Origin of the sequence: Bogoriella caseilytica, from assembly GCF_003752405.1 — a bacterium.
Lineage (GTDB): Bacteria > Actinomycetota > Actinomycetes > Actinomycetales > Actinomycetaceae > Allobogoriella > Allobogoriella caseilytica.
In genome coordinates this window covers 969971-1424533 of record NZ_RKHK01000001.1, presented here as the reverse complement: position 1 = coordinate 1424533, position 454563 = coordinate 969971, and the positions used below count along the sequence as shown (strand labels likewise).

Here is a 454563-nt window from a genome sequence, read left to right as displayed (position 1 = left end):
GAGCTGAGTGGAGAGTTCGCGATGGGTCCGGGCGAACTCAAAGAACTCACGGCCGAGCTGCTTCCAGTATGCGACCAGGTCGTCTGAGTCGACCGGGGAGCCGGGGTCACCGAAGAGCGCGATGCCAGCGGCCACCTGCGGTTCGGCCGCCCGCCAGCGCTCCATCACCAGAGAACTGAGCAGCAGCCGGCACGCACCCGAGTCGGGGTACTCCTGCCGCGCGTACCGCACCGCCTGGTCCGTCGCCTGTCGCACGACATCGGAGAGGTGCTTCGCAATGTCTGCCTTGGTCTTGAAGTGGTAGGCGAGAGCGCCCTTGGTGAGACCGATGCGCTCCGCGATGGACGCCAAGGAGGCGCCCTCGTACCCCGCGACGAGGATCTCCTGCGCAGCGGCCTGGGCAATCTCGAATCGTCTGGTGGTGGACATTGGACCGATCCCATCGGGTGGCTGGATACCCCCGACGGCGACGCTACGCCCTGGCAGCGGGGGCCACATCTTGAGAACGGATGGTCACCGATCACCCGCCGGATGGGCCCGGCCGCGACGCCGGGAGTGCCGCGCCAACAGTCCGGCGACGTCGGTGCACGTGCGCGATGACGGAGCCGGCGCACCCTCAGCTTGCGACGGCCTCTCGCTCCAGCAGGCTCCGCTTGATCTCGAGGCCGTAGCGGAAACCGCCCAGTGTCCCGTCGCTGCGAATGATGCGGTGGCACGGCACGAAGAGTGCAGTGGCATTGCGAGCACAGGCTCCAGCTGCGGCGCGCACGGCCGTGGGGGTCCCGCAGTGGTCGGCGTACTGCGCGTAGGTGAGCGGCGACCCCGGAGCGACCGCGCGCAAGACCTCCCAGGCATGCTCACGCCCTGCCGTGGAACGCTGATGCACCGGAATGCGCGATGGCGCCCCGGGGTCGCCGGCGTAGTAGGCCTCGACCGCAGCACGAGCATCGGCGAGCACGTGCTGGTCGTCAGGTGCCTGTGATGGTCGCAGTTCCGGGTGGATCAGCGCGAGCAGTTCCCTGGTCTCCGTGGTCCATCCGGAGGCGAGCACGTGGTCCCGGGTGCCGATGATGGTGAAGGGACCGTCGGGTGTGGCCATCGTGAGGGAGTGGATCATGAGCGGTGTCGTCTCCTTTGGGCCGCCGTGTCACTGGCGGCCCTCCATAGGTGCATGGCGGCGTAGGAACGCCAGGGCGCCCACTGCCGTGCGTGGTCCTCGAGCTCGCGGTGTGCCCGGGCGGGCGGCAGCTCAGGGTCGAGGAGGCGAAGAGCCTTAGCTCCGGCGACCAAGGCCACATCCCCGGTCATCCAGTCATCGGGATGGGACATGACCCGTAGCGCCAGGTAGGCAGCTGTCCACGGTCCGACACCCGGGATCGCGAGGAGCCGCTCGCGCAGTTCCGCCGGAGCGACCCCGGAGTGGACAGCCAGGCGGCTCTCGTTGATCGCGGCGGTGGCGGCGCGTACGGTGGTGATCGAGCGCGCGGTGAGGCGCAGGGGGCGGTCGGGGTTCAGGCGCTCCGGTGCCGGCACCCCGGCGTGGATCTCCTGGGGTGTGGGGAAGAGCAGGTGCAGGCCGTCGAAGGATGACGCATACGGAGTTCCCAGCAGCTCCGCGAGACGGGTGAGGTGGGTGCGGGCGGCCGCTACAGAGATCTGCTGGCCCACGATGGCGCGGACCACGTACTCCTCGGGTTCGGCTGTGCCGGGGAGACGCGTGCCCGGTACGGCGGCCACGAGCGGCCCGAGTGCCGGATCGCTGCCGAGCGCCTCATCGACGGCCTGCGGGTCGGCGTCCAGATCGAACATCCGCCGCACCCGGGCCACCGCCACGGGAAGGTCAGCCAGGGAGGAGAGCTCACATCGCAGGGCGAGCGCCCACTGCCCGTGCTGGCAGTTTGCGCGGACCTCCACCGCCCCGGGCCCGTGCGGCAGGCGCAGTGTGCGGGCGTAACGCAGTTCGTCCCCGATCTGCGCCGTCTCCACCCCGGTGAGGCAGCGTTCGGCGAGGAAGGTGAAGAGGCCCGGTGCGTCAAAGGGTTGGCGGACGGGGAGGGCGAGGTCGACCACGAGGTGTGGCGCCTCGCTGAGGTCCGAGCCCCGAGCTTCGGGGCCGAGGACGGGGCTGGGGCCGGGAACAGCTTGTCCCCCACCAGAACGGTGGAGGCGCGAGCGGATCTGCTGGGGCGTGAGGTGGAAGATCTCCGCGATGGTGGCGTTGAACTGACGCACCGAGGTGAAGCCCGCGGCGAAGGCGACGTCTGCCATGGACAGCTCGGTGCCCACGAGCAGTGCGCGGGCGGTCTGGGCGCGATGGGCCCGGGCCAGGGAGAGGGGACCGGCTCCCAGTTCGGCCACGAGTGCCCGATGCACCTGCCGACTGCTGTAGCCCAGGGTCGCGGCGAGGTCCGCCACGCCGGCGACGTTCAGAGCGCCGTCGCGAATCAGACGCATGGCCCGTCCGGCGAGGTCTTGGCGCAGATTCCACTCCGGCGCACCAGGACTGGCTTCCGGTAGGCACCGCCGGCAGGCGCGGTAGCCCGCTGCGTGGGCGGCGGCAGAGGTCAGGTAGAAGGTGAGGTTCTCGGCCTTCGGCGTCCGGGCGGGGCACGAGGGGCGGCAGTAGATGCCCGTGGAGGACACCGCGGTGACGAACTGCCCGTCGAAGCGCCGATCGCGGGCCGCCACGGCCCGGTAGCGCTCGGCGAAGACGGCGTCCATGACTCCATCTCACCGCGACCCCGGGTATGACGTCTAGCGGGAATCGGACATGGCATCGGCTCCACGTGCGGACATGGCATCGCCCCGACGGGCTTGCCGCATGAAACCGTGGTGACCGGGCCGTTGACGGCGCTCGGCGTCGCCCACCTCCTCCCCCCGCGGGACCGCGCTGCACAGTAGCCTCCGGAAGGAAGCCATCACTGCAAGGGAGCGTGTATATGTCCTACTTCCACAATGGTCGCGAACGCTTTGTTCCTGACCTGATCGATTCCCTGCTCATGACCGAGGAGGTCGAGCGCCTCGATATCCCCGAAGGACACGTCCTGATCCGAGCCGGCGCGAGCCCGAGCGAGCAGGTGGCGGTCATTTCCGGTGGTGGCAGCGGGCACGAGCCCGCTCACGCCGGCTTCCTCGGGGAGGGCATGCTCACGGCAGCTGTGCCCGGCTCGCTCTTCGCCTCACCCCCGGTGGGTGCGATCCTGGCCGCCATCCGGGCGGTCACCGGCACCGGTGGCTGCTTGTTGATCATCAAGAACTACACCGGCGATCGCCTGAACTTCGGACTGGCTGCCGAGCGAGCACGCGCCGAAGGCCTGGATGTGCGCACCGTGCTCATGGGCGACGACGTCGCCCTGCCGGATCACGACCAGCCGCGCGGTCTGGCCGGCACGGTGCTGGTGCACAAGGTGGCCGGTCACCTGGCGGCCACCGGTGCCTCCCTCGACGAGGTCACGGCCGCCGCGGAACGCACAGCCGGGGCCGTGCGCACGATCGGTCTCGCTCTCGGCCCCGCCACGATGCCGACCGAGACCCCGCAGCAGGGCGGACAGGAGGACTCCCGCGGTGCCGAGCTGGGCCTGGGAATCCACAACGAACCCGGTGCTCGTGCCGTGGACATTGATGCCGCGCATCAGGCCGTGGGTCTGGCCCTGGAGGCGCTGAGCGCCCCGGAGATCCTCGACGCCGGTGGTGAGGCCGGCGTGGTGGCGGTACTGAATGACCTGGGTGGCTGTTCACCCCAGGAGAACCTCATTCTCACGCGCGAACTGCTCACCCAGCTGGGGGTCGAGCACATCCGCCGGTTGGTGGGCCCAGCGCCGCTGATGACCTCGCTCGACATGCACGGATTCTCCGTGTCCCTGCTGCCCGCCACCGACGAGCTGCTGGCTGCGCTGGACGCGCCAACCACTGCCCCTGGATGGCCTGGGGTGCGCGCCCCACGGCTCTCGCGCGACCCCGTGCGGGTAGCGGAGGGCGCGTCGTCGAGCGTCGACTCTACCGAGGCCACGGCAGATGGCGTGGTGGAAGCGGCGGTGATGCGCGGCGGTGCGGCGCTGACCGAGGCACGGACGGAGCTTGATGAACTCGATCGTGTGGCCGGCGACGGCGATGCCGGCGAGACCTTCAGCGCCGGCGCCGCGGCCATCGCGGCACTGATCGAGAATGGCGAGCTGGGCTTTGCCGAACCGGCCCCCGCCTTGCGCCAGGTGGCGAGCAAGCTCGAAGGCGTGATGGGCGGATCCTCAGGAGTGCTGCTCGCCATCCTCTTCACGGCGATGGCGCGCAGCTTCGATGAGCAGGGTGGCCGTGCGGGCGGGGCCGCAGCGTGGGCCGCTGCTCTCGAAGAAGGCATCGCTGCCATGCAGCACCACGGAGGCGCATCCGAGGGCGACCGGACGATGCTCGACGCCCTCCTGCCCGCCCAGCGGGCGCTGGCCACTGGCTCTCTGGCTGACGCCGTCGCCGCGGCTGAGCAGGGTGCCCAGAGCACGGCTGGACTCGAGGCCAAGGCCGGGCGGGCCGCCTACGTTCCCGGCGAGAGCATTCGGGGTAAGCCCGACGCCGGCGCCGTGGCGGTGACCCGCTTCCTCACGGCGCTGCTCGGCTGAGGAACTGCCAAGTCGAGGCGCTGCCGGGATCTGCACCCCGTGGAGCCCCGCACACCCCGTGCGGTTGTGGTCACTTGGAGCCGCTCTGACGCCGCTCGCCTCGCTGAAAGCGGCGCGAAGTGACCACAATCGGCTGAGCCCTGAGCCCTGAGCCCTGAGCCCTGAGCCCTGAGCCCTGAGCCCTGAGCCCTGAGCCCTGAGCCCTGAGCCCTGAGCCCTGAGCCCTGAGCACAGACTGAGGGCCTGCCATTCCCACGGCGGGACGGCAGGCCCTCAGGTCGAGCTGGTGGTACTCAGTTGGTCTTGTGCGCGTCCGCCTCGGCCTGGACCTCGTCGGCCTTGGCGGCAGCCTCAGCTGCGGCGTCGCCGGCCTTGTCAGCGGCGTCCGAGACCGCCTCAGCGGCCTTGGTCTCGGCATCCTTGGCCGCACCATGGACGTCAGCCTTGAGCTTCTCGGCCTGCTCCTCGGCGCTGTGCCGCGCCTCGTCAAGCGCGTGCTTGGCCTCGGCGGCCTTGTCCTTCGCGGTCTCCGAGACCTTGCCGGCAACTTCGGTGGCCTTCTCCTTCGCGGCCTCGGCCGCAGCGGCGACGCGGGCGCTGGCGGAGCTCTTCTGAGTCCCTGCGGTCTCGCTCCAGTACTCCTCAGCCCAGGGGTCTTCGACCGGCTGCGACTTGCGCCAGAGCACGTAGCCCACGCCCGCGACGGCCGAGCCGATAGCGGTCCAGAGGAAGATCTTGCGACCGGTGTGGCGCTTGGTCGGCTTGGTGAGCGCGCCCTTGGCGGCCTTGCCGGCCTTACGGGGCTTCTTTCCCAGCTTGTCTTCCTTCATCGCGGCGACGTACGCGTCGTGCGCAGCCTTCTGCACGCGCGGCAGGTAGTCGCCGGACACCTTGTCGTAGGCCTCGTCGACCGCGGGGCGCACCTTCGCGGTGGCCTTCTCGATCTGCGGGGCGGTGGCCTTGACCGTGGACTTCCACGCCTGGGTGGCCTTGGGAGCGGCCCAACCGTAGGCGGCGTCCGCCTTGGGGGCGGCCCAGGAGGCTGCAGCCTCGAACTTGGGCGTGGCCCAATCCTTGCCCTGGTCCGCATAGGCAGCGGCTTCCTTGCCGAGGCGGCGCGCCCGCTTCTGTGCAAGGGCGCTGAGCTCGGCCGCTTGCTTACGCATCTTCTCGGCTTCCTTCTTGCGCTTGCGCGACATCTGCACTCCCTGTTTCGTCATGGGGTCGGGCTGCCACCGACGTGGTTCCGCCAGTGCTGATACACCCATCTTGCACTCTTTCTCGCCATCGCGCTCTGCCACGTGCCGGAAGTGGCGGCATGTGGACTCTCTGCCGCCCGGGGCGTCGTCCGAAAAGGTGGTCGGGGGCACGGCTGGCCAGCGGAGATCATGGAATGATCACAAAGATGACTGATGACTACGGCCGGGGCGGTTACGGTGGCGCCCCGCAGCCTGCCGGCCAGCCGCAGGTTCCGCTGTGCCCGCGCCATCCTGACCGCATGGCCTTCGTGCGCTGCCAGCGCTGTGAGCGGCCAACCTGTCAGGAGTGCCAGCGGCCCGCGCCGGTCGGGATTCAGTGCGCGGACTGCGTCGCGCAGGCTCAGGCGGCGGCCCCGCGGGTGCGGCAGGCAGCCCGCCAGGCCGGTCGACCTGTGATCACGTTCACACTCATCGGGATCTGCGTGGCGGTCTTCGTGATGAACGGCGCGCTCGGTGGATACCTGAACTCGACCTTCGCCTACCGGCCGTCCCTCGGGGAATCCGAACCCTGGTTGTTCCTGACTGCGGCCTTTCTCCACAGCGGCTGGCCCCACCTGTTGATGAATATGTTCGCCCTGTTCCTCCTGGGCTCCGCCCTGGAGCCGGCACTGAAGGGCTGGCGCTACATCGCGCTGTATCTGCTCGCGGCCCTCGGCGGCTCCGTCGCCGTGCTCGTGTTCGCCGACGCGGCCGATCCCTACTCCTGGTCCTGGCCCGTGGTGGGTGCCTCCGGCGCGGTCTTCGGCCTCTTCGGTGCCTACTTCGTGGTGCTCCGGCGAATCGGCGCCGACACCACCGGCGTGCTGGTGCTGCTCGGGATCAACCTGGCCTACGGCTTCCTCGTGCCGATGATCTCCTGGCAGGCCCACGTCGGCGGGCTGCTGGTCGGCGCGATCCTGGCGCTGGCCTACACCCACCGGCCACACCGGCGTGGGGTGCCGCAACCCTCCCGCACCTCCCTGGCCGTGCCAGCCACCGTGATCATGACGGTGGCACTGGTCGCCATCACGGTGCTCCGCTACTCGCTCGTGTGAGCGGCTCGCCCCGGGGTGACATGGCTGTGACTTTCCACGAGTGTGCACACAGTTGTGGATAACTGCCTCGTGAGGACCTGGCTATCCCCAGCTGGGGACAAGTCTGGGGAGAACTACACCCGTGTAAGTCCGGACGATCCGGGCGCGGTCAACGCCACTTCATCGTCATGAGGAAGCCGCTGATCGCGATGCCGAATCCGATCACCAGGTTCCAGTTGCCCAGGCCGGGCACCGGGGCGTTCCCGCTGAACAGGTAGGTCGAGACCAGCGAGACCAGGCCGATCACCATGAGGGTGACCATGGTCGGCGCCCACCAGTGCGGGCTGCTCTCCGGCTCGGCGGTGTCCTGCTTGCGCTGCAGGCGCTGCTCGCGGTCGTCGCGGCGAGCTCGGGCCTTGGCCCGGATCTCTTCCTTGCTGGCGTCGTCGGACTTCTTGCTGGGCGTGTCGTCCGGCGTCGTCATCGGGTTACTCCTCATCGGGCCCACGTGGCCGTCGTCGTTCGGGAAGCCGCGGCGGGGCGGCGAGTTCGGGCGAACACAGCGTAGCCGGGCCGGGGCGGAAATCGTGACGATCACCTGCATCTGAGCGCAGAACGACCGCCGCAGCCCCCCGGATGACCGCTACTGGCGCACCAGGGGGGCCAGGCCCTGGGCTCGGGAGACCGCCTCGGCATCACCGGTGACGGCCAGCCAGTTCGCCAGGAGCAGGTGCCCTCCTTCGGTGAGCACCGCTTCGGGGTGGAACTGGACCCCGTGCAGGGGCAGATTCCGATGCTCCAGGCCCATCACGATGCCGTGTGCCGTCTCGGCGGTGATGGTGAGCTCCTCGGAGACGGTCTCGCGGACCACGGCCAGCGAGTGGTAGCGCGTGGCAGTGAAGGGAGTCGGCAGCCCCGTGAACACGCCGGCACCCTCATGGATGACTGCGGAGGTCTTGCCGTGCATGAGCTCGGAAGCATGCGTGACGACGCCGCCGAAGACCTCTCCGAGGGCCTGATGCCCCAGGCACACACCCAACATCGGGGTGCCGCGCTCGGCGCAGGCCTCGATCACCTCGAGGGTGGCACCGGCTTCTTTCGGTGCGCCGGGACCGGGGGAGACGAGGATCCCGTCGTATGCGTCGAACTCCGACGCTGGCGGGACGTCGTCATTACGCACCACGGTGGTGTCCGCGCCGAGCTGCTGGAGGTAGCCGACGATCGTGTAGACGAAGGAGTCATAGTTGTCGACGACCAGGATGCGGCTGCTCATGGCTCCATTCTCGCATCGAGCCTCAGTTGCCGGGGCGCCCGGGTGCCTCTCCGGATCGCCCAGGCTCTCCCGAGCCGCCATTGTTCCCGGGGTTCCCCGAGGCATCGCCGGGCGGGTCATCCGTGGGATCCTCGGTCGGCTCGTCCGTGGGCTCCGGCTCGGGCTCCGGTCCGTCCGAGAACCACACATCCACCGCAGTGCCTTCCTCGACCTCGGAGTTCGAGGAGGGCTGCCAGCGGATGATGATGCCCTCGGCAATGTCGTCGTTGTACTCGGTGTTCGAGATACCGACGACCAAGCCGGCGGACTCGATGGCAGCACGTGCCTCATCGCCGTCCATCCCACTGAGGTCCGGCACCCTCGTGAGCTCAGGTTCCGGCTCGGTGGCGATGTAGATGGTCACCTGCGTATTGCGCGAAACCTCGCTCCCGGCCGCTTCGGACTGGTCCACCACGGTGCCGGGATCGGCATCGCCGTCCTCGCGCTGCTCCGGTCGCCAGCGCAGTTGGTTGTCCTCCAGCGTCGATGCGGCCTCGTCCTGGGTCATGCCGGACAGATCGGGAACCTGCACGTACTCCGAGACCAGCACCAGGTTGACGGCGGTGCCCGGAGCGACGGGCTGTCCCACCGCAGGGTCGGTGTCCAGCACGGAGCCCACGGAGTCCTCTTCCGGAGCGATCTCGAAGGTTCGCGAGCCCACGACCAATCCGGCGTCCTGCAGTTCGGCAGTGGCGGCCTGTTCGCTCAAGCCGATGATGTCCGGGATCTCGACGTCGTCGGGGCCACCGGAGAACCAGACCTCGACGGTGCTGCCTTCCTCGACCTGCTCGCCGGCCTCGGGATCGCTGCGAGTGGCCTGCCCCTCCTCGTACTCCTCGGAGGCTTCGGTGCCGGCGTTGTCAAGGATCAGGCCCTGGTCTTCGAGAGCCTGGCGGGCCTCCACCTGAGTCAGGCCGGCCACGGAGGGCACCTCGACGATCGCGGGCTGGTCGTCCTGATTGCCGATGACGAGGGCCCAGACCACCCCCACGATGGCGAGCAGCGCGATGACGAGCAGCAGCCACACCCACCAGCGGGAGCGCTTCTCGTCCTCCTCCTCGGGAGTCACGGGGGCACCGACCATGGTGGCGGTCGGCGGGCCTCCGGCAGCCATTACCTGGGTGGGCGAACCTCCCGAACCCGGCGGAGGCGGGGCGGCCCACACGGCGGTGGCCGGTGCTTCGACCCGATCGCCGCGCACAGCAGCACGCAGGTCTGCGCGCATCGCTGCGGCATCGGAGTAGCGCTCCTCGCGATCCTTGGCCAGCGCCTTGAGGACGACGCGATCCAGAGCCTCGGGGATATCGGGCGTGACCGCAGACGGGGTGCGGGGCATCTCCCGCACGTGCTGGTAAGCTACGGCCACTGCGGAGTCGCCCTGGAACGGCGGCTGACCGGTGAGGAGTTCGAAGAGCAGGCAACCGGTGGAGTACAGGTCGGAGCGGGCATCGACCACCTCGCCACGCGCCTGCTCAGGCGAGAGGTACTGGGCGGTGCCCACCACGGCGTTGGTCTGCGTCATGGTGGCGGCCGAATCGGCCATGGCCCGGGCGATGCCGAAGTCCATCACCTTCACCTGGCCGGTGGGGGTGATCATGATGTTCCCGGGCTTCACGTCGCGGTGGACGATGCCCTCGCGGTGGGAGTACTCCAGGGCGGAGAGCACGCCGACGACGATCTCGGCGGCCTCCTCGATCGGCACCGGATCACCCGAGGCGAGCAGGGAACGGACCGTGTGGCCCTCCACGTACTCCATGACGATGTACGGCACAGTGACGAGTTGCCCGCGGGAGTCGGCGATCTCGTCCTCGGCGGTGTCGTAGACGGCGACGATGGCCGGGTGGTTCAGGGCCGCCGAGGACTGCGCCTCGCGGCGGAACCGGGCTTGGAAGGTGGCGTCCCGGGCGAGATCGGAACGCAGGATCTTCACCGCGACGGTGCGCGAGAGTCTGGTGTCGTAACCGATGTGCACCTCGGCCATGCCACCTCGGCCGATGAGATCACCGATCTCGTACCGGCCCCCGAGGAGGCGGGGGATCTCATCAGCCACGGATAGTCCTCACGATCATGGATGGTACTGGGGCTACTGCCGGGCCCGCCTGCGGCTCCACAGCGGCGTCCGGCGTCGTCACGCCGTCCTGACGGCCCAGGGTAGCGATTCCGGCCAGGGTTGCGGCCAGAACGAGCACGATCATGACCACCACCACCATCGTATGGAGCCAGATGCGATCGGCCGCGATCTCCTGCCAACTCGGTAGTCGCCAGCTCCGCGGAGCCCGGGAGGCTGCCCGGCCCTCGGGCCGCGCGGGCGTGCGGGGAACGGCAGTTCGGGCCTGCGCGCGCGTCGCAGTGGCTGCAGGCGGGGCGCTCGGTGGCGGCGCGGGGGGCGGTGGTGGCGTGGGAGGGGAAGGCGCTGGGGTGAGTTCCGGAGCGGCCGTCCCCTCGACTTCCATGGCGGCGGCGAGCTCCTGGGCGCATCGCAGCGCGCTCGCGGGTCGCTGCTCCGGAGCCTTGGCGAGCATGCGGCGCACCACCGCCGCGAGCGGGGGCGGGACCTGCGCCGGGAGCGGCGGGACCGGATCGTGGATGTGTGCCGTGGCCACCTCCACCTGGGTGGTGCCGGAATAGGGCCGTCGTCCGGTGAGCGCCTCGAAGGCCAGCACGCCGAGGGCGTAGATGTCGCCGGCCGGGCTCGCCGGTTGCCCGGTGGCCTGTTCCGGAGCGAGGTAGTGGGCCGTGCCCATGACCATCCCGGCCGAGGTCATCGTGGCTTGGTTCGCGGCCAGCGAGATGCCGAAGTCGGTGAGCTTGACCTCGCCGTCCCTGCCGAGCATGAGATTGGCCGGCTTCACGTCCCGGTGCACGATGCCGGAGTTGTGCGCGGCCTGGAGGCCGTGGCAGGCCTGGACGAGAACCGCGACCAGCTGCGCCGGCGGCATTGGTCCCTCACGGTCGAGCCACGCGGCGAGGGTCTCCCCGTGGACCAGCTCCATGACCAGAAAGCCCAGGCCGGCACCTTCGCCGTGGTCGAGCAGCACCGCGAGATTCCGGTGTTGCAGTCCGGCGGTGTTGCGAGCCTCGGCCCGGAGGCGGGCGAGGAACACGTCGTCCCCACCGAGCTCGGGACGCAGCACCTTGGCGGCCACGGTCCGGCCCAGGCGCCGGTCCAGGGCGCTCCAGACCTCACCCATGCCGCCGACCGCCAACCGCTCACGCAACTCGTAGCGCGAGCCCAGCAGCACACCCGGGCGTGGCCCCGCGGTCGGCAGGCTCATGATCCGCCTCCGACCACCGCGTCCATGACGTTTCGCGCGATCGGGGCGGCGACATCGGCGCCGAAGCCGCCGCGCTCGACCACGACGGCGACGGCGACCTCCTGGCCGTTGGCCTCGGCGAAGCCGGCGAACCAGCCATGGGGTGCCTCACCCGCACCGAGCTCCGCCGAACCTGTCTTGCCGCCGACCTCGACGCCGGGAATGGCGGCGGCCGTGCCCGAGCCGCTCTCGACGACGGCGCGCATCATCTCCTGCAACGAGGCCGCCGTCTCCGCAGAGATCGGCTGACTCCGCTCACTCGGCGAGTGCGAGGCCACCTCATCGAGGTCCGGTGTGAGTTCACTGGCCACCAGGTAGGGCTCCATGAGCGAGCCCTCGTTTGCGACGGCGGAGGCCACCATGGCCATCTGCATCGGCGTGACCATGATGTCGCCCTGACCGATGGAGGCCATGGCGAGCTGTGGTGCGTTCGGTTCCTCCGGGAACCGCGCGGGGGTGACCGACAGGGGCACCGAGAGCGGCTCGCCGAAGCCGAAGGCCTCCGCCTGCGCCCGCATCAGGTCTTCTCCGAGGTCCATGCCGATCTGAGCGAAGGTGGTGTTGCACGACCAGCGGAAGGCCTCGATCAACTCCACCTGGCCCGAGCCGTCACCGCAGATGTCCTGGCCGGGATTGCGGATGACGTGGTCGGTCAGCGGCAGCTCGAGCGTGGTGGGTCCGGGCACGATCGAGGTCGGACCGGGCGCGCCGAGCTCCTCGGCGTTCTCTTCGCCGTGCTCCTCGTCGCCGTCGTTCTCCGCCTCGCCGGTGTAGTCGAGGCCGAGTTCCTCGGCGTTCTCCAGGTAGGCGGCTGCCGTGATGATCTTGAAGGAGGAGCCCGGAGCGTACTGATCGCCGGCGATCGCGCGGTTGCGCAGGGGTACTCCGTTGTCTGCGGCAATGGCTTGCTGGTATGCCTCGTTCGCCTCGGCGCCGCTGCGCGCCGCGATCCCGTTCGGGTCGTAGCTGGGCGAGGAGTACATGGCCAGGATGGCGCCGGTGGAGGGATCGATCGCCACGACGGCACCCGGACGGTCGCCGAGGCCTTCGGCTGCGGCCCGCTGAGCTGCCGGATCGAGAGTGAGCTCGACGGCGCCGCCCTGGGGCTGTTGGCCGGTGAACAGGTTCTGGATGCGCTGCAGCAACAGCGAGTCGGCGGTGCCGCCGAGTACCGCATTGTGGGTTTGCTCGATGCCGGTCATGGCGTTGTGCGCGGTGGAGAAGTAGCCGGTCGCATGCGCGTAGAGCTCCGGCTCGGAGTAGACGCGCTGGTAGCCGTAGACGTCGTCCGAGGGAGTGGAGTAGGCGACGTTCTCCCCGGCCACGATGATCGGCCCCCGGTCCCGGCCGTACTCGCGGTAGATGGTGCGAGCGTTGCGCGGGTGCGAGTTGAGCTCGCCCGCCTGGAAGAACTGCACCCAGGTGGTGGAGAGCATCAGTGCGAGGAACATGGCGATGACGACCACGGCCAGGCGGCGCACGGGTGGGTTCATGGGCGCACCACCTCGGTGGGTCGGTCGTCATCACCCTCGGCGCTCGGGGTCGGCTCCAGTTCGCCGGTGACGTCGATGATGGGTTCCGCGCGCGGAGCGGGACGCCGGGCGGAATCGGAGATCCGCAGGAGGAGTGCCACCAGGATCCAGCTGGAGACCAGCGAGGAGCCACCCTGGGCGAGGAAGGGGGCGGTGAGGCCGGTGAGCGGGATCAAGGTGGTGATCCCGCCGACGACGACGAAGACCTGGAAGGCCATGGCCGCCGAGACGCCGGAGGCGAAGAGCTTGCCGAAGTCGTCCCGCACGCCGATGGCCACGCGCAGTCCGCGTTCGATGAGCACCAGGTACAGCATGAGGATCGCGAGCAGCCCCACCAGACCGAGTTCCTCGCCGAAGGCCGCGACGATGAAGTCCGAATGTGCCAGCGGCACGGTGGCGGGGTAGCCGCCGCCCCAGCCCGCGCCGGTCAGGCCTCCGCCGGCCAGTCCGAAGAGGCCCGAGACCGTTTGCCACGATCCATGGACCGCGCGGTCCATGATCTCGGGGTCGAAGGGGTCGAGCCACATGTCGAAGCGCGCCCGCACGTGGGTGAAGAGGCGCCCGGCGGCCACGGCGCCGGCCACGAAGAGCAGCATGCCGATGAGGATCCAACTCAGGCGCTCGGTGGCCACGTACAGCATGGCGACGAACATGCCGAAGAACAGCAGGGCGGCGCCGAGGTCGCGCTGGCCGACCAGCACCAGGATGGAGGCACCCCAGGCCAGCAGGATCGGGCCGAGGTCGCGCGCTCGCGGGAATTGGAGCCCGAGGATCTTCTTGCCCGCCAGAGTTAAGGTGTCCCGTTTGGTCACGAGGTAGCCGGCGAGGAAGATCGCCAGCACGATCTTGGCGATCTCACCCGGTTGGAAGGACATCCCGGCCGCGCGGATCCACACGCGCGCTCCGTTGACCTCAACCCCCAGGCCGGGGACCATCGGGAGCAGCAGCAGGCCGACGCCCACGACCATGGCGGTGTAGGTGTAGCGCCGCAGGATCCGGTGGTCGCGAACGATCCACAGCACGGCGGCCACGGCCACCAAAGCCACCAGGGTCCACAGCGCTTGCCGGGCGGGCAGGGGAGCATCGGCGCCTCCGCCGTGCGAGAGGCTGAGCCGCTGGATCATCACCAGGCCCAGGCCGTTGAGCGTGAGCGCGGCGGGCAGGATGACCGGGTCGGCGTACGGGGCTCGCCACCGCACCACCAGGTGGCCCACGAGCGCCACGCCGGCCGCGCCGGCTGCGTGGAGCGCGAAGTCCTCCGGCATGGCGCCGGTGATGGTCAGGCTCGACTCCGCGTGGGCGAGGAGGACCACCACCACGGCGAGGAACAGCAGTCCCAGCTCCGCGGCGCGCCCGGTGCGTGCGGGTGCCTGGGTGACCACCGCCATCAGCTCGTCGGCTCCTCGTCGGCTTCGCCGTCGGCGTCGTCCTCCCCGTCGCTCCCGGTGTCACCGGAGGACTCCTCCTCTGCGTCACCGTCGTCCTGCTGCGTGTCGTCCTCGACGACGTAGCGGCGCAGGTTCTCCACCACGGCTTCGGCCTCGGAGAGGGAGGCGCGGGTGATCGGGGTCTGCAGCCGGGTCTGGGCAGCGGGGGTGAGGGAGGCGATCTCGATGTCACTGACCTCGTGCTGGCTGGCCAGGCTCACGGGGCCGAGTTCCTGGGGTATGCCTTGGAAGATTGCGACGTAGTTCCCGGAGCCCTCATCCTCGGCGACGAAGTACTGGGTCTGGGTCCAGGTCCATCCTCCCCAGGCGCCCAGGGCGAGAACGCCGATCACCAAGAGCATGGCTACGAAGCGGCGGACCCACCGTGCGGCGGCGGACGGCGCCGGGTCGGGCTCCTCGTCCTCCTCGGTGGGCTCGCTCGCGGAGGCCAGGGCGGCGGCTCGGCCCGCGGCGCTGGTGGAGCCGCGGCTGGCCCGCAGACGGTCGGTGGCAGCCGCCCCGACGATCTGGGGCGTGGAGTCGAGTGCGGGGGTGCCGGGGGCCTCGTCGTCGATGATGTCGGCGACCACGACCGTGACGTTGTCCGGAGCGCCGGCGCGCAGGGAGAGTTCGATGAGCTCGTCGGCGCAAGCCCCCGGATCCTCCGTGGCCAGGGTCTCGGCGATGGTCTCCTCGGACACGAAACCGAAGAGCCCGTCCGAGGCGAGCAGCCAGCGGTCTCCCGGCACGGCCTCACGCACGGACTCATCGAGCTCCACATCGCCTTCGGCGTCACCCAGGGCGCGCAGGATGACGTTGCGACGGGGATGCTGCTCGGCCTCTTCGCGGGAGAGCTTGCCGGTGGAGACCAGGAACTGCACGAAGGTGTGGTCCTCCGTGACCTGGGTGAGCTGCTTGTTGCGCAGGCGGTAGGCGCGGGAGTCGCCGATGTGCACCATGGCGAGCTTGTTGGCCGAGCGCAGGATCGCGATGCAGGTGGTGCCCAGGCCCTCGAGGTTGCTGTCGGCCGCCGAGCGCGACATCAGCTCCTGATGGGCGCGTTCGACTCCGCCGCGGAGCAGGTCGAGGAGGTCATCGGGCCCGTGGGCGTCGTCGAGCTCGGCGAGGTGTGCCACCGCCACGGAGGAGGCGATGTCTCCGCCGGCTGGGCCGCCCATCCCGTCGGCCAGCACCAGCAGATGGGGGCTGGCATAGCCGGAGTCCTGGTTGGTGGAGCGCACCAGGCCGACGTCGGATCGCGCGGCGTAGCGCAGCTGAATGCTCATCGGCTCCCCTGCCTCATCGTCGCAGCTCGATCAGCGTCTGCCCGATCCGCACCTGGGCGCCGGGGGGCACCTGGACGGCAGTGGTGATGCGCTGATCGTCCACCATCGTGCCGTTGGTCGAGCCGAGGTCCTCGATCCACCAGCCGTCCTGCTGGGGGAAGAAGCGGGCATGGCGGTTGGAGGAGTAGTCGTCGTCGAGCACCAGGGTGCAGCCGGGGGAGCGCCCCACGAGGATCGTCGCCGCTCCCAGCGGCATGGACGTTCCGGCGAGCGGCCCCTGGGTGACCACCAGGCGGGTGGGAGCCGAGCGGGAGGATCGGCCGGGCGCCCGGTCGGGCAGCTGGGCGGGCCGTGAGCGGTCGCGGCCCGGGCCCCGAGCGGTGACCTTGGTGCCGAAGAGGTCCCGGCGCAGCACGTTCAGAGCGGCCAGCACGAAGAGCCACAGCAGGATCAGGAATCCCACGCGCAGGAGGGTGACGACCAGCTCACTCAAAAGGGTTACCCGCTCGCTTGATCGCCGCCGGCCCAGAACAGGATCCGGGTGCGGCCGATGGTCACGGTATTGCCGTCCACCAAGGTGGCGGCGTCCACGCGGTGCCCCTCCACGAAACTGCCGTTGGTGGAGCCGAGGTCGCGGGCGATGACGCCATCGCCGGTCACCTCGATACGCAGGTGCTTCCGCGAGACGCCGGAGTCATCCACGACGACGTCGGCTTCACTCCCGCGGCCGATCACGGTCACCGGCCCGGTGAGCAGATAGCGCTCGCCCTCGACGTCGATGATCGGATGCCGCTCCGAGGTCTTGGCCGAGGTGGCCGGAGCGACGGCGCCCTTCTTGGTCGAGGAGCGCACGGTGAAGCGGCCGGTCTGCAACGAGGCATCCTCGGCGAAAGTGACCACGACCGGCCCCACGAAGGAGTAGTTCTGCGAGGAGGCATGCTGCGTGGCGGCCTCGGCCATCTCCTCGGCGAGAGTCTCGGAGCCAAAGGACTCGACCTGCTCGAGATCAGTGGTGGAGAGGTTCACCGTGAACTCGTTGGGGACCACCGTGCGGCCGCGCGAGACGGCCGCCGAGCGGTCATCCATCTCGCGGCGGATGTTCGAGGCGATCTCGACGGGCTTGACCTCGCTGCGAAAAGCCTTGGCGAACGCCGCGGAGACGAGACGTTCAACGCCCCGCTCGAAGCGGTCGAGGACACCCATCGCGCGGCCCTTCCTTTCGTGGCGGACTCTTGATCGTACCGAGCGTAACGATCTCATCACACGAAGGGCAGTGCGAGCGTCACCCTGGAGGGGGAGGCGGTGTCCTCCCGGAGCAGCAGCGACCGGAAGCTTGGAGCCCTCCGACTCGGCTCGGTGGCCGGAATCACGGCCGTGTGGCGGTCTGGAGCGTCGAGTTCGCGCGGTTCTGCGTGCTAGCGTTGCCTGCGCTGTTGAAGTACTGCGCGAGTGGCGGAATAGGCAGACGCGCACGGTTCAGGTCCGTGTGCCCGAAAGGGCGTGGGGGTTCAACTCCCCCCTCGCGCACCGCGAAGACCATGGCCTCTGACCTGGGGTTTTATCCCTCGGGTCGGGGGCCATCGTCGTTGGAAGTGCTAGAGAGACTGCTAAGCCTGTCCGAGGCGGGCGGCGCGGCAGTCCACGGCCGACCACTGCATGGTCGGGGTGACGTGGGTGAGGCTGTCGAAGCTTGCTGTCTCCCAGTCCAGGCGCCGAGCCCATCGACTGGTCATCGCATCGGATGAGCGGAGCTGCCGTCCTCGTCAGCGAAGACGTAGGCGTCATGCTAGGCGAGGTCGAAGGACAACTCGGCGCGGGTGACCTAGGAGGCGAGGATCCCTGCCCCACCTTGTCCTTGCGGCCGGAGGTCTCCAGGTCGCGGTAGTGCCGGGCGATCCGGGTGGCGGAGAACTTCTCGTGCGCGGTTCGCTGCTTCAGCGCCTCCTCTGTGCGACAAAGCTTCAGTAATCGCTTGACTATTATTGGCGAGAGCCCCATACTTAAGCACATGCTTGACCATGACCGGATGGACCTTCTGTTGCATGCCCTTGGTGATCGCACTCGGCGGAACATTGTGGAGCGGTTGACGGCCGGGCCCGCATCGGCGAGTCAGTTGGCACGGCCCCATCAGATGACGTTGTCCGCTGTGATGCAGCACCTGGCGGTGCTTGAACGCGCGGGCCTGGTGCGCTCACAGAAGATCGGCCGGGTCCGCAGCTACCAGCTCGACGCGGCACCTTTGCGCGCGGCCGAGTCCTGGATGTCCACCCAGCGCACCGCCTGGGAGGCCGGACTGGACCGGCTGAGCGAAGTGCTGATGCAGGACGACACGGAAAGAGGATGACCGATGAGTACGACCGCAGGCTCGATGCACTCGACCTTCACCATCGAACGGCACTACCCGATACCGCCCGAGCGGGTCTTCACGGCCTGGCAGGACCCCGGACTCAAGTCTCGGTGGTTCGCCGGCCCAGGTGCCGCGCACGACATGGACTTCCGCGTCGGCGGCACCGAGACGGTCCAGGAGCGACGGTCCGGGAGTGAGGAGCTGCGCTTCACCTCGACGTATCAGGAGATCCGTCCCTGGGAACTGATCCTGTACTCCTCGACGATGCACCGCGGGCGCACCCTGGGTACCGTCTCCGTGACCACGGTGGAGTTCGTGTCGCGGGACGGCGGCACTCGCCTGGTGCTGACAGAGCACGGCGTCTACCTCACGGATTGGGAAGGGCCGGCCTCGCGTGAGGAAGGCACTGCCGCCTGGCTTGACCAGCTCGGCGCCCACCTCGCTCGGGCCAGCACCTGATACGGCCGCCGGAAGCCCGATGATGACCGCCCCGCCACGGGTTGGCGTCAGCAAGCCGATCGCTCTGGCTGTGCTCTGTGCGGCCTTCTTCATGGGTGTCCTGGACTCCACCAGCGTGTTCGCGGCCCTGCCATCGATCGGCCGGGACCTGGGCATGGGGCAGGCTTCGTTGTCCTGGGTCGTGACCATCTACGGGGTCATCGTGGCAGGATTCATGCTTCCCTGCGGGCGCCTGGCCGACCTCATCGGGCGTCGTCGTGTCTTCCTGGTGGCCATCGCCATCTTCGCCGGGGGCTCCCTGGCGTGCGGCCTAGCGGCATCCGGCGGAGCGCTGATCGCGGCCCGGGGCGTTCAGGCGCTCGGCGCTGCGGCGCTGACCCCGGCGGCCTTAGCCCTGCTGTTGAGCCTGTTCCCCGACGGGCCCGGCCGGAATCGCGCACTCGCGATCTGGGGTGGGCTCGGTGGCATCGGGGCGACCTGCGGCCTGGTGCTCGGCGGGATGGTCACCGACTTGGCTGGCTGGGTCTGGATCTTCTATGTCAACGTCCCGGTCTGCGGGCTGCTCGCCGGGCTCGTTCCGAGGGTGCTCCCGGAATCCCGGGCGGCCGGTCGGCCTAAGCTAGACGTGCCCGGCGGCCTTGTCATCTCGGGTGGGCTGATGCTGTTGGCGCTCGGGCTCCTGGAGTTCCCGACCTCCGGGTGGGGGCCGCGCACCTGGGCGCCCCTGGCCGGTGCCGCCGTGGCGGGCGGACTCCTGGTGCTCATCGAGCGCCACAGCGCCAACCCGATACTCCCGCCGCGTCTGTTCCGCTCCCGCCCACTGGTGATCGGCAATGCCGTCATCCTGGCTGCTGGTATCTGCGTCAACGGCCTCCTGGCCACTGCGACTCTCTACACTCAGCAGGTGCTGAACCTCTCACCGTTGCTGTTCGGCACAATCTTGGCCTCGATGACGATCGGTTCGGTGCTTACCGTCGCCTACGGCCAGCGCGTCGTCACCCATTCGGGCGTCCGAGTCGTTGCTGTCAGCGGGATGGGCCTGCTCGCCGTCGCAGGGGCATCCTTCCGGCTGCTGCCCGCCGACCATACCGGCCTGCCTCTGCTCCTCGGCGGACTGATCGTCTTCGGCGCGGGTATGGGCGCCGCCTTCGTCGCCGGTCAGATTGCCGCGGTAGGCGGGGTCGATCCCGCGGATGCTGGTGCCGCCTCCGGGATCGAAGAGACATCCTTCACGATCGGTTGCATACTCGGCGTAGTCATCGTGACGGCGGTGTCAATGGCGGCCGTCGCCGGTTCTGCGACGGGGAACGACCGGCTCTCGGGCCTGCATGCCGCCTTCACGGCACTGGCCGTCATCGCTGCCGCTGGTGGCTTGGCGTCTCTGACGCTTCCCCGGCATCCCCAGTGAGCCCTCCGAGTAGCGATCATCGAGGGCGGAGCCGGTGAGTCTGGTCTGCCCGGCGTGTTGGCGTGCTCTTCCGCACTCGTGGACCAGCGGAGAGTCGTGAGCGGAGGGGCTGTCACAGTCCGATATCAACCGCGCTCTCCAGCCTCGTGCTCATTCGACTGATGGCGCGCGGCTTCCGGAGCACCCGGGTGATCGGCAGTTGACCCAGGCCCCGAGCTGACGGCGGGTGACAGAGCACGGCTCGGTGACCTTTCACCGGGGCTGCCACGATCAGCTTATCGGTCGCGGGGGGTCTTGCCGCAAGGCCCCCCGTCTGCCGCAGAATCACGACTCCCCTCGCGCCCCCGGTGCTCCGTGACCCCGCGTCCGTCGCACCCCTCGCCCCCGGAGTTGATCACGTGCCTGCCGCCCTGCCCTCCGCCTTCGCTCTGCCCAGCCGCCTGTCCGCCAAGGCCGCTCCGGCCCTGATCGCTGAGGACGAAGCCCACTTCGCCGCGATCGACGAAACCTTGGAGGACACGATCAGCGACCTCTCGAGCCGCCTCGAATCCGAGCGGCGCGCGCCCGGCCGGTCCGGGCAGGGCGCGCTGGAACGCGATCTGGAGATCCGGCGGCTCTCGGCGAGGTTGCGGACCGTGCGGAGGTTCGGCATCGACCTCTGCCTGGGGAAGGCCGTCCCGGCGGACGGCAGCCCGCCGGTCTACATCGGCCGGCTGGGTCTCGCCGACGCCACTGGTCGCCGACTGCTCGTGGATTGGCGCTCCCCGGCTGCGGAGCCCTTCTTCGGCGCCACGCACGCCGAACCGATGGGCTTGGTGAGCCGACGGCGGTATCGCTGGAGCGGCAGGCGGGTGAGTGACTACTGGGATGAGGCCTTCTCCGTCGAGGGTCTTCGGGAGCATGCCGCCCTGGACGAGCACTCCGCGTTCCTCGCCAGTCTCGGTGGCAGTCGCTCTTCCCGCATGCGTGACGTGCTCGGCACGATCCAGGCCGACCAGGACGCCATCATCCGCGCTGGCTCGCGCGGTGCCCTGGTGGTCGACGGCGGCCCAGGAACCGGAAAGACCGTCGTAGCTCTGCACCGGGCCGCCTACCTCCTGTACTCCGACCCGCAGATCGACGAGCGGCGCGGCGGCGTCCTCGTGATCGGCCCGCACGCGCCCTATCTCGACTACGTGGCCGACGTGCTGCCCAGCCTCGGCGAGGAAGGAGTGCGTACCTGCACCCTGCGCGATCTCGTGCCCGAGGGCGCGACGGCCGGAACCGAGCCCGAGCCCGAGGTGGCCCGGGTGAAGTCTTCCGCGCGCCTGGTCGCGGCGGTGGACCGCGCTGTCGCCCTCTACGAGGAACCGCCCTCGGAGGGGATGACCGTGGTGACCTCGTGGGACGAGGTCTGGCTTGCGCCGGCCGACTGGGCCCGGGCCTTCGCTGCGCCCGAACCCGGCACCGCGCACAACGAGGCGCGTGAGGCTATCCGCGAGGAGCTGACCGAGATCCTCCTGGAGAAACACGACGCGGAGGTTCCGGCCGAACAGCTCCGCCGGGAAGTGCGCCACGACCGGGAACTGATGGGAGCGGTGAACCGTGCCTGGCCGCTGCTCGATCCCGCAGAGGTGGTAGGAGACCTCTGGGAGGTACCTGCCTACCTCAGGCTCTGCGCGCCCTGGCTCACGCCCGAGGAAGCCGGTCTCCTGAGGCGTCGCGCGCCACAGGCCTGGACCGAGTCCGACCTTCCGCTGCTGGACGCCGCCCGGCGGCGCCTCGGCGATGCCGGTTCCGAACGGCGTCGCCGGCGAGAGGAGGCTGCCGTGGCGCGCCGGCGCGAGCGAATGGCTGATGTGGTCGATGATCTGCGCGCCGCTGACGACAGCGACCTGCAGATCATGGGGATGCTCGGCGGGGCTGATCTGAGCACCGCTCTGGTGGAGGACGTGGTTCGAGGAGAGGTGCACCGGGATCCGCTGGGCGGCCCCTTCGCGCACATCGTCGTCGACGAAGCCCAGGAGCTGACCGACTCCGAGTGGCAGATGGTGCTGGCCCGCTGCCCGTCGCGCAGCCTCACGGTGGTCGGTGACCGTGCCCAGGCTCGGCGCGGCTTCCGCGAATCCTGGCAGGAGCGCCTGGCCCGGGTGGGCGTGGGTAAGGCCCGCGCTGCGTCCTTGCTCCTCAACTACCGGACTCCGGAAGAGGTGATGGCGGCCGCCGAGCCCGTCATCCGTGCGGTGCTGCCGGACGCGAATGTGCCGGCCTCGGTCCGCAGCGGTGGCGTGCCAGTTGAGCGGTACCCCGCAGCAGATCGGGACGCGATTCTCATGGCGTGGCTCGACGAGCACGACGAGGGCACCGCCTGTGTCATCGGCGACCCGGCCTTCGCCGGCGCGGACCGCATCCGGTCCCTCAGTGCGGTGGAGGCCAAGGGCTTGGAGTTCGATCTCGTGGTGCTCGCAGCAACCTCGCCGTCCGGGGATGACGTGACCGATGCCGTCGATCGCTACGTGGCCATGACCCGGGCCACGCGCCGTCTGGTGATCCTCGAGTAACCGGGGGAGGACGTCGCTCCGGCTCCCAGCCCCTCGCCCTGACGCCGGACCTGGGGCCGGGGCACATGGGCGGGCGCGCTCAGCCCGCAGTGCCGGAGCGGACCTTCGCGTCCAAGCCGGAGATGATCAGGTCCAGGCCGAGGTCGAACTCGGCGTCGACGCCGTTGTCGGTCTCGACGACCGGCGTATCGGCGGCGATGTAGTTCCCCGACTCGATGACCGGCACCAGATGGGGGAAGCGCTCGGCAGTGATGACCTCCGCAAGAGCCTGTGCACCCTCGGCGGGGATGGTCACGACCCCCTCATCTGCGAGGTCTTGCTCGAGTTCCACCGAGGAGGACACGTGTTGGGAGATCACCAGGATGGTGGCGATCTTGACATCGTCATCCAGTGGCAGTTCTTTCATCGCCGCCAGGCCGAGGTCCGCGGCCCGGACGCTGTTGGGCATCAGGATCGAGACCGGACCCCGGGGGATCTGCAGTGCCCAGGGATGAGCCCGGTATGCCTCCCGGACCATCAGGGCCCAGACGCGCAGCGCCTCGCTCCAGTCGGCGGGGAGCTTGAGCTTCTCTGGCACGCTCAGCGCCGCGTCCTGCATCAGCCGTAGCAACTCGTCCTTGCTGGAGACGTACCGGTAGAGCGACATCGTGGTGAATCCCAGGGCCTTTGCCACCGCCTGCATGGTGACGGCGGCGAGGCCTTCGGTGTCGGCGACCTCGATGGCTGCCTCCACGATCCGCTCATGGCTCAGCGCCCGGCTCGGTCCGCGCTGGGGCGCCTCGTGCATCCCCCAGGCGATGGCCACAACGCGGGGCAGTCCAGTCTCCGTGGCGTCGGTCATGGCGGCCATCCTCCCATTCGACCAGGTTCTGTGTACGTCGCAGACTGTGTATGGCATACTTTATGTATGACGTACACAGAGAAACCGCTCATCGAGATCGCCGGACTCTCGAAGAGCTACGGCACACACCACGTCCTGAGGGACCTTGAGCTGACCCTGCCTCGTGGCATCCATGCCCTGCTCGGGCCCAACGGGGCAGGCAAGACCACGCTGGTCAACATCCTGTCCACGCTCATCCCGCACGACGCCGGCCAGGCCCGCGTGCTCGGCCTCGATGTCCAGCGGGAGAAGAAGCAGCTCCAGGGGTTGATCTCCTTGACCGGGCAGTACGCCGCCGTCGACGGTGCGCTCTCCGGCATGGAGAACATGCTGATGATGGGCCAGCTCTTCGGGCTTTCCCGCCGCGATGCCCAGCGCAGGGCTGACGACCTGTTGGGGCGCTTCGACCTGGCCAAGTCCGCGAACAAACGTGTCTCCACCTACTCGGGGGGCATGCGGCGCAAGCTCGACATCGCTGCCAGTCTCATCGCCGGGCCACAGTTGATCTTCCTGGATGAGCCCACCACCGGCCTGGACACCCGGAGCCGCCAGGCTCTGTGGGACGAGATCAACACCCTGGCCGACTCCGGGACGTCGATCTTCCTGACCACCCAGTACCTCGAGGAGGCCGATGTGCTCGCCCAGCGCATCATGGTCCTCAACGACGGCTACATTGTCGCCGACGGCACCGCCACCCAGCTCAAGGAGCGCGTGGGTGGCTCCACCATCCAGATGCACGACGCGGCCGGCCACATCCTCGAGACTCTGCCCACCCGCGGCTCGGCCGAGGATCTTGCCCGCGAGCTCACCTCCATAGCCGAACAGCGGCCCGAGGTCAGCGTCACCGTCCGCAAGCCCACCATGGACGAGGTCTTCCTGGAACTCACCGGGAAGCCGGCCTCCGAGCACGCAAGGACTCCGAACGCTCCCCAGGAGGCTTCCCGATGATCACGACCACGCTGGCAGCCTCCACACCGGCCCGGTCCCTCGCGCCGATGGCCGGCGCCGGCTTCCTCACCGGCCTACGCGTCTTCTCGGCACGGAGCCTCAAGCACTCCTTCCGTGACGGCGAGTCCCTCCTCATGGCAGCCATCCTGCCGATCATGCTCATGCTGATCTTCACCTATGTCATGGGTGGAGCCATGGACGTCACCGGCGAGGGCGCCACATCCCGGGGTGACTACCTTTCCTACGTGCTGCCCGCCATCATCGTCACCGCCGCAGGCTTCGGCGCCTCCTACACCGCCGTCGTCGTCAGCAACGACATGACCACCGGATTCATGAACCGCCTACGCACGATGCCCTTCCCCTCCTTCACCGTGCTGCTCGGCCACACGGTCTCCTCCATGGTCCGCAACATGCTGGCCACCGTCGTGGTCTTCGCGGTCGCCTTGGTGGTGGGGTTCCGGACCGACGCTTCCGTACTGCAGCTACTCGGCTCGGTCGGGCTCGTCGCACTCTGGATCCTGGTCATCACCGTCGTCTTCGCCGTGCTCGGGATGGTCGCCGGCTCTGCGGAATCAGCCAGCGGCTACGGCTTCATCCTGCTCTTCCTGCCCTACGTCTCCTCCGGCTACGCACCGATCGAGTCCATGCCTCACTGGCTGCAAGGCTTCGCCCGGCACCAGCCGATGACCCCGATCATCGATGCCTCCCGGGCCCTGCTCAACGGTCAGGCACCAGGCAACGCATGGTGGATCGGGATCGTGTGGTGCGTGGGGTTCATCATCGTCGCCGTGTGGATGGCCGCCGCCCTCTTTCCCAAGAAGGTCGCCCGCTGAGAGCCGCCACCGTGGCAACCCGCGCCCGCGCAGCGCCTACCCCCCGATCAGGGGCAGGGCCATGGCGAGGTCGCCGGAGAGGACGGCGGTGGCGATGACCGATGCCGTGACGACCGCCGGGGCCGAGCATGCCGGGGAGTCTCGCTACGCGCTCACGGCCCGACCGGTTGGTGGGGCAGCACGCGCCAGCGCACGGAGGTCACGCCCCGTTCGAGGCTGAGCCGGCTCACCGCGTTCTCGAAGACCCGGTCGTCGCGGCCTGGGGAGGTCAGGCGGGCCACGACGCTGACACGCCCGGTCCCCTCGATGTCCTCGGAGTGCAGCCCGTTCAGGCTGAAGGCCTCAGCGGCCATGGCTTGCACGACGAGCGCACGCACATGAGCCTCCTCGCCGTCGTGGCAGATGGCGGTGAACTCGTAGTCCACTGGTTCCTCGGCAGTCCTGTCCGGCGGGAGCTTGGGTTCGACGACCCGAGCGACCGGGCGGAGCAAGGCGTTGCCGACGCCGATGGCGATCACCCCGGCGGCGGCGGGGATGTACATCCCCGCCCCGCAGAGTGAACCGACGGCTGCGGATCCCCACAGCGTGGCGGCGGTGTTGATGCCGCGCAGGCTGCCGCCTTCCTTGATGATCACTCCGGCGCCGAGGAATCCGACCCCGGAGACCACCTGGGCCGCCACCCGGCTGGGTGAGGCATCGTCCGGAGTGAGTGAGGACAGCAGGACGAACAGTGCAGCGCCGACGCACACCAGGGTGTTGGTGCGCAGACCGGCCGAGCGGCCCCGCCACTGCCGCTCGACCCCGATGAGCGCACCACAGGCGAAGGCTGAGCCCACCCGCACGAGCACCTCAAGGATCAGGTGGTCCTCGGAGACGAAGAACATGAGCACTACCCCCCGATCATGGGCAGGGCCATCGCGAGGTCATCGGAGAGGACGGCGGTGGCGATGAGGAAGTAGATGATCAGGCCGGTGGCGTCCGCGACGGTGGTGATCACCGGTGCGGAGAACACGGCCGGGTCGATGCGCAGCTTCGAAGCGACCAGCGGGAGAATGCCACCGATGGCCGAGGCCCACAGGCAGATGAAAAGCAAGGTCAGGGCGATGATCAGACCGATGTCGGTGCCGTAGAAGATCGAGGCCACCGGGAAGCCCACAGCGGCGAGCATCGCCCCCAGCAGTACACCCACACGTGCCTCGCGCCACAGAATGCGCGGGAGGTCGGCGAAACGCACCTCACCGACCGCCAGGGCGCGGATCATGGCGCTGGCGGCCTGCGAGCCTGCGTTTCCGCCGGTGTCGATCAGCAGCGGGATGAACAGGGCCAACACCACCATGGATTCCAGAGTGTCCTCGAAGAACTCCAGTACGTTGACGGTCAGCACCGCCGCGACGATCAGGAGCAGCAGCCAGACGGCGCGGCTGCGGGCGAGGCCGAAGACCGTGACTGCCATGTAGGGCCGGCGGATCGGCTCGGCACCACCGGAGCGGTAGGCGTCCTCGGTGGCCTCGGACTCGAGGATCTCCATGGCGTCGTCCACGGTGATCATGCCGAGCAGCCGGTTCTCGTTGTCGAGCACCGGCAGGGCGAGCAGGTCGGCCTCCTGGATGAGGCGGGCTGCGGCCTCCTGATCCTCGTAAGCGCTCACGCTGTAGGTGTCCTCGGTGAACAGGTCGCTGAGGACCGCACCGCGTTCGGCGGTGACCAGATCGGCCAGGCTCACGGTTCCGAGCAGACGGCGCGAGCCGTCGGTGACCGGTAGGACCGCGAGCTCACCGCCCCGCTCGCTCTGGCCGCTCAGCCGGGCGAGGGCCTCCTCGCGGGTCTGCTCTGCGGAGACGGTGGTGACCACGGGCAGCATGACGCGGCCGGCTGATCCTGCCGGGTAGCCGAGCAGGCGCGCGGTGGCGTCGCGTTCTTCACGGGAGAGGCCCTGCTGGATGCGGGCGACCACCTTGGCCGGCATCTCGTCGAACAGCCGCGCACGGTCATCGGCCGGGAGCGCCTCGACGAGCTCGCGGACGCGCTCCTCGCGCAGACCCTCGAGCAAGGTGCGCTGGTGCTCGGTGTCCAAGGCTTCGAAGACCGCCATGGCCTTGTCCTTGCGCAGCAGCCGGAAGGCGAGCGCCTGGTCCCCCGAATCGAGGTGGGAGAGCTCCTCGGCCACCTCCACGGTGGGGTTGAGGGCAAGCCAGTCGCGGAGCTTGGAGGCGGGCTCGTTCTGGATGAGGTTCTTCAATGCAGCGTTCATGGATCGGTCTCCTCGGAGTGCGGCGCTCGCTGCACACGCACGATCCACTCGCGCAGAGCGCGGGGGAACGATGCGAGGGACAGGGCGCGTCAGGGCGCTCAGGATGCTCGGTCGAGCAGGCCTGAAGAGGGCGTACTACTGCCTATGAGGCGGTGGGATGAGCGCCGAACGCGCGAGATCTAGCGGTGACTCAGCGCGGGGAAGGGAAACCGCCGCGAGAGGCCAAGGGGGCGCGAACGACGAATGGACTCGGACTACTGCCGCTCATGCGGTCCCCACCTCCTCCCGGCCTGCTCCGCGGCATGCGGAGGTACGGCGATTGATCTGCTGATACCGGCCACCGGGCAGGCCCTTGCCGCCGACTGTGACGGCGAAATGCTACGGGAGGGTAGGGAGGCTCGCAACGGCGCCGACCGCGGGATCTCGGCGATGTGGATGCGAGACCTTGGTCACATGGAGAGAGACGAACGACTAGTCGTTCTTCCGACTCTGAGCAGAGCTGCTGTCCGGACATGCCGACCTATGGGCGGGAGTCGACCGAGCGAAAAACTAGACGAACGTTTGCCTTTCGGGGGGTCATGCCTGTTCGGAGCCGCCACACTCCGGCGACGCGAAGCGAAAAATTGCGCATTCAGCAACGCAAAAGCGCCGAAAGTAGCGCTCCGCAGGTAGTGAAGATGGTTGCTAAAGCGCTACTTAAGGGTGCTAGCATCCGGCCGGCATTGTTGTGAACGGGGGCGGTCGGGCCGCCGGTTCAATTGAGAGGCACATATGAAGACGTCGGCGGCGGCAGGCTCGAACGATCGCGCAAGGCGGAAGGCTTCCCGATTCCGGCGGGTCGTCGCCGGCTTCCTGGCCTTCCTCGTCGGCCTGCCGATGATGGCGGGGCTCGTCGCTCCGGCAGCGGCAGATGAGGTGCAGTACCTCGCCGTCTCCAAGACCGTGGACACGGTGGAGGTCCTGCTCCCGGGTGACGCCTTCACTTACACCGTGCAGGTGACCTGCTCGGAGGAGTCCTGCATCGATGCGGTGCTCACTGACGCCCTGCCGGCCGAGCTCGCGGGCTTCTCACTGCAGAACGTCAATTACGCCCCCCCGGCTTCGAACATTGCTCATGAGGTCACTTGGTACGAAGGCGATACCGAGCTGGGCGCGAGCTACCCCGAGGTTGTCGGCCCCGCCACCCGCTTCGAGCTCGACTTCCGGGAAACTCTCCCCGGCGGGAACATCGGTCTGGTGGAGGGCCAGACCTTCACCGTCACCCTGAGCATGCAGGTGCCCTCCGGGCAGGCCTCCACGGCCGTGACCGAGATCGTGAACACCGCGGAGACGACCGCCAGCAACTCCCTGCCCGACAGCAGTAGCGCCCCCATCTCGGTGCGCACCCCGATCAACTTCGACGTCGACCTCACCAAGGCCTGGACCCCGAGCACCGCGAGTTTCGAGCCGGGCCGGGAGTCTGAGGTCGCGCTCGCAGCCGTCACCTCCTCCAACATCGCCACCGACACCCTGACCATCCAGGAGCCTGCCGCGGCGCCGGACGGTGCGGCCTCGCTCGATGCCAGCAACCCCTTCACCATCACCGACTTCGCGGGCTTCTCCGACGCTGCGCTGCCGGCGGGCGCCACGGCGGTTCAGGTCGATGCCTACGTCCTCAGCGGCGGCGCCTGGTCGTGGGTCAGTGGCGCGCCGGGAACGGACTTCGCGCTCCCGTCGGGTGTAGCGAACGGTGACGTCGCCGGCCTGCGCGTGACCTACACCGGGGCCTTCGACTCCGGCACCCAGGCTGACCTCGGCCTCACGCTCGCGCAGCGCGCCGCCCATCGTGGCACCGGCGCCGATCTCTCCACGGCCTCCCACAGCGTGCAGAACGTGGCCGGCGCCAGCCTGCAGCTCGGGGAGTACGACCCGGCCACCGATCAGGCCTCCGCCACTCACACGGTCAACCCCGCGAACGTGGCCGCCGGGGCCGTGAAGAACATCGAGCCGGGCCGGATGAGCGCGGGTCAGACCGCCGCCGCGACGATCAGCGGCACCAACAACTCCGACGTCGGTGTCAACGAGCTCCGGCTCGCCGACCTCGACTTCTTCACCGAGGACATCACCTTCGGTGGCTTCACCGCTGCACCCACCTGGCCCGGCGGCGCCACCGCTGCGACCGTCACCTACTACCCGCTGTCAGGTGATGATGACCCGATCAGCGTGCCCTTCGGCAACGGAGACACCCCCGAAGCCCCCGGGACGCCGATCTCCGGCTTCGAGATCGTCTTCACCGCCGAGGATGGCGGGATCGAATCCGCCGCGACGGCGCAGCTCACCTTCGACATCGAGACCGATGAGGGCGCCACCGACGGCGCGGCGGAGATCAGCCGCGTCAACCGGGTCGACGTCCAGGTCACGGCTCCCAACGGCCTGACCGCCGAAGCGGGCGACACCGACACCCTCGCACTGGTCGACCCCCGCATCAACGCCTCGATCGACAAGACCATCCGCCCCAGCTCCAGCGTTCAGCCGGCTGAGACCGTCATCGCCTCGCTCGCCGCGCGCGCAGCGACCTCGTCGGACTATGCGCGCGTGCAGCAGATCGTCGTCGAAGACGTCTGGTCCGAGGGTGAGGACGAGTTCTGGAACGCGTTCGACCTGGTCTCCATTGCACCGACCCAGGTGCCGGCGGGCGCGGCGATGACCGTTGAGGTCCACAACGGTGACGACTGGGTGACACTCGTGACCGAGGGGCCGCGGGACGGCGCTTGGATCTTCTCCTTGACCCGCGAGCAGTTCGCTGCGGCGGTGGGCAGCACCGATGGCGTCACACCGGGTGAGATCTCCGGCATCCGCTTCACCTTCGATCGGCCGGAGGGCTTCCCCGCCGACACGCGCGTCTCGCCGAACTTCGTCGCCGATGCCCGGAGCGAGCTGCGCGATGGCGGATCGGTCACCCCGGGGCCCGAGCAGCCGACCCCGTACGAGAACACCGCCACGGTGCACGCCAGCGGCGCGACCGAGGCCGGCACGCCGCTCGAGGACGAGGACGAGGACTCCGCAGTGGTCTCCGTGATCACTGGCGACGGCGGCGGCGTCGGTCCCGGCCCCGGGTCGGTGAGCATCGGTAAGCAGTGGCGCCAGGACGGCGTCTCCGCCCAGTCGGGCGAGGAGGCCGAGACCTGGTTGAACTGGCGGGTGGGCACCGGCTTCGACACGGTGACCATCACCGACCCGGTCAATCCCTCGGCCCTCGAGGGCTCCGTCTTCGACGCCTTCGACCTGGTCGCGCTCAACCGGATCAACGCCGACTCGGAGCCCTTCTCCAACGGCTGGTACCTCCGCTACGACACCATCACCGCCGTCCAGCTCTACGACGGTGCGGAATGGCAGACCGTCCCGGCCCCGGCAGCTGGATGGATCCAGGGCGGCGCCTTCGTCGGCTACACCCTCACCGCGGAGCAGCGCGCGAACACCACGGGAGTGCGCGTGGTGCTGGAAGAGAACGAGCAGGCCCGGATCGACGCCCGCGGCTCGGCCTTCGACCCCTACGCCCCCGAGGTCGGCTCCGGCGTCGCCGCGGGCGCCGGGCGCTTCTTCGATCTGACCTGGCAGGTGCGCGACCGCACCCGCGTCGAGAACGTGTGGGTCACCGAGACCGCGACCTACAACACCGACGATCCCGGGATCGTGGAGAACACCGCGGAGATCCTTGGCGAGCGTGGCGACCAGACCTCGCGTGACACCGATGGGGATCGCATCGTGATCTCCAACCCCGGGCCGGCGGTGGACGTGCACAAGACGGTCTCGCACGATCACGACCGGATCTACACCCCGGTGGTGGGCACCGACCCCGAGGCCTACCCGACCGCGACCTTCACGCTCACCGGCCGTAATGACGCCGCGTCGCGCGCGTCCTACGTGCGCCTCACCGATCCGGCCGCCTGCGCGGACACCGACCTGGAGGAGTGCCAGAGCGAGGGCACGGCTGCGGGAGCACTGGCGAACCCCTTCGCCGCTGACGTGGACTGGCTGGATCTCGGTAGCGGGCAGCAGAACCCCTTCGAGGGCCTCGACCTCACCGCCGTGAGCATCGGTGCGAGCATCGCCGACGAGGTCGACCTCGAGGCGAGCACCGTGTGGCTGCTGCGTTACGACGACGGCACGTACACCAGCGAGCAGACCACTGCCAGTGCGGTCAACGCCATGAGCGCCGCCCAGCTGGCCGACGTCGTCGGGATCAGCGTGACCTTCCAGGGCAGCGACCCCGAGCTCACTGGCGGCACGATCACGCAGGAGAACGATCTCACCATCGAGCTCGACGTACGCCTGCGCCCGACGCTGCGCAGCACCGGGGAGAACCAGGTGCTCCGCGCCGGGCAGACCCGCGGCATCGACAACCGGGTGTTCGCGCAGTCCTACGACCCGATCCTCTCCGAAGGCGCGCCCACCGGTGACATCGACGACGCACGGGTGGTTCTCACCGGCGGCGAGATCAACGTGCGGCCGGTCAAGTCGGTTTCGCCCGGTCAGATCCTCGAAGCCCAGCCGGACGTTCCGGTGACGGTTCTCCTCGGAGCGAACCAGGGCGCGAACCCCCGCAGCACCCTCGCGCCCTCGCGCGTGGTCATCGAGGACCAGGCGGAGAGCCCGGAGTTCTGGGACGCCTTCGAGGTCACCGGCCTGGGCGCGCTGACCCTGCCCGCCGGGGCGGACCGGGTGCGTGTGGATGTCTACGGTCCCTTCGGCACTGATGGCGCCATGGAGTGGATCGGGGGAGAGGAGGCCGCCACGGCCGCCCTGCCTGACGTGGAGCTGGCCGAGATCCAGGGCGTGCGGGTGACCTTCTCGCGCGCCGACGGCGGCTACTTCTCGCCGGCGTTGCCCGCACCGAACTGGGCGGGATCCCTCGAGCTCCAGACGCAGCTGCGGGAGACCTATCGCTCCAGTGGCGAGCCGGTGGTCTTCCCGAGCGAGGTGACGAACACCCAGACCTCGCAGGCCCTGCGCACCGACGGCAACAACTCGGCTCCGGCGCAGGCTACCGCCGAGATCGTGCTCGACCCGGGCACCCAGGAGCTGTCGATCCGCAAGCTGATCAACGAGGGTCAGCGCGTGATCAACCGGGGTGACAACGTGCCCTGGGAGCTGACCTTCCAGAACAGTGGAACGGGCTTCCTGACCGTGACCGAGGTGCGCGACACCCTGCCGTCGCACCTGGCCTACATCGGTGATCCGGAACCCACCTACGCCGCGGAGGACGGCGGGTTCCTCTCGGAGAACGTCTCGTTGGAGATCGAGGGCGACGAGCTGATCTTCACCTGGCCCGAGGGCGAGAACCGCATGGCGCCCGGGGAGTCCTTCACCATCACCCTGCACCTCGAGCTGGGTATCGGAGCGCCCTCCGGGCAGCACGTGCTCAACACCGTCACGGCGCGCACTGAGGAGGAGCTCTCCGCCTGCTCGCACCTGGACGGGGGCAGCCTGACCGACGCCTGGGGCGCGGACCCGACCACCTGTGGCACCACTGACTTCGCGCAGCCGGCCAGCGGGCCGAACCTGTTCACCGTCAAGGGTGTCAACGGCAGCCTGGACGGCGCATACCACGCCAGCTCGCCCAACTCCGTGTGCGTCCCGGCTCTCGAGCGCGGCGACCAGAGCTACTACCGCGCACCCTGCGTGGCGCACAGCCAGGTGGGTGGAGTCGACGACTGGCTGCTGACCGCCGCCAACGCTGGGACGATCGACGTCTACGAACTCACGATCTTCGATCAGCTCCCGGTGAGTGGCGACCGTCAGCTCGTCTCGGGCAACCCCCGCGGCTCGCAGTACCGGCCGCAGCTGGTCGCCGAGTCCCTGGGAGTCAACGCGCCCGAGGGCACCGAGATCGTCGTGGAGGTGACCACCAGCCCGGACGTCTGCGTCGGGACGTGGAACAACCTGCAGAACCAGGAGCCCTGCGAGCAGAACGACGAGGAGTGGGTGGCCGCCGACGCCGTCGACTGGGCGGAGGTCACCGGGCTGCGCGTCCACTTCGACTTCCGCACCACGGCTGCGGGCCGCCTGCAGACCGGTGAGATCGTCGACGTCACCTACAGCACGGAGAACGTGCCGGCCACCGACGGTGCCGCCGACGCAGCTCCCATGCAGGTGCCGGCGACCAACAGCGTGGCCTGGAACCAGTTCGGCGTGAAGTACGTCGACGCTCAGGCCACCAAGAAGATCGCCCCCTCCCGGGTCGGCGTTCACCTGCGGTTCGCCTCCCTCGAGGTGAACAAGACGGTCACCGGGCCGGCCGCGGACTACGCCGCGGCCGAGTTCCTCGTGGACCTCGAGTGCTCGATCGACGGAGTCGCCATCGACATGGGTGACTATGCGCAGATCGCGCTCTCCGCGGAGAACGACTTCACCGTGCGCGTGGACGGGATCCCGCTCGGCGCTGCGCCCGGCACGGAGTGCCGCGTCAGCGAGGTCGGTGAGACCGGTGAGTTCGGCGAGACCTCCCGCGAGATGGACCCCCTCGACGGCGTGGTGCTGCTGACGGTGCCCACCGACCCTGGGGTGCCTATCGACACCCAGGAGGTTCCGGCCGGGCAGACCGTGACCCTCACGAACGACTACCGCTTCACCCGTCTGTCGGTCACGAAGCTGGTGGAGACCGAGGCCGCGGCGGACTTCGGGCCCTTCGAGTTCACGCTCCAGTGCGTGACCGCCACGGGCGAGGAGGTGCGCTTCGACGACGACGGCACGACGGTGCTCACCTTCGTGCTCGCCGACGGCGAGACCTTCACCGCTCCCACTGACCGGATCCCGGTGGGTGCGGAGTGCACGCTCACGGAGACGGACGGTTCCTTCGCCGACCAGACCGTGATCGTCGGAGACAACGTGGTGGACCACGGCGATGCCACGGCCACCATCACCCCCGGTGAGCAGGCGGCCGAGGTGACCGTGATCAATGGGTACGACAGCGGCGTGCTGACCGTGCGCAAGATCGTCGACGGCGAGGGTGCTGAGGTCTACGGCACCGGGCCCTTCGGCTTCACGGTGGCCTGTGACTACCGCGGTCAGGAGCTCCTCAACGAGGACTTCTCCCTCGAGCCCGGCGCGTGGCGCTCCTTCGGGGTCTTCCCCGCCGGTACCGAGTGCACGGTGGCCGAGCCGGTGACCGGTGGCGCCACGCACACGGTGCTCGACCCGGCCGAGGGCGTGATCGTCATCGGCGACCAGGACGAGACCGACGTCGAGGTGACCGCGACCAACATCTTCGAGGTCGGTGACCTGGAGCTGGTGAAGCTGGTCGAGGGTGACGGTGCCGAGGTTTATGGCGCGGGGCCCTTCGAGGCGCAGGTGCAGTGCACCTGGGTGCGGGACGGTGAGGTCGAGACCGTCGAGCTGCCGAACGGTGGTGTGGTGGTGCTCTCCGCGGAGAACGGTTATCGCGCCGTGGTCGAAGGCATCATTGCCGGCGCTGAGTGCACCGTGGTCGAGACGCTGACCGGGGGTGCCACGCATTCCACGATCGATCCGGTCGACGGCGTGGTGGTCATCCCTGGCGCCGGCGAGGAGGGTGAGCGCCAGCAGGAAGAGGTGACCCTCACCAACACCTTCGAGGTCGGTGACCTGGAGTTGGTGAAGCTGGTCGAGGGTGACGGCGCTGGGCTGTATGGCGCTGGTCCGTTCGAGGCGCAGGTGCAGTGCACCTGGGTGCGGGACGGTGAGGTCGAGACCGTCGAGCTGCCGAACGGTGGTGTGGTGGTGCTCTCCGCGGAGAACGGTTATCGCGCCGTGGTCGAGGGCATCATTGCCGGCGCTGAGTGCATCGTGGTCGAGACGCTGACCGGGGGTGCCACGCATTCCACGATCGATCCGGTCGACGGCGTGGTGGTGATCCCTGGCGTCGACGAGGAGGGTGAGCGCCAGCAGGTCACGGTCACCCTGACCAACACCTTCGACGTCACCTCCGTGCAGGTGACCAAGGAGGTCCTCGGCGATCTCTCCGCACCCGGTGCTTCTGGTCCCTTCGAAGTGGAGCTGGTGTGCTCCATGACGGTGGACGGCGAGCAGATCGACGTGGAGATCCCCGGCGGAGCGGTGCGTGAACTCGCTGCTGACGGCACGGTCACCTATGCGGACCTGCCCGTCGGCGCCGACTGCGCGCTGACCGAGACCGTCACCGGGGACGCCGAGGAGACCACCATCACGGTGAGCCTCCCCGGCAGCGAACCCGAGGTCGTCGAGGGGGTCGAGGCAGGTATCGAACTGCCGGCCGATGCGGCGGTAGGACCGGTCGAGGTGATGGTGACGAACGTCTTCGCCGACGTGCCCGGTGACCTGACCGACCCGGATAACCCCTCCGACCCGGATAACCCCTCAGGTGAGAAGCCGGGCACGCCACTGCCACACACCGGTGCCGACGTCGCACTCGCCGTCCTGCTCGCCGCGCTCCTGGTGAGCGCTGGAGCGGTGATGGTGGCTCGGCGGCGCGCGACCGGCCGCTCGGACGAGGTCGCGCAGCACTGAGTGAGGACTGGTGCGTGTGCCGGCTCGGCACACGCACCAGTCACCCTCGCTAGTCAGCCTGCGCCAGGCGAGGTGCCGCGGCGATGGGCACGCGAACACCAACCGAGTTTCAAGCTGCCACCAAAGTGACGGCAAGGGTGCGTCGTTATTCCGTTCTGCCACCAAACTGTGACCCACGAGGGCTGCTGCACCAGGGCCGAGTGCCATACGGTGACCCGGTGACAGTGGCACAGGGGCCCGGGCGAGTCGCGGGAGCAGGTGGATCTGTTCACCTCCTCGTAACCTGCCCGCGTTCTTGCGTTGACGTGTTCCTGGTTCCCTTCCTCCTGACCGCGTGATCGGTCACCGGGGGTTGACCAGACACGGGAAGTCACTGGCCGCCGTGTGTGGCCACCCGGACGGCGTAGACCTCGCGTCCCAGACCCACCACCGGAATCACTCACAATCAGGAAGTGGACACATGAAGCGTTCGACCACGCTTGCCGCCGCCGCAGCCGCGACGGCTCTCGTTCTCGCTGCGTGCGGCGACAACGGCGACTCGGACTCCGATGTCGACGAGGAAGACCCCACCGTCGAGGAGACCACCGAGGACGACACCGACGATGACGACACCGACACCGATGAGGACGGCGACGACACCGCTGGGGGCATCGAGTCGATCGACGAGCTCGTCATTGCGCTGACCCCCTCCACCGACGTCGACGCCCTCGCCGCCGAAGAGGAGCGTCTCGCCGAGGCACTCTCCGAGGCCCTCGACGGTTTCCCGGTGCGCGTGGAGGTCGCGAACGACTACTCCGGCGCTGTCACCGCCATGGCCATCGGCGATGTCCACGGCATCCTCGGCGCCGGCCCGGTCCAAATGGTCCAGGCCGAGCGCGTGGCCGACGCCATCCCCGTCGCTCAGGCTGAGCGTTACGGCTCGGACATCTACGTGACCCAGTGGTTCACCAACGACCCGGACACCTTCTGCATGGACGAGCCGGTTGACGTGGACGGCTACTTGTTCTGCAACGGCACCGACGACGCCGAGCCCGGCCCGGTCGGCGTCGAGGCCCTGGACAACATCCAGGCCGGCGACACCATTTCTTACGTGTCCGAAGGTTCGGCCTCGGGCTACTACTTCCCGGCCACCCAGCTCAACGACATCCACGGCTTCGTTCCCGGCTCTGGTGACCTCGACGAACAGTTCGCAGGCAGCCACGACAACTCGGTGCTGAACGTGCTCAACGGCAATGCCACCGTGGGTGTGTCCTTCGACGACGCTCGCGGCAACATCGAGGACGAGCACCCCGAGGTGGGCCAGGAAGTCGTGGTCTTCGCCTGGGCCGGACCGATTCCGAACGACGGCGTGGTTCTCGCTGGTGATGACGCCCTCACCGAGGACGAGCGTCAGCTGATCCTGGACGCCTTCCTCTCCCTGAACGACACCGACGAAGGCCTGGAGATCCTGTACGACACCTACGAGATGGACGGCCTGGTGGCCTCCAGCTCCGAGGACCTCGACCTGGCTCGTAACGTCTACGACGCCTTCCCCGAGGACTGATCCTCACTCACCCGGCCATCAGGCCTGGGTGACCCGCCGGGGTGCGGAGCGCGAGTAGGCTGCGCTCCGTACCCCGGCGAGCACCAGGGAGAACCATGATCACTTTCAGCAACGTCGACGTCGTCTACCCCAACGGCTTCAAGGGCCTCAGCGGGGTGAACCTCGAGATCGCCAAGGGCGAGTTCGTGGCGATCGTCGGCCTCTCCGGTGCCGGCAAGTCGACGCTCATCCGCACCGTCAACGGTCTGGTGCCCTACACCGAGGGCTCGCTGACCGTGAACGGCTCCCTGGTGGATCCGCGCAGCAAGACCAAGCTGCGCCGGGTCCGTTCGAAGGTCGGGATGATCTTCCAGTCCTTCAACCTGGTCAACCGCGTCTCCGTGCTGAACAACGTGTTGCTCGGCCGTTCCTCGATGACCTCCACGCTGCGCTCCCTGCTCGGGTGGTACCGCGAGGAAGAGAAGGAACTGGCCTTCGAGTGCCTCGAGCGCGTTGGCATCGTGGACAAGGCCTACAACCGCGCCTCGGCCCTCTCCGGTGGGCAGCAGCAGCGCGTGGCCATTGCGCGCGTGCTGGCACAGCAGCCCGAAGTCATCCTGGCCGACGAGCCGGTGGCTTCGCTCGACCCGCCCACGGCACACAAGGTGATGCGCGACCTGCGCCGCATCCAGCAGGAGGACGGCATCACCTGCGTGGTGAACATGCATCACCTCGACCTCGCCCGCGCATACGCCGACCGCGTGATCGGCATGCGCGGTGGTGAGGTCGTCTTCGACGGCCCCGTCGCCGAAGCCACCGACGCCGTCATCGAGACCGTCTACCAGCGCTCGCTGACCGCTGAGGACGTGGCCGCCACCGACGTTCCCGTCAACCTGAACGACATCGCCGGAGTCGAGGTCCTCACTCCCGACGCAGCGGACGAGGCTGCGCCGAGGAGCGCCTGAGTGACCACCACGACCACCTCCGGCAGTTCTGCGGCGCCCGGCGTTACCGGTGAGACGAAGAAGTCCTGGCCGGAGAAGCCCCGGCCCTCGGGCGCGCGCTACGCGGCGCTGGTCGTGGTGGCCCTGGTGGCCACCGCGGTCTTCTGGCTGACCTCCACTGCCGAGTGGACCATCGGCGAGGGCACGGTCACCATCGGTGAGGACGAGGTCTCGTTGTTGCCGGTCTGGCCGCTCTTCGGGGCCGTGCTCATGATCGGCGGCCTCGCGCTGTGCTGGCGGGTGCGGGCCTCCTCGACCTCGGCGGCCGGCCTGACCGGCTTCCTGATCGTCTCGCAGTGGGCCGGCAAGGCGGTCGACTTCGACTTGCTGGACATCTACCGCCGCTGGGAGAACGTCCAGCTGCTGCTGACCCGGTTCGACTTCTTCCAGCCTGACTGGCAGCACTTGTGGCGAGTGCGCCACCTGTGGCTCGACACCATCTATATGGCCATCGTGGCCACGCTCATCGGTTGCCTCATCGGCCTCGTGCTCGCGCTGCTTGCCTCCCCGGTCTCCTCACCGAACAAGGTGGTGAGCCAGACCGTCAAGGCCATCAACTCGGTGATCCGCTCGATCCCCGACGTCGGGTGGGCGTTGCTCTTCGTGGCCTTCATCGGCGGCACCACCCACGGACTGGGCATCCTGGCCGGCATCTTGGCGCTGACCATGTTCAACATCGGCGTGGTGGCCAAGCTGGTGGGCGAGAGCATCGACGGCGTGAACCTCGGCCCCATCGAGGCCGCCGACGCCTCCGGCGCGAACCTCCTGCAGCGCAACCGCATGGCCGTACTGCCGCAGGTCATGCCGAGCTACGTGTCCTACAGCCTCTACGTCTTCGAGCTGAACATCCGTGCTTCGGCCGCCATCGGCATCGTCGGCGTGGCGGGCATCGGTCAGCAGATCATGCTGCAGTTCTCCGACTTCCGCTTCGACCGCGTCTCGGCCATCCTCGCCGCCCTGATCGTGGTGGTGTTGCTGGTCGACCTGTTCTCGATGTGGGCCCGGAGGAAGCTGATATGAGGGCCAAGACCGTGCGCCTGCTGATCTGGGGGATCGCCTTCCTGCTCGGCGCCCTCTACTCCGCGTACCGAGCTGTGCAGCGCATCGAGATCACCGATGCGTCCGAGTTCGCTTCTGCGGGTGCTTTCCGCCAGGCGGCGCTGGAGGACATGGCGCCCTTCGCCGAGTTCTGGCTCGCCATCCTGCTGGCTCTGGGCTTCCTGGCCATCGCGACCTACACGGTGCGTGACCGTGCCCTCCGCTCGCGGCGCGCCCCGTCCGCTGCCTCCCGCGAGCCGGGCGCGGGCTCTGGAGCCGTGGGCCGCAGTCGCGACGACTCCGATAGTTCTGCCGTCCAGGGTGCCGGCAGCACGCGCTTCGCCCCGGACCGGCTCGACGCCCGCCCGGTCCAGCCCTCCAAGACGAAGTTCGATCTCGGCCTGGTCGCCGGTGCCTTCATCGTGCTCATCGCCTTCACCGGCACGGGCATGGATCTCGCGGCAGCGCTGAACCTCCCGGGGAACATCGGCACTTACGTGCGCCTGATGGGTGAGGGCGTCTTCCAGGTTCCAGACGAGCGGGTGCTCGGGATTTGGAGCGACGCGTTCTCCGCCATGATCGAGTCGGTCGCGATCGCGTGGATCGGCACCATGGTGGGCGCCTCGCTGTCCCTGCCCTTCGGGTTCCTCGCCGCGCGCAATATGGCGCCGTTGCCGATCTACCTGCCCGTGCGCTTCGGGCTCTCGGTGATCCGCGCCGTGCCGGAGATCGCCATCGCCATCGCCATCACCCTGCCGCTCTTCGGCTTCGGCGCAGGCGGTGGTGGCGCGCTCGCGGGTGCCTTCGCACTGGGCGTCTCCTCGGTGGGAACGTTGTCGAAGCTGATCTCTGAGGCCATCGAGTCCATCGAGACCGGACCGGTGGAGTCGGCGCAGGCCTGCGGTGCGAACCGTGCCCAGATCATCCGCTGGGCCGTGCTGCCCCAGGTGATGCCGGACGTCATCGCGATCTGGCTCTACCGCTTCGAGGTCAACATCCGCGCCTCGGCAATCCTCGGCACTCTGGGCGCCGGTGGTATCGGCGTGCTGCTCTCCAACGTCTTCGGCATCCGGGACTGGGAACAGATCGGCATCGTCATCGCGGTGATCATTGTGGTGACCGTCGCCGTCGACCAGGCCTCCGCCGCCATCCGGCACCGCATCATCAAGGGCGCCCGGGTGCGCCGGAAGAAGAGCCGGAGCGCTGCCGACGGTGCCGGCCCCACCGAACGGGCCGCCGCCCACCTCTGACCGCTTGGGCCCGCGGGGTCCCGGGCTCGCCGCCCGCCATCCCCTGTGCGGGCCCTCCTCCGTCGGGTCCCACCGGGCTCGCCGCCCGCCATCCCCTGTGCGGTTGTGCTCACCAAACGTCGCTTTGACCCCTCCGCTCGGCGTTATTCCGACGATTCCTGAGCACAATCGCCCCGGGTGCCGGGAGGTTGCGCAGCGGTTGGATGGGCACGGCCACCGTCGGGCATACATGCTCAGCCAGCGCCGAACCGATAGGCTGGAAGCTCTGTCAACCGAGCTGGACAAGGGAGTCCTCTCATGACCACAGCCACCGAAAGCGCGCCCGCAAGCGCTCGACGCCGGCGTGGGCCAGGGCGGCCACGTCATGCCGATACCGAACCGCGTGCCTATGCGGCGGCGCTAGCGATCTTCGGCCGTCGCGGCTGGGCGGGCCTCACCCTCGACGGCGTGGCAGGTGAGGCCGGTATCGGGAAGTCTTCCATTTATCTGCGGTGGTCCGGTAAGCGCGAGCTTCTGACCGAGGCCATCGAGCACCTCGCCGCGCAGCACCCCACGCCGGACACCTCGGGGATGGGCTTGAGTGAGCATCTGGTGGTGCACGCGCAAGCCCGGGCGGAGCTCTACCTGGGTGAGTACGGCCCGGCCATGATCGAGCTGTACGCCGCGGCAGCGGGCGCCCCCGAGGACTTTGCCGACCTCTGCCTCCGTGACGTCTCGCGCGGCATGCACGGCAGCGCTCCGCGGGTGCGGCAAGCCATCGACGACGGCGAGCTGGCCCCGGGCACCGATGTGGTCGCCTTCCTCGACGCCATCGAAGGCGGCCTCATGGTCAATGCCGTGGTGGCGCGTGCACGAGGGGATCATCAGCGGGCGAGCGCCTTCGCGGAACACCTCGTGCACCAACAGCTCGAAGGCGTCCGTGCCTGATTCCTTCTGCCGGCCGGGAACGCGCTGGTGTGAGCAGGGCTTGGTGGTCGCAGGCTGACAGAATGTGCCCATGCCCCTGAATGTCGAGAGCTTCAACCTTGATCACACCGCCGTGGCTGCGCCGTACGTGCGGGTGGCCGACGTGAAGCACCTGCCCGCTGGAGATGTGCTCACGAAGTACGACGTCCGCTTCTGCCAGCCGAACGTCGCCCACCTGGAGATGCCGGCGCTGCACTCCCTGGAGCACACCTTTGCGGAGAAGGTGCGCAATTACTCGGATGATGTCGTCGACTTCTCGCCGATGGGTTGCCAGACCGGGTTCTATCTCTTGCTGAGCGGTGAGCACCCCTATGCCGAGGTCCTCGACCTCGTCGAGCAGGGCCTGCGCGAGGTGCTCGCCGCCGAGGAGGTCCCGGCGGCCAACGAGACGCAGTGCGGCTGGGCCGCCAGTCATGATCTGGACGCCGCGAAGCGAGAGGCCGCCACCATGTTGGCCGGCCGCGCGCAGTGGGATCAGGTGATGGCCGGATGAGCGCGGACCATGCTGTGCCGGATGCAGACGCGCTGCCGGGCGTGCTGCGGCCGGAGCCGGCCCTGCCACAGGCACGGGCCGTCGTCGTGGGGGCGATGGCCGAGGAGATCCGCCCGTACCTGGAGGCGGCGACCACCGTGGGGCCCGTTCGCGAACTCGGCGTCGGTGAGATGCGGCTGGCCGAGTTCGGCGGTGTGCCGGCCCTGCTGGTCCGCTGCGGCGTGGGCCTGGTCAATGCGGCCTCCGCCCTGACCGAGGCGCTGCTGCTCACCGGGCCGGTACCCGCCGTCTCCACCGGATCAGCCGGCGGGCTCGGTGCCGACGTCGAGGTCGGGGACGTCGTGCTGGGCGAGACCTACGCCTACACCCAGGCGGACGCCACCGCCTTCACGCAGAATGTGCGCGGCCAGGTGCCGGGCATGCCCGCCGTCTTCGAGTCCGGAGCCGCGTTGCTGGCAGCCGCGCGGGCCCAGCGGCTAGAGCACGGCCGGCTGCTCAGCGGTCTGATGATCTCCGGCGATGCCTTCGTCACCGCCCACCATGCCCTCGAGGCGCGCGCGGTGTTCCCCGAGGCGCTCACGGTGGACATGGAGACGACCGCGCTAGCCCATGTGGCGCGCACGCGCGGTGCGCCCTTCCTCTCCGTGCGCGGCATCTCCGATCTCGCCCTGCCCGACTACGACGACGGCGAGCACGCGGAGTCCTTCTCTCTCGGCCTGCAGGGAGCCGCCGAGCGCTCGGCGTCGGTGGTGCTCGGGGTGCTGAGCACCCTGGGCTGACACCGGTGCACGACACGCCCAAGGCTGCGGGACACGCCGACATTTTCCCTGTGCCGCTCGTCTGACGAGCGGTCGCTGCCCACAGCGTGTGGACGGATGGCGGCCCGTTCATCCACAGCCTCGTCCCGGGTCGAAGCTCGCCGTGCGGCCAATGTCAGTGGTCGGCGAGAGACTCGTCTCAGGGACTCTCCCCAGGCAGGTGGGAGTGGTCCACAGGCAGCGGATGGAGGTGAGGATGATTGATCGCGCGAAACGCCGAGACACAGCATCTTGGGGTTCGGGGATGCTTGGACCACCAGGTGTAGTGTTGGTGATCCGCACATGGGCCGGGGAGACGCCTACTCTCCGGTAAATCACATCGTTGTTGTTACACCTGTGTCAGTTGGTACGTCGCGCCCGAGTTCTGCCCGTGCAGGCCCCACGCTGACCAGATGACGACGCAGGAGAGAAGGAGTCCGGCTCAGATGAGCATCACTGTCTACAGCAAGCCGTCCTGCGTCCAGTGTGACGCCACCTACCGGGCGCTGAAGAAGCAGGGTCTCGACTACGAGGTCGTGGACATCACCACGGACCCCGAGGCCCTCGCCAGCGTCAAGGCGCTGGGCTACCAGCAGGCGCCCGTGGTCTTCGCCGACGGCGACCACTGGTCGGGCTTCCGCCCCGACAAGGTCAAGGCCCTGGCCGCGCGAGTGCGCGAGCAGGCCGCTGTCGCCTCCGCCTGAGCATCATCATCGCCGGGCCGTCACCGACGGCCCGGCTTCGACCGCATCGCTGGGAGGACGCAGAGTGAGCACACTCGTCTACTTCTCCTCCGCCACGAACAACACTCACCGGTTCGTGGAGAAGCTCGGCGTGCCTGCGCATCGGATCCCGCTCCGGCGGGGTGAGGACGACCTCGTTGTCGATGAGGAGTACGTTCTGATCGTTCCCACCTACGGTGGAGGCGAGGGCCAGGGAGCGGTGCCCAAACAGGTGATCCGCTTCCTCAACAACACAGTCAACCGCTCACTGATCCGTGGGGTCATCGCGAGCGGCAACCTGAATTTCGGTCAGGGGTACGGCCTGGCAGGCGACATCATCGCAGCCAAGTGCCAGGTGCCGTTCCTTTACCGCTTCGAACTCATGGGTACCACCGAGGACGTCCATCGCGTCCAAGAGGGATTGGGGCAGTTTTGGCAGCAACGCTCACTGATACCGGCGTAGAGGTCAACGCGCCTCAGCTCGACTATCACGCGCTGAACGCAATGCTGAACCTCTACGACGCGGACGGCAAGATCCAGTTCCACGTCGACCGGGAGGCCGCGCGGCAGTACTTCCTGCAGCACGTGAACCCCAACACGGTCCAGTTCCCCTCCCTGCAGGAGAAGCTCGACTACCTCGTGGAAGAGCGGTACTACGAGGGCGAGGTGCTCGAGAAGTACTCCGGCGAGTTCCTCCAGGAGCTTTGGGATCTCGCCCAGGCGCAGCAGCACCGTTTCGAGACTTTCCTGGGTGCCTTCAAGTACTACGCCTCGTACACGCTGAAGACCTTCGACGGGAAGAAGTACCTCGAGCGCTTCGAGGACCGCGTGGCCATGGCCTCCCTGGCCCTGGCTGACGGCGACGAGGTGCTGGCGCGGGAGCTCGTCGTAGAGATCCTCGCCGGCCGCTTCCAGCCGGCCACCCCCACCTTCCTCAATGCCGGCAAAGCCCAGCGCGGAGAGCTCGTCTCCTGCTTCCTGCTGCGCGTCGAGGACAACATGGAGTCCATCGCGCGCGGGATCAACTCGGCCCTGCAGCTCTCCAAGCGCGGTGGCGGCGTGGCGTTGTCACTGACGAACATCCGTGAGTCCGGCGCGCCGATCAAGAAGATCCAGAACCAGTCCTCCGGCGTCATCCCGGTGATGAAGCTGCTGGAGGACTCCTTCTCCTACGCCAACCAGCTCGGCGCCCGCCAGGGCGCGGGCGCGGTGTACCTGCACGCCCACCACCCCGACATCATGCGGTTCCTCGACACCAAGCGCGAGAACGCGGACGAGAAGATCCGGATCAAGACGCTCTCCCTGGGCGTGGTCATCCCGGACATCACCTTCGAGCTCGCCAAGCGCAACGAGGACATGCATCTGTTCTCCCCCTACGACGTCGAGCGCGTCTACGGGGTCCCGATGACGGAGCTGTCCGTCTCGGAGAAGTATGACGAGATGGCCGCGGACGACCGGATCAAGAAGACCACGCTGAACGCGCGGAGCTTCTTCCAGACCCTGGCGGAGCTGCAGTTCGAGTCGGGCTACCCCTACATCGTGTTCGAAGACACGGTGAACAAGGCCAACCCGATCAAGGGCCGGATCTCGATGTCGAACCTGTGCTCGGAGATCCTGCAGGTCTCCACGCCCTCGACGTACTCGGACGACCTGGGCTACGAGGTGATCGGCAAGGACATCTCCTGCAATCTCGGATCGATGAACATCGCCAAGTCGATGGACTCGTCCGACTTCGGCAAGACCGTGGGCACCGCGATCCGGGCGCTGACGGCGGTGGCCGACCAGACCCACATCCGCTCGGTGCCCTCGGTGGAGAAGGGCAACGACGATTCCCACGCCATCGGCCTGGGCCAGATGAACCTGCACGGTTACCTGGCGCGGGAGCGGATCCACTACGGATCCGAGGAGGGCTTGGACTTCACCAACATCTACTTCTACACGGTGGCTTTCCACGCGATCACCGAGTCCAACAAGATCGCGATCGAGAAGGGCCGCGCCTTCGCCGGCTTCGAGGACTCGCAGTACGCCTCCGGTGAGTACTTCACCAAGTACACCGAGCAGGTCTGGGAGCCCCGCACCGAGCGGGTGCGCCGGCTGTTCGCCGAGGCCGGGATCCACATCCCCACCCAGCAGGACTGGAAGCAGCTCGCCGCCTCCGTTCAGGCACACGGCATCTACAACCAGAATCTGCAGGCCGTGCCGCCCACCGGGTCGATCTCCTACATCAACAACTCGACCTCCTCGATCCACCCGATCGTCTCCAAGGTGGAGATCCGCAAGGAAGGCAAGCTCGGGCGGGTGTACTACCCGGCGCCGTACATGACGAACGAGAACCTGGAGTACTACCAGGACGCGTACGAGATCGGCCCCGAGAAGATCATCGACACCTACGCCGAGGCCACCCAGCACGTGGACCAGGGGCTGTCGCTCACGCTGTTCTTCAAGGACACCGCCACCACGCGTGAGGTGAACAAGGCGCAGATCTATGCCTGGCGCAAGGGCATCAAGACGCTCTACTACATCCGGGTGCGCCAGCTCGCCCTGGAGGGCACCGAGGTCGAGGGCTGTGTCTCATGCATGCTGTGAGGATTCGGGGGGCAAGCGCAAGCGAGCCGGAGAGAGGACAGACACGTGGCTGAGGCCGTCAAGCTGGTCAGCAGCGTCCAGGCAATCAACTGGAACCGCGTCCAGGACGAGAAGGACGTCGAGGTCTGGGACCGCCTGACCGCGAACTTCTGGCTGCCCGAGAAGGTGCCGCTGTCCAACGACATCCAGTCCTGGAACACGCTGAGCGCCGAAGAGCAGCTGATGACCACCCGTGTCTTCACCGGCCTGACGCTGCTGGACACCATCCAGGGCACCGTCGGTGCCGTCTCGCTGATCCCGGATGCGATCACCCCCCACGAGGAGGCGGTGTACACCAACATCGCCTTCATGGAGTCGGTGCACGCGAAGTCCTACTCCTCGATCTTCTCCACGCTGATCTCCACCAAGGAGATTGACGAGGCCTTCCGTTGGTCGGAGGAGAACGAGTACCTGCAGCGCAAGGCGCAGATCGTGATGGAGTACTACCGCGGCGATGACCCGGAGAAGCGGAAGGTGGCCTCCACGATGCTGGAGTCCTTCCTGTTCTACTCGGGCTTCTACGCCCCGATGTACTGGTCGAGCCACGCGAAGCTCACGAACACTGCCGACCTGATCCGCCTGATCATCCGGGACGAGGCGGTGCACGGCTACTACATCGGCTACAAGTACCAGCGCGCGGTGGAGAAGGCCTCGCCGGAGCGGCGTCAGGAGCTGAAGGACTACACCTTCGATCTGCTCTTCGAGCTCTACGAGAACGAAGAGGAGTACACCGAGTCGCTCTACGACCCGCTCGGGCTGACGGAGGACGTGAAGTCCTTCCTGCGCTACAACGCGAACAAGGCGCTGCAGAACCTCGGCTACGAGGGCCTCTTCCCGGCCGACCAGACGGACGTGAACCCGGCGATCCTCTCGGCGCTGAGCCCCAACGCGGACGAAAACCACGACTTCTTCTCCGGCGCCGGCTCGAGCTACGTCATGGGCAAGGCTGTGAACACCGAAGACGAGGACTGGGACTTCTAGAGCCGCGAGCCGGGTTCGTCCAATCGAGAGTCTCGAGGGTGACGACGCTCAACGGCCGTCGCCCTCGTAACATGCTTCGGCCCCAACCCAATGCAATGGGTTGGGGCCGAGATCCAGGGCCCGTAGGCGCTGGTAGCAATCCTGACTGGTTGCTCTACTAGCGTACAGAAGTTCGCGGGGTGCACCAGCTCCCCCTTCTAGGGCCCTCCTCACTGAAAGGAGGGCACCATGCCCACCATCAAGGAGTACTACGGGATCGTTGGTCCCGTGCCGTTCGTCGACGTCGAGATCGCGCAGGACAATCGGCTGTACGTCGATCCTCACGCGATCCGCCTGCGGGGGCGTCCGGAGCCGTTCGCTAGTCACGCGTTGAGGTGCATCGACACCTTCTTCCACCAGGTGACGCGCAGCATCATCGAGGACACCCCTGCATCCCGGGCCCATGGCCGGCGGCTCTTGCAGAGGTTCACTGAGCCCTGGGAAACCCGTCTCGGCATGGCGAAGGAAAGCTTCCACGGCCATGGTGGCGCTGAGGATGTGGGGACTTGGATCTGGAACGTGCTGACAGGGGACGCGGAAGCCGCAGTCCGTGTCGGGGTGTTGCGCCATGTCGAGGATCTCCCACTGTTCGTCGAAGGTGTCGATCGTGACATCACCTCGGACATTACGACGCGCATCATCTTCTCGGCCTTGACAGATTTCACCGAAGCGATGATCGAGGTGTACCCCCAGTTCCGTGGGGGCCCAGACGGAACTGGTGTGTTCGAAAAGCAGGTCTGGGACCCATCGCTTCGTGCCTGGCGTAACCGCTTGGTGACACTCCCCATTGTCGACGGCAAGGCCCTGTTGCTTGTACCTCAGGGATGGGCGCGACCGGCGCTCCTAATGTCAGCACGCCGGTTCTACGGAACGACGGTCCTTTCGTACGCTCAATTGAAGCAGGCCGTCGTCGACGCCGAGGGAAAGCTGTTGAAGCCTTCGAAGAAGAGCTTGAGGAAGCAGAGCGGCCTTCGCGAGAGTCGCTTGACCAACCGTCAGGTGACTATGGAAGCGATCGAGGACGAGCACGATCTTCTTGAAGCCTTCAAGGCGTTTGTTGCATTGCAGGAGGACCCTGACGACGGTATGGCCCTCGCCGTTGCCTGACAGCTTCGCTGGTGGACGGCCGGTTCTCCATCACCGGGCTCTGCTAGATGCCAGGCCTCTGCAGTGCAAGAGACGAATAGCGAGTACATAGCTGGCCGTCTCGCGAGTTGTTGTATGCCATTTCCCTGTGGGTGGCTTCGGCTTAGTCCTAACCGGAGCCGCCCACAGGGGAGCGGCCTGCAGAGCATAGCTGTGAGTTGACGGCGAATTTGGTTACGCACGGCCCGCCGCTCATGGATGCCTGGTGGCCGCTGACTCCCGGTCGCGCTGCTGCGGGGTCTCCAGCTGGAAGGTGGCGTGTTCGATCGAGATCTCGAAGTGCTCGGCCACGCACGCCCGCACCGTGTCGAGGATCTTGGGGGCATGACCGTCCCGGAAGCACTCCTCGTCGAGGACCACGTGTGCCGAGAGCGTCGGCAGGCCGGTGGCCACGGTGGTGGCGTGGAGGTCGTGCACCTCCTGGACATGATCGAGCTGGAGGATGTGCGCACGGACCTCGTCGAGATCAAGACCCTTCGGAGTGAACTCCATCAGCACGGCCGTCGTCTCCCGGATCAGGAGCGCGGCCCGCGGGATGATCAGCAACGCGATGCCGACGGCGGCGATCGTGTCTGTGCGCTGGATGCCGGCGGTCATGATGAGGATGGCCGAGACGATGACCGCCATCGTGCCCAACGCATCCATGAGGACCTCCAGGAACGCGGCACGCATGTTGAAGTTGGCCTTCCGGTCGGAGGCCAGCACGACGGCGGCGGCGATGTTGAGCAGCAACCCGGCGACGCCGAACATCAACAGCTGCGGTCCGGGCACCTCGGGTGGGTTGCTCCAGCGTTCGACGGCCTCGATCAACGCGTAGATGCTCACGCCGGCCAGCAGGAGCGCCTGGCCGAGAGCGGCGAGCACCTCGATGCGTCGGAAGCCCCACGTGTGCTTGCTGGTCGATGGCCGCGCCATCAGCACGGCCGCGATGAGCGCCACCAGCAGGCCGATCGAGTCGGTCAGGGAGTGGACGACGTCCACCAGGAGCGCCAGGCTTCCGGTGACCCACGCGCCGATGCCCTGGGCGAGAACGATGGTGGACACCAGCCCGAAGGCGATGCCCAGCTTGCGCCGGAAGTCCGGTGAGCCCGCCGCCTCCTGGGGGCTGGGGCCGTGGGAGTGACCGGAGCTCATGACGGCTGCTCGATCTCCGCGAGGCGGTCGTGCTGATCGTGGTCGCGCAGGGAGAGTGACACGCCTGAGGCGCTCAGCAATGCAGCTGCGGACTCGGTCAGATCGTTCAGCCTCACCGGGTCGGCCAAGGAGAACCAGGAGGCTCGACCCTCCACGCGCATCTGGATCAGCCCGCAATCACGGAGACACGCCAGATGCTTACTCACGGTGGATTGCGCCAGGTGCATGTGGTCGACCAGATCCCGCACGCGGTGCTCTCCGCTGCTGAGATGCTCCAGCAGCGCCAAGCGGGTGGGCTCAGCCAAGGCATGGAAGAGCGTCGCGTAGGCAGCCCGGTCCTCGAGACGGAACTCGGAAGTATTCATCGCCATGTGGCGATGATAGCGCAATATGGCGATGCCGCCTGGCGGTCAACTCACCGAAAACGCCGGGTGGCCTCCGGTGCCGCGGCGGCCATCTCCAGAACTTCCTCATGCTCCGGCTGCGCCAGGATCTCCTTCAGCGGACCACTCGCCACGATCTGGCCTTCGGCGAGAAAGTGGGCCGTGGGGCACATGCGCTCCACCAGTTCCAGGTCGTGGGTGATGATCACCGCGGCGGTGCCCAGCCGCTCCAGCAGACCGACGAGCCGGCGCGCCGCCTCCCGGCGTGAGGGCGGATCGACGGCCGTGAAAGGTTCATCCAGCACCAGGATCTCGGGGCGGGTAGCCAGTGCGGTGGCAAGCGCCACCCGCTGGCGTTCGCCGCCGGAGAGCGTGGCCAGTGCCCGCGAAGCGAAATGCCCGGGCAGTGCCACGGCGTCCAGCAGTTCGGCATCCGAGGTCGCGTGCGTGCGGCCGGCCTTCCGCGCCTCCTTCAGCGCGGCCTTGAAGCCGTCCGCTACGGTGCGTCGCGGGTCGGTCACGGTCATCGAGTCCTGCGACTGGAACCGCACTGCGGCCACGAAGTCGCGCTTGGACTCGCCCCGCAGTTTCGCCACCGGCCGGCCCTGGTAGGTCGCCGAGCCTCGGCTGGGTTTCATGCTGCCGCGCAGCAGCCGGGCCAGGGTGGTCTTGCCGGCGCCCGAGGGGCCGATGATTCCCACAGGAGGGTCGCCGGCGGTGATCGTCAGACCGATCCCGCGGAGGACGTCATTCCCGGGATATCCACCCCAGAGGTCGTGGGCCTGCAGCGACGATCTGGCCATAGGTGCTGTGTTCCTTCATCGGGGGCGCGGGTGATCTCAGGGTACGTCTCGGGCGGCTGCCGCTCGGGCCCAGGTGCAGCCCTGCGGCGCCACACGCCTGCCACGTCAAGATCCGTGCACTGTGCAGCAATCTGGTTGACTGGTCACCGATGACTTCCTCCTCGCTCACGCTCACCGAGACCGCGACCCCCGCAGAGAAGATCGCCGCGATCGCCCGGCACTTGGCCTGGGAGCATCACGTGGTGCTGGAGCGGAACACGGAATCCGACGACTGGGGGCGCGCAGAAGCCAAGCCCGAGTTCGTCGAGGCGGCGCTCGCACTCGGTGACGAGGTGCGGATCGCCTACTTCACCGACTGCGGCGTGTTCGTGGCCGCCGTCGTGCGCCAGGCCGGGGTCGACCCGGACTTCCCGGTGCGCCGCACCTGGGAGCAGCTGGAGTACCTGGAGAACTCCGAGCGCTGGCACACCTTCGTTCCGGACGGCGAAGACGACCTCGCACCCGGCGACATCCTGGTGCGCAGCGGCCACATCTACATCTTCACCGGCGAGTACTGGTGCGATGCGGACGGCTGCGGCTATCGCGCCGTCGGCGCCTCGCTGTACACCCGCCCGCCCTCGGGCCACCACCTCTACCTCACCGGCAAGAGCGAGAAGGACATCTCCTCCGACCGCCCCTTCTCCATCGCCCGCATCAAGGCCTGAGGCCGGGCCGCGCAGCCGGCGCGGCGCTCTGCGGGCGCGGGGCTTTGCCAGAGCGATGTCTGCTGGCGGGGCGCCCCGCGGCCAACGACGCCCCGCCCGCTGAGAGTGAGGAATGTGTTGCTGCGCGCAACCAATTCCTCACTCTCAGCAGCGCGGCCGGCCGGCTCACGCCGGCGGCCCGGCGGCCCGACCCGGCGGCCCGGCCCCCGCAGCCCGGCCCCGCCCGCTCACACCTGCGGGGCGACCTCGGCGGCGATGAGTTCGATCATGTCGAGGTCGTCCACGTCCATGCACTGCAGGTAGATCCGGGAGATCCCGTCCGCCTTCAGCTGGCCGATCCGGTCCACCACCTCGGACGGCGTCCCCGCCAGGCCGTGCTCGCGGAGCTCTGCCGGCTCGCGGCCCACGACGGCGGCGCGGCGCTCGAACTCGGCCTCGTCGCGGCCGACCACCGCGATCAGTGCCACGGAGTAGACGAGCTCCTCGGGGTCGCGGCCCGCCTCGCTCATGGCACCGCGCACCCGCTCGATCTGCGGGCCGATGGCCTCGAAGCCGGGGAAGGATTGGTTGTATTCCGCGCCATAGCGCGCGGCCAGCCGCGGCGTGCGCCGGGGCCCGTTGCCGCCCACCACGATCGGCAGCGGCGTCTGCACCGGCTTGGGTAAGCCTGGGTTGTCGGTGAGCTGGTAGTGCTGCCCGGAGAAGGAGTAGGACCCGCCGGCCGGTGTCTGCCACAGGCCGGTGAGGATCTCCAGCTGTTCCTCGAGCAGGCCGAAGCGCTTGTCGGGGAAAGGGATGCCGAAGGCGCGGTGCTCGGCCTCAAACCACCCGGTGCCCAGCCCAAGCTCCACGCGCCCACCCGACATCGCATCCACCTGTGCCACCTGCACGGCCAGGACGCCGGGGTGGCGGAAGGTCGCCGAGCTGACGAGCGTGCCGAGGCGGATGCGGGAGGTGTCCCGCGCCAAGCCGGCCAGGGTCGTCCAGGCGTCGGTCGGGCCGGGGCTCGGATCGCCGTCGCCCATGCGCAAGTAGTGATCGGAGCGGAAGAAGGCGTCGTAGCCGAGCTCTTCGGCGGCGATCGCCAACCGTGCGAGCTGGTCGTAGGAGGCGCCCTGCTGGGGTTCGGTGAAGATCCTGAGGTCCATGACCTCCACGATGCCACGTCGGCGCACCGGCGTCCCGGGACCAGGACCGCCGCCCCGGGAGCGACACAGGGATCAGGCCCGCCGCAACGGGAACGCTACAGGGGCCTCCGCTCCTGCCGATTACCCGCGTCTCTTGACGAAGCGCTTCGACAACCTCTAGTGTCGGTCATCGAAGCGCTTCCCATACGGTGAATGCTTCCCAGAACGGAGGCCTGGCAATGGCTGCCACGATCATCGACGTCGCCCGCGAGGCCGGCGTCTCGATCAGCACGGTCTCCTACGCGCTCAGCGGCAAGCGGCCGGTCAGTGACCGCACCCGCCGGCGCATCGAGGCGGCCATCCTCGAACTCGGCTACCGGCCCAATGCCGGGGCCCGCGCCCTGGCTGGGCGGCGCACCTACGTCTTCGCCGTCACCGAGCCGCTGCGGCCGGACACCTACACCCCGACCCACATGGCCTTCGTGCTCGCCACGGCCAAGGCAGCCCGGCAGTACGACTACGACGTCCTGTTGCTCACCCAGGAGGAAGCCAACGGTGGGCTGCAGCGCGTGACGGGGTCGCGCATCGTGGACGGCGTCATCGTGCTCGACGTGCTCGACCACGACGAGCGCATCACCCTGCTGCGCACCCTGGACATCCCAGCCGTCGTGGTCGGTGTGCCGGCCGACCCGGCAGGTCTGGTCTGCGTGGACCTCGACTTCGCCGCCGTCGCCCAGTTGGCGGTGGACCGCCTCGTGGACGGCGGGCATCGGCGTCTCGGCCTGCTCGGGCACCCTGCGGCGGCCTACGAGCGCGGCCAGAACTTCCCCGTCCGCTTCCGGGAGGCCTTCGTCTCCTGTGCGCAGAGCCGCGGCGTCAGCGCGCAGGTGGCCACCCCGGAACGCACGATCGCCGATGCACGGTCCGCGATGGCCGAGCTTTTCGACGGACCCGATCCGGTCACCGGCCTGGTCATGCACTGCGAGGACTCGATCCAGATGCGTGCCTTGGATGAGCTGCGCGCGCGCGGACTGGACATCCCCGGCGACGTTTCGGTGATCTCCGCTGCCTCCACCTTCGACACCACCACCTTCACCCCCGCGCTGGACGTGATCCCCCTGGTACCCGATCAGAGTTGCTCCCGGGCCGTGGAACTCCTGGTCGAGCAGCTCGAGGGTCCGATCGAGCCGCGCGTGGAACTTCTGCCCCCCGAGTACATCGAGCGGGGCTCTGCCTCCGCCGTCCTGGCCTGAGACCGGAACACCCCAGCTATGGAATCGTCTGACATGACCGAAGTCGAAGCGTTTCGCCGCTCGTCACGCCGCGAGCAGCCGTCCCGCAGCGCCCACGCCGGCCCGCCAGCCTTCCTGTACGGCGGGGACTACAACCCCGAGCAGTGGCCCGAGGAGGTCTGGCACGAGGACGTCCGCCTCATGCGCGAGGCGGGGGTCAACACGGCGACCATCGGCGTGTTCAGCTGGTCCTCGCTCGAGCCGCGCGAAGGCGTCTACGACTTCGGCTGGCTCGACCGGGTGATGGACCTGCTGCACGAGCACGGCATCCAGGCCATCCTCGCCACGCCCACCGCCTCGCCGCCGCCCTGGTTCACTCTCGCCCACCCCGACGGTTTGCCGGTCACCGCCGAGGGCGTGCGCCTGGTACACGGCAGCCGGGACACCTACAACCCCGCCTCGCCCGAATACCGCGAGGCCTGCCGCCGGATCACCACCGCCCTCGCGGAGCGGTATGGCCAGCACCCGGCGCTGGCGATGTGGCACGTGCACAACGAATACGGCTCGATCTCCTACGGCCCAGTCACCGATGCCGCCTTCCGGCGCTGGCTGCAGGAACGTTACGCCGATCTGGAAACCCTCAACCACACCTGGAACACCGCCTTCTGGTCCCAGCGCTATGGCAGCTGGGAGGAGATCCTCGCCCCCCAGGCCACCCAGTACCTGCCCAATCCCGCCCAGGTGCTCGACTTCAAGCGCTTCAGCGCGGACCTGCTCTCAGAGTGCCTACGCGAGCAGGTCACCATCCTGCGGGAGATCACGCCCGACGTCCCGCTGACCACGAACTTCATGCTCCCCACCTGGAACCACTACGACCAGTGGGACTTCGCTCAGCAGATCGACCAGGTCTCCATCGACCACTACCTCGACGACGAGGGCCCTGCCGGTGAGACGCACGTGGCCTTCGGCGCCGACCTCGCCCGCTCCTTCAACGGTGGGCGCCCCTGGCTGCTCATGGAGCAGGCCACCACGCTGATCTACGACTACGCCGGTGGGCGGATGCTGGTCAAGGAACCCGGGCGCATGCGCCGGAACACCCTGCAGTACCTGGCCCGCGGAGCCACCGGCTCCCTGTTCTTCCAATGGCGCTCCCCCCGCGTGGGCGCGGAGTTCTTCCATTCGGCGATGGTCCCCCACGCCGGGGAGGACTCCCGCATCTTCCGGGAGATCAGCGCCCTCGGTGCAGAACTGGCCGCCCTGGCCGAACTTGCCGCACCGCCGGACGGGCCCGTCAACCGTCACCGCGTGGCCCTGGTGTGGGATCCGCAGGCCTGGTGGGCCAGCGAGACCCGCGCGATGCCCTCCGGCGACCTCGGATTCCTCGACGCTCTGCGACGGGCGCACACCGCGCTGTGGAACCTCGGCGTGAACGCCGATGTCGTCGCACCTGACGGCGCCCTGGAGCAATACGATCTCGTCCTCGTGCCGAGCATGATCGCGGTCAGCGACGCGCAGGCAGAGCGATTCGAGACCTTCGTGCGCGGGGGAGGTCACCTCGTCGTCTGGTACTTCGCGGGCAGCACCGACGAGCACCTTCGCGTCCGCGGTGGCGGTTACAGCGGCGCCTTCACCACCACGCTCGGGATCCGCGTCGAGGAGCATGTGCCACTGCGGGAGCAGGACCGGCTCACCCTCGACGACGGCAGTACCGCCGCAGTCTGGAGCGAGATGGTCCACCTGCGCGGAGCCACGGCCGTGGCCAGCTATACGGCGGACGCCCACCCGGTGATCGGCCCGGGCGCGCCGGCCATCACCCGCCACAGCCTCGGCGAGGGCGTGGCCCACTATCTCTCCACCCGGCTCAGTGCAGCCGATCTGGAGCGTCACCTTGAGCGCATCCGGCTCGAGGCGGCCGTGCCCAAGGCACACGACAGCGCCGGCGGCGGGCTGGAGATCGTTCGCCGCGAGGCCGGGGGCCAGCACTACCTCTTCGTTTTCAACCACACCTCCGAGGCCCGGGACCTCGCAGTGTCCGGCACGGAGCTGCTCTCCGGGCAGGTACTGGCCGGCACCAGCCGGATCGCACCGGGCGAGGTGTGGGTGCTGCGAGAGATCACAGAAAAGCAGGGGACCACCCGAGGCGATCGCCTCACCATCCACTGAGAGAGGACTTCGACGATGAAGCGCAGTATCAAGAACCTGACCACCGCCCTGGCGGCTGGAGCCGGGGTCGCATTGGCCCTGGCCGCCTGCAGCTCCGGCCCCACCGCAGACGACCCGGTCACTCTGGAGTTCTGGGGATGGGTGCCCGGCCTGGAGGAGGCCGTGGCCCAGTGGAACGAGGAGAACCCCGAGATCCAAGTCGACTTCTTCCGCATGACCGGCGATGACGGTGACACCATCCCGGCCTCCATCGACGCCGGAACTGCCCCGGACATCGTGCAGATGTCCGTGCACTCCATCCCCGGTCACGTGGTGAACAACCGCCTCATCGACATTGCCGAGCATGCCGAGGACTGGGGTGACCGCTTCACCGAGAGCACCTGGGCCTCGGTGAGCTTCGACGGCGGCATCTACGCGATCCCCCAAGACTCCGGCCCCTCGGGAATGATGTACCGGCAGGACATCTTCGACGAGCACGGCATCGAGGTGCCCACCACGTGGGAGGAGTACCTGGAGGCCGCCCGTACTCTCAAGGAAGCCGACCCCGACCTGCACATCGCGCAGTTCTCGCCGAACGAGACCGGTCACTGGTTGCAGACCGTGTGGCAGAACAGCGGCACGTGGAACGGCATCGAGGACGACGCCTGGACCGTGAACGTGGCTGACCAGCAAAGCCAGGACGTCGCCGAGCTGTGGCAGACCCTCCTGGACGAGGACCTGTTCCTCACCGTGGAGATGTGGACCCCGGAGTTCTGGGCCGAGGTGAACGACGGCCGCATCGCGACCATCAACTACGCCGCCTGGTTTCCGGTGCTGCTGGAGGAGAGCGCCGAGTCCACGTCCGGCAACTGGCGCGTGGCCCCGACCCCGAACTTCGAAGGTCAGGACTCCGCCGGCGATACCGGCGGCAGCGTGAACGTCGTCCCCACCGGCACCGAGGATGTGGAGCATGCGGTCGCCTTCATCGAGTGGCTGAACACCAGCGAAGACGGCCTCGACCATCTGATCAGCAACGGTGGCATCTTCCCGGCCGCCGTCGACGGGCTGGAGCACCCCGCTCTGCTCACCGAGCGGGAGTTCTTCGGCGGGCAGGTCATCAACGAGGTCTTCGCCGACGCCGCCGTGAAGGTGCCGGCGACCTGGGTGGACGGCCCCACCTACGACCTGATCCAGGACCGTCTGAAGGACCAGTTCGCGCGCGTGGCCAACGGTGACCAGACCTTCTCCGAAGCACTGGATACCGTGCACGACCAGGCGGTCGCCGATCTGCGAGACATGGGCTTGAGCGTCGCGGAATGAGCACAGCGACTCTTCCCTCCGCCCGCTCCCGGCGCCGCGGCATCCGTGGCGCCGGGGGTGGCTGGGCGCCCTATGTCTTTCTCACGCCTTTCGTAGTGCTCTTCCTGGTCTTCCTCGTGGCACCCATCATCACCGCGCTCTACACCAGCCTGTTCACGGTGGAGCGCAGCGGTCTGGGCTTCGGCAACGAGAACGCCTCGATCTTCGTGGGCCTGGAGAACTACCGCCGCGCGTTGAGCAACCAGGGTTTCGTGGCATCCTTCGGCCGCGTGCTGCTGTTCGGCGTCGTGCAGGTGCCGATCATGCTGGCGCTGGCCACCGGCTTGGCTCTGCTCTTCGACTCCGCCGTGGTGCGATGGAAGCGGTTCTTCCAGCTCGCGGTCTTCATCCCCTATGCCGTGCCGACCGTGGTCGCGGCATTGCTGTGGGGCTTCCTCTACCAGCCGCGCGTCAGCCCGCTGGTCAGCGGACTGGAGGCGATCGGTCTCGACATCGCCTTCCTGGCCCCAGGCACCGTGCTGTGGTCCATCGCCAACGTGACGACCTGGTCGGTGACCGGCGTTAACATGATCATCATCTTCGCCGCCCTCCAGACGGTGCCGCGTGACATCTACGAGGCCGCGCGCATCGACGGCGCGCGCGAACTGCGGGTGGCGCTGCAGATCAAACTCCCGATGGTGCTGCCGGCGATCTTCCTGACGCTGCTGTTCTCCATCATCGGCACCCTGCAGCTCTTCAACGAGCCGATGACCTTGCGTTCGATCACCTCCAACGTGACCGGTGACTTCACGCCGAACATGGCGGTCTTCTCCACCACCACGCTGGGCGGGAATCTCAACCTCGGATCGGCCATGGCCATCCTGCTGGGCCTGGTCACCTTCGCGCTGTCGATCTTGGTCTCGGTGCTGTCCAACCGCAGGAAGGGAGGCTCCTGATGGGCGCTCCGACAGTGAACCGCATCCCTACGCGTCGCCGCACTGAGCACACCGGCGGTGAAAGGCCCCCGATCGCCGCGCGCCTGCTGGCCTGGGGCGTGATGCTCCTGGTGGCCTTCTACTTCCTCGTGCCCGTCTACTGGCTGATCGTGGCCTCGACGAAGTCCACCGGCGATCTCTTCTCCACGCCAGGTTTCTGGTTCGCCGAGTTCCACCTGTGGCAGAACGTCGTCGACCTCACCCAGCGTGACGGCGGGATCTTCTGGCGCTGGATGCTGAACTCCCTGATCTACTCGGGGCTCGGCTCGGTGCTGATGACCTTCATCAGCGTGATCTCGGGATACGCGCTGGCCATGTACCGCTTCCGTGGCCGCACCGTGGTGCTCGCCGCCGTGGTGGGCAGCATGCTGGTGCCCCAGACCGTGCTCGCCCAGCCCACGTACACGCTGCTGGTGAACATGGGCCTGAACAACACCATGCTCGGGGTGCTGCTGCCCTCCCTGGTGTATCCCTTCGGCGTGATGCTCGGCTACATCTACGCCCAGGCCTCGATCCCCCGCGAACTGCTCGAGGCGGCCCGAGTCGACGGCGCCAGCGAGTGGCGGGCGTTCTTCTCCATCGCCCTGCGGTTGCTCACCCCGGGTTCGGTGACAATCCTGCTCTTCGCCTTCATCGGCTCCTGGAACAACTTCATGCTGCCGCTGCTGGTGTTGCGGGATCCCAGTCTGCAGCCTGTCACCGTGGGGCTGTCCGGGTGGAGCCAGGCCGCGATCACGGTGCCCGGCCTGCAGACCTTGGTGATCATCGGTGCGTTGATCTCGATCGTGCCGATCATCGTGGTCTTCGTGAGCCTCCAGCGCTACTGGCGTTCTGGCCTGGCTGCGGGAAGCCTGAAACTGTAGACATGGTTCGCACACTCACATGGACGCGCCCTGCGCGGAACTGGCTCGACGGCCTCCCCCTGGGCAATGGACGCACCGGCGCCATGGTGCTCGCTTCGGCCGGGGAGCTGCGGCTGCAGCTCAACGACGGCACCGCGTGGTCGGGCTCGCCGGCGAGCGAGCACCGCCGCGGGGTGATCACCGAGGCCGAGGCACAGTCGGCACGGGAGCAGGCCCGCGCCCTGCTGGCACGCGGGGAGCCCGCCGCTGCCGAGCGGGCCCTGCAGCCGCTGCAGAACCACTACTCCCAGGCCTACCTGCCCTTCGCTGATCTCCGGATCCGTCAGCGCGGTGCCGGAAGCGAGGTGCGCCGCTCCCTCGACCTGCACGAAGCGGTCCACACCGCACACCTGGGCGATGTGTGCCACGAGACCTTCATCAGCGCCGCCGAGCAGGTGCTGGTGCATCAGGTGCGTTCCGAGCGATCGGTGGATCTGGGCCTCGCGTTCAGCTCGCCATTGCACGTGAGCGAGAGCCGGGAGGATGCCGAGGAGCTGTGCCTGTTGCTCACCTTGCCTGCAGACGTCGCCCCCAGTCACGAACCGAATGAACCGCCGCTGCGCTGGCAGGCCGCAGGCGTCGACCCGCTCCAGGGCGCGGTGCTCGCCCGGATGCGGCATGACGGCGAGGCGCACCGTGGCGCAGACGGCGGCATCGAGCTGATCGGCGTCACCGAGGTGGACCTGGTGCTCGCCACCGAGACCACCTTCACCGCCCTGGGGCGCCCACCCGAGGGCACCGCTGAGCACGCGGCCACCCGGGCGAGGGCTCGCGTCACCGCCGCGCAGGCGCGCGGACCCGAGCAGATGCGCCGCGAGCACGTGCGCACTCAGCGCGCTCTCCATGGCGGCACCGAGCTGAGGCTCAGCGAGAGCGTGGAGCTGGTCGACCCCGACCGGCTCGAGGGCGCACCCCATCAGGATCCCGCGCTGGTCGAAGCGCTCTTCGACTACGGCCGCTACCTGCTGACCGCCTCTTCCCGGCCGGGCGGGCTGCCCGCCACGCTGCAGGGCCTGTGGAACGAGCAGATGCAGCCGCCGTGGTCGAGCGCCTACACGCTGAACATCAACGTCGAGATGAACTACTGGGCAGCCGGCCCCCTCGGTCTGCTGGAGACCGCCGAGCCGCTGCTGGCCCTCACCGAGGCTCTGGCCCGGAACGGGCAGGACACCGCACGCCGGCTCTACGGTGCCGGAGGGTGGACCGCCCACCACAACAGCGACGCCTGGGCCTTCACCTCACCCACCGGCGGGGATGCCTCCTGGTCCCACTGGCCGATGGGGGGCGCCTGGCTGACCTGCGAACTGGGCCGGCTGCTCGACTTCGGCGATCCGGGCCACCACTGGGCCGATCGGCTCTGGCCGCTGGCCACCGGCGCGGCGCGCTTCGTGCTCGATCTGCTCGAGGAACACGACGGGCACCTGGTGACCTTCCCCTCCACCTCCCCGGAGAACCGCTACCTCACCGTCGAGGGCCCTGCGGCCCTGACCGTGGGCAGCGCCATGGACCGCGCGCTGGCCACGGAGCTCTTCGAGCTCCTGGGCCGCCTGGCCGCACAGCTCGGCCACCAGGACGAGCCGCTGGTGGCCGAGGCCGCCCATGCCGCGGCGCGCATCCGGCCGCCGGTCGTGACCGCGGACGGCACCATTCAGGAATGGCACGAGGACCTCACGGCCGAGGACCGGCAGCACCGCCACCTCTCCCACCTCGCCTTCGTCTACCCCGGCGTGGATGCGCTGACAGACACCGGCCTGGCCGCGGCGGTGCGGGCCACGCTGGACGAGCGCGGCGATGACTCCACGGGCTGGTCGCTGGCCTGGAAGCTGGCGCTCCGTGCCCGGCTGGGCGACGGCGCGCGTTTCGGTGAGCTGCTGCGGTACCTCTTCCGGCCGGTCATCGAGAGCGCCCAGCACGCCGGCGGCCTGTACCCGAACCTCTTCGCGGCACACCCGCCCTTCCAGATCGACGCGAACCTCGGATTCCCCGCTGCCGTCTGCGAAGCGATGTTGCAGAGCCACCGCGGCGAGATCCACCTGCTCCCCGCCCTGCCGCCGGTGATGGCCACCGGCTCCGTCCGCGGCCTGGTGGCCCGGCCGGGCCTCAACGTCGACATCGACTGGCGCGACGGCGTCCCGGTGACGGTGCGGCTCACCACCCGCGAAACCCGGGCCGCCGGCCCCCACATCCTGCGATTCGGCCCCACCCGGCAGCGGGTGGAGGTGCCCGAGGCGGGCACGCTCACCCACCACTGGGAAGCGCCTGACGACACCGATACAGAACGGTTGACCACATGAAGTTCACTGACGGGTTCTGGCACACGCGGCCGGGCGTCGAGGCCCAGTACGCCGCGGAGGCCTACGACCTCACCCCCGAGCGCTCGGCGGCGGGGGAGCAGCTGGTGATCCACGCCCCCACCGCAGTGATCGCCTCCCGGGGAAACACCCTCAATCGCGCGCTGCTCACGGTCACGCTCTCCAGCCCTCTGGAGGGGATCGTGCGGGTGCGCGTCGAGCACCATCAGGGCGCCCGCACCAGCCCGGGCTTCGACTTGGTCGGGGCCGAGGAGGGCCACGGCCGCGTGCACGTGGACGACGAGGCCGGCGAGCTGGTCACCGGGGGGCTGCGGGCCCGCGTCACCCCGGGAGCGCCGTGGAACCTCACCTTCCTCGACGGTGAGCGGGAGCTCACCCGCTCGGGCCACAAGTCGATCGGCTACATGCGGCTCGGCCCGCAGGCCCCCGTCCCGGCCGAACCCACCGGCGTCTCCGGGGTGACCGAGAACGGCCTGGCGCCCGCCCGCACCTACCTGCACACCCAGCTCGGTCTCGACGTCGGGGAGCTGGTCTATGGCCTGGGCGAACGCTTCGGGCCGCTGGTCAAGAACGGCCAGAGCGTCGAGGTGTGGAACGCCGACGGCGGCACCTCCTCGGAGCAGGCCTACAAGAACGTGCCCTTCTACCTCACCAACCGCGGCTACGGCGTGCTGGTGAACCACCCCGAGCACGTCTCCTTCGAGGTGGGCTCCGAGGCCGTGGAGCAGGTCCAGTTCTCCGTGGCGGGCGAGGCCCTGGAGTACTTCGTCATCCAGGGCCCCACCCCGGCCGAGGTCCTGGAGCGCTACACCCGCCTGACCGGCCGGCCGGCGCGCGTGCCGGCCTGGTCCTACGGCCTATGGCTCTCCACCTCCTTCACCACCGACTACGACGAAGAGACCGTCAATCGCTTCATCGACGGCATGCTGGAGCGGGACATCCCCCTGGGGGTCTTCCACTTCGACTGCTTCTGGATGCGCGAGTTCGACTGGAGCAGTTTCGAGTGGGATCCACGCACCTTCCCCGATCCCGAAGGCATGCTGGCCCGGCTGCATGACAAGGGGCTGCACACCAGCGCCTGGGTCAACCCGTACATCGCGCAGCGCTCGCCGCTCTTCGCCGAGGCCGCCCAGGCCGGGTACCTGGTCAAGCGCGCCGACGGCTCGGTGTGGCAGTGGGACATGTGGCAGGCCGGCATGGGCTTGGTGGACTTCACCAACCCCGAGGCGACCGCCTGGTACCAGGGCAAGATCCGCACCCTGCTGCGCCAGGGCATCGACGCGGTCAAGACCGATTTCGGTGAGCGCGTGCCGCTGGACGTGGTCTGGCATGACGGCTCCGACCCGGCCGTCATGCACAACTGGTACGCCCAGCTCTACAACCAGGCCGTCTTCGAGGCCATCGAGGCCGAACGCGGCGCCGGTGAGGCGGTGCTCTTCGCGCGCGCCGCCACCAGCGGCGGGCAGCGGCTGCCGGTGCACTGGGGCGGGGACAACTCCTCCACCTTCATCTCCATGGCCGAATCGCTGCGCGGTGGGTTGTCGCTGTCACTGTCCGGCTTCGGCTTCTGGAGCCACGACATCGGCGGTTTCGAGGGCAGCCCCGATCCGGCCGTGTTCAAGCGGTGGGTGGCTTTCGGCCTGTTGTCCTCACACTCGCGGCTGCACGGCTCGAAGTCCTACCGGGTGCCGTGGAGCTTCGACCGCGGCGATGAGGCCCCCGGGCAGAGCGCAGTCGAGGTCACCCGACAGTTCACCCACCTCAAACGTGAACTGATGCCCTACCTCCACCAAGCCGGCCTGGCCGCTCACGAGCACGGGACACCGGTCATGCGGCCGATGGCGCTGGCCTTCCCGGGGGATCCGGCCACCGAGAACCTCGACCGCCAGTATCTGCTCGGACCGGACCTGCTGGTGGCCCCGGTCTTCTCCGCCGTCGGCGACGTCGAGTACTACCTGCCCCACGGGGGGTGGACCCACCTGCTCACCGGGGAGCGCGCCGAGGGCGGAGCGTGGCGCCGGGAGCGCCACGACTTCGACTCCCTGCCCCTCTGGGTGCGCGACGGCGCCGTGCTCGTCACCGCCCCCGGAGCCGAGTCCTTCGAGCACGACTACGCTGAGGGAGCGATGGTCACCGTCTACCCGGGCGAGGGGGACGGAGCAGCCCGGGTCACCCATCCGAGAACCGGTGAGGTCACGGTCTTCACGGTCAACCGCGAGAACGATGGCGTCCACGTGACCTCCAGCGGCGACCAGCCCTTCCGGGCACGTCTGGCAGGCGAGGAGCCTGTGGCCGCGCAGCATCGCACCGCCGTCCTGCATCCGAACACGAAGGAGTGAGAAGTATGAGTGAAGCGCATAAGTCCAGGGCTTTGCCCGCGGGGTTCGTCCTGGGTTCGGCCACGGCGTCGTACCAGATCGAGGGTGCGGCCACCGAGGGCGGGCGTGGCCCGTCGATCTGGGACACCTTCTCCCACACCCCGGGCAAGACTCTGGGTGGCGACACCGGTGACGTCGCCTGCAACCACTACCACCGGCTCGAGGAAGACCTCGACCTCATGGCCGAGCTGGGCCTGGACGCCTACCGCTTCTCCATCGCTTGGCCCCGCATCCAGCCCACCGGCACCGGCCCGGCGAACAAGAACGGTCTCGATTTCTACGACCGCCTCATCGACGGCCTGCTGGAGCGGAACATCTCGCCCGTGGCCACGCTCTACCACTGGGATCTGCCGCAGACCTTGGAGGACGCCGGCGGCTGGCCGGCGCGCTCGACCGCCGAGGCCTTCGGTGACTACGCCGAGATCCTCGGCAAGCACTTCGGTGACCGCGTGGACACCTGGACCAGCCTGAACGAGCCGTGGTGCTCGGCCTACCTGGGTTACGCCTCCGGGGCGCACGCCCCCGGCCGCACCGAGCCGGCCGCCTCCCTGGCGGCCGTCCACCACCTCAACCTCGCCCACGGCCTGGCCCTGCAGGCCCTGCGCGCGACGTCGACCGGTGACCCGAAGTACTCCATCACCTTGAACCTGCACGTCTTCCGCGGCGAGGGCGAGAACAGCGCGGAGGCGGTGCGCAAGGTGGACGGCGTCGCCAACCGGGTGTTCCTGCAGCCCTTGCTGGACGGCAGCTACCCAGTGGACGTCATCGCCGACACTGCCACGTTGACCGACTGGTCCTTCGTGCAGCCCGGCGACGCGGAGATCATCAAGCAGCCCTTGGACGTGCTCGGCGTGAACTACTACTCCACGGCGAAGGTCGCCCACTGGGACGGCACCACGCCGCGCCAGATGAACGACGGGCACAAGGACGTCGGCCACAGCCCCTGGCCGGGCTGCCACGACGTCGAGTTCCTGCCCTCGGAGGGCCCGTACACCGAGATGGGCTGGAACATCGAGCCCGCGGGGTTGACCGAGCTGTTGCTGCGGCTGCACCGCGAGTACCCGGATGTGCCGCTGATGATCACCGAGAACGGCGCAGCCTTTGCCGACGAGGTGGTGAAGGACTCCGAGACTCCCACTGGCTACGCGGTGCACGACGAGAAGCGCATCGACTACGTCAACCGCCACATCCGCGCCGCGCTGGACGCCCGCGACCAGGGCGCCGACCTGCGCGGGTACTTCGTGTGGTCGCTGATGGACAACTTCGAGTGGGGTTACGGCTACTCCAAGCGCTTCGGCATCATCCGCGTGGACTACCCCACCGGTACGCGCATCCCCAAGGACAGCTACCACTGGTACCGCGAACTGACCCACACCCGCGAACTGGGCTGAGCTCAGAACTGCAGGCGTAGGGCGGTGATGTCGTCCGGGCCACCGAAGAGCGGCCAGGGAGAGCGTGAGCGCCAGAGCTCGGCGGTGCGGATCTGATCCGTCACCTCCGCCAAGGTGCGGCCGGCCTCGAGGGCGTCCTCGGGGCCGGCCAGCACGCCGAGTAGTTCCCACGCGCGGCTGAAACCGTCGGAACAGACCAGCATGGTCTCCACGTCCGCGGGATCGACGTGGACCACCACTGGCTCGTCGGCCGCGGCGGGCTCGTCGGCGAGCACCCAGTAGGAACCGGGGGTGTTGCGTTGTGCGCGGCGCCCGCCGGAACCCGTGGCGACGGCGCGGCGGGCCTGCTCGGGGCTCGCCCCGTCGAGCAGGGCCCGGTAGAAGATGCCGGTGGTGCGCGCCTCGGCGCCACTCACTCGATCGTCCAGGCAGGTCAGGAGTGAGCCATCGCGCCGGCGGACGTAGACGGCGGTGTCGGCCAGGCTTGCCAGTTCGATCCGTGTGCCTGCGGCCGCCCGGACGGCGCGGGCCACGCCCAGCGTGCAGGCCGGCGCGGCACCCGGAGCGCCGCCGGGGTTCTGCGCTACCGCCGCGCGCAGCAGGCCGGGGAGCTCGCGGTCGTTACCGGCCAGCACCGTGGCGACGACGTCCGCGGCGAAGCGCTGCACGGCCGGGCCGCCGGCCGGGTCCAGCGGGGTGACGCCGTCGGTGACCACGACACAGTCGGTGGCCACGCCGTATCGGTCCTGGTCCTTGGCTGCGGGGAGGTTCACGCCCTCAACGGTGGTGCGCCGTCCGGCGAAGGAGAGGTCCTGGTTCCAGCTGCGCGCCTGATTCACGATGCCGACGCTATCGGCACGCAGGCCATGCGGGCATGGAAGAGCCCGCGGGGTGCCGGTCTTGGCCGGCTTCCGTGGCGGACGGGTCCACGGCCCCGCGGGCTCCGGTGACCACCTGGTTCTCGCTCCCATCAGAAGAAGAACCGTGCGGTCCGTCCATTGACGGGCTAGCGGGTAGCCACCTCACGCGTCCGAAGAGAAATCACTTCTGGACCACCTCCCTTCCTGTGTGCTGCCACACTAAATCCGCTCTCGGGCCGCTGTCACGGTTTTTTCTGGGATGAATCGCGGCCCGCTCAGCCCGCTGGCAGCATGGGGTGCGTGTCTTCCTCTCCGGACCGCCCCTTCCGCATCCTGGTCGTGTGCACCGGGAACATCTGCCGCTCGCCGATGGGGCAGGTGGTGCTGGTGGAACGGCTGAAGGCCGCCGGGCTGGACGACGCAGTCGAGGTGGCCTCAGCCGGGATCAGCGACGAGGAACGCGGGAACCCCATCGACGACCGGGCCCAGCGCGTGCTGGCCGAGCACGGCTACCCGATTCCCGACCATGCCGCGCACCAGGTGGCCCCCCACGAGCTGGCCGAGTACGACCTTGCGCTCGCGATGACGCAGCAGCACGCCCGGGCCCTGCGGCGCCGCGCCGAGATCGATCAGGATGAGCGCAGCGCCGAGATCCGGCTCTGGCGCGAGGCGGACGCCGAGGCACAGTCGCTGAGCGGCGAGGAGCTGGACGTGCCCGACCCGTGGTACGGCACGCAGGCCGGCTTCTACGACACTCTCGCGGCCGTCGAGCGCGGAGCCGACGGTCTCCTCGAGGAGCTCAGCGCCCGCCTCTCGCGTTGATCCGGCGCCGAACCGAGCGACGGCGCGGGGCCGGGGTAACCACGATCGGCTCGACCGGGGTGCCGCGATAGGTCCAACTCAGCAGGTGGGCGGGGTTGAAGGCGCGGTCGCAACGCGTGCAGGACGCTGCGCGTGTGGGGCGGCGGTGGCGCTCGTAGGTGTGTCCGGCGGGGCAGGTGCCCTGCCAGGGCGCCGGGAGCTTCGGTGCCTCGATGTCGACGAGCCGCTCACCGGAACAGCCCAGCGTCTCGGCGGTGCGCTTCCAGACGACGTCGTGCCCGTGCTCGTGGCCCACCAGGGCGTGTGCGATCTCGTGCAGGATCGTGTCGCGGACGCGCGGCTCGTCGTAGAGCGCCATGAGGTGGCGGGAGACGGAGATGGTCTTCTTGTCGTAGCGGCACAACCCGGCGCGCCGCTTCGCGTGATCGAGGGCGAAGGCCCATCCGGCGGGCCCGTGCTCGGCGAGGAGCGCTTCGCCCAGACGGCGCACATCTGCCAGGTCCATGCCCCCAGCGTAGGTGCGAACGGCGACAGTGATGCGGTGAAGCCCGGTCTAGGCGCGGTGCGCATGCCACGGTGAGCCGAGACCTCGTGAATCCCAGATTGGTACCATCATGGTTGTGACCACCCAGATCGCCGTACGGCTTCCCGATGACCTGGTCGAGTACGTGGACGCACGCGTTGCCGCAGGAGAGGCCTCGCGTGCTGCTGTCGTCACCAAGGCTCTGCGCCGCTACCGGCGCCAGATACTTGCCGAGCAGGATGCCGAGATCTACCTGCGCGAGGGGGACTACCCGGATCTCGGCGCGCTGGCAGACCTTCCTGTACCCCCGCCCGACTGATGCGTGCCATCTGCCTCGCCGAACTCGACAAGACCCGGCCAGTAGTGGTGCTGACCCGCGACCGTGTGCTGCGGGCCATGACCAAGGTGACCGTCGCACCGATCATGAGCACCATCAAGGGCTTGAGCGTCGAGGTCCGGGTGGGGCGGGAGAACGGGCTCGATCACGAGTCCGTGATTTCCTGCGACAACATTGTGACGATTCCGGCGAGCAAGCTGGGCCGAACGGTCGGCTTTCTCCGTGAACCGCAGGAGTCTGCACTCGCCGAGGCGATCGTCAACGCCTTCGATCTGCGCATCGAAGACCTGCCCGTGGCGTAGCCAGGACTTGCGCTCCCCAGGTGCCTGCGAGACGCGGCGCATACAGTGGCCACATGCCCGCCCAGATTGTGTGGTTCCGGCGCGATCTGCGTGTGCGCGACCATCCCGCTCTCGCCGCCGCGGCTGCGGCGGGCGACGTCCTCCCGCTCTTCATCATCGACCCGGCCTTCGAGGGCGCGGGTGTGCCGCGCTCCCAGGCGCTGCGGCTGGCGCTGGAAGCGCTCCGCTCGGCCACCGACGGTGCGCTCGTCATCCGACGCGGCAGCCCGGAGCAGATCATCCCCGAGCTGGTGCGCGAGGTCGATGCGGGCGCGGTGCACATCTCGGGGGAGACCACTCCCGGCGGGCGGCGGCGCGATGCGCGGGTGGCGCGCGCCCTGGAAGAGTTCGACGTCCCGCTCGTGCCTACCGGCACCCCCTATGCCGTCTCGCCCGGCCGAGTGCGCAAGGGCGATGGCGATCCCTTCCGCGTCTTCACCCCGTTCTTCCGGGCCTGGCGGGAACACGGGTGGCGTGCGCCAGCGCAGATGCCCGAGCGCTGGCGCTGGGTACGGAGCATCGAGAGCGAGGACTTGCCGGAGGAGCGCGAGACCGACGCTCGCCTGGAGTGGGCGGCTGAGCCCCAGGCACTCAAGCGATGGCAGGAGTTCCTCGAGGAACCCATCAACGACTACGACGCGGCGCGCGACCGCCCCGACCTCGACGGCACCTCGCGCATGTCGATCGGGCTGAAGTTCGGCACAGTCCACCCGCGCACTCTGCTCGCCGATCTCGAGGACGCCGCCCCGCACCGCAGCCCCGCCGCCCGCCAGTCGTTCACCCGCTTCCAGGCCGAACTCGCGTGGCGGGAGTTCTATGCGGACGTGCTCTGGCACCATCCCGCCTCCGCGTGGCAGGACTACGGGGATCAGCTACGCGCGATGCCCTACGAGGAGCCGGGGGAGGAGTTCGACGCTTGGCGTGCGGGCCGCACCGGGTTCCCGATGGTGGATGCCGGCATGCGGCAGCTGCTCGGCGAGGGATGGATGCACAATCGCGTGCGGATGCTCACTGCGAGCTTCATGACCAAGGACCTGCACCTGTGGTGGCCGCACGGCGCCAAGCACTTCCTGCAGCATCTGGCCGATGGCGATCTGGCCTCCAACAACCACGGATGGCAATGGGTGGCGGGCACCGGCACGGATGCCTCGCCCTACTTCCGGGTGTTCAACCCGGTGCTGCAGGGCCAGAAGTTCGACCCGCGCGGTGACTACGTGCGGCGCTGGGTGCCCGAGCTCCGGCACCTCGCAGGCGCCGCCGTGCACGAACCCTGGAAGCACGAGGACGGCTACTCCCACGGCTACCCGCAGCGGATCGTGGATCACGCCGAGGAACGTCGCGAGGCGTTGAGCCGGCTCGAGGCCGCGAAGGCGTGAGCGCGCAGCGCCTTACCGAACCTGCCGAGTCTCGCGGCTAGAATCCCGCGGTGCGCATGCTCGGTCCCCACGATCCCCTCCCGCCCGCCGCCTCCCGCATCCTCATTGCCGGCACCTCCGGCTCCGGCAAGACCACGCTCGCCGGACGGCTGAGCGAGACGCTCGGCATCCCGCACCACGAGATGGACAATCTGCACTGGGGTGCCGGATGGACCACGCGGGAGAGCTTCCTCGAGGATGTCGCGGCGTTCGTGGCCACCGAGGCATGGGTGAGCGAGTTCCAGTACCGCGAGGTCCGCCCGCTCACCGCCGGCCGCGCCCAGGTGATGGTGTGGCTCGACTACCCGGTGCGCACGCGCATGTGGCGGGTGCTCCGTCGGACGCTGCGGCGCCGCTTCCGGCGTGAACCCATGTGGGATGTCGGCCTGCTCGAGCCGCCACTGTGGACGATCTTGAGGAATCCGGATCACATCGTGCGCTTCGCCTGGCGCACGCGGAAGAACTTCGACGGGCTCCCGGCGGCGCTGGCGGAGAAGTACCCGCATCTCACCCTGGTGCGGCTGCGCAGTCCCCGCGAGGCCCGGCAGTGGCTGGACGGCGTCGCGCTCGCGGCCTCACACGACCGGCCAGAAGGCGTCGGATCTTGAGCGATCGGGCGCGGTGGGGCACTACCTTGCTAGCCCCCCTCCTGATCACGGCGATGGCGGCTGGTGGCGTGGCTGCGGGATGGGTGGTCATCGGCCCCACCGGCCCGGTGTTCGCTGCCGTCACGCAGGGCTTCCTGCTGGCGTGGGCCGCGCTGGGCTTCCCACATCGGTGCGAGATCCCGGACTGGGGCTGGCTACGGGTGCGGCGCTGGGAGCCGCGGCTCTACGCGGGCGTAGGAGTGGAGCTGTTCGGCACGGTGCTCGACCTCATCGGCTGGAACCGGGTCGTCACCGCCGAGCGGGGGTTCGATGGCACCCGGCGAGGTCTGGGAATCCTGGATCAGCACACGCGGCGTTCGGAGATCGGCCACAGCGCCGGGATGGTGATCAGCGTGGGCTTGGCGATCGCCGCGATGGTCTGGGGTTCCTGGGTGGGCGCGCTGTGGCTGGTGGGCCTGGCGATGCCGGTGCATCTCTACCCGGCGTGGCTGCAGCGTCTGGTGCGCGCACGCATCCAGGCGCTCCAGCAGCGGATCGCCATGAGGTAGGTCGCGTCCGTCCTCCGTGGTGACGGGAATGGAATCGCTCTCGTCGTCGCTGTGGTGTGATGATACCCCTGCGGGGTATGCGACGGCGTCCGAAAGAGGGGTTCGCATGGGTACTGCACCGGATCAGCACGACGCGCACGAGACCGCCATGCCCACGCACGAGGGGCACGAGACGGCCATGGCTGCTCACGAGGGGCACGACAGGCATGCCGGGCATGGGGACCACGTGGGGATGTTCCGTCGGCTGTTCTGGATCATGTTCGTGCTGGCCGTCCCCACCGTGCTGACCAACGACATGTTCGCCGCGCTCCTCGGCTATACGGTGCCCGATCTGCCGGGGATCGCCTGGGTCTCCCCGGTGCTGGGCACGGTGATCTACCTGTGGGGCGGCCGACCCTTCCTGCGCGGTGCGGTCGGCGAGATCCGATCCCGCCAGCCGGGGATGATGCTGCTGATCGGGATGGCGATCAGCGTCGCCTTCGTCGCCTCCCTGGGGGCCACCGTGGGGGTCCTCTCCCATGAGCTCGACTTCTGGTGGGAGCTCGCGCTCCTCGTCGTCATCATGCTTCTCGGCCACTGGCTGGAGATGCGTGCCCTGGCCCAGACCTCGTCCGCGTTGGACTCCTTGTCGGCCCTGTTGCCCGATGAGGCCGAGCGGGTCGAGGGGGATCGGGTCGAGACGGTCCCAGCCGGTGATCTCCGCCTGGGTGACGTGGTCGTCGTCCGCCCGGGCGGACGGGTGCCGGCCGACGGCGAGGTCGTTGATGGTGGCGCTGACGTGGACGAATCGATGATCACCGGCGAGTCACAGCCGGTGGTGCGGACCGTGGGGGACCGCGTCGTCGCCGGCACGGTGGCCACGGACAACGCCCTGCGCGCGCGGGTGTCGGCCGTGGGCACCGACACCGCCCTGGCCGGAATCCAGCGCCTCGTCGCCGAGGCCCAGGCCTCCACCAGCCGCGCTCAGCTCCTGGCGGACCGGGCGGCGGGGTGGCTGTTCTGGTACGCGGTGATCGCCGCGACCATCACTGCCGCGGTGTGGCTGCTCGTCGGAGCTCCCGAGAGCGCACTGGTCCGCACCATCACCGTCCTGGTCATCGCCTGCCCCCACGCTCTCGGGCTCGCGATCCCGCTGGTGGTGTCCATCTCCACCGAGCGCGCGGCCCGAGGTGGGGTGCTGGTCAAGGACCGTGCCGCCCTGGAGCGCATGCGCGTGGTGGATACCGTGCTGTTCGACAAGACCGGCACCCTGACCACCGGCACGCCCACGTTGACCCAGGGCGCCGGTGCGGGACGCTGGGACGCCGATGAGGTGCTGCGTCTGGCCGCCTCGGCGGAGAGCGACAGTGAGCACCCGCTCGCGCGGGCGATCGTCGCTGCCGCCACGGACCGTGACCTGCGGATCTCGCCGGCCGAGAACTTCCGGGCCGTGCCGGCCCTGGGCGTGCGCGCGAGCGTCGAGGGCCGCGAGATCCAGGTGGGTGGGCCCGCACTGCTGTCCCAGCTCGGCGTCGAACCGCTGGCCGGGACCGCGCCCTGGGCGGAGGCGGGCGCCACGGTCCTGCACGTCATCGTTGACGGAGAGCTGGCCGGGGCGCTTGCCCTGTCCGACGAGATCCGCGAGGAGTCGCGGCAGGCGATCGAGGCCCTGCACCAGCTCGGCGTCCAGGTGGTGCTGATCAGTGGTGACGCGGAGCCCGTGGCGCGGACCGTGGCCACGAAGCTGAGCATCGACCAGGTGTTCGCCCAGGTCCGCCCGGAGGACAAGAGCGAGAAGGTGCTCCACTTGCAGCAGCAGGGTCGCACCGTGGCCATGGTCGGCGATGGAGTCAACGACGCTCCCGCGCTGGCCCAGGCTGATGTCGGGATCGCGATCGGCGCGGGCACCGATGTCGCCATCGCTTCCGCCGGGGTCATCCTGGCCTCGGACGATCCACGATCGGTCCTGTCGGTCATGAAGCTCTCGCGCGCCGGCTACCGGAAGATGAAGCAGAACCTGTGGTGGGCCGCCGGGTACAACATCGCCGCCGTCCCTCTCGCTGCGGGAGTCCTGGCGCCCATCGGCTTCGTGCTGCCGATGTCGGTCGGCGCGATCCTCATGTCCCTGTCGACGGTGGTGGTCGCCGTCAACGCCCAGGTGCTGCGCCGCCTGGACCTCAGAGCCGGGGCGGGGGGCGTCGACGGCGTGCGCTGACGGCGCCCGGCGTGCAGGCAGATCGTCATTCGTGGCACGGTGGAGGGCGAGGGCTTGCTGATTCACGAGGGGGTTATCGCATGAAGCAGTTCACGCTGAACCATGGCGGCACCGACCTGGTCGTCGAGGTCGATCAGGGGGCACTGTTCTGGTACCGGGTCCGCCTGGTTTCCGACGACGAGGTCGTGGACCAACGCAACCTGTTCTTCGGGAAGACCCGGCTGCGCTCGCCGCGCCCGCGCCCGGCGGTGGTCGAGGTCAAGGCAGGCATCTTCGGGGTGAAGAAGGCCTGGCTCCTCGAGGGCGATCGAAAGGTCCGCTTCATCAAAGGCTGAGGCGTTTCGTCAGTCGACCACGCGCGCGTACTCGGATCCGGATCGGGTGCGCTCCAGGATCTCCTCATCCACCATGGCGCGGCGTAGCCCCGCAGGGTCGTCGGTGAACCGGGTGAGCCGCTCCGTGATCTCGCGTTCGGGGATCACCTCGCCGACGTCCAGCACCCGGGAGGCCAGCAGGGCGAGCAGTGCGGTGCGTTCGGCCGCGTCGGCCGGGTAGCGGTCGATGCGGCCGTCCTGCCTGAGGAAACGCTCAACCCCGGTCGGCCGCTCGGGCAGAGGCGCACTCGCCAGCGCCTGCGCAAAGACCTCCGGATTGGTGACCGTATTGCCGCCCGCCTCGCGGACCAGGCCAGCCTTGCGCAGGGTGGTCAGGGCGCGCCGTTTGCGTGAAGCGCCCATCTCCGCGCCCGCTGTCTCCAGTGGTGCGCTGAGTTCGAGTTCGGCGAAGAGACGCCGCACGTGCGGGTTCGCGAGTGCGGCCACCACCGCCCGCCATTGCTGTGGGTCAGGCTGGTCACTCATCGCGCGATAGTAACCAGTGTTCGGACGGCCAGGTCGGTGCGGCTGTTCGTGGTCAGCGGTGCAAGTGCTCGACGTTGTTCAGCTCGCGGATGCTGTGATTGTGGAAGTAGTCGTCCCGGTGCAGCGTGGTGATGCCGCCCGAGGTCAAGCGGAAGGAGACACGTCCGGCGGCCTCCAGCGGCATCTCGATCCACGCGGCGAGCAGGTAGGTGGCGGCCATCCCGTGGGTGACCACCACGTGGTGCTCGGCCGGCGAGGCGAAGACCGCCTCGGCAGCGGCGTACACCCGTACTGCGAGATCCCACTTCGTTTCCGCCCCGGCAACCCCTTCGTGGTGGCGCATGCGCTCGCCCTCCGCGGGTGGTGGGATGAAGCGATCGTCCAGCCAGGCCTGGGGCCGCCCACCGGCCTCGCCGTAGGACTTCTCCCGGAGTCGCGGGTCAAGGACGACGTCGGTTCCCCAGCGCTCGGCGACGGCCTCGGCGGTGCGGCGGGTGCGCAGCAGGTCGGAGGAAGAGACCGTCACGGTGGCGTCTGCGGGAAGGCGGGCCGCCAAGGCCTCCGCGATGGCGCCTGCCTGGTGCCGGCCTCGCTCGGTGAGGTCGGAGTCGAATTGTCCGCCGACGAGTCCATCGACATGGTGCGTCGCTTCAGGGTGCGTCACGACGTACACGGTCTTCACAGCTGTGGTTCTCCTGCTCTGGTGGCTGTCTCCGGTCAACGCGCCAGCCTAGTGTGGGTGCGGAACCGACTGCGGGGGCTGCATGGCGTCGGCCTCCGGGTGCATCGCAGTGGCCGATCCGGGGATGTTTGGCGACTCAGCGGTCGTGCTCGAAGGCGGGCACGTTCTCCAGGACCGTGCCATCCGCCAAGTAGATGGTCAGCTCGAACTCTTCACTGGAGCCCGGCCACCAGGCACCGTAGTGGCCGGAGTCGACGGTCGCCGTGACGGAATCCGGAGCCTCTAGCTCAGCGGGAGCGTCCGACTCGAAAGCCGAACCGCTGGGGTGGATCTCCACGCCGATGACGTCGTCGCCGACCCGGCCCATGATGGTCGAGTAGGCGTCCTCGCTGCTCCCGGAACTGCCGGCCAGGTAGGTCTGCACCTCGTCAGCGCCGATATCAGCGCCATGCAGTCGAACATTCCCGGATGAGGCTGAGAAGAACTCGCCGTCCACGAGGAGGCAGTGCTGCAGACTGAGCTCGGTGAGGGCGACGACGAAGGTCACCCGGCCGCGTTCCTCCGCGATGATCGCGTCCCGATCCCAGATGCTGCTGGTGCTACGGGGGGAGCAGCGTTCGGAGACGTCGTCCAGGGCGCTGGGGGAGGCCTCCTGCGGTGTCGCGCTCCATGTGGCGAAGGCGTGCTGCGGTTCCCCGCCGAGCGGCAGGATCACGAGGGCGGCGGTGACCGCGGCCGCCGCGATCCCGACGGCCGCCCAGCGCCGGCGGCCACCGATCTGCGAGACGCCGCCGCCGGGGGTCTCGCCCTGCGGGGTCTCGAGGACTCGAGTGAGCACCGCTTGGGCCCCGGGATCGCGGCCGGCCTCGGGGCGGGGGGAGTGGGCAGGGTCCAGGACGCGCAGGGCGTGCAGGTCGCGGTCGTCGTGAGTCATCGGGACGCTCCTTCGGCAGGGCCGGAGTCTAGGTGCTGGCGGAGGCGCCGCCGCGCTCGGCTGAGCCGGACGCTGAAGGCGGAGTCGCTGATCTCCAGGGTGCGCGCCGCCTCGGCGGGAGTGAGGCCGTCCCAGGCCACGAGAGCCAGCGCTTCCTGATCGCGGGAGGACAGCCGCCGGAAGGCGCGCTCGAGATCGACCCGCTGCGCCACGGCGGTGGCGTCGTCCTCCGCCGGCTGGTCGGGCTGAGCTGCGATCCGCACGGCCACGGCGCGGGATCGGCGGCGCCCGCGGTGACTGTTGGCCAAGGTGTGGCGAGCGACGGCGAATAGCCAGGGGCGGACGTCGGCCGGGTCCGCGGGTAGCTCGTGCCAGCGCCGCCACGCCACGAGGAAGGTCTCGGCGACCACATCATCCACGGCGGCCGCAGCTGCGCGGCGCTCCGTGAAGCGCACGAGGTCGTCATAGACGGACTCAAAGAGGCGCCGGAACGCCTCGGCCGCGTCTCCCCCCTGGTCCGGCGCCACGCCCGCCATGATGGCATCGCACGGGGGCGAACTGGCGTCGGTGTTGATCTCCCGCATACCCGGTACATGTCCGGCAGGAGCCAGAGCCCTACAGTCAGGTTGCTGGTCGAGGGAGAGTGGCCGGGCTGTGGCGCGAAGAGGTGCTCACGCCGTGGGTGGTCGTCCTGGACGGCGTCAATCTGCTGGCAGCGCTCGGCGCCATCGCCGGCATCGCACTGCTCTCCGGCGCCCTCGGCTTTTACCTCGCGCGGAGGCTCGAACGGCCGCAGTGCCCCCGTTCCTGACCGGGGTGCGGGGTGGGCGCGCTGAGGTGCGACCACAGCACGCGATCAGCGATGTCGTGCGATGCGACGAAGCTGCGAAGGGGAGTCCGCTCAGAGGTGCCGGGTCGGGTCCATCCGTTGGTGCAGGATCCGGACCAGGTCGACACCCTCGGCGCTCTCGACGTAGAAGAGCAAGTGGCTGCCGATGCCGTAGCGACGGTACCCAGTGCGGATCTCGTCGCAGGCGCGCCCGCGGCGGGGATCGTCGGCCACGCGCTCGATGGCGGCTCTGATCTCGGCGATGTAGGTCTCCGCCTGAGGAATGCCCCAGCGCTCCTCGGTGAAGTCCCAGATCGAGGAGAGGTCGCGCTGAGCGGCCGGCGTGAGCCGGTACTGGTTCACGCCTTCTTCGCCGCGACGAAAGCGTCGAAGTCGAAGGGTTCAGGCGCGCCGCTGTCTTCACCCTCGACGAGGGCGCTGCGCAGCGAGGCCAGTCGCGTCTCCTCATCCTCGAGCAGCCGAAGGCCGGCGCGGACGACTTCGCTGGCAGACCGATAGCGGCCGGAGGAGACCTGCTGGGAGAGGAAGTCCAGGAAGTGCTCGTCCAGGCTGATCGACGTGTTCCGGGCCATGAGGAGAGAGTACCAACCGTTGGTAACTGGGTGGGGAAGGTGGGCCGAATGAGCTTGAAGCGGACTGTCGGACGCGCTCGGGCTGAGGGCTTGGGATCGACAGCGGAGCTAGGTTGACGGCATGGCCTACGACGCGCTGACCGAGAGCATCGCGCTCATCGAGTCTCGTGAGCTCACGCCGGTCGCTCGCTTGAGCCGGCGGCGCCGGCATGCCGCGCTCGCGGTCGACGTCGCCGGTGACATCGCGGTCACGCTGTTCGTGCGCAGAAGTGTGGGACTCAACGTCATCGAGACCCACACGCTCACGCACTATCGCGGCGAGTGGCACCTGCTCGGCGGTGGTGGCGGTCCCGAAGCGGATGATGCACTCGAGCACCGACCCGCCGAGCTCCCTGAGGAACTACTCGGAACACCCAGCGTCGATCCCCGAGTGCTCGCGCTGGAAGGCGGCGGTGGGACCCTGGATGGCTACGCCAGGAGCTTCCGACACCCCCTCGGGCGGTGGATCAACTACAGCACGATCCGGGTCAACGCCGAGGTCACCCGGGTCGCGGTGGGTGACCGGGAGATTCCCGTCCCGTGGCACGGGCGGGTGGTCGTGGCCTGGGTCGGGGGGCGCGCGCAGAAGGCGGTACTCCTCAACCACCATGGCAAGGCACTGGCACGCGCCGTGCTACCGGCCTCCCGGTGAGCACCTGGATCGAACCGTTGCACGGGGCGAGTGCCCCGGAGGCGCGAGCGGGCCCCTCCTACAGTGAGAAGCGTGCACATCACGCCTCTCGAGATCTCCGACTATGAGCCCGCGCTCGCACTCTGGGAAGCTGCCGGGCTGACCAGGCCCTGGAACGATGCTCGTGCTGACTTGAGCCGGGCCATGGCAGGCCCCGACTCCACTGTTCTGGGAGGTTACGACTCTGGAGGCAGCCTGATCGCCACCGCCATGGTGGGCCATGACGGTCACCGCGGGTGGGTGTATTACCTCGCGGTCACCCTGGAGCGTCGGGGAGAGGGGCATGCGCGGGAGATGATGCGGGCGTGCGAGGAATGGGTGCGTGATCGGCGCATCCCGAAGATCCAGCTGATGGTCCGCAATGACAACCTGGCGAGCATCGGATTCTACGAGGCCATCGGGTACGAGACATCTGACGTCGCAGTTCTCGGGCGCCGGCTCACTGACTGACGTTCGTGACACACGGGCTCGGACAACCCCATGCGCTTCGAGGAGGACAGCGCGGCTGAACCAGCCTGGAACGGGGCGTGGGTGTCGTGGCAGAGTCCCTGCATGCGCCTCCTCGTCCTCTTCGGTCCTCCCGCCGTCGGCAAGATGACCGTGGGGCGTGAGATCGCCGAACGGAGTGACTGCCGGCTGTTCCACAACCACACGTTGATCGAACCGCTCTTGGAGGTTTTCGAGTACGGAAGTCCTCCGTTCGAGCGGCTCATCAGCCAGTGGCGGACCCAGGTCGTGGAGGAGGCCGCCTCAGCTGAGGTGGATCTGCTGCTCACCTTCGTCTGGGGCTTGGAACAGCAGGACGACGCCGATGAGTTGGCCACGTACATACGCCCCTATGTCATCCGGGGCGCGGAGGTGGCGTTCGTGGAACTCGCTGCGGATCTGGAGACGCGCCTCGAGAGGAACCGGACAGAACTGCGCCTCGCGGAGAAGCGCTCCAAGCGGGACGTGACGTGGTCGGACGCCAACGTCCGCGACATGGAACGCTTCGTGATGAACACCGATGGTGGCGCTCACTCCGGCGGCTCCTTGCCGGGCGCGCGGCTGCTTGCCGAGCACCGGCACCTGCGTCTGGACAACAGCCAGCTCACCGCTGCCGAGGCAGCTGCGCAGATCCTGACGTGGTTGGACGGCGCGGGGGCTACGGCGGGAACAGGTCCCGGTACCACGGGTTCGACGTGAGGATCGCGCCCAGCGCGAGCGCCAAGAGAAGAGCCCATCCGCCGGTGAGCCGCCGGCTCCGCGGTGGCGACGGCTCGCTGCGCCCCCACGGGGTGGGTTCGAGCACGACGAAAACGAGCCAGGCGACCGGCACGATCACGCCGAGCCAGAACCATGCCCACCTGGTGGCCAGGCGCGGTTGCGGACCGGCGACGAGCAGCAGACATGCCGCCAGCGAGGCGATGACGGCGTAATTCAGCCGGAAGCCGCCATGGTCCGTGTCAATGTCTCGCTCGATCACCGGCACCCCGGCCCGTGAGGCCGCCTCAAGGATTCTCGTCCGGTGGTCAGCGTCGGCGAACCCGTCGGGCGCCTCCGGGGCATCGGAGATCGAGTCGGTGACTGGCATTCCCTCCGAGTTGTACGGATAGGACGAGTAGGCAGGCCGGCCCGGCCCCTCCCACTCGACCGGGAAGCTCCCTTCGCTGTCGGCCGATGGCCGTTCCATCGTGATCTGGGTGACCTCACCCGCCTCGAGTGCCCAGAGAAGATCCTCCACAGAGCGATATGTGGGGGTTTGGCTCAACTGCACCCACCCTGCGATCAGGCCGATCGCAATGAGGGCGCGGAGAATGAGATTGAAGGCTCCTGGAGGGGCGGTCTGCCGTGCGTCAGCAGAGCTCGGCGCCAACGGCGCTGGCTCGGTGTGCGCTAAGTGCCCCATGTGCCGACCCTAGTGACTCTCGGCGTGGGGGGATAGGGGGCGCATTCTCTGCGGCATGGGTGACAGGGAGATGGCGACGAAATTCGAGTAATGCTGTTCGCGGTGAAAAGCACAAGGCCGACGAGGACTGCCATGCCGAAGTATGAGGCGCCTTTCGTTGACTTTCTCCAGGACTCAGAGAGCCACTCACCGCACGAGCTAGCACGGCTAGTGTGGCCGTCATGCGTCTGCTCGGGCGATATGTCGCCGGCGCTCTTGCCGTCGTCGGAGCCGCCACGTGTGCGGGCTGCTCCACGCCCGCGTCCCTGGGTGAGGAGTATGCGTGGAACTCCATCAACCGTCTGCTCGCTCCGGCGGGTCTCTAAGTTCCCATCAGCGGCGTGTCGGACGTCCGGTCCGCGGCACCGACTATCGCCACACTGCGCGCTGAGTGGTTCCTCCGAACCACTCAGAATGTGGGTGCGCAATGGTGTGCTCAGCTGCACCAGGGCCGCACCCATGGTCCCTATGTCTTCGATGAGGTGGATGCTTGGCGACCGTACGGGTAGTGCCTCATAGGGGGATCGCTCTACAGTCCCGCCGTCCCGTAAGACGAACCCTCAACGGGTCGACCCGTGCCATCAAGCCGCTTCGGGCCACCACTCGCGCGCGCCGTCCCGTAAGACTCGTCCACGAAAGTGCCCGGTGAAGGCACGCTCAACGGTGACGCGCAGCTGCACCCCACCCGGCGCGCACCTCACCCCAGTTCAGCCACCGTGTTCGCCGTCCCCGCCACCGCGCCGTCGCCCTGCTCCTCGGTCGGATCCGTGGCCTGCGGCGTCACCTCGCGCGCGGTGATCTTGCCGGCCTCGATGTCCTCAGCCCAGTGGCAGGCCACGCGGTGGTTTCCGGGCACTCCGGGGAGCTCCACCGTGCGCAACTGCGGCCGCTCCTCGTCGCAGCGCGTGGCCTGGCGCCAGGGGCAGTGGGTGTGGAAGCTGCAGCCGCTCGGCGGGTTGGCCGGGCTAGGCAGGTCGCCGGAGAGCAGCACCCGCTCGCGGGTGTCCTCCACCAACGGGTCCGTTGTCGTGCGCAATGACCAGATAGGTCAGCCCGAACTGCTCGCTGGGCGCGAACAGGCTTCCCGAGACCGGTGACCACCAGAACCCCGCGCCCCCGCACCCTGCGCGCCGCAGCCCAGAAGCTGCCCGGCAATCCTCCGCACGCATAAGCTGACCCGCATGACTGCTGCCGCCACCACCTCCCGCGGGCTCGGTCCCGCGCGGCGCGGCGGCGGCACACCCGACCGAGCTCGAACCACCCCCCTTCGTCCCGGGCAGCGCGCTCGCCGTCGCCGCGAGGCACTGACTGGCTACGCCCTGCTCTTCCCGAGCCTGATCGGTGTGGGGGGTTTCCTCCTCGTGCCGGTGGTGCTGGTCATCCTGATCTCGGTCTCGCAGTGGAACCTGCTCACCGACCCGAGCTTCGTGGGGTTGGAGAACTACGCCTTCCTCATGGGCTCGGACGCCTTCTGGAACTCCCTGCGGGTCACCGCCTACTTCTCCGTGATGGCCATCCCCACCGCCATCGCCATCGGCTTGCTGCTGGCCATCGGCATCAACCGCGGCCTGCCGGGCACCAATGCCCTGCGGGTGCTCTACGTGCTGCCCTGGGTCTGCGCGCCGCTGGCCCTCGGTGTGGTGTGGCGCTGGCTGTTCGACCCCTCCACTGGCGCGGTCAACGCGATCCTGGGCCAGCGCATCGAGTGGATGTCCAACCCGAGTCTGGCGCTGCCCGCGGTGGCCTTCGTATACATCTGGTCCTCGGTGGGCTACATCTCGCTGTTCTTCCTCGCCGGCCTGCAGCAGATCCCCACCTCGGTCTACGAGGCCGCCCGCATCGACGGCGCCGGTCCGGTGCGCATGCTCTTCTCCATCACGTTGCCGCTGCTGCGCCCGACCACCTTCTTCGTCACCGTGACCTCGGTGATTGCCTCCTTCCAGGTCTTCGACCTGGTCTACGGGCTCACCGGCGCCGCCCGCGGCTACCCGGGCGGCAGCACCTCGGTGATCGCGGCCGCCATCTACCAGGAGGCCTTCGTGGCCCTGCGCCTGGGTCGTGCCGCTGCCATGGCGGTGATCCTGCTGATCGTGCTGGTGGTCATCACCCTGGCGCAGCAGCGTTACTTCGCGAAGCGCATCACCTACGACATGAGTGCCTCATGAGCGAGCCGAATCCGGGCGCCGCCGCAGGTGCCGCTCCCGCCGCCCCGCCGCCACCGGACGCCGCCGACGCCGGGCCGCGCGCCGACGCCGGCCGCGCCGGCCGACAGAGCCCGCCACGCCGTCGCCTGAACGAGAGCTCGCGTCCACAGCGGTGGTTCGCCACCGGCCTGACCTACCTGATGCTGCTGGCCGGCGCCGCCTTGATGATCGGGCCCTTCCTCTTCACGGTGATGACCTCACTGAAGACCCCGCGGCAGTTCAACACCACGGTGCCGCTCACCCCGCCCGACCCGGTCACCTTCGAGAACTTCGCCGCGCTGTTCACCGGCAGCAACAGCTTCATCGTGCCGATCGCCGTCACCGCGCAAATGACGGTGGTGATGCTGGTGGGCCAGATGACCGGTTCGGTGCTGGCCGCCTACGCCTTCGCCACCCTGCGCTTCCCGGGCCGCGACGCGATCTTCTGGGTGTACCTCTCCACCCTGATGATCCCGCAGGTGGTCACCATCATCCCGCTGTACACCATGCTGACCAGCGCCGGTCTACGGAACACCTTCGCCGGCCTGGTGCTGCCCTTCATGCTGGCCAGCCCGTATGCGATCTTTCTGTTGCGGGAGAACTTCCGCTCCATGCCCTCGGAGATCATCGACGCCGCCACCCTCGACGGGGCCGGGGCGCTGCGCCGCCTCTGGTACGTGATGCTGCCGATGAACAAGCCCATCCTGGCCACGCTGATGCTGATCACCGTGGTCAGCCAGTGGAACTCCTTCATCTGGCCCTCGATCATCGCCCCCGCCCCGGAATGGCGCGTGATCACCGTGGCCACCGCCGCCTTGCAGACCCAGTACTCCAGCAACTGGACCCTGGTGATGGCCGCCGCCACGCTGGCGCTGATGCCCCTGATCGTGCTCTTCCTGATCTTCCAGAAGCAGATCACGCGCTCCATCGGCATTGGCATGCGCTGAGCGGTGGCCGAATCGTGACCATCTCGCACCCTGGGAACCGCACGACCGCACCCTCGAAGGTGCGCGCCAGCGGCTACTGTTCAACTCACTGACACCCGCTCGTCATGGGCGCGCACCGCGCTCGAGGAGGACACAGATGAGGACCACGAATCGCCGCCGAGTCGGCTTCGCCAGCGCCACCTTGGCCACCGTCGCCCTGGTGGCCGCCGCCTGCTCGCCCGACGTCGGCGGCAACGGTGACGACGACACCGGCGAGGACGACGCTGCCGGTGACGCCACCGATGACGGCACGGACGAGGGTACCGGCGACGACGCCGACCTCTCGGGCGAGACCGTCACACTGCGCTACTGGGATGAACTGGCCACCGAGGCCTACGAGGCCTCCTTCGCGGAACTCGAAGCACAGACCGGCATCACCGTCGAGCTCGAGCAGGTGCCGTGGGGTGACTACTGGGACCGCCTCCCGCTCGACCTCTCCTCGGGCACCATGGCCGACATCTTCTGGACCAACACCTCGAACTTCCAGACCTACGTCACCAGCGGCTCGCTGCTGGAGATCGACGAGGCCCTGACCGACCACGACGACTGGGTCCAGGGCGTCGAAGACCTCTACACCTACGAGGGCACCCTCTACGGCGTGCCCCAGTTCTGGGACGCACTCGGGCTGTTCTACAACGTGGAGCTGGTCGAGGCCGCCGGCGTCGACGTCGAGAACCTGCGCTGGGACCCGGCCGGTCCCGGTGAGGTCGGCCCCGAGGACACCCTGCTCGAGGCCGCCGAGGCTCTCACCGGCGACGGCGTCTACGGCTTCAACTCCCAGGCCGACCTCCAGGCGATCTACCTCAACTTCCTCGCCCAGAACGGCGCCCAGTGGCAGGACGAGGACTACAACTTCGCCTTCGCCTCCGAGGAGGGCGTGCAGACCTTCCAGTACCTGGTGGATCTGATCAATGAGCACGAGGTGGCCCCCTCGGCCGCGGACACCAACCTCGACGGCGACCTCCCGCAGAGCCTGTTCCTGCGCGAGGAGCTCGCGCTGTTCCAGACCGGCAACTACCGGCTGCGCAACATCGCCGACAACGCCGAGTTCGAGTGGGCCCTCGCCCCGATCGTGGAGGGCCCCGAGGGCCGCATCGGCGTCGTGAACGGCATCTCCGCCGTGGCCAATGCCGACACCGAGAACGAAGAGGCCGTGATCGAGGTGCTCCGCTGGCTCGGCACCGCCGAAGGCCAGGCGCCTCTCGGTGACCAGGGCTCCTTCTTCCCCGCCGTGCTGGATGCCCAGCAGGCCTACCTGGAGTACTGGGAGGAACAGGGCGTGGACATCCAGGCCTTCCTGGATGCCGCCGAGGGCGAGAGCACCCCGCCGCCCGCCGGCCCGAACGTGCAGGCCGCGAACAACGAGATCACCCCGCTGCTGCAGGACATGTTCCTCGGCAACGACGATGTCGCGACCATGCTCGAGCGTGCTCAGGACGCCGGGAACGCCGAGATCGGCAACTAGCGGGTCCAACGGTGCTGAGGTTGAGGTTGTGGTTGCTCCGAGCGACCACAACCTCAACCTCAGCGCTGTCTCGGGATGACGGAGGGGCACCATGACGGAGAACCAACCAGGGCAGAGTGGCCAGGCCGGCTGGGGTGGCCAAAGCGGACCGACGCGGCCGCCGGGGCAGGCGGGGCAGCAAGCTGGGCCTGCGCCGCAGCAACCTGGGCCTGCGCCGCAGCAACCTGGGCCCGCGCCGCAGGGCTACGGGCCGCCGCTTCATCCGCCGGGCCAGCCCGGGTTCTCCCCCACCAGCGGGCCCGTGCCCCCCGGCGCCGGTGTGCCTCCCGGCCCCGGGGGACCAGTGGTGCCCCCGCCGCCGCGGCAAGACCGCGCCGCGCTGTGGGTGGTGCTCGGCCTGCTGGCCCTGTTGCTCCTTGGCGTGAGCCTGGTGATCGTTCTCCTGCTTTCCGGGGTCCAGAGCTCTGAGCCGACTCCGGAGCCCACCCCGACGGGAGCGCCTGACACCACTCCGGATGACGAGACGTCAGATGACGAGCCGACTCCCGAGGACGAGCTCACTTCCGACGACGAGACGTCAGGTGACGAGCCGACGCCCGAGGACTCCGAGACATCCGGCCCCAATCCGGAATCCGAGCGCGAGGCCGCGACAGAGAGCGACTCCCGCCCGGTGCTCCGCGCCGAGTCCCTGGCCGAGGATGAGGCCGCTCTGCTCGACACGGTCATGACGATCCATACCTCGCCGCTGCGCTACACCGAGCTCGAGATGTTCGACGAGATGTACTACTACTGCCTCTTCACCGCGGACCTGGGCAACCTCAGCGCGGACCAGTCCGTGACCTACGAGATGGAGTTCGCCGTACGGGGGTTCCCGGACGTCACCTGGGAGAGTGGCTCGCCGGGTGAGCTGGAGCCGGGCGAGACCCGGGAGCTGATCTTCGGGTGGGAGGAGACCACGCCGGAGGATCTACAGCTCAACGAGCAGGAATGCACCGGAGCGCAGGTGGAGCTCACCGCACTGACGGCAACCACGAACTGACGCCCTGCACGCGCGGCAGACCTACCGGATCGCGTAGCTCATCGGATACAGCCGCAGCTGGGTATCCGGGAGCACGAGCTCCTTCCCGTGGTCAACGAATCCGTGACGCCGGTAGAAGCGCAGATTGTCCTGCGATGACGCTTCCAGGTAGATCATCTGCTTGGCTTCTCGAGCGCGTTGAATGACCGCCGAAAGCAGCGCGGTGCCGAAACCGTGGTTGCGATACTCAGGATGGATGGCCATGGAGGCCAGGTAGAAGTGGGGCGTGCGCGGGCGGTGATGGCTGGTGACTTGTTGAATGGAGCGAAGTCGCTGGGAAAGCGGGTCTTCACCCACCGTGTCTGCGGGAGGCGATGGCGGCTGTGCTTCCCAGAAGGCCGCGCCCATCGGATTGCCAGTGCTCGTGGTGAGTGCCAGGACACCGCCGGCCGGAACCGCGGTGTGGAGCGCGTAGCCGAACATCTCTCGAAGCATGCACGTTCGAGTCGCCGGGTCGGGGTGCGTCCAGACCGTCAAGGCTTCATCGGAGAAGGCCTCGACGCACAGGTTGACGAGGTCATCGATCATCGTTTCGTCGGCGACGCGAACGCTGGCCGTGATGCTGGTCATGAGGCAGTTCCTTCGTCTCGTGCTGGTCAGAGCTTCGCTTGCGGGGTCACGTCGGGCCGTCGTCGGCGAGGGCGCTGGGTGTGAGCCGCCCATTGATCGCGGGGGCTTTGCCGATGAAGCCGTCATCGGTGAGCATCTCGAGCATGAAGGCGGCATAGTCGATCCGGCGGGTACGGTCGCTCGCGAGCCTGGGATGACCGACGTGCTCGGCCCAGACCGGCATCCCATGACTCTCCCCCTCCTCCAACGTGCTCCCGCGCACGACCGTCCATCGCGCACTGCTGGCGTAGATCGCCTGCGCGGCTGCGACCTGATCGTCGATGTCCATCACGCGGATCGCCCGCATGGCCTTCGCCATGGCACTCTGCGCCATCAGCTTCGCCCGTGGATAGACGTCGTCGGGGTGGCCGGGGACATGCCAGCCGCACGAGAACACCAGGCGCGCCTCGGGCTTCGCATGCTCAAGCACGGCTTTCGCGGTGCCTGAGGAGTAATGGTCCACACCCCAGGGCACCAGCACCGTCAGTACACCGTCGCAGCCGCTGACCGCAGAGCGGATCACCTCGCGGTCATTCGTGGGGCCGGGCACGACGGAGATGCGGTCGGCGAGTTCCCCCAGTTTGGTCACGCTCTTCTCGCGGCAGACCCCGAGGACGTCGTAGCCCCGCTCCAGTGCGTCGCGGGCCAAATGCTGACCCAGCTTGCCGGATACCCCGACGATGGCCACCTGCTTCATGGGACGGCTCCTTCGCGCTCAGACTTACACTGTAAGGAAGGTAAACTTACGCTGTACGTGTGTCAAGCGTGTGAGGAGTTGCTGTGAGCAGGTCTGGGAGGCGATCTGGCCGCGACGGTCAGCGGCCGGCGCTCCATCGCGGCCGGATCGTGGAGGCTGCGATGGACCTGGCCGACCGTGGCGATCTCTCGGCGGTGACCATGCGCGCAGTTGCCTCCGCGCTAGGCGTCGAGGCGATGTCGTTGTACAACCACATCGCCAACCGGGCGGACCTTCTCGACGCGATGGTGGACAGGATCTTCGCGAGGATCGAGCTGCCCGACACCGGAGACTGGCGCGCGGACCTGCAGCTGATGGCGCGGGGTACGCGCACTGCTCTCCGGCAGCATCCTTGGGCGACAGGCCTCCTCGACTCGCGCCGCTCCCCGGGTGAGGTCACGCTGCAGCACCACGACCATGTGCTGCGTGTGCTCGGAGAAGCAGGGTTCTCTCCGGCGATGTCCATTCACGTGCTCGCCCTGGTCGACAGCTACGTCTATGGCAGCGTCATTCAGGAGTCCAGCCTCCCCTTCGATGACTCCCAGGGGCAGGACGATGCGTCGCGCAAGCTCCTCGAAGACCTGCCCGCAGGCAGGTTCCCCCACCTCGCCGAGGTCGCCCGGACCAGGGCCGAACTCGGGCGAGATGCCCCCGGGCCGGAGGAGGAGTTCGAGTTCGGCCTGCAGGTGATCATGAGCGCGCTTCACCCCGGCATGGACGAGCGGCAGCCGGGTATCCGAACAGCCGGGTAGTCGAGCAGCCGGGCCTAATCCCGGGAGGGGAAGATTCCCACCAGTGCGATGCACCAGTTGCCCACCAGATAGGGCGGCATGTTCGGGTGGGGCTGATTCCCGCCGCTGGCGCCGACCATCTGCGAACTCATCTGACCGGAGGCCTGGGGGCCGTACGCCGATCCCGCCGGCGTGACGGCAGGAAGGTTCCCCGCTGGGGACTTGCTGGTGGCGGCACCGGCCGCGGCGACCGGGTGCCCATGAGCAGGGATCTCGTTGACCCCGAGCGTGACCTGCTCGGCTCCCCCTATCTGGCCGATGTCGCGGTTCTGCAGTCCGGGGCCCTGGCCCTGGCCCATCGGGAAACGCCCACGCAGGTCAGGGAGCGCGAAGGTCGTTTGCCCGTTTCCGCCGTAGTAGGTGCCCAGCAGCGAGAAGAGCGCGGTGTTCTGGCTGATGGACACGAGCTGTCCATTGCAGAACGCCCAGCCCTGCGGGGCGAAGGAGAAGCCGAAGAACTGAATGGTGCCGATATAGGGTTCCATGAGTCTCCTCAGGTCGGGTGGGTGAGAGGTCAGCGTCCGGCGGGCGCCGGCGGTCGACGGCGGTGCTCGTTCACGCTGCGCCGGTCGACCACTGCGGTGAGCCGGCCCTCATCAGGCGCTCCGACCACCGTCAGGCCGACTCCGACCAGCCTCAGATCGGGCAGGGTGATGTCGGCCAGGTTCGTCACGGAACTCCAGGTGTCGGCGATGCGGAGGCGGAACTGCGCGACGAACGCCTCGGGATGGTGCGCCCGGGCGCCGGGCAGATCACGCACGGCGGTGAGTGTGGCCATGGCGGACGTACTGGTGCTATGCAGCCACACGCGAGACCCGACGGCGTCCTCCAAGGCCGAGCGAGACACCTCACCGATCGTGGTGCCCGCCCGGGCTGGAGCGGCAGAAAGCCCAGAAAGCCCGATCACGGAGACGGCAGCAAGACCACCGCGCAGCAACGACCGTCGGGACACTCCGACCATAGTGTTCTCGTCTTCTGCCGGGCTGGCGAGCTCGACCGTTCGAGGGGTTCGATCGAACCCCGATGGGCAGGACATTAGCAGCGTTGGAAAACGTGGCCACACGATTCGCCGCTGCCGCAGCTCGGATTCTCAAGGGATGGAATCGACGCACCGTTTCCTGCCCCATTTGGCCGTGGGGGATTGTGCTGCGCGTGCCCGTTAGGCGAACATAGGCCGGACGCGTGGTGCCATCGCCCGCGCCCGAGCGACTGCGCTGTTGCAGACCGCTCGTCCGGGTGGCACGAGAGGGCAGAGAATGGTCGAGCGCGGCACAGAGAGCACATTCGCTGGTGAACAAGCAGGGTCGGGCGCGGCACAACGCGTCGGCGCGGCGTTCGTGGCGGCGACTCTCGCCCTCGCAGCAGTGGTGGCCGGTGCAGTCCCTGCGGCGGCCGACGGCCCCACCACCTTCGCCAGCCTCGATGTGCCGATCCAGATCGACTCGCCGGTCGGGCCCGGAGAGGTACAACCGGCCACGCCCTACCCTTCGACCGTCACGGTTTCCGGGCTGAGCGGCCCGGTGCAGAACGTCGAGCTCGCCGTCCAGGGCCTGACGCACCAGTACGTGAACGACATCGACATGCTCCTGGTCGCTCCCACGGGGCAGAGCCTCGTGGTGATGTCCGACGCCGATGACGACGCCTTCGGGCTCTCGGCCTCAGGAGCCTCGTTCAGCATTGCCGACGGCGGCGCCCCCTTTCCCACTAGCGGATCTCTGGGCTCGGGGCCTTACCGGCCCACGAACCTGGGTGGCCCGGACGTGTTCCCGGCTCCGGCGCCGCCACCGAGCGCGGCCACCACCTTCGCCGAGGCCTTCTCCGGCGCCGATCCGAACGGCGACTGGTCGCTCTACGTCGTGGACGATCTGAGCGGGGACGACGGCGTCATCCAAGGCTGGAGTCTGACGATCACGACCGCCGAGCAGGGCCAGGCGACCACGACATCACTGAGCTCGAGCGCCAACCCGAGCCGCACCGGTGAGCCGGTCACGGTGACCGCCCTGGTGCAGAGCGACGGCCAGCCCGTCACCGAGGGCTCAGTGAGCGTGAACGTGCCAGGCATGTCCCTCCCGGCTCAGCCGGTGGACGCGGCCGGCATGGCGACGTTCTCCGTCGACGCCCTTCCCGAGGGCTCCCACCAACTCTCCGCTTCCTACTCCGGCAGCGGTGCTCTCCTGCCCAGCACCGGCTCCCTGACCCAGCAGGTCGACAACAACACGGTTGTCACCGAGAACCTCTACTGCAACCCCGGCGACCTCGTGATCCCCGACGTCGGTCCGGCCTCGGTCTACCCCTCGCGGATCTTCGTGGAGGAGGCGCGCGACGTCGCTGAGGTCCAGGTGCGGCTGAACGGGTTGTCACACACCCACGCCAGCGACATCGACGTGCTCCTGGCCGGACCGGACCCGGCGGACAACCTCCTGGTGCTCAGCGATGTGCCGGGGGCTCCCGCAGGAATCGACCTGACCTTCTCCGACGACGGTGCTCCATTGACCAGCCTGAGCGGTTCGGCCACCGCTGCGCCCACCGACCTGGATGGGGCCCACGACACCTTCCCCGCTCCGGCCCCCTCACCCTCGGAGGCCACCACGCTGAGCGAGGCCTTCACTGGCACCCCCGCCGCGGGTGCGTGGACGTTGTTCGTGGTAGACAACGCCCCCGGTGACTCCGGAACCCTCAGCGATGGATGGTGCTTGGACCTGACCTTCGCCCAGACCCCCACCCAGACCGTGCTCAGCGCTCCTGAGGTGAGCGATCTGGGGGATGACGTCGAGGTCACCGCCACCATCACGTCGGCGGATGGCCCGGTGACCACCGGATCGCTGTCTTACACCCTCAACGGCGGCGAACCAGTCACGGTGGCGGGATCGCCGGATGCCGCGGGCGAGGTCAGCTTCACCCTCACCGATCTGCCGCGTGGAGCGCACATGATCGGCGCGAGCTACACAGGTGCCGGCGACTTCGCGGACAGCGCCGCCGACCCGGTGGTCGTGCAGGTGCAGTCAGCGACGGCCCTCGAGGTTCAGGCGCCCGAGACGGTCGCTACCGGCGCTCCGGTGCCTGTGAGCGTGGAGGTCGGAGCCTCCGATGGACCGGTGACTGCCGGAGTGGTGAGCTACCGCGTGGACGGCGGTGAGCCGGTCGAGGCCGGCGTCCCGGACGACGACGGCATTGTGCCCTTCACAGTTCCGGGCTTGGACCGGGGTGAGCACACCCTGGAGGTCAGCTACGCCGGTGCCGAGGGGTGGACTGACTCCGAGGCTGCGCCGGTCACGGTGCTGGCGCAGTCGCAGACCACGATCACTCTCGATGCTCCGGCTCAGGTGGCCAGTGGTAGTGACGTGACGGTGACGGCGAGTGTGCGCGAGCCCGGAGGAGAACCGGTGACGGTGGGCAGCGTGGCGTGGTCGGTGAACGATGGCGACATGGTCCAGGCCGATGATCTGGACGCCCAGGGTGACGTGACCTTCACACTGCCCGCTCTGAGCCGCGGCGTGCACACGGTGAATGCCAGCTACACCGGCACCGATGGGTATGTCGATTCGGTGGCTGTGGAGATTGAGGTGCTGGCCAGTTCGGCGACGACGCTGACCCTGGATGCGCCGGACACCGTGGCAACCGGTGCGGACTTCGTCGTGACCGCGACGGTCAGTGCTGACGCCGGGGAGACGGTGGATGCCGGCTCGGTCAGTTGGAGTCTTGATGGCGGGGAACCGGTGGCTGCGGGCACGCCGGTCGATGGGGTGGTGACCTTCGACGTCGAGGGCCTGAGCCGCGGCGAGCACACCCTGAGCGCGATCTACGCCGGAGACGACGGATTCGACGACAGCACTGCCGAGCCGGTCTCGGTCTGGGCGGAATCGGCGACATCAGTCGAGGTGCAAGCGCCCGAGACGGTGGCCACCGGCGCGGATGTTCCGGTGGCGGTGGAGATCGGTGCTGGTGACGGACCGGTCACGGCGGGCACGATCCGCTACCGCGTGGACGGCGGGGATCCGGTCGAGGCTGGAAGCCCCGATGAAGCCGGGCAGGTGGAGTTCACGCTGCCCGGCCTGGAGCGTGGCGAGCACACGCTGGAGGTCCTCTACTCCGGTGCGGAGGGCTGGACCGATTCCGCGGCCGAATCGGTGACGATTCTGGCCCAATCGCAGACCACGATCACTCTCGATGCTCCGACTCAGGTGGCCAGTGGTAGTGACGTGACGGTGACGGCGAGTGTGCGCGAGCCCGGCGGGACGCCGGTGACGGCAGGGCGCGTGGACTGGTCGCTCAATCAGGGTGAGCCGGTCGAGGCTGGGCCTCTCGATGCCGAGGGCGACGTGCAGTTCACCGTTTCAGCGCTGCCGCGCGGAACGCACACGGTCAATGCGACCTACACCGGCACCGATGGGTATGTCGATTCGGTGGCGGTGGAGATCGAGGTGCTGGCGAGTACGGCGACGACGCTGACCCTGGATGCGCCGCAGAGCGTGGCAATCGGGGAGGACTTCTCGGTCACGGCGAGAGTGAGCGCTGGAGCTGAGGAGTCGGTGGACGCCGGTGTGGTGGCGTGGAGTCTTGATGGCGGAGAGCCGGTGACGGCGGGCACGCCGGTCGATGGAGTGGTGACTTTCGACGTCGAGGGCCTCAGCCGCGGCGAGTACACCCTGAGCGCCACCTACACCGGAGCCGACGGATTCGAGGACGCCAGCGCCCAGGACGTCACGGTGCTGGCGGTCGCACCCACGCAGGTGCTCATCGAGGTGACGCCGGAGCAGCCGCGCGCCCATGAACCGGTGTTCGTCTCTGCCACAGTCCTCAGCGAGGGCGATCAGGTCCTGGAAGGGACTGTGCGCTTCAGCTGGGCGGACGAGGTCGTCGAGATCGGCGCCGGTGACCTGCCTGGCGAGGGCGTCGAGATCGTTCCGGTCACCACCGACCCGATCGAGGTCGTGGTGGAGTACCTCGGCGCACCGACCTTCGGTGAGAGCGTCGATACGACCACCATCGAAGTGGAGCTCATGGCCACCAACGTGGTGCTCAGCGCTCCGAGCGCGGTGGCCCACGGCCAGGAACTGGAACTCAGCGCCTCCGTCAGCGCGGAATGGTCGCACGGCGGAGTCAGGGCCACGGCCGTCGAGCCCGGCGACGCGCCCCCAGGCACGGTCCGATTCACCGCCGACGGGCTCGAGCTGGGCGAGGTGAGCCTGGAGGACGGGCAGGCGGTGTTGTTCAGTGAGGCGCTGCCCCCAGGAATCCGCACAGTGACGGCGGAATACCTTCCTTCGGAGGGTTTCGCCGGCAGTGACGATCAGGCCACCATCGAAGTCTCCCCGGTGGCCAGCGCAGGGGGCCCGTACTCGATCGCCGAGGGTGAAGACCTCACGCTCCTGGCCGGGGGTCCCGGGGCAGGTGTGCAGGTCGACTGGGACCTCACCGGCGACGGCGAGTTCTCGGACGCCTCCGGCTCCGAAGTGGACCTCAGCTGGGCCGAGCTCGAAGCCCTCGGGATCGACAACGGCCCGGCGTCCTACCTCATTGAGGTGCGCTTCAGCGTCGACGGGCTGGTGGACGAAGCCTCCGCCGAGGTCGAGGTGCTGAACGCCGCTCCCACGGCCCAGGTCGAGGTGCCCGCGCGCGCTGTGGCCGGAGAGCCGGTGACCATCGAGGTCAGTGCCACGGACCCCTCGAGCGCCGACATGGCCGAGGACTTCAGCTACCGAGTCGACTGGGGCGATGGCAGCTCCGTGACGGAAGTCAGCGCATCGGCGACCGGGGCGTCACCGTCGCACAGCTACGCCGCGGGTGGCACCTTCGTGATCAGCGTGGTGGCCATCGACCGCGACGGCGCCGCGAGCGAGCCCGTGACGGCCAGCATCGCCGTCGACGCGGCACCGGAACCGACGCCCGAACCGGAGCCCGAGCCCGAACCGACCGTGCCTGGCACGCCGCCGGGTTCCACACCGCCCGGGTCAGCGGACGACCCGGTCCGGCCGGGACCGTCGATACCCAGCACTGGCGTATCTGCCGGGATGCTGATGGCAATCGCCGCGGCAATGCTCATCGGCGGGACCGTGCTCGCCACGCGCCGCCGGACTCATCTGAGCTGAGGCGCCCCCGGTTGCCGATGTCGTTGCTCGTAGCGACGACATCGGCAACCTCAGCCCGTCCCTACCGCCGCACCTGCGGCTCGGAGAGCTCAGGCGGCTGGGCGGCCGGGGTCTGCTCCAGGCGGGCGAAGGCCTCGGCGATCGCCCGGTCCAGCTGCGGGTCCTCCGCGCGCAGCATGTGCGCGGGATCGTCGATGACCTCGATATCGGGGTCGACGCCGTGGTTCTCCACGCCCCAGCCCTTGCCCTCGATCCAGAAGGAGTAGCGCGGCTGGGTGACCACGGTGCCGTCCACCAGGTCGAAGCGGCCGTCGATGCCGACCACCCCGCCCCAGGTGCGCTCACCCACCACCGGGCCGATCTGCAGCGCCTGCGCGGCGGCGTTGACGATGTCGCCGTCGGAGCCGGCATTGCGGTTGGTCACCAGCACCACCGGGCCGCGCGGGGCGTTGTCCGGGTAGGTGCCCATCCGCTCCTCGTAGCGCGCCTGGTTCCAGGCCGCCACGCGTGCGCCGAGGCGGGCGATCACCAGCTGGGAGGTGTGCCCGCCGCTGTTGTAGCGCACATCGGCGATGACGCCCTCGGCGCGGGTGGCGCGGCGCAGGTCGCGGTGCAGCTGTGCCCAGCCGGTGGAGGTCATGTCCGGCACGTGCAGGTAGCCCAGGCGGCCCCCGGACTTCTCGGCCACGTACTCGCGGCAGGACCGCACCCAGTCCTGGTAGCGCAGCGTGGACTCATCGGCCAGCGGCACCACCACCACGCGGCGCGGCGCCTGCCCGGAGCGGCCGAGCGTCAGGCTCACCGGCTTCCCGGCCGCGCCGATCAGCTGCTTGGCCGGGCCCGCCACCGGGTCCACCGCCTGGCCGTCGACGGCCAGGATCAGGTCGCCCACCTGCGCGTCCACCCCGGCGGCACGCAAGGGCGAGTAGGCCTCGGGGTCGGAGGACTCCGAGGGCAGCATCCGGGTGATCCGCCAGCCCTGCTTCGCCGGCTCCAGGTCCGCGCCCAGGAAGCCGAGCTTGCGATCCAGGCCCGGCGCGTCCTCCCGCGGGGGCATCACGTAGGCGTGGGAGGTGTTCAGCTCCGCCACGGTCTCCCACAGCATGTCGGCGAAGTCATCGGCCGTGCGCACCTTGTCCACCACCGGGCGCCACCGCGCGACCACGCCGTCCCAGTCCACGCCGTTCATGTCCTCGCGCCAATAGTGGTCGCGCATCAGGCGCGCGTTCTCGTCGAACATCTGGTGCCATTCGGCCTGCGGGTCGATCTCCATGCGCAGGCGGGACAGATCCACCGTGACCTTCTCGGCATCCTCGTCCTCGGCCTTGCGGGTGGCCGGCAGCACCGTGACGTCCTCACCGGCGCGCACCACGAGGCGTTCGCCGTCGCCGGAGACGGCGTAGGAATCCACCTTCTCCACAAGGGTCGTCTCCTTGCGCTCCTCGAAGGCCCACCGCACCAGCTCGTCGCCCGGCTGCTCGCCGGGCACGCCGGCGCGGCGGGTGCCGAGCACGCTGACGTCGGCCACCTTGATCCACAGCACCCCGCCCGAGGCGGTGCTCAGGTCGCGATAGTCCCCCGAGGGCACGGGGAAGGGCACGATCCGGTCCTCGGCGCCCTCGGCGTCGAGATCAGGGCTGGCCGGCGGGGCGTCGTCGTCCTTGCTTTCGCCGTCCTTGGCCTTGGCCTCGTCCGCCTTGGAGATCCGCCAGCCCTGCGCGCTGGGGCCGAAGGGCGGCGGCTCGGTGGCGGAGAGCGGAATCAGCCAGGGCCGGGTGGCGCCGGAGAAGGAGAGCGCGAACTCGTGGGCGTCGTAGTGGGGGTCGAAGGTGCGGTTCGACAGCAGCGCCACGAACTTGCCGTCGCGGGTGAAGGCGGGGGAGTCGTCATGGAAGCGCCCGGAGGTCAGCGCCACCGGCTCGTGCTTGCCGCGGGTGTCCAGCACCATCACCTGGTGCATGGTGGACTCGACGTCGGTGGGCTGGGTCCACATCAGGTAGCGGCCGTCGGGAGAGAACGACGGCGAGAGCGCCTCGCCGAACCCGGAGCGCGCGACCTCGCGCACCGCGGTCTTCTTGCCCAGGGTGATCAGGCGGACCTGACCGTCGTGAGAGATCGCGGCCAGCCGCTCCCCGGCCGGATCGGCGGCCAGGTGCAGCACCCGGCCGATCGCTCCGGTGAGCAGCTGCTGCGGCTCGCCGGTGCCGTCGAGGGTGTGGATCTCGATCGAGTCCTCGCCGGCGGCGTCGGTGACCAGGGCGGCCCGGCCGGTGGTGCCGAGCAGCACCGGCTCGCGGGTGCGCACCCCCGAGTCGGCCACCAGGGCGTGGGCGGGACCCTCGCGGTGGGTGAGCACGAAGGACTTGCCGCGCCAGCCCACCAGGGAGGAGTCACCGCCGTGATCCGGCACCAGGTCGGTGAGGTTCTTCGCCGGCTTCGGCGAGAGGGTCACCGGGGAGGTGCCGGGCAGGGTGACCTCGAGGCGGCGGGGTGTGGCCCCGAGGGAGTCGAGCACCCAGATCTCGCCGCGCGAGTGCCACGCGATGCGCTCGCCGTCCGTGCTCGCACCGCGCACGTAGCCCTCGTCCACGCCCTGGTGGGTCAGCTGCCGGGGGCCCTTGTCGCGGCGCGACTTCTTGGAGAGCACGCCCTCCCAGATCCACAGGTTCGCCTGTTCCTCGCTGCGGTCGGGGAAGGTGGCGGCGCGGTCGGAGGTGAAGAGCAGGGAGTCGCCGAACCACATCGGGTCCACCAGGCCGGCTTCGTCCTGGGGCAGCAGACGCTCCCAGTCACCGGGGGCGGCGACCTGGGTGATCGGCTTGCGGGCCAGCCACAGCTGCGAGGCGGTGCCGCCCCGGTAGCGCTTCCAGTGCGCCGGCACCCGCGAACCCGGAGTGGACAGCGCCGCCGCGCCGGAGGGGTGCAGCGCCAAGCCGATGGCGGCGCCGTAACCGAGCTGCTCGGCGGACTCCAGGGCCGGCCCGCCGTCGTGGTGCAGCTGCAGAGCGCGCACCGTCTGGTGCGAGCGGTCGGCCTGACCAGCGTTGGAGGAGACCAGCACCCGGCCCTGCGCGTCCCAGCCCAGGATGGAGATCTTGGTGCTGCCCCAGTAGGTCAGCCGCGCCACCTGACCGGAGTCGATGTCGGCGGCGTAGACCTCGGGGTGGCCCTCGCGCTGCGAGAGGTAAGCCACCACGGTGCCGTCGGGGGAGATGCGCGGCTGCGCCACCGGCGCGGACTCCCGGGTCAGGCGCCAGGCCCGCCCGCCGGTGATCGGCGCCAGCCAGACGTCGTCGGCCGCGGTGAAGGCGAGCAGCTCGCCGTGCGGGTGAGGATCGCGAAGGTATGCAGTCGAGGCCATGCAGTCACGCTAGCCGCCCGGGTGAGGCGGAGGCCACGCGAATACTCCGGGTAACCTCGGCGGGCACGGGCCCACCCCGCACCGGCACCAGAGCCGTGACCACGAGGAGCGATATGCAGGATCGACGGTTGACCACCCGCGGCGTCGGAGCGTTGGCGCTGGGAGCGATGGTGACCGGGGCCGCGTGTGCGCCCACCGACGATTCCGCCGATGCGATCGACGCCGTCGTGCCCTCGGAGTACTTTCCCGCGGAGCGGACGGTTTTCGGGGTGAACCCGGACTGGGGCGCAGAGACCGTGGCGGAGTTCGCCGAGGTCAGCGGGGTCAGCCCGGGCGCTGCGGTGTCCTTCGTGGACCTGCCCTGGAACGAGGCGGACGTGCAGAACGTGCGCGCGGCAGCGGAGCAGATCGGCGGCAGCAACGGTGTGCTGCTGCTGACCATCGAGCCGAGCGAGGGCCTGGAGGCGATCACCCCCGCGGTGATCGAGGAACTTGTGGCGGTGCTCCAGGAGATCAACGCCACGGGTGTGCCTGTGCTGCTGCGCTACGCCCACGAGATGAACGGCTCCTGGTACGCCTGGGGGCAGCAGCCCGAGGCATACATCGCGAGCTTCCGCGAGGTGGCGGAGGCCGTGCACGAGACCACCGCGACCGAGATGCTCTGGGCGCCGAACTACGGCGGCGGCTACCCCTTCACCGGAGGCCAGTACGCCGCCGAGCCGGGAAGTGCCGAGTACGCGGCCATGGACACCGACGGGAGTGACGAGGTCACCGAGACCGACGACCCCTACGCTCCGTACTACCCCGGCGACGACGCGGTGGACTGGGTGGGCATGACGCTCTACCACTGGGGCGATGCCTACCCCTGGGGCAGCAACGATCTGCCTGAAGAGGGCAAGTTCGTCGAACAGCTCACCGGCACCTACGACGGGCTGGCCTCGGACGACACTGCGATCCCGGACTTCTACGCCGAGTACGCCGTGGACCGCGACAAGCCCATGGTGATTCCGGAGACCGGTGCCTTCGTGACCGCGGACGCCTCGACTGCGACGAACCTGGAGATCAAGCGCGCCTGGTGGCGCCAGGTCTTCTCCGACGAGGTGCACGAGAACTTCGGGCAGATCCGGCTGATCAACTGGTTCAACTGGGACAAGTACGAAGCCGAGGTGGACGGCGAGGTCAGCTGGTCGGTCACGACCGACCCGGAGGTCGCCGAGGCTTTCCGTGAGGAGCTCCCCTCGTGGGTGGCCACCGGGGAGGACCTGCGCGCCGGTCGATGACACCTGCTGCTGCGCCGCGGGCGGCCACGTCGTAGCCTGGAGACGACGCGGGGTGCCGGAGACCACGGCTGAGATGAGACCCGTCGAACCTGATCTAGTTCGGACTAGCGAAGGGACGTCATGCACGACGACGACATGTCCTATGCGGTGCGCGCGATGCGCCAGAGCCAGCCCCTGGTGCATTGCCTGACCAACATGGTGGCCGCCCCACTGAGCGCCAACGCCCTCCTGGCCGCCGGTGCCTCCCCGGCCATGGTGGACAACCCCCACGAAGCGCGCGCGACCGCCGCCGCGGCCGATGCGGTGCTGATCAACCTCGGCACCCCGCAGGAGGAGACGGTCGAGGCCATGCGTGAGGCGGTCGCCGGCGCCCTCGACGCCGGGACCCCCTGGGTGCTCGACCCCATCGGTGCCGGCACCCTGCCCTGGCGCAGCGAGGTGGCACTCGAGCTGCTGGAGCTCGGCTCCCCGGCGATCATCCGCGGCAACGCCTCGGAGATCCTGGGCTTGGCCGGCGGCGAAGGGGGCCGCGGGGTGGACAGCCGCCACCGCGCCGAGGACGTGATGGACGAGGCGGCACGACTGGCGACCCGCTACGGCACCGTCGTCGCCGTCTCCGGGGAAGTGGATCACCTCACCGACGGTGAGGAAATCGTGCGGCTGGCGAACGGCAGCCCCCTGCTCACCCAGGTCTCGGGGGCGGGTTGTGCCCTGGGAGCGCTGATGGCGGCCTGTGCCGCCAGTGGCGCGGGCCCGCTGGCCGCCGCCGCGGCCGGCACCGCGATGCTGACGGTGGCAGCCGATCGCGCCGCCGAGGGCGCTCGCGGGCCGGGGAGTTTCGCCGCTGCCCTGCTGGACCAGCTCGCCCTGCTCAGCCCCGAGACCCTTGCCGGCGAGGTGCGCCGGTCATGACCCTCGACCTCAGCCTGTACCTGGTGACCGATACCGGTCTGTGCGGGCAGCGCGGAGTGCCGGAGACCGTGCGCGAGGCGGTGGCCGGCGGAGTGAGTGTGGTGCAGCTGCGCGACCATGCGCTGGACGATCGCGCCTTCGTTGCGCTGGGGCAGGCCGTGCGCGCCGAGCTGGATGCCCTGCACCGGGCCGGCGGGCCGCGTGCCCCGTTGATCGTGGACGACCGGGTGCACCTCGTGTCCGAGATCGGTGCCGACGGCGCGCACGTCGGTCAGGCCGACCTGCCGGTGCCGCAGGCGCGGGAACTCCTGGGCCCGCACGGGATCCTCGGGCTCTCGGTCACCCACGCCGGGCAGCTCGAGGTCGCGCGGGAGCATGGACGTGCCGTGGACTACCTCGGCCTCGGGCCGGTGTGGGCCACCGCCACCAAACCGGGCCATGCCGCGCCGTTCGGCCCGGAGGGCCTGGCGGAACTGGCCGCGGCGAGCCCGTGGCCCACGGTGGCGATCGGCGGCATCGATGCCGCGGGCGCGGCCACGCTGCGCGGCACCGGGGTGGCCGGCATCGCCGTCGTCTCCGCGATCTGCGGCCAGCCGAGCCCTCGCGAGGCAGCGGTGACGTTGCGGCAGGTGTGGGCCGGATCGGCTCAGGGAGTTTCGGCGTGAGCGCCGCACCCCCGGTGGCGCTCACCATCGCCGGCTCCGACCCCTCTGGCGGCGCCGGGATCCAAGCGGACCTGAAGACCTTCTCGGCCCTGGGCGCCTACGGCACGGCGGTGCTCACCGCGCTCACCGCGCAATCCACCCAGGGCGTCACCGGCGTGCACGTGGTCCCGCCGGATTTCGTGCGGGAACAGCTCGAGACCCTGGTCGAGGACGTCGCCGTCGACGTGGTGAAAATCGGCATGCTCGCGGGTGCGGAGACCGTGGAGGCGGTGACGGCCTTCCTGGCCGCGCGGGCGGGGGAGGTGCCCGTGGTGCTCGACCCGGTGATGGTCTCCACCGCTGGTTCGCGCCTGCTGGACGAGGACGCCGTCCAGGCCATCCTCACGATGTTGCCGCACGTCTCGGTGGTGACGCCCAACCTCGCTGAAGCAGGTGTGCTCACTGCCAGCGAGCCGGCCACCGATCTGGCCGGGATGCGTGAGCAGGCAGCGGCGATCCGCGCGCTCGGCGCGCCGCGAGTGCTGGTCAAGGGTGGCCACCTGGCGGGCTCGGAGGTCAGCGATCTCTGGCTCGACGGCGACGGCGAGCAGGTGCTCAGCACGGAACGGGTGGACACGCGCCACACCCACGGCACCGGTTGCACCCTCTCCTCGGCGATCACAGCACTGCAACCGCAGCGCAGGCACTGGCTGGAGGCCACCCGCGATGCCAAGGCCTGGTTGACCGGTGCACTGCGCGCCGGGGAGCAGCTGCGGGTGGGGCAGGGTCCTGGCCCGGTGCACCACTTCCACGAGGTGTGGTGAGCCGGCCGGGGCGCGCGCGTGCTCAGCCGAGCACGAGGGCGTTCATCGCGCTGCGCAGCCAGGGAGTGACCACGGCCAGCGTCGGCACGGCGAGCACGGCGACGGCCAGCACGTAGGCGGCCGCCGCCGCGGCCCGGGGTGCTGCGGTGCTCGGGCTGTGGAGGCGGGCCAGCCGCACGCGGATGTTCTCGCCATCCTCGGAGGTGGCGGCGAGTTTCTCCAGCGCGGAGCGCACCGGAGCGGCGCCCTGAGATCGCACCGTGGCATCATCGGCGAGCATCTCGAGCAGCCGGCCGACCTCCTCCAGCGCCAGGCGTGATCGCACCCAGCGCGGGAAGGCGGCGTGCAATGCGGTGAAGGCCTCGGTGACGAGGTCGTGGCGCATGGCCAGGTGCGCTCGCTCGTGGGCGATCACCGCCTCGGTCTCGTGTTCGTCGAGCAGGTCGAGTGCGGCGTCGGTGAGCACGATGCGTCCCGGGCTGCCCGGCACGCAGTAGGCCAGCGGCAGTCGGGCGGCGAGCACGTGGAGCTGGTGGCGGTCACCTTCCTCGGCGCCCTGGAGAAGGTCCAGCATCCCCACATGACGTTTGCGCCGCCGCCGGGTGTGCACGGCCAGGCGGATGGTGACCACCGCCAGGCGCACGATCACCGCGCCGGCCAGGAGGAAGGCGGCCGCAGCGCCGGCGATCAGCGCCGGGCCGAAGGTGATCTCACCGCCGTGGAGGGTGCGCAGGATCTCCTCCGGCGCGGCCAGCAGCGCGCCCAGTGCGGCCAGGACCGCCGCGAGCGCCACCGCCTGCCACAGCACGATGGCCGCCGCCGGTGAGCGCCGGAGCCAGCGCGCCCGGCGCAGGAGCACGGGCGCGAACAAGGACAGCAGGAGCGCTAGTGCGGTGAGGACGAGTGCGGTCATCGGGCCGCGCCTCCAGGGTCAGCTGTTCTCGGTGCCGGCGGGCCCAGCAGGATCCGCGGAGGGCGCCGGGGCCCCGCCGTCGGCCGGCTGGGCCTCTGCGCTCAACGCCTGCCGGATCGCCTCGGCTTCGGCCGGGCCCACCTGGCCGACGAAGTGCTGCAGCGCTGCCACCCGGGCGCCCGGATCGGGCGTGGCACCGAGGGCATCCAGCATGAGCTCCGCGACGGATTCCTCGCGGCTCTTGGTGGGGGAGTAGAGGTAGGCCCGGCCTGCCTTCTCCTGGACCACCACGCCCTTCTTCGCCAGCCGATCCATCACGGTCATCACCGTGGTGTAGGCGAGATTCCGGTCGGTGGTCAGGGCATCGTGGACTTCACGCACGGTGGCAGGATTCTTCGCCGCCCAGAGGTACGCCATCACCTCTGTTTCGAGGTTACCCATTGCCATGTGCTGATCTTAGCCACCTCTACGCCCGCCGTCGTACGACGGCCAGTAGTGTGCTCACCGCCATGTGCTCGGGCGCCGCGCCGCAGCGAACACCCGCTCCACGACAGGCATGGGCACGACGTCAGGGAATCGCTGCAACCAGTTGACCAGTGCCACATGGCTGATCACAGCGACCTCTGGTGCCGCGCGGATCGTGATCGAGCGCGCATTGACCGGAACGATGACGGCCTGAGTATGCACACCGAACCCGCAAGCCGTAGACAACACCCGTGAGGCACGTTGTGCCTCATGACGGGCATTCCGGACATAAGGGTGTCGCGTGCCATTCACCATGAACGTTCCACCTGCTACCCAGATACTTGCGTTCCGGTGGTGCTTGGCATTGAGTGTGAAGAAGCCCCCCGGGCCGATCAGCACATGATCGATGTCGCTGCCCGATGCGCCCACGGGAACCGAGTGCAGGATCCGCCACCGGTTGTCGCGGGCGAGGAGCCCACTGAGCTCGCGCGCCACGTGGAGTTCACCGGCCCACCCCACGGCCCAGGGCGCGGCCTCGCGGCGCAAATGCTCGTCATGCTCCCGCATCCGGGCACTCCGATGGAGCCATTGCTGGAGTGCGGCCCGGTACCGACTTCGTTCGTCGTGGCCTGCCGTGAGCCACTGCAAGAAGGTACGTCGCGGTGGACGTGGCTCCCAAGGGATGGCCCGCCGTTGGGCTTCGATGCGCGCATACTCCGCGCCGACAGCCTGGCCAGGTTGGTTGAGTGCGAGATCGAGCCATGGCGCCGGCCTCGCGGAGGGGGGAGCCTGGCTGTACCCCGACCAAGGCCTCGCGCTGGCCCGAGGCGCCCTCCCGGGGCTCGTCATGCGAGGTACTCAGTTGCCCTGGCGGAGGTGGTCCTCGACGCGCTGGACCTTCTCGGTGAGCTGGCCGGTATGCCCGGGGCGGATATCGGCCTTGATCACCAGCGATACCCGCGGGCTCACCGCGGTCACCGCCGCCGTCGCCCGTTTGACGACGTCGAAGACCTCGTCCCACTCGCCCTCGATGGTGGTGAACATGGAGGTGGTCTCGTTCGGTAGCCCGGAGGCGCGCACGATCCGGACAGCCTCGGCCACAGCCGCACTCACCGAGCCGTCCGGTGTGTCGGCGGTGGTGGGGGCGACGGAGAAGGCGAGCAGCATGCCGACAGGTTACGACCATGAACGGTCTTCCGGCAGCCGTGGGTGATGATTGACTAGGAATATGCCCCCTCTATCCGCCTCCGTCGAAATCCGGGTGCTGGGGCCGCTGGAAATCGACGTCGACGGGCAGCCAAGACCGATCTCCGGGCGAGTGCGACGGGCCATTCTCGGTGTTCTCGCGCTCCACCCCGGCGAGGTGCTGGAGATCAGCCGCCTGGTCGACATGATCTGGCAGGATCACCCCCCGGCCACCGCCGTGAACACCCTGCGCGTGCACTTGTCCCAGCTGCGGCGCTCCTTGGGTGCCGACGGTCTCGTGGAGAGTGTCGGTGCCGGGTACCGGCTCAACGTGGCGCGCGATGCGGTGGACGCCTTTCGTTTCGAGTCCCTCATTCGCACCGGCCGTGCTGCCCTGAGTGGAGGAAACCCGGAAGCCGCACGGGATGCGCTTGCCTCGGCGATGGATCTTTGGCGGGGTGAACCTTTGGTCGGCATTGCCTGCCCCGCCGCGGAAGAGGAAGTGGAATGGCTGCGCGTCCTGCACGGCGAGGCCCTGGTGGATCTCGCCGAGGCGGAACTTCGGGTAGCAGGTGCTAATCCCGACCTCCCCACCCTGCAGCGCCTCGCGGTGGAGCGTCCCTTCGACGAGCGGGTCTGGTCGCTGGTGATGCTGGCCCACTACTGGGCGGGGAACCAGGCCGATGCGCTGGAGGCCTACCAGCAGGCAGCGCACTCCTTGCGCGAAGAACTCGGCCTGGATCCCGGGCCGCGCATGCGCGAGCTGCATTCCCAGATCCTGAGCCAGGATCCGGCCCTGGCCCCGCGTTCTCCGGCGCGGCTCGATCTGCCGAACTTCTCGACACCGTTCCTGGGCCGCACCGCGGAGATCGAGATGGTGAGCTCGCTCCTCGCCGAGCACCATCTGGTGACGCTCACCGGACTCGGGGGCGTCGGGAAGACCCGATTGGCCGCTGCTGCCGCTGCGGAGTGCGCTCGCCGCTTCAGCGGGGGAACGGTTTTCGTTCCTTTGGCCGGCATCGCCGACGAGTTGCTCGTGATCGATGCCATCGCCACCCGGGTTCAGGCCACCGAGGCAACGGTGGAAGCCGTCTGCCAGGCGATGGAAGACCGACCACGACTGCTCGTGCTGGACAACTGCGAGGACCTTCTCGATGCGGTGGCCGGTGTGGTCGCCGACATCCGCTCCCGCTGTGCCGACGTCACCGTTCTGGCCACCAGTCGCGTACCGCTCGGCCTCACCGGGGAGTGCGCATGGGCCGTTCCGCCTTTGGGCGTCTCGGCGGCTGAGGCAAGAGAGGTCGACGACGAGGGCGTGGCGGCCTCCGAGGCCGCGGCCCTGTTCCGCGACCGGGCCCAGCAGGCGAACCCCGCCTTGCGCCTGACCAGCACCGACCACCGGGCAATCGCGGAGGTCGTGGCGCGCCTGGGTGGATTCCCACTGGGGATCGAGCTCGCCGCCGCCCAGTGCGGAGTGCTCACGCTCAGTGAGATCGCCGCCCGGTTGCGAAGTGGTCCCGAGTCGATGCCGAGCCAGGTGCGTGACCGGCCCGGGCGGCACGAGTCGATGGAGACGGCGCTGGAGGGCACGCTGCAGTTGCTCTCCGAGCCGGCCCGGATCCTGCTGGCTCGGCTGACGATCTTTCGCGGCCCGGTCGATGTGAACGCCGTGGAGGCGGTCTGCGCAGGAACACCGGTCGAGCAGGGAACAGGTGTCGCCCTGCTGTCGGAGCTCGTGCGCGCAGCCACGGTGAACGTGGACCTCACCGGCACTCGAGCGCGGTACTGGCTGCTGCCGCCGGTGCGCCAGTCTGCTCTCGCCGCGGTCAACCGGCTCGTGGAGCAACCGGTCGAGATCACGGAACTCCTCCCGCGGCACGCCCGCCACTTCGCCTCGCTTGCCGAGGAGATCCGCCCGGCCGCCGGCCGCGCCGCAGAGGCAGAGGTCATTGAGCGCCTCGACGCCGCCGCGGCTGACATCCGCGCCGCGCTGGAGTACGCCGCCGAGTCCGACCCGCAGCTGGGCCTGGAGTTTGCGGCCGCGATGAGCCCGTACTGGATGCAGCGTCGGGCACACGCCGAGGGCCGGCGCTGGGCAGCCACCATGCTGGCGCGCGCGGATGAGGCCCCGGCTGCCGTGCGCGCTCAGGCGCTGCACACTGCGGGCTCGCTCGCTTTTGACGACGGAGACCGCGCCGAGGCCACCACCCTGCTGAGCTCAGCGCTGGACCTGTGGACCGAGTTGGATGATGCCGATGGTTCGGGCCGCGCACTGAACAACCTCGCGGGGATCGCCTCGGATTCCGGTGATCACCAGACCGCGATCGCACGGTGGCAGCAGGCGCATGAGCTGTTCGTGGGCATCGGCCATGAGGTCGGCGTGGCGAGCACGGAGTTGAACCTCGGCATCGCCTCGGAGAAGCTTGGTGATCTCCAGCGGGCAGTCTCTCTCCTGGAGCGGGCATTGGACGGGTTCCGCGCCACCGGTCACCGCCCCACCGAGGCCCTGGTGCTGGAGCGCCTGTCCTTCCTGGCCTTGCGGCGCGGCCAGCACCAGCACGCCATGGGCTATGCGCGCGCGGCACGCCTGGTGCGTGAGGAGTCGGACAGCCCCGAACGCCGCGCACGCAGCCGCTGGCAAGTGGCGGACTGTCATCGGGTGCTGGGCCAGGACGAGGACGCCCGGGTCGAACTGGCCGGTGCTGCCCGGAGTGTTCTCGAGGATGACCTCGCCGACGCCTGGTGGGTACCCGCGTTGCTGGAGACGGCTGCGGCACTCGACGCCGCATCCGAGCCCTCGCGCGCGGCCCAGCTCCTCGGGCTCGCTGGAGCCCATCGACGGCGTGCGGGAGATGCGGCGGACCAGGCCACGGCGTGGCAGCTGGCCGCGGTGCGGGCAGAGCTGACCGAGGCCCTCGGCGAGCACGGGGTGCTCACCGAAGGCCTCGTGGGCGAGGCACTGTTGCTGGAGTCAGTGCTCGCCGAGCTGGCTAGTCACTCTCGGGCTCTGCAGCAGGAGCATCCAGATCGAGGGTGAGTTCCGTGCTCGCCTCGTAGTCGTCTCCGCGCTGGTCGAAGGTGAGGGTCAGGGTGTATTGGCCCTCGAACGGTTCGTCGATGGTGAAGCCGGTGACCGCAGCCAGGGTGCTGCCGCCGCTGACGCAGCGCTCGGAGGTGCCCAGATCGGCGTAGCCGGCGCCCTCGGCGCTGATCAGCGACCACGTGTTGCCCTGGCCACGCGGGGTGCAGAGCTGGCTACCGGAGTGATTGTGGATGGTGTAGTCCATGATGACGCCCACCTGACCCGCCGGGAGCTGCTGTTGGCCGGGATCGCCGTGGTTCCAGGAGACCTCGACATATTCGATGGTGATCTCGGCTTCGCCGGCCTGCAGCGGTTCGCTGGGCACCTGCTGAGCGGTCGGAATGCGGGTGATGAGTTCCGGCTCGGAGCCGAGCGGGATCTGGGCTGTCGCGCTGCCGTCTCTGCCGAGAACGAGGCGGGCGGAGTCGCTGTCGAAGACCTCAAGGTCCTGCTGGCTGATGGTCAGCGTGTACTGCCCCGAGGCGCTCGCGCCAGCTGGGATCTGCCGAATCTCGCCGATGCCGTTGACGGTCACGGTGTTGCTGGAACCGGGCTCTTCCCACAGCAGTGACAGAGGCGGGTTGAGAGCGGCGGCGCTGTCCCAGTCGTTGTGAGCGGTGACCTCGATCACGAGTTCGATCCCGCCCTGCTCGTTCTCGGTGGCGATCATCTGCTCGAAACTGAATCCCAGGCCCTGGTAGTAGACCTCCGCGTCCAGGTCGCGGGTGGCCAGGGCCTCGGCATCGGCGGCCGAGGTCGCTGCGCCGTCTGTACCGGGTCCGCTGTCGGTGTCGCTCTCGTCACCGTCCGAGTCTTCGCCTCCGTTCGAGTTGCCCGAGGCCTCGTCGATCGCCTGGTTGATCTCGTCGTTGAGTTCAGCGTCGATCTCGTCGACGATGCCCTCGATCTCATCAGCCCGGTTCGTCAGCGTGTCCAGCGTGCTGCAGCCGGCGAGCAACATTGCCGCAGGTGCGGCGACGTACACGGCCATCCGGTGGGGGCGCATCCAGCTTCCTTTCGTCCAGGTCTCGTGACTCATGCCTTGGTCCATTTCGCGGCGAGGTTGCCGATGACCGGCAGCTTGAACTGCTGCAGGTTGTAGGCCTTGATGACAAGCACGATCCACAGCACGAGGCTGCCCACCCACAGGGCGGCGCCGAGGAGGAAGAAGATCGTGCCCACCGTCCAGCCGCCGATGAACAGCCGGGCGAACACATCGGTGACGGTCAGGGCGATGTAGGCCGCAACGACGACGACGTTGAAGAGGATCGACTGCACGCCGTGGAACCTCACCGAGGGTTGCTTCTGCGTGAGCAGGATGACGACGCCGCCGATCCAGGTGATGTAGGCGAGGAGGCTGGCGACCTTCGGGTCGAGGCCCGAAGAGGCCTCCTGGTGGCCGCCGACGGGCGCGCCGCCCGCCGGCTGGTGGCTGTGGGGTTGATCGGGCGTCGGTGTCGGTTGGTCCGGCGCTGTCGAGGGTTGTGGGGCCTCGTAGGCTGGCCCACCTGCGGGCGAGGTGTGCTGCATGGTCCTGCTCCTTTTCGTTCTGCTGTGGACGTTGGGTGGACGGTAGGACCAAGCGGTGAAAGCTCGATAAAAGCGGCACCTCGCTCCGCAATCGGTCGCGATGGCATGCTGGCGGGATGACGCGACTGCGGATCACCGGAGCCACGCTGGTGGCCGCGCCCGGCCGGGCGCCGCAAGGTTCGGTGAGCCTGATCAGTCGCGGTGGCCGGATCGTGAGCATCGGCCCGGAGGATCCATCTGCCGATGAGGGGAGCCACCTCCGGACGGGCGAGCCTGGCGAGCAGGTCCTCGATGTCGGCGGACGCGTGGTGATCGCGGGCTACTGGAACTCGCACGTGCATCTCACCGAGCGGGTCTGGGCCCATGCCGGTTCCGCGCCGGCGCAGCAGCTCCAGCCGGAGCTGGACGACATGTTTCTCGCACGGGGCTTCACGACAGCCGTGGACCTCGGATCCGACCCCCGTAGCACGGGGGCGCTGCGGCGCCGGATCGAGCAGGAGGAACTCGCCGGCCCACGCCTGCTGATTGCGGGCATGGGGCTCTACCCACCTCGCGGTCTGCCCTTCTATGTCCGCCAGGACCTCCCCTGGTACCTGTGCCCCTTGCTGCCGCAACCGCGCACGGGCGCCGGTGCCCGGCGCGCTCTGCGGCGCTCGCACCGCCACGGTGCCGAGGTCGCCAAGCTCTTCACCGGTTCCTACGTCGAGCTCGACCGCATCACGCCGATGCCGCTCCCGGTGGCGCGCGCCGCAGTCCAGCAAGCACACCGCCAGGGCCGCCTGGTCTTCGCGCACCCGTCCAACCTCGAGGGCACGCGGGTGGCGCTCGAGGCCGGCGTGGACATCCTCGCCCATGTGCCGGACAGCCCCGAAGGCACCGCCCCGTTGTTGCGGGAGGCCGCCGAGCAGGGCTGCTCCCTCGTGCCTACCCTCGACATGTTCGCGCAGACCGGCAGCCGCGATCCGGCCTACCTCGGCGGGATCTACGACGGCTTGAAGGTCTTCGTCGAGGCTGGCGGCCGGGTGCTCTTCGGCACCGATGTGGGGTACCTGCCGGATCGCGACATCCGCGGTGAGCTCGAAGCACTGGCGACCTGCGGGCTCGATGTCGAGCAGGTGCTCGCCATGCTCACCACGGCCCCGGCGAGCGTTTTCAGCGACGTCCCGGGGGTTGGCTCCTCCACCGTGGCCGAGGGCGAGGCGGCTGATCTCGTGGTGCTCGATCACCGCGAGCTGACCCACCCCGGGCAGCTTGCTGACGTGCACACCACCATCCGAGGCGGGCAGGTGCTCTGGTCGGCGCGATGACGCTCGCCGAGCCGCTGTCGCCCACGGTCATGGCCGCATACCGCGGCTCTGCAGATCCAGCATGCGCAGCACTCTGTCGGCGGCTTCAGGGTCAACACCCGGCTCCTGTCGCGCTCGCAGCACCTCTGCTCGAGCGGCGGCGAGCGCGGTGTTGCGCACGGCGTGCATGGCCTGCTGGCGCTCGCGGAAGCCGCGCACGCGTTCGGCGTACTCCTGCGAGGACTCTCCGGCCACCAGGGCGTCGAGCTGGCTGAGGAACTCCTCCAGGCGTGCGACGGCGGCCTCGGGAAGGTCCGCCTGTCCCGCCTGGACCACGGCGAGCGCGGCACGTCCGGCCCGCCGGGCGAGCTGACGTTCGGCCTCCTGTTCGGTGTTGTGTGTGCCGCCGATCCCGAGCAGGCGCACCAGCCAGGGAAGCGACAGGGCGGGAAGCACCAGCGTGCCCACCACCACCGTGGCGGCGATGACGAGGAGTTCCTCGCGGGCTGCCACCTGCGTGCCGTCGGCGGCCACCACGGGGATGGCGAGCGCCAGGGCCAGGGTGGCCAGGCCGCGCATCCCGCTCCAGGTCAGCACCAGCGCCTCGCGCCAGTCACGCGGCGCGGCCCAGGGATCGTGCGCACGGCGGAACAGCAGCAAGGCCATCATCCAGGCGCCCCGGAGAACGATGACAACGCCACACACGATGGCGGCGTGGGTGAGCATCCGGGCAAGGTCTGGGCCGGCTCCGCTGATGATCTCGAAGACCTCGATGCCGACCAAGCCGAAGGCGACACCGGTCACCAGCAGTTCGATGACGTCCCAGAAGGCCTTGCCGCTGAGGCGTTCCTCCACGTCCTCGCCCGCGCGCATGCTCGCGATCTGGACAGCGGCGATCACCACCGCCACCACGCCTGAGGCGCCGATCTCCTCGGCGGCCAGGTAGACGCCGAAGGGAAGAACGAGAGTGATCGCATTGCGCCCGGCGACGTCGGCCACCCGGTCACTGAGCCAGCCTGCGCCAAGGGCGGCGAGAAAGCCGACGATCACCGCAAGAACGAGTCCGAGCGCGAACTCTCCGACGACATCGACCCCGAAAGGCCGGTCGGTCTGGGTGGCCGAGATGGCGGCGGTGAAGACCACGATGGCGACCGCGTCGTTGAAGAGACCTTCGCTCTGCAAGGTGGTGATGAGCCGGCGAGGAATCCCTACCGGGCCGGCTACGGCCTCGACGGCCACAGGATCGGGAGGAGCCACCGCAGCAGCGATGGCCACCGCGGCCGCCACGGTGACGCCCGGCACCAGCGCGATCACGACGCCGGCCACCGCTGCGATGGTCAGCGAGGTCAGCAGGAGCGCCAGGACCACCACGGCGCGCCAGCGCAGGCGGAACATCGCCCAGGAGGTGCGCTGGGCGGTGGCGAAGAGCAGAGGCGGGAGGAAGAGCGGGAGGATCAGGTGCGGGTCCACGCTGATCTCCCGCCAGGCCGGCACGAAGCCCACCGCGGTAGCCAGCACCACCATCAACGCGGGCCAGGGCAGCCGGAGTTTCTCGCCGATGCTCACCAGCATCACGGCGCCGAACATCAGGACGATCACCAGGATCAGCAGTTCCATGCCGGAAGCGTAGAGCGTGGCGCGTGGCCTCTCAGGGACGGGCGCGAGCGAGCACGACGGCGACGGCGGCGACGGTGGCCAGGGTGAGCGCAGACCCGACACCGAGGATCGCGCCTGCCGGGGCGGTCACCGGCTGCCCGGCCAGGGCCTGCCAGGTGAGCAGCCCGAGCATGCCGGCGACGGCGATCGCTGCGATGCGGATGAGGCGGAGTCGCACCTGCGGGTCTCTCAGGATCGGGACACGGGCGGAGGCCCACTCCAGTGCGAGGAGCCCCAGCGGTAGAGCCTGGAGCGCGTGCATGCCCACGAAGTGCGGCACGCGCAGGTCACCGCCCTCAGTGCTCCAGCCCAGGAAGGGCAGGCCCGCGCCGCCGTCGGGAACCCCCACCGCATGGGCTCCGGCGATGCCCTGGAAGTCGTTCAGCTGCTCACTCGTGGGGCCGGTCATGAGGAAGGCGACCGCCATGCCCGCCAAGCCGATGAAGACCCCCGCCCGGATGGCCAGATTGCGCGCCGGATCCGGGCCGGGGGAGAGGATCAGCAGCACGCCGACCACCAGGCCGATGAGCCACACGGTGGCGATGGAGGCCGCCATGACCGCCCACAGCGTGGTGTGCAGCGCGGTGCTGACGTTGAAGTGGCTGGTGGTGCCGGTCGCGGCGGCACCGACGATGATCACCTGCTCGAGTGCCAGAGCGCCTGCCGTAATGTTTCCACCCACCACGGCGACGCGGCGGAACCGCCGGACCTGGGTGATCAGCCATGCCAGCGTGAGCGCATAGGCGGCGATCGAGATCGAGAACTTCAGCGGCTTGAACCACAGGTTCTGGCCGAGCACCTCCCGCGGGTCCAGCACGGCCAGCAGTCCGATCGTGGCGGCACTCACCGCCATCACCGCGGCCAGGATCAGCAGCGGTCGGTGACCCACGAACGGTGTGGCCAGGGGGTGGGTGCTCACGCGCGTGGTCATCACGGACTCCTGTGAGAGGTGGAGTCGGGGAAGCGCTGGCGCGCGTGGTGTTCCTGGGCGATGCGGCGCAGTCCCGCGATGAGGGCATCACCGAGGACCGTGCCGACGACCACGGTCTCGGCCGCGCTCTCCGGGGCGGGTGAGGCCGACACGGCATCGAGGTCGGCGAGAGCGATCTGGTCGGCGGCCTGTGCGTAGCTGGCGAGGCTGGCACCGAGGTCACCGCGCCCGAGCATCTCGTAGGCATCGAGGACGGACGCCGCTTGCGCGAACCCGGGATTGCCCGGATCCACCTGCCAGGAGCGGGACTCGGTCAGCGCGTGGACACGTCCTAAGGCCTCCGTGCTGGGCTCGCCCAGGGCGCGTGGAATGGCGCGCTGCGCGACCCCCATGCGCACAGCGGCGGGCATCTGCGGATCGTCCACCGCTGCCAGCACCTCGCGCACGCTGGCGATCGAGAGCCCGCCCACCTCGGTGAGGGCTCGGATCAGCCGCAGCCGATCACGGTGTTCCGCGCCGTACTCGGTCTGGTTGTAGCCCGTTCGCGTGGCCGTGGGCAGCAGGCCCTCGCGGGCGTAGTACTTGATGGTGGCCGCGCTGGTGCCGGTCAGTGAGGCGAGCTCGGAGATACGCATATCGATAGTGTGAGTATCGATAGTGGAACTGTCAATAGGATCTCCCGTCCGGGCTAGAGTCGGATGATGGGACAGCGACGCCTCACCTCTGCCCTCGCGGTCGCCTCGTTGCTCCTGGCCAGCTGTGCCGGGGAGGGTTCTGAGGAGGCGACCTCTCCGGAGCCCGTCTCCGGTGCCGAGGCCGGAAACGGCTCGGACGTCGGAAACGGCTCGGACGTCGGAAACGGCTCGGACGTCGAGAACGGCGCCGAGCCTGAGACCGACGCTGAGCCTGAGACCGACGCTGAGGCTGAGACCGACGCCGTGCCCTTCGCGGTCGAGGAGCAGGCCACCTATGACTCGCCCTGGGCCTTGGAGTTCCTGCCCGGCACCTCGAAACTGGCGGTGACCCTGCAGGCCGGTGAGCTCGTGCTGCACGACCTGGCCGGCGCGGACGAGGTCAGCGTCGAGGGCCTGCCTGAGGGCATCGTCGTCGATGGCCAAGGAGGGCTCGGTGACGTCGTCGCCGCTCCGGACTTCGAGGAAAGCGGCCGGATCTACCTGAGCTGGGTGACCTCGGGTGAGGGAGGCACCGGCGCTGTGGTCGGGCACGCCGAGCTGGTGGACTCCGGAGCCTCCGCCGAACTGCGGGACCTGACTGTGATCTGGGAGCAAGACCCCCGGGCCTCAGGATCCGGCCACTTTTCCCACCGCATGGCCTTCAGTGCCGACGGCGAGTACCTCTTCGTCACCTCCGGCGACCGGCAGTTGCTGGACCCCGCCCAAGATCTGTCCAGCGGCCTGGGCAAGATCATGCGGCTGACGCCGGAAGGCGAGCCGGCACCGGGCAACCCCTACGCCGACGAGGGCGGCGTCACCGCGCAGATCTGGACCTCTGGCCACCGCAACGCCCTCGGGATCGACCTCGACGCCGAGGGCCGGCTCTGGTCCTCCGAGATGGGCCCGGCCGGCGGGGATGAGCTGAACCTCATCGAGGAGGGGCAGAACTACGGCTGGCCCGAAGCGTCCAACGGCGAGCACTACGACGGGCAAGAGATCCCCGATCACACCGAGGACGACGACTTCACCGCGCCGCTGGCCTGGTGGACCCCCGCCATCTCCCCGGGGAGTCTCATGATCTACCAGGGTGAGCTGTTCCCCGAGTGGACCGGTGACGCCTTCCTGGGTGCGCTCTCCGGTGAAGCGCTGGTCCGGGTGGAGCTCGACGGCGACACCGCCGGCGAGGACGAGATCTGGGACATGGGAGCGCGCATCCGGGACGTCGCCGAGGCCCCCGACGGCTCCATCTGGCTCATCGAGGACGGCGACGGCGCGGGACTGCTGCGCCTGACCCCCGCGGAGTAGGCTCCTGGCGCGCTTCGGGCGTCAGGCCTTGCGCCAGACGGAGACGTGACTGGCCGACTCCGCCGTGAACGGACTGCCGTCCCAGTCCGCCACGCGCCGCTCAAGCTCCATGCCCGCGATCCGGGCCATGAGGTCACACTCCGCGGGCCAGAGATAGCGATGCTCAGAGCGCCCGTGGCGCCCACTCTGCGGCCAATAGTGATGGGACGTCTGGCGCTGGGTCACGGGATCGATGGTGTCGATGCCGATGTGCTCGCTGGACACCGAGAAGGGGACGGCGGACTGTCCCGGTGGCATCCGGCGCAACGGCGGCACGCCGAGCTCGATGACGAAGCGACCGCCGGGGCTGAGGTGCCGCGCGGCGTTGACGAAGCACTGCACCTGCTCCTCCTGGGTGAGCAGGTTGGAGAGGGTGTTGTACACCAGGTACACCAGGGCGAAGTCGCCCGGCACGCGTGCGGTGGCCATGTCGCCGATCGTGACCGGGATGCGCTCGGCAGCCACCTTCTCGCGCAGCACGGCGGCCATGTGCTCGGAGAACTCGATGCCCACCACCGGCACCCCGCGGTCGGCCAATGGGATCGCCACACGCCCGGTGCCGATCGCCAGCTCCAGGGCGCGGCCGTCGCCGGCCAGGTCAGCGAGGAAGCCGGTCGTGACCGCGAGCAGCTCGGGGGAGAACATCGGCGATCCAGGCTCGTCATAGTGCCGGGCGGTCTCTGCGCCCCACTTCTGGCTGGAGCTCATGCCGGCAGCCTGCCCTGCTGGTGCCGGGAGGGCGAGCGCTTTTCAGCCCACCTCCCACCAGCCCAGGATGCGCAGCGCCTGCAGCGTGAGCCACGGCGAAGGCTCGCCCACCTCCCCGTAGGAGATCCAGGCGGCGCCGCGGTGACGGCGCTCGACGGCCCAGGTGCCGTCCTCGCGGCGCTTCGCGCGCAGGGCCTCGACGGCGTCGTGCAGGCGCGGATCCGGTGCGGCGCCGGCGTGTCGCGCGGCCGCACGGAAGTAGTCCAGCGCGCGCACGACCGTGTACTGCCAGCGAGGAGGATAGACCGGCTGCAGGTGCTCGGGATCGACGAGCTCCCCGGAGGAGAGCCGGTACATCAGTCGGCGCTCGAGGAGGTACTCCTCTCCGGCAGCGCGTGCGCCGGCGATCCGGTCGTCACCAGGCGCCGCTTGCTCGTACTCCAGCAGGCCCTCGAGCACGTTGAGCGTGGAGTCGAAGGAGGAGCGCACCGAACCGCGCTCCCGCTCGCAGTTCCAGCCGCCATCGGCCATCTGCTCGGACAGCAGGCGCTCCACGATGGGGGCGACGTCGACGCCGAAGTACGCCCCCTGGGCGACGGTCCGGCCGTTGATGCACTCCTCGACCTCGCCCTCCCAGTAGGGCTGACCGTCGTGGTTCCACCGGGAGTTCTCGCCGATGAGTCTCACCGTGCGGCGAGCCGCTTCCGATCCCGGATCCAGGCCCAGGTCGCGGAGCTCCGTGAGCGCCCAGCAGGTAGCGGTCCAGGGCTGGCCCTCGTTGCGGAACCGCTCCCAGGAAAAACCGCCGGGGATGAAGGCGCCACCCGCCCATTGGCCATCGGCGTCTTGATAGCTGAGGAGCTCCGCGCCCCAGCCTTCGGTCTCGACCCTTTCTCGTTCGCCGCGCCACTCGGCTTCCCGAGCGTCGACCAGGTCTCGCAAGACTTGCCACCGGATCGCCGGATCAGTCCCGAGGAGCCAATCGACCACGCGCTGATCCGGACCGGGTTCGATGTCCTGAGCCATGAGCGCCTCCTCGCGTTGGCTCATGGTCCCGCCGGGTCGAAGGCTTGTCCAGGGATCAAGCCGGCCGGAAACGCGCCTAAACCGAGGCAGGGTCGGTGGCAGCTGCTTTGAGGAGCGTGCGCAAGGCTTGCTGCCTGGCTTCGAAGCTCCCCACCTTCCCATGCGTCTCCGCTGGGATGTAGTAGACCGCATAGAGCATCGCCCAGAGGGAGTTGCCGATCCACTCCGGGGTGAGCTGAGGGTCGATGCTGCCGTCCTCGTGACCGCGGCGGATGGCGGCGGCGATCCGCCGGTCCACCTCGTCCTCGTCATCGTCCGCCGAGCCTGCGCCTGCCCCGGTCGTGCTCATCCACCACACGAGCGTGGGCAGACTGTCCATGAGCTCGGTGCACAGACGGCGATAGGCCTCGAATCCGGAGCCTTCCTCCAGCCGCGCGCGACCCACGGCAGCCTCCCACTCCTCGGCGGCGCGCACATTCGCCGCCTCGGTCAAGGCGGCTTTGTCGGAGAAGTACCGGTGGAAGGTGCTGCGCGAGACGCCGGCCCGGGCGGCGATCTCCGAGATCGACGCTCCGGGGTTGACCGAGAGCACCGCGATCCCGGCCTCCAGGATGGCCCGGCGGGTGCGCCCGGCCGCAGCAGTCTCCACGCCCATAGGTCACAAGAGTACCCAGCCTCAGGGTGGGCCAATGATTGACAAGAGTGGGACATATATGTCTCACTAAGCAACATGAACGACGCAAACATCCCGGGGAGTGCCTCCGACGCACCGGACTCCACGGCTCCCGTCACTCCCACCTCCGAACGCATCGCGATCCTCTGGTCCTTCGCGCGTCCCCACCTCCGGGTGTTGTTTCTCGGCCTGGTGCTGGCCTTGGCCGTCTCCGCGATGGGCCTGGCCAGCCCGATGATCACCAAGTGGGTGCTCGACACGGTGGCCGTGGGTGGTTCGCTGCGTGATCCGGTCCTCGTCCTGGTCGCTCTGCTCCTCCTGGGCGCCACAGTGGGCTGGTTCCAGTGGGTAATGCTGGGCCGGCTCGCGGAGGACATCGTCCATGACGCACGCAAGCGCATGATCCTTCGCTATCTGGGTGCGCGGGTCTTCGCGCTGCTGGCCCGCGGGCCCGGCGAACTGGTCACCCGGGTCACCTCTGACACGGTGCTGCTCAACCAAGCGGCGTCGACCTCGATCATCGGGCTGATCAACGGCGGCATCATGATCGTCGGTTCATTGGTGCTGATGGCCCGCCTCGATCTGGTGTTGCTCGGCACCGCGCTGGCCGCCGTGGTGGTCATCTTCGCGGTCTTCGCGGTCCTCATGCCGCGGATCTCGACCGTCGAGGAGAAGGCCCAAGCTGCCCTGAGCGATCTCGGCTCGGAGCTGGAAGGCACCGTCCGAGCGATCAAGACGGTGAAGTCCTCCTCGGCCGAGCCGCGCCGCTTCGCATCGTTGATGCGCCACGTGGCCGAGTCCCGCCGCTTCTCCCTGAAGTCGGTGCGGATCCAGGCTGGGGCATGGACCATCGCCGGTGCCGGACTGGACGCCGCGATCATCATGGTGCTCGCCACGGGCGCCTACCGCGTCTCCACCGGGGAGATCACCGTGGCGACGTTGGTGGCCTTCCTGCTATACGTCTGGGGCCTGACCGGCCCGCTGACAGAACTGACACAGAACCTCACCACGCTGCAGTCCGGGATGGCCGCCGCCGGGCGTATCGCTCAGATCGAACAGCTGGAGGTCGAGTCCGATGACGCCGATGTGCGGATCGCAGGCGGCCGGGACGTCCAGCTGGCGGAACGGCAGTTCGTCTCCGCGGACGCCCGGAGCGTCCTGAACGAAGCCCCGGCTGTGGAACTGTGCCGCGTGACCGCGCGCTACGCACCCCAGGCACCGCCGGCCGTCCGGGATGTCTCCTTGACGGTCCCGCGTCGTGGTCATGTCGCGCTCGTGGGGCCCTCCGGCGCCGGCAAGACCACGTTGCTCTCGCTGATGATGCGCTTCCTCGACCCCGATGCCGGTGAACTCCGCTTCGGCGGGGTCGGCTATGCGAATCTCACACACGCTGAGGTGCGCGCCGCTTTCGCCTACGTGGAGCAGGAGACCCCGGTGGTGCCGGGCACGATCCGGGAGAACCTGCTGTTCACGAATCCACAGGCCGGCGAGCGGGACGTCGATGACGTCTTGCGGCGCCTGCAGCTGGCGGAGAAGTTCGCCGAACTCCCACACGGTCTGGACACCCCCCTCACCGACACCAACGTCTCCGGCGGGCAGCGCCAGCGCATCGCCCTGGCACGCGCCTTGCTGGCCCGGCCTGCGGTGCTGTTGCTCGACGAGGCGACCGCCCAGGTCGACGGCGTCACCGAAGCCGCCATACAGCAGGTGATTGCCGAGATCTCGCGGACCTCAGCAGTGGTGACCATCGCACACCGGCTCTCCACGGTGCTGGATGCGGACACCATCGTGGTCCTGGAGCACGGAGCCGTGCGGGCCAGCGGCACCCATGCCGAACTCCTCGAGACCGACGAGCTCTACAACGACCTGGTCTCGGCGCTGCGCATCAGCGCACCGGCGTGACGGACCTCGGGCACCCATCACGGTGCGGGTCTTGCACAACACTGTGTGACACACGGTATAGTGTGTCGTATGAGCGATGAGTTCGACGTCCACTTGCAGGAGCTGCGCCGCGGCACCGTGGTCCTGGCCGCGCTGCAGCTCCTGCGCACCGCGGGATATGGCTATGGCCTGCTGCAGGACCTCGAACGCCATGGCCTGACCACCGATGCCAACACGCTGTACCCGCTGCTCCGCCGCCTCGAGAAGCAGGGCTATCTGACGAGCGAGTGGAACACCGGCGAGGCGCGGCCCCGGAAGTTCTATCGCACGTCGCCCGCGGGAGTGCGCCTCGCCGAGGTCCTGAATCGGGACTGGCGCAACCTCGATGACGCCCTCACCTCCCTGCCGACCCGCGACCCCGCATAGGAGCGCCGACATGACCACCACACTGACCTCGCGGTACATCGATGCGACCGTGAGGAGCCTCCCGGAGGAGGCTCAGGCGGACGTGCGTCCCGAGCTCGAGGCCTCCATCGCCGAGGCCATCGAGGCGCGAGTCGACCAGGGCGAGCCTCGCGAGCAGGCCGAGCGTGACGTCCTGACCGAGCTCGGTGACCCGGCCGTCCTGGCCGCCGGCTACGCCGACCGACCGCTGCACCTGATCGGCCCCCGCTACTACCTGGCCTGGGCCCGGTTGCTGAGGCTGCTGCTCATCATCGTGCCCCTGTGCGTGGCCGGCGGTTCGGTGCTCGGGCACCTGCTGGCCGGAGCTGGGCCGGGCACCATCGCCGGGCAAGCAGCGCTCGCCGTCATGATGGCTGTGCTGCACGTGGCCTTCTGGGTCACGCTCGTCTTCGTCGTCCTGGAGCGCACCGGCGCCGATCTGGGGCTGAGGTGGAGCGTCGATGAACTACCTGAGGACCGGCAGTCCGGCACCGGGCGAGGTGCCCTGATCGTCTCGTTGGTCTTCCTCGCGTTCCTCGCGGTCGCCCTCGGATGGGACGGTGTGCGCGGCTTCGTGCCCAGCGATGGCGAGGCGCTCTCGATCCTGCATCCGGAGCTCTGGCCGTGGTGGATCGCCGGGCTGTACGGCTTGATGGTGTTCGAGGCCGCCGTCGCCGTGGGGGTCCACCTTCGCGGACGGTGGACGGCGACGCTCGCGATCCTCAATGCGCTGCTGGCGGGACTGTTCGCGGCCTGGGTGCTCTCCCTGCTCGTGGCTGGCGAGTTGGTCAACCCGCAGCTCGTCACGCTGCTCGCGGAGAACGACGTCGACGGTGAGACCCTTCGCGTGCTCGCGGTACTCCTCGGATGCGGGACGGCAGCCCTGGCGATCTGGGATGCCATCGATGGCGCACTGAAGTGGCGCCGCGACCGGCGCGCAGCTCACCTCGCGGTGCCCGCGCGCTGAGGTCCGCGGGATACTAGGACGTGTGACCTCCCCACCGGCTGCCACCGTGCCGGGGGAGCCGCTGCGCCGCCCGGGGTTCCGGCGCTATTGGTCCGCGAGCACACTCGGCTTCATCGGGCTGGCGATGACCACCGTCGCGGTCGACGCCCTGATCATCAACGACCTTGAGGCCACCGAGTCGCAGGTGGGGATGATCCGCGCCGTGCAGTTCCTGCCCTACCTCCTGTTCGGGCTGATCGCCGGCGCCCTGCTCGACCGGCGACACAAGCTGCCGGTGCTGGTGTGGACCACGTGGGGGACTGCCGCGGCGCTCGCCGTCATCCCGGTGCTGTGGTGGCTCGATCAACTCTCGTTGGTCGCCGTAGGCGCCGCCCTCTTCTGTGCTGGATCGCTGGGAGTCTTCACCGCCGCGGCGCAGCAGTCCTTCCTGCCCGACCTGGTCGTGCGCGGTGAGCTCGTGCCGGCCAACGCCCGGCTCGGCCAGTCCATGACGACCGCGCAGACGGTCGGCCCCTCCGCAGGCGGCGCGGCGGTGAGCGTGCTCGGCGCCCCCTTCGGCATCATGATCGGATCGCTCGCGCACGTTGTCTCCGCCGTGATGCTCATGCGGGTGAAGGTCAGCGAGTTCTCCCCGCGACGGGATGAGACGCAGCGACCGAGCATCGTGCGAGACATCCGCGCCGGCGTGCACTTCACCTACCGGCACCGCACCCTGACGCCCCTGGCCCTGTCGACCCACCTGTGGTTCGTGGCCAACAGCGCCGGCGTGACCGTTTTCGCGCTGTACGCGCTGCGTCACCTGGAGCTTTCCGTCTTTCTCTACGGCACCACACTCGCTCTGGCCGGCATCTCCGGCGTGTTCGGCGCAGTCCTGGCCCCCCGGATCGGGCGCCGCCTGGGTGAGGGCAATGCCGTGATCCTGGCCCGGCTCCTCTGCGCGCCCGCCTGGCTCCTGGTGGTCCTGGCTCCGGTGCACCCGCTGTGGGGAGTCGCCATGCTGGGCCTGGCGCAGATGGTGCATGGCTTCTCGATGGGCCTGGACGACCCCAACGAAATGGGCTTCCGGCAGGCAGTCACGCCGCGTGAGCTCCTCGGCCGGGTGGGTGCCACCATGCGGTCGATCAACCGCACTATGGCGGTGGTCGGCTCGCTGCTGGGCGGCCTCGCGGCCGGCGCGCTCGGCTACGACGCGGCCCTGTGGGGTGTGATCGCGATCTTCCTGGTCTCCGCCGTCGGGCTGGCGCTGTCTCCGCACCGGGGGGCACGAGCGACCTGAGCGGCTCCCGCGGATCGGTTGCCGATCCGGCCCATCGGTTGTCGATTCGGCCCGAATAGGGGCGAGTTCGACAACGAATGCGGGCGTGCTGCGGGCGTGCTCGTGCTGCGGGCGTGCTGCGGGCGTGCTGCGGGCGTGCTCGTGCTGCGGGCGTGCTCGCGCTGAACGCCGCGCTACTGGATCCCGGCGTCGATGACGTCCTGCATGGCCACGATGGCCACGTCGTCACCCCAGGGCATCACGTGGCCGCCCCGGCCCCAGGCCCACAACGCGAGGTCGTGCGCGGTCCCGGTGAAGTGGGCATCCGGGTCTGCGCCGGTCGCTGCCCGCACGGCCCGGGGTTCGTCGAAGTCATTCCCCGACTCGGGGCCGGTGCCGTGCCACCGGCCGGCCTCGATGGTCCAGGAGTGCTCCTCGTCGTCGGTGCGCAGCTCGACCACGGCGCGCGGGGTGTACTTGGCCCACTCGGGCAGATACGCCCACATCACGTCGGCACAGTGGTCGATGGCGCCGTAGGCGACCTCGTCGGCGATGGGGGTGACCTTCAGTCCGGCGGTCCGCTCGGCATCCACGCGATGCATCGTCGCCTCGTAGGTCTGCATGCGCCGGGTGAACCCCGCCGTCTGATCAGGCCCCCACCAGCTCCACCGCGGTTCATCGTCGGCGATGTCGCGGAGTGCGGCGATCAGGGATGCCGTGGCGTGAGCCCGCAGCTCGAGGAGCTCCTGCAGGTGCTCAGGCCGGCCCGGCATGCCCTCGTCCACCGCCGCCACCTCGGCATCGGTGCGGGCGCCCGAGTTGAGGATCCCAGCCCAGAACAGGTGCACTTCGGTGAGATGCCAGAGGAGATCGCGCGCGTCCCATTCCGGGCAGGTGGGCACACGCGTATCCGGGGCGACGTCCGTGAGTACCTCCGCGAAGCGCGCGGACTCCTGGTCGATGACCGCGAGGCGATCCATACCTTTCACTCCTCTAGCTCAGTCGCGCAGCGGGGAACCGGCGACGATGAAGCGGAAGCCGTCCATTTCTCCGGTGAGCAGGGGCACGGCCTCGGCGATAGCGGCGCGCACACTCGGCAGCTGCAAGGAGGCCTGGTGTGCGTCGACGGACTCCCACAGCTCGGCGACGAAGACCGTGTCCGGTGCTTCCTCGCTCACGCCGACCTCGTAGGCGAGGCAGCCGGCTGACTTCAGTTCCGGGTTGCTGCGGGTCAGGATGGCGATCAGCTCTTCCCGCTTGCCGGGCTGCACGCCCAGGGTGCCGACGTTGGCAAAGGTCATGACGCTTCCTCGGATCCTCACGTGGGGCTCGCCGGTGGAGCCGTTGATGCAGAGGTTACTGTGAGTGGTGTCTGGCGTCTCCTGATCCGCACTGCTCACCGTCGAGCAGGCGAAACACGGAGGCCGGCCACCAACCACCAGGAGAGGACACGACCGCGCCATGGGCAGAGCACTGAGCGTCTTCGACCTGCTCAAGGTGAGCATCGGCCCCTCGAGTTCCCACACCGCCGGGCCGATGCGGGCGGCGGCCGAGTTCAGCGCGGATCTCGACGCCGCTGGAGTGCTGGAGGACGTCGCCACCATAGAGGTCAGCCTCTACGGTTCCCTGGCCGCCACCGGGCCGGGGCACGGCACCTTGGATGCCGTCCTGCTCGGCTTCGAGGGGTGTCGCCCCGATCAGCTGCTTCCCTCGGAGGCCGAAGCGCGGCAGGCTCGCATCAGTGACGAGGGGACGGTGCTCGTGGCGGACCGTCATTCGGTCCCTTTGAGTACGGCAGCGATTTCGCTGCATCCCCTCACCCGGCTGCAGCGCCATTCCAATGGCATGAGATTCACGGCGCTCGACGCCACTGGTGAGCCGGTGCAGCAGGAGACCTTCTTCTCGATCGGCGGTGGCTTCATCGCCCGCGATGTCGACGGCGGTCCGGATGGTGAGGGCGCTGGTGGTGACGGCGCAATCCAGGGAGGCGAGGGCGACGGTGAGGCGCGCGAGCCCGCCATCCCGATGCCCTTTTCCACCGCCGTCGAACTGCTCGAGCACTGCCGGCGCCGGGAGATCGGCGTCAGTGAGGTCATGTTGCGCAACGAGCTCACCTGGCGCACTGAGGCGGAGATCCGCCAGGGGCTGCTGCACCTGCGGGACGTCATGTTCGAAAGCGTGGCGGCGTCCGTGGCGCGCGAGGGATATCTGCCTGGACGGCTCTCGGTGCGGCGGCGCGCCAAGATCTGGTACGACCGCTTGCAGTCCGAGGCTCTCGGGGACGATCCCACGTACTGGCAGGAGTGGGTGAACATGGTGGCGCTGGCCGTGAACGAGGAGAACGCCTCCGGCGGCCGCGTGGTCACCGCACCCACCAACGGTGCGGCCGGCATCATCCCCGCGGTCCTGCATTACGCCCTGCACTATCCGCCCGCCGCGGAGCGACGGGACGAGATCGCCGTCGACTTCCTGCTGGCGGCTGGTGCGATCGGCGTGCTGTTCAAGGAGCAGGCCTCGCTCTCGGGCGCCGAGGTGGGCTGCCAGGGGGAGGTGGGCTCGGCGGCTTCCATGGCGGCCGGGGGCCTGGCCAGCGTCCTGGGCGGCACCCCGGAGCAGGTGGAGAACGCCGCCGAGATCGCCATGGAACATAATCTCGGCCTGACCTGCGACCCGATCGGCGGTCTCGTGCAGGTTCCGTGCATCGAACGCAACGCTCTCGCCGCGACCCAGGCGATCAACGCGGCGAGGATGGCGCTGTGGGGCGACGGCCAGCATCACGTCTCGCTCGATGAGGTGATCGTGACCATGCGCGAGACCGGGCGCGACATGAGCGAGAAGTACAAGGAGACCTCGCAGGGCGGCCTCGCGGTCAACGTCATCGAGTGCTGAGTCCGTTCTTCCGCCCATTGCGCCAGTTGCTCGCCACCGCGCCACTCACAGGTGCCTGCGGCTGGCGCGCTCGCGAGCAACTGGCGCGCTCGCGGGGGGAGGGGCAGGCCTGCGTTACTCGCCGAGATATGCCTGGCGGCAGCGGACCGCCGCCTCGTTCGCTGCCTTCTCATCCTGCTCCCCGGCGATCTGGGCCAGACGCCACTGCTCCGCGCTCGCGGCCATCAACGCGCGGCCCTCATCCGTGCCGAGCCATGCCGGATCACCCCGGAACTCCGAATCCTGCAGATGGAACTGCAGCCCGAGCAGCATCAGATCCCAGCCGATCCCGCCGGCCCCGGCGCCGAACTCTTCCCAGTGCGCTCCGCCCGGCGCGAGGTGCTCGACGGTCAGCCGTGCCGCGTCGTCCTCGTGGGCGAGGGTGGCCACCACCCAGCTCGTTTCTCCGCCGTATTCCCAGGTCACGGCGATCCGCTCCTGCGGCACGCACTCCTCGATCGTGCCCTCGGCATTGCCCTCGATCTGGTAACGCCCGCCCAGGCGCAGGTCTCCGGAGATGGGCGCCACCCACCGGGAGATCCGCTCGGCGACGGTGCAGGCCTCCCAGAGCTCAGCGAGCGGGACCTCGTAACGGCGCGAGAGGCCGATGACCTTCACGTCCGATTCGCCGCGGGCGCGGCTGCTGACCTCGCGGCTGGTGCGGTTGATGTGTTCGGTCCCGTCTGACATGGCAGGCCTTTCGCATGGTCGTCGCGAGCACCCCGGGCGCGAGATGCTGCGACCATGATTGCACTTCAGATTATATAAGGCAAGAGTTATTTAAGAGGGGTGCGCAGACCTGCGCGGCGCTCAGTCCTCGGCGAAGCTCAGCCCTTGCTCGGCCAGGGCGCCCTCGAGGATCCGGATGGCTTTGGGGCCGACGCCATGGATGGCGAGCAATTCGGCGCGAGTGTGCGTCGCGACCTCGGCCAGGCTGGAGATACCGGCGTAGTGGAGCTCGCGCGGCGCGGTCTTGCCCATCTCGTTGGGCAGGTCGCCCACGGGGCGGATGTCGGGGGTATCGGCCATGGTGAGATCCTCCGGGTGACGATCGCGTTCAGGTCCGAGGTTACTGCCGGGGTTCGGCTGGTTTGGTGTCTTTGCCATCCAGCCAGAGGCGATCACTGACGTCGCTGTGCGCGCCGGTGGAGCCGACGTGCTTGCTGCTGATCTGGTCGCCCTTGGTGATCACGTGCACGAGCGCCATGGCATGCCCGCGCCCCAGGCCGTAGTCCTCGGCAAGCCACTGGATGATCGGGGTCGCCTTGGTGCCGGGCCCAAACCCGCGCTCGTGGGCGAGCTCGATGAACTGCCGGGGGGTGAGGCCGGTCTTGGTCTCGATGTTGTCGAGATAGGACTGGAAGGACATGACTGCTCCGATCAGTGGTGGATGTTGATCAGTTGCCACGCATGGCCGTCAGGGTCAGTGACGACGCCGGTGAAGCCCCACTCTTGCTGGGCAGGCGCGAGGACGATCTCGCCACCGGCACCGCGCATGCGCTCCGCCGCCGCGACGACCTCCTCGGCAGAATCGAGCGTCAGACTCAGCAGCATCTCACTGGTGCCCGGAGCGGCGAGCTCGCGCCCGCCGAGGACCCAGCCGAAGCCCCCGGAGGGGACGAGCATGAGCATGGTGTTCGCATCGAGCCGGAACTGCAACGGCTCGGGTACGCCGTCTGCATCCGGCGCACCGACGGGCTCGAGCCCGAGCGTCTCCTGGTAGAAGGCGTAGGACCGCTGCCGGTCGACGATGGGCAAGGCGATGGTGAATGCTCGGAACATCACAGCTCCCGGGTTCGGTAGGTCAGGTGGGTGGCGTGGTCGGTGACGACGACGTCGTGCTGGTTCAGTAGTACGCGCTCGTCGATCAGGTCGAAGAGGCGAGTGCCGTTGCCCATCACCACCGGGGACAGATGGATGCGCAGTTCGTCCACCAGCCCAGCGGTGAGTGCCTGATCGATGACCGAGGCGCCGCCCATGATGACCGTCTCGCGCTCGCCGGCGGTCGCTCGGGCGGCCTCGATGGCGGCGGCGATGCCGTCGGTGACGAAAGTGAAGCCAGCTAGGCGCGTCGTTTCCGGTGCTTCGTGGGTGACCACGAAGACCGGTGGTCGAGAGGGAAGGTCGTGGTCGTAGGCATAGCCGATGTCGTCGTTCCAGCCGTGGGGACCGTCGACGAAGTCAAAGGTCCGACGGCCCATGATCACAGCACCGTGATGCTCCGCCATTTCCAAGAAGTGGCGGTCCGGTGGCGAGTCCTCCGAGTTGAGCACCCATCCGTGGAGGGCCTCGCCGTCGATGCCGAGCCCGCGCTCGCCATCTGGCTCAGGTCCAGTGACGTAGCCGTCCAAGGACATCGAGATATCCGCGGCGACGCTACTCATGAGCCCTCCGCCCCGACGACATCGAAGACCATCTTCTGCACGCCGTTCCCGTAGGCCTCGTGCTCGACGAGGTCCAGGCGAGTGGCGTCCTTGTCAGCGCCGGAGAACAGGCGCTTGCCCGCGCCGAGCAGCAGGGGAAACACCAGCAGGTGATAGCGGTCGACCAGACTGGCCTCGGAGAGCTGGTGCCCGAGGGTGGCGCTGCCGTGCACGATGATGGGGCCCCCCTCGGTCTCCTTCAGGCGGGCGACGTCGTCCACGGATCGCAGGACGGTGATCTCCCCCCAGTTCTCCACCAGATCCTTCTCGCGCAGCGTGCTGGAGACGACGTACTTCGGCATGGTGTTGTAGCTGGCGAAGTCCTCGGTCATCTGCGGCCAGACCGGCGCGAAGGCCTCGTAGCTGCGGCGGCCCAGCAGCAAGGCCTGTGCCTCGTCCTGCTCGCGGGTCTTGATCTCGAAAGTGGCGTCCTCGACCGGGATCTGGTTGAAGGTCCATCCGGCATTGCGGTAGCCCTCCTCCCCGCCGGGCGCCTCCATGACGCCGTCGAGCGAGGTGAAGGCGGAAACGATCAGGGCTCGCATGGTCAGGCGGCCTCCAGAATGGTGGCTTCCAAGCGCGCGTAGCTGGCTTCCATGCCCTCGGTCATGCCGGTCGCCAGGATCGCGTCGCGCATCTCCGTGCTGGCGTAGGTGATGACCAGGGAGAGCAGGGTCCCGCCTTGCACTGCTGTGAGCGTCTGCTCGTTCCGGGCGGGCGGGCCCTCGATCCCTTCCATCGACTCGGTGGTCACCTCGCGGTGCGGGGGATCGGACTCGAGGAGTTCGCCGGTCAGCGCGAAGGGTTCCCCGTCGACGTCTTCCGTCGGCTCCCAGGCATAGCGGTAGGTCTGCCCGACGGCGTTCGCCACCGTCACCTCGCTCATCACCCAACCGTCCGGGCCGAGGAGCCAGCGGCGCAGGAGTTCCGGATCGTGGTGGGCGTCCCAGACCTGCTGAACCGTGCCGCGGATGACCCGGCTGACGCGCACCTGCGTGTCATTGAGGAGCTGTGCCTCGAGTGCTCGACCGGCGGCGAAGGAGCGAAGGTCGGCGAGCACGTCATCGATCTGGGCCATGGCGGCCTTGGTGCCCTCCTCCATGCCCATGGCGACGAGCTGCTCGAGCTCCTCGAGGGAGTTGAAGGAGGCCGTGGTAGTCAGGCGGGACCCGCCGGGGGTCTCGGAGAACTCGTAGACCGTCCGCGTGGTGGGCATGTCGGTCTTGGGTGCGCCGTCCTCATCGGCAAAGCCGTCGATGGTTTCGAAGGAGCGCCCCTCCTCGACGGCGGTGAACTCCCAGTAACCCCCGGCGTGCTCGCCGTCCGGGCCGGTCATGTAGTAATGCGACCGGCCCCCGGGGTACAGGTCGTGCCGGGTGAAGGTCGCCGGCCATTCGGGCGGGCCCCAGAACTTCTCGAGCTGACGTGGGTCCGCGTAGGCGTCCCACAGTCGGCGGACCGGCACCGGGAAGTCGGCGATGATCGTCATGGTCAGGGCGTCGAGGTCCTTCTCGACGGAGGTGACGGGCATGGTGGCCTGCTTTCGCTCAGGGGTGTTGCTTCTCAGTCAGGAGTGCGCCGAGCCGGCTGATGCGGCCGCGCCAGATCTGCTCGTAGCGCTCCAGCAGCATCTGCGCTTGCTGGATCCGCTCCGGGTTGCCACGAACAAGGCGTTCGCGGCCCTGGGGGTGCTTGGTCACCAGGCCTGCCCCCTCCAGGACGGTCACGTGCTTCTGCACCGCGGCGAAGGACATGTCGTACGACGACGCGAGTGCGCTGACCGTCGCCTCCTTGGTGAGGGTGCGGCGGACGATGTCACGGCGGGTGGCGTCAGCAAGGGCCCGGAAGATCCGGTCCACCTCGTCGTCGCTCAGCGCGCCGCTCACCAGTTCGGTATCTACAACCATCAGGTTGTACGTTAAGGCTCAGCGGTATCCGCGTCAAGAGGTGTGCGGTCGACTCGCGACAGTGCGCGGTTGGCTCACGAAGGCGGCAGCAGGCTGACCTCATCGCCCAGACGGATCTCGCCACCACCGTCGACCGGCAACAGCAGAACGCCCATCAGAGGTTCGGGTTGTCCGAAGCGCTCCACCAGGGCGGACATCACCTCGAGGTCGCGCGTGCCGGTCTCGGGATTCGCGTGGGTGGCCAGGCAGCGACCGATGGGCCGGACGGCGACGCACTCGACGTGGCCGATGCGTACTGGGCCGCGCCAGTCGAGCTCCTCCCAGGCGCGGGTGCCGCCCACCACGATGTTCGATCGGAACCGTCGTACGTCACCGGCGCCAGGGAGTTCGGCCTCAAGTGCCTCGGTGCTGGCTTGGCCGTGGAGGGAGATGAATCCCAGAGCCCGGTCCTGAAACCGGGAGGCTCCGGCGTCGCCGAGGAGGTGGAGGGGAAGCCTGCCCGGCCGCTCGAGCCGGCGCGCCTCGCCGTTCGCGCGCAACCACTCCGTCACGCGCTCGCAGAGCAGTTCCCGGCCCGCCGCATCGAGCCCGGCCTCGGCGACGACGTGGTTGCCGTCGGCAATACGCAGGCGCTCGCCGTGCAGCCGCACCTGCAGCCGCGCGAGGGAGGGAAAGCTGACCAGGGCGAGACCGCCACGCTTGGGCCAGTAGGGCAGTCCGCACTCCTCGTCGATCTCCGGTTCGAGAGCGTTCGCAAAGCGGAAGGTCAGTGTGCGGTCACCCGCCACCCGGCCGTCGGGCTGAATCGTCAGACTCGTGCACGACTCGGGGGTGAAGCCCTTGACCGGGTAACGGTAGAGGGCGGTCACCTGCGGCATGGAGCTAGGTTATCGAGCCCGGTGGCCCGCCAGCGCATGCGACACCTTGACCGATCGTTCAACTGAATGCGAGACTTTTGATCGATCGGTCAAATCGCCGGTCTGGCGTGGAAGAGGGCAGACGGATGGGGAAGCGGATCTACGCGGAGACCACGGTCCGCGCGCCCATGGATCTGCTCTGGCAACGCACCCAGTGCCCGGCGCAGCATTCCCGCTGGGACCTCCGGTTCGGGGAGATCCGTGCACTCGCCACGGCGCAGGAGGGCCTTCAGCGTTTTCGCTATGCCACCACCGTGTTTCCCGGGCTGACAGTGGCCGGGATCGGGGTGCACAGCGGCGAACAGCGCCGACCGGACGGCTCATGCACCAGTGCGCTGCGGTTCTCCAGCACGCACCCGCTGTCCATCATCCGGGCGGGCAGTGGCTACTGGCGCTACCGGCCTGGCGACGGCATCGTCTTCTTGACCGGCTACGACTACCGGCCCGGCTGGGGTCGCCTGGGACCGCCGGCCGACGCTGTCGTGTTCCGCCCGCTCATCGGCTGGGCCACCGCCTGGTCCTTCGACCGGCTTCGCCTGTGGTGTGAGCTGGACCAGAGCCCGGAGCGCAGCCGCAATCAAGCCCTGGCCGGGCTGGCGATCCGCGCGGGGGCGGTGGCGGCTGCCCTCGTCATGGTCACGAGCGGACGGCGCCGACGCTCGCCGGTCGTGGTCCTTGCGCGTGGCTCCATCGCGCTGGCGCTGATCGGCGCGGCCCTCGCCCTTCCTCCCCGCTCGACCACCCCGGCGGCCCGTCGCACGCGGCGCTCCCCGGCCGCACTTCACGGGCCGCCCGCCGATCACCAGCGCCACACTCGACCCTCGATGGAGGCAGCGTCATGAGCATCTTCCGTACCGTGATGGGGTCCGACTTCGACCGGCTCCACCCTCGGCTGCAGCGCCGCTTCTCGGTGGGGCTCGAGTCCGGGGAGGCCTGCCTGGGGCGTGGCGTCATGGAGGAGATCTGGCACGGCCCGCCCTGGGTCCGGCCCTTCCTGGCGCTCGGTGGTACGCGCAATATCCTCGCGCCGCGGCGGGGAAGACATGTCCCCTTCGTGATCGAGAACGTGCCCTATCTGGACAGCTTCGGCCGTGAGACCGTCACCTTCGTGCGCACCTTCTCCTTTCCCGGCCGCGCCCACCGCTTCGATGCTCAGATGGTGCTCTCACCAGGCGGTGACTCGATCGTCGATTTCCTGGGCAGTCACCAGCACTTGATCAGCGAACTGGAGTTCGGCGTCGATGAGCGCGGCGGGCTCGTCATCCGCTCCGGGGAGCACCGCGTGCACGAAGGCCTGCTGAACGTGCGTGTGCCGCAGTTCATGGGCGGTGATGCCACAGTGCGCGAGTCCTACGACGACGACGCCGCGTGCTTCCGGATCGATGTGCGCGTGGTCAACCGGCGCTTCGGGCCCCTGTTCGGTTACCACGGCACGTTCTGGGCCGACTACGCGCCAGTGGCCGAGATCGGCGTCCGCCCGGGGCTGCGTCCGGTGCGTGAAGTGGCGCTGGCATGAGCGGCAAGAACGCCACGCGCGAGCGCCTCCTCGATGCGACCTTGGTGACGGTCGCCGAGCACGGCGTCGCCAAGGCGTCGGCCCGCACCATTGCCGCGCGGGCGGAGGTCAATCCAGCCTTGATCTTCTATCACTTCGGATCGGTGGAGGATCTGCTGGGAGCAGCCTGCAGGCGCGGCGCAGAGCAACGGGTGGCCACCCATCGTGCCGCTCTGCACGAGGTGGAGTCCTTCAGCGATCTCGTGGATGTGGCGCGCCGGATCCACGTGACGGAACGCGAAGCAGGTCATGTCGCTGTTCTCGGCCAGCTCCTGGCCGGCACGCGATCGCATGAGGCGCTCGCCGGCGCGATCAGCGACGGCCTGGGCGTGTGGGTGCAGGAGGTCGAAGCAGTCCTTCACCGTGTGTTCTCGGGAACGGTGCTATCCGGCGTCGTGGACGTTCCCGGGCTCGCCCATGCCATGAGCGCCGCCTTCATCGGTCTGGAACTCTACGAAGGTGCCGCACCACGCGGGGCGGAACGGGCACTGGCCTCGCTGGAGTCGTTGGCGGGGATCATCGCCGTGATCGACGATCTTGGGCCGCTCGAGCGGCGCGTCCTTGAGCGCCGATTGCGGTCTGTTCCGCGGCCGGGGCCGGCCGGACCACCGGATCCTGCCGAAGGTGGTGCCTGAGATATGCAGCCGAGCCTTACCTTATTTGCGCACCGCCCCTGTTTTTAAAATGCCGGCGCAATAGAATACGCAAGGTGGCCAGAAAACCTCACACGCCGCTTTCTCCGGAATAGCTGGCGAGATTTCGATAAAGGCCTTAGATTCGATGGAGGCGCACCCCGCGTCACATTGAACTCAGGAGGTTCCGATGACCACACTCGCAGAGCTCCCCACGGTCACCGAGTGCTCGGCGGCCGGCTGCTCCTACAACGAGCACACCCACTGCAAGGCCCCGGCCGTGACCATCGGCGGTGAGGCCGGCTCCGATGCCAAGTGTGAAACCTTCATCCCTCTCGGCATGAAGGGTGGCCTGGACAAGGTCGTGACCCATGTCGGAGCGTGCCAGCGGCACGAATGCTCCTTCAACGAGAACCTGTCCTGCTCGGCACCTGCCGTGCGGGTGGGCGCTGGTGGCGACGAGGCCGACTGCCTCACCTACACCCCGCGCTGACCGGGAAGAGTACTGCTGACCGGGAAGAGTACTATCGGCCGTCCCGGCCGCGCTGCTGCCGCCGGATCCTGACAATGAGCGCCGCCACCACGGCGACGACGCCGGCGGCAGCAGCAGCAGCCCCGACCACACGCCAGGCACCGGGCGACTCCTCGTCGTCGAGCAGCTCACCCTGTGCCGGGCCGGCGCCCGGGGTCTCGTCGGTGGTCTCGGTGTCCGTGGCAGGTTCAGGAGCGTCCTCGGTGGGCTCCTCCGTGGGGGTCGGCCCCTCCTCGAGGCTCCCTTCGACGGTGAAGCTGAGGGCAGGATCGTCGCTGATGCGATGCCCGTCGCTCGAGACCACCGTCCACGAGATGTCGTAGACGCCCGGGTCGAGGTCGGGCAGTGCGAAGACCACATCCACGCCCGCGTACGTCGGCTCCGGCTCGGCGACCACCTCGCCGTCCGCATTCGTCACCTCGACGGCGGCGCCCTGCTCCAAGGGCTCGTTGTTGAAACTCAGCACCAGTTCGTCTGGTGCCGACTCCAGGGTCTCGCCGTCCTCCGGGTACGAGCTGAGCAGGAGGTCATGGGCGGAGGCTGCTGGCGCGCTCAGGGCGGCGAGAGCGCCGGCCAGTACCAGCGCGATGAGCAGCGCGGACACGCGGGCGAGGGACGAGCTGGACGCAGAGCGGGGAGAGGCCGTGCAGGCGCGGAGAGTCGACATCGGGGCCAGGATATACGACACGTCGTCGTAGGCCTGGTCTGCCTCCACGCCGGGGATGATCCCGAGCGATCTGACCCGGCTGCGGAGTAGGTTGTGGGCACCCCATCCGCGCGCCGCCGACGCTGCGCCCCGCACGGGCCGGCCGAGGAGCGCTCGCTCGTCGAAGGAGCACCATGCACCAGGTCAAGGCCGTCGTCGCTCGTGCCAAGGGACAACCCGTCGAACTCACCACCATCCATGTTCCGGATCCTGGCCCCGGTGAGGCCCTGGTGCAGGTGCAGGCCTGCGGCGTCTGCCACACCGACCTGCACTACCGCGAAGGCGGGATCAACGACGAGTTCCCCTTCCTGCTCGGTCACGAGGCCGCTGGCGTCGTGGAGGCGGTCGGCGAGGGCGTCACCGAGGTCAGCCCCGGCGACTTCGTGGTGCTGAACTGGCGCGCGGTGTGCGGAGAGTGCCGCGCGTGCAAGCGCGGAGACCTGCAGTACTGCTTCAACACTCATAACGCCGCGCAGAAGATGACACTCGAGGACGGCACCGAACTCTCCCCGGCCCTGGGGATCGGCGCCTTCGCCGAGAAGACCCTGGTGGCCGCGGGGCAGTGCACCAAGGTCGACCCCCACGCACGCCCGGCTGCCGCGGGCCTCCTCGGCTGCGGGGTCATGGCCGGCCTGGGCGCCGCCATCAACACCGGTGGCGCCACACGCGGCAAGTCCGTAGCCGTCATCGGCTGCGGTGGCGTGGGGGCGGCCGCGATCGCTGGCGCCGCGCTCTCCGGCGCCAGCCCGATCATCGCGGTGGACATCGACCTCGCCAAGCTCGAGACCGCCACGAAGCTCGGCGCCACCCACACCGTCGATTCCTCACAGTCCGACGCCGTGGCGGAGATCAAGGCGATCTGCGCTCAGTACTACGAGGGCGCCGAGGGCGCGGACGTGGTCATCGAGGCGGTGGGCCGCCCGGAGACCTGGAAGCAGGGCTTCTACGCCCGAGACCTCGCCGGGGTCCTGGTGCTGGTGGGTGTGCCTACCCCGGAGATGACGGTGCCCGACCTGCCCTTGCTCGACGTCTTCGGCCGTGGCGGTGCCCTGAAGTCCAGCTGGTACGGCGACTGCCTGCCGAGCCGCGACTTCCCCATGATGATTGACTTGTATCAGCAGGGACGACTGGACCTCGACGCATTCGTCACGGAGGAGATCGGCTTGGACGACATCGAGTCCGCATTCGAGAAGATGCACCACGGCAACGTGCTGCGCAGCGTGGTGGTGTTCTGATGGCCGCGCGCATCGACCACGCCGTCGTCTCCGGAACCTTCAGTCTGGATGGCGAGACCTTCGACGTCGACAACAACATCTGGGTGGTGGGTGACGACGAGGAGTGCGTCGTGATCGACGCCCCGCACGATGTCGACGCCATCGTGGAGGTGGTGGGTGATCGCACCGTGCGGGCCATCGCCTGCACGCACGCTCACGACGATCACGTGCGCCAGGCGCTGGAGCTGCGCGAGCGGACCGGCGCCCCGATCCTGCTCCACCCCGAAGACAAGCCCCTGTGGGATCTCACCCACCCCGGCGTCAGCTGGGACGGCGAGCTCACTGAGGGCGACACCATCGAGGTGGCCGGAACCGCGCTGACCGTGCTGCACACCCCCGGTCACGCCCCGGGCGCCGTGTGCTTCTACTCCGCGGAGCTGGGCTGCGTCTTCACCGGCGACACCCTCTTCAACGGAGGCCCCGGGGCCACCGGCCGCTCCTTCAGTGACCTGCCCACCCTGGAGGCTTCGATCGCCGCGAAGCTCTTCGTGCTGCCGGAGGACACGGTCGTGCACACCGGCCACGGCGAGGACACCACGATCGGGGCCGAGCGCAGCCGCTGACTGTGCTCGGGTAGCTCGCTGACCCCGCCGTCACGAGTGCCGGCGCGCGGAGGCGCCGGTAGGCTGACTGCGCTCCCGCCGACGTCGACGAAGAGGTGTTGTCCGCATGTCCACCTGGTCCTCCTCGGCTCCTCCGACACTGCTGGATCGCGCCTCGGTCTTGCGCCACGCCGCAGCGGAAGCCGACGCCGTGCCTGGTGCACCGAGCGGATCGGAAGCCGAGGCACTGCTCGAGGGCTACTTCCACGACGTTCTCACCGACGATCTCCAAGCCCAGCCCCCGCGTGTGCTCCTCGGTTCGGCGGTCGCGCACCGGCGTCTGGCGGCCACGCGCGAGGAACGCGAAGCGGTTGTCGAGGTCTTCACCCCGCAGGAGGAGACCCACGGCTGGCACACCGGGATGTCGGTGGTGCAGATCGTCACCGACGACATGCCTTTCCTGGTCGACAGCGTCCTCGGGGAGCTCGACCGGCGCCAGGCCGCCGTGCGCCTCCTGGTGCACCCCCAACCTGCGGTACGCCGTGACCGCGACGGCGCCCTGGTGGAGATCGTGCGCGGCGCTGAGGCCGTGGCGGCGGTCGGCACCGAAACCCCTGAGGGCGTGGTGGTCCGTGAGTCATGGATCTACGTGCAGATCGCCGGCCTGGCCGGCGAGGAGCTCGACACCCTCGCCGCCGATCTGCGCCGAGTCTTGGCCGATGTGCGGGTGGGCGTTGAGGACCACGCCGCAATGGAGGCACAGGCGCGTGACATCTCCGCCCTGCTGTATCAGGAACCTCCGGCCGGGGTCGACACCGATGAGATCACTGAGACGCGTCAGCTCCTCGACTGGCTCGTGGCCGGGCACTTCGTGTTCCTGGGTTATCGCGAGTACGACTTCCATCCCGACGAGCCCGAGGGGTCGGCGAGCCTGAGTGTGCGGGCCGGCTCGGGCCTGGGCCTGCTGCGCGCCGGCGCCGATACTGCCGGGAAACGTCTCGAGCTGCCTCCCGCAGTGGCGAAGAAGGCGGGTGAGCCTCGGCTGCTGATCGTCACCAAGGCCAACTCCGTCTCGACCGTGCACCGCCCGCGCCACCTGGACTACATCGGTATCAAGACCTTCGACGACCTCGGACAGGTCACCGGCGAGCGCCGCTTCCTCGGCCTGTTCACGGCGGCGGCCGCCAACTGGCCGGTCACCGAGGTGCCGGTGATCTCCCGTGCGGTGAACGCCGTCTTCGAGCGCACGGGTTTCTCGCGCCAGTCGCACCTGGGCAAGGACCTGCTCGACGTGCTCAAGACGTACCCGCGATCGGAGCTCTTCCAGGCCGGGATCGATCACCTCACCGAGGTGGCGCTCGCCGTGGTGCACCTGCATGTGCGCCCCCGCACCCGTCTGTTCCTGCGGCGTGATGACTACGAGCGCTATACCTCCTGTCTGGTCTACATCCCTCGGGATCGGTACACCCCGGGCGTCAAGGATCGGATCATCTCCCTGCTGTCCAAGGCGCTGGCCGGCGCCGAGGTGCGCAGCGAGGAGAGCGTGACCGAATCCCCCCTCGCGCAGCTGCATGTGGTGGTGCGGGTGGCGCCGGGTGAGAGAGCACCCGAGGCGGACGTGGCCACGCTGGAGGATCGGGTGGCCACCGCGGCGCGGACCTGGGCCGAGCAACTCGCCGAGGCCTCACGTGACCAGCTGGGCCGTCGCGGCCCTGAGCTCGCGGAGCGCTTCACCTTCCCGAGCGGTTACCAGGAGGACTTCACTCTCACCGAGGCTGTGGAGGATCTCCGCCAGCTCGGCGCGCTCCTGGACACCGAGGCCGCCAGAAGCGCAGGTGAGGGCGCCGCCGAGGGACGAGGGGGCGCTGAGCCGGAGCTGGGTGGCGGCCGAGAGGGGGGTACCGAGGCCGCCCGAGGCGCAGGTGAGGGCGGCGTCGAGGGACGAGGGGGCGCTGAGCCGGAACTGGCGGAGTCCGTGGCGGAGGACGACTCCTCACCGCTCGGCCTGCGGCTCTACACCCCGGATCGGATCCCGGGTCGCCCCGTGGCACCTGGCGAGCAGCGTCTGAAGCTCTACCGCCATGGCGACCTTCCGCTCTCGGCGGTGCTGCCGATCTTCACCAGTCTCGGGCTCGAGGTGATCGATGAGCGCCCGCACACCCTGGGCGAGAGCGACGGGCGTCGCGTCTACCTCTATGACTTTGGCCTGCGCACCGAGGACGTCGAGGCCTGGCACCGCCACGACGCCGACAGCGGCGAGAGCGAGGGCGCGGATGCCGAAGGTGATCTCCGCCGCCGCCTGGAAGAGGCCTTCCTGGCTGCCTGGCATGGGCATGCCGAGACCGACGGGCTGGGCGCCCTGGTGCTCCTGGCAGGTCTGAGCTGGCGCCAGGTGCAGATCCTGAGGGCCCTGACCTCCTATCTGCGCCAGGCCGGCTCCATTTACTCGCGGGAGTACGTGGAGGACGCGCTGCTGGAGAACCCGGACTTCGCGCGCGGCCTGGTCGCGCTCTTCGAGGCGCGCTTCGACCCCGATCGGTTCAACGAGGACGAGTCCGAGTCGCGGGCACAGGCCGAGCATGAGATCAGCGAGGCCCTCACCGCGGCGTTGGACGACGTGGTCTCGCTGAACACCGACCGCATCCTGCGCGCCTTGCTGGCCACCATTCACGCCACGGTGCGCACCAGCTACTACTGCGGGCCCGGTCCCATTGATGACCCGAGCGCGGTGGGCGAGCACCGCCCCACGATCGCCCTCAAGCTCGACCCGGAGCGGCTGAGCTTCCTGCCCGAGCCTCGCCCGTGGGCGGAGATCTGGGTGTACGGCGTCGACGTCGAGGGGGTGCACCTGCGATACGGTCCGGTGGCCCGCGGCGGCCTGCGCTGGTCGGACCGGCGGGAGGACTTCCGCACCGAGGTCCTCGGCCTGGTGAAGGCGCAAGCGGTCAAGAACGCCATCATCGTGCCCGTGGGCGCCAAGGGTGGCTTCGTGGCCAAGCGCCTGCCCGACCCGGCCGACCGTGACGTCTGGTATCAAGCCGGGACCCAGGCCTACCGCCTGTTCATCTCCTCCCTGCTCGACGTCACCGACAACCTCGACACTTCCGTGCCGGCCGGCAGCGGCGATCGCCCAGTGATCCCCCCGGAGCGCGTGGTACGCCACGACGACGACGACCCCTATCTGGTGGTCGCGGCCGACAAGGGCACCGCCAGCTTCTCCGATGTCGCCAACGCCGTGGCCGCGGACTACGGCTACTGGCTCGATGACGCCTTCGCTTCCGGTGGCTCCCAGGGTTACGACCACAAGGCCATGGGCATCACCGCGCGCGGTGCCTGGGAGGCGGTCAAGCGCCACTTCCGTGATCTCGACCTGAACACCCAGGCCGAGTCGTTCTCGGTGGTGGGTATCGGCGACATGTCCGGTGACGTCTTCGGTAACGGCATGCTGCTCTCGGAGCACATCCACCTCGTGGCGGCCTTCAACCACCAGCACATCTTTCTCGACCCCACGCCCGATGCCGCAGCCTCCTTCGCCGAGCGACGGCGGCTGTTCGAGGCCGGCCGCACCACGTGGGAGGACTACGACCGCTCGCTGATCTCCGAGGGCGGCGGGGTGTGGTCGCGCACCATGAAGGCCATCCCGATCGCCGCGCCGGTGCGCGAGGTGCTCGGTGTGGACGCCGGGGTCACCGAGCTCACGCCGCCGGAGCTGATCCGCGCCATCCTCACCGCGCCGGTGGACCTGCTGTGGAACGGTGGGATCGGCACCTACGTCAAGGCCTCGAGCGAGTCTCACGACGACATCGGTGACCGCGCGAATGACCTGGTGCGCGTCGACGGTTCGGATCTGCGTTGCCGCGTGGTCGGTGAGGGCGGGAATCTGGGCCTGAGCCAGCTCGGCCGGGTGGAGGCGGCGCACCACGGCGTGCGGCTGAACACCGATGCCATCGACAACTCCGCCGGCGTGGACTCCTCCGACCATGAGGTCAACCTCAAGATCCTGCTGGCCTCGGCAGAGGGAGCCGGGGAACTTCAGCGGAGCGAACGTGACGAGGTGCTGGTCTCCCTCACAGACGACGTCGCCCGGCGAGTACTGCGGCAGAACTACGAGCAGTCCGTGCTTCTGGGCAATGCGCGCACGGTCTCACGCACCATGGCCGGGGCACACATCCGTCTCATGCACTGGCTCGAGGAGCGTGGCGATCTCGACCGCACTCTCGAGTTCTTGCCCAGCGATGTGGAACTCGAGGAACGTGGCGGCCGCGGTGAGGGCCTCACCAGCCCGGAGTTCGCCGTCTTGGCGGCCTACACCAAGCTGGCCTTGAAGGCCGAGCTCCTCGCCTCGGACCTGCCCGACGAATCCTGGTTCCAATGCGAGCTGGAGGGATACTTCCCCGAGGGCCTTCGGCAGCGCTTTGCCCAGCACATCGCGGCGCACCCGCTCCGGCGGGAGATCATCGCGACCCGGGTGGCGAACTCGGTGGTCAACCGTGGTGGCACCACCTTCGTGTACCGGGCCATGGAGGAGACCGGCGCCTCGCCGGTGGAGGTGGTGCGCGCCTTCGTGGTGGCCCGTGAGGTCTTCACGATCGCCGAGTTCGTCTCCTCGGTGGAGAGCCTGGACAACGAGGTCGACGCCGCCACCCAGGCCGATCTCTACCTGGAGTTCCGGCGCCTGCTCGACCGCTCGGTGCGGTGGCTGGTCCAGCGCCGCCCGGAAGGCATCGACGTGGGCGCCGAGGTCGAGCGCTTCTCCCATCCGGTCTCCCAGCTGCGCGCCCAGCTGCCCGAGTTGCTGCTCGGCACCCGGAAGGCTGGAGTCGAGCGGCGCGCCGCAGAACTGGCTGAGCAGGGTGTGCCCGGCGACCTCGCGGAACTCGCAGCCGGGCTGGTCGCCGGTTTCACCAAGTTCGACGTCGTCGCGCTCGCTGAGGCGCACGAGGCCGAGCCCGAGGAGGTGGCCAGGGTGCGCGCTGCCGTGGAGGAGTACTTCTCGGTGGACCGCCTGCTCGATGGCGTTGAAGCCCTCCCACGGGAGGACCGCTGGGAGTCCCTGGCCCGCTTCGCCCTGCGTGATGACCTCTACTCCGTGCTTTCCGAACTCACGGCGGCGGTGCTGGGTGAGACCGGTGCCGGGGCCGATGCGACCGCACGCGTGGAGGAATGGGCTGCACGGCGCGCCGCCGGGGTGGAGCGCTCACGACGCTCGGTCGCCGAGGTAGCCGGCATGGACGACCCGGGCTTGGCGGCACTGCAGGTGGCTGTTCGCGCTCTGCGTGCGGCCCGGCGTTGAGGTCAGGCCTCACGCACGGAACAGGCCCGCCGGTCATGGACCAGCGGGCCTGTTCGGTGGATGCTCAGAAGGGGCGATATCGCGCTGTGAGCGGGCACTCGAAGGGATCGGCCTCGCCGAGGCCGACGCGGTTGAGATAGCGGACGACGATCCCGTAGGACGCAAACAGCCCGGTCTCGGTGTAGGGGATGTCCTTCTCGGCGCAGTACTCGCGCACGATCGGCACGACCTTGCGCAGGCTGACGCTGGGCATGCGCGGGAAGAGGTGGTGCTCGATCTGGTGGTTCAGGCCGCCCATGGCCCAGAAGATGAACCGGCCGCCGCTGATATTGCGGGACGTGAGCACCTGACGGCGCAGGAAGTCGACGGTGGAGCGCTCGGGGATGAGCGGCATGCCCTTGTGATTCGGGGCGAAGCTGGCCCCCATGTACACGCCGAAGACCATGAGCTGGACCGCGAGGAAGGCCAGGCCGAGGCCGGGGCCGAGCAGCACGATCAGCAGCGCCGGGAAGCCCAGGAGACGCACGGCCAGGAAAAGCGCCTCGACGCCACGATGGCGCAGGTCGCGCTGCGTGGCGAGTGTGGTCAGGGCCGCATAGTGCAGGTTGAGCCCTTCCAGCGTCAGCATGGGGAAGAACAGCCAACCCTGGCGGCGGGTGATCCACCCGAGCACGCCGGAACGGTCGTGGGCGTCCTCCGGGTTGAAGACCAGCGCGCCGGTCTTGATGTCCCCGTCCTTACCGATCACGTTCGGATCGGCGTGGTGCTTGCCGTGCTTGCGGCCCCACCAGCCGTGGCTCAGACCGACCACGAGGTTCGCGACCACGCGCGACATCCACTCGTTGCGCCCCGGAGCGCTGAAGACCTGCTGGTGGGCGGCGTCGTGGCCGAGGAAGGCCGCCTGCGTGAAGAGGACACCGAAGAGCGCGGCGACGGCAAGCTGCCAGGGGCTGTTGCCCAGGGTGAAGAGCAGCACGAAGGCGCCGGCGAAAGCGGCGGCCAAAGCAACCATGCGGAAGGCGTACCAGCCGTACTGGCGGCGCATCAGGCCGGCTGCTTTGACCCGGCGCTGGAGCTCGAGGAAGTCTTTGGTGGGGCTCTTCCGAGGCGCCCGGCGCGGGGACGGAGCGGCCGTTGCGGGACCAGGGGCGGGCGCCGTGGTTGTCGTCATGTGTGGAACGTAAATCGCTGGTTGGCCCGTGCGCGTCACTCGCAAGAGCCATTCCGGGCCCCCTACTCCGGTAGGGGGTCGCCGGCGTGGTGGGCGTGGTCCATCGGGATCTGCACCCGGAGCCGGAACCCGCCACCCAGGCGCGGCCCGGCCTGGACGGTGCCGCCCAGGGCCGTCACTCGCTCACGGATGCCGGCTAGTCCCAAGCCGGAACCGGGCGCGGCCTCCACGACGCTCAGCGGCTTGGAATTGGCCACCGTGATGATGAGGACCTCGGCCTCGCTTCTCGCGGTCACGGTCACGGCCGCCCCGGGGGCATGACGCAGAGCGTTGCTGAGCGCTTCCTGGATCACGCGGAAGGCTGTGAGACCGACGGTCGGGGAGACCTCGTCATCCGTGCCGGAGTAGCTGATCTCCGCACCCGAGGCGCGCGTGGCCTCGATCAGATCTGGAACATCGGTCATGGTCGGCATGGGGGCGGTCGGTGCCTCGTCATTGCGGAGCAGCGCAAGCAGCGAGCGCATCTCGCTGAGTGCCTGCCGGGAGGACTGGGCGATGTCGTCGAACTCCTGCTGGATCTCCGGGTCGATGCCTGGCTTGCGGTACTGCGCGGTGGTCGCCTGAACGTTGATCACCGACATGCTGTGGGCCACGACGTCGTGCAATTCGCGGGCGATGCGGTTGCGCTCCTCCAGGTCGCGACGGCGTTGGAGCTCTTCGGCGCTGACCCGCTCGGCCTGCTCGGCGCGGCCGAGATTCTTCACCCACATCCGGCCCAGGACCGCCAGTAGCCCCACGGCAGCGCCGACGGAAACCACGACGATGCCATTGGCCAGACCGCCGTGGGGGATCGCGCCGGCAATCAACACGAAGGCGCCAGCGGTCAGCGCCGTGCTCGCCGACCAGACCGCCGCCGCCCAGAGCCAGTGGTGGCGCAGGGCCAGGGCCAGGATCACCAGGCAGTAGGAGATCAAGCTCGTCACAGGCCAGGGCCAGGTGCCGTGGCCGATGGAGCTGGCACTCGCGAGCATGGTGCCCGCCGCTGCCAGGATGGCCATCGCCGTGGCCGCGGTCGGCCGCCGCACGGTCAGGACCAGGGCGGCGCCCTGGGAGATGGCGAGCACCATGGCGAGGGCCGGGTGGACGCCATGGATCGTTGCCAGCACCGGCCACGAGATGGCGAGCAGCACCACGGCGGCGAACCCGGTTCCCACCCACGCCCAGCCAGCCGGGCTGACGGTGAGGATGAGCGCGGCGTGCGGGATCCGGCCCAGGTGATCCGGCGCCTGCTTCGATGTGCTGCCACTGAGCAGGGCGCGGGCGATCAACGCATCGAACCTGGCGAGGCCGTGGATGACCCAGGGCAGGGAGAGCAGCGCGAGCGCGCCGAGAACCAGGTTGATGGCGGAATCGAGCAGGTACATCCCGACATCGCTCTGCGGGACCATCCGCGGAGCGATCTCGCGCACCAGCAATGGCCAGCCCGACTCGGCGTGGGGTTCGCCCGGGAGGAAGAGCTTCCAGAACCAGGAGGTGAGGCCCCCGACTGCCAGCGCGGTCCAGGTGAGCGCCACCACGAAGGACGTCAGTCGGAGCGGAAGGGCCACAAGCGTCTCGAAAACCAGATCCAGCCAGCGGCGTGGATCGGTCATCACCCTCAGGAACCCCGCAAAGCTCTTCGTGGTGGGCTTGTAGTGCGCGGGGGAGATTTCCTGCCCCCAGGCACGCAGACGCAGCCGGGAGAGGTCAGCAAGTCCGGTGGCCAGCAGGAGTGTCAGCGGCATGAGCAGGGCGCCCACCCAGATGACGAAGGTCCCCAGGGAGAGAGCCGTCAGCGGCACGAGCAGCACGACGCTGGCGAGGGCCAGCGGCATTCCGGGCAGCACGTAGAGGTAGTCGCGCGCGAGAGTCCGCATGCGCGAGGGACTGCTCAGCTGGCCCATGGAGGGAACGGTAGTTTCTCCCCGTCTTGCCACGCGTCCCTCCTGGGAGCCATGCGCGCCCCCTACCTGCGAGGGAGATCCGGTTCTGGTCGGCCAGGGAAGCCGGTCGCGGTTAGCTTGGACCCATGATCTCTCATCCTGCTGGCGACGAATCGGTGCGCGTGGCGATCGTGGACGATCAGTCCATGATCCGCGCGGGTTTCGCCGCCTTACTCGGTGCGCAACCCGGGATCACCGTGGTCGGCACCGCCGAGGATGGGGCGGACGTCGTCGACCTAGTCCGGCGCACCAGCCCCGACGTGGTGCTGATGGATATTCGCATGCCGAAGGTCAACGGCCTCGACGCCACCCGCGCGATCGGAGCGATGCCGGGCACCCCTCCCCGGGTGATCATATTGACAACCTTCGACGCCGACGAGTACGTCTTCTCCGCGCTGCGCGCCGGCGCGAGCGGCTTCCTGCTCAAGGACTCCCCTCCCGAAGAACTCGTCCATGCCGTGCGCGTAGTGGCTCGTGGCGAGGCGCTGCTGTCCCCGAAGGTGACCCGCTCCCTGATCGCCGACTATGCCGCGCGCCCCCCGGAGCGCTCCGCCCCCGGCGCGGAGTTGTCGGCCCTGACCGAGCGGGAGCTCGACGTGATGGGTCTGGTGGCGCGCGGGCGGTCCAACGCCGAGATCGCCGGCGAACTCTTCCTGTCCGAGCAGACCGTCAAGACCCACGTCAGTCGCATCTTGAGCAAGCTCGGCGCTCGCGACCGCACGCAGATGGTCATTGCCGCCTACGAGTCCGGCCTGGTGCGCCCCGAGCGTTGAGCCGAGCTGGGCGTTGCCCTCTCCGAGTTGGCGCCTACTCCTCTCCGAGCTGCCCGCTGAGCCGATCGTGACGGGCGGCGCTGTCCCGGTTCATGCCACGGATCGTGACGGTCTTGCCGCGTGACTCGTACTTCCGCTGGACCGCGTCGAGTGCGGCCACGGAGGAGGCATCCCAGATGTGGGCCCGGGAGACGTCGATGACGATGTTGCTCGGATCGCCGCTGTAGTCGAACTGGTAGATCAGGTCGTTCGAGGAGGCGAAGAACAGTTCCCCCTCCACCGCGTACACCCGCTGGTCGTCCGCGTCGCTGGCATCCAGGCGGGTCACCGAGGTCAGGTGCGCCACCCGGCGTGCGAACAGCACCATGGCGGCCAGCACCCCGGCACCCACGCCATAGGCCAGGTTGTGCGTCCACACGGTCACCGCGACCGTGACCGCCATGACCGCCGTCTCCGACCTCGGCATGCGCTGCAGCGTGGAGAGCCGGATCGAGTGCCAGTCGAAGGTGATGACGGAGACGAAGATCATCACGGCGACGAGGGCGGCCATGGGAATCCGGCCCACGATCCCGCCGAGGGAGACCGCCAGGATCAGCACGAACAATCCCGCGCAGAAGGTGGAGATCCTCGTACGGGCGCCCGAGGCCTTCACGTTGATCATGGTCTGGCCGATCATGGCGCAGCCGCCCATGCCACCCGAGAAGCCGGTGACGATGTTCGCCACCCCCTGGCCCCAGGACTCGCGCACCTTGTTCGAGCGGGTGTCGGTGAGGTCGTCGACGAGCTTGGCGGTCATCAGCGATTCGAGCAGCCCCACGAAAGCCATGGCCAGGGAGAACGGGAAGAGGATCTGGAGGGTTTCCAGGCTGAGCGGCACATCGGGGATGAACAGCGAGGGCAGGGAGTCGGGGAGTTCGCCGCGGTCGGCCACCGTCGGCACGTTCACCGCGAAGGCCACCGCGATGGCGGTGAGCACCACGATGGTCACGAAGGGGGCCGGAATGGCCCGGGTGAGGCGGGGAACGACGAAGACGATGACCAGGCCGAGGCCCACCAGGGGGTAGACCAGCCAGGGAACCCCGATCAGTTCGGGGAACTGCGAGGAGAAGATGAGGATGGCCAGGCCGTTGACGAAGCCGACCATCACCGAGCGGGGGATGAACCTCATCAGCTTGGCCACGCCGAGCACACCGAGCGTCACCTGGATCAGGCCCGCGAGAATCACCGCGGCGATGAAGTAGTCCACGCCGTGCGAGCCCACCAGCGGCGCGATCACCAGCGCCGTGGCACCGGCGCCGCCGGAGACCATGGCGGGGCGCCCACCGACGACGGCGATGGTGAGGGCCATCATCACCGAGGCGTACAGACCGATGCGCGGATCGACCCCCGCGATGATCGCGAAGGCCATCGATTCCGGGATGAGCGCCAGGGCGGTCACCAGCCCGGCGAGAATCTCGACGCCGAGTTTGCGCTGTGAGCGGAGCGTCTGCAGGACTCCGAAGTTCTGGTCCGCGGTGGGAGCCGGCGGGACGGAGTGCGGCGGCGGGGAAGCGTGAGCGGAGGGCACGGAAGACCAGGCTAGCGTGGGGTGGGAGAAGCCCAGGGGGTGCGGCGCTGATCTCGGGTTGACCCTGACACTGTGGCAGGCGGGAGAACTGTCGTGATGTTGTCCATTGGAGCCTTCGCGCAGATCGGCCAGGTCACCCACCGCATGTTGCGGCACTGGGACGCGGTCGGTCTGCTCGTACCTGCTCACGTTGATGCGTTCAGTGGCTATCGCTCTTATGATCCCGCGCAGCTTGAGCGGCTGCACCGGATGGTGGCGCTCCGTCAACTCGGTTTCGGTATCGACACCGTGGCCCAGCTGATGGATGAGGGCGCCGATCTCGGTCGGCTCGAAGGGTTGCTCCGGGCCCGGCGTGCTGAGGTCGAACGCGAGTACCGACTCGCCGCGGAACGCCTGGCCGACGTGGAGCGGCGGCTCCGCCTGATCGAGAAGGAGAAGAACATGCCCGCAATCGAGATCGTCACCAAGTCGCTGCGCCCCGTGCGCCTGGCCGCGCGCGTTGCTGTCGTGCCCGAGGGGGAACCCATGGGCCCCACCGTCGAGTCCCTCTTCGACGGTGTGGCCGCGGTGATCGGTGGTGAGCAGGGCGCGCTGGAGACCCCGATCGCCGTCTACGAAATGACCGAGGACGGCATGAAGATCACCGCCGGCTATGTCTACGGCGGGGCCGTGCGCGAGGGATTCGAGTGCGTGGATCTGCCGGCCGTGGAGACCGCCGTCTGCGGGGTGCACATCGGCGAGATCAGCGGCATCCCCCTGAGCTGGCAGGCCCTGCACAGCGAAGCCGTGGCCCGGGGGAGCCAGCCCAATGCGCCGTGCCGGGAGCTCTACCTGCGTGCCGACGAGTCCGGCGATCCGGAGGACTTCGTCGTCGAACTGCAGCAGCCGGTCGCCCCGGTGGCGTGAGCGTTCGCGGCAGCGCACAGGCTCGAGGTTGCACCGGATCTAGCGGTGAAACGCCGTGACGTGCTCAGCCCTCCCGGCTCAGTGAGTGTCCGCGACGAGCTCGACCTCGAAGCCGTCAGCATTCTCCAGGTAGGCAGCGTAGTGCCCGGCCCCGCCCGCGTGGGGGTGCCGGTCCGCGAACATCAGGGTCCAGCCGCGCTGGTGCGCCTTGTAGGCGAGGCGCTCCACCTCCTCGGGGCGTCCGCCGTGGAAAGCGAGGTGGTTGACCCCCGCTCGCCTGCGGTCGTGCGATCCACTGACATCGGGACCGGATTCCAGCACCAGGTAGGTGGCACCCATGGCATAGGAGACCCCCTCCGGCCAGCGATCAAACTCCCGGTATCCGAGTTCGGTAAGGAGCCACCCCAGGCTCTGTTCCGCGCGGTCGAGGTCGGTCACCCAGATCTCCAGGTGGTGCAGCGCTCCGAAGGTCACCCCGCGATCCTTCCACGACGCCAGAGTCGCACGCGGTCTGGGCCACCACGCCTAAGGCTCACCTCCGTCGATTGTGCTCGCTAAACGTCGCTCTGGCAGCCCAGTGCGCCGCTGAGAACGACGTTTCGTGAGCACAATCGGTGGGAACGGGTTACTCGAGGACGGAGTGGCCGCGCGAGGGGCGGGGCTAGAGAACCGCCCAGCCGAGCAGGGCCGCCGCGATCACCACGGCCCAGGCGGGAGCCTTCCAGGCGCTCAGTGCCACGAAAGCGGCCACGGCGATCGCCAACGCACGCACCGGCACGTCGACGGCGAGGACTCCGGCGGTGAAGACCGGGTCATACAGTGCGGCGGCCAGCAGGCCCACCACGCCGGCGTTGACGCCGGCCAGGGTGCGCTGGGCCAGCGGAGCCCGGCGCAGGGCCTCCCAGTAGGGCAACGCGGCCAGCAGGATGAGCGCACCCGGCAGAAAGATCGCCAGGAGCGCGATGCTCGCTCCGGCCAACCCACCCGGCACCGCGCCCTCGGTGCTCGCGCCGAGATACCCGGCGAAGGTGAACAGCGGACCGGGCACGGCCTGGGCGGCGCCGTAGCCGGCGAGGAAGTCTTCGCGCGCCACCAAGCCCGCCGTCTCGGCCTGCAGCAGCGGGAGCACCACGTGCCCGCCGCCGAAGACCAAGGCCCCGGCCCGGTAAAAGGAGTCCGCCAACCGTGCGGCGCCGGATTCCGTGGCGCCGGCGAGCACCGGCAGCAGCGCGAGCAGGGCGAGGAAGAGCCCGAAGCACACGGACCCCGCGCGCCGGCCGAGGCGCACGTGCAGCTGATCGGCGCCGGCTACTCCCGTGCCCTCGTGCCCATCGTGCTCCGGCGATGCGGGCCGGAGCCAGGCCAGTCCGGCGAGCCCGGCCAGCACGATGACGCCCACCTGTCCGTACACGTTCGGGATGAGCAGGGCCAGGATCATGCCCGCCACGGCGATGGTCGCCCGCTCGCGCCCGACGGCGAGATTCTTCGCCATGCCGAGCACTGCATGAGCCACCACCGCGACGGCGGCGGCCTTCAATCCGGCGAGCCACCCCGCATCCGGGCTCACACCGACCGCCTGCATCCCGAAAGCGAAGGCCACCAGGATCACGGCGGAGGGCAGGGTGAAAGCCAGGAAGGCCGCCAGGAGCCCGAGCATCCCCGCCCGGTGCAGCCCGATCGCCATGCCCACCTGGCTCGAAGCCGGGCCGGGCAGGAACTGGCACAGCGCGACGAGATCGGCGTACGCGCGGTCGGTCAGCCACCGACGCCGCTCCACGAAGGTGGTGCGGAAGTAGCCCAGATGAGCCACCGGGCCACCGAAGGAGGTCAGGCCCAGGCCGAGGAAGGTCGTGAAGACCTCTCTCACCGAGCCTCCGGTGGCCAAAGGCGCGGAAGAGTGGGGCTGGCCGGACGTCATGGGTGAACCGTACGGCGGGCCGGTGAACGCCCGGTGGAGATCGGCCGCGAGCCGTACTCAGCCGATGACCATGGTGGTCTCCGGGTAGCGGAAGGCCTGCTTCCGCTCGCGCATGGCCAGCGCCGTGCCCAAGGTGATCGGCCCGAGGCGGCCGAGGAACATCAGCGCGCACAGCAGAAGCTGGTGGGGCCCGGACAACTCGGCCGTGATACCGGTGGAGAGCCCGACGGTGGCGAAGGCCGAGACCACCTCGAAGAGGATCTCGTCGAGGCTGAACGGCGAACTCAGTGCGACCACCAGGGTGGAGCCAGCCACCGCGCCGATCGCCAGGAGCGCCACCGTCACCGCCTCGCGGATGTTGCGGGCCGAGGCACGGCGGCGGAAGACCGTGACGTCCTGGTCGCCGCGCAACTCGGACCAGATGACGAAGCCCAGCAGCGCCACCGTGGCCATCTTGATGCCACCGGCCGTCCCGCCGGAACCACCGCCGATCAGCATCAAAACGTCCATTCCCAGCCACGTCCCCGTGTTCATCTCGCCGATCTCGAGGCTGTTGAACCCGGCGGTGCGCGGAGTGACACCCTGGAAGAAGGCCGCCAAGGTCTTCTCCGCCACGTTCATCGGGCCGAGCGTGGCCGGGTTGGCCCATTCAGTGGCCAGGACGAAGGCAGTGCCGGCAGGGATAAGCACCGCGGTGGCCAGGAGCGTGAGCTTGGTCTGCGGGCTCCACCGGCGCGGTCGCCGGTGCTGGCGGTACAGCTCGATGAGCACCGGGAAGCCGAGACCGCCGAGCAGGAAGGCCCCGGCGATGGGCAGCACGATCCACCCGTCAGCGGTGAAAGGCATCAGACTGTCGGAGAACAGGGCGAAGCCGGCATTGTTGAAGGCCGAGATCGAGTGGAAGAGTCCCAGCCAGAGCGCCCGGCCCGGAGTTTCGCCGTAACCGAGGCTCCACCGCAGCGCCAGTATCGCGGTCACCGCCAGCTCCACGGCGACCGTTGTCCAGAACACGCGCACCAGCACACCGCGGATCTCACCGAGTTGTACCCCGCGGGTTGACGCGGTGGTGACGAGCCGGCTGTGCAATCCCAGCTGCCGGGAAACGGCCAAGGTGAGCACTGAGGCCAGGGTCATCACCCCGAACCCACCCACCTGGATCAACGCCATGATCACCACCTGGCCGAACACGGACCAATGCGTGGGAGTGTCGACCACGATCAACCCGGTCACGCAGATGGCGGAGACCGCGGTGAAGAAGGCCTGCAGCACTGTGGTGCCATCCGTTGAGGCCATCGGGAGCAGCAGCAATGACGTGCCGGCAGCGATGCTGATGGCGAAGGCGAGGACCACGACCTGCACGGGACGGCGCGGATCGATGCCGTGCCGGTCCCGTTCCTTCCACCCCAGGCGGGGCGGCGAGAGACGGTGGCGGATGTTCCGGTGCGGTGCTCGCAGCATGTCGATCCGAGAGTAGGAGTCCGAAGCCCCCGGCTGAGCGGTTGAGCGTCCTTTCCGGCGTCAGGATCCTGTCAAGATCTGCCACCAGGGGCCTACATCGGTGGTGCCCCGCCTGGCCGGTCCGCGGCTACGTGCCACTCTTATGGGGTGGCCCAGAGATTGCTGCGCGGTGACAGCCCGGGGGGCGGGCTCTCCCGTGCTCGACGCGTCGCTGCCGTGGTCGGCATCGTCGCCGGCCTGCCGATAGTGACGGCCGGTGCCCTGGTGCTACGCGAGGAACTGGCGCTGGGAAGCTTGTTGTTGGTGTACCTGTTGCTGGTGGTGGCCATCGCGGCCGTCGGCGGCTTCCTGCCGGGCGTGAGCGCCGCGCTGCTCTCCTTCGCAGCGGCCAACCTGTTCCTGACCCAGCCCTACTACACGCTCCACATCGATGACCGTGACACCGTCCTCGAGCTCGTCGTCTTCGTGGTGATCGCCGTCATCGTCAGCCTCGTGGTCGAGTTCGCCTCGCGGGAGCGGGCCGCCTACCGCGACCGGCTGGCCGAGCAGGATGCCCACGCCCGGGAGCTGGCCACCGCCGACGCAGTCCGGACGTCGCTGCTCGCTGCGGTCGGGCACGACCTCCGCACCCCTTTGGCGGGGATCAAGGCGGCTGCGAGCGCCCTGCGTCAGCGCGGCGTCACCTGGCGGCCCGACCAGCGCGAGGCGCTGCTGGAGACGGTCGAGGAGTCCGCGGATCGCCTCACCCGGGTGGTCAGCGACCTGCTCGACATGAGCCGCCTGCAGTCGGGTGGGCACGTCACCCGACGTGAGTCGGTGGAGGTGGCGGCTCTCGTCGCGCACACGGTTGCCGGCCATCCGCGTGCGGCGGTGCGCGTGGACCTGCCCGAGGGTCTGCCCGACGTCTGCGGGGACGCCGGCTTCTTCGAGCGCATCCTGGACAACCTGGTGGACAACGCCCGGCGTTTCTCACCTGACGAGAGCGCTGTCGAGATCACCGCCGCGATCGCGGCCGAACCCGCCGGTGGGCCGGGGGCACAGCCGCGCGAGTCCGGCCTGGTCCGCCTCGCCGTCGTCGATCACGGGCCAGGAGTCCCCCAGCAGGACTGGGACCGGATGTTCCTGCCTCTCCAGCGGCTGCACGATCGCTCTGCCGGCGGGCATGCGGGCATGGGACTGGCCATCGCACGGGGCCTGGCGGAGGCCACCGGCGCCCGGGTGTTCCCGTCCCCCACTCCAGGCGGCGGGCTCACCATGACTCTGGAGATGCCCGTGGTGCAGCAATGATCAGGTTGCTTCTGGTCGAGGATGACCCGGCACTCGTGCGCACACTCGTGATCGTCCTCGAAGCGCACGGCTACGCGGTCCGCGCCGTCACCGACGGGCGGAGCGCGCTGTCCGCCGTGCGTGAGCAGCAACCGGACCTCGTCGTCCTCGATCTGGGCCTGCCCGATCTCGACGGCCTCGATCTGGTGGAGACTGTGCGCCCGTGGTACCGGGCGCCGATCCTGGTGCTCTCCGCGCGGGACGCCGAGACCACGAAGGTTCACGCCCTGCGTGCCGGAGCCGATGACTACGTCACCAAGCCCTTTGGCGTGGAGGAGCTCCTGGCGCGGATCGAAGCTCTGCTGCGCCGCAGCGATCCTGCCTCAGACACAGTGCGCTCCGGCGATCTGGCGGTTGACCTCGCGGCCCACAGGGTGGAGCGAGATGGCGACGAGGTCCACCTGACGCCGACGGAATGGCGAATGCTCGAGGTGCTGGTGCGCGCCCGCGGGGCGCTCGTCTCGCAGCAAGCGCTGCTCCAGACCGTCTGGGGCCCGCAGTACGCGCGGGAGACCAACTATCTCCGGGTCTACCTCGCACAACTGCGCCACAAGCTGGAAGACGATCCGGCACGCCCCCGGCACCTCCTCACTGAGCCTGGGGCCGGCTACCGCTTCCGGTAGCCGGGCGGATCGGCCGGCCTGCGGACGGCGAGCAGCCGTCCGCATCGAGCGATAGCGAGAAGTCTCAAGATAGCCATCCTCACGATTGCTGGCGTTCACCGCACATTCACGTACAGCTGGCTCTATTGACCCGGTCGTTGTGGCCACCCGGCCACCCCGCTAGGCACGATCGGAGTCATCCATGAGACGCAGCCCCCACCCGGAGAACGCGGGCGGCGGAGGCCACCCGGGCATTCAGGTCACTGCACGGGAGCCGGAGGCCGGCGCCTCGCAGGATGCCGGCGTCCCCGTCTTCGAACTGCAGGACGCCTCGGTTCGCTACGGGTCCTTCACCGCGGTCAAGGGCGTCTCCATGGACATCCCGCGGCGGGAGATCACCGCGTTCATCGGGCCCAGTGGCTGCGGCAAGTCCACGCTGCTGCGGTCCTTCAACCGGATGAACGACCTCATTCCGGGTGCCAGTGTGGGCGGTACTTTCCGCTACAACGGCGAGGACATCTACGCCCCAGAGGTCGACCCCGTCGAGGTGCGCCGCCGGATCGGCATGGTCTTCCAGAAGCCCAACCCGTTCCCGAAGTCCATCTACGACAACGTCGCGTTCGGCCCGCGGCTGAACGGTCACCGCGGCAGCATGGACGACCTCGTGGAGGAGTCCCTGCGCAAGGCCTTCCTATGGGACGAGGTCAAGGACAAGCTGAAGGACTCCGGATTCTCGCTCTCCGGTGGCCAGCAGCAGCGCCTGTGCATTGCACGTGCCATCGCCGTCAGCCCTGAGGTGATCCTCATGGACGAGCCCTGCTCGGCACTCGACCCCATCGCCACGCTGAAGATCGAAGACCTCATGCGCGAGATGCGCAACGAATACACGATCGTCATCGTCACGCACAACATGCAGCAGGCGGCCCGCGTCTCCGACCGGACCGCCTTCCTCACGGTCGACATCGATGACCAGGCGGGCGAGCGCACCGGCGCCCTCGTTGAGTACGACCTCACCAGCACGATCTTCTCGAATGCGTCCGACAAGCGGACCGAGGACTACATCACCGGCCGTTTCGGCTGAGTGACGTCCCCCACCAGCCAGCTCCAGCCTGCTGTCAATCCTAGAGACGGAAGAACACCCATGAGCACGAGCATCATCAAGCCCCGTATCGCGTCGATCGCCGCGGCGTCGGTCCTCGCCATCACCCTCGCCTCTTGCGCGGGGAACGATGGCCCGTCCGACACCGCGCCCGGCGACGACGTGGACGGCACCGAAGCTACGGACGACAACCCCGACGACGACACAGACAGTGACGACAACGCCGACGGCGACGACAACGAGGGTGGCGAGCTCTCCGGCAACCTCGAAGGCGCCGGCGCCACGTTCCCCAACCCGGTCTTCCAGGACTGGGCCTTCGAGTACTCCGGCAACGTGCAGCCCGGCGTGCAGATCAACTACCAGTCCATCGGCTCCGGCGGTGGCATCGAACAGTTCCTGCTCCAGACCGTGGACTTCGGCTCCTCCGAGCGTTACCTGCGCGAAGAGGACCTCGCGGAGGCCGCTGACGGTCGCAGCTGCGACGCCATCCAGTTCCCGGTGCTCTTCGGTGCGGTGACCATCGCCTTCGGTGACGACCAGTTCGAGGGCCTAGTGCTCGACGCCGAGACCATTGCGGGTATCTACCAGCGCGAGATCACGAACTACAACGACCCGGCAATCGCCGAGCTCAACCCCGACATGGATCTCCCGGACATGGAGATCATCCCGGTGCACCGCTCGGACGGCTCCGGCACCACCTCGGTCTTCACCACGTACCTCGAGGATGCAGCCCCCAACTGGGAGCTCGGCTCGGGCACCGAGGTGCAGTGGCCGGCCGAGACGATCGGCGGTCAGGGCAACGAGGGCGTGACGGCCGGCACCGAACAGAACCCTGGTGGCATCGGCTACGTCAACCAGGCCTATGCGATCGTGAACGACCTGCCCACCGCCGCAGTGGTGAACGAGGACGGTAACGCCGTGCAGGCCACCCTGGAGGCCACCACCGAGGCGCTCGAGGTCCTCGAAATCCCGGACAACTTCCAGTTCGACATTCTCGGTGTGGGTGGCGAGGGCTTCCCAATCGTGGGCGCCAACTGGATCTTCGCCTACGAGTGCGGCTACGACGAGAACACCGCCGAGATGCTGAAGGACTACTGGACCTGGGCCACCCAGGATGAGGTCGCCATCGACCTCGCCATGGAGCTGGGCTACGCCCCGCTCGGTGAGGGCCTGCGGCCCCGCGTCGCCGAGGCCATCGAGCGGATCAACTCCGAGGACTGAGTCAGACAGCCGGGGCGGGCCACGGCCCGCCCCGGCCCTCCAGCCCCTCAGGGGGCGTCGTCGCCCAGCACCCAAGCGATGGGACAAGGATGAGCACCACCACGCGAGAGCAACCGCCGAAGAGCGCCTTGCGCACCCGCGGTTTCGGTCAGTACGCCGATCGCCTCTTCACCGGATTCCTGATCCTGGCCGGTGCCAGTGTGCTGGCGATTCTCAGCGCCATGGTGATCCGGACGGTTTACGACGCCTACCCGGTCTTCGTGTACCAGGGCTTCTTCGACTTCATCTTCGGCACGGAATGGCAGGCCGGATTCGCCCGCAACGAGTTCACCGGAACCTACGGTGCGTGGCCCTTCATCTGGGGCACTCTGGTCACCGCGAGCATTGCGGTGGTGATCGCCCTCCCGCTGGCGATCTGCGTGTCTCTCTTCATCACCTTCTATGCCCCGAAGCGCGCGCGCACTCTGCTGTCGTACTCGGTGGAGATCCTCGCCGCCGTGCCCTCCATCATCTTCGGGCTGTGGGGCCTGCTCTGGTTCGTGCCCAACGTGTTGCACCCCTTCAGTAACTGGTTGAACAGCACCCTCGGCTTCATCCCGCTCTTCGGTGGATCGGTCCCGAACACGAACTACTTCCATGCCGGTGTGGTGCTGGCCATCATGATCCTGCCGATCATCACCGCCATCACTCGCGAGGTGATGGCGGCCACCCCGCCGGATGAGGTGAGCGCCGCCTACGGGCTGGGCGCCACCAAGAGCGAAGTGCTCTCCCGGGTGGTCCTGCCACGATCCTTCGGCGGCATCGTCGGCGCCACGATGCTCGGCCTGGGGCGCGCGCTCGGCGAGACGATCGCCGTGCTCATGCTCATCGGCGGATCGCAGCGAGCCGGCTACCGGCTCTTCTTCGCCGGCGATTCCCTCGCCGCCCACATCGCCGCCACCTTCCAGGACGCCTCACCCGAGACCTTGACCGCGTTGATGGGCGTCGGCGTCGTGCTCTTCCTGTTGACCATGGTCGTCAACGTGGTGGCACGACTCATCGTGTGGCGCTTCGCCCGATCCGCTTCAGCTGGGGATGCACTGTGACCTACGTGACTGAAAGCACCACCTCGTCGTCCTCGTCACCCACCGGCCATACCAGCTTGACCGTCCAGGACGGTAATGCGCGTCGGCGCAAGCGCAAGAATGCCGTCACCCGCGCCGTCCTGACCTTCCTGATGGCCCTGGCCGCCGTTCCCCTCGTCCTGATCCTGGTCGAGGTCGTCCGCGAGGGCGCCGGGGTGATCTCCTGGGAGTTCCTCACCCAGCGCGAGAGCCCACCGGCGCGTGAGGGCGGCGGCTATGCGGCCGGCTTCGTCGGCACGGGAATCATGATGTTGATGGCGATCGGCATCGCGGTCCCCCTGGGGCTGGCGGCGGCGATCTATCTGGTGGACTACGGCAAGGGCGCGTTCTCCACGCTCATCCGTTTCGTCACCGACGTCATGACTGGAATCCCGTCGGTGTTCATCGGCCTGGCGGTGTACGCGATCCTCGTGCTCGGCACCGGGCAGGTGATCAGCTTCGGCGGATTCACCGGCGCGGTGGCCATCGCCATCGTGATGCTTCCGATCGTGGTGCGCTCCTCCGAAGAGGTGCTCAAGACGGTCTCGACGGACATGCGCCGGGGAGCCTTTGCCCTCGGGGCGCGCAAGTGGCAGACCACCACACGGGTGGTGCTGCCCGCGGCGGCACCGGGCCTGACCACCTCGATCATGCTTGCCGTGGCGCGTGGAACCGGCGAGACCGCCCCGTTGATCCTCACGGCCTTCGGCAACGTCAACATCGTGACCGACTTCTTCAACACCGCGATCGGCGCGGTGCCACTGCAGATCTACAACGGTGCGCGTCAGCCCTTCGCTCCCGGCATCGAACGCGCGTGGGGCGGGGCGCTCTCGCTCCTGGTGATCGTGCTGGTCCTGACCGTGATCGCCCGCTACATCGGTTCCCGTGCGTCGAAGGCACACCGGGTCTGATCGGAGACCGCCGCCATGACCGCCCTCCCGTCCGGCTCGCAGCCACCCCGGGCGCCCGACCGGGCGGCCGCTGCGCGTCATCTGGACCTCGTGCGGGCCTGGCACCGTCACGGGCGGGCGCAGTCCGTGATGTTCCTCGACCCGCACCTGAGCGACGACGCCCCCGTGGCCCAGGCGATCCGCGAGGCCGGCCCGGACGTCAGCGTCCACCACGAACCCTTCCACGCCCTCGCCGCCGCCGGTGAGGAGCATCCGGATGTCCTGATCCTCTCCTGCGCGGTGCCCGCTGCCGACGCGGTGCGCACCGTGCTCGCTTTCCGGGATCAGCTGCGCCGGCCCGTGCTCCTCGCTCTGGGAACCGGCGATGTCGAGGACGCCACCGAAGTCATCGTGGCCGGAGCGCGCCCGGTTCTGGAGCTGCCGTACCGGATCGAGGAGCTGCTGGAGCAGCTCGCCGCCCTCAAGCCCGCGGAACGCGCTCCCGAGCGGATCGAGATCGGGCCGCTCATGGTGGATGCGAGCCGTTTCGAGGCGCGCCTGCATGGCCGGCGGCTCGATCTCGGGCCGCGCGATCTGATCCTCCTTCACGCCCTGGCCCAGCGCGGGGGAGAGCTGCTCACCCCCGAGGAACTGCGCGACGCCGTGTGGCGAAACTCGCCGGTCGCGCCGTCTTCGCTTCCCCCGGCGATCACGCGCCTGCGGCGCCGCCTGGCGGACGCCGGAGTGAGCGGGGTGATTCAGAACCTGCGCGGTGTGGGTTACCGGCTCGAACTCGATCAACTCAGGGCTGCCGACCCTCGGGAGCGGTCGCGCTCGTCGCGTTCATGACGGCACCTCTGCGGCGAGCAGCTCGTACAGCAGCACCTCGACACGTTCGCGGATCTCGTCGCGGATCCGGCGCACGGACTCGAGATCCTGGCCTGCCGGGTCTTCCAGGGCCCAATCCTCGTAACGCTTGCCCGGGAAGATCGGGCAGGCATCGCCGCAGCCCATGGTGATACGACGTCGGAAGCCCGGACATCCTCGGTGGTCAGGATCGTGGGCCGGTTGTCCCGGATATCGATGCCCTCCTCGGCCATGGCCTCGACCGCCATGGGATTGGGCTGATCGGCGGGCGCTGAGCCGGCAGAACGCACCCCGACGGCGCTCTGGGAGAGAGCCGAGAGGTAGCCGGCGGCCATCTGGGAGCGGCCGGCATTGTGCATGCAGACGAACATCACACTGGGCTTGGCGGGCATGACGACGTCGGGGGGTTGAGGTGCGGGGCGAGGGTGTGGACGCGCTGGGCGATCTCCTCGAAGACGGCGTCCACGGCCTCGTGGCTGCGGGCGCTGCCGAGGGAAGCGATGGACCAGTGCAGGTCGATGGGGATCTCGAGGCACTCCCGGGCGCGGTCACAGACGGTGATGACCAGGTCGCCCGGGTGATGCACCTCCGAGACGTGCCGTGGTGTGGAGGCGCAGAGATCGAGGCCGTGGCGCTGGGCAGCGGCGACGGCGTCCGGCGAGATCTGTGCGGCCGGACGGGTGCCGCCGGAGGTAGCAGGGATGCTCGAGCACTGCTGCCAGAGCGCCGCGGCAAGTTGGGAGCGGGCGGAGTTTCCGGTGCACACGAAGAGCACGCGCGGCGCCGCCTGATGTCTGGGGATGCACAGTCCGCTGAACGACACTTCGGCCAGCCGGACGTAGGAGCGCCGCCCATCACCCTCGGAGCGGTGGCGGGTGGTCAGGCCAGCCCGCTCGAGGACTCCGAGATGGTGCGCCATCAGGTTGGAGGAGATCTCCAGAGAGCCGGCTAGTTCGGAGGGGGAGGCATCGCCCAGCGCCAGCGCATCGACGATGCGTAACCGCGCCGGATCGGCGAGCGCGCCATGCAGCGCTGCGCGACGCTCGATCTCGGGGGATTCCCCCATCACGGCCATACCTCAATAATCATTGAGGTAACATCGCCGCGTCAAGTCTTCTCTGCCAGGAGCCAGCATGACCACCCAGCCCAGTGTTCTCTTCGTCTGTGTGAAGAACGGCGGGAAGTCTCAGATGGCCGCGGGTCTCATGCGGCACGTCGCCGGCACCGCCATCCGCGTGCACTCCGCTGGCACCAGGCCCGGATCCTCGCTCAATGCCGAGTCGGTGGCGGCTCTGGATGAGCTGGGCGCCGACCTCACCGGAGAACACCCCAAGCCGATTGCCACAGAGCTGCTCGACGCCGTCGACCGCGTGGTGCTCATCGGCAACGAGGTCCAGCTCGAGGAGGTCGGTTCCGCCCCGGTCGAGCGATGGGTCACCGACGAACCCTCCGAGCGCGGCATCACCGGCATGGAGCGGATGCGACTGATCCGCGAGGACCTCGCTGCCCGAGTCGCGGCCCTGTACGAGGAACTGCTTGCCACACAGCTCGGCGAGCAGCAGTGAGCGCGCCGAGCCAGCAGCGCCCCGCAGTGCCCGACGACGCAGCGGTGGTGGCCAGGCTCTCCACGCTCGACAAGTACCTACCGGTCTGGATCGTGGCCGCCATGGCCGGCGGCCTGGCGCTCGGCGCCTTCGTCCCAGCCGTCGGCGCCTGGCTGCACGCCGTCGAGATCGGGAATGTCTCGGTGCCGATCGCCGCCGGCCTGCTGCTCATGATGTACCCGGTCCTGGCCAAGGTCCGCTACAACGAGACCGGCCGCGTGGCCCGCGACAAGCGGCTGATCATCGCCTCGCTCGCGCTGAACTGGCTGGTGGGCCCAGCGCTGATGTTCGCGCTTGCCTGGCTGTTCCTACCCGATCTGCCCGAATACCGCACGGGCCTGATCATCGTCGGGCTCGCCCGGTGCATCGCCATGGTGCTGATCTGGAACGACCTCGCCTGCGGTGACCGCGAGGCAGCCGCCGTGCTGGTGGCCCTGAACTCCGTGTTCCAGGTTCTCGCCTTCTCGGCCCTCGGCTGGTTCTACCTGCAGCTGCTGCCCACCTGGCTGGGGCTGGAGACCACGAGCGCGCAGTTCTCCTTCTGGGCAATCTCCATCTCGGTGTTGGTCTTCCTCGGCATACCTCTGGTCGCCGGCTTCCTCACCCGCGTCCTGGGCGAGCGCGCCAAGGGGCGTGACTGGTACGAGGGCCGCTTTCTGCCCAAGCTGGGGCCCTGGGCGCTCTACGGCCTGCTGTTCACCATCGTGCTGCTCTTCGCACTCCAGGGCGAGCAGATCATCGCCCGGCCCGTCGACGTGGTGCGGATCGCGCTGCCCCTGCTGATCTACTTCGTGGTCACCTTCGTGCTCGGCATGGCGGTGGGGCGGGTGATCGGGCTCGGATACGCCCGGACCACCACGCTCGCCTTCACCGCCGCGGGTAATAACTTCGAGCTCGCCATCGCGGTGGCCATCGGCACCTTCGGCGCAGCCTCCGGGCAGGCACTCGCCGGCGTGGTCGGCCCGCTCATCGAGGTCCCTGTGCTCATCGGCCTGGTCTACGTGGCGCTCGGACTCAGGCGTTTCTTCCCCGCGGGGGGCACCAGGGCTGCGACCGCGGGAAGGTAGCCGCCCACCAGCTCGACCTCGCTCCCGAGGTAGAGATCGTCGCGCTCTGGCCCGCTGCAGGCCAGCCGCCGGCCATGACTATCGGCACTTCAGCTCACCGGAAGACGTTGGTGGGATGTCGGAGACCGGTTCTCGGACGGGGCCGGTCGGCCGAGCGGGAGAGAACGATGTTGCTGTGGATCGGAGCGGGGGGCGCACTGGCCTTCCCGGTGGTGTTTCTCGTGGACGGGTGGCTGCGAAGCGGTTACTCCTCAGCGCGGCACACAGTGAGCGCGCTGGCGACCGGTGCCCGCGGGTGGCTGCAGACCGCCAACTTCATCCTCTGCGGTTTGGCGATCGCCCTCGGATCTGTCGGGCTCGCGCTTGCAGGGCCTCTCCCTCTTGCAGCAACCACCGGGGTCTTCGGTCTCGGTCTGGTGGTGTCGGGGTGCTTCCCGATGGATCCGATGCGCGGCTATCCGCCCGGCACGGCCCAGGATGATCCGGAGGACTTCTCCGCCACGCATCGCCGCCATGACGCGGCCGGGGCGGTGGTCTTCTTCGTCATGCCGGCCATGCCTGCGGTGCTCGCCCTCACCGGTGAGCACGGAGCGACCCGCATTGTCGCCGCGGTGGTGGCGGCGGGACTCATCGCCGGCGTCGCCGCCTTCAACCGCGCGTGGGAGAAGGATGCTGCCTGGACTGGCCTGGTCCAGAAGGGAACACTGATCCTCGCCTGCGCGTGGCTCGCCGCGAGCTTCGCCGTGGCTGCCTAGCGACGGCTCCCTGCGGTAGTCCGGATCGTGGACACAGCCGCCGCGCGGATGTGGGCCGTGGCCCGGCCCGTCAGACTGGGAAGCACCGGCGGACCCACGTGGTCCCTCACCCACCAGCTGCACGTCCAGGAGGAATCATGGCACTGCCGCAGGACAACCATCCCAAGTTCGCGACCTATGCCCATCCCGAGCGCCTCGTCTCCACCGAGTGGCTCGCCGAGCACCTCGGGGCCCCCGGGCTGGTGGTCGTCGAGTCCAACGAGGACGTGCTCCTCTACGACACCGGGCACATTCCCGGTGCGGTCAAGATCGACTGGCACACCGAGCTCAATGACCCGGTCACCCGCGACTACCTCGACGGCGAAGGCTTCGCGAAACTGCTCTCGGACAAGGGCATCTCACGCGAGGACACCGTGGTCTTCTACGGCGACCGCAACAACTGGTGGGCGGCCTACGCGCTCTGGGTCTTCAGCCTCTTCGGCCACCCGGATGTCCGCTTGCTCGATGGCGGCCGTGCCGTGTGGCAGGCCGAAGGCCGCGAGGTGACCACCGAGGTGCCCAGCCCGGAGCCCACCGACTACCCCGTCATCGAGCGCGACGACGCTCCGATCCGCGCCTATCGCGATGACGTGCTCGCCTTCCTCGGCGGGCAACTCGTGGACGTGCGCTCGCCCGCGGAGTACACCGGGGAGACCACCCACCTGCCCGACTTCCCCCAGGAGGCCTCGCTCCGGGGTGGTCATATCCCCGGCGCCAAGTCGGTGCCGTGGGCCAAGGCCGCGAATGAGGACGGCACGTTCCGCAGCCGCGCGGAACTCGAGCAGATCTACCTGCAGGACCAGTCGCTCCAGGACTCCGAGCCGGTCATCGCCTACTGCCGGATCGGCGAACGCTCCAGCCACACCTGGTTCGTGCTCAAGCACCTCCTCGGCTTCGAGGACGTGAAGAACTACGACGGCTCCTGGACAGAATGGGGCAACGCCGTCCGGGTGCCGATCGCCGTCGGCTCCGAGCCCGGAGAGGTCCCGGGGAAGTAAGGCACGAGCGGCGCGGTCGAATGCCCGGCCGCGCCGTCTCGATCACAGGCAGGCGCCGCCGCACGTGGCCACCGGCGCAGGGACGGGCATCGGCGGCTCCGTACCGTGGATGCCAGACCGCGGTACCGCAAGGCCCCCACGGGTCCGTACCCGGGGCCGATGTGCCCCAGATGCGCCGCCCGTAGCGTCAGTTCGGTGATCATCTCGGAGCACCTCACCAAACGCTACGGCGAGAAGACCGCCGTGGAGGACCTGTCGTTCCTCGTCCGCCCCGGCGTCGTCACGGGTTTCCTCGGACCGAACGGCGCCGGGAAGTCGACGACCATGCGCATGCTGGTGGGGCTCGACAGACCCACCGATGGGCACATCAGCGTGGGGGGTCAGCGATACTCCGACCTGCCGGATCCCTTGCGGCACGTCGGTGTCATGCTGGACGCCCGGGCCGTCCACCCTGGCCGCACCGCCTACCACCACCTGCTGGCTCTGGCTCAGAGCAACAACATCCCCCGGGCGCGTGTGCACCATCTGCTGGACATGGTGGGGCTCGGCAGCGTGGCCGGGCGCCGAGCCGGCGGGTTCTCACTGGGTATGGGCCAGCGCCTCGGCGTCGCCGCAGCCCTGCTCGGCGATCCCGAGGTGCTGGTGCTCGACGAGCCGGTCAACGGCCTGGACCCCGACGGCGTCCTCTGGATGCGGCGCCTGCTCACTCGCCTCGCGCTCGAGGGCCGTACCGTCTTCCTGTCCTCGCACCTGATGAGCGAACTGGCCCTGATCGCGGAGGACCTGGTGGTCATCGGTCAAGGAAAGATGCTCGCCTCGGGAACGGTCGAGGACGTCCTCGCCTCGGCCGGACCGAGCACGGTCCGGGTCACCACCCCCGATGCCGGGCGCCTCGCCACCGCGCTGCAGGGCCCGGGGGTCACTGTCGCCTCCACCGAACAGCATCGCCTGGAGGTCAGCGGCCGCACCGCCGCCGAGATCGGCGAGATCGCCTCTGCAGAAGGGGCGATCCTCCATGAGCTCAGCGCCCATGGCCTGACGCTGGAGGAAGCGTTCATGACGATCACCCAGAACTCTGTCGAGTACAACACCGAGGGGACCAACCGATGAGCGCCGCTGCCACGAGGGGGCACCGGGCCCCAGCTGCCATCCCCGATGCCGTTGCCGGCGATCTCCACGGCAGCCGCGTCACGGCCATGGGTCTGCTGAAGGCTGAACTCACCAAGGTGCGCTCCGTGCGTTCTCTCTGGATCACCTTCGCAGCGGCCTTCGTCGTGGTGCTGGGACTCTGCTCGTACATGATCATCGACGGTGAGGTGCTCGGGGGCCAGGGCGGGCACATTCCCTTCGGCTGGACCGCCATCTACCCGGTGGGAATGCTGGTCCTGGTGATCTTCGGGGTACTGAGCGTCACCAGTGAGTACAGCAGTGGTTCCATCCGCTCCACCATGGTGGCCGCACCACGACGCACGGGGGTTCTAATCGCCAAGGCCGCCTCGGCCTGTGCTGTCGCGACAGTGCTGGCCGGCTTCTGCACCGCCGTGCTGTACGCCCTCGTGCAGATCACCGGGACCATTCCCGCCGCGCAAGGGCTCAGCCCTTTTCACCCAGACATCTTCTGGGGAATGCTGGCGGGAACCCTCATCCTGCCCTACGGGGTGGTCTTCGGCATTGCACTGGGGATCCTCGTGCGCAATGCGGCCGGTGCCATCGCCCTATACTTCGGTCTCTTCCAGATGGGCCCGCAGATCCTTCCCACGTTCCTTCCCGAGTCTCTGCACGGCGTTTTTGATTTCATGCCCTTGGCTGCCATCCAGGTGTTCAGCGCCGCGGGAATCGCCGAGGATTCCTACGGGCCAGGAACCGCTGCGGTCGTTCTTCTCGGGTGGCTAACGGTGCTGGGTGGTGCCGGTTGGTGGCTGCTGAAGACCCGCGACGTGGGACGATAGAGAGATGGCCGAACTGCTGCAACGGGCGCGGGATCTCGACCAGCGCCGGCCGCTGTGGTGGGATATCGGCCTGCCGGTTCTGACCCTGACTGTCTGCCTCTACGCCACCAGTCAGCCGGACGCTGTCGCTCTCATCGCCTTAGTTCTATTGCATGGTGCCGCGATTTTCCGGCGGCGGTTTCCGTTCGGTGCCTTAATGGTGGGCTTCTTCGTGTTGCTGCTGACGACAGCGACCGCTTTGCTCGTGGAGGCAGCGTTGCCGTGGGGTTTTCTGGCCCTATGGATCATGCTGTTCAATCTCGGACTGCGGGAGGCCTCGCGCTCCCCGCTATGGGCCGGGATCGTCACGGCGGGAGCCACGGGAATCGCGCTGGCCGTCCCTGTCACCGAGTCCGCCGATATGCCCCATCGGCTGCCCACTGCCGTGGCCGTCCTGGCCATGGCGGCTGCCTCCTACCTGCTCGGCCTGCAGATCCACGGCCGTCGCGAGCAGGTCCACGCACAACAGGCGGAGGCCGCCCGGGCCGCGGTCGTCGCCGAACGTTCGCGCATTGCGCAGGAGATGCACGACATCATCGGCCACAACCTCTCGGTGATGACCTCTCTGGCGACCGGCGGGGCGGTCTCCGTGCGTACTCAGCCGGCCCGGGCAGAAGAGGCCTTCCACGCCATCGGAGCGACGAGCCGGTCCTCGGCTCGGGAGGTGCGGAGAGTGCTGAGCGTGCTGCGCCAGGACCGCAGCGTGGGGGGAGTGGCTCTGACCCCGCCGCCCGGGGTCGCCGAGGTGGAGGGGCTCATCGACTCCTTCCGCACTGCCGGTCTGCAGGTCAACTTCGAACGCCTGGGACCGCTGGCGGGCCTCTCGGCCGGACGGCAACTCGCTGCCTACCGGATCGTGCAGGAGTCGCTGACCAACACACTCCGCCATGCCGGACCGCAGGCCGGCTCGCGGGTCACCCTCACCCTGGAACGGGATGTCCTCGCCGTCACCGTGGAGGACGACGGCGCCCGTATCCCTGGCGCAGCGCCGGGAGCCCTCAGCGATCCGGGATCATCCAGGCTCGCCGAGTGCCAGGGGATCGTGGGTATGCGGGAGCGGTCCGAAGCGTACGGAGGGTCACTCGAAGCCGGTCCGCACGGCAACGGCTGGCGGGTCAGGGCCACGATCCCCGCCGGCGTGCCCGACGCTCCAGAGTCCGGCGCCTTGACGGGCCTGGACGGGGAGCAGTCGTGATCCGCGTCCTCCTCGTCGATGACCAAGCCCTGCAGCGCATGGGCATGCTCATGTTCCTCTCGAGCCAACCGGACATCGACGTCGCGGGCGAGGCCGCTGACGGCGTCGAGGCGGTCCGGTTGGTCTCGGAGCTGAATCCCGACGTGGTGTTGATGGACATCCGGATGCCGGGCATGGATGGCATCGCCGCGACCGCGCACATCACCGGGGGGAGAGAGGGCAGCGCCGCCGGTCCGCGCGTGCTGCTGCTGACGACGTTCGACGTCGATGAGTACGTCCTGGACGGCGTGCAGGCCGGCGCGAGCGGGTTCCTGACCAAGGATGCCGAACCGGCGGAGTTGCTGGCCGGGATCCGAGCGGTGGCCTCAGGGGATGCGGTGCTCGCCCCGAGCGCCACCCGGCGCCTCCTGCACCGGCTCACCGACCCCGGGATCGGATCACGGGAGCCCGCCGACGGGAACTCGGATCAGCAGGCGGCCGCACGGGTGCTTGTCGATCAACTCACCGAACGGGAGCGGGAAATCCTCACTGCCATCGGCCGCGGCCACACCAACAGAGAGATCCAAGCGGCGATGTTCCTGGCCGAATCGACGGTGAAGGGCCATGTCGGGCGCATCCTCCTGAAGCTCGGCGCCAGAGACCGTGTCCACGCCGTCATCATCGCGTTTCGTGCCGGACTGGTGGGCCGGGAATGACCAGGGACACCGCGAGGCCGGGTACGGGATCGAGCGGGCGGGTGCGTGTCCGCGGTGGCCTCGCCTAGGCTGGTTCCATGACCTCCCCCGGCACCCTCCCGGCTCCCCTCGCGGCAGTGGTGGACGACTTCCAGGCCATGCCGGAACCCGAGCGGATCCAGCTCCTGCTGGACTTCTCGCGATCGCTCCCAGCTCTGCCCGAGCGCTACGCCGAGCACCCCGAGCTGCTGGAGCCGGTACCGGAGTGCCAATCGCCGATCTTCCTCGTCGCCGAGGTCGAGGGCACGGGACCGGAGGCCGTCACGGAGCTGTTCTTCTCCGCCCCGGCCGAGGCCCCGACCACGCGGGGTTTCGCAGGCATCCTGCACGAAGGGCTCAACGGCCTCACGGCCGGCGAGATCGTGGGCCTGCCGGGCGACGTCTCGGAGCGGCTCGGCCTCACCCAAGCGATCAGCCCGCTTCGCCTGCGGGGCATGGCGGGAATGCTCGGCCGCATCCAGCGCCAGGTGCGCGAGAAGGCCGGGCTCTAGCCGGTCAGCCGGGCTCGCCGCGCAGCTTGCGGCGCGTCACGACCGCGCTGTTGATCGCGGCGATCAGAGCGATGACTCCGCTGACGATGACCACGACGAGCGGGAAGTCACGGGTCCAGGCGAAGACCCCGAAGATCACGGCGAGCACGAAGCCGAGATTCGCCAGGATCAGCCGAAGGGTCAGCGCGCTACGTGCCGGTGGTGCACCGCCGATGCCGGCCGTCGGATCATGGTGATCGGGCAGGCCGCGGCGGTAGCGCTCGCGGTCGGCGTCGCGCTCCTTGTCGTTCATCTGGTCCTCCCATCCGGGCGAGCCCGTCTTCTGACCGTAGGGCGTGGCAGTGTCAGCTGCATCCCGGGCCGCGAGCTCCGCGCGTAGCGTGTGAACTGGGCTTTCCCGCGCTGCCACGATGTGTTCACCGACGAAGGAGTTGACCTGTGACCACCCCCTCCCACGCGCTCCCCGACCACGTGCATCTGCAGGCCGCCGGCGTGTCGCTGCTCCTGGACTGCGCGGAGGGACACCTGCCTCGCGTGCTGCACTGGGGCCACTCCCTCGGTGCGATCACGGAGCACGACATCGAGCATCTCCGGCTGGCGGCGCGCCCGCCTGCAGGGGCGGCCCAGGTGGACGCCGCGGTCCACCTGAGCGTGCTGGCCGAGCAGTCGGCCGGGTGGCCGGGGACACCGGGCCTGACCGGCCATCGTGAGGGCGCCGATTTCTCCACCGCCTTCCGTGTCACCGCGATCGAGCACGCGGCAGGCGATGGGTTCTCCATGGCGGAGCGGGCCGTCATCACAGCCACCGATGCTCCGAGCGGACTGGATCTGACCCTGGAGATCGAGCTGAGCTCCTCCGGTCTGGCGCGTATGCGGGCTGCGGTGACCAACCGGGAGGACCGGGCTTTCTCGCTACACAGCCTCGATCTGAACCTCCCGGTGCCCACCGAGGCGCAGGAGATCCTCGACTTCACCGGCCGTTGGGCGCGCGAACGCTCGCCGCAGCGCCACGCCTTCACCCTCGGCACCCATCTGCGTGAGAACCGGCGCGCCCGCGCGCTCGATGTCTCCTCCCTCATGGCGGCCGGGCCGACCGGCTTCGGCTGGCGCAGCGGCGAGATCCGCGCCCTGCACGTGGGATGGTCCGGCAACACCAGGCTCTACGCCGAGCGGCATCATCACGCCGTCGCCCTGCTCGCCGGCGGCGAGCTGCTCCACGCGGGCGAGGTTCAGCTGGGGCGGGATGAGACCTACACCGGCCCGTGGCTCTACTTCAGTCACGGCGACGGGCTCGATGAGATGGCCGGGCGATTCCACCAGTACCTGCGACAGCGCCCGGAACATCCGACCTCGCCGCGCCCGGTGCAGATCAACGTGTGGGAGGCCGTCTACTTCGATCACGACCTCGAGAAACTCAAGCAGCTCGCGGATGTCGCGGCGTCGCTGGGCGTGGAGCGCTACGTCCTCGATGACGGCTGGTTCGGATCGCGGCGTGATGACAGCTCCGGTCTGGGCGACTGGGTGGTCTCGCCCGAGGTCTGGCCCCACGGGCTCTGGCCGCTCGTCGACCACGTGCGTGGCCTCGGCATGGAGTTCGGCCTGTGGTTCGAACCCGAGATGGTCAACCCTGATTCCGAGCTCGCCCGTGCCCACCCGGAGTGGATCCTGGCCGCGCGGCCCGAGCGCTGGCCGCTGGAGGCCCGCCAGCAGCAAGTGCTCGACCTGACCATCCCGGAGGCCTACGCCCACGTGCGTGATCAGATGCTGGCCATCGTGGAGGAATACCCGATCAGCTACATCAAGTGGGATTACAACCGCGATCTCACCGAGCCCGGCAACCAGGCCAGCGGCCGCGCGGTGGTGCACGAGCAGACCCGAGCGGTCTATCACCTGATGGACGAACTCCTCGCAGCGAAGCCCGGGCTGGAGATCGAGTCCTGTTCTTCCGGCGGCGGCAGGATCGACCTCGGCGTGATGGAACGGTGCGTGCGCGTGTGGGCCTCGGACTGTATCGACCCGCTCGAACGCCAGCAGATCGAGGCGGGAACCTCCCTGCTGCTGCCCCCGGAACTGGTGGGTTCTCACGTGGCCTCCACCGTCAACCACACCACCGGGCGCCACCACAGCATCGACTTCCGCGCCTCGACCGCCTTCTTCTCCCACATGGGCATCGAATGGGACCTCACCAGCGCGACCGAGGAGGAGCTCAGCCGGCTCGGTGACTGGATCGCCCTCTACCGGCAGAACCGCGAGTTGCTGCACTCCGGCTCGGTGGTCCACGCCGACCACCCGGACGAGTCCCTGACCCTGCAGGGCGTCGTCGGGGCCGATCAGGAGCGCGCCCTCTACGCCCTGACGGCACTGCGCACCTCCCCCTTCACCACGCCTGGCATGGTGCGACTGCCCGGGCTCGATCCCGAGCGACGCTACCGCGTGAGACCACTGCTGCCCGGCGGCGCTGACGCTGCCCCCACGGAGGCACGAACGGCATGGTGGCTCGAGGGCACGACGCTGCCCGGCCGGGTGCTCGCCACCACCGGGATCCAGCTGCCCCAGCTCAACCCCGAGCAGCGGTTGCTTCTGGAGGTACGCACCGAGGAGTGAGTGTCCCTCACGGCTGGAGCGCCTGTCCCCGTGGCGGGCGCCGGCGCGGTACCGTCACATCACAGGGTGAGGAGGTAGAGCGATGAGCGACATCGGCTACGGGGACTTCGAGTTCGAGCGCAAGTTCCTCGTCCGCGACCTCCCTGCCGAGGTCCGCGCTGAGCACGATCCGGTCCTGATCGTGCAGAGCTACTTCCTGGCTTCCGAGGGCTATGCGCTGCGGGTCCGGGTGCAGGCTCCGGCCACCGCGCTCGACGGCGGAGCGGCGGTGGATCTGGGCCCGGGCCTGGATCTGGCCGCGGTCCTGGAGCGCATCACCCCGCAGATCAGCTTCTGCGGGCTCACCGCCAAAGGCCCCGAGGTCGCGGGGACCCGTTACGAGGCGGAACGCGAACTTGACGCCGGCGTGGGGGTGGAGATGATCCGCCGGGGCGGGCGGCCCATCGTGAAGTATCGCCACTCGCTGTGGCTCGGTACGGACGGCTGGGCGATCGACGCCTTTCTCGGTCAGAACGCGCCGCTGATCATCGCCGAGTGCGAACGCGGCGGCCCGGTGACCGATCTGGTCATCCCCGAGTTCTGCGTCACCGAGGTCACGGACGATCCGCGTTTCACCAACGATGCCCTGTCCGCGCGACCCTTCGCGCAGTGGTCGGCAGAGATCGAGCGGGAACTCGCCACGCGCGGCCCGCGGTTCCTGAATGACTTCGGCCGGAACCAGCTCCCCGGCGGCACACCCGGCTAGGTCGGGCTGCGGCGGTCAGCGGGTGACGTTGCCACCGATCCGGGCTGGTCAGCGTGCGCGCTCGATGAGGATGTCGCCGCTGACGGTGCGCGAGCGCACTTCCAGGGTCTCCGCGTTCTCCCCCGGGCCGGTAGCAGAGGCGAGGGTGGAGCGGGTGGAACCGGACACGGTGGAGCAGTCCAAGCGTGCTGCGGTGCCGGCCGCAATGCCGACGGTGATATCACCGGAGGCGCTGACCGCGTCCACGGAGCCATTGAGGGCATGCCGCACGTGCAGATCGCCGGAGGCGGTGCGCAGCGTGGCCCGGCCGGCGATGTCCCAGACGGAGAGGTCACCAGAGGCGGTCTTGGCCTCCACGACACTGGCGCGGCCAATCTCGATGTCCCCCGAACCGGAGCCCACCTGCAGGACGCCGGTGGCTCGTTCGATCGAGATGGCACCCGATCCGGTGCGCACCGAACCACCGCCCAGTGATGTCACAGTGACATCACCTGAACCGGAGGCGATGCGAAGCTCCTGTGCAGCAGTGGCCCGCACGCACCCGGAACCGCTCCGCACGTCCACATGGCCGAACTCGCCGCGGCTGGTGACGTCACCGGATCCGGTGGTGAGGTTCAGCGAGGATCCTGCCGGCAGTCGGACCGTAATCTGGTAGGAGCGCCCTCCGCCGAAGAAAGCCCGTCGCAGCTGGGGAACCTCGATACGCAGCACACCGCCGGAGAAGGTCACCTCCACGGACTCGGGCTCGGGACCGTGGTCGATGTCCACGGTGACCCGCCCCTCTCCCTCCTCAATGGTCAGATCCGAGGAACGGAGTTGCCCATCGAGGTGAACCGGCCCGGCAGCAGCGAACTCGTGCCGCATGGATTCAGCTCTCCTCGTGACGGCGGAAGAATCCGGCCAGGCCGCGCCGGCGGGAGGCTCCGCGAGGGTCGCCAGGTGCGGTCTTGCCGAGCAGGATGGGGTATGGCATGCGGTCATTGGTGGCCGCGCGAATGGCCAGGTGCTCGAGATCTGGGTGGGTGTGCATGGTGTTCTCCTGATGTTGCAGGGTGAAAAAAGGGGGGTGGGCGCCTAGTGGACCCAGCCGTCGAGGCGCCGCGGACCGCGGCGGCAGGGGTCTGTGACCGGCCCGGAGCTCGTGGCCTCGGGGCGGTTGACGGCGGTGTGGACGGCCCGCACCAGCCAGTTGTTCACTGAGACTCCCTCGCGGCCGGCCGCCTCGTCCACCTGATTCTTCAAGCCCTCGGGGAGTCGGAGCGAGATCCGAGCGGTCGAGCCGTCCTCGGCAGGGGTGGGCGCCGGAGGCGGCGTGGGAGGGGCGGGAATCTCTGTCTCGGCCGCCGAGGCGCGCTCGACGACGATCTCGGGGTTGCCTCCGCGCAGACGCAACTCGACGCAGTCACCGTCGAGCTTGAGGGTGACCTCTGCTGCCACATCGGCGGCCAGTTCCATCAGGGTCAGCCGCAGTGCGGGCTCGAGGGTGATCGCGAGCCGGTTGGCCGCTTCCTGGACCTCCGGACCGGCAGAGTCGGCTGAGCCTGCCAGTGCCTGCTGGAGGGAGGAAAGGTAACGCGAAAGGTCCATGACGCCACTATGGCACCATCGTGATGTCACGTCAACTCTTTATGGCGTCACGTGGTGTCACTCACGGTCGGGAGTGGTGCGTCACGCCCTCATCGCCAGATCGGGGGCAGGGGGACCTCCGCGGTGTGTCCCTCGTAGCCTCGCCACCAGCGCTGGGCCCCGGGAGGCAGACGCCGGGCGGGCACCTGGCTCAGCAGGCTGCGGAGCTTGCGCTTGCGGGCGGCGATCTCAGTGAGCGTCTGCGCACTCGGGTCGACCTCGGTCCGAGCGCCCGGTCTGGACGCCGGCCCTCCTGCGACCGCGTCCGTCGAGTCCGCCTCTGCGGGCCGGGACGCTTCCGCAGGTGAGGCCTCCGGTGCGTCGGTGGTGCCGCCGCCCGGGCTCTCGAGCAGGTCGTTCTCACTGGGTTCGACCAGGCCCAGCCGGATGAGCAACTGCTCCTCGGCGCGCCAGATCTCGCGGCGCAGGATGAACAGCTCACGGGTGAGCGCCACCTCGCGCGCGGAGGCGGCGTCGACCGCTTCGGCGGCGCGCACGTAGCCATAGTCCAGGGAGATCGCCGTGAGGCCAGGGTTGACCGTGAGCATGTCGTGGATCTCGATCTCCGGCGCGATGACCGTGGCGCCGGCCGAGCGGGCCCACTCCACCTCATCGCGCAGGCTCTCATCGGTCATGATCCCCACCGAGGAGCGCATCACCACCGAGAGCATGTCCTTGTCCCGGTAGCTGGCCTGGCGCGGAACCCCCGGCGGGGAGGCCACCACCGCGAAACATCGCCCCACACCCAGCTGGGTCATGGCGATCTCGGCCGGCAGCGTCTCGCGCACGCCGCCGTCCACGTAGGTCTCCTGGCGCAAGGGCACCGGCCGGAACACCGCAGGGATGGCGCAAGACGCATGGACGGCTTCGACCATGTCCACCGGATCGCCGCGCAGCTCGCGGTTCTCCCGGTCGACCATCCCGCCGGATTCGGTGACGTAGTGCAGCTCGCCGCTCTCCAGGCTCACGGCCGCGATGCGGAGTGTCACCCCCGAACTGGCCACGCGTGCGGGGGAGAAGAAGTCGGGTTCTGCGAGCCGCTGCACGATCGGACCAGGCTCGTAGAGGGCCTTCTCCCGTTCAGCGCCGCGCAGGATCACCGCTAGGTCGGGGCGGGCACGGCCCACCTCCCGCAGCGCGGTGAGGAGCTCGAGCACGCCGAGGGCGCCGTTACTGTCGTCGGTTTCGGCCCGCGGGAGCCGCAGAGGCAACGGCCCGGAGGCAGCGACCCGCGCAAAGGTCCGGCCCAGCGGGTTCTGGCGTTGCTGGCGCTGCAGCGCCGCGAACCATTCGGGGCCGCGCTGGCGTAGCCGCACGAACCACTCGTTCGGGGTGAACATCTCCGAGCTGTCCGCCATCTCACGCCAGAGCCGCTCCAGCCGGCCCAGCGCCCGTCGCTGGCCGGCAGCGTCGGAATGCTGGGCGAGCACGGCTCCCAGGATGGAGCCAGCCGAGGTGCCGGTGATGACGGTGGGCTCGATACCCACACGGTCATAGAGGTAGGTCAGGGCGCCGATCTCGAAATCGGCGCGCGAGCCACCGCCGGAGAGCACTAAGCCGGTGGCTCCGCGCCGCCGGTTCCGCAGGCGCAGCAGGCTGGTCAGGCGGTCGCGTGGTGCGTCGGGCATGGCCTCAGCCTAAGACTGATCGTGATCGGCACCGATCGTCACGCGAGTGGCATCGGCGACCACGTCCGCCATGGAGCCGGTGTGCTCGAAGACCCGGCGCTGGCGGTCCGCTCCGGTGCCGTGGCGGCGGACCCTGGCCAGTGCGGTCTCGACCAGTTCCACGTCACCGGATCGCTCCAGGGCCGGGCGCAGCCGGTCCACCAGCGCGCCGATCGCCTCCCAGGCGGCCACGGGCTTCAGGGTGCGTGCGTCCAGCAGATCGCCACTCACACCGGAGCCCGCCGCCTGCCAGCGGGCCAGGCGCAGCACCGGCACCGAGGGGAGCACGGCCTCATCCGTGGCCTGGGCTTCGGTCTCCACGAGCGCCCGGCAGAGCGCGGCGAGGAGCACAGCATCACGCACGTCCAGGCACACATCGGCCACCCGGATCTCGATGGTGGGGTAGCGGTGGGACACACGGGCATCGAAGTAGACCATGCCCTGGTCCAGCAACACACCCGTGGCGAGCATGTGGCTGATGGCCTCGTCGTAGCCGGCAGCAGAGCCGAAGGGCTCGACCGGGCCGGCAGAGGGCCAGCGGTCCATCTGCAGGGTGCGGTATCCCGCGTAGCCGGTGTCGGCGCCCGCGTGGAAGGGGGAGTTCGTGCACAGGGCGGTCAGGAGCGGGAGCGAGGGCCGGATACGATCGAGCACCCGCACGGCCTCGTCTCGGTCGTCGACCGAGACGTGCACGTGGCAGCCGCAGGAGAGGAACTCGGCCGCGATGACGCCGAAGCGCTCGGCGATCTGCGCGTACCGGCTTCCCGGTGCCCGGTGGGGCACCGTGGGCGTAGGGGACAGGCCGAGTGCGGCCACGGCCGCGCCCTGATGACGGGCGGCCACGCTCGCACGGTGGCGCCACTCGCTCAGTTCTGCGGCCAGGACGGCGAGGTCCTCGTGCGGGGCAGAGCCCACCTCGATCTGCTCGCGGGCGAACTCACCCTCGATCTCGCCATCCGGCGGGTTCTCCGGCATGGCCGCGAGCACCTGCGACTGCAGGGACATGGCGTGGCCGGTGGCGCGCTCGACGAGCAGCATCTCCTCCTCCACGCCCACCGTGCGCAGTTCACTCATGGACTCGTCCCTCGCCGGGTTCGACCATGTCGGTGGCCGCTCCCACCGCGTTGAGGGTGGCCGGGTCGGTGGTGTCGACCCGCTCCGGCACCCGCAGGGCGGAGGTGCGGACGCGGCCGTGCAGATCGGCCAGGCGTTCGGCGAAACCCTCCGAACGCCGGCTCAGCTGCTCCATGGCTGCTCGATCCAGGCCGAGTTCCTCGGCGAGGTCCGTCAGGGTCTGCCACAGACCCGCCTGGCCGGTGACCGCGGCTCGCATGATCTCCAGCTCCAGCAGAGCGGAGAGCGGTGAGGTGCTGATCCGGCCATTGGTCTTGAGCCGGGCCCCGCGCTCGGCCACCCAGGCCGCCGCGTGACGGTGCTGGCGCCGGCGCAGGCCGAGCCGGTCCATCACGCCGATCAGATCACGCCGGGCATCGCCGATCTCCGCGGCCAGGAGGAGGAGTTCGTCCCCGGCCACGGTGTCCGCATAGGCATGGGCCATCCGCTCGATCCGCTGGACGCCGCCCGAGGCGCCGGTGAGGTGATCGTCGAGGTAGAACCGCAGCAGCTTGCGGTCCACGGGCCCACTGCCGGTCAGCTGGCCTCGCCCCCGCAGGCCGGGCCGTTGACCGGGAACGCCCTCGAAGGCGCGGTCATGCGCCCGCATCGGCAGGGTGGGTCGTCCGGTGCGCTGCGTCAGGCCCCTGAGCATGTCGCGCACGGCGGAGCGCGCGTCGTGGCGTGGTTGCCAGCCGAGTTCCCGGCGCGCGCGGCCCGGATCGACCGCAGGCAGGCTGGTGGCCAGGTCCAGCCACCCGGGGTCGGCGGCGGCGATGCGCGCCCGCCATGCGTAGTGCCACAGGGGTCGCAGAGCGCGGCTCGGCAGCGGGAGGCTCAGGCCGTGATCGACCACCTCCGCCAGCTCGGCGGCGCCGAGCACCTCTCCGGTGGTGATGTTGAAGGCACCCCCGGCCTTGCGCCGGACCGCCGCGACGTAGGCGCGGGCGGCGTCGGAGGCGTGGACCACCTGCACGCGCAGCCCGATCGGGGAGGGCAGGACCGGCAGGCGGCCGGGCGCCAGAACCGAACGGGGCACCCAGGGGCCGAGGAAGTAGCGGCCCACTTGCGCCCCGGCGTGGCGGGAGAAGACCAGCGCCATGCGCATGCGAGTGACCACGATGCCCGGGTGCTGGGACTCCAGCTCATCCAGCACGCGCTCCTGGGCGGCCTTGTCCACCGAGTAGTGGGAGGAGGGCACCCCGTGCACCGGCCAGGACTCGTCCTGCAGGGAGAGGTCGTGCTGCTCCGGTTGCGGTGAGTACGCGGCCCAGGAGGAGGCGCAGACCAGTTGCCCCACTCCGGCGCGGGCGCAGGCCTGGGCCACCCGGCGGGTTCCCTCCACGTTCGTGCGCCGCAGCAGTGCACGGTCGTGATTGGGCTGGATGAGCCAGGCCAGGTGAATGACGGCATCCGCGCCCGCGAAGGCCTCGGCGAGAGCGTCGATGAGCTCGTCCTCGGCACGATCCGAGAGTGTCTCGGCCCCCACATCCGCGGTAGTCCATTCGGCCGCGTCGTAGGGAGCCACGGTGCGGTCGGGTAGGCGCCGGGCGATGCCGAGGATCTCGACGTCGTCCTGGTCGGCCAGAGCAGTCAGGACGGCGGTGCCCACATGGCCGGTGGCTCCCACCACCACGACCCTCATCGGAGGTCCCCGACAGCCTCGGGGGCGGTTCGCCCGCCACTGCCAGCGGGCAGCGCGGGGTCCAGGACGACCTTGATCGCGCCGTCGTCCTTGGCCTGGAAGGTGGCGTAGGCCTCGGCGCCGTCCTCGAGCGCCATCCGATGGGTGCGTAGGTCGAGGGTGCCCAGGGGGTCGGCGTCGTCGGTGACGTAGGGCAGGGCTTCGTCGAGCCAGTGGCGGACGTTCGCCTGCCCCATGCGCACGGAAACCTGCTTGTCGAAGAGGGTCATCAGCGGGAGCGGATCGGCCATGCCGCCGTAGACGCCGGAGAGCGAGATGGTGCCGCCACGGCGCACCAGGGAGATGGCTGCGTGCAATGCGGCCAAGCGGTCCACGCCCGCTGCGGTGAAGAGCGGCTGGGAGACGACGTCGGGGAGCATGTTCGCGGACTTCTGCACCGTCTCCGCCAACGGCGAGCCGTGTGCTTCCATGCCGACGGCATCGATCACGGAGTCCGGGCCGCGACCACCGGTGAGGTCCTGGACCACTTCGGTGAGGGCGGCCACGTCCTTCAGGCCGTCCTTGCCCTCGGCGCCCAGGGAGCGCAGATCCAGCGTGTGGGCGCCATGTCGCGCGGCCATCTGCAGGCGCTCGGGCACCAGGTCCACACCGATCACGGTCTCCGCGCCGAGTGCCCGGGCCACACGGACGCACATCTGCCCGATGGGCCCCAGACCCAGGACCACCACGGAGCCACCGTCAGGGATCTCGGCGTAGCGCACTGCCTGCCAGGCCGTGGGGATGACGTCGGAGAGGAAGAGGTAGCGCTCGTCGGGCTGCCCGTCGTCCGGCACTGGGATGGGGCCGTAGTGGGCTTGGGGGACCCGGAGGTATTCGGCCTGGCCGCCGGGCACTTGGCCGTACAGCTTGGTGTAGCCGAAGAGCGCTGCGCCCATGCCCTGCTCGCGGATCTGGGTGGTCTCGCACTGGGTCTGCAGGCCGCGAACGCACATGAAGCAGGTGCCGCAGGCGATCTGGAAGGGCACCACCACGCGGTCACCGGGCTTGATGTGGTTCACCTCGGCACCGACCTCTTCCACGATCCCCATCGGCTCATGGCCCAGGACGTCGCCGGCCTCGAGGAAGGGGCCGAGCACGCCGTAGAGGTGGAGGTCCGATCCGCAGACGGCGGTGGAGGTCACGCGGATGATCGCGTCCGTCGGCTCCAGTATCGCGGGGTCGGGCACGGTCTCGACCGAGACCTTCTCCCGGCCTTGCCAGGTCACTGCGCGCATGGGTAGTCCTCTCGCTTTGCGTGGGGCGTGGAACCCACGGTGGCACCGGGTGACCGCTCCCGCATCCCAGCCGCGAGTGGCACGATGCGAGCGTGGAGGCACGATTGACGACAGCGCAGGCGGCCGAGGCGCTGGGGGTGCGACCGAGCACCGTCTACGCCTACGTCTCGCGCGGTGTGCTGGGGCGCGTCAGCGAGGTGGTCGAGGGTCGCCGCGTCTCCTTCTTCGACCGCGCGGAAGTGCTCGGCCTCGCCGCCGAGCGCGCCCGCTCCCGCGCGGGCGTGGTGAGCACCCTGATCGAGTCGGACGTCACCTCCCTCGATCCGCGGGGGCGGCTCCTCCTCCGAGGTCACGACATCGGGGACCTGGCCGGGCAGGGATTCGAGCAGGCCGCGGCCCTGGTCTGGCAGGACGACAGCGTGCCATGGCCCCCGGTGCACCCCGACTGGCGACGCGCTGCCGAGCAGGTGGCGGTCGCGGGGGCAGCTGATCCCCGTGACCGGCTCGTGCTGGCGCTGACGCTCGCCGGAGCAGCCGATGAGCACCGCGAGGATCTCGGACGGGAGCACGTCCTCACGGTGGCGCGTGGCGCCATCCAGCTCGCGCCCGCAGTGGTGGGGGTGGCGGGAGGGGATGCTCCGAATCGCCCGACGCGAGGTGGTGTGGCCCCGGGCGCTCCGGTGGCCGAGCAGCCCGGGAGAGTGGCCGGCGAGCTGTGGCGCGCGCTCGCGGGGCGGACGGCCGGGCCTGCTGAGTTCGCCGCGATCGAGACTGCGCTGGTGGTGCTGATGGATCATGAGCTGGCCGCGTCCACGCTGGCGGTGCGGATTGCCGCCAGCACCCGCGCCGACCCGTGGTCCTGCCTCCTGGCGGGGTTGGCGGTCCTGCGCGGCTCGCGCCATGGCGGCGCCGGGATCCGTGCGGCCGTGCTGCTGCGCGAGTGGATGGAGCGCGGCGGGCTGGTCGGACCGCCGGCCGCGGGGTTCGGCCATGCGGTCTACGAGCAGACCGACCCGCGAGCAGAGCTCCTTCTGGAGCGTGTGGCCGCTCTGTCGCCCGAGGGCGCGGCGGCCGTGGAAAGCCTGAGCACGGAAGTCCTGCGTCGCCATGGCGCCTGGCCGAATGTCGATCTCGCCCTTGCGGCCCTCACGGTGGCTGGCGGGCTGGATGATCGCGCCCCGGCGGTCATCTTTGCGGTGGCGCGCATGGTGGGCTGGACGGCACACATGCTGGAGGAACAGCCACACGGTCTGCGATACCGCCCGCGCGCCGTCGCCGGAGGCTGAGGCTGAGGCCACGGTGGTTGCCCGTGCGCACGCGGTGATCTTGCACGCACGGGGGTGGACTCGCACGGGAGGCGACCTCGCGCGAGGTTGATTCCGTCAATATCTGCGTCATGCTGGCAGGCGGCCAGCATGACGGCATGACTGATACCGCAGCCCTGCGTCCCGGACTCGCCGGCGTCGTCGCCTTCGAGACCCACATCGCCGAGCCCGACCGCGCCGGTGGCACGCTTCGATACCGCGGCGTCGATGTCGAAGAACTGGTCGGAGTGCTGAACTTCGACGCCGTCTGGGGTCTGCTCGTGGACGGCGATCCGAACACGCGGCTTCCCGCCGCGGAGCCCGGTGCAGTGCTGCCGGCCACGGGGGATCCCCGCGCGGACCTGCAGGCCGGCCTGGCATCACTGGCGCCGCGCTTGGGTATGCGCCCGTTCGTGGACATCGATGCGGCACAGGCCCGGGAGGACCTGGCCCAGGCCACGGCCACCGCTCACGCCCTCGCCGCGCAGTCGGCGCGCGGCCTGGGCGCCGTGGTGCCCCAGCGCGTGGTCGAGGACGGCCGTAGCGCAGCCGAACGCTTCATGATCCGCTGGCAGGGAGAGCCCGACCCGCGCCACGTCCAGGCCGTGGAGAGCTACTGGATCACCGCCGCTGAGCACGGAATGAATGCCTCGACCTTCACCGCTCGCGTCATCGCCTCCACCGGGGCGGATGCTTCGGCTGCGTTGTCCGGCGCGGTCGGGGCGCTTTCCGGGCCACTGCACGGCGGCGCGCCCTCGCGCGCACTGTCGCTGATCGAGGAGGTCGAGCGCACCGGCGATGCGGGCGCCGTCGTTCGCGGCGTGCTCGATGCCGGGCAGCGCCTGATGGGCTTCGGGCACGCGATCTACCGGGCGGAGGACCCACGGGCGCGCCTCCTGCGGTCCGCAGCCGAGCGCCTCGGCGCCCCGCGCTTCGAGGCCGCTCGCGCCCTGGAGGTGGCCGCTCTGGCCGAGCTGCAGGCACGCAAGCCCGACCGGGTGCTCGCCACGAACGTGGAGTTCTGGGCGGCGGTGGTGCTCGACCTCGCCCGGATCCCGGCGAGCCTGTTCACCACGCTCTTCGCCTGCGCGCGCATGGCCGGCTGGAGCGCGCACGCCCTGGAGCAGAAGGAGCTGGGGAAGATCATCCGGCCCTCGGCCCGCTACGTCGGGCAGCGCGAGGTGGCGCTGAACGCCCTGCGCGCATCTTGAGCGCTCTAGGCTGACCGGATGGCGATGAGCTCGGAGCGGGCGGTGCGCACCATGTTGCCGCATCTGCTCGATCCCGGGGCCATCGTGCTGGTCGACGGGCGCTCCGGCTCGGGCAAGACCACGCTGGCTCGCCGGTTGATCGGTGCCGCGCGGGAAGCGGGTGCAGCGCCCCGGCTGGTGGCCCTCGACGCCATGTATCAGGGGTGGGATGGGCTGTGGGCAGCAGCCCAGGCCGCAGCGCAGGATCTGGTACGGCCGCTGAGCCGCGGAGAGGCCGGCCACTGGCAGGAGTACGACTGGAACCTCGGGCGTGTGATCGCGCGGCACACCGTCCTGCCTGGCCCACCCCTGCTGGTTGAGGGCGTGGGGGCGTTGACGCCGCTCTCGGCTGCGGCGGCCACCTACCGGGTGTGGCTGACCGCTGAGAGCGGGCTCCGCCGCGAGCGGGCACTGACTCGGGATGGCGAGACCTTCCGCCCGCACTGGGACCGGTGGGCAGCGCAAGAGGCTGAGCATCTGCGGCGCCACCAGCCCGAGCGGCTGGCCGACCTGGTCATCGATACGTCCGGCCTTCGCGGTCAGTGACCTCGCGCGCTGGCGACGGAGTGTGAACAGGGGCGCCGGCCGGTGAGCGCCGGGCCCGGCCTCAGCCGAGACGCGCCGTGAGCACCAGGTCGGTGCCGGTCTCCAGGCCCGCGTCGACCACCCGCAGGCCCGGTGACATGTCGGCATTGAGGTCGATGCGCCGGTCGCTGGTGTCGATGTGGTTCCGGGCGAACAACAGCACGACGGCCACCAACGGATTGCCACTGGAGAGCTTGATCTTGCTGATGGACAGCATCATGTCGTCCGCCAGATTGAGATCCGCCCGGAAGCGTGCCGAGGCGGAGAGAACGCCCTTGCGGATCTTGGCGAACCCCCTGACGTGCACGCTCCTGCGCCCGCTGGAGCGGAGGGTGACATCGAGCCGGGCGAGCGTGACTCCGGCCTCTGAGGCCGCCGCCCGGGCGTGGCCGCGCACGACCTCGAGGAGCTCGTCCTGGTTGACCGCCATGCGCACGAAGGCCTGGGTCGGTTCTGCGGTTTCGGGCATATCGAGCCAGAGCGACTGATCCGCGCCCTCCAGCCAGGCGATGGGAAAGTCCTCTGCTTCGGCACGCACATCGACCGCCGCGCCCATGATCCGGATCGGGTGCGCCCTCACCGTCACGCGGCGGACCACGGCCGGGGCGCTGCTGAGGATCTTGGGTGGGGTGTCCTGGACCTCCTTGGGGTCCCCGTCCACGGCCACGCCGCTGAGATCAATGTCGAGCGTGGCGATGTCCTGCCCGTCGAGTGTGGCCGCGATGGTGGCGTTGTCGAGGCCGGTGAGTTCCTCGGTGGAGTAGCGGCTCAGCGCGGTGTGAAGTCGCCTGGCGAGATCCGCTCCGGTAGCAGGCCGGGGCAGCTGGCCCAGGGGGAGGATCGGCGCGCTGTGCTCGGTCACGCACTGAGAGTAGCGCTGCCCATGGGCGCAGGGGCGGAGTGCAGGCTGGTGGCTGATCGGGTCCCAAGCTGCGGCGCGGTCCTGCAGCGGGGACCATCGAGGAATGGCCAACCGACTTGCAGCCGCCGCCTCGCCGTACCTCCTCCAGCACGCCGGCAACCCGGTCGACTGGCTGGAGTGGGGGCCGGAGGCCTTCGCCGAGGCGCGCCGTCGCGACGTGCCGATCCTGCTCTCAGTGGGCTACGCCGCCTGCCACTGGTGCCACGTGATGGCCCACGAGTCCTTCGAGGATGACCAGGTCGCCGAGGTGATGAACGCCGGCTTCGTGCCGGTCAAGGTGGACCGGGAGGAGCGGCCCGACGTCGACGCCATCTACATGGCCGCCACTACTGCGATGACCGGCCACGGCGGGTGGCCGATGACCGCCTTCCTCACCCCCGGGGGCGAGCCCTTCTTCTGCGGCACCTACTACCCCAAGGTCCACTTCCTGCGTGTGCTGGACGCCGTCCAGGAGGCCTGGACCGACCGCCGCGAGCAGGTGCTCAGTTCCTCGGCCACCGTGACTGAGGCTCTGGGTGGCATGGCGCGGTCGGGACCTTCCAGCCCACTGGACGCGCACGCTCTCGACGCCGCCGTCACCACCCTGGCCGGGCAGTTCGATCCGAGCAACGGCGGCTTCGGCGGCGCCCCGAAATTTCCGCCGTCGATGGCGCTGGAGTTCCTGCTGCGCCACCATGGGCGCACCGGCTCCGCCGAGGCCTTGCGCATGGTCACCGAGACCGCCGAGGCCATGGGCCGTGGCGGCATGTACGACCAGCTCGCCGGCGGCTTCGCCCGGTACTCCGTGGACGCCGAATGGGTGGTGCCGCACTTCGAGAAGATGCTCTACGACAACGCGCAGCTCCTGCGCACCTACCTCCACCTCTGGCGCTCGCTCAGCGCGGCAGACGCCGCTCCGGACCACGGCGCGACGGCGGACCTTGCGAAGCGGGTGGTACGGGAGACCGCGGAGTTCCTCCTCCGCGACCTCGGCACCGCCGAGGGCGCTTTCGCCTCGGCGCTCGATGCCGATGCCACTGACGAGGCCGGCCACAGCGTCGAGGGCTTGACCTACGCGTGGACCCCCGCCCAGCTCGCCGAGGCACTCGGCCCGGACGACGGCGCCCGCGCCGCTGAACTCCTCGGCGTCACCGAGGCGGGCACCTTCGAGCACGGCGCCTCCACTCTGCAGCTCCGGTCCGACCCGGCCGACCCGGAGTGGTGGGAGGAGGCGCGTCAGCGTTTGCTCACCGCCCGGGCGCAGCGCCCGCAGCCAGCCCGCGACGACAAGGTGGTCACCGCCTGGAACGGTCTCGCGATCGCCGCGCTGGCCGAGGTCGGGGCCCTGCTGGAGGAGCCGCGCTACCTGAGCGCCGCGCGCACCTGCGCCGAGCTGCTGTTGGACCGGCACCTCGTGGACGGCAGGCTACGCCGCGTTTCGCGCGACGGCGTGGCCGGATCAGCCGAGGGCGTGGCGGCCGACTACGGCGACCTCGCCGAAGGCTTGCTGGCCCTGCACCAGGCCACCGGCGAGGCCCGATACCTGCACGAGGCCACCCGCCTGCTGGAAACGGCGGTCGAGCTCTTCGGCGACGACGGCGGCTTCTACGACGTCGCCGAGGATCGCGTGGCGAGCGAGGGCCTCATCACCCGCCCCCGCGATCTCACCGACAACGTCGAGCCCTCGGGAACGTCCGCGCTCGCCGGCGCCCTGACCACGTCGGCCGCGCTGACCGGTTCCACCGAGCACCGCGAGCTGGCTGAGCGTGCCGTGGCTGCGGCAGGTGCGATCGCCCGTCAGGAGCCGCGCTTCGCGAGCTGGACCCTGGCGGTGGCCGAGGCACAGCTCGCGGGTCCGCTGCAGGTCGCCGTCGTCGGCCCGCCGAACGCCGCGGGCCGTGCAGGCCTGGAACGCGCCGTGCGGCACTCGACCTCGCCGGGCCTGGTGCTCACCGCCGGTGAGCCCGACGCCGCAGGTATCCCGCTGCTCGCCCAGCGCCCGCTGGTGGGCGGGGAGGCTGCGGCCTACGTGTGCCGCGGTTTCGTCTGCGACCGTCCGGTGACCACCGTCGAGGAACTCACCGCCGCCCTGCGCCGCTGAGGACGCCGGGCGGCGGGGATCGCGGTCACTCCCCGGAAAGCTCCTCGGCGGGAATCAGCGCGGGGACGACCCGGACCACGCCCTCGCCGTACTCACCATCGAGCTGCTGCTGCACAGTGCCGTCGTCGTAGACGACATCGACGACCACCTGATCGGAGCGGGTCTCGGTGTAGCTGGCCAGCAAGCCATCGATGTGATCGTGCAGTTCGTCCTGGATCTCCCTCAGCTCGGCCTCGGTGCGCTCGGCTTCCGCCACGCACAGAGCGCCGCCCCAGATCTCGCGGAGTTCGTCGTAGGCCCCCTCCGGGTCCTCGGTGACCCGGACGTTGACGGTCACGTACTCCGGATCGTTCATCGCTCCTTCGAGCTCGACCAACTCCTCGTCGCTCAGCTCTCCGCTCTCGACGGCGCCGGCTGCCTCGTTGACGTCCTCGGGTCCTACCGGGTTACGGGACTGGTCCATCCACGCTCCGGCATAACCAGGCAGCTCCTGGGCGGCCTCGTACACCGCCTGCATGTCCTCGTCCGTGGTGCGCTCCGGATCGACTACCTGCCACCCACCGTCGGGTTCCTCGCAGAGGGTGCCCAGGTCGTGCTCATCGCCGGCATGGGCCGGAGCGTCCTCCTCGGCGCCGATCTCGGCGACCTCGAAGGTCTGCGCCGCGCTGTCGTAGTGCCCGCGGACGACGTAGATGCCCCAGCGCACACCCGCTTCCTCCTCGTAGCTCCCCTCGGGCCACTCGAAGCCGAGCAGCTCCGGGCCTCCGCACTGCGGCGGGTAGGACTCCATGACCCCGCCCAGGCAGAGTTCCGGGCCGTCACCGTCATCGAGGACGGTGACCGCGTGTCGTGTGGTCAGCAGCTCGCCTTCATCGGGTGCGGCGGCCGGGTCGCTTCCGCCCTCGCCGCAGGCGGCCAGCAACAGCGCCGCAGAGGCGCTGGCAGCCAGCAGGGCGGTGGTGGGCCGGGGGTTGGTCTGCGAGGTGTTCATGCCCAGCTTGTGTCACTGGCGGCGCCAGCTTTGCGGCCAGGCTGCCAGATTGTCGCGGAGCGGTTGCCAGCCCCGGGTCGCGCATGTGGGCCCGGCCGTCCGTAAGGTGGGCGCATGGATCGACGCAGGGGCTTCGTGGCGCTGGGCGCAGTCACCACGCTGCTCCTGGTGTTCGTGTGGGCTGCCAGTGCGGAGATCCCGCGGTTCACCGGCGATCTGCCCATCCCCGACCTCGACGCGCCGCCTCCGCCCCCGCCCGAGGAGATCGAGCAGCCCACGGACGAGATGCTCTGGGGCGAGGACGAGTGGGACGAGGAGCCCCGGCCAGAACTCGACGTCAACTGGGACGTGCTCGACCGCATCCTGGCCGTCGTGCTGGCCATCGTGATCCTCGCGGCCGTCGTGCTGGCGGTTCGCCAGCTCCTCATCTGGTGGAAGGGCCGCCAGATCGACCGCCGCCAGCCCGAGGACGACCTCGGTGACCTCGACGCCGCCATTGCTGCCACCGGTGAGAGCGCTCAGCTCCGGGCGGCCACTGAGGGCGATGCCCGCAACGCGATCGTGGCCTGCTGGGTGGCGCTGGAGGATGCGGCTGAGAACGCCGGCATGGTGCGCAGCGCCTCGGAGACCTCCCAGGAGTTCACCGAACGGGTGCTGGCCCACTGGGACGTTGACCGCTCCACCATCGCCGGGCTCGCCGCTCTCTACCGGCGTGCCCGCTTCTCGCGCCTCGACCTGGCTGCGCAGGACCGTGATCGCGCCCTCGCTTCGCTGGAGCGCGTCCATGCCGCGATCGTGGCCCGCCGGGATGCCGAGCGGGCTGAGGCCGAGCGCGCCGGCAGACCGGGTGGTCCGGGAGCCGGTGTGGCACAGGCTCCGGGTGCTCACTCGCGGAGGCCGCCGTCGTGACCAAGAAGCTCGCCGCGCGGACCGCCGTCAGTCTGGCTCTCGGCGCCATCCTGTTCCTGGTGCTGTGGTCCCGTGACCTCGCTCCGGGCCCGTGGCTACTGGGGGTGCTGTTCTCGGTGCTGGTGGCCGGCATCGTGGTGGGCGTGGCGGGAACCCTGCTCGATCACACCGAGCTGGTCCAGGAAGCGGACTGGTTCGGCGCCGAGCAGGTCGAGCACAAGATCTCCCGCTCCGCCTCGGATGTGCGCCTCACCCGTCTGCGCTACCTCGTGCGCGACAGCGTCGATCGTGACGATCGTGGCGAGGCCCTGCACGCCCTGCTCTGGGAGCTCTCCGCCGATCGGCTCGGCCGCCACGGCCTCGACCTCGCGGCCGATCCCGCGGCTGCCTACGCCGCCATGGACCCAGCCCTCGCCCGCTACCTTGCCGACCCCGACCAGGGCCGCTCCCGGATCAGCGCCCGTTCCCTGACCGACGTCGTCGCACGAATCGAGAAACTGTGAGCACCCATCCAACCACCCCCGATCTCGACCACGTCACCGCCCAGGCGGGCGCCGTGCTGGACGAGGTCGAACGCGCCGTCGTCGGCAAGCGGGAGCCGTTGACGCTCGCGCTGGCAGCCATCCTGGCCGGCGGGCACGTGCTGCTGGAGGACCTCCCGGGGCTGGGCAAGACCCTGGCGGCGCGATCTTTCGCGCAGACCCTCGGCCTGGACTTCACCCGCGCCCAGTTCACGCCCGACCTGCTCCCGGCCGACCTGACCGGTGCCTACGTGTACGACCAGTCCGAGGGAGAGTTCGAGTTCCGCAAGGGTCCGTTGTTCACCGGGCTGCTGCTGGCGGACGAGATCAACCGGACGCCGCCGAAGACCCAGTCGGCCCTGCTGGAGGCCATGGGCGAGAAGCAGGTGACCGTCGAGGGCCAGACCTTCCCCCTGCAGCGCCCCTTCCACGTGCTCGCGACCGCCAACCCGGTGGAGTACGAGGGCACCTATCCGCTACCCGAGGCGCAGCTGGACCGCTTCCTGCTCCGGCTCTCCTTCGGTTACCCCAGCGAGGCGGACGAGCAGGACGTGCTGCGCCGCCGACTGGACCGGCGCCAGGAGGAGATCGTGCTCAACCCGATCACCGATGCGGCAGGGCTGCAGGGGATGCAGCGCGCCGTGGAGACGGTGCCGGTGGAAGAGGAGATCACCCACTACTGCGTGCAGCTCGCTGCTGCGACCCGCTCGCACAACGCCGTCCAGGTGGGGGCCTCCCCGCGTGGATCGCTCGCGCTAGTGCTGGTGGCCCGCGCCTACGCCGTGGTCCAGGGCCGCACCTTCATCGTGCCCGAGGACGTCAAGGCCGTGGCGCACGCGGTGCTGGGGCACCGCATCGTGATCAAGCCGGAGCTGTGGATGTCCGAGGTCTCGGGCGCCGGAGTGGTGGAGACCGTACTCGGCCAGGTGCCCGTGCCGGCCGCCCGTGAGGCCGCCGTCGGGGCGTCGTGACCGTCGCCTCGCGGGGCCGGATCGAGAACCGCTGGTTCCTCACCCAGGCCCACCTGCGCGCCATCGTCGTGCCCGTGATCGGGGTGCTCGGCGCGCTGCTCGCCGGGCGCCCGGATCTGCTGGTCATGGTCGCACCCCTGGCCATGATCGCGGTCTGGTCGAGCCTGGCCCGCCCACGCGGGGCCCCGGAGGCGCGGTTCGGTGTGGCCCGTGTGGTGCTGACCGAGGGGGATACGAACCTCGCCGTCCTCGACGTCTCCGGCCTGGACGGCGTGGAGCTGCTGAGCACCTCACTGGCCTCGACGCCGTGGATCGACCGGCGCCCCCGGCACGGCTCCCGCATCGCACTGGTGACCGAGGACGACGTTGAACGGGGCCGCGTGCGCCTGGTCACCGGTGCCGACCCGATCCGCTGGGGTGCGCACGCCGTGGGCCCGATGCTGGTGGGCGCGGTGGGTCCCTGGGCGGCGCACAGCTGGGGGCCGGTGCCGCTGGCCGAGCGCAAGATCCGCGTGCTCCCCGCGCCGGAGGCCTTCGACAACTCCGCTCCTGCGCCCCATCCGCGCGGCCTGGTCGGCCAGCACACCGCCACCCGGCCCGGCGAGGGCAGCGAGTTCAACAGCGTGCGCCCCTTCCAGTGGGGTGACCGCCTCAAGCGGATCAACTGGGCCCGCTCGAGCCGCACCGGCGAGCTGCACGTGACCTCCTCCTACGCGGACCAGGACACGCACATCGCGCTGCTGGTCGACGCCCAGGTCGACCTCGGCCGCTCCGAGGGCGCCGGCGGTGAAGCCTCCTCGCTGGATCGCGCCCAGCGCTCCGCGGCCGCCATCGCCGAGCACTTCACCCGCCAGGGTGACCGCGTGAGCCTGCAGGTCATCACCGGCTACCTGCCGCAGCGCGTGCCGCCGGGGACCGGCAAGCGCCACGCGCGGCGCATCCTTGAGGTGCTCTCGCGGGCCAAGCCCTCCACCGAGTACAGCTTCGACCCGAACCGGGTGCGACTGGGACTGCCGCCGGGAACCCTCGTGGTGGTCGTCTCCGCCTTGGTGTCGCCGGCCATGATCGTGCGCGCGGCCTCGCTGGCGAAAAGCGGGCTGACGGTGGTGGCCATCGATGTGCTCGGTGAGCACTTCGAGACGCCTGAGGAGTGGGACCGCCTTGATCACCTCGCCTGGCGGATCCGCATGATGGAGCGGGAACGGGAGATCTTGCGGGTGCAGCAGGCCGGCGTGGGTGTGGTGCCCTGGCGCGGTCCGGGCAGCCTCGACGTGGTGCTGCGTTTGCTGGCACAGCGCGGCCGCACCGGGGCGATCCGATGAGCCCGCGCGCCAAGGAGCTGCGGCACGGCTCCCGGGAAGGACTGCTGCTGCGCCTGGCCATCGTGCTGAGCGCCGCAGCGGTGGTGGCGCTGGCCGCCGTCACCGCCGAAGCGAGCCCTTTCGACATGTGGGTCGTGATCGTGCCGATGCTGCTCGGGATCGCGGCAGCCCTCGCCCCGCAGGGCGTCGCTCCGCTGGCACTGCTGGTCTACTTGGTGATGCTGTGGGTGCTGGTCAGCGACGACGTCGCCTCGGGGTGGACGCTCGCGGTGGCTGCGGCGGTGCTCATCATCCACACTGCCGCCGCGCTAGTGGCCGCTGTACCGGTCGCGGCGGGGTGGCCGGCGGGTATCTGGCGGCGCTATCTCGTGCGCGTGGTGGCGGTCTTCGGCGCCGTCACGGTGGTGTGGGTGGCGGTGCGCCTCGCGGCCGGCGCGACCCTGCCGGGGGGTACGGTGGCGCTGGTGCTCGCGGTGCTGTTGGCCGCCGCAGCGGTGCTGGTGCACGACCGCTGGCTGCGTCGCTCGGCGGCTCGGTAGCTTTTCCGTGCTGCTGCGATTTCGCTGATCGGTTGCCGATCACGCCCTGATAGGGGCGGATTCTGCAACGAATGCGCCCATGTGGCGGTTACGCCCCGCCGTCGTCCTGGTCCTCCAGGACCGGAGTCTCGTCGAGCACCGGCGGTTCGGACAGATCCGGCTGCGTGACCAGCACGAAGACGGCGAAGAGCGCCACGTAGACGGCGAAGACCCGGAAGCGCGCGCGATACAGCAGCGTCAGCACGAGCCACAGGGCAACAGCGCCCACGACGGCGGAGACGGCGAAGGCCGTCCAGTAGGAGCCGGCGCTGATCGTGAACCCACCCTCGTGGCCCAGCAGGCTGCGGGACTGCACGGCCGTGGCCGCCACGATCGTGGGAATGGCGACGAAAAAGCTGTACTGCGCGGCGATCTTGCGGTGCATTCCCAGGGCCAGGGCCACCGCGATGGTGATGCCGGAGCGCGAGATGCCGGGGAACAGGGCGATGGCCTGGGCGAGGCCGATGGCCACCGCCACCCACAGCGTCATCTGGGCCGGGCCCCGCCAGGTGCCCGTGACTGAGTCCGTCCACCACAGCATGACGGCGGTGCCGAGCAGGAGGATGGCCACGAACCACGGCACGGCGAAGGCGTCGGTGCCGAACTCCCGGACGGCGAAGCCGAGCACGCCGGTGATACCCACGGTGACCACGCCGAGCAGCATGAGCTTGAGGTGCACGAGGTGACGCATGGTGCGGCGACGCCACAGCCAGCCGATCTCGCGGACGGTGCCGCGCAGGAGCCGGAACAGCGGCCGCCACATCACCACCACCACCGACACCATCGTGCCGAGGTGGACCACCAGGTTGAAGAAGATCATCTCCGGGCTGTCGGCGGAGGGAATAGGGGATCCCTGGTTGCTCAGCCAGTGCTCGGTGATCACCAGGTGGGCGGAGGAGCTCACCGGCACGAACATGAACAGGCCCTGCACGATGCCGAGAAGGGCCGCCTCCCACACAGCCATCAGTGGGTCTCGCTCTCGGGTGCGTGGCCGCGAGTGGTGCGGGCCGAGGGGTTGCTGGTGCTGGTGCTGGTGTCGGCCGTGGCGCTGGTGCCGGTCTCGCGAATCCCGTGGCGTGCGTCGAGCACGATCATCGCGAGCACCAGCGCCGCTCCGAGGAGCGCGAACAGGATCGGCTCGGCCAGTGGCTCTTGTGGCGCGAGCAGGGTTCCGGTTCCCTTGTCCTCGGTCTCACTCATCTGCCACGGCCACAGGGCTCGCAGGGAGCCCGCCATCAGCCCGGTCATCACCAGCAGGGTCACACGACGATGGCGCTCGAGGAGATAGCGCAGCAGCTGCACCACCGAGACCAAGCCCAGCAGTGCCCCGGCGGCGAACGTGCCGATGTAGGCGAGATCGCGTTCGCTGACGGCGGTGAGGGTGGCTGAGTAGATGCCGATGGCCAGCAGGAAGAAGGAACCGGAGACGCCGGGCACCACCAGTGCGCAGATGGCGATGGCGGCGGCGAAGAACACCAGGGCCGTCGGCGGCTCGGCGGAGGTGGTCTGCGCGGCGAGGCCCACGAGCCAGGCCGCTAGCGCCGCGGCGCCGAGCACCATGATGCCGTCGCGGGCGATGCCGGCGAAGCCGCGCAGGCGCCGGGGTGGCAAGAGCCTGAGCGGCACGAGCAGGCTGGCCGCCACGAGCCCGAAGAACAGCCCGCGAGCCTGCTCGGGATAGCTGGTCACCAGGCGTTCCGCCACACCGGCCACGGTGAACACTGCGATGACCATGCCGCCCACAAGCGGTAGCACGAGCGACCACTGCACCTGCGCGAGCTCGGCACGGGCAGCCGGGAGGCGGCCTTGCCGTTGCGCGGCGTCCTCGCTGGTGGGCGGTCGGATGAGAGCACGCAGCGCGCCGATCACGTGCGAGGCCGAGGCGATGAGCCGTTCGTACACGCCGGTGATCAGGGCGATGGTGCCGCCGGAGACGCCGGGGATCAGCTCGGCGAGGCCGATCAGGAAGCCACGCAGGGCGTCCAGGATCGCGGTGGGTAGCCAGGCGCGGGGGGGCGAAGAACTCACCGCCCGAGTCTCCCCCATAACTCCTCGCGAGACGAGGCTGGGGGTGTGGATCCGGTGAGTGTCACCGTATCCACACCCGGGCCGTGCTCGGTGCGCTTCGCGCACTGAGTCCCGACGTCGGTGCTCTCAGGTCTCGTCCGGGTGCCCGCCCACGCGCAGTCCCTCGTCCAGGGCGTCGACCGCGGCGAGTTCGGCCTCGGTGAGCTCGAAGTCGAAGACATCCAGGTTCTGCTGGGCGCGCTCGGGGGAGCTCGTCTTGGGGAAGACGATCAGGCCGTGCTGCAAGTGCCAGCGGATGACCACCTGGGCCGGGCTCTTGCCGTGCGTCTCGGCCGCGGCCACCACGGCCGGTTCCTCCAGCAGGGGGTACTTGCCCTGGCCTAGCGGGCCCCAGGATTCGATGGCGATGCCGTGCTGGTCGCAGAAGGCGCGCAGCTCACCCTGGGCGAACTTCGGGTGCAGTTCCACCTGGTTCACGGCCGGGACCAGTTCGGTGTTGTCAAAGAGATCCTGCAGGTGGTGGGTCTGGAAGTTCGAGACGCCGACCGACTTCGCCTTGCCGGAGGCCTTGATCTGCTCCATGGCCTTCCAGGTCTCGACGTACTTGCCCTTGCTGGGCACCGGCCAGTGGATGAGGTAGAGGTCCACGTAGTCCAGGCCGAGGCGCTCGAGCGAGCCGTCGATGGCCTTGAGGGCGCTGTCGTAGCCCTGGTCGTCGTTCGCCAGCTTGGTGGTGATGAAGAGGTCTTCGCGGGGGATGCCCGACTTCGCGATCGCGCGGCCGACGCCCTCCTCGTTGCCGTACACCTTCGCGGTGTCGATGTGGCGGTAGCCCGCCGCGAGGGCCGCGCCCACGATCTCCTCGGTCTGGTCCTCTTCGACCAGGAAGACACCGAGCCCGAGCTGGGGGATGGAGTTGCCGTCGTTCAGAGTGAGTGTGGGAGTGGTCATATGGTCATGGTGGCACGAACGGCCACTGCGCGCCCCGCGGGCCTGGGGTGTCTGCCTGGGTACGTTCGTCGTCCGTGGGGCCGGATGCAGGGCCCGCTAGAGGGCGGCCTGTCGCCGCCGAACTGCGCTCAGGGGTCGAGAGCGTCGATGATCGCCCCGCCGTCGATCAGCCAGTGGTGGCGCAGGGTCAGGGCGCGTTCCATGCCGGCGAGGATGCTGACCGCCACGATCGTGATGTTCGCCCAGGCCGGCAGGGTGATGGGCGATTCGAAGGTGCCCATGCGCTCTTCGACGACCTCCCAGCTGGTGATGAGTTCGAGGAGCTGGGGGAGCTCCACCGCGGCGGCCGCGATGAGCACCAGCACCGCGAGGTGCCCGATCCAGGTGCTTGCGCGAGGGTAGTGCTGCCCGAACCGGGCCCGGAGTCCTTCGCCCGAGCGCGGGTCGGGGGTGAGGGTTTGCGAGGCGCCGTCGTCGGTCACGTGGTGCATCCGCTTGAGGCCCAACTCCGATAGCGCCACCTCGATGGTGCCGCCGGGCACGGGGAAGATCGCGGGAACCGGTGCCGTAGAGAGCTGGCGGCCGTCTCGGTACAGCTCGGCGACGGTGTTGCCGTCGTCGTCCCAGGACCACCAGTTGACGTGCACGGCGTAGCGCTGCACCCCACCGGCGTCGAGGTGGGGGTCGGAGTTGCTGGGCGGCGCGGCGACGGTGGTTGCGGCGGCTGGGTCGGGGGCGCCGGGCCGTGCGGCGAGGTCGAGGTAGAACAGGTGGCGGCTGAACAGCTGCCACCACCGGAACGGCTTCAGGGCTCGACCACCGCCAGGCTTGATCTTCCCGATCCGCCTGCGGCGCCGCCAGTCCCTGAACACGGGTGACACGCTAGCCGTTGCCGATGCCCGGTTGGCGCGGGCACCGGCATTCTGCGCGCGAGCACCTGAGCTCCGCAGAAGGCGTGACGGTGAGGGCGCGCCGTCCGGGCGGCGTTACTCGGCGAGCTCCAGGAAACTGAGCAACTCCTCGGCCCCCTTGACCTCGATGGATTCGCCGCGCTGGAAGGTCTCCGGGGTGAGCAGGAGTGACTGGTGCGCGGCCGCGCTGTCGCGGCGCGGCTTCCGCTGGACGCCGTTGGGCTGGTAGCCCACCTTGCGCGAGACGGCGAGGGACGCGGCATTGTCCGCGAAGGCCCCGGAGGTGATCTCCACGGCTCCCAGCACGTCGAAGGCGAAGGCGCAGATGGCTTGGCGCATGCGCGTGCCGATGCCCTGCCGCTGGAAACGCTGTCCCAGCCATGATCCGGTCTCTCCGGCGCGGAGCACCGGGAAGTTCTGAGCGTTGAACCCCTGGCTGCCCACCACTTCCCCCGAGCGGCGCACGACGAACTCCAGGTTTGGTGAGGTGCGGTCGAAGCTCGCCTTGATCTGCGAGTGGTACTTCACGTACTCGGCGGCGAGCTTCTCCGGCGGGGCGTCCGTCCAGGGGAAGTAGAAGGGCATCTCCTCGGGCGGGTGCACGCCGTCCAGGGCCACGGCCACCAGCTCCGGGAAGTCAGACTCGCGCACGATCCGCAGCTCCAGGTCACCCGCGGTGATTCGCAAGGCGTAGGGCGGCCAGATCTCCTCCAGGCTCATGGTGGGCAGCGGGCCGGGTGTGGTGATCATGAGTGGAGTCAAGCGCTCCCGGCACGGTGGGGGCAAGCCGATTGCTCTCGCGGTGCTCGCCCTCACGCCGAGCCCCTACCTGCCGCGCCGAGCCCTGATGCTCGGCATCGGGGCTCGCGCCACACGGTCAGGGCTCGCGGTTGGGGGCGTGGGCCACCGGTTGGGCAGACCCACCGGGGCCGGGGGCGGCGGGACGGGGCTCTGGAGGCCACCGCCAGGCATATGCCAGGCTTCCGTCATGGATACAGCAGCGCGGGCGGCCGCCGTCGCCAAGGTCAGTGGCCGGCCCTGGGACCACTGGGTGACTGAACTCGACGCCCGGGGCGCCGAGCGGCTCCCTCATGCCGAGATCGCCAAGCTGGCCTTCGAACTGATGCCCGAGTCGGTGGAGAGCCGCGGCTGGTGGGCCCAAGGTGCCGCCATCGCCTATGGCCAGCAGAAGGGACTGCGAGTAGCCGGGCAATCCTCCTCCGGTGACTTCCAGGTCGCGGCCTCGCGCTCCCTCGCTGCTGACAAGGACGGCGCCCTTGCCGCGTGGCGAGAACTCGCTGAGGGTATGACCGAGCACGATGGCGTGCCGGTCGAGGGTGAGGCGACGACGTCGTCGACCGAGAAGTGGCGCTACTGGCGCCTTGCGCTCGCGGATGGCACGAAGGTCTCGGTGAATGTCTCGGACAAGGGCACCGGCAAAGCTGCTGTGGCGGTGAACCACACCAAGCTCGAGTCCGCGGACGACGTGGAGCGCTGGCGCGCGTACTGGAAGGCCCTGCTCAAGCAGCTCTGAGCGGCGTTTCGCGCTGCTGTTATCCCGCCGCCGCGCTGCCGTGTATGTGCGTCCTCGCCACCCCCTCGGCGTCGTCACCCCCGCGGCGTCGTCACCCCCGCGGCGTTTGTGCTCAATAGATGTCGGAATGGTCGCGCCGGAAGCCAGTCAGAGCGACGGTTGGTGAGCACAAACGTCGAAGCGCGTCCGAGTCGAGGGCGTCCGGGCGCGAGGCGTCAGCGTTGGGAGGTCGCCACTTACGCCGCCAGGGTGGGGCCAGGGCCGCCGGTGGCGCCGTCGAACTCACGGAGCTCCCGGTTGCGCAGCGCGATCCAGAGCACCCCGAGCAAGCCTGCTGCCGCTCCGGCCGCCAGGGCTACCGGGGCCCCGACCATCGCGGCCACCCAGCCGGCACGCGCATTGCCAAGACTCGGCCCCGCGGCCCCGATCACGTGATCCACTGCCGTGATCCGCCCCCGGAACTCGTCCGGCACGGCGAGCTGCACCAGCGCGCCGCGCGAGATGACACTCACCGTGTCGGCGGCCCCGGCCACCACGAGCGCGAGGAGGATCGCCGTGGCGGATGTACCCAGACCGAATCCGGCGAGCGCCGCACACCACACGCCGGCCGCGACTGATTGCGCGACGCCGAGCCGGCCGGTGCGGGTCACCAGACCGGAGCACACCCCTGCGAGGATCCCGCCCACGGCCAGGGCCGAGGACATCAAACCCAGCGTCTCGGGAGAGCCGCCGAGTCGCAGGTCGTTGACCATGGGGAAGAGCGCGATCGGGAAGGCGAGCAGGGTGGCGAAGAGATCGGTGCCGAAGGCCCCGCGCACCGCGCCGGGTCGAGACACGAACCTCAGGCCCTGCCAGGTCGTCGTCCAACTGCTCGCCGTCGTGGCGCCGACCGGCGGCACCCTGGGCAGCCGTAGTGCCAGATAGAGCGAGATGAGATCCGCGATCGCCGTGATGGTGTAGCACGCGGTGAGTCCGATACCGGCGATCAGGAAGCCGGAGAGCGCCGGACCGATCAGCATGGACGCCTGGAAGGTGAGGTGAGTCAGGGCGATGCCCGCCGGGAGGAGCTGGCGTGAGAGCAGGCGCGCCGGAAGGCTGCGACGCGAGGCCGCCCCCAGGCCGCCGGCCAGACTGTTCATTCCGACCAGAGTCAGTATGACCCCGACGTTCTCCAGGCCGAGCGCTGCCTGGACTGCGAGCGCCGCCGCGGCCAGCGCCTGACCAGAGGTGGTCAGGCAGATGATGGTGCGCCGGTCGTGCGAGTCGGCCAGGGTGCCGCCGAGGAAGCCGCCGGTGATCATGCCGGCCGCGGAGACCAGACCGATCATCCCGGTCCACAACGGATTTCCGGTCACCTCCCAGACGTGGAAGAGCACCGCCAACATGGCGATCTGCCCCCCGAAGCCGGAGATCGAGTTTCCCACCCATAGCCGGCGGAAAGCGGCATTGGCGCGTAGTGGGCGAAGGTCGATCAGGCCCCGGCGGATCACGGACGGCGCCCTGCGTCGTCGCGCGTGATGCGCTCGGCGATGCGTTCGCCGAAGCTGCGTTCGGCCAATCGGGAGCGCAGCGCTGCCACGTACTCGGTGAGGTGGACGGGTAGCTCGGCGTCGAGTTCCTCGAGGGTGTCCTCCGTGGCGCGCCACTCTGCCTCAAGGAAGGGCACGAGGTCCCAGCCGCGCTCGGTGAGTCGGACCAGCCGGGTGCGTGCGTCAGAGCCGGGCACGGTCTCGACGAGCCCTTCGCCGCGCATCGCGGTGACGGTCTGGCTGAGAGCCGAATGGGTGTGGCCGAGCGATGTGGCGAGGTCGCGGATGGTCATCTCCCCGGCGTGGGCCAAGCGGATCATCGGGTAGGCGAATCGCGGGCGGACGCCGTCAACGCCATGGGAGCGATAGAGTCCGGCGATCTCGGCGTCGAGGTCCTCCTGCAGTGCGCGCAGTTCGCGCCAGTAGCCACGTGTGGTCGGATCTGATGTCACAGCGCTAATATAACAGCACTGATAGAAGGGGGGCGTGCCGATTGTGCACACCAAACGTCGCTAATAAGGCCCAGAGACGCTGCCGAAGCGACGTTGAGTGAGCACAATCGCCGGGGGTGGGGTGCCGGGGTGCTTGGGGGGTCGGCCGCCGGGGGGCTGCCTAGACTCGCGCGGTCTCGCCTGCTGGGCCGGGCGCCCCCTCCATCTCGGCCCCGCCGACGGGCTCGCCTTCCCAGGTGAGTACCGTCCAGCCGCGTTCTGGATCGCCGTCCAGTACCACCACTCCCGTGTTGTTCAGTTCGTGGCTGGTGGTGAACTCTGGGCCGATGTTGGTCGCGCGACCCGCCACCCAGCACCGGATGGCGGCGCCGTGGCTGATGACCACCGCGGTCTCCGCTCCGCTTGCGGCGACCTCCTCGATGACGGCGTCGTACCGGGCGTAGAACTCATTGCCGCTCTCGCCGTCGGGCAACCGGGTGTCCAGGTCCTCCAGCCAGGCGACCATCAGTTCGAGGTAGGCGCGGACGGCCTCGCCGTCGCCGCGCATCTCGTACACCCCCGCGCTGATCTCTCGAGCGCCGTCGCGCACCCACGGCTCCAGCCCGAGCGCAGCGGCCAGGGGCTCAGCTGTCTGCTGCGTGCGCACCAGCGTGGAGGTGACGATGAGGTCGATGGACTCGGATTCCAGGGCCTCGGCGAGAGCCTCGGACTGGTCGCGGCCCAGTGACGTCAGGTCGGCTCCGGGGACCGCGGTATCGAGGAGGTGGTCGACGTTCGAACTGGTCTGGCCGTGTCGGGCGAGAATGAGGCGCATTCCCCCATGGTCGCAGGCGCCGGTGAACGGCGAGTGCGTGCCCGGCGGGTCCCGACCTCCGCAGGGCGCGCCACCACCGCCCGGCGGGCCGCGTGGGCACAGTCCACGACCGCGCGCTGCACCTGCCGCAGCCAGCACGCGGTTCTCGGAATGTGTGGGCTCCCGCCACCGTTGTCGCAGGTATGGACCTACGTGAACTGGGCAGGACCGAGCGAGCTGTCTCCGTGATCGGTCTCGGCACATGGCAGCTGGGCGCCGACTGGGGCGCAGTGGACGAGCGGGACGCCTTCACCGTCCTGGACGCCGCCGCGGAAGCCGGGGTGACCTTCTTCGACACCGCCGACGTCTACGGCGACGGCCGGAGCGAATCCCTCATCGGGCAGTGGCGCGCCGCGAACCCCAGCTGGAACGGTGTGGTCGCCACCAAGATGGTCCGGCGTGCGCCCGCTCCCACCCTCGAGCACGCCACGGCGGAGAACTTCCGTGACTGGACCGATCGCTCCCGCCGCAACCTCGGTGTCGACACGCTCGACCTGGTCCAGCTGCACTGCCCCGAGAGTGCCGTCATCGAGGCGGACGAGGTCTACGACGCCCTGGACGCCCTGGTGGAGCGCGGCGCCATCGCCGCCTACGGCGTGAGCGTGGAGACGGTGGATCAGGCCCTCTCCGCCATCGCGCGCCCCCACATGGCGAGCGTGCAGATCATCCTGAATGCCTTCCGGCAGAAGCCGGTGGAGCAGGCGCTCCCGGAGGCCGCCCGGGCCGGCGTGGGCATCATCGCCCGCGTACCGCTGGCCAGCGGCCTGCTGTCGGGCCGCTACACCACCGAGACCGTCTTCGCTCCCGACGACCACCGCACCTACAACCGCGAGGGAGCCGCCTTCGACGTCGGGGAGACCTTCTCGGGGGTGGACTACCAGACGGGTGTGGAGGCCGCGGCAGTCTTCTCCGGGCTGGCGCGCGAGGCCGGGTTGGAACCGGCGACGGCGGCGCTCGCGTGGGTCGCGCAGCAGGAGGGCGTCACTACCGTGATCCCCGGCGCTCGCAACGCCGATCAGGCTCGCGGCAATGCGGCAGCCGGTGACGTCGGGCCGCTGCCTGGCGACTTCCTGGCAGCCGTCGCCGAGCTCTACGCCGAGCGGATCAAGCCACAGGTCCACCACCGCTGGTAGGGCTCGGGCAACCCGGTACCGCACAGGCCCGCGGGCCTCTCGCTTGTGCCGGCAGTGAACGCTCGTTAACCTGGTGAACATGCGTTCACCAGGCGATGCCGCACCCCCTGATACCCGGGGGCGCATCCTGCACGCTGCCATCGAGCACTTCGGCCGCTCCGGCTTCGACGCACCCCTGCGGTCCATCGCCTCCGATGCCGGCGTCACGGCGCCGGCCATCCTGAAGCACTTCGGCTCCAAGGAGGCGCTGCAGCGCGCCTGTGACGACCACGTGCTTCAGGTCTCGGCCGCCTACAAGGGGGAGGCCATGCGCTCGCAGGATCTGCGGGGCACCTTCCTAGAGCAGATGGCTCTGCTCGACGAGTTCCAGCCCCTGATCCGCTACCTCGTCCGCAGCCTCATGACCGGCGGGGAGGTGGCCCGCCGCTTGCTGACCGAGATGTACGCCCAGGCAGAGCAATGGATGCGCCAAGGGGTGGAGACCGGGCACATCAAACCCAGCCGCAACGAGCCGGCGCGCGTGCGGATGACCTTCGCGGTCTCCCTCGGCTGGATGTTGCAGGCCGTGATCACCTCCGGCAAGGACCTCGGGGAACTCGACGCCGATTTCTGGAAGCAGACCACCACCGAGGTCATGCTCCCCGCGCTGGAGCTGTACACCGAGGGCCTCCTCACCGATCGCACGCTGCTCGAGGAGTACCTGCTGTACGTCAGCGATCCCCCGGACGCCGACTGACGCATCACCGCGCCTCCTGTCACACCCGTCCTGATCGTCCGCCGCCCCCGGCAGTACCCCGTGAAGGGATCACCATGACTACTGCGATCGACCTCTCCGGCGTCACCAAGAATTACGGCGCCGTCCGCGCGCTTGATGGCCTCGACCTGCGCGTCTCCGCCGGCGAGGTGCACGGCTTCCTCGGCCCCAACGGCGCGGGAAAGTCCACCGCCATCCGCATCCTGCTCGGCATCCTCAAACACGACGGCGGCACGGCGCGCCTCCTCGGCGGCGATCCGTGGCGCGATGCTGTGGCCCTGCACCGCCGGCTGGCCTATGTCCCCGGCGACGTCGAGCTCTGGCCCAATCTCACCGGAGGGGAGGCCATCGATCTCTTCGCCCGGCTACGCGGCGGAGTGAACGCCGCCAAGCGTGACGAGTTGATCGAGCGCTTCGACCTCGATCCGCGCAAGAAGGGCCGCACCTACTCCAAGGGCAACCGGCAGAAGGTCGCCCTGATCTCGGCGCTGGCCTCCGACGTCGAGCTGCTGCTCCTCGATGAACCCACCGCCGGTCTGGACCCGCTGATGGAGGCCGTGTTCCAGGAGTGCATCCGTGAGGCCAAGAACGCCGGCCGCACCGTGCTGCTCTCCAGCCACATCCTCGCCCAGGTCGAAGCGCTGGCCGATCGCATCTCCATCATCCGCAAGGGCGCCGTGGTCGAGTCCGGCACGCTCGCGGACCTGCGCCATCTCTCCCGCACCGCGATCACCGCGACCACGAGTGCCGCGGTGGACGGGCTCGCTGAGCACGACGGCGTCCACAATCTGGTGGACGAGGGTGGACCGAGCACCGGCGCCGGCTCACCCGCCACCACTAACTCCGGCGGTGGTGTCCAGCTGCGATTCGACGTCGACACCGCGAGGCTCGACCACGTCATGCGCCTGCTCTCGGCTGCGGGCATCCGCTCCCTGATCGCCTCCCCGCCCACCCTCGAGGAATTGCTGCTGCGCCACTACGGCGACGAACTCGAGGAGACTGACCGCGAGGACATCGCCGGCGCAGCTCAGGCGGCCACCGGGAAGGACAACTGATGTCGACGCGCACGGCCGCAACCGCGCGCTCACCCTGGAAGGGGAAAGGCTCCGAACGCCCCGGCAGTCTGACCGGCACCGGGGTGCTCCTGCGGTTCATGCTGCGCCGTGACCGCCTCCGTCTGCCCGCCTGGGTGCTCGGGATCAGCGCCCTGATGGCCTACTTCGCCAATGCCATCGGTGAGCTCATGGGTGATGAGGAGTCGCTCGCCTCCATGGCCGCCCTGGCCACCAACCCCGTCATCGCCCTCATCGGCGGGCCCGGATACGGGCTGGACGAGATCACGGTGCCGCGGTTCCTGGCCGCAATGTACGGCCTCTACCTCATGCTCGCCGCAGCCTTCATGTCGATCACCACCATCTCCCGCCACACCCGGGTGGAGGAGCAGACCGGGCGCGCCGAGCTCCTGCGCGCCTCGGTGCTCGGCAGGCATGCGCAGCTCACCGCCGCGCTCATCATGGCCACCGCCATGAACCTGCTGGTCGCGCTGCTCAGCGCGGCGCTGGTCATGGGCTCGGTGATCGAACCCAGCCCCGACGCGCAGGGTTCACTGCTCTTCGGCTTCTCCATCGGCGCTGCTGGCTTGGCCTTCGCCGGCGTGGCGGCGGTGACCGTGCAGCTCTCGGCCTTCTCCCGGGCGGGCTCCGGGATCGCCGGCGCGGTGCTGGGCACCGCTTTTGTCATCCGGGGCTTGGGTGACATGTCGTTCGTGGCACAGGGCGAGGACGGCGCACTCGCGTGGCTGTCCTGGCTCTCGCCGCTCGGCTGGGCCCAGCAGACCGCGCCCTACACCCTCGACCGGTGGTGGCCGCTCCTGCTCTCCGTGGTCTTCGCCTTGCTCCTGGCCGCGGTGGGCTACTCGCTGCAGTCGCGCCGCGACCTCGCCGCCGGGATCCTGCCCGACCGGCTCGGCTCCGCCCGCGCCGCTGCGTGGCTGGCTGGCCCGTTGCCACTGGCCTTGAGGCTCCAGCGTTCGAGTCTCATCGGTTGGACCGCGGGACTGCTCATCGCCGGGGTGGCCTTCGGCGGCTTCACCGACGCCATGATCGAGGGAGTCGCCGGGATGCCCGAGGAGATCGCGGCACTGATGGGTGGCAGTGACGGCATCGTCGAGGGCTACCAGGGCTTCATGGGCCTGTACTTCGCGATCATGGTGGCCGTCTTTGTCATCCTCGCCGCCCAGGGCCTGCGATCCGAGGAGCAGGGCGTGCGTACCGAACCGATCCTGGCCACCGGGGTGAGCCGCGCCAGGTGGCTGCTCTCCTGGGCCGCGGTCGCGGCCGGGGGGTCCGCCTGGCTGCTGCTGGTCGCGGGCTTCGGGCAGGGGCTCGGCGCTTCCCTGAGTACCGGTGACTGGTCCCTCCTGGGACCGGTGATCCTGGGTCACGTGGTCCATGTGGCGCCGGTGTGGTTCCTCCTCGGGCTGGCCCTGGCACTGTATGGGTGGGTGCCTCGGCTGACCGGGGTGGCCTGGGCGGTCTTCGGTTTCGGCACGCTCCTGGCTCTCTTCGGGCCCATGCTGGACGTCGGCCAGGCCGTGCTCAATGCCTCGCCCTTCGACCACGTCGGCCAGTACCCGTCCGAGGCGATCTCGTGGACGGCCGTGGCGATCCTCGGCGGAACCGGAGTGCTCCTGGTGCTGGGTGCCGTCGCCGGCTTCCGGCGCCGGGACCTCACCACGGCCTGAGTCGCGCTTGCCGCTCCTGAGTTCGGCCTGTATTCGGGTCGCACGCCGTCACCATTGGGGGCAGCATGGACTCATCATGGGCAGCGAAGCGCATTACGCGCACCAGGTGAGAAAGGCGGTCGCGCTTGTCGACCGCCGGGTCTTCCTGCCCGAAGAACACCGCCGCCAGGCCCACTGCGATATGCCGCTGCCGATCGGCTACGAGGCCACATGTTCCCAGCCCAGCACTCTCGAGGCCATGCTGCAGTTCTTGGGCGTCAAGCCCGGTGATCGTGTCCTCGACGTCGGCTCGGGCTCTGGATGGTCGACCGCTCTGCTCGCCCACTTGGTTGCCGGCGGAGAAGGCGGGCTCGGCGCCGCCGGTGGCCTCGGCGGCGAGGTGATCGGCGTGGAACTTGCCCCCGAGCTGGTGGAGTTCGGGCAGAGCAACCTGGCGCACTGGGCAGAAGTGCGGGAGGAACACGGTCTCAATGGTGCTGCGGCCCGGATCGAGCCGGCCACGCCGGGGCGTCTCGGCATGCCGGAGGAGGGCCCTTTCGATCGCATCCTGGTCTCGGCCGATGCCCATTGCCTTCCCGCGTCGCTCGTTGACCAGCTGGCTGACGGCGGGCGCATGGTGCTGCCCATTCGTGGGCGGCTGGCCGTAGTGGATAAGTCCGAGGACGGGGAGATCCAGAGCCGCGAGTTCGGACTCTTCAGCTTCGTGCCGCTGCGAGAGACGGGCGAGCCCGGAGACTGAGGGCCCCGGCAAGCTGCGGGCGCGCAGGGGGGCTGCTTGCGCGTAGGCGACCTGCGGGCTCCCGCTCCCGGTGTGGCTCCCGCTCCCGCAACGATTGTGGTCAGATTGCGCCGCAATGAACCCAGATTTGGCTCACATTCCGGCACTAACTGACCACAAACGGCCCGGGGGTTGCTGTGGGGTGCGGATAGGCGTTCACCTAGGCTGGCGGCATGCCTGAGCGCAAGCCACCCGGGATGCCCAGTGGCCACTGGGTCGATGAGCAGATCAGGCGGGCCACCGAGCGCGGGGAGTTCGACAACCTCCCTGGCGCCGGTAAGCCGCTGGCCAACCACGATCCCCATGACGAGGACTGGTGGGTCCGTCAGAAGGTGGCGGAGGAGGACATCCCCTCGGACGTCTTCCTTCCGCCATCACTCCTGTTGCGCAAGGAGGTCGCCGCGCTTCCGGACACTGTGCGCGACCTCGCCGACGAAGCCGCAGTGCGGGCGGCCGTCCGTGAGGTAAATCAGCGGATCGCCGAGCACATCCGGTTGCCGAAAGGGCCCCCCATTCCGGTCGGTCCCGCCGACGTCGAGGCGGTCGTGGCACAGTGGCGCGCGGCGCGTGCGGCGGAGAGCGGTGACGGCGGATTGGGCGCACGCGCGACATCCCCTGGTGAGGGCTCGACCTCCGGGCTGGCGGAGCGCGGACGGTCGCACCCAGGGCAGGCCAACGAGGCGCAGCAGGTTGCGCAGCCCCAGCCCCAGCCCCGCCGTCGACGCTGGTTCCGCCGCCGCTAGCGGCCCCCCTCGTCGATTGAGGTCACTTTGCGCCGCTTTGCCGACGGAATCGGCGCTTCAAGCGGCACGAACTGACCACAATCGCTCTGGAGTGGGGCGCCCCACCGGCCCGGGGCGCTCCGCCCGCACCCAATCGGAGTCGCGAGTCAGGCGCCCACGCGGTGGTAGCCGTACAAATCCTGCATGGTCTCGTTGATGAAGAGTTCGTCGCCATCGGGCTGGGTGACGCGCAGCGAGCGGCCGTAGGCCTCGTCGATGATCCGCGCGCTCAGGCCGCGCCCCTCGAGTTCCTGGGCGAGGCGCGAGATGTCGGCGGTCTCCCCGAGCAGGTTGACCACAGGCTGGTTCGGCGCGTCGTTCTCGACCGTTCGGAGCGGGCCTTCGTGGAAGGCGAAGAGGCCATTGCCCATGAGGTCCGTCCACCCGCCAGTGTCGGAGGCGATGCGCGGGGTCATCCCGTAGGGCGCCAGGGCGTGAGCCCCGGGGGTGACCATCGACGCCGGCGCATAGAGCAGGGCGCCGAGGTTCAGGTGGGCGGGGTCGAAGGGGGCACTGCCTGCGGTGATGGCGCTCTGACAGATGTGAACCCGGCCCTGGGGAAGGTCGATCGACAGAGAGTCGCGGTGGGCGAGTTCGACACGGCCGACCGGTACACCAGCGTCCTCCAGGGCAGCGGCGTGCGCGTCGAGATCCGGGACGGTGAACTCCACGAGCCGAACACCGTCCAGCGTGCTGCCGGCAGGCACCTCGGCGAGCAGGAGCTGTCCGGAGTCCGCGGCCAGCACCGTGAAGAACGGATCGTCTGCCGCAGTCCGCTGCAGCCCGAGACCGGTGTAGAACGCTTTCCACGCCGCATGGTCCGAGGTGAAATGGATGGGTTGCACAGTGAGTGCGGGTACGGGGGTGGCACGGTGCGTGCTCATCACTCGTCCTCCTTGGTCTTCTCCAGGTAATCCCCCAGCACCCGTTCGACGAAGGCGGACAGGGAGAGGCCCTCATCCACGCAGCGGTGCTTGACCGCCTTGATGAGTTCGGGGGGTAGGTAGACGTTGAACTGGGTCTTGTCCGACATGGACTCACCGTACCGGGATGCTCATATGCTAGCAAGTGAGTATGAAATGATGGCGCCATGGATCTCACGCACATCGTGGTCATGGGAGTCGCCGGCTGCGGCAAGTCCACCGTGGCAACCGCCCTGGCCGAGCGTCTGGGGTGGCCGTTCTGCGAGGGGGACGACCTCCACAGCGAGGCCAACCGGGCCAAAATGCGCGCTGGCACCCCGCTCGACGATGACGATCGCGCGCCGTGGTTGGCGGCGCTCCGTGACTGGATGAGCGAGCAGGCGGTGGCGGGCCGCTCGAGCGTGCTCACCTGCTCCGCACTCAAACAGGGCTACCGCGACGTGCTGCGGGAAGCGCAGGGTGAGGTGTACTTCGTGCATCTGGCCCCCCCGACCGATCTGAACGCCGAGCGCATCGCTGCGCGCGAAGACCACTACATGCCCGCCACCCTGTTGGACAGTCAGCTCGAAGCGCTCGAAGAGCTCGCCCCGGAAGAAGCGGGCATGGTGGTGCGCACCGGTGCCGGTCCGGAAGAGGTGGTCGAGCTAGTGCTCGCCCACCTGGCGCAACGCACCTGAGGGCCCAGTCGAGGTGCGCAACTCCCGGCTCAGTCGAGCCGCTCGGCCACCTGGTAGCCCGCTCGGTCGAAAACCACCGAGTAGCTGGTGCCCGGATGGCGCCACTCGGCCAGTGCCGCAGCATCCGGGATCTCCATGGTCCACTCCCGGCGGCTGGCGTCCAGCACGAGATGGTCCGGAGCGGGATTTGCCACGACGTCGTCGGTGCCGGTGCCGGGGTTGCCGTACCAGTACACCTGGGCGCGCGGCACCAGGTAGGCCATGAGGTAGATGTCGGTCTCCACGTCGGAGCCCGGATCGACCCGAGCCATTGCGGCAGCGGCGGCGTCCGCACGGCCCGAGCCTGCCCACGTGTCGGCCTCGGCGAGCCGCGCCATCGGTCCGGTCAGCCCCATGATGAGGGTTGTCGCCGCGGCCACAGCCACGGCAGCGCGGGTGAGCTGCGCCGGCAGTGGTTGCTGCAGACCGCCCAGCAGCGTTCGGCCGGTCTGCGCGCGTGCGCCGTCGATCAGGGCCGCAGCGGCAATCGGCATGAGGACGGCCGAGTAATGCCACTCCCATCCCCAGTAGTGCTCCACGTTTCCCGCGAATCGCCAGCCCAGGGTCGGCACCATCAGCCAGAGCAGGGGCGAGCGCACACCCACCACTCCGGCGGCCAGGACCAGCAGCCCCAGCGTGAGGTACTTCGTCGCCGGAGTGAGGGTGTGGGCCACGAGCTCGAGCAGGGCTGTGAGCCCGTCGCTCTCCTCACCCGCCGCTAGGCGGTCGTAGTAGTCGTAGCCCCCCAGCGGATTCAGTGCCGGCAGGATCACGAGGATGGTCACCATGAACCAGGCCGCTCCCCAGGCGGCCAGCGCGGCGCCCACCCGGCGCTGGCGGGCATGCCACCACAGCACCAGGCCCAGCGCCAGCACGGTGAGGCCGAGATCCTCCTTCACGAACACCAGGGGCGCGGACCAGGCGGCGCAGACCCACCAGCGCCGCCGGAGGTAGGCGGCCAGCGACGCCGCCAGCAAGGGCACGGCGAAGGCGATCTCGTGGAACTGCACCGCCACGGCGGAGGCCAGCCCCCAGGAGAGCGCGTATGCCAATCCCGACGCCACCCCCAGCCGCGGGCCGAGCAGCTCTCGGGCCACCGAGGTCAACGGCACCGCAGACAGGCCGAAGAGCAGCGCCTGCACGAGCAGCAGGGTCAAGCCTGAGGGGAAGAGTGCATAGGGCGGGCCGAGGAGCACGAGCAGAGGGTGGAAGTGGTCCCCCAGCAGATTGAAGCCCTCGCCCTTGATCGTGACGATCGGCGCTTCGAAGCGGGCGTAGGCCTGGGCGAGCTGGGTGAAAATCCCCAGATCCCAGGACGGCGATTCGTAGAGCCGCCACTGGGTGACGGCGTAGGCGCTCCAGCTGGCGGTGGCCAGTGCGGCCACCAGCCACGGCGCCAGGCGCCCGCGGTCCCGCCGTCCGGCCGTGCCCCGCCGTCCGGTCATGTCCTCCGGCCCGCTCACTCCCCGCCGACGCGGGGTGTGCTGCAGCGTCTGTCCGCGACGGCGGACGATCACACCAGTTCCCGCTTCTGGAGGTAGCGCAGTGCGAGCCAGCCCAGGGGGGCTCGCCCCCAGAAAGTCAGGAGCCGGAACAGGATGGCCGTGGAGACGGCCGCGCCGGCGGGGATGCCCGCCAGGGTCAGGCCGGTCGTCAGCGCAGCTTCCACCGGCCCGATGCCGCCGGGCGAGGGCACGAGGGCTCCCACTGAGTTCGACACGAGGTACGCGATCGCCAGCGTGGACAGCGGCAGCGTGTAGCCGAAGGCTGCCAGCGCCGCGCCGAAAGCACCCACGTAACCCAGCGTCATGATGATGTTCCCGACGACGCCGACGGCGAGCCGGCCAGGGTGGGAGACCGCCCAGACGAGTCGTGGCCACACCTGCCGCAGGGTGGGGGAGATGCGGCGCCAGATCCAGATCCGTAGCTGCGGGACCAGGGCCGCCAGTGCGGCGATCCCGAGCACTCCCGCCACAACGGCGATCACTGGGCCCGAGGGCGCCGAGAGCGCACCGGCCGAGCCGGTCAGGAGCACCACGGCGCCGAGCAGCAGCACCGTGGTGAGGAACTGGGAGACCTGCACCAGGCTCACCGTGGCCACCGCTCGCGGGATCGGGATGCGCTGGCGCTGGAGGAACCGCAGATTGATCGCTGCGGCGCCGATGCCGGCCGGTGCCACGATTTGCACCACGGAGGCGGCCATCTGCACCACGAGGGTTCTCACCCTGGCGAGTCGCTCGGGGGTGAAGGCCACCAGGGTCATGGCCATGCCCACGTAGGTCAGCAGGCCGAGGCCGAAGGAGGCCGCGATCCACCGTGGGTCGGCATTGCCCACCGCCTCGAGCACCTCGTCGAAGTTCATCCACGACAGCAGCGCGACCAGGGCGGCGACACCGATGGTCGCGGTGATCACCGTGCGCGGGGAGAAGCGAGCCACGGGCAGAGGGGCGACATCGGCGGTGGGAATCAGCTCGACGAGCTCGTCGCGCACTGCGGTCAGGGACTCCCTGCTGGTCATCGTGCGGGTGGTGCTGGGCAGGATCACCCGTTGCAGGAGGGGGGCGACCGAGGCGAGTTGCTCCCGTTCCAAGGTGCGAGCGGCGGAGTTCAGCGCGCGCTCGGTGCCCACCAGCCCTGAGAGCATGGCCAGTACCTGGGCGAGGTCGATGCGCCGGGAGATCTCAGTGGAGAGGATCTCACCCTCGTCCCAGCCGAGGATCCACACCTGCTGCTCGGCGTCCACGAGGATCGCGTTGGAGTGGATGCTGTGGTGCACCAACCCTTTGAGGTGCGCGGCACGCACTTGCCGCCACACCTGGTCCAGGACGGCGTCCTCGAGCTCCTCGGCGGAGAGGTCGCTCAGCTGGCGGGCGGCGGGGATGTGCTCGGTGACGAGGAAGACGCTGTCGCGCGCTTCGGCGACGCCGGTCACCTCGGGGGTGCGCACCCCCGCCTCGCGGACGGCCAGGCGCATCATCAGGGCGCGGTCGGCGGCGTCGCGCAGGTTCCGCAGCGGTCTCCGGCTCAGGCCCTTGAGTCGGATCGACTGCCACAGGGACGACAGGAACCCGGCCACATGACGGTCACCGTCCAGGACCACGACGTCGTGGCGCACACCAGCAACGTCCCAGACGGCGTACAGGCGGTGTGCCGTCTCGGTGGCCATGCGGCGCCCGGCGGAGGGCCCGATTCCGGCGAGGATCTCCAGCGGGTCGGTGGTGGGGTCGGGGTGGATGGCGTCGGGCTGGGATTCACCCGAAAGGATGCCCTCGACTCCGCCCGGGAGGGAGCTCTCCCGCCAGGGCTCAGAGGCCGAGCCGCTGGCGCCGTCAGCGGCGGCGTCTACGGCACCCCGCGCCTTCGAGGTGTTCTCACCTGGCACGGAAGCTGGGGAAGGAGCTGCCGTCTCACCCGGGGTGACGATGGCGAGATTCGCGGTGACCTGGCCGCCGGGGGTCTGCTCCATGGGCGAGTCGGCCACCAGGTCCCGCGCGCGTTCCCGTAGTCGTTCGGTATAGCCGACGGGGCCGGAACAACTGGCTCGCCAGGCCCGCGGGAGGTGGCCGGTGTCGTCGATGCGCACGATGCGGTCGGGATCCAGGCCGGCGCGGCGCAGGGCCCGCACCAGGGGTAGGCCGGTGGCTCGCTGGTGCAGCACACCGCTGACATAGCGCAGCCCCAGGCCGGCCACGCGCCCCAGGAGGACGGCCACGAGGGCGCCGGGCAGCGTCTGGTCGCCTTGCAGGACGGACAGGGCGGCCACCACCCACAACAGCCCCCACGACCACCGCAGCAACCGTGAACGCGTCCGGTCCCCGGCAGCAGTGAGCACGCCGGCCAGGCCGGCGAGATAGACGTTCAGTGCCAGCGCAGCGTCACCGTTGCTCGTGATGATCAGGCCCGGTGAAAGCTCGGGGGCAGCCGTGGTGAGCAACCAGATGGCGCCGTTCACCAGCAGCACGGCCAGCACCATGGCACCGACGGCCTCCAGTGCTGATCGCCACTCCCATCGGATCAGGCGCTCGACGATGACGGCGAGGGGCACCACGAAGGACACCACGCCCTCGAGCACCGTGACCGGGAGGAGGAGCGTTTGGCGCAACGTGTCGGCGAGTACGGATTGGACGTCCTGGGTGACTCCCTGCGTGGTGGCATCGGCGTAGATCGTCAGCAGCAGCACCACGCCGATGGCCACCAGCGTGGCGAGGAGGGCGAGCAGGTCGGCCGGACGGCGCACCCGTGCCAAGGGCACGTCGATCAGGAGCACCTCGCGCCGCGGCGGCGCGACGGCCGGGGGCGGCGTCATGGGGCTGAGTCTACGGAGAGCCGGTGGATGGCGAACCGGTCTGTGGGGTGTGCGACAACCGCAGACTATCGCCGTGGAATACCCTATGGGGGTATGGTGTTCAGAAGAAGAAGGGCCGGAGGTGCCCAATGTGCTGCCGGGTGCACAGGACGCCCGCTCAGATGGCAAGGAGTCAGGAATGGCCGGATACCGCGGCACCAAGGATGAGTACGCCCGCCGTCTGCGCCGCATCGAAGGCCAGGTGCGCGGTATCGCCCGCATGGTGGATGAGGACACCTACTGCATCGACGTCCTCACGCAGATCTCCGCCGTCACCAAAGCGCTCCAGGCCGTCGGTATCGGCCTGGTGGAGGACCACCTCGGCCACTGCGTCGTTGAGGCGGCACGCTCGTCCACCGAAGAGGGCCAGGAGAAGGTGGCCGAGGCCTCCGCGGCCATCGCCCGGCTCGTGAAGTCCTAACTCGAAGGAGACACCATGACCACCATCGTTCTCGACGTCACCGGCATGACCTGCCAGAACTGCGTCAACCACGTCAGCCAGGACCTCGGTGAACTCAGCGGCGTGACCGACGTCGACGTCGCCCTGAACACCGGCGGTGCCTCCACAGTCACCGTCACCGCGGACGCCGATCTCGAAGACGCCACCCTGCACGAGACCGTGGACGAGGCCGGCTACGAGATCGTCGGCATCCGCCGCGCCTGACCGCCGCACCCAACCCGAGGAGCATCATGTCCACCGCCCCCTCAGCTGAGCAGCCCTCCATCGCCGAGGTCGACCTCGCCGTGGAAGGGATGACCTGCGCCTCCTGCGTGCGGCGGGTGGAGAAGAAGCTCGCGAAGGTGCCCGGCGCGCACCCGCTGGTCAACCTCGCCACCGAGTCCGCCCACGTGCGGCTGGAAGGGCCCGCCGACGCCGAGACCCTGGATGCCTTGGTCGGCGCGGTCGATTCCGCCGGCTACGGCGCGCGCGTCACCCGCGCGCGAGGCGCCGGAGTCGAGCCACCGAAGCACGAGCACGGTGATGGGCCGGACGAACACGAGCACGATCCCCTCGCCGGTCACGAACACGGCGCGGGCGAGGACACCTCGGCCGTGGACCGGGCCACCGACCTGCGCCGCCGGCTGATCGTCTCGGCGATCCTCTCGGTGCCGGTCACGGTGCTGTCCATGGTGCCGCCGCTGCAGTTCCCGGGCTGGCAGTGGGTGGTGCTGGTCCTGGCGCTGCCGGTGGTGACCTGGGGGGCCTGGCCCTTCCACCGCTCGGCCGTGAAGGCCGCCCGCCACGGCGCGTCCACCATGGACACCCTGGTGTCCCTCGGCGTGGCCGTGGCCAGCGTGTGGTCGGTCTGGGCGATCACCCTGGGCGGTGCCGGAGAGATCGGGATGCGCATGGAGGCCTCGCTCTTCCCTGCCGAGGCGCACGGCATGCCCGAGCCCTACTTCGAGGTCGCCGCCGTGGTGGCCACCTTCCTGCTCGCCGGGCGGTACGCCGAGTCCAGATCGCGGCGGCGCGCGGGAGACGCGCTGCGCCAGCTGCTCGAGCTCGGTGCGAAGGACGTGACCCGGGTGCGCCTCGACGGCGATCAGCGCTCCGAGGAGCGGGTACCCATCGGCGCGCTCGCCGTCGGCGACCTCTTCCTGGTGCGCCCGGGCGAGAAGGTCGCCACCGACGGCACGGTGATCGAGGGGCGGTCCGCCGTCGACGCCTCCATGCTCACCGGTGAACCCGTACCGGTCGACGTCGCCGAGGGCGATGTGGTCACCGGCGCCACGGTGAACACCTCCGGGGTGCTGCTGGTGCGCGCTGAGCGGGTGGGGGAGGAGACCACGCTCGCGCAGATCGGGCGGCTCGTGGCCCAGGCCCAGACCGGCAAGGCTCCCGTCCAGCGCTTGGCTGACCGCATCTCCGGGGTGTTCACCCCGATTGCGCTGGCGATCGCCGTGGGCGCCTTCGTCACCTGGCTGGCGCTCGGCTTCCCGGTGCAGGCCGCGATGACCGCGGCCGTCGCGGTGCTGATCATCGCGTGCCCCTGTGCGCTCGGCCTGGCCACGCCCACCGCCTTGCTGGTGGGCACCGGCCGCGCCGCCCAGCAGGGGATCGTGATCAAGGGCCCCGAGATCCTGGAATCCACCCGCCGGATCGACACGGTCGTGCTCGACAAGACCGGCACCCTGACGCAGGGGCAGATGAGCCTGGCCGGCGTGGACTCGCTGGTTCAGCCTGAGCAGCATGAGGCTCTCCGGCGTGGCGAGAGGCCCGACGGCGGGGAGCCCAGCGGCGAGGCCCTGCTGATGGCCGCGGCGGTGGAATCCGGCAGCGAGCATCCGATCGCCCGCGCGATCGTCGACGCCGCCGCAGGGCCGATGCCGCAGGCCCGCGACTTCAGCAACCACGCCGGGCTCGGCGTGAGCGCCCTCGTGGCGACCGACGGCGGCGAGCGCGAGGTGCTCGTCGGGCGGCCCCGGTGGCTCGCCGAGCAGGGCGTGGACCTCGGTGGGGCCGAGGGGGTTCCCGGCACCCAGGAGCTCGTCGATGCCGCGGAACAGACCGGCGCCACGGCGGTCGTCGTCGCCTGGGAGGGGCGCGCCCGCGCGGTGCTGCACCTGCGCGACACCATCAAGCCCGAGGCGCACGAGGCGATCACGGAGCTGAAGCGGCTGGGGATCACCCCCCACCTGCTCACCGGCGACAACCGCGCGTCAGCCGAACGGGTCGCCGCCGAGGTGGGCATCGAGGCGGAGCACGTGACCGCCGAGGTGCTCCCGCAGGACAAGCTCGACGTGGTCGCGCGCCTGCAGGAGCAGGGTCGAGTGGTCGGCATGGTGGGTGATGGCGTGAACGACGCGGCGGCACTGGCGCAGGCCGGCTCGCGTGGGCTCGGCTTCGCCATGGGCACTGGCACCGACGTGGCCATCGAGGCCGGTGACATCACCCTGGTGCGCGGCGATGTGCGCACAGTGCCGGCCGCGATCCGGATCTCCCGGCGCACCCTGCGGATCATCAAGCAGAACCTCTTCTGGGCCTTCTTCTACAACACCGCGGCGATCCCCCTGGCGGCGCTGGGCCTGCTGAACCCGATGATCGCCGGTGCGGCGATGGCCGCGAGCTCGGTGATCGTGGTCGGCAACTCCCTGCGCCTGCGCCGCACTTCCTGACGGCGGCGGCCCGGCCCGCCGCCGTCTTTCGCGTCCGGCGCGAACGACCGGGCCTGCGTGGTTCGGCAGGCGCGGCAGAATACTGTCATGAGCGAACCGGCGAGCACCTTCCCCAGCGAATCCAAGCCGGTCGGTTCCGCCAGTTCGGCTGGATCCGCCGAGTCACAGCCGGTCGAGCCCGCCGGTCCCGACAGGCCAGCCGTGGCGCCGCCGCTTCGCCCCCGGGTGCGCGCCGAGATCCTCATCGTGCTCGGCCTCAGCCTCGGGCAGGCGGCCGTGACCGCCGTCCTGCAACTGCTGCACCGCCTCAGTCTCGATGTGCCTCTCGGTGAACAGACCGCGGCCATCAACCCCTCGCGCGCGCCAACGGCGACGCTCGATCTGATCTTCCAGGTCACCTCGATCGTCTTCACGGTGCTTCCGGTCGCGCTCGCCATCTACCTCCTCGCGTCCACTCGGCGACGAGCGATGGCGCGGATTGGGCTGAACCTGGCGCAACCGGCGCGGGACGTGGGTCACGGCTTCGCCCTGGCTGCGCTGATCGGCATTCCCGGCTTGGGGCTCTACCTGGCGGGCCGCGCGCTGGGCGTGACGGTGGAGGTTCAGGCCGCCACCCTCGACATGCACTGGTGGACCGTGCCGATCCTGGTGTTGTCAGCGCTGCAGTACGGGCTGATCGAGGAGGTCATCGTCGTGGCCTACCTGTTCGAGAAGCTCGAGGAACTCGCCTGGCATCCCATGGCGATCGTGGTGACCTCGGCGCTGCTGCGCGCGACCTACCACCTCTATCAGGGCTTCGGCCCTTTCGTCGGGAACCTGATCATGGGGCTGATCTTCGCCGAGTACTACCGCAGACGTCGTCGGGTCATGCCGCTCGTGGTGGCGCACATGTTGCTCGACCTGGTGGCCTTCCTCGGGTACTTCCTGCTCCCCGACTCCATCCTCGCTGCGGTGGGCCTCTGACGATCCCTCACGCGGCGTCCGCGCCGTCCGCCCGCCCCGCCCGCGTCGTTCGGGCCGTCTCCCGCCGAGCGCGCCACACCCAGATGCGCGCCGCCAGATGCCGGTGCGCACCCACCTAGGCTGATCGGATGGCCACGACCCCTCCCGCCGAGTACGAGGTGGATGCCGTCCTGGTACGCCGCCTGCTCCGCGAGCAGCATCCCGATCTGGCCGGTCTGCCGCTGCGGCTGGCCGGTCAGGGGTGGGACAATCTCCTCTGGCGACTGGGCAAGGACCTTGCGGTGCGCGTCCCGCGGCGGGCGATCGCCGCGCAGCTGCTCGAGCACGAACAGCGATGGCTTTCCACGCTGGCTGAGCGTCTGCGACCGCTGACCCCGGTGGCGCTGCCGGTCCCGGTGCGTGTGGGCCGGCCGGGGGCCGGATTCCCGTGGCCGTGGTCCGTGGTGCCCTGGATCGCCGGGCAATCCGCCGCCACGATCGGTCCTGCCCAGCGCGCTGGCATCGCCGAGTCCCTGGCCGCCGTCGTCGCGGCGCTGCATGTGCCGGCGCCTGCAGATGCCCCCGACAATCCGGTGCGATCGATGCCCCTGGCCGGCCGAGGTGAGGCTGTCCGTGCACGGCTAGAGAGTGGCGGCGTGCCGCGCAGTTCCGAGGTGACCGAGCTCTGGGCGGAACTCTCGGCCCTCCCCCGCCGGCGTGGCCCGCGAACCTGGTTGCACGGCGATCTTCACCCGCACAACCTTGTGGTGACCAACGTCGGTTCACACTCCGCGGCCCGCGGCGCGAGCGCAACAGCCGAGACCGTGCGACTCGTGGGGGTGGTCGACTTCGGTGACATGACTGCAGGGGACCCGTCGACGGACCTGGCGACCGCGTGGCTCACCTTCGATGTGGCGGGCCGCGCACGTTTTCGCGAGACCCTGGCCGACCTCGCTCAGGACGGCAGTGCGCCGCACTACGACGACGCGACCTGGCAGCGAGCGCGAGGTTGGGCGCTCAGCATGGCAACGGCGATGACCGCAACCTCCGATGACGAGCCACTCATTCGCGCCATCGGGCACCACACCATCGACCAGGTCCTGCTCGGCTAGCCCCACGCGATCCGCCTCGACGTCGCCCGTCCCTGCCCCGACTCTGGCGCCACGGGTGATAGGCCAGCCGGCCACGCCACGGGCGAGAGCCTCCCGGGCTACACCGCTTCGTCGGCGTGGATGGCGGCCTGCAGCTCGCCGCCTACCCGCGCGACCGCCCGGTACATGCCGGTGGTGTTCATCGGCAGGCTGACGTTGCCCTGGGCGTCGACGGCGATCAGCCCGCCGTCCCCGCCGACCTCCGGTAGACGCTCGTGGATCACGGTCGCGGCGGCCTCGGTGAGGCTCAGCCCGGCGTAGGTCATGAGCGCGGCGATCTCGTGAGCGGCCACCGCGCGCATGAAGCCCTCGCCCATGCCGGTGGCGGAGACGGCGCAGCTGCGGTCATCGGCATAGGTGCCGGCCCCGAAGATCGGGGTGTCGCCCACCCGTCCCGGCTGCTTGTTGGTGATGCCGCCGGTCGAGGTGGCGGCGGCGAGGTGCCCGGCGGCGTCGAGGGCGACCGCGCCCACCGTGCCACGCTTGGAGTCCGGCTCGATCGGATCACCGCCGGAGGCAAGGGAAGCCTCTGCCTCGTCGCCCTCCTGGTTCTCGGCGGCGAGCCCGGCCGCATCGTGGTCCACCACGAAGGCGTGCGGATCCTGGGCGCGGACCCGTTCCAGCTGCTCGCGTCGCTCCGGCAGCACGAACCAGTCGGGATCAACGAGTTCGGCGCCGTGTTCGGCGGCGAAGGCCTCGGCGCCCGCGCCACAGAAGAGCACGTGGTGGGAGTGCTCCATGACCTGACGGGCCGCGAGCACCGGGTTGCGCAGGCGCCGCACCGAGGTCACCGCACCGGCGGCGCGATCCTGCCCGCGCATGACCGCGGCATCGAGCTCGACCTCCCCGGCCGAGGTGAGCACGGCGCCGTAGGCGGCGTTGAACAGCGGATTCTCCTCCAGCAGGCGCACGGTCTCGGTGACGGCGTCGACGGCGCTGCCACCGGCGGCGAGCACATCGCGCCCGGCGGCAGCGATCTCGCTGAGGGCGCGGCGGTAGGCGGTGTTCTTCTCTGGCGACATCGAACGCGAGATGGTGCCGGCGCCGCCGTGGAGGACGAGGACAGGAGTGGAAGGCATCGGGCCATCATCGCGCACCCGGGCGCTGGTCTCATGGCGGAGCGCTACGCCCTGCCGCAAGCGCTGCAACCACCGCCGCCCAGCCCTGCGACGATGGGGGCATGACCTCCACACCAGACCCCCAGCCCGTGCTGCGTTCGCTGGCCCCCTACCTCGCCGACTGGGCCGCCTTCCACGCTGACCACCGGGGCATCACCGGTCTCCAGCTGGCCGTGGCGCGGCGCGGCGAACTGCTCCTGGATCTCGCGCATGGCCAGGCCAATGCCGAGACCGGCGAGCCGCTGCGCACCGACCACCGGTTCATCATCGCCTCGCATTCGAAGACGATGACCGCCACGCTGGTGATGCAGCTGGTGGAGGAGGGCGCACTGCGCCTGGACGACACCGTGGCGGAGCGCTACCCGGATCTGGCCGGCAGCGCCGTGGCCGGCACCACGCTCCGCGAGCTGCTCGGCCACCAGGGCGGTTTCATCCGCGACTCCTCCGACGGCGACTTCTGGCAGTATGGCCGCGACTTCTTCTCCGCCGACGACCTCGTCGCGATGCTGCGCAGGGAAGGCCAGGTCTTCGAGCCGAACACGCACTTCAAGTACTCCAATATGTCCTTCTCTCTGCTCGGCCTGATCCTGGAGCGGGTCACCGGCCGCAGCTACCAGGAGCTCGCGCACGAGCGCATCGTGCAGCCGTTGGGCCTGGAGCAGACCGGCCCGGGCTGGAGCCCGGAACTCGACGAGCACTTCGCCGCCGGGCACTCCGCCCGCTTCGCCCACGGCGACTCCCGGCGGGCGTTGCGCCACGTGGACACCGCCACCATGCTCTACGCCGGCGGCTGGTACTCCACCGCGGCGGACATGACCCGCTATGGCGCCGCCCACTGCTACGGCGATGACCGGCTCCTGACCGATGCCTCCAAGCGCTTGATGCAGCGCGAGGAATCCCGCCCGCACGTGCGCGGCGAGGACCTCGGCGCCTACGGCCTCGGCATGCAGGTCCGCACTGTCGGCAAGCGGCGCCTGGTCGGCCACTCCGGCGGCTACCCCGGCCACATCACCCGCACCTGGATCGACCCGGTCGACGGGCTCGTGGTCTCCGCCCTGACCAACGACGTCGACGGCCCGGCAGCCGAGATCGCCGTCGCCATCATCCGGCTCATCGACCTCGCCCTGGACGCCGCTGCCAGCGAGCCCGAGCCGCTGCCGCAGGAGTTGCGCGACGTGCTCGGCCGCTGGGCGGGGCTGTGGGGCGTGACCGACATCGTCGACCTCGGCGGCGTGCTCCATCTGATCAACCCCGGTGATCCCGCACCGTCGGCGGCAGCCAATCGCCTCGACGTCACTGACGGCGGCGGCGCCCCCGGGCTGCGGGTGGAGTCGGTCGACGGTTACGGCGATGTGGGCGAGCGGATCGGGATTGGTCGCGACGACGACGGCGCAGTCCGGACGCTGCGCTTTGGTGGGACCACCGCGTGGCCCTACGAGCGCTACCGCGAGGCAATGGCAGCGGGGAACCCCACCACCATCCCTTCCGCGCTGGGCCAATAACGCCGCGCCCCACTACCCTCAGGCCCGCGCGCGCCTGCCCCGGCGGCGTTCCACCCGGCTCTGAGCTGCGGGCGCTTCCGCACGCCGCTGCTTGCGGTCCTGCCGGCGTTCCTTGCTGCGCTCCAGCAGCAGGTAGAGCACCGGAACGAGCAGCAGCGTCAGCACCGTGGAGGAGACCAGACCGCCGATCACCACGAGCGCCATCGGCAGCGAGACGAAGGATCCACCCCCACCGGTCAGCCCCAGCGCCATGGGCACCAGCGCGAAGATCGTGGCGGCGGCGGTCATGAGGATCGGGCGCAGCCGGTGCCGCCCGCCGTCCACGATGGCGTCGGTCAGGCTCGCGCCGTCGCGGCGGTACTGGTTGACCAGGTCGATCAGCACGATGGCGTTCGTGACCACGATGCCCACCAGCATCAACGCACCGATCAGTGCCTCCACGCCGAGCGGGTTGCCGGTCAGCCACAACAGCCCGAGCGAACCGGTGGCCGCGAAGGGCACCGACACCAGCAGGATCATGGGCTGCAGCAGCGATCGGAAGGTCGCCACCATGATCGTGTAGACGATCAGGATCGAGAAGGCCAGCGCGAGGAACAGGGACTCGAAAGCCTCCTCCTGATCGGCACTGACGCCGCCGATCTCCGCGCTCACGCCGTCGGGCAGGTCGACGGAGTCGAGCAGCTCCCGCAGCTCCCCGGTGAGTCCGCCGAGGTCCTGTGCGGTGGCGGCAGCGGTGATGGTGACGGCGCGCAGTCCGTTGACTCGCGCGATCGACGTCGGCACGTCGACCTCCTCCACCTCGGCGACGTCCGTGAGCGGGACGGGGCCGGCGATCCCGGTGAGCGTCAGGTCTTCCAGCTCTTCGACCGTGGCGGGGGCATCCTCGATGCGCATGATGACGTCCTGCTCGCCGTACTCCCCGGTGATGGTCGTCAGGGTCGATCCGCGCAGCGCGACCGCCGCCGACTGCCCGATCTGCGCTTCGCTCAGGCCGGCCTCGGCCGCGGCGTCACGGTCCACTCGCACCTGCAGGGTTGGCAACTCGGCGGCGAGGTCGGAACTGACGTCGGTGGCGCCGTCGAGGTCGGCCATCGCCTCGGTGATCTCGGTGGCTGCGGCGTTGACGTCCTCGAGGTCCGCGCCGGTGACGATGACCTCGAGTTCCGAGGGCAGGCCTCCGCTGCCGGCGCTGACGACCAGCTCGCCGGCGTCCTCGTCTAGGCCCGCAAGCTCGTCGCGCAGCCGCTCAGCCACGGCGGGGGCGTCGGCGTCGATGTCGAGGGTGAGGCTGAAGCTGTTCTGCTCGGCCGAACCGAAGAGCGCCTGGAGGCCCTCCCCGGTGCCACCGGTGACCTGGTAGCTCTCCACCTCGGGGATATCGGCGAGCACCTCTTCGACGGTGGCGGCGGCTTCGTCGGCGGCTTCCAGAGACGTACCGGCCGGAAGATCCTGGGCGATCGAGAGGGTGTTCTCGCCGGTGTCGCCGATGAAGTTGGTTTCCAGGCGGGTGGCGATGCCGACCGTGCCGGCCAGGATGACCACCGCCACCAGCAAGGTGAGCAGTGGGTGGCCGAGCACCCCGCGTAGGGCGCCGGCGTAGCCGCGCTGAAGGGGGCCATGCTGCTCCTCGGTGCCGGGCCGTACCGAGCTTGGTTCGGCATCGGCGTCCGGAACCTCCCCGGCATCGGTGCCGTGCTCGACGTCGCTGCCGTGCTCGACGTCACCAGCGCTCGTCGCCCGCTTCGGCGCCCGGAGGAACCACCAGGCCAGCACCGGCACGATGGTCAGTGCCACGGTCAGCGAGGCGAGCAGCGCGAGCGCCGCGGTGAAGGCGAAGGGCCGGAAGAGTTCGCCCACCATGCCGCCCACCACGCCGAGCGGCAGGAAGACCGCCACGGTGGCGAAGGTGGAGGAGGAGACCGCGCCGGCCACTTCCCCCACGGCGTCGAGGATGGCCCGGTGGCGGGTCTTGTCGTATCCGAGGTGCCGGGTGATGTTCTCGATGACCACGATCGAGTCATCGACCACGCGCCCCACTGAGAGCGTGAGGGCCGCCAGGGTGAGGATGTTCAGGCTGTAGCCCACGACCTGCACACCGAGTAACGCGACCAGCAGCGAGGCCGGGATCGACACGGCGGTCACCCCGGTGGGGCGCCAACCGCGCAAGAAGATCACAATCACCAGCAGCGCGAAGACCAGCCCGATGGCACCTTCCACGGAGAGGTTCTCGATGGACTGCTGGATGAAGGGAGCCTGGTCGAAGACCACGGTGACGGTGACGCCCTCACCGAGCGCTGTCTCCATCTCCTCCAGCTGGGCGGTGACCGCCTCGGAGATCTCCACCGTGTTGCCCTCGGGGGTCCGCGTGATCGCGATGCCGAAGCTCTCCTCGCCGTCGGTGCGGGAGAAGGAACCTGGCTCCGCGGTCTGCTCGGTGACCTCGGCGACCTCCCCGAGCCGGATCGGGCCGGCCTCGGTGGCCAGAGGGAGGTCGGCGATCTGCTCGGCGGTTCCGAGTCGTGCGCCCACCTCGACGTCTAGGGTGCGTCCATCCTCGGTGATCGAGCCGGCGGGAATGACTATGCCATTGGCATCGAGCGCGTCCGCGATGTTCTGCGTGCTCAGCCCTTGAGCGGCGAGCTCGTCGGTGTCGACGTCAATGAGCACGTGGCTCTCGCTCAGCCCGCTGACCTCCACGCCGCGCACGCCGGCGAGCCGTTCCAGCTCCGGAATGGCGACCTCCCGCAACCGGTCCTCGGTCTCGGCCGGGTTCTCACCGGCGGTGACCGAGAGCTGGACCACCGGCAGGTCATCCACACCCCCAGAGATCACCTGGGTGGTGGCATCCTCCGGCAGTGTGCCGGAGACCTGATCCACCGCCACCGAAAGTTCCTGATGGGCGGAGGTGGCATCGGTGCCGTAGATCAGTTCCACCAGCACCATGGACATGCCGGAACTGGAGGTCGAGGTCAGCCGCTCCACACCGGTCAGGCTGTTCGCGGCCTCCTCCACGTGCTGGGTGACCTGCTGCTCGACGATCTCCGGCGTGGCTCCGGGGTAGGTGGTGACGGCGCCGATGATCGGCAGGTCCAGGGAGGGGAGGAGTTCGCGCTGCAGAGCTGTGGCCGACCAGGCTCCGGCGAGCAGCGCCACGATGGTGGCCAGAGTGACCAGGGCGCGGTTTCCGAGACTGAAACGGCCAAGACGGGACACGGGGCTCCTCGGGGCCGAGATGTGCGTGTGGGTGCGCGCCGAGGCGCTGGAGCTGCGGCGTACTGATGGCAACGCGCAGGGGGCGTGGAAGGTTCCTCCGCAGACTCTACGAGTGAATCGGGCCGATAGCGTGGTGGCATGTCTTTGATCCTCGCCAACGCCCGCGTCCACGGCCGTGGGAACCAGCTTGTCGACGTCGTGCTGCGCGAGGGGCGCATCGCGGCACTGCAGCCCGCCGGCACGAGCGCGGCCGGCACCGGCCCAGGCGAGCCGGCTCCACGGCGTCTCGATCTCGACGGCGCGACCGTGTTGCCGGGCTTGTGGGACCACCACACCCACATGAGCACCTGGGCCAAGACCGCCCGCCGGCTCGACCTCTCCGGCACCGCCTCAGCCGCCGAGACGGTGGCGCTGGTGCGCTCGGTTGTCGAGGAGCGGCCGGACGCCGAGCGCGCGCATCTGCTCACCGGCTTCGGCTTCTCGGACTCCATGTGGCCCGACGCGCCCGTGGCCGGCGCCCTCGATGAAGGCGTGCTCGCCTCGACCCCGGTGGTGCTCTACAACACCGACCTGCACTCCGCGTGGGCCAACCGGGCCGCCATGGCGCTCGCCGGTCAAGGTGAGCACCCCGGCGGTCTGCTGCGCGAGACCGAGACCGCGGTGCTGCGGGGCCTCGACGACGTCGATCAAGACACCGCCGACCAGTGGGTGCTGGACGTGGCCCATGCTGCGGCGGCGCGCGGTGTCGTGGGGGTGGTGGACCTGGAGGGCCAGGGCGCCATCGAGGGGTGGGAACGCCGGTCAGCGGCGGTTGCCCTCCCGCTGCGGGTCGAGGCCAATGTGCGCGACCACTCCTACGAGGCCGCTGCCGCCCGTGGCCTGCGCACCGGCTCCCGGGTGGACGACGCCGGCCTGGTGCACGTGGGGCCGTTGAAGATCATCACCGACGGCTCCCTGGGCACCCGCACCGCCTACTGCCACGATCCCTATCCGGGCAGCGAGAACCACGGCTGGCAGATCGTCGCGCTCGCCGAACTCGAGGAACTGGTGCGCCACGGCGCCGAACTGGGCTTCACCCCGGCGATCCACGCCATTGGCGACGCCGCCAACACCGCCGCCCTCGACGTCTTCGAGCGGGTCGGCGTGCGCGGCGCCATCGAGCACGCCCAGCTGATGCGGGAATCCGACGTGCGCCGAATGGCGGCACTCGGCGTGGTGGCGTCGGTCCAGCCCGAGCACCTGCTCGATGACCGCGATCAGGCCGAGCGCTACTGGCAGGGCCGCACCCACCGGGCGTTCCCGCTGCGCGAGATGATCGACGCCGGGGTGCAGCTGGCCCTCGGCTCCGATGCCCCGGTCACGCCTTTGGACCCGTGGCTCAACATCCAGGCCGCCGCGCAGCGCACCCGTGATGACCGCGGGCCGTGGATCCCCGAACAGCGCATCTCCGTGACCGAGGCGATTGCGGCTTCCACCCGTACCGGGGGAGTGGTGGCGCTGGGTGACCCGGCCGATCTCGTGGTGGTGCCCGACCCGCCGGAAAAGCGTTCTGGTGCGGCGTTGCGGGAAATGCCGGTGGCGCTGACCGTGCTCGGCGGCCGCATCACCTACGCCGACGCCGCTTTCGCCTGATCGCGGGGCCCAGCCAGCCGGCTCACCCCGCGGGGACGGGCGCTCAGCCGCCCACGCCGCCTCCCTTGAGCGCCGCCTCCCTGAAGCGATTGTGGTCAGTTGGTGCCGCCTTCCGGCCCGTTCCGCCGGATATTCCGGCACAAACTGACCACAATCGCGGGTGGGCGGGTACGCGGGTACGCGGGTGGTCGCCCCGGGGCACCCCGGGCCAGCCCCCTCAACCCACCGGCAGAGGTGCCCCGCACAGGCCGAAGAGGTCTTTGGGGTCCTCCGGAGCGGCCACCAGATCGATCTCGGTGACGAAGTCGGTGCCGCGCACCGCTTCGCGCAGGTAGGTGAGCGCGGAGAAGTCCTCGATGGCGAAACCCACCGAGTCGAAGATGGTGATCTGTTCCTCGCCCGCCGCACCCGCACGCCGTCCCTCGGCCTTGCCGGCCACCGCCTGCCCCAGCTCGGTGACCGGGAACTCCGGGTCCTGCAGCTGGATCTCACCCTCGATCCGGGTCTGGGGCGTGTACTCCACGAACACGTCCGCCAGGCTCAGCGCCGCAGGCTCGAGCTCGGTCTTACCGGGGCAGTCACCACCGATCGCGTTCACATGCATGCCCGGGCGCAGGTCCGCGGCGCGCAGCACCTGCGTGTGCGCCTTCTCCGCGATGCACGTGGTCACCACGTCAGCCCCCTCGACCGCCTCCGCGGCCGAGGACGCCTCGTGCACCGTGAAGCCCAGCGGCTGCAGGTTCCGCACGAGTTTGGCAATCGCACCCGGGTCGACGTCGTAGACCGACAACTCGGCGATCCCGGTGGCCGAGCGCACCGCCAGGGCCTGGAACTCGGCCTGACTGCCAGCGCCGATCATCGCCATCCGCCGCGCCCCGGGTCGCGCCAGGGCACGGGTGGCCATCGCCGTCGTAGCCGCAGTGCGCAACGCGGTGAGCACGGTCATCTCCGCCAGGAAGGTGGGGTAGCCGTTGTGCACGTCGGCGAGCACTCCGAAGGCGGTGACGGTCTGGAAGCCGCGCGCCGGATTCCCGGGGTGGCCGTTGACGTACTTGAAGCCGTAGGTCTCGTAGTCGGCGGTGGGCATCAGCTCGATGACGCCGAAGGGCGTGTGGCTGGCCACCCGGGGGGACTTGTCGAACTGTTCCCAGCGCCGGAAATCGGCCTCGAGATGCTCGGTCATCCCGCGCAGGATGGTCTCCGGACCAGTGCGCGCGACCCAGCGCACCATGTTCTTCACGTCCACGAATCCAGCCATATCGCGACGGTAGCCCAGCGATGGCGCGACGGTAGCGAGGCGCGATTCGGATGGGACAATAGCGCCATGCCTGCGCGTGTGGACCTCTCCTCGATCAGCCCTTCCATCCCCCTCGGCTCGCTCGACGGCCGCTACCGCGGGGCCATCGCCCCGCTGGTGGATCATCTCTCCGAGGCGGCCCTGAACCGGGCCCGCATCCAGGTGGAGGTCGAGTGGCTCATCCACCTCACCGAGCACGAGGTCCTCCCGGGCGCCGCTCGGCTGAGCGAGACCGAGAAGGACTATCTGCGCGCCGTGGTCACCGACTTCGGTGCAGACGAGATCGCCGAGCTGGCCGAGATCGAGGCGGAGACCCGGCACGACGTCAAGGCCGTGGAGTACTTCCTCAAGCGCCGCCTGGATGCCGCCACCCGCGTGCTCGGTGAGAACGCCGGCATCGCTGGCGGCCCGACCGCTCTCGGCTCGGACCGGCTCGCCGAGATCGTGCACATCTTCTGCACCTCCGAGGACATCAACAACCTCGCCTACTCTCTGCTCGTCTCCGGCGCGGTGCGCGAGGTGTGGCTCCCCGCAGCTCGCGGCATCGTCGAGGACCTCACCGTGATGGCCGAGGAGCACGCCGAGGTGCCGATGCTGGCCCGTACCCACGGTCAGCCCGCCACCCCGGTGACCCTCGGTAAGGAACTCGCGGTGCTCGCCTTCCGCCTCCAGCGCCAACTCGCTCGCATCGGCGCCACCGAGTACCTGGGCAAGATCAACGGTGCGACCGGCACCTACGCCGCCCACGCCGTCTCGGTCCCCGGCGCGGACTGGGAGGCCGTGGCGCGCAGCTTCGTGGAGCACCTGGGTCTGACCTGGAACCCGCTGACCACGCAGATCGAGTCGCACGACTGGCAGGCCGAGCTCTACTCCGACGTCGCCCGCTTCAACCGCATCCTGCACAACCTGGCCACCGATGTGTGGACCTACATCTCGCTGGGCTACTTCCGCCAGCGCCTGTCCGCCCAGGGCTCGACCGGTTCTTCGACGATGCCGCACAAGGTCAACCCGATCCGCTTCGAGAACGCCGAGGCGAACCTGGAGATCTCCTGTGCGCTGCTCGACACCCTCGGCGCCACCCTGGTGACCTCTCGCCTGCAGCGCGACCTCACCGACTCCTCCTCCCAGCGCAATATCGGCTCCGCCTTCGGACACTCCTTGCTCGCCATCGACAATGTGCGACGCGGCCTCGCCGGGCTCGATGTCGACGCCGCCACCATGGCGCGCGACCTCGACGGGAACTGGGAGGTGCTGGGCGAGGCGGTGCAGTCCGCCATGCGCGCCGCGGCCGTCGCCGGAGCCGAGGGCCTGGCCAACCCGTATGAGCGGCTCAAGGAACTCACCCGTGGACGGCGAGTGGACGGACCGGCGATGCGCGAGTTCATCGCCGGTCTCGGACTGCCCCCCGAGGTCGAGGAGCGTCTGATGGCACTGGAACCCGGCACCTACACCGGGTTGGCCCCGGAGCTGGTGCGCCACCTGCGCTGAGCGCCCGCGTAGTCTCGACGAAGATCGACGTACCCGAGAAGAGATCCGAGCACTCATGAGCATCATGCTGCAGAAGGCAGTCACGCCCAAGATGACCACGGCCTACCTCGAGCGCGGCTTGGACCGGGTCTCGGGCTACCTGGTCCCGGCCTCCGATGCTGCCTCGGTGACCACCACTGAGGGCCTGTTCGAACTGCACGGCCTGAGTTTCCGGGGCTCGCCCTTCGCGCTGGACCAGCCGATCGACATCCTCCACGTGCCGCCGTCGCCGTCGATCACCACCATCCCGGCCACGGGCGGTACTGACCAGCGCAGCCGCCAGGCCACCGGGGGAACCTTCATCGAGCACGAGCCCTTCACGGGCACCGGCTTCGCCACCACCGGCGACGTGATGGTTCCGCTGATGTGGCTGGAGCAGACCCGTATCCCCACGGGGGCTCGTCTGTGGCGCTTCTCGCCCGGCAGTGACGAGCCCGAGCTGATCGGGACGTATCACGGCCCGGCCTTCGGCTGGCAGAACCACCTGGCCGACGACGAGTTCCACGCTGTGCCGCCGTCGAAGCTGGTGGGCTTCGTGGCGAAGTTCGACGGCGAAGCCTACTCCGCGGATGTGACCCTCGATGAGGACGACAAGCCCCAGGTGGTGACGCTGGTCAGCCACACCGAGCCGCAGATCGGAGGCTTCCGCCAGACCGATGCCGGGATCTGGGCACGCAAGGTGCTGGCCGAGAACGCGGAGGTTTTCACCCTGCGAGCCACCTCCACCTGGCACGACCTGCCGGTGCGCGTGGTGGACCAGGGGCCAGGGCCGGACGGTCAGGCCTCGGTGCACATCGTCTCACTCGCCCATGACGCGATCGCCGCCGAGAAGGCGGGCTTCTCCCGCCTGGACGCGGGCGTGTACGTCAAGACCGTGCCCCAGGACGACGTCGGGAAGATCGTCTACACCCAGCAGGTACCCCGCGCTTGGGCCACCGAGGAACAGATGGAGAAGGCGGCCGAGGCTGCCCGCGGTCGCGCGTTCACCGGCGCGGGCACCGGTCCCACGCCGCAGGTGCAGGTCAAACCCACCGGCGACGCGGACGGGCCCATGTCCCAGCACGCCGGGCGGATGCAGCGCATCGCGCAGGGGCTGGCCTCGGTGCTCCCGGCCGATTGGAAGCAGGCGCAGGTGCTGCTGCGGGTGGCGGGCCGCAAGGGTGAGTTCACGGTGCTCTACACGGGCGAGGACGATCAGCGGAAGCCGCTCAAAGGCGTTCCGGCCGACGTGGGCAAGGCGCTCACCGAGATCAAGGCGGCCAGCGCCGATCCGAAGACCGGTACGTGGCTCACCGGCTTGGTCACGCTCGAGCGCAGCGGCAAGATGACGCTGAGCACGGATCGCACCAGCCCGCCGCGGTGGAACAAGGAGCCGGAGGCCGCCGAGTACGCCGAAGAACTGCGCCGCTATCCGCGCGATGAGGAACACATTCCGGACTGGCTGCGCGAGAAGATCGCGGAGGCGGAGGACGATTCGTCCCCGGAACGCTGATCCGGCGGGCGGATCTGACGGAATGTTCTGACGTTTTGTCAGTACAGTTCTGGAGACCTTTCGCCATGCGACGACGGCGTGTAGTACTTCGGTCATAATGGAGTCGTGACCTCCCCACTCTCGCCGTACGACGCGGTGCTCCTCCTTTCCTTCGGTGGCCCCGAGCAGCCCGACGACGTGGTCCCCTTCCTCCGCAACGTCACACGGGGGCGAGGGATCCCGGATGAGCGCCTGCGTGAGGTGGGCGAGCACTACTACGGCTTCGGCGGCAAGAGCCCGATCAACGACCAGAACCGCGCACTGCTGGCGGCGCTGGAAGCGGAGTTCGAGTCGCGCGGCATCCAGACGCGGCTGGCGTGGGGCAACCGCAACTGGGATCCCTACCTGATCGATGCCTTGCGTGATCTGCACGAGGCCGGTGCCCGCCGTGTGCTCACCCTGGCCACCTCCGCCTTCGGGTCCTACTCCGGATGCCGCCAGTATCGCGAGAACATCGCTGCGGCCCAGCAGGAGCTTGCCGCCGAGGGCCGCACGATCGAGGTGGACAAGATTCGGCCCTTCTTCAACGCACCCGGATATGCGCAGGCGAATACTGATGCCGTGGTGGCTGCCTATGAGCAGCTTGGTTCCATTCCTGCACCGGAGAATCCCCTCGTTTTTGTCACGCATTCGATTCCCACCACCATGGAAGTTGCTTCCGGAATGCGCACGGCTGCGTCCTATTCGGCTCAGCACCTCGATCTCGCGGCCTTCGTCGCGGCCGGGGTCGCCGAGCGGCTCGGCGCACCGGTGCCGTGGGAGCTGGCGTACTGTTCGCGCTCCGGCACGGCCTTCACGCCGTGGACCGAGCCTGATGTGAACCGGGTGCTGGCCTCCCTGCACGCCGACGGCGCTGCGGGTGTGGTGCTGGCCCCGATCGGATTCATCTCGGACCACATGGAGGTCATCTACGACCTCGACACCGAGGCCAAGGCCACCGCAGAGGAACTCGGCCTCGGTTTCGCGCGCGCCGCCACCGCCGGCACCCACCCGGAGTTCGTGACCGGGCTGGTCGACCTCATGCTGGAACGTGCGGCCACCGAGCGGGGCCAGGCGCCCGAACGGCACGCCGTGGGAGCGCTGGGGCCATGGCGTGATGGGTGTGCCCCGGGCTGTTGCTTCCTGCGCGCCGGGGTCGATTCCGGTGTGCCCGCGGCGTGCGAAGCCTCTGTCCCTGCCTGATCTGAAGGAGTACTGCATGACTGACGCTGCCACCGCGCGTATTGGCGAGGGGCTGAGCCCGGAGCAGACCGAGGCCATCAACACCGAGGTCCGCTACACCATGTGGTCGGTGTTCAAGACCATGGGGCCACTGCCTGCCGATGACGAGGTGCGCGCCGCCATGGTGGCCGCCGCCGAAGAAGCGGTGGCCGGCACCGGCGTGGTGGTGCGCGGCTGGTACGACGTCGCCGGTCTGCGCGCCGATGCTGACCTGATGGTCTGGTGGCACTCGGAGACGATCGAGGAATCCCAGGCGGCCTACCACGCGCTGCTGGCCGCCGATCTGGGGGCTCGCCTGGAGCCGGTCTGGTCGGTGGCCGGGCTGCACCGCCCGGCGGAGTTCAACAAGCGGCACATCCCGGCCTTCCTCGCCGGGGAGGACCCGCGCGACTACCTCTGCGTGTACCCCTTCGTCCGCTCCTACGAGTGGTATTTGCTCCCCGAAGAGGAGCGTCGTGACCTGCTGCGTGAGCACGGCCTGGCGGCACGTGACTACGGTGACGTGCGCGCGAACACGGTCTCGTCCTTCGCCCTGGGCGACTACGAGTGGATCCTGGCCTTCGAGGCCGATGAGCTCTATCGCATCGTTGATCTCATGCGGGAATTGCGCGACACCGGAGCCCGACGGCATGTGCGCGAGGAGATCCCCTTCTTCACCGGACCGCGCGTAGACCTGGCCGACTGGGCGGACCGCCAACCCCGAGCCTGACTCAGTAGCGCCCGGCCAGAGCAGCGGTCTGAGCGCCGTAGCCTCCGCCGAAGATCGCGGCATGCACGATGAGCATGTGCAGCTGATGGAGCCCCACGCGCTCCTGCCAGCCCTCGGCCAGTGGGGAGGCTTCGTTGTAGGCGCCCACGATGCGCTCGCGGTGCGGCGCCCCGAAGACCCCGAGCTGAGCCAGGTCGGACTCGGCATGGCCGCCGTGTGCAGCCGGATCGATCAAGGTTCCGATGACTCCGGTGCCCCGCCCGGCACCGCTGTCCGTCGCCCACATGACATTGCCCGACCAGAGGTCACCGTGCAGCCGCGCCGCGTGGTGGCCGGCCTCGCGGACCAAGCATGGTTGGGGCGCATCGAACTCCCCGGCGGCCACCCGCGCCACGCATCGCTCAACGACGGCGGCCCCGGCGTGGTCGAGGCTGCCGTTCTCGAGTGCGGGGCGCAGGTAGGGCAACAGTCGGTCCTCGGCGTAGAAGGCACCCCAGCTGGCCGGTGGCTCCTGTCGCAGGGGCAGGCGTGTGGTGCCCATGTAACCCTCCGGTGCGGCGTAGCCGGGCGGGGCGCAGCCGAACCAGGCCGCTCCCGCGGCGTGTGTGCGGGCCAGCGCCCGGCCGAAGGCCTCGGCTGCAGCAGCCGTGGGCTGGGCCTCGCGGAGGTGCCGAGTGTGCAGGGCGTCCGTGGCCAGCTCGACGACGTCGACCACGGGGGCGCCGGCATCGCGCTGACTCCCGGACTTGCGCGGGCGCGCGGCATCGGCAAGCCTGCGCAGCCCGGCCGCCTCGAAGGCCAGGGCCTGGGCCGGGCCGGTCTTGCGGAAGGTCTCCCTCATGACTCCAGCTTCTCTCGTTCGTCAGAACCTCTCGACCTCGAAGGTGTAGGCGCGAGTGCTGGTCACCTCCTGGCCTGCTCCGAAGGACCTCTCGACCTCGCCGTGTACGTGCTCCAGGCGAGGGTCGTTCAGGTCATCCAACCGTCCGGCGACGTCGACGTAGGGTTCCAGGTGGTGGGTGCGCACCAGATTGAACGAGAACGGGCTCAGTGCCGCGACCGTCACCCGGTTCCCCGTGGCGGGGTCGCGTGCCCCATCGAGTCCAGCGACTGGGTCTTGGCTGTTGATCAGATGCAGGGCGGCCGTGTTCTCCGGGATCTCGACCTGCGCCGTCGGGCTGCCGAAGGTGACCACAGATGAGATCTCGTATTGGCTCTGCAGGAGGGGATCAGCGGAGAGCTCTGCCGCCACAATGCCCCCCTGTGAGTGCCCGAAGAGGCTGACCGGTTCGCCAGGCTGGATGCCCACCTGGTCCATGGCCTGCGCCACCGCCATAGCCATATGCGTCTGCTCGCCGGCCACCCCCGCCATGTTGGTGTCCATATCCATCACCTGGCTGGTCCCGACGGTCCAGTCCTTGGTGCCGGGAATCAGCACCGTCCAGCCGCGTTCTCCATCAGCGGTCGTGGTGTTCACGATCTCGATGGTGCCCGTATCGGTGGCATCGAAGTGCTCGTTCACGGTCTCGAAGCGCCGCAACACCTCGGCGGTACTCAGAGGTTCGATCTCGGTGCCGAAACCGACCGGCACCACCTTCGGGCCCGTGTCCAACGGAGTACCGCCACGAATGCCGTTCTCGGTCAGCGGTATGCCCTGCCAGCTTCCAAGCCGGCGCTCACCTCGGGAGTTCACCGGCACCGAGCGCACTGCCTCGAAGCCACCACGTGGCACGGTTCCGAGCAGCTGGCGCGCCGGTCCGAACAGCATGTGCATCCACGCCACGCTGGTGAGTGCCGTGGCCTGGACGTTGTTGTGCTCTTCTCCGGGAGTGGGAAGGCCAAGGCGTGTCAGTGTCTGATCGGCGAGAGGGCTTCTCCAACTCGGCAGATGACCGGCGAGGTGATCGACGTTGTTGCGGACGATCACGCCGTTCGGTATGTCGCTCCCCGCGACGAGGGCTGCCGCCAACACCATGAGCGAGCCGGCGAGCCGCGCGGCGCCGCGGGCATCCTGGGCGGCCTGGAAATACGGTGACTGCGCGGTGATCCCCTGCAAGGCTTCTTGAGAACGGGGGTGAAAGAACGTCAACCAGGCGTCTGCGCTCGTGAGGCCACCCAGGCTGAGGAATGGGGTCACGAGCTCAATGGGCCTGGGCTCCTCGCCGAAGCGGGAGACGGCGAGCAGCCCGAGCCGCTCGGCGATGAGGTCGGGCGCAGTGAACAGGTTCGTGACCACTGCCTCGGTGTCGTCGTAGAGGTAGCGCACCTGACGGACACGCCAGGCCAGGCTCTCCAGTTCACCGACGAGCGCAACGAGGCCTTCCGGCCCATTCCGCAGCTGGGCGAGCTGACCGTGGAAGGCGAAGAAATGATGGCCCACAGATTGACGTGCGGCCGCGCCCGCCACTCCCATGTCGACCTCGTCGAGCTGCCTGACCAGCCCCACGATCTCGTCGGCGAGCTCGCTGAGCATCGCCGCCGTGGTGGCGAGATCCTCGGTGTCGACGTCCTGGTCGGGAGCGAGCACCATGAGGTGCGGATCGGCGGAGTTCGTCACGCTCATGGTTCCCGTCGCTGACGAGCCATCGCCGCTGGCCGAGTCCATGCTCAACGCTCGAGCAGCTCGGTTGCGGCGGTGTTCTGGGCCTGGGTCAGATTCCACTGCAGCGTGCCCGCGAGCTCCAGGGCCCGGTCGGCATGGAACCTGGCGCCCTGCAGGGCCTCGTGGAAGGAATCTGCCGCGCTCCCGCGCCATGACGACGTATGCGCAGCCGAGATCTCCTCACCCACCGCGGCGATTCCATTGCTCACCTGCCCGACGCCGATCGAGGCATTGAACATCCCGTAGTCCATGAGCACCTCCCGCTCTCCGTGAATCCCGAGGGAACCGTAGAAAGAAGGAAGGCCTCCTCTCGCGGGCCGCGGGACGTACTGTGGATGCGGAGGATGTCCAGCCAGACAGTGTGGAGGAGGGCGCGCTGTGGCGGACTGCGAGCCGTCTGTGCTGGAAAGGTTCGCGCGGTCCTGCGGTCCCTGGGCCCTACTGGGACGGTGCTGTTGGGCCGAAGGTCTCGACCGGGCTCCAGCGGTACGCCGCCTGATCACCATCAACGGCCGTGGTCACCGCCTGGATCGAGTCGAGCTCAGTCCCGTCGGCCTGGAGTGCGTGGCATTCGGTGGAGGCGTCGGTCTCAGCGGGTAGATCGGCGTCGCACTCGATCCGCGCCTCGAAGCCCGTGGCCTCTTCATATCCCTGGGCGAGCTCTGCCTCGAGGGCTTCGGCCGGGATCGCCCCATTGACCACAGCCAGGATCCCCGAGAAGACGTATTCGTCGTCCGCGTACGGGTCGAGATCCTGCTGTGGTGGCGACTCCTCCGGGTCTGTGGCATCACCGCTGTCGTCGTCGGGGGCGGTCTCCTCGGGTGGTGCGGTCGCCTCGTCCGCTGGTGTGGCCGGGTCGTCACTTCCGCAACCGGGGAGGGCGAGTACTCCGGCCAGCGTCACCACCAGGATCAGGGAAAAATTTGTCCGCAGCACGCTGGCTCCTTTGGTGAGGGGCGACCTGCTCCTTCGGTGAGGGCGTTCGGCTACCTGCACGGCACGCAGCCGTGTTCCCCACTGTGCCAGAGAATGCCGCGAGGAGTGGCGCTGCCTGCTGCTTCGCGCCGAAACACGCACCCCATCTGTGGCCCACCGTTTACTCACCGGAAACATTCCGGGCCGGAAAGTAACGAAACCGTGACGGGACTCTCGTATTGTGGCCTGCGCCTCGGTCTTCGTTCCTACCTGGACCCGGGGTCGCAGTCCGGGCGCACCACGAGGTGTGCGACGAGTCCTTGGGGGAAATGAATGAGTTCACGCAGGTCCACGGGCGCACGCGGCGGGGCACGTGCCCTGGTCGCCGGCCTCACTGGGGCGCTGGTCGCCTCGGCACTGACTGCCACCTCGGCCTTCGCCGAGCCCAGTGGCGAAATCGACAGCATCGTCACCGCTGAGGCTGTTGCCGAGGACGACGGTCCGGCACCGGTTTTCCAGAGCGAGGCGGCTCAGCGTGCCAATACCGGCCTCTGGGTCGTGCAGCTCGAGAAGCCGTCGGCCGCCCGTTATGGCGGCGGCGAGCCCGGCCTGGCCGCGACCAGCCCCCAAGCCACCGGAAGCGAGCGTCTCGATGTCGACGATGCCGCGGTCCAGCGCTACACCGATCACCTCAGCGGCGAGCACGCGGAGTTCCTCACTCGAGCCGAGGAAGCCTTGGGTCGCCGCGTGCAGGTCGAGGCCCAGCTCACGCTCGTGGTCAATGGCTTGATCCTCCAGGTCAGCGCAGAGGAAGCGCAACGCTTGGCAGAACTCGAGGGCGTGGCCGCGATCTACGAGGACGAAGTCCGGGAGGTTCAGACCGAGGTCTCCAACGACCTCATCGGATCCCCAGCGGTGTGGCAAGGCGACACCGGCACCGGCAGCGTCGCCACGGGCGCGGGCATCGTCGTTGGCATGCTGGATACCGGCGTGAACCCCAACCACCTCTCCTTCCAGCCCGAGACCGATGAGTATGACTATCCAGCTCCGGACCAGTACTTCGGCGCGTGCGGCGGTGCGCCGTCGCAGGGCAACTACGACATCTGCAACGACAAGCTGATCGGCGCCTGGAACTTCTACCCGGAAGAGACTGACCCGCGGGACTTCGACTCACACGGTTCGCACGTCGGCGGCACCATCGCCGGCGCAGCCCACGACGGTGATGTGCTGGTCGGCACCACGGTGCACGAGCTTCCCGGCATCTCCGGAGTTGCCCCGCACGCGCAGATCATCTCCTACAGGGTCTGCGGCGGCGAGGATGGCCGGTGCTTGTCCACCGCGAGCGTCCAGGCCGTTCAGCAGGCGATCGAGGACGGCGTCGACGTTCTGAACTACTCCATCAGTGGTAGCGACAATCCCTGGAATGACATCGTGGATCAGGCCTTCCTCGATGCTTACACCGCCGGCATGGTCGTCTCTGCTTCGGCCGGGAACGATGGCCCGGGCGCCGGCACGGCTGCGAAGTCGGGGCCGTGGAACTTCTCCGTGGGTATGACCACTACCGACCGCACCATCACTTCCAGCGCCGCCCTGACGGACCGGGAAGAGTTCAGCGAGATGGACTTCGTTCCGGCGGAGGGACTCGCACCCCAGGAGACCGTCGTTGCCCCCCTGCTCTCGGCCCTGGTGGAGAGCGGCGATGCCTGGGGTTGCTCGCCTTTCGATGAGGGAACTTTCGAGGACTCGGTGGCGCTGATCCAGCGAGGCGAGTGCGAGTTCACCCAGAAGTTCCTCAACGCCGAAGCAGCGGGAGCGGTGGCGGTGGTGCTCTACAACAACGAGCCCGGCCCGCCGATCGGCGCCGCGCAGAGTGGCACCCTGCCTGAGCCGGGTATCCCGGCGGTCATGATCTCGATGGCCAATGGGCTGGGCATTGAAGAGCTGCTCGCGCAGGACGAGGAGCTCGAGATCACGATCAACACGGAGACGGTGTACGAGAGGGAACCCGGTACCGAAGACTGGCTCTCGGCAGGGTCCTCCCGGGGGCCCTCGCAGCACGACCTGCTGCTGCCCACATTCTCGGCTCCCGGGGTGAACATCCTGGCTGCGGCCTCGGATCCGCCGGAGTACTCGGACGATTCCTACGCGGTCCTCACTGGCACATCCATGGCGGCCCCGCACGCCGCTGGCGCTGCCGCGTTGCTGAGGGAGCTCCGGCCAGAGATGTCGCCGGCTCAGATCCGCTCCGCGTTGTCGTCCACGGCTGTGTACGACGGCGTCGTGAACGAACTCGGCGAGCAGGCGCACTGGCACCAGATCGGCGCCGGCCGGATCGATGTTGAGGCTGCCTCCCGCGTGGGATTGGTGCTGGACGAGACCGCAGAGGCCTTCGGGGCTGCCAACCCGGCGGACGGCGGAGACCCGCGCACCCTCAACATGCCTTCGTTCGTGGACCAGACCTGCGTCTTCGACTGCGAGTTCACCCGTGTGGTGAGCAATGCGGCGGACACCACGGTCACCTACGACCTTGCCGGTGACCCGGCCTTCGGCCTGGACGTCTCGGTCACGCCGGCGCAGGTGACCCTGGCACCCGGTGAGTCCGCGGAGATCACGGTGGGTGTGGACGTGACCGGCCTGGCGTATGACTCGTGGGTCTACGGCAATGTGCTTGTGACGACCGGAGGGACCTATGCGGGTGGGGCTGCGGTCGCGCAAGGCCACTTCCCCGTGGCTGTGGTGCCCACCGAGCCGGCACCGGAGATCACGCTCGACCCGGAACAGGTCGAGCTCTCTGCCGCCCCCGGCGCTCAGGTGACCGAGGCCGTGACCGTGGGTAACTCCGGAACTCTTCCGCTGGACTGGGAACTCGTGGCCACCGGCGCCGGTACGGACGCTCGGCCCCGTTCTGCGGATTCCGGGTACTTCTCGGACTACTTCAGTCAGTTCGACGCCGGGGTCTATGCCTTCGATGACTTCACGCTTTCCTCGACTGGCTCGATCTCGGACATCCTGGTCGAAGGTTTCGTGAACGGCGGCAGTCTGGCTCAAGGTGCCGAGGCGCTGACGTGGTACATCTACCCCGACGAGGACGGCCGGCCGGCCGGTCACCCCGAGGACGGGCAAGACGCTCACGTGTGGACCCACACCACCTCGGTCGATGATCCGGCGATCTCGATCCCGGAGTTCCAGAGCGTCAGTCTCGATCTTGTCGAGGCCACTGGCGCGGACGTGGCGCTTGATGCCGGTACCTACTGGATCACGTTCTTCCCCACGGTGGTCGGTGACGAGTTTTGGTATTGGTTCCAGGCGGCGCCGTCGGGCAATCCGGCCATGATCGCCGATCCCCAGAACTTGCTCGGAGAGGGCGCGGGCTGGCACGAGATCGGCGCCATCGCCTCCCTCGAAGGATTCGCTTTCACCCTCGAAGGCGAGTTCGGGTACGACCTGCCCGGCGACGTCGAGTGGCTCGACATCTCACCGGTTTCCGGCACCGTTCCGACCGGTGACTCGCAAGAGATGGTCCTCGAGATTGACACGACCGGCCTCGAGGAAGGTCGGTACGAGGCGGTGGTGGGCATCGGCTCCAACGATCCTCACCGGCCCGTGGCCGTCCTGCCGGTGAGCCTGGAGGTGGCCATCCCGCCCGCCGAGATCGAACTCTCCCCGCGCCAGATCGTCGGTGCGGTGCCACAGGGTGGAACCGGTTCGGCCACGCTCGACATCAGCAACCCCGGTGGTGAGGATCTGCTCTGGGAGTTCGTCGAGCCTGGGCCTTCCGCGCCGATCGAGGAGCCTCGGGTCCTTGTTCCGCGGGCTGCGGAGGTCGATGGGTCGCCGGCAGAACGAGCCACGGTGCCCGAGTCCTCCGCCGAGTCCAGGAGTCCCACCACGGTCACTGCGGCCGACTCAGGAATCCAGGACGGCGGCTTTGAGGCCGGTACGCCTAACCCCTACTGGGACGAGCACTCCGACGCCTTTGGCACGGTCATCTGTTCTCCTGGTTGTCTGGAGAACGACGGCCCAGGGCCCTACGCCGGCTCCTGGTGGGCATGGTTCGGCGGCGTGGCGACAGGCGACGCCGGTTTTGTGGCGCAGGATGTGGTGCTCGAGCCAGAGCAGTCGCAGCTCTCCTTCTACCTGCAGATTCTGGACGCCGGGGTGGACTCGGACTGGTTCGCCGTCCTGCTCAACGATGAGGAGACCGTCTTCGAGGTCACGGCCGCGGAGGCGGGCGACTACGCCGAGTACACCGAGGTGACCGTTGATCTCAGCGAGTACGTCGACGGTGAGGTCCACACAGTGCGATTCGCGTCGGTGACGGAGTCCTCGACGAACTTCTTCTTGGACGAGGTTGCCTTGGGCGCGCCGGACGCAGAGCCGACTCCGCCCGCGTGCGACATTCAGCCGGAGTGGCTGGGCCTCGACCCGGTCTCCGGGGTCACCGCCCCGGGCGGAACCACGGCGGTGGAGGTCTCCTTCGACGCCACCGAGCTCGAGCCGGGCACCTACACCACGGTGCTGTGCCTGGCCAGCAACGCGACGGACGGCGTGATCGAGGTCCCGGTCGCCCTGCTGGTGGAAGAGGGCGACCTCCGGGCCGAGACCACCATCACCTGGGAGGTGGAGGCCGAGGAGGTCGAGGTTGGCGAGACGATCGTCATCTTCGGTGAGGTTGTCCCTGCTGCAGGCCGCGATGCGGTCTTGCGGGAGATCCTCGACCTGCAGCCACTGAGTTCCTCTGCGGACGTCTCGGATGAGGAGCTCGAGGCGATGGGTGAGTCCGGGTCGTTCCGCTTCTCGGTGCCCGCGGGCACCGAGGTGGGGGAGCGGGTGTTCGAGGTGTACGTCGCCGAGAACGAGGAGGCGCTAGCCGCCGTGACCGAACCCATCGTCGTCACGGTGGTGGAGCCGGGGGCGACACAGGAGCCCACGGACCCTGAGCCCACGGACCCTGAGCCCACGGACCCGGCGCCCACCGACCCAGGGCAGCCGGGTGGCGATGACTCGTCCGCGCCCGGAGCTCCGGATCCCGGCCGCCTGAGCGAGACCGGCGTCCAGGTGGCACTCCTGGTGCTGGGAGCCATGCTGCTCCTGCTTGCCGGTACCGCAGCGGTGGTCTCCACCCGGCGGAGAGCGGGGGAGCGTCCCCAGGCCTGACCTGGAGCGCCTGCCCCGGCGGCGCCGTCCACCCCGGACGCGGGGAGCTCTCTCGAGGTACTGCTCGAGAGAGCTCCCCGCCACGGTGGCTTCGCGGCGCCTCCTGCCACCAGTGCGCCCGGAAACTCGCCGCCGCGAGGTCGCGTTAGTGGGAAGATGGGGCCATGCGGTTCATTCTTCGACTCCTCATCAACGCTGCCGCGATCGCCTTCGCCTGGTGGCTGATCCCCACGGTGGAGATCACCCCCACGGGCGACACCGCAGAGACGTTGCTCGCGCTCGGCGTCGTCTCACTGATCTTCACCCTGGTCAACAGCCTGGTGAAGCCCATCGTGCGACTCCTGTCCTTGCCCCTGTACATCCTGACGCTCGGGCTCTTTTTCTTGGTCATCAACGCTGCGATGTTGCTGCTGACCAGCTGGATCACCGGCTTCACCTCCTTTGGCCTTGAAGTGGGCAACTTCGGATGGGCCATGCTGGCGGCGCTGGTGATTGCCATCGCGAGCTGGATTCTGCAGATGCTGTTGGGTGATCCGAAGAAGAGCCGGCGTTGAGTGAGGCGCTCGGGCACGGCGTGACCCCCCGGCCCGAGATCGCGGGCTTGCCCGCCTATGTGCCCGGCCAGCGGCCAGAGCCCGGCCGGCGGATCTTCAAGCTCTCCTCCAACGAGGTCGCCCTCCCCCCGCTCCCCGCGGTGATGGCAGCGATCGCCGATGCTGCGGGGGACGCGAACCGTTACCCGGACATGTACGCCACCGCGCTGACCGAGGCCCTTGCCGCCCATGTGGGCGTGGGTGCCGACCAGATCGTCGCCGGCAACGGCTCCGTGGCGGTCCTCTCGCATGTGCTGACCGCCGTATGCCGGCCCGGCGATGAGGTGGTCATACCGTGGCGCTCCTTCGAGGCCTATCCGATCGTGTTGTCGGTGGCCGGTGCCCAGGCGGTACCCGTCCCACTCGACGCCGAGGGACGTCACGATCTGGCCCGGATGGCAGACGCCGTCACCGAACGCACCAGGGCCGTCATGCTGTGCACCCCTAACAACCCCACCGGCCCGGCGCTGACCCACCGCGAGGTCCGTGACTTCCTCGCCGCCGTGCCGCCGCAGGTGCTCGTGGTCCTGGATGAGGCTTACCTCGAGTTTGTCCGCAACGACGATCCGGTCGACGGCGTCGCGCTGGCCGCGGCGCACCAGAACCTGGTGCTGCTGCGGACCTTCTCCAAGGCCTACGGCCTGGCCGGCCTGCGGGTGGGGTATGCCGTGGCCTCGCCGGCACTGGCCGGCGCGGTGCGTTCCGCGTCCACGCCATTCGGTGTCAATGCTGCGGCACAGGCGGCCGGGCTGGCGGCTCTCTCGGCCCAGCAGGAGGTCGCCGCCCGGGTGGCGTCCGTGGTGAGAGAGCGCGAGCGGATGCGCTCGGCGCTGCTCGCCATGGGTTGGCAGGTCCCCGATCCGCAAGGCAACTTCCTCTGGTTTCCCCTGGGTGACCAATCCCTCGCATGTGCGCGCGCCGCGCAGGAGGCCGGAGTGCTCGTGCGGCCCTTCAGCGGCGACGGCGTGCGGATCTCCGTGGGTGAGCCCGAGGCGAACAGCCTGGTGCTCGAGCTCGCCGAGAGCTGGTTGACCTGAGCCCAGCGGCTCCAAAACCGGCCGGCGGGCATCTTTGTGGGTTTCCTCCAACCACACGCATACCCTTCGTAACCTACGATCCCGTAGGTATGGAGACCATTCAGCTCCTCGATCCGGCAGGACGACGGTGCGCAGAGGGCCCAGCGGCAACGGCCGCCGAGCTCGCAGGCCTGCGCCTGGACACCACCGCTATCGACGATGACCTCATGCGCGCCATGTACCGCGACATGGTCCTCACCCGTGCCTTCGACAATCAGGCCACGGCGCTGCAACGTCAGGGTGAACTCGGCCTCTGGGCGCAGAGCCTGGGCCAGGAGGGCGCTCAGATCGGAGCCGCCCATGCGCTGGAGGAGGACGACTACCTCTTCCCCTCCTACCGCGAGCACGGCATGGCGCAGGTGCGCGGGCTGGATCTGCGGGAGATCCTCCCGCTGTTCCGCGGCACCCAGCACGGCGGGTGGGATCCCGCGGCACATAACTTCCATATCTACTCCCTGGTGATCGGCACCCAGACGCTGCACGCCGTCGGGTACGCCATGGGCCTGCAGCGTGACGCCAAGCGCGCCGCGGCGGCTCAGCGTGCGGACGGCGATGGCGCGCACACCCAGGCCACCGGGAGCCGCGCCGTCATGGTGTGCTTCGGCGACGGCGCCACGTCCCAGGGTGACGTCAATGAGGCGTTGGTCTTCGCCGCCTCCAGCCAGGCGCCCGTGGTCTTCTTCCTGCAGAACAACCACTGGGCCATCTCGGTGCCCAGCTCCACCCAGTCGCCGGTGCCGCTGGCCAGCCGAGGCGCGGGCTTCGGCGTCCCCGCCGTGCGGGTGGACGGCAACGACCCGCTGGCCAGCTACGTGGTCACTCGCGCCGCACTGGAACGCGCGCGTCGCGGCGACGGCCCGGTGCTCATCGAGGCCGTGACCTACCGGATGGGCGCGCACACCACCTCGGATGACCCCACGCGCTACCGCGAGGCCGCCGAGGAGCAGGCGTGGGCGGAGCGTGACCCCATCGCCCGGTTGCGCGCCTACCTCGAGGCCGAGCAGCTCGCCGATGCGGACTTCCTCACGGGAGTCGACGCCGAAGCCGACGAGTTCGCCGCGGCCACCCGCGAGCATTGCCGCGCACTCGCCGCCGCGGACGTCGAGGGCGGGATCTTCGACCACGTCTACGGTCTGCCCCACGCGCAGGTGCGCGCCGACCGTGACGCGCACCGTGACTTCGAGCAGTCTTTCGAGGAGAGCCGATGAGCGCGACCACCACGCCGGTATCCACCGGCACAGCCACCCTCCCGCTGGCCAAGGCCATCAACGAGGGCCTGCGCGCAGCCCTGGGACGCGACGACTCCGTGATGCTGATGGGTGAGGACATCGGGCCACTGGGTGGCGTCTTCCGCATCACCGACGGCCTGCAGGCCGAGTTCGGCGCCGACCGGGTGGTCGATACCCCGCTGGCGGAATCCGGCATCGTGGGCACCGCAATCGGGCTGGCTATGGCGGGCTACCGACCGGTCTGCGAGATTCAGTTCGAGGGTTTCGTCTACCCCGCCTTCGACCAGATCACCAGCCAGCTGGCCAAGATCCGCTACCGCTCCTCCGGTGACCTCGAGGTGCCGGTGGTCATCCGTATGCCCTTCGGCGGCGGCATCGGCGCCATCGAACACCACAGTGAGTCTCCCGAGGCGTACTTCGCGCACACCGCGGGCCTGCGCGTGGTCTCCCCGGCCACCGCCGCTGACGGCTACGCCATGATCCAGCAGGCCATCGCCTCGCCCGACCCGGTCATCTTTCTCGAGCCCAAGGCCCGCTACTGGGACAAGGCCGCCGTCGATCTCGGCTCCGAGGTGGACCTCAGCACGGAGGGCCTGACCGACGGGCTGCACGCCGCCCGCGTGGTGCGCCGGCCCGCAGAGGGTGCCCAGGCCACGCTTGTCGGCTATGGGCCCACGGTGAAGACCTTGCTGACGGCTGCGGAACTGGCCGCACAGGACGGCCAGCAGACCGAGGTCATCGACTTGCGTTCGCTCTCCCCTCTCGACGTCGACACGGTCGCCGCCTCGGTGGAGCGCACCGGCCGGTTGGTGGTGGCGCACGAGGCGCCCGGGTTCCTTGGCCCCGGTGCCGAGCTCGCCGCTGCGGTGACCGAGCGGTGCTTCTACTCTCTTGAGGCGCCGGTGCTGCGCGTGGCCGGCTTCCACACGCCCTACCCGGCCTCGGTCCATGAGGAGCATTACCTTCCCGGGCTCGACCGTATCCTCGACGCCCTCGACCGTGCGCTGAGTTACTGAGAGGACCACGATGCGCTACCTCCACTTCAAACTCCCCGACGTCGGCGAGGGGCTGACCGAGGCCGATCTCGTCTCCTGGGCCGTGGCCCCGGGCGACACGGTGACGGCCAACCAGCTCCTGTGCGAGATCGAGACCGCGAAGTCGGTGGTGGAGCTGCCCAGCCCGCAGGCCGGGGTGGTGCGCGAACTCCTGGTCAGCGAAGGGCAGACGGTGGACGTCGGGGCGCCGCTGCTCGTCATCGATACCGACCCGGGCAGCCCGGAAGGCCCGGACGACGGCGCCGCCTCGGGTGCTACTGCCGAACCGGCGCCCACCGCGGCGTCCGGCGGCACGGACGCAGGCGAGGCCTCGGAAGAGGATGGTGAAAGTTCCGGATCGGTGCTCGTGGGTTACGGCACCTCTGGCGCGGCGAGTTCGCGGCGCAAGCGCAAGAGCACCAGCCCGGATGAGCCGGCCCCCGCCACGCCCCCGAGCAAGCCCGCGGCTGTCAGCGCCCCGGAGCAGGAGCCCGCGCCGCGCCCCTCGGACGCCCGGGTGCTGGCTAAGCCGCCGGTGCGCAAGCTCGCCAAGGATCTCGGCGTCGACCTCGCCGCCGTGTCCGGCACCGGGCCCGGCGGGATCATCACCCGTGAGGACGTGCACGCCCATGTGGGCCGCACCGATGCGCAGTCCCTGGCCACCTACCCCGGCGAGCCCTGGCTCGAAGGCGGAACGGTCTCACCCGATGGCCGCACCACCCGGGTGGCCGCTCGCGCGGTGCGCCGGCGGACCGCGGAGGCCATGGTCAGCTCCGCCTTCACGGCGCCGCACGTGACGGTCTTCCACACGGTCGACATCACCCGCACCATGGAGCTGGTGGAGCGGCTGAAGTCCGACAAGGAGTTCGCCGGCGTGCGGGTCACCCCGTTGCTGGTGGTCATGAAGGCCTTCCTGCTCGCCATCCGCCGTCACCCCGAGGTCAACGCCTCGTGGGACAGTGAGCGCGAGGAGATCGTCTACAAGCACTACGTGAACCTCGGGATCGCCGCTCAGACACCGCGCGGGCTCATGGTGCCCAACATCAAGGACGCGCACCGCCATTCGATGCTCGAACTCGCCCACGCGCTGGGCGATCTGGTGGAGCGTGCCCGCGCGGGCAAGACCCAGCCTGCCGAGATGAGCGACGGCACCGTCTCGATCACGAATGTGGGCGTCTTCGGCATCGACACCGGCACCCCGATCCTCAACCCGGGTGAGTCGGTGATCCTGGCCTTCGGCGCCGTGCGTCCACAGCCCTGGGTTCACCACGGCGAGATCGCCATCCGCCAGGTCACCCAACTCGCGCTGTCGATGGACCACCGCCTCGTGGACGGGGCGCTGGGCTCGAAGATGCTGGCCGATGTCGCCAGGATCCTCGAAGACCCCGCCCAAGCCTTCGTCTGGAGCTAGCCCGAGGCGGGCGGTTCTGTGCCAGGTGTCGTCCGGCGCCCGGAGGCCTGCACTGCCCCGGGGGCGCCAGGTAGTCCTGGCGCCCCCGGCTCATCGTGCGCGCGCTCAGCCGGCTAGATGATGTCGCGGCCTTCGCGCTTGGCTTGGCGCCAGTCGGAAATGAAGGCGCGCAGGATGATGACACCCGTGACCGCCAGAATCCCCGGCCACATCAGGGTGTAGATCGTCAGGATCGTGGTGCTCACTTGTGCTCCTCACTCGAGGTGGATGCGTGCTCGCGCTGGTCGAACTCACCGGTGCGCTGCGCGATCAGGTCGAAGTCGAAACGCGTCGTCTGGCGGAAGGACATCAGATAGCAGACCACCGTGCTGACGGCGTAAGCCACCAGGGAAGCGCTCAACGTGGCGTACTCGTGCAGGAAGCCCAGGATGAAGGGCGCCGAGGCGATCGAGGCGACCAGGCCGACGATCTTGCCGACCTTGGGGCCGAAGAAGCCGAAGGCCATCAGCCCCAGGACCACCCCGACGCCAATCACCGACAGCACATCCACGAGCAGGCCGGTCACCGCATTCATCGGGATCAGTGAGAAGCGGACCGGGATGAACAGGGCCAAGGCGGCCAGCACCGAGATGGTGAAGGCCTTGTTGGTGACCTTGTCCCAATAGAAGCTGGCCAGCACCGGGAAGACCAGTGCACCCCAGAGCGCCCCGACGAAGACCAGCAGGTCGAGGATGTCGAGCTCGAGGGTCGCCAGGATCACGGCCGCAGCGGTGGCGGTCACCATCGTCATCCGGCCGATCAGCAGCATCTTGCGGGGGTTGGCCTTGTCCTTGCCCGCCACGTTCTGGCCGTAGATGTCGGCCATCACGATCGAGGAGAGCGCCGAGAGGTCGGAGTCGGCAGTGGAGGAGAGCGCGCCGATGATCATGACGAAGAAAACCGCAAGCAATGCTGCGGGCAAATAGCTGGCCGCCATCTCCGGGATGATGTCGTTCTCGCGGCCGGTGAAGTCCAGCCCGAGGTAGAGCGCCAGTACACCGAGCATGCCGACGCCGATCACCATGGCGCCATAACCGATCGTGGCCGTGACGAAGGTGGGCCGGATCAGGTCCTTGCGCACCGCGAAGAGTCGCTGGGCAATGGTCTGATTACCGATGGCGTAAGCCAACACGGCCGCAATGTAGGGGGCGCCCTGTTCGAGGAAGGCATCGGAGGAGAAGAAGCTCCCCTGCTGAGCCGTGAGGTTCGAGGCACCGGTCTCGAAAGCGCTGGGGAAGTCGGCGGCGAAGAAGATGAAGGGGACGATGATCACCACGGCGGCGAACATCGCCATGACCTGCACGAAGTCCGTCAGCACCGAGGCCCGGAACCCTGACCAGAGCGTGTACAGCAGCACACCCGCCGCGATGGCGATGACGCCCTGGGCGAAGGTGAACGGCGAGAGGAACGAGATGAGCACGCCGCCGGCGATGAAGTTCGAGAGCAGGCTCAGGAGGGACCCGCCGACATTTGACCCGGCAAGGATGAGCTGGCTGGAGCGCCCGTGGCGCGCGTACATCACCTCGGCCAAGGTGTGCGCTCGGGGTGCCACGGTACGAATGCGCTTACCGAAGGGGTAGATGAACAGGATCATCAACGCGCCCCACAAGCCGTAGTGGATCGGGCCCGAGACGCCGTAGTTGTAGCCGGAAGTGGCCGAGGCGTACATCGAGGAGGCCCAGATCCAGGTGGCGGTCATGGAGGCCGCAGAAATCCCGAAACCAATCTTCCCACTGGCGGTCATGTACTGATCCGCGTTCTCTTTTCGTTTCCGGATGCGCATGGAAATGAAGAGTGTTCCACCGTAGAACAACACGAGTAGAATGACGGTCATCAGGGCGCCGAACTGAATAGTCTCATTGTTCACGCGCCACCTCCCTTTTTTGTTGAGAAAGCTCTCTGTCAAGAAGTGTGCTGGGTCACGACTCGTGGCGGCTGTGCGGAGCGGAAGGCTGAGTGCCGACCGGTTTCTCTGCGCGCGCCCTGGGGCGATCGATCACACTCCTCTTCTCGTCCGTGCCGGCAGTGTCAGGCAAAACTGCAGGTCAGCGGGATGAGGGCAGGCTGAAGACCGACCCGCCCCCCACGGGTACGTCCTTCCATGCCTGTGCCGGGTCGCGCGTGCCTCTGGCCGCTCGTGGCGGCGCGTTCCGGGGCCTCAGGCGGGTCTGCCGCCTGGAGGCCGGAATGGGGTCTTCCAGCGCGACGGGCTCATCTGGCCCGGCTGACAAAGGGGGACGTTAGCACAACTGAACCCGGCATCCAGAATCGGTCTCACGGCCGGGCAGAACGGCGATGGGCCCGGCATGCAGGTGCATGCCGGGCCCATCGCTATTGCCATCATCCGAGAAGTCGGGGCAACTCCCCAGAATCCTCCTGAAGAACGTGCCGGCTCAAGAAGTCCAAGATCACGTCGTACCAGATCTTGGAGTGCTGCGGGGTGAGCACCCAGTGGTTCTCGTCCGGGAAGTACAGGAAGCGGTGCACCGTGGAGCCGTCCTCGTCCTGCGGCAGGCCCGAGGCCGACAGCAGTTCGTACCAGAGTCGCAGCCCTTCCCCGATGGGCACCCGGTAGTCCTTGTCGCCGTGGACCACCAGCACCGGGGTGCGGATCTCCTCGACCGACAGGTGCGGCGAGTGCTCGGCCACCATCTCGGGGCTGATCTCCCGCGACCAGTACGCGGCGGCGTCGGTGGTGGGCCCGAACTGGTCCAGAGCCCACAGGCTGGCGTGCGTCACGATGGCGTCGAAGCGGTCGGTGTGACCGGCCACCCAGTTGGCCATGTAGCCACCGAAGGAACCACCCATGGCGGCGGTCCGGCTGTCATCGATGTCCGAGCGTGCCTCGGTGGCATCGGTGATCGCCATCAGGTCGGTGTAGGGGGCCGCTCCCCAGGAGCCCCATCCGCGCTGGATGAAGTCCTGGCCGTAGCCGGTCGACAGCGCGGGATCCGGCAGGAGCACGGCGTAGCCGCGGGCCACCATGATCCACGGGCACCAGCGCCACGACCACGCGTTCCACGAGTTCAGGGGGCCGCCGTGAATCCACAGCAGCAAGGGAGCAGGCTCGTCGGCGGAAGCGCCCTGGGGCAGGCACAGCCAGGCGCGCACCCGGGTGCCGTCTGCGGTGGTGGTCTCCACCTCGGTCAAGGATCCAGGCAGCGCCGGCCGCGGAGCAGGGGAACGCAGTGCGCTGACCTCACCGCTGGCGAGGTCGATCCGCACCGGCTCGGACGGGGAGGCGTACGAGGTGCGCAGCGCGTAGGCGCTGACGCCGTCGGGCGCGGCGATGACGTCGGTGTACGTGGCGTCGGGGTCGCTGAGCGATAGCCGTCGCGCGGTCCCGTCGGCAGGATTGATCTCGATGATCGCCCCCCGTCCGTTGGCATCGGCAGTGGCAAGCAAGCGGCTGCTGTCCGGGAGCCACGCTTGCGGTGAGCCGGCCGAGAGCCAGAGGTCGAGGTCCCCGGCCAGGCGACGCGTGCTCCCGGAATCGAGGTCCATGGACCACAGCTCGGGCTGCGGTGCCAGCTCGGGAGTCGAGCGCCGACTGCGGGTGTAGACCAGGGTGGCGCCGTCGGGGCTGATGGTGGGGGCCCCGAAGTCGTAGGTCTCGTCCGCGCGGAGCAGCACCCTGCGCTCGCCGGTAGCAGCGTCGATGCGCACCAGGTCGGTCCGGGTGCTGGCGCGTCCCTCGTGGACGCGCCAGGTACTCACCAGGAAGCTTCCGTCGGCCGAGACGGCGCAGCTCAGATTCTGGCGTCGGGCATCGGGGGTGAGGTCACGCAGCTCCGCGCTCCCTTCGTGCTCCGCCGCATCATCCGGGCCGGCGACGACGGCGGCGTCGAGGGTGGCCGCGTACAGCCGGGCGCTGCCCGGGCCGAGGTCGTGATCCCAGAACCGCACTCCGTAGTCCTCGTGGAGGATCGCGGAGACCTTCTTGTCCTTGCGTTCCTTGCGGACCTGCTTGTCCTCCTCGAGGTCCGCGGCGCCGTGCAGTGCCTGCGCCTGGATGACCACCGTCCCGGACTGTGCAGCCACGTGGACGGCGCTTACCCCGCCAGGATGGGAGGCCACGCACCGGGCTTCGCCGCCGGTGGCCGGCACGGCCCAGAGAGCTGCGGGCTCGTCCTCGTCCCGGGCGGCCACGAAGAGCAGATCACCCTCGGGGGTGAAGACCGGCTGTGACTCACCCTTGGCGCCTCGGGTGAGTCGGCGCGGAGCGCGCTCGCCCACCGGATCGATCTCCCACAGCGCCGTGCGGTAGCGGGTGGCCTCGGCTGGTTCCTTGTCCAGGGTGGCCACGCCGGCGATCAGCCGGGTGCCGTCCGGTGAGAGGCTCAGGCCGCCCAGGCGGGGCAACGCCGTGTAGGCGTCGAGATCGTGGAACGGGGTAGGCGGAGCGTCCGCTGCGCTGTGCTGAGTAACGTTCTCATTATTCACGCCACCCATCTCACCATGACGACGGACCGGGCGCCGGTCCTGCTCCCTAGAAGAGGTCGAAGTCCGAGCGGCTGAGCTCGAAACCCTCACCGGTGATCAGTGACCAGCAGCGGATGCCGTCGTCGCCCACGGTCTCGCAGGCCAGATCACCGTCACCAACCACGGCAGACTCCCCGGGGAAGAGGATGGGAGCCTCACCGGCGGTGGTCAGGTCGCAGTTCACCTCGGCACCCTCGGTGGCGTTCAGTGCCAGCACCGTGCTGGCGGGGCACCCTTCCGGGGCGGTGAAGTCATAGGACACGATGCGGCAATGCAGGCTGTCGCCACTGCCGTCGCAGCGGATGTTGCCGCTGGGGGAGGCAAGCTGGTTGAGCTCGCGCGCATCGGCGGGAGGATCTTGCGCCTCGAGCCACTGGGCGCCCGAGGCGCGGATCTCACCGGCGACGGCGTCGGGACCGTCATCGACCAGACGGGAGGCGATGTCGCGCACATACGCGGTGTCACAGGCCGATTCGAGGCCGTCGAGAGTGGCCAGGACCAGCGATCCATCACCGGATTCAGACCACTCGGCGCCGTCGGAGTGCGCGTCGCCGTAGGTGGCGACGACGGCGGCATCCCCGGCGGCATCGTCGCAGGAGGTGGTCTCCGGCAGGTCGGCCAGTGCCAGACGGGCTTCCTCAGCCGGGTCGGGTTCGGCCTCGTCGTCGGGTGCCTCGTCCTCGCCCTCGTCCTCGGGCGTCTCCTCCTCACCGTCGACCTGCTCGTCGGTGGTGGGCTCCTCGGCCACCGGTGGTGTGTCATCACCCGTGCGGCCGCCCACGAGCTGCAGAATCACGATGCCGACGAGCACCGCGGCCACCACGGCCAGTGCGGCCAGCGGGATCCACGAACCGCGGCGCGGAGCGTCGTCCTCCTCCTGGTCATCCGCCGACAGGAAAGCAGCCGAGGTGGGAAGCGAGCTCGCGGGCGTCGCCGCGGCAGGGCTCCCGGTGGTGGGCTGCCAGGGGGGAGTCGACGCTGCCCACGCGGCAGGCGCGGCACCCACGGGCGGCCCTGCGGCTGCGGGGGTGCTGGCGGAGCCGGCAGGAGTGTGCGCCGAGTGACCACGCGCGACAGCGGTGGCCTCATCGCCGGCACTCGCGGGGCTGTCGTCCACTGGGGAAGCGACCTGGGTGGGCTGATCCTCGACGGCCGGCTCGGAGGCGGCGGCGTCCGAGGCCGAGGCCGCGCTAGCTGCTGTGCCGCTGTCACGGCTCATGATGGATCGGCGCTCCACCCGCTGCGCGCCGGTACCCGCTTGCGCACGCCGAGCCAGTGCCGAGTCCACGGCCCCGTCACCCAGGCTGCCGAGCCAGGTGAGCAGCGCGGGGTAGGTGGAGGGGTTCTCGGCGATCACCGGCCGCAGTTCCGGGTGGTGCTGGGCCAGCTCATGCAGCCGAGCCAGCGGGGTCTCGGGGTTCGCCGCCTGTGCGGCGAGCTCCTCCTGTGCGGCCATCCGTCACCTCCGTGTGTCCACGCCTTGACCGGCGATTCAAAAACCGACAGTACCGCGCGATCTCCGCGGTAGCAGGGGCTGTGACCAGGTCGTCACCCGCCCGTTCCTCCGGTCTAGTCTGGCAGGCAGCCTCCAGATCGCGGTGGTTATCGGCGCTGGCCGTGCCCGGACTCGGCCCGCTGGCGGAGCATCTCGTTGTAGGCGCGCAGCTCGGCGTCCTCGTCCCGGTCGGCGGCCCGGTCCTGACGGCGTGCAGTGCGGGTGTCCTCCTTGGCCCACATCACCGCCACTCCGATGGCCAGCGCCAAGGTGGGGAGCTCGCCGATGCCCCAGGCGAAGGCACCGCCGCGCGTCTGGTCGGCCAGCGCATCGACGTTCCACGGCAGCCCGAGCCAGCCGAAGTAGTCCGCCGCGAGCAACGTGGACTGCTGTGTGAGTGCCACGCCGAAGAAGGCGTGGAAGGCCATGGTGGCGAGCAGCAGCATCAGCCGCAGCGGATATGAGGGGCGTGTGGGGCCGGGATCGGCACCGATGAGCGCATTGGCGAAGAGGTATCCCGCTGCGGTGAAGTGCGCGACCATCAGCAGGTGACCCACGTGGGTGGTGAGCGCCAGTTCGAAGAGACCGGTGTAGTAGAAGAGGATCATCGAGCCGGCGAAGTTGATGGCTGCCACGATCGGGTGGGCGAAGAAGCTCGCGTAGCGCGAATGCACGATGCCCAGCACCCATTCGCGGGGCCCGCGAGTGCCGTCCTGACGGCGCGGCAGCGCGCGCGCAGCGAGCGTGATCGGCGCGCCGATGGTCAGCAGGATCGGCACCACCATGGCCAGCAGCATGTGCATCATCATGTGCGCGCTGAACAGGATCGATCCGTAGACCGTGGGCCCGCCCTGAGTGATCCAGGCGAACAACAGCCAGCCCGCCACCCAGGCGGTGGTGCGGACGGTGCTCCAGGAGTCGCCGCGTAGCCGCAGCCGACGGGCCCAGCGAACATAGACCAGCAGTGCCGCAACGGTTGCGAAGGCCAGGACCGGCTCCAAGCGCCACTCGGTGAGGTAGGCCAGCGGCGTCGGGTAGGCCGGCACGGGATAGCCGGAGAGGAAGAAGGTAGGGGAGGTGTCCGGGATCTGCTGTTCGGGCACGGGCGGCGCGGAGTTCCCCAGGGCCACGCCGAGCCCCGCTGCGGCGGCCATGAGGACGGTCTCGATCCCGGCTAGCCGCCAGAAGGCGCGGCCCCGTCCACCGGAGCCGGCGTGCGCGGCGATCGCCGGGAGGGTGGCGCGGCGGTGCCACCATCCGGCCGCGCCCAGCGCCACGGTGAGGCAGGTCTTCGTCAGCAGGAGCTGGCCGTAGGGATGGGTGAGCAACTCGCTGAGACTGCCGATGCGCAGCCAGCCCGCGGCGATTCCCCCCAGGGCGGTGGCCGCAAAGGCCCAGATGGCGAGGCGGGAGTAACGCTCGGTGGCGCTGGGCAGCCTGGCTCCGAGGCGACCGCCCACCGCGCACAACACCACGAGTGCACCCGCCCAGACGGCCACGCCGGCGGTGTGCAACCACCATGAGGAGACGGCGAGGGTGTGGCCGGTGGAACCTGAGCCATGGTTGGTCTCGGCCAGGGGTACCAGGGCGATCAGCGCGGCCACCGTCGCGACCGCCGCGCTCCGGTACCCGCTCACCGCGACCGCGAGCAGGGAGACGCCCGCGGAAAGGATCGCCGCCCAGAGCAGGTAGCGCCCGAGTTCGAGCTCGGTGACGAACTGCCAGAGCTGCGCGCCGAAGTTCTCCCCGCCCAACCCGCCCGCGGCCTGGGCGAAGGTCAGGACCAGGAAGGCGACCTGAGCCAGGGCCCAGCTGGTGGCTGCGGCCGCCCCCAGGGACGCGGCGGTCCGCCAGGCGCCCCCCGGGCCCTCGGCCCGTAGCACTACCGCGCAGAGGACGAAGGCGCCGATGGTCACGGCGAAGGAGGCGTCGGCCAGCGCCGAACTCAGCGGGACGCCCCAGCGCACGACCGGCCCGGCGTCGACCAGGCCCGGCGCCGAGGCTCCGGTGATCACCAGTCCTGCGAGCGTGACCAGCAGCAGGGTCGGCAGGGCTGCCACGGTCCACATCCACGGGCGCGGCGCTCGCGCGGCAGATCCGGAGGAGCCGGCGGACCCCGGGGCGGGATCGCGCTCGCGGACAGGGCTGGTGGACACCGCTCCAGACTAGGTCTCCGGCGCGCCTGCGGTGGAGCAGGCTCGTCCGTCATGGATCACGGGCACCGCGACGCCTGGCCTGCCGCAGCTACTGTCGGAGGGTGACCATCCCGGAATCCGCTCCGCCCCGTAGCCCGGCCGGGTCCTGGCGCGCACCGGTCAGCCTCGCCGTCGGCATCGCGGTCCTGGTGCTGGTCGCCTTCCTCGCCGATGTGGCGGTGCGCTCCCACGCGGAGTCGCGCCTGGCCAGTTCCGTCGCGCAGACGCTCGGCGCCGACCGTGAGCCGGAGGTCAGCATCGGCGGAACCCTCTTCTTCCCGCAGTACCTGCGTGGACGGTTCACCGAGGTCAGCGCGGAGCTGCCCGGCAGTACTGCCCTGGACACCGACATCGGGGAGCTGCTGATCGAGGACGTCACCGTCACCCTGATCGGCGCCTCGCCGGACGGCACCGTCGAGGACGTCGCCGCGGCCGGCATCCTCACGGATCAGGCCCTGACCACGGCAGTGCGCCAGCGAGTTCCCGGGGTGGACGTCCGGTCCAGCCCGTCCGGCATCGAGGTCGGGGTGTCCTCCTTCGGCGTGGCGCTGCGGGCCGGGCCGGAGATCAGCGAGGACGGCGCCATCGTGGTGCAAGCGACCGGGGGCACCATCGCAGGAGTCAGCGTCGAGGTCGACAGCTTGCCCGGAGTCGTCCAGAACCTGACCTCCTGGACCCTTGCCCCCGCCGATCTCGGCCTGCCCCGGGGGATCGAGTTCACCGAGGCGCAACCGGTCGACGGCGGCCTCCGTCTCGCCATGCACGGGGAGCACGTGGTCTTCGACACCGAATGAGGGTTATGGCACCACCGCCGCACCTGTGGCTGCACGCCGGCCCGGTATGGCGTGCAGGAGTTCGCGTGTGTACCCGTGCTCCGGCGAGGCGAAGACCTCCACGGTGAGGCCGCACTCCACCACCTTCCCGTGGCGCATCACGGCGACGTCGGTGCAGATCTGGCGCACCACGGCGAGGTCGTGGGAGATGAAGAGGTAGGCCAGTCCGCTCTGCTCGCGCAGCTCGGCGAGAAGGCGGAGGATCTGGTCCTGGACCGAGACGTCGAGGGAGGAGACCGGCTCGTCGAGGACGAGCAGGCCGGGCCGGATTGCGAGTGCCCGGGCGATGGCTACTCGCTGCATCTGACCGCCGGAGAGCTCGTAGGGCTTGCGGCCGGCGAGGGCGCGGGGGAGGCGGACCTGGTCGAGAAGCTCAGTCACTTGCCGGCGGCGCTCGGCGCGAGAGCAGGCTCCCAGGAACCGCAACGGTTCGGCGATGCTGGTCGATATCGGATGTGCCGGATCGAGGGACGAGTAGGGATCCTGGAAAACCGGTTGCACCTGCCGGTACAGTCGGCGGCGCCTGCGCGCGGACGCACCGATGTGCAGTTCCTGGCCGGCGACCCGCAGCAGGCCGCTCGTCGGCTCGGTGAGTCCCAGCACCATCCGCGCCAGGGTCGTCTTGCCCGAGCCCGACTCACCCACCACGCCCAGGCTCTGACCGTGGTGGACCTGCACCGAGACGCCGTCCACGGCGGCCACGTCCGCCGCGCCGGGCCGCGAGAAGGTCTTGGTGACGCCGTCTATCTCCACGAGGGGGGTCGTGGCCTTCGCAGCTCCCGGGCCCGCCACCGGCCTCACGATCTCGCCCACCATGGGCTCCGAGTCCATGCTCGGGGCGGCCGCCACGAGACGGCGGGAGTAGGGGTGCTGCGCGACGTGCCGGAAGGTGGCCGCCGGGGCTTCCTCCACCACTTCACCCCCGGAGAGCACCACCACTCGGTCCGTGCGGTCAGCAGCCACTGCGAGGTCATGCGTGATCAGCAGCATCGAGGTGCCACTGTCGCCAACGAGGCTCTCGATGTGGTCGAGAATGCGTCGCTGCACGGTCACATCCAGAGCTGAGGTCGGCTCATCTGCCACGATGAGTTCTGGTTCGCCGATCAATGCGGTGGCGATCAGTACCCGCTGGCGCTGACCGCCGGAGAGCTGATGTGGATAGGCGTCGTAGCGCTGCTCCGCCTCATCCAGCCCGGCACGGCGCAATGCCTCTAGCGCGAGGGTGCGGGCTGTGTGGCCGCTGGCCAGGCCGTGAGTGCGCAGGGTCTCTGCCACCTGCCGTCCCACGGTGTGGACGGGGTTCAATCCGGCTAGCGGATCCTGGGGGATCAGGGCGATCCGCTTGCCCCGCATCTGACGCCAGCGCGCCGACCCCAGAGTGAGTAGATCGGTGCCGTCGAAGGAGATGGCACCGGTCAGGCGGGTAGTGCGGCCGTGCAGGCCCAGGATGGCCCGGCCGATGCTCGTCTTCCCGGAGCCGGATTCTCCGACCAGGGCCACCGACTCCCCGTGGCCGACGTCGAAACTCACCCCGTGCACGGCCGTGGTCCGGGCACCTACGCGCTGGTACGCCACTGTGAGATCGCGAACTTGCAGAAGGGAATCGTTCATCGCTGCCTCATCCGGAGTACGCGACTGATGCGGTTCGAGGCCAGGACCGTGGCCGCGATCACGATGCCCGGGAAGGTGGTCAGCCACCATGCGCTGGCGATGTGCGCTCGGCCCGAGGCCACCATGGAGCCCCATTCGGGAGTCGGCGGAACGGCCCCGAAGCCGAGGAAGCTCAATGCCGCCACCGACAGCACGGCACCGCCGAGCTCCAGGGCAGTGAGCACCAGCACCGCGCCGGAGGCGTTGGGCGCGACGTGTTGGACCAGGATGGCCAGGCCCCCGGTGCCGGAGGTGCGCGCAGCGTCGAAGTAGCCGCGGCTCAGGATCCGCAGCGTCTCGGCGCGAGTGATGCGAGCGAAGGCCGGGACGCCGGCGATCCCCACAGCCACCGCCACGTTGACCACGCCGAAGCCGAGGATGGAGACCGCGGCCATGGACAGCAACAGTCCCGGGATGGCCACCAGGACATCAACGGCACGCATCAGGATGCTGTCCACCCAACCGCCGACGTATCCGGAGACCATCCCCAGGGTGGAGCCCACCACCAGGGAGATGGCCACTGCGAGCAGACCGGCCGAGAGCGAGAGCCGAGCACCGTGGACCACCCGGGAGTAGACGTCTCGGCCGAGCTGGTCGGTGCCGAACCAGTGCTCGGCACTCGGCGGGGCGAGCAGAGCGGCCGGGTCGAGGTCCTGGACGGGATCGTGCGTGGCGAAGACTCCGGGCACGGCTGCCCACGCGAGGAGGAGGGCGAAGACGAGCATGCTGAACACCAGGCCGGGCTGAGTGAGTAGCTGGGCGCCCCAGGCCCGCGCCCCCGAACTGGCGGGGGGTAGGGCCCTGCTGGGCTTGGCGGGCAGTACCAGGCCGGTCATGCGACACCTGCTTTCCGACGATGTGGCGTCGAGACCCGCGGGTCGATCCACCGGTAGGCGAGGTCCACGGCGAGGGTGACGAGGACGAAGAAGCCGCCGGAGAGGATGACCAGGGCCTGGATGAGGGGGAAGTCCTGGGTCTGGATTGCCTGGACGAAGTACATGCCCACTCCTCGCCGGCCGTAGATCGTCTCCACGATCGTGGCTCCGGAGAGCATGCCCCCCGCCATCATCCCGGCCATCGTGAAGGCGGGGAGGGAAGCGTTGCGCAGGGCATGGCCGGTCACCACCCGAGCCTCTGAGACCCCTTTGGCGCGCGCCGTGTCGGCGTAGGTCTCGGCCAGCGCCTCGTTCAGGCCCCGGGTGAGCACCTGGCCCAGAGTGCCCGCGGTCAGCAACGCCAAGGTCAGGCCCGGGAGCACCAGTGCCTGCCAGGAACCCGAGCCGTAGGCGGGAAACCAGCCGAGCCGGAAGGAGAAGACCTGGAGAAGCAGGATCGCCACCCAGAACGACGGCATCGCGGTGCCCAGCAGCGAAGCGGACTGGAAGGACGAGCGCAGCGCTTGGGTGGGTAGAAGCACGCTCAGCAGGGCGAAGACCAGGGCCAGGACGACGGCGAGCACGATCGCGGCCACTCCCAGTTCCACTGTTACGGGCACAGCGGCACTGATCGCGACCGAGACCTCCTGGCCGGTGGAGTAGGAGTGGCCGAAGTCGAAGGTGGCGGCACGGCGCAAGAAGTCGAGGTACTGCACCGCAACGGGGCGGTCCAGGCCCAACTGGGCGCGGAGCTCGGCCTCGGCCGCGGGGGTGATGGTGGCGGCATCGCCGTCACCGGAGCCGAGGATGATCCGCACGGGATCACCCGGCACGAGGTGGATCATCAGAAAGGAGAGAGTCACCGCCCCCCAGAGCACCACCGCTGCCTGGCCGAGACGCCGCAGCACGTAACGCGCGGTCATCTGCTCGCCTCAGTCCGCGCGGCGGAAGTCCACGAAGAGCGGTTTGCCCTCAAGGTCAGCCCCCACACCGGTGAGCTGGTGATACGCGGAGTACTGGGTGAGATCGAAGAGCGGCACCGTGTACCCGCGCTCGACGAGCAGCCGCTGCACCTCCTCGGAGACCACCAGGCGATCCTGTTCATCGACGGTCGACTGCAGGGTGGCGAGCAGATCGTCCACCTCCTCGTCGGCGTGCCCGAGAAGGAAAGACTGGTTCTCGTAGAAGGAGGAGTAGACCGTGCGCAGCACGTCGGCATCGGCCCGGGTCTGAGACCACGTGCTCAGGTCGAAGGGGTAGTCGTGGATGCTGTAGTCCGAGAGGTCGGCCACCGGCGTGAGGATGAACTCGATCCCGGCCTGGGCCCACTGGTGCTGGAGCAGCTCGAACATCGTCTCGTAGGTGGTGGAGGTGTACTGGATCTCCACCGAGAGGCGTTCGCCATCGGGTGTGGCGCGAATGCCGTCTGGCCCGATCTCGGTCCACCCGGCCTCTTCCAGCAAGCGCTCGGCTTCCTCCGGATCGTGATCAAGGAGGTCAGAGAGATCGGCGTAACCCGGGTTCGAGGGCGTGAGCACCCCGGTGGCCGGCTCGTAGAGGCCTTGGAAGGCGGAGTTCACGAGGGCCTCGCGATCGGTGGCGAGGCTCAGGGCACGGCGGGTGCGCTCGTCCTCGAAGACCTCGCGGTGCAGCAGCGGCACGATCGGGATGGCGATCGCCGGCATGACCGTGGGGTGTAGCTCAGCCTGACTCTCCGCCAGGCCCGGCACCGACTCGGCCGCGAGGGGGTAGGCGTAGTCCACCTGCCCCGAGGCGACGGCCCCGGCCTGCGTGGTGGACTCGGTGATGAAGCTGATCTCGACCTCGTCGAAGTAGGCACGTCCTTCGTTCTCGTAGAGCGGGGAGCCCCACGCGTAGTCCTCGCGCACCGCCAGGTGGATGCCGTCATTGGGGTCGTAGGACTCCAAGGTGAAGGGGCCGGAGCCGATGACGTTCCCTGCGGCCACCTCCTCCGGAGGCAGGTCGAGGGTGGCCGGGGCCAGGATGCTCAGCGACTGCACCGCCGTCGCCTGGAGGAACTGGGCGTTCGGCTCCTCGAAGCGGACCGTCACCTCGTGCTCCCCGGTCACCTCGGACTCCACATAGCCGCGGAGCAACCCAGCGGACACGAAGGCCAGGGGGCCGATGTCGATGATGCGGTCGAAGTTCGCTTTGACCACCTCGGCGGTGAGCGGGGTCCCGTCGGAGAAGGTGACGTCCTGGCGCAGCTGGAAGGTGAACTCCGTGACGTCCTCGCTGATCTCCCAGCTCTCGGCCAGCCAGGGCACGATCTCGCCGGTCTCGGGATCCTGGTCGGTGAGGGTGTCGGCGATGTTGCGCGAGACGGTTCGCGCGACGAGCTGCGGGCGCTGGTGGGGATCGTAGTTCTCGATGTCCTCGCGGAAAGCCACTCGAAGCGTGCCTCCCTGGACGGCTTCCTGCTCACCCTCAGCGGCCGGTGCGGTTGCGCTGCTGGTGGCCTCTTCGGAGGTGTCGGCGCCGGCATTCCCACAGGCCGCCATCACCATCATGGCGCCGAGGAGCGTCGGGATGAGGGTGCGGCGATGTGGGGCCGTTCGAGCCATGGGGCTTTCTCCGATCTCGGGTGGCGGCGCAGCCCTGCGGCAGGCGCTGCCATGGTGATCCGGCGTCTGTCCGGATGCCGGCCAGTCAAGGACAAGGCCGTGACCAGAGGCAGGGCGCTCCGAGGTCATCCCGGATCCTGAGATGCCTCGGCTGTTGACTGGGTCGGCGTCCGGCAAGGAGTGTCCGCGGCCGGGTGAGGGGCACCGCCTGGCGGATCGCCCGGGTACCCTCGGTCCGGCGGGCGCCCGAGGTCCGGCTTGGCACACTGCTGGGTGAGATGCGCCCGGTCCAGCGACACGAGTGGGGAACGATGAGCAGCGACATCGAGCAGGTGGAACCGGTCACCGCCGAAGAGGCCCAGCGGGCAGTCGACCTGGTCGGCCGGGTGGAACGCATCTTCGGCCAGAAGGTCATCGGGCAGGACGCCCTGCGCACTGCCCTGGTCTCGGCGCTGCTCGCCGGCGGGCACATCCTGCTGGAGTCCGTGCCGGGACTGGCGAAGACCACGGCAGCCTCCACCCTGGCCCAGGCCGTCTCGGGCAGCTTCCATCGCATCCAGTGCACGCCCGACCTCATGCCCAACGACATCGTGGGCACGCAGATCTTCAACTACGCCACCAACGAGTTCTCCACCCAGCTTGGCCCGGTGCATGCGAACTTCGTGCTGATGGACGAGATCAACCGTTCCTCGGCCAAGACCCAGTCGGCGATGCTCGAGGCGATGCAGGAGCGTCAGACCTCCATCGGCGGCGAGATCTACCCGCTGCCCCATCCCTTCATGACGCTGGCCACGCAGAACCCCATCGAGGAGGAGGGCACCTACGTCCTCCCCGAGGCGCAGATGGACCGCTTCCTGATGAAGGAGGTCGTCACCTACCCTGCGCCCGGCGAGGAGGTGGAGATCCTCGATCTGGTCTCCGCTCAAGGCCGGGGCCGCAAGCCTGAATCGATCGAGCCGATCACCATCGAGGAGGTCCTCTACCTGCAGAGCCTGGTCTCGCGGGTCTATGTGGATCTCTCAATCCGGCAGTACATCGTGGCGCTGATCAACACCACTCGCGGTGGCGGCCCGCGCCCGCTACCGAACTTCACCGATCACGTCCGCGTGGGCGCCTCGCCCCGAGGTGGCATCGCCCTGATGCAGGTCGCCCAGGCGATCGCGCTGATGGCTGGTCGCAGCTACGTTGTTCCCGACGACGTCAAGGCCCTGCGTCACGCGGTGCTCCGCCACCGCCTGGTGCGCACTTACGACGCACTGGCCAACAATGTGGCTCCGGAAGCGCTCATCGACGCCGTCTTCGCCACGGTGCCCACTCCCTGAGCCGGCCATGTCCACCGCCTCCCGTCTTGCCGCCGTTCGCGCGCGGATCGACCTGCCCACGCTGCGTCGCGCGGCCGGTCTGCTCGACGGGCGCCACCGCTCGATCTTCTCCGGCCACGGTCAGGACTTCGACGACCAGGTCGAGTACCACCCGGGGGATGATGTCTCGGACATCGACTGGAAGTCCTCGGCGCGGGCGGGTCACCCGATCATCCGGCGCTTTGTGCGGGAATCGAACCTCTCGGTGGTGTTCCTCGTCGACACCGGCCGCACCATGGCGGCATCGGCGGCATCCGGGGAGCAGAAGTCCGAGGTGGCGCTGCTCGCCGCCGATGTCATTGCCTTTCTCGCCCGCCAACGCGGCGACACGGTCGGCCTCCTGGCCGGAGACGCCGAGCGGATCCAGCACCTGCCGGCCCGCTCGGGCACGGAGCACATGGAGTTGCTCCTGCGCGTGGTGGAGAAGTCCTTTGACGTCACCGCCCCCGCGGCCGATGTCGGCCGTCTGCTGGACCGGGCGCTGACCATGATCACGCGGCGTTCCCTCATGGTGCTCCTGACCGATGAAGCCCGGCCCGGGCCCGAGCACGAGGATGCCTTGCGCCGCCTGCGCACGAGGCATGAGGTGATGGTGGTGCACGTGGCCGACCTCCTGGCTGCGGGAGCGGGGCCACAGGTGACAGCCGATGTCGATACCGGCCGGACCTTGCCGGCCTTCTTGCGCGCCGATGCCCGCCTGGCGAACGAAGCCGCCATGGCGGCCACGGCGCGGCGTGATGAGGTCCAGGCCCTGTTGCGGCGTCGCGGCATCGAGGGTGTGACGATGACCGGCACGGACGCCGTCGTTGACCAGCTCATCGATCTGCTGAGGAGGCAGCGCCGTGTGGCCCGCCGCTGAGGGGTGGGCGCCCGCCGGGGTGCCCAGAGCCTCATCCCGCGCGACAGTTCTCGCCGGGCTGGAGGCCGACCTCCTCCCGCCCGAGACCTATGCGTGGTGGGTTCCTGTGGTCGCCGCCGTCCTGCTGGTGCTGGTGGCCGCCTGGCTGGTCTTCGTGTTCTGGTGGTCCAACCCCACGCGGGTGGCGGCGCGTGAAGCGAAGAAGGCACGTTTCACCCCGGCGCCGATGACCACCTCGCTGCGCCAGCGCTACACCGAGGAGATCGATCAGCACCTCGGCCGCTACGAGGAGGGAGAGATCGACCTGCGGGAACTGCACTTGGAGCTCTCCTCGACCATGCGGCGTTTCGCCTCGGAGCGGATCGGCACCGATGTGACCACCTGGACCCGCGGTGACGTGGCTTCCTACGACACCACCCGCCATCTCGGTGACCTCCTCGCCGTCTATGAGGAGCCGAGCTTCGCGCAGCGCTCGGAGGCCGAGGTGCGCGCCTCGGCCTCGAGTGCGCAGGAGGTGGTCAACCGATGGTGACTCCGTGGCTGTGGCCACTGCTGATCCTGGGCGTGATCGCCGCGGGATCCCTGGGCTACCAGTTGCGTCGCGTGGCGGCGCAGCGCGAGGTGACCTACGTGGCGAACTCCGCCTACCTCACCGAGCTGCCGGAGTACCGGCGCCGGATGGGACTCCTGCGCGGCGGATTGACGGTCGCGGGTGTCTGCCTGGTGGTGGTTGTGGTCGCGGCCTCGGTCCTCGCCTCCCGGCCGGTGGATCGCGATCTGCGCAACGAGGAGCTGGCCTCGCGCGACATCGTGCTGTGCCTGGACGTGTCCGGCTCCATGATCGAGTTCGGATCGCAGACGGCAGAAGCGTTGATCGACATCGTGGATCACTTTGAGGGCGAGCGCATCGCGCTGAGCATCTGGAACAACGCTTCGCGCCTCGTCTTCCCGCTCACCGACGACTACGACATGGTCCAGGAAGAACTCGCTTACGCTGCCGAGGCGCTCGACTTCGATCCCACCTCCTTCATCTACGACCCGGACGACTATGAGCGGCTGATCCACTACCTCGCCGGAACCGTCAACTACGCGATCCTTGACGGATCCCTCATCGGCGATGGTCTGGCGAACTGCATCTTCGAGTTCGATGTGGCCGACCAGGAGCGTTCGCGGTCGGTGATCTTCCTGACCGACAACGTCGCCATGGGGGAGTCGACTTTCGCTCTGGAGGAGGTCTACGAACTGGCCTCGGAACGTGACATCACGATTCATGGCTTGTATGCCGCGGCCGACGAGTACGCCACCGAGGCCACACGAGCCGAGTTCGAGCGTCTTACCCTGGAGCACGGCGGCCTCTTCGTCGAAGCCTTGAACCCGGCCTCGGTGGCCCCGGTGGTGGAGGCCATCGAGGAGGAACAGACCGTGGCCCTGGAGGGCAACCCGACCGTGGTCGAGACCGATCAGCCGCAGCGATGGTTCCCCTGGTTGCCGCTCGGGCTGGCCGGGTTCCTCCTGGTGGTCTGGAGGTTGCGGGCATGATCGACATGACCTTCCGGATGATCTGGCCGCTGTGGGCGATCCTCCTGGTGCTCGGGCCGGCGCTGCTGCTGTGCGGATGGGCCTGGTGGCACGCCCACCGGGCCCCGACCTCGGACGGCGGTGGCTCCGCGTGGCTGCGGCGTGGTGCGATGGTGCTCCTGACCGGCATCATCGGCCTGACTCCGGCCATGCCTGCTGACACCGAAGAGGTTGCGACTGCTGCGGATGTGTTCATCGTGGTCGACCGCACCGGCTCGATGGTCGCCGAGGACTATGACGACGGGCGCCCTCGCCTGGAAGGCGTGCGACACGACATCGACCAGATTCTCACCGCCTTTCCGGGGGCGCGTTTCTCCGTCATCGCCTTCGATTCCCAGCCCACCCGGGTGGTTCCGCTCACCAACGACACCCGGGCACTGCGTTCCTGGACCGAGACGCTGCGGCAGGAGATCACCCACTACTCCGCGGGCACCTCGATCGACCGGCCCCTGCCGGAGATGGAGACAGCCTTGGCGAACTCCGTGGAACGCAACCCCGGGCATGTGCGGCTCGTCTTCTTCCTCTCCGATGGTGAGAACACCGATGGCGACCTCTCTGATCCCCAGCAGCAGCGTTCCTTCGCTCCACTCGCCGGTGACATCGACGCCGGGGCGGTGCTGGGCTACGGGACGGCGGAGGGCGGCCAGATGCGCTCCTATGACGGCACGGCGGACTCCGGCCCCGGAACAGATGCGCCCTGGATCATCGACCCCGCCACCGATGAGCCCGCCATCTCACGCCTTGACGAGGCGAACCTGCAGCGCGTGGCCGAGGAGATGGGTTTGCCCTACCGGCACCGCCATGCCCCGGAGCCGCTCGACGACGCCGTGACCGCCATCGATATCGAAGAAATCGCTGAGGACGGCCGGCGGGACGTCGAGACCTATCGCGACGTGACGTGGCCGTTCGCGCTGCTGCTTGTCGGCTTGGCAGGCTGGGAGGCCTTCTACCTGGGCGGACGTCTCCGTCGGCTGAAGGAGGTGGGCTGAGTGACTGACTATCCCGGTCCTGAGGCGCCGAAGCCCGGAGCGAACGCGGGGTCGGCCAGCCCGAAGGCTGAGCGGCCCCCGCTTCCGGCCCACTTGCGTCTGCGGCGGACGATGCTTGCCTTCTCCTGGCCGCTGATGGGCGCCGCCTTGCTCGCCGCCTGTTTGATGCTCGGAGTGGTGGCGGGCAATGCCTATGCGCGTTCGCCCTACCAGGAGGGCATCCGCTTCGAGGAGGCCGCAGAGCGGTACCGGTGGCAGCAACCCTTCACGCGTGTGGCGATCGAGCCCTGGAAGGCGTGGTTCAACTCCGGCACCGCAGAGGTCTCGGGCGCCAACTTCGAGGCGGCGCTCACCGACCTGCTCCGCGCTCACGAGCTGGTGCCTGAGGGCACCGAGGACGCCGAGGGGATGCCCGACCCCACAACCCCCGAGTGTCGAGTGCGCATCAACCTGTCCCTGGCCCACGAGGGTGTCGGCGATGCGTTGCTCGAGGAGGGGGCGCCGTCCGAGGCTGCGGAGCAGTACAACCTCGCCCTGGACGCCATCGGGCCCTGCACTTCGGACGGTGAGTCCGAGTCGGACCAGGACGAGCAGGATCAGGAAGACCAGCAGGACGAGCAGGACGAGCAGGATCAGGAAGACCAGCAGGACGAGCAGGACCAGCAGGACCAGCAGGACCAGCAGGACCAGCAGGACCAGCAGGACCAGCAGGACCAGCAGGACCAGCAGGACCAGGAAGACCAGCAGGACCAGCAGGACCAGGAGTCCGGCAACGACCCGGACGCGACGGAAGACCGGCAGCAGGACAAGCGGGATGAGGCCCGCGAGCAGGAGCAAGAGCAGGAGCGGGAGCCCGGCGATAGTCCTGAGGATTCAGACTCCGGCGACGGCCAGGAGGATGAGCAGGACAACGGTGACGGGGGCGGGCAGCAGGAAGAGCCTCGTGATCCGCGGCAGGACGAGCTGGAAGAGCGCAACCGCGAGGCGCAGGAGGAGTTCGACGACTATGAAGGCCGCGAAGGCGGCGGTGGAGGCGGCGGTCAGAACTGGTGAGACCGCCACTGCGCGTGAGTCGTGGTCACGATCCGGCACTGGATCTGCCGCCGGTAGCGGCTACGGCAGCCCCGGGTCAGACGATGGCGGGCTGGCGAGCGCCGACCGCGCGCAGGACGAAGGCCTCCGTGGAGTCGAGGTAGGCCGAACGCTCGGGTTCTTCCGAGGGCGTCGGGCGCCCACTCAAGCAGGAGTGCACCAGCGGCACCACGGAATCCAGGTTCTGCTCAGGCAGGTCTCCGGCCGCAATCGCCTCGCGCAGGATGCCGCGCAACAGGTTCTCCACCTGGGCGACGTGACCCCGTAGCCGCGAGAGTCCTCCGCGGGAGATCACCTGCTTGAGGTCGGGCCCGGGAGCGAAGTGATAGTCCGGGGCCAGGGCGAGCTGCTGGCGGACGTAGACCCGCAGCTTCTCCACCGGTTCGCTCACGTGCGCGAGCGCTTCTTCGAGTCCGGCGAGGTATTGCTCGGTCTCGTGCTCGATGAAGGCGAGGAGCAGCGTTTCCTTGTCAGGGAAGTGGTTGTAGACCGCGGTGCGGCCGATGCCGGCGCGACCGGCGATGTCCGCCAGGGAGATGGCGTCGAAACCGCGTTCACGCATGAGGGCGGACAGCGCATCGAACAGGGCGGTGCGGGTGCGGGTACGGTGCTCGGCAAGCGTCGCCCCGATGATCTTCGGCATGGTGGCCATTCTGCCACGTCATGACGCTGTGGCGGTGATTGTCATGACGGCAATACATCTGTCGTCATGACGGCGCTCTCGCCGAGCCATGAGGTGCGCGCCGGTCCCGGGTCACGTCCCAGCGCGGCGCGCCCGGATCTCCCCCGGCACGTGCAAATCTTGCGTAAAGTAGGCGTTGGCCGGTCGGGGATCAGCACAGGCGGCTTTACCTTCACTGGGTGAGAAAGGGGTCTGGCTTTGGACCTGCTCGACGACTATCGCTCAGCTGGCCCCGGCCATGACGAGATGCTGCAAGCCGCGGGCTCCGCGCGCCAGGCTTGGGCAGAGCTTGCCAATGACGCCCGCATCGGTTCCGGCGACAGCCTCACTCGCGCACAAGGTGACGTCATCACCCTGCTGGAGGATCAGGGTGTCACTGCCGACGATGCCCACTGGCGCCTCGATCCACTGCCGGTACTCGTCGAGGATGAGACCTGGACCGACCTCAGCCGCGGCCTCCGGCAACGAGCCGAGTTGCTCGACCAGATCCTCACCGACCTCTACGGCGAGCGCACGCTGCTCACCTCCGGCATCCTCCCGCCGGAGATCGTGCTCGGGCATCCGGGCTATCAGCGCGCGGCCTTCGGCATTCAGTTGCCGGGAACGCATCAGCTGCTTCACGGAGCCACCGACCTGGCTCGCAATGCCGATGGCGCCTGGACGGTACTGGCCGATCGTACCGACCTTCCGCTCGGACTGGGCTATGCCATGGCCGACCGGCGCGTGGTCTCCGAGGTCTTCGCCGGCCCGTACCGGCACTCGCGCACCAAACGCCTCGGGCCCTTCTACCGGGCGCTGCGGCAAACGCTGAACGTCGTCGCCCCGGCACTCGCCGGCGAGGATCCCCGGGTGGCCATCCTGGCCCCCAGCACCCAGACCGCGGCCTTCGATCACGGCTACCTGTCCATGCTGCTCGGCGTACCCATGGTCTCCGGCGCTGACCTCGAGGTCAGCGAGGGGCGCGTGTGGGTCCGCTCCTTGGGTGGGCGGCAACCGGTCGACGTCCTCATGCGCGGTGTGCGCTCCGCCCAGGCTGATCCCCTGGATCTCGACCCCGATTCGGCCGGCACCGCCGGACTACTGGAGGCGGCGCGGTCCGGCATGGTGAGTGTGGTCAATCCGCTGGGGGCCGGCGTCCTGGAGTCGCCGGCGCTGGCCACCTATCTCCCCCGCCTGGCTCGCGCGCTGCGCGATGAGGAACTGCTGCTGCCCTCGGTGGTGACCTACTGGTGTGGTGAGCGGTCGATGTGCTCGCACGTGATCGCCAACATCTCCCGCCTGATCTTGCGCTCCATCGGTGACTCGCGCCCCCCGGTACTCGGCTGGGAACTCAGCCTCCACGACCGTGCCGACCTCGCGGCGGAGATTGCCTCCCGGCCCGCCCTCTGGGTCGGCCAGGAACCGGTCGAGGCCTCGACCACCCCGGCAGTGCAGGACGGTCGGCTGGTGCCGCGGGCCACCAGCATGCGCGCCTTCACCGTGAGTCATGAGGGCGATTACGCCGTGATGTCCGGGGCGCTTGGCCACGTCGCTGCCGACGGGACTCCGCCTCAGGTCACGCTGGCCGCGCACGAGCTTCCTCGTAGCGCCAAGGACGTGTGGGTGCTCGCCGGTGGGACGCTGGAGGAGGCGGACGGCGGTGAGGAGCAGCCCCGTTCGCTGCCCGGCCGGGACGGCGCGGTCTCCCTACGCAGCGCCGAGGGCCTCTACCGAATGGGTCGCCACCTCGAGCGGGCCGAGTCGGCTTGCCGGCTGCTGCTGGCGGTGGCTGACCGGTGGGACGACTTCCATGCCCGGCCCGGTGCCAGTCCCGAGGACGCCGGTGGCCGGGCACTCGACGTCCTGCTGGAGGCCTTGCAGCAGCTCACCGCGCGGGCCTCCCTTCCGGACCTGGTCATCGACGGCTCGCGCGAGGGCAGCATCGCCTGGACCATCGCCCAGCTCACTCGCGATGCCTCGGGTGTGCGCGACAACCTCACCCCCGATGCCTGGGTGGCGCTGTCCTCGATGGAGCGCGCGCTGCATCGGGAACGTGAACGCCGTCGCGGTCGAGAGGGGGCCGGGGAGGTCGGCCTGGCTCCGGTGGTGCTGTCGATCCAAGGTGGGCTGCTCGCGCTGCACGGCATTGTGGGGGAGTCCCTCGTCCGCGATGTCGGATGGATGCTCCTCGATACCGGCCGGCGCCTGGAGCGGGCGCGGCGACTGGTCACCTTGCTGTCGGCCACCGTGGCTTCGGGCTACAGCCGAGCGGTCAGCGAACTCATCCTCGATTCGGTCGTGGGCGCGTGCGAGTCCGGCATCACCTTCCGCCGGCGCTACCCGGCCGGAGGAGTCGACGGCGCCCTGGAACTCCTGCTGCGCGACCAGGCCAATCCGCGCTCGCTCGCCTTCCAGCTCATCGAGTTGCGGCGCCGCTTCGCCGATCTGCCGGAAGTTGCCGGTGGTCCGAGCGCGGGCGTGGCGCGCGATGCCCTCCTCACCGAGGTCGAGGAGGTGCTTGCCGAGATGAGTGAGAACCGTGGCGAGGAACTTCCGTGGAGCGAGCGGCACACGGAACTCACCGCAGCATTGGATTCCATGGGCTGGCGGCTGGCTCGCCTGCATGAGGAGATCACCCGGGTGCACCTTGCGCGCCCGGTCGCGGCGCGCTGGCCCGGGGGAGGGAAGCAGACATGAGCCGCAACAAGGGTCGCCACTACCTCCTGGCGCACCGCGCCAGCTACAGCTATCCCGACGAGGTCACGAACTCGTACGGGCGAGCCTTGCTCCTGCCGCGGCAAATCAGCGGCCAGCGCGTCCACCACGCTGAACTCCAGGTGGATCCCGCGCCCGCAGAGTCCTCGGAGCGTCTCGATGTCGCCGGAAACCGGACGAGCTATTTCCACGTCACCGCACCGCACAAGATCCTGGAAGTCTCGGCCACGTCCTTGATCACAGTCACCCGGCGCCGCCCAGACCTGCACTCCATGCCCTCACCGGCCTGGGCGGACGCGGTCAGTGCGGTCTCCGGCGTCCGCGCCACCGGTCGCGGCGGGCAAGGTGAAGGACCGGCCGCCATCATGGCAGTCGTCGATGGAGTGCTCGCCTCGGAGTACGCCACTCCCTCGGAGGCGGTGCTCGAGTACGCGTTGCCCAGCTTCATGGGCGGCGTGACTCTGACCGAGGCGTTCATGGGTCTGTGCCGCCGGCTCTCCGAGGATCTGCAGTACCAGCCGGGTCATGCGGGGAGCTCGCTGGAGTCGGTCCTGGAGCAGCGTGAAGGCTCTGCGGCGGACTTCGCGCACCTGATGTCTGCCTGCCTGCGGGCCGTGGGGCTGTCCGCACGCTTCGTCTCGGGCTACGTGGACCGCGGTGCGGAGCGCGGTCAGCAGGTGCCGCACGCCTGGGTCGCGGTCTGGGTTCCCGGCGGGGGGTGGGTGCACGTGGACCCGGTGTACGACCAGCTGGTCGATGAGCGGTACGTGATGCTCGCCTGGGGCCGCGATCTGGGTGACGTCGCGCCACTGCGCGGAGTTGCGTATTCCGCCGAGGCCGCCGCCACTCTGACCGTAGAGGTCGACCTCACCCGGCTGAGCGGAGAGGAACTCGACCGGTTGGCGCTTCACTGGGGAGAGTAAGTGGCGCTGGCAGCCACTTACTCTCCCCAGTGACGTTGTGAAGGGCGGGACTGTGAGGCCCGCCTCCGGTGGCATCGGCTCAGTTCACCACGCTTGGGGCGCCACGTTGCCGGCCGGCGCCGCTAGTCTGCCCGGGTGACTCCCCGCCTCGTTGCTGCCGCCGCGATCCTCGATTCCCTCGGCGCCCCACGGCAGGTGCTTGCCGCGCGGCGCTCGGCACCGGAGAAGCTCGCCGGCCGCTGGGAACTCCCGGGCGGCAAGGTGGAACCCGGCGAGGCCCCCGAGGCCGCCTTGCATCGCGAACTCGCCGAGGAGCTCGGCGTCCGCGTGCGGGTGGGACCGATACTCGCAGCCGCCGACGGCGGTGACTGGCCCATCCTCGACGGGCTGGCCATGCGCGTGTGGCTGGCCGAACTGATCAGCGCCGGCGGCGAAGCGAGCTCCCCCCTTGCGCCGCAGCCGCTGCCCCAGCCCTTGCAGGACCACGACGAGGTGCGGTGGCTGAAGGCGGAGGACATGCTTGATGTCGACTGGTTGGCGCCGGATATCCCCATCGCCCGCGCCTTGCAGGCGCACGTGCGGGCGTGAGCACGCCGGCGGGTACGAGCCGCCTGCGAGCAAGCCTCAGATCAGCCGGGGGTCGCCCTCGCGCTTGACCCGCAGCCAGCGGTAGCCGTAGCCGTCGAGGTTTGCCTCCGTGCGGCAGTCGGCGTCGAGTTCGAGGGTCGAGTTCTCCAGCAGGTCCGCGAGCATCGTGCCCGGCGCTTCGCCCTCGAGGCGGATCGGCACCACGGCAGGCTCCGGGCTGAGATTGTGCAGCAGCACGGTGCGGGCCTCGTCCCAGCTGCAGCAGTACGCCACCACCGCGTCGTTCGGCTGCTCGAGCAGTTCCACGCTTCCCCAGCCGATCTCCGGGCTCTCCCGGCGGATGTGTGCCAGGTGGGTGATGTGATTGAGCAGGGAGTGGGGATCGCGCCGGGAGTCGGCCACATTGACGTGCCGCGGGCCGAAGGACCCTTCGGTGAGGGGGCTGACGAGCTTGCTCGGCACGGCGGAGGAGAAACCGCCGTTCTTGCCCGAGGTCCATTGCATGGGTGTCCGGATGGCCCCGCGGCCCTCGATGGACAGTTCCTCCCCCATCCCGATCTCCTGGCCGTAGTAGAGCACTGGGGTGCCCGGCAGGGCGAAGAGTAGGGAGTAGGACATCTTCAGCCGGCGGGGATCACCCTTGAACATGGAGGCCAGACGACGGCGCAGGCCGTGGCCGAAGAGCTGGTGGTCCTCCTCGGGCCCGAAGGCGGCGAAGATCTCCTCGCGCTCCTCCTCCGGGAGCTGATCCAGGGCGAGTTCGTCGTGGTTGCGCAGGAAGTTCGCGAACTGGGTGTCGACCGGGAGGTTGCTGGGCCGCTCGCGCAGGGTCTGTCGGATGGGCCCCGCATCCTGGCGGGCCATGGCCAGCATGGTCCGCTGGTTTCCCAGGAAGTCGAACTGCATTGTCAGCTGGTCGCCGCCCTCTCCGCCGAAGAAGGCCACCTGGTCCTCGTAGGGCATGTTCACCTCCCCGAGCATGATGGCCGAGCCGCCGGTGGTGGAGCGGCGCTGGAGGAAGGAGCGCAGCGCCCGGAGATAGTCGTGCGGCTCAGCCAGGTCAGAGTCCTCAAGGTGCTTGAGGGTGGACTCGTTCAGCGCGAAGGGCACCGCGTCCACGCGGAAACCGTCGACGCCGAGCTGGAGCCAGAAACCCATGGCCTTGGCGATCGCATTGCGGACCTCTGGGTTGGCGGTGTTCAGGTCGGGCTGGTGGGAGAAGAAATGGTGCAGGTACCACTCTTCGGTCTTCTCCTCGTAGGTCCAGATGCCGTCCTCTGCCTCGGGGAACATGGCTTCGGCGGAGGTGTCGCCCGGGTCGTCGTCGCGCCAGACGTAGTAGTTGCGGTAGGGATTGTCCTTCGAGCGGCGGGCCTGACGGAACCACTCGTGCTGGTCGGAGGTGTGGTTGACCAGCAGATCGACGATCACGCGGATGCCGCGGTCGCGAGCGGTGTGGATCAGCTCGACGACATCGCCGTGGTCACCGAGGGCGGGATGGACGCCGAACATGTCCGAGACGTCGTACCCGTTGTCCTTCAGGGGCGAGGGGTAGAAGGGCATGAGCCACAGGCAGGTCACGCCCATCCCGGCCAGGTAGTCCACGCGCTGCGCCACGCCCGGCAGATCGCCCATCCCATCGCCGTTGGAGTCGAGGAAGGTCTTGACGTCGAGGCAGTAGATGATCGCGTTCTTGTACCAGAGGTCGGCAGTGTCCGTGGTGCGCATGAGGGCCTTTCCAGGTCTGGGCGTGTGCGGGGGCGGGTCAGGAGCGCAGCGCGGGGAGGATCTCGGCGCCGGCCAGATCGAGCCACGGCTGCTGCACTTGCCCCACGTGATGGAGGTAGATCTCGTCGAAGCCGGCGGCGACGTCGTCGCTGATCCACGCGACATGCTGCGCGGGGTCTGCCGAGATCCGCACTGCTTCGCGCACTGTGTCCGCCGAGATCTCGCGGGAGGCAGCATCGAAGTACTCGGGTGTGGGGAGGTCCTGATCCAGGGGAGGGCCGAGGGTGTTCGCCGACCACTGGTCTCGGGCGATGGCGAGCGCCTCCTCTTCGGTGGGTGCCCAGGAGAGGTGGACCTGCAGGGCCACCGGGCCGCGCCCGCCGGCCTCTCGGTAGGCGGCCTGGACGTCGTGTTCCGCGCCGCCTTGGTTGAGCGTGATCATGCCCTGCGCCCAGGCGGCAGCACGCCGGGCCGACTCGGGGGTGATGCAGGCTGCCAGCAGGGGGGAGGGGGTCTCGGGCCGGTCGTAGACATGCGCGCGGTCCACGCGGATCAAACCCGTGTGGGAGACCGTCTCGCCCTGGAGTAGCCGGTGGATGACGTCGGCCGATTCCTCCAGGCGACGGCGCCGGGTCTGCTGGTCGGGCCAGGGATCGCCGGTGACGTGTTCATTCATGGCTTGCCCGGCGCCGAGCGCCGTCCAGTAGCGGCCCGGGAACATCTGCCCCAGGGTGCCGATGGCCTGCGCCAGGATCGCGGGGTGGTACCGCTGACCGGGGGCGGCCACATGCCCGATGCGCAGCGAGGTGGTGGCCAGCGCCGCGCCGAGCCAGGAGAGGGTGAAGCCGGAGTGGCCCTGCCGCGCGGACCACGGCATGTGGTGGTCCGAGGCCATTGCGGCGTCGAAGCCCGCTCGCTCGGCTTCTTGGACGTCGCGCAGCAGCTGCGAGGGCCCAATCTGCTCGTGGGAGGCGTGGAATCCGAAGACCGTCATGCCAACCATTCCTACGGTGAAACCGGCTCGGCTGCCTCTCGGGAGAGGCCCTCGACGTGGAGCGGGTGACGGGAATCGAACCCGCGCTACCAGCTTGGGAAGCTGGAGTTCTACCATTGAACTACACCCGCAATGCCGGATCAGTGTAGCCCGTCGGGCGCCAGCGTTCGAAACTCAGGAGCTGACTGACCCGCCCGATCCGCCCCGGGTGGCGTCCGCCCTCGCATCCGTGACGCAACCAGAGCGGGGCAGTGGCAGAATCGCCCTCGTGCTGCTCTCCGACCGGGATATCCGTACCGAGATCGACGCCGGCCGGGTCCGGCTCGACCCCTACGAGCCGGCGAACATCCAACCCGCCAGCCTCGATGTGCGGGTCGACCGCTACTTTCGGCTCTTCGACAACCACCGCTATCCGGCCATCGACCCCGCTGAGGAGCAGCCCGACCTCACACGCCTGGTCGACGCCGGCCCCGACGAGCCACTGATCCTCCACCCGGGAGAGTTCGTGCTCGGGGCCACCTACGAGCAGGTGACCCTCCCCGATGACGTGGCGGCGCGCCTGGAGGGGAAGTCCTCCCTCGGCCGCCTGGGGCTGCTCACGCACTCCACCGCCGGGTTCATCGACCCGGGCTTCACCGGCCACGTCACCTTGGAGCTGTCCAACACGGCCACGATGCCGATCAAGCTCTGGCCCGGGATGAAGATCGGGCAGCTCTGTTTCTTCCGGCTCTCCTCGCCCTCGGAGCGTCCCTACGGCTCGGGCGCGTCGGGTTCGCGCTACCAGGGCCAGCGCGGCCCCACTGCGTCGCGTTCCCACCTGAACTTCTCGCGCCTGCGGGTGGAATGACCGCATCCGGCCCGGCTCCGGCACCGCCACTGGATCTGGCGGTCGCGCGCTCGCGCCACCTCCTGGCCACCGGTGTCGGCGTCATTCCCGAGGACATCGAGGCCCTCGCGATCTCCCGATGCGACACCGCCGCCTGGGTCGGCCCGGGCACCTTGCGTCTACTTCCGGGTGTTCACTTGAGCGGACCCTTCGAGGTGGATGAGCAGGCTCGCACCGAGTTCGATCTGCCCCGCGAGGCCGGCAGCGCCTATGTGCTCGATTGCCCGCAGCGGCGCGGACACCCCCTGCCCGCCGAGCTGACCGGCTTCGACCCGGTTCTCGACGCCTTCGCCTCCGGGGTGCTGACCGGCGTGGAGCAGGAGGCCGTGGACCACCTGCGGGCGATGGCGCGCAGGCTCGGCGGGGCGCTGCGCCTGGCTGGTTCTGGAGCGGTCGTTGAGCCGGATCCGGACTCGGCGACCGATCTGACCGTCCACTCGCCGATCTGGCTTGAGCCCGATGCCTGTCTGGCGGCGATCCGGGAGGTGGCCCCGGCGGCACGCGACCTCATGGCCGACGTCCCGGCCGAGGCGGTCTCGGAGGAAGCCATGGAAATCTATGGGATCGGGGTTCCCAGCGGACTCGACCTCATCGAGATCACGGCGGCCGGCTCCGATGCCCCGCCACTGGTGCTCCGCGGTGCGGACTGGGCCCTGCGCGGTGTGATCTCTTACTCCATCCGGTGGCGCCCCGCCGACCCGGCCGCCATGGCAAGCCGCGTGCCGCGCAATCTACGCCGCCCGCGCGCTCAAGCGATAGCCCTGATCGAGCAGCTTGCGAGCGTGGTGTACGAGGCCGCCGGTGGTGCCGTCTGCGATGACGACGGTTTCCTGGTGGACCTCGCTGACCTGCACTGACGCCGTCTGTCACGTCACGGTTTGGTAAACTTTCCCGGTCCCCCCGCGTGTGCAAGGTCGGCCTCGGTCGGCGGTGCTCACCGTGCGCGTCCCTCCGATGCTTCGGCGCGCACACCCCGTGATCGGGAATGAACCCGCCACCATGTTGAGGAGTGGCCTGTGCTGATCGTTCTCGCGATCCATCTGGTCGCCGCTGTCGCGGCGCCGTGGATCGTGGGGCGCGTCGGACGACGGGCCTTCCTCGGACTGGCCCTGGTACCGGCCACTGCTCTCGCGTGGGCGGCGTACGTCACGCCGCAGGTGCTGGCGGGTGAGGCCCTAGAGGCGTCTGTGAGCTGGGTGCCAGCGCTCGGCATGAACCTGGACTTCCGGCTCGATGCGCTGTCCTTGGTGATGACTCTGCTGGTCTCCGGGGTGGGCGCCCTCGTGCTGGTGGCCTGTGCGGCCTACTTCCCCCGCCGCGCGGGCGGTCTCGGCCGCTTCGCCGGGATCTTCCTGATCTTCGCCGGCGCCATGCTGGGCTTGGTCCAGTCGGACAACACTCTTGTGCTGTACGTGTTCTGGGAGCTGACCACCATCTGCTCCTACCTCTTGGTGGGGCACTACCACGAGCGCCAGACTGCACGTCGTGCCGCCCAGCAGTCCCTGGTGGTCACCGGCACCGGCGGGCTCGCCATGCTCGGTGGTTTCATCCTGCTCGGCGAGATGGAGGGCGGGTCCTACCGACTCTCCGAACTCGTCGACTCCGCTGCGCACGGCGGCCTGAGCGGGAGCACGCCCGTGCTGCTCGTCGCGCTCGCGCTGGTGCTGGCCGGCGCGTTGAGCAAGTCCGCGCTGGTGCCCTTCCACTTCTGGCTGCCTGCCGCCATGGCCGCACCCACCCCGGTCTCGGCCTATCTGCACGCTGCTGCGATGGTCAAGGCGGGGGTGTACCTGGTGGCCCGGCTCGCCCCCGGATTCGCCTCGGAGGAGACGACCGCCACGCTCTGGAAGGCACTGGTGCTCGGCTTGGGGCTGCTCACGCTGCTGGTCGGCGGCTACCGGGCACTGCGCCAACACGATCTCAAGCTCGTGCTGGCCTTCGGTACCGTTTCCCAGCTCGGCTTGCTGGTCGTGTTGCTTGGACACGGCGACCGCGGCGTCGCTCTGGCCGGTCTCACGCTGTTGGTCGCTCACGCGTTGTTCAAGGCCTCCTTGTTCCTGCTCGTCGCCGTCGTGGACTGGTCCACCGGTACCCGGGATCTACGCAGACTCTCTGGCCTCGGGCGCCGGCTCCCCGTGGCGGCTGTGACCGCGGCGCTGGCGGTGGCCTCCATGGTGGGCCTTCCTCCTCTGATCGGTTACGTGGCCAAGGAGGCGGCGCTCGTGCAGCTCCTGGAACTGGCCACGGTCGCGGACCTGGTCACACTGGTGGCCATCGCAGTCGGCTCTGCTCTGACGCTGGCCTACGGCTTGCGAGTCTGGTGGGGCGCTTTCGCCGTCAAGCAGGCCGGTGGCGGCCGCTCGCTCCCGGCCACCGTGGTGCAACGGCGTTCCCGTCTGCTCATGGCTCCTCCGGTGGTGCTCGCCCTCACGGGTTTGGCCCTCGGGACCGCTCCGGCTCCCTTGGAAGCCCTGCTCGACCCGTACACCGCCACGTACCCGGGAGCCCCCGGGCACCTGAGCCTGTGGGAGGGCTGGGGGTGGCCGGTGGCCATCACCGCGACGATCGTGGCCAGTGGCGCCGCGCTCTTCGCGTGGCGGGGCCGGCGTGCTCGCCTGCGGGAGAGCGTCGCGCCAGGCGGCTTCGATGGGGCGTATCGCTTCTCCTTGCGCACGCTCGAGCAGCTCGCCTCGGGCGTCACCGCCCGGACGCAGCGCGGTTCGCTGCCCTTTTACCTCTCCGTCGTCCTGGTCACCCTCGTGGTGGCGATGGTGGGCGCCGGCGTGAGCGGTGGTTTCGCTGCGGGCGACTGGGCGGTGCGGGCGTGGGACTCGCTGCCCCAGGCCCTGGTGGCCGTGGTGGTGGCCGGCACTGCGATCCTGGTGGTCCGCGCTCGCCGTCGGCTCAAGGCCGTGCTCCTGCTCGGTGTAGTCGGCTACGGCGTCGCCCTGATCTTCGCGCTGCACGGTGCGCCTGACCTCGCCTTGACGCAGGTCCTCGTGGAGACGGCGACACTCGTGGTCTTCGTGTTGGTGCTGCGGCGTCTGCCCGCCTACTTCTCCAATAGGCCGCTGGCCAGCTCCCGGTGGTGGCGTGCGGCGCTCGGCGTGGCCGTCGGACTCACGGTGGTGGTCATCGGGATCCTCGCCACCGGGGCTCGCATCCACGAGCCGGTCTCGGTGGACTTCCCCGACGAGGCCTACTACTACGGCTACGGCCAGAACGTCGTGAACGTGACCTTGGTGGACATCCGCGCCTGGGACACCCTGGGCGAACTCTCGGTGCTGCTCGCTGCGGCGACCGGCGTGGCCTCCCTGTTGTTCCTTCGGGCCCGGGTGGGCCGGGTGGACCGTGCTCGCGATGTGCCGAGGTCCTCCGGGCAGGCCGTGGGTGATGTTGCGTTCCCCATCCGTCACGGTCTGCTGCTCACCGCGGGCGCGCAGGGGATGCCTGAGGGGTCCGGCCGCGACCAGACCTGGCTGCCCGCTGCCGGCAGCATCGAGCCGCAGCGCCGCTCGGTGATCTTCGAGATCGGCACCCGGGTGGTGTTCCACACCCTCGTGGTCTTCTCCGTCTTCCTGTTGGTGTCCGGGCACAACGCGCCCGGCGGCGGCTTCGCCGCCGGTCTGGTGGCCGGCATCGCCCTGATCGTGCGGTACCTCGCGGGCGGGCGCCACGAACTCGGTGAGGCCGTGCCCCTGCACCCGGGCTATCTGCTCGGGGCGGGCCTCTTCCTGTCCGCCGGTGTCGGAGCGGTCCCGCTGGTGTTCGGCGGCACGGTGCTGCAATCCGCCATCGTGCACTTCACCCTCCCGGTCTTCGGAGAGGTGCACCTGGCCACGGCGATGATCTTCGACATCGGTGTCTATCTCGTGGTGCTCGGCGTCATCCTGGACATCCTGCGGTCGCTGGGTTCGGAGGTGGACCGCCATGGCGAGCTCGAGGGCTACCAAGCTCCCGACGTCGCCTATGACGACCCCGACCCCGTGGCCGAGGACGCCGTCTCCGCTCCGGTGGAGTCCGCGGGTGGAGCCGTCGGGGGTGAGCCAGCATGAGCCCGGGAACCATGATCGAGGTGACGCCGTCACTGGCCTTGCTCCTTGCTGCCGGCGTGCTGTGCGGCACCGGGGTCTACCTCCTGCTGGAGCGGTCGCTGACGCGCATCGTGATCGGTATGGCGCTGCTCGGCAACGGCGTGAACCTGCTGCTCCTGGTCGCCGGAGGCCGCGCCGGTGGTCCGCCGGTGCTCGGTCAGACCGAGCCGGAGGACATGTCCGATCCCTTACCGCAGGCCATGGTGCTCACCTCCATCGTGATCACTCTGGGCGTGACCGCCTTCCTGCTCGCCATGGCCTACCGCTCGTGGCAGCTCAACGGCCACGACGAGGTCCAGGACGACCTCGAGGACCGCCGGGTCGCCGAACGCGCCGCGCGCGACGAGGTCTCGGAGCGGGCCACGGACGACCCCGGCGAGTATCTCGCCGAGCCCAACGACGTCGTCGTGGAGGCTGAGGCGAGGGACGAGACTCGGCCGGAACTGAGACGAGGCGGGCGGAAGAAGGGCGCCGAGCCCAACGACGTCGTCGTGGAGGCTGAGGCGAGGGACGAGACTCGGCCGGAACTGAGACGAGGCGGGCGGAAGAAGGGCTCAGAGCCCAACAGCGCTAACGAGAGCGACTCGGGCGAGGGAGGGTCGCGATGAACTGGCTTGTTGCGGTCCCGGTCGCCCTCCCGCTGGTCGGTGCCGGTTTGGCGCTGGCCTTCGCCCGCTCGCCGAAAGTTCAGCGTCTGGTCTCTCTTGCCACGCTGTCCCTGAGCTTGGCCGCCGCCGTCATGCTGCTGGTCTACGTGGACTCCGGGCCGGTCGTCATGGATGTGGGTGGCTGGGCTGCGCCGGTGGGCATCACCTTGGTGGCCGATCGCCTCTCGGCCCTGATGCTGGTCACGTCTCTGGTGGTCTCCTTGGCCGTCATGCTCTACTCGCTGGCGCAGGGCTTCGCCGACGGGGACGACGGTGCGCCGGTGGCGATCTATCACCCCACGTTCCTCGTGCTCTCGGCCGGGGTCTCCACGGCCTTCATCTCAGGAGACCTCTTCCACCTCTACGTCGGCTTCGAGGTGTTGCTGACCGCGAGCTTCGTGCTGATCACACTCGGCGGCACGCGGGAACGCATCCGGGCCGGAACGATCTACGTGATCGTCTCGATGACCTCGTCGATGATCTTCGTGATCGCCATCGCTGCGACCTATGCCGCCACCGGCACGGTGAACCTGGCGCAACTCGCCCAGCGGCTCCCCGAACTCGATCCCGGCATCCAGCTGGTGCTCCAGCTGCTGCTGATCCTGGGATTCGCCATCAAGGCGGCGATCTTCCCGCTCTCGGCCTGGCTCCCGGACTCCTACCCGACAGCGCCCGCCCCGGTGACCGCGGTCTTCGCCGGGCTGCTCACCAAGGTGGGCATCTACGCGATCATCCGTACCCAGACGCTGCTCTTCCCCGAGGGCCGCCTTGATGACCTACTCATGGTCGTGGCCGTGGCGACCATGCTCGTGGGAATCCTCGGCGCCGTCGCTCAGGTGGACATCAAGCGCATGCTGTCCTTCACGCTGGTGAGCCATATGGGGTTCATGCTGTGGGGGATCGCGATGACCTCGTCGGCCGGGTTGTCCGCGGCGATCGTGTACGCGGTGCATCACATCCTGGCGCAGACCACGCTGTTCTTGGTGGCCGGCCTCATCGAGCGACGTGGCGGCACCACCTCCCTGCTGCAGCTCGGTTCTCTGGCGCGGCTCTCTCCGCTGCTGGCCGTGCTGTTCTTTCTCCCGGCCTTCAACCTCGCCGGGATACCTCCCTTCACGGGCTTCCTCGGTAAGGCCGGGCTCCTCCAGGCCGGAGCGGAGCACGGAGGGCTGTTGTCCTACGGACTGATCGCCGCCGGGCTCATCACCTCGCTGCTGACCCTGTACGTGGTGGCCAAGGCTTGGAACATGGCCTTCTGGCAGGAGGCGCCTGAAGAGCTGGTTCCGAGTGTGCCCGAGAGTGGTCGCACGATGACCGTCTTGCCCCGAGCGATGGTGGCCCCCGCCGCCGGACTGGTCGCCGTGATGCTGGCGCTGGTGGTCATCGCCGGGCCCTTGTTCACCTACACCGATGCGGCGGCCACGGATCTGCGGGCCCGCACGCCATACGTGGACGCAGTGCTGCCCGATGGCGTCCGCGGCACGGGCGATTCCCATGTGATCACCGAGTCCGAGAGCGCGCAGGACGCTTTAGACCCAGGGGAGGACGAATGAGCCCGCACGCGGCGCCCGCACGGCACTCCCACCAGCGGAGGGCCTGGCGCCCCCGCCGCCCCTCGCTGCTCATGGTGACGTGGCTGACGGCCGTCTGGGTGCTGCTCTGGGGCGACCTCACCTGGGGAAACGTCATCATGGGTGCTGTGCTCGCGCTCGCGGTCACCGTGGTGCTGCCGCTGCCCCGGGTCCCTGTCGACGTGCGCGTCCGCCCATGGGCGCTCGCCCGGCTCATGGCCCGGTTCATGTACGACGTGATGGTGGCCTCCGTGCAGGTGGCCGGTTTCGCCCTCGGACGGCGTACGCCACGCGGCGCCGTCATCCGGGTACGCCTGCACTCGCATTCGGACGTCTTCTTGTACCTCACGTCCGGGTTCACCTCGCTGGTGCCAGGGTCGGTGGTGGTGGAGGCGCATCGATTGACCGGCACCATGTATGTCCACGTCTTTGACGTGCACATGCAGGGAGGTCTGGAAGGGGCCGAGCAGGCCATCCTGGCGCAGGAGGAGCGGATTCTGCGGGCTTTCGCCTCGGACGAGCAGCTCCGCGAGGCCGGCTTCCACCCCGGTTCCACGCCGCGAGCGGGGAAGGTTGCCCGATGATCACTCAGGTCACCGCCGTCGTGCTGGCGATCTGCCTGGCGCTGCTCGTGGCCGCCGCTGTGCTGGCACTCTGGCGGATGGAGAAGGGCCCCACGATGTTCGACCGGGTGGTCTCCCTCGATGTCACCACGGTCATCGTGCTCGGTGGCATCGCGTTGATCACCGCCAGTACCGGCAGATCTGATCTGGTCCCGGTGCTCGCAGTGCTCGCCGTGGTGGGTTTTGTCGGTTCGGTGGCCATGGCGCGTTTCGCCGCGGCAGAACGGCCGGAGGAGGCCCGGATCCTCACCGAGGCAGAGGCCCGGGAGCTCGCTGCCCAGGAGCTCGACGACACCGCCGCACCGCTGCACGATCCCGATGAGCAACCCACTGCTGGCCCGGCACCGGGTGATGCCGGCGGCCAGATCGGCAGCGTGGACGACGGCGCCGACCAAGAGTCCGCTGTGGGGTCAAGGAGCGAGTCTGGGGAGGAGGGGTCGTGAGCGACGCCGTTCTCGAAGGGGTCAGCCTCGCCGGGGCGCTGTTGATGTTGGGCGGCTCCGCGCTCATCCTCATCGCGGCCATCGGCGTCGTGCGCTTCCCGCACCTGCTCACCCGCATGCACGCCGCGGCGAAGCCGCAGAACCTCGGTCTGGTGCTGCTGATGTCCGGCCTGGCACTGCAGATTCGTCAGCCCGTGGTGGTGTGGACGCTGCTGCTGGTGGTCGCCTGTCAGCTGGTGACCGCGCCCATCGCCGCCCACATGGTGGGCCGTGCCGGGTTCCGGACCGGTCGGATCGACCCGGAGGACCTTGAGGTGGACGAACTCACCGAGGACCTCGCCGCGGCCGCGCGCCTGTCGAATGACGAGGTCGCGCGCCGGCTGGCCGAGCGTGGTCGCCGGTCGGAGGACTGACGCCGCACGGTCGGGTGGACGGGCAGGGCCTGTGTCACGTGGTTAGGCTGGCGACATGGACATTGGCTGGAAGCTTGTCAGTACCGGAGCCACACTCGGCGCGACCGTCGTCACCTCGAAGGTGGTGGGCCTTGGATGGAAGGCCGTCACCGGGCACGAAGCGCCGGTGAACACCGATGACCCCGACCTCGAACTCTGGGAGGTTGTGGCCTTCGCTGCGGTCTCCGGTGCGCTGCTCGGCCTGACGCGCCATCTTGCCCTGCGCCAGGCCGCCAAGTGGTACGGCGGGGACCGCGACTGAAGACCGACCCGCGAAGGTGAAGTACGGCTCGGGGAGGTTCCAGCATGCCTCCGGCTGAGATCTTCATCGTCGCCATCCCCTTCCTGGCGGTGGTGTCCCTTGGCGTGATCTCCACTGTGCGGACCGAGCGGCGGCGGCGCCGCTCGGTCAAGGGCACAAGGGAGTTCGCTGAGCGGCACTCGTGGCGGTACCAGGAGGATGCGCCGGGCCTGACCGAACGCTACGAGCTGCCCATCTCCGCTTCCGGCAGGCTCCGCCACTGCCGGTCGCGCCACCTCATCAGCGGCACGTACCGGGGCCGAGAGGCTCGAGTCTGGGAGTTCTCCGCCACGGAGAAGACACGGCGCAGGAGGAGTGGTGGCGGCCGGCATCCTTCCTCGACTCTCTACCACCTGATCGCTCTGACGATGGACCAGGAACTGCCGTCTCTGACGATGACCTCTCGGGGTGGAGCGATCTCACGGGCGCTCGCCGGCCAGCCCAGCCAGACCACGGGGGATCCGGACTTCGACAATGCCTGGTGGGCGAAGGCGCATGATCAGGGTGTGCTGCGCTCTCTCCTCAGCAGTGGGCTGCGCGCTCACCTCATGGCGTCCCGAGGCGAGGTGAACGGTCTCGCCACCCGTGGCCGGACGTTGGTGGTCTGGCGGAAGGGCCGCCAGCAGGCCGAGAAGCTCGAACCAATGCTGGAAAAGGCCGCAGAGATCTCCCGGTATGTGGAGCGGTAGATACTCAGTGCGTGACACCTCGATTTGCTTGCGGTGGCGCGTGACTCAGTATTCGCCTCCGCGCTATGTCGCGTCGGCCTCGTCCAGGTAGATGCTCTGCTCGATCGCCTGTGCGATGTCCTCGTCGATTGACGTGCTGACATATTGCACCAGTACGGCCTCGCGCTCCGGCCCCGCCAGGGACCACAGCACCGTCTCGTATCCGTCGTAGGTGAAGCGTGAGCGGTGGAAGAGTTCGGGATCCTCTTCCCCGATGTCCTGCTCCCATTCAGGGCGCTCCTCCGGTGGGACAGGGCGGAGCCCGTCCACCGCGCCGCCGATGACGTCGATGTAGACATTCGTGGCCATGCGAGCGGCATAGCCTTCCAGCGGTACGGAAATAGCCACCTGCGCGGTCTCTTCCTCGTTCTGGTAGATGTACCGCCAGATGGAGTCGGCGGGGGCGTCGATCTCGTGGAACTCTTCGGGTACCGCCAGGCTCACACGCTCAGTCTCGACCCGCTCCAGGCCAGCTGGCACGTCAGAGGCTGCGGCTTCGGATTGGCTTCCGTTGTCCTCTGAGGCGCATGCGCCGAGCAGCAGGGCGACGAGGAGGAGAGAGGGGGAGGTGGATCGAGGCTGGCGGTTCATGGCAACTCCTCCTGTGCGGTGGCCGGTCGCTCTCATCGCTCGTGAAAAAACAACACCGGCTGCCGAGCGCCCCCCTGCATCGCTCGACAACCGGTGCCTCTCACGGATCTTCCCGGGCCGCGGCCCCCCTGCTGCCGCGGGCCCCGGGGTCATTCTCATCGGCCCTCCAGCCGATGCCGAAAGATTACGGACCCGGGCAATCCTGACCTAGGGCCCTCGGGCCCAGCGTGAGACCTAATCGTGACCTTTCCGGATTTGCCCCATTTCTGGGCCCGGGGGCCCACAATGCGACCTAGGTCGTGGGCCGGGACCGCTTCAGGCCGGAGGCGCCATCCGCGCCCACGTCAGGACCACCACGGCACCCAGGAGCATGTACGGTCCGAAAGCGATCATGGTCTTGCGCCCTGCTTTGCGCAGCGCCAGCAGGGCGAGGGCGACCACCCCGCCGAGGAGGAACGGCAGCAAGGCCATCAGGGCCAGATCCACCCAGGAGTACCACGCGGCCAGCATGCCGAGCACCGGTGCGAGTTTGACGTCACCCAGTCCCAGGCCCGACGGGCTGAGAAGGTAGAGCACCAGGTAGCCAGCGCCCAGGATGAGTCCACCAAGAAGCGCCCGGGCCACGGCGGTGACGTCGGAGGCCAGGATCCCGGCCGTGCCGATGAGCACGACGGTGATCCCGAGGAGGGGGAAGACCAGCGCATTCGGCAAGCGATGCTGGCGAATGTCGATCACCAGCAGGGCGGCACCGATCGCCGCAAAGGCCACCACGGCGGGGGTCAGCGGCCCCGGTCCGGAAACCCAGATCGCCCACAGGACTCCGACCGCGGCCACGACGGGTATCGCGCGCGGATACCTCCGGATCTCCCCCCAGAAGCGCGCTGCCATCACTGGTGCCCGTTCGCAGCCCAGGAGATCGCGGAGCCGACGTCGAGGCCCCACCTCTCGAAGCTTCCGGCCGGAGCCTCCAGGACGGTCGTGGTGCCTCGGGCCCCGAAGAAGCCCCAGGGCTTCATCGTGCGCACCGCAATCGCCTTGCGGTCGCTATTCAGCAGGGCTACATCGATCGTGGCGCTCATCCACCAGGTGTGCACCGAACTGCAGGGCGAGATGAGCATCGCTGGTGGCAGCGGCTTGCGTGCGAGCATGCCGCGCAGGCGCTGCCCGAATCGCTCGGCAAGGAGCAGTGAACTGACGGGTGTCCCGTCCACGACCAACTCGGTACTGCGCACTTGTCCCCCACTCGGCACTGTCCTGCGATTCTTGATCAGGGGCCATTCTGACGCCTCTCGCCGGTTCCCGGCGACCATCGCTTCCGTGGGCCCTAGGCCCTAATGGTGATTCTCGAGAGCCAACTGTTCATCGTCCGGCATGGTTCCCGCGACTTTTCGCGTGATATCTTGCCGAGCGTCCTCTCGCAGGGGGCGAAAGCGCGCATCCACAGAGTTCAGGGGGGCGATACGGCCGTGGCGGTGATCGGAATCGGTGCACCGGAGACCTCTCCGGTCACCGTCAACGATGTCTCTCCCAACCTCGACGCGCTCACCGAGGCCATCCAGCCGTACGGCGACGAGGAACTCCTGTTCGTCTCCCGCACGGCTGAGCACCGGCGGCTGGGACGTGCCATGCGCCTGCTCTATGGCGCCGAGCGGGTGGCGGTACTGCACGTCGAGGCGCCAGTGACCGCATGGACGCTGATGTTGCACGGCCTGTCGGTCCTCCCACAGGATCGGCTGGCCGCGGCCGGCGGCGCCGCGACAGCCCTCCTGGAATGGACCCGCACCCGGTTGGTGCTCTCCTCGGTGGCCCGTCTCGACGGGGTACAGACCACCTTCAAGCAACACCTGATCAGCATGTGGCCGCCCAAGAGGTTCGCCGTCGATCTGCTGGACTCCACCGTGGAGGAGTTCTCCGGCACGCTGCCGCTGGATGGCTACGTACCGATCGCTGCTCACTCCAAGAAGGCGCCGGTCAAGCCGGAGACCCCGGGGTGGCCCATCGATCCGGGTGCAGCCACCGACCTCGGCACGATCGACTGCGGATGGAAAGCCGGCCGATGGCTGGAAACCTCCACGCTCATGTACCCCCCGGAGCAGATCATCGAGCGCGTCCTGGGCCAGCCGGCCTTTCACCGGTGCCCCTCCTGCAACCGGCAGGCCACGGCTGATCACTGCCTCTTCTGCGAGCTCCCTGTCGCTGAGTCCACTCTCCCTTCTGAAGGAGTTCCTGCGTGAACCCCCGCCAGTACACCGGCCTTGCCGTGCTGCTCCTTACGGGACTGTGCGCGGTGGCCGTGTTCGTCCTCGTCTTCCTCTACGTCGATGACGTCCGCTCTGAAGTGGGCCCGACCGCCACCGTCTACGAACTCGACGAGCCGGTGTCCGCTCTGGCGTCGGTCCCCAGCGAGGCGCTGCGCGAGGTCGAGGTGCCGGAACGCTGGATCCCCGAGGACGCGATCCGGCACCCGGACCAGATGGCGGGCCTGGTGGCGGCAGCCGATTACGAGCCGGGCACGCTCTTGCAGGCCGGCATGCTGGAACCACCGCCGGTGCTGGAGCCTGGTTTCCGGGAGGTCGCCATCATGGTGGACGCCGAGACCGGCGTGGCCGGCAAGGTCTTCCCGGGTGACCGCGTCGACATCATCGCCACCATCGCGGGCAACGAAGACCTCGGGATTGCTCCGCGCGCCGAGGTGTGGGTGAGCGATGCCCTGGTACTGGAGATCGGCGCGCTGACCGAGGTTGACGATGAGGACGCCGTCGGAAACTTCACCACCACTGCGGCTGTCCCGGTTACCTTCGCGCTGAATGCCGAGGAGACCTTGCGCCTGGCCTACGGCGAGAGCTTCTCAGTCAAGCTCCGCCTGGCGCTGCGCCCAGCCGGTGATGATGCCGAGGTCCCGGAGGAGTTCCAGGTCTACGTCGATGCCCTCGCTGAAGACGCGCGTGGCAACGGCGATGGTGGCGACAACGGAGGGGACGACTGATGGCGACGAAGGTTCTGCTCGTCACCAATGACGCGGGTGTCCGCGATCACCTCGGGCACGTGCTCAGTGAAGCCGAAGACTTCGATCTTGCCGGCTCGGTGCGCGATGCTGTCGCAGCGCGTGCCGCACTGGAGCGGGACGCGGACATCACCATCATGGTGGTCGACGAGAACGTGGACAACGGGAATGGGCACGCTGCCGCACGCGCCGTCGGGGCAGCTTTCCCGCTCGTGGGCCTGGTCATGGTGGTCCCCCATGCCGGCTCGGAGGCCTTTGGGCGGGCCATGGAGGTGGGTGCCCGCTCAGTCATCTCGACCTCCACGAGCCTTGACGAGGTGATCACCCGCCTTGAGGGCGTGGCCCGGTGGGCCGACTCCGTGCGCGCGGCGCTCGATGCGGACTTCGCCTCGGCGAATGCCGGGCGCGTGGTCGCCATCGCCGGCGCGAAGGGCGGGGTGGGCGTCTCCGCCCTCACCCTGCTGCTCGCACGCGCCAGCGTCGGGATGCGCTCGGTCTCGGTGGTTGACTTCGACCTCGGCAAGGGCGACCTCGCGGCCTACTCCGGAGTGCACACGCGCCGCTCCATCGTCGACCTCACCGGTGTGGCCGGGGAGATCACCTCACGCATGCTGCGTGAGACTTCCTACGAGATCCGGGGCGGGCTGCGCCTGTTGTCGGCTCCAAGTCACGGCGAGCGCGGCGAGGAAATGACCCCCGAGGCGGCTCGCAACATTATCGGTGCGCTGCGCTACGAGTCCGACCTTGCTGTGGTGGACATCGGTTCGCACCTCGACGACGTGCGTGCCACCGTCCTGGAGTTCGCTGACGCGGTGCTCCTGGTGTCCACCCCGGACCTCCCCTCTCTGCGTGCTACCCGCCGCATCCTGGATCAGTGGGAACGCCTGGCGATCCGCCCGCCGAGTTCCGTGGACCTGCTGCTCAACCGCCGCGCCAAGCAAGACCAGGTCACACCGGCCTTGGCTGAGCGCATCGTCGAGCGATCGATTGCCTTCGTGGTGCCTGATGGCGGCGCACCATTTGCTGAAGCGATGAACACCGCTACTTTGTTGGAGGACAAGAAGACAGCAGTGCACGAGGCGGTTGGCCGCGCGGGTGAGGCGGTGCTGGCCAAGGAGATCACTGCTGAAGCGGAGGGTGAGAAGCAAGAGGGGGACACCGAAGTGGAGCAGCTCCTCAACAAATCAGCACCGACCACGCGACGGTCCCGGCGCGATGACCAGAGCAAGCGCAGCAGGCGCCGGAAGGCGAAGGCTGAAGCCAAGGCCGGCAAGAAGGAAGCCAAGAAGTCACGGAAGGCAGCCAAGGCCGAAGCAGGACAGGTGGCCTTGGAGCTGCCGGTGATGGTCGGCATCGTGCTTGCGGTGGTGCTCATCGCAGTGCAGGGCCTGGGCTGGGCTGCCGGTTTGGTGGCAGCTCGTTCCGCTGCGCAGGATGGCGCCCGCTATGTGGGGATCCAGCAGTCCTACGATCCGACCGTGGCCGCCCGTGCCGAGAGCATCGCCTATGACGGCCTGCTCGCGAACTGGCACAGCGACGCCACCGTGACCGTGGGGCGGAACGAGGTGCGCGTGGAGATCCGCACTCCCACGATCATCCCCGGGGCCACGCTCTCTGCGGCCTCGACCGCCACCGTCTACCGCGAGCCGTGACCGAAGGGGGGACCATGCACCAGCGACTACGTGAGTTCAAGGCCCGCGCGCGGCGCGGAGCAATACCCGGCAAAGATGAGCGCGGTGTCCTCGCCATCGAGCTGATCGGCTTCGTGGCCGTCACCCTCATGGTGCTGACTTTGGCACTGCAAGGAGTCTTCTTTGCCCAGACCTACTCGGCAGCTCAGGAAGCGGCGCGCAACGGCGCCCGGGCACTGAGCGCGCAGGAGAACTACCACCGGGCTGCCACCGATTCTCTGCCGAGCTGGGCCCAGGTCGTGAGCATTACCCCGTCAACCGGCGGAGAAGCACGCGTCGAGGTCACCGTGCGCGTTCCTCTCGGTTTGCCGGGTATCACCTCTGAACGCGTCACCGTCACGCGCGACGCTGTCTTCCCGATGGGGAACTGAGCGTGGGCCTGCGGGATCGCCTATCGGAGGAGCGCAGCTCGGCGCCGGAGACCGACCTGGTCGCCGTCTATCGCGAGCGGCTCATGGAGGAGGTCGATGTTGATGACCTCGCACGCCTCGCCCCCGGGCAGCGCCGGGTGCGTCTCGAGCGGATCCTCTCGCGCATGCTCTCCACCGATGGGCCGGTGCTCTCGGCGCGCGAGCGCGGCACGCTCATCCAGCGCATCGTCGATGACGCGCTCGGGCTGGGTGTACTCGAGCCGCTGCTGGCTGACGAATCGATCACCGAGATCATGGTCAACGGGCCGTTGGACATCTTCGTGGAACGCCGCGGCCGCGTCGAACAGGTCGGCACCCGCTTCGCTTCAGAGGAGCAGTTGCTGCAGACAATCGACCGCATCGTCTCCCAGGTGAACCGGCGTGTGGACGAGTCCTCCCCGATGGTTGATGCCCGCCTGCCCAGTGGTGAGCGTGTGAACGTCATCATCCCGCCCTTGGCGCTCGACGGTCCCACGATGACGATCCGCCGCTTCCCCTCGCCATTCCAGCTCTCTGAGCTCGCCGGGCGCGGCAGTATTGACTCCTACACCGCCACGCTGCTCGCCGCGTGTGTGCGGGCCGGCATGAACGTGCTGATCTCCGGTGGTACCGGTACTGGTAAGACCACGTTCCTTAATGCCCTCTCCGGTCTCATCCCCGACGATGAGCGCATCGTTACCATCGAGGACGCCGCCGAACTCTCCCTCCAGCAGGCGCACGTGGTGCGCCTGGAGTCCCGCCCGGCGAACGCTGAAGGGCGCGGTCAGGTCAGCATCCGTGATCTGGTGCGCAATGCTCTCCGCATGCGCCCGGACCGGATCGTGGTCGGTGAGGTCCGTGGTGGCGAGACGCTCGACATGCTCCAGGCGATGAACACCGGCCACGAGGGGTCGCTGACGACGGTGCACGCCAACAGCGCCATCGACGCCCTCGCTCGCCTGGAGACCTTGGCCTCGATGAGTGAGGTGGAACTCCCGGTCTCGACCATCCGTGACCAGATCAATTCCGCGCTGGACGTCATCATTCAGCTGGAGCGCGGTATCGATGGGTCGCGCCGGGTGGTGCAGGTCGCCTACGTCACGTCAGAGCGTCGCGAAGAGTACAAGCTGCAGCCCATTCTCGACTTCGTGGCCGACCCGCTCGGCCCGGAGCGTGTGGTGACTGGGCGCTTCGTGCCGAGGGAGCTCCCCGACGAGCTCGTCCAGCGCTTGCGCGTGGCCGGCGAACCTGTGGTGGCGCCCGAGCCGCAGGCTCCGGTGGAACAGGTGCCCGGATGACGATCACGGTCGAGCTGATCAGTGTTGCGACCGGTGCCACCCTGTTCCTCGGCATTCTCGCGCTGAGCATTTTCCAGAAGGACCGGAGTTTCAGACGCGAGGTCATCGCCGCTTCGGAGCCGGGTGCGCGCAGCCGCAGCGCGTTGTTCCATCGCTTGGACGAGATCTTCCTGCGGACGCGGCCGGGCAGGTCGCTGGCGGCCGCCATGGCCGGTGCGGGTCTGACCTGGTCCCCTAGCGGTGCCGTCGTCCTGACTCTGGTGGCCGCGGCCGGCATGGGCGCCGTGGTCCGGCCGCTCATGGGCTGGGCCGGCGCGGTTGTCGCGGCGGTGCTGATCATCGTGGTCGCGCTGCACCTGTTGAAGCGGCGCCGTGCCCAGCGGGTGGATCGCTTCGTGGCCCAACTTCCTGAGCTTTCGCGTCTGCTAGCGAACAGCGCAGAGGCCGGCTTGTCCATCCGCCGAGGCCTGGAGATGGCCGCGCGAGAGATGGACGAGCCGGCACGATCCGAGATCGCCCAGGTGGTGTCCGAGCTAGCCCTAGGGCGGTCCTTGCAGTCTGGCCTCGAGCACCTGAGCGAGCGCCTTCCGTCGCGCGAACTCGGGGTGCTGATGCAGACCATCGTCATCCAGGCGCGCTCGGGTGGCGCCCTCGTGAAGGCACTCTCCGGTATCTCTGCCACGCTCGAGGAACGCCAGCAGCTTCGCCGCGAGATCCGTACGGCTACAGCGGGCGCCACCTTCACCGCCGTCATGGTGGTGGGCGTAGCTTTCGGAGCGCTGGTGATCATGAACCTGATCAATCCCGGCGCACTCGACCAGTTGCTCAGTGAACAACTCGGCATCATAGTCCTCGTCGTCGCTGGTGTCCTCTTCGGACTGGGTTTCGTCCTCATGCGAGCTGTCGGCAAGGTGGAGCTGTGAACCCGTTGCTGGTCGGTGCCGGCGCGGCCGTGTTGGTGGTCAGCAGTGCCATCGGCATTCGTCTAGTGACCAGCACGGGTCTCGAGGCGGTCGAGCAGCAGTACCGAGCGGAAGAGGAGAAGAAGAAGCGGGGCGGGTTTGCCGCACTCCTCGATGCGTTCGGGGCCCTCTTCATGCGTCCGGCGGTCCAGCTCTACGGGGCGAAGCGCCTGCGTAAACTCGATCAGGCCATCCGCCGAGCTGGCCGCCCTGATGGCGTGACCGTGACGATCTTCGTGCGGCGACAGGCAGGCGCCGTTGCGCTGGGGTTCTTGTTGCTCCTGCTCTTCAGCCTCTCTGGGCAGATCCTCTTCGGGCTCATCTTCTTCGCCATGTTCGCACTGTGGATGCGGGTGTGGTTGGTGTCGGCGGCACAGACCAGACAACGGCGACTCGATCGTGAGCTGCCGGATTTCCTGGATGTGCTGGGCGTGACCGTGATGGCCGGTTTAGGTTTCCGTCAGGCGCTGGAACGTGTCTGCGACTTCCACGAGGGCGCGCTCGCCGAGGAGATGCGGCGATCTCTGCGGGAGATGGGCCTGGGCATGTCACGGCGTCAGACCTTCGAGGGTTTGCGTGAGCGCACGAGTTCGCCGGCTGTCGGCTCCTTCGTGACCGCGCTCCTCCAGGCGGAGGAACTCGGGGTCCCGCTTGCCGACGCCATCGACTCCATCGCGCGGGACACACGTCGTGAGCACGCCGAGCGGGTGCGCCAGAAGGCCGCACGCGCCGCCCCGATGGTCTCGCTGGTCATGATCTTCACGGTGCTGCCGGGCGCGATCCTGCTCATCGGTGCCTCCATCGTCGTCGCGAACCTGGACGTCCTGGGTGACTTCCTCTGACCTGCCGGGCCCGCCCCGGGCTCCGGTCTCCAGTTTGCGGTCTGTGGTGCGCGTGCTGTGCATGGTGCGTCTGGCGGTGCTCGGCTTCGGCGCACTTTACGGCGCGATCGAAGGCGCGCCCGTGGCGGCGTTGTTCGCTGCGGCCCTCGCCGTGCCCTTCTCCCTCGTGCCCGCCCTGACCTGGGAGACCCGAGGCGGCATGTATTCGCGGTCTGGCGTGCTGCTCGCGGCCGACATGGCGGTCACCGTTGCCATGATGACGCTCTACTTCGACACCACGCTCATGACGGCCTACGCCGCCGCCAGCGTAGCGCTGTGGGGCTTGGTCACCGCCCTGGGGCCGGCTCTTGTCATGGCCCTGCCGGTCGCCCTCCTGCTTCTGGCGCCGGTCGGTATGGATGAGTGGAACGGACTGTGGTGGAGCGGAGCAGCCGTGCTCGGCGTGGTCGCGATGGCCTGGGGAGGCGGTGCGCTGGGTGAGAGCTTGCGCGCCCAAGATGTCGCCGCTGCAGAGCTCGCGGAGGAACAGCTGGCCCGTGCGAGTGCCGCCGAGCGCATGCGCCTGGCGCGTGATATCCACGATTCGGTCACTGGCGATCTGGCCGGTCTCCTGCTCCTCACCCGCGAGCTCCGGGACCGCCTGGAACATGCCGACGTCACCGAGGAAGACCGAGAGTTGGTCCGGACGGTGGCGGAGGCGCTCGCCGAGACGCACAGGCGCACCCGCGTGACCCTGGTGGAGTTGCGCGAAAGCGCGGCCGAGCCGGCAGAAGCGGCACGCGGCGTCGTCGAGCGCTGGTCGTTGCGCACCGAGATCGAGGTCGACCTGCAGATCGACCAGGGGATCAGCCGCCTCGAACCGGAGCGCTGGACGCAGTTGCAGGCGATCCTGCTGGAGCTGCTGGAGAACGTGCGCAAGCACGCCGAGGCGAGCCGGGTGCGGGTGGAGCTGAGCGGATGTGGCCGGGGGAGCGTCGAACTCGTGGTGGCTGACGATGGCCGGGGTATGCCGGCTGAGCTGCTGCGCGGAGATGGCACCGAAGTCGCCGAGGTGATGGCCCACCGGGGCCATTTCGGGCTGAGCAGCGTGCTGAGCCGCGTCGCGGAGTGCGGCGGACATGCCTCGTGGGAACGAGCTACCGGCGGCGGCACAGTCGCACGAGTGACTCTCGGCCGAGTCGAACCCCAGCCGGTAATCTCGGAAGGTGCCTATGCGCATCCTGACAGTTGACGACAACGCCATCATCCGCATCGGCCTGCGGTCCGCGCTCGGCTCGGTCGAGGGCGTTGACGCGGTCCTCGACACCGACGACGCCGCCGAGGCCGAGCGTCTCGCCGCCGATGGTGCGGTCGACGTGGTGTTGCTAGATATCCAGATGCCGGTGACCAGCGGGCTCGAGCTGCTCCCGCGCCTCGTCCCTCACGTACCGGTGGTGATGCTGACCAACACCGAGGATTCCGCGGTCCTCTCGGAGGCCATGAGCGCGGGCGCCTGTGGCTACCTGGTGCATGGGACTTTCAGTCCAGCCGCGATGGTGGAGGTCATCCATGCGTGCATGCGCGGCAGCGCAGTGGTTGCCGGCGTGCAGCGACATGAATCCTCGAACTCTCCCGGATCGCCGGATAGCGCAGCGGTGGTCAGCGTACTGAACGGTGCCCCAGCTCCGGTCGCCGCGAAGAGTGGCGTCCCTTCTGCGTTGGATGGCATGGCTGGCACGCAACGCGGATCACTGTCCACCCGCGAAGCCGAGGTGATGGATCTGGTTGCGGAGGGCTTGAGCAACGGAGAAATCGCCGCCAAGCTTTTCCTCTCTGAGAAGACGGTCAAGAACCACATCAACTCGATCTTCGCCAAGCTCGGGGTGAGCACGCGCGCTCGCGCGATCAGCCTCTGGCTCCGTCACTCAGGGGTGGGTCCTGGGGCCCACCCCTGATGATGGGCCCCAGGTTAGGCCCGCGGACCCTAGGGGCCGGCGCTGCGCAGTCGTAGTGTTCTGGTCATCGGCAGGGTCATCCTGCTGTCAACCACAGACCCGGCGGCCGAGAGGCCGCACCAGACAGGGAGGGAACCATCATGCAGAAGCTCACCGAACAGGCTCTCGCAACTCAGCTCATGCTCGCCGCATTCGTGGCCGGAGCCACCGAGCGCGTCCGTCGTGACGAGCGCGGCCAGGGTGCCATCGAGTACATGGGTGTCATCGTGGTCGTCGCCATCATCCTCGTCCTCGTGATCGGTGCTGCCACCGGCTGGGGCGGTGACATCGTCAGCGCCATCGGCGAGCGGATCTCTGAGATCGCCGCGGGCTGATCACTGCTCCGCAGCTCGCCGGAAGGCCCGTGGTCGAACGCCCAGCGTTCGCCACGGGCCTTCCGCTATGCTCACGCTTGGTCCACCCACGAGGGCCGGCGCTGCATCCGAACGAAGGGGGCCGTGATGCGCACACTGCCGAAACTGAGCCTTGTCGCCGCTGTCAGTATGGTGCTCGCGGCCGGTTGCACCAACAGTGCAGATCCGGAGCCACCGGAGCCACCGGAGCCGACCGAGGAGCCCACCGGCGAGTCCGACCCCACGGATGAGCCCACCGAGGAGCGCGAACCGGATCCGGAGGCTGCGGTGACGGTGACCCGTCAGTTGCTGAGCTTCGAGGTGGAGGTCGGCGTGCATGCAGTCGAGGTCGAGGGTGACCTGGCGGCACTGGTGGTCGACTACACGGTCCCCGAGGAGCAGATGGAGGACTTCGAGAGTCGATTGGGCAGTTTCCGGCTTGGCTCGAATCTCAATGGTGCCCGCGTGGGCTATCAGGGCATGGCCGGCGGGATCCGGCTGCTTGATCTTGAGGAACGCACGGTCCACCGGGCCGCGATCGACCGCCCGCGCATCGCCTCGGACTTCCTCACCGAGGACGGCTCCATGCGCTCGGTCTCGCTGCATCCGGCGCCGCAGTCGGCGAGCGTGGATGTCCTCATCCCCGCGCTCGGCTATGTCGCCGATGTCCCGGTGGTCGAGGCTGAGGAGCTCTTCGATGAGGTAACGGCGGTGATCGACCCCCCGGCGGACCCCGCGATCTTCCCGCTCAGCACCCGCACCATCAGCTACGACGACTCCAGTGAGATCGAGGAAGAGGACGAGGAGGTCACGGTCACGCTCACGTCGGACGTGCTCTTCGGTGCCGATGAGCACGAGCTCGGCGGGGAGTCCGGCGCGGTGTTGGAGCGCGCGGCGCAGGAGATTCAGGCTTCCTCGGAGGGCGGTGAGATCCGCGTGATCGGTCATACCGACAATGTGCCCACCGACGCCTATGCCGATAACCAGGAGCTCTCGGAGATGCGGGCCGGGTCGGTGGGTGACGCGCTGGGGGATCTGCTTGAGGGCGATTACCAGGTGCGCACCGAAGGGCGTGGTGAGTCCGAGCCGCGGGCATCGAATTCCAGCGAGGATGGGCGGGCGCAGAACCGGCGTGTCGAGATCCAGTTCGAAGGCCGGCGCGTCATCGCCGGCGAGGACGCCGATGAGGAGCTGGGTGACGATGAGCTCGAACTCCCGGAGGCCTCGGGCAACGAGGCGGTGGAGTTCGAGGGCTGGGAGGTCTCGGCTGAATCGGTGATCCGTCGTGACGGCGCTCTGGTAGGTACCTTGCAGGTGGAGATGGTCGAGGCCGACTCGGCAGTGGACTTCCACAACGTCTACAACGTCCCTCCGGGGCAGGATGGCTACTTCCACCCGGGCCGCGGCTACGGCGCGGTCACCCAGGGCTTCGGTGCTGGCCGACTAGCGCTGCGCACGGCCGAAGAGTGGGTGATGCCCATGGATTACGCCGTGGAGGACGAGGACGAGGACGAGGGCTCCGAGGGGGAGGTTGCGCGACACCTCGCGAGCGAGGAAGCACCGTACCCGGAGGCGGAGGAAGCCGGTGACATCCGGTTGATCACCGTCATCTGGCCCGACACCGGCCAGGACGAGGTGGACATCGAAGCCTTCGGCCGCTTCCGCCTCCTCGACGTCCCCGTGACCGAGAGCGCCGACCAAGGGTAGAGCGTCCCCATCATGGTGCTCCGGGCCCACGGGTAATAGGCCCGCAGGCCCTAGGACCACGCCGCCGTCCCCGCTAAGTTGTGGGTGTCGTATCTCGGCAGCATTGTCGGGGGGGCGGCCGGAAGCGATCCGGCCGGCACGGGAAATGACGAGGATTGGTGAGATGGGTACCGAGCGGATTCGCGAGGCGGTGACGAACTGGCGCGAGGATGAGCGCGGAGGCGTCGCTCTCGTCACCATTCCGGTCGTGGCTCTTCTCCTGACCGGCGCGGTGCTCGCGATCTCCATGCTCGGTAGCTTCTCGTCCAACCAGCGCGACGCGCAGACCGCGGCGGATGCTGCGGCGCTCGCCGCGGTCCAAGAATGGGATCGCCTCCTCGAAGGTCATTACGACGAGCACTCGGCGGCCACGAGTTTCAGCAGTTTCTGGAGCGTGATCGCGCCGGCGAACGGACAGGGATGGAACCCCGCCATCCGTGCTGCGGCGGAGGAGTTCGCCGCCCGCAATGACGCACGCATCACGCACTTTTCCGTCGACCCGATCCAGCAGACCGTCACCGTCGAGGTGGAACATCTCCGCACTGTGGCCAAGACTTCGAGCCGTATGCGAGCCGAAGCTGAGGCCGGTGTCAACGTTGGTCAGAACAGCGGCCTGTGCATCCAGAGCGGACAGATCGGCTGGAGGATCGGGGGAACCTGCTATACCAACCCGTTCGGCAGCGGTATCGGCTGGACTATTCCCGACATCAATCCATTCGAGACTGAACCGAGACTGACCGGCTGACCGGCTGACCGGCGCAGTACGCGCCCAACCGACATCACGCAGGAGGGGACCATGGAGCAGCAGGGGGAGGGACACGCCAGCAGTCTGTCGACGGCGTCCGAATCATCGACGTCGTCACGCGTGAGGCGCGAGGGCGGATTCGCCGCCGTCGAGCACCTCGGCATTCTGCTTGTTGCGGGTGTTCTGGTGATGGTCATCCTGGGAGCGATGACGCCGCTGGGCAATAGCGTGACCTCGGCGCTGTGTGACCGTCTCGAGGAACTCTCTGACGGCTCCACCAGCTGTTCCGGGTCGAGCGAGGCCCCTGGCTCGGACGATTCGGTCGATCTGTCCGACTCCGTGATCCGCCCAGGTGGGCCAGGCCAGCAGCCCCCTGTGTGTCGGATTGACACCACGACCCAGCATGAGAGCGCCGAGGCCAACGCCGAGGTGCGTCCATGGCGCGTCCTGACCATCGGTGCCAACGCCGAGGATTACGCCGCCTACACCATCGAAAGTTTCTCGGACGGCACCTTTCAGGTCCACCTGGCTGAAGGGATCGAGGGCGGATTCGATGTGGGCCTCGATGCCTCCGTCGGGAAGAAGGGCGGCAAGGACAAGCTCGGGGGCAATATCGAGCTCGCGCTCAATGCGGGTGCCGATGCGGTACACACCTTCACCCTCGAAGATGAAGACGCACTCAACGATTTCATGCCCGGATTCGAGCAGCAGTTCGCTGAGGTTGAAGAGCGAAGCGTCCTTGGCAGCCTCTGGGAAGGCGCCAAGGGGGCCGGCCGCAAGGCAGCCGATACCTTGTGTTTCTGGTGTGAGGACTCGGGCGAGGAAACCTGGTCGCATCTGACTCAGGCCCCGGACTCCACCACGTTTAACGGAGACGTGAGTGCGGATCTCAGCGGAGGTGTCGCAGCGCGCCACGCTCTGGACGGGCTGCCGATCAACCTCAACATTGGCTCGATCGAGGCAAACGACTCATTCAGCCAGCAGGTGTCAGTGCAACAGCACCACGAGGGTGAGAAGGAAGGCCTCACCACGCTGACCCTGACCAGCTCGAGCGGCAACGCCTGGGAAGGATCGCTGCTCGGTTTCGCCGGAGGTAGGTCTGAAGAGCAGTCCGGCGCCGTCCATGTCACCTTCGATTCACAGACCGGAGAGCTAGCCGAGATCAGGACCCAGTCTGTGAGCGAATCGGGCAGCCACTTCGCCGGAGACCTGTCGCGTCTCATCAGCGGCATGAACTTGCCGGGCCAGCAAGGCACGATGGGCCCGGACGGTTTCACTAGCGGAGATTCCAGCAACAGCCTGGGCCTCGACGGTCGCACTGAGCAATCTCTCGACTCCTCTTCTCTGGTCACCGACGTCACCCTGGAGATCACGGACGAGAACAGGGACCTCGCCTCCGAGTGGCTCACCGGCGCCACCGAGAACCCGGGATTCTTCGGCATGAGGAACGATCTGCGCGACGGCGCGGAGGACTTTGGCGGAGCGGCGGCGCCCTCCATCTTCTGGCCCAGCGAAGCCTCCGATGACCTGGTGCAGCAGATGCTCTTCGACGAGGCCGAAGCTCACGCTTCCCTGTACGACACCAGCACGGAAACCACGCACTCCGGCGGCAGCGTGGATCTGTTCTTCGGCTCAGGTGGCTACTTGGAGACCTCCATGTCTAGCCGCGGTGAACACGTCGAGACCGTCTACCTCGGTGATCGGGACCCGGCGAATCCAGGTGTGCGCGAAGAACTCCGAGCAGACAACTGCTCCTAGGATCATGTGAGAAATCCGAGAGTCAAAGGTGGAGACGATGACCAGGCAACGAGCGGGCGCTGAACACGTGGGCGTAGCCGACGACGTGTCGTCCCGGCGGGGTGAGCGCGGATTCGCAGCCGTCGAGCACCTCGGCATCATCATCGTTGCCGCGGCACTTCTGGTCGTTGTCATCGGTGCGGCCACTCCCTGGGGGAGTTCCATCGCGACCAGCATCTGCCAGCGGATCGAGCAGATCTCCGATTCATCCCTGGGATGTGGCTCTGGCTCGGATCAGAGCGCCCACGAGAACGAATCCGACCCGCGCGACGAACCCCCCGTTTGTCGCTTCTCCAGCTCCACCGAGAGCCGGGCGACCGATACCGGTGCCGGTGTGCGTCTTTGGCGCGTGGCACGCGTCGGAGGATCGGTGGGCGACCACGCGGCCTACACGGTCGAGCAGATGTCGGATGGCAGTTACCAGGTTCACCTCGCCGAGGGCATTAACGGTGAACTCTCCGCCGGAGTCGACCTGTCGTACAGGTCGAAAAACGGTGGCACCAACATCGGTGGCCAGGCGGAGTTCGCCCGCCAGGTGGGCGCTGAGGTCGTCCAAACGTGGAACCTGGAAGACCAGGCCGCCTTCGACGCTTTCATGCCCAGCTTCGAAGAGCACTACGCCGAGGTGGAGGACCGTGGCTTTATCGGCAGCGTCTGGGAAGGCACGAAGGGTGCGGCCAGGGCGACCGGTGACTTCCTCTGCTTCTGGTGCGACGACTCCCCCGACGACGGCTGGTCTCACCTCACTCGTGCCCCGGACTCGACGTCCTACACAGGTAACAGCGCCAACGAGGTGAGCGGCTCCCTCGGTTTGAGCGCCAAGCCGGGTGAAAATGCGCCCTTCAGTCTCGGCGTCGGCAGCGTCGAAGGCTCCTACGGAATCGATGACAGCATCACCATCCAGACCCACGAGACCGGGGAGAAGGCAGGCCAGACCACCCTGTCCATGGCCTTCGAGTCAGGCGGCGACTGGGAGGGGTACCTGCTCGGATTGACCGGCGGGAGCTTCAGCACCAGCACCGGTGCGGTGCACATCAGCTACGACAATGCGACCGGTGAACTCACCGAGGTGCGGCTCCAGACCGTCAACGAGAGCGGCAGCGTCTTCGCGTTGGACGCGTCCAACCTGATAGGTGGCATCGACATCCCCGGAAGTAGTGACGGCGGCAGCGGGCTGGGCCATGGAGAGGATGGCTTCGGCTGGCAAGACTCCAGCTACAGCGCCGGCTTCCAAGCACGTCTCGACGGAGAGTTCGACTCGAGCACGCTGGTGACGGACGTCACTCTCGAGGTGAACGACGGCAACCGGGAGGTTGCCCAAGAGTGGCTCGGTGGAGTCACAGGCGTGTTGCGTGCCGACATGCTGGCCAGCGCTCTCGCTTCAGGGGACGGCGCCGAACTCTTCTGGCCAGGTCGAGCCTCTGACGATCCCGTGCAGCAGATGCTCTTCGAAGACGCCACCGCGCACGGGGCGATCTACGCCAACACCTCCGAGTCGTCTACCACCGGCCCGAACGTGGACCTGATCCTGGCCGACTTCAGCCGGGAGACCACGTCGACCTCCAGCACGGGCGAGCTGGTTGATGCGTGGTTCCTCGGCGGTGAGGATCCGAACAACCCCGGTCAGCGCAGCCAGGTCACCAACGAGGACTGCCTCTCCGCGGGCGGATGAGACGATCTGACCATGACGATTCGAGACTCTGCGCGCCCGGCGCGCACCCCCTCACGAGTGCTGCGCCGTCTTTCGCTTGCTTCGGTGGCAGCTCTGGGCGTCTCCCTCTCCCTGGTGGCGTGTTCCGGCGACGCGGAGGATGCTGCTCGCGAAGGCTATGACAGCGTCTCCGAGGGGATTGTGCAGGTGGATATTCCCGATGATCTCGTCGAGGTCGAGGCGCCTGAGAGCAGCATGTGGGAGCTGATCTACCAGGACGGCGACGGCGAGGCCGGTGGCGAGGGCGTCACCACCCAGGTACTGATCGCGCCCGAGCTCGAGGGCGCCACCACAGCAATGGACGGCCCGAGCAGGTTCCTCACCCTGGCCAACATGGGCGCCTACGAGGAGTTCCGCACCGTCGACCTGGAAGACCGGCCCGCGTGGGAGCGGGAGGTCGACGCCGAGCGCAACGCGGACGAGCGCAGTTTCGTGCGTCATCGCTACGTCTGGGAAGGGCCCGACGGCACGGAGTACAACGCGGTCACCTGGGGCGTTTACGACGGCGGAACGAGCGCCGCGATGATCCAGTATGTGTCCTCTCATCTCGATGAGGACGTGGCGCGGACCATCGATGAGTCCATCGTCGTCGGCACGGACTAGAGGCTGAGGTAAGCGTATGGGCGCGGCGCACTCGTTGGAGGGTATTGAAGCCTCCATTGACTGCCCGGGTCCCATGCCGCCAGAGGCGTGGTACGAGGTCCGGTGCCGGGCCACAAGCAGCGACGGTGAGTTCACCGTGCTCGCGATCGCTTCGTCGGTGCGCGACGGGCGAGCGAGCATTGGCTACTCGATCGAGCCGTGATGGATAGGCCTGCGGCGCCAGGTGGGCGGAAGGGCGGAGCGCAACGCGCCCAGCGGCTAGCGATCCCTGGGCTGCCAGAGGTGATCAGGCATGAGCGCAGACATGTCGCCGAGCACGGTGAAAAGGTCATCGAGGTGATCAACGTCCGTCCGCAGGCTGCGCCAAGCCACCAGGTAGTTGCCGATGAGGCGGATCCTGGTCTGGTCACGCCCGGGATCTCGTAGTGAAGGGCGAGGGGCGACGTCGGGCTGGAGGAGTCGTTCCATCATGCGCGGGTCGAGCACGGAGTAGGCGCTGCGGGGATCGTCCGCCGTCACCAACCACACCTCGTTGAAGTGTGCGTGCTCGAGCACCACCCGCCTTTCGGCGTTCAGCCGGTTCGCCACCGAGCGGCTGATCGGATCCTCGGCAGGCACCAGGGACACACGCGGGAGTTCATAAGGTAGCTTCAGCGCGGCTACCCGGTGGCGGTAGACCTCGACCGGTTGCCGAGTATTCCCGCGGCCTTCAGCTTGGATCCACGAGGCCGCCGGAAAGGCGCGCACCGTCCCGTGAACGATCCCGGCGTACTGTTTCCATCTCCCGTGCGCTCCAAGGAAAGTGTCGACACCGAGTGGCGGATGCTCCTGGTCTGCGGTGTATTGCCACCCACGGTGGGCTGCCCAGTCGCGCGGGTCGGCTGCACGGTTGCGGCGGCCCCGGCGCCACTGCGCGCGCAGGTCCCGGGTGGCGAATCGCATGCCCACCACCAAGAGCGCGAGCAGTCCCAGCCCGAACACGAGGGCGAGCAGTCCCCCGATGATGACCGCGATCAGTGCAAGGGACTCCACCTCGCCATTGTGCCGTTCCGAGGGGCCCGGGGAACAGGACGGGGCGGTGCTGGCGCGGTCGGTGCGATGGATGGCCTCACTCGAAGTCTCAACATCGCACCCTTCGGTAGCTCTGAAACGTCCAGACGGTGGCCGTCGATGACCGTCCCGCCCGGGAGCACGAGGCGGATGCCGAGCGTGAATCGGAGGGCGCGACCTTCCTGCGCCACCGTGACACCTGGCAGGGCCCGGACGGCGCCGCTCACGAGGGCGTCACCTGGGTGTGCATGGCGGCGCCAACAAGGGAACCGTCGCGCAGGGCCTCAGCAGCGAGTTGGATGAGGACGTCGCCCGCATCATTGACGCCAGCATTGATATCCAAGACAACTGATCAGCGTGAGGGACCCATAGTGGGCTCTCGCTATGCTCGTGTGTGGTCCATTTCAGAGGTCTTGCGTTGCATCTGAGGGAAGGGGGGCTGTGATGCGCACACTGCCGAGATGGGGCGTTGTCGCTGCTGCAAGTGTGGTGCTGGCGGCTGGCTGTACGAGTAGTGCAGACCCGGAGCCGCCCCAGCCCAGCCCGGCGCCGACGGAGGAACCCACCGACGAGCAGGAGGCGACGCCGGAGCCCACCGAGGAGCCCGAACCGGAGCCTGAGGCCGCGGTGACCCTGGTGCGGGAACTGCAGGACTACCAGGTCGAGATCGGCGTGCACGCGGTCGAGACTGACGGCGAGTTCAGCGCCTTGGTCGTGGACTACCGATTCGTCGAGGAGAACGACGCGGGCCAGCCCGTGTCGAACTCCATGCTTGCTGGCGGCCGGGTCGGATACTCCGGCCAGGCGGGCGGGCTGCGCCTGATTGATCTTGAGGAGCGGAAGGTGCTGCCGACCGCGATCCAGGGCAACAACATCTTCGCGATGCTGTCCAGGACCGACGACGGCTCCCGGAGCGTGTCCATTCATCCGGCGCCTGAGTCGTCGAGTGTGGATGTCCTTATCCCAGCGCTCGGATATGTCGCTGAGGTGCCCGTGGTCGAGGCGGGATCGCTCTTCGAGGAGGCTGCGGAGGAGCTGGACCTGCCGGACGAGGCGGCGCCGGTCTTCTCCTTGAGCGCGCGCACGATCAGTCGCGATGATTCCGCCGAGGTCGAAGAAGAGGACGAACAGATCACCGTCACCCTGACATCCGATGTGCTCTTCGGGCCCGATGAGCATGAGCTGGGATCTGACGCCAGTGGCGCCCTGGAGCGTGCTGCTGCAGAGATCGAAGGATACTCCGAGGGCGGGGAGATCCACGTCATCGGGCATACGGATGACGTGCCGACCGATGCGTATGCGGACAACCACGAGCTGTCCGAACTCCGGGCCACCTCGGTCGGTGACGAACTGGTGGGCCTCCTGGGTGAGGGTTATCAGGTGAGCACCGAAGGGCTAGGGGACTCCGAGCCACGAGCGTCAAACTCCTCCGCGGACGGGCGGGCACAGAACCGCCGGGTGGAGATCCTGTTCGAGGGGCGGCGGATCCTCGCAGCAGAGGACGGCGAGGTCGACGAGGACGAACTCGAGCTCCCTGAAGCCTACGGATACGACGCCGTGGAGTTCGGCGGATGGCGGGTCTCGGCGCATTCCGTGGTCGAGCGGGGCGACTTCTTGGTGGGAACTCTGCGAATCGAGCAGCTCGACGAAGATCCTGAGGTTCGGTTCCCGAACACCTACCGGTCCGAGGGGCGCGATGAAGGCCACACCCAGATCCGACGCAACTACAACACCTTGGCCCTCGGGTCCGGCGCGGCACAGGTGGCGCTGCGCACCGACGACGACTGGGTCATGCCCATCGACTATGCCGTGCGGGGCGAGGAAGGTGAGGACGGCACCCAGCTGGTACGCAACCTCCTGGGCGATGAGTCGCGCGTCCCTGACCCCGACGGCGTCGGGGCGGTACGTCTGGTCACGGTGGTCTGGGCCGGCACCGGCCAGGACGCGGTGGACATCGAAGCCTGGGCCCGCTTCCGGCTCAATGCCGTCCCCGTCAGTGAAAGCTACGACGAGGTGGACGGCAATTAGCCAGACTGTGGTGGGTGACCCCGTCGGGGGGGCGCGACCTCGCGGTGCTCGCCGCTACGAGGTTCGCTCAATGGGACGTCCGTCTGCCCGGGTGGCGGGGGACCAGCTGGTGGACGTCGTGCAGGATCGCCAGCACCTCGTCGAGGTGTTCGACGTCGGTGCGGCTGCCCTGCCAGGCCAGGACCTGCTGGCCGGCGAAGGCGATGGAGATCGGTTCTGCGGTGGGGTTGCGTACCAGCGAGTCTCGCTCCGCGAGATCGGACTGGAGGAGACGCTCGACCATGCCGGGATGGAGCAGGGCCTGGGCGCCGTCCGGATCCTTGGTCAGGACCAACCACCGCCTGTCGAACTCGCGAATCCCCAGCTTGACCCGCCGAGAGCGCGCCAGCAAACCCCGCACGAGGCTTTCTGGCCCACGGACGGGATGGAGGTCAACGCGTGGGAGCGTGTGGTCATGCTGGAGAGCCACCAGGCGACGATGCTGGGTGACGCTGATGGAGGCGTTCTCGGCACGATGGCTGTATTCGAGTACCCACGATGACGCCTGGGTGCCGTGGTAGCTGCCCCGGACGAGGTCCCTGGCGCGCCGCCAGAGCGCGCGATGCAGGGCCTCGAAGGGAAGAGCCGAGATCAGCTCATCATCACCCTCGTGATGGAGCCACCCGCGCTCGGCCGCCCACGCTCGGGCGTCACTCTCGCGATGGCGGCGCCGGCGCGTGGCAGTGGCCCGTCGCTTGCGGAGCGCGGCGCGCCCACTGAGCAGGAAGAGCACCACCATGCCAATGGCCGCGGCCAGGAACAGCCCGCTGAGTCCGATGACCAGGACATCGCCAGCTGAGGACCCCATGCGCCCATTGTCACGCCAGGTGGCTCGAAGGGTGGTGAGGACACCCCCGCCAGGACGAACCTACGGCCTGTCGTCTGGCCCCCGGTCCTGCCGGACGTGGTCGGGCGTGAGGTCGTAGAGGTCGCCCAGGAGGCGGAAGAGTTCGTCGAGGTTGTTGACGTCGGTGCGATAGGGACGCCACGCGTAAAGATGCCGCCCGATGAACCTCACGTGTGTCTTCTCGTGGCTGAGCTGCGCGCCGGCTGCCGGGAGAGCGTCGGGGAGCAGGAGCCTTTCCATCGTGCGCGGGTGCAGCACTGTTGAGGCCGTGCGTGGATCGTCCGAACTGACGAACCAGGCACGGTTGAAGCGGTCCCCCTCGAGGACGACGCGCGTCGCGGCGTTGACGCTGGAGTTCACGGAGTGACTGAGTTCGTCGACCGAGGGCGTGAGCGAGATCCTAGGCACGCTCCACGGCACGTGGAGCGCCGCCACACGTTGGCGGGAGAACTCGCCGCGGTGTGGGGTATCACTGCGCCATTCGGTCTGGATCCATGAAGCGGCGGGCACCCCGCGCACCGCGCCCTCGATGACCTCGGTATACCGCTTCGCACCGCGCGGATACGAGATGGCAAGTGCGGAGGTAAGAGGGGGGTGGGGGACTTCCGGGGTGTACGTCCATTGCCGGTGGTCGGCCCACGCGCGCGGTCTCGCCCGTCGGTTCCGGCGGTGACGCCGCCACTCCGCCCGGAACCCGCGGGTGGCGCGAAGGCCCATGAAGACCGCCAGACCCAGCACTCCGGCGCCGAGCACGAGGAAAGGCAGCACTATCACCATGATCAGGCTGCTTCCGGAGGTCCCCATCCTGGCATTATCCCGGCCGCCCGAAGTTTCGGGTCCGTGGTGAGTTCACCGCCATCCAGAAGAACCGGTAGGTCATGGTTATGCTCGCATCGGGGCGTCCTCAGAGTCTCCCTGACGCATCTGAGTGGAGGGGGCCGTCATGCGCACACTGCCGAGATTGTGCCTTGTCGCTGCTGTGAGCCTGGTGCTCGCATCCGGTTGCACCGAGAGCGCGGACCCGGAGCCGTCTACGCCGAGCCGGGAGCCGGCCGAGACTGCCGAGAATGGTCCCGAGGAGGCCGGCGACATGCCCGACGGCGCCATCCGCCTCCGAGCCAACACACCTACCCCCTATGCCGAGGGCCGTCTGGTGGCCTCGAACATCTGGGACGACTCGATCATGCTCGAGTTCCAGGTCAGCGGCTCCGTGGAGAGCGCCGACCTCACCGTCGGCGGGCGGGCGACGCTTGGGGAGCACACCTTCGAACTGATCGAAGTCTGGGAGGATCCGGACGCCGATGAGGCCGGGGACGGCGGGCTGGAGAGTGACGCCGTCGTTCTCCCGGTGGATTGAGTGGCTACACTGCCCGTGAACGACAGGGGAGCGCCTGGCCACGCACGGAGTGGCCAACCAGAGCGCTGAGAGTGCGGTACCACCGCAGACCCTCGAACCTGATCCGGTTAGGACCGGCGAAGGAAGTCGGGAATTCTCTCCCCACGCGAGCGCAACCGCGCCCGCGTGGGCCCTCCTGCACGTCTGGGAGGACACCATGAACACCAGCATCACGCGCCCACCGCACCACTCCGCCCGACCTCTGGGGCGCCTGGCCATTGCCGTGGGCGCCACGCTCGCGCTCGTCGGCTGCACCCTGGGTGGCTCCGATGAGGAATCGCCCGACGAAGACGCCACCACCCCCGAAGCCGCCGAGGAAGACGCTGACGAGGACGCGAACGACGGCGCCGCCGACGGCGCGGCGAACGACGTCGTGCGCGTGGTCTCCCACAGCTCCTTCTCACTCTTCGAAGGCCACCCCGAACTCCTCGAAGCCTTCGAGGAGGAGACCGGCTACACGGTGCAGATCCATGAGGCTGACGCCGAGGTCGGCGCCCAGCTCATCCTCACCGCCGACTCCCCGCTCGGGGACGTGGCCTTCGGCATCGACAATGCCTTCGCCGGGCGCGCGCTCGAGGCCGGGGTCTTCGAGCCGTACACCTCACCGAACCTCCCCGCGGGCGCCGAGGACCTCGTCATTGCCGAGGAGCTCACCCCTATCGACTTCGGTGACGTCTGCTTGAACGTGGACCTGGCGTGGTTCGAGGAGTCCGAGCTCGCCGTTCCCACCACCTTCGACGACCTCGTCGAGCCGGACTACGAGAACCTGACCGTCGTCACCAACGCCGCCTCCTCCACCCCTGGCCTGGCCATGCTGCTCGCCACCGTCGGGCACTTCGGCACCGACGGCTGGGAAGGCTACTGGGAGGACCTGACCGCCAATGGCCTGCTGGTGGCCGATGGCTGGTCGCAGGCCTACTACGAGGAGTTCACCGCCCACGGCGGTGACTACCCCGTGGTGCTGTCCTATGCCTCCTCCCCGCCCTACATCCTCGACGACGACGGCGAGCCCACCACCGCCGCGATGCTGGAGACCTGCTTCCGTCAGGTGGAGTACGCCGGCGTCATCACCGGGGCGGAAAACCCGGAGGGGGCGCAGGCCTTCATCGACTTCCTGCTCACCATCGAAGCCCAGGAAGCCATCCCGGAGACCATGTTCGTGTTCCCGGTCGCTGAGGAAGCCGAGCTGCCGGCGGAGTGGGCCGAGCACGCCGAGATCGCACCCGCGCCCCACGAGGTGGACTACGCGGAAATCGAAGAGAACCGCGAGAACTGGATCGACTCGTGGATGGAGATCGTGATCGGGTGACGCTGCCTCACCAGGCGCGGGGGCGCCGGATCGGCACGTGGGCACTCTGGGGGGTGGCGGCCGCTGTGCCGCTGACCTTCCTCGCGGTGTTCTTCGCCTATCCGGTGCTCTCCCTGGTGGGCCGGGGCTTCTTCCCCGACGGCGTGACCGGGGGAGTGGACCTCGGCGGTTTCGCCGACGTCTTCTCCCGGTCACGCACCTGGCGCGTCATCCGCCAGACCCTTGCCCAGGCCTTCCTCGGCACCGTCGGCGCGCTGGCACTGGGGCTGCCCGGTGCCTATGTTCTCTACCGGTGCCGTTTCCGCGGGCAGCGCTTCGTGCGCGGCCTGGTCTCGGTGCCCTTCGTGCTGCCCTCCGTGGTGGTCGGCGCGGCTTTCCGCGCCTTGCTCGGTGAGGGCGGTCCGCTCGGCTTCCTCGGACTCGACCGGACCATGGCGGCCATCGTGCTCGCCCTGATGTTCTTCAACTACACGGTGGTGGTGCGCACGGTCGGCGGGCTCTGGGCGCGGCTCGACCCCCGCACCGAGCAGGCGGCCCGCGCCCTGGGTGCCTCACCGGCGCGGGCCTTCTTCACGGTCACGCTCCCGGCGCTGGGGCCGGCGATCGCCTCGGCCGCCTCCGTGGTCTTCCTGTTCTGTGCCACAGCCTTCGGGATCGTGATCACGCTCGGCGGGATCCGCTACGGCACCATCGAATCCGAGATCTACCTCCAGACCGTGCAGTTCCTCGATCTGCGCGCGGCCGCCGTGCTCTCGGTGGTGCAGGTCGTGGTCGTCGCCCTGGCGCTGGCGGTCGCTGCGGCGAGCCGGAAACGCCAGGAGCGCGCACTCAGCCTGCGCACCGAAGCAGCGGCACCGCTGCGGCTACTCAACCGTGACCGCGGCCCGGCATCTGGCACCGGCCGCAGGCGGCTGCCCCGCCTCGGCCCGGACCTCGTCCCGGCCGTGGTCACCGCCGGCACCGTGATCGGCCTGATCGCGACCCCGATCCTCACCCTGGTGGGGCGGTCCTTCCAGGAGCCCGACGGCAGCTGGGGGCTGCAGAACTATCGCAACCTCGCTGACCCGGGTTCGACCCGTGCTCTGAACGTCTCGGTGATGGAGGCGGCCGGGAACTCCCTGCGGACCGCCGTAGACGCCACACTGATTGCCGTCGTCGTCGGCACATTGGTGGCCGTGCTGCTCTCACGCCGCCCGCGCGGGTTGCTCGGGCGAAGATCCCTCGGCCTGCTCGACGCCGCCTTCATGCTGCCGCTGGGCGTCTCAGCAGTGACCGTGGGCTTCGGCATCCTGATCAGCCTGAACCACCCGCCGCTGGACCTGCGCTCCTCACCGATCCTGGTGCCCATCGCCCAGGCCGTAGTGGCCACCCCGCTGGTGGTGCGCACCCTGCTCCCGGTGTTGCGGGCCATTGACCCGCGTTTGCGGGAGGTCGCCGCCACGCTGGGCGCTTCACCCGGGCGGGTGCTGGCCACGGTCGACGGCCCCTTCCTGGTGCGCGGCTGGGGCCTCGCCGTCGGCTTCGCCTTCGCAGTCTCGCTCGGCGAGTTCGGGGCAACCTCATTCCTCTCCCGCCCAGACCACCTCACCTTGCCGGTGGTCATCTACCGGTTGCTGGGACGTCCCGGAGCTGAGAACTACGGCATGGCCATGGCGGCCGCGGTGATTCTCGCGGCACTGACCGCTACCGCGATCGGCCTGGCTGAAAGACTGCGCACCAAGGAGGCCACCGGATGGTGAAGGACCAGCAGGCAGCTGCCCCGAGCTCGGCGGTGCGCCACAGCCCGCCTGCGCACGGCGGCCTGGCCGTGCGTCAGGCCGTGGTGCGCTACGACGACTTCACCGCCGTCGACGGCGTGGACCTCGACGTCGCCGGGGGAGAAGTGGTGGCGCTGCTCGGCCCCTCGGGCTCGGGGAAGTCCTCGCTGCTGCGCGCCATCGCGGGCCTGGAACCACTCGCCGGCGGGCAGCTGCTCTGGGACGGCGAGCCGGTGAGCGAGGTGCCGGTCCACCGGCGCGGCTTCGGACTGCTCTTCCAGGACGGTCAGCTCTTCCCGCATCGCAGTGTGGCCGGCAACCTCGCCTATGGGCTGAGTGACCTCGTCCGCGAGCAGCGTCGCGCGCGGGTGGCGGAACTGCTCGAACTCGTCGGCCTCGACGGTTACGGCGACCGACCGGTCACCAAACTCTCCGGCGGGCAGGCCCAGCGAGTGGCCCTGGCCCGAGCGCTCGCACCCTCGCCGCGGCTCTTGCTGCTGGATGAGCCGCTCTCGGCCCTGGACCGCGGACTCCGTGAGCGCCTCACCGGTGAACTCCACCGCATCCTGCGCGCCACCGGGATCACTGCCGTCTACGTCACCCATGATCATGATGAGGCCTTCACCGTGGCCGACCGGGTCGCGGTACTGATCGACGGTCGCCTCGCTCAAGCCGGCACACCGGCCGAGCTGTGGCAGTCCCCGCAATCGGGGGAGATCGCCGAGTTCCTCGGCTATGGCCCCTTCGTGGACGCCGAGACGATGCGGGCGCTCGCCGGTTCCGGGGCGCTCGACAGCGTCAACTTGGATCGTCGGGACTCAACCTTCGCTCTGGCCCCCGGAGCGCTCCAGGTCTCCCCGGACTCCGGCATCGAGTTGGAGGTGCTCGCCACGCGCTTCGTGCGCGGCCGGCTGGAGGTGGATCTTGCGCTACCCGGCGGCCAGCTGGCCACAGCCATCGCCTCAGCCCACGCCCCTGGCACGCTCAACCCCGGAGATCGCGTTCGGGCTCGTCTCGATCCAGGAGCCGTCGTCGGGTTCTGACTGCGGCAGGCTCGCCTGCCTGCCACCAGCTCGGCGCACCAGCCGTAGCTGCACCCCCACTTGACCGGAACGGGTAGCTTTCTTGACCCGAGATTCACCCGATGGTCAATGGATGGCAACCTTCCGCGTCCTTTCGCGGTGCACAGTGAAGCGTCGTCAGGAACACGGCTGTGCCATCAGGATGCGGGAGGAGGAACGCGAGTGGGAGATACGCGTTCATCGGCCGCCGTCATCACGCCTCAGACCGCGGCCGCCAGCCACGACGCTGCTCCCCGGCCCGCTCCGCCCTCGTCCACCGAGCGCGATGCGCACCGCAGACGCGCCGCTCGCAAACGCAGCGCGAAGAACTGGTCACTCTTCCTGCTCTTCGCCGGGCCCAACATCGCCCTGATCCTGACCTTCATCTACTACCCGCTGATCCGGAACATGGAGTTCTCACTCCTGAACTGGCGCCTCGGCTCACCGCGCGCCACGCCGATCGGTCTCGACAACTACATCCGCTTCTTCACCTCACCCTCCGGGCTGGAGGTCTGGCGGATCACCGGCATCTTCACCGCCGGCGCCGTGGTCGGGTCGATGATCCTCGGCCTGCTCATTGCGCTGGTGCTCAACAAGAAGATCCCGGGGCGCACCTTCGCGCGCACCGCGGTGTTCTCGCCCTATGTGCTCTCCGGGGTGGGCGTGGCACTGGTGTGGGACTTCATCTTCGATCCCAACCGCGGCGCCCTGATGCACATCCTCGCCGTCTTCGGCATCGACTCCCCAGCCTGGAAACTCGATGCCGACTGGAACCTGGTGATGGTCATCATCGTGTACGTCTGGAAGAACCTCGGCTACTGCGCCGTCGTCTTCCTCGCCGGCCTGCAGTCGATCCCGCGCGATCTCATCGAGGCCGCCATGATCGATCGAGCCGGAGCCGTGCGCCGCTTCTTCTCCATCACCTTGCCGCTGCTGACGCCCACGGTCTTCTTTCTGTTCGTCACGAACATCATCTTCTCGATGACCCAGGCCTTCGACATCCTGCGCATCATGACGCCCACCGGGCACGGCACGAACACGATCATCTTCGAGATCTATCTGCAGTCCTTCGGGCAGTACCAGCGGGCCGGATACTCCGCCGCCATCGCCGTCGTCCTGTTCTTCACGCTGTTCGTCATCACCGCCATTCAGCTGCGCTACGTGGAGAGGCGGGTGCACTACTGATGAGCCACGAGCCCACCACCGCGCCCCGCCCGGGCAGCGGCACGAATGCTCCGGCCTCTCTCACGTCCTCGGGCCGCCCGATCCCCCCGGCCCGAGCCGAATGGCGCAAAGCCTTCCAGCCCCGGAACCTCGCCGACACCATGCTGGCCGGCTATCTGCCGATCCTGGTGGCCCTGCTCGTGATCGTGCTGCCCCTGGTGTGGATGCTCTCCTCGAGCTTCAAGCCGCTCAACGAGATCGTCACGCTCAGTCCCAGCCTGCTGCCGCAGGACCCCACCGCGGCCAACTACGAGACCGTGGCCGACCGGGTGCCGTTGCTACGACTGTTGCGGAACTCGGTGATCGTGACCGCGGTGGGCGGGTTCGTGAAGGTCCTGCTGGCGGTGACCACGGCCTACGCCCTGGTCTTCATCAACGTGCGCGGGAAAAACATCATCTTCCTCGGGATCCTCGTGGCCCTGATGGTTCCGGCCGAGGTCTCGATGCTGCCGAACTACATGACCATCAGTGCCCTCGGCGGTGTCAATACGCTCTGGGGAATCATCCTGCCGGGGCTCGGCACCGCCTTCGGCACCTTCTTGATGCGCCAGCACTTCAAGGCGCTCCCCATCGAACTCTTCGAGGCCGCCGAGCTCGATGGCGCCGGCCACCTGCGCAAGCTGTGGCAGATCGCCGTGCCGGTCTCCACGCCCGCGATCGCCACCGTGGCACTGGTGACCATCGTGAACGAGTGGAACTCCTTCCTGTGGCCGCTGATCATCACGGATCGGGTCGACACCATGACTCTCCCGGTGGGGCTGAACCTGCTGCGCTCCATCGAGGACACCACTTCGAGCTACGGAATCCTCATGGCCGGCGCCGTGCTCGTCATCGTCCCCATGCTCATCATCTTCGCCGCATTGCAGCGATACATCGTCGCGGGCCTGACCCAGGGCGCTGTCAAGTGAAAGGAACACCCATGCGCATCACCAGAAGCCGGCGCACCGCCGCCGTTGCCGCCGTCGTCACAGGAGCCCTGCTCCTCGCCGCCTGCGGCGGGCCGGACACCTCCGGAGGGAATGGATCCGAGGACGGCGGCAACGCCACCGGCGATGTCGCTGACGGCGGCGACGCCGGCAGCGACGGCATCGACTGGTCCGAGGTGGAGCCGGCCGACTCCATCGTCTTCGCCACGAACCACCCCGGTGGGTCGGCTGATGTGGAGGCCGAACTGATCGAGCAGTTCACCGAGGAGACCGGCATCGAGGTCGAGGTGGTGACCTCGGGTGCGAACTACGAGGAGACCCAGCAGTGGTTCCTCACCGGTGGTGGCTCGGGCGCTGACGTCATCGTGCTGTCCGACGCCACGTGGTTCCTGCCGTACCTCAACGACATGCTGGTCCCGGCCGACGACGTCCTGGAGGCGGCAGAGGTCGACGTGAGCGGCTACGTGGAGGCGCTGTACGAGGACTACCTGTACGAGGGCTACCACTACGGCGTGCCCTACGCCCGCTCCACCCCGCTGTTCTACTACAACGTGGAGTTCTACGAGGAACTCGGCATCGACAGCCCACCGGAGACCTGGGAAGAGGTGGCCGAGATCTCCCAGCAGATCGTCGACGCCGGCCTCGCCCAGTCCGGCTTCGCCTTCCCGCCGCAGGACCAGTACCCGGCGTGGGCTCTGGCCAACCTGGTGTGGGGTGAGGGCGGTGGATGGTCCGATGAGTGGGACTTCTCCATCCTCACCTCCGACGCGACCGTCGAGGCGCTGGAGTTCGCCCAGTCCGGAGTCGGTGAGTGGGCCAACGTGGCCGCCACCGCCCAGCAGGATGACTTCGCCTCGGGTGTGGCCGGTCAGACCATCCAGTCCACCGGCTCGCTCGGCGGCATCCTCGAGGCCGCCGACTTCGAGGTCGGCACCGCCTTCCTGCCCACGGGCGCCGGCGGCGACGAGAACGTCGTGCCCACCGGAGGGGCGGGCCTGATGATCGCCTCGGCCTCCTCGCCCGATGTGCAGCTCGCTGCGGCGATGTTCGCCGGCCACATGACCTCCGCGGAATCGCAGGCCACCTTCTCGGCGGCCACCGGCTACGTGCCCTCCCACCAGGACGCGGACATGAGCGAGGTCTACGCGGACAACCCCCTGTTCGAGACGGCGGTGGACCAGCTCGAGCGCACCCGCGTGCAGGACTTCGCCCGGCTCTTCCTGCCCGGCGGTGACCTGGAACTCGCCCAGACCCTCCAGCAGATCCTGACCTCCGATGTGGACGTGCGTGGCGAGATGGAACGGGTCGAGGCCCAGTTCGAGGATCTCTACGACCAGGAGCTCGCCAGCGAACTCGACTGAGCGCTGGCGCCACTCGCAGGCCCTCCCGGCCGCTGCCGGGAGGGCCTGCGCGCACTCATGGGAAACTGCCAGGGTGAGTCAGGACTGGGCCGAGCAGCGCACCGAGGCGGCACGGGTGCACGCCGAACGGCTTCAGGCGCGCCAGAACGCCGAGCATGCGCAGGCCGAGCAGCTTCTTCGCGCCTTTGCTGAGGCGGCCGCGCAGCATGGCCTCGACGCCGAGGAGTTGCGGGTCAAGGGCTATGGGGGCGGTGGAACCGTCCGTACGGCGCTACGCGGCTGGTATCTGCGCCAGGATCGCAGTGCAGGAGTCAGTACCGCAGGGGACTTCTACGTGCTCACCGCGCCCCTGGGGTTGCTCGACCGGGTGCGCGGGGTGCGCCCCGAGCCGAGCAGGCCACCGCTGGTGCTGGGCGCCGGGGGTCGTGATGGTGACTCGATCGATCTGCCGGAGGCGCTGGAACGGCTCCTGCCGGGCTGGCGCGATCGCTAGAGTCGGAGACCGGCTGCGTCGACCGGCGCAGCAGGGGCGCCGGCGCTGCGGCGCGGCGGCAGCGGCGGCACGCAGGTCAGGAGCAGATCGATGGAAGCGGGCTTCTTCTTCATAGTCATCATCGCGGTGGTGGTCGGCGCCATCGTGTGGAGCATCCTCGCCCACCAAAAACGGCGGAAGGAGGCGCAGGCATGGGCAGCCGCACGCCAATGGCGCTTCACCGAGCGCTCCAGCTCCATGCATCAGGGCTTGCGGGCCGGGGTCTTCAACACGGGCAGCTCGCGCCGGGCCTCTCTCATCCTGGAGGGCACCTTCCACAACGTGCCGGCCGCATCCTGGAACTACCAGTACACCGTGAGCTCTGGCTCGGGGAAGAGCCGTAGTTCCACCACCTACCACTTCCACGTGCTCGAACTCGGACTGCCAGAAGCGCTCCCCTCGCTCGAGCTCAGCCCGGACAACGCCTTCCGCCGGTTCTTCGGTCGCGGCATCGAGTTCGAGGACGATGAGTTCAACCGTGCCTGGCGGGTGGCCTCCGACGACGAACGCATCGCCTACGACGTGATCCACCCCCGCATGATGGAGCGACTCATGCGGCCCGACCTCCGTGGCCTGAGCTTCCTCATCCAGGGCAATCGGCTGCTCATCTGGCGCCGGGGCCGCCAGAACCTCGCTGCCATCGACGGTGGCCTGGCCACGCTCGTCGAGTTCTATCGCCACATCCCCGACTACCTGTGGCAGCAGATCCGCGAGCGACGTTCCTTCGGCAGGTAGCCTCCGCCTGGCGGACGACAACGGAGATGAGCATGGACCACGAGCCGGAGGCCGGCCCACTTCAGCAGGCGTGGGGAGCAGCGGTATCCGCAGAGGTGCTACGCGAGGTCTTGGGCCCGCCCCGGCACGCCTTGCCGGTACCGACGGCGGAGGACCGCACGGTGTGGGCCATCGACGGTGGCCGGATGCACCGCGCGACCGTCGCCGATCTGCTGGAGCGCGCCCGGGAGGACCGGGGCCAGGACTGGCCCTCGGTACCGGCACGGGGTTACAGCCGGTACGTCCGGGACGGTGACCGCATCCAGCACGAGAGCCGGATCGCCGCCCGGCAGCACCGGCTCTCCCGTGCGAGCATCGCTGCCGCCGTCACTCTGGATCCGGAGTGGATCGATGAGGTCGCCGACGGCGTCCTCACCCTGTGTGAGCAGTCGTCCTGGTGCTGGCCTGCTCACGATGACGCCTACGCCCGGCGCGGTTACGTGCTGCCCGTGGTGGACGACCCCTACCTCGATCTCGGCGCCGGTGAGGTGGCGGCCCAGCTCGCCTGGGTCGATCACCTACTCGGCTCCCAGCTCGATGAGCACGTGCCCGGCCTGCGGTCGCGCCTGCGCGTCGAGGTCCATCACCGGGTGATCACACCTTTCCTGCAACGACGGGACTGGCACTGGCTGGGCCTGGACGGCCCCGTGCACAACTGGAACCCGTGGATCCACCAGAACGTGCTCACGGCCGCTGCGGCGCTCATCAAGGATGACGAGCTCCGCGCTCGCGTGCTCGCCACCGCGATCACCGGACTCGATCGCTTCGTCGACGCCATTCCGGCCGATGGCGCCATCGACGAGGGCTTCGACTACTGGTGGAACGGGGCCTGCCGGGTCTTCGAGGGTCTGGCCGTGCTCTCCTCGGCCACCGGCGGGCGCCTCGAAGCCCGCCAGATCCCGTCGCTGCGCGCGACCGTGGGATTTCCCTACGCCCTGTACCTCGGTGGTGACGGGTGTTTCAGCTTCTCGGACTGCCGGCCGCGGCTGGGGGAGCAGCTGCCCTGGCACCTGTTGTCCCGATGGGCGCGTGAGGTGGGCGATGAGCGCTCCGGGCGCTTTGCGCTCTCTCGTCGCCCACAGCAGGGGCCGATCGTCAGCGAGCAGGAAGGGCTCGGCCGGTTACTGCTGGGGCTGACGGATCAGCTCTGGTCCCAGGGCCCGGCCGAGCCGCCGGTCGCGCCGCGGTCCCACTACCTGGCGTCCACGCAGGTCCTGATCGCTCATGACCAGCGCGGTGAGCTGAGCCTGGCCGCCAAGGGCGGGCACAATGGCGAGAACCACAACCACAACGACGTCGGCTCGATCTGCGTGGCGCTGCGCGGCCGGCCGGTGCTGGTCGACCCCGGCCGGGCGACGTACACGGCCGAGACCTTCGGGCCGCAGCGCTACGAGCTGTGGAACATCCGCAGCGACTGGCATAACGTGCCCGAGATCTGCGGCTACGTCCAAGAGCCCGGCGCGGAGTACCGCAGCGAGGTCGGCGTCGAGCTCGATGGCCCCGAGGTGACCTTCGATGCCGAGCTTTCCAGGGCCTACCCCCGCGCGGCAGCCACCCGATGGCGGCGCCGCGCCGTGCTCAGTCGCACGGGTGGGCTCATCGAGGTCCGGGACTCCTGGACTGGCGGGCCGCACGCCGTACAGTCACCGCACCGGCTTCACTGGATTCTCGCGGGCGAGGCAGAGCACCGCGAAGAGGGTTCGGTGTCGGTGACCACAGAGTCCGGCACGATCCACCTCGCCTGGGATCCGCGCGTGGCTACCGGCACTCTCGAGGAGCGTGTGCTCGAGGACGACTATCAGAGGGCGGCCTGGGGGGAGCGGCTGACTCGCCTGACGCTGGCGGTCGATCGCGAGCACGTCCGCCAGGGCTCGCTCACGCTGCGGATCCGGCCCGGAGCACACTGACCTCCTAGCACCTCCCGGTCGGCGCGAGGGCGCCTTGAATCGATCAGGTTCGATCAAAGAGCGACAGGTGCCAGGGAGTGGTCACCCCACTCACGCAGCAGGGGGCGGGCCGCTGGACTCGCGCACCGTCAACTGAGGGCTGACCTGCACCCGATGCGGTGCCCTGCCCGAGTCGGCGAGCCGGGCGGCCAGCAGGCTGGTGGCCGCCCGCCCGATGGTGCGGCGCGGAGGCCGTACGGCGGAGAGGGAGGGGGTGGCAAGCGTGGCCACCTGGTCGTCGTAGGAGATCACCGACAGGTCGCCCGGAATGGTCAGGCCGCGCTCTTGCGCGCTCTGGACCACCCGGACGGCCTCGGCATCGGAGTGCACGATCAGGCCGGTGGTCCCCGTCTCCTGAGCCATCTCGACGATCGAGGCCATGGTGTGGTCGTAGCCTTCCTCGCGGCGCTCCGGGATGGCCACATCGGTGACCCCCATATCCAGCTCGAGCTCGGCGCAGGCCGACTCCCAGCCGGTACGAATCTGCTCCACGTGGGGTGATTGCGCGTTCAGGGCCACACCGATCCGGCGGTGGCCGAGGCTCGCCAGGTAGTGCACCGCCATGGCTGCGCCCCGGGCGTGGTCGGTGACCACCGACTCCACGGAACGGCGCATCGGCCCCACATTCGCCGTGCGCTCCATGAGCACGACCGGCACTGGCGCCTCGGCAAGCCACTCGCGGATGAGCTCGCCACCGGCGCCCACAACCGTGGGGGCGAGCAGGAGCCCGGAAACGTCGGAGGCGATCAGTTGCTTGATGTCGTCGCGCTCGTCGGTGGCGTGGTACACCGATCCGCGCAGCACCATGCGCAGTCCCAACCGGTGGGCCTCTTCCTCGGCGCCGCGCATGACGTCGGGCCAGTAGAACTCCAGTGAGGGCACCAGCGCACCGATGCGGACGTGGCCCCCGAGGCCGGATGCGGCTTCCTGGGTGGCCGAGCGGGCTGCGGCCGTCACTCCGCCGTGGACCCGCCGCACCAGCCCAGCATTGGCCAACGCGGTGACATCACGGCGGATGGTGACTGGCTGGACGCCGAACTCCGCGGCGAGCTCGGAGAGCCGTACCATCGTCCGTTGCCGGACGGTCTCGAGGACGGCGGCCTGGCGGGTTCCGGGCACGGGCTCCCACTGGTCTCCGCCGGACGGTGAGGTTGAATCCATGCGAGGTTCCTTCCGGGGATGCCGCCTGGGGGTAGATCACGAAGCGATCACGATCGGGCAATCGAGCATATTGTGACCGGTACGACCATTGACCCGACAGAGATGGACACTTACGCTCAGTCAGATCCGTTCGGATGATCGAAAAGCGATCATAACCCGTCAGCTTCGAAGGAGATGCTGTGATGAGGCAGCCACGCGCCCTGCTTGTCATGGCTCCAGCAACCTTCGAGCTCCAGTTCGGCCGGGCGCACCTCGATCGTCTCGCCAGCGCCGCGGACCTGCCCAGCCCGTTGGTGGTCTCCAGCTTCGCCGAGGCCGGTGCTGCCCTCGCTCAGACCGAGGTGCTCCTGACCTCCTGGGGCTGCCCGCCGATCACCGACGACGTGCTCGATGCCGCCCCGCAGCTGCGTGCGATCGTGCACGCAGCGGGCAGCGTGCGCCACCTCGTGCCGGCCAGCATCCACCACCGCGGAGTGCAGGTCACCACCGCAGCGGACCTGAATGCGATCCCGGTCGCAGAGTTCACTCTGGCCGCCGTCATCTTCGCCGGCAAGCGCGCTCTGCCCCTGGCTGAGCTCGGGCGTCAGTCACCGGCGAGCTGGGAGACCTCGATCAGCTCCCACGCGCTCTCCAACCTCGGCCGCACCATCGGAATCGTCGGCTTCTCCCGCATCGGGCGGCGAGTGATCGATCTGCTGTCCGTGCTCGAGACCGAAGCGATCCTCGTGGCCGACCCCGTCGCCGACCCGGCCGAGGTCGAGGCGGCCGGAGCGCGCTTGCTTCCACTGGAGGACGTTCTGGCCCACTCGGACGTGCTCTCCCTGCACGCCCCGCTCCTGCCGGCGACCACCGGCATGATCGGCGCCGCCGAGCTGGCTTCCCTGCCGGACGGCGCCACGGTGATCAACACCGCTCGTGGCGGCCTGATCGATCACGAGGCCCTCACCCGCGAGTGCCGCTCCGGGCGTCTCGACGCGATCCTGGATGTGACCGACCCTGAGCCCCTGCCTGCCGGCCATCCGCTCCTCGGGCTGCCCAATGTCACCGTCACCCCGCACTTGGCCGGCTCGCTCGGCAAGGAGACCCACCGCCTCGCCGACTTCGCCGTCGACGCCGTCGTGGCCTTCGCCGAAGGTGCGGTCCTGCCCGGCGCACTCACCCCCAAGGCCAGTGAGGTGAGCGCATGAGCCCCTCGGCCATCACCTCGCGCACCGATCTGGTGGCGCTCGCCGATGCCCTGCTCACGGCGGTCCGGCCCTACGCCTCAGCGCACCACGCGCGCATCGCCCTGCCCGGAACGCCCGGCGGATACGGCGCCGACGTCGATGCCCTCGAGGGCTATGCCCGCACCTTTCTCTTGGCCGGCTTCCGCTTGGCCGGAGACCCCGGCGAGGATCCGCACGGCTATGCCGAGTGGTATGCCCGGGGCCTCATCGCCGGTGCCGACCCGAGGTCCACCGAGCGCTGGGTGCGGCCATCCGAGCACCCGCAGGCGAAGGTCGAGGCGGCCTCGCTCGCGCTGGTGCTGGACCTGACCCGCGAGTGGATCTGGGACCGGCTCTCCCCGCTCGAACAGGAGCATGTGGTGGGCTACCTCGCCGAGGTCGTCGGCGATGAGACCTACCCGCGCAACAACTGGCTGTGGTTCCGGGTCGTGGTCCAGACCTTCCTGCGTTCGGTCGGCGGGCCGTATCAGCTGGAGGACATCCGCTCCGATCTGGAGCGACACGACGAGTTCTACGAGCGCGATGGGTGGTACCGCGACGGCGATGAGCGCGCTTACGACCACTACGCCGGCTGGGCCATGCACGTCTACCCCACCCTGTGGTCCCGGATGGGGTCGGCCGGCGATCTGGCCGCGCCCCGCGCCGCCACGGACCGCGACCGGCTCGACCGCTACCTCCGGGATGCCGTGCATCTGGTGGGGGCCGATGGCGGCCCGCTCATCCAGGGACGCAGCCTCGTCTATCGTTTCGCCACCGCGGCACCGTACTGGGTGGGCGGGCTGGCTCAGGTGCCCTCCGTGCCGCTCGGGCAGCTCCGGGCGGCAGGCCTGGCGAGCGTCGATCACTTCGTCCGCCGCGGTGTGCCGAACGAGCGCGGTTTGCTCGACCTGGGCTGGCTCCGGCCCTGGCGGCCGCTCGCCCAGCGGTACTCCGGCACCGGCTCCGCGTACTGGGCCAGCAAGGGGCTGCTCGGGGTGGCGCTGCCGAGTGATCACCCGGTGTGGACCGCTCCGGAGCACCCGCTGCCCAGTGCCGAGGAGGACTCCACCCTGGTGATCTCCGCGCCCGGATGGGCGGTCAGTGTGCCCTCCTCGGACGGGATCGTCCGGGTGGCCAATCACGGCACCGACCACGACGTCGCGGGCAGTGAGGCCGGGGATTCCCCTCTGTACGCGCGCCTGGGCTACTCCAGCGCCACGGCCCCCCTGCTTGATCCCACGGCCTGGCACGCGCCGACCGATCAGTCCGTGGTTCTGGTCGATGCCGAGGGACGGCGTAGCCATCGCAGCGGCATGCAGACCCTCACCGTGCAGGCGGGCGACGGAGTCGCGATCGCCGCCTCGCGCGCCACCGCGCACTGGCTCACCCCGGATGCCGAGCAGATGAACCACGGCAGCGGCTGGGTGGGCGAGGCCGAGCTCGCCGGCACGATCACCACGGTGTCCGTGCTGCACGGGCCCTGGGAGGTGCGACTCGTGCACGCCGATGCCCTCGTACCGGAGGCGCTGACCCTGGAGGCGGGTGGCTGGGCGCTCGCGGACGACGCCGGAGTCCATGCCCACGTCAGCGGCACCACGGTGGAACTGTCCACGACGGCGAGGTCCGCGCACCTTCTGGGTGTGACCGGATGGCAGACGAGCCGCCTCCACCACCGCGACGGCGCCTCGCCGCTGGGCGCGCACGCCGCCGTCGGCGTCCTGACGGCCCCCGCTGCGACGGGCTGGTACGCCCTGGCACTGTCATTGACCAACCTCGCGGCTGCGCCACAGCTCCAGCCGCCCGCGGTGGACCTCACAGCCACGCATGCTCACATCACCTGGGCGGAGGGAACCTCGTCCACGGTCGGGCTTCCCCCGCCACCAGCGCCATCACCGACCGACCCCGGTCACGACACGACCCCGCCCACCCCGGGCTCGATCCACTACTAGGGAGATCGCAATGAAGCGAAAGATCATGTCTACTGCGGCCGCCATCGCCGCTGCCGCACTCGTCCTGAGTGCCTGCGGTGGCGACAGCGACGATTCCGGAACGACCAATGGCAATGGCGACGCCTCCGGTGGCGACGACGCAGCACCGGTCACCATCACCTTCGCGGGGTGGAGCCTGGCGACCACCCCGGAGTTCGAAACCCTCGTGGAGGCCTTCGAGGCGGAGAACGAGGACATTACCGTCGAGATCGTCGAGTACGCCGACGGTGACGACTATGACACCCAGATGATCACCGACCTCGCCGGTGGTACCGCCCCGGACGTCTATCCGCTGAAGAACCTCAATCACTTCTTCACCTACCAGGACGGCGGGCAGCTCGTTGACGTCAGCGATGTGGCCGCTGAACTCGGCGAGGAGGTCAGTGGTGTGGATGCGTATGTGATCGACGGCGCTACCTATGCCGTGCCCTACCGGCAGGACGCCTGGTTCATCTACTACAACATGGACCTCTTCGAGGCCGCCGGTGTCGACCAGCCCGATGGCAGCTGGACCTGGGATGACTACGCCGACGCCGCCGAGGCTCTGACCGAAGGCCTGGCCGGGACCGAGACTCCGGCCACCGGCGCCTATCAGCACTCCTGGCAGTCCACCCTCCAGGGCTTCGCGACGGCGCAGAGCCCCGGCGCGGATTTCCTCTCCGGTGACTGGGAGTACTTCGTGCCCTACTACGAGCGTGTGCTGGAGATGCAGGACAACGGATCCTTGGTCAGCTACTCCACCGTGACCACGAACTCGCTGAGCTACCAGGCCCAGTTCGGCACGCAGCAGGCCGCGATGACCGTGATGGGGTCGTGGTACATCGCCACGCTGCTGGCCGAGCAGGACTCTGGAGATGCGGACGACTTCGCCTGGGGGATCGCCCCCGCGCCCCAGTACGACTCCTCCACCACGGACCAGCCGGTGACCTTTGGTGACCCCACGGGGCTCGGCATCAACTCCGCGGTGGAAGGTGACGAGCTCGAGGCCGCCAAGCGCTTCGTGGCATTCGCGGCCGGTGAGCAGGCCGGTGAGGCCCTGGCCGGGATCGGCATCACCCCGGCGGCGAGCACCGAGGCCGTCACGGAGGCCTTCTTCAACCTCGAAGGCATGCCGATGGACGACCTCTCGCAGTTCGCCTTCTCCACCCACGACGTGCGGCCGGAGAACACCGTGGACGCGAACAACGCGGCACTGCAGAACATCCTCGGAGATGCGCACTCGTCGATCATGTCGGGCAGCGAATCGCCGCAGGACGGGATCGATGAGGCCATGCGTCGTGCCTCCGACGAGGTCAACAACTAACACGACCCACTCGCCGGCCGGCTCCCGCACGGGTGCCGGCCGGCGCGATCAACTGACCGAGGAGATTCCATGGCGACCCTGAGCGCCGCACCCCCGCGACGGCGCACACGTCGTCCCGGGGCACGCCTGCGCAGGCGGAACACGTTCATCGGGTGGACCTTCATCCTGCCGAACTTCATCGGCTTCGCGACGCTCACCCTGGTCCCGGTGCTCATCCTGTTCTACCTCGGCTTCACGTCGTGGAACGCTTTCGGCGCTGCCGAGTGGGTGGGTCTGGCCAACTACGAGCGTCTGCTCAACGACCGCACCTTCCACCGGGTGCTGTTCAACACCCTCTACTACGCGGCCTTCCACATCCCCCTCACCCTGGGGGCTGCCCTCGGCCTGGCACTGCTGCTGAACCGCAAGATGCGCGGCGTGGCGTTCTTCCGCACCGTGGCCTTCTTCCCCTACATCACCTCGATCGTGGCGATTGCCGTGGTGTGGAACATGCTGTTCTCCGCCGAGACCGGGCCGATCAACCAGTTCCTCGGCCTCTTCGGCTTCGACGACCTCCCCGGCTGGACCGTTTCGACGACCTGGGCGATGCCGGCAGTGATCATCGTGGGCACCTGGCGCGAGATGGGCTACTTCATGCTGCTCTTCCTCGCCGGCCTGCAGACGGTGCCCACGGAGTTGCATGAGGCCGCCCGGGTGGACGGCGCCAGTAGCTGGCAACGCTTCTTGAACGTCACGCTGCCCTGCCTACGACCCACGACGTTCTTCGTGACGGTGATGTTGACGATCGAGAGCTTCAAGATCCTGGATCTAATTCTCGTGATGACCAACGGTGGCCCCGGGATCTCCACCACCGTCCTGGCGCAGTACGTCTTCCGGAAGGGCTTCCAGGAGAACGACTTCGGGTACGCCTCTGCGGTCGCTCTGGTGCTCTTCTTCATCTGCATCTCCGTGACCGTGGTGCAGTTCCTCGCCAACAAGCGACGGGAGCGGTAAATGGCACTGCTGACGCTGGATCGACCAGCCAAGACCTTCACCCCGCCGGCCGACTTCCGCCCCGATCGGCGCACTCCGGGGCAGGTGATCGCGCGGGTGGCGCTCTACGTGGGCCTGAGCGTGGCCTCGGCGGCCATCCTCCTGCCTTTCGTGTGGATGGTCATCTCCTCGCTCAAGACGAACAACCAGGTCTTCACCGTGCCGATCCAGTGGATCCCCGACCCGGTGGTGTGGAGCAACTACGTCGACATCTGGGCGACCTCGAACATGACCACCTGGATCAGGAACACGCTGATCCTCTCGGTCGGGGTGACGTTCCTGCAGGTCTTCACCGGCAGCTTCGCGGCCTACGGGTTCTCGAAGATGCGCTTCCCGGGCCGCGACGTCTTGTTCCTGGCTTACGTGGGGACCATCGCGGTGCCGTGGCAGGCCTACATGATCCCGCAGTACATCATCTTGTCCCGGGCCGGCCTCTCGAACACCCTGTGGTCGATCCTGGTGCTGCAGGCCTTCGGTGCCTTCGGCGTCTTCCTGATGAAGCAGTACTACGACTCGATTCCTGAGGAGCTCTCCGAGGCGGCCCGTATCGACGGACTCTCGGAGTACTCCATCTGGCGGCGCATCGTGGTCCCGCTCTCCGGCCCTGCGCTGGCCACGCTGGTGCTCCTGACCTTCGTGAACACCTGGAACGACTATCTCGGACCGCTGATCTACCTGCGTGATCGTGACCTGTGGACGATCCAGATCGGGCTGAACTCCTTCGCCTCGCAGTACAACACCGAGCACGCGCTCATCATGACCGGCTCGGTGATCTCGGTGCTGCCGATCGCGATCATCTTCCTGGCGGGCCAGCGGTACTTCGTGCAAGGCATCGCCACGGCGGGCTTGAAGGGCTAATCGCATGGCGGAGCGACGCAAGCTGCAGGCCGAGACGTGGGAGACGATCTTCGGAGTCGCCTACCTGGTGGTGGGTACCAACGCCATGCTGGTCCTGGCGGCCTCACCCCTGATCGTGCTGCTCATGACCACGGACCCGCGCTCGTCCTGGCTGGCCCTCGCTCTGGCTGCTGTGGGCGCCGTGCCCGCGGCGACGGCCACTTTCGCCGTCTTCCGCGACTTCAGCGTGACTCGCGGCGGCGGTGTGATCCGGGTGTTCTGGTCTGCCTGGTGGCGGCATCTGCGCCGTTCCTTGGCGCTGGGCGTGCTGTTGGTTGGCGCGGTCGTCGTGCTCGCCGCCGACATGATGGTGCTGATCAACTTCCGCCTGGGAGCGCTCGCGATCCCGCTGTTGGTGGTCCTGACGGTGCTCGTGGCCGCCACGGTGCTGCTCGCCCTGGTGGCGAGCGTGGAGCGGCCCGAGGCGCGTTTGCGCGAGGTGCTGAAGGCGAGCCTGTATCTCGGAGTGCGCCGCTGGTACCTCACGCTGCTCTCCTTCGCGGCCATCGGTCTGCTCGGCGCCCTCTTCATCGAGCACCCGGCGTTGGCGCTCGGACTGGCGGCCGCCCCGCTGCTCTACGCGGTGTGGGGCAACTCCCGGTACGCACTCCGGCCCGTGCTCCCGCCAGGCGCTGCCGTGCAGATCTGACGGTCTTCGCTGCGCCGTCGTGCGTGACGAGGCGAACCTAGTGCCGGCCCGCCAGGAGGTCGGGCCGGTCGGTGATCACTCCGGCCACGCCTGCAGCGCGCAGACGATCGGCGGTCTCGACGTCGTTGACTGTCCAGGCCACCACGCCCAGGCCCAGGGCCGTGGCCATGGAGACGACCCGCTCCGCCAGGCGGGGGCTGCGCATGATCTGCGCAGGACCGTAGTCGAGCGAGACGTGCACGAAGCGAGCACCCTGGCGTGGGCGCAGCGCAGGCCGGACGCCTGCTCGTGTGGCCGTGAGGAAGTGGGTCAGCGCCCTCCAGCCCAGCGCGGTGGTCACCCCGCAGGCTTCGTGCGCTGCCTGGAGCCACGCGTCCCAGCCGCCGGCCACGCAGACGCGATCGGCCGCCTGAGTGCGGCGCACCGCCTCGATCACCGGACGCACGGCCTGCGCTTCCTTGATGTCGATGGAGACCAGCGACTCGGGGAATCCGCCAAGGAGTTCGTCCAGGCGGAGCAGCGGCTCCTGGCCGAGTACCCGGGTGCGGGAGAGTTCGTCCCACGTGCGAGCGGCGACGGGGCCACGCAGCTCGGTGACACGGTCCAAGGTGCGGTCGTGGAAGGCGAGCGGAACACCGTCGGCGGTGACCCGCACATCCGTTTCCAGGTGCCGCAACCCGAGATCGAGGGCCTGGGTGAAGGCGCGCGCGGTGTTCTCCGGGGCGATGCCCATGCCGCCGCGGTGGGCGGAGAGCCACGGGCCAGGGTGATCGGCATAGCGGTGCGGGGCAGGTGCGGGGCTCACAGTCATGGTGACCACGGCATGAACAATGCTGCACCGAGGCGGGGGAATCGAGGGACCGCCGCGTGGAACCCGGAGTGTTCACGAACCCGACCCCTCGTCGTCTCCGGGCGGTCTTGACAGGTTCAGCCAGCGTGCTCGGCGACCAGTAGCGGCACGGGGAATCGCCAGTGAGCACCGTCACCGGACGCTGACTTGGAGCCGCCGGAGATTGCGCGATAGAGTCGCATTCGCTGTTCAGAACGACTGCGCCCGTAGCTCAATGGATAGAGCATCTGACTACGGATCAGAAGGTTGGGGGTTCGAGTCCCTCCGGGCGCACCAGGCTTATCAGCCGCTGAACCGCCGCCTCAAGACCCCCGCCCTCACCGGCGGGGGTCTTGTCGTTACAGCCATTCGCGGCGGCGATGTGGCTTGTCGGCGGCAGTCGCCACGGAGTGCCGGCGAGCGTCGGCGAGGATCTCCAGGGCGTCGTTGCCCCGGACCTCGACGAGCGTGGCCGGGCCGACGTGCTGCTTCCACAGCTCAGTGAACTTGCGGGCATTCTCTTGCCGGCGAGCGATCATGCCCGGTACCGGGATGTATTGCGGTGGCGGAAGCACGCGATCGGCGAATCGCTGCGCCGCGGAGGCCCGGCGCTCCGTGCGCCGCCCGCCGCGCGCCACCCGCAGTAGGAAGCGGGGGCGTTCCACCGGCCCGAAGACCTCCGCCACGGCATCGATCACCAGGCGCTGATCGGCCAGCGAGCCGCCCTGCAGGCTGATGTCATAGCCGGAGGTCACCAGGGTGCCGGTGACAGGGGCGGCGATCACGTGGCGCCGCACGGACACGTCGGCGGGGTCGTAGTAGGCCCCGCCGTGCATCCCATGCAGGGTCTCGGCCACGGTCAGCGTGACGGCGCGATAGGAATCGGCCGGCCAGGCACGGCGGCGCAGGCTACGTCGCAGGTCGCGGACCTGTCGCCATCCCCCGAGGGCCATGTACACAGCGACGAGCGCCAAGAAGCCCAGGATGAACTGGGTGACGTTGGGCAGTACGTGCGCTCGCAGAAAGGTGTCCGCTGTCAACCGGATCAGGGCAAGAAGGAGTCCGATCCCCATCACCACGAGGGCCGCCAGCGTGGGGGGAGAGACGAAGGACGGTGCGGTCTCCTCACTCGGTGCGAGCTCCAGCGTCTCGCGCTCGGCCCCGGTGTAGGGCTCGCCCACCCGCCACTGCCGGTAGGTCTGGGCGCGCTCAGGCAGGCGCGTGAGCGTGACCTCGTTGAGACGCTCGGCCGACGCGCCCCGGTCTCTGGCCACGAGCCGCGTGAGCATCAGCTCCTGCTCCACGGTGAGGCTGTGGCGCAGGCCGGTGATGATGGCGGTGTCGTCGTCGGTGCTCAGCCCCCACAGGTGCTGGTGCCGTCGCCGCACCCGTGAGATCTCGCCGCCGTGGTCCAGGCGCAGCCGCGGAGGCACCACGCACGCCACACCCCAGTTGTGCGCCACCTTGCCAGGCCATTGGGGGTCCAGTCGCAAGGTCCGCCCGCGCAGCTGTTGCGTGGCGGAGGAGGTGGCCACCGCGGTGAGGTCGACGAGGGTGTTGATGGCCGGGCAGTCCCATCCCTCGCCCAGAAGCCCGCGCGTGCCGACAATCACCCGCAGCTGCCCCTCGCTGACCATGGCCGAGATCGCCCGCACCACCTTGTAGGCGCTCGCGGTCGGCGCCTCGATCACGCTGATCTCCGGGTCCGCCGGCAGTGGCTCGGCCCGCAGCTCCACCTGGAGATGCTCGGCGAGCTGGGGCATCAGCTCGCCGGCGTCAGCGGTTCGCATGCGCAGGTGCTGGGCGGTGACCAGCACCGGCCGGAGGGCAGCGATGGCGGGATCAGCGGCGAGTGTGGCGAAAGCCCGCAGCGCGCCGGCAGGGCCGTTGCCGGGGTCGGAGCCACCCGCGGCCGCAGTGGCGCCCCGATGGCCGCGCTGGTTGCCGTGCACGGCGAAGTCGCAGACCACCACGGCGCGCATCCGGTGCCCGTCCTCGCGGCTGAGCTCGTGACGCAGGATCTGCACCGCGGCGGCGTCTTTGGCGCAGGAGTGTGCCAGCACCGAGTCCACGGGATCCCGCCCCCGGCGGATGCCGCGATCGGTGAGTTGATAGCCGAAGTCGGCCAGCGTGGTGCGGACCCGCTCCCAGTCCGCGCGCCGGCTCGGATCGGCCAGCAGACGGCGTTGGGCGAAACGGCCCAGCACCACCAGGGCATCCTCAGTGGTGGCTGGGCTGGCGGTGACCGTCGGCAGGAGCCGGATGAGATCGTGCCTCGGGCTGATCTGACGCAGCATGCGTGAGCAGGATTCTGCCAGGGGCAGATCATCCCGGAAGGCGGCGGCCAAGCGCTGGTCGGCGCTGGGGCGCCCGGCGTTCCCGCGATCGGTGGCCCCGCGATCCGCAGCATCGCCGCCTGGGCACTCTTCCTCGGGCTGGAGGGTCTCGACCAGGTAGCCCACGCCCTCCTCGGTGCTCATCATCTCGTGGGCGAGTGCTGTCAGCTGTTCCTCGTGCCGGCGGAGGAAGTCCTGTTCCGCGGCAGTGGGTTCGGTGAACCAGACCAGGTCGCGATAGGGCGCCAGGTTGCCCTCCCGGACCACCGCAGGCGTCGGGATCTCGTAATCGACGTCGCCAAGCAGCCCGGTGTAGTTGTCGTAGGCGGTGCCGTCGTCGGGGGAGGGTAAGGTCGCCGTCAGGCCGATCAGGTGTGGCGTGCCGCCGGCGGCGGCGATGCGGGCGCGCAGGTAGCCGACCACCAGCGCCCAATGGTCGAGCAGGTGATGGCATTCGTCGAGCAGAATCGTCTCCACACCGGCTTCCACCAGGCGGTCCACCAGCGCCAGGGCGTTGGGGTGGAGCACCTGGGCCACCTGGCTGGGGTCCGAGCGCACGAGTTCGCGCCGCAGACGGCGGTGGCGCCGCCGCAGGCCGGACCGGTACTCGCGCGGGTTCTCCTCCTGCAGAGCGTTCAGGAAGGCCTCGGCCGACTCCGTGGTGCGGCCGGCCTCAGTGAGTTCGTCGTGCCACTGCACCCGGGCGAGGTCGCCGACCGCGTCGTCGCTGCGCACCACCGACAGCGCCTGGTAGGTCATCACGGTCAGGTCGGCCGGCGCGGCGGTGTCCTCCGAGACCTGGTCGGGGTCCGTGGCGAGCTCACGGGCGGTGGCGGCCCACTGGTGCCGGATCGTGGTGGTCGGGGTCAGCGCCACCGCGCGCCGGCCGTCACGGATGGCCAGGAGCAAACCGACCAGGGTTTTGCCCGCCCCGGGCGGGGCCACGATGTGCAGCGGCTCGTCAGGGGGGAAGGACTGGCCGAGGATGTCCTCCTGATAGTCGCGCAGGGTGCCGCGAAAGCGCCAGGTGCTCAGGGGGCGTGCAGGAGGCATGAGGGAACCGTAGTCAATGCCAGCTCATCTCTTGACGAACCGGCGGCGGGTGTGCCCGGAGCTGGGTGTGCCCGGGGCTTGGTGTGCCCGGGCGCGCCGTCGAACTCGGCGCGGGGCACTCGGCGCGGGGCTAGCGTGAGCGGATGGATCTGACTCCCGGCGCCGTCATCACCGTGTCCGATCGCTGTTCGCGCGGCGAGGCCGAGGACCGCTCCGGGCCGCTGGCCGCGAAACTCCTCGCCGAGGCCGGCGTGCGGGCCGAGGTCGTGGTGATCCCCGACGGCGCCGGCTCGGTGACCGTCGCGCTCCGCGAAGCCCTGGCCGCCGGCGCGCGGGTGGTGGTGACCACCGGGGGCACCGGCGTCACCCCCCGCGACCGCACCCCCGAGGGCACCGCGGAGGTGTTGCAGCAGGTGCTGCCCGGGGTGGCTGAGGTCATTCGTGCGCGGGGGGCGCGCACGGTTCCCACCGCGGTGCTCTCGCGCGGCCTGGCTGGGATCGCCACCGGAGCGGCCGGGAAGGCGGTGGTGGTCAATGCGCCAGGATCCACCGGTGGTGTTCGCGATGCCCTCGCGGTCCTCACACCGCTGATCGGGCACTTGCTCAACCAACTCGACGGCGGCGACCACTAGACGGAGGTGCTGGCCCCACACTCGTCAGCGCGCCACTTGCAGGGCCCCATGAGCGGAGCGGTCGCGAGTAGCTGGCGCGCACGACGGGTGGTCTCGTCAGCTCTCGGGTCACTCCGTGGCCGGTAGCAGTTCGAAGGGCACCGGGGCTGTCGCGATCCCGTTCACGTGGAGGGCGATGGCGTGCCCGCCGGGGTAGTAGCGGCGCGTGGTGATCGGCCGGAAGGAGTGCTTCCTCGCGATCATCATCTCCTCGCCCGGGGAGAGCTCACCCGTGGTGAGTTTGAAAACCTTCGCGCTCAGGGTGCCGTTCGCCCTGCGGTGGTGGACGGCGTAGTCGATGGCAAGGCGGGCGTTCTCGGTGCCGGTGTTGCGGATCGTGGCGGTGAACTGGATCTGGCCGCCCCAGGGAACGGGGGAACCGGTGAGGTGCGGGCCGTCGACGTCGACCGAGGCGGGGGCGAATCCGAGCAGGGCCAGGGCGTCGGGGTGGCCGCCCTTGATGAGGGTGCGCAGACCATGCCGCACGAGCGCAGGCGTGGTCGAGGTGGGTGCCTCGAGCCAGCGACGAGCCGTCTCGACGACAAGATCGGGAGTGTCGCGGCTCAGGTCGTTGAGATGGTTCGCGACCGAGCGGCGCACGTAGGCGCTCTCGTCCCGGTAGAGCGCATCGAGGATGGGCACGGTGACGCCGGTCCGGGCGAGCATCTCGGGAATCCGCACGGCCCATGGCAGATAGGGGCGGGTTCCTTCACTGGCCAGACGGCGCACGTGCTCGTCCTCGGAGTTCGTCCAGCCGGTGATGATGGTCAGCGCCCGATCGAGGTCGTGGAGGAGCAGCGCGCGGATGGAGAACTCCGCGGTGAGCCGGCCAGTGAGTTCCGCGAGCAAGGCCATCGCATCGGTGAAGGCGGCATCGGTCTCTTCCTGGATTGCGCGAGTGGCGATCGCGCTGGTCACGGGCCAGATGAGCCATCCGGTGAAGTCCTCGCGCTGGCCGGCGGAGCGCACTACCTCCGCCAAGTCCGAGTAGTTGCCGGGGAGGTCGGCGAGCAGTGCGTCGCGAAGCAGGTCCGCGCGTTCGCGCAGCGACAGCGTGTCGAGCGAGTCGGCGGCTCGGGGCAGTTCGCGCAGCCGCCGCCCCGGCACCACGGCTTGAATCGCCTCGGACAGGGTGAGGGCGGCGGGGCGTCCGATCAGGTCGTCTGCGAGGGGCATGGGGACATCCTCCATCACGACGAGCGCGCCAGTTACTCACGAGCGCGCCACGTACAGGCCCTCAGAAGTAGAGCGGTCTCGAGTAACTGGCGCAGTCAACGCAGGGGGAGTGAGGTCGTTGCAGGGGAAGGCCGGGGCCGCAGGGCCTGGGCCGGTCACTCGCCCCGGCGCCAGTCCCCGGATCGCCCACCGGACTTCGCGACGACTCGCACCGAGGCGATCTCGGCCGAACGATCCACACCCTTGACCATGTCGACCACGGCCAGTGCAGCCACGGACACCGCCGTCATGGCCTCCATCTCCACCCCGGTGCGATCCGCGGTGCGCACGGTGGCGGTGATGAGCACGCGGTCCGCAGCCAGCTCCAGGTCCACCGCGGCGCCGTGCACGCCGATCACATGCGCCAGGGGCAGCAACTCCGGGGTGCGCTTCGCCGCAGCGATACCGGCGATCCGGGCGACGGCCAGCGCATCACCCTTGGGCACCGTGCCCTCACGCAGCGCGGCCATCACCTCGGCCGAACAGCGCACCTCGCCGCGGGCCACGGCCTCGCGCACGGTGGGTTGCTTCGCGGTGACATCGACCATCCGGGCTTGGCCGGCGTCGTCCAGGTGGGTGAACTTCACGGCACCATCATGACGCGCACCGCGTCGCCCGGCTCGATCTGCTCCACATCGGACTCGATCACGGCCAGCGCCTCGGCTCGGGCGAGGGAGGCCACGAGGTGGGATCCGGAGCCGGAGACCGGGCGGACGCGCAGCAGCTCCTCGCCGACGTCCCGCCCGACTTCGTCGGCAGCGTCGCCTGCCTCCGGGATCTCCAGGGTGACCGGCAGGTACTGCCGCCGACCGGGAGGGCAACGCCAGCCCTCGGCGGCGACGGCGTCGACGAGGAAGGGCTCCGGCGGCCCGCCGTCCGTCCAGCCGCTGAGCACCTCCAGGGCCGGCGTGACCAGCACCATGACGGAGACGAAGACGCTCACCGGGTTTCCGGGCAGGCAGAAGATCGGCACCGTGCGCTCGCCGTCGCTGAGCTCCCCGAAGCCCTGCGGTTTGCCCGGCTGCATGGCCACCGCGACGAACTCCACGCCGCCGCGCTCGCTCAGCACCTCCTTGACGACGTCGTAGGTGCCGGCGCTGACCCCACCGGTGGTGATCAGCGCATCGATCTCGCCGAGCCGGGTGCTGAGCAGGGACTGCAGTTCAGCCGGTTCGTCGCCGACGCGGCCCATCGGTACGGGCGTGGCGCCCAGGACCTCCAGTAGCGAGAGCAGGAGCACCGAGTTCGAGTCCGGGATCTGGCCGGGGCCCGGCGTGAGGCCGGGATCGGTGAGCTCATCGCCGGTGGCGAGCACCCCCACCCGGGGGCGGGGGCGCACCGGCAGGACGGCGTGGCCGGTCGAGGCTGCGGCCGCGATGGCGCGCGGGCCGATGAAGATTCCCGCCCGGAGCACCGGGTCACCGGGGTCGAGGTCCTCGCCGCGGCGCCGGATGCGCTCGCGGGCCGGGGCGACGATCCGCACCGCGGACGGGAGCTCCCGCCCGCCTGCCGGCCCGGCTGCCTGGTCCGTGTCTTCCACCTTCACCACGCCGTCGGCGCCCGGAGGCATGGGGGCCCCGGTCATGATCCGCGCGGCCTCACCGGCCGCGACGGCGGGAAGCTCACGCGCCCCGGCCGGGATGTCGCCGATGACGGTGAGCGTGACAGGCCGCTCGGCCGAGGCGTGCTCCACGTCGGCGCAGCGCACCGCGAAGCCATCCATCGCGGAGTTGTCGAAGGGCGGGACGGCGAGTGTGGCCGTGACGTCGGCGGCCAGGAGCGTTCCGCGGCTCTCCAGCAGGGGAACCTCACGGACTGGTAGCGGGCGGACCGTGCCCAGGATGCGGGAGAGGTGTTCCTCGACGGTGATCACGGAGCTCCTTGCCGGTGTCGCGGGATGGGACGTGTGCTGCCGCTGGGGCGGTCGACGTCAGTACCGCGCCAGGGTGGGGTCGATCTGCTCGCCCCACGCCAGGATGCCACCGGTCACGGTCACTGCCGGGATCCCGGCTGCGCGCAGGGCCACCACGGCGCGAGCCGAACGCTGGCCGGAACGGCAGTGGACCAGGACCTCGGGTGGGCCGTCGTGCCCGGCCTCGTCCCGCTCAGCCTTGGTTCGCTCCGCCTCGTCCCGCTCAGCCTCGTCAAGCACGTGCCCGATCGCTGCGGCCGGCGCGCGAAGGATCTCCTCGAGCGGCACGTGCACGGCGCCGGGGATGACGGCGATCTCGCGCTCGGGGGCCTCCCGTACGTCGATCAGCACGGTGGAAGGGCCGCTGCGGTCGCGGGCGGCCAGTCGCCGCTGTAGCTCAAGGACGTCGATGGCGGGCACCTCGGCGGGCGGGTCCTCAACGATCCGGGCCTTAGGGGGCGGGTCGGCCGCGAACGCCCCACGGGACCGCTCATCACGGGGCGCAGCGGGAGGCTGCAGGGGGATCTCCCGCCATCGTTGGGTGAGGGCGTCCAGGACGAGGATCCGCCCGAGCAGCGTCTGCCCGGCGCCGGTGAGGAGCTTGATGGCTTCAGTGGCCATCACCGAGCCCACCTGCCCGCACATGGCCCCCAACACGCCGGCCTCACCGCAGGAGGGTGTGGTGCCCTCGTCCGGCGGGTGGGGAAAGAGGTCGCGCAGCGTCACCTGCGGCTCGGCGGCTTCACCCGCCCAGAAGACCGAGACCTGGGCATCGAAGCGCAGGATCGAGCCCCACACCACGGGCAGGCCCAGCTCGGCGCAGACGTCGGAGATGAGGTAGCGGGTGGGGAAGTTGTCCGTGCCGTCAATCACCAGGTCATGGCCGCCGAGGAGTTCGGTCGCATTGGCCTGCTCCAGCCGAACCTGCCGGGCCGTGACCGTGACGTCGGGGTTCAGCGACGAGGCTGCCTCGGCGGCGGAGGTGGCCTTGGGTCGCCCGAGGGTGGCCTGGGAGTGGATGACCTGGCGCTGGAGATTGCTCGCCTCCACGACGTCGTCGTCGATCACGGTCAGCCGGCCGATGCCGGCGGCTGCCAGGTACTGGATCACCGGAGCCCCAAGTCCGCCTGCGCCGACCACTGCGACGCGGGCATGGAGCAGACGGCGCTGCCCGTCCCGACCGATCGGGCCGAGCAGGATATGGCGGGAGTAGCGCTGCAGCTGCGCGCGGGTGAGCTCGGGGCCGGGCTCGACCACAGGGCGCATGCCATCAGCCTAGGCGTGAGGCGCAGGCTGCTGGACGAAGATCACAAGCTCCATCACCGCAACTGAATACATGCACGATGCACGCACGTTAGGATCGCGGGGTGAGTTCCTCTGAGATGGATGGCACGACAGGCCCCGACGCGGCTGACGCCGGGCCCGGCCGCGCGCCGGCAGGTCGCGCGCCGGAAAGTGGTGTGGCTCAGAGCGGCGCGAGCGACGGCCGCCCCGAAGCCACCGAGGCGCTGTTGCACGAGGTGCGCGCCCTGATGCGTCGGATGCGCAGTTCCTCGATCGTCGTGGCTCAGGCACACGGCCTGCAGACCACTCAGGCTCAGGTGCTCTTCGCGCTGCGCCGTCTGGGTGAGTGCCGCGTGGCCCGCCTGGCCGAGAAGCAACTCGTGGATCCCTCCGTGGCCAGCCGCCAGGTGGCCGCCCTCGAGAAGGAGGGCCTGGTCTCCCGCCGTCCCGATCCCGAGGACGCCCGCGCCTCCCTGGTCACGCTCTCCGAGCAGGGCCACGCTCACCTCGCGGAGCTACGCCGCCACCACATGGCGGTCTTCTCCGAGGCCTTGCAGGACTGGCCCACCGAGCGGGTGGTGCGCTTCACCGAGGACATCGAGGCCTTCACCGAGGCCATCCAGCCGTACTACGACTACATCGCCCACCAGGTGAGCAAGGAGACGGCCTCCACCGAGTCTGCCCCGGAGCAGGCTGCCAAACGCGGCGACGCATGAGGAGCGGCGACCTCACCGAACGGCGCGCCTACGCCGGTATGACCCCCGAGGCCGCGGCGGCGGCACACCAGCAGCACCGTCAGGTCCTCAAGGTCCTCACCGGACTGCTGCTGGCGATGTTCATGGGCTCGGTGTCCTCCCTGATCGTGGGCAATGCGCTGCCGGTGATCGCTTCGGAGATCGGCGGCACGCAGCGCCAGTACACGTGGATCATGACGGCGGCGATCCTCGCCCAGTGCGCCACCACACCCATCGCGGGCAAGCTCGCCGACCTGTACGACAAGAAGCGGCTGCTGCTCGGGGCCCTCATCATCTTCGCCACCGGCTCGCTGCTCGCCGGTTTCTCGGTCTCGCCCGAGATGCTCATCGCCGTGCGCGTGATCCAGGGCGTGGGCATGGGTTCGATCATGGTGCTGGTCCAGATCACGATCTCCACGATCGTCCCGCCGCGTCAGCGCGGTCGCTACAACGTCTACGTGGGCTCGGTCTTTGCCGGCGCCACGGTCTCCGCGCCGCTGATCGGCGGTCTGATCGTGGCCACGCCGGGCCTGGGGTGGCGCTGGTGCTTCTGGGTCATGCTGCCCTTCACCCTCATCGCCACCGTCGTCCTCGCCCGCCGGCTGCAGGTGCCGCCCTCAGGGCGTGAGGACGCCAAGGTCGACTGGGGCGGCTCGGTGCTCGTGGCGCTGGCTGCGGCCCTGTTCCTGCTGGTGATCTCCTTCGCCGGAGACTCCTTCGGCTGGGTGTCCTGGCAGTCCGGTGCCCTGCTGGCCGGAGCGCTGGTGGCCGCGGTGGCCTTCGTCCTGGTGGAGCGCCGGGTGAGCGAACCGGTGGTGCCGCTGTACATCCTGGGCGACCGCTCCACGATCCTGGCGATCATCGCCAACGTGGCCATGGGCACCGCCCTGTTCGGCATCAACGTGCTGATCCTGCAGTACTTCCAGATCGGCCGCGGCTTCGATCCGATGATTGCCGGCTGGCTCACCCTGCCCCTGATGGGCGGGCTCCTGATCACCTCCTCGGTCACCGGCAACCTCGTGAGCCGCTCGGGGACCTGGAAGCGCTACGTGGTCGGCGGCATGGGGCTGATGACGCTCGGGTTGGCGCTGCTCGGGCTCTTCGCCCGTCAAGAGACGCCGCTGTGGTTGGTGGGGGTCTTCCTGGCGCTGGTGGGCGCGGGCCTGGGCGCCACCATGCAGAATATGCTGGTCGCGGTGCAGAACTCCAACACCCTGGGCGACGTCGGGGCCGCCACGGCCACGGTCACCTTCTTCCGCACCCTCGGCGGCGCAGCCGGGATCCAGGTGCTCGGCGTGCTGTACGCCCTGCGGGTCGCTGACATCGCCGGGGAGGAACTCTCCGATCGCGGGATCTCCGGGGTGGACGTCAGCTCACTCGACCTCTCGCAACTGCCCGCTCGCGCCACCGAGGCGGTCCGTCTGGCCTACGGCGACGGCGTGGGTCTGCCCTTCCTGGTCGCCGCGGGTGCTGCACTGGTGGGCCTGATCGCGGCCTCCTTCATGCGCGCCACGCGATTGCGCAGCTCGTGGAAGGATCCGCTGCCATCTCGCGATGCGAGCAAGACCGCAGCGAAGGCGCCAGGGGAGGGCTGACCCGGCACACTGGCCTGGTGACTGACGTGCCGTGCCCTCCTGAGCTCCCGTGTCCGCCCGACCCTGAGGGCCTGCGCCCAGCCACACTCGCTGTCCGTGGCGGCCAGCGCCGCAGCGCCTTCCAGGAGACCTCCGAGGCGCTGTACCTCACCCAGGGTTTCGTCTACGGAACCGCTGCCGAGGCGGCCGACACCTTCGCGGAGAACATCGAGCGCTACTCCTACTCGCGCTACTCCAACCCCACTACCCGCACCTTCGAGGAGCGCCTCGCCCTGCTCGACGGCGCCGAGGACGCCCTGGCCACCTCCACGGGCATGGCGGCGGTGTTCACCGCCGTCGCCGCCCTGGTGCGCTCCGGCTCGCGGATCGTGGCGGCCCGGGAACTCTTCGGGTCCACGCTGACGATTTTCGACGACGTGATGGCCGGGTGGGGCGTGCACACCGACTACGTCACCGGCGTCGACCTCGAGCAGTGGCAGACCGCGTTGGCCACCCCGGCCGACGTCGTCTTCCTCGAGACGCCCTCGAACCCGATGCAGGATGTGCTCGACCTGCGCGCCATCGCCGAGCTCGCGCACGAGGCCGGGGCGATCGTGGTGGTGGACAACGTCTTCGCCACGCCCATCCTGCAGCAACCGCTCAGCATGGGGGCTGATCTGGTGGTCTACTCCGCCACCAAGCACATCGATGGGCAGGGCCGCACCATGGGCGGGGCGATCCTGGGGTCGAAGAAGCTGATCGGGGGCCGCATCCGCACCATGTACCGGATGACCGGGCCCACGCTCTCGCCCTTCAACGCCTGGGTGCTGATCAAGGGCCTGGAGACGCTGCCGCTGCGCATCCGGGCGCAGTCCGCGGCGGCGCTGGACCTCGCGCAGTGGCTGGAGCAGCAGCCCGGCGTGGCCTCGGTGCGTTACCCCTTCCTCGATTCACACCCGCAGCGTGAGCTGGCGGGCAGGCAGATGAGCGCCGGGGGATCTGTGGTGACCGTGACCTTCGAGTCGGAGGGCGACGGTCGTGAGACCGGGCCGTCGGGGCGCTCGCGGGATGTGGAACGCACCTTCGCCTTCCTCGACGGATTGCGCGTGATCGACCTGTCCACGAATCTCGGGGACGCCAAGACCCTCGTCACCCATCCGGCCACCACCACGCATATGCGCGTCCCGGCCGAGCAGCGTGAGGCCATGGGCGTCATGGACACCACCGTGCGCTTGTCCGTGGGCCTGGAGGACGTCGAGGACCTGCGTGAGGACCTCGCGCGTGCGCTGGAGGCCCGGCGCGGTTGAGGCTGGCCTAGCCCGGATCGGTTGTCGATCGTGCCCCTATGAGGGCCGGATCGACAACGAATCGGGTGCTGAGCCTGGCCCGGCCGGCTGAGCCGGGCCCGGCCGGCGGCGCGCTCAGCTCAGACGACGCCGTAGAGGCGGTCCCCGGCGTCACCCAGGCCCGGCACGATGTACTTGTTCTCGTTCAGTCGCTCATCCACCGAGGCGGTCACCACGGACACCTCCGTGCGGTGATCCAGGCTCCGCTCGAGCTCCTGCAGGCCTTCCGGGGCGGCGAGCAGGCAGATGGCGGTGACGTCGCGGGCGCCGCGCTCGAGGAGGTATTCGATGGAGGCGACCATGGTGTGGCCGGTGGCCAGCATCGGGTCGAGCACGAAACACTGGCGGTCGGTGAGGTCGTCCGGCAGCCGGTTGGCGTAGGTGATCGCCTCGAAGGTGCTCTCATCGCGCTGCAGTCCGAGGAACCCGACCTCGGCGGTGGGCACGATGCGCGTCATGCCCTCGAGCATGCCAAGGCCGGCCCGCAGCACCGGCACCACGATGGGGCGCGGCTCAGCCATGTGCACGCCGGTGGTCTTCGCGACCGGGGTCTCGATCTCGTGCGGCACCACGCGTACGTCGCGGGTGGCCTCATAGGCCAGCAGCGTGACGAGCTCGTCGACCAGGAACCGGAAGGTCGGTGACGGCGTCTCCTTCGAGCGGAGCAGAGTGAGCTTGTGGGCGATCAGCGGGTGATCCGCAACGTGCAGGCGCATACAGCGAGCGTATCGCCCTGCGGAGCCGCTTCCCTCGTCGCGGGCTCGCGCTCGGGTCCGCAGGGCCGACAATGGGGCGTATGAAGTCCGACTTCGACAGCGCCATGGGGGAGGCCCTCGACCTCGCCCGGCAGGCCGCAGCGCAGGGCGATGTGCCCGTGGGCGCCGTCGTCCTCGATGCTGATGGGGAGGTGATCGGCCGTGGCGGCAACCGCCGCGAGGTGGACGGCGATCCCACCGCGCACGCGGAGATCCTGGCGCTCCGGGAGGCGGCGACGGCGCTGGGCCGCTGGCGGTTGGATGACTGCACGCTGGTGGTCACCCTGGAGCCCTGCACGATGTGCGCCGGTGCCATCGTGCTCGCCCGGCTCCCGAGGATCGTCATCGGCGCCTGGGATCCCAAAGCCGGCGCTGCCGGGTCCATGCGGGACGTCGTGCGTGACGCGCGGCTGAACCACCGCGTGGAAGTCGTTGCTGGAGTCCGCGAGGCTCAGTGTGCGGCGGTGCTGCGCGAGTTCTTCGCCACCCGGCGCTAGCCATCACCCCTCGCGGTCCGCCGCCGCCTTTCTGGGTTTGTGGTCAGTTCGCGCCGTAATAACACCGTGCGTCGCCCTGAAAGCGGCACCAAGTGACCACAAACGCGCAGGGCGGGGCCACGAGTGGGCGACCCTGGCCGGGAGAGGCTGTCCCTCATAGGCGTGCCGCGAGGAGGGAGAGCGTCTCGCTGGTGCCCGCGTGCACGCGGACGGTCGCCAACTCATCCCCGCGCGTGCTGCCGCGATTGATGATGCCCACTCGCTTCGCTGCTTTGGCGGCCCGCCGCACGTAGCGCAGCCCGCCCATGACCGCGAGCGAGGATCCCGCCACCAAGAGCACGTCGGCCTGATCGACGATCGCAGAGGCGCGCTCGACCCGCTCTCGGGAGGAGTTCTGTCCGAAGAAGACGACGTCGGGTTGCAGGATGCCCCCGCAGCGCGCGCAGTCGGCAATGCGGAAGTCGGCGGTTGACTTCAGGACGACGTCGGCATCGGGGGCGACTTCGAGGTCCGCGAGTTCCTTGACCCGTTCGCGCCACCCCGGGTTGAGCGACTCGAGCACGCCATCGAACTCGGCGCGCGGAGTCATGGCGTCGCAGCTCAGGCAACGCACCCGGTCGTAGCGGCCGTGAATGGGCACCAGGTGGCGTGAGCCAGCGCGCGCGTGCAGCATGTCGATGTTCTGCGTGATCAGGCCGGTGAGGTGGCCGGCGTCTTCCATGGCCGCCAGGGCGCGGTGGCCGGCGTTCGGCTGAGCGGCGGCCAGGTGCTCCCAGCCCAGGTGGTTGCGTGCCCAGTAGTGGCGGCGGAAGGACTCTGCGGAGATGAACTGCTGGTGAGTCATTGGCCGCCGCGGCGCCGAGCCGGGGGAGCGGTAGTCCGGGACCCCGGAGTCGGTGGAGATCCCGGCGCCGGTGAGGACGGCGATGCGCTTCCCCGACAGCAACTCCACCAAGGGCTCGATGGCGGCGTCGAGATCGGCGGGGTCGGGCCGGGCGTCCTCGGCCGGCGGCGCGATGTCGGTCGGGCGGATGACCAGGCGGGGCGCCGCTCCCGAAGGGAAGAGGCCGGCGAGGCTGTGAGGATCGGCGGCGGCCGGATCGGCCGGCGGAAGGGTCTCCGGCTGGAGCAGGGACTCGGTGAGTTTGGCGCGCGAGACCGCCGATGCGGCGGGGAGGCTGCTGGGGCCGATCTCAGGCACCAGCCCAGGCTACGCGGGCTCGATCAGGCCGCCACGTGACCGTCTCCACGTCTTGTCGGCTTGGGTCAGGGTGCGGGCCGACGGTAGGGTTCTTCCCGGTGGCGTGTCCGAGCGGCCGAAGGTGCAGCACTCGAAATGCTGTGTGGTGTCAAAGCCACCGTGGGTTCAAATCCCACCGCCACCGCCATTGTGATGTCTCAGGACATCTGCAAGGCCCGAACCCACGGTTGGTGGGTTCGGGCCTTGATCATTTCGGGGTTCGTGGTTGGTAGTCCTTGGTGGGGTCGATGGTGAGTTCGCGGAGGATCTCGCTGGTGGCGGCGTCCGAGCTCTGACCGTCAGCGAAGATGCCCGCTCGGGTCGAGAGGTCTCACCAGAGGCAGGGCGCGTTGCGGCGGCGTCACATCACTTTTATGGGGAGTCGGCAGGGTCGGCGTCTCCGTCAAGAATGCGGTAGACCCCAAAAGGTACTCCCTGCTCATAGCAGTCCTCTGGTTGCCAATCTGTATTCTGGCTCGCGCCGCCTCCTAGTGCTACCCATGAGCCGACTTCGGCATCGACCTCGTGAAGGACTACGCGCCCGCTCTCGTGCCATTCTGTCGACTGTTCGAAAACCAGCGGCACTTCTTGCCCAGTGTCGTCTAGGACGGCTAGGCAGCCGCTATTCAGGATCAACATCCCCTCCAGAAGGGCCTCCGGCTCCTCCCCCGACGTGGCGAAGGTGTCGAATGGCAGATCGTCTTCAGGTGAGCATCCCGCTATGGGCCACGCCACGAACAGCATCACCACGGCAATCGTGGTGCTTCGCTCAGTGAGCGTTGGCTCGGACACCGGGCACCGTCCCCCACGTCAAGGATGCGAGATGGCGAGTCATTCCAGGGCCTCGCCTCAGTACTTCGCTTGCTTCAAGAGTGCCACGGCCGCTGGCGCCATGGACGTGCGATGGTTCTCGGCGACTGTTGACGGGACTCTGTTCGTTGCTCATCTCTGCCCCCCAAGCCGTGATCCTGGGTTGATCTGAACTCTGGCCCGTCGCCCCCCACTGTCCCGCGTTCCAACCTGCCTGGCCGGAACATTAGGCTGTCCGCGGCGTCGCCGGGCGAGCTGGCGCGCGGAGGAGGAGAGTCATGGCGGCGCGTAGATGGTGGCGGTGGCAGGTTCACGGCGATGGCAAGCATCTCCCACCCGGTGAGGTCGTCGCCCCGGATGAGCGGTTGAGCTGGCCCCTGACCATCGGCATCGGCATGCAGCACGTGGTCGCCATGTTCGGCGCCACCTTCCTGGTGCCGGCACTCACGGGGTTCCCGGCCTCCACCACCCTCTTCTTCTCGGCCATCGGCACGATCCTCTTCCTCATCATCACCGCCGGCCGGGTGCCGAGCTATCTGGGCTCGAGTTTCGCCTTCATCGCGCCGATCGGGGCCGCCACGGCCACTGGGGAGATGTCGAGCGCCCTCGGCGGCATCATCGCGGTGGGTGTGATGCTCGTCGTCGTCGGAGTCATCGTCCATGTGGCGGGCTCGCGCTGGATCGACATCATCATGCCCCCGGTGGTCACCGGGGCGATCGTCGCGCTCATCGGCCTCAATCTTGCTCCGGCAGCCTGGAACAACGTGCAGGAGAGCGGCCTGACTGCGGCCGTGACCGTGACCGCCATCCTGCTCTGCGGCGTGCTCTTCCGCGGCTTCCTCGGCCGCCTGTCGATCCTGCTGGGCGTGGTGATCGGGTACGGCTTCGCTGCGTTCCGCGGGGAGGTGGAGCTTCAGGCCGTCGAGGACGCCGGTTGGTTCGGATGGCCCGAGTTCGTCGCACCGACCTTCGACCCGAACCTGCTCGGCCTGTTCCTGCCCGTGGTGCTGGTGCTGGTGGCGGAGAACGTCGGACACGTGAAGTCGGTGGCCGCCATCACCCGGCGCGACCTCGACCCGGTCATGGGGCGGGCGCTGATCGGTGACGGCGTGGCCACCGCCCTCGCCGGCGCCGGCGGTGGCTCCGGCACCACCACCTATGCCGAGAACATCGGTGTCATGGCCGCCACCCGTGTCTACTCCACCGCCGCCTACGTGGTGGCGGCCGTGTTCGCCTTCCTGCTGAGCCTCTCCCCGAAGTTCGGCGCTGTTGTGGCCACGGTGCCTGAAGGCGTCCTCGGCGGCGCCGGCACCGTGCTCTACGGCATGATCGGCATCCTCGGGGTGCGCATCTGGGTGCAGAACCGCGTCGATTTCTCCAACACCATCAACCTCGGCACCGCCGGCGTGGCCCTGGTGCTGGGCATCGCGAACTACACCTGGATCGCCGGGGAGATGAGCTTCGAAGGCATCGCGCTGGGCTCGGCGGCCGCGATCGGCGTGTATCACGTGCTGCGGATCGTCGCGCGGCTCCGCGGCACTGCCGACAACCCCGAGAAGCCGCTCCCGGTTGAGACGAGTCAGGGTCACTGAGCGCTGGTCACTACTGGATCGTTCGTACGGCGTGGCAACTAAGCCTGTGCGATGCCGGTGATTAGGCAACGAGGACGGCCGCTCGGCCAGTGCCGCTATCAGGAGCTTTCACGTCTCGATCAGGTCACAACAGCGAATCGCGGCTAGTAGAGATCCGGCGGCACCTGCCATGCTCTACCAACCTCGGGGGGTGGCTCATCAGTTGTTCTTCGAGAGAAAGTGCGTCCGATATGTCGCCTCCGCAGCCGCAGCAATATCCACAGGGTCAGCAGCAGCCACAGGGGCAGCCCTATTTCACGGGTAATGCTCCCCAACATCCGATGGGCCCGCCCCCGGTTCCCGGACCCCCGCCCGCGAAGCCGAAGGCGCGTCGCTGGCCGTGGGTGGTCGGACTTTTCGTCGCGCTCGGTGTTGGGATTGCCATCGGCAACGCGGGATCGTCCGACAGTGAACCCCTCGCCGACTCCTCCGATGAGGTCAGTCAGGAGGAGTTCGCCGATCTCGAGGCAGAGCGCGACGCTGTCACTGCGGCCATGGAAGAGGTCGAGGCCGAACGGGATGCAGCCAATGCTCGCGCCGACGAAGCCGAGGAGGCTCTGCTACTCGCAGAGCTCGAAGCCGTCGAGGCTGCCGCTCAGGCTGCCAGTTCGGAGCCGGAAGAGGAGGACGACGAGCCAGCCGAAGACGAGGCCGCCCAGGGCGAAGACCTTTCTCTCGCACAACGAAACGCGATCGGCTCCGCCGAGAGTTATCTCAGCTTCACCCACTTCTCCCGCTCAGGCCTGATCTCCCAGCTCGAGTACGAGGACTTCTCCACCGACGACGCCACGTTTGCAGTGGATTACATCGATCCTGACTGGAATGAGCAGGCAGCCGGATCGGCAGAGAGCTATCTCGAGTTCACGTCGTTCTCACGCCAGGGCTTGATCGACCAATTGCTCTATGAGGGCTTCAGTCAGAGTGAGGCCGAGTACGGCGTGGAGGCGGTTGGCTACTGACCGCTGGGGTCCGCACCCTCACACGACCAGACCCTGCCCCCCGTCGACGAAGATCTCGGTACCGGTGACGTGGCTCGCGGCGTCGGACACCAGGAACGCGACGGCGTCTGCCACCTGTGCTGAGGTGCCCGGCTCCTCGCCGGTCAGGGGGATCTCGCCGTCCGGGTATTCGGCCACGACGCCGAGGGTGTCGGTGTCGCGATGCTCGGTGTTGTCCTCGATCTCGGTGTCGATCGCTCCCGGGCACACGGAGTTCACCCGCACGCCGCGCGGGCCGAGTTCCACGGCGATCATGCGCGCGAAGGCGACCTGCCCGGCCTTGCTGGTGGCGTAGGCGGAGGCGCCGGAGTTGCTAAAGGTGCGGGTGCCGTTGATCGACGAGATGACCACCACCGAGCCGCCCTGCTTGAGCAGTAGGGGCAGGGCGTAGCGCACGGTGAGGAAGGTCCCGGTGAGGTTGGTGTTGATCGTGCTGGACCATTCCTCAGGCTCCAGCTCTTCCAGCGGCGCCCACACACCATTGACCCCGGCGTTCGCGACCACGGCGTCGAGTCGCCCAAGTTCACTCTCAATGCGCGCGAAGACCTCCTTGACCATGTCCACATCGCCCACGTCCGCCGAGACAGGCAGCACGGTCCCGCCCTCGCTGCGGATCTCTTCGGCGACGTCGTCCGCGCTCTCCTGGCGGTGACCGAGCGCCACCACCGTGGCGCCCTCGCGCGCCAAACGGACCGCAGAGGCGCGGCCGATACCGGATCCCGCCCCCGTGACCAGAGCGACCTTGTTCTCCATCGTCATCGTGCGTCCCTCCATTGGTACCGGCGCCGCGTTCGTGGCGGATGCTCCCGACGCTAACCACGGGCCCGCTCACGCGCACGCCAGGGCGATCCGGCCCGCGCAAGTTCCCGCGCGAACCCGGCTCGGGTGTCGGCCGGCGGTGGTAGAAACGCAGCATGGACCCCCATCCGGCGGACGGCCACGACATCATCCGCGTGCGCGGCGCCCGCGAGAACAACCTGCGCGGTATTGATCTCGACATCCCCAAGCGCCGGCTGAGCGTGTTCACCGGCGTCTCCGGCTCCGGTAAGAGCTCACTGGTCTTCGGCACGATTGCCGCCGAGTCACGGCGCCTGATCGACGAGACCTACTCCACCTTCGTGCAAGGGTTCATGCCGAACCTCCCGCGCCCGGAGGTCGACTCCCTCGAAGGGCTGACCACGGCGATCCTCGTGGACCAGGAGCGCATGGGCGCCAACCCGCGTTCCACCCTCGGCACCGTCACCGATGCCTACGCCATGCTCCGCTCTCTCTTCAGCAGGCTCGGCACCCCCTACATCGGTGGCCCCACCGCCTTCTCCTTCAACATTCCCACCACCCGGGCCAGCGGCGTGGCCACCGGGCCCAAGGGGGAGAAGAAGATCGTGAAGGACGCGGTCTACCTGGGCGGCATGTGCCCCGAATGCGAAGGCCGCGGAGCCGTCTCCGACCTCGACCTCACCCACATCATCGACGAGTCCAGATCCCTCGAAGACGGCGCGATCCTGGCGCCCGGCTACACCCCCGACGGGTGGATGGTCGCCGCCTTCAAAGCAGTGATCCCCTCCGACATCCCCATCAGCCGGCTCACCGCCGAGCAGCGCGAGGACCTCCTGCACGCCGAACCGCGCAAGGTGAAGATCGACAAGATCAACGTCACCTACGAGGGCCTGATCCCCAAGCTCCGCAAGTCGATGTTCAGCAAGGATCCCGATTCCCTCCAGCCACATCTCAAGGCCTTCGTGGAGCGTGCCTCGGTGCTGCGGCGCTGCTCCGCATGCGCGGGCACCCGGCTGAACGACTCGGCCCGCTCCTGCACGATCGCCGGGCGCAACATCGGCGAGGTCAGCGCCATGCAGGTGAGCGATCTCGCCGACTGGCTCCGGTCGCTGGACGGCGCGGACGCGGTAGGCAGCGCCACCGACGGCGCGACCGCTGAGGGCGCCTCGGGTGATGTCGCCACCGCCACCCTCGACGTCTCCGGTGTGCAGCCACTCATCGCCGCGCTGCTGCACCTGCTCGATGCGCTGGTGCAGATCGGGCTGGGGTACCTCTCCCTCGATCGCCCCTCCGGCACGCTCTCCGGCGGGGAGGCGCAACGCACCAAGATGGTCCGCCACCTCGGATCGGCGCTGACCGACGTCACCTACGTCTTCGACGAACCCACCATCGGACTGCACCCGCACGACATCGCTCGCATGAACTCCCTGCTCCTGGAGCTGCGCGACAAGGGCAACACGGTGCTGGTGGTCGAGCACAAGCCCGAGACCATCGCCATCGCCGACCACGTGGTCGACATGGGCCCCGGCGCCGGGTCCGCCGGTGGCGAGGTGGTCTACCAGGGCGACGTCGCCGGCCTGCGCCAGAGCGGCACCCTCACTGGCGAGCACCTCGCCTACACCGCCGCACTGAAGGACCAGGTCCGTACGCCCACCGGCTCTCTGCCGATCCGCGGGGCAAACACTCACAACCTCCAGGACGTCGACGTCGACCTCCCACTCGGCGTCCTCACCGTGATCACCGGCGTGGCCGGCTCGGGCAAGAGCTCCCTGATCCACAGCCATCTGGTGAACAGCGATCGGGCCGAACGCGCCGGCGTCGTCACCGTGGACCAGAGCGCCATCAAGGGATCACGTCGCTCCAACCCGGCCACCTACACCGGCGTGCTCGAGCCGATCCGCAAGGCCTTCGCCAAGGCCAATGGCGTGAAGCCTGCCCTGTTCTCCGCGAACTCCGAAGGCGCCTGCCCCACCTGCAAGGGCGCTGGCGTGATCATCACTGAACTTGGCTTCATGGAGTCGGTCTCCACCCCCTGCGAGGACTGCGGCGGCCGGCGCTACCAGGCGGCCGTGCTCGATCTGCGGCTCGGCGGCCTCAACATCGCCGAGGTGCTCGACCTCCCCGTCGCTGAGGCGCGACCCTTCTTCGCGGCGGGGGAGGCACGAACCCCGGCGGCCGAGGTGGTGCTCGGTCGGCTGGAAGACGTCGGGCTCGGGTACCTCCGGCTCGGCCAGCCTTTGAACACCCTCTCCGGCGGTGAACGGCAGCGGGTCAAGCTCGCCATGCGCATGAAGGACAACGGCGGGGTCTACGTCCTTGATGAACCCACCACCGGGCTGCACCTGGCAGACGTGGAGAACCTGCTGCGCCTCCTCGACCGGCTCGTGGACGCGGGTCGCTCCGTCATCGTGATCGAGCACCACCAGGCCGTCATGGCCCACGCGGACTGGATCATCGACCTCGGCCCCGGCGCCGGCCATGATGGCGGACGCGTGGTCTTCGAGGGCACCCCGGCGGAACTGGTGCGCCAGTCCTCGACGCTCACGGGCAAACACCTGGCGGCCTACATCGGGGGGAGTCCCTCGTGACGCACTCGACGAGCGGCCCGCACCGGCGTGCGCAACACCCCCGTCACATTCGCTCAGTATCGTCCGACCATGATTGACCACGTCGATCCGTTCATCGGGACGGATATCACCGACCTGCCGCCGCGGAGCGGTCTAGCCGCCACCTGGTGGTCTCCGAAGCCGCAGGTCGGCAACACCCACCCGGGTGCTACGTATCCGCTCGGCATGGTCTCCGCCTGCGCCTACTCCGGCGCCTACCCCACCGGGTATGGCCGCCACGACCTGTCCACCGAGGGCCTGCCGCCTGAGCTGCACACCTCGTTGCGTGCCTCGGGCTTCACCCATTTCCAGCAGTCCGGCACCGGCGCCATCCGCAAGTACTACAACTACTTCCGCGTCACCCCGATGATTCAGCCGCTCGACGCCCTCGGGGAGCTGTGGGACATCGTCGAGGAGGAGGCCTCGCCGGGCTACTACGCTGCCACGCTCTCCTCGGGGGTCCGCTGCGAGATCACCGTCGGCCCCAAGTCCGCTGTGCACCGCTATACCTTTCCCGAGCACACCAACGCCCGGGTGGTCATCGACGCCTCTCTCGGCGGACTGTCCATCCGCCACGGCGCCACCATCCCGCTGCGCGCCCACCTCTCCTCGCTGTCACCGCAGATGGCCCAGGGCGAGATCACGGTTGAAGGAGCCCCACTGGCGGTGCACATGGAGTGCGACGCCGCGGACTGGCGGCAGATGCTCTGGTACGACCGGCGCCTCATGCCCGGCGGGAGCCGGCTGGACTTCGAGTACATCCGCCCCACCACCCTGCGGCCCTTCGGCCTGATGTGGGCTGGCCCCGCCCTGGCCGGCCAGACCGTGGAGTTGCGATTCGGCTTCTCCCTGCGCGGCGCGGAGCAAGCCCGGGAGAACCTCTACAACGACTGCGACGCCGGCCCGCGCTCCTTCGAGAAGCGCCACAACGCCACCCGCCGGATGTGGCGCGAACACTTCGACCAGATCGAGATCGAGACGGGTTCGCAGCGTCAGCGCACCGTGTTCAGCACGGCGCTGTACCACTCACTCATCAAGCCCTGCCTGGCCGCAGGGGAGAGCCCGTTCTGGCCCCACGACGGAGCCTTCGCCTTCGATATCTCCACCATGTGGGACATCTACCGCACCCAGCTGCCCCTGCTGACCATCCTGCGCCCGGAACGCGCGATGGAGCTCGCCGAGGCGCTCTTGCGGGTGTGTGAGGAAGAAGGGAACCTGCCGGTCGGCTACCGGATGTCGCGCGGCTCGGATCAGTTCTTCCGTCAGGCCTCGGCCCTGGCCCACACCTTCCTCACCGACCTGTGCCGCCGCGGCCTGCCCGGGATGGACTGGGACTGGGCACTGGTGCACATGAACAACGACCTGCGCCGGATGTACGGCGAGGACTTCCTGCTCGCCGGGGAGACCAACCCGATCAGCCACACCCTGGACCTGGCCTTCGGCTACTGGTGCACCGCAGCGATCGCGCACCGGCAGGGGGACCGCCAGCTCGTCGCCGAGCTCGCACCGCTCGCCGAGCGCTGGCGCAACGCCTATGACGAGGCCACCGGCCTGGTGAAGGACTCCGCCTACTACGAGGGCGGGAAGTGGAACTACTCCTTCCGCCTCATGCACGACATGGCCGCCCGCATCGCCCTGGCCGGTGGTGACGAGGCCTTCGTGCGGATGCTCGACGCCTTCTTCGGGTACGGCGCCGAGCATGTCACCCAGCCCGGCCTACAGCCCGGCGTGGAGGAGATGCGGCGCGGTTATGCCCTCAACCGATTCGAGGGTATGAACAACGAGCCAGACATGGATGCGCCCTGGGCCTACCAGTACGCCGGCCGTCCCGACCGCACCGCCGAGGTAGTCCACGCCGCCGTGCACCAGCAGTACGGCACCGGCCGCGGCGGGTTGCCCGGGAATGACGACTCCGGAGGCCTGTCCTCCTGGTACGTCTGGGCCGCCCTTGGATTGTTCCCGGTGGCTGGTCAAGACCTCTTCCTGCTCAACGCCCCCTCCTTCCGCTCGTCGCGGATCCGCACCGGGGTGGGCACCGAACTGCAGATCCTCACGCGGGGATTCACCGAACCCGAGCCGCACGGCCCCGCTCAGTACGTGCAGGGAGTGCGCCTCAACGGGCGGGAGCTGGATCGGAGCTGGATCACCGGAACCGAGCTCGCGGCCGGCGGCACCATCGACATTGAACTCGGAGCCTCTCCCAGCGCCTGGGGCACGGACGTCGGCGCTCGTCCTCCCTCTCGCCCTGACCCTACGGAAGCGATGGCTCCATGACCTCCGAGACCTCCGCACAGCTGGCAGCATCGACGTCCCCATCGGCTGCCTTGGGCCGCCGTCTGGTCATCGTGGTACGCGCCGATCCGGTCATCTGCGGGCACTCCGGTGAGGCGCGCAACCTCGCCGAAGTGGCCCTGCAGCGCGGCTTCACCGAGGTGCGCATCGTGACCTGGCCCCTCGAACGCCTGCAGGAGAGCGGGCTGCCCCTCAAACCGCTCGACGCGGTGCTGCCCTACAGCGAGGGCATCCTCGTGGAACGGCCGGCACCGGTGGGGGACTACCGGGTTCCCGATGGCCGTTACGTCGCGGGCATGACCGGGCGACTGATCGAACTCTTCAGCGACGGGGTACCCACAGTGGCGATGTCCCTGTACCTCTCTCCGCACACCACCGCCGTGGTCGAGGCCGCCCGCGCTGCCGCGGCCACAGGCGTGCCGGCCCAGATCACCACCATCGCCGAAGCGGTCGGCTCGGACATCACGAACGTGGTCCGCACCTGCATTGCTGAAGGCAACTACGGGGCCGCGGTGCACCTGCTCACCACCTACTTGGCGAATGATCTGTGTACGGCCGTCTCGGAGTACACCCGCGAGCTCATGGTCAGCGAAGCCACCGCTCTTGATGAGTTCATCGGCACCGACTTCGCGCGGCTCCTGCGCGACCGCGTGCAGATCTCTTACCCCGCCATCGATACGGCTGCCTTCCTGGGCCTCGACCGCGCCGAGACCGAGCGCGTGCTGGAGCGACGCGGACTCACCGAACAGGGGTACATCCTCTTCCTCTCCCGGCTCGCCGCAGCAAAGGGCGTCGACGACCTCATCGCCGGCTTCGCGCAGTCGCAGGCCAACTCCGGAGCACGACTGGTGATCTGCGGGAACGGCCCCGCTGCCGCTGACCTCCATGCCCTCGCTGCAGCCTCGCCCGCAGCCGACCGCATCGTCTTCTTCGACGACGTCGGCGACGCCGAGAAGGTCCATCTCATGGCCGGCTGCGCGGCGTACGCCCTGCCCAGCAAGCCACGTCCCGAGTTCGTGGAGACCTTCGGGATTGCCCTGGTGGAGAAGATGCTGGCCGGCGGCGGCCCGGTCATCACCACCGTCACCGGGGGGATCGGTGAAGCAGTGGGGGATACCGCGATCATCGTGCCACCGGGGGATCCGGAGGCCGTGGCGGCTGCACTCGACCAGGCCGTCTCGATGAGCCCGCAGGAGCGACGCGCCTGGGCTGAGCGGGCTCGGGACTACGCCCTACAGTTCGCCCGCGAGAACGTCTTCGACCAGTTGATGGCCAGGCTGCCGCACCGGTAGGCGGCGCTCAGTCGCGGCGCGGGCGCCAGAGCACCACGGCGCCCGCGCTCCCCGCGCGCTGGACCCGGCGACCCCGGGGCACCGCGACCACGTTTCCGTCAGACCCAGCCGCGAAGACACGGCGGCCCGGATCGGCGATGAGGCGGAGCCGTTCGTTCTCCGCGCGCACCGACTCCAGCTCCCGCTCGAGATCCAGGATCCGCTTGATGCCGGCGAGGTTCACGCCCTCCTCCTGGCTCAGGCGCTGCACCTCCCGCAACCGGCGCACGTCCCGCATCGAGTAGCGCCGCCCGCGCCCGCGAGTGCGTCGCGGCTCGACCAACCCGAGACGGTCATACTGGCGCAGGGTCTGCGGATGCATGCCAGCGATCTCGGCAGCCACCGAGATCGTCAGAATGGGCGCGTCCTCACGCCAGTCCATGTCCCTCACCTCCGGTTGTTCTGCCGGCTCACATCCGCGCCTGCTCCATCAATCCGGCCCTGGGGTCAGCATCCCCCATCGCCTCGGCGAACTCTTGGACCGCCTTCTTGGCGGCGCGCGGCAGCCGCTCAGGCACCGCGACCTGCACCGTGACGAGCAGGTCATTGCTGCCACCGGCCGTCTTGACGCCCTTGCCGCGTGCGCGCAGGGTCCGCCCCGACGGCGTGCCCGCCGGTACCTTGACCCGCACGGCCTCGCCATCGAGCGTGGGCACCTCGATCGTGGCACCGAGGGCCGCCTCGTCGAAAGTGATCGGCACGGTCACGCGCAGATTCTTCCCATCCAGGCTGAACACCGGGTGCGGTTCGACATGCACGGTGACCACCAGATCGCCCGGCTCGCCGCCCATCCCGGGCTGGCCCTTGCCGCGCAGGCGGATCTTCTGCCCATCACGCACGCCCGCAGGAATGCGGGCGGTGACGGTCCGGCCGTTGGTCTCCAGGCGCACGGTGGTGCCGTTCACTGCTTCACGGAAGGGCAAGGTGGCCTGAGCGGCGACGTCGGCCCCGCGTTGCGGCGCGCGACGGGATCCGAAACCGGCCGGCCCGGCACCGGGGGAGCCGCCGCCGAACATGCCGGAAAGAATGTCCTCGAAGCCGCCGCCCATGCCCGGCTGGGCTCGAACGTTCGGGCCGCCCTGGCCGGAGAAGACCTGGGAGAAGAGGTCGTCGAAGCCGCCTGCCCCCGCACCGCCACCACCGGCGGCGAAGCGCGGGCCGCCACCGGCCATCGCGCGCAGGCCGTCGTACTGCTTGCGCTGCTCGGCGTCGGAGAGCACCGAATAGGCCTCACCGATCTCCTTGAACTTTGCCTCGGCCGCATCGTCGCCGGGGTTCTGGTCCGGGTGGTACTTGCGGGCGAGCTTGCGGTACGCCTTCTTGATCTCGTCGCTGCCGGCGTCTTTCGGCACGCCCAGAGCGGCGTAGAAGTCCTTCTCCAGCCAGTCTTGACCGGTCATGACACACCTCTCGTACGACGTGTCGTGCGGTGGTGGCCACGCATGACCACCACCGCACGACTGCTCTTGGAACGACTCACTGGGGTCCGATGACCGCCACCCGGGCCGCGCGCAGTACCCGCTCGCCGGCGCGGTAGCCGGGCTGGAGCACCTGCTTGACGGTGGCCGTCTCGGCGTCCTCATCGGTCTCGTGCATGAGCGCCTCGTGGACCTCGGGGTCGAAGGCCTCACCGACCGCTCCGTAGCGCACCAGCTCGAATCGTTGCCCGAGGGTGGATTCCAGCTTCTCGGCGATGGCAGCGAAGGGGCCGGTGAGATCCCCGTGCTGGCGGGCCAGTTCCACCTCGTCGAGTACCCCCAGGAGTGACTCCAGCACGTCCTGGGCCCCCGCCTGACGCTGGTTAGCGGCATCGGCCTTCGCCCGGCGCACGAAGCCGCTGTACTCCTGCTGCAGGTTGTACATGTCAGCGCCGCGGCGGGCGAGCTGGTCCTGCAGGTCAGCGGCTGTGGCCTGTGCCTGCTCCAGCTCACTCACCTCGGTCTCGGTGGCGCTGTCCTTAGCCGTCGAGTCCTCGGGCGCCGCGGCTGCGGCCTCGTCAGTGCCGCCGTCGGCTGCGCCGGACTGGGGCCCGCCGGACTGGGTTGCGCCGTCCTCCGGCTCGGGGTCGTATCCGTCCTGCCCGCTCACTTCTGCTCGTCCTCGTCCTCGACGATCTCGGCGTCGACCACGTCTTCGTCGCTGTCGGCCGCCTCGGGCTCACCCTGGGGTGCGCCCTCTCCTGCGGCGGCCTCGGAGGCGTAGAGCGCCTCGCCGATCTTCTGGCTGGCGGTCATCACGTTCTGCTGCGCCGTCTTGACCGCTTCGATGTCCTCGCCCTCGAGCGCCTTCTTCAGCTCGTCGACCGCTCCGCGCACCTCGGTGGTGATCTCCTCGGAGAGCTTCTCGCTGTTGTCGTTCAGCAGCTTCTCCGTCGAGTACACCAACTGCTCGGCGCCATTGCGGGTCTCGGCTTCCTCGCGGCGCTTGGCGTCCTCGGCCGCGTGTGCCTCGGCGTCCTTGATCATCTGGTCGATGTCCTCCTTGGGGAGGGCCGAACCGCCGGTGATGGTCATCGACTGCTCCGTGCCGGTGCCCTTGTCGGTGGCCGAGACGTGCACGATGCCATTGGCGTCGATGTCGAAGGTGACCTCGATCTGCGGGGTGCCGCGCGGAGCCGGGGCGATGCCGGTCAGCTCGAAGGTGCCCAGGGCCTTGTTGTCGCGGGTGAAGTCCCGCTCACCCTGGAAGACCTGGATGGTCACGGCCGGCTGGTTGTCCTCGGCGGTGGAGAACACCTCGGAGCGCTTGGTCGGGATCGCGGTGTTGCGCTCGATCAGCTTGGTCATGATCCCGCCCTTGGTCTCGATGCCCAGGGACAGCGGGGTGACGTCGATCAGCAGCACGTCCTTGCGGTCGCCCTGGATCACGCCGGCCTGCAGGGCAGCGCCCACGGCCACGACCTCGTCCGGGTTCACGCTCTTGTTCGGCTCCTTGCCACCGGTGAGCTCACGCACCACGTCGGAGACGGCAGGCATGCGGGTGGAGCCGCCCACGAGCACCACGTGGTCGATTTCGGAGACGGAGATCCCGGCGTCCTTGATCACGTTGTGGAAGGGCTGCTTGGTGCGCTCGATCAGGTCGGAGGTCATCTCCTGGAAGGCGGCGCGGGTGAGCGTCTCGTCCAGATGGATGGGGCCGTCGGCCGTCATCGACAGGTACTGCAGCGAGATGTTGGTGCTGGTGGTGGAGGAGAGTTCCTTCTTCGCCTGCTCGGCGGCCTCGAGGAGTCGCTTCAGGGCGATACGGTCCTTGGCGAGGTCCGCGCCCTCCTTGTTCTTGACCTGCTTGACCAGCCAGTCCACGATCCGCTGGTCCCAGTCGTCGCCGCCGAGCCGGTTGTCACCGTTGGTGGCGCGCACCTGGATGGTGGAGAAGTCGTCCTCGTCCTTGCCCACCTCGAGCAGGGAGACGTCGAAGGTGCCGCCACCGAGGTCGAAGACCAGGATGAGCTCGTCTTCCTTGCCCTTTTCCAGGCCGTAGGCCAGTGCCGCAGCGGTGGGCTCGTTGACAATGCGCAGCACGTTCAGCCCGGCGATCTGCCCGGCGTCCTTGGTGGCCTGACGCTCGGCGTCGTTGAAGTACGCGGGCACGGTGACCACGGCATCGGTGACTGGCTCGCCGAGGTAGGACTCGGCGTCCTTCTTCAGCTTGCCGAGGATGCGAGCCGACATCTCCTGCGGGGTGTAGGTCTTGCCGTCGATCTCCGTGGTCCAATCCGTGCCCATGTGGCGCTTGACCGAGGAGATGGTGCGGTCCACGTTGGTGGCCGCCTGGCGCTTGGCCACCTCACCGACGAGAACCTCGCCGGACTTGGAGAAGGCCACGACGGACGGGGTGGTCCGGGCGCCCTCTGCGTTCGCGATGACGGTAGGTTCGCCGCCCTCCAGCACGGAGACGACGGAGTTCGTGGTGCCGAGGTCGATGCCGACTGCACGTCCCATGGTGATTCTGCTCCTCACGGTCATGTGCCCGATGGTCAGCTGACCCGGGCTTCTTGAGTCCTATGCGCTCAAGTTTGCACGCTCGACGGGCGAGTGCCAAATCGGGATGCTCAAACTTGAGTCTGACAGGCTCAACCTGGTCCGAGTGGTGGTTATTCCCGAACGAGTCGAGCGCTCCGACGTCGCGCGGTTGCCGATCGTGGCCACCGGCGCCCCGTGTCACCGGTTCGTTGCTGACTTCGCCCCTATGAGGGCGCAATCGGCAGCGGATCGCGCCACATCAACGCGGCTCAGTGCTGCAGAGCAGGCCCGGGAGCGAGGCGGATGGGTCCGCTGGCATCAGCGGAGACCTCGTCGCCACGCTGAGTGATGCGGACCTCCTCGGTTCCGGCGAGGTCGCCGGCCACCTCTCGTGCCAGCGGCATCAGCTCTCGCCAGTTCTCTCCACCGACGATGCGGGCGGCGTCGCTGGGGCAGATGGTCGATCCCTCCCGCTTGCGCAGTAGTGCCCGCACGGCAGCGCCCAGGCGCTCGCGCTGACCGTCCTTGCTCGTCTCCCACCACGGTTCGCCGCGCTCGCCGAGCGCGACCTTGGCGTCGTGGGCGCGGAATCGCCCCTCATCGCCACGGCTCTTGATCAGGCGCCGGGCAGTCATCAGCTCTGTGACCAGTTCCTGGCGCAAGGGCTCGGGGATGGCGGGGTCGGAGGCGCGCCACTTCCGGCCATTGATGATCAGGTGGTGCCCGTCTTCGGTGCGTTCGTGGCCGCCCATGGGCCCATCGTCGCGCGATTCGGTGCCGATCGCGCCCTTACTGGGGCCGGTTCGACAACGAACCCGCCGCCGCCCCCGCTGCCGTGCGGAGTGCCCGGCGAATCTCGGCCGCCACCCGTGTGGGCTCCTCGGAGATGTCGTGCCAGGTGAAGCGCAGCACCGTGTAGCCGGCGAGGCTCAGTGCGTTCAGCCGAGCACGCTCGGCGTGGAAATCCTGGTGGTAGGCGCGACCGTCGGCTTCGATCACCAGCTTCGCGTGTTCGAAGAGCACATCCACCCGGGCGATGATGCGCCCGTGTGCGGTGATCGACACATTGGGCTGCCAGCCGGTCAGGCCTGCGCGCCGCATCAGGCGATGGAGCCGGCGCTCCAGCTCACTCCAGGCACCCGATCGGGCGACCCGGAGCAGGCGACGCAACTGTGCGGTCCCGGTCCAGCCAGCGCGGGCAGCGATGGCTTCTTCGAGAGCATCCGCGGAGAGCTTCTCGTAGGCCAGGAGCCACACCAGTAGTGAGTCCGCCTCATGGCTGTCGAAATGGGCCAGGCAGTCGATGGCCGTCCGGCGCGGATTGCTGATCCGGTAGTCGGGCAGTCGCACTGTCTCGCACTGCTGGAGCTGCCATCTATGCGGAACGATCCCGCGCCGAGGACGGCGGCTTTCCGGACAGATCACGTGCACCAAGCCGTCGTCCCGAACGGGGAAGCCCAAGATGGCCGCCGCAGTCCGCAGGCCGACGACACATCCTGGCCAGGTGAGCGTGGCGGCGAGCGCCCGGTGTTCTAGGCCAGGTTCCCTTCCGGCCGGGTGCTGAGGATCGAGCAGAGTGGCACCGGTGAAGCGTTGCCAGCGTCCGGTGCTGACTCGATAGCGAATCGCCTTGGGTGTGAAGCCGGCCTGGCGGGCCATGCCCTCGGTGAAGACACCACGAGGTGCGCGAGCAAGCAGATCCTCGGCCCGTTCACGGCTCTCACGGCGCATTAACCAAGCCTGCCTGAGTGAGGCAGCGAGCCGGTCGAGTTATCCACAGGCGACGGCGGCGGTCGACGGCGTCACCACCGCCGTCACCCCCGAATCGGTTGCCGATTCCGCCCCTATTAGGGCCGTATCGGCAACCAATGCGGTCGACCTTCTCGCTATCCGCGGTCGTCGACGGCGTCGGGGAGCGAAGCAGCGATGAGGACCCCGCCGGCTTCCTCCCGGATCTCCAGGCGGTCCACCTCCGCGCGCATCACCGCAGCGTTCATCCGGCAGTCGATGACGACGTCGCTGCCGAAGAAAGTGCCGGAGTGGTACTCCTGGCCGTCCTCGTCAATCAGGACCAGCGCGTAGCCCTCACCCGCCGGCAAACCCTCGATCTCGAGGATGGTCTCCGTGCCCCAGGTGTGGGCCACGAGCACGCCATCGATGCGGGCGCCTTCGATCTGCCGATCGAAACTGACTTCCTCGATGGCACCCAAGGTGCCGGGCGGTCCGTCGGGTGGTCCGCCCTGCATCGTCGTGGCGCCGACGTACCCGCCCACGGTCACCAGCACACCGGCGAGGAAGCAGGCCACCAGTGCCCATGAGCTGTGCCGGCGCCGGCGCGCGTCAGCAGCCATGCTCGTACTCGATCGCTCCCTCGGAGCCGCCGGAGCGGGCACAGTCTCGGCATCCGCGGCGGCGCCGGGCAGGCCGGCAACGTGGTCGGCGGACTCGTGCTCACCGGCCTCCCCTTCGGCGTGGGCTGCCTCGAGCACCCTGGCCCGCAGCGCTGGGGGCGGCGACTCGTCGTGCCAGCTCGGTACGGCGTTGCGCACTCCGGAGAGCATCTCGGCCATCTCGGTGAGCTCGGCCTGGACCGTGGGGTCGGAAGCCGCCATCGCGTCCAGCTCGGCGCGCTCCTCAGTGCTCAGCTCGCCGGCCAGCGCGGCGGCCACGAGCTCGGCGCGCCGGTCTTCGTCCGCGGTCATGACGCCCCCTCCCGTCCTTCGAGATAACGCCGTAGTGCGCGTAGAGCGTAGAACGTCCGCGTCCGGAGCGTGGGCACCGGAACGCCGGTGGAATCCGAGACCTCCGCGTAGCCCAGGCCCAGGAGGTGAACAGCCACCACGACCTGCCGGTGCTCCACGCTGAGCGAAGCCAGCGCCTCCATGGCCATCAGACGGTCGGCAGGATCGCGCTCCGGAGCGCTGCGCTGCGACATGTGGCCGGCCTCAACCGGCTCGGGAATGCGCGCATCGCGGCGGTAACTGTCCGTGATGACATTGCGGGCGATGGTGAAGAGCCAGGTCCGGAGCGCCCCGCGCGAGGGGTCGAAGCGCTCGCGCGCACGCCATGCCCGCAGAAAGGTCTCCTGCACGCACTCTTCGGCCACGCCCCGATCACGAACAGCATTGATCGCGAATCCGAAGATCTCGCCCCCGTGCTGGTCGTAGGCGTCCGCGAGGTCGAAACCGCTGGACGGGGCACTGGCGCGTGGAGCGTCACCGTCACGCAGGCCAGTCAGCGTGATCACGCCCCTTCGTCGATGGTCCCGCAGCGGATCCTCATCGTAAATGAACGCGAGGCCCTGTGGTGCGTATCTCCTCATGAAGCGGGTGCTGTGCAGCGCCCGAACATCAACGAGAGGAACACGGCATGTCCCGCAACCAGACTGGTCGATGGACGCTCCTCACCGCGGCGAGCGCCGGTGCGCTCGGCCTCGTGTTCGCCGGCAGCTCCGCCAGTGCGTACAGCGACGGCTACAACAACTCGGTCGATGAGCCCGACTACTTCACCTCCGCCTTCACGGCCATGGCCACCCCGGATGCTGTGGTGGACGGCGACGGCGAACCCGCCCCCGGAGAAGAGGGCGCCATGGGCGAGTTCACCTTCCGGGTGAACTCGGACTACGACATCATCTGCTGGCACATCGAGCTCACCGGAGTCACTGGCGACTACGAGAGCCCCGCGGCCACCGCCACCCATATTCACGACGCCGCAGCCGGTGAGGCGGGGCCCCCGCGTCTGGCCTTCCCGGACCCGGAGCCCGTCGGTGACGGCCCGCGCACCAGCTACGGCTGCATGGAGGGCCCGTTCATGACCGGCCTGGAGGACGAGGACGGTAACGACCACGGCGAGGGCTTCACCCTGGCTGAGCTCGAGGCCGACCCGGCTGCCTTCAGCGCGGACTCGCACACCGAGAACTACCCGGCCGGCGTCGTCCGCGGCCAGCTGATGCAGGTTCCGGTCGGAGGCCTGGAGACCGGTGGCGGCGGCACCGCTGAGCAGAGCTCGATGATGCTGCCCCTTCTCGGGGCTGGTGGCCTGGCTCTTGCCGGCGTTGCTGGTGCACTGACCTACCGTGCGCGGAGGAACGCCGCGTGATGTCCCAGCACACCCCGTCGCGCCGGTTCGCGGCGCGGCGGGGCTGTGCCGCGCTCGCCACCACCATGGTGCTCGCCCTGGTGGCCGGCTGCGCCTCGGGAACTGCTGAGGATTCGGCGGAACTCGCGGACGCTGTGCCCACCCCGGCCGAGACGTCCGTGGCTGAGGGGACCGCCGCCGCCGAGGCTACAGAAGAAGCCGGTTCGCCCGGCGAGAGCGCGGAACAGGACGATGCCGGGCAGGACGACGCTGCCGACGCGGCCCCGGAGACGTCGGAGGAGAGTTCCGGCGAGGCCTCGGAGGAGTTCGCGGACGACGAGACGCCGGTCCAGGCCGCAGCCCTCGGCGACGGCGCGATCCCCGCTCGCGTGGAGATCCCGGAGATCGGCGTCGCCGAAGATCTCATCGACCTGGGCCTGCAGGACGACGGCACCATGGAAGTCCCGGCCGACTGGGACCGGGCTGGATGGTTCACCGGCGGGAGCCGGCCCGGTGGCCCCGGGGCCACGGTCATCGCCGGCCATGTCGATTCCCCGACGGGTCCGGCAGTGTTCTTCCGGCTCACCGAGCTCGACGTCGGAGACCGGGTGGAGATCAGGGACGTCGACGGCGCCCTGCACCATTACGAGGTCTACCGCATCGAGGATCTCCCCAAGGACGACTACCCCACGCACATCGTCTTCGGTGCCACGCCGGACGATGAGCTCCGGCTGGTCACCTGCACCGGGGAGTTCGACGGTACGGCGCAGCGCCACCTGGACAACCGCGTGGTCTTCGCCCGCACTATCGCGCCGTAGCCAGCTGCGTCTCCCGCATGCGCAGCCGCTCCGGCGGTGACACTCTGGATTCGTTCGCATCGACTCTGCGAACGCGGACCATAGGGTCTCGCCTGGCGAGTGCCCGGCCGCGCTCACATCAGCGAGCGGATGTGGCCGAACGTCGACGACTGGAGGTACGGGACGTGAAGGCGCTGGTCACAGGAGCCACCGGATACGTGGGAGGGCGGCTCGTGCCGGAGCTCCTCGCCGCAGGCATCGAGGTGCGGGCGATGGCCCGCACACCGGAGAAACTGGACAACCGGCCGTGGCGCCCGGACGTCGAGGTGGTTGCCGGTGATGTGAACGACAGCGAGAGCCTCGAGCGCGCCCTCACCGGGGTCGATGTCGCCTACTACCTCATCCACTCCATGGCGGACAGTACGGGCTACGCGGACCTGGACCGGGAAGCGGCCACCCGCTTCGCCGCAGCCGCCGAGCGGGCCGAGGTGGGCAGGATCGTTTATCTCGGCGGCATCGCACCGGAGGGGGAAGACCTCTCCATGCACCTGCAGTCGCGCCGCGAGGTGGGCGAGGTTCTCCTCGCCAGTGGTGTGCCCACCGCGGTGCTGCAGGCCGGGGTGATCCTGGGCTCGGGCAGCGCCTCCTTCGAGATGATGCGGAATCTCTCGGAGCGCTTGCCCGTGATGGTGGCGCCGAAGTGGATCAAGAACCGGATCCAACCCATCGCCGTGCGCGACGTCCTGAGCTATCTGGCCAAGGCCGCCGAGCTCCCCGCCGACGTCAATCGCACCTTCGACATCGCCGGCCCGGACGTGCTCACCTACCGCGACATGATGAAGCGGTACGCGCGCATCGCCGGACTGTCCGAGCGACGGATCCTGGCCCTGCCCGCCCTCACGCCCCGCCTCGCCGGGCTGTGGGTCGGTCTCGTGACCCCGGTGCCCACCAGCGTGGCGCGGCCCCTGGTGGGTTCGCTGATCCACGAGGTCCTGGCCAAGGAGAACGACTTCGCGGAGTTCGCCCCCGAGGTGCAGCCGATCGGCTTCGATGAGGCCGTGGAACTCGCGCTCGCGCGCATCCGTGACCTGGACGTGCGCACCACCTGGTACTCCGCTTCCACTCCCGGGGCCTCGGCCACGGTACTGCCCGAGGACCCCGACTGGGCCGGCGGCTCGATGCGCATCGATGAGCGCTCGCGGCCCGTCCGGGCTTCCGCCGAGGCCGTGTGGTCGGTGGTCGAGGGCATCGGTGGCGGACGCGGCTGGTACTCCTGGCGCCTGGGTTGGGCCTCCCGCGGCCTGATCGACCGCTTCTTCGGCGGGCCTGGTTTGAAGCGGGGACGCCGGCACCCGGATCAGCTCACCCTCGGCGAGGCCGTGGACTGGTGGCGCGTCGAGAAGATCACCCCGGGCACCTATCTGCTGCTGCGCGCCGAGATGCGCCTGCCCGGCTCGGGGTGGCTCGAGTTCCGCGTGGAGGATCGCGGCAACCACACGGTGCTGCACCAGCGCGCCGTCTACCGGCCGCGCGGTCTCCTCGGGGTGCTCTATTGGTGGGCGGTCTGGCCGTTTCACGGCATCGTGTTCGAGGGAATGCAGCGCAATATGGCGCGCGCCGCCGTGCGGCACCGCCCCTGATCGCCGCCTGATCGCCCTGGGAGCCTCGCGCCGGTGCCGCTGATGCCTGGTGGTCACCGAAATCCCGAAAGATCGCCACAAGGTTTCGGCAAGCGGCCCGATGCGACTCCATCCGGTCCCTAGGCTGAGCGCGTCCGCCACCGGCGATCGAAGGATCACATGATGTCTCGCGTTGTCCCTTGCCTCCTGGGTGTCTCGATCATGCTCACTCTCAGTGGCTGCAGTGTGCCCTCGTGGTTCAGCAGCGACGCCCAGGCCGCCGTCGAAGAGCCCACAGTCGAGGAGCCGGCACCGGTGGAAGAGCCCACAGTCGAGGAGCCGCCACCGGTCTCCATCGCGAACGATCTGGAGAACGGGCAGACCGAGCGGACCATCGAAGCCGGCGACGTCGTGCTGGAGATCGACTATTGGTCGGACCTCCGAATGGACCGCTGGACCCACGATGCCGCCAAGCCCCTCACCATGAACGTCACGGCCTCCCTCTCCGGCGACGGCGAGGAGAGCCTCTACCTGCGACGTGTCAGGGTGACCCCGAGCGTGATCGGCCCGGACGGATCCACCAACACGATTCTCGACCCGTTCATGGACGAGGCGGGAGTGGAGCCGGGCTTCGTGGTGAAGGACCCGTACAGCTATAGCCGGACCTTCCTGCTCCCCGCCGTCGAGGAGTCCGCCGTGGCGATCGTCTTGCACATCGACTACGAGCTGCTGCGGCAGTCCACACCCACCTCGGATGAGTATGTGCAGCAGACCGGCACGGACTCCCTGACGATCGCCCTGTCCTCCGACTGACCGGTCACATCCGTCGCGCAGCGGCCGGGCGAGTCACTCGACCATGGCGCAGGCCCGGGCCAGGTCACCTGCGCCGCCGGACTCAGCTGCTCGAGGCGTCCAGTGCCGCGGTGACGGTTCCCGGTGAGCGGCAGGCGCGGGCGAAGGCGGCGATCCGCCGGTCGATCTCCCGGCCCAGTAGCCAGTTCCCGATCGGATGCGCCACGAAGGCCAGCCAGCTGGGGCGGATCGAGTAGGAGTACTTCCATGTCGCCCGCGCCCCGGAGACGCCGTCGCGGTCCTCGGATGCAAATCGCCATCCGCCGCCGAAGGTGCGGAAGAACCAGGGCCCTTTCTCCATGGCCATGCCCACCGAGGTGGGCGGGCGGTAGGAGGCGTAAGAGCTGATCATGGCCGGCCCCAGACGGGCCCGGGTGTAGGTGCGTACGCCCTTGGCCGGGCGGGTGGCGCCATCGAGGAAGTATTGCCGGCGAATGAAGGGATCCCAGCTCAGTCGTAACTCGCCCGTGGTCTGGGAGACGGCAAAGGCCTGCTCGGGAGGGATCGGCACCCACGCCTCGGCGCTCACCTGTGGCATGGCCTGACGGTAGGCGCCGATGTCCCCGAGGGCAACCGTGCCGCGGTGTCGAAGCCCGGGCTGGCTGCGCTGCCCTTGCCATGGGCATAGTGCCGGTATGCATTCGCCCCAGGACGGCGTCCGGCTTCGGCCCGGCACGCGATCCTCAGATGCCGCGGGACCATGAGCTGTGGTTCGTCTACCTGCTGCGTGAGGCGTATGGGACTGGTCTGGCGGAGCTCCTGGTTGACGCCGTCGACCCGAGGAGATCACCTGCCTACCTCTGGGTCTTCTGTGACAACCCGCGTGCGATGGCCTTCTACCGCAAGCTCGGCTTCGCGGTCTACGGCGAAAAGGTGCCGCTGAAGACCTTGACTGACGCCGAGGGTCGCGCGCTGTCCGAGATCCGGATGGTGCGCTGAGCGCTGCGGCCCGCCTGCGGAGGTGGCCACTCCTGAGATGCGCGCCCACCAGCACGGCCTGACGATGGCGAGGTACCTACTCCGCATATCGCAGGAAGTGAACCCATGAGCTCCGAGGACACCCACACGACCGAGACCGACCAGCTCGTCTTCGTCAACCCTGTCGAGCGGTACCCCCAGATCAGCCCGCCCGAACAGCATCAGCCGGAGCCGGGCGTGCAGGGCGACATGACGCCGCAGCCGGACATCGGCGAGCTGTCCTACCGCGGCACCGCACGCCTGGAAGGGCGCAAGGCCCTGATCACCGGTGGTGACTCCGGCATCGGTGCGGCCGCGGCCGTGGCCTTCGCCCGTGAAGGGGCCGACGTCGCCATCCAGTACCTCCCGGACGAGGAGGAGGATGCGCAGAAGGTCGCCAAGATCATCACCGATTGCGGACGCCAGGCGGTGACCATCGCCGGGGACCTGATCGACCCGCAGTTCTGCACCGACCTCGTGGAGCGCGCCGTCTCCGAACTCGGCGGGCTGGACATCCTGGTGAACAACGCCGCCAAGCAGGTCGCGGCCGACGGGCTTGCCGAGATCAGCGACGAGCAGCTGGAAGAGACCTTCCACATCAACATCCTGGCCATGTTTCGGACCACTCGGGCGGCGCTGAAGCACCTGCCGGCCGGTTCCAGCATCATCAACACCACCTCCATCCAGGCCTACCAGCCTTCGCCTACACTGCTGGACTACGCGAGCACCAAGGCCGCGATCAACAACTTCACCAAGGGCCTGGCCCAGGAGCTTGCGCCGCAGGGCATCCGGGTCAACGCGGTCGCACCGGGGCCGGTATGGACCCCGATCCAGCCCTCCGAGGGGCAGCCCACCGAGGACCTCCCCGAGTTCGGGCAGTCGGTTCCGCTGGGCCGGGCAGCCCAGCCGACTGAGATGGCGCCCGCCTTCGTCTACCTGGCCTCCTCGGAGTCCAGCTACGTCATCGGCGACACCATGCACGTCAACGGTGGTAGCCCGACGCCGTAAGCGCCAGGGCCCGTGCGCCATGAGATGCTGCGCCGGTGGATATCCGGGTCGCTGCCTATGCCGTTGTTCTCGACCACGGACGGATGCTGCTGCCCCACTGGCGCGAACAGCACAAGCACGGTTGGACGCTCCCGGGTGGCGGGATCGACCCGGGTGAACATCCGGCCGACGCCGCGGTCCGGGAGGTCCGCGAAGAGACCGGTTACGAGGTGGAGTTGGGCGAGCTGCTCGGCGTCCACAGCCTCGTCATCCCTACCTCGGAGCGACTGAGCCCAGACAGAGCGTTCCCCCTGCATGCCCTCCGGATCGTCTACCGGGCGACGCTGGCCGGTGGGGCACTCACCGTGGAGCAGGACGGCACGACCGACGACGTCGGGTGGTTCTTCCCCGAGGAGATCGACGCCCTGGAGCGGGTCGAGCTGGTCGATATCGCTCGCGGCTGGGCAGGGCTGCTGCCATGAGCGACCGCTTCCAGTTGATCCCGGCCGCCTACCTGCTCCTGACCGATGACCAGGGGAAGGTGCTGCTCACCGATCGCCGCGGCAGCTACATGAGTCACCACTGGGCCTGCGGTGCCGCCGGGCATGTCGAGGCGGGGGAGTCGGTGCTGGACGCCGCGGTGCGGGAAGCGCGTGAGGAGCTCGGTGTGGAGATCGCGCCCGGGGAGCTGGAACCACTGACCGCCATGCACCGCACCGCCGGAAACGGCCTGGCGATTGATGAGCGGGTCGACTTCTTCTTCCGGGTGCGCTGCTGGGCGGGGGAGCCGACCCGCATGGAGCCGGACCGCTCCGCCGGCATTGCGTGGTTCGCCCTCGACGCGCTCCCGGAGCCGGTGGTGCCGCACGAACTCGAGGTCTTCGACCGGCTCCGCCGGGGCACCCTCCCGCCGGTGCTGACCTACGGCTTCTGAGCCGAGCGCCGCGGGCCGGGCGGGACGTCGTGGCCGCCGGGCGCGCTGCCGCGGGACCCGTGCCGCACCTGGATCGAGTTGCGGCGTTCGTTGCCCTCGGGCAGTCGTCACCACGACCTCAGCAACCGAAGAAGACGGTGGTCATCCCGCCGAACTGTCGCGCGGACTCACGTAGAAGGTCTCACTGACTTTGGCGACCATCGTGGCGACCCCACCCGAGATGATGAGGAGTGCGACGCCTGCTCCAACGATGCCCAGGATCCCTAGCCACACGTCGCCACCCCAGGCTGCTGAGTCCGCAGCATCGACGGCGCTCTGTGCCTGGGGGAGGACGACGTTCGCTCCATAGTGGATGGAGTGGAGCAGGCCATCGCCGGTGAACGCCGCACGGAGCGCAGTGAGGCCGATTGCCAGTTCCACCAGGTTGCCGATCTTCAGTACGAGCGCTCGTGGGATGCTCCGAATCGGTGACCTCTCGATCGTCAGGAGGAATCCGATCTCCCAGAGAGCCATGTCGATCACGCGATACGAGAAGGCGATGCCGACGAGCCACCCGAACCACGCCGTAGGTGGCGTCAATGCCCCCACCATGGCGGCGACGACACCCAGGCCGAGGAAGGTCATCACCATGATCTCGGCGGGGTCCAGCCGGGCCTTCGTCTGAAGGGACAACGTCTGGGTTCGTTTCGCGCCCCTTGCGGGCTTGATGGGCTTCCCGAGCTTGGCAAGCGTCGCGACCCTGGCGGGCTCGGAACGGGAGAAGAGCCGGCGGAAGACGAGTGTGTAGGGCGAGGGGTACTTATTCCACCAGTCACACACTCTTCGCACGCCACGGACGAGCTTGCTCGGCTCAGCGGGGTTGGATTCCGCGTACTGCTGGGACGCACCCTTGGCGACCCGTTCGGCGTCGAGCGCTTCCGCCGTCGTGGTCTCGACGTCCCTGAGCTCGGGGCCCCTGGCCTCGTCATCGCTCATGCGAGGTACCACGTGGAAATGCACGTGGGCGGGGTCGCCTTCGTTCCAGAGGTTCACGTACACCTGCTCGACGCCGGCTTCGCTTGCCAGAGCTCCGGAGGCGGCGGTCAGTGCTGCTCCCATCTCCGCGCGTTCATGCGGTGTCAGTTCGGACAGGCTGGCTCGATGCTCTCGGGTCTGGACGACGACCGCTGGGCGCGAATGACCCTCACGGGCGTTCACGAGCCACGCGGAGCCGAGCGCATAGAGCTTCTGCTCCCCGTCGAGGCGATCGGCGATCCGGCAACACTCGCAACGGGCTCGCAGATCCAGCTCGGCGGCGTCGCTGCGCCCGTCGCGCTTGGCACCACGCTGGCTCATCCCGCGACCCTACCCTTGCCTCAGTGGCTGAATCCGTTGCTCTCATCCCCGGACAGCAACGAGATCGGCGACCGCCGCGAGCTTCTCTGCCGCCTCAGCCCAACCGCTGCCAGAGGAACTCGAATGCCAGCGCGTTCATGAAGGCGCGCTGGGCGTTGGTGGCCGCGCCGCCGTGGCCGCCCTCAATGTTCTCGTAGGAGGTCACGTCCTGGCCCGCCTCGAGCAGCTTCGCCGCCATCTTCCGGGCGTGGCCGGGGTGCACCCGGTCATCGCGCGTGGAGGTGGTGAACAGGATCGGTGGGTACTCGCCACCAGCCTCGAGCCCAGCGTCGATGAGGTGATACGGCGAGAACTTCTGGATGAACTCCCACTGCTCGGCCTCGTCGGGGTCGCCGTACTCGGCCATCCACGACGCACCGGCCAGCAGGTGGTTGTACCGCTTCATGTCCAGCAGCGGCACCTGGCAGACGACCGCCCCGAAGAGGTCGGGGTACTGGGCGTACATGTTCCCCATGAGCAGCCCGCCGTTCGAGCCGCCCTGCGTACCGAGCCGCTCCGGCGTGGTGACGCCACGGGTCACCAGATCCCGGGCTACGGCGGCGAAGTCCTCGTAGGCCTTGTGGCGCTTCTCCTTCAGCGCCGCCTGGTGCCAGCGCGGCCCGTACTCGCCGCCACCGCGGATGTTCGCCAGCACGTAGACGCCGCCGCGCGCCAGCCACGCCCGGCCCACCCCGGCTGAGTACGACGGCGTCAAGGAGATCTCGAAGCCGCCGTAGCCGTAGAGCAGCGTGGGAGCGGGCCCGGTGCGGTCCACCCCGGCGCCGGTGACCTGGAAGTAGGGCACTTGAGTGCCATCCGCCGAGGTGGCGAAGTGCTGCTCCACGCTCATGTCCGAGGCGTCGAAGAACGCCGGCAGGGCCTTCAGCGCCTCGACCTCCACGACCTCCCCGCCCTCGCTCAGCTCCAGCCGCGAGAGCGTGGTCGGCTCCACGAAGCCCGTGGTGGTCAGCCACAGTGCGTCCGACTCCTCGGAGTCGATCGCGCCGACGGCGATCGTGGCGATCGCGGGGACGTCGAGAGAGCCCAGGTCGAGCGCGCGCCGCTGCCACTCTCGGGTGCCGGCCACGGACCCGGAGGCGCCGCGCTCTGCCGGGGGCGCCGGGGGAGTGAGCACCTCCAGCTGATTGACGACGTCGCTGAGCACGTTGAGCACCAGGTGGTGCCGGGTCCAGGTGGTGCCGGCCAGGGAGGTGGAGTCGGTGGGTGTGAAAAGCACCGTGAAGTCACGGTCCCCCGCCAGGAATGCGTCCAGCGCGATGGCGATCATGGACCCGCCGGGGTAGGTCGTTCCGCCGACCTCCCAGTCCTCACGGAGCTCGACGGCGAGCCACTCGCGGTGCAGGTCCGGTTCGGCCGACCGCGGCAGGTCGAGCTGGGTGAGTGTGCCGTCCGGGGCGCGCAGATAGGTCTCGGAGTCGTAGAAGGCTCGCATCCGGAAGACCAGGTCGCGTTCGAAGCCGGCGCTCTGGTCGCGACCGGCCCCGACCAGCATGTCGGTGGGCTTGCCCTCGAACACGACAGGGGCGTCCTCCAGGGCCGTGCCGCGTTCCCAGCGACGCACCGTGCGGGGGTAGCCCGACGTCGTCATCGAGCCTTCGCCGAAGTCGGTGTAAATGAAGACGGCGCTGCCGCTCTCATCCGCCCAGCTCATCCCGCCCTTGGACTCCTCGCGGGTGAAGCCGCCCTCCACCCAGGTCTTGGTGTCCAGGTCGAACTCGCGCGTGATGTCGGCATCGGCGCCACCTCGGGAAAGGGAGACCAGCGCCCGGTTGTGCGCAGGCTTGAGCACCGCCGCGCCGTGCCACACCCAGTTCACGTCCTCGGCCGCAGCCAGGGCGTCGACGTCGATGAGGACCTCCCACTCCGGCTGTTCCGTGCGGTACGACTCCCAGGTGGTGCGGCGCCAGATCCCGCGCTCGGCGGCCGCATCGGTCCAGAAGTTGTAGAGGTACTCCCCGCGCTGGACCACGGCCGGGATCTTCTCGGAGGAGTCGAGAACCTCGAGGATCTCGGCGCTGACACTCTCGAAACGGCCGGTCCGCAGGCGCTCCTCGGCCTCAGTGTTGCGCGCGCGCACCCAGGTGAGCTGCTCCTCTCCTTCCACCTCCTCCAGCCAGGCGAACTGATCCTCGGGCGCGGTGGATGTGGTCTGCTCGGGCGTGGTCGTCATGGATCTATCCCACCATGTGCGTGACCGGGGAAGGGGCCAGGCCACCGGGAGGGCCAGGCGATGCAGATCGAGGCCAGCCCTGAGATGCGGGGCGCGGCAGTCACCGCGAGGGTGGAGGGCAGACACCAGCACGCGACCGGGCTCACGGCCCGAGAATGCGAGGAGACCCATGGGTGCCACCTGGAGCAACTGGTCGGGGTCAGTGACCTTCACCCCGGACGAGGTTGCTCATCCGCGGAGCACGGACGACGTGGCCACGCTGATCCGCAAAGCAGCGAAGTCCGGGCGGGGAGTGCGGCCCATCGGTTCGGGTCACTCCTCGACGCCGATCATGGTCCCCGAGCACACGCTGATCTCGCTCGACAACCTCACCGGCGTCGAGGAGGTGACGCGGCACGGCGGCGACGGTGGCGCGAGCCCAGGCGGCGGAGACGACGTCGCCCTGGCGCGGGTTCTTCCCGGTACCGGCCTGGCCGACCTCGGCGCGGAGCTGGGCGAGCACGGCCTGGGCATGGAGAACCTGGGCGATGTGGACTATCAGGCCATTGCGGGCGCGCTGGGCACCGGCACGCACGGCACGGGCGAGAATCTCGGCAATCTCTCCTCCACGCTGGTGGGCGGCACCCTGGTCACCGGATCCGGTGAAACCCGCACTTTCGGAGTCGAGGCCGGCCTCGGCGTCCGCGAGGCCCAGGAGGACGAGCTGACGCGGGCGGCGCAGGTCTCCCTCGGCACGCTCGGCATCCTCACCACGCTCACGATGCGGGTCCGCCCGGCCTACGAACTCCATCGCCGCAACTGGATCACGCACATCGACTGGGTGCTGGAGAACTTCGACGCCCTCGCCCGCTCGCACCGGCATGTCGACTTCTACTGGTATCCCCGCTCCGACCTTGCCCAGGTGCGCGTCCTGGACGAGGTGACCGAGGACAACGCTGATCTCGACCCGGCTGAACGCCCACAGAGCTCAGGCTTCGCCGGTGGGCTGGAGATGCCGCGCCGGCACACCTGGCTGAAGAAGGAGGAACGCGGCCCGAACTACGCGGTCATCCCGAACGACCGCGCCCTCGAGTTCGACGAGATGGAGTACATGATCGATCGCCGCGCTGGCCTCGACGTCTTCCGTCAGGTGCGCGAGCGCGTCAAGGAGCGCCACCGCGCGAACGTGGGCTGGCGGGTGCTGGTGCGCACCGTGGCGCCGGACCGCGCCCTCCTGTCCAACTGCTACGAGCGCGACACCATGACCATCGCGCTGCTGCAGAACACCACGCTGCCGTACCAGGACTACTTCGACGACATGGAGCCGGTCCTGCTCGACGGCGGAGGCCGGCCGCACTGGGGCAAGAAGCACACCCGTACCGGGGAGCACCTGCGGGCCATGTACCCCGAGTGGGACACCTTCCGGGAGTGGCGTGAGCGTCTCGACCCTGACGGCGTGCTGCTCAACGACTATCTGCGTGAGCTACTGGAGGTAGGAGCATGAGCGCGAACTACGCGAGCCGTCACTGGGCCTTCTCGGCCGGCTACATCCCCTCAGCTGCGACCGGTCTGGAGCCCGACTTCACCAGCCGCGACGAGATCTGCCTGCTCAATCCCGGAGCGAAGGACGCCTGCGCAGAAATCACCGTGCTGCACACCGACCAGGAACCGGTGGGTCCGTACCGCATCGAGGTGGCCGCCCGCCGGGTCAAGCATGTGCGCATCAACGACCTCATCGATCCCGCAGCGGTGCCGCTGGACGTCGCTTACGGCTTGACGCTGGAGTCCGATCAACCCGTGGTCGTCCAGCTGCGGCATCTGGACTCGCGGCAGGAGGCGCTGGCCGTCTCCGTCACGGGCGCGCTCCCGGGCTAGGCCTGCCCAGCCTGGCTCCTGCGGCGGTTTCAGCGAGGGCTTCCTCCCGCGGCGCTCGCCCGGTCCCGCGGCGCTCGCCCGGTCCCGCGGCGCTCGCCCGGTCCCGCGGCGCGCGGCGGGTTCCGCAAGGGCTTCCTCGCGCGGCGTCCCCGCTCCCGGTTCAGCGTGAAGGTGGCGCCGTCGGGTAGTCCGGATACGGACTCGTCGGCGGCGTGCCGGCAGAGGGCGGCGGGCCGGCAGGCTCGGCAGGTGCCGGTGAGGCCGGAGGCTGCTGGGAGGTGCCCTGCTGCGGGTGATCGGCCATGGGCTGCGACGGCGCACCGTGTGGCCACTCCTGTGGTGCTTGCTGGGGCCATTGCTGCTGTGCTTGGTACGGTGACACACCAGCGGGCGCCGGCTGCGGTGGCGCACTAGCGGGCCATTGCTGGGGGCTCCCCGGGGCGCCCGGAGCCGGGGCGAAGCCGGGATTGTTCTCGTAGGGCGAGGCCGGAAAATCGGCCTGCGGTGCGCCCTCCGGGCCGTGGAGCGCCGCGTGTTCCGCTCGCTGGCGTCGCCGGGCCTGGGCCCAGCGCACAATGAAGAAGACCACCGCCAGCACCGCCAGAACCACCAGCGTCCAGATCAGCCAGGTCCAGTTCATCGGTGCCGTATCGGGATCGGCGGAGGCGCGCGCGTAGATCTCGGTGCTGGAAGTCGCCTCCCAAGTCACGGTGGTGCCATCGAGCTCGCCGGTGTGCTGTTCCACGCGACCAGGGAAGGTCATGGAGATCTCGATGTCGTACCCGCCTCCGCCGAGTCCGGAGAGCATGCCGCCCGGAATGGGTAGGCCCTCGGTCAGCTCGGAGAGCATGCCCTCGGTCAGATCGCTCAGACCGCTGCCGCCCAGGTCGAGCTGGCCCCGTACGACGTGTTCCTCGCCCTCGCGAGAGATCTCGAAGCCCTCGAAGGAGAAGTCCTCGAAGGGCACGTTCTCGTAGGTCAGGATCGAACCGGTGTAACCGTCCGCGGAGTAGGGCTCCTCCGAGGTTGCGGGGGGCAGCATGTCGGCCGGATCCATGCTTCCGATCAAGCCTGCCGAGTCGCCGAGCATCTCAGAGAGATCTCCCAGATCCCCGAACATGGACGTGGCATCCATCGCTTGACGCACCTCATCCGAGACGGCCGCGATGACCACGGCGTTGACCGTGTCCTCCGGAGTGGTCTCGGCGTCCATGTGGAGGCGGAAGCACCCGGAGAGCGTGGCAGTCAGGAGTACGGCGATCGCGGCGGCGATCCCCCTGCGCGTACGAGTCATACAGGCATAGTGCCGCACCGCACGCTGCCCGTGCCACGACATCGGCGATCCGACGAGCTGCAGCGGCCCGGAGAGCGGCACGGTCAGCACACAATGCCGGCGCTCCTGGGCCACCTCGAGGCGCCCACCGTGAAGTTGAGTGGAATAGACTCAACCCTGTGGAGGTTCCCTGATCAGAGACCTGACACCGGCGCCGCGCGCCGCAACTGAGGAGGCTTGGCATGGACAACTTGACCACCCGATCCCAAGAGGCGATCGCCGCTGGGCTGCGCGCTGCGGCCACGGCCGGAAATCCCCATCTCGAACCTGCCCATCTGCTCCAGGCGCTGCTGAACGCCGAGGGGGGCGTGGCCAGCGGGCTCGTGGAGGCGGTCGGCGCCGACCGCCTCGCGATCCTCGAGCGCACCGAAGCCGCCTTGGCCACCCTGCCTGGCGCCTCGGGTGCGGCTGTGGCTCAGCCGCAGGCCTCTCGCGCCACCCTCCAGGTGCTCAATGACGCCGGCAACGAGGCCACCAGCCTGGGGGACCAGTACATCTCCACCGAGCACCTCCTGCTCGCACTCGCCGCTTCCACCTCCTCCGCCGGGGAGGTGCTGCGTGCCGCTGGCGCCGAACGCGACGCCCTGCATGCTGCGCTGCCCCGCGTGCGGGGGTCGGCGAAGGTCACCTCCGCCGACCCCGAAGGTACCTACCAGGCTCTGGAGAAGTACGGCCAGGACCTCACCGCCGCGGCCCGCGAGGGCAAGCTCGACCCGGTGATCGGCCGCGACGCCGAGATCCGCCGCGTGATCCAGGTGCTCTCGCGGCGCACCAAGAACAACCCGGTGCTCATCGGTGAGCCCGGCGTCGGCAAGACGGCCGTGGTCGAAGGGCTCGCCCAGCGCGTGGTCGATGGTGACGTCCCCGAATCGCTGCGCGGCAAGCGCCTCATCGCCCTGGACCTGGCGGCCATGGTGGCGGGTGCGAAGTACCGCGGCGAGTTCGAGGAGCGGCTCAAGGCCGTGCTGCAGGAGATCAAGGACTCCGACGGTGAGATCGTGACCTTCATCGACGAGCTGCACACCGTGGTCGGTGCGGGCGCCGGCGGTGAGGGCGCCATGGACGCCGGCAACATGCTCAAGCCCATGCTCGCTCGTGGCGAGCTCCGCCTGGTGGGTGCCACCACGCTCGATGAGTTCCGTGAGCACGTGGAGAAGGATCCCGCCTTGGAACGCCGCTTCCAGCAGGTCTTCGTCGGTGAGCCGTCTGTGGAGGACACCGTCGCCATCCTGCGCGGCATTGCGCCCAAGTACGAAGCCCACCACCAGGTCACGATCTCCGATGGCGCACTGGTGGCCGCAGCAGCCCTTTCGGACCGCTACATCACCGGCCGCCAACTGCCCGACAAGGCCATCGACCTCGTGGACGAAGCTGCCTCGAGACTGCGCATGGAACTCGACTCATCGCCGGAGGAGATCGATGTGCTGCGCCGGCAGGTGGAGCGCCTGACCATGGAGGAGTCCTACCTCCTCGAAGCCGGCGGGGATGCGGACGAGGCCGCCCAGGAGCGCTTGGAGCGTCTGCGCGCGGACCTGGCCGACCGTCAGGAGGAACTCGCCGGGCTCACGGCGCGATGGGAGGCGGAGAAGGCCGGCCACAACCGTGTGGGTGACCTCAAGCAGCGGGTGGACGCCCTGCGCACCGAGGCTGACCGGGCTGAGCGCGAAGGTCGCTACGAGGACGCCGGGCGCTTGCGCTACGGCGAGATCCCCGCCGTCGAGCGCGCCATCGCCGAGGCCGAGGCGGCCGAGGCTGCCGGCGGTTCCGGGGGTGCCAATGGTGGGGAGCCGCCCATGATTGCGGACAAGGTCTCGGCCGATGAGGTGGCCGAGGTCGTGGCCTCGTGGACCGGGATCCCAGTGGGCCGCCTCCTGCAGGGCGAGAGCGAGAAGCTGCTGCACATGGAGGATGTGCTCGGCCAGCGCCTCATCGGCCAGCGCGACGCCGTGCGCTCGGTCTCAGACGCAGTGCGCCGTTCACGTGCCGGCGTCGCCGACCCGGACCGGCCCACGGGCTCCTTCCTCTTCCTCGGCCCCACCGGGGTGGGAAAGACCGAACTCGCGAAGTCCCTGGCGGACTACCTCTTCGATGACGAGCGCGCCGTGGTGCGCATCGACATGTCGGAGTACGGCGAGAAGCACTCGGTGGCTCGACTGGTGGGGGCACCTCCGGGTTATGTGGGCTACGAGGAGGGCGGTCAGCTCACCGAGGCGGTGCGGCGTCGCCCCTACTCCGTGGTGTTGCTCGACGAGGTGGAGAAGGCCCACCCCGAGGTCTTCGACCTGCTGCTCCAGGTGCTCGACGACGGCCGGCTCACCGACGGCCAGGGGCGCACGGTCGACTTCCGCAACACGATCCTGGTGCTGACGTCCAACCTCGGCTCGCAGTATCTGGTGGACCAGACCCTGCCCGAGGCCGAACAGCGTTCCGGGGTGATGCGTGCGGTGCGTGCGCACTTCAAGCCGGAGTTCCTCAACCGGCTCGATGACGTGGTCGTCTTCGACGCGCTCAGTGTGGCCGAGCTCGGCACGATCGTGGACCTGCAGGTGGACCGGTTCGCTGCCCGCCTGGCCGACCGCAGAATCCGGCTCGAGGTCACCACGGCGGCCCGCGAGTGGCTCGCCCTGGAAGGCTACGACCCGGCTTACGGTGCGCGGCCGCTGCGCCGTCTGGTGCAGCGCGAGATCGGTGACCCGCTGGCCCGCCTGCTGCTCGGTGGTGAGGTCCAGGACGGCCAGACCGTGGTGGTCGACCGCCCCGAGATCGATCCAGCGCAGTTCGGCGGCATGGATGGGGCCAAGGCAGACCGCCCGGCTGGCCCTGACGCGCCCCGTTCAGCGCCGACGGGCTCCCGGAGCGGCCCTCGCCTGGCGCTTCGCGTGCGCTGAGCCCCGCCCCACGACCCGCCTCGGGGTGACTTGTCTGCGGTTCCGGCCCCTATCAGGGCCAGAACCGCAGACAAGCGCGCGGAGGGGCGCGGGCGGCAGACAAGCGCGCGGGGGCCGCGCTGCCGAGGCGGCGTATTCCGGACGGCCACCGTTTCGAATCGGTTCGACCCAAATATGCCGTGTTGCAGAACTGAGACCTGCTGGTGGCTTGAGTTTTCGGTCTTCCTGTTACTACGGTGGTGAACCGGTTCGACAAAGGAGTAGCCGTGGCCACCATCGGAGACGTCGCAAAGACGGCGGGCGTATCGCGCAGCACTGCCTCCTACGCGCTCTCCGGGAAGCGGTCGATCTCGCCCGAGGTGCGGATGCGCGTCGAGGCAGCGGTCGCGGAACTCGGATACACACCCAATGCCGGTGCGCGGGCACTCGCGACCTCCCAGACGATGGTCATCGGGCTCCTCGCCCAGTTCTTCGAGGACGAGTTCGCCCCGGCGATGCTCCAGTACGTGCTGGGCATCTCGGACACTGCCCGCGAACTGGGCTACGACATCCTGCTGATCACCGACTCCGATGGGCCGGCCTCGCTGCGCCGCGTGACCGACTCGCGCATGGTGGACGGGATCGTGCTGCTCAACGTCGCGGAGGACGACGACCGCCTTCCCATCCTGCGTGCCACTTCCCAGCCCGGCGCCCTGGTCGGCCTGCCCGGGGACTGCACCGGGCTCGACGTCTTCGATCTCGACTACGAAGAGGCCGGCCGGGTCATGGTGGACGCCCTGGCGGACCTGGGGCACCGCGAGCTGATCCTGGTGTCCCAGCCAGAACACGTGGTGATCCGCGGGGGCGCCTATGTCTGGCGTCTGCGCGACGCCGCGGCCAGCCAGGCGCGGTTGCGCGGGGTGGAGCTCCACGCGGTCTACGGCTCCTCCAGCCAGCCGGCGATCGGCCGCGAACTGACGGCGCTGCTCGACACTCACCCCGGCGCCACCGGGCTGCTCCTCAACAATGAGGCCGCCGCCGCTGCCCTGCCCTCGGTCCTGCAGGCGCGCGGCGTCAGTGCACCGCAGGATTACTCGGTCATCGGCCGGTACTCCGACGAGTTCGCCCGGACCTTCTCGCTTCCGTTCTCGTTCATCGAGAGCGCCCCCGACCGCCTCGGTCGGATGGCCGTCAGGCAACTCGTGCGCCGCATCGAGTCCAGCGACGGCGCCAAGGAGCCGCACGTGGTGCGGTTCGTCTCACCAGAACTGGAGGACCGGGGCAGTACTAGCCCGCCCCGGCCCTGATGGCCGCCGTCCGGCAAGACGGCGACCACCGACATCAGTCAATCAAGGAGGAATGACGAGATGCAGGACAAGTTTACGAGGACCACGGCCGCGATCGCTGCGGCGGTCCTGGCGACGATGTCGCTCGCCGCATGCGCCAACGACGACGACAATGGTGCGAACGGTGGTGCCGGAGAGAACGGCGGCACCGGCGAAGGCACGAACGGCTCGGCCCACGAGGGAGGCACCTTCACCTGGTGGGATCCCTACCCCCAGCATGAGTCCGGCTCCGACTGGGAGGCGCGCGCACAGCAGTGCGGCGAGGACGCCGGCGTCACGATCGACCGGACGGCCTACGACACCACCGGCCTGACCAACCAGGCGCTGCTCGCGGCGCAGGAGGGCGTCTCCCCCGACATCATCCTGCTCGACAACCCGGCGGTCTCGACCCTGGCGGAGACCGGCATGCTCACCACGGTCGATGAGTTCGGTCTCGACACCTCGGCGATCGAGGAGAACCTCATCGCCGCGGGCGACCTCGACGGTGAGTCCTACGGCATCCCGATCGGGGCGAACACCCTCTCGCTCTACTACAACGCCGAGATCCTCGAGGAGGCCGGGGTCGACCCGGAGTCGATCACCGACTGGGACTCGCTCACCGCGGCGCTCGCCTCGGTGGATGACGCCGGTTACCGCGGCATCACCTTTGCCGGCATCGGGACCGAGGAAGGCTCCTTCCAGTTCCTGCCCTGGTTCTGGGGCGCCGGCGCTGACCTGAGGGAGCTCGACTCACCCGAAGCCATCGAGGCGCTCGAACTGTGGGTGGGCTGGCTCGACGAGGGCTATGCGCCGCAGTCGGTGATCAACAACTCGCAGAACTCCACCTGGGAGGAGTTCCTCACCGGCAGTTTCGCCTTTGTGGAGAACGGCACCTGGCAGGTCAACAGCGCCGCCGACGCCGAGTTCGAGACCGGAGTGGTCCAGCTCCCGGCACGTGATGGCGGGGTCGCGCCGGCACCCACGGGCGGCGAGTTCATCGTCGCTCCCGTGCAGTCCGACGAGTCCCGCTACGAGGTCACGCGCCAGATTGTCGAGTGCATGACGACGCCCGAGGGCTTCGTGGAGACGGCCACCACCTTCGCCTACTACATCCCGCCCACGCAGGAAGGCCAGGACCAGCTGCTCGAGGAGTACCCGGAACTGGAGCCGTGGGTCGAGGCGGTGCAGAACGCCAAGGGCCGCACCAGCGATGACCTCGGTACGGACTACCCGATCATCTCCGAGGCCCTGTGGACCGCGGTCCAGAACGCGCTCTCGGGGGCGGCCACCGCTCAAGAGGCTCTGGAAGCCGCTCAGGCGGAGGCCGAGGCGGCCACGAACTGAGGCCCCAAGCCCCAGCACCGTCGGCTCAATGACCCACGGAGACGAGGACGAGTCATGACCAGCACCCCGATCGCTCTCGGTCAGCGCGGGGAGTCAGGGCGCGCGGCGGGAGCCGGATCCCCAGTTCCCGCCGCTCCGCCCCGGCGGAGAGCACGTCGGCGCACGATGAGCGCCAGCCAGTGGACCGCCCTCGGATTCGCGGCGCCGCTGCTGGTGTATCTGGTGCTCTTCTACGCCTACCCCCTGTGGCGCAACATCGACCTGAGCGTGCACGACTACACCATCCGCGCCTTCGTCCAAGGTGACCCGGAGTTCGTCGGCATCCAGAACTATGTCGAGCTCTTCACCTCCAGTACCTTCGGCACGGCGCTGGCGAACACGCTCTTCTTCGTGTTCGTCTCGATCATCTTCCAGTTCTCCCTCGGACTGGCACTGGCGGTCTTCTTCCGGGCGAACTTCCCGCTCTCGAACCTGCTCCGTGCACTCTTCCTCGTGCCGTGGCTGCTGCCCCTGATCGTCTCGGCCTCGACCTGGTCCTGGATGCTCAACAGTGACCACGGGATCGTGAACTCTGTGCTGCAGAGCTTCGGGATCGGGCAGATCAACTGGCTCACCTCACCGGACACCTCACTCCTGGCCGTGACCATCGCGAACATCTGGCTCGGCATCCCCTTCAACCTCGTCATCCTCTACTCGGGACTGCAGAACATCCCCGGGGAGGTCTACGAGGCCGCCTCGCTCGACGGGGCCGGGCCCTGGCGGCAGTTCTGGAGCATCACCTTCCCGCTGCTCAAGCCGGTCTCGGCGATCACCCTCCTGCTCGGGCTGATCTACACCCTCAAGGTGGTCGACGTCATCTGGGTGATGACCACCGGCGGGCCGGGAACCTCGTCGACCACCCTGGCGGTGTGGTCCTACCGTGAGGCCTTCGGGACCGGCCAGCCGAGCTTCTCCCTGGCCGCCGCCGTTGGCAATGTCCTGATCGTCATCGCACTGGTCTTCGGCTTCCTCCACTTGCGCCTGCAGCGCGGACAGGAGAACTCATGACCACTCAGCGACGCTGGTGGAAGACGGCCCTGGGGGTCCTCTTCACGGTGGTGATGCTCTTTCCCGTCTACTGGATGATCAACGTCTCCCTGACCGAGACGCGCAACCTCCGGGCCGACCCTCCGCACTGGTACCCGCGAGACCTCACCCTCGATGGTTACACCGCGGCTCTGAGCCAGCAGCTTCCGGCCCTGGCCACGAGCCTGGTGATCGGGCTGGGGTGCGTGGTGCTGACCGTGTTGATCGCGGCGCCGGCGGGGTACTCGATCGCGCTGCTCAATCTCCGTGGCCGCCGCTCCCTGAACTTCCTGCTCCTGGTGGCGCAGATGATCCCGGCGGTGGTGATGGCGATGGGTTTCTACGCCGTCTACGTCCGCCTGGGCCTGCTCAATACGGTGGGCGGCCTGATCGTGGCCAACTCGACGATCGCGGTGCCCTTCGGCGTGCTGCTCTACACCGCCTTCATGTCCGGCCTGCCCCGGGAGATCCTGCAGGCAGCCCGGGTGGACGGGGCGAGTGCCTGGCGGTCGTTCATCTCCGTGGTCCTGCCGATGAGCCGCAACTCGACCCTCACGGTCGCGCTCTTCGCCTTCCTGTGGGCCTGGTCGGACTTCATCTTCGCCTCGACCTTGAACCGCAACGGAAACTTCATCCCCATCACGCTGGGCATCTACAACTACATCGGCAACAACACCACCCAGTGGAACGCAATCATGGCCACCGCCGCGATCGCTTCGGTCCCCGCAGCAGTGCTGCTGGTCATGGCACAGCGCTATGTCGCTGCCGGTGTCACCGCCGGTGCGGTCAAGGACTGACCGCGGCCTCCTGGCGCTGCCACGTAGCCGGCGTGCCCCAACCCGAAGGACCTCACCCGTGACCGACACCTCCGCACCCCCGACCAACGCCGTGCCGGGTGGCTCGGCCCTGCTGGCCCGCCCCGTGGCACCCCTGAGCGGCTCCCGGCGTGGGGCCGGCCTGACGGAGTTCCGCCTGGCCGAGGGCTTCTGGGGGCGCTTGCAGCAGACCAACGCCACCACCACGCTCGGGCACTGCCTGGACTGGATGGAACGGCTCGGATGGCTCGCCAACTTCGACCGGGTCGCCACTGGCGAGACGGCAAGGGAGCGGCCGGGCTGGCAGTTCTCCGATTCCGAGGTGTACAAGCTTCTGGAGGCGCTGGCGTGGGAGCGGGGCCGCAGCGGTTCTCCCGAGGCAGAGGCCATGTTCGTTGCGCTGGTCGAGCGCATCGGCCCGGCCCAGGACGAGGACGGCTACCTCAATACGTGCTTCGGGCACGCCGGTCAGCAACCGCGCTACTCCGACCTCGAAGAGGGGCACGAGCTCTACTGCCTCGGGCATCTGCTGCAGGCGGCCGTGGCCCGCGCCCGCGTGACCGGGCCGCGTGACCCCCTGGTGGAGATCGCCCGGCGTGCGGCCGATCATGTGTGCCGGGAGTTCGGTGCGGGAGCACGAGAGGGGATCTGCGGCCACCCGGAGATCGAGGTCGGCCTCGCCGAGTTCGGCAGACTGCTGGGCGAACCGCGCTACCTCGAGCAGGCGAGGCTCTTCATCGAACGCCGGGGGCGAGGAACGCTGCGCCCCATCCCGCTGCTCAGTGCGGCCTACTTCCAGGACGACGTCCCGGTGCGCGAGGCGCAGGCGTGGCGCGGGCATGCGGTGCGCGCCCTCTACCTGGCGGCGGGCGCCCTCGACGTCGCCGTCGACACCGGCGATGACGAGCTGCTCGACGCAGTACGCCGGCAGTGGTCCCGAACCGTGGAGCGGCGTACGTATCTCACCGGCGGCATGGGCTCGCGGCACCAGGACGAGGGCTTCGGCGAGGACTGGGAACTGCCGGCCGATCGCGCCTACTGCGAGACCTGCGCGGGCATCGCCTCGATCATGGTCTCCTGGCGGCTGTTCCTGGCCACTGGCGAGGCCCGGTACGCCGACTTGATGGAGCGCACCTTCTACAACGTCCTCGCCACTTCACCGCGTGCGGACGGCCGGGCGTTCTTCTACGCGAACCCCCTGCAGCAACGTGAGGCCGGCAGCGATGTCGAGGCCTCGGGCGTCAATCCCCGCGCAGAGGGTGGGGTGCGTGCTCCGTGGTTCGAGGTGTCGTGCTGCCCCACGAACGTGGCGCGCACCCTGGCCTCCTGGCAGAGCTATGCGGCGGCCGTGGAGGATGACGCCGTCACACTGCTGCAGTACGCGGCGGGGGAGGGGCGCTTCGCCCTGGCCGATGGGGCGGTGCTCGCACTCGGGATCATCACCAGCTACCCCGGCGACGGCGAGGTGCGGATCGAGATCCGCGAGGCCCCGGCGCGCCCGGTGGCCCTGCGATTGCGCGTGCCCGGCTGGGCCACAGGCGCCACGCTCTCCGATGCGGGCGGGCCGCGTAGCGTGGTCGAGCCGGGCTGGGCCATGGTGGAACGGGAGTTCCAGCCCGGGGAGGAGCTCGTTCTCCGGCTGCCGCTGGAGCCGCGGATGACGTGGCCCCATCCGCGCGTCGATGGCCTGCGCGGCACAGCCGCGATCGAGCGAGGCCCGCTGGTGCTCTGCCTGGAGTCGACGGACCTGCCCGAGGGAGTCGATCTTGCAGATGTCCGGCTCGATGCGGAGGCACCGGTGCGGGCCGTGGCCGACGGCGCGGTCGCCGCCGGGCGTGTGCAGGTCGCTTCCGACCCCGACGGCACGCCCCCCTTCCAGTCCCAGCCCGGTGGCGCAGAGCCCTCCGCCGGAGGGCCGGCCGTGGACCTTCGGCTCATCCCGTACCACCGGTGGGCGGAACGTGAACCCTCGGCCATGCGGATCTTCATCCCCGTGAGCTCCTCGGCGTGATTCTGGTCCCCGAGGTCGCCCCAGCCGCGCCCATGGCAGGGTGGAGCCATGAGCGCCACACCCTTCGCCAGCCTTGAAGATCTCTCCTTCCCGGTGGCCGTCGTGGTCTCCGATGCCGACGGCGTGCTGGACTCCTCCGGCGAGATCCACGAGACCTTCCGCTGGGCGTCGGTGACCAAGCTCCTCGCCGGGATGGCCACGCTGGTGGCCGTGGAACGCGGGATGGTGAGCTTGGACGATCCAGCGGGTCCCGAGGGCTCCACGGTGCGCCACCTGCTGGCGCACGCCTCGGGGCTGCCCTTCGAGGACGGCGCCGTGCTGCAGTCCCCGGGGCGGCGCCGGGTCTACTCGAATCTGGGAATCGAGGCGCTCGGCGACTACGTGAGCGAGCAGGTGGGCGGCGACTTCGACGTCTGGATCGAGGAGACCGTCCTGCACCCCTTGGCGATGTCGACGGTCTTCGTGGACGGCTCACCCGCGCACGCCGCCACCGGCTCGGCGGCCGACTTGGCGATCCTGAGCCGGGAGTGTCTGGCACCCACCCTGATCGGTGAGGAACTCTTCAGCGAAGCTACCTCCGCGGTCTACCCCGAACTCGCCGGCGTGCTGCCGGGCTTCGGCCGGCAGGATCCGAACTCGTGGGGTCTCGGCTTCGAGATTCGCGGCGAGAAGTCACCGCATTGGACCGGCTCACGGAACTCGCCGGAGACCTTCGGCCACTTCGGTCAGTCGGGATCCTTCCTCTGGGTGGACCCGCGGGCCGGGATCGCTACGGCCTTCCTGGGTGCCCAGAGTTTCAGCTCCTGGGCCGCCGACCTCTGGCCGCGATTGAGCGACGATATTCTCGCCGCCCACGCCCGGTAAGACCCACGCCCGGTCAGGGCCCACCCCGGCTCAGGGCCCAGCGCGCTCAGGCAGAGCTGGCTCAAACGTGAAACGCGCTCAGACCTGCAGCTCGCCGCTGCCGACGAGCACCACCGCGAGCAGGATCATGACCGTGACGATGAGCGCCAGCGTGGTGAGTGCGCCCACGATGATCGCCGCGAGACCCAGGCCTGCCGGGCCGCCCCCGCGCATGGCCTGCCGGCGGGAGATGAAGCCGAGCACCATCCCCAGCGGGCCGAGGAAGACCGCCACGATGATGGCGACGATCCCCAACACCTGCCCTGGCGGGGACCCGGAGGCTCCAGCCACGCCGTGGGACATGAGGGCTCAGGCCGGTGGCGGACGGAAGCGGCCGTCCTCGTCGGGCCCCTGCTGGTCACCCTCGGGCGCGGGCTGCTCAGGGGCTGACTGTGCGGGTGGTATGGAGCGCTCGGGTCCTGGCTGCTCGGGAGCTGGCTGCTGCGGCGCCGGCTGCTGCGGCGCTGGCTGGGCAGGTGCCTGCGGTGCCGACGCGTGGGGAGCGTGCGGAGAGGCGGTCTGCGGCACGGGGCCCTGCGGATAGCCGGCCTGGGGCTGCTGCGGCGGCGGGTAGGCCTGGCCCTGAGGCTGACCGCCGTCCCGGCGCGGATCGTATCCACCTGGCTGGCCACCGTAGGACGGTGCGGCCGGGGTAGGAGCGGGCTGGTGCCCGGTCGGTGCGTATCCCCCGGTCTGGCCCTGCTGATTGCCGAAGCTGACCGTGGGCGCCTGACGAACGCTCGGGTCGTTGACCTCGAAGTACTCGGCGCGGCGGAAGTTGAAGATGTTCGCCACGATGTTCGCGGGGAAGGACTCCACCTTGGTGTTCAGTGAGCGCACATTGCCGTTGTAGAAGCGGCGCCCGGCGGCGATGCGGTCCTCGGTGTTGACGAGCTCACGCTGCAGCTCGGCGAACTGCTCGGAGGCACGTAGTTCCGGGTAGGCCTCGGCCACCGCGAAGAGCCGGCCGATGGCCTGGCTGAGCTGGTTCTCGTCCGCGGCTTGCGTGGCGGGCGTGTGCCCGGGGCTGGCTGCTTGCGCGCGAGCCCGCGTGACCTCGTCGAAGACGGCACGCTCGTGGGCCGCGTAGCCCTTGACCGTCTCCAGCAGGTTGGGGATCAGGTCATACCTGCGGTGCAACTCGACGTCGATCTGGCGCCATGCCTCCTGCACCAGGTTCCGCACGCGCACGAAGCCGTTGTACGTGGCCACCGCCCAGATGAGGACGGCAATGACGACGATGATCGGAAAGAACAGAAAGACCAGGATCTCCATCGAGTTCCTCTCCCCTCATGTAGACCGGGCCGCTCCCCGGGGGCTGCGTCGATTCAACCACACAGCCGGTGCAGCGGTTCGGGCGCCTTAGAGGCCGAGCTGCTCCTTGGTCAGGGCGGCGAAATAGGGCAGCCCCGCCTCGGCGATGCGCTCGCGGACGCCGGTGTCACGGTCGACCACGACCGCCACCGCTACGACCTCGGCGCCGGCCTCGCGCAGTGCCTCGACGGCCGTGAGCACCGAGCCGCCGGTGGTGGAGGTGTCCTCGACCGCGACGACCTTCTTCCCGGCGACGTCGGGGCCTTCGACCTGGCGCTGCATGCCGTGCTTCTTCGTCTCCTTGCGCACCACGAAGGCATCAAGATCGAGCCCGCGGGAGGCGGCGGCGTGCAGGATGGCAGTCGCGACCGGGTCGGCGCCCAGGGTCAGCCCGCCCACGGCGTCGATCTCACCGGGCCCGAAGCCGTTCTCCTCGAGCAGGTCGAGCATCACGTGCCCCACCAGCGGCGCCGCGGCATGGTGGAGCGTGGCGCGGCGCATGTCGACGTAGTAGTCGGAGGTCTTCCCCGAGGAGAGGGTCACCTCGCCGCGGACCACGGCGATCTCGGTGACCAGCTTGGCCAGGGCAGAACGATGCGAATCGTTGGAGGTCATGCCGCAAAGCCTACGCGGCGCGCACTAGACCGATCGTGCGTAGCGTTCGGCGCCGGCGACCGCCCGCACGAGGGCACGCGGGGCCACGCGCAGCGCGGCGGTGAGTGCCTTGTACCGCAGCGACGGCGTGCACAGCACCTGGCCGCGGCGCACGGCGCGCAGGGCTTCGGCGGCCACCTTCTCGACGTCGATCCAGCCCACCGCCGGCCACACGGAGGTGTCGATGCCGGCGGCGTCGTGGAAGCCAGTGCGCACCAGGCCCGGGCAGAGCGCCGTCACTGTCACGCCGCTGCCGGCCAGCTCCGAGGCGAGCGCCTCGGAGAAGCTGCGCACCCACGACTTGTGCGCGGAGTAGGAGCCCATCGCGGTCTGCGCCGCGATCGAGGAGACGTTCAGGATGGCGCCGCGGCCGCGCGGGACCATCGCCTCCGCTGCGGCCTTGGACAGCATGAGCACCGCGCGGATCATCACGTCGATGGCCTGCTCCTCGCGGCGCATGGATCCACCGACCACCTGTTGCCCGAGGCCGAAGCCGGCGTTGTTGACGAGCAGGCCGACGGGGTGCTCCTCCTGCTCGATCCGCTCGATCACGGCCTTGCGGCCCTTGACCAGGGCGAGGTCGGCCGCGAGCACCTCCACCTCCGAGCCGGTCACGGCATGCAAATGCGACGCCGTGGTCTCCAGGCGTTCCTCGTCCCGTGCCACCAGCACGATCCGGTGCCCGGCGGTAGCGAGCTGCCAGGCGAGTTCCAGGCCGATGCCTGAGGTGGCGCCGGTGATCAGAGCGGTTCCCATGGCACGACCCTATCGATGCTCACCGATCCGCGCCGTGTCAGCGGTGGTGCGCACTCCGCGTCACGTGCGCGCATCAGGGAGAATCGCCGGATGAGCGACGAGCAGGCTTCCGCCGCCCCCATGGATGCCGGGCTGGGCCCGGAACGCGAGGTGGGCGTGGGCCCGTGGCCCGGCGGGCCGGCCGCCTGGCCCGGCGACGAGCGCTACGACGCGGAGCTCCTCGCCGAGGGCGACCGGCGCAACGTGGTCGACCGCTACCGGTACTGGCGCACCGAAGCGATCCGCGCGGACCTGGACCACAGCCGGCACGCCCTGCACGTGGCCATCGAGAATCTGCGGCACGACATGAACATCGGCTCGGTGGTCCGCACCGCCAACGCCTTCAACCTGGCCGCGGTGCACGTGGTGGGCCGGCGCCGCTGGAATCGCCGCGGCGCGATGGTCACCGATCGCTACATGCATATCCGCCACCACACCGACGCCGCAGCACTGGCGGGCTGGGCCGGTGAACAGGGCCTGCCCATCGTCGGTATCGACAACCTGCCCGGCTCGGAGCCGATCGAGGGCCGGTCGCTACCGCGCCGGGCCGTGCTGCTCTTCGGCCAGGAGTCCGAGGGCCTGAGCGAGCCCGCCCAAGAGGTCTGCCAGGAGGTTCTGCACATCACCCAGTACGGATCGAGCCGGTCGATCAACGCCGGTGCGGCAGCGGCTGTGGCCATGCACTGCTGGATGCAGCAATACGGTGGCTCGGGCGCGGGGAACTGAGCTCCGCGGCTGAGCCCATCGGGGTGCGGCTCAGGCGCGCTGCCCGCTCGCCCGGTGCGCTCCCGACGGTTCCGTCACCCCCATGGCACCCGGCTTGGCGGATTGCGCTGCGGGCAGGATGCGAGCGAGCACATCGGCCATGGTGACCACGCCCAGGGTGTGCCCGTCCGCGGCGCGCACCACGGCCAGGTGGTTCGAGGCCTCGCGCATGCGGGTGAGCGCCTCATGGAGCGGGAGGTCGGGTGCGAGCTCGAAGATCGGTTGCGTCACCTCCAGCACCGGCGCGTCATCCTCGAGCAGCAGCGTGTCGCGGACGTGGACCACTCCGGTGGGCTCGTCCGCATGGGACGGCCGGATGAGGATGCGCAGGTGGCCCGAGATGTGCGCCGCCCGGCGAACTTGCTCGGCGGTCGCATCGCGGGTCACGGCGGCCGGAGGAGCGTGCCCGGCGATGAGGTCCCGTACGGTCAGGCGGCGCAGATCCAGCGCTCCGGCCAGCTGCACCGCGTAGGCCACATCGAGGGCGCCGGCCTCGGTGGAATGCTCCACGAGGTGACGCAGATCGTCGGCGTTCTGACTCGTGCCGCGCCGCTCGGCCGGCTCCACGCCGACCATGAGCAGCAGCCGGTTGGCAGCGCCGTTCATGGCCACGAGCAGCGGCCGGGTCAGAGCCATGAACCCGCGCATGGGCAGAGCGAGCATCTTGGCCGAGGCCTCGGGATGCGCGATCGCCCAGGACTTCGGCATCATCTCGCCGATCACCAGGTGCAGGAAGGTCACGCCCACCAGTGCCAGGGCGAAGCCGATGGCGTCGGCGACCCACAGCGGCGCCCCGAGATCCTGCGCGAGGGGGGTGATCCAGTGATGCACCGCGGGTTTGGTGACGGCACCCAGGGCGAAGGTGCAGGCGGTGATGCCGAGCTGGGCACCGGCGAGCAGTACCGTGAGCTCCTGGGAGCTACGCAACGCGGCACGTGCTGCCCGCGAGGTCGCGGCGTCCTCCTCCAGGCGGTGGCGGCGCGCAGCCAGCAGGGCGAACTCCACGGCAACGAAGAAGGCGCTCAGCACGATGATCGCGACGGTGGCGGTGAGGATGACCCAGGGGTGATTCATCGTGGCGACCTCGCCGAATCGGCGCTGGCTGCCGAGGCCGCCGAGGCCGCACTGCGCGGCGACGGCGGGGTCGCCGGGGAGGCGGCGCTTGCCGGCGATCCGGGGCTGTGCGGCGAGGGCGCCGAGGAGACCTCGAGCCACATCCGCAAGCGGCCCGGCACATGCCGCTCCACCTCGATGACCTCCAGGTGCAGGTGGCGTATCGGAGGAGGCTCGGCCTCGGCGAGCTCCGCCGGCTTCGGCTCGAGCTCCACCACCATCGAGTCGCCGGCTTCGGGTAGCGCGCCGTGCGCGGCGATGGCCAGCCCGGCGATCGTCTCGTAGTCGCCCTCGGGCAGGTCGTGACCGAGCGTGCGCTCCACCTCGTCCACATGGACGTCGCCATCGATCAGCCAGCTGCCGTCCTCCTCCAGCGTGGCGGGAGGTTCGGCGGGCTCGTCATGCTCGTCGGTGATCTCACCGACGATCTCCTCCGCCACGTCTTCCACGGTCAGCACGCCGGTGAAGCCGCCGTACTCATCGAGCACGATGGCCATCTGGTTCAGCGAAGTGGTCAGCTCGGTGAGCGCGTCGGGCAGCGCCATGGTGGTCGGCACGAGCAGCGGTTCCCGCGCGAGGTCGGTGACCGGTGCGTCATCGTCGATCTCCCCGGCGAGGAAGTCCGTCAGATGCACCACGCCGACGACGTCGTTGTCCTCGTCCACCACCGGGAAGCGTGAGTGGCTGGTGGCCATGAGCTTGCGGACCTCGCCCAGGGTGTCGCTCGCATGCACGACGTCGACCTGGGCGCGCGGGATCATGGCGTGCTCGGCGTCCTGATCGGGGAAGTCGAGAATGCGGTCCAGCAGCACCGACAGGTCGGCCGGCAGGTCACCCGTGGCGCGCGAGTCCTCCACGATCCGTTCCAGGTCGCGTGCGGTGGCCGAGTGCTCGACGTCGTGGACCGGCTCGATGCGCAGCAGTCGCAACAGGGCGTTCGCGGAGGTGTCGAAGATCCAGATGAGCCATCCGAAGATGATCAGGTACCAGCCGGTGGTGCGGGAGAGCCAGAGCGCGACGCCCTCGGGGCGCGCCAGGGCGAGGTTCTTCGGCACCAGCTCACCGAAGAGCATCTGCACGATGGTGGAGACCGCCAGGGCCAGGACGGTGCCCACGGCCACGCCAATGGCTTGGGGCACGCCGACTCCACCGAGCGCGTCGCCGAGAGCATTGCCCACCAGTGGTTCGGCCACATAGCCCACGAGTAGGCCGGTGACGGTGATGCCGAGCTGGGCGCCCGACAACATGAAGGAGGTGCGTGAGGTGATGCGCAGGGCGCGTTGCGCGGCCTTGTCGCCGGTTTCGGCGCGGGCGGCGAGCCGGGACCGGTCGACCGCCATGTAGGCGAACTCCTGGGCCACGAAGTACCCGTTGGCCGCGATGACCGACAGGATCACGACGGTGCCGAGAAGCAGGGACAGCAACCAGGTCATGCCGCAGCACTTCCTGGAGCTGGTCCGCCAGCGTCACGCTGGCCGGGGCGGCGCGCCTCGAGGGGGAGGCGCGCCCAACTACTGCTGGGGTCGTCGTCGGCAGATGCTACGAGCTGCTGCGGAGCGGGCTGAGCCCTATGACCGTCCTCGTCCATGGCCTTTCCGTGGTGACTGACTCCGGGCCTGTGTGGCCCGCCCGACGTTTCTGCCCGCATACGCGGCGTCGTGAAGCCATATCGTGCGGCATCGGTGGCACTTCGGGCAAGAGCTGTTCGCTACGGGCGTTGCCGGCGGCGCCGCAGCTCCGCCCGGGTGAGCGGTTCCGGCTGAGGTTCCTCCGCCGGGGCTGAGGCAGGGGCCGTGTCTTCAGTCGTGACTGGGGCCACGGGCCGGGCTGCGGCCTGGAGCGGGTCTGGAGCGTGCCCCCGCGCCGCAGGTTCGCTGAGGTGCCCGTCGTGGATCTCCAGCACCCGGTCGGCGCGGGCGACCATGAGCGGGTCGTGCGTGGAGACCACCGCGGCGAGGCCGCGTTGGTGGATCAGCTCGCCGAGCAGGTCCATGATCCTCGCTGCGGTGGCCGAGTCGAGCTGACCGGTGGGCTCATCGGCCAGCAGGAGCGAGGGCTCGGTCACGAGTGCCCGGGCGATGCCCACGCGCTGTTGCTGGCCGCCGGAGAGTTCATAGGGGCGCTGGCGGGCGTGCCCCTCCAGCCCCACGAGTCCCAGGGCGTGTGCGACTCGCCGTTCACGTTCGGCCGGATCGGTGCGCAGCAGCCGGAGGGGCACCTCGACGTTCTCGGCGGCGGAGAGTACCGGCACCAGGCCGAAGGACTGGAAGATGTAGCTCAGCTCGGTGCGCCGGAGCTCGAGCACCTTGTCCTCGCGCAGGGCGGTGAGCTCCCGCTCGCCCACGTGCACCGTGCCGGCGGTGGGCCGGTCCAGTCCGCCGAGGAGATTGAGCAAGGTGGTCTTGCCCGCACCGGACGGGCCGCGAACCACGACGAGCTCTCCGGCCGCGACGGTCAGGCTCGCCTCGGAGAGCGCCGTGACCTCTCCGGCCCGGCCGGTGAAGACGCGGCTCAGCCCGGCGGCTCGCAACACGGGATGCCCTGTGGCCGGAGCGGCGTCACGCGGTGTGGTCCTCATCGGTTCTCCCCGTCCGGGCGTGTGCCGGCCGCATCGGAGCGGTGCGGCCCTGCTCGCTGTGTCTCGTCTGCCCAGACCCCGGCATGGTCCGCTTCCATGGTGAGCCGCACGCGTTCGCGCAGGTCGAGGGCCTGGACGTAATCCTCCGGGAGCTGCAGTCGCCCGACTCGGTCGAGGACGGCGTACTCCTCGGCCACGTCGCTCTCGCGCCCCTCGGCATCCGTTTCGCGGCGGCGCACCACCTCCGTGGAGGTCCGGCCATCGCGGATCTGCACGGTGCGGCTCACATGCTCGGAGACCGTGGGATCGTGTGTGACGATCAGCACGGTGACCCCGAGTTCCCTGTTCACCGAGCGCAGGGTCTCCAGCACGTCCGCCGAGGTCGCCTCGTCCAGCTCACCGGTGGGTTCGTCAGCCAGCAGCACTTGCGGATCGTTCGCCAAGGCGACGGCGATGGCCACGCGCTGCTGCTCACCGCCGGACATCTCCTGTGGACGGCGGTCGCGGCAGTGGGCGACCCCGAGCAGGTCCAGCAAGCCGTCCACGTGCTCGCGTGCGGCTGCGCCTCGGCGATGGCGGGCCAGCGTCAGCGGCAGATGCACGTTCTCGGCGGCGGTCAGGTAGCCCAGGAGATTGCGCGAGGTCTGCTGCCAGATGAAGCCGATGTCGTGTCGCCGGTAGGCCACGCGCCGGCGGCGGGACATGGTCAGCAGGTCGGCTCCGGCCACGGATGCCCGGCCGGCCGACGGGGTGTCCAGCCCGGAGAGGATGGACAGCAGTGTGGATTTCCCCGAGCCGGAGGCGCCCACGACGGCCACCAGTTCGCCGGGTTCCACGTGCAGGTTCAGGCCCTGCAGTGCTTGGACCTCGATGCCCTCGGTCGAGAAGATCCGCACCAGTTCCTCGCAGTGGATGCCCCCGGCGCGCCCCCTCGCGGAGCCCGTGGTGTGTGGTGCGGTCATCGTGCTTCTCCCATGCGCAGGGTGGTGGCCGGCGCGGTACGTCGCGCCAGGGTGGCCCCAAGGGCCACACACAGCAGGATCACGAGGATGGCCCCGCCGGCAGCGGAGGCCACCATGGGCCAGTCGTACACCAGGTCGGGTTGCGCGGTCGTGCCGGTGAAGGGCCGGAGGTCCACGCCGCTGGCTACCAGGTGGGGCAGGCCCAGCCCCAGCAGGGTTCCGGTCAGTAGCGCCATCACCACCATGGGCATGACCTCCCACAGCACGATCGGGCCGCCGAGGCGGGGGTGTCCGCCCAGCACGCGCACCAGCGACATGGTTTGGGAACGCCCCGGGGCGGAGAGGGCGAGCGTGAGCACCAAGGCGAGCACGGTCAGCGCGGCACAGACGGCCACCGCGATGCCGAAACCGACGAGCATGGCCGCACCCGAGGGCGACTCCAGGAAGCTGGCCCTCTGGCCTTCCTGATGCAGTACCTGGCCACTGCCGACGATGGACTCCACCTGCTCGGCCACCGCCTCGGTGTCGGCGCCGTCCACCACGGAGATCAACGCGATGCCCGGCACGGGCACTGGCTCTCCGGCGACGTGCTCGGCGGTCTCGCGATCGATGAGAATCCACCTCCCGGAGTCGGCGATACCGGGCAAGGCAGACACAGTGCTGGTCACGGTCACCGGCAGCCCCGCTCCCACATTCATCTCGAGCTCGCCGCTCAGGCCTTCGCCAGCGGCGGCGACCGCTGGGACTCGACCGTCGACGCTCTGGTTCAGTTCGGCGAGGTCCTCGGCGCTGGCGAAGGCGGACTGCACCTCGGTGAGGATCGCAGTGTCGGCATAGAAGACGGGCAACAGCTCGCCGTCGGCGGTGCGCTCGCGGGAGGCATGAGACACGAAGACCACCTGGTCCACGCCATCCACACCCAGCAGCGCCTCGTGGTGATCGGAGTCGAGCCGGTGGGTCTGCACCCGGATGTCGGCACCGACGGCGTCCTCCGCGCCCGTGCTCACACCGGCCCGCAGCGTGGAAGTCATCACGGTGGACAGCACGGTGATGGCGACGCCGATCACGATGGCCAGCACCGGCACGAAGAAGTCACGACCGGTGCGCACGGCGCGGCCGGAGCCGAGGAAGCCCGGGAGCGAGCGGCCTCGGGCCTGCAGGCGGTGCAGGGCCAGCAGAGGCAGGGGCGCCAGGCGCAGGAGGACCACGCAGACTGCCAGCGCCACCAGGAGCGGACTGGCCGCAGCGACCGGGTCGGTGCCATCGGTGGCCCCTGCGCCGTCCACGCCTCGGGAGATCACCAGGTAGACGGCGGCCGCGGCGAGCGCCAGGACCATGACCTCACCCCATCGCCGGGCCACACCGCCCCAGCCGCGGCCCAGGTCCGCACGGCGCTCGCGCAGCGAGGGCAACGAGGCCGTTCCGAGAAAGAGCGCGGGGGCGAGGGCAACGGCTGCCGCGCCCAGGTAGTGGCCGCTCATGACGGCTCCGGGGAGGGCCGCTGTGGCCAGAGCTGCGCCGGCTGCCGCAGCGGGCAGTGCGATCACCAGGCCTTCGAGTGCCAGGCGGACACGCAGCTGCCCGGGGGAGGCGCCACGTGCGGAGCTCAAGGCCAGGCTTCGCTCGCGCCGGGTGACGGCCATGCGGCAACCGAGCGCGAGCACCGCGATCGCGACGCCGAGTGGACCGGCAGAGATCATCGCGAGCACCGCGCCCAGGCTGGGCCCGATGGCCAGCGTCTCGCTCAGCACGCCATCGAGCCGGCTCTCGAAATCCAGCTCGAAGGGAACGTCGTGAGGGGAAGCGTCCTCCCCCAGGTCCAGGCGGTGGGTCGCCAGGGTGAACTCGCGGATGGCGGTGGAGAGTTCCGCTGCCTCGGCCAGGGAATCCACGTCGACGTCCAGGGGGATCCAGACCGAGGTGGTGAATCGCAGCGGAATGATGCCGTCGCCCGGACGGGTCAGCATGGACTCGATCCAGAAGGCGGTCTCCGCTTCGGTGACCCCCCACCACTCGAGCTGCAGCCCCATGTCGGGATCGTCGTGGAGGTGGGGGCTAGCCAGTCGGGGCTGATGCTGCCATGTGGGTCCATCGGGGTCGAGCGGTTCGAAGACGCCGGAGATCCGCAGCAGTAGCGGCTGATCGGTGACGCGCACCGATCCGAGTGGGAAGCCGCCGGTGGTGGGTACCTCGTGGATGTCACCCGCGTCTAGCTCGAGGACCTCGGCCGTCTCCGCGGAGATCATGATCTCGGCGTGGTAGCCCACCTCCTCGCTCCACGCGCGAAAGGCCTCCGGGTCGGCGATCTCCTCGAGATGCTCCTGGTAGCCCTCGAGATCTGTGAACGGGTCCGGAGCGGTGTCCTCGAGTCGGCGCCGCTCCTCTTCGATCTGCTCGTACCACTGCAGAAGCGGTGCGGCGCCGGGAACATCGCCGTCCATGAGTCGGATGTCCTGCTCGATGCCGATGTCCACCACCGCCACCGCCGCGGTCTGCGCGGCATGGAGGGGGTGCCTCTCCGGCAGCTGGTAGGGCGGTGGGGTCGGCGGCACGGCCATCCAGCGCACTGCAGTTACTGCCTCACTCAGCAGGGCCGGTACGACCGCGTTCTCGTTCTCGTGGACGCCGACGAGACCCTCCAGGAAATCCTGCTCTTCCTGGTGGGTCAGGGGCCCGCCGTGATGCTCAGTGGTCAGGGAGCGCCACGTCATCGGCGCCTGCTCCACCCGGTAGCGGAGGTCGTCGACCACGACGGATTCCTGCCAACGCGGCCAGGCGGTGAACACCCCTGCCGTCACCAGCACGACGAGGGCGAGCAGGAGGGACGCACCCGCCGTGGAGGTGGCCTGCTTGCGCCACAGCGTCAGCCTCATCGCACCTCCTCCCGCCACGTGGTGTCCAGGGCCTGGCGGCGCACAGCGCGTCCGTACCAGCGCCCCATGACCATGAGGAGCAGGGCGATGCCGCCCAGCACTGCCAGGGCGGGAGCCGCGCTCACCTGCATACTCATGGGCACAGCGGCGGAGACGTCCGGGGTGGTCGAGCGCACCAGTGGCACAACGATCGCCGCGCTGACCAGGAGTCCGGCTGCCGCCCCGGTCACCACGGCGGTCAGCGTCAGCCCCAGGATCTCCCGGCGCCGAGACCGCGCCTGATGCGAGGAGCCCGCCCCGGCGGCGCGCAACACGACCACCTCGCCTCGCCGCGCCTCCAGCTGTGTGAGCACCACGGCTCCGACGGCGGGTAGCGCCAGCAGGATGGCTGCGGCTGCGGCGGCCCAGTAGGCCCCCAGCGCGGGCCGCGATATGCCATCCGCTGAACCGTCGCCTGCGGCGAGCACCGTGTAGCCCGCTCCGGCGTGACGCTGCACCTCCGCCGCGGTGACGGCCGGGTCATGTGCGGCTTCGGCCCAGATCTCCGAGGTAGCCGGGATGGAGTCTGACCGGCTGAGGAGCACCTCGTGCACCGTGGCGAGATCACTCAAGGCGGCCGCGCCACTCGGCGCCCCCGGCACCAGCTCGAGCCGGTCGACCGGGCGGAGCTCGACAGGTACGCCGGCCACGCGCATCCGGGTGCCGGTCTCCGTCAGCGGCAAGCCGGGCGTGGCCAGGACGGGTACGTAGTGTGCCGGTTCGCCGGGAAAGAACCGCAGGGGCACGGCGGGTAGCGCATTACGGATGGTGGGAGGGGCAAGGGAGCCGCCGCCGACGGCCACCATCGGTGCGCTGAGCGTGCCGCTCGCGGCCAGGTGCCCGGCCGGGTCGCTGGTCATCGCCTCGCCCTCGTTGACGGCGAAGGGCGTGCGGAGGGTCCAGGCCTCGGATCCGTCGAGGAGGTCCTGGCCGGCTGCCCGGAGCGCATCGATGCTGAGCTCGAAGGAGGTGGCCTCCGCTCCGACCTCCACCTGCAAGTCCAGCGCCACGATCTCGGCTCCGGCCAGCTCGGGGAGCTCCACGCTCAGCGTCGACGTCACCTCCTCGCCGACGCCGTCGAGCTCCACGATCGTCTCGCGACCCTCGAGCTGCCCGGTGCTTCCCTCGACCTCCCGCACGATCGAGGAGTCCGCAGCGATGAGCTCCAGGGAGCCCTCGCTCTCGGCGAGGTGCAGCTGTCCACCCTCGTCCCGCAGCCACACGCGGGCGGTGACCTCGCGCTGGCCGGGATGGGCGTGCTGCAGCTCGGACTGCGCCTGCCCACGCAGCTCGAACTCCAGCATTCCGGCTCCGCCCGGAAGCGGCACCGCGGTGATGCCCTGGCCGTTCAGCGCGGTCGCCGCGGCCTCCGGTCCGATGCTCGCGAGCGGGGCACGCAGAACGTCGAGATCGTCGACGGGCAGGGCCACGAGCATGCCGGCCGCGCCCTCCTCGTCCTCGGCGGCGAGTGGGGCGCGCAGCACCGGGGCCGCGCTGCTGACGCTCGGGAGTCCGGCGATGCCGGAGACCTCTGGCTGCGCCCGGCCGGCTGAGATCCGGCCGGAGCCGAGCTCCACGCGCACATCCGCACCGGCGAGCACCTGAGCGGAGGAGGTGCGCATCGACTGCCACGTGCCGGTGTAGGAGGCCACGAGAGTGACCACCGCAGCGGCCATCGCGACCAGTACCACTGGGACCGCGCCGACCGTGATCCGGCGGGAGACCTGCCGGAGCTCCAGCACGGGGCTCAGGGCGCGCCGGGCGGCACCCAGCCGGGCCAGCAGGGCAGTCAGCGGGCCGATGGCCCCGGCGGCGAGCAGTGCGAGGACGAACATGGCCAGTGCGGGGGCGACCACGGAGATGACATCGATGTCGTTGCTGCCGGGAATCAGTGGGCTGCCGGTGCGACGGAAATGCCACATGGCATAGCCAGCGGCGCCGGCGCCGCCCACCAGGAGCACCGGTTGGGCCACGCGCACCACACGCCCGGTCTCGCCGCCGCGCGCCGCATGAGCTGCCGCGCGCGCCTGGACGGTGACATGGACGGCGAAGGTGGCGCTCGCGGCGAGCAGCGCGGTCACCAGCACGGGAGTGAGCCGGAAGCCGTCCCGGCCGCCCAGCGCAGCCAGGACGACCGCCGCACCGAGCAGGGCACCCGGCACCGCGGTCAGGAGGCCTTCGACGGCACCGAGCATCCTCAGCTGGCCCCGGGAGGCGCCGCGCGCGAGCAACACACCGGTCTCTCGTTCCCGGACCACCGCCACCAGACGCGCCAGCTGCGCCAGGGCGACCAGGGAGACGGCCACGGCCACGGCGAGCGGAATGGCCGTGGCGGCACGCACGGCGGCCAGCCCTTCATCCGCCTCCGACAAGGTGGTCGCGAGCTCGCCGGTCATGGTCTGCCCGCGCACTGTCACGCCGGAGTCGCGCAGGGCGTCCTGTGCCCGGTCCAGCCCGCTGTGCCACTGCTCGAGCGTGTCCTGACGCAAAGCCGTCTCGGTCGCCGTGATGGTCCATCGCGCAAAGGGAGTGGTGTCGGCATGCTCAAGTGCCTCCGCCGAGACGAGCATCGTCCCGACGGTCCCCTCGTCCAGCGGGTCCACCCCGGTGCGTAAGGGATCGTTGTCCCAGCGCCACGCCTCCGGATCGCGCGGCCGCCACAGGGCGGTGATGACCAGTTCGAGGTCCGCCCCGGCTGCGCCGGGGAGCCGGAGCGAGTCGCCCACCCTGACCCCGAGGGACTCAGCAGCGCCGGCGTGCAGGGCGCCGGTGAACGCACTCTCCGACTCCTCCCGGGTGGCCTCGCCCTCCCATCCCTCCCAGCTGCCCTCGATGACTGCGGCATGGCCGGCAATGTCGGAATCCGTGCCGAGCACCAGGGAGCCGTCCCGGTCCAGCAGGTTCTGAGGGACGCTGCGGACGTCGACGTGGAGCTGGGCGTCGGCCGGCAGTGCGGCGGCGATGGCTTGCTGCGCGATCTCCCGCTGCTCACCGGCCGCCTCTGCTCCCTCGGCCTGGCGAGTCTGGAGCACTGCGCTGCGCGCTCCCTCCCCGGCCTCGTCCACGGCGTCGCGCAAGCCGTCGACGGCGGCGACGGCGAGATAGCTCTGCACGCCTGCCACGGCCAGCGTGACCAAGGCCGTCATGGTCGCCATGACGGCGAGCAGGCCGCTGCGCGAGCGGATACGCCGCACCATGAGCCAGGTTGTGCCCACTGCTCCCCCTCGTGGACGTGGCGCTGAGCCGGGTGGCCTCAGGCGGAAGGCCTCCGGATTGCGGACGATCCTAGCCACGATCGTGGCCCACCAGGGCCTGTCGGACGAAGAAGTTTCGGCCCGAGCTGAGATCGCACGCTGCAGACCGCGGCACGTATGGAGCACCGAGACACCGCCGTGGAGACGCTCCTCACGCCACCTGTTAACGTGGTGTTACACGCCAGGTCAGAGTGCCCTGGTTGCATGTCCGGCCCATCTCGCTTCGGTAACGATGCCGAGTCGGGTAGCGACTCACAGGCTGGGCACCTGGTAGGAAATGACCTCAACCGCAGTGGCGGGCGGGTGGAAGCTGTCCAGAAGGGCAGCGTCACGCGCACGCCGCATTGGCGGTGCTGGTTCGGGCGGCCTCGGCCGCCTCCATCCACGAGAAGGAACTGTGAAGATGAGACGAAACCGTCTGGCGGCAGGCGCCGCTATGACCATGGCCGCGGCATTGGTGCTTGCCGCGTGCAATGGTGAAGCCGACCCGGGTGAGGACGAGGACGACCCGACCGACGAGCAGACCGAAGAGACCGACGGCGAGGACGGCGAAGGCTCCAGCGACGCCAGCGGTGCGATCACCGTGGCCTGGAACCAGACTTTCTACGAGTACAACCAGAACTCGGCCACCGGTAACGCCGCGGCGAACGCCATCGTCCTCTACATGATGAACGACGGCTTCCGGTACTACGACGACGAGCTCAACGTCGTGCGGAACGAGAGCTTCGGTACCTACAACGACGAGCCCGAAGAGCTCGACAACGGTGGGATCGCCCTGGACTTCGTGCTCAGTGATGACACCAACTGGTATGGCGTGAACAGCGAGCCGGTGCCGATCGACGCTGCCGACCTGCTGCTCGCGTGGGCCGCCCACTCGGGGCACGTCAACACCACGGACGACATCGACGAGATCGAGGCGAACGTCGCGGCCGACCTGGACGAGGAGTACGCCGAGTTCCTCGACGAGGACGGCGAGTGGGTCGAGGACTCCGAGGATGAGCAGGCCGCCTACGACGAGGAGTTCCAGGAGCGCGTTGACGAGATCCTGATCTCCGACGACGAGGTCTACTTCAACTCCGTCTCCCCGAGCATCTCCCTGATCGAAGAGACCCCGGAGATCATCGAGGACGGCAAGGGCGTCCGCATTGAGTACTCGGTGCCCTTCGTGGACTGGGACCAGACCTTCGGCGTGGGCGTTCCGGCCCACGTGGTCGCCATGCGCGCCCTCGACATCGAGGACCCCATGGAGGCCAAGGAGCGCCTGATCACGGCGATCCAGGACAACGTGGTCGAGGACCTCGCTCCGATCGCCGCCTTCTGGAACACCGGCTTCCAGTTCGGTGACACCCTGCCCGAGGACGACCAGCTCTACCTGTCCTCCGGCGCGTACCTCATGACGGACTTCGCGTACAACCAGTTCACCACCCTGACGGCGAACCCGGATTACACCGGTGACCACGCGGCGCAGATCGAAGAGATCACCGTGCAGATCATCGCCGAGCCGACCGCTGCCGTGCAGGCACTGCAGAACCAGGAAGTGCAGCTGATCCAGCCGCAGCTGGACCCGGACGGCATGTCCTCCCTGCTGGACCTCGAGGGCCAGGTGGAGACCTTCGTCGAGGAGGGCCCGACCTACGAGCACCTCACCCTGGTGCTGAACAACGGCGGTCCCTTCGACCCGGAGACCTACGGCGGCGACGAGGAGACGGCCATCGCCGTGCGTCAGGCCTTCCTCAAGCTGATCCCGCGTGAAGAGATCGTGGACACCCAGCTGCGTACCTTCAGCCCCGACCACGACGTGCGCAACTCCTGGACCACCGTGCCGGGTGCACCTGCGTACGACATGATCACCGAGCAGTCGGGCATGGCGGAGATGTACCCGGCGGAGACCGACCTCGAGGGCGCTCAGCAGCTGCTCGAAGAGGCCGGCGTCGAGACCCCGGTGCCGGTGCGCATCATCTCGGACAACTCCAACGCCCGCCGCGCGACCGAGTTCCGTCTCATCCAGGAGTCGGCTGAGCGTGAGGGACTGTTCGAGATCCAGGACGAGATGACTCCTGACTGGGGATCCATCCTGTTCTCCTGGTTCCCCGGCCCGGCCGAGGGCTACGACGCAGCGCTGTTCGGCTGGCAGTCCACCTCGACCGCAGTGGGTAGCGTGTCTGCCAATTACCTCGACGTCGACGCTGGTGGTTCGAACAACTTCAGCGGCTACAACAACGAGGCCGTGACCGAGCTGCTCCAGCGCCTCGACACCGAGACCGATGTGGACACGCAGGGCGAGATCCTCGCCGAGGTCGAAGAACACCTCGTCAACGACGGCTTCGGTGTGACGATCTTCCAGCACGAGATGGCCGGCGGTTACGACCCCCGCCTCTCGGGTGTGGACCCGATCGCGCTCTCCCCGACGATCTTCTGGAACTTCTGGGAGTGGAGCTGGGACGACGAGTGACGGCTGACCTAGCCTGATCTCATTCACTTGAGTGCATCTCAAGGTGGGGGCACCGGCCGCCCCGGGCGACCGGTGCCCCCACCTTGTGCATTCGCACCGGAAGACTGGCCCTATGATGCCCGGATGGTTTCCGTATCGATGCCGGGTGGCGCGCACCGCTGGGGCCGGCCGCAGACTGTGAGGTAACGGTTGCTGCAGTTCATACTGAGACGACTGCTGACGAGCGCAGGCGTCCTGCTCGTGTCATCGTTCATGCTCTACATGATGGTCGACTTCGGAATCGACCCCCTTGAGGACCTGATCTTCTCCGATGATCCGGGCGCTCAGTTGCAGATCGAACAGCGAATTCAGGATCTGAACCTGGATGCCACGGCCGTCGAGCGCTACATCGACTGGCTCGGCTCGTTCATCACCGGTGACATGGGAACCAACTGGCGCACGGGCCGCCCGGTCTCCGAGCTCCTCCAGGGCGCGGTGCTCGCCACGATCCGCCTGGTCTCTGCGGCTACCGTGCTCGCCATCATCCTGGGCGTCGGCATCGGTGTGGTCTCCGCGTTGCGGCAGTACACCAGCTTCGACTACGTCATCATCTTCGTCTGCTTCGTGCTGTACTCGCTTCCCGTCTTCTGGGTGGCGGTACTGCTCAAGCAGTGGGGAGCGATCGGCTACAACGACTTCCTCGAGGATCCGTCCTTGCCGATCTGGATGATCGGCCTGGTGGCCGCCATCTTCGGTGCGCTCGTGATGCTCGCTGTGGCCGGCTCGCCCCAGCGCCGGGTGGTCACGTTCCTCACCGCGACCGCTGCGGCCAGCGCCGTGCTCGCCTATCTGATGGTCACCGACTGGTGGAACCACCCGCACGTGGGCCCGGTTTGGCTGGCCATCACCGGCCTGGGCATCGCCTTCGCCATCACGATCCTGACCGCAGGGCTGGAGAACCGCCGCGCACTCTTCACCACCTTCACGGTGGTGGCCATCGGCCTGGCGATGTACTACCCGCTGCAGCCGTTGCTCAACAACCTCACCACCTCCGAGGCCACGTGGCCCGGGAGCGAGCGCGAGCTCCTCGGATGGCCGCTGCTGGCCCTGATGGGACTCCTCGCCATCCTGGTGGGCTGGGCCGTGGGACGTGCCTGGGGCGGTCCGGACTGGAAGCAGTCCGCTCGCAGCGGCGCCATCGTCGCCTTCCTCGTCTCCGGCGTGATCTTGCTGGACCGCTTCTTCCAGGCCTGGCCGGATTACATGACCCACAGCCGGGTGAACAACCGCCCGATCCGCACCATCGGTGAATCCATCCCCGGCTTCGACGCCGACTTCTGGGTCACCACCCTCAATACCTATAGCCACCTGGTGCTGCCGACGCTGTCGCTGACGCTGATCTCCTTCGCGAGCTACACGCGTTTCGCCCGCGGCACGATGCTGGAAGTGCTCAACCAGGACTACATGCGCACTGCCCGGGCCAAGGGCCTGACCGACCGCACGGTGATCATGCGGCACGGTTTCCGCAACACGCTGATTCCTCTGGCCACCCTGGTGCCAGTGGACGTCATCACCCTCCTCAATGGCGCGATCATCACCGAGCGGATCTTCGCCCGGCCCGGTATGGGCACGCTCTTCCTCGACTCCTTCGCCGAAGACGTGATCGATCCCGTGATGGCCTACCTGGTGATTACCGGCTTCCTGGTGGTCTTCGCCAACTTCATCGCCGACCTCTGCTACGCAGCTCTTGATCCGCGAATCCGGGTGAACGCATGACCGAGAACATCAACACCGCGCCCGAGCCCGCCGACGACGAGTCCCGGGGGGCCGGAGACGGCGCGCTCGAGGCGCGCGAGACCCAGGGCAAGTCCCAGGGCAAGATCGTCCGTGAGCGCTTCGTCCGACACCGGCTGGCCGTGGGATCCCTGGTCGTCCTGATCGGCATCGCCGTGCTCGCCTTCTCCTCGGTGGGATTCCGGCTCGGGACCGAGAACTTCGGTGTCAACGTGCCAGGGTGGTGGGAATGGGCGCCATGGGAGCGCCCGAGCCCCGACGTGCACGGCTACCGCGTGCTGAACGAGAACGGGGCTCCCTCACTGTCGATGCCGTGGAGCGAGGACGGCTTCCAGATCGGGCCGCACCCCTTCGGTCAGGACGACATCGGCACCGACATGTTCGCCCTGGCCATGAAGGGCGTCCAGACCTCCATGATCATCATGGTGGTGCTGGCCGTTCTGGCCACAGCCATCGGTGTGACTGTCGGCGCGATCGCCGGGTACTTCCGCGGCTGGGCCGATCAGCTCCTCATGCGCCTGACCGACCTGATCATCACCATCCCCACCATTGCCCTGGCCGTGGTGCTGGGTTCGATCTTCGGGGCCGCGAACCCGGTGCCGCTGGCCGTGGCCATCGGTCTGATCTCGTGGACCTCTCTGGGCAGGCTGGTGCGTGCCGAGTTCCTGGCGTTGCGTGAGCGCGAATTCGTGGATGCCGCGCGGGTGGCCGGTGCCTCGGATACCCGCATCATCTTCAAGCACATGCTGCCCAACGCCATGGGCGTCATGATCGTGACCGTGACCCTGTTGATGTCCTCGGCCATCCTGCTGGAGACGTCGTTGAGCTACCTGGGCTTCGGTATCACCTCACCGAACGTCTCCCTCGGTCTGCTGATCAGCCAGTACGAGTCCGCCTTCGCTGTGCGGCCCTGGCTGTTCTGGTGGCCCGGTCTATTCATCGTCGCCATCGCGCTGTGCATCAACTTCATCGGCGACGGTCTGCGCGATGCCTTCGACCCCCGCCAGCGCCGGATCCCCTCGGCGCGCAAGCTGGCGGCAGCTGAACGCAAGGTGGCCCGCACCGCTGTGCCGGGCGCCGGCAGCGCCGGCAAGGTGTAGGCCGTGCGGTCAGAGCAGCACGCCGAGCGCAATGATCGTGGCTGTGGCCAGCACGATCAGCAGCTCTCGGCTGTTCCACGCCAGATGCGGCACGCCCGGCCCACCCGCGGTGACCTCCGCGGCCTGCTTGCGCTGCGCCGCCTTCCGGTGGGTCTGCTGCCATTCGCCGATGGTGAGCACAGCGGCTTCGGCGCTGTTGCCCTCGGCGGCGCTGTCGGCGAGCGTGGAGGCGCCCGCACGCAGGCTCCGGCCCGCCCGCAGGCGGCTCATGGTGCCCGAGGCTGCGGGCACAGCCCAGGCGCTGTAGCGCTTTCCATCGCGGGTGAAGACCAGAAGCGAATGGCGAGCCTCCGTGGCTTCCAGTGCCGACCAGGGCACCTCAACCGTGCGCAGCACGTTCACGAGCGTCACGCCCTCGGTATGCACCACGGCGCGCGGGCCGCCGAAGAGCAGCCAGCCCACCGCGCCGATCGATATGGCGAAGGGCGCGGTGAGCTGCACGGCGCTCCAGCCGCCGTCGACCAGGGACCAGCCCAGGATCACCAGGCTCATCACCGGGAGTCCATAGCCCAGCACCGCCGCCACCTTGGTGCGGAAGATGACGTGGTCGCCGCCTCGACGGCGCCACAGGGTGCGCCAGCTTCGTTCGTGGTCGTCTCGCATGGCCGCATTCTCTCAGCACGTCACCGGAAGGATCGCCCGTGACCACCACTGCCCCCGACGTCGCCGCCGCTCGCACGGGTGCGCCCGTTCTCGAGGTGCGTGACCTCAACGTCAGCTTCTTCGTCGACAACGAGTGGCTTCCTGCCGCCAAAGACATGAGCTACGAGGTGCACCCGGGCGAGGTGCTCGCCATCGTGGGCGAGTCCGGCTCGGGCAAGACCCAGTCCTCGATGTCGCTCCTGGGCCTGCTGCCGCCCAACGGCCGGGCCACCGGCTCCGCCAAGCTGGCCGGTACCGAACTGGTGGGCATGACCGGACGCCGCCTGCAGCGGATCCGTGGCGCCGACATGGCGGTCATCTTCCAGGAGCCGATGACTGCCCTGAACCCGGTCTACACGGTGGGCTTCCAGATCGTGGAGCAGTTGCGCACGCACCTGCACATGACGCCCAAAGAGGCGAAGGCCCGCGCCATCGAGCTGCTCGAGATGGTGGAGATGCCCTCGCCGGAGACGCGCTTCCACTCCTACCCGCACCAGCTCTCCGGCGGTCAGCGCCAGCGCGCCATGATCGCCATGGCGCTCTCCTGTGACCCGAAGCTGCTGGTGGCCGATGAGCCCACCACCGCCCTGGACGTGACGGTGCAGGCGGAGATCCTCAAGCTGATGCGCGACCTGCGTGAACGAGTGGACGCCGGCATCGTGCTGATCACCCACGACATGGGTGTGGTGGCCGACATGGCCGACCAGATCATCGTGATGCGTAACGGCGAGATCGTCGAGCGTGGCTCCTCCCAGGACATCTTCGCCAACCCCCAGCACCCATACACCCGGCAGCTGCTCTCGTCTATGCCTCGGCTGGGTGCCTCTGACGGCGAACCCCGTCGCGTGCCGGTGACCGTCAACGAGCTGGGGGAGTGGCGCCCGGAAGGACGTGAAGAGAGCGAGAACCGGCCAGCCCTCATCGCGGAGTCCCTCGAGATCACCTATCCCAAGCGCGGCCGAACCCCGGCCTTCAAGGCCGTCGACGGCGTGAACCTGGTGGTGGGGCGCGGTGAGGTCGTGGGCCTGGTCGGCGAGTCCGGCTCGGGCAAGACCACGATCGGTCGCGCCGCGATCGGCTTGGTCCCAGCCTCCGGCGGCCGGCTGGAGATCGCCGGATCGAACCTGGCCGGCATCCGGCGCGGCGACCTGAAGAAGCTCCGCGCCCGCATCGGCGTGGTCTTCCAGGATCCTGGCTCCTCGCTGAACCCGCGCCTTCCCCTGGGTGAGTCGATCGGTGAGCCGCTGTTCCTGCACCGCGGGATCAAGGGACGTCAGCTGGCCCAGCGCGTGGAGGAACTCCTCGATCAGGTGGAACTGCCGCGTTCCATGCGCAACCGCTACCCCCATGAACTCTCCGGCGGCCAGCGACAGCGGGTGGGCATCGCCCGGGCCTTGAGTCTGGAGCCCGAGTTCCTGGTGGCCGACGAGCCGACCTCGGCGTTGGATGTTTCCGTGCAGGCGCGCGTGCTCGAGCTCTTCCAGGAGCTGCAGCGCGAGCAGGGCTTCGCCTGCCTCTTCATCTCCCACGACCTCGCCGTCGTGGAGCAGCTGTCCTCGCGCGTGGCAGTGATGCAGCACGGCAAGATCGTGGAGCAGGGCCCCTCAGCTGACATCGTGAACAACCCCAAGGATCCCTACACGCAGCGACTCATCGCCGCCGTGCCGGTGCCCGACCCGGAGGAGCAGAAGATCCGGCGCGAGCGGCGCGACGCCCTCCTGGAGGCCACGGCCGCGCAGCTGGCCGCCGAAGAGAGTGCGCGTTCCGCCACTGCGCCGCCGCCTCAGGAGATGGGCACACCGGAGCCCGGCCGAGGCTGATCCTCCCGCCTCAGTGCCCACTGCGCGGGCACGCGACTGCCGCGCGCCCCGGAGTCTGGGATGATCGGTGCAGTAAGACGTCCCCCCGATCGATTTGGAGATCCAGCGATGCCTATCGCCACCCCGGAGACCTACGGCCAGATGCTTGATGCGGCCAAGTCCGGTCGCTTCGCCTTCCCCGCCATCAACGTCACCTCCTCGCAGACCGCCACCGCGGCGCTGCGCGGTTTCGCCGAGGCCGGCTCGGACGGCATCCTGCAGGTCTCAGTCGGCGGAGCCGAGTACGCCTCGGGTGCCACCGTGAAGGACCGGGTCACCGGCTCCGTGGCGCTGGCCCGCTACATCACCGAGGTCGCAAAGAACTACGACGTCACCATCGCGCTGCACACCGACCACTGCACCTCCGACAAGCTGGACTCCTGGGTCAAGCCGTTGCTGGCGCTGGAAGCCGAGGAGGTCGCGGCGGGCAAGAACCCGACCTTCCAGTCCCACATGTTCGACGGCTCCACCGTGCCGCTGGAGGAGAACCTCAGCATCGCCGAGGAGCTCCTCGAGCTCTCCCAGAAGGCGCGCACGCTGCTCGAGATCGAGATCGGCGTGGTCGGCGGTGAGGAAGACGGCCACGAGGCGGAGATCAACGAGAAGCTCTACACCACCCCGGAGGACGGTCTGGCCACCGTCAAGGCCCTGGGCACCGGCGAGAAGGGCCGCTACCTCACGGCCTTGACCTTCGGCAACGTCCACGGCGTGTACAAGCCGGGTGCCGTCAAGCTGCGCCCGGAGATCCTCGGTGAGATCCAGCAGATCGTCGGCAAGGAGGTCGGGAAGGACTCGCCCTTCGACCTGGTCTTCCACGGGGGATCGGGTTCGACCTCCGAGGAGGTCGCCACCGCAGTCGACAACGGTGTCATCAAGATGAACATCGACACCGACACGCAGTACGCCTTCACCCGGCCCGTGGTGGACCACATGCTGAAGAACTACGACGGCGTGCTGAAGATCGATGGCGAGGTCGGCAACAAGAAGGCCTACGACCCGCGCGCCTGGGGCAAGTCCGCCGAGGCGGGCATGGCCGCGCGCATCGTCGAGGCGTGTGAGTGGCTGCGGTCGGCAGGCAAGAAGATCTGACCGTTTCGCCCTCGCGGTCTTGACCGCCGTCGGCGGACACAAGTCAAGGCCCGGTCACCGTGACGGTGACCGGGCCTTCACTGTTCTCGGTGGCCGCGCTCCTACAGAACTGCGCGACGTGGTCCGCTGGTCAGTCGGTGGCTGTGGGAGTGGAGGTGGGGAAGCCCGGGTCGGCTTCGACGATGTCGACGACATCCGCGATCTTGGTGACTTCCAGCAGGAAGCGGACCACCTCGGGCGGCTCGATCACGGCGAGCCTGCCGGGGACGCGCCGCGCAAGTCGTGCCAGCATGGAGATACCGGAGGAATCCATGAAGCTCACATGCCGCGCATCCACCTCGACGGGCAAGCTCGCGCGCTCGGCGTCGTCAACAGCTTCGCTGAGCTCGTCGGTCAGCGCCACATCAATCTCGCCGGACAGCACCATGCGGGTACGTTCGGCTGAGACGATGAGATGTACCGATCCGCTCTCGGCCGCCGTGGTGGTATCCCGGTGCGTGGTGGGTTCTTCGGACACGGCGTCATGCTCCTCTGACTCGCGGCCCCTGTCCGGCTATGGAACGGGGTAATGAATCTGAACGCTAGACGATATGGGGCCCACATGGCGAGACCATCTCAAGAGAGTCTACTGCCAGGCCTTTCTCGGGCCGTCATCGAACAGCTCGAGGAGGGTGTTCTCGTGCTGTCCGCCCAGCGTTCTGCGGGTACACACCGTGTGGCGCTGGCGAATGAGGCAGCGCTGAGTGCCTTCGACCTGCAACGAGCTGATCTCGACCTCGACGCCGAGGAGCTCTTCGCGCGCAGCGGTATGGATGAGGGTTTCTCCCGGGAGCTGATGGCGGCGCTGGACCGTCAGGACGGCGAACTGGACGAGGACGGTGAACCGCGCGCGCGTGCAGAAGTGACGGAGTCAGCACCGAAGCGCTGGCGGGGTCCCACGCAGCTCACCACGGCCATCACCAACCGTGAGGGGCGGCGCAGCTGGATCAGCCTCACTCTCACTCCGGTCACGGCCCCTGAGCTCGGGCCTGAGGGCCACGTGATCGTCATCCGTGACGTCTCGGCGCAGGTGGAGCACGCCCACGTGGATCAGATGCGCCTCGAGATCGAGCGACGGGCCCGGCTCGCCCTGAGCATCCTGGCGCGCGTCTCGGACATCCTCGCCGAGCCCGATCCGCAGGGAGCCTTGCGCCACGTCGCCGATCTGGTGACCCCGCGGGTCGTCGCCTGGTGTGGCTTCTTCGCACTCGGCCGCGACCTCGAAGCCATCCACGACGTGGTGACCAGGCTGCCGGCCCGCCGCGATCGCGGCACTGTGGATTCTGCGGACGATCCGGTGCTCTCGCTGCTCGAAGCGACGAGCATGCGGACCGTGCGCCTCGAACCCGGCCACCAGGCCGAGCGCGGGACCGTGACCGCCAGGCTCCAGGAGCTCCTCGCACCGCACCTGGAGGACCACCCCGACGCCGAGGGTTCCGTCCTCGTCTTTCCCGTCCTCGGCCGGATGCGCACCCTCGGCCTCTTCGTCGCCCTGCCCTACCGCGGCCCGGCCTCCACGCAGATCGCCGGCCCGGTGGGGTCTCCAGAGCCGTCCGCGGCGGTGGCGATCCTCCCGGAGGAGGTCGGCACCGTGCTGGAACTCGTCGCCCGACGGGTCGGCATGGCCATGGACAATGCTGAGCTGTATTACCGGGAGCACCTGGCTGCCGAGACACTCCAACGCTCCATGCTGCCCGAGCAGGCGGAGATCGATGGACTGGACGTCTGGTCGTACTACGCGCCCAGCGTGGAGCATGCCCAGGTCGGCGGCGACTGGTACGACGTCGTCGAACTCGACGACGAGACGGTGCTCGTCGTGGTCGGTGACGTCACCGGTCATGACCTGGAGGCGGCGGCGGCCATGGGGCAGCTGCGCTCCATCGTGCGGGCCTATGCCCAGGACTTGCGCGAGCCCGGGGCGGTGCTCGACCGTGTCGATGCGCTCGTGACCTCGATGCACCTCTCGCGCAGCGCCTCGCTGGTGTTGTTCACGCTGACCCGGCACCCGGAGAGCACCGGTGACGATGAGACCTGGGTGGCGCGCTACTCGCGGGCGGGACACCTGCCGGCCCTCGTGCGGCACAGCGGTGGCGTGGATGCGCTCGAAGGGGCCGCCGGCGCGCTCGTCGGTTTCGGCCGCGGGGACCGCTGCAGCGCCGAACGCACACTGCGCCCGGGTGACTGTCTTGTGCTCTACACCGACGGCCTGGTGGAACGGCGCAATCAGGGCATGCGGGAAGGGCTTGAGCGCCTGATCGCGCTGGCGGGCACGGTCGACGGTGCCGACGCCGCCGCGATGGGCGAGGAACTGCTCCAGCTCGCCACCGAGCCCGAGGACGACATCGCTCTGGTCGTGATCCGGGTCCCTGACACGCGGTATGAGCCGGCCGAGAATCGCCAGCGGCGCCGGCGCTGGCCACTGGCGCCGAGTGGCGAGTCGATCTCCCGGGCTCGTGCTGAACTCCGGGCCACCTGTGCAGCGTGGGGAGTGCAAGCGACCGGGGAACTCGAGCTGGTGGTCTCCGAGCTGGTCACGAATGCGGTGTTGCACGGGCGCGGGCTGGTGGAGTTCCGGCTGCTCGCCGTCAGCGGAGGTCTGCGGGTCGAGGTCGAGGACGGCGATCCGACGCCACCGGTGATCCGCGACCAGACCTCCGGGCGGGTCGGGGGATACGGCATGCACATCGTGGAGCAGCTCGCCGAATGGGGATGGCGGCCCACGCCGGGGGGCAAGGTCGTGTGGGCCAAGGTCCGCGTGGAGAGCGCAGCGGGCTGAGGCCGCGCTTCGCCAGGTAGTCTCACTCGAGGTCCACCGGCGTCCGAGGAGAGGATCCACATATGCCAGCCGTCGTCGTCATCGGCGCCCAATGGGGCGACGAAGGCAAGGGCAAGGCCACCGACCAGCTCGGTTCCCGTGTCGACTACGTCGTGAAATTCAACGGCGGGAACAACGCCGGGCACACCGTGGTGGTCGGTGACGAGAAGTACGCCCTGCACCTCCTGCCCTCGGGCATCCTCTCCCCGGGCTGCACCCCCGTCATCGGCAACGGCGTGGTGGTCGACCTCGAGGTGCTCTTCCAGGAGGTCGACGATCTCGAGGCACGCGGGGTGGATACCTCCAAGCTCCTGGTCTCGGCCAACGCCCACCTCATCCCGCCCTACAACCGCACGCTGGACAAGGTCACCGAGCGTTTCCTCGGCAAGCGTCAGATCGGCACCACCGGCCGGGGTATCGGCCCCACCTACGCCGACAAGATGTCGCGGGTGGGCATCCGCGTGCAGGATCTCTTCGACGAATCGATCCTGCGCCAGAAGATCGAGGGCGCGCTGTCCCTGAAGAACCAGCTGCTGGTCAAGGTCTACAACCGCCGCGCGGTGGAGGTCGATGAGGTCGCCGACCACCTGCTCGGCTTCGCCGAGCGCGTGCGCCCCATGGTGGCCGACTCCTCCCTGGTGCTCAATGAAGCCCTCGATGCCGGCAAGAACGTGGTCTTCGAAGCCGGGCAGGCCACTATGCTCGACGTCGATCACGGCACCTACCCCTTCGTCACCTCGTCCTCGGCCACGGCTGCGGGCGCCTGCACCGGCTCCGGGATCGGGCCCACCCGGATCGACCGCGTGGTCGGGGTGATCAAGGCGTACACCACGCGTGTGGGTGAGGGGCCTTTCCCCACCGAGCTGCACGATGACAAGGGCGAGTTCCTCCGCAAGACCGGAGGAGAGTTCGGTGTGACCACGGGCCGGGCACGCCGCACGGGCTGGTACGACGCCGTCGTCGCCCGCTACTCCAGCCGCATCAACGGCCTGACCGACCTGGTGCTCACCAAGCTCGACGTCCTCACCGGCCTGGAGACCGTGCCGGTCTGCGTGGGCTACGACGTCGGCGGGGTGCGGTATGACGAGATGCCGCCCGACCAGTCAGCCTTCCATCACGCCACCCCGATCTATGAGGAGCTCCCGGGGTGGTGGGAGGACATCTCCGGCGTGCGGCGCTTCGAGGACCTTCCGCCGACCTGCCAGGACTACGTGCTGGCGCTCGAGGAGATGAGCGGAACCCGCATCTCCGCGATCGGGGTGGGCCCGGACCGCGAGGCCACCATCTCGCGGCACGACCTCCTCGGCTGACGCGGAGCCGGCTGAGGCCACGCGGCGCGCGGCCCACCCGGAAGCGCGCTAGAGGCGGGCAGCGATGTCCGTGCGGTGCTGGGCGCCGGGCAGGTCGATCACGGCCACTCCTCGGTAGGCAGCCCCGCGCGCGGCGTCGATGTCGGCTCCGGTGCCCACCACGGAGAGCACACGACCCCCGGCCGCCACCAGCGCGCCTGACTCGTCCTCCGCCGTCCCCGCGTGCAGCACATGCACGCCGTCGAGGGATTCGGCGGTGTCGATACCGGTGATCGGATCGCCCTGGCGCACCGTGCCGGGATAGCCGTGTGCGGCCAGCACCACGGTCACCGCAGCGCCGTCGGACCACTCCAGGCGAGGGAGGTCGCCAAGGCGCCCCGTGGCGGCCGCGTGCAAGACCGCACCGAGGGGCGTGGTGAGCCGCGCCAGGACCACCTGGGTCTCCGGGTCACCGAAGCGCACGTTGAACTCCACCACGCGCAGTCCGCGCGAGGTCAGGGCCAGCCCGCAATAGAGCAGGCCGGTGAAGGGGGTGCCGCGGCGGGCCATCTCGATCACCACCGGGCGGGCCACCCGCTCCAACACCTGCTCGGTGAGGTCGCTGGGCGCCCAGGGCAGCGGCGAGTAGGCGCCCATGCCGCCGGTGTTCGGCCCGGCGTCACCGTCACCTAAGCGCTTGAAGTCCTGCGCGGGGGCGAGCGGGACCACCGACTCGCCGTCGCAGAGGCAGAAGAGGGAGACCTCGGGGCCATCGAGAAATTCCTCGATGACCACAGCCGCCTCACCATCGGTGGCCTCGTCCCCGCCGTCCTTGGCCAGGCAGGCCTGCGCGTGCTCCATCGCGGCCGTGCGATCCTCGGTGACCACCACGCCCTTGCCGGCCGCGAGCCCGTCGTCCTTGACCACGTAGGGCGGGCCGAAGGCGTCGAGGGCCTCGGAGACCTGCTCCACCGTGGTGCACACGTGCGCCAGGGCGGTGGGAACCTCAGCGGCCGCCATGATCTCCTTGGCGAAGGCCTTGGATCCCTCCAGGCGCGCTGCGGCGCCGCTCGGTCCGAACACCGGGATCCCGGCCGCGCGCACGGCATCGGAGACCCCGGCCACCAGCGGCGCCTCGGGCCCGATGACGGCCAGATCGGCGCTCATCTCGCGTGCGGCCTCGGCCACGGCCGCGCCGTCCAGGATGTCCAGAGGCAGGTTGCGTCCGAGGGCGGAGGTGCCGGGGTTCCCGGGCGCGATGACGAGTTCATCCACGCCCGGATCTGTGGCCAGGGAGCGAGCCAGGGCGTGTTCGCGGGCACCGGTGCCAATGAGGAGGATCTTCACGGAAGCCGAGCCTATCGGCTGAGGCCGGGCACGCGGCCCATCCAGGTGCGAAGCTGGAACCATGAGCTATGACCCGGCAGCGATTCTCGAGGGCGTGCCCACCGGCCTGTTCATCGGCGGGCAGTGGCGAGCGGCCGCTGGTGGCGCCACCTTCGCGGTGACCGATCCCGCCACCGGCATGGAGGTGGCCGCGGTGGCCGATGCCGCACCAGACGATGGCATGGCTGCTCTCAGTGCCGCGGCAGGTGCTCAGGCCGCGTGGGCGGCGACCTCGCCCCGGGAGCGAGCCGAGCTCCTGCGCACAGCCTTCGAGGCCACCATCGCCCAGCGCGAGCGGCTCGCGACGATCATGGCCCTGGAGATGGGCAAGCCGGTGGCCGAAGCTGCCGGGGAGGTCACCTACGCCGCGGAGTTCCTCCGCTGGTTCGCCGAGGAAGCCTCGCGGGTGAGCGGCCGCTTCCAGCAGGCCCCGGAGGGCACGCTCCGGATCCTGGTGTCCAAGCGCGCGGTGGGGCCCTGCCTGTTCATCACGCCCTGGAACTTCCCGCTGGCCATGGCCACCCGCAAGATCGCCCCCGCGCTCGCGGCCGGTTGCACCGTGGTGCTCAAGCCCGCGGAGGCCACGCCACTGACGTCCTTGGCCTTCGCGCAGATCCTCGCCGAGGCCGGGCTACCGGACGGCGTCGTGAACGTCATCCCCACCTCCGACGCTCAGCCGGTGACCGGCCCGATCATCCAGGATCGCCGGCTGCGTAAGCTCTCCTTCACCGGCTCCACCGCCGTGGGCAAGGCGCTGCTGGGGGAGGCATCGCAGAACGTGTTGCGCACCTCGATGGAACTCGGCGGATGTGCGCCCTTCCTGGTCTTCGAGGACGCCGATCTCGACGTCGCCCTGCAGGCTGCCCGGGCGGCGAAGCTCCGCAACATCGGTGAGGCCTGCACGGCCGCGAACAGCTTCTATGTCCACGAATCGCTCGCCGAGGAGTTCGCCGAGCGTCTCGCGGCAGAGTTCGCCGCTCTGACTGTCGGGCCGGGCCTGGAGCCCGCAAGTGAGATCGGCCCGATCATCAGCGAGCAGCAGCGAGAGCGCATCGTCGACCTGGTGCACGGGGCGACGGACGACGGCGCCCGGGTGCTCACCGGTGGCGAGCCGATCGCGGGGCCGGGGTACTTCTACCCGCCCACGGTGCTCGCCGAGGTGGCGCCGGGCTCGGAGATCATGCGCGAGGAGGTGTTCGGGCCCGTCGCGCCGGTGACGACCTTCCGCGAGGAGGATGAGGTGATCGCGCTCGCCAACGCGTCCGAGATGGGCCTGGCGGGCTACGTCATCACCCGCGACCTGGAGCGCGTCCTGCGGCTGACCGAGCGCCTCGAGGTGGGCATGCTCGGTGTGAACGTGGGAGTGCTGTCCAATGCTGCGGCGCCCTTCGGGGGCGTCAAGCACTCCGGGCTGGGCCGCGAGGGCGGAGCCGAAGGAATCGAGGAGTTCCTCGAGACGGTGTACACGGCTCTGCCCGCCTGAGCGCGCTGCCTGCCTGAAGCGGCAGCAGAGGTGGCCCTCTGCGGCCGTGACCTGCCACGATGGAGGCTCACCCGATCAAGGAGACTCGATGACGAGCACCCCCGTGCCCACGACGTCCGAAGCCACACAGCCGGAGGCGCAGCGCTTCGATCCCGCCACGGTGCTCGCCGAGCTGACCCTCGAGGAGAAGATCTCCCTCCTCGACGGCGAAGACTTCTGGCGGACCACGGCCGTGGAGCGTCTCGGCGTGCCGCAGATCATGGTGGCCGACGGTCCGCACGGTCTGCGCGCCCAGATCGACGACGGTGACAACCTCGGCATCCTGGAGGCCACGAAGGCCGTCGCCTTCCCCATCGCAGCCGCCACCGCCTCCTCCTGGGACACCGGCCTGCTCCGCCGCATCGGGGAGGCTCTGGCGGAGGAGTCACTGGCGCTGGGCGTCTCGGTGCTGCTGGGGCCGGGCGTCAACATGAAGCGCTCGCCGCTGTGCGGGCGGAACTTTGAGTACTTCTCGGAGGACCCCCACCTGGCCGGTGAGCTGGCTTCGGCCTTCGTCGAGGGCGTGCAGAGCCGGGGTGTGGGCACGTCGCTGAAGCACTTCGCCGCGAACAACCAGGAGGCCGACCGGCTCACCGTCTCCGCCGAGGTGGACGAGCGCACCCTGCGTGAGATCTACTTCCCCGCCTTCGAGGCCGTGGTCACGCGCCACCAGCCGTGGACGGTGATGTGCTCCTACAACCGGATCAACGGCGTCCACGCCTCCCAGGACCCGTGGCTGCTCACCACTGTGCTGCGCGAGGAATGGGGCTTTGACGGGCTCGTCGTCTCCGACTGGGGAGCGGTCGTCGACCGTGACCGTGCGGTCGCGGCCGGTCTGGATCTGGAAATGCCTTCCTCGGGAGGTTCCGGGGCCGCCGCGGTGCGCGGCGCCCTGGAGGCCGGCACGCTCACCGAAGCGGAGATCGACGTCGCCGCGAAGCGGGTGCTGGAGCTGGTCGCTCGATCCGCCCACCCCAGCTACACCGGCGACTTCGACGAGGCTGCGCATCATGCCTTGGCTCGGGAGGCGGCTGCCGAGAGCCTGGTGCTGCTGAAGAACGACCGTGGCGCCTTGCCGCTCGCGCCGGAGGGCGGGCCGGTGGCCGTCATCGGCGAGTTCGCCCGCTCCCCGCGCTTCGGCGGTGGTGGCAGCTCGCAGGTGACCCCCACCCGTCTCGACGACGCCTGGAGCGCACTCCAGGAGCGTCTCGCCGGCCGCGAGCTCGACTTCGCCCCAGGTTTCGCCCTCAGCGACGACGTGGACGAGACGGAACTGGCGGTCTTGCGGGAGGAGGCGGTGCAGGCAGCTCAGGGTGCCGCCACGTCCCTGGTGTTCCTGGGGTTGCCTGACGCTTACGAGTCCGAGGGCTACGACCGTGACCACATGGATCTGCCCGCCCAGCAGATCGCCCTGCTGGAAGCCGTGGCCAAGGTCAGTGAACAGGTGATCGTGGTGCTGACCAATGGCTCGCCGGTGGAGATCGCTTCCTGGCAGGGTCACGCCGACGCCGTACTCGAGGCCTGGCTTCCCGGCCAGGCCGGTGGCCCGGCGCTGGTGGACGTACTCACCGGCGCGGTCAACCCTTCCGGCAAGCTCGCCGAGACCTCCCCGCTGCTCCTGGAGCACAACCCCGCCCAGGGGAACTTCCCCGGTGACGGCGAGGTGGTCCGGTACGGCGAAGGCGTGCTGATCGGGTACCGCTGGTATGACTCCCGCGCTCTGCCGGTGGCCTACCCCTTCGGGCACGGCCTGTCCTACACGAGCTTCGCGTACTCCGATGTGCAGGTCACCGTCCTCGACGACGGCGTGGAGCCGAGCGTGCGGGTTCGCTTCACCGTGACCAACACCGGCGAGCGGGCCGGCAAGGAGATCGCTCAGGTGTATGTGCGCGACGAGGACTCCTCGGTCTTCCGCCCAGAGCGCGAGCTCAAGAGCTTCGCCAAGCTCGCGCTGGAGCCTGGCGAGTCGAAGACGGCTGAGATCGACCTCGACGCACGCGCCTTCTCCTACTGGCACCCGCGCCTGCGCCGCTGGATCGCCGAACGCGGCACCTTCACCCTCGACGTCGGGCCCTCCTCGCGTGAGATTGCGCTGAGTGCCTCCGTCGACCTTGAGGGGGAGCTGGTGGTGCTCCCGCTGGATCCGGACTCGCCCGCGAGTCAGTGGCTGGCGCATCCGCAGGCTGGTCCGCAGCTCGCCGAGGTGATTGCTGGCACGAGGCTGGAGACGATGCTGACCAGGCCCGAATCGGCCCGCATGATCGCTGCCATCCCGATCCGGCGGCTCTCCCGGTTCCCCGGCACTCCGGTGACCGAGGAGTGGTTGGAGCGCGTCAGCGCCGCAGTGGCCGGTAACTAACTCGCGGCCGGTGGCAGCGGGTGCTGCCACCGGCTCTGCGGACCGGCCCCGGGCGCAGCGGTCACCCCGCGGTGGAGGTGCGGATCACCAGTTCGGGCCGGTGCACGACCTGCTGGGCAGGTCCACCACCGAGTAGGAGGTCGGCGGCCCGGAATCCCATCTCGCGCGCAGGCTGACGCACCGAGGTGAGCGGGGGAGCGAGAACGGGCGCGAAGGACACATCGTCGTAGCCCACCAGCGCCATGCCGCTCGGGACCGCGACCCTTCGCTCACGTAAGGACCACAGCGCACCCAGGGCCACCATGTCGTTGATGCAGAAGGTGGCGGTGACCTCGGAGTGCTCTTCCAGCACCGTGGACATCGCCGCGGAACCGCCCTCGGAGCTGAGCGAGCTCAGCGTGAGCTCGACGAGCGAGTCGGGATCGGCACCGGCCTCGGCTAGCGCTTGGCGGGCTCCCTGCCGGCGCTCGGCGCACTGGGGGATGCTGGTGTGACCGTTGAGGAAGGCGATGTCCGTGTGTCCGAGGTCCAGCAGATGCCGCACGGCGAGCTTGGCACCGTGCACGTTGTCCACTGAGACGGAGGAGATGTCCGGATGGTCGCTCAGCCGGTCGAGCAGCACCACGGGGGTGCCGCGCTCGCGGAGTTGTTCGATGGCGGTCATGGTCTCGTCCGGCGGGGTGATCAGCACGCCACGCACACCGTGCTCCTCGAACTGCTGTAAGAGTCTGGCCTGACGCGCGGGATCCTCGTCCGAGCTGCCGAGCATCAGGGTGTGCGAGTCACGCGAGAGGCGATCCTCCACGCCGCGGGCCGCAGCGGTGAAGAAGGGGTTCTCGATGTCCAGCACGATGGCGCCCACCACCGAGGGAACCCCCTGGCGGAGCTGGCGTGCTGAACCGTTGCGGACGAAGGCGAGATCCTGGACGGCAGCTTCGACGCGCGCACGCGTGTGCTTACTGACCCGTTCCGGGCGATTGAGCACGTTGGACACGGTGCCGACCGACACACCGGCGCGCGCGGCCACATCAGCGATGCTTGCCCGCGCGCGGCCATTGAGCGGTGCAGCCATGGTCCCCTCTCCTCGGTGGCAAGCATACGGCGGGCTCCCTTCACGCCGGCGTGTTCCCCGGGGTGGTCGTCGGGTCGCGGGCCCCGAGCGCGGTGCCGTGACTGAACCGAGACCAGGATGTCGGGTGCGGACCGTTGACGAGTGAAAGGATTCAATTTAGTGTGACGGAGCACAGGAAGGCATCAGTGTCGACGCCCATCCTGCGCGACTCCGGCAGCCGGTCAACGGTCACCGACGCGCACATCTCCATACCGATCCAGGTCCGTCGGCGCGGCCGGGCAGCACCCCAGGTGTGGCCCCCGCCGCGCTTCCCATGAGGCCGGCTCAGTGGCCAGCCGCATCACGGTTCGACTCCACCCCTGATCCCTCAGGTACGAAAGGGAATCTCATGACTGCAACGTCGCAGCCCCGCACGCAGCTCCTCGCGGCCACTGGTGCCGCGCTCTCCATAGGTCTCGTCCTCGCCGCCTGTTCCAATGGCGCCGGAGGCGGCGAGTCGGTCGAGATCAGCTTCCTCGTCGACAATCAGCCGCACACCATCTCTCTCGCCGAAGATCTGGCGGCGGCGTTCTCCGAGGAGAACGAGGACGTCACCGTCACGGTCGACACCCGTCCCGGCGGCGGCGACGGTGACAACCTGGTCAAGACGCGCCTGGCCACGGGGGAGATGGCCGACGTGTTCATCTACAACAGTGGCTCGCTCTTCCAGGCGCTCACGCCCGATCAGGTGCTGGTCGACCAGAGCGATGCGCCATGGATCGACGATCTCGACGACGACTTCGTGACCACGGTCAGCACCGACAACGGCATCTACGGGAATGCCTGGGGGGCCACGTTCGGCGGCGGCATCATCTACAACCGGCCGATCTACGACGAGCTCGGCCTGGAGATACCGCAGAGCTGGGACGATTTCATGGCCAACAACGAAGAGATCGCCGCGGCGGGGTACGACCCCGTCATCCAGACCTACGGCTCCACCTACACCTCTCAGCTTTTCGTACTGGGAGACTTCGCCAATGTCGCCGCTCAGGATCCGGACTGGGCTGAGGAGTACACCGCGAACAACCGCCGGTACGCGGACGAGCCGGCAGTCCATGCCTTCGAACACCACCAGGCTGTGTATGACGCCGGCTATTTCAACGAGAACTTCGCCTCGGCCGACGATGCCGCCGGATCGCGCATGGTCGCGGAAGGCGAGGGCGCTCACTACCCCATGCTCACCAACACGGTGCTGACCCACACCCAACAGAACAGTCCCGACCACGTGGACGACCTGGGCTTCTTCGCGATCCCCGCGCAAGACGCCGACCACACCCAGGCCACGATCTGGCAGGCCACGGGTATCTACATTCCGCAGAGCACCGAGGGAGACGAACTGGAGGCGGCACGTGACTTCGTCGCCTTCATCACCTCGGAGCGTGGTTGCGAACTCCAGCTCGAGCACCTCAATCCCGGTGGGCCTTTCCCCGGCACGTGCGACCTGCCGGATGACGTCGCGCCACTGCTGACCGACATCGAGGCCTATGTGGAGCAAGGGCGCACGGCGCCCGCCTTGGAGTACTTGTCGCCCGTCAAGGGGCCGAACCTCGAGCACATCCTCGTCGAGGTGGGCTCCGGCATCCGCGACGCCCAGAGCGCTGCGGAGCGTTACGACGAGGACGTCATCAACCAGGCCCGCCAGCTGGGCCTCGACGGTTGGTGAGCGCCACCACCCGCGAGGCGCGAACCCACCTCACCCGGGGTCGCCCCTCGCGCAGGTCCCGGCCGGGGCGGGCGGGGAGTTCGGTGATATCCCGTCACGCCTACCCGATGTGGTTCTACATTCCGGCAGGCGTGCTCTATCTCGTCTTCTTTGCCATCCCGACCTTCGCGTCTTTCTATTTCAGCCTCACCCGCTGGACCCTTTTCGATGCGCAGTTCATCGGCTTGGAGAACTACATCAGGTTCTTCTCGGAACCGCAGTTGCGGCAAGGCTTCATCAACACCTTCATCTTCGGCGTCACGACCTCCGGCGCCAAGGTGGTGATCGGGCTCGCCCTGGCCGTCCTGCTTACCTCGCAGATCGTGGCGCGAGGGTATCTACGCTCCGTGGTCTTCTTTCCGGTGCTGGTCTCCACGATCGGCGTCGGGGTGATGGCCACCGCCATGCTGGATCCCTTCGACGGTGTGGTGAATGCGATGCTGGGCTGGTTCGGCATTTCCGGGCCCGGTTGGTTCACCGATCCGAATATCGCGCTCCTGACGGTGGCCGGTGTTGATATCTGGAAAGGCCTGGGGATTGCCACACTGATCTACATCGCCGGCCTGGCGACCATCCCACGGGAGTACTACGAGGCGGCTCAGATCGATGGTGCCGGCCGGTGGCAGCAGTTCCGCACCATCACGCTGCCGCTGGTCATGCCGGCGACCGGCACGGTGATCATCCTGTCGTTGATCGGTGGCCTGCGGACCTTCGACCTCATCTGGGCCACCACCGGTGGTGGGCCGGGCTTCGCCTCGGACGTGATCGCCTCGGTGATCTACAAGCAGTACCAGGCCGGCTTCTACGGTCTCTCCACCGCGGGCAACGTGATCCTGTTCGTGGTGGTGACCGCCGTCATGGTGCCGATCACCATCCTCATCAACCGCAAGGCGGTGGACCGATGAAGGCGAAACACCGCGGCCTCACCGGCGTGATCGCCATCGTGGCCTCCATCGTGGTCTTCATTGTCCCGTTCATCTTCGTGGTGCTCCAAGCAATGAAAACCCCGGCTGAGGCCTCTCGTCTGGAGTTCTCCTGGCCGGAGCAACTGGCCTTCGTCGAGAACCTGACCGAGGTGCTGACGATGCGCAACGGCGTGGTGATTCGCGCCTTTATCAACTCCACCGTGATCACCGTGTCTGCCGTGACGATCATGGTGATCATCTCGGCGATGGTGGGGTATGTGCTGGCCCGGCGGTCGAGCAGGTGGAACCCGCTGGTGAACTTCCTCGTTCTCGCGGGACTGATCGTCCCGCCGGCCGTGGTGCCGACCATCTGGCTCCTGCAAGGGCTCGGCCTCTTCCGCACCATTCCCGGTCTGGTCCTGGTGCAGGCGACCTTCGGTATCTCGTTCTGCATCCTGCTCTTCCGAGCCTTCGTGGGCACGATCCCTCGGGAGCTGGACGAGGCGGCGCTGATCGACGGTGCCGGGCCGGTGCGGCTCTTCTTCCGCGTCATCCTGCCACTCATGAAACCTACGGTCATCACCGTGATCGTCGTGCAGGCCGTGAACGTCTTCAACGACTTCGTACACCCGCTGTACTTCCTGCCGGGCGATGAGAACGCCACTGTGCAGTTGACGCTCTACAACCTCATGAGCGCACAGGCGGCGAACCAGTGGAACTTGCTCTTTACGAACACTCTCCTCATCACGATCCCCCCTCTGATCATGTTCATCTTCTTCAACCGCCAGATCGTCGCCGGTATGACCTCCGGCGCGGTCAAGGGCTGAAAGCGAGCAATACGCGATGAGTACTCACGTCACCGAAGTCCGTATCGAGCGTCGGCGGGATGGCCACTATGCCGATGTGCCGCGACCGCGGCTGACCTGGCTGGTGGAGACCGACACCCAGGACTGGCACCAGAGCGCAGCCGAGCTTCGTCTCGACGGCGAGCAGATCGCCCAGCTCGAGACCAGCGAGTCGGTGCTGGTCGACTGGCCCTTCGCCCCGCTGAGCCCGCGGGCCCGGCACCGCATCGAGGTGCGTGTGACTGGGAGTGATGGCCAGGTGAGCGAGTGGAGTGACCCGGTCGAGATCAGGGCCACGTTCCTGGGCGCGGGGGAGTGGCAAGCCGACTTCATCGAGCTGGCTGCCCCGGAGGGCATCGCGAGCCCGGGCTTGATGCGGACCGAGTTCGAAGCCGCGCGGGAAGTGACCGCAGCCGTGCTGTATGCCACCGCCCAGGGCGTCTATCAGGTCTCGATCAACGGCCGGGATGTCGACGACGCCGTGCTCAAGCCTGGCTGGACCAGCTACCAGTACCGCATCGAACACGAATGCACCGATGTCACCGAACTGGTGCGCCAAGGTGAGAACGCCATCGGGGTCCGCTTCGCCGGGTGCTGGTACACCGAGGAGTACGGCTTCCATGGCGCGGGACGGCGCTTCTATGGTGAGCAGCCGGCCGTGGCTGCCCAGCTGCACCTGACGTACACCGACGGCACCACTGAGGTGGTGGCCACCGGCCCGCAGTGGAAGGGCGCCGCTACCGGCCCGTTGGTGTCATCCAGTCTCTACCACGGCGAACGGATTGACGCCCGGCGCGTGGAGAGCGGTTGGGACGCACCGGGCTTCGACGACCACGCCTGGCCCGGCGCCCAGGTCCGAGCCGTGGACGTGGTCCCGGAGGCGATGGTCGCCGAGCCGGTGCGCCGCACCGAAGAGCTCTCCGTGCGCGAAGTGATCACCACCCCCTCGGGCCGGACAGTGCTGGACTTCGGCCAGAATCTCGTGGGGCGCCTCCGCGTGCGCGTGACCGGCCCCGCAGGGCACGTCATCACCCTGCGGCACGCGGAAGTGCTCGAACACGGTGAGTTGGGGACCCGCCCGTTGCGCGAGGCCAAGGCCACCGACCACCTAGTGCTCTCCGGCGGCGAGGACGTCTTCGAGCCCGAGTTCACCTTCCATGGGTTCCGCTATGCGGAGGTGGGCGACTGGCCCGGCGAGGTCGATCCTGCTGCGGTCACGGCGGTGGTGATCACCTCCGACATGCGCAGGACGGGCTGGTTCGAGTCCTCGCACGAGCTCGTGAACCGTTTGCACGAGAACGTCGTCTGGGGCATGCGGGGCAACTTCGTCTCCGTCCCCACTGACTGCCCCCAGCGCAACGAACGCCTCGGCTGGACCGGAGACATCCAGGTGTTCAGCCCGACTGCGTCCACCCTGTTCGATTCCCACGCCTTCCTGACCGGATGGCTGCGCGACGTCGCGGCAGAGCAGGCGGGGAACGGGGGAGTCTGTGGATTCGTGATCCCTCAGGTACTCGAGGGTGGCGGGGAACCCGCCGCCGCCTGGGGCGATGCGACCACCGTGGTGCCGCTCGTCCTCTACGAGCGCTTCGGAGACCTCGACACCCTGCGCGATCACTTCCCGTCGATGAAGGCCTGGGCGGATGTGCTGCTGCAGAAGGCAGGCAGGAAAGGCCTGTGGGAGGGGGACTTCCAGTTCGGTGATTGGCTCGATCCTGATTCGCCACCCGCGCACCCCGGCGAGGCGAAGACCGACAAGGATCTGGTGGCGACGGCGCACGTGATCCGCTCGGCACGCCTGGTGGCCCGTGCCGCTGGCATCCTCGGTCACGAGCAGGAGTCGCAGCACTACGCCCAGGAGGCCGACCGGGTGCTCCACGCCTTCCATGCGGCCTTCGTCGAGCCCGGTGGGCGCATGAGTTCGGACACGCAGACCGCCTACGCCATGGCGATCGTCTTCGACCTAGTCGATGAGGAGACCGCGGGGCTCATGGGTGACCGGCTGGCGGAGCTCGTCGCCGAAGCCGGAGACACCATCGGGACGGGGTTCGTCGGCACACCGATCATCAGCGATGCCCTGACCCGAACGGGACACGCAGAAGTCGCAGGAAAACTGCTGCTCCAGACCAAGGTGCCCTCGTGGCTCTATGCGGTGACCATGGGTGCGACGACCGTGTGGGAGCGATGGGACTCCATGCTCCCGGATGGCACGATCAACCCCGGTCAGATGACCTCTTTCAACCACTATGCCTTCGGTGCAGTGGCCGACTGGCTCTATCGCTCGCTCGCCGGGCTGGCCCCGGCAGCGCCGGGCTACCGGAAGCTTCGGATCGCGCCGACGCCCGTGGTTGGCATCGACCACGCGACAGCCCGTCATGAGACGCCTTACGGCATGGCTGAGTCCTCCTGGCGCATTGAGGGCGGGGAGATGACGGTGCGGGCTCTCATCCCGGCGAACACCACCGCAACGATCGAGCTGCCCGGGCGGACTGAGCAGCAGGTCGGTTCCGGCACCTACGAGTTCAGTGTGGCCGACCCGCGATGAGAGCCGCCGCGGCATCGGCTGCGGCAGCCCATGACGACGACTCCAGAGCCCGGAAGCCGAAGGAGGCACCATGGCGCGGATCCGCATCCTCTCCCTGCCCGGCCACCCTTGACCGTGGCCGGATGCGAAGACTAACCTCGAATGAAACGATTCAAAAGTGAAGGAAGCGCATGTCCCCCTCGCAGCTCCCAGCCACCGCGACTGCCGCCCGAGAGGCGCTGCGCACCCAGACCATCGAACTCCCGTCCTGGGCCTTCGGGAACTCCGGCACCCGGTTCAAGGTCTTCTCCCAGCCCGGCGGCCCGCGTGACCCCTACGAGAAGATCGCCGATGCCGCTCAGGTGCATCGTTACACCGGGGTGGCCCCCCGGGTGTCCTTGCACATCCCGTGGGACCTGGTCGATGACTACGGCGCCCTGAGGCGGCACGCCGAGGACCTCGGCGTCAGCATCGGCACCGTCAATTCCAACACCTTCCAGGACGACGACTACATGCTCGGCTCGCTCTGCCACCCCGATCCGGTGGTGCGGCGCAAGGCGGTCGACGCCCACCTGAGGTGCCTGGACGTCATGGGGCACACCGGATCCCGGGACCTGAAGATCTGGCTCGCCGATGGGCTGAACTACCCCGGCCAGGACGATCTGCGCGCCCGGCAGGATCGCCTCGCCGAGGGGCTCGCCGAGATCTACGCCGCCCTGGAGCCACACCAGCGCATCGTGCTCGAGTACAAGTTCTTCGAGCCGTCCTTCTACTCCACCGACGTGCCGGACTGGGGCACCTCACTGCTGCACTGCATGGCGCTCGGCGACCAGGCCATGGTGGTCCTGGACACCGGGCACCACGCCCCGGGCACGAATATCGAGTTCATCGTGGCCCAGCTGCTGCGCGTAGGACGCCTCGGTGCCTTCGACTTCAACTCCCGGTTCTACGCCGACGACGACCTCATCGCCGGCGCGGCCGACCCCTTCCAGCTCTTCCGGATCATGCACGAGATTATCTCCGCCGACGCCCTGCAGCCGGACTCCGGGGTGAACTTCATGCTCGACCAGTGCCACAACATCGAACCGAAAATCCCCGGCCAGATCCGGTCGGTGATGAACGTCCAGGAGGCCACGGCCAAGGCGCTCCTGGTGGACCGCTCGGCACTGCGCGCCGCCCAGGAGGCCGGCGATGTGCTCGGGGCCCACGGCGTGCTGATGGACGCCTACAACACCGACGCCCGACCTCTGCTCGCCGATCTGCGTACGGAGCAGGGCCTGGATCCCGATCCCATGAGGGCTTACGCCGCCTCCGGCTACGCCGAGCGGATCGCTGCCGAGCGCGTCGGCGGAAGCCAGGCCGGCTGGGGCGCCTGACCATCTGATATCCCCAGCACGTGTCCCACGCGAGTAGCCAGAGACCTTCAGGAGAACACCACCATGTCGCACCCCGCCGCTGAGCTCATTGCCCGGTCCAATCGCCTCGGTTCCGATGCGCGGAACACCAACTACGCCGGCGGCAACACCTCCGCGGCCGGCACCGAGACCGATCCGGTCACCGGTCAGGACGTGGAGTTGCTCTGGGTCAAGGGGTCCGGGGGCGATCTCGGCACTTTGCGCCAGGAAGGACTTGCCGTCCTGAGGCTGGACCGCATGCGCGCCCTGGTCGATGTCTACCCCGGGGTGGAGCGCGAGGACGAGATGGTCGAGGCCTTCGACTACTGCCTGCACGGCAAGGGCGGTGCCGCTCCCAGTATCGACACCGCCATGCACGGACTGGTCGACGCCGCGCATGTCGACCACCTGCATCCGGACTCGGGCATCGCCCTCGCCACCGCGGCCGACGGTGCGGCGCTGACTCGCGAGTGCTTCGGTGACCGCGTGGTCTGGGTGCCCTGGCGGCGCCCCGGCTTCCAGCTCGGCCTCGACATCGCGGAGATCAAACAGCAGAACCCTCAGGCGATCGGCTGCGTGCTCGGCGGCCACGGCATCACCGCGTGGGGCGCCACCTCAGCGGAATGCGAGGAGAACTCGCTGATGATCATCCGCACCGCGGAGCAGTTCATCGCCGCCAGAACCGCCGAACTCGAGGCCCAGGGCACCCACCCCTTCGGGCCGATCCGCGACGAGTATGCAGCGTTGCCGGAGGCCGAACGGCGCGCCAAGGCCGCTGCGCTTGCTCCGGTCATCCGGGGGCTGGCCTCCACCGACGCGCCGCAGCTCGGGCACTTCACCGACTCCGAGGTGGTGCTGGACTTCCTCGCCCGAGAGAAGCTCGCCCCACTGGCTGAGCTCGGCACCTCCTGCCCGGATCACTTCCTGCGCACCAAGGTGAAGCCTTTGGTGGTGGACCTACCCGCGGACGCTCCGGTGGAGGAGGTGGTCGCCCGGCTGACCGAGCTGCACCAGGCCTACCGGGAGGACTACGCGGCCTACTACGAGCGCCACGCCACGCCCGACTCGCCCGCCCTGCGTGGCGCCGACCCCGCCATCGTGCTCGTGCCGGGCGTCGGCATGTTCTCCTTCGGGCGCACCAAGCAGACCGCGCGCGTGGCCGGAGAGTTCTACATCAACGCCATCAACGTCATGCGCGGCGCGGAGGCGATCTCCACCTACACCCCCATCGAGGAATCCGAGAAATTCCGTATCGAGTACTGGGCTTTGGAAGAGGCCAAGCTCCAACGGATGCCTCGACCGAAGCCGTTGGCCACCCGGGTGGCGCTGGTGACCGGAGGTGCCTCGGGGATCGGCAAGGCTACGGCGGAGCGTCTCGCCGCGGAAGGTGCCTGCGTGGTCGTCGCCGACCTCGATCTCGGTAAGGCGCAGGCCGTGGCTGAGGAGCTCGGCGGTGCCGACGTCGCGATCGGCGTCCAGACCGATGTGACCAGTGAAGCGCAGGTCCAGGAGGCCATCGCCGCCGCGGCCCTGGCCTTCGGTGGTGTGGACCTCGTGGTCAACAACGCCGGGCTGTCCCTCTCGAAGTCGCTGCTGGAGACCACCGTCAAGGACTGGGACCTCCAGCACGAAGTCATGGCCCGCGGCTCGTTCCTGGTCGCCCGCGAGGCAGCCCGCGTCATGATCGCCCAGGGCCTGGGCGGCGACATCATCTACATCTCCTCGAAGAACTCCGTCTTCGCCGGCCCGAACAACATCGCTTACTCCGCCACCAAGGCCGACCAGGCCCACCAGGTTCGCCTCCTGGCCGCGGAGCTCGGCGAGCACGGCATCCGCGTCAACGGCATCAACCCCGACGGAGTGGTGCGCGGCTCGGGTATCTTCGCCGGCGGCTGGGGCGCACAGCGCGCGAAGGTCTACGGGGTCGATGAGTCCGAACTCGGTCAGTACTACGCCGGGCGGACCCTGCTGAAGAAGGAAGTCCTGCCCGAGCATGTTGCCGCCGCCGTCTTCGCGCTGACCGGCCCCGACCTGGTGCAGACCACCGGGCTGCACGTGCCGGTGGACTCCGGCGTCGCCGCCGCCTTCCTGCGGTAGTGACCGTGAACCGGACCTACCTCTCTGTGGATCTCGGCGCCTCCAGCGGGCGGGTGGTGGCCGGGCACCTCGACGACGGCCGCATGGTCACCGAGGTGATCCACCGCTTCGACAATGTGCCCGTTGCTGTTCGTGAGGGTGGGCGCGAGGTCCTCCACTGGAACGTCCTGCGCCTGTACGAGGGAATCCTGACCGGCGTGCGGCTCGCGGCACGTAGGCGGAATGTGGTCAGCCTCGGCATCGATACCTGGGCCGTGGACTACGGCCTGCTCGACGCCGACGGCGCTCTGCTGGGCAACCCGGTTCACTACCGCGACAGCCGCACCGACGGCGTCGCCGCAGAGGTCTTCACCCACCTGCCTGCGGAGATGCTCTACGAACGCACCGGGTTGCAGTATCAGCCCTTCAACACCATCTTCCAGCTCGCGGCAGCAGCCGGTTCCGCGCAGCTGGCAACAGCCCGCCGCCTCCTGCTCCTGCCCGACCTACTCGGATACTGGCTCACCGGCGTCGCGGTCGCCGAAGCCACCAATGCCTCGACCACGGGGCTCCTCGATGTCGCCGCGCGAGGCTGGTCCGCCGAGATCCTGCTGGCGCTCCGCGGCGCCCTGGGCATGGACCTCGGCCCGCTGCTCCCCCCGGTGGTCGAGCCGGGCACGCAGATCGGAACCGTGGATGTCGCTGGGCTGCCGGAGGTGCCGCTGGTGGCGGTCGGCTCACACGACACCGCCTCTGCCGTGGTCGGGGTGCCGGGCGACGGGGACTTCGCCTACATCTCGTGCGGCACGTGGTCCCTCGTGGGTATCGAGTTGGCGGAGCCCGTGCTGAGCGAGGCAAGCCGGGACGGGAACTTCACCAATGAGCTCGGCGTGGACGGCTCCGTGCGGTACTTGCGCAACGTCATGGGGTTGTGGCTACTGCAGGAGTGTGTGCGGGAATGGGCCGAGGCAGGGGAGGAGATCGACCTCGCCGAACTCCTGGCCCAGTCCGAGGAGGTGACGGCGCTGCGCTGCGTCGTCGACGTCGACGACTCCGCCTTCCTCGCGCCCGGCGGCATGCCGGAGCGGCTGGCGCAGGCGGCCGCCGAGGCCGGCGAGCCCGTACCGCGCACCCGGGCGGAGATGGTGCGCGCCATCCTTGACTCCCTGGCGCTGGCCTACCGTCGTGCCCTGCGCGCCGCCAGCGACCTCGCCGAACGGGAGATCTCCGTGATCCACCTCGTCGGTGGCGGCTCGCGGAACGAACTGCTGTGCCGGCTCACCGCCGAGGCCACGGGTCTGCCGGTGATTGCCGGGCCAGTGGAATCGACCGCCCTGGGCAACCTGCTGGTGCAGGCACGATCGCTGGGCGACCTCGGGGAGGGCGTGGATCTCACTGGGCTGCACCGCCTGGCGCTCGCCTCCGCTCACCAGGAGCTCACGCGCTATGAACCACGGGGCGGCCGGGCCGACTGGGACGCGGCTGAGGCGCGCCTGCGCTGACCTGAGCCCCGGCTCAGGTTGCCGACGTCGTTGTTGAGGGGAACTCAGCAACGACGTCGGCAACCGCGCCGCGATCTGTGATGCGCGCCTTCGCGCCGGCCTCAGCCGGCGATCTCGCTGCGGTCCCCGGACCACAGCGTGTGGAAGGAGCCCTCGCGGTCGGTGCGCCGGTAGGTGTGGGCGCCGAAGAAGTCCCGCTGGGCCTGGATCAGGGCCGCCGGCAAACGCTCGGAGCGCACGCCGTCGTAGTAGGCGAGCGAGGAGGAGAAGGCCGGGGTGGGCACCCCGTTCTGGGCGGCGCCGGCCACCACGCGACGCCAGGCCTCCAGGCCGTCGGAGACCGCGTCGGTGAAGTACGGGTCCGCGAGCAGCAGAGCAAGATCGGGCTCGCGCTCGTAGGCCTCGGTGATCCGGTCCAGGAAGCGGGCGCGGATGATGCAGCCGCCCCGCCAGATCCGCGCCATGGCACCGCGATCGATGTTCCAGTCGTACTCGACCGAGGCGGCCGCGATCTGGTCGAAGCCCTGGGAGTAGGCCACGACCTTCGAGGCGTAGAGCGCGCGGCGGACGTCGTCGATGAAGCCCTCGCGGTCGGTGACCTCCCACGCGGCGGTCTTGGCGGGGAGTGCCCGGCGGCCGGCCTCGCGCTGCGGGAGCGATCCGGAGAGCGATCGTGCGAAGGTGGCCTCGGCGATCCCGGTGATGGGCACGCCGAGGTCGAGGCCGTTCTGCACGGTCCAGCGGCCGGTGCCCTTCTGCTCGGCCTGGTCCTGCACGATGTCGACGAAGGCCTGGCCGGTCTCGGGGTCGGTGTGCGCGAGCACATCGGCGGTGATCTCGATCAGGTAGGACTCCAGGTCACCGGTGTTCCACTCGGCGAAGATCTCCCCGATCTCTGCCGGGGTGGCGCCCAGCCCCTTGCGCAACAGGTCGTAAGCCTCGGCGATCAGCTGCATGTCCGCGTATTCGATGCCGTTGTGCACCATCTTGACGAAGTGCCCCGCACCGTCCGGGCCCACGTGGGTGCAGCAGGGCACGCCGTCGACGTGGGCGGAGATCGACTCGAGCATCGGCCCGAGGCGCTCGTAGGACTCGACCGTGCCGCCGGGCATGATCGAGGGGCCGTTGAGTGCCCCTTCCTCGCCACCGGAGACGCCGCAGCCCACGAAGTGGATCCCCCGTTCGCGCAGCGCGTGCTCGCGGCGGATGGTGTCCGGGAAGTGCGCGTTACCCGTGTCGACGATGATGTCGCCCGGTTCCATGAGTTCGGCGAGCGCGTCGATGACGGCGTCGGTGCCCATGCCGGCCTTGACCATCACGATCGCCACCCGCGGGCGCTCGAGCGAGGCCACGAAGTCCTCGAGCGATTCCGAGGCGACGAAGGTCCCCTCCTCGCCGTGGTCGGCGAGGAACTTCTCGGTGCGCGTGTAGGTGCGGTTGTGCACCGCCACCTTGTGCCCGTGCCGAGCAAGGTTGCGGGCCAGGTTCAGGCCCATCACAGCCAATCCGGTCACGCCTACGTCGGCGAGCTGGCTCATCGAATCCTCCTGAGAGTGCGGTGTATCCGCTCACACCGTACTGCGCAGCGCGGCAGCAGGAGGACTCGGGGTTGCGGGCTGAGACAGGGCCCTGGGCGCTGTTCTGCGACCAGGTTCTGGGCGTGGGTCGAGCGCGATCCCGCCCGGCTGGAATGATGTGCCCCATGGGATCCGGTCAGCAGATGAAGCCGGTGCTGCCCGGCTGGCGGCACGTGTACTCCGGCAAGGTACGTGACCTCTATGTGCCCGATCGTGATGGAGGCCAGGAGGCGCAGGCGGGGGAAGCCGCCGGCTCCACCGACGACGTCGTGCTGGTGGTGGCTTCGGACCGCATCAGCGCCTACGACCACATCCTGAGCACGCCCATCCCGGACAAGGGCCGCATCCTCACCGCACTCTCCCTGTGGTGGTTCGAGCAGCTTGCCGACGTCGTCGCCAACCATGTGGTCTCCACCGAGGTGCCCAGCGCCGTGGCGGGGCGGGCCATGATCTGCCACCGGCTCGACATGCTGCCCATCGAGTGCGTGGCGCGCGGTTACCTCTCCGGTTCGGGGTGGGAGGAGTACCGCCGTACTCAGGCCGTCACCGGCATCCACCTGCCGGCCGGTCTGCGGGAGAGCGACCAGCTTCCGGAACCGATCTTCACCCCGGCCACCAAGGCCGAGATCGGCGAGCATGACGAGAACATCGACCTCGACCAAGCCAAGCGGATCGTGGGGCCCGAGCAGGCGGAGGCCGCACGCGACCTCACTCTGACGGTCTACTCGCGCGCCGCCGCACTGGCCGGTCAGGCCGGCATCATTCTGGCCGACACCAAGTTCGAGTTCGGCGTGCTGCCGCAGGGGGCGGCCGGTGGTCGGGGGAGCGCGGGCGAACAGTCTCCGGGCAGTGCGGGGCTGATCCTGGGAGATGAGGTCCTCACCCCCGACTCCTCACGCTTCTGGCCGGCCGAGGACTGGGAGCCGGGCCGGCCTCAGGCAAGCTACGACAAGCAGTTCGTGCGCGACTGGCTCACCTCGCCCGACGCGAACTGGGACCGCGCCGCGGACGCCCCGCCGCCACCCTTGCCCGCCGAGATCGTCGAGCGCACCCGGGATCGCTACGTGCAGGCCTTCGAACGGCTGACGGGCGAGCAATTCGCCTAGCTCGCCGCGCGCCCTGTGCGGGTGTGGCGCCCAGTAGGATGGCAGCGCCGTCGTTACTAGGGAGCACACGTGGGTTACATCGTCGTCGAGGTCATGCCCAAGCAGGAGATCCTCGATCCCCAAGGCAAGGCCGTGGCCGGAGCGCTGGCGCGCCAAGGCCACCCCTTCACCGATGTGCGGCAGGGCAAGCGCTTCACACTCGCCGTGGACGGTCCTGTTACCGAGGCGCACCTGGCCGCTGCACGCGCCGCTGCGGAGACCACGCTCTCGAACCCGATCATTGAGGACGTCGTGGGCATCCACGCCGTCGAGGAGGACCTCCCGGCCGACTCCGGCGCTGCGATCTCCGCCGAGGTGACTGCGTGAGCAGCCGGATCGGCGTGGTCACTTTCCCCGGTTCGCTGGATGACCGTGACGCCCAGCGCGCGGTGCGTCTGGCCGGTGGCGAACCGGTGGCGCTGTGGCATGCCGACACCGACCTCGCCGGTGTCGAGGCCGTGGTGCTGCCCGGAGGTTTCTCCTACGGCGACTATCTGCGTGCGGGCGCCATCGCCTCGCACTCGCCGATCGTGCGCGAGATCGTCACGGCCGCCGGCCGGGGCCTGCCGGTCCTCGGCATCTGCAATGGCTTCCAGATTCTCTGCGAAGCACACCTGCTGCCGGGGGCGCTCATCCGGAACGACCACCAGCGCTTCCTCTGCCGCGACCAGCAGCTCGAGGTCACCAACGCCGCCACGGCCTGGACCAATCAGTTCGCGCCGGGCCAGCAGATCACCATCCCGCTGAAGAACGGTGAGGGCGGATTCGTGGCCGATGACGCCACGCTGGATCGCCTCGAAGGTGAGGGCCAGGTGGTCTTCCGCTACCTGGGCTCCAACCCCAATGGTTCGCTTCGTGACATCGCCGGCGTCACGAACGAAGCTGGGAACGTCGTCGGGCTGATGCCGCACCCGGAGCACGCCGTGCAGCAGGGTTACGGTCCCGATGTGGCCGGAGCGCCACGCAGTGGCACCGATGGCCTCGGACTCTTCGCCTCAGCGATCCGGAGCCTGGTCAGCGCGTAGCTCAGCCGGGCTCACTCAGCCCGGCTCCGGCCCGGTGGCGGCGGGCAGCTCCGGGTGGTTCGACCACTGCGACCACGAGCCGGGATAGAGCGCGATCCGGGCCGGGTCGTAGCCTGCGGCCGCCATGGCGGCGATCTGATGGGCGGCGGTCACTCCGGAGCCGCAGTAGACCGCGACCGCGTGGCCCTCGACGCCGAGAGCGGCGAAGCGCTGCCGCAGCGTGTCGGCGGACAGGAAACGTCCCGCCTCGTCGAGGTTCTCCGTGGTGGGGGCACTGATCGCGCCAGGGATATGCCCGGCGCGCGGATCGATCGGCTCGGTCTCGCCGCGGTAGCGCTCGCCGGCGCGCGCATCGAGGAGCACACCCTCGCGCGCCGCGGCAGCGACGTCCGCCATGCTCAGCGTGGGCAGGTGGCCGCGCTCACCGTCGGGGCCTCGCTCGACATCAACCACCACATCACCGGGCGGCGGCAGCTCCTCGCCGCTGGCCACATCCAGTCCCGCCGTCTGCCAGGCGTGCAGGCCGCCGTCGAGCAGCCGCACGTCCGTGATCCCGGCCCAGCGCAGCAGCCACCACGCACGCGCCGCGGCCCCGTTGCCCGCGGCGTCGTGCACCACCACCGGTTGGCCGGTGCGCAGTCCCCAGCGCCGTGCGGCGCGCTGCAGTTCCGCGGCGGTCGGCAAGGGGTGCCGACCGCCGGTCGCGTGGCCGTGACCGGCCAGTTCGCTGTCCAGGTCCACGTAGACGGCGCCGGGGATGTGCGCCGCGAGGTACTGCTCATGCCCGTCGCTGCGGCCGAGCTGCCAGCGAACGTCGAGGACCGCCGGGGGCCGCTCACCGTGGAGGAGCTGAGCGAGATCGGCAGGCTGGATGAGGAGGCTCATGCCCGCACCGTAGAGCATGGGCCGCTCGTGCTCAGCCGGGGGTGACCGTCCCGGCGAGATGGATCTTCCCGGAGCGCCGATTCCACGCCACGAAGGAGCCATCGGGGGAGGGGCGGAAACCCACCGTGGCCGGCAGAACGACCGGCTTGCCGAACTGCACGCTCCAGGTGAGGGATTCACCCCGCAGCGCGTTCGGCATCCCGGCCAAGGCCAGTGCGGCGGTGTGCATGCCGTGCGCGATGCGCCGCGGGAAGCCGAAGGCCCGTGCCGCCACCCGCGAGGTGTGGATCGGGTTGCGGTCACCGGAGACCTCGGCGTACCGGGCCGTGTCCTGCGGCCCGAGACGCCAGATGGCGGAGGCCGCCGCCGGCGGTTCGGGGAAGCCCGCCCGCTCCGCGGCCGGTCCAGCCTCCAGGCCCGCCGGGCGTGAGGAGGCTAGGTAGGTCGAGACGCCCCGCCACGCAGGTTGCCCGCTGTCACCGGCGACGCTGACCTCGGTGACCAGGTCGATGGTGACCCCGCGCTTGTGCTCGCGAGGTGACTCCGCCCAGGCCAGCACACTGAGCTCCTCACCCCATCCCAGCCGGCGGCGCTGCTCGACCCGGTTGGCCACGTGCACCATGCCGACGGCGGGTAGCGGGAAATCCGGGCGGGTCATGATCGCCATGGCGGCGGGGAAGGCCAGCGTGTGTACATAGCCGGGTGGCAGCACATCGGTACCGGGCTCACCGACCAGCTGCTGGTAGGCCGTCAGAGTGGCGGCATCGGCGCGTGCCTCGGTGCGGAGCGCCACCTCGGGCAGGCCACCGGTTCGCGGCGGGCGCACGGCGAGCACACCTGCGCGCACTCCGGCCCGGGCATAGAGCCCCCCGAGGGAGGGGAGCTCGGAGACGTGCTTCTCGCGGTATCCGCTGGGCGCCGGCATTACTGCCCCACCATCAGCTGGCCGCACACCCGCACGGTCTGGCCGTTGATCCCGCCGGCCTGCGGTGAGGCCAAGAAGGCGACCGTCTCCGCCACATCCACCGGTTGGCCGCCCTGCTGCAACGAGGAACTCCACCGCGCCACCTGGCGGGGCACCGGCGGGATGGACGCCGTCATCTCGGTCTCGATGAACCCCGGGGCCACCGCATTGGCGGTGCCACCGCGCTGCGCCATCGGCGCGGCCAGGGCGCGGGTCATGCCGATCACCCCCGCCTTCGAGGCGGCGTAGTTGCTCTGCCCGCGATTGCCGGCGATGCCCGAGGTCGAGGCCAGGGAGATGATCCGCGGGGCCGTCCCACCGCCGAGCTCACCGGCGAAGGTGTCGTTCATGCGCAGGGGTGCGGCGATGTTGACCGCCAGCAGCGCGTCGAAGCGATCGGCGGTCATCCGGGCCAGGGTCTTGTCCCGCAGGATCCCCGCGTTGTGCACCACGATGTCGAGGTGGCCGTAGCGGGAGCGAGCGAGCTCGAGGATGCGTTCAGCGGCGTCCGCGGCGGTGATGTCGAGCTGCAGTGCGATGCCGCCCACCCGGTTCATGGTGACCGCCAGCGCTTCACCGGCGGCCGGCACGTCCACTCCGATCACCCGGGCACCATCGCGCGCCAGCACGGCCGCGACCTCGGCGCCGATGCCGCGAGCGGCTCCGGTGACCACAGCCACCGCCCCGCCGAGCGGACGAACCCAGTCCTGCGGCTCACTGCCCGCGGAGGACCCCACCGCGATGAGCTGGCCGTCCACGAAGGCGGAGCGCGCGGACAGCAGGAAACGTAGGCCCCCGCGCACGCTCGGCGCGGTCACCTCCACGCCCTCGGCCAGGACCAGCCCGTTCGCGGTGGTCCCAGAGCGCATCTCCTTGGCGGTGGTCCGCACGAAGCCGTCGACGCCGTGACGTGCGGCCGCCAGCGCCGGTGCTACGCCGTCGGGGGACGGAGCCGGTGCCGGTGCGCTGCGCGAGAGCGTGATGACCCGCGCACTGGAGGCGAGCTGTCGCAGGGTTGAGCCCAGCTCCAGGGCCGGGGCGGACAGCTCCGCAGGGTGGCTGAGGCCGGTGAGCACCAGGATCACCGCGCCCCAGCGTTCGTGCTCCGGCAGGCGCGAGTCGCGGCGGACGTCAAGATCCCAGTCGAGCAGCCCCTCGGCGATCGTGGTCGCCTCCGCCGTCGATCCCTCGTCGGCGAGCACGAGCACCGGTCCGGGCACCAGCGGGGTGTCCACGGATCGTGGATCGGTGCGGCGCAGCTTCGCCGGCCGCGGTAGTCCGAGCTTCTTGGCGACGACGGCCAGTGGGCCGGAGCGGGTCAGGTCCAGGTACTTGTCGCTCACTGGGAACCTCCGGCTTCGAGCAGCATGGTCACGGCCTGGCCGCCGGCGGCACACACCGAGATCAGCCCTCGGGCCGGCTGGCTCGGGCGCAGCTCGGATTCGCCGCGCTCGTGCAGCAACTTGGCGAGCGTGCCCACGATCCGCCCGCCGGTCGCGGCGAAGGGGTGCCCGGCGGCGAGAGAGGAGCCCGTGACATTGAGGCGCTCGCGGTCGACCGACCCGACCGGGCCGTCCAGCCCGAGCCTCGTGCGGCAGAAGTCCTCATCCTCGAGTGCGGCGAGAGTGGTGAGCACGGTGGCGGCGAAGGCCTCATGAATCTCGACGAAGTCGAACTCGGCCAGCGTCATCTCGTTGCGCGCCAGTAGCGCCGGGATGGCGTAGGCACCGCCCATGAGCAGGCCCTCCTCGCCGCTGACGAAGTCGGTGGAGGCCACCTGGGCATCAATCACCCGGGCCAGGACCGGCAGTCCGCGCTCGCCGGCCCATTCCTCGTCCGCGAGCAGCACCGTGGAGGCGCCGTCGGACAGGGGAGTGGAGTTCCCGGCCGTCATGGTCGCTTCGGCGTCCGCGATCTGCTTGCCGAAGACCGGCTTGAGCGTGGCGAGCTTCTCCAGGGAGGTGTCAGGGCGCAGGGACTCGTCGCGATCGAGACCCCGGTAGGGGGTGATCAGGTCGTCGAAGAAGCCGCGCTCGTAGGCCTGGGCCAGCCGGTGGTGCGAGGCGAAGGCGATCTCGTCCTGGGCTTCACGGCTGATGGCCCAGCGCGCCGTGGTCAGTGCCTGGTGCTCACCCATGGTCAAGCCGGTGCGGGGTTCCCCGGTATCCGGTGCCACCGGGGCGAGGTCGGCGGGGCGGATCGAGGACAGCGCGGAGAGCCGCTGTTTGAGCGTCTTGGCGCGCGAGGCCCGCAGGAGCGCCTTGCGGAGGCGGTCGGAGACCACGATCGGGGCGTCGGAGGTGGAGTCGACGCCGCCGCCCACGCCCACCCGGGCCTGGCCGAGGGCGATCTTGTTCGCCACGGTGAGCACCGCCTCCAGGCCGGTGCCGCAAGCGCGTTGGAGATCCACAGCTGGAGTGCGCGGGTCCAGCGCGGAGCCGAGCACCACCTCGCGCGTGAGGTTGAAGTCGCGGGAGTGCTTGAGCACGGCCCCGGCGGCGACCTCGTCGAGGCGTTCCCCGGCCAGGCCGAAGCGGGCCACGAGCCCGTCGAGAGCGGCGGTGAGCATGTCCTTGTTGCCGACAGAGCCATAGGCGCTCCCGGCTTTCCCAAAGGGGATGCGGTTGCCACCGATGATGGCGGCTTGGCGGTGAGTGGAGGCCACGTTGTCGTCCTCTTCGTCGAGTCGGATTGTGCTGCGGGGGGTTCCGTTACCGACGGTACCTGATACCGTCGGTCTATGTTACCCACGGCACAGTCGCCGGCAACGGATGGCCGGACCGCGCGCTGGACCGCCCATCGCGCTAGCCGCCATGCGGAGTTGGTGCGTGCCGCACGGCATGCCATCCACGAACAAGGCCCCGAGGCCTCGATGGCGGAGATCGCCGCCCATGCCGGCATCTCCAAGCCCGTGCTTTACCGCTATTTCCACGACAAGAACGGCCTGCGCGACGCGGTCGGCCGTGCGGTCCTGCGGCGCATGCACGACGGCCTGGAGCAGGCCGCCACCAGTGCGTCCGGCCCGCGGGAGCGCATCGCCGGCATGGTCGAGGTCTATCTGGAGATGGCGAACGCCTCGCCGAACGTCTATGCCTTCGTGGTGCGCGACAGCGAACTCGGCAGTTTCGTCGGCGAGGTAGTCGATCTCGTGATCGACGCCGTCCGGCCCGCCTTGCCCGATGAGGATTCCAGCCTGGACGAACGCCTGCGGCCCTGGGCGGCCGGCGTGGTCGGGCTGGTCCGCGGGGCGGTGGAGGAGTGGCTGAACCATCCCGGCGCGCTCCAGCGTGAGGACGTGGCCGGGCAACTGACCACCTGGCTGTGGGACGGCGCCGCTGGCCTCCTACGCCGGGCCCGCAATGGCGCTGGCCTCGAAGAGAACCGGAGTGAATGATGGCCGCAACACCCGTAAGTCACCAGAACCAGTCCCCCGCCTCCACCGCCGTGCCGAGCCCGGATCAGGCCGCGAAGCCGGTCAGCGCGGCGAGCCCGGCGCCCGCCCGCTCCGAGCGCCGCGATGGCGCCGCGCCCCGCATCGATGTCACGGCGCTGAACCGGCTGCTGGACGGGCGATGGGCGCACTTCCGCCGCGATTCGCGCGATCTCGCCTGCGACGAGGGCATGCGCAAGATCGAAGGGCTCCCGGCCTCCGAGCATCGCGACCGCGTCTTCCGTCAGCTCGGTGAGCTGGTCGAGCGGGGGCGCCCGCACCTGGCCTTCCCCGTCGAGTTCGGTGGTGGGGAGGATCCGGGCGGCAACCTCGCGACCTTCGAGGAACTCGTCGTCGCCGACCCGTCCCTGCAGATCAAGGCCGGCGTGCAGTGGGGGCTCTTCGGTGCGGCGATCCTGCACTTGGGCACCGAGGAGCACCACCGCCAGTGGCTGCCCGGAGCCATGGACCTGAGCGTGCCGGGCTGCTTCGCCATGACAGAGATCGGCCACGGCTCCGACGTCGCCTCGGTCCTGACGACGGCGACCTACGACGCCGAGACCGAGTCCTTCGTCATCAACACCCCCGTGCGGGCCGCGCGGAAGGAGTACATCGGTAACGCCGGCCAGCACGGCCTGGCTGCGGTGGTCTTCGCGCAGCTCATCAGCCGGGGCGTCGGGCACGGTGTGCACGCCTTCTACGTACCGATCCGCGAGCACGATGAGGATGGCGAGCTGCGCTTCCTGCCCGGGATCGGCGGGGAGGACGACGGGCACAAGGGTGGGCTCAACGGGGTGGACAACGGCCGGCTGTGGTTCGACCACGTGCGCGTGCCGCGGACCCACCTGCTCGACCGCTACGGCCACGTCGAACCCGACGGCAGCTACACCTCGCCCATCGAGAGCCCGGGGCGCCGCTTCTTCACCATGCTCTCCACCCTGGTGCAAGGCCGGGTCTCCCTCTCCGGGGCGGCAGTGGTCTCGGCGAAGATGGCGCTCGCCATCGCCGTGCGCTACGGCACCGAGCGGCGCCAGTTCACCGCTGAGGATCCCAAGAGTGAACGCGTGTTGCTCGACTATCCCCGACATCAGCGGCGCCTGCTCCCGCTCCTCGCACGGACCTACGCCGCAGCCTTCGCGCAGAACGAGCTGCTCGAGCGCTTCGACGGGGTCTTCTCCGGGCAGCACGACACTGACGAGGACCGTCAGGACCTCGAAACGCTCGCCGCTGCCGCGAAGCCGGTGAACACCTGGCTGGCCCTGGACGTGCTGCAGGAGGCGCGCGAGGCCTGTGGCGGCGCGGGCTATATTGCGGAGAACCGCCTGACCGGACTGCGTCAGGACATGGACGTCTACGCCACCTTCGAGGGTGACAACACCGTGTTGCTGCAGCTGGTGGGCAAGCGCCTGCTCACCGACTACGGGCGTGAAATGGCTCAGGTGGACGTCGCCGGCGCGGTGCGCTGGGTGGCCGACCGCGCTGCGGACATGACCATGCACCGCACCCCGCTGCGCCGCGCAGCCCAGAGCATCCGCGACTCCGGATCCAAGGCGCGCTCGGCCGGGCATCTGCGCGAGGCCGACACCCAGCGGGAGCTGCTCGAGGACCGGGTCGAGACCATGGTCGAAGAGGTGGCACTCGCCCTGCGCCCGGCACGCAAGGCGCCGCCCGCCGAGGCCGCAGCGATCTTCGATGCCCACCAGCACCGGTTGATCGAGGCGGCGCGGGCCCACGCCGAACTCCTGCAATGGGAGGCCTTCACCGCGGCGCTCCGCGAGGTGCGCGACCCGGGCACGCGCGAGGTGCTCACCACCGTGCGGGACCTCTTCGGGCTCACCCTCATCGAGAAGGACCTGGCCTGGTACCTGATCCACGGGCGCATCTCCGGCCACCGCGCACGCACTGTCACCAGCTACGTCGAGCGTTTGCTGGCGCGTCTGCGGCCGCACGCCCGGGATCTGGTGGACGCCTTCGGCTATCGCGAGGAGCACCTGCGCGCGCAGATCGCCACCGGCGTGGAAGGGGAGCGCCAGGAGGAGGCCCGTGCCTACCTGCGGCGCCGCCGCGCCACGGGTGAGGAGCCGGTGGACGAGAAGTCGCTGAAGCAGGCCAAGGACTGAGCGGGCGGGGTAGCCCGGAGCGCTGGGCCCTCATCGGCGCCCTGGGTCGCGCTCCGGTGATCGGTGCGGGCCGGTAGAATCCGCCGGGTGACTGCCGCCCCGCACCAGGCCCTCCCGGACACGGTGGACAACGCCGCCGCCACCCCGGATGACACGCTCCCCTTCGCCGAACTCGGGCTGAAGGACAACGAGTACCAGCGCATCGTCGACATCCTCGGCCGCCGCCCCACGGCTGCCGAGTTGGCGATGTACTCCGTGATGTGGTCCGAGCACTGCTCGTACAAGTCCTCCAAGGTGCACCTCAAGCAGTTCGGGGACAAAACCACCGAGGAGATGCGCGAGCACCTCCTGGTGGGCATCGGGCAGAACGCCGGCGTGGTCGATATCGGCGACGGCTGGGCCGTGACCTTCAAGGTGGAGTCGCACAACCACCCCAGTTTCGTGGAGCCCTATCAGGGCGCGGCCACCGGCGTCGGCGGCATCGTGCGCGACATCATCGCCATGGGTGCTCGCCCGGTGGCCGTGATGGACCAGTTGCGCTTCGGTGCGGTGGACCACCCGGACACCGCCCGCGTCGTCCACGGCGTGGTGGGTGGCGTGGGCGGCTACGGCAACTGCCTGGGCCTGCCCAACATCGGCGGCGAGACCGAGTTCGACGCCTCCTACCAGGGCAACCCCCTGGTCAACGCCCTGTGCCTGGGGGTGCTGCGGCACGAGGACATCCATCTGGCCAACGCCTCAGGCGTGGGCAACAAGATCGTGCTCTTCGGCGCGCGCACCGGCGGTGATGGCATCGGTGGCGCCTCAATCCTGGCCTCGGAGACCTTCGAGGACGGCGTGCCGGCCAAGCGGCCCAGCGTGCAGGTCGGTGACCCCTTCATGGAGAAGGTGCTCATCGAGTGCTGCATGGAGCTCTACGCCGCGAACCTGGTGGAGGCGATCCAGGACCTCGGCGCCGCCGGGATCTCCTGCGCCACCTCGGAGCTGGCCTCCAACGGCGACTCCGGCATGCACGTGGACCTGGAGAACGTGCTGCTGCGTGACCCCTCGCTGACCGCGGGCGAGATCCTGATGAGTGAGTCCCAGGAACGCATGATGGCGGTGGTCACCCCCGAGAAGCTGGAGCGCTTCCTGGCGATCACCAGCAAGTGGGACGTGGAGACCGCCGTCATCGGTGAGGTCACCGGAGACGGGCGCCTGACCATCGATCACCACGGACACCGGATCGTGGACGTCGATCCCAAGACCGTGGCGCACGACGGCCCTGTCTACCAGCGCCCCTTTGCCCGGCCCGCCTGGCAGGACCAACTCAACGACGACGCCGCAGCGGCCCGCCACCTCCCGCGCGCCGCCAGCGCCGCGGAGCTACGCGACCAGGTGCTGCAGCTCGTGGGATCACCCAACCTGGCCTCGGCCTCGTGGATCACCGACCAGTACGACCGGTACGTGCAGGGCAATACCGCGCTGGCCCAGCCCGACGATGCCGGCGTGATCCGCGTGGACGAGGCCACCGGCCGCGGAGTCGCGATCGCCACCGACGCCAATGGGCGCTTCGCCAAGCTCGATCCGCGTACCGGCGCCGGCCACGCGCTGGCCGAGGCCTACCGCAACGTGGCCACCGTCGGGGCGCGTCCCCTGGCGGTCACCGACTGCCTGAACTTCGGATCCCCGGAGGACCCGGATGCGATGTGGCAGTTGGTCGAGGCCATCGGCGGCCTGGCCGACGCCTGCCAGGAGCTCGGTGTGCCGGTCACCGGAGGCAACGTCTCCCTGTACAACGGCACCGGCGAGCCCGGTCAGATCGACTCCTCCATCAACCCCACCCCGGTCGTGGGTGTGCTCGGGGTCCTCGACGACGTCGCCACGGTCACGCCGTCGGGCTGGACCGAGGACGGCCGGGAGATCTACCTGCTGGGCGTGACGGCCGAGGAACTCGACGGCAGCGAGTGGGCCCGCGGCATTCACGACCACCTGGGCGGACTGCCGCCGCGCCTGGACCTGGCCGCAGAGAAGCGCCTCGCCGAGGTTCTGGTGGGCGCGGCCGGCGACATCGCTCACGCCGCCCACGACCTGTCCACCGGCGGGCTCGCCCAGGCCGTGGTGGACATGGCACTGCGCTTCGGGATCGGCGCGCAGATCGACCTCGCTGAGGTGGGCGAGCGCGACGGGGTGAACGCCACCGCCGTGCTCTTCGCCGAGAGCGGCGCTCGAGCGTTGGTCGCCGTGCGGGACGGTCAGGGCGGGGAGCTGGTGGCTTTGGCGGCCGAGCACGGCGTCCCGATCACCCGGATCGGCGTCAGTGGGGGGGAGAGCGTGCAGATCGACGGACTGGACGGCCTCGATGCGCCCTCGTTGGACCTTCCCCTGGCCGAACTCCGCCGCAGCGCCGAGGCGACCCTCCCGCAGTACTTCGGCTAATCCCCGGCCGGCTAGGACACCTCCGGACGGGACACCCCTAGCCGGGACACCTCGGGACGGGATGGGCCGACCGTCCGACCCCCGGGGCGTCGGCCTTCTGGGGCGTGGGCTTCCTGGGGCGTGGGCTTCCTGGGGCGTGGGCTTCCTGGGGCGTGGGCTTCCTGGGGCGATTGTGCTCAGGAAACGTCGTTCTCAGCCGCCCGACGGTGTGTCATAGCGACGTCGAGTGAGCACAATCGTCTGGGGGAGCTGGGGGAGCTGGGGGAGCTGGGGGAGCTGGGGGAGCTGGCTAGTGATGGGTGCGTCGACGTAGCGCGTCTGTGAGTGCGAGGAGGAAGGCGACACTCATCGCCGTCAGGGCAACGACCATGGTCGCGCGCATGGCGGGGCCATAGCCACCGGCCAGCGCGCCGCTGCCCGCCTGCTCGAGGCGGGAGAAGAAGACCGCCGCTGCGATCGCGATACCGATGGCGGCGCCCATGCGCTGGCCCGTCTGGAGCACACCACCAGCGGAGCCACCGCGGGTGACGGGCACGTCCGCCAGGGTGAGCGCCTGGTTCGGGGAAATCACCGCCCCATTGCCCAGCCCGGCGATCGCGAGCCAGCAGGCCAGCACGAGTGCCGTCTGCGGACCATCGGTCGTGGCAGCCGTGGAGGCCACTCCGGCCATCCCGATCCCGGTCAGAGCGATGCCGGTGACCACGGTCCACCGCCCGAAGCGCTGCACCAGCCTGCCGGAGAGTGCTGCGGAGATCGCGCCCATCAGGGCGAAGCTCGTCAGGGTCAGTCCGGCCTGGAGAGCACTGAGTCCCAGGCCCTGCTGCAGGTAGAGCGTGCCGGCGAGGAACATGCCGGTGAAGCCGGCGAAGTAGGCCGCGGCCACGGCAGCACCCAGCACGAAGGAGGGGGTGCGCATCAGCTCTGAACTCACCACCGGAGATCCTCCAGCGCGCTCCAGGCGCCGCTCCCAGAGCACGAAGGCGGCGATGAGCACAGTCGCGACGCCCAGCAGCCACCACGGCACGTCGTTCGCTTCGGCATCACTGGCCGAGGCGAAAGGGAACATGATGCACAGCACTGCGGCGGCGATCAGCAGCATCCCGACGACGTCGATACGTGCCTGGGTGGCCTGGGGTGCCGTGCGGGGCAGATAGCGCAGTGCCAGGGGCACAAGAATCAGACCCAGGGGCACATTGACCAGGAAGACGGCCCGCCATCCTTCCTCGGGCCCGAAGGCGGCGATCAGCAACCCACCCACGAGCGGCCCGAGCGCTGTGGAGATACCGATGGTGGCCCCGAAGTAGCCGAAGGCCCGTCCGCGCTCCGGGCCGCGGAAGAGTTCCTGGATCAACCCGATCACCTGCGGGTTCAGCACGCCGGCGAAGACCCCCTGCAGCAGGCGCAGGCCGACGAGCACCTCGGGCGTGGGGGCGAAGCCGCAGGCGGCGGCAGCGAGCACGAAACCACTCAACCCCAACACGAACACCCAGCGCCGGGACAAGACGTCACCCAAGCGCCCAGCAGGCACGAGCACCAACCCGAAGGTGAGCCCGTAGCCGGCAACCACCCACTGCAGTTGACTCGGGCTGGGCTCAAGGGCCCGCTCGATCGAGGGCAGGGCGACATTGACGATCGAGACGTCGAGGAGTGCCATGAATCCGGCGCCGAGGCAGATGACGAAGGCGCTCCAGCGGGCGCGCGCGGGCATCTCCGCGGCGTGGGGGGCTGAGCTCACCGCTCTGGTCTACCACCTCTGCCCGGATGAGCTGGGGTCGAGATCATCGACGAGCTCAGATGCTCCCTGCCCGGGTCTCGCGCGCGGCGATGGCTACGGCCGCGGCCTCGTGTGCCGCAGCCTGAAGCGTTGCGAGTCCATATCCCTGACGCTGTGTGCTCGAGATCCCGAGGGCCACGGGGAGGCGCAGGGGGGTCGAATCGGTCTCGAAGACCCCGGAGAGGATGGCCACACGGACCGTCTCAGCCCACTGGGCCGCCTCGTCCTCGACGCTCCCCGGCAACAGGACCTCGAAGCTGCGGCCCGCTGCGCCATCGCGGCCCACGATCGCCCCGGTGGGGAGCAAGCTGATCACGGTCTCCCCGATGGCCACCAGCGCCCGGTCGGCATCCTCGCGGCCGAAGGCCGCAGCGATCTCCCGATCGCTCTCCGGCTCGAAGACCACGAGTGACAAGGGGGTACCGTCGGCTGCGAGGTCCCTCAGTAGTTCGCTGGCGCGGGAGGTGAACGAGGCGGTGGTCCGCGCGCCGGTCATCGGGTCGAAGTTCCTGCTTCCCGCCCGCGCAGCGTGCTGGTGGTCATGACGGAGCACGATCAGCGCCAGAGCGGTGACCAGCACACCCAGTGAGGCGAGGATCCCCGTGACCTGGGTGGAGGCGTAGGTGGCGAAGAAGTCGGAGTCCGGGCCGAGAAAGACGAACACGACGAGGCGCATCACGTAGTAGGCCGCCAGGAAGCCCATGATCACCGCGAAGGCAATGACCGTGCGCAGGTGGCCGCGGTCATCGCGCACCGCTTCCCAGACCAGCAGACTCAGCGCCAGGATCATTGCGCTGAGGTATCCGATCATCCCCTCCCACGGGTAGTCGTGCGGTTCGACCACGGCGGCGAACGCGGTGAGTGACACCAATCCCGCGGTCACCGGCAGCATGGCCCGACGACCCGCATGCGCTCGCAGGCCATTCCATGCCGCGCTCGGAGCAAGGACAAGGAGGCAGTTGGCCAGTAATACCAGCGGGGTGCGGGCTTCTGGCAGCAACTCCACGGGAGCCAGCAGCACGCACGCCAGCAGCGAACTGGCGAAGGCGGTGCACCACAAGCGCTCGGCGAGCGAGAGGTCCGGACCCCAGGCGTCCGCCAGGAAGAGCGCCGACGTGACAACCACCACCAGCGCACTGAACAGCAGCACGGTGAGTGGATCGAGTGCGATCACGAGACCTCCTGGGGAAGTGTGACGATGAAGGTGGAACCGGAGTCCTCCGAGCTGCGGAATGTCAACGTGCCGTGCTGCGCCTGAACGAGCCGTCGGCTGATGTGCAGCCCCAGGCCGGTGCCGGGCACTGAGCTCTGGCGTGCAGCGGAGGTGCGATAGAAGCGATCGAAGATCTGGCCCTGCTCCTCGGCGGCGATGCCGATGCCGTCGTCGGCCACCGTGAGCACAGCGTGCCCGTGCGTGGATTCGAGGGTGACCTCGACCCGTCCGCCGTCTCGGGAGTACTTCACCGCATTGGACAGCAGGTTGTCGCACACCTGGGCCAGCCGGATGCGGTCGCCGCGCACGATGCAGGGTTCAGGCGCGTCGAAATCCACGGTGATGCCCCGTTCCTTGGCGCGCAGCTGATGGGTGGCCACCGCTTCGGTGGTCACCTCCCGCAGGTCGATAGCCGTCCTGGTCACCTCGAGCTCGCCCGAGCCCGCGGTGAGGAGGTCATTGATCAGTCGTTCGAGCCGGTCGGCGTTCCGGGAGGCCACGGCCAGGTAGGAGCGCGGGAGGTTCGGTACTGACGGGTCAGTACTGGCGAGCTCGAGGTAGCCCAGGATCGAGGTCAGGGGAGTCCGGAGTTCGTGGGAGACCGCCGAGACGAACTCCTCCCGCTGGGCCAACGCGTTGTTCTCCGTGGTGACGTCCTGGTAGGCCACGACGGCGCCGCTCCGTTCACCGCCCTCGTCGTAGATCTGCGTTCCGGAGACACGCATGATGCGCGGAGTCGGGCCTGCTCCCTCCACCTCGGCGAGCTCCCGGTGGATCTCCTCACCTCTGCTGACCCGCACGACCGGGCATGACGGCGCGAGGTGGTGGCTGCGACGTGCGTGGCCCGAGCCAGGATCCTCGAGCTTTTCGGCGTAGTCACCCTGGCGCACGGACCCGCCCAGGATCTCGTTCATCCTGCGGTTCATGTGGGTTACGCGGCCCTCGGCGTTCAGGGCGATCACGCCGACGTCGATGGTGTTCAGAATGCCGCGGAGCAAGGTTTCTCGGTCATCGATGGCCTCCAGAGCTTCCTGCACCAGAGAGCTCTGCCGTGCCAGGAGTGCGCTGCGGGCGTGGGAGCGGCGTTCCAAGTACCAGGTGTAGAGACTGGTGGCGGCGAGCACCAGCGGGATGAGCAGGTGCCTGACCTCGAAGGATGCCGGTGTTGCCGGCGCGGTCCAGTTGATGAGCTCCGGCCCCCAGGCGGCCAGTGCTCCCACTCCGGTCGCGAGGATCGCGCCCGCTGCGCCGTAGGTCATCGAGAGCCACAGAGCAGGCAACACGAGCAGCACGGCAAAGGAGTTCCCGGCGATCTCCAGCAGTGCGACGACCGCCATGTCGCTGAGCGCGAGCAGGGCCGGGCACCACGATGGGAGCCGGCCCCACGGCAGGATCGCGGAGAGCCCGGTGGTCATCACTGCCAACACCATGGCGGCGAAGAAGTAGCGGTTGCCGAGCATCGACAGATCGGCAAACAAGGTGCCAAGCAGGACCGCGAAAATCACCGCACCAAAAGGAAGGTGATGCCCGAAGATCGTGACGGGACCTTGCGGCATCCCCTGGGCAGACCCGGAGAATCGGGACCGCCGTGCCCTGCGGCGCAGGGCTGCCGAGCGGCGGAAAGGCATGTCGGCACTGTAGTGCCAGTAGTGCGTAAAATCGGCGTTATGGCCGAGCAACGAAGTGCCGTCGTGATCGAGGACGAGGCGGATATTCGACGGCTGCTCGAAACGACCCTTTCCCAAGCAGGATTTGTGGTGCATTCGGCGGGCAGCGGTCGCGAGGGGATCGCCCTCGTCCGAACCATCGACCCTACCGTGACCACCTTGGATATCGCTTTGCCAGATATTGACGGGTTCGAGGTGGCCCGCCAGCTCCGTGCCTTCTCGGGGACCTACTTGGTGATGCTCACCGGCCGGGCCGAAGAAATTGACACGCTGCTCGGCTTGGAAGCTGGCGCGGATGACTACGTCACCAAGCCCTTCCGGCCGCGGGAGCTGCGGGCCCGTATCGAGGCGATGTTGCGCCGTCCGCGTGATCGCATCGCCGCTCCCGGTGCCGCCAGTAGTGGGACCGAGCTTCGCACGCCCCCGGCCGCCCTCGGTGGCGACGTCGCCGTGTCCGGTGACGTCGCCGGTCACCGGACCCTCGTGCACGGTGACCTGGTGGTGGACGTCGCTTGCCGCACCGCCGAAGTGGGCGGGGTCGTCGTCGATCTCACGCGCACGGAGTTCGAGCTGCTCGTGGCGATCCTCGAAGCCCCCCGGCGGGTTCTCACCAAGGAGGCCCTCGCGCGGCGTGCTCTGGGTGGCGATCATCTCGCCATCGGGCCCGCCGAGCGGCGTTCCGTGGAGGTCCACATCGCCAACGTGCGGCGAAAGCTCAGGGATGATCCCGCCGTGCCTCGCTATGTCGAGACGGTCCGCGGCGTCGGTTACCGGCTTGCCCGGTTGAGCTGAGCCAGCGGCATCGGGCCGGCCGGCGTCTTCGGCCGGTCGCTCATGCATGGAATCCGCGGTGCTTGCGCACGAGCTTCTTCAGCATCCCGAGAGTGAGCAGGATGGACAGGATCGCCAGTGACAGCCAGCCCCACGTGAGTAGGTCTGAGCGCACTGCGTCGGAGAGGTTCGTCCAGGTGAACCAGGCCAGCCCGCCGATGGCGCCGATTCCCAGCACCACCCAGATCCATCCGGCGCTGCCGCCGCCCGACTCGGCCTTCGCCTGCGCGGACCAGTTGTCCTTCTCGACCTTGTTCATGACCTGCCACCACGAGACGACGAAGTAGAGCCCGCGCATCCACATGTACGCCTCGGTGGGGAAGAAGAGGCCGGCAAAGAGCCAGTCCCGCCAGGTGCGGTCCTTCATGGCCGCGGTGATGCGGAGGTTGAGCGCGAGCGCCGTGATGGGTGGCACCAGCCAGATCGGGTGCGGGGCGAAGGCCGCCATGGCCAGCGAGCCCGCCAGCAGGAGCGCGAACATGATGCGGACGATGATGTTGAAGAGCATCGCGATGTTCTCGCGCCACCGCAGTCGCAGATTCGGATGGAAGGGGCGCTGCCGCATGAGCTCGATGCCGCCGGCCGTCCACTTCACCTGCTGGGCGTAGAGCGAGGCGCCGGTGGCCATGCCGCCCACGTAGGCGCGTGCCAGGGCGGAGATCTTGGTGGAGAAGCCCACGTCGCGGACCTGGAGGGAGAGGAGTGAGTCCTCGACCTCGGAGTCCGTGGTCCAGGGGTGGGACTGGTGATAGCGGCTCATCAAGGCATCCAGGGCGCGTCCACGGAACAGCGAGGCCTGCCCGCCGAGCACGGCCATGTTGCGGTTGCGCAGCAGGTTGTCCATGTTGAAACCGGCGAACTGGTTGCGCTGGGCGGAGAGCAGGAACCATGCCATCGGCCCGGAGGCCTGGTGGGCATCGATCGAGTAGATGGCCGAGATGCCGCCGATCCGGCTGTCGTCCATCATTTCCGCGCGCAGGTACTCCAGGCACCGCTGGTCGAGCCGCACGTCACCGTCAACGCCGAAGATGAAGTCGTGCTCGCGTGCCAGTTCCCAGCCCTTGTTCAACGCCCCCACCTTCTTGGCGGAGTTCTTGCCGATATCCACCACGTGGACCTCCACCACGTGCTCGGTGTCCTGGTGCAGCGTGACGTGAGAGCCCTCGTAGCGCTTGGCCTGCCAGAAGGTGTCATCGGTGGAGTTGTTCACGATCACGTAGATGGACTCGGGCGGCCGGGACTGCTCCAGCAAGGAGTCCAGGGTGCCCGCTATGGTGGCGCCCTCGTTGTAGGCCGGGATGATGCAGCCCACGGTCCCGAGCTCGGGCACCACGAGATCGCGGGTGGCCAGGGGGTAGGCCGTGGCGTGGAGGGGCGACGTGGTCAGGGCGCGTGACTCGCTCGCGAGCACGGCCGAGTCCGGGCTGCTGCTGAGCGGTGGGTGCGTGGGGGACGTCGTGCCGCCGTAGCCGGCGCGCGGCGCCTGGGCAGGCTGGCCGAGTGCTGCCACTGCGGGAGCGACGGGAACCGTGGCGGCGACCGCTGCGGCCTCGGCGGTGGTGGTCTGGCCGGCGTGCCGACCGGGCCAGGTCAGGTTGAGGGTGATGCCAGGCATGAGGGTTCTCCTTCTCGAGGACGGTGCCAAGAGAACTGTGGAGCTCGATGCTCAAGGCTTGCTCAGGAGCGGCTTAAGACCTGAGTAGTGTTTACGCAAGACTCAAGTATTGCCATGGCTACGACTTGAGTAGCGGTTGCGGGGGTGGCCATTTCCGCTGTCTCTGCGCGGGTCCGGTACCGTCGCAGGTGTGAGTACCCCCGAAGAGACCAGCGCTGCCGAGCAGGCCGCAGGCGTGAGCAGCACCGGGTCCGCACCCTCGGAGGTGCCGCTCCACGAGGCCGTCGATCGACGGACCGTACGCCGCGCGCCGCGCTACAGCACGTTCATCTTCCTCGGCGTCGTACTCGCTGCCGTGGCCGCCTTCATCCTCTCGGGTTTCCCACCGTCACAGGTGGCCATCGACCAGGGCGTCCACCTTGCCCGCGGCACCCTGTTCCTGATCTTGCTCGCCACCCTCGGCGTCGTCGGCGGCGTGCTCGGCGCCATTGTGGCCGTCGCTCTCGACCGGCTCTCCCTGCGCCGGCTCAGGCGGCGCATGCGCGAGGTGCGGCCCCCGGGAGAATGAGCACACCGCGCGAGGCGCTCCGAGAGCGTCACATCGCCAGGGAGATCTCTGGCCCTTCGACTGTGGGAAGATGAGGCAGTGGCACGCGGAGACGGACGCCTGACTCATGAGACCTTTCCCGAGGAGCGAGGACCCCAGGACGAATGTGGGGTCTTCGGCGTCTGGGCACCCGGAGAGGACGTCTCCCGGCTGACCTACTTCGGGATCTACGCCCTGCAGCATCGTGGCCAGGAGTCGGCGGGCATCGCCACCTCCAACGGCGAGCAGATCCTGATCTACAAGGACATGGGTCTGGTGTCCCAGGTCTTCGATGATCGCGCCCTGGAGTCGCTGCGCGGGCACATCGCGGTCGGTCACACGCGATACTCCACCACCGGATCCTCCGAGTGGATCAACGCGCAACCCACCCTGGGGCCCACGGCCGCGGGCACCGTGGCGCTGGCCCACAACGGGAACCTGACCAACACGGCCGATCTTGTGGCCTGGGTCCGGGAGATCTCCGGCCAGGATCTCACTGGAGAGATGGGGCGCGGTTCCTCCTCCGACACCGCCGTGGTCACCGCGCTGCTGGGAGCGATCGGTGGTGAGGACGAGCCCCTGGAAGACCTCGCCATGCGGCTCTTCCCCCACCTGGAGGGGGCCTTCTCCCTGGTGTTCATGGACGAGGGCTCGCTCTATGCCGCTCGGGACCGGCATGGGATCCGGCCGCTCGTCCTGGGCCGCCTCGAGAAAGGCTGGGTGGTGGCTTCGGAGACTGCCGCTCTCGACATCGTCGGCGCCACCTACGTCCGTGAGGTCGAGCCCGGCGAGATGATCGTCATCGATGCCGCAGGCATGCGCTCCCATCGCTTCGCCGAGGCGACGCCGCGCGGCTGCGTCTTCGAGTACGTCTACCTGGCCCGGCCTGACACCAAGATCGCGGATGTTCCGGTCAATGCCGCACGGACCGAGATGGGCCGGGTGCTGGCACGCGAGGCCCCCGCCGAGGCTGATCTGGTGATCCCCACCCCAGAATCCGGCACGCCCGCGGCGATCGGGTACGCCCAGGAATCCGGTATCCCCTTCGCTCAGGGTTTGGTGAAGAACTCCTACGTGGGGCGGACCTTCATCCAGCCCACCGACACCATCCGCCAGCTCGGTATCCGGCTCAAGCTCAATCCGCTGCGCGAGGTCATCGCCGGTCAGCGACTGGTGGTCATCGACGACTCCATCGTGCGGGGCAACACCCAGCGCGCGCTGGTGCGCATGCTGCGCGAGGCCGGCGCGGCCGAGGTGCACGTGCGGATCTCCTCGCCGCCGGTGCAGTGGCCCTGCTTCTACGGCATCGACTTCGCCACGCGCGCCGAGCTCCTGGCGAACGGCATGAGCGTCGAGGAGATCCGGGACAACCTGGGAGCGGACTCGCTGAGCTATATCTCGGTGGAGGGCATGGTCGCCGCCACCACGGTGCCCGAGGACCGCCTGTGCACCGCGTGCTTCACCGGGAACTACCCGATCCCCAGGGAGCGTGTGCAAGCCGACCCGACCAGTGCGCACCCCGCGCCGGCCCAGATCCCGCCGCCAGCCCTGACCGCGACCGGATCGGAAGCCCGCCGATGAGTGATACCACGCCGCCGCAGGCCTCGAGCAGCCCCGTGACCTACTCCTCGGCCGGGGTGGACACCGAGGCCGGTGACAAGGCCGTTGAGCTGATGAAGGAGGCCGTGCGGGCCACGCACGGCACACTCGTCGTCGGAGGTGTCGGCGGATTCGCCGGCATGGTCGATGTCTCGGCGTTGAAGGACTACCGACGGCCCCTGCTGGCCACATCCACCGATGGCGTCGGCACCAAGGTCGCCATCGCCCAAGCCCTCGACATCCACCACACCATCGGCCAGGACCTGGTCGGCATGGTGGTGGACGACATTGTCGTCGTCGGAGCGAAGCCGCTGCTGATGACCGACTACATCGCCACCGGCAAGGTGGTGCCCGAGCGCATTGCCGACATCGTGCGCGGCATCGCTGAGGCCTGCGCCGCCATCGGGGTTCCGCTGCTCGGCGGGGAGACGGCGGAGCATCCCGGCCTTCTCGAGGCCGGTGAGTACGACGTCGCCGGCGCTGCCACCGGTGTGGTCGAGGCCGACGCCGTCCTCGGGGCCGATCGGGTGCGCGAGGGCGATGTCGCCATCGCCATGGCCTCCTCCGGGCTCCACTCCAATGGCTATTCCCTGGTGCGGCGGGTGCTGGAGGTCGCCGGTCTCGGCCTCGACGCGCACGTGGCGGAACTGGGACGCACCGTGGGAGAGGAACTGCTCGAGCCCACCCGCCTCTACACCACGGTGTGCTTGGACCTGATTGCCGAGCTGGATGTTCACGCCTTCACCCACGTCACGGGCGGCGGCCTGGCCGCGAACCTCGCGCGCGTGCTGCCCGCCGGCTTGGTGGCCACGGTCGACCGTGGTTCGTGGACAGTGCCACCGGTGTTCGACCTGGTGCGCCGGCTCGGGGCCGTGCCCTGGCACGACGTGGAGAACACCCTGAATCTTGGCGTCGGCATGGTGGCCCTGGTGCCGGCCGATCAGGCCGACGCAGCCATGGCCACGGTTCGCGCGTGCGGCATGGACTCATGGGTGCTGGGCGCGGTGCGCGCCGACACCGGTGAACTCGCCGCAGACGCCGACCGTGATCTGGTGCGCGGCACCAAAGGTGTGCACGCCGGCGCGGTCGAACTCACCGGGCGCTACCGGATCTGATCGCCGGGCCTGGGACTCACCGGATCCGCGACCATGCCCAGGCGGGCCTGCGACCACGCTGCGACCACGCGAGGAACTGGGTTCAGCGCCAGTCGTCGTCGTCGGTGGCCGGAGGGATCTCTACCGCAGCAGGCTCATAGTCCTCGAGCGGGCGAGGCCCGCCTCCGGACGCCAACTCGCGCTCCAGCGCCTGGAGATCTGTCTCCGGCGTGGAGTACTTAAGCTTCCGAGCGACCTTAGTCTGCTTGGCCTTCTGACGGCCGCGCCCCATGGCGTCGACCCCCTCCAACTAGAACCGGGGCGGGCACCTTGCGGCGCGGCCCCGTATGTGGTCAATGTGTGTCGTGGTTCCACCGTACAACGTCTGCGGCTACCGGAGCTATCCGACGCCCCATGACAGACGTCTCAGCCCCTGAACCAGCTTCTCAGAAACAGCACGTCCGAACGGTTGATTTCAGCGGCGGGCGGACAGGACGGCCAGGGCGATCCCCCCGCCGATGAGAGCGAGGCCACCGGCGACGACGGCGATGGGGCCGGGCTTGCCAGCCTTGAGGTCGTCGGTGAAGTGTTTGGCTTTGAGTTGCGCGGAAGCCTTCGCCTTGGCCACCTGCACCTTGGGGTTGACGCGATCACTGGCCTCGTCCACGGTCGCCGTCATCTCGAGCCGGGCGCGAAGGATCCGCGCCTTGAGTTCATCGATGGAGGGCTGGGAGTTCTTTGTCTTCGCGCTCACTGCAGTCCCTTCTTCACGGCCTCGACGTCGTCCTTCAGGTCCTCTTGGAGCGTGATCTCGTACTGCTTGGAGGCCTTCAGCTGGGCTCGCCCGATCAGGGCGAGTACCCCGATGATGAGCAGCAGGACGCCCGCCACGATGAGCGCAGAGGCCCACGCGGGTAGCCAGATCGCCAGGACGAGGATGGCTGCGGCGAGCAGGACGCCGAGCAGGTACAGCGCGAGGACGCCGGCTCCGGCGAAGAGTCCGATGCCCATTCCCATGCGCTGGCCCTTGGCCTTGGCCTGGGCGATCGCCAGTGCGATCTCGGCCTTGATCAGGTTGGTCACCTGGGCGGAGAGGTCGGAAAGAAGTTCACCGAAGGTGCGCTCGCGTTGCGGGGGCGGGGAGCCCTGGGGCGAGGTGGTCACGGCGTTTCCTCCTTGCGTCGGTCCAGGCACGGTCAAGCGCCCGTGAGGTCTCTAGCCTGCCACTTCTCGCGCAGAACGCTAACCCGAGTCGTGATGCGCTGCCGCTGGAGCCGGGTCGCGGACCTGACCCTGCGTCTCCGTCGGGAGAATGTCGAACGCCCCAGGTCCGAAGAACCTGGGGCGTGATGGTGGCTCCGGCCGGGGTCGAACCGGCGACCTTTCGATTTTCAGTCGAACGCTCTACCAACTGAGCTACAGAGCCGTGACACAGACGCCCGGTCATATCCGAATGACCGGGCGACTGCATACCGCGACCCTGACGGGACTTGAACCCGCGACCTCCGCCGTGACAGGGCGGCGCGCTGACCAACTGCGCTACAGGGCCTTGCTGTGCTCCACATTCTCTCACGACGAACCGTGTGAGTCTGCCGGAGCAGTACCCCCAACGGGATTCGAACCCGTGCTACCGGCGTGAAAGGCCGGGGTCCTAGGCCGCTAGACGATGGGGGCCGGTGAAGGACGCCCGCGACGCCGGAGCGCCCCAGAACCTCAGTCAGCATACGGCCTCAGCGCGCCGCTGGGCAAAGCCGGATCCTGTGCGCCTTGTCACGCCAGCCTCGCGCGGTCACGCCCTCGGCTGCTGCTAGTGGGCCTCGGTGGAATCGCTCGGGTGAGGCACCATGGAGGCATGGTGGAGATGACGCGCGAGGAGTTCGAGGACGCCGTCTCCGAAGGGCTCGATCTGGTCCCCGAGGAGCTCACCGCCCGGATGGACAACGTGGTGGTCCTCGTCGAGGACGAGCCCACGGCGGAGCAGCTCGATGGCGCGGACCCGGCCCATGGCCTGCTCGGCATCTACGAGGGCACCCCGCTGACCGAGCGGGACTCCTGGTGGGAGGCGGGATCGCTGCCCGATCGGATCACGATCTTCCGTGGCCCGACCCTGCGCATGTGTCAGACGCCGCAGGAGGTCGTGGAGGAGGTCGCGGTCACCGTGGTGCACGAGATCGCGCACCACTTCGGCATCGACGATCAACGGCTCCACGACCTTGGCTGGGCCTGACCGACGAAGCATCGCGTCGCCGCCGCTTCGCCCGTAAGGTCGACTTCCATGGAAGATGGTGGTGTAGAGCAGACGGTGGAGGCGACCTTCGAACTCGCCTCCATTCTCTTGTGGACGGGCCTCGGCCTGGCCATCGGCATCGTGGGGGTGACCGTCATCCTGGCGGTGGCCCGCGTCGTCGGGCGACGTCGGCGGCCTATCGAGTTCATCGAACGACGGTTGCGCACATCGCTGCTGGTGATGGGTGCACTGGTCTGCGGCTGGATCGGCTTCGTGGCTGGAACGCCGCAGACCCTGGATGAGGACCAGCCCGGCTGGCGCGGGATCGCACAGCACGGCGTGGTCATCCTCATGATTCTGGTGGCCGTCTGGATCGCCACCTCGCTGGTGCGGGCCGGCGAGGACATCGTGCTGAACCGGCCTGGCCAGGACCTCGAGTCGCGTCACGGGCGCCGCGTTGTGACGCAGGCGCAGATTCTGCGCCGGCTGGTTGTAGCGGTCATCGTGATCATCGGTTTCGCCTCGGCACTGTTCACCTTCCCCGAGGCGCGCACCGCCGGCGCCTCGCTGCTGGCGTCAGCGGGCATCGCCTCGGTGGTGGCCGGGCTGGCGGCACAGTCCACACTGGGCTCGGTCTTTGCCGGCCTGCAGATCGCGATGACGGACTCCCTACGCGTGGGCGACGCGGTCTTCGTCGAGGGCGAGTTCGGATTGGTGGAGGAACTCACCCTGACCTATGTGGTGGTCCATGTCTGGGATGGCCGGCGCATCGTCATGCCGTCCACCTACTTCACCACCACGCCCTTCGAGAACTGGACGCGGCGGAGCTCCGAGATGCTCGACTCGGTCGAGTTCGACCTCGACTGGCGTGTGCCGATCGACGCGATGCGCGCCGAGATGGACCGGCTGCTGGAGAGCAAGGCGGGCGACCTGTGGGATGAGCGGGTAGGCCTGTTCCAGGTCCTCGAGGCCACCGGCGGCATGGTGCGCGTGCGCGCGCTGGTCTCAGCCAAGGACGCCCCCACGCTGGTCGATCTGCGGTACTTCCTCCGCGAGGAACTGGTGAAGTGGGTCAAGCGCGAGGCGCCGCATTCACTGCCGCGCACCCGCATCGAAGGAGAGTTCGCCGACGTGGAGAGTCTGCGTGGTGTCACCGACGAGCAGGCATTCGACTCACGGCCGGTGCGCCCCATGGGAGGAAGAGGGGCCGTCAAGCGACCCCCGCGCCCGACCGCCCAGGAGGAGACACGCGTCCTCGGGCCGGAAGAGATGTTCGCTGAGCCCTCGGCGCTGTACACCGGCAGCGCCGAGAACGAACGTCGCGCGGAGAACTTCACCGGCCCGGATGACGAGGCGCAGGCCGAACGCGAGGAAGAAGCCGAACGGCGCGCCACGGAGTCGGTCTTCGAGGACGCCTATGACAGGCCCCAGGCGAGCAGCACCCGCATCGGGCTCACAGACCAGCCCAACGACGGCGAGACTCAGACCATCCCCGCCGTCGAGCCGCGCACTGCCGAGGAGCGCGGCGAGGGCACCGGGAAGCCCACCGCCTGAGCTTTCGCCCACTCGGGAGCCCGGCCGAGGCGGGCGAGTGGCGCGGATGGCCCCATCAGGAGCACTATGGCGGCATGAGGACTTCGCAGTCATCGACCAAGGTCGTCAAGACCGAGCAGGAATGGGCACAGCTCCTGAACCCCATGGAGTTCCAGGTACTGCGTCAGGCAGGAACCGAGCGCCCCTTCACCGGGGAACTGCTCGAGGAGAACCGAGAGGGCGTTTATCGCTGCCGGGCGTGCTCTGCTGAGCTCTTCCGCTCAGCGACCAAGTTCGATTCGCACTGCGGCTGGCCGTCGTTCTTCGCCCCCCAGGATTCTGAGGCGGTCACCCTGATCGAGGATCGCTCACACGGCATGCTCCGCACCGAAGTGCGCTGCGCGCGGTGCGACTCCCACCTGGGCCACATCTTCCCCGATGCGCCGCAGACACCCACCGGCGACCGCTACTGCATGAACTCGGTGGCCCTGAGCTTCGAGCCAGCTCAAGACTGAACCTGCGCGAATGACCGAGGTCCTCGCTGGCTTCGTCGGCCTCGGGGTCGTGGTCGCCATCGGCTATGCCCTGGCGCGCTGGGAGGCACTGCCCTCCGGTGCGGACGTCACGCTGGCGCGGCTGACCTTCTACGCTGCCACGCCCGCGCTGCTCTTCCGCACGATGGCCTCGGCCGATGTGGCCGAGATCTTCTCCGAACGAGCCGTTGTCTCGGTCTCCACGGCGCTCCTCCTGCTGGTGCTGTACTGCGTGGGGGCGCGGCTGTTCAGTTCGCTGCGCGGGGCAGAACTCACGCTCGGCGCCCTCTCAGCCAGCTATGTGAACGCGGGAAACCTGGGCATCCCGCTGCTGGTGGTCGCGGTCGGGCATGCGGCCGACATCGCCCCGATCGTGCTGCTCCAGCTGCTGGTCATGGTCCCGGTGGGCTTTGCGGTCCTGGACCGGCAGACCGGACGCTCGGTGATGTCGATCGGCAAGATCCTGCTCACCCCGCTCCGGAATCCGTTGGTGATCGCGGTGGCGCTCGGTCTCCTGGTCACCGCTGCGGGCGTCCGGCTACCGGCTCCGGTGATGTCACCGGTTCACCTGCTCGCTGACATGGCGGTGCCGATCATGCTGATCGCCTTCGGCTTCTCGCTGCGCGGAGCGCCGCTCCCGGGTCAGGGCGAGGTGCGGGCGCCCATGTGGGCCGCCGTCGCAGCGCGCGGAGTGGGGGCACCGCTCATCGCCTGGACCATCGGCACCCAGATCTTCGACCTCGCCGGTGCGGAACTCCTCGGCCCCGTGGTCGTGGCTTCGCTGCCCACGGCGCAGAACGTCTTCGTGTACGCGATGCGTTACGGGAGGGCCGTGCCCATGGTGCGCGACACCATCTTGGTGAGCACTCTCGTCTCGGTTCCCGTGGTGATGACGCTCGTCGCGGTCATCGGCACCTAGCGGCCTCCGCCACCCCCACCTCCGGCGCCGCCCCCGGAGGATCCGCCGCTGAAGCCGGAGCCACCCGAGCCGCCCGGTGTCGAGGTGAGACTCCTGCCCGCAGCCGTGTTGAACCCGGACAGGCTCCGGCCGAGCTGGCCCAGGCCTGGCTGATTGCCGGTGTGGTGACTGCCGACGTACCAGGCAGTGTTCGCACGGTAGCGACCCTCGGCTTGCAGCTGGTCGAAGATCCCCGACCATCGCTCGGCCTCGCCGTAGATCATGGCGTAGGGCAGGTACCGCGAGAAGACGTCGATGCCTTCCTCGAAGCGGATCTGTTCGGCCTCGGCGGTGGCGATGTAGAGCTGGAACCCGCGGGATTGCTCGTACAGTGCCCGGCCGGCGGCGGAACGCGGCTTGGTCCACGTGACGGTCGACTGGCGGAGGAAGGCCCAGAGGAGGGCGGCCCCGGTGACCAGGGCGGCGAGCCGTACTGCTGAGGGAGGAAGTGCGCCGAAGCCCTCGCTCGTGGCCACGATGCCCGCAACGAGCATGACCACGGTGGGCAGGGTGATCCCGCTCCTGGGCGTGACGTCAGGCTGCTCGGGCCGCACCCGCGCAAAGAGCCCGCGCCGCATCACCCCGCGGCGAGAAGCCTTCCCGAAGGCCCGTGCGTGGCTGGCAAACGAGTTCTTCAGAGCCTTGAGCCGGACCTCAGGTCCTGTGGCGAAGAGGGCCCGTAGCAGCTGTTGCTCGTGTTCGCGTAGTTCCCCGGAGCGCTCACGGGCGTTCGAGGCGAGCTGCAGCGACCAGTCCTGGGGTTCGCCGCGGCGGGAGTGCGCGGCCTCCGAGATCCGGAGGAATCCGCGCACCGCCAGATCCACCACAGTGGCCGACAGGTGCTGGGGGGCTGGCTTTCTGTCCACCAGGAAGCCCAGTTCCGCGGGCGAGAGCCCCGGTGGCGGTGTGAAGGCGACCGTCGCGGTGGGCTCTCGCGTGAGCGGAGCCACCGGGAACGTCTCTGCCTCCTGCGCCGGGGGGAAGCTGCCGGGCGGCAGGCCCACGAAATGGAGGTCGCGTCCGGTGCGGCGCCGGCGCACCAGGTCGGCCACGATGGCGCCGACGGCCAGAACCACCAACCCGGGCCAGTAACGCACCAGCGGATCGGTGACCCGGGCGATCAGCCCTGAGACCCCCGGCCCTCCGGGTGTCGAGGTCTCGTCGGGCTCGAGCATGATCTCCGCGCCGGGCACGGAGCCCTCGGGGAAGGCGACGCTGATGGTCAGCCCCTCGCCGGGGGCGAGATCGGCGGCGGAGAACTCAGCAGTGTTCGCGTTCGCTCCGGATGACTCGCACGACGTCGTCGATCCGAACGGCCCCTCCCAGCACAGCAGGTCCTCGACCGGCGCCGGCCCGGTGACGGTCACGTCGACCTGGTCGATCCTGACCTCCCAGTCGTGGCCGGTCACGTTCCAGTAGAGCTCGTCCTGATCGGGTACGTCCGGCTCGTCGCGGATGGGATTGACCAGGCCATCGATGGTGTAGCTCAGAACGTAGGTCTGCATGCCGCTGCGAGTGTCATCCGATCCGTCCGGTGCGCCGATGGCGAGCTGCAGGAACTGCCCGTCTTCCTCCACCCAGACCTCGGCCGGTGCGCCGGAGGGGCTGGAGACCTCGTAGTCGGAGACCTCCATCACGCGCATCATGTCGTCGTCGTGCTCCCAGGCCATCCACTGCTCGATACTGCGGAACAGGCCCAGGCCATCGCGGGAACCGAAATCCCACTCCAGGGTCTCGGTGACCCGGATGGAACCATCGGCCGCGAGTACCGCCTCGATGCTCAGGCTACGCAGGACGTCGTCCGACGGATTGGCCGCAGCCGGGAATGCAGCAATGGCGGTGGTGCCCAGCGCGATGATGCCGGCGGCCGAGGCTCGAGCGAAAGTCATGGATGTCCCCCTCATGCGGATTACCGTAGCCGGAGAAACTCCCCGTCCCACGACCGTCCCAGAGTGGGCGGTGCGGTCAGCGGCCGCCCACGCCCCCGCCGCCGACGCCGCCTCCGGAGAAGCCACCCCCACTGGAGAAAGCCGAGCCTCCAGAGCCTCCCGGGGTGGAGGTCAAGGTGGATCCGGCGGAGTCGGAGAAGCTCGACATGCTCGTGGCCAGAACCGCCAGGGGTAACGTGCCGCCGGTCTGGCGAGCGACGTACCAGGAGGTGTCGGGTTCGTACCGGCCTTCGGCCTGGAGTCGCTCGAAGATGCCGGCCCACCGTTCGGCGAGACCGAAGACCATGGCGTAGGGCAGGTAGCGGGAGAAGACGTCGATGCCCTCCTCGAAGCGGATCTGCTCCGCTTCCGCGGTCTCGAGGTAGAGCTTGAAGCCGCGCGCCTGCTCGTACAGGGCACGCCCCACCGGCGTTCGCGGACTCGCCGTGACCGTGACGAGGAGGTGGATCACCAGCCACAGCCCCAGGAGAGCCGCCGTCGCGATAGCCAAGGCGACCGCCGAGGGCGGGATCACCGGTGCAGCCAGGTTGACGGCGGCGAGCAACAGCAGCAGGGCGATGGCCGGCGCGAACAGCTTGGCGGCCGAGGCCAGACCGCTCTCGCGCGCACTGACATGGGCGGCGCCGGACAGGAGCCCCCGGTCGGTGACGAGGGAGCTCACCCGCTCGTTGAAGGCCAGCGCCTCCTCCGCGAACTCCTCGTCCAGGCTGGACAGGGCCACCGTGCCCTCCGCGCGGCGGGCCGGGCCCTCGCCGGTGGGCTCCTCGTCCGTGGTGACCGTGGTGAAGAGGGCGTGCAGCAGGTGCTCCTCGTGCGCCTTGAGTGCCGCGGCGTCCTGCCCTGGCGGCGTGGCCCGGGTCAAGGTCCAGTCGCTCGCGCGACCTCGGCTGTCCGCCTCCGCCTCGGAGATGACCAGGTGACCCCGGGTGGCGAGATCGGTGAGCGTGGCTGAGAGCTGCTCGCTGCGTTCACCCTTGTGCCAGAGATAGCTGACCTCCGCCGGGCTCAGACCATCCGGTGGCGTGAAGGCCACCGTGGGCGGGAGCTCGCGGCTGAGGCGCTCGGAGGGGTGTTGGTCCTGCTGACCGGCCGGGGGGATGACACCCGGGGTAAGGCCGGAGAACTGGTAGTCCCGGTGGAGGTGGCGACGGCTCCACACGCCGGCGGCCATGGCAGCGAGGACGGCGATCAACGTCAGCGGCCAGAAGGTCACCAGCGCGGAGACCACCGGATCGGTCACGCGGGCCACGGACTGCTGCGTGGCGGTGAGTTCGCGATCCCCGCCCAGGCTCGCGATCACCCTGTCCTGCAGGATCGGGCCTGGGTCGGTGAAGGTGCCCGGCGGGTAGGCGAGCGCGACGGTGAGCCCGGCGCCGGGCTCGAGTGGACCGTCGGCGAAGGTGACGGTGGCACCGGCCTCATCGTGTG

At 69.0% G+C, this 454563-nt stretch carries 395 protein-coding genes, 7 tRNA genes, 1 pseudogene and 2 riboswitches (2 of these 405 only partly in view); of the genes and pseudogenes, 235 read left to right on the top strand and 168 right to left on the bottom strand.

Annotation, left to right across the window (positions count from 1 at the left end; genetic code table 11):
* From EDD31_RS06380 to EDD31_RS06370, 3 genes are all read right to left on the bottom strand, one after another.
* Positions 1-429, bottom strand: partial view of a TetR/AcrR family transcriptional regulator gene (locus EDD31_RS06380; protein ID WP_170163216.1) — the 5' portion only. The gene continues 210 nt to the left of window position 1, outside the view; the window shows 429 of its 639 coding nt (coding positions 1-429); the start codon lies at positions 427-429; its stop codon lies beyond the left edge, outside the window.
* A gap of 187 nt (positions 430-616) precedes the next feature.
* On the bottom strand, positions 617-1117 hold the full coding sequence (locus EDD31_RS06375) for a methylated-DNA--[protein]-cysteine S-methyltransferase (protein WP_123303423.1): 501 nt from the start codon (positions 1115-1117) through the stop codon (positions 617-619).
* Positions 1114-2721: an AlkA N-terminal domain-containing protein gene (locus EDD31_RS06370; RefSeq protein WP_123303422.1), complete on the bottom strand. Its 1608-nt coding sequence runs from the start codon at positions 2719-2721 to the stop codon at positions 1114-1116. The genes EDD31_RS06375 and EDD31_RS06370 overlap by 4 nt, the downstream gene beginning before the upstream one ends.
* A gap of 218 nt (positions 2722-2939) precedes the next feature.
* Between EDD31_RS06370 and EDD31_RS06365 the strand changes: the two genes are divergently transcribed.
* Entirely contained in the window at positions 2940-4610 is a 1671-nt protein-coding gene (locus EDD31_RS06365; protein ID WP_123303421.1) for a dihydroxyacetone kinase subunit DhaK, read from the top strand.
* Between the two features lie 293 nt (positions 4611-4903).
* Here the strand turns inward: EDD31_RS06365 and EDD31_RS06355 are convergent, their stop codons facing one another.
* Positions 4904-5830, bottom strand: coding sequence for a hypothetical protein (locus EDD31_RS06355; RefSeq protein WP_148058880.1), 927 nt, complete (start codon positions 5828-5830; stop codon positions 4904-4906).
* A gap of 431 nt (positions 5831-6261) precedes the next feature.
* Between EDD31_RS06355 and EDD31_RS06350 the strand changes: the two genes are divergently transcribed.
* Positions 6262-6903, top strand: a complete 642-nt coding sequence (locus tag EDD31_RS06350) for a rhomboid family intramembrane serine protease (RefSeq protein ID WP_245990956.1) — start codon at positions 6262-6264, stop codon at positions 6901-6903.
* Positions 6904-7051: 148 nt separating this feature from the next.
* On the opposite strand, the gene EDD31_RS06345 is transcribed toward EDD31_RS06350, so the two are convergent.
* The 9 genes from EDD31_RS06345 to EDD31_RS06305 all read right to left on the bottom strand — a co-directional run bounded on the left by EDD31_RS06345 (position 7052) and on the right by EDD31_RS06305 (position 16956).
* Positions 7052-7366, bottom strand: a complete 315-nt coding sequence (locus tag EDD31_RS06345; protein WP_170163215.1) for a cell division protein CrgA — start codon at positions 7364-7366, stop codon at positions 7052-7054.
* A gap of 159 nt (positions 7367-7525) precedes the next feature.
* Positions 7526-8155 (bottom strand): aminodeoxychorismate/anthranilate synthase component II, encoded by a 630-nt coding sequence (locus EDD31_RS06340; RefSeq protein ID WP_123303417.1) that lies wholly within the window; start codon positions 8153-8155, stop codon positions 7526-7528.
* A gap of 22 nt (positions 8156-8177) precedes the next feature.
* Positions 8178-10244 carry a Stk1 family PASTA domain-containing Ser/Thr kinase gene (gene pknB / locus EDD31_RS06335; RefSeq protein WP_123303416.1) on the bottom strand — a complete coding sequence of 689 codons (2067 nt, stop codon included), beginning with the start codon at positions 10242-10244 and terminating at the stop codon, positions 8178-8180.
* A complete protein-coding gene (locus EDD31_RS06330; RefSeq protein ID WP_123303415.1) occupies positions 10237-11469 on the bottom strand; it encodes a serine/threonine-protein kinase in 1233 nt (410 codons plus the stop codon). The genes pknB and EDD31_RS06330 overlap by 8 nt, the downstream gene beginning before the upstream one ends.
* Complete coding sequence (locus EDD31_RS06325; RefSeq protein ID WP_123303414.1) at positions 11466-13001, bottom strand: peptidoglycan D,D-transpeptidase FtsI family protein; 1536 nt, start codon at positions 12999-13001, stop codon at positions 11466-11468. Before EDD31_RS06325 ends, EDD31_RS06330 begins: the two co-directional genes overlap by 4 nt.
* Positions 12998-14428 carry an FtsW/RodA/SpoVE family cell cycle protein gene (locus EDD31_RS06320; RefSeq protein WP_123303413.1) on the bottom strand — a complete coding sequence of 477 codons (1431 nt, stop codon included), beginning with the start codon at positions 14426-14428 and terminating at the stop codon, positions 12998-13000. The genes EDD31_RS06325 and EDD31_RS06320 overlap by 4 nt, the downstream gene beginning before the upstream one ends.
* Positions 14428-15753, bottom strand: a complete 1326-nt coding sequence (locus EDD31_RS06315) for a PP2C family protein-serine/threonine phosphatase (RefSeq protein WP_123303412.1) — start codon at positions 15751-15753, stop codon at positions 14428-14430. The genes EDD31_RS06320 and EDD31_RS06315 overlap by 1 nt, the downstream gene beginning before the upstream one ends.
* 13 nt (positions 15754-15766) lie before the next feature.
* Positions 15767-16246 carry an FHA domain-containing protein FhaB/FipA gene (locus EDD31_RS06310; RefSeq protein ID WP_123303411.1) on the bottom strand — a complete coding sequence of 160 codons (480 nt, stop codon included), beginning with the start codon at positions 16244-16246 and terminating at the stop codon, positions 15767-15769.
* Positions 16247-16251: 5 nt separating this feature from the next.
* Positions 16252-16956, bottom strand: coding sequence for an FHA domain-containing protein (locus tag EDD31_RS06305; protein ID WP_123303410.1), 705 nt, complete (start codon positions 16954-16956; stop codon positions 16252-16254).
* A gap of 240 nt (positions 16957-17196) precedes the next feature.
* On the opposite strand from EDD31_RS06305, the gene EDD31_RS06300 reads away from it, so the two are divergent.
* From EDD31_RS06300 to helR, 5 genes are all read left to right on the top strand, one after another.
* Positions 17197-17280: transfer RNA gene (locus EDD31_RS06300), tRNA-Leu, on the top strand.
* A gap of 481 nt (positions 17281-17761) precedes the next feature.
* Complete coding sequence (locus EDD31_RS06295) at positions 17762-18097, top strand: ArsR/SmtB family transcription factor (RefSeq protein ID WP_123305211.1); 336 nt, start codon at positions 17762-17764, stop codon at positions 18095-18097.
* A 3-nt stretch (positions 18098-18100) separates the two neighbouring features.
* Positions 18101-18559, top strand: a complete 459-nt coding sequence (locus EDD31_RS06290; protein WP_123303409.1) for an SRPBCC family protein — start codon at positions 18101-18103, stop codon at positions 18557-18559.
* 22 nt (positions 18560-18581) lie between these two features.
* Positions 18582-19967, top strand: coding sequence for an MFS transporter (locus EDD31_RS06285; RefSeq protein WP_170163214.1), 1386 nt, complete (start codon positions 18582-18584; stop codon positions 19965-19967).
* Positions 19968-20365: 398 nt separating this feature from the next.
* Positions 20366-22507 carry an RNA polymerase recycling motor ATPase HelR gene (gene helR / locus EDD31_RS06280; protein ID WP_123303407.1) on the top strand — a complete coding sequence of 714 codons (2142 nt, stop codon included), beginning with the start codon at positions 20366-20368 and terminating at the stop codon, positions 22505-22507.
* Positions 22508-22586: 79 nt separating this feature from the next.
* Here the strand turns inward: helR and EDD31_RS06275 are convergent, their stop codons facing one another.
* The gene (locus tag EDD31_RS06275; protein WP_170163213.1) at positions 22587-23348 is read right to left on the bottom strand and encodes a TetR/AcrR family transcriptional regulator; all 762 of its coding nucleotides are present in this window, start codon (positions 23346-23348) and stop codon (positions 22587-22589) included.
* Positions 23349-23414: 66 nt separating this feature from the next.
* Between EDD31_RS06275 and EDD31_RS06270 the strand changes: the two genes are divergently transcribed.
* Both EDD31_RS06270 and EDD31_RS06265 read left to right on the top strand, forming a co-directional pair.
* Positions 23415-24335: an ATP-binding cassette domain-containing protein gene (locus tag EDD31_RS06270; RefSeq protein ID WP_123303405.1), complete on the top strand. Its 921-nt coding sequence runs from the start codon at positions 23415-23417 to the stop codon at positions 24333-24335.
* Complete coding sequence (locus EDD31_RS06265; RefSeq protein WP_123303404.1) at positions 24332-25168, top strand: ABC transporter permease; 837 nt, start codon at positions 24332-24334, stop codon at positions 25166-25168. Before EDD31_RS06270 ends, EDD31_RS06265 begins: the two co-directional genes overlap by 4 nt.
* 152 nt (positions 25169-25320) lie before the next feature.
* Here the strand turns inward: EDD31_RS06265 and EDD31_RS06260 are convergent, their stop codons facing one another.
* The gene (locus tag EDD31_RS06260) at positions 25321-26052 is read right to left on the bottom strand and encodes an MgtC/SapB family protein (protein ID WP_123305209.1); all 732 of its coding nucleotides are present in this window, start codon (positions 26050-26052) and stop codon (positions 25321-25323) included.
* A gap of 5 nt (positions 26053-26057) precedes the next feature.
* A complete protein-coding gene (gene mgtE, locus EDD31_RS06255; protein WP_123303403.1) occupies positions 26058-27419 on the bottom strand; it encodes a magnesium transporter in 1362 nt (453 codons plus the stop codon).
* 771 nt (positions 27420-28190) lie between these two features.
* Between mgtE and EDD31_RS06250 the strand changes: the two genes are divergently transcribed.
* From EDD31_RS06250 to EDD31_RS06190, 13 genes are all read left to right on the top strand, one after another.
* Positions 28191-35921 carry a DUF5979 domain-containing protein gene (locus tag EDD31_RS06250; protein ID WP_123303402.1) on the top strand — a complete coding sequence of 2577 codons (7731 nt, stop codon included), beginning with the start codon at positions 28191-28193 and terminating at the stop codon, positions 35919-35921.
* Between the two features lie 460 nt (positions 35922-36381).
* Complete coding sequence (gene phnD / locus EDD31_RS06245; RefSeq protein WP_123303401.1) at positions 36382-37464, top strand: phosphate/phosphite/phosphonate ABC transporter substrate-binding protein; 1083 nt, start codon at positions 36382-36384, stop codon at positions 37462-37464.
* Positions 37465-37559: 95 nt separating this feature from the next.
* Complete coding sequence (gene phnC, locus EDD31_RS06240) at positions 37560-38408, top strand: phosphonate ABC transporter ATP-binding protein (protein WP_123303400.1); 849 nt, start codon at positions 37560-37562, stop codon at positions 38406-38408.
* Positions 38409-39467, top strand: a complete 1059-nt coding sequence (phnE, locus tag EDD31_RS06235) for a phosphonate ABC transporter, permease protein PhnE (RefSeq protein WP_123303399.1) — start codon at positions 38409-38411, stop codon at positions 39465-39467.
* Entirely contained in the window at positions 39464-40735 is a 1272-nt protein-coding gene (gene phnE / locus EDD31_RS06230) for a phosphonate ABC transporter, permease protein PhnE (protein ID WP_245990953.1), read from the top strand. The genes phnE (EDD31_RS06235) and phnE (EDD31_RS06230) overlap by 4 nt, the downstream gene beginning before the upstream one ends.
* A gap of 297 nt (positions 40736-41032) precedes the next feature.
* Complete coding sequence (locus tag EDD31_RS06225; RefSeq protein ID WP_123303398.1) at positions 41033-41662, top strand: TetR/AcrR family transcriptional regulator; 630 nt, start codon at positions 41033-41035, stop codon at positions 41660-41662.
* Positions 41663-41732: 70 nt separating this feature from the next.
* Positions 41733-42194 (top strand): S-ribosylhomocysteine lyase, encoded by a 462-nt coding sequence (locus EDD31_RS06220; RefSeq protein WP_170163212.1) that lies wholly within the window; start codon positions 41733-41735, stop codon positions 42192-42194.
* Complete coding sequence (gene mtnN / locus EDD31_RS06215) at positions 42191-42973, top strand: 5'-methylthioadenosine/S-adenosylhomocysteine nucleosidase (RefSeq protein WP_123303396.1); 783 nt, start codon at positions 42191-42193, stop codon at positions 42971-42973. Before EDD31_RS06220 ends, mtnN begins: the two co-directional genes overlap by 4 nt.
* A 464-nt stretch (positions 42974-43437) precedes the next feature.
* The gene (nrdH, locus tag EDD31_RS06210) at positions 43438-43695 is read left to right on the top strand and encodes a glutaredoxin-like protein NrdH (protein ID WP_123303395.1); all 258 of its coding nucleotides are present in this window, start codon (positions 43438-43440) and stop codon (positions 43693-43695) included.
* A 64-nt stretch (positions 43696-43759) separates the two neighbouring features.
* Entirely contained in the window at positions 43760-44176 is a 417-nt protein-coding gene (gene nrdI, locus EDD31_RS06205; protein WP_123303394.1) for a class Ib ribonucleoside-diphosphate reductase assembly flavoprotein NrdI, read from the top strand.
* Between the two features lie 41 nt (positions 44177-44217).
* Positions 44218-46299, top strand: coding sequence for a class 1b ribonucleoside-diphosphate reductase subunit alpha (nrdE, locus tag EDD31_RS06200; RefSeq protein WP_245991293.1), 2082 nt, complete (start codon positions 44218-44220; stop codon positions 46297-46299).
* Between the two features lie 45 nt (positions 46300-46344).
* A complete protein-coding gene (gene nrdF / locus EDD31_RS06195; RefSeq protein ID WP_123303392.1) occupies positions 46345-47319 on the top strand; it encodes a class 1b ribonucleoside-diphosphate reductase subunit beta in 975 nt (324 codons plus the stop codon).
* A 228-nt stretch (positions 47320-47547) separates the two neighbouring features.
* Positions 47548-48465 (top strand): hypothetical protein, encoded by a 918-nt coding sequence (locus tag EDD31_RS06190; RefSeq protein ID WP_123303391.1) that lies wholly within the window; start codon positions 47548-47550, stop codon positions 48463-48465.
* A 231-nt stretch (positions 48466-48696) separates the two neighbouring features.
* On the opposite strand, the gene EDD31_RS06185 is transcribed toward EDD31_RS06190, so the two are convergent.
* From EDD31_RS06185 to EDD31_RS06175, 3 genes are read right to left on the bottom strand one after another with little or no spacing between them, the layout of a single operon-like run.
* Complete coding sequence (locus tag EDD31_RS06185; RefSeq protein ID WP_123303390.1) at positions 48697-49638, bottom strand: cation diffusion facilitator family transporter; 942 nt, start codon at positions 49636-49638, stop codon at positions 48697-48699.
* Complete coding sequence (locus EDD31_RS06180) at positions 49635-50009, bottom strand: ArsR/SmtB family transcription factor (RefSeq protein ID WP_170163211.1); 375 nt, start codon at positions 50007-50009, stop codon at positions 49635-49637. The genes EDD31_RS06185 and EDD31_RS06180 overlap by 4 nt, the downstream gene beginning before the upstream one ends.
* Before the next feature lie 44 nt (positions 50010-50053).
* Positions 50054-50824, bottom strand: coding sequence for an ABC transporter ATP-binding protein (locus EDD31_RS06175; protein ID WP_123303389.1), 771 nt, complete (start codon positions 50822-50824; stop codon positions 50054-50056).
* A gap of 149 nt (positions 50825-50973) precedes the next feature.
* Here EDD31_RS06175 and EDD31_RS06170 point away from each other — a divergent pair, with 149 nt between their 5' ends.
* The gene (locus EDD31_RS06170; RefSeq protein ID WP_123303388.1) at positions 50974-51528 is read left to right on the top strand and encodes a hypothetical protein; all 555 of its coding nucleotides are present in this window, start codon (positions 50974-50976) and stop codon (positions 51526-51528) included.
* A 227-nt stretch (positions 51529-51755) separates the two neighbouring features.
* Here the strand turns inward: EDD31_RS06170 and EDD31_RS06165 are convergent, their stop codons facing one another.
* Positions 51756-52676: an LLM class F420-dependent oxidoreductase gene (locus EDD31_RS06165; RefSeq protein ID WP_123303387.1), complete on the bottom strand. Its 921-nt coding sequence runs from the start codon at positions 52674-52676 to the stop codon at positions 51756-51758.
* A 218-nt stretch (positions 52677-52894) separates the two neighbouring features.
* Between EDD31_RS06165 and EDD31_RS06160 the strand changes: the two genes are divergently transcribed.
* From EDD31_RS06160 to EDD31_RS06125, 8 genes are read left to right on the top strand one after another with little or no spacing between them, the layout of a single operon-like run.
* On the top strand, positions 52895-53908 hold the full coding sequence (locus tag EDD31_RS06160) for a LacI family DNA-binding transcriptional regulator (RefSeq protein WP_123303386.1): 1014 nt from the start codon (positions 52895-52897) through the stop codon (positions 53906-53908).
* Positions 53909-53941: 33 nt separating this feature from the next.
* Positions 53942-56050, top strand: coding sequence for a beta-galactosidase (locus EDD31_RS06155; RefSeq protein ID WP_123303385.1), 2109 nt, complete (start codon positions 53942-53944; stop codon positions 56048-56050).
* Between the two features lie 15 nt (positions 56051-56065).
* Positions 56066-57349: an ABC transporter substrate-binding protein gene (locus tag EDD31_RS06150; RefSeq protein WP_123303384.1), complete on the top strand. Its 1284-nt coding sequence runs from the start codon at positions 56066-56068 to the stop codon at positions 57347-57349.
* Complete coding sequence (locus tag EDD31_RS06145; protein WP_123303383.1) at positions 57346-58284, top strand: carbohydrate ABC transporter permease; 939 nt, start codon at positions 57346-57348, stop codon at positions 58282-58284. Before EDD31_RS06150 ends, EDD31_RS06145 begins: the two co-directional genes overlap by 4 nt.
* The gene (locus EDD31_RS06140) at positions 58284-59186 is read left to right on the top strand and encodes a carbohydrate ABC transporter permease (RefSeq protein WP_123303382.1); all 903 of its coding nucleotides are present in this window, start codon (positions 58284-58286) and stop codon (positions 59184-59186) included. The genes EDD31_RS06145 and EDD31_RS06140 overlap by 1 nt, the downstream gene beginning before the upstream one ends.
* A 2-nt stretch (positions 59187-59188) precedes the next feature.
* Positions 59189-61519: a glycosyl hydrolase family 95 catalytic domain-containing protein gene (locus EDD31_RS06135; RefSeq protein ID WP_123303381.1), complete on the top strand. Its 2331-nt coding sequence runs from the start codon at positions 59189-59191 to the stop codon at positions 61517-61519.
* Positions 61516-63876, top strand: a complete 2361-nt coding sequence (yicI, locus tag EDD31_RS06130) for an alpha-xylosidase (RefSeq protein ID WP_123303380.1) — start codon at positions 61516-61518, stop codon at positions 63874-63876. Before EDD31_RS06135 ends, yicI begins: the two co-directional genes overlap by 4 nt.
* A 5-nt stretch (positions 63877-63881) precedes the next feature.
* Positions 63882-65306: a GH1 family beta-glucosidase gene (locus EDD31_RS06125; RefSeq protein WP_123303379.1), complete on the top strand. Its 1425-nt coding sequence runs from the start codon at positions 63882-63884 to the stop codon at positions 65304-65306.
* 2 nt (positions 65307-65308) lie between these two features.
* Here EDD31_RS06125 and EDD31_RS06120 read toward each other — a convergent pair whose 3' ends face one another.
* Complete coding sequence (locus EDD31_RS06120; protein WP_123303378.1) at positions 65309-66145, bottom strand: hypothetical protein; 837 nt, start codon at positions 66143-66145, stop codon at positions 65309-65311.
* Positions 66146-66457: 312 nt separating this feature from the next.
* On the opposite strand from EDD31_RS06120, the gene EDD31_RS06115 reads away from it, so the two are divergent.
* A complete protein-coding gene (locus EDD31_RS06115; protein ID WP_123303377.1) occupies positions 66458-66988 on the top strand; it encodes a low molecular weight protein-tyrosine-phosphatase in 531 nt (176 codons plus the stop codon).
* On the opposite strand, the gene EDD31_RS06110 is transcribed toward EDD31_RS06115, so the two are convergent.
* On the bottom strand, positions 66966-67493 hold the full coding sequence (locus EDD31_RS06110) for a SprT-like domain-containing protein (RefSeq protein WP_123303376.1): 528 nt from the start codon (positions 67491-67493) through the stop codon (positions 66966-66968). The two genes, EDD31_RS06115 and EDD31_RS06110, sit on opposite strands and share 23 nt — an antisense overlap.
* A gap of 115 nt (positions 67494-67608) precedes the next feature.
* Between EDD31_RS06110 and EDD31_RS06105 the strand changes: the two genes are divergently transcribed.
* From EDD31_RS06105 to EDD31_RS06075, 7 genes are all read left to right on the top strand, one after another.
* Complete coding sequence (locus EDD31_RS06105; RefSeq protein WP_123305203.1) at positions 67609-67830, top strand: ribbon-helix-helix domain-containing protein; 222 nt, start codon at positions 67609-67611, stop codon at positions 67828-67830.
* Entirely contained in the window at positions 67830-68150 is a 321-nt protein-coding gene (locus EDD31_RS06100; protein WP_123303375.1) for a type II toxin-antitoxin system PemK/MazF family toxin, read from the top strand. The genes EDD31_RS06105 and EDD31_RS06100 overlap by 1 nt, the downstream gene beginning before the upstream one ends.
* 53 nt (positions 68151-68203) lie before the next feature.
* Positions 68204-69565 (top strand): cryptochrome/photolyase family protein, encoded by a 1362-nt coding sequence (locus EDD31_RS06095; protein WP_123303374.1) that lies wholly within the window; start codon positions 68204-68206, stop codon positions 69563-69565.
* Positions 69566-69621: 56 nt separating this feature from the next.
* The gene (locus EDD31_RS06090) at positions 69622-70212 is read left to right on the top strand and encodes a P-loop NTPase family protein (protein WP_123303373.1); all 591 of its coding nucleotides are present in this window, start codon (positions 69622-69624) and stop codon (positions 70210-70212) included.
* Positions 70213-70238: 26 nt separating this feature from the next.
* Positions 70239-70760 (top strand): glycosyl-4,4'-diaponeurosporenoate acyltransferase CrtO family protein, encoded by a 522-nt coding sequence (locus EDD31_RS06085; protein WP_148058879.1) that lies wholly within the window; start codon positions 70239-70241, stop codon positions 70758-70760.
* A gap of 106 nt (positions 70761-70866) precedes the next feature.
* A complete protein-coding gene (locus tag EDD31_RS06080) occupies positions 70867-72954 on the top strand; it encodes a heavy metal translocating P-type ATPase (protein WP_425453693.1) in 2088 nt (695 codons plus the stop codon).
* An 80-nt stretch (positions 72955-73034) separates the two neighbouring features.
* The gene (locus EDD31_RS06075; RefSeq protein ID WP_123303370.1) at positions 73035-73289 is read left to right on the top strand and encodes a hypothetical protein; all 255 of its coding nucleotides are present in this window, start codon (positions 73035-73037) and stop codon (positions 73287-73289) included.
* Between the two features lie 9 nt (positions 73290-73298).
* On the opposite strand, the gene EDD31_RS06070 is transcribed toward EDD31_RS06075, so the two are convergent.
* The 4 genes from EDD31_RS06070 to EDD31_RS06055 form a co-directional block, all read right to left on the bottom strand.
* Entirely contained in the window at positions 73299-73814 is a 516-nt protein-coding gene (locus EDD31_RS06070) for a DUF2087 domain-containing protein (protein WP_123303369.1), read from the bottom strand.
* A 52-nt stretch (positions 73815-73866) separates the two neighbouring features.
* A complete protein-coding gene (locus tag EDD31_RS06065) occupies positions 73867-74496 on the bottom strand; it encodes a histidine phosphatase family protein (RefSeq protein WP_123303368.1) in 630 nt (209 codons plus the stop codon).
* A gap of 136 nt (positions 74497-74632) precedes the next feature.
* A complete protein-coding gene (locus EDD31_RS06060) occupies positions 74633-75430 on the bottom strand; it encodes a hypothetical protein (protein ID WP_123303367.1) in 798 nt (265 codons plus the stop codon).
* Positions 75427-76014 (bottom strand): RNA polymerase sigma factor, encoded by a 588-nt coding sequence (locus EDD31_RS06055; protein WP_245990946.1) that lies wholly within the window; start codon positions 76012-76014, stop codon positions 75427-75429. The genes EDD31_RS06060 and EDD31_RS06055 overlap by 4 nt, the downstream gene beginning before the upstream one ends.
* Before the next feature lie 59 nt (positions 76015-76073).
* Here EDD31_RS06055 and EDD31_RS14720 point away from each other — a divergent pair, with 59 nt between their 5' ends.
* Positions 76074-76241 carry a hypothetical protein gene (locus tag EDD31_RS14720; RefSeq protein ID WP_170163210.1) on the top strand — a complete coding sequence of 56 codons (168 nt, stop codon included), beginning with the start codon at positions 76074-76076 and terminating at the stop codon, positions 76239-76241.
* A gap of 90 nt (positions 76242-76331) precedes the next feature.
* Here EDD31_RS14720 and EDD31_RS06050 read toward each other — a convergent pair whose 3' ends face one another.
* Together EDD31_RS06050 and EDD31_RS06045 are read right to left on the bottom strand one after the other, a co-directional pair.
* Complete coding sequence (locus EDD31_RS06050) at positions 76332-76622, bottom strand: type II toxin-antitoxin system RelE/ParE family toxin (RefSeq protein WP_123303366.1); 291 nt, start codon at positions 76620-76622, stop codon at positions 76332-76334.
* A complete protein-coding gene (locus EDD31_RS06045) occupies positions 76619-76852 on the bottom strand; it encodes a type II toxin-antitoxin system ParD family antitoxin (protein ID WP_123303365.1) in 234 nt (77 codons plus the stop codon). Before EDD31_RS06045 ends, EDD31_RS06050 begins: the two co-directional genes overlap by 4 nt.
* 121 nt (positions 76853-76973) lie before the next feature.
* Between EDD31_RS06045 and EDD31_RS06040 the strand changes: the two genes are divergently transcribed.
* From EDD31_RS06040 to EDD31_RS06030, 3 genes are all read left to right on the top strand, one after another.
* Entirely contained in the window at positions 76974-77543 is a 570-nt protein-coding gene (locus tag EDD31_RS06040) for a hypothetical protein (protein WP_123303364.1), read from the top strand.
* A gap of 72 nt (positions 77544-77615) precedes the next feature.
* Entirely contained in the window at positions 77616-78032 is a 417-nt protein-coding gene (locus EDD31_RS06035; protein WP_211336067.1) for a GNAT family acetyltransferase, read from the top strand.
* A gap of 102 nt (positions 78033-78134) precedes the next feature.
* Complete coding sequence (locus tag EDD31_RS06030; RefSeq protein ID WP_123305197.1) at positions 78135-78767, top strand: DEAD/DEAH box helicase family protein; 633 nt, start codon at positions 78135-78137, stop codon at positions 78765-78767.
* Here the strand turns inward: EDD31_RS06030 and EDD31_RS06025 are convergent.
* A complete protein-coding gene (locus tag EDD31_RS06025; RefSeq protein WP_123303363.1) occupies positions 78727-79305 on the bottom strand; it encodes a hypothetical protein in 579 nt (192 codons plus the stop codon). The two genes, EDD31_RS06030 and EDD31_RS06025, sit on opposite strands and share 41 nt — an antisense overlap.
* Before the next feature lie 386 nt (positions 79306-79691).
* Here EDD31_RS06025 and EDD31_RS14715 point away from each other — a divergent pair, with 386 nt between their 5' ends.
* Positions 79692-79835: a hypothetical protein gene (locus EDD31_RS14715; RefSeq protein ID WP_170163209.1), complete on the top strand. Its 144-nt coding sequence runs from the start codon at positions 79692-79694 to the stop codon at positions 79833-79835.
* A 371-nt stretch (positions 79836-80206) separates the two neighbouring features.
* On the opposite strand, the pseudogene EDD31_RS15075 reads toward EDD31_RS14715, so the two are convergent.
* A pseudogene (locus EDD31_RS15075) lies at positions 80207-80530 on the bottom strand (oligopeptide/dipeptide ABC transporter ATP-binding protein); the annotation flags it as partial.
* 160 nt (positions 80531-80690) lie between these two features.
* On the opposite strand from EDD31_RS15075, the gene EDD31_RS06015 reads away from it, so the two are divergent.
* The 4 genes from EDD31_RS06015 to EDD31_RS06000 all read left to right on the top strand — a co-directional run bounded on the left by EDD31_RS06015 (position 80691) and on the right by EDD31_RS06000 (position 85182).
* Positions 80691-81674 (top strand): carbohydrate ABC transporter permease, encoded by a 984-nt coding sequence (locus EDD31_RS06015; protein WP_123303362.1) that lies wholly within the window; start codon positions 80691-80693, stop codon positions 81672-81674.
* Between the two features lie 179 nt (positions 81675-81853).
* A complete protein-coding gene (locus tag EDD31_RS06010; protein WP_483964261.1) occupies positions 81854-82639 on the top strand; it encodes a carbohydrate ABC transporter permease in 786 nt (261 codons plus the stop codon).
* Positions 82640-82775: 136 nt separating this feature from the next.
* Entirely contained in the window at positions 82776-84143 is a 1368-nt protein-coding gene (locus EDD31_RS06005) for an ABC transporter substrate-binding protein (RefSeq protein WP_123303360.1), read from the top strand.
* A gap of 346 nt (positions 84144-84489) precedes the next feature.
* A complete protein-coding gene (locus EDD31_RS06000; RefSeq protein WP_148058878.1) occupies positions 84490-85182 on the top strand; it encodes a hypothetical protein in 693 nt (230 codons plus the stop codon).
* Between the two features lie 21 nt (positions 85183-85203).
* Here the strand turns inward: EDD31_RS06000 and EDD31_RS05995 are convergent, their stop codons facing one another.
* Entirely contained in the window at positions 85204-85791 is a 588-nt protein-coding gene (locus tag EDD31_RS05995; protein WP_170163208.1) for a GNAT family N-acetyltransferase, read from the bottom strand.
* Between the two features lie 46 nt (positions 85792-85837).
* Positions 85838-86527 carry an NAD(P)-dependent oxidoreductase gene (locus tag EDD31_RS05990; RefSeq protein WP_123303357.1) on the bottom strand — a complete coding sequence of 230 codons (690 nt, stop codon included), beginning with the start codon at positions 86525-86527 and terminating at the stop codon, positions 85838-85840.
* Positions 86528-86610: 83 nt separating this feature from the next.
* Between EDD31_RS05990 and EDD31_RS05985 the strand changes: the two genes are divergently transcribed.
* Positions 86611-87318: a TetR/AcrR family transcriptional regulator gene (locus tag EDD31_RS05985; protein WP_211336066.1), complete on the top strand. Its 708-nt coding sequence runs from the start codon at positions 86611-86613 to the stop codon at positions 87316-87318.
* Between the two features lie 14 nt (positions 87319-87332).
* Here EDD31_RS05985 and EDD31_RS05980 read toward each other — a convergent pair whose 3' ends face one another.
* The gene (locus tag EDD31_RS05980; RefSeq protein WP_123303355.1) at positions 87333-87842 is read right to left on the bottom strand and encodes a phage tail protein; all 510 of its coding nucleotides are present in this window, start codon (positions 87840-87842) and stop codon (positions 87333-87335) included.
* A gap of 29 nt (positions 87843-87871) precedes the next feature.
* A complete protein-coding gene (locus EDD31_RS05975) occupies positions 87872-88309 on the bottom strand; it encodes a hypothetical protein (RefSeq protein WP_148058876.1) in 438 nt (145 codons plus the stop codon).
* A 385-nt stretch (positions 88310-88694) separates the two neighbouring features.
* On the opposite strand from EDD31_RS05975, the gene EDD31_RS05970 reads away from it, so the two are divergent.
* Positions 88695-93446 carry an Ig-like domain repeat protein gene (locus EDD31_RS05970; protein ID WP_170163207.1) on the top strand — a complete coding sequence of 1584 codons (4752 nt, stop codon included), beginning with the start codon at positions 88695-88697 and terminating at the stop codon, positions 93444-93446.
* Between the two features lie 61 nt (positions 93447-93507).
* Here the strand turns inward: EDD31_RS05970 and EDD31_RS05965 are convergent, their stop codons facing one another.
* Positions 93508-96807: a S41 family peptidase gene (locus tag EDD31_RS05965; RefSeq protein WP_123303352.1), complete on the bottom strand. Its 3300-nt coding sequence runs from the start codon at positions 96805-96807 to the stop codon at positions 93508-93510.
* 113 nt (positions 96808-96920) lie between these two features.
* Here EDD31_RS05965 and EDD31_RS05960 point away from each other — a divergent pair, with 113 nt between their 5' ends.
* The 4 genes from EDD31_RS05960 (at position 96921) to thiD (ending at position 100467) form a co-directional block, all read left to right on the top strand.
* Positions 96921-98087, top strand: coding sequence for a glycoside hydrolase family 26 protein (locus EDD31_RS05960; RefSeq protein WP_170163206.1), 1167 nt, complete (start codon positions 96921-96923; stop codon positions 98085-98087).
* Between the two features lie 38 nt (positions 98088-98125).
* A riboswitch (TPP riboswitch) is annotated at positions 98126-98220 on the top strand.
* Positions 98208-98999 carry a hydroxyethylthiazole kinase gene (thiM, locus tag EDD31_RS05955; protein WP_245990945.1) on the top strand — a complete coding sequence of 264 codons (792 nt, stop codon included), beginning with the start codon at positions 98208-98210 and terminating at the stop codon, positions 98997-98999. Its footprint overlaps the riboswitch before it by 13 nt.
* Entirely contained in the window at positions 98996-99664 is a 669-nt protein-coding gene (gene thiE / locus EDD31_RS05950; protein ID WP_123303350.1) for a thiamine phosphate synthase, read from the top strand. Before thiM ends, thiE begins: the two co-directional genes overlap by 4 nt.
* Complete coding sequence (gene thiD / locus EDD31_RS05945) at positions 99661-100467, top strand: bifunctional hydroxymethylpyrimidine kinase/phosphomethylpyrimidine kinase (RefSeq protein WP_123303349.1); 807 nt, start codon at positions 99661-99663, stop codon at positions 100465-100467. Before thiE ends, thiD begins: the two co-directional genes overlap by 4 nt.
* A gap of 22 nt (positions 100468-100489) precedes the next feature.
* Here the strand turns inward: thiD and EDD31_RS05940 are convergent, their stop codons facing one another.
* The 4 genes from EDD31_RS05940 to EDD31_RS05925 form a co-directional block, all read right to left on the bottom strand.
* Complete coding sequence (locus EDD31_RS05940) at positions 100490-101380, bottom strand: M56 family metallopeptidase (RefSeq protein WP_123303348.1); 891 nt, start codon at positions 101378-101380, stop codon at positions 100490-100492.
* Positions 101381-101398: 18 nt separating this feature from the next.
* Positions 101399-101827: a BlaI/MecI/CopY family transcriptional regulator gene (locus tag EDD31_RS05935; RefSeq protein ID WP_123303347.1), complete on the bottom strand. Its 429-nt coding sequence runs from the start codon at positions 101825-101827 to the stop codon at positions 101399-101401.
* 54 nt (positions 101828-101881) lie between these two features.
* Entirely contained in the window at positions 101882-102412 is a 531-nt protein-coding gene (locus tag EDD31_RS05930) for a nuclease-related domain-containing protein (RefSeq protein ID WP_123303346.1), read from the bottom strand.
* A 291-nt stretch (positions 102413-102703) separates the two neighbouring features.
* Positions 102704-103012: a thiamine-binding protein gene (locus EDD31_RS05925; RefSeq protein WP_123303345.1), complete on the bottom strand. Its 309-nt coding sequence runs from the start codon at positions 103010-103012 to the stop codon at positions 102704-102706.
* A gap of 61 nt (positions 103013-103073) precedes the next feature.
* Here EDD31_RS05925 and EDD31_RS05920 point away from each other — a divergent pair, with 61 nt between their 5' ends.
* A complete protein-coding gene (locus tag EDD31_RS05920) occupies positions 103074-106067 on the top strand; it encodes an AfsR/SARP family transcriptional regulator (RefSeq protein WP_123303344.1) in 2994 nt (997 codons plus the stop codon).
* On the opposite strand, the gene EDD31_RS05915 is transcribed toward EDD31_RS05920, so the two are convergent.
* Complete coding sequence (locus EDD31_RS05915) at positions 106021-107151, bottom strand: hypothetical protein (protein WP_148058875.1); 1131 nt, start codon at positions 107149-107151, stop codon at positions 106021-106023. The two genes, EDD31_RS05920 and EDD31_RS05915, sit on opposite strands and share 47 nt — an antisense overlap.
* Positions 107148-107642 carry a DUF4870 domain-containing protein gene (locus EDD31_RS05910; RefSeq protein ID WP_123303342.1) on the bottom strand — a complete coding sequence of 165 codons (495 nt, stop codon included), beginning with the start codon at positions 107640-107642 and terminating at the stop codon, positions 107148-107150. The genes EDD31_RS05915 and EDD31_RS05910 overlap by 4 nt, the downstream gene beginning before the upstream one ends.
* Before the next feature lie 116 nt (positions 107643-107758).
* Between EDD31_RS05910 and EDD31_RS05905 the strand changes: the two genes are divergently transcribed.
* On the top strand, positions 107759-108949 hold the full coding sequence (locus EDD31_RS05905; RefSeq protein WP_123303341.1) for an amidohydrolase family protein: 1191 nt from the start codon (positions 107759-107761) through the stop codon (positions 108947-108949).
* A gap of 27 nt (positions 108950-108976) precedes the next feature.
* On the opposite strand, the gene EDD31_RS05900 is transcribed toward EDD31_RS05905, so the two are convergent.
* From EDD31_RS05900 to EDD31_RS05890, 3 genes are read right to left on the bottom strand one after another with little or no spacing between them, the layout of a single operon-like run.
* The gene (locus tag EDD31_RS05900) at positions 108977-110545 is read right to left on the bottom strand and encodes a cation:proton antiporter (protein ID WP_123303340.1); all 1569 of its coding nucleotides are present in this window, start codon (positions 110543-110545) and stop codon (positions 108977-108979) included.
* A 31-nt stretch (positions 110546-110576) separates the two neighbouring features.
* Positions 110577-111515: a hypothetical protein gene (locus EDD31_RS05895; protein WP_123303339.1), complete on the bottom strand. Its 939-nt coding sequence runs from the start codon at positions 111513-111515 to the stop codon at positions 110577-110579.
* Positions 111515-112150 (bottom strand): MerR family transcriptional regulator, encoded by a 636-nt coding sequence (locus tag EDD31_RS05890; RefSeq protein ID WP_123303338.1) that lies wholly within the window; start codon positions 112148-112150, stop codon positions 111515-111517. Before EDD31_RS05890 ends, EDD31_RS05895 begins: the two co-directional genes overlap by 1 nt.
* A 66-nt stretch (positions 112151-112216) precedes the next feature.
* Between EDD31_RS05890 and EDD31_RS05885 the strand changes: the two genes are divergently transcribed.
* Positions 112217-113494 (top strand): PQQ-dependent sugar dehydrogenase, encoded by a 1278-nt coding sequence (locus EDD31_RS05885; RefSeq protein ID WP_123305194.1) that lies wholly within the window; start codon positions 112217-112219, stop codon positions 113492-113494.
* A 21-nt stretch (positions 113495-113515) separates the two neighbouring features.
* On the opposite strand, the gene EDD31_RS05880 is transcribed toward EDD31_RS05885, so the two are convergent.
* From EDD31_RS05880 to EDD31_RS05870, 3 genes are all read right to left on the bottom strand, one after another.
* Positions 113516-114241, bottom strand: coding sequence for a class I SAM-dependent methyltransferase (locus tag EDD31_RS05880; RefSeq protein ID WP_123303337.1), 726 nt, complete (start codon positions 114239-114241; stop codon positions 113516-113518).
* Between the two features lie 42 nt (positions 114242-114283).
* A complete protein-coding gene (locus tag EDD31_RS05875; protein ID WP_123303336.1) occupies positions 114284-115267 on the bottom strand; it encodes a squalene cyclase in 984 nt (327 codons plus the stop codon).
* A gap of 76 nt (positions 115268-115343) precedes the next feature.
* On the bottom strand, positions 115344-115922 hold the full coding sequence (locus EDD31_RS05870) for a TetR/AcrR family transcriptional regulator (protein ID WP_123303335.1): 579 nt from the start codon (positions 115920-115922) through the stop codon (positions 115344-115346).
* Between the two features lie 75 nt (positions 115923-115997).
* Between EDD31_RS05870 and EDD31_RS05865 the strand changes: the two genes are divergently transcribed.
* The 4 genes from EDD31_RS05865 to EDD31_RS05850 all read left to right on the top strand — a co-directional run bounded on the left by EDD31_RS05865 (position 115998) and on the right by EDD31_RS05850 (position 120508).
* Positions 115998-117842, top strand: coding sequence for an ABC transporter ATP-binding protein (locus EDD31_RS05865; protein WP_211336065.1), 1845 nt, complete (start codon positions 115998-116000; stop codon positions 117840-117842).
* A gap of 69 nt (positions 117843-117911) precedes the next feature.
* Entirely contained in the window at positions 117912-118247 is a 336-nt protein-coding gene (locus EDD31_RS05860; RefSeq protein WP_123303334.1) for a PadR family transcriptional regulator, read from the top strand.
* 10 nt (positions 118248-118257) lie between these two features.
* Positions 118258-119232, top strand: a complete 975-nt coding sequence (locus EDD31_RS05855) for a permease prefix domain 1-containing protein (protein ID WP_123303333.1) — start codon at positions 118258-118260, stop codon at positions 119230-119232.
* Between the two features lie 22 nt (positions 119233-119254).
* The gene (locus EDD31_RS05850; protein ID WP_170163205.1) at positions 119255-120508 is read left to right on the top strand and encodes an MFS transporter; all 1254 of its coding nucleotides are present in this window, start codon (positions 119255-119257) and stop codon (positions 120506-120508) included.
* A gap of 173 nt (positions 120509-120681) precedes the next feature.
* On the opposite strand, the gene EDD31_RS05845 is transcribed toward EDD31_RS05850, so the two are convergent.
* Entirely contained in the window at positions 120682-121467 is a 786-nt protein-coding gene (locus tag EDD31_RS05845; RefSeq protein WP_123303331.1) for a maleylpyruvate isomerase family mycothiol-dependent enzyme, read from the bottom strand.
* Between the two features lie 18 nt (positions 121468-121485).
* Positions 121486-121788 carry a putative quinol monooxygenase gene (locus tag EDD31_RS05840; RefSeq protein WP_123303330.1) on the bottom strand — a complete coding sequence of 101 codons (303 nt, stop codon included), beginning with the start codon at positions 121786-121788 and terminating at the stop codon, positions 121486-121488.
* Positions 121789-121948: 160 nt separating this feature from the next.
* On the opposite strand from EDD31_RS05840, the gene EDD31_RS05835 reads away from it, so the two are divergent.
* Positions 121949-123376, top strand: coding sequence for an L-serine ammonia-lyase (locus EDD31_RS05835; RefSeq protein WP_123303329.1), 1428 nt, complete (start codon positions 121949-121951; stop codon positions 123374-123376).
* Positions 123377-123490: 114 nt separating this feature from the next.
* On the opposite strand, the gene EDD31_RS05830 is transcribed toward EDD31_RS05835, so the two are convergent.
* From EDD31_RS05830 to EDD31_RS05790, 9 genes are all read right to left on the bottom strand, one after another.
* Entirely contained in the window at positions 123491-124105 is a 615-nt protein-coding gene (locus EDD31_RS05830) for an SRPBCC domain-containing protein (protein ID WP_123303328.1), read from the bottom strand.
* A 120-nt stretch (positions 124106-124225) separates the two neighbouring features.
* On the bottom strand, positions 124226-124444 hold the full coding sequence (locus tag EDD31_RS05825; protein ID WP_123303327.1) for a helix-hairpin-helix domain-containing protein: 219 nt from the start codon (positions 124442-124444) through the stop codon (positions 124226-124228).
* Positions 124445-124484: 40 nt separating this feature from the next.
* Positions 124485-124784 (bottom strand): DUF4287 domain-containing protein, encoded by a 300-nt coding sequence (locus EDD31_RS05820; protein ID WP_123303326.1) that lies wholly within the window; start codon positions 124782-124784, stop codon positions 124485-124487.
* 11 nt (positions 124785-124795) lie between these two features.
* On the bottom strand, positions 124796-125197 hold the full coding sequence (locus EDD31_RS05815; RefSeq protein WP_123303325.1) for a VOC family protein: 402 nt from the start codon (positions 125195-125197) through the stop codon (positions 124796-124798).
* Positions 125197-125799, bottom strand: a complete 603-nt coding sequence (locus EDD31_RS05810; protein WP_123303324.1) for a dihydrofolate reductase family protein — start codon at positions 125797-125799, stop codon at positions 125197-125199. Before EDD31_RS05810 ends, EDD31_RS05815 begins: the two co-directional genes overlap by 1 nt.
* The gene (locus EDD31_RS05805) at positions 125796-126383 is read right to left on the bottom strand and encodes a dihydrofolate reductase family protein (RefSeq protein ID WP_123303323.1); all 588 of its coding nucleotides are present in this window, start codon (positions 126381-126383) and stop codon (positions 125796-125798) included. The genes EDD31_RS05810 and EDD31_RS05805 overlap by 4 nt, the downstream gene beginning before the upstream one ends.
* A gap of 2 nt (positions 126384-126385) precedes the next feature.
* Entirely contained in the window at positions 126386-127369 is a 984-nt protein-coding gene (locus tag EDD31_RS05800; RefSeq protein WP_123303322.1) for an SRPBCC family protein, read from the bottom strand.
* Positions 127370-127385: 16 nt separating this feature from the next.
* A complete protein-coding gene (locus EDD31_RS05795; protein WP_123303321.1) occupies positions 127386-127745 on the bottom strand; it encodes an ArsR/SmtB family transcription factor in 360 nt (119 codons plus the stop codon).
* Between the two features lie 74 nt (positions 127746-127819).
* Positions 127820-128623 (bottom strand): MOSC domain-containing protein, encoded by an 804-nt coding sequence (locus EDD31_RS05790; RefSeq protein WP_123303320.1) that lies wholly within the window; start codon positions 128621-128623, stop codon positions 127820-127822.
* Between the two features lie 125 nt (positions 128624-128748).
* On the opposite strand from EDD31_RS05790, the gene EDD31_RS05785 reads away from it, so the two are divergent.
* From EDD31_RS05785 to EDD31_RS05770, 4 genes are all read left to right on the top strand, one after another.
* Complete coding sequence (locus EDD31_RS05785; protein ID WP_123303319.1) at positions 128749-129504, top strand: hypothetical protein; 756 nt, start codon at positions 128749-128751, stop codon at positions 129502-129504.
* A complete protein-coding gene (locus EDD31_RS05780) occupies positions 129501-130178 on the top strand; it encodes a DUF4166 domain-containing protein (protein WP_123303318.1) in 678 nt (225 codons plus the stop codon). Before EDD31_RS05785 ends, EDD31_RS05780 begins: the two co-directional genes overlap by 4 nt.
* Complete coding sequence (locus EDD31_RS05775) at positions 130175-130852, top strand: TetR/AcrR family transcriptional regulator (protein WP_123303317.1); 678 nt, start codon at positions 130175-130177, stop codon at positions 130850-130852. Before EDD31_RS05780 ends, EDD31_RS05775 begins: the two co-directional genes overlap by 4 nt.
* Positions 130853-131039: 187 nt before the next feature.
* Positions 131040-131342, top strand: a complete 303-nt coding sequence (locus tag EDD31_RS05770; protein ID WP_123303316.1) for a DUF1540 domain-containing protein — start codon at positions 131040-131042, stop codon at positions 131340-131342.
* Positions 131343-131373: 31 nt separating this feature from the next.
* Here the strand turns inward: EDD31_RS05770 and EDD31_RS05765 are convergent, their stop codons facing one another.
* A complete protein-coding gene (locus EDD31_RS05765; protein WP_148058874.1) occupies positions 131374-132048 on the bottom strand; it encodes a copper resistance CopC family protein in 675 nt (224 codons plus the stop codon).
* Positions 132049-132221: 173 nt separating this feature from the next.
* Here EDD31_RS05765 and EDD31_RS05760 point away from each other — a divergent pair, with 173 nt between their 5' ends.
* From EDD31_RS05760 to EDD31_RS05750, 3 genes are all read left to right on the top strand, one after another.
* The gene (locus EDD31_RS05760; RefSeq protein ID WP_123303314.1) at positions 132222-133322 is read left to right on the top strand and encodes an S-(hydroxymethyl)mycothiol dehydrogenase; all 1101 of its coding nucleotides are present in this window, start codon (positions 132222-132224) and stop codon (positions 133320-133322) included.
* Positions 133322-133924, top strand: coding sequence for an MBL fold metallo-hydrolase (locus tag EDD31_RS05755; RefSeq protein ID WP_123303313.1), 603 nt, complete (start codon positions 133322-133324; stop codon positions 133922-133924). The genes EDD31_RS05760 and EDD31_RS05755 overlap by 1 nt, the downstream gene beginning before the upstream one ends.
* A 106-nt stretch (positions 133925-134030) precedes the next feature.
* Positions 134031-139196 carry an NAD-glutamate dehydrogenase gene (locus EDD31_RS05750; protein WP_245990942.1) on the top strand — a complete coding sequence of 1722 codons (5166 nt, stop codon included), beginning with the start codon at positions 134031-134033 and terminating at the stop codon, positions 139194-139196.
* Positions 139197-139260: 64 nt separating this feature from the next.
* Here the strand turns inward: EDD31_RS05750 and EDD31_RS05745 are convergent, their stop codons facing one another.
* Complete coding sequence (locus EDD31_RS05745) at positions 139261-140367, bottom strand: fatty acid desaturase family protein (protein ID WP_123303312.1); 1107 nt, start codon at positions 140365-140367, stop codon at positions 139261-139263.
* A gap of 62 nt (positions 140368-140429) precedes the next feature.
* A complete protein-coding gene (locus EDD31_RS05740) occupies positions 140430-142310 on the bottom strand; it encodes a sensor histidine kinase (RefSeq protein ID WP_123303311.1) in 1881 nt (626 codons plus the stop codon).
* Positions 142311-142435: 125 nt separating this feature from the next.
* Here EDD31_RS05740 and EDD31_RS05735 point away from each other — a divergent pair, with 125 nt between their 5' ends.
* The gene (locus EDD31_RS05735; RefSeq protein WP_123303310.1) at positions 142436-143122 is read left to right on the top strand and encodes a response regulator; all 687 of its coding nucleotides are present in this window, start codon (positions 142436-142438) and stop codon (positions 143120-143122) included.
* Positions 143123-143156: 34 nt separating this feature from the next.
* On the opposite strand, the gene EDD31_RS05730 is transcribed toward EDD31_RS05735, so the two are convergent.
* Positions 143157-144689 (bottom strand): SulP family inorganic anion transporter, encoded by a 1533-nt coding sequence (locus tag EDD31_RS05730; protein WP_425453691.1) that lies wholly within the window; start codon positions 144687-144689, stop codon positions 143157-143159.
* A gap of 96 nt (positions 144690-144785) precedes the next feature.
* Between EDD31_RS05730 and EDD31_RS05725 the strand changes: the two genes are divergently transcribed.
* On the top strand, positions 144786-145595 hold the full coding sequence (locus EDD31_RS05725) for a MerR family transcriptional regulator (protein WP_123305186.1): 810 nt from the start codon (positions 144786-144788) through the stop codon (positions 145593-145595).
* Positions 145596-145673: 78 nt separating this feature from the next.
* On the opposite strand, the gene EDD31_RS05720 is transcribed toward EDD31_RS05725, so the two are convergent.
* The 3 genes from EDD31_RS05720 to EDD31_RS05710 all read right to left on the bottom strand — a co-directional run bounded on the left by EDD31_RS05720 (position 145674) and on the right by EDD31_RS05710 (position 148971).
* Entirely contained in the window at positions 145674-146069 is a 396-nt protein-coding gene (locus EDD31_RS05720; protein WP_123303309.1) for a VOC family protein, read from the bottom strand.
* Between the two features lie 187 nt (positions 146070-146256).
* Positions 146257-147513, bottom strand: a complete 1257-nt coding sequence (gene chrA / locus EDD31_RS05715; protein ID WP_123303308.1) for a chromate efflux transporter — start codon at positions 147511-147513, stop codon at positions 146257-146259.
* Between the two features lie 57 nt (positions 147514-147570).
* Positions 147571-148971, bottom strand: coding sequence for a TrkH family potassium uptake protein (locus EDD31_RS05710; protein ID WP_123303307.1), 1401 nt, complete (start codon positions 148969-148971; stop codon positions 147571-147573).
* Positions 148972-149118: 147 nt separating this feature from the next.
* Between EDD31_RS05710 and EDD31_RS05705 the strand changes: the two genes are divergently transcribed.
* The 7 genes from EDD31_RS05705 to EDD31_RS05675 all read left to right on the top strand — a co-directional run bounded on the left by EDD31_RS05705 (position 149119) and on the right by EDD31_RS05675 (position 156061).
* Positions 149119-150258 carry an ATP-binding protein gene (locus EDD31_RS05705; RefSeq protein ID WP_123303306.1) on the top strand — a complete coding sequence of 380 codons (1140 nt, stop codon included), beginning with the start codon at positions 149119-149121 and terminating at the stop codon, positions 150256-150258.
* A complete protein-coding gene (locus tag EDD31_RS05700; protein ID WP_123303305.1) occupies positions 150255-150920 on the top strand; it encodes a response regulator in 666 nt (221 codons plus the stop codon). The genes EDD31_RS05705 and EDD31_RS05700 overlap by 4 nt, the downstream gene beginning before the upstream one ends.
* A gap of 181 nt (positions 150921-151101) precedes the next feature.
* Entirely contained in the window at positions 151102-151980 is an 879-nt protein-coding gene (gene pstB, locus EDD31_RS05695) for a phosphate ABC transporter ATP-binding protein PstB (protein WP_123303304.1), read from the top strand.
* 60 nt (positions 151981-152040) lie between these two features.
* A complete protein-coding gene (gene pstS, locus EDD31_RS05690; RefSeq protein WP_123303303.1) occupies positions 152041-153219 on the top strand; it encodes a phosphate ABC transporter substrate-binding protein PstS in 1179 nt (392 codons plus the stop codon).
* A gap of 89 nt (positions 153220-153308) precedes the next feature.
* Complete coding sequence (gene pstC / locus EDD31_RS05685; RefSeq protein ID WP_123303302.1) at positions 153309-154304, top strand: phosphate ABC transporter permease subunit PstC; 996 nt, start codon at positions 153309-153311, stop codon at positions 154302-154304.
* 5 nt (positions 154305-154309) lie between these two features.
* Positions 154310-155233: a phosphate ABC transporter permease PstA gene (gene pstA / locus EDD31_RS05680; RefSeq protein ID WP_123305184.1), complete on the top strand. Its 924-nt coding sequence runs from the start codon at positions 154310-154312 to the stop codon at positions 155231-155233.
* A gap of 15 nt (positions 155234-155248) precedes the next feature.
* Entirely contained in the window at positions 155249-156061 is an 813-nt protein-coding gene (locus EDD31_RS05675) for a winged helix-turn-helix transcriptional regulator (protein WP_123303301.1), read from the top strand.
* Here EDD31_RS05675 and EDD31_RS05670 read toward each other — a convergent pair.
* Together EDD31_RS05670 and EDD31_RS05665 are read right to left on the bottom strand one after the other, a co-directional pair.
* A complete protein-coding gene (locus EDD31_RS05670; RefSeq protein WP_425453723.1) occupies positions 156010-156414 on the bottom strand; it encodes an arsenate-mycothiol transferase ArsC in 405 nt (134 codons plus the stop codon). The genes EDD31_RS05675 and EDD31_RS05670 overlap by 52 nt on opposite strands.
* Positions 156415-156449: 35 nt before the next feature.
* A complete protein-coding gene (locus tag EDD31_RS05665; RefSeq protein ID WP_123305182.1) occupies positions 156450-157145 on the bottom strand; it encodes an arsenate reductase/protein-tyrosine-phosphatase family protein in 696 nt (231 codons plus the stop codon).
* A gap of 67 nt (positions 157146-157212) precedes the next feature.
* Between EDD31_RS05665 and EDD31_RS05660 the strand changes: the two genes are divergently transcribed.
* The 9 genes from EDD31_RS05660 to EDD31_RS05620 all read left to right on the top strand — a co-directional run bounded on the left by EDD31_RS05660 (position 157213) and on the right by EDD31_RS05620 (position 164950).
* Positions 157213-157644, top strand: a complete 432-nt coding sequence (locus tag EDD31_RS05660; protein ID WP_123303299.1) for an arsenate-mycothiol transferase ArsC — start codon at positions 157213-157215, stop codon at positions 157642-157644.
* Positions 157645-157670: 26 nt separating this feature from the next.
* Positions 157671-158750: an ACR3 family arsenite efflux transporter gene (gene arsB, locus EDD31_RS05655; RefSeq protein WP_425453722.1), complete on the top strand. Its 1080-nt coding sequence runs from the start codon at positions 157671-157673 to the stop codon at positions 158748-158750.
* Between the two features lie 167 nt (positions 158751-158917).
* Positions 158918-159505, top strand: a complete 588-nt coding sequence (locus tag EDD31_RS05650; RefSeq protein ID WP_123303297.1) for a DUF998 domain-containing protein — start codon at positions 158918-158920, stop codon at positions 159503-159505.
* A gap of 137 nt (positions 159506-159642) precedes the next feature.
* Positions 159643-160542, top strand: coding sequence for a sulfurtransferase (locus tag EDD31_RS05645; protein WP_123303296.1), 900 nt, complete (start codon positions 159643-159645; stop codon positions 160540-160542).
* A gap of 195 nt (positions 160543-160737) precedes the next feature.
* Complete coding sequence (locus EDD31_RS05640; RefSeq protein ID WP_211336064.1) at positions 160738-161652, top strand: ATP-binding cassette domain-containing protein; 915 nt, start codon at positions 160738-160740, stop codon at positions 161650-161652.
* On the top strand, positions 161649-162491 hold the full coding sequence (locus EDD31_RS05635; RefSeq protein ID WP_123303294.1) for an ABC transporter permease: 843 nt from the start codon (positions 161649-161651) through the stop codon (positions 162489-162491). Before EDD31_RS05640 ends, EDD31_RS05635 begins: the two co-directional genes overlap by 4 nt.
* A gap of 4 nt (positions 162492-162495) precedes the next feature.
* A complete protein-coding gene (locus EDD31_RS05630) occupies positions 162496-163725 on the top strand; it encodes a sensor histidine kinase (RefSeq protein ID WP_123303293.1) in 1230 nt (409 codons plus the stop codon).
* Complete coding sequence (locus EDD31_RS05625; protein WP_123303292.1) at positions 163722-164420, top strand: response regulator; 699 nt, start codon at positions 163722-163724, stop codon at positions 164418-164420. The genes EDD31_RS05630 and EDD31_RS05625 overlap by 4 nt, the downstream gene beginning before the upstream one ends.
* 77 nt (positions 164421-164497) lie before the next feature.
* The gene (locus EDD31_RS05620) at positions 164498-164950 is read left to right on the top strand and encodes a SufE family protein (protein WP_123303291.1); all 453 of its coding nucleotides are present in this window, start codon (positions 164498-164500) and stop codon (positions 164948-164950) included.
* A 4-nt stretch (positions 164951-164954) separates the two neighbouring features.
* On the opposite strand, the gene EDD31_RS05615 is transcribed toward EDD31_RS05620, so the two are convergent.
* On the bottom strand, positions 164955-165242 hold the full coding sequence (locus EDD31_RS05615; RefSeq protein ID WP_123303290.1) for a hypothetical protein: 288 nt from the start codon (positions 165240-165242) through the stop codon (positions 164955-164957).
* A 146-nt stretch (positions 165243-165388) separates the two neighbouring features.
* Between EDD31_RS05615 and EDD31_RS05610 the strand changes: the two genes are divergently transcribed.
* Both EDD31_RS05610 and EDD31_RS05605 read left to right on the top strand, forming a co-directional pair.
* Positions 165389-167554 carry an alpha-galactosidase gene (locus tag EDD31_RS05610; protein WP_123303289.1) on the top strand — a complete coding sequence of 722 codons (2166 nt, stop codon included), beginning with the start codon at positions 165389-165391 and terminating at the stop codon, positions 167552-167554.
* Between the two features lie 82 nt (positions 167555-167636).
* Positions 167637-168299, top strand: coding sequence for a CYTH domain-containing protein (locus EDD31_RS05605; protein WP_123303288.1), 663 nt, complete (start codon positions 167637-167639; stop codon positions 168297-168299).
* 48 nt (positions 168300-168347) lie between these two features.
* On the opposite strand, the gene EDD31_RS05600 is transcribed toward EDD31_RS05605, so the two are convergent.
* The 7 genes from EDD31_RS05600 to EDD31_RS05575 form a co-directional block, all read right to left on the bottom strand.
* Positions 168348-169163 (bottom strand): DUF4097 family beta strand repeat-containing protein, encoded by an 816-nt coding sequence (locus EDD31_RS05600; protein WP_170163203.1) that lies wholly within the window; start codon positions 169161-169163, stop codon positions 168348-168350.
* Positions 169164-169167: 4 nt separating this feature from the next.
* On the bottom strand, positions 169168-169329 hold the full coding sequence (locus tag EDD31_RS14710; RefSeq protein WP_170163202.1) for a hypothetical protein: 162 nt from the start codon (positions 169327-169329) through the stop codon (positions 169168-169170).
* A gap of 44 nt (positions 169330-169373) precedes the next feature.
* A complete protein-coding gene (locus EDD31_RS05595) occupies positions 169374-169886 on the bottom strand; it encodes a histidine kinase (RefSeq protein WP_123303286.1) in 513 nt (170 codons plus the stop codon).
* Positions 169887-169975: 89 nt separating this feature from the next.
* Positions 169976-171553: a patatin-like phospholipase family protein gene (locus EDD31_RS05590; RefSeq protein WP_123303285.1), complete on the bottom strand. Its 1578-nt coding sequence runs from the start codon at positions 171551-171553 to the stop codon at positions 169976-169978.
* Positions 171554-171562: 9 nt separating this feature from the next.
* A complete protein-coding gene (locus EDD31_RS05585; RefSeq protein ID WP_123303284.1) occupies positions 171563-172666 on the bottom strand; it encodes a carboxylate-amine ligase in 1104 nt (367 codons plus the stop codon).
* A complete protein-coding gene (locus EDD31_RS05580; protein ID WP_123303283.1) occupies positions 172659-174350 on the bottom strand; it encodes an NAD-dependent epimerase/dehydratase family protein in 1692 nt (563 codons plus the stop codon). The genes EDD31_RS05585 and EDD31_RS05580 overlap by 8 nt, the downstream gene beginning before the upstream one ends.
* Entirely contained in the window at positions 174347-175624 is a 1278-nt protein-coding gene (locus EDD31_RS05575; RefSeq protein WP_123303282.1) for a zinc-dependent alcohol dehydrogenase, read from the bottom strand. The genes EDD31_RS05580 and EDD31_RS05575 overlap by 4 nt, the downstream gene beginning before the upstream one ends.
* Positions 175625-175716: 92 nt before the next feature.
* Between EDD31_RS05575 and EDD31_RS05570 the strand changes: the two genes are divergently transcribed.
* The 3 genes from EDD31_RS05570 (at position 175717) to EDD31_RS05560 (ending at position 178724) form a co-directional block, all read left to right on the top strand.
* Complete coding sequence (locus EDD31_RS05570) at positions 175717-176910, top strand: citrate/2-methylcitrate synthase (RefSeq protein WP_123303281.1); 1194 nt, start codon at positions 175717-175719, stop codon at positions 176908-176910.
* Between the two features lie 137 nt (positions 176911-177047).
* Complete coding sequence (locus EDD31_RS05565) at positions 177048-178139, top strand: citrate synthase 2 (protein ID WP_123305180.1); 1092 nt, start codon at positions 177048-177050, stop codon at positions 178137-178139.
* Between the two features lie 18 nt (positions 178140-178157).
* Positions 178158-178724 (top strand): nucleoside/nucleotide kinase family protein, encoded by a 567-nt coding sequence (locus EDD31_RS05560; RefSeq protein ID WP_211336063.1) that lies wholly within the window; start codon positions 178158-178160, stop codon positions 178722-178724.
* A 61-nt stretch (positions 178725-178785) separates the two neighbouring features.
* Here EDD31_RS05560 and EDD31_RS05555 read toward each other — a convergent pair whose 3' ends face one another.
* Positions 178786-179625, bottom strand: a complete 840-nt coding sequence (locus tag EDD31_RS05555) for a hypothetical protein (protein WP_148058873.1) — start codon at positions 179623-179625, stop codon at positions 178786-178788.
* Positions 179626-179728: 103 nt separating this feature from the next.
* Between EDD31_RS05555 and EDD31_RS05550 the strand changes: the two genes are divergently transcribed.
* Positions 179729-181765, top strand: coding sequence for a thioredoxin domain-containing protein (locus tag EDD31_RS05550; RefSeq protein WP_123303279.1), 2037 nt, complete (start codon positions 179729-179731; stop codon positions 181763-181765).
* Positions 181766-181790: 25 nt separating this feature from the next.
* Here EDD31_RS05550 and EDD31_RS05545 read toward each other — a convergent pair whose 3' ends face one another.
* Positions 181791-182756 carry a hypothetical protein gene (locus tag EDD31_RS05545; protein WP_123303278.1) on the bottom strand — a complete coding sequence of 322 codons (966 nt, stop codon included), beginning with the start codon at positions 182754-182756 and terminating at the stop codon, positions 181791-181793.
* A 114-nt stretch (positions 182757-182870) separates the two neighbouring features.
* Here EDD31_RS05545 and EDD31_RS05540 point away from each other — a divergent pair, with 114 nt between their 5' ends.
* From EDD31_RS05540 to EDD31_RS05520, 5 genes are read left to right on the top strand one after another with little or no spacing between them, the layout of a single operon-like run.
* Positions 182871-183665, top strand: coding sequence for a DUF4129 domain-containing protein (locus EDD31_RS05540; RefSeq protein ID WP_123303277.1), 795 nt, complete (start codon positions 182871-182873; stop codon positions 183663-183665).
* Positions 183662-184168 (top strand): hypothetical protein, encoded by a 507-nt coding sequence (locus tag EDD31_RS05535; RefSeq protein ID WP_123303276.1) that lies wholly within the window; start codon positions 183662-183664, stop codon positions 184166-184168. The genes EDD31_RS05540 and EDD31_RS05535 overlap by 4 nt, the downstream gene beginning before the upstream one ends.
* The gene (locus EDD31_RS05530) at positions 184165-185157 is read left to right on the top strand and encodes an AAA family ATPase (protein WP_123303275.1); all 993 of its coding nucleotides are present in this window, start codon (positions 184165-184167) and stop codon (positions 185155-185157) included. The genes EDD31_RS05535 and EDD31_RS05530 overlap by 4 nt, the downstream gene beginning before the upstream one ends.
* Entirely contained in the window at positions 185154-186479 is a 1326-nt protein-coding gene (locus EDD31_RS05525) for a DUF58 domain-containing protein (protein WP_123303274.1), read from the top strand. The genes EDD31_RS05530 and EDD31_RS05525 overlap by 4 nt, the downstream gene beginning before the upstream one ends.
* Positions 186476-187018 carry a hypothetical protein gene (locus EDD31_RS05520; RefSeq protein WP_123303273.1) on the top strand — a complete coding sequence of 181 codons (543 nt, stop codon included), beginning with the start codon at positions 186476-186478 and terminating at the stop codon, positions 187016-187018. Before EDD31_RS05525 ends, EDD31_RS05520 begins: the two co-directional genes overlap by 4 nt.
* An 88-nt stretch (positions 187019-187106) precedes the next feature.
* Here EDD31_RS05520 and EDD31_RS05515 read toward each other — a convergent pair whose 3' ends face one another.
* From EDD31_RS05515 to EDD31_RS05495, 5 genes are all read right to left on the bottom strand, one after another.
* Positions 187107-188021: an undecaprenyl-diphosphate phosphatase gene (locus tag EDD31_RS05515; RefSeq protein ID WP_123303272.1), complete on the bottom strand. Its 915-nt coding sequence runs from the start codon at positions 188019-188021 to the stop codon at positions 187107-187109.
* Positions 188021-189085, bottom strand: a complete 1065-nt coding sequence (locus EDD31_RS05510; protein ID WP_245990940.1) for a DUF368 domain-containing protein — start codon at positions 189083-189085, stop codon at positions 188021-188023. The genes EDD31_RS05515 and EDD31_RS05510 overlap by 1 nt, the downstream gene beginning before the upstream one ends.
* Before the next feature lie 126 nt (positions 189086-189211).
* Positions 189212-190036: an aldo/keto reductase gene (locus EDD31_RS05505; RefSeq protein WP_123303270.1), complete on the bottom strand. Its 825-nt coding sequence runs from the start codon at positions 190034-190036 to the stop codon at positions 189212-189214.
* 128 nt (positions 190037-190164) lie between these two features.
* Positions 190165-190908, bottom strand: a complete 744-nt coding sequence (locus EDD31_RS05500; RefSeq protein WP_123303269.1) for an early set domain-containing protein — start codon at positions 190906-190908, stop codon at positions 190165-190167.
* A 114-nt stretch (positions 190909-191022) separates the two neighbouring features.
* The gene (locus tag EDD31_RS05495; RefSeq protein ID WP_211336062.1) at positions 191023-191697 is read right to left on the bottom strand and encodes a GNAT family N-acetyltransferase; all 675 of its coding nucleotides are present in this window, start codon (positions 191695-191697) and stop codon (positions 191023-191025) included.
* Positions 191698-191935: 238 nt separating this feature from the next.
* Here EDD31_RS05495 and EDD31_RS05490 point away from each other — a divergent pair, with 238 nt between their 5' ends.
* A complete protein-coding gene (locus EDD31_RS05490; protein ID WP_123303268.1) occupies positions 191936-192481 on the top strand; it encodes a hypothetical protein in 546 nt (181 codons plus the stop codon).
* Positions 192482-192717: 236 nt separating this feature from the next.
* On the opposite strand, the gene EDD31_RS05485 is transcribed toward EDD31_RS05490, so the two are convergent.
* The 3 genes from EDD31_RS05485 to EDD31_RS05475 form a co-directional block, all read right to left on the bottom strand.
* Positions 192718-193971, bottom strand: a complete 1254-nt coding sequence (locus EDD31_RS05485) for an MFS transporter (protein ID WP_211336061.1) — start codon at positions 193969-193971, stop codon at positions 192718-192720.
* Positions 193968-194462, bottom strand: a complete 495-nt coding sequence (locus EDD31_RS05480; protein WP_123303267.1) for a MarR family winged helix-turn-helix transcriptional regulator — start codon at positions 194460-194462, stop codon at positions 193968-193970. The genes EDD31_RS05485 and EDD31_RS05480 overlap by 4 nt, the downstream gene beginning before the upstream one ends.
* A 160-nt stretch (positions 194463-194622) precedes the next feature.
* Complete coding sequence (locus EDD31_RS05475) at positions 194623-195276, bottom strand: histidine phosphatase family protein (RefSeq protein WP_123303266.1); 654 nt, start codon at positions 195274-195276, stop codon at positions 194623-194625.
* A gap of 182 nt (positions 195277-195458) precedes the next feature.
* Between EDD31_RS05475 and EDD31_RS05470 the strand changes: the two genes are divergently transcribed.
* The 6 genes from EDD31_RS05470 to EDD31_RS05445 all read left to right on the top strand — a co-directional run bounded on the left by EDD31_RS05470 (position 195459) and on the right by EDD31_RS05445 (position 201466).
* Positions 195459-196448, top strand: a complete 990-nt coding sequence (locus EDD31_RS05470) for an aldo/keto reductase (RefSeq protein WP_123303265.1) — start codon at positions 195459-195461, stop codon at positions 196446-196448.
* Positions 196449-196527: 79 nt separating this feature from the next.
* The gene (locus tag EDD31_RS05465) at positions 196528-197184 is read left to right on the top strand and encodes a TetR/AcrR family transcriptional regulator (protein ID WP_123303264.1); all 657 of its coding nucleotides are present in this window, start codon (positions 196528-196530) and stop codon (positions 197182-197184) included.
* Between the two features lie 74 nt (positions 197185-197258).
* Positions 197259-198257, top strand: coding sequence for an ABC transporter ATP-binding protein (locus tag EDD31_RS05460; RefSeq protein ID WP_123303263.1), 999 nt, complete (start codon positions 197259-197261; stop codon positions 198255-198257).
* On the top strand, positions 198257-199945 hold the full coding sequence (locus EDD31_RS05455; RefSeq protein WP_123303262.1) for an ABC transporter permease: 1689 nt from the start codon (positions 198257-198259) through the stop codon (positions 199943-199945). Before EDD31_RS05460 ends, EDD31_RS05455 begins: the two co-directional genes overlap by 1 nt.
* A 106-nt stretch (positions 199946-200051) precedes the next feature.
* Positions 200052-200684, top strand: a complete 633-nt coding sequence (locus EDD31_RS05450) for a protein-L-isoaspartate O-methyltransferase family protein (RefSeq protein WP_245990936.1) — start codon at positions 200052-200054, stop codon at positions 200682-200684.
* Between the two features lie 212 nt (positions 200685-200896).
* Entirely contained in the window at positions 200897-201466 is a 570-nt protein-coding gene (locus tag EDD31_RS05445) for a DnaJ family domain-containing protein (RefSeq protein WP_123303260.1), read from the top strand.
* A 146-nt stretch (positions 201467-201612) separates the two neighbouring features.
* Here the strand turns inward: EDD31_RS05445 and EDD31_RS05440 are convergent, their stop codons facing one another.
* A complete protein-coding gene (locus tag EDD31_RS05440) occupies positions 201613-202389 on the bottom strand; it encodes a VOC family protein (protein ID WP_123303259.1) in 777 nt (258 codons plus the stop codon).
* Positions 202389-202538, bottom strand: coding sequence for a ribbon-helix-helix domain-containing protein (locus tag EDD31_RS05435; RefSeq protein ID WP_123303258.1), 150 nt, complete (start codon positions 202536-202538; stop codon positions 202389-202391). Before EDD31_RS05435 ends, EDD31_RS05440 begins: the two co-directional genes overlap by 1 nt.
* 57 nt (positions 202539-202595) lie before the next feature.
* Between EDD31_RS05435 and EDD31_RS05430 the strand changes: the two genes are divergently transcribed.
* Positions 202596-203105 (top strand): gluconokinase, encoded by a 510-nt coding sequence (locus EDD31_RS05430; RefSeq protein WP_211336060.1) that lies wholly within the window; start codon positions 202596-202598, stop codon positions 203103-203105.
* 29 nt (positions 203106-203134) lie between these two features.
* Here the strand turns inward: EDD31_RS05430 and EDD31_RS05425 are convergent, their stop codons facing one another.
* Together EDD31_RS05425 and EDD31_RS05420 are read right to left on the bottom strand one after the other, a co-directional pair.
* On the bottom strand, positions 203135-204661 hold the full coding sequence (locus EDD31_RS05425) for a DUF2079 domain-containing protein (protein ID WP_148058872.1): 1527 nt from the start codon (positions 204659-204661) through the stop codon (positions 203135-203137).
* Positions 204658-207450: a lysylphosphatidylglycerol synthase transmembrane domain-containing protein gene (locus EDD31_RS05420; RefSeq protein WP_170163201.1), complete on the bottom strand. Its 2793-nt coding sequence runs from the start codon at positions 207448-207450 to the stop codon at positions 204658-204660. The genes EDD31_RS05425 and EDD31_RS05420 overlap by 4 nt, the downstream gene beginning before the upstream one ends.
* Before the next feature lie 178 nt (positions 207451-207628).
* On the opposite strand from EDD31_RS05420, the gene EDD31_RS05415 reads away from it, so the two are divergent.
* The 5 genes from EDD31_RS05415 to EDD31_RS05395 all read left to right on the top strand — a co-directional run bounded on the left by EDD31_RS05415 (position 207629) and on the right by EDD31_RS05395 (position 212660).
* Positions 207629-207910: a metal-sensitive transcriptional regulator gene (locus EDD31_RS05415; protein ID WP_123305170.1), complete on the top strand. Its 282-nt coding sequence runs from the start codon at positions 207629-207631 to the stop codon at positions 207908-207910.
* A 15-nt stretch (positions 207911-207925) separates the two neighbouring features.
* On the top strand, positions 207926-208153 hold the full coding sequence (locus tag EDD31_RS05410) for a heavy-metal-associated domain-containing protein (RefSeq protein WP_123303255.1): 228 nt from the start codon (positions 207926-207928) through the stop codon (positions 208151-208153).
* 26 nt (positions 208154-208179) lie between these two features.
* Positions 208180-210606: a heavy metal translocating P-type ATPase gene (locus EDD31_RS05405; protein ID WP_123303254.1), complete on the top strand. Its 2427-nt coding sequence runs from the start codon at positions 208180-208182 to the stop codon at positions 210604-210606.
* Positions 210607-210693: 87 nt separating this feature from the next.
* On the top strand, positions 210694-211569 hold the full coding sequence (locus tag EDD31_RS05400) for a CPBP family intramembrane glutamic endopeptidase (protein WP_123303253.1): 876 nt from the start codon (positions 210694-210696) through the stop codon (positions 211567-211569).
* A gap of 128 nt (positions 211570-211697) precedes the next feature.
* Positions 211698-212660 carry an aminoglycoside phosphotransferase family protein gene (locus EDD31_RS05395; RefSeq protein ID WP_123303252.1) on the top strand — a complete coding sequence of 321 codons (963 nt, stop codon included), beginning with the start codon at positions 211698-211700 and terminating at the stop codon, positions 212658-212660.
* 98 nt (positions 212661-212758) lie between these two features.
* On the opposite strand, the gene EDD31_RS05390 is transcribed toward EDD31_RS05395, so the two are convergent.
* Entirely contained in the window at positions 212759-213778 is a 1020-nt protein-coding gene (locus EDD31_RS05390) for an isoaspartyl peptidase/L-asparaginase family protein (RefSeq protein WP_123305168.1), read from the bottom strand.
* A 101-nt stretch (positions 213779-213879) separates the two neighbouring features.
* On the opposite strand from EDD31_RS05390, the gene EDD31_RS05385 reads away from it, so the two are divergent.
* Entirely contained in the window at positions 213880-215319 is a 1440-nt protein-coding gene (locus EDD31_RS05385) for a serine hydrolase domain-containing protein (protein ID WP_123303251.1), read from the top strand.
* Positions 215320-215337: 18 nt separating this feature from the next.
* Here the strand turns inward: EDD31_RS05385 and EDD31_RS05380 are convergent, their stop codons facing one another.
* The gene (locus EDD31_RS05380; RefSeq protein WP_123303250.1) at positions 215338-218532 is read right to left on the bottom strand and encodes an efflux RND transporter permease subunit; all 3195 of its coding nucleotides are present in this window, start codon (positions 218530-218532) and stop codon (positions 215338-215340) included.
* A gap of 138 nt (positions 218533-218670) precedes the next feature.
* Between EDD31_RS05380 and EDD31_RS05375 the strand changes: the two genes are divergently transcribed.
* Positions 218671-220164 carry an amidohydrolase gene (locus tag EDD31_RS05375; protein ID WP_123303249.1) on the top strand — a complete coding sequence of 498 codons (1494 nt, stop codon included), beginning with the start codon at positions 218671-218673 and terminating at the stop codon, positions 220162-220164.
* A gap of 217 nt (positions 220165-220381) precedes the next feature.
* On the opposite strand, the gene EDD31_RS05370 is transcribed toward EDD31_RS05375, so the two are convergent.
* Positions 220382-221422, bottom strand: coding sequence for an ornithine cyclodeaminase (locus tag EDD31_RS05370; RefSeq protein ID WP_123303248.1), 1041 nt, complete (start codon positions 221420-221422; stop codon positions 220382-220384).
* Between the two features lie 66 nt (positions 221423-221488).
* Here EDD31_RS05370 and purB point away from each other — a divergent pair, with 66 nt between their 5' ends.
* The 4 genes from purB to hemQ all read left to right on the top strand — a co-directional run bounded on the left by purB (position 221489) and on the right by hemQ (position 226449).
* Positions 221489-222949 carry an adenylosuccinate lyase gene (gene purB, locus EDD31_RS05365; protein WP_123303247.1) on the top strand — a complete coding sequence of 487 codons (1461 nt, stop codon included), beginning with the start codon at positions 221489-221491 and terminating at the stop codon, positions 222947-222949.
* Positions 222950-223004: 55 nt separating this feature from the next.
* Positions 223005-224480: a hypothetical protein gene (locus tag EDD31_RS05360; protein ID WP_123303246.1), complete on the top strand. Its 1476-nt coding sequence runs from the start codon at positions 223005-223007 to the stop codon at positions 224478-224480.
* 105 nt (positions 224481-224585) lie between these two features.
* Positions 224586-225701, top strand: a complete 1116-nt coding sequence (locus EDD31_RS05355; protein ID WP_123303245.1) for a ferrochelatase — start codon at positions 224586-224588, stop codon at positions 225699-225701.
* Positions 225702-225717: 16 nt separating this feature from the next.
* Positions 225718-226449: a hydrogen peroxide-dependent heme synthase gene (hemQ, locus tag EDD31_RS05350; RefSeq protein WP_123303244.1), complete on the top strand. Its 732-nt coding sequence runs from the start codon at positions 225718-225720 to the stop codon at positions 226447-226449.
* Between the two features lies 1 nt (position 226450).
* Here hemQ and EDD31_RS05345 read toward each other — a convergent pair whose 3' ends face one another.
* The 4 genes from EDD31_RS05345 to EDD31_RS05330 all read right to left on the bottom strand — a co-directional run bounded on the left by EDD31_RS05345 (position 226451) and on the right by EDD31_RS05330 (position 229987).
* Positions 226451-227290, bottom strand: a complete 840-nt coding sequence (locus EDD31_RS05345) for a fructosamine kinase family protein (RefSeq protein WP_123303243.1) — start codon at positions 227288-227290, stop codon at positions 226451-226453.
* A gap of 21 nt (positions 227291-227311) precedes the next feature.
* On the bottom strand, positions 227312-229012 hold the full coding sequence (locus tag EDD31_RS05340) for an alpha/beta hydrolase (protein WP_148058869.1): 1701 nt from the start codon (positions 229010-229012) through the stop codon (positions 227312-227314).
* A 44-nt stretch (positions 229013-229056) separates the two neighbouring features.
* Positions 229057-229302: a WXG100 family type VII secretion target gene (locus EDD31_RS05335; RefSeq protein WP_148058868.1), complete on the bottom strand. Its 246-nt coding sequence runs from the start codon at positions 229300-229302 to the stop codon at positions 229057-229059.
* 187 nt (positions 229303-229489) lie between these two features.
* Positions 229490-229987, bottom strand: a complete 498-nt coding sequence (locus tag EDD31_RS05330) for a hypothetical protein (RefSeq protein ID WP_123303240.1) — start codon at positions 229985-229987, stop codon at positions 229490-229492.
* Between the two features lie 312 nt (positions 229988-230299).
* Between EDD31_RS05330 and EDD31_RS15070 the strand changes: the two genes are divergently transcribed.
* The 6 genes from EDD31_RS15070 (at position 230300) to EDD31_RS05300 (ending at position 240466) form a co-directional block, all read left to right on the top strand.
* Positions 230300-235123: a S8 family serine peptidase gene (locus tag EDD31_RS15070; RefSeq protein WP_123303239.1), complete on the top strand. Its 4824-nt coding sequence runs from the start codon at positions 230300-230302 to the stop codon at positions 235121-235123.
* A 164-nt stretch (positions 235124-235287) separates the two neighbouring features.
* Complete coding sequence (locus EDD31_RS05320) at positions 235288-235677, top strand: phage holin family protein (RefSeq protein WP_123303238.1); 390 nt, start codon at positions 235288-235290, stop codon at positions 235675-235677.
* Positions 235674-236753: a histidinol-phosphate transaminase gene (hisC, locus tag EDD31_RS05315; RefSeq protein ID WP_245990934.1), complete on the top strand. Its 1080-nt coding sequence runs from the start codon at positions 235674-235676 to the stop codon at positions 236751-236753. Before EDD31_RS05320 ends, hisC begins: the two co-directional genes overlap by 4 nt.
* Before the next feature lie 89 nt (positions 236754-236842).
* The gene (locus EDD31_RS05310; RefSeq protein WP_123303236.1) at positions 236843-238000 is read left to right on the top strand and encodes a thiamine pyrophosphate-dependent enzyme; all 1158 of its coding nucleotides are present in this window, start codon (positions 236843-236845) and stop codon (positions 237998-238000) included.
* Positions 237997-239037: an alpha-ketoacid dehydrogenase subunit beta gene (locus tag EDD31_RS05305; protein WP_123303235.1), complete on the top strand. Its 1041-nt coding sequence runs from the start codon at positions 237997-237999 to the stop codon at positions 239035-239037. The genes EDD31_RS05310 and EDD31_RS05305 overlap by 4 nt, the downstream gene beginning before the upstream one ends.
* A gap of 10 nt (positions 239038-239047) precedes the next feature.
* A complete protein-coding gene (locus tag EDD31_RS05300) occupies positions 239048-240466 on the top strand; it encodes a dihydrolipoamide acetyltransferase family protein (RefSeq protein WP_123303234.1) in 1419 nt (472 codons plus the stop codon).
* Between the two features lie 113 nt (positions 240467-240579).
* On the opposite strand, the gene EDD31_RS14860 is transcribed toward EDD31_RS05300, so the two are convergent.
* The 5 genes from EDD31_RS14860 to EDD31_RS05280 form a co-directional block, all read right to left on the bottom strand.
* Entirely contained in the window at positions 240580-240711 is a 132-nt protein-coding gene (locus tag EDD31_RS14860; RefSeq protein WP_211336059.1) for a putative transporter small subunit, read from the bottom strand.
* Positions 240708-242339 (bottom strand): sodium:solute symporter family protein, encoded by a 1632-nt coding sequence (locus tag EDD31_RS05295; RefSeq protein WP_123303233.1) that lies wholly within the window; start codon positions 242337-242339, stop codon positions 240708-240710. The genes EDD31_RS14860 and EDD31_RS05295 overlap by 4 nt, the downstream gene beginning before the upstream one ends.
* A gap of 506 nt (positions 242340-242845) precedes the next feature.
* Positions 242846-244957 (bottom strand): S9 family peptidase, encoded by a 2112-nt coding sequence (locus tag EDD31_RS05290; RefSeq protein ID WP_123303232.1) that lies wholly within the window; start codon positions 244955-244957, stop codon positions 242846-242848.
* Between the two features lie 37 nt (positions 244958-244994).
* Positions 244995-246443, bottom strand: a complete 1449-nt coding sequence (locus EDD31_RS05285; protein WP_123303231.1) for a variant leucine-rich repeat-containing protein — start codon at positions 246441-246443, stop codon at positions 244995-244997.
* A gap of 146 nt (positions 246444-246589) precedes the next feature.
* Positions 246590-248638: a bifunctional copper resistance protein CopD/cytochrome c oxidase assembly protein gene (locus tag EDD31_RS05280; protein ID WP_245990930.1), complete on the bottom strand. Its 2049-nt coding sequence runs from the start codon at positions 248636-248638 to the stop codon at positions 246590-246592.
* Positions 248639-248739: 101 nt separating this feature from the next.
* Between EDD31_RS05280 and EDD31_RS05275 the strand changes: the two genes are divergently transcribed.
* Complete coding sequence (locus EDD31_RS05275) at positions 248740-249471, top strand: LmeA family phospholipid-binding protein (RefSeq protein WP_170163200.1); 732 nt, start codon at positions 248740-248742, stop codon at positions 249469-249471.
* 3 nt (positions 249472-249474) lie between these two features.
* On the opposite strand, the gene EDD31_RS05270 is transcribed toward EDD31_RS05275, so the two are convergent.
* Genes EDD31_RS05270 through EDD31_RS05255 form a run of 4 tightly spaced genes read right to left on the bottom strand, consistent with a single transcriptional unit; the run spans position 249475 to position 254620 of the window.
* Positions 249475-251121, bottom strand: coding sequence for a dipeptide ABC transporter ATP-binding protein (locus EDD31_RS05270; RefSeq protein WP_123303228.1), 1647 nt, complete (start codon positions 251119-251121; stop codon positions 249475-249477).
* On the bottom strand, positions 251118-251996 hold the full coding sequence (locus EDD31_RS05265; protein ID WP_123303227.1) for an ABC transporter permease: 879 nt from the start codon (positions 251994-251996) through the stop codon (positions 251118-251120). Before EDD31_RS05265 ends, EDD31_RS05270 begins: the two co-directional genes overlap by 4 nt.
* Positions 251993-252958, bottom strand: a complete 966-nt coding sequence (locus EDD31_RS05260) for an ABC transporter permease (RefSeq protein ID WP_123303226.1) — start codon at positions 252956-252958, stop codon at positions 251993-251995. The genes EDD31_RS05265 and EDD31_RS05260 overlap by 4 nt, the downstream gene beginning before the upstream one ends.
* 9 nt (positions 252959-252967) lie before the next feature.
* Complete coding sequence (locus tag EDD31_RS05255) at positions 252968-254620, bottom strand: ABC transporter substrate-binding protein (RefSeq protein WP_170163199.1); 1653 nt, start codon at positions 254618-254620, stop codon at positions 252968-252970.
* A 311-nt stretch (positions 254621-254931) separates the two neighbouring features.
* Here EDD31_RS05255 and EDD31_RS05250 point away from each other — a divergent pair, with 311 nt between their 5' ends.
* The 6 genes from EDD31_RS05250 to EDD31_RS14855 are packed head-to-tail and all read left to right on the top strand — an operon-like array spanning position 254932 to position 260460.
* A complete protein-coding gene (locus tag EDD31_RS05250) occupies positions 254932-255942 on the top strand; it encodes an AAA family ATPase (RefSeq protein WP_211336169.1) in 1011 nt (336 codons plus the stop codon).
* Between the two features lie 7 nt (positions 255943-255949).
* Entirely contained in the window at positions 255950-256840 is an 891-nt protein-coding gene (locus EDD31_RS05245) for a DUF58 domain-containing protein (RefSeq protein WP_123303224.1), read from the top strand.
* A 19-nt stretch (positions 256841-256859) separates the two neighbouring features.
* On the top strand, positions 256860-257372 hold the full coding sequence (locus tag EDD31_RS05240; protein ID WP_170163198.1) for a hypothetical protein: 513 nt from the start codon (positions 256860-256862) through the stop codon (positions 257370-257372).
* Positions 257366-258379 carry a vWA domain-containing protein gene (locus tag EDD31_RS05235; RefSeq protein ID WP_123303222.1) on the top strand — a complete coding sequence of 338 codons (1014 nt, stop codon included), beginning with the start codon at positions 257366-257368 and terminating at the stop codon, positions 258377-258379. Before EDD31_RS05240 ends, EDD31_RS05235 begins: the two co-directional genes overlap by 7 nt.
* Positions 258376-259407 (top strand): vWA domain-containing protein, encoded by a 1032-nt coding sequence (locus EDD31_RS05230; protein ID WP_170163197.1) that lies wholly within the window; start codon positions 258376-258378, stop codon positions 259405-259407. The genes EDD31_RS05235 and EDD31_RS05230 overlap by 4 nt, the downstream gene beginning before the upstream one ends.
* A complete protein-coding gene (locus tag EDD31_RS14855) occupies positions 259408-260460 on the top strand; it encodes a hypothetical protein (RefSeq protein WP_211336058.1) in 1053 nt (350 codons plus the stop codon).
* Between the two features lie 76 nt (positions 260461-260536).
* On the opposite strand, the gene EDD31_RS05220 is transcribed toward EDD31_RS14855, so the two are convergent.
* Positions 260537-261142, bottom strand: a complete 606-nt coding sequence (locus EDD31_RS05220) for a TetR/AcrR family transcriptional regulator (protein ID WP_123305164.1) — start codon at positions 261140-261142, stop codon at positions 260537-260539.
* A gap of 237 nt (positions 261143-261379) precedes the next feature.
* Between EDD31_RS05220 and EDD31_RS05215 the strand changes: the two genes are divergently transcribed.
* The 3 genes from EDD31_RS05215 (at position 261380) to EDD31_RS05205 (ending at position 265386) form a co-directional block, all read left to right on the top strand.
* A complete protein-coding gene (locus EDD31_RS05215; RefSeq protein ID WP_123303220.1) occupies positions 261380-263857 on the top strand; it encodes a circularly permuted type 2 ATP-grasp protein in 2478 nt (825 codons plus the stop codon).
* The gene (locus EDD31_RS05210; protein ID WP_123303219.1) at positions 263854-264798 is read left to right on the top strand and encodes a transglutaminase family protein; all 945 of its coding nucleotides are present in this window, start codon (positions 263854-263856) and stop codon (positions 264796-264798) included. Before EDD31_RS05215 ends, EDD31_RS05210 begins: the two co-directional genes overlap by 4 nt.
* Positions 264799-264933: 135 nt before the next feature.
* Entirely contained in the window at positions 264934-265386 is a 453-nt protein-coding gene (locus tag EDD31_RS05205; RefSeq protein ID WP_123303218.1) for a (deoxy)nucleoside triphosphate pyrophosphohydrolase, read from the top strand.
* A gap of 36 nt (positions 265387-265422) precedes the next feature.
* Here the strand turns inward: EDD31_RS05205 and EDD31_RS05200 are convergent, their stop codons facing one another.
* From EDD31_RS05200 to EDD31_RS05190, 3 genes are all read right to left on the bottom strand, one after another.
* Positions 265423-267114 carry an alpha-amylase family protein gene (locus EDD31_RS05200; protein WP_123303217.1) on the bottom strand — a complete coding sequence of 564 codons (1692 nt, stop codon included), beginning with the start codon at positions 267112-267114 and terminating at the stop codon, positions 265423-265425.
* A gap of 37 nt (positions 267115-267151) precedes the next feature.
* Complete coding sequence (locus EDD31_RS05195; protein ID WP_170163196.1) at positions 267152-268108, bottom strand: TIGR03885 family FMN-dependent LLM class oxidoreductase; 957 nt, start codon at positions 268106-268108, stop codon at positions 267152-267154.
* A gap of 57 nt (positions 268109-268165) precedes the next feature.
* Positions 268166-268239, bottom strand: a tRNA-Gly gene (locus EDD31_RS05190).
* A 137-nt stretch (positions 268240-268376) separates the two neighbouring features.
* Between EDD31_RS05190 and dcd the strand changes: the two genes are divergently transcribed.
* From dcd to EDD31_RS05140, 10 genes are all read left to right on the top strand, one after another.
* Entirely contained in the window at positions 268377-268955 is a 579-nt protein-coding gene (gene dcd / locus EDD31_RS05185) for a dCTP deaminase (protein ID WP_123305162.1), read from the top strand.
* Entirely contained in the window at positions 268952-269851 is a 900-nt protein-coding gene (locus tag EDD31_RS05180; RefSeq protein ID WP_123303215.1) for a hypothetical protein, read from the top strand. Before dcd ends, EDD31_RS05180 begins: the two co-directional genes overlap by 4 nt.
* Before the next feature lie 159 nt (positions 269852-270010).
* Complete coding sequence (locus tag EDD31_RS05175) at positions 270011-273049, top strand: Na+/H+ antiporter subunit A (RefSeq protein ID WP_123303214.1); 3039 nt, start codon at positions 270011-270013, stop codon at positions 273047-273049.
* Positions 273046-273696 carry a Na(+)/H(+) antiporter subunit C gene (locus EDD31_RS05170; protein WP_425453688.1) on the top strand — a complete coding sequence of 217 codons (651 nt, stop codon included), beginning with the start codon at positions 273046-273048 and terminating at the stop codon, positions 273694-273696. Before EDD31_RS05175 ends, EDD31_RS05170 begins: the two co-directional genes overlap by 4 nt.
* Entirely contained in the window at positions 273693-275288 is a 1596-nt protein-coding gene (locus tag EDD31_RS05165; RefSeq protein ID WP_123303213.1) for a Na+/H+ antiporter subunit D, read from the top strand. Before EDD31_RS05170 ends, EDD31_RS05165 begins: the two co-directional genes overlap by 4 nt.
* Positions 275285-275890, top strand: coding sequence for a Na+/H+ antiporter subunit E (locus EDD31_RS05160; RefSeq protein WP_123303212.1), 606 nt, complete (start codon positions 275285-275287; stop codon positions 275888-275890). The genes EDD31_RS05165 and EDD31_RS05160 overlap by 4 nt, the downstream gene beginning before the upstream one ends.
* Positions 275887-276372 carry an MrpF/PhaF family protein gene (locus EDD31_RS05155; protein WP_123303211.1) on the top strand — a complete coding sequence of 162 codons (486 nt, stop codon included), beginning with the start codon at positions 275887-275889 and terminating at the stop codon, positions 276370-276372. The genes EDD31_RS05160 and EDD31_RS05155 overlap by 4 nt, the downstream gene beginning before the upstream one ends.
* Positions 276369-276785: a monovalent cation/H(+) antiporter subunit G gene (gene mnhG, locus EDD31_RS05150; protein ID WP_211336057.1), complete on the top strand. Its 417-nt coding sequence runs from the start codon at positions 276369-276371 to the stop codon at positions 276783-276785. The genes EDD31_RS05155 and mnhG overlap by 4 nt, the downstream gene beginning before the upstream one ends.
* A gap of 55 nt (positions 276786-276840) precedes the next feature.
* Positions 276841-277086, top strand: coding sequence for a DUF4235 domain-containing protein (locus EDD31_RS05145; RefSeq protein ID WP_123303210.1), 246 nt, complete (start codon positions 276841-276843; stop codon positions 277084-277086).
* A gap of 44 nt (positions 277087-277130) precedes the next feature.
* On the top strand, positions 277131-277814 hold the full coding sequence (locus tag EDD31_RS05140; RefSeq protein ID WP_123303209.1) for a hypothetical protein: 684 nt from the start codon (positions 277131-277133) through the stop codon (positions 277812-277814).
* A gap of 63 nt (positions 277815-277877) precedes the next feature.
* Here the strand turns inward: EDD31_RS05140 and EDD31_RS05135 are convergent, their stop codons facing one another.
* The 3 genes from EDD31_RS05135 to EDD31_RS05125 form a co-directional block, all read right to left on the bottom strand.
* The gene (locus EDD31_RS05135) at positions 277878-278444 is read right to left on the bottom strand and encodes a hypothetical protein (protein WP_123303208.1); all 567 of its coding nucleotides are present in this window, start codon (positions 278442-278444) and stop codon (positions 277878-277880) included.
* 315 nt (positions 278445-278759) lie between these two features.
* On the bottom strand, positions 278760-279332 hold the full coding sequence (locus EDD31_RS05130) for a prepilin peptidase (RefSeq protein ID WP_123303207.1): 573 nt from the start codon (positions 279330-279332) through the stop codon (positions 278760-278762).
* A complete protein-coding gene (locus tag EDD31_RS05125) occupies positions 279332-279655 on the bottom strand; it encodes a DUF192 domain-containing protein (RefSeq protein ID WP_170163195.1) in 324 nt (107 codons plus the stop codon). The genes EDD31_RS05130 and EDD31_RS05125 overlap by 1 nt, the downstream gene beginning before the upstream one ends.
* Before the next feature lie 255 nt (positions 279656-279910).
* Between EDD31_RS05125 and EDD31_RS05120 the strand changes: the two genes are divergently transcribed.
* From EDD31_RS05120 to EDD31_RS05050, 15 genes are all read left to right on the top strand, one after another.
* Positions 279911-280678 carry a hypothetical protein gene (locus EDD31_RS05120; RefSeq protein ID WP_123303205.1) on the top strand — a complete coding sequence of 256 codons (768 nt, stop codon included), beginning with the start codon at positions 279911-279913 and terminating at the stop codon, positions 280676-280678.
* On the top strand, positions 280675-281430 hold the full coding sequence (gene cpaB, locus EDD31_RS05115) for a Flp pilus assembly protein CpaB (RefSeq protein ID WP_123303204.1): 756 nt from the start codon (positions 280675-280677) through the stop codon (positions 281428-281430). The genes EDD31_RS05120 and cpaB overlap by 4 nt, the downstream gene beginning before the upstream one ends.
* Positions 281430-283100 (top strand): P-loop NTPase family protein, encoded by a 1671-nt coding sequence (locus EDD31_RS05110; protein WP_123303203.1) that lies wholly within the window; start codon positions 281430-281432, stop codon positions 283098-283100. The genes cpaB and EDD31_RS05110 overlap by 1 nt, the downstream gene beginning before the upstream one ends.
* Before the next feature lie 14 nt (positions 283101-283114).
* A complete protein-coding gene (locus tag EDD31_RS05105; RefSeq protein ID WP_123303202.1) occupies positions 283115-283510 on the top strand; it encodes a pilus assembly protein in 396 nt (131 codons plus the stop codon).
* A gap of 2 nt (positions 283511-283512) precedes the next feature.
* Entirely contained in the window at positions 283513-284826 is a 1314-nt protein-coding gene (locus EDD31_RS05100) for a TadA family conjugal transfer-associated ATPase (RefSeq protein WP_245990927.1), read from the top strand.
* Positions 284823-285749 carry a type II secretion system F family protein gene (locus tag EDD31_RS05095; RefSeq protein WP_123303201.1) on the top strand — a complete coding sequence of 309 codons (927 nt, stop codon included), beginning with the start codon at positions 284823-284825 and terminating at the stop codon, positions 285747-285749. The genes EDD31_RS05100 and EDD31_RS05095 overlap by 4 nt, the downstream gene beginning before the upstream one ends.
* Complete coding sequence (locus EDD31_RS05090) at positions 285746-286630, top strand: type II secretion system F family protein (protein ID WP_123303200.1); 885 nt, start codon at positions 285746-285748, stop codon at positions 286628-286630. Before EDD31_RS05095 ends, EDD31_RS05090 begins: the two co-directional genes overlap by 4 nt.
* Entirely contained in the window at positions 286617-287861 is a 1245-nt protein-coding gene (locus EDD31_RS05085) for a sensor histidine kinase (protein WP_148058867.1), read from the top strand. The genes EDD31_RS05090 and EDD31_RS05085 overlap by 14 nt, the downstream gene beginning before the upstream one ends.
* Positions 287842-288564, top strand: coding sequence for a response regulator transcription factor (locus EDD31_RS05080; protein ID WP_123303198.1), 723 nt, complete (start codon positions 287842-287844; stop codon positions 288562-288564). Before EDD31_RS05085 ends, EDD31_RS05080 begins: the two co-directional genes overlap by 20 nt.
* 140 nt (positions 288565-288704) lie before the next feature.
* Positions 288705-288938: a hypothetical protein gene (locus EDD31_RS05075; RefSeq protein WP_211336055.1), complete on the top strand. Its 234-nt coding sequence runs from the start codon at positions 288705-288707 to the stop codon at positions 288936-288938.
* 126 nt (positions 288939-289064) lie between these two features.
* Positions 289065-290663, top strand: a complete 1599-nt coding sequence (locus EDD31_RS05070; protein WP_123303197.1) for an OmpA family protein — start codon at positions 289065-289067, stop codon at positions 290661-290663.
* 163 nt (positions 290664-290826) lie between these two features.
* The gene (locus EDD31_RS05065; protein WP_170163194.1) at positions 290827-291447 is read left to right on the top strand and encodes a pilus assembly protein TadG-related protein; all 621 of its coding nucleotides are present in this window, start codon (positions 290827-290829) and stop codon (positions 291445-291447) included.
* Between the two features lie 120 nt (positions 291448-291567).
* On the top strand, positions 291568-293205 hold the full coding sequence (locus EDD31_RS05060; protein ID WP_170163193.1) for a hypothetical protein: 1638 nt from the start codon (positions 291568-291570) through the stop codon (positions 293203-293205).
* 37 nt (positions 293206-293242) lie between these two features.
* Positions 293243-294916: a hypothetical protein gene (locus EDD31_RS05055; RefSeq protein WP_148058865.1), complete on the top strand. Its 1674-nt coding sequence runs from the start codon at positions 293243-293245 to the stop codon at positions 294914-294916.
* 12 nt (positions 294917-294928) lie between these two features.
* A complete protein-coding gene (locus EDD31_RS05050) occupies positions 294929-295558 on the top strand; it encodes a hypothetical protein (protein ID WP_148058864.1) in 630 nt (209 codons plus the stop codon).
* Between the two features lie 258 nt (positions 295559-295816).
* On the opposite strand, the gene EDD31_RS05040 is transcribed toward EDD31_RS05050, so the two are convergent.
* The gene (locus EDD31_RS05040; protein WP_123303191.1) at positions 295817-296590 is read right to left on the bottom strand and encodes a DUF3137 domain-containing protein; all 774 of its coding nucleotides are present in this window, start codon (positions 296588-296590) and stop codon (positions 295817-295819) included.
* A 462-nt stretch (positions 296591-297052) separates the two neighbouring features.
* Between EDD31_RS05040 and EDD31_RS05035 the strand changes: the two genes are divergently transcribed.
* Positions 297053-298636 carry an OmpA family protein gene (locus EDD31_RS05035; RefSeq protein WP_170163192.1) on the top strand — a complete coding sequence of 528 codons (1584 nt, stop codon included), beginning with the start codon at positions 297053-297055 and terminating at the stop codon, positions 298634-298636.
* A 67-nt stretch (positions 298637-298703) separates the two neighbouring features.
* Here the strand turns inward: EDD31_RS05035 and EDD31_RS05030 are convergent, their stop codons facing one another.
* Entirely contained in the window at positions 298704-299483 is a 780-nt protein-coding gene (locus tag EDD31_RS05030; protein ID WP_123303189.1) for a type III secretion system chaperone family protein, read from the bottom strand.
* 60 nt (positions 299484-299543) lie between these two features.
* The gene (locus tag EDD31_RS05025) at positions 299544-300326 is read right to left on the bottom strand and encodes a DUF3137 domain-containing protein (RefSeq protein WP_123303188.1); all 783 of its coding nucleotides are present in this window, start codon (positions 300324-300326) and stop codon (positions 299544-299546) included.
* A gap of 139 nt (positions 300327-300465) precedes the next feature.
* Between EDD31_RS05025 and EDD31_RS05020 the strand changes: the two genes are divergently transcribed.
* From EDD31_RS05020 to EDD31_RS04975, 10 genes are all read left to right on the top strand, one after another.
* Positions 300466-300879, top strand: a complete 414-nt coding sequence (locus EDD31_RS05020; protein ID WP_148058863.1) for a hypothetical protein — start codon at positions 300466-300468, stop codon at positions 300877-300879.
* A 14-nt stretch (positions 300880-300893) separates the two neighbouring features.
* Positions 300894-301021, top strand: a riboswitch (TPP riboswitch).
* A 54-nt stretch (positions 301022-301075) separates the two neighbouring features.
* A complete protein-coding gene (locus EDD31_RS05015; RefSeq protein WP_123305152.1) occupies positions 301076-302227 on the top strand; it encodes a thiamine ABC transporter substrate-binding protein in 1152 nt (383 codons plus the stop codon).
* Positions 302224-303966, top strand: a complete 1743-nt coding sequence (locus EDD31_RS05010; RefSeq protein WP_245990925.1) for an ABC transporter permease — start codon at positions 302224-302226, stop codon at positions 303964-303966. The genes EDD31_RS05015 and EDD31_RS05010 overlap by 4 nt, the downstream gene beginning before the upstream one ends.
* Positions 303960-305027: an ABC transporter ATP-binding protein gene (locus EDD31_RS05005; protein ID WP_123303185.1), complete on the top strand. Its 1068-nt coding sequence runs from the start codon at positions 303960-303962 to the stop codon at positions 305025-305027. Before EDD31_RS05010 ends, EDD31_RS05005 begins: the two co-directional genes overlap by 7 nt.
* Before the next feature lie 201 nt (positions 305028-305228).
* Complete coding sequence (locus tag EDD31_RS05000) at positions 305229-306230, top strand: carbohydrate ABC transporter permease (RefSeq protein ID WP_245990922.1); 1002 nt, start codon at positions 305229-305231, stop codon at positions 306228-306230.
* The gene (locus EDD31_RS04995; RefSeq protein WP_123303183.1) at positions 306230-307177 is read left to right on the top strand and encodes a carbohydrate ABC transporter permease; all 948 of its coding nucleotides are present in this window, start codon (positions 306230-306232) and stop codon (positions 307175-307177) included. The genes EDD31_RS05000 and EDD31_RS04995 overlap by 1 nt, the downstream gene beginning before the upstream one ends.
* A gap of 11 nt (positions 307178-307188) precedes the next feature.
* The gene (locus tag EDD31_RS04990; RefSeq protein WP_123303182.1) at positions 307189-308556 is read left to right on the top strand and encodes an ABC transporter substrate-binding protein; all 1368 of its coding nucleotides are present in this window, start codon (positions 307189-307191) and stop codon (positions 308554-308556) included.
* A 73-nt stretch (positions 308557-308629) separates the two neighbouring features.
* Positions 308630-309049, top strand: a complete 420-nt coding sequence (locus EDD31_RS04985) for a hypothetical protein (RefSeq protein WP_123303181.1) — start codon at positions 308630-308632, stop codon at positions 309047-309049.
* A 90-nt stretch (positions 309050-309139) separates the two neighbouring features.
* The gene (locus tag EDD31_RS04980; RefSeq protein WP_123303180.1) at positions 309140-309823 is read left to right on the top strand and encodes a DUF3137 domain-containing protein; all 684 of its coding nucleotides are present in this window, start codon (positions 309140-309142) and stop codon (positions 309821-309823) included.
* 32 nt (positions 309824-309855) lie between these two features.
* Positions 309856-311769, top strand: coding sequence for a heparinase II/III domain-containing protein (locus EDD31_RS04975; RefSeq protein ID WP_170163191.1), 1914 nt, complete (start codon positions 309856-309858; stop codon positions 311767-311769).
* Between the two features lie 90 nt (positions 311770-311859).
* Here the strand turns inward: EDD31_RS04975 and EDD31_RS04970 are convergent, their stop codons facing one another.
* Positions 311860-312969 (bottom strand): LacI family DNA-binding transcriptional regulator, encoded by a 1110-nt coding sequence (locus tag EDD31_RS04970; protein ID WP_123303178.1) that lies wholly within the window; start codon positions 312967-312969, stop codon positions 311860-311862.
* A gap of 182 nt (positions 312970-313151) precedes the next feature.
* On the opposite strand from EDD31_RS04970, the gene EDD31_RS04965 reads away from it, so the two are divergent.
* The 6 genes from EDD31_RS04965 (at position 313152) to EDD31_RS04940 (ending at position 320043) form a co-directional block, all read left to right on the top strand.
* Complete coding sequence (locus EDD31_RS04965) at positions 313152-314156, top strand: hydroxyacid dehydrogenase (RefSeq protein ID WP_123303177.1); 1005 nt, start codon at positions 313152-313154, stop codon at positions 314154-314156.
* On the top strand, positions 314153-316123 hold the full coding sequence (locus tag EDD31_RS04960) for a DUF2264 domain-containing protein (RefSeq protein ID WP_123303176.1): 1971 nt from the start codon (positions 314153-314155) through the stop codon (positions 316121-316123). The genes EDD31_RS04965 and EDD31_RS04960 overlap by 4 nt, the downstream gene beginning before the upstream one ends.
* A gap of 10 nt (positions 316124-316133) precedes the next feature.
* Entirely contained in the window at positions 316134-317465 is a 1332-nt protein-coding gene (locus tag EDD31_RS04955; RefSeq protein ID WP_123303175.1) for an ABC transporter substrate-binding protein, read from the top strand.
* 69 nt (positions 317466-317534) lie between these two features.
* Positions 317535-318458, top strand: a complete 924-nt coding sequence (locus EDD31_RS04950) for a carbohydrate ABC transporter permease (RefSeq protein WP_123303174.1) — start codon at positions 317535-317537, stop codon at positions 318456-318458.
* Positions 318459-319355 carry a carbohydrate ABC transporter permease gene (locus EDD31_RS04945; protein ID WP_123303173.1) on the top strand — a complete coding sequence of 299 codons (897 nt, stop codon included), beginning with the start codon at positions 318459-318461 and terminating at the stop codon, positions 319353-319355.
* A gap of 4 nt (positions 319356-319359) precedes the next feature.
* Positions 319360-320043 (top strand): DUF624 domain-containing protein, encoded by a 684-nt coding sequence (locus tag EDD31_RS04940; protein WP_123303172.1) that lies wholly within the window; start codon positions 319360-319362, stop codon positions 320041-320043.
* A gap of 37 nt (positions 320044-320080) precedes the next feature.
* On the opposite strand, the gene EDD31_RS04935 is transcribed toward EDD31_RS04940, so the two are convergent.
* Positions 320081-320854: a glycerophosphodiester phosphodiesterase gene (locus EDD31_RS04935; protein WP_148058862.1), complete on the bottom strand. Its 774-nt coding sequence runs from the start codon at positions 320852-320854 to the stop codon at positions 320081-320083.
* 239 nt (positions 320855-321093) lie between these two features.
* Between EDD31_RS04935 and EDD31_RS04930 the strand changes: the two genes are divergently transcribed.
* Positions 321094-321169: transfer RNA gene (locus EDD31_RS04930), tRNA-Arg, on the top strand.
* A gap of 62 nt (positions 321170-321231) precedes the next feature.
* Here the strand turns inward: EDD31_RS04930 and EDD31_RS14850 are convergent.
* Positions 321232-324261: a DEAD/DEAH box helicase family protein gene (locus tag EDD31_RS14850; RefSeq protein WP_211336054.1), complete on the bottom strand. Its 3030-nt coding sequence runs from the start codon at positions 324259-324261 to the stop codon at positions 321232-321234.
* Between the two features lie 143 nt (positions 324262-324404).
* Between EDD31_RS14850 and EDD31_RS04920 the strand changes: the two genes are divergently transcribed.
* On the top strand, positions 324405-324893 hold the full coding sequence (locus tag EDD31_RS04920) for a MogA/MoaB family molybdenum cofactor biosynthesis protein (protein ID WP_123303170.1): 489 nt from the start codon (positions 324405-324407) through the stop codon (positions 324891-324893).
* 108 nt (positions 324894-325001) lie between these two features.
* Here EDD31_RS04920 and EDD31_RS04915 read toward each other — a convergent pair whose 3' ends face one another.
* From EDD31_RS04915 to moeB, 4 genes are all read right to left on the bottom strand, one after another.
* Positions 325002-326108 (bottom strand): DNA alkylation repair protein, encoded by a 1107-nt coding sequence (locus EDD31_RS04915; protein WP_123303169.1) that lies wholly within the window; start codon positions 326106-326108, stop codon positions 325002-325004.
* Positions 326109-326263: 155 nt separating this feature from the next.
* Complete coding sequence (gene moaC / locus EDD31_RS04910) at positions 326264-326734, bottom strand: cyclic pyranopterin monophosphate synthase MoaC (protein ID WP_123303168.1); 471 nt, start codon at positions 326732-326734, stop codon at positions 326264-326266.
* Complete coding sequence (locus tag EDD31_RS04905) at positions 326731-328020, bottom strand: molybdopterin molybdotransferase MoeA (RefSeq protein ID WP_123303167.1); 1290 nt, start codon at positions 328018-328020, stop codon at positions 326731-326733. Before EDD31_RS04905 ends, moaC begins: the two co-directional genes overlap by 4 nt.
* A gap of 57 nt (positions 328021-328077) precedes the next feature.
* Positions 328078-329325, bottom strand: coding sequence for a molybdopterin-synthase adenylyltransferase MoeB (moeB, locus tag EDD31_RS04900; RefSeq protein WP_123303166.1), 1248 nt, complete (start codon positions 329323-329325; stop codon positions 328078-328080).
* 101 nt (positions 329326-329426) lie between these two features.
* On the opposite strand from moeB, the gene EDD31_RS04895 reads away from it, so the two are divergent.
* The 3 genes from EDD31_RS04895 to metZ are packed head-to-tail and all read left to right on the top strand — an operon-like array spanning position 329427 to position 332958.
* On the top strand, positions 329427-330059 hold the full coding sequence (locus EDD31_RS04895) for a MarR family winged helix-turn-helix transcriptional regulator (protein WP_123303165.1): 633 nt from the start codon (positions 329427-329429) through the stop codon (positions 330057-330059).
* Positions 330056-331672, top strand: coding sequence for an MFS transporter (locus tag EDD31_RS04890; RefSeq protein ID WP_123303164.1), 1617 nt, complete (start codon positions 330056-330058; stop codon positions 331670-331672). Before EDD31_RS04895 ends, EDD31_RS04890 begins: the two co-directional genes overlap by 4 nt.
* A gap of 17 nt (positions 331673-331689) precedes the next feature.
* A complete protein-coding gene (gene metZ / locus EDD31_RS04885; protein WP_245990920.1) occupies positions 331690-332958 on the top strand; it encodes an O-succinylhomoserine sulfhydrylase in 1269 nt (422 codons plus the stop codon).
* Between the two features lie 119 nt (positions 332959-333077).
* Here the strand turns inward: metZ and upp are convergent, their stop codons facing one another.
* Entirely contained in the window at positions 333078-333713 is a 636-nt protein-coding gene (gene upp / locus EDD31_RS04880) for a uracil phosphoribosyltransferase (RefSeq protein ID WP_123303163.1), read from the bottom strand.
* Positions 333714-333793: 80 nt separating this feature from the next.
* Here upp and tadA point away from each other — a divergent pair, with 80 nt between their 5' ends.
* On the top strand, positions 333794-334249 hold the full coding sequence (gene tadA / locus EDD31_RS04875) for a tRNA adenosine(34) deaminase TadA (RefSeq protein WP_245990918.1): 456 nt from the start codon (positions 333794-333796) through the stop codon (positions 334247-334249).
* Positions 334250-334403: 154 nt separating this feature from the next.
* On the opposite strand, the gene EDD31_RS04870 is transcribed toward tadA, so the two are convergent.
* Positions 334404-335450: a Sir2 family NAD-dependent protein deacetylase gene (locus EDD31_RS04870; RefSeq protein WP_342768017.1), complete on the bottom strand. Its 1047-nt coding sequence runs from the start codon at positions 335448-335450 to the stop codon at positions 334404-334406.
* Between the two features lie 97 nt (positions 335451-335547).
* Between EDD31_RS04870 and EDD31_RS04865 the strand changes: the two genes are divergently transcribed.
* From EDD31_RS04865 to EDD31_RS04850, 3 genes are all read left to right on the top strand, one after another.
* Positions 335548-335637 (top strand) — tRNA-Ser (locus EDD31_RS04865).
* A 940-nt stretch (positions 335638-336577) separates the two neighbouring features.
* Entirely contained in the window at positions 336578-337891 is a 1314-nt protein-coding gene (locus tag EDD31_RS04855) for a uracil-xanthine permease family protein (RefSeq protein ID WP_123303161.1), read from the top strand.
* A gap of 383 nt (positions 337892-338274) precedes the next feature.
* Positions 338275-338889 carry an Ltp family lipoprotein gene (locus tag EDD31_RS04850; RefSeq protein ID WP_170163190.1) on the top strand — a complete coding sequence of 205 codons (615 nt, stop codon included), beginning with the start codon at positions 338275-338277 and terminating at the stop codon, positions 338887-338889.
* An 18-nt stretch (positions 338890-338907) separates the two neighbouring features.
* Here EDD31_RS04850 and EDD31_RS04845 read toward each other — a convergent pair whose 3' ends face one another.
* A complete protein-coding gene (locus EDD31_RS04845) occupies positions 338908-339687 on the bottom strand; it encodes an SDR family oxidoreductase (RefSeq protein WP_123305144.1) in 780 nt (259 codons plus the stop codon).
* Between the two features lie 155 nt (positions 339688-339842).
* Between EDD31_RS04845 and EDD31_RS04840 the strand changes: the two genes are divergently transcribed.
* The 3 genes from EDD31_RS04840 to EDD31_RS04830 all read left to right on the top strand — a co-directional run bounded on the left by EDD31_RS04840 (position 339843) and on the right by EDD31_RS04830 (position 345895).
* Positions 339843-342293 (top strand): ATP-binding cassette domain-containing protein, encoded by a 2451-nt coding sequence (locus tag EDD31_RS04840; protein WP_123303159.1) that lies wholly within the window; start codon positions 339843-339845, stop codon positions 342291-342293.
* Positions 342294-342362: 69 nt separating this feature from the next.
* Positions 342363-344585 (top strand): glycoside hydrolase domain-containing protein, encoded by a 2223-nt coding sequence (locus tag EDD31_RS04835; RefSeq protein ID WP_123305142.1) that lies wholly within the window; start codon positions 342363-342365, stop codon positions 344583-344585.
* On the top strand, positions 344582-345895 hold the full coding sequence (locus EDD31_RS04830) for a glycosyltransferase (RefSeq protein WP_123303158.1): 1314 nt from the start codon (positions 344582-344584) through the stop codon (positions 345893-345895). The genes EDD31_RS04835 and EDD31_RS04830 overlap by 4 nt, the downstream gene beginning before the upstream one ends.
* 7 nt (positions 345896-345902) lie before the next feature.
* On the opposite strand, the gene EDD31_RS04825 is transcribed toward EDD31_RS04830, so the two are convergent.
* The 8 genes from EDD31_RS04825 to EDD31_RS04790 all read right to left on the bottom strand — a co-directional run bounded on the left by EDD31_RS04825 (position 345903) and on the right by EDD31_RS04790 (position 353143).
* Entirely contained in the window at positions 345903-346316 is a 414-nt protein-coding gene (locus EDD31_RS04825) for a heat shock protein transcriptional repressor HspR (protein WP_123303157.1), read from the bottom strand.
* Positions 346317-346344: 28 nt separating this feature from the next.
* A complete protein-coding gene (locus tag EDD31_RS04820; RefSeq protein ID WP_123303156.1) occupies positions 346345-347334 on the bottom strand; it encodes a DnaJ C-terminal domain-containing protein in 990 nt (329 codons plus the stop codon).
* Positions 347335-347410: 76 nt separating this feature from the next.
* The gene (locus EDD31_RS04815; RefSeq protein ID WP_123303155.1) at positions 347411-348022 is read right to left on the bottom strand and encodes a nucleotide exchange factor GrpE; all 612 of its coding nucleotides are present in this window, start codon (positions 348020-348022) and stop codon (positions 347411-347413) included.
* Positions 348019-349875, bottom strand: coding sequence for a molecular chaperone DnaK (gene dnaK / locus EDD31_RS04810; protein WP_123303154.1), 1857 nt, complete (start codon positions 349873-349875; stop codon positions 348019-348021). The genes EDD31_RS04815 and dnaK overlap by 4 nt, the downstream gene beginning before the upstream one ends.
* A gap of 290 nt (positions 349876-350165) precedes the next feature.
* On the bottom strand, positions 350166-350648 hold the full coding sequence (locus EDD31_RS04805; protein ID WP_123303153.1) for a DUF3253 domain-containing protein: 483 nt from the start codon (positions 350646-350648) through the stop codon (positions 350166-350168).
* 37 nt (positions 350649-350685) lie between these two features.
* Complete coding sequence (locus EDD31_RS04800; RefSeq protein ID WP_123303152.1) at positions 350686-351627, bottom strand: DUF559 domain-containing protein; 942 nt, start codon at positions 351625-351627, stop codon at positions 350686-350688.
* A gap of 155 nt (positions 351628-351782) precedes the next feature.
* Entirely contained in the window at positions 351783-352598 is an 816-nt protein-coding gene (locus tag EDD31_RS04795; RefSeq protein WP_123303151.1) for a hypothetical protein, read from the bottom strand.
* Entirely contained in the window at positions 352595-353143 is a 549-nt protein-coding gene (locus tag EDD31_RS04790; RefSeq protein WP_245990916.1) for a sigma-70 family RNA polymerase sigma factor, read from the bottom strand. The genes EDD31_RS04795 and EDD31_RS04790 overlap by 4 nt, the downstream gene beginning before the upstream one ends.
* A 122-nt stretch (positions 353144-353265) precedes the next feature.
* Between EDD31_RS04790 and EDD31_RS04785 the strand changes: the two genes are divergently transcribed.
* The 4 genes from EDD31_RS04785 to EDD31_RS04770 all read left to right on the top strand — a co-directional run bounded on the left by EDD31_RS04785 (position 353266) and on the right by EDD31_RS04770 (position 357202).
* On the top strand, positions 353266-353994 hold the full coding sequence (locus EDD31_RS04785; RefSeq protein WP_123303149.1) for a CHRD domain-containing protein: 729 nt from the start codon (positions 353266-353268) through the stop codon (positions 353992-353994).
* Entirely contained in the window at positions 353994-354791 is a 798-nt protein-coding gene (locus EDD31_RS04780; protein WP_245991282.1) for a class F sortase, read from the top strand. The genes EDD31_RS04785 and EDD31_RS04780 overlap by 1 nt, the downstream gene beginning before the upstream one ends.
* A gap of 164 nt (positions 354792-354955) precedes the next feature.
* Positions 354956-356410, top strand: coding sequence for an SDR family oxidoreductase (locus EDD31_RS04775; RefSeq protein WP_245990912.1), 1455 nt, complete (start codon positions 354956-354958; stop codon positions 356408-356410).
* Positions 356411-356572: 162 nt separating this feature from the next.
* On the top strand, positions 356573-357202 hold the full coding sequence (locus EDD31_RS04770; protein WP_123303147.1) for a hypothetical protein: 630 nt from the start codon (positions 356573-356575) through the stop codon (positions 357200-357202).
* 82 nt (positions 357203-357284) lie between these two features.
* Here EDD31_RS04770 and EDD31_RS04765 read toward each other — a convergent pair whose 3' ends face one another.
* Positions 357285-357779: an SRPBCC family protein gene (locus tag EDD31_RS04765; RefSeq protein ID WP_123303146.1), complete on the bottom strand. Its 495-nt coding sequence runs from the start codon at positions 357777-357779 to the stop codon at positions 357285-357287.
* 149 nt (positions 357780-357928) lie between these two features.
* Between EDD31_RS04765 and EDD31_RS04760 the strand changes: the two genes are divergently transcribed.
* From EDD31_RS04760 to EDD31_RS04745, 4 genes are all read left to right on the top strand, one after another.
* Positions 357929-358180: a GNAT family N-acetyltransferase gene (locus EDD31_RS04760; protein ID WP_123303145.1), complete on the top strand. Its 252-nt coding sequence runs from the start codon at positions 357929-357931 to the stop codon at positions 358178-358180.
* Between the two features lie 105 nt (positions 358181-358285).
* Positions 358286-359206 carry an SDR family oxidoreductase gene (locus EDD31_RS04755; RefSeq protein WP_123303144.1) on the top strand — a complete coding sequence of 307 codons (921 nt, stop codon included), beginning with the start codon at positions 358286-358288 and terminating at the stop codon, positions 359204-359206.
* A gap of 35 nt (positions 359207-359241) precedes the next feature.
* Positions 359242-359667, top strand: coding sequence for an NUDIX hydrolase (locus tag EDD31_RS04750; protein ID WP_123303143.1), 426 nt, complete (start codon positions 359242-359244; stop codon positions 359665-359667).
* Positions 359664-360119, top strand: a complete 456-nt coding sequence (locus EDD31_RS04745) for an NUDIX hydrolase (protein WP_123303142.1) — start codon at positions 359664-359666, stop codon at positions 360117-360119. The genes EDD31_RS04750 and EDD31_RS04745 overlap by 4 nt, the downstream gene beginning before the upstream one ends.
* A 141-nt stretch (positions 360120-360260) precedes the next feature.
* Here the strand turns inward: EDD31_RS04745 and EDD31_RS04740 are convergent, their stop codons facing one another.
* Positions 360261-361454: an HIT family protein gene (locus EDD31_RS04740; RefSeq protein ID WP_123303141.1), complete on the bottom strand. Its 1194-nt coding sequence runs from the start codon at positions 361452-361454 to the stop codon at positions 360261-360263.
* Positions 361455-361548: 94 nt separating this feature from the next.
* Complete coding sequence (locus tag EDD31_RS04735; protein ID WP_123303140.1) at positions 361549-363684, bottom strand: prolyl oligopeptidase family serine peptidase; 2136 nt, start codon at positions 363682-363684, stop codon at positions 361549-361551.
* A gap of 169 nt (positions 363685-363853) precedes the next feature.
* Between EDD31_RS04735 and EDD31_RS04730 the strand changes: the two genes are divergently transcribed.
* The gene (locus EDD31_RS04730) at positions 363854-365167 is read left to right on the top strand and encodes a D-arabinono-1,4-lactone oxidase (protein WP_123303139.1); all 1314 of its coding nucleotides are present in this window, start codon (positions 363854-363856) and stop codon (positions 365165-365167) included.
* Entirely contained in the window at positions 365164-365538 is a 375-nt protein-coding gene (locus EDD31_RS04725; protein WP_123303138.1) for a sensory rhodopsin transducer, read from the top strand. Before EDD31_RS04730 ends, EDD31_RS04725 begins: the two co-directional genes overlap by 4 nt.
* 160 nt (positions 365539-365698) lie before the next feature.
* Here the strand turns inward: EDD31_RS04725 and EDD31_RS04720 are convergent, their stop codons facing one another.
* On the bottom strand, positions 365699-366832 hold the full coding sequence (locus tag EDD31_RS04720; RefSeq protein ID WP_148058861.1) for an LppM family (lipo)protein: 1134 nt from the start codon (positions 366830-366832) through the stop codon (positions 365699-365701).
* Positions 366833-367053: 221 nt separating this feature from the next.
* Between EDD31_RS04720 and clpB the strand changes: the two genes are divergently transcribed.
* The 7 genes from clpB (at position 367054) to EDD31_RS04685 (ending at position 377162) form a co-directional block, all read left to right on the top strand.
* Positions 367054-369759: an ATP-dependent chaperone ClpB gene (clpB, locus tag EDD31_RS04715; protein ID WP_123303136.1), complete on the top strand. Its 2706-nt coding sequence runs from the start codon at positions 367054-367056 to the stop codon at positions 369757-369759.
* 266 nt (positions 369760-370025) lie between these two features.
* A complete protein-coding gene (locus EDD31_RS04710; RefSeq protein ID WP_123303135.1) occupies positions 370026-371045 on the top strand; it encodes a LacI family DNA-binding transcriptional regulator in 1020 nt (339 codons plus the stop codon).
* Positions 371046-371105: 60 nt separating this feature from the next.
* Entirely contained in the window at positions 371106-372407 is a 1302-nt protein-coding gene (locus EDD31_RS04705) for a sugar ABC transporter substrate-binding protein (protein WP_245990908.1), read from the top strand.
* A 54-nt stretch (positions 372408-372461) separates the two neighbouring features.
* On the top strand, positions 372462-373454 hold the full coding sequence (locus EDD31_RS04700; RefSeq protein ID WP_123303134.1) for a carbohydrate ABC transporter permease: 993 nt from the start codon (positions 372462-372464) through the stop codon (positions 373452-373454).
* On the top strand, positions 373451-374269 hold the full coding sequence (locus EDD31_RS04695) for a carbohydrate ABC transporter permease (RefSeq protein WP_123303133.1): 819 nt from the start codon (positions 373451-373453) through the stop codon (positions 374267-374269). Before EDD31_RS04700 ends, EDD31_RS04695 begins: the two co-directional genes overlap by 4 nt.
* Positions 374270-374327: 58 nt before the next feature.
* The gene (locus tag EDD31_RS04690; RefSeq protein ID WP_245990905.1) at positions 374328-376298 is read left to right on the top strand and encodes a glycoside hydrolase family 127 protein; all 1971 of its coding nucleotides are present in this window, start codon (positions 374328-374330) and stop codon (positions 376296-376298) included.
* 48 nt (positions 376299-376346) lie between these two features.
* On the top strand, positions 376347-377162 hold the full coding sequence (locus EDD31_RS04685) for a serine hydrolase domain-containing protein (protein ID WP_123303131.1): 816 nt from the start codon (positions 376347-376349) through the stop codon (positions 377160-377162).
* Positions 377163-377240: 78 nt separating this feature from the next.
* Here EDD31_RS04685 and EDD31_RS04680 read toward each other — a convergent pair whose 3' ends face one another.
* The 4 genes from EDD31_RS04680 to EDD31_RS04665 all read right to left on the bottom strand — a co-directional run bounded on the left by EDD31_RS04680 (position 377241) and on the right by EDD31_RS04665 (position 379925).
* A complete protein-coding gene (locus EDD31_RS04680; protein ID WP_123303130.1) occupies positions 377241-377504 on the bottom strand; it encodes a DUF4190 domain-containing protein in 264 nt (87 codons plus the stop codon).
* Between the two features lie 6 nt (positions 377505-377510).
* Positions 377511-378476 carry a LemA family protein gene (locus EDD31_RS04675; RefSeq protein ID WP_123303129.1) on the bottom strand — a complete coding sequence of 322 codons (966 nt, stop codon included), beginning with the start codon at positions 378474-378476 and terminating at the stop codon, positions 377511-377513.
* Between the two features lie 87 nt (positions 378477-378563).
* The gene (pyrE, locus tag EDD31_RS04670) at positions 378564-379130 is read right to left on the bottom strand and encodes an orotate phosphoribosyltransferase (RefSeq protein WP_123303128.1); all 567 of its coding nucleotides are present in this window, start codon (positions 379128-379130) and stop codon (positions 378564-378566) included.
* 24 nt (positions 379131-379154) lie between these two features.
* Entirely contained in the window at positions 379155-379925 is a 771-nt protein-coding gene (locus tag EDD31_RS04665) for an SDR family NAD(P)-dependent oxidoreductase (protein ID WP_123303127.1), read from the bottom strand.
* A 90-nt stretch (positions 379926-380015) separates the two neighbouring features.
* On the opposite strand from EDD31_RS04665, the gene EDD31_RS04660 reads away from it, so the two are divergent.
* Complete coding sequence (locus EDD31_RS04660) at positions 380016-380690, top strand: TrmH family RNA methyltransferase (RefSeq protein ID WP_170163189.1); 675 nt, start codon at positions 380016-380018, stop codon at positions 380688-380690.
* 30 nt (positions 380691-380720) lie between these two features.
* Here the strand turns inward: EDD31_RS04660 and EDD31_RS04655 are convergent, their stop codons facing one another.
* From EDD31_RS04655 to EDD31_RS04630, 6 genes are all read right to left on the bottom strand, one after another.
* A complete protein-coding gene (locus tag EDD31_RS04655; protein ID WP_123305134.1) occupies positions 380721-381803 on the bottom strand; it encodes a CNNM domain-containing protein in 1083 nt (360 codons plus the stop codon).
* Positions 381800-383275: a hemolysin family protein gene (locus EDD31_RS04650; protein WP_123303126.1), complete on the bottom strand. Its 1476-nt coding sequence runs from the start codon at positions 383273-383275 to the stop codon at positions 381800-381802. Before EDD31_RS04650 ends, EDD31_RS04655 begins: the two co-directional genes overlap by 4 nt.
* Positions 383276-383550: 275 nt before the next feature.
* Complete coding sequence (locus EDD31_RS04645; protein ID WP_123303125.1) at positions 383551-384420, bottom strand: ABC transporter ATP-binding protein; 870 nt, start codon at positions 384418-384420, stop codon at positions 383551-383553.
* Complete coding sequence (locus EDD31_RS04640; protein WP_123303124.1) at positions 384417-385382, bottom strand: ABC transporter ATP-binding protein; 966 nt, start codon at positions 385380-385382, stop codon at positions 384417-384419. Before EDD31_RS04640 ends, EDD31_RS04645 begins: the two co-directional genes overlap by 4 nt.
* Positions 385379-388255, bottom strand: a complete 2877-nt coding sequence (locus tag EDD31_RS14705; protein WP_170163188.1) for an ABC transporter permease — start codon at positions 388253-388255, stop codon at positions 385379-385381. The genes EDD31_RS04640 and EDD31_RS14705 overlap by 4 nt, the downstream gene beginning before the upstream one ends.
* Positions 388252-391509: an FtsX-like permease family protein gene (locus EDD31_RS04630; protein WP_123303123.1), complete on the bottom strand. Its 3258-nt coding sequence runs from the start codon at positions 391507-391509 to the stop codon at positions 388252-388254. The genes EDD31_RS14705 and EDD31_RS04630 overlap by 4 nt, the downstream gene beginning before the upstream one ends.
* Before the next feature lie 442 nt (positions 391510-391951).
* Between EDD31_RS04630 and EDD31_RS04625 the strand changes: the two genes are divergently transcribed.
* From EDD31_RS04625 to EDD31_RS04615, 3 genes are all read left to right on the top strand, one after another.
* Positions 391952-394000, top strand: a complete 2049-nt coding sequence (locus EDD31_RS04625) for an ABC transporter substrate-binding protein (RefSeq protein ID WP_148058860.1) — start codon at positions 391952-391954, stop codon at positions 393998-394000.
* A gap of 240 nt (positions 394001-394240) precedes the next feature.
* Entirely contained in the window at positions 394241-395755 is a 1515-nt protein-coding gene (locus EDD31_RS04620) for an ABC transporter permease (protein ID WP_245990901.1), read from the top strand.
* Positions 395752-396873, top strand: coding sequence for an ABC transporter permease (locus EDD31_RS04615; RefSeq protein WP_123303120.1), 1122 nt, complete (start codon positions 395752-395754; stop codon positions 396871-396873). Before EDD31_RS04620 ends, EDD31_RS04615 begins: the two co-directional genes overlap by 4 nt.
* 9 nt (positions 396874-396882) lie before the next feature.
* Here EDD31_RS04615 and EDD31_RS04610 read toward each other — a convergent pair whose 3' ends face one another.
* Positions 396883-397536, bottom strand: a complete 654-nt coding sequence (locus tag EDD31_RS04610) for a PH domain-containing protein (protein WP_123303119.1) — start codon at positions 397534-397536, stop codon at positions 396883-396885.
* 38 nt (positions 397537-397574) lie between these two features.
* On the opposite strand from EDD31_RS04610, the gene EDD31_RS04605 reads away from it, so the two are divergent.
* Together EDD31_RS04605 and fbaA are read left to right on the top strand one after the other, a co-directional pair.
* Positions 397575-399395, top strand: coding sequence for an ABC transporter ATP-binding protein (locus EDD31_RS04605; RefSeq protein ID WP_123303118.1), 1821 nt, complete (start codon positions 397575-397577; stop codon positions 399393-399395).
* Positions 399396-399503: 108 nt separating this feature from the next.
* The gene (gene fbaA / locus EDD31_RS04600) at positions 399504-400523 is read left to right on the top strand and encodes a class II fructose-bisphosphate aldolase (RefSeq protein WP_123303117.1); all 1020 of its coding nucleotides are present in this window, start codon (positions 399504-399506) and stop codon (positions 400521-400523) included.
* 130 nt (positions 400524-400653) lie between these two features.
* Here the strand turns inward: fbaA and EDD31_RS04595 are convergent, their stop codons facing one another.
* Positions 400654-401040, bottom strand: coding sequence for an STAS domain-containing protein (locus tag EDD31_RS04595; RefSeq protein ID WP_245990897.1), 387 nt, complete (start codon positions 401038-401040; stop codon positions 400654-400656).
* 162 nt (positions 401041-401202) lie between these two features.
* Here EDD31_RS04595 and EDD31_RS04590 point away from each other — a divergent pair, with 162 nt between their 5' ends.
* Positions 401203-403338: an ATP-binding SpoIIE family protein phosphatase gene (locus tag EDD31_RS04590; protein ID WP_170163187.1), complete on the top strand. Its 2136-nt coding sequence runs from the start codon at positions 401203-401205 to the stop codon at positions 403336-403338.
* A gap of 62 nt (positions 403339-403400) precedes the next feature.
* Complete coding sequence (locus tag EDD31_RS04585) at positions 403401-404687, top strand: adenylosuccinate synthase (protein WP_123303115.1); 1287 nt, start codon at positions 403401-403403, stop codon at positions 404685-404687.
* Between the two features lie 48 nt (positions 404688-404735).
* On the opposite strand, the gene purD is transcribed toward EDD31_RS04585, so the two are convergent.
* Positions 404736-406013 (bottom strand): phosphoribosylamine--glycine ligase, encoded by a 1278-nt coding sequence (purD, locus tag EDD31_RS04580; protein WP_123303114.1) that lies wholly within the window; start codon positions 406011-406013, stop codon positions 404736-404738.
* Between the two features lie 61 nt (positions 406014-406074).
* Between purD and EDD31_RS04575 the strand changes: the two genes are divergently transcribed.
* Positions 406075-407535 carry an NAD-dependent succinate-semialdehyde dehydrogenase gene (locus EDD31_RS04575; protein WP_123303113.1) on the top strand — a complete coding sequence of 487 codons (1461 nt, stop codon included), beginning with the start codon at positions 406075-406077 and terminating at the stop codon, positions 407533-407535.
* A gap of 88 nt (positions 407536-407623) precedes the next feature.
* On the top strand, positions 407624-409933 hold the full coding sequence (locus EDD31_RS04570; RefSeq protein ID WP_123303112.1) for a glycoside hydrolase family 3 C-terminal domain-containing protein: 2310 nt from the start codon (positions 407624-407626) through the stop codon (positions 409931-409933).
* Positions 409934-409994: 61 nt separating this feature from the next.
* On the opposite strand, the gene EDD31_RS04565 is transcribed toward EDD31_RS04570, so the two are convergent.
* Positions 409995-411005 (bottom strand): LacI family DNA-binding transcriptional regulator, encoded by a 1011-nt coding sequence (locus EDD31_RS04565; protein WP_123303111.1) that lies wholly within the window; start codon positions 411003-411005, stop codon positions 409995-409997.
* Positions 411006-411393: 388 nt separating this feature from the next.
* Between EDD31_RS04565 and EDD31_RS04560 the strand changes: the two genes are divergently transcribed.
* From EDD31_RS04560 to EDD31_RS04530, 7 genes are all read left to right on the top strand, one after another.
* Positions 411394-412707, top strand: a complete 1314-nt coding sequence (locus EDD31_RS04560; RefSeq protein ID WP_123303110.1) for an ABC transporter substrate-binding protein — start codon at positions 411394-411396, stop codon at positions 412705-412707.
* A 107-nt stretch (positions 412708-412814) separates the two neighbouring features.
* A complete protein-coding gene (locus EDD31_RS04555) occupies positions 412815-413651 on the top strand; it encodes a carbohydrate ABC transporter permease (RefSeq protein WP_123303109.1) in 837 nt (278 codons plus the stop codon).
* Positions 413648-414478 (top strand): carbohydrate ABC transporter permease, encoded by an 831-nt coding sequence (locus EDD31_RS04550; protein ID WP_123303108.1) that lies wholly within the window; start codon positions 413648-413650, stop codon positions 414476-414478. The genes EDD31_RS04555 and EDD31_RS04550 overlap by 4 nt, the downstream gene beginning before the upstream one ends.
* Before the next feature lie 16 nt (positions 414479-414494).
* Positions 414495-417041 carry an alpha-L-rhamnosidase gene (locus EDD31_RS04545; protein ID WP_123303107.1) on the top strand — a complete coding sequence of 849 codons (2547 nt, stop codon included), beginning with the start codon at positions 414495-414497 and terminating at the stop codon, positions 417039-417041.
* A gap of 170 nt (positions 417042-417211) precedes the next feature.
* Positions 417212-418396, top strand: a complete 1185-nt coding sequence (gene rhaI, locus EDD31_RS04540; RefSeq protein WP_123303106.1) for an L-rhamnose isomerase — start codon at positions 417212-417214, stop codon at positions 418394-418396.
* Positions 418397-418459: 63 nt separating this feature from the next.
* The gene (locus EDD31_RS04535; RefSeq protein WP_123303105.1) at positions 418460-420511 is read left to right on the top strand and encodes a bifunctional aldolase/short-chain dehydrogenase; all 2052 of its coding nucleotides are present in this window, start codon (positions 418460-418462) and stop codon (positions 420509-420511) included.
* Positions 420511-421992, top strand: a complete 1482-nt coding sequence (locus EDD31_RS04530; protein ID WP_245990892.1) for a rhamnulokinase — start codon at positions 420511-420513, stop codon at positions 421990-421992. The genes EDD31_RS04535 and EDD31_RS04530 overlap by 1 nt, the downstream gene beginning before the upstream one ends.
* A gap of 101 nt (positions 421993-422093) precedes the next feature.
* Here EDD31_RS04530 and gndA read toward each other — a convergent pair whose 3' ends face one another.
* Positions 422094-423530, bottom strand: a complete 1437-nt coding sequence (gndA, locus tag EDD31_RS04525; RefSeq protein WP_123303104.1) for an NADP-dependent phosphogluconate dehydrogenase — start codon at positions 423528-423530, stop codon at positions 422094-422096.
* A gap of 164 nt (positions 423531-423694) precedes the next feature.
* On the opposite strand from gndA, the gene EDD31_RS04520 reads away from it, so the two are divergent.
* From EDD31_RS04520 to purQ, 3 genes are all read left to right on the top strand, one after another.
* A complete protein-coding gene (locus tag EDD31_RS04520) occupies positions 423695-424675 on the top strand; it encodes a phosphoribosylaminoimidazolesuccinocarboxamide synthase (protein WP_211336053.1) in 981 nt (326 codons plus the stop codon).
* Between the two features lie 69 nt (positions 424676-424744).
* A complete protein-coding gene (locus EDD31_RS04515) occupies positions 424745-425041 on the top strand; it encodes a phosphoribosylformylglycinamidine synthase subunit PurS (RefSeq protein WP_123303102.1) in 297 nt (98 codons plus the stop codon).
* Positions 425038-425739, top strand: coding sequence for a phosphoribosylformylglycinamidine synthase subunit PurQ (purQ, locus tag EDD31_RS04510; RefSeq protein ID WP_123303101.1), 702 nt, complete (start codon positions 425038-425040; stop codon positions 425737-425739). The genes EDD31_RS04515 and purQ overlap by 4 nt, the downstream gene beginning before the upstream one ends.
* A gap of 15 nt (positions 425740-425754) precedes the next feature.
* Here purQ and EDD31_RS04505 read toward each other — a convergent pair whose 3' ends face one another.
* Genes EDD31_RS04505 through EDD31_RS04490 form a run of 4 tightly spaced genes read right to left on the bottom strand, consistent with a single transcriptional unit; the run spans position 425755 to position 430253 of the window.
* On the bottom strand, positions 425755-426624 hold the full coding sequence (locus tag EDD31_RS04505) for a sulfurtransferase (RefSeq protein ID WP_123305131.1): 870 nt from the start codon (positions 426622-426624) through the stop codon (positions 425755-425757).
* A 31-nt stretch (positions 426625-426655) separates the two neighbouring features.
* Positions 426656-427549 (bottom strand): MaoC family dehydratase, encoded by an 894-nt coding sequence (locus EDD31_RS04500; protein ID WP_123303100.1) that lies wholly within the window; start codon positions 427547-427549, stop codon positions 426656-426658.
* Positions 427549-428931, bottom strand: coding sequence for a 3-oxoacyl-ACP reductase (locus tag EDD31_RS04495; RefSeq protein WP_123303099.1), 1383 nt, complete (start codon positions 428929-428931; stop codon positions 427549-427551). The genes EDD31_RS04500 and EDD31_RS04495 overlap by 1 nt, the downstream gene beginning before the upstream one ends.
* A complete protein-coding gene (locus EDD31_RS04490; RefSeq protein WP_245990890.1) occupies positions 428928-430253 on the bottom strand; it encodes an acetyl-CoA C-acetyltransferase in 1326 nt (441 codons plus the stop codon). The genes EDD31_RS04495 and EDD31_RS04490 overlap by 4 nt, the downstream gene beginning before the upstream one ends.
* Before the next feature lie 75 nt (positions 430254-430328).
* On the opposite strand from EDD31_RS04490, the gene EDD31_RS04485 reads away from it, so the two are divergent.
* The 3 genes from EDD31_RS04485 (at position 430329) to purL (ending at position 435556) form a co-directional block, all read left to right on the top strand.
* Positions 430329-430982 carry a TetR/AcrR family transcriptional regulator gene (locus EDD31_RS04485; protein WP_123303097.1) on the top strand — a complete coding sequence of 218 codons (654 nt, stop codon included), beginning with the start codon at positions 430329-430331 and terminating at the stop codon, positions 430980-430982.
* Entirely contained in the window at positions 430982-433138 is a 2157-nt protein-coding gene (locus tag EDD31_RS04480; protein ID WP_123303096.1) for an acyl-CoA dehydrogenase family protein, read from the top strand. The genes EDD31_RS04485 and EDD31_RS04480 overlap by 1 nt, the downstream gene beginning before the upstream one ends.
* A 78-nt stretch (positions 433139-433216) precedes the next feature.
* On the top strand, positions 433217-435556 hold the full coding sequence (purL, locus tag EDD31_RS04475) for a phosphoribosylformylglycinamidine synthase subunit PurL (RefSeq protein WP_425453720.1): 2340 nt from the start codon (positions 433217-433219) through the stop codon (positions 435554-435556).
* 289 nt (positions 435557-435845) lie between these two features.
* Here purL and EDD31_RS04470 read toward each other — a convergent pair whose 3' ends face one another.
* From EDD31_RS04470 to EDD31_RS04460, 3 genes are read right to left on the bottom strand one after another with little or no spacing between them, the layout of a single operon-like run.
* Positions 435846-437291, bottom strand: coding sequence for an MFS transporter (locus EDD31_RS04470; RefSeq protein ID WP_245990888.1), 1446 nt, complete (start codon positions 437289-437291; stop codon positions 435846-435848).
* A 55-nt stretch (positions 437292-437346) separates the two neighbouring features.
* On the bottom strand, positions 437347-438504 hold the full coding sequence (locus EDD31_RS04465; protein ID WP_123303094.1) for a GGDEF domain-containing protein: 1158 nt from the start codon (positions 438502-438504) through the stop codon (positions 437347-437349).
* The gene (locus EDD31_RS04460; RefSeq protein ID WP_170163186.1) at positions 438501-440171 is read right to left on the bottom strand and encodes a sensor histidine kinase; all 1671 of its coding nucleotides are present in this window, start codon (positions 440169-440171) and stop codon (positions 438501-438503) included. The genes EDD31_RS04465 and EDD31_RS04460 overlap by 4 nt, the downstream gene beginning before the upstream one ends.
* Before the next feature lie 39 nt (positions 440172-440210).
* On the opposite strand from EDD31_RS04460, the gene EDD31_RS04455 reads away from it, so the two are divergent.
* Positions 440211-441002: a response regulator transcription factor gene (locus tag EDD31_RS04455; protein WP_123303092.1), complete on the top strand. Its 792-nt coding sequence runs from the start codon at positions 440211-440213 to the stop codon at positions 441000-441002.
* Positions 441003-441042: 40 nt separating this feature from the next.
* Here the strand turns inward: EDD31_RS04455 and EDD31_RS04450 are convergent, their stop codons facing one another.
* Positions 441043-442656 carry a glycosyltransferase family 2 protein gene (locus EDD31_RS04450; RefSeq protein WP_123303091.1) on the bottom strand — a complete coding sequence of 538 codons (1614 nt, stop codon included), beginning with the start codon at positions 442654-442656 and terminating at the stop codon, positions 441043-441045.
* Positions 442657-442846: 190 nt separating this feature from the next.
* On the opposite strand from EDD31_RS04450, the gene EDD31_RS04445 reads away from it, so the two are divergent.
* The 3 genes from EDD31_RS04445 (at position 442847) to purM (ending at position 445956) form a co-directional block, all read left to right on the top strand.
* The gene (locus tag EDD31_RS04445; RefSeq protein ID WP_123303090.1) at positions 442847-443224 is read left to right on the top strand and encodes a hypothetical protein; all 378 of its coding nucleotides are present in this window, start codon (positions 442847-442849) and stop codon (positions 443222-443224) included.
* 78 nt (positions 443225-443302) lie between these two features.
* On the top strand, positions 443303-444823 hold the full coding sequence (gene purF / locus EDD31_RS04440) for an amidophosphoribosyltransferase (RefSeq protein WP_123303089.1): 1521 nt from the start codon (positions 443303-443305) through the stop codon (positions 444821-444823).
* Positions 444820-445956 carry a phosphoribosylformylglycinamidine cyclo-ligase gene (purM, locus tag EDD31_RS04435; protein ID WP_123303088.1) on the top strand — a complete coding sequence of 379 codons (1137 nt, stop codon included), beginning with the start codon at positions 444820-444822 and terminating at the stop codon, positions 445954-445956. Before purF ends, purM begins: the two co-directional genes overlap by 4 nt.
* An 82-nt stretch (positions 445957-446038) precedes the next feature.
* Here purM and EDD31_RS04430 read toward each other — a convergent pair whose 3' ends face one another.
* The 6 genes from EDD31_RS04430 to EDD31_RS04405 all read right to left on the bottom strand — a co-directional run bounded on the left by EDD31_RS04430 (position 446039) and on the right by EDD31_RS04405 (position 447609).
* Positions 446039-446227 carry a DUF3073 domain-containing protein gene (locus tag EDD31_RS04430; protein WP_123303087.1) on the bottom strand — a complete coding sequence of 63 codons (189 nt, stop codon included), beginning with the start codon at positions 446225-446227 and terminating at the stop codon, positions 446039-446041.
* A gap of 183 nt (positions 446228-446410) precedes the next feature.
* Entirely contained in the window at positions 446411-446689 is a 279-nt protein-coding gene (locus EDD31_RS04425; RefSeq protein WP_123303086.1) for a DUF3618 domain-containing protein, read from the bottom strand.
* The gene (locus tag EDD31_RS04420; protein ID WP_123303085.1) at positions 446686-447099 is read right to left on the bottom strand and encodes a phage holin family protein; all 414 of its coding nucleotides are present in this window, start codon (positions 447097-447099) and stop codon (positions 446686-446688) included. Before EDD31_RS04420 ends, EDD31_RS04425 begins: the two co-directional genes overlap by 4 nt.
* Positions 447100-447285: 186 nt before the next feature.
* Positions 447286-447361: transfer RNA gene (locus EDD31_RS04415), tRNA-Phe, on the bottom strand.
* 49 nt (positions 447362-447410) lie between these two features.
* Positions 447411-447484 (bottom strand) — tRNA-Asp (locus tag EDD31_RS04410).
* A gap of 52 nt (positions 447485-447536) precedes the next feature.
* Positions 447537-447609: transfer RNA gene (locus EDD31_RS04405), tRNA-Glu, on the bottom strand.
* Positions 447610-447787: 178 nt separating this feature from the next.
* On the opposite strand from EDD31_RS04405, the gene EDD31_RS04400 reads away from it, so the two are divergent.
* The 4 genes from EDD31_RS04400 to EDD31_RS04385 all read left to right on the top strand — a co-directional run bounded on the left by EDD31_RS04400 (position 447788) and on the right by EDD31_RS04385 (position 451147).
* Complete coding sequence (locus EDD31_RS04400; RefSeq protein ID WP_123303084.1) at positions 447788-448162, top strand: metallopeptidase family protein; 375 nt, start codon at positions 447788-447790, stop codon at positions 448160-448162.
* A 48-nt stretch (positions 448163-448210) separates the two neighbouring features.
* Positions 448211-449716, top strand: a complete 1506-nt coding sequence (locus EDD31_RS04395) for a mechanosensitive ion channel family protein (RefSeq protein WP_123303083.1) — start codon at positions 448211-448213, stop codon at positions 449714-449716.
* Between the two features lie 74 nt (positions 449717-449790).
* On the top strand, positions 449791-450210 hold the full coding sequence (gene msrB / locus EDD31_RS04390) for a peptide-methionine (R)-S-oxide reductase MsrB (protein WP_123303082.1): 420 nt from the start codon (positions 449791-449793) through the stop codon (positions 450208-450210).
* A 10-nt stretch (positions 450211-450220) separates the two neighbouring features.
* Complete coding sequence (locus EDD31_RS04385; RefSeq protein ID WP_123303081.1) at positions 450221-451147, top strand: AEC family transporter; 927 nt, start codon at positions 450221-450223, stop codon at positions 451145-451147.
* Here the strand turns inward: EDD31_RS04385 and EDD31_RS04380 are convergent.
* Together EDD31_RS04380 and EDD31_RS04375 are read right to left on the bottom strand one after the other, a co-directional pair.
* Entirely contained in the window at positions 451144-453075 is a 1932-nt protein-coding gene (locus EDD31_RS04380) for a DUF2207 domain-containing protein (protein WP_170163185.1), read from the bottom strand. The two genes, EDD31_RS04385 and EDD31_RS04380, sit on opposite strands and share 4 nt — an antisense overlap.
* 76 nt (positions 453076-453151) lie before the next feature.
* Positions 453152-454563 carry the 3' portion of a DUF2207 domain-containing protein gene (locus EDD31_RS04375; protein WP_170163184.1) on the bottom strand. The gene runs 607 nt beyond the window's last position, so the window shows 1412 of its 2019 coding nt (coding positions 608-2019); its start codon lies beyond the right edge, outside the window — the gene reads right to left on this strand; it ends in the stop codon at positions 453152-453154.

What these genes read in the sequence shown, in the direction of transcription:
- EDD31_RS06375 (WP_123303423.1), bottom strand. Translation starts at nt 1,117, where the DNA reads ATGATCCACTCCCTCACGATGGCCACACCCGACGGTCCCTTCACCATC.
- EDD31_RS06370 (WP_123303422.1), bottom strand. Translation starts at nt 2,721, where the DNA reads ATGGACGCCGTCTTCGCCGAGCGCTACCGGGCCGTGGCGGCCCGCGAT.
- EDD31_RS06365 (WP_123303421.1), top strand. Translation starts at nt 2,940, where the DNA reads ATGTCCTACTTCCACAATGGTCGCGAACGCTTTGTTCCTGACCTGATC.
- EDD31_RS06355 (WP_148058880.1), bottom strand. Translation starts at nt 5,830, where the DNA reads ATGACGAAACAGGGAGTGCAGATGTCGCGCAAGCGCAAGAAGGAAGCC.
- EDD31_RS06345 (WP_170163215.1), bottom strand. Translation starts at nt 7,366, where the DNA reads ATGACGACGCCGGACGACACGCCCAGCAAGAAGTCCGACGACGCCAGC.
- EDD31_RS06340 (WP_123303417.1), bottom strand. Translation starts at nt 8,155, where the DNA reads ATGAGCAGCCGCATCCTGGTCGTCGACAACTATGACTCCTTCGTCTAC.
- EDD31_RS06330 (WP_123303415.1), bottom strand. Translation starts at nt 11,469, where the DNA reads ATGAGCCTGCCGACCGCGGGGCCACGCCCGGGTGTGCTGCTGGGCTCG.
- EDD31_RS06325 (WP_123303414.1), bottom strand. Translation starts at nt 13,001, where the DNA reads ATGAACCCACCCGTGCGCCGCCTGGCCGTGGTCGTCATCGCCATGTTC.
- EDD31_RS06320 (WP_123303413.1), bottom strand. Translation starts at nt 14,428, where the DNA reads ATGGCGGTGGTCACCCAGGCACCCGCACGCACCGGGCGCGCCGCGGAG.
- EDD31_RS06315 (WP_123303412.1), bottom strand. Translation starts at nt 15,753, where the DNA reads ATGAGCATTCAGCTGCGCTACGCCGCGCGATCCGACGTCGGCCTGGTG.
- EDD31_RS06305 (WP_123303410.1), bottom strand. Translation starts at nt 16,956, where the DNA reads ATGGGTGTCCTCGACCGCTTCGAGCGGGGCGTTGAACGTCTCGTCTCC.
- EDD31_RS06295 (WP_123305211.1), top strand. Translation starts at nt 17,762, where the DNA reads ATGCTTGACCATGACCGGATGGACCTTCTGTTGCATGCCCTTGGTGAT.
- EDD31_RS06290 (WP_123303409.1), top strand. Translation starts at nt 18,101, where the DNA reads ATGAGTACGACCGCAGGCTCGATGCACTCGACCTTCACCATCGAACGG.
- EDD31_RS06285 (WP_170163214.1), top strand. Translation starts at nt 18,582, where the DNA reads ATGACCGCCCCGCCACGGGTTGGCGTCAGCAAGCCGATCGCTCTGGCT.
- EDD31_RS06275 (WP_170163213.1), bottom strand. Translation starts at nt 23,348, where the DNA reads ATGACCGACGCCACGGAGACTGGACTGCCCCGCGTTGTGGCCATCGCC.
- EDD31_RS06270 (WP_123303405.1), top strand. Translation starts at nt 23,415, where the DNA reads ATGACGTACACAGAGAAACCGCTCATCGAGATCGCCGGACTCTCGAAG.
- EDD31_RS06265 (WP_123303404.1), top strand. Translation starts at nt 24,332, where the DNA reads ATGATCACGACCACGCTGGCAGCCTCCACACCGGCCCGGTCCCTCGCG.
- EDD31_RS06260 (WP_123305209.1), bottom strand. Translation starts at nt 26,052, where the DNA reads ATGTTCTTCGTCTCCGAGGACCACCTGATCCTTGAGGTGCTCGTGCGG.
- mgtE (WP_123303403.1), bottom strand. Translation starts at nt 27,419, where the DNA reads ATGAACGCTGCATTGAAGAACCTCATCCAGAACGAGCCCGCCTCCAAG.
- EDD31_RS06250 (WP_123303402.1), top strand. Translation starts at nt 28,191, where the DNA reads ATGAAGACGTCGGCGGCGGCAGGCTCGAACGATCGCGCAAGGCGGAAG.
- phnD (WP_123303401.1), top strand. Translation starts at nt 36,382, where the DNA reads ATGAAGCGTTCGACCACGCTTGCCGCCGCCGCAGCCGCGACGGCTCTC.
- phnC (WP_123303400.1), top strand. Translation starts at nt 37,560, where the DNA reads ATGATCACTTTCAGCAACGTCGACGTCGTCTACCCCAACGGCTTCAAG.
- phnE (WP_245990953.1), top strand. Translation starts at nt 39,464, where the DNA reads ATGAGGGCCAAGACCGTGCGCCTGCTGATCTGGGGGATCGCCTTCCTG.
- EDD31_RS06225 (WP_123303398.1), top strand. Translation starts at nt 41,033, where the DNA reads ATGACCACAGCCACCGAAAGCGCGCCCGCAAGCGCTCGACGCCGGCGT.
- EDD31_RS06220 (WP_170163212.1), top strand. Translation starts at nt 41,733, where the DNA reads ATGCCCCTGAATGTCGAGAGCTTCAACCTTGATCACACCGCCGTGGCT.
- mtnN (WP_123303396.1), top strand. Translation starts at nt 42,191, where the DNA reads ATGAGCGCGGACCATGCTGTGCCGGATGCAGACGCGCTGCCGGGCGTG.
- nrdH (WP_123303395.1), top strand. Translation starts at nt 43,438, where the DNA reads ATGAGCATCACTGTCTACAGCAAGCCGTCCTGCGTCCAGTGTGACGCC.
- nrdE (WP_245991293.1), top strand. Translation starts at nt 44,218, where the DNA reads ATGCTGAACCTCTACGACGCGGACGGCAAGATCCAGTTCCACGTCGAC.
- EDD31_RS06190 (WP_123303391.1), top strand. Translation starts at nt 47,548, where the DNA reads ATGCCCACCATCAAGGAGTACTACGGGATCGTTGGTCCCGTGCCGTTC.
- EDD31_RS06185 (WP_123303390.1), bottom strand. Translation starts at nt 49,638, where the DNA reads ATGAGCTCCGGTCACTCCCACGGCCCCAGCCCCCAGGAGGCGGCGGGC.
- EDD31_RS06180 (WP_170163211.1), bottom strand. Translation starts at nt 50,009, where the DNA reads ATGGCGATGAATACTTCCGAGTTCCGTCTCGAGGACCGGGCTGCCTAC.
- EDD31_RS06175 (WP_123303389.1), bottom strand. Translation starts at nt 50,824, where the DNA reads ATGGCCAGATCGTCGCTGCAGGCCCACGACCTCTGGGGTGGATATCCC.
- EDD31_RS06170 (WP_123303388.1), top strand. Translation starts at nt 50,974, where the DNA reads ATGACTTCCTCCTCGCTCACGCTCACCGAGACCGCGACCCCCGCAGAG.
- EDD31_RS06165 (WP_123303387.1), bottom strand. Translation starts at nt 52,676, where the DNA reads ATGGACCTCAGGATCTTCACCGAACCCCAGCAGGGCGCCTCCTACGAC.
- EDD31_RS06160 (WP_123303386.1), top strand. Translation starts at nt 52,895, where the DNA reads ATGGCTGCCACGATCATCGACGTCGCCCGCGAGGCCGGCGTCTCGATC.
- EDD31_RS06155 (WP_123303385.1), top strand. Translation starts at nt 53,942, where the DNA reads ATGACCGAAGTCGAAGCGTTTCGCCGCTCGTCACGCCGCGAGCAGCCG.
- EDD31_RS06150 (WP_123303384.1), top strand. Translation starts at nt 56,066, where the DNA reads ATGAAGCGCAGTATCAAGAACCTGACCACCGCCCTGGCGGCTGGAGCC.
- EDD31_RS06145 (WP_123303383.1), top strand. Translation starts at nt 57,346, where the DNA reads ATGAGCACAGCGACTCTTCCCTCCGCCCGCTCCCGGCGCCGCGGCATC.
- EDD31_RS06140 (WP_123303382.1), top strand. Translation starts at nt 58,284, where the DNA reads ATGGGCGCTCCGACAGTGAACCGCATCCCTACGCGTCGCCGCACTGAG.
- EDD31_RS06135 (WP_123303381.1), top strand. Translation starts at nt 59,189, where the DNA reads ATGGTTCGCACACTCACATGGACGCGCCCTGCGCGGAACTGGCTCGAC.
- yicI (WP_123303380.1), top strand. Translation starts at nt 61,516, where the DNA reads ATGAAGTTCACTGACGGGTTCTGGCACACGCGGCCGGGCGTCGAGGCC.
- EDD31_RS06125 (WP_123303379.1), top strand. Translation starts at nt 63,882, where the DNA reads ATGAGTGAAGCGCATAAGTCCAGGGCTTTGCCCGCGGGGTTCGTCCTG.
- EDD31_RS06115 (WP_123303377.1), top strand. Translation starts at nt 66,458, where the DNA reads ATGGGGTGCGTGTCTTCCTCTCCGGACCGCCCCTTCCGCATCCTGGTC.
- EDD31_RS06110 (WP_123303376.1), bottom strand. Translation starts at nt 67,493, where the DNA reads ATGGACCTGGCAGATGTGCGCCGTCTGGGCGAAGCGCTCCTCGCCGAG.
- EDD31_RS06100 (WP_123303375.1), top strand. Translation starts at nt 67,830, where the DNA reads ATGCGTGCCATCTGCCTCGCCGAACTCGACAAGACCCGGCCAGTAGTG.
- EDD31_RS06095 (WP_123303374.1), top strand. Translation starts at nt 68,204, where the DNA reads ATGCCCGCCCAGATTGTGTGGTTCCGGCGCGATCTGCGTGTGCGCGAC.
- EDD31_RS06090 (WP_123303373.1), top strand. Translation starts at nt 69,622, where the DNA reads ATGCTCGGTCCCCACGATCCCCTCCCGCCCGCCGCCTCCCGCATCCTC.
- EDD31_RS06080 (WP_425453693.1), top strand. Translation starts at nt 70,867, where the DNA reads ATGGGTACTGCACCGGATCAGCACGACGCGCACGAGACCGCCATGCCC.
- EDD31_RS06075 (WP_123303370.1), top strand. Translation starts at nt 73,035, where the DNA reads ATGAAGCAGTTCACGCTGAACCATGGCGGCACCGACCTGGTCGTCGAG.
- EDD31_RS06070 (WP_123303369.1), bottom strand. Translation starts at nt 73,814, where the DNA reads ATGAGTGACCAGCCTGACCCACAGCAATGGCGGGCGGTGGTGGCCGCA.
- EDD31_RS06060 (WP_123303367.1), bottom strand. Translation starts at nt 75,430, where the DNA reads ATGACTCACGACGACCGCGACCTGCACGCCCTGCGCGTCCTGGACCCT.
- EDD31_RS06055 (WP_245990946.1), bottom strand. Translation starts at nt 76,014, where the DNA reads ATGCGGGAGATCAACACCGACGCCAGTTCGCCCCCGTGCGATGCCATC.
- EDD31_RS06045 (WP_123303365.1), bottom strand. Translation starts at nt 76,852, where the DNA reads ATGGCCCGGAACACGTCGATCAGCCTGGACGAGCACTTCCTGGACTTC.
- EDD31_RS06040 (WP_123303364.1), top strand. Translation starts at nt 76,974, where the DNA reads ATGGCCTACGACGCGCTGACCGAGAGCATCGCGCTCATCGAGTCTCGT.
- EDD31_RS06030 (WP_123305197.1), top strand. Translation starts at nt 78,135, where the DNA reads ATGCGCCTCCTCGTCCTCTTCGGTCCTCCCGCCGTCGGCAAGATGACC.
- EDD31_RS14715 (WP_170163209.1), top strand. Translation starts at nt 79,692, where the DNA reads ATGCGTCTGCTCGGGCGATATGTCGCCGGCGCTCTTGCCGTCGTCGGA.
- EDD31_RS06015 (WP_123303362.1), top strand. Translation starts at nt 80,691, where the DNA reads ATGACTGCTGCCGCCACCACCTCCCGCGGGCTCGGTCCCGCGCGGCGC.
- EDD31_RS06010 (WP_483964261.1), top strand. Translation starts at nt 81,854, where the DNA reads ATGCTGCTGGCCGGCGCCGCCTTGATGATCGGGCCCTTCCTCTTCACG.
- EDD31_RS06005 (WP_123303360.1), top strand. Translation starts at nt 82,776, where the DNA reads ATGAGGACCACGAATCGCCGCCGAGTCGGCTTCGCCAGCGCCACCTTG.
- EDD31_RS05995 (WP_170163208.1), bottom strand. Translation starts at nt 85,791, where the DNA reads ATGACCAGCATCACGGCCAGCGTTCGCGTCGCCGACGAAACGATGATC.
- EDD31_RS05990 (WP_123303357.1), bottom strand. Translation starts at nt 86,527, where the DNA reads ATGAAGCAGGTGGCCATCGTCGGGGTATCCGGCAAGCTGGGTCAGCAT.
- EDD31_RS05980 (WP_123303355.1), bottom strand. Translation starts at nt 87,842, where the DNA reads ATGGAACCCTATATCGGCACCATTCAGTTCTTCGGCTTCTCCTTCGCC.
- EDD31_RS05965 (WP_123303352.1), bottom strand. Translation starts at nt 96,807, where the DNA reads ATGGCCTCGACTGCATACCTTCGCGATCCTCACCCGCACGGCGAGCTG.
- EDD31_RS05960 (WP_170163206.1), top strand. Translation starts at nt 96,921, where the DNA reads ATGCAGGATCGACGGTTGACCACCCGCGGCGTCGGAGCGTTGGCGCTG.
- thiM (WP_245990945.1), top strand. Translation starts at nt 98,208, where the DNA reads ATGCACGACGACGACATGTCCTATGCGGTGCGCGCGATGCGCCAGAGC.
- thiE (WP_123303350.1), top strand. Translation starts at nt 98,996, where the DNA reads ATGACCCTCGACCTCAGCCTGTACCTGGTGACCGATACCGGTCTGTGC.
- EDD31_RS05940 (WP_123303348.1), bottom strand. Translation starts at nt 101,380, where the DNA reads ATGACCGCACTCGTCCTCACCGCACTAGCGCTCCTGCTGTCCTTGTTC.
- EDD31_RS05935 (WP_123303347.1), bottom strand. Translation starts at nt 101,827, where the DNA reads ATGGCAATGGGTAACCTCGAAACAGAGGTGATGGCGTACCTCTGGGCG.
- EDD31_RS05930 (WP_123303346.1), bottom strand. Translation starts at nt 102,412, where the DNA reads ATGCGGGAGCATGACGAGCATTTGCGCCGCGAGGCCGCGCCCTGGGCC.
- EDD31_RS05925 (WP_123303345.1), bottom strand. Translation starts at nt 103,012, where the DNA reads ATGCTGCTCGCCTTCTCCGTCGCCCCCACCACCGCCGACACACCGGAC.
- EDD31_RS05920 (WP_123303344.1), top strand. Translation starts at nt 103,074, where the DNA reads ATGCCCCCTCTATCCGCCTCCGTCGAAATCCGGGTGCTGGGGCCGCTG.
- EDD31_RS05915 (WP_148058875.1), bottom strand. Translation starts at nt 107,151, where the DNA reads ATGAGTCACGAGACCTGGACGAAAGGAAGCTGGATGCGCCCCCACCGG.
- EDD31_RS05910 (WP_123303342.1), bottom strand. Translation starts at nt 107,642, where the DNA reads ATGCAGCACACCTCGCCCGCAGGTGGGCCAGCCTACGAGGCCCCACAA.
- EDD31_RS05905 (WP_123303341.1), top strand. Translation starts at nt 107,759, where the DNA reads ATGACGCGACTGCGGATCACCGGAGCCACGCTGGTGGCCGCGCCCGGC.
- EDD31_RS05900 (WP_123303340.1), bottom strand. Translation starts at nt 110,545, where the DNA reads ATGGAACTGCTGATCCTGGTGATCGTCCTGATGTTCGGCGCCGTGATG.
- EDD31_RS05895 (WP_123303339.1), bottom strand. Translation starts at nt 111,515, where the DNA reads ATGACCACGCGCGTGAGCACCCACCCCCTGGCCACACCGTTCGTGGGT.
- EDD31_RS05890 (WP_123303338.1), bottom strand. Translation starts at nt 112,150, where the DNA reads ATGCGTATCTCCGAGCTCGCCTCACTGACCGGCACCAGCGCGGCCACC.
- EDD31_RS05885 (WP_123305194.1), top strand. Translation starts at nt 112,217, where the DNA reads ATGGGACAGCGACGCCTCACCTCTGCCCTCGCGGTCGCCTCGTTGCTC.
- EDD31_RS05880 (WP_123303337.1), bottom strand. Translation starts at nt 114,241, where the DNA reads ATGAGCTCCAGCCAGAAGTGGGGCGCAGAGACCGCCCGGCACTATGAC.
- EDD31_RS05875 (WP_123303336.1), bottom strand. Translation starts at nt 115,267, where the DNA reads ATGGCTCAGGACATCGAACCCGGTCCGGATCAGCGCGTGGTCGATTGG.
- EDD31_RS05870 (WP_123303335.1), bottom strand. Translation starts at nt 115,922, where the DNA reads ATGGGCGTGGAGACTGCTGCGGCCGGGCGCACCCGCCGGGCCATCCTG.
- EDD31_RS05865 (WP_211336065.1), top strand. Translation starts at nt 115,998, where the DNA reads ATGAACGACGCAAACATCCCGGGGAGTGCCTCCGACGCACCGGACTCC.
- EDD31_RS05860 (WP_123303334.1), top strand. Translation starts at nt 117,912, where the DNA reads ATGAGCGATGAGTTCGACGTCCACTTGCAGGAGCTGCGCCGCGGCACC.
- EDD31_RS05855 (WP_123303333.1), top strand. Translation starts at nt 118,258, where the DNA reads ATGACCACCACACTGACCTCGCGGTACATCGATGCGACCGTGAGGAGC.
- EDD31_RS05845 (WP_123303331.1), bottom strand. Translation starts at nt 121,467, where the DNA reads ATGGATCGCCTCGCGGTCATCGACCAGGAGTCCGCGCGCTTCGCGGAG.
- EDD31_RS05840 (WP_123303330.1), bottom strand. Translation starts at nt 121,788, where the DNA reads ATGACCTTTGCCAACGTCGGCACCCTGGGCGTGCAGCCCGGCAAGCGG.
- EDD31_RS05835 (WP_123303329.1), top strand. Translation starts at nt 121,949, where the DNA reads ATGGGCAGAGCACTGAGCGTCTTCGACCTGCTCAAGGTGAGCATCGGC.
- EDD31_RS05830 (WP_123303328.1), bottom strand. Translation starts at nt 124,105, where the DNA reads ATGTCAGACGGGACCGAACACATCAACCGCACCAGCCGCGAGGTCAGC.
- EDD31_RS05825 (WP_123303327.1), bottom strand. Translation starts at nt 124,444, where the DNA reads ATGGCCGATACCCCCGACATCCGCCCCGTGGGCGACCTGCCCAACGAG.
- EDD31_RS05820 (WP_123303326.1), bottom strand. Translation starts at nt 124,784, where the DNA reads ATGTCCTTCCAGTCCTATCTCGACAACATCGAGACCAAGACCGGCCTC.
- EDD31_RS05815 (WP_123303325.1), bottom strand. Translation starts at nt 125,197, where the DNA reads ATGTTCCGAGCATTCACCATCGCCTTGCCCATCGTCGACCGGCAGCGG.
- EDD31_RS05810 (WP_123303324.1), bottom strand. Translation starts at nt 125,799, where the DNA reads ATGAGTAGCGTCGCCGCGGATATCTCGATGTCCTTGGACGGCTACGTC.
- EDD31_RS05805 (WP_123303323.1), bottom strand. Translation starts at nt 126,383, where the DNA reads ATGCGAGCCCTGATCGTTTCCGCCTTCACCTCGCTCGACGGCGTCATG.
- EDD31_RS05800 (WP_123303322.1), bottom strand. Translation starts at nt 127,369, where the DNA reads ATGCCCGTCACCTCCGTCGAGAAGGACCTCGACGCCCTGACCATGACG.
- EDD31_RS05795 (WP_123303321.1), bottom strand. Translation starts at nt 127,745, where the DNA reads ATGGTTGTAGATACCGAACTGGTGAGCGGCGCGCTGAGCGACGACGAG.
- EDD31_RS05790 (WP_123303320.1), bottom strand. Translation starts at nt 128,623, where the DNA reads ATGCCGCAGGTGACCGCCCTCTACCGTTACCCGGTCAAGGGCTTCACC.
- EDD31_RS05785 (WP_123303319.1), top strand. Translation starts at nt 128,749, where the DNA reads ATGGGGAAGCGGATCTACGCGGAGACCACGGTCCGCGCGCCCATGGAT.
- EDD31_RS05780 (WP_123303318.1), top strand. Translation starts at nt 129,501, where the DNA reads ATGAGCATCTTCCGTACCGTGATGGGGTCCGACTTCGACCGGCTCCAC.
- EDD31_RS05775 (WP_123303317.1), top strand. Translation starts at nt 130,175, where the DNA reads ATGAGCGGCAAGAACGCCACGCGCGAGCGCCTCCTCGATGCGACCTTG.
- EDD31_RS05770 (WP_123303316.1), top strand. Translation starts at nt 131,040, where the DNA reads ATGACCACACTCGCAGAGCTCCCCACGGTCACCGAGTGCTCGGCGGCC.
- EDD31_RS05765 (WP_148058874.1), bottom strand. Translation starts at nt 132,048, where the DNA reads ATGTCGACTCTCCGCGCCTGCACGGCCTCTCCCCGCTCTGCGTCCAGC.
- EDD31_RS05760 (WP_123303314.1), top strand. Translation starts at nt 132,222, where the DNA reads ATGCACCAGGTCAAGGCCGTCGTCGCTCGTGCCAAGGGACAACCCGTC.
- EDD31_RS05755 (WP_123303313.1), top strand. Translation starts at nt 133,322, where the DNA reads ATGGCCGCGCGCATCGACCACGCCGTCGTCTCCGGAACCTTCAGTCTG.
- EDD31_RS05750 (WP_245990942.1), top strand. Translation starts at nt 134,031, where the DNA reads ATGTCCACCTGGTCCTCCTCGGCTCCTCCGACACTGCTGGATCGCGCC.
- EDD31_RS05745 (WP_123303312.1), bottom strand. Translation starts at nt 140,367, where the DNA reads ATGACGACAACCACGGCGCCCGCCCCTGGTCCCGCAACGGCCGCTCCG.
- EDD31_RS05740 (WP_123303311.1), bottom strand. Translation starts at nt 142,310, where the DNA reads ATGGGCCAGCTGAGCAGTCCCTCGCGCATGCGGACTCTCGCGCGCGAC.
- EDD31_RS05735 (WP_123303310.1), top strand. Translation starts at nt 142,436, where the DNA reads ATGATCTCTCATCCTGCTGGCGACGAATCGGTGCGCGTGGCGATCGTG.
- EDD31_RS05725 (WP_123305186.1), top strand. Translation starts at nt 144,786, where the DNA reads ATGTTGTCCATTGGAGCCTTCGCGCAGATCGGCCAGGTCACCCACCGC.
- chrA (WP_123303308.1), bottom strand. Translation starts at nt 147,513, where the DNA reads ATGACGTCCGGCCAGCCCCACTCTTCCGCGCCTTTGGCCACCGGAGGC.
- EDD31_RS05710 (WP_123303307.1), bottom strand. Translation starts at nt 148,971, where the DNA reads ATGCTGCGAGCACCGCACCGGAACATCCGCCACCGTCTCTCGCCGCCC.
- EDD31_RS05700 (WP_123303305.1), top strand. Translation starts at nt 150,255, where the DNA reads ATGATCAGGTTGCTTCTGGTCGAGGATGACCCGGCACTCGTGCGCACA.
- pstB (WP_123303304.1), top strand. Translation starts at nt 151,102, where the DNA reads ATGAGACGCAGCCCCCACCCGGAGAACGCGGGCGGCGGAGGCCACCCG.
- pstS (WP_123303303.1), top strand. Translation starts at nt 152,041, where the DNA reads ATGAGCACGAGCATCATCAAGCCCCGTATCGCGTCGATCGCCGCGGCG.
- pstC (WP_123303302.1), top strand. Translation starts at nt 153,309, where the DNA reads ATGAGCACCACCACGCGAGAGCAACCGCCGAAGAGCGCCTTGCGCACC.
- EDD31_RS05675 (WP_123303301.1), top strand. Translation starts at nt 155,249, where the DNA reads ATGACCGCCCTCCCGTCCGGCTCGCAGCCACCCCGGGCGCCCGACCGG.
- EDD31_RS05670 (WP_425453723.1), bottom strand. Translation starts at nt 156,414, where the DNA reads ATGGCCGCCGGCTACCTCTCGGCTCTCTCCCAGAGCGCCGTCGGGGTG.
- EDD31_RS05665 (WP_123305182.1), bottom strand. Translation starts at nt 157,145, where the DNA reads ATGGGGGAATCCCCCGAGATCGAGCGTCGCGCAGCGCTGCATGGCGCG.
- EDD31_RS05660 (WP_123303299.1), top strand. Translation starts at nt 157,213, where the DNA reads ATGACCACCCAGCCCAGTGTTCTCTTCGTCTGTGTGAAGAACGGCGGG.
- EDD31_RS05650 (WP_123303297.1), top strand. Translation starts at nt 158,918, where the DNA reads ATGTTGCTGTGGATCGGAGCGGGGGGCGCACTGGCCTTCCCGGTGGTG.
- EDD31_RS05645 (WP_123303296.1), top strand. Translation starts at nt 159,643, where the DNA reads ATGGCACTGCCGCAGGACAACCATCCCAAGTTCGCGACCTATGCCCAT.
- EDD31_RS05635 (WP_123303294.1), top strand. Translation starts at nt 161,649, where the DNA reads ATGAGCGCCGCTGCCACGAGGGGGCACCGGGCCCCAGCTGCCATCCCC.
- EDD31_RS05630 (WP_123303293.1), top strand. Translation starts at nt 162,496, where the DNA reads ATGGCCGAACTGCTGCAACGGGCGCGGGATCTCGACCAGCGCCGGCCG.
- EDD31_RS05620 (WP_123303291.1), top strand. Translation starts at nt 164,498, where the DNA reads ATGACCTCCCCCGGCACCCTCCCGGCTCCCCTCGCGGCAGTGGTGGAC.
- EDD31_RS05615 (WP_123303290.1), bottom strand. Translation starts at nt 165,242, where the DNA reads ATGAACGACAAGGAGCGCGACGCCGACCGCGAGCGCTACCGCCGCGGC.
- EDD31_RS05605 (WP_123303288.1), top strand. Translation starts at nt 167,637, where the DNA reads ATGAGCGACATCGGCTACGGGGACTTCGAGTTCGAGCGCAAGTTCCTC.
- EDD31_RS05600 (WP_170163203.1), bottom strand. Translation starts at nt 169,163, where the DNA reads ATGCGGCACGAGTTCGCTGCTGCCGGGCCGGTTCACCTCGATGGGCAA.
- EDD31_RS14710 (WP_170163202.1), bottom strand. Translation starts at nt 169,329, where the DNA reads ATGCACACCCACCCAGATCTCGAGCACCTGGCCATTCGCGCGGCCACC.
- EDD31_RS05595 (WP_123303286.1), bottom strand. Translation starts at nt 169,886, where the DNA reads ATGGACCTTTCGCGTTACCTTTCCTCCCTCCAGCAGGCACTGGCAGGC.
- EDD31_RS05590 (WP_123303285.1), bottom strand. Translation starts at nt 171,553, where the DNA reads ATGCCCGACGCACCACGCGACCGCCTGACCAGCCTGCTGCGCCTGCGG.
- EDD31_RS05585 (WP_123303284.1), bottom strand. Translation starts at nt 172,666, where the DNA reads ATGAGTGAACTGCGCACGGTGGGCGTGGAGGAGGAGATGCTGCTCGTC.
- EDD31_RS05580 (WP_123303283.1), bottom strand. Translation starts at nt 174,350, where the DNA reads ATGAGGGTCGTGGTGGTGGGAGCCACCGGCCATGTGGGCACCGCCGTC.
- EDD31_RS05575 (WP_123303282.1), bottom strand. Translation starts at nt 175,624, where the DNA reads ATGCGCGCAGTGACCTGGCAAGGCCGGGAGAAGGTCTCGGTCGAGACC.
- EDD31_RS05565 (WP_123305180.1), top strand. Translation starts at nt 177,048, where the DNA reads ATGACTGATACCGCAGCCCTGCGTCCCGGACTCGCCGGCGTCGTCGCC.
- EDD31_RS05560 (WP_211336063.1), top strand. Translation starts at nt 178,158, where the DNA reads ATGGCGATGAGCTCGGAGCGGGCGGTGCGCACCATGTTGCCGCATCTG.
- EDD31_RS05550 (WP_123303279.1), top strand. Translation starts at nt 179,729, where the DNA reads ATGGCCAACCGACTTGCAGCCGCCGCCTCGCCGTACCTCCTCCAGCAC.
- EDD31_RS05545 (WP_123303278.1), bottom strand. Translation starts at nt 182,756, where the DNA reads ATGAACACCTCGCAGACCAACCCCCGGCCCACCACCGCCCTGCTGGCT.
- EDD31_RS05540 (WP_123303277.1), top strand. Translation starts at nt 182,871, where the DNA reads ATGGATCGACGCAGGGGCTTCGTGGCGCTGGGCGCAGTCACCACGCTG.
- EDD31_RS05520 (WP_123303273.1), top strand. Translation starts at nt 186,476, where the DNA reads ATGAGCCCGCGCGCCAAGGAGCTGCGGCACGGCTCCCGGGAAGGACTG.
- EDD31_RS05515 (WP_123303272.1), bottom strand. Translation starts at nt 188,021, where the DNA reads ATGGCTGTGTGGGAGGCGGCCCTTCTCGGCATCGTGCAGGGCCTGTTC.
- EDD31_RS05505 (WP_123303270.1), bottom strand. Translation starts at nt 190,036, where the DNA reads ATGACCACTCCCACACTCACTCTGAACGACGGCAACTCCATCCCCCAG.
- EDD31_RS05495 (WP_211336062.1), bottom strand. Translation starts at nt 191,697, where the DNA reads ATGATCACCACACCCGGCCCGCTGCCCACCATGAGCCTGGAGGAGATC.
- EDD31_RS05490 (WP_123303268.1), top strand. Translation starts at nt 191,936, where the DNA reads ATGGATACAGCAGCGCGGGCGGCCGCCGTCGCCAAGGTCAGTGGCCGG.
- EDD31_RS05475 (WP_123303266.1), bottom strand. Translation starts at nt 195,276, where the DNA reads ATGCGCCTCATTCTCGCCCGACACGGCCAGACCAGTTCGAACGTCGAC.
- EDD31_RS05470 (WP_123303265.1), top strand. Translation starts at nt 195,459, where the DNA reads ATGGACCTACGTGAACTGGGCAGGACCGAGCGAGCTGTCTCCGTGATC.
- EDD31_RS05465 (WP_123303264.1), top strand. Translation starts at nt 196,528, where the DNA reads ATGCGTTCACCAGGCGATGCCGCACCCCCTGATACCCGGGGGCGCATC.
- EDD31_RS05460 (WP_123303263.1), top strand. Translation starts at nt 197,259, where the DNA reads ATGACTACTGCGATCGACCTCTCCGGCGTCACCAAGAATTACGGCGCC.
- EDD31_RS05455 (WP_123303262.1), top strand. Translation starts at nt 198,257, where the DNA reads ATGTCGACGCGCACGGCCGCAACCGCGCGCTCACCCTGGAAGGGGAAA.
- EDD31_RS05445 (WP_123303260.1), top strand. Translation starts at nt 200,897, where the DNA reads ATGCCTGAGCGCAAGCCACCCGGGATGCCCAGTGGCCACTGGGTCGAT.
- EDD31_RS05440 (WP_123303259.1), bottom strand. Translation starts at nt 202,389, where the DNA reads ATGAGCACGCACCGTGCCACCCCCGTACCCGCACTCACTGTGCAACCC.
- EDD31_RS05435 (WP_123303258.1), bottom strand. Translation starts at nt 202,538, where the DNA reads ATGTCGGACAAGACCCAGTTCAACGTCTACCTACCCCCCGAACTCATC.
- EDD31_RS05430 (WP_211336060.1), top strand. Translation starts at nt 202,596, where the DNA reads ATGGATCTCACGCACATCGTGGTCATGGGAGTCGCCGGCTGCGGCAAG.
- EDD31_RS05420 (WP_170163201.1), bottom strand. Translation starts at nt 207,450, where the DNA reads ATGACGCCGCCCCCGGCCGTCGCGCCGCCGCGGCGCGAGGTGCTCCTG.
- EDD31_RS05415 (WP_123305170.1), top strand. Translation starts at nt 207,629, where the DNA reads ATGGCCGGATACCGCGGCACCAAGGATGAGTACGCCCGCCGTCTGCGC.
- EDD31_RS05410 (WP_123303255.1), top strand. Translation starts at nt 207,926, where the DNA reads ATGACCACCATCGTTCTCGACGTCACCGGCATGACCTGCCAGAACTGC.
- EDD31_RS05405 (WP_123303254.1), top strand. Translation starts at nt 208,180, where the DNA reads ATGTCCACCGCCCCCTCAGCTGAGCAGCCCTCCATCGCCGAGGTCGAC.
- EDD31_RS05400 (WP_123303253.1), top strand. Translation starts at nt 210,694, where the DNA reads ATGAGCGAACCGGCGAGCACCTTCCCCAGCGAATCCAAGCCGGTCGGT.
- EDD31_RS05395 (WP_123303252.1), top strand. Translation starts at nt 211,698, where the DNA reads ATGGCCACGACCCCTCCCGCCGAGTACGAGGTGGATGCCGTCCTGGTA.
- EDD31_RS05390 (WP_123305168.1), bottom strand. Translation starts at nt 213,778, where the DNA reads ATGCCTTCCACTCCTGTCCTCGTCCTCCACGGCGGCGCCGGCACCATC.
- EDD31_RS05385 (WP_123303251.1), top strand. Translation starts at nt 213,880, where the DNA reads ATGACCTCCACACCAGACCCCCAGCCCGTGCTGCGTTCGCTGGCCCCC.
- EDD31_RS05375 (WP_123303249.1), top strand. Translation starts at nt 218,671, where the DNA reads ATGTCTTTGATCCTCGCCAACGCCCGCGTCCACGGCCGTGGGAACCAG.
- EDD31_RS05370 (WP_123303248.1), bottom strand. Translation starts at nt 221,422, where the DNA reads ATGGCTGGATTCGTGGACGTGAAGAACATGGTGCGCTGGGTCGCGCGC.
- purB (WP_123303247.1), top strand. Translation starts at nt 221,489, where the DNA reads ATGCCTGCGCGTGTGGACCTCTCCTCGATCAGCCCTTCCATCCCCCTC.
- EDD31_RS05360 (WP_123303246.1), top strand. Translation starts at nt 223,005, where the DNA reads ATGAGCATCATGCTGCAGAAGGCAGTCACGCCCAAGATGACCACGGCC.
- hemQ (WP_123303244.1), top strand. Translation starts at nt 225,718, where the DNA reads ATGACTGACGCTGCCACCGCGCGTATTGGCGAGGGGCTGAGCCCGGAG.
- EDD31_RS05345 (WP_123303243.1), bottom strand. Translation starts at nt 227,290, where the DNA reads ATGAGGGAGACCTTCCGCAAGACCGGCCCGGCCCAGGCCCTGGCCTTC.
- EDD31_RS05340 (WP_148058869.1), bottom strand. Translation starts at nt 229,012, where the DNA reads ATGAGCGTGACGAACTCCGCCGATCCGCACCTCATGGTGCTCGCTCCC.
- EDD31_RS05335 (WP_148058868.1), bottom strand. Translation starts at nt 229,302, where the DNA reads ATGGACTACGGGATGTTCAATGCCTCGATCGGCGTCGGGCAGGTGAGC.
- EDD31_RS15070 (WP_123303239.1), top strand. Translation starts at nt 230,300, where the DNA reads ATGAGTTCACGCAGGTCCACGGGCGCACGCGGCGGGGCACGTGCCCTG.
- EDD31_RS05320 (WP_123303238.1), top strand. Translation starts at nt 235,288, where the DNA reads ATGCGGTTCATTCTTCGACTCCTCATCAACGCTGCCGCGATCGCCTTC.
- EDD31_RS05310 (WP_123303236.1), top strand. Translation starts at nt 236,843, where the DNA reads ATGGAGACCATTCAGCTCCTCGATCCGGCAGGACGACGGTGCGCAGAG.
- EDD31_RS05305 (WP_123303235.1), top strand. Translation starts at nt 237,997, where the DNA reads ATGAGCGCGACCACCACGCCGGTATCCACCGGCACAGCCACCCTCCCG.
- EDD31_RS05300 (WP_123303234.1), top strand. Translation starts at nt 239,048, where the DNA reads ATGCGCTACCTCCACTTCAAACTCCCCGACGTCGGCGAGGGGCTGACC.
- EDD31_RS05295 (WP_123303233.1), bottom strand. Translation starts at nt 242,339, where the DNA reads ATGACCGTCATTCTACTCGTGTTGTTCTACGGTGGAACACTCTTCATT.
- EDD31_RS05290 (WP_123303232.1), bottom strand. Translation starts at nt 244,957, where the DNA reads ATGGGTGGCGTGAATAATGAGAACGTTACTCAGCACAGCGCAGCGGAC.
- EDD31_RS05285 (WP_123303231.1), bottom strand. Translation starts at nt 246,443, where the DNA reads ATGGCCGCACAGGAGGAGCTCGCCGCACAGGCGGCGAACCCCGAGACC.
- EDD31_RS05270 (WP_123303228.1), bottom strand. Translation starts at nt 251,121, where the DNA reads ATGAACGATTCCCTTCTGCAAGTTCGCGATCTCACAGTGGCGTACCAG.
- EDD31_RS05265 (WP_123303227.1), bottom strand. Translation starts at nt 251,996, where the DNA reads ATGACCGGCCTGGTACTGCCCGCCAAGCCCAGCAGGGCCCTACCCCCC.
- EDD31_RS05260 (WP_123303226.1), bottom strand. Translation starts at nt 252,958, where the DNA reads ATGACCGCGCGTTACGTGCTGCGGCGTCTCGGCCAGGCAGCGGTGGTG.
- EDD31_RS05255 (WP_170163199.1), bottom strand. Translation starts at nt 254,620, where the DNA reads ATGGCTCGAACGGCCCCACATCGCCGCACCCTCATCCCGACGCTCCTC.
- EDD31_RS05250 (WP_211336169.1), top strand. Translation starts at nt 254,932, where the DNA reads ATGAGCAGCGACATCGAGCAGGTGGAACCGGTCACCGCCGAAGAGGCC.
- EDD31_RS05245 (WP_123303224.1), top strand. Translation starts at nt 255,950, where the DNA reads ATGTCCACCGCCTCCCGTCTTGCCGCCGTTCGCGCGCGGATCGACCTG.
- EDD31_RS05235 (WP_123303222.1), top strand. Translation starts at nt 257,366, where the DNA reads ATGGTGACTCCGTGGCTGTGGCCACTGCTGATCCTGGGCGTGATCGCC.
- EDD31_RS05230 (WP_170163197.1), top strand. Translation starts at nt 258,376, where the DNA reads ATGATCGACATGACCTTCCGGATGATCTGGCCGCTGTGGGCGATCCTC.
- EDD31_RS05220 (WP_123305164.1), bottom strand. Translation starts at nt 261,142, where the DNA reads ATGCCGAAGATCATCGGGGCGACGCTTGCCGAGCACCGTACCCGCACC.
- EDD31_RS05210 (WP_123303219.1), top strand. Translation starts at nt 263,854, where the DNA reads ATGAGCCGCAACAAGGGTCGCCACTACCTCCTGGCGCACCGCGCCAGC.
- EDD31_RS05200 (WP_123303217.1), bottom strand. Translation starts at nt 267,114, where the DNA reads ATGCGCACCACGGACACTGCCGACCTCTGGTACAAGAACGCGATCATC.
- EDD31_RS05195 (WP_170163196.1), bottom strand. Translation starts at nt 268,108, where the DNA reads ATGACGGTCTTCGGATTCCACGCCTCCCACGAGCAGATTGGGCCCTCG.
- EDD31_RS05180 (WP_123303215.1), top strand. Translation starts at nt 268,952, where the DNA reads ATGACCGCATCCGGCCCGGCTCCGGCACCGCCACTGGATCTGGCGGTC.
- EDD31_RS05170 (WP_425453688.1), top strand. Translation starts at nt 273,046, where the DNA reads ATGAGCCCGGGAACCATGATCGAGGTGACGCCGTCACTGGCCTTGCTC.
- EDD31_RS05165 (WP_123303213.1), top strand. Translation starts at nt 273,693, where the DNA reads ATGAACTGGCTTGTTGCGGTCCCGGTCGCCCTCCCGCTGGTCGGTGCC.
- EDD31_RS05160 (WP_123303212.1), top strand. Translation starts at nt 275,285, where the DNA reads ATGAGCCCGCACGCGGCGCCCGCACGGCACTCCCACCAGCGGAGGGCC.
- EDD31_RS05155 (WP_123303211.1), top strand. Translation starts at nt 275,887, where the DNA reads ATGATCACTCAGGTCACCGCCGTCGTGCTGGCGATCTGCCTGGCGCTG.
- EDD31_RS05145 (WP_123303210.1), top strand. Translation starts at nt 276,841, where the DNA reads ATGGACATTGGCTGGAAGCTTGTCAGTACCGGAGCCACACTCGGCGCG.
- EDD31_RS05140 (WP_123303209.1), top strand. Translation starts at nt 277,131, where the DNA reads ATGCCTCCGGCTGAGATCTTCATCGTCGCCATCCCCTTCCTGGCGGTG.
- EDD31_RS05135 (WP_123303208.1), bottom strand. Translation starts at nt 278,444, where the DNA reads ATGAACCGCCAGCCTCGATCCACCTCCCCCTCTCTCCTCCTCGTCGCC.
- EDD31_RS05130 (WP_123303207.1), bottom strand. Translation starts at nt 279,332, where the DNA reads ATGGCAGCGCGCTTCTGGGGGGAGATCCGGAGGTATCCGCGCGCGATA.
- EDD31_RS05110 (WP_123303203.1), top strand. Translation starts at nt 281,430, where the DNA reads ATGGCGACGAAGGTTCTGCTCGTCACCAATGACGCGGGTGTCCGCGAT.
- EDD31_RS05105 (WP_123303202.1), top strand. Translation starts at nt 283,115, where the DNA reads ATGCACCAGCGACTACGTGAGTTCAAGGCCCGCGCGCGGCGCGGAGCA.
- EDD31_RS05095 (WP_123303201.1), top strand. Translation starts at nt 284,823, where the DNA reads ATGACGATCACGGTCGAGCTGATCAGTGTTGCGACCGGTGCCACCCTG.
- EDD31_RS05080 (WP_123303198.1), top strand. Translation starts at nt 287,842, where the DNA reads ATGCGCATCCTGACAGTTGACGACAACGCCATCATCCGCATCGGCCTG.
- EDD31_RS05075 (WP_211336055.1), top strand. Translation starts at nt 288,705, where the DNA reads ATGCAGAAGCTCACCGAACAGGCTCTCGCAACTCAGCTCATGCTCGCC.
- EDD31_RS05070 (WP_123303197.1), top strand. Translation starts at nt 289,065, where the DNA reads ATGCGCACACTGCCGAAACTGAGCCTTGTCGCCGCTGTCAGTATGGTG.
- EDD31_RS05065 (WP_170163194.1), top strand. Translation starts at nt 290,827, where the DNA reads ATGGGTACCGAGCGGATTCGCGAGGCGGTGACGAACTGGCGCGAGGAT.
- EDD31_RS05055 (WP_148058865.1), top strand. Translation starts at nt 293,243, where the DNA reads ATGACCAGGCAACGAGCGGGCGCTGAACACGTGGGCGTAGCCGACGAC.
- EDD31_RS05050 (WP_148058864.1), top strand. Translation starts at nt 294,929, where the DNA reads ATGACGATTCGAGACTCTGCGCGCCCGGCGCGCACCCCCTCACGAGTG.
- EDD31_RS05035 (WP_170163192.1), top strand. Translation starts at nt 297,053, where the DNA reads ATGCGCACACTGCCGAGATGGGGCGTTGTCGCTGCTGCAAGTGTGGTG.
- EDD31_RS05030 (WP_123303189.1), bottom strand. Translation starts at nt 299,483, where the DNA reads ATGGGGTCCTCAGCTGGCGATGTCCTGGTCATCGGACTCAGCGGGCTG.
- EDD31_RS05025 (WP_123303188.1), bottom strand. Translation starts at nt 300,326, where the DNA reads ATGGGGACCTCCGGAAGCAGCCTGATCATGGTGATAGTGCTGCCTTTC.
- EDD31_RS05020 (WP_148058863.1), top strand. Translation starts at nt 300,466, where the DNA reads ATGCGCACACTGCCGAGATTGTGCCTTGTCGCTGCTGTGAGCCTGGTG.
- EDD31_RS05015 (WP_123305152.1), top strand. Translation starts at nt 301,076, where the DNA reads ATGAACACCAGCATCACGCGCCCACCGCACCACTCCGCCCGACCTCTG.
- EDD31_RS05005 (WP_123303185.1), top strand. Translation starts at nt 303,960, where the DNA reads ATGGTGAAGGACCAGCAGGCAGCTGCCCCGAGCTCGGCGGTGCGCCAC.
- EDD31_RS04995 (WP_123303183.1), top strand. Translation starts at nt 306,230, where the DNA reads ATGAGCCACGAGCCCACCACCGCGCCCCGCCCGGGCAGCGGCACGAAT.
- EDD31_RS04990 (WP_123303182.1), top strand. Translation starts at nt 307,189, where the DNA reads ATGCGCATCACCAGAAGCCGGCGCACCGCCGCCGTTGCCGCCGTCGTC.
- EDD31_RS04980 (WP_123303180.1), top strand. Translation starts at nt 309,140, where the DNA reads ATGGAAGCGGGCTTCTTCTTCATAGTCATCATCGCGGTGGTGGTCGGC.
- EDD31_RS04975 (WP_170163191.1), top strand. Translation starts at nt 309,856, where the DNA reads ATGGACCACGAGCCGGAGGCCGGCCCACTTCAGCAGGCGTGGGGAGCA.
- EDD31_RS04970 (WP_123303178.1), bottom strand. Translation starts at nt 312,969, where the DNA reads ATGGATTCAACCTCACCGTCCGGCGGAGACCAGTGGGAGCCCGTGCCC.
- EDD31_RS04965 (WP_123303177.1), top strand. Translation starts at nt 313,152, where the DNA reads ATGAGGCAGCCACGCGCCCTGCTTGTCATGGCTCCAGCAACCTTCGAG.
- EDD31_RS04960 (WP_123303176.1), top strand. Translation starts at nt 314,153, where the DNA reads ATGAGCCCCTCGGCCATCACCTCGCGCACCGATCTGGTGGCGCTCGCC.
- EDD31_RS04955 (WP_123303175.1), top strand. Translation starts at nt 316,134, where the DNA reads ATGAAGCGAAAGATCATGTCTACTGCGGCCGCCATCGCCGCTGCCGCA.
- EDD31_RS04950 (WP_123303174.1), top strand. Translation starts at nt 317,535, where the DNA reads ATGGCGACCCTGAGCGCCGCACCCCCGCGACGGCGCACACGTCGTCCC.
- EDD31_RS04945 (WP_123303173.1), top strand. Translation starts at nt 318,459, where the DNA reads ATGGCACTGCTGACGCTGGATCGACCAGCCAAGACCTTCACCCCGCCG.
- EDD31_RS04940 (WP_123303172.1), top strand. Translation starts at nt 319,360, where the DNA reads ATGGCGGAGCGACGCAAGCTGCAGGCCGAGACGTGGGAGACGATCTTC.
- EDD31_RS04935 (WP_148058862.1), bottom strand. Translation starts at nt 320,854, where the DNA reads ATGACTGTGAGCCCCGCACCTGCCCCGCACCGCTATGCCGATCACCCT.
- EDD31_RS14850 (WP_211336054.1), bottom strand. Translation starts at nt 324,261, where the DNA reads ATGCCTCCTGCACGCCCCCTGAGCACCTGGCGCTTTCGCGGCACCCTG.
- EDD31_RS04920 (WP_123303170.1), top strand. Translation starts at nt 324,405, where the DNA reads ATGGATCTGACTCCCGGCGCCGTCATCACCGTGTCCGATCGCTGTTCG.
- EDD31_RS04915 (WP_123303169.1), bottom strand. Translation starts at nt 326,108, where the DNA reads ATGCCCCTCGCAGACGACCTGATCGGACGCCCCGCCGCCCTCACCCTG.
- moeB (WP_123303166.1), bottom strand. Translation starts at nt 329,325, where the DNA reads ATGCGCCCTGTGGTCGAGCCCGGCCCCGAGCTCACCCGCGCGCAGCTG.
- EDD31_RS04890 (WP_123303164.1), top strand. Translation starts at nt 330,056, where the DNA reads ATGAGGAGCGGCGACCTCACCGAACGGCGCGCCTACGCCGGTATGACC.
- upp (WP_123303163.1), bottom strand. Translation starts at nt 333,713, where the DNA reads ATGCGCCTGCACGTTGCGGATCACCCGCTGATCGCCCACAAGCTCACT.
- tadA (WP_245990918.1), top strand. Translation starts at nt 333,794, where the DNA reads ATGAAGTCCGACTTCGACAGCGCCATGGGGGAGGCCCTCGACCTCGCC.
- EDD31_RS04855 (WP_123303161.1), top strand. Translation starts at nt 336,578, where the DNA reads ATGGCGGCGCGTAGATGGTGGCGGTGGCAGGTTCACGGCGATGGCAAG.
- EDD31_RS04845 (WP_123305144.1), bottom strand. Translation starts at nt 339,687, where the DNA reads ATGACGATGGAGAACAAGGTCGCTCTGGTCACGGGGGCGGGATCCGGT.
- EDD31_RS04840 (WP_123303159.1), top strand. Translation starts at nt 339,843, where the DNA reads ATGGACCCCCATCCGGCGGACGGCCACGACATCATCCGCGTGCGCGGC.
- EDD31_RS04835 (WP_123305142.1), top strand. Translation starts at nt 342,363, where the DNA reads ATGATTGACCACGTCGATCCGTTCATCGGGACGGATATCACCGACCTG.
- EDD31_RS04830 (WP_123303158.1), top strand. Translation starts at nt 344,582, where the DNA reads ATGACCTCCGAGACCTCCGCACAGCTGGCAGCATCGACGTCCCCATCG.
- EDD31_RS04825 (WP_123303157.1), bottom strand. Translation starts at nt 346,316, where the DNA reads ATGGACTGGCGTGAGGACGCGCCCATTCTGACGATCTCGGTGGCTGCC.
- EDD31_RS04820 (WP_123303156.1), bottom strand. Translation starts at nt 347,334, where the DNA reads ATGACCGGTCAAGACTGGCTGGAGAAGGACTTCTACGCCGCTCTGGGC.
- dnaK (WP_123303154.1), bottom strand. Translation starts at nt 349,875, where the DNA reads ATGGGACGTGCAGTCGGCATCGACCTCGGCACCACGAACTCCGTCGTC.
- EDD31_RS04805 (WP_123303153.1), bottom strand. Translation starts at nt 350,648, where the DNA reads ATGGGCGGCCACGAACGCACCGAAGACGGGCACCACCTGATCATCAAT.
- EDD31_RS04800 (WP_123303152.1), bottom strand. Translation starts at nt 351,627, where the DNA reads ATGCGCCGTGAGAGCCGTGAACGGGCCGAGGATCTGCTTGCTCGCGCA.
- EDD31_RS04795 (WP_123303151.1), bottom strand. Translation starts at nt 352,598, where the DNA reads ATGACCGCGGACGAAGACCGGCGCGCCGAGCTCGTGGCCGCCGCGCTG.
- EDD31_RS04785 (WP_123303149.1), top strand. Translation starts at nt 353,266, where the DNA reads ATGTCCCGCAACCAGACTGGTCGATGGACGCTCCTCACCGCGGCGAGC.
- EDD31_RS04780 (WP_245991282.1), top strand. Translation starts at nt 353,994, where the DNA reads ATGTCCCAGCACACCCCGTCGCGCCGGTTCGCGGCGCGGCGGGGCTGT.
- EDD31_RS04770 (WP_123303147.1), top strand. Translation starts at nt 356,573, where the DNA reads ATGTCTCGCGTTGTCCCTTGCCTCCTGGGTGTCTCGATCATGCTCACT.
- EDD31_RS04765 (WP_123303146.1), bottom strand. Translation starts at nt 357,779, where the DNA reads ATGCCACAGGTGAGCGCCGAGGCGTGGGTGCCGATCCCTCCCGAGCAG.
- EDD31_RS04760 (WP_123303145.1), top strand. Translation starts at nt 357,929, where the DNA reads ATGCCGCGGGACCATGAGCTGTGGTTCGTCTACCTGCTGCGTGAGGCG.
- EDD31_RS04755 (WP_123303144.1), top strand. Translation starts at nt 358,286, where the DNA reads ATGAGCTCCGAGGACACCCACACGACCGAGACCGACCAGCTCGTCTTC.
- EDD31_RS04745 (WP_123303142.1), top strand. Translation starts at nt 359,664, where the DNA reads ATGAGCGACCGCTTCCAGTTGATCCCGGCCGCCTACCTGCTCCTGACC.
- EDD31_RS04740 (WP_123303141.1), bottom strand. Translation starts at nt 361,454, where the DNA reads ATGAGCCAGCGTGGTGCCAAGCGCGACGGGCGCAGCGACGCCGCCGAG.
- EDD31_RS04735 (WP_123303140.1), bottom strand. Translation starts at nt 363,684, where the DNA reads ATGACGACCACGCCCGAGCAGACCACATCCACCGCGCCCGAGGATCAG.
- EDD31_RS04730 (WP_123303139.1), top strand. Translation starts at nt 363,854, where the DNA reads ATGGGTGCCACCTGGAGCAACTGGTCGGGGTCAGTGACCTTCACCCCG.
- EDD31_RS04725 (WP_123303138.1), top strand. Translation starts at nt 365,164, where the DNA reads ATGAGCGCGAACTACGCGAGCCGTCACTGGGCCTTCTCGGCCGGCTAC.
- EDD31_RS04720 (WP_148058861.1), bottom strand. Translation starts at nt 366,832, where the DNA reads ATGACTCGTACGCGCAGGGGGATCGCCGCCGCGATCGCCGTACTCCTG.
- clpB (WP_123303136.1), top strand. Translation starts at nt 367,054, where the DNA reads ATGGACAACTTGACCACCCGATCCCAAGAGGCGATCGCCGCTGGGCTG.
- EDD31_RS04705 (WP_245990908.1), top strand. Translation starts at nt 371,106, where the DNA reads ATGCAGGACAAGTTTACGAGGACCACGGCCGCGATCGCTGCGGCGGTC.
- EDD31_RS04700 (WP_123303134.1), top strand. Translation starts at nt 372,462, where the DNA reads ATGACCAGCACCCCGATCGCTCTCGGTCAGCGCGGGGAGTCAGGGCGC.
- EDD31_RS04695 (WP_123303133.1), top strand. Translation starts at nt 373,451, where the DNA reads ATGACCACTCAGCGACGCTGGTGGAAGACGGCCCTGGGGGTCCTCTTC.
- EDD31_RS04685 (WP_123303131.1), top strand. Translation starts at nt 376,347, where the DNA reads ATGAGCGCCACACCCTTCGCCAGCCTTGAAGATCTCTCCTTCCCGGTG.
- EDD31_RS04680 (WP_123303130.1), bottom strand. Translation starts at nt 377,504, where the DNA reads ATGTCCCACGGCGTGGCTGGAGCCTCCGGGTCCCCGCCAGGGCAGGTG.
- EDD31_RS04675 (WP_123303129.1), bottom strand. Translation starts at nt 378,476, where the DNA reads ATGGAGATCCTGGTCTTTCTGTTCTTTCCGATCATCGTCGTCATTGCC.
- pyrE (WP_123303128.1), bottom strand. Translation starts at nt 379,130, where the DNA reads ATGACCTCCAACGATTCGCATCGTTCTGCCCTGGCCAAGCTGGTCACC.
- EDD31_RS04665 (WP_123303127.1), bottom strand. Translation starts at nt 379,925, where the DNA reads ATGGGAACCGCTCTGATCACCGGCGCCACCTCAGGCATCGGCCTGGAA.
- EDD31_RS04660 (WP_170163189.1), top strand. Translation starts at nt 380,016, where the DNA reads ATGAGCGACGAGCAGGCTTCCGCCGCCCCCATGGATGCCGGGCTGGGC.
- EDD31_RS04655 (WP_123305134.1), bottom strand. Translation starts at nt 381,803, where the DNA reads ATGAATCACCCCTGGGTCATCCTCACCGCCACCGTCGCGATCATCGTG.
- EDD31_RS04650 (WP_123303126.1), bottom strand. Translation starts at nt 383,275, where the DNA reads ATGACCTGGTTGCTGTCCCTGCTTCTCGGCACCGTCGTGATCCTGTCG.
- EDD31_RS04645 (WP_123303125.1), bottom strand. Translation starts at nt 384,420, where the DNA reads ATGAGGACCACACCGCGTGACGCCGCTCCGGCCACAGGGCATCCCGTG.
- EDD31_RS04640 (WP_123303124.1), bottom strand. Translation starts at nt 385,382, where the DNA reads ATGACCGCACCACACACCACGGGCTCCGCGAGGGGGCGCGCCGGGGGC.
- EDD31_RS14705 (WP_170163188.1), bottom strand. Translation starts at nt 388,255, where the DNA reads ATGAGGCTGACGCTGTGGCGCAAGCAGGCCACCTCCACGGCGGGTGCG.
- EDD31_RS04625 (WP_148058860.1), top strand. Translation starts at nt 391,952, where the DNA reads ATGAGACGAAACCGTCTGGCGGCAGGCGCCGCTATGACCATGGCCGCG.
- EDD31_RS04615 (WP_123303120.1), top strand. Translation starts at nt 395,752, where the DNA reads ATGACCGAGAACATCAACACCGCGCCCGAGCCCGCCGACGACGAGTCC.
- EDD31_RS04610 (WP_123303119.1), bottom strand. Translation starts at nt 397,536, where the DNA reads ATGCGAGACGACCACGAACGAAGCTGGCGCACCCTGTGGCGCCGTCGA.
- fbaA (WP_123303117.1), top strand. Translation starts at nt 399,504, where the DNA reads ATGCCTATCGCCACCCCGGAGACCTACGGCCAGATGCTTGATGCGGCC.
- EDD31_RS04585 (WP_123303115.1), top strand. Translation starts at nt 403,401, where the DNA reads ATGCCAGCCGTCGTCGTCATCGGCGCCCAATGGGGCGACGAAGGCAAG.
- EDD31_RS04575 (WP_123303113.1), top strand. Translation starts at nt 406,075, where the DNA reads ATGAGCTATGACCCGGCAGCGATTCTCGAGGGCGTGCCCACCGGCCTG.
- EDD31_RS04570 (WP_123303112.1), top strand. Translation starts at nt 407,624, where the DNA reads ATGACGAGCACCCCCGTGCCCACGACGTCCGAAGCCACACAGCCGGAG.
- EDD31_RS04565 (WP_123303111.1), bottom strand. Translation starts at nt 411,005, where the DNA reads ATGGCTGCACCGCTCAATGGCCGCGCGCGGGCAAGCATCGCTGATGTG.
- EDD31_RS04560 (WP_123303110.1), top strand. Translation starts at nt 411,394, where the DNA reads ATGACTGCAACGTCGCAGCCCCGCACGCAGCTCCTCGCGGCCACTGGT.
- EDD31_RS04555 (WP_123303109.1), top strand. Translation starts at nt 412,815, where the DNA reads ATGTGGTTCTACATTCCGGCAGGCGTGCTCTATCTCGTCTTCTTTGCC.
- EDD31_RS04550 (WP_123303108.1), top strand. Translation starts at nt 413,648, where the DNA reads ATGAAGGCGAAACACCGCGGCCTCACCGGCGTGATCGCCATCGTGGCC.
- EDD31_RS04545 (WP_123303107.1), top strand. Translation starts at nt 414,495, where the DNA reads ATGAGTACTCACGTCACCGAAGTCCGTATCGAGCGTCGGCGGGATGGC.
- rhaI (WP_123303106.1), top strand. Translation starts at nt 417,212, where the DNA reads ATGTCCCCCTCGCAGCTCCCAGCCACCGCGACTGCCGCCCGAGAGGCG.
- EDD31_RS04535 (WP_123303105.1), top strand. Translation starts at nt 418,460, where the DNA reads ATGTCGCACCCCGCCGCTGAGCTCATTGCCCGGTCCAATCGCCTCGGT.
- gndA (WP_123303104.1), bottom strand. Translation starts at nt 423,530, where the DNA reads ATGAGCCAGCTCGCCGACGTAGGCGTGACCGGATTGGCTGTGATGGGC.
- EDD31_RS04520 (WP_211336053.1), top strand. Translation starts at nt 423,695, where the DNA reads ATGGGATCCGGTCAGCAGATGAAGCCGGTGCTGCCCGGCTGGCGGCAC.
- EDD31_RS04505 (WP_123305131.1), bottom strand. Translation starts at nt 426,624, where the DNA reads ATGAGCCTCCTCATCCAGCCTGCCGATCTCGCTCAGCTCCTCCACGGT.
- EDD31_RS04500 (WP_123303100.1), bottom strand. Translation starts at nt 427,549, where the DNA reads ATGCCGGCGCCCAGCGGATACCGCGAGAAGCACGTCTCCGAGCTCCCC.
- EDD31_RS04485 (WP_123303097.1), top strand. Translation starts at nt 430,329, where the DNA reads ATGTTACCCACGGCACAGTCGCCGGCAACGGATGGCCGGACCGCGCGC.
- EDD31_RS04480 (WP_123303096.1), top strand. Translation starts at nt 430,982, where the DNA reads ATGGCCGCAACACCCGTAAGTCACCAGAACCAGTCCCCCGCCTCCACC.
- EDD31_RS04460 (WP_170163186.1), bottom strand. Translation starts at nt 440,171, where the DNA reads ATGCCTTTCCGCCGCTCGGCAGCCCTGCGCCGCAGGGCACGGCGGTCC.
- EDD31_RS04455 (WP_123303092.1), top strand. Translation starts at nt 440,211, where the DNA reads ATGGCCGAGCAACGAAGTGCCGTCGTGATCGAGGACGAGGCGGATATT.
- EDD31_RS04450 (WP_123303091.1), bottom strand. Translation starts at nt 442,656, where the DNA reads ATGCCTGGCATCACCCTCAACCTGACCTGGCCCGGTCGGCACGCCGGC.
- purM (WP_123303088.1), top strand. Translation starts at nt 444,820, where the DNA reads ATGAGTGATACCACGCCGCCGCAGGCCTCGAGCAGCCCCGTGACCTAC.
- EDD31_RS04430 (WP_123303087.1), bottom strand. Translation starts at nt 446,227, where the DNA reads ATGGGGCGCGGCCGTCAGAAGGCCAAGCAGACTAAGGTCGCTCGGAAG.
- EDD31_RS04400 (WP_123303084.1), top strand. Translation starts at nt 447,788, where the DNA reads ATGGTGGAGATGACGCGCGAGGAGTTCGAGGACGCCGTCTCCGAAGGG.
- EDD31_RS04395 (WP_123303083.1), top strand. Translation starts at nt 448,211, where the DNA reads ATGGAAGATGGTGGTGTAGAGCAGACGGTGGAGGCGACCTTCGAACTC.
- msrB (WP_123303082.1), top strand. Translation starts at nt 449,791, where the DNA reads ATGAGGACTTCGCAGTCATCGACCAAGGTCGTCAAGACCGAGCAGGAA.
- EDD31_RS04385 (WP_123303081.1), top strand. Translation starts at nt 450,221, where the DNA reads ATGACCGAGGTCCTCGCTGGCTTCGTCGGCCTCGGGGTCGTGGTCGCC.
- EDD31_RS04380 (WP_170163185.1), bottom strand. Translation starts at nt 453,075, where the DNA reads ATGACTTTCGCTCGAGCCTCGGCCGCCGGCATCATCGCGCTGGGCACC.